Annotated in this window: 346 protein-coding genes, 9 pseudogenes and 1 riboswitch; of the genes and pseudogenes, 145 read left to right on the top strand and 210 right to left on the bottom strand. The window is 72.5% G+C overall.

Annotated elements, in window-relative coordinates:
• The 4 genes from ABEA81_RS05660 to ABEA81_RS05675 all read right to left on the bottom strand — a co-directional run.
• Positions 1–333: nuclear transport factor 2 family protein (locus ABEA81_RS05660; RefSeq protein ID WP_345603726.1), on the bottom strand; the 333-nt coding region annotated here is incomplete at its 3' end.
• Positions 239–844: a cytochrome P450 gene (locus ABEA81_RS05665; RefSeq protein WP_345603727.1), complete on the bottom strand. Its 606-nt coding sequence runs from the start codon at positions 842–844 to the stop codon at positions 239–241. The genes ABEA81_RS05660 and ABEA81_RS05665, both read right to left, overlap by 95 nt.
• A gap of 279 nt (positions 845–1,123) precedes the next feature.
• A complete protein-coding gene (locus tag ABEA81_RS05670) occupies positions 1,124–2,500 on the bottom strand; it encodes a NosD domain-containing protein (protein ID WP_345603728.1) in 1,377 nt (458 codons plus the stop codon).
• Positions 2,497–3,384, bottom strand: coding sequence for a right-handed parallel beta-helix repeat-containing protein (locus ABEA81_RS05675; protein ID WP_345603729.1), 888 nt, complete (start codon positions 3,382–3,384; stop codon positions 2,497–2,499). Before ABEA81_RS05675 ends, ABEA81_RS05670 begins: the two co-directional genes overlap by 4 nt.
• A 392-nt stretch (positions 3,385–3,776) precedes the next feature.
• Between ABEA81_RS05675 and ABEA81_RS05680 the strand changes: the two genes are divergently transcribed.
• On the top strand, positions 3,777–4,205 hold the full coding sequence (locus ABEA81_RS05680; RefSeq protein WP_345603730.1) for a helix-turn-helix transcriptional regulator: 429 nt from the start codon (positions 3,777–3,779) through the stop codon (positions 4,203–4,205).
• Positions 4,206–4,320: 115 nt separating this feature from the next.
• On the opposite strand, the gene ABEA81_RS05685 is transcribed toward ABEA81_RS05680, so the two are convergent.
• The 5 genes and pseudogenes from ABEA81_RS05685 to ABEA81_RS05705 form a co-directional block, all read right to left on the bottom strand.
• Positions 4,321–5,232 carry an LLM class flavin-dependent oxidoreductase gene (locus tag ABEA81_RS05685; protein WP_345603731.1) on the bottom strand — a complete coding sequence of 304 codons (912 nt, stop codon included), beginning with the start codon at positions 5,230–5,232 and terminating at the stop codon, positions 4,321–4,323.
• A complete protein-coding gene (locus tag ABEA81_RS05690) occupies positions 5,229–7,136 on the bottom strand; it encodes an FAD-binding protein (RefSeq protein ID WP_345603732.1) in 1,908 nt (635 codons plus the stop codon). The genes ABEA81_RS05685 and ABEA81_RS05690 overlap by 4 nt, the downstream gene beginning before the upstream one ends.
• Positions 7,137–7,223: 87 nt before the next feature.
• A complete protein-coding gene (locus tag ABEA81_RS05695) occupies positions 7,224–8,231 on the bottom strand; it encodes a 1-aminocyclopropane-1-carboxylate deaminase (RefSeq protein ID WP_345603733.1) in 1,008 nt (335 codons plus the stop codon).
• Positions 8,232–8,398: 167 nt separating this feature from the next.
• The gene (locus tag ABEA81_RS05700; RefSeq protein WP_345603734.1) at positions 8,399–8,629 is read right to left on the bottom strand and encodes a hypothetical protein; all 231 of its coding nucleotides are present in this window, start codon (positions 8,627–8,629) and stop codon (positions 8,399–8,401) included.
• 653 nt (positions 8,630–9,282) lie between these two features.
• Positions 9,283–9,498 (bottom strand): annotated as a pseudogene (locus tag ABEA81_RS05705) (helix-turn-helix domain-containing protein); the annotation flags it as partial.
• Positions 9,499–9,617: 119 nt separating this feature from the next.
• Between ABEA81_RS05705 and ABEA81_RS05710 the strand changes: the two are divergent.
• The 3 genes from ABEA81_RS05710 to ABEA81_RS05720 all read left to right on the top strand — a co-directional run bounded on the left by ABEA81_RS05710 (position 9,618) and on the right by ABEA81_RS05720 (position 11,470).
• A complete protein-coding gene (locus ABEA81_RS05710; RefSeq protein WP_345603735.1) occupies positions 9,618–9,923 on the top strand; it encodes an alpha/beta fold hydrolase in 306 nt (101 codons plus the stop codon).
• A 44-nt stretch (positions 9,924–9,967) separates the two neighbouring features.
• Positions 9,968–10,318 (top strand): alpha/beta fold hydrolase, encoded by a 351-nt coding sequence (locus tag ABEA81_RS05715; protein ID WP_345603736.1) that lies wholly within the window; start codon positions 9,968–9,970, stop codon positions 10,316–10,318.
• A 210-nt stretch (positions 10,319–10,528) separates the two neighbouring features.
• Positions 10,529–11,470 (top strand): fumarylacetoacetate hydrolase family protein, encoded by a 942-nt coding sequence (locus tag ABEA81_RS05720; protein ID WP_345603737.1) that lies wholly within the window; start codon positions 10,529–10,531, stop codon positions 11,468–11,470.
• Between the two features lie 27 nt (positions 11,471–11,497).
• Here the strand turns inward: ABEA81_RS05720 and ABEA81_RS05725 are convergent, their stop codons facing one another.
• From ABEA81_RS05725 to ABEA81_RS05750, 6 genes are read right to left on the bottom strand one after another with little or no spacing between them, the layout of a single operon-like run.
• On the bottom strand, positions 11,498–12,388 hold the full coding sequence (locus ABEA81_RS05725) for a MerR family transcriptional regulator (RefSeq protein ID WP_345603738.1): 891 nt from the start codon (positions 12,386–12,388) through the stop codon (positions 11,498–11,500).
• A 41-nt stretch (positions 12,389–12,429) separates the two neighbouring features.
• Entirely contained in the window at positions 12,430–13,554 is a 1,125-nt protein-coding gene (locus ABEA81_RS05730) for an FAD-dependent monooxygenase (protein ID WP_345603739.1), read from the bottom strand.
• The gene (locus tag ABEA81_RS05735) at positions 13,551–14,309 is read right to left on the bottom strand and encodes an alpha/beta fold hydrolase (protein WP_345603740.1); all 759 of its coding nucleotides are present in this window, start codon (positions 14,307–14,309) and stop codon (positions 13,551–13,553) included. Before ABEA81_RS05735 ends, ABEA81_RS05730 begins: the two co-directional genes overlap by 4 nt.
• Positions 14,296–15,513, bottom strand: coding sequence for a M20 metallopeptidase family protein (locus tag ABEA81_RS05740; protein WP_345603741.1), 1,218 nt, complete (start codon positions 15,511–15,513; stop codon positions 14,296–14,298). Before ABEA81_RS05740 ends, ABEA81_RS05735 begins: the two co-directional genes overlap by 14 nt.
• Positions 15,514–15,548: 35 nt before the next feature.
• The gene (locus ABEA81_RS05745) at positions 15,549–17,075 is read right to left on the bottom strand and encodes a GMC family oxidoreductase (protein ID WP_345603743.1); all 1,527 of its coding nucleotides are present in this window, start codon (positions 17,073–17,075) and stop codon (positions 15,549–15,551) included.
• A gap of 46 nt (positions 17,076–17,121) precedes the next feature.
• Positions 17,122–17,982: a dioxygenase family protein gene (locus ABEA81_RS05750; protein WP_345603744.1), complete on the bottom strand. Its 861-nt coding sequence runs from the start codon at positions 17,980–17,982 to the stop codon at positions 17,122–17,124.
• Positions 17,983–18,290: 308 nt separating this feature from the next.
• Between ABEA81_RS05750 and ABEA81_RS05755 the strand changes: the two genes are divergently transcribed.
• A complete protein-coding gene (locus tag ABEA81_RS05755) occupies positions 18,291–18,995 on the top strand; it encodes a GntR family transcriptional regulator (protein WP_345603745.1) in 705 nt (234 codons plus the stop codon).
• A gap of 453 nt (positions 18,996–19,448) precedes the next feature.
• Here the strand turns inward: ABEA81_RS05755 and ABEA81_RS42535 are convergent, their stop codons facing one another.
• The 5 genes from ABEA81_RS42535 to ABEA81_RS05770 all read right to left on the bottom strand — a co-directional run bounded on the left by ABEA81_RS42535 (position 19,449) and on the right by ABEA81_RS05770 (position 23,465).
• On the bottom strand, positions 19,449–19,727 hold the full coding sequence (locus ABEA81_RS42535; protein WP_425570457.1) for a hypothetical protein: 279 nt from the start codon (positions 19,725–19,727) through the stop codon (positions 19,449–19,451).
• A 37-nt stretch (positions 19,728–19,764) separates the two neighbouring features.
• Positions 19,765–19,965: an LppU/SCO3897 family protein gene (locus ABEA81_RS42540; protein ID WP_425570474.1), complete on the bottom strand. Its 201-nt coding sequence runs from the start codon at positions 19,963–19,965 to the stop codon at positions 19,765–19,767.
• Positions 19,966–20,725: 760 nt separating this feature from the next.
• Positions 20,726–21,553 (bottom strand): hypothetical protein, encoded by an 828-nt coding sequence (locus ABEA81_RS05765; RefSeq protein WP_345603747.1) that lies wholly within the window; start codon positions 21,551–21,553, stop codon positions 20,726–20,728.
• 48 nt (positions 21,554–21,601) lie between these two features.
• The gene (locus ABEA81_RS42545; RefSeq protein ID WP_425570458.1) at positions 21,602–22,372 is read right to left on the bottom strand and encodes a DUF4328 domain-containing protein; all 771 of its coding nucleotides are present in this window, start codon (positions 22,370–22,372) and stop codon (positions 21,602–21,604) included.
• 775 nt (positions 22,373–23,147) lie between these two features.
• Positions 23,148–23,465 (bottom strand): hypothetical protein, encoded by a 318-nt coding sequence (locus tag ABEA81_RS05770; protein ID WP_345603748.1) that lies wholly within the window; start codon positions 23,463–23,465, stop codon positions 23,148–23,150.
• On the opposite strand from ABEA81_RS05770, the gene ABEA81_RS05775 reads away from it, so the two are divergent.
• The gene (locus ABEA81_RS05775) at positions 23,451–23,957 is read left to right on the top strand and encodes an IS30 family transposase (RefSeq protein WP_345603749.1); all 507 of its coding nucleotides are present in this window, start codon (positions 23,451–23,453) and stop codon (positions 23,955–23,957) included. The two genes, ABEA81_RS05770 and ABEA81_RS05775, sit on opposite strands and share 15 nt — an antisense overlap.
• A gap of 173 nt (positions 23,958–24,130) precedes the next feature.
• On the opposite strand, the gene ABEA81_RS05780 is transcribed toward ABEA81_RS05775, so the two are convergent.
• The 4 genes from ABEA81_RS05780 to ABEA81_RS05795 all read right to left on the bottom strand — a co-directional run bounded on the left by ABEA81_RS05780 (position 24,131) and on the right by ABEA81_RS05795 (position 27,805).
• On the bottom strand, positions 24,131–25,180 hold the full coding sequence (locus ABEA81_RS05780) for a hypothetical protein (protein WP_345603750.1): 1,050 nt from the start codon (positions 25,178–25,180) through the stop codon (positions 24,131–24,133).
• Between the two features lie 43 nt (positions 25,181–25,223).
• Positions 25,224–25,517: a hypothetical protein gene (locus tag ABEA81_RS05785; RefSeq protein ID WP_345603751.1), complete on the bottom strand. Its 294-nt coding sequence runs from the start codon at positions 25,515–25,517 to the stop codon at positions 25,224–25,226.
• 849 nt (positions 25,518–26,366) lie between these two features.
• Complete coding sequence (locus ABEA81_RS05790; RefSeq protein ID WP_345603752.1) at positions 26,367–26,897, bottom strand: restriction endonuclease; 531 nt, start codon at positions 26,895–26,897, stop codon at positions 26,367–26,369.
• A complete protein-coding gene (locus ABEA81_RS05795) occupies positions 26,894–27,805 on the bottom strand; it encodes a hypothetical protein (protein ID WP_345603753.1) in 912 nt (303 codons plus the stop codon). Before ABEA81_RS05795 ends, ABEA81_RS05790 begins: the two co-directional genes overlap by 4 nt.
• A 1,268-nt stretch (positions 27,806–29,073) precedes the next feature.
• Between ABEA81_RS05795 and ABEA81_RS05800 the strand changes: the two genes are divergently transcribed.
• Positions 29,074–31,011 (top strand): acyl-CoA thioesterase/bile acid-CoA:amino acid N-acyltransferase family protein, encoded by a 1,938-nt coding sequence (locus tag ABEA81_RS05800; protein WP_345603754.1) that lies wholly within the window; start codon positions 29,074–29,076, stop codon positions 31,009–31,011.
• Positions 31,012–31,329: 318 nt separating this feature from the next.
• Here ABEA81_RS05800 and ABEA81_RS05805 read toward each other — a convergent pair whose 3' ends face one another.
• A complete protein-coding gene (locus tag ABEA81_RS05805; protein ID WP_345603755.1) occupies positions 31,330–32,586 on the bottom strand; it encodes an MFS transporter in 1,257 nt (418 codons plus the stop codon).
• An 18-nt stretch (positions 32,587–32,604) separates the two neighbouring features.
• Complete coding sequence (locus tag ABEA81_RS05810; RefSeq protein ID WP_345603756.1) at positions 32,605–33,777, bottom strand: LLM class flavin-dependent oxidoreductase; 1,173 nt, start codon at positions 33,775–33,777, stop codon at positions 32,605–32,607.
• A gap of 415 nt (positions 33,778–34,192) precedes the next feature.
• Here ABEA81_RS05810 and ABEA81_RS05815 point away from each other — a divergent pair, with 415 nt between their 5' ends.
• The 4 genes and pseudogenes from ABEA81_RS05815 to ABEA81_RS05835 all read left to right on the top strand — a co-directional run.
• A complete protein-coding gene (locus tag ABEA81_RS05815; RefSeq protein ID WP_345603757.1) occupies positions 34,193–35,005 on the top strand; it encodes an alpha/beta fold hydrolase in 813 nt (270 codons plus the stop codon).
• A 171-nt stretch (positions 35,006–35,176) separates the two neighbouring features.
• Complete coding sequence (locus ABEA81_RS05820; protein ID WP_345603758.1) at positions 35,177–35,476, top strand: hypothetical protein; 300 nt, start codon at positions 35,177–35,179, stop codon at positions 35,474–35,476.
• A 765-nt stretch (positions 35,477–36,241) separates the two neighbouring features.
• The gene (locus tag ABEA81_RS05825; protein WP_345603759.1) at positions 36,242–36,877 is read left to right on the top strand and encodes a TetR/AcrR family transcriptional regulator; all 636 of its coding nucleotides are present in this window, start codon (positions 36,242–36,244) and stop codon (positions 36,875–36,877) included.
• Between the two features lie 612 nt (positions 36,878–37,489).
• Positions 37,490–37,702, top strand: a pseudogene (locus ABEA81_RS05835) (MmyB family transcriptional regulator); the annotation flags it as partial.
• Here the strand turns inward: ABEA81_RS05835 and ABEA81_RS05840 are convergent.
• Together ABEA81_RS05840 and ABEA81_RS05845 are read right to left on the bottom strand one after the other, a co-directional pair.
• Positions 37,696–37,868 (bottom strand): annotated as a pseudogene (locus ABEA81_RS05840) (lipase); the annotation flags it as partial. The pseudogenes ABEA81_RS05835 and ABEA81_RS05840 overlap by 7 nt on opposite strands.
• A 176-nt stretch (positions 37,869–38,044) precedes the next feature.
• Positions 38,045–38,620 carry a TetR/AcrR family transcriptional regulator gene (locus ABEA81_RS05845; protein ID WP_345603760.1) on the bottom strand — a complete coding sequence of 192 codons (576 nt, stop codon included), beginning with the start codon at positions 38,618–38,620 and terminating at the stop codon, positions 38,045–38,047.
• Between the two features lie 78 nt (positions 38,621–38,698).
• On the opposite strand from ABEA81_RS05845, the gene ABEA81_RS05850 reads away from it, so the two are divergent.
• From ABEA81_RS05850 to aroQ, 6 genes and pseudogenes are all read left to right on the top strand, one after another.
• Positions 38,699–39,472 carry an oxidoreductase gene (locus tag ABEA81_RS05850; protein ID WP_345603761.1) on the top strand — a complete coding sequence of 258 codons (774 nt, stop codon included), beginning with the start codon at positions 38,699–38,701 and terminating at the stop codon, positions 39,470–39,472.
• A 5-nt stretch (positions 39,473–39,477) separates the two neighbouring features.
• Positions 39,478–39,846: a VOC family protein gene (locus ABEA81_RS05855; RefSeq protein ID WP_345603762.1), complete on the top strand. Its 369-nt coding sequence runs from the start codon at positions 39,478–39,480 to the stop codon at positions 39,844–39,846.
• Between the two features lie 245 nt (positions 39,847–40,091).
• The gene (locus ABEA81_RS05860) at positions 40,092–40,688 is read left to right on the top strand and encodes a hypothetical protein (protein ID WP_345603763.1); all 597 of its coding nucleotides are present in this window, start codon (positions 40,092–40,094) and stop codon (positions 40,686–40,688) included.
• Positions 40,689–40,829: 141 nt separating this feature from the next.
• A pseudogene (locus ABEA81_RS42550) lies at positions 40,830–41,160 on the top strand (pyridine nucleotide-disulfide oxidoreductase); the annotation flags it as partial.
• A 216-nt stretch (positions 41,161–41,376) separates the two neighbouring features.
• Positions 41,377–42,420 (top strand): acyl-CoA dehydrogenase family protein, encoded by a 1,044-nt coding sequence (locus tag ABEA81_RS05870; protein ID WP_345604077.1) that lies wholly within the window; start codon positions 41,377–41,379, stop codon positions 42,418–42,420.
• Positions 42,421–42,464: 44 nt separating this feature from the next.
• On the top strand, positions 42,465–43,136 hold the full coding sequence (gene aroQ, locus ABEA81_RS05875; protein ID WP_345603765.1) for a gamma subclass chorismate mutase AroQ: 672 nt from the start codon (positions 42,465–42,467) through the stop codon (positions 43,134–43,136).
• Positions 43,137–43,607: 471 nt separating this feature from the next.
• Here aroQ and ABEA81_RS42555 read toward each other — a convergent pair.
• The 3 genes and pseudogenes from ABEA81_RS42555 to ABEA81_RS05895 all read right to left on the bottom strand — a co-directional run bounded on the left by ABEA81_RS42555 (position 43,608) and on the right by ABEA81_RS05895 (position 47,754).
• Positions 43,608–44,392, bottom strand: a pseudogene (locus tag ABEA81_RS42555) (SAM-dependent methyltransferase).
• 69 nt (positions 44,393–44,461) lie between these two features.
• Positions 44,462–44,800 carry a hypothetical protein gene (locus ABEA81_RS05890; RefSeq protein WP_345604088.1) on the bottom strand — a complete coding sequence of 113 codons (339 nt, stop codon included), beginning with the start codon at positions 44,798–44,800 and terminating at the stop codon, positions 44,462–44,464.
• A gap of 1,529 nt (positions 44,801–46,329) precedes the next feature.
• On the bottom strand, positions 46,330–47,754 hold the full coding sequence (locus ABEA81_RS05895; protein WP_345603767.1) for a pyridoxal phosphate-dependent decarboxylase family protein: 1,425 nt from the start codon (positions 47,752–47,754) through the stop codon (positions 46,330–46,332).
• Positions 47,755–47,855: 101 nt separating this feature from the next.
• Here ABEA81_RS05895 and ABEA81_RS05900 point away from each other — a divergent pair, with 101 nt between their 5' ends.
• Positions 47,856–48,317, top strand: coding sequence for an Lrp/AsnC family transcriptional regulator (locus tag ABEA81_RS05900; protein ID WP_345603768.1), 462 nt, complete (start codon positions 47,856–47,858; stop codon positions 48,315–48,317).
• On the opposite strand, the gene ABEA81_RS05905 is transcribed toward ABEA81_RS05900, so the two are convergent.
• The 10 genes from ABEA81_RS05905 to ABEA81_RS05950 all read right to left on the bottom strand — a co-directional run bounded on the left by ABEA81_RS05905 (position 48,280) and on the right by ABEA81_RS05950 (position 59,263).
• The gene (locus ABEA81_RS05905; protein ID WP_345603769.1) at positions 48,280–48,789 is read right to left on the bottom strand and encodes a (2Fe-2S)-binding protein; all 510 of its coding nucleotides are present in this window, start codon (positions 48,787–48,789) and stop codon (positions 48,280–48,282) included. The genes ABEA81_RS05900 and ABEA81_RS05905 overlap by 38 nt on opposite strands.
• Before the next feature lie 10 nt (positions 48,790–48,799).
• Positions 48,800–49,609, bottom strand: a complete 810-nt coding sequence (locus ABEA81_RS05910) for an FAD binding domain-containing protein (RefSeq protein ID WP_345603770.1) — start codon at positions 49,607–49,609, stop codon at positions 48,800–48,802.
• Between the two features lie 4 nt (positions 49,610–49,613).
• On the bottom strand, positions 49,614–50,354 hold the full coding sequence (locus tag ABEA81_RS05915; RefSeq protein WP_345603771.1) for an enoyl-CoA hydratase: 741 nt from the start codon (positions 50,352–50,354) through the stop codon (positions 49,614–49,616).
• Entirely contained in the window at positions 50,351–52,675 is a 2,325-nt protein-coding gene (locus ABEA81_RS05920) for a xanthine dehydrogenase family protein molybdopterin-binding subunit (protein ID WP_345603772.1), read from the bottom strand. Before ABEA81_RS05920 ends, ABEA81_RS05915 begins: the two co-directional genes overlap by 4 nt.
• 37 nt (positions 52,676–52,712) lie before the next feature.
• Positions 52,713–53,477, bottom strand: coding sequence for an SDR family NAD(P)-dependent oxidoreductase (locus ABEA81_RS05925; RefSeq protein ID WP_345603773.1), 765 nt, complete (start codon positions 53,475–53,477; stop codon positions 52,713–52,715).
• A gap of 11 nt (positions 53,478–53,488) precedes the next feature.
• Positions 53,489–54,286: an MBL fold metallo-hydrolase gene (locus ABEA81_RS05930; protein WP_345603774.1), complete on the bottom strand. Its 798-nt coding sequence runs from the start codon at positions 54,284–54,286 to the stop codon at positions 53,489–53,491.
• Positions 54,283–55,425 carry an alcohol dehydrogenase catalytic domain-containing protein gene (locus ABEA81_RS05935; protein ID WP_345603775.1) on the bottom strand — a complete coding sequence of 381 codons (1,143 nt, stop codon included), beginning with the start codon at positions 55,423–55,425 and terminating at the stop codon, positions 54,283–54,285. Before ABEA81_RS05935 ends, ABEA81_RS05930 begins: the two co-directional genes overlap by 4 nt.
• Positions 55,422–56,828: an aldehyde dehydrogenase family protein gene (locus ABEA81_RS05940; RefSeq protein WP_345603776.1), complete on the bottom strand. Its 1,407-nt coding sequence runs from the start codon at positions 56,826–56,828 to the stop codon at positions 55,422–55,424. Before ABEA81_RS05940 ends, ABEA81_RS05935 begins: the two co-directional genes overlap by 4 nt.
• The gene (locus tag ABEA81_RS05945) at positions 56,825–57,595 is read right to left on the bottom strand and encodes an SRPBCC family protein (RefSeq protein ID WP_345603777.1); all 771 of its coding nucleotides are present in this window, start codon (positions 57,593–57,595) and stop codon (positions 56,825–56,827) included. The genes ABEA81_RS05940 and ABEA81_RS05945 overlap by 4 nt, the downstream gene beginning before the upstream one ends.
• 81 nt (positions 57,596–57,676) lie before the next feature.
• Positions 57,677–59,263: a class I adenylate-forming enzyme family protein gene (locus tag ABEA81_RS05950; RefSeq protein ID WP_345603778.1), complete on the bottom strand. Its 1,587-nt coding sequence runs from the start codon at positions 59,261–59,263 to the stop codon at positions 57,677–57,679.
• Positions 59,264–59,444: 181 nt separating this feature from the next.
• Between ABEA81_RS05950 and ABEA81_RS05955 the strand changes: the two genes are divergently transcribed.
• Together ABEA81_RS05955 and ABEA81_RS05960 are read left to right on the top strand one after the other, a co-directional pair.
• Positions 59,445–60,059: a TetR/AcrR family transcriptional regulator gene (locus ABEA81_RS05955; protein WP_345603779.1), complete on the top strand. Its 615-nt coding sequence runs from the start codon at positions 59,445–59,447 to the stop codon at positions 60,057–60,059.
• Positions 60,056–60,652, top strand: a complete 597-nt coding sequence (locus ABEA81_RS05960) for a TetR/AcrR family transcriptional regulator (protein WP_345603780.1) — start codon at positions 60,056–60,058, stop codon at positions 60,650–60,652. Before ABEA81_RS05955 ends, ABEA81_RS05960 begins: the two co-directional genes overlap by 4 nt.
• A 97-nt stretch (positions 60,653–60,749) precedes the next feature.
• On the opposite strand, the gene ABEA81_RS05965 is transcribed toward ABEA81_RS05960, so the two are convergent.
• From ABEA81_RS05965 to ABEA81_RS05975, 3 genes are read right to left on the bottom strand one after another with little or no spacing between them, the layout of a single operon-like run.
• Positions 60,750–61,817, bottom strand: coding sequence for a methyltransferase (locus tag ABEA81_RS05965; RefSeq protein ID WP_345603781.1), 1,068 nt, complete (start codon positions 61,815–61,817; stop codon positions 60,750–60,752).
• Positions 61,810–62,343, bottom strand: a complete 534-nt coding sequence (locus ABEA81_RS05970; protein ID WP_345603782.1) for a hypothetical protein — start codon at positions 62,341–62,343, stop codon at positions 61,810–61,812. The genes ABEA81_RS05965 and ABEA81_RS05970 overlap by 8 nt, the downstream gene beginning before the upstream one ends.
• A 28-nt stretch (positions 62,344–62,371) precedes the next feature.
• The gene (locus tag ABEA81_RS05975) at positions 62,372–63,235 is read right to left on the bottom strand and encodes an LLM class flavin-dependent oxidoreductase (protein WP_345603783.1); all 864 of its coding nucleotides are present in this window, start codon (positions 63,233–63,235) and stop codon (positions 62,372–62,374) included.
• Positions 63,236–63,434: 199 nt separating this feature from the next.
• Between ABEA81_RS05975 and ABEA81_RS05980 the strand changes: the two genes are divergently transcribed.
• From ABEA81_RS05980 to ABEA81_RS05990, 3 genes are all read left to right on the top strand, one after another.
• Positions 63,435–64,565 carry a helix-turn-helix transcriptional regulator gene (locus tag ABEA81_RS05980; protein ID WP_345603784.1) on the top strand — a complete coding sequence of 377 codons (1,131 nt, stop codon included), beginning with the start codon at positions 63,435–63,437 and terminating at the stop codon, positions 64,563–64,565.
• Between the two features lie 616 nt (positions 64,566–65,181).
• On the top strand, positions 65,182–66,945 hold the full coding sequence (locus ABEA81_RS05985) for a serine/threonine-protein kinase (protein WP_345603785.1): 1,764 nt from the start codon (positions 65,182–65,184) through the stop codon (positions 66,943–66,945).
• An 82-nt stretch (positions 66,946–67,027) separates the two neighbouring features.
• On the top strand, positions 67,028–67,768 hold the full coding sequence (locus ABEA81_RS05990) for an FHA domain-containing protein (protein WP_345603786.1): 741 nt from the start codon (positions 67,028–67,030) through the stop codon (positions 67,766–67,768).
• Positions 67,769–68,022: 254 nt separating this feature from the next.
• Here ABEA81_RS05990 and ABEA81_RS05995 read toward each other — a convergent pair whose 3' ends face one another.
• Positions 68,023–69,204, bottom strand: a complete 1,182-nt coding sequence (locus tag ABEA81_RS05995; RefSeq protein ID WP_345603787.1) for a PucR family transcriptional regulator — start codon at positions 69,202–69,204, stop codon at positions 68,023–68,025.
• 95 nt (positions 69,205–69,299) lie between these two features.
• Between ABEA81_RS05995 and ABEA81_RS06000 the strand changes: the two genes are divergently transcribed.
• From ABEA81_RS06000 to ABEA81_RS06045, 10 genes are all read left to right on the top strand, one after another.
• Positions 69,300–70,637, top strand: a complete 1,338-nt coding sequence (locus ABEA81_RS06000; protein WP_345603788.1) for a purine-cytosine permease family protein — start codon at positions 69,300–69,302, stop codon at positions 70,635–70,637.
• Complete coding sequence (locus ABEA81_RS06005; protein ID WP_345603789.1) at positions 70,634–71,656, top strand: TIGR03619 family F420-dependent LLM class oxidoreductase; 1,023 nt, start codon at positions 70,634–70,636, stop codon at positions 71,654–71,656. Before ABEA81_RS06000 ends, ABEA81_RS06005 begins: the two co-directional genes overlap by 4 nt.
• Entirely contained in the window at positions 71,653–72,858 is a 1,206-nt protein-coding gene (locus tag ABEA81_RS06010; RefSeq protein ID WP_345603790.1) for a Xaa-Pro peptidase family protein, read from the top strand. Before ABEA81_RS06005 ends, ABEA81_RS06010 begins: the two co-directional genes overlap by 4 nt.
• The gene (locus tag ABEA81_RS06015) at positions 72,855–74,126 is read left to right on the top strand and encodes a threonine synthase (protein ID WP_345603791.1); all 1,272 of its coding nucleotides are present in this window, start codon (positions 72,855–72,857) and stop codon (positions 74,124–74,126) included. The genes ABEA81_RS06010 and ABEA81_RS06015 overlap by 4 nt, the downstream gene beginning before the upstream one ends.
• A complete protein-coding gene (locus ABEA81_RS06020; protein WP_345603792.1) occupies positions 74,123–75,094 on the top strand; it encodes an LLM class flavin-dependent oxidoreductase in 972 nt (323 codons plus the stop codon). The genes ABEA81_RS06015 and ABEA81_RS06020 overlap by 4 nt, the downstream gene beginning before the upstream one ends.
• 977 nt (positions 75,095–76,071) lie before the next feature.
• Positions 76,072–77,778, top strand: a complete 1,707-nt coding sequence (locus ABEA81_RS06025; RefSeq protein ID WP_345603793.1) for an MFS transporter — start codon at positions 76,072–76,074, stop codon at positions 77,776–77,778.
• 17 nt (positions 77,779–77,795) lie between these two features.
• A complete protein-coding gene (locus ABEA81_RS06030) occupies positions 77,796–78,302 on the top strand; it encodes a hypothetical protein (RefSeq protein ID WP_345603794.1) in 507 nt (168 codons plus the stop codon).
• Positions 78,299–80,824 (top strand): Hsp70 family protein, encoded by a 2,526-nt coding sequence (locus tag ABEA81_RS06035; protein WP_345603795.1) that lies wholly within the window; start codon positions 78,299–78,301, stop codon positions 80,822–80,824. The genes ABEA81_RS06030 and ABEA81_RS06035 overlap by 4 nt, the downstream gene beginning before the upstream one ends.
• On the top strand, positions 80,821–81,768 hold the full coding sequence (locus ABEA81_RS06040) for an OmpA family protein (protein ID WP_345603796.1): 948 nt from the start codon (positions 80,821–80,823) through the stop codon (positions 81,766–81,768). Before ABEA81_RS06035 ends, ABEA81_RS06040 begins: the two co-directional genes overlap by 4 nt.
• Positions 81,769–81,791: 23 nt before the next feature.
• Entirely contained in the window at positions 81,792–82,238 is a 447-nt protein-coding gene (locus tag ABEA81_RS06045) for a hypothetical protein (protein WP_345603797.1), read from the top strand.
• A gap of 13 nt (positions 82,239–82,251) precedes the next feature.
• Here ABEA81_RS06045 and ABEA81_RS06050 read toward each other — a convergent pair whose 3' ends face one another.
• From ABEA81_RS06050 to ABEA81_RS06100, 11 genes are all read right to left on the bottom strand, one after another.
• Positions 82,252–82,935 carry a PP2C family protein-serine/threonine phosphatase gene (locus ABEA81_RS06050; protein ID WP_345603798.1) on the bottom strand — a complete coding sequence of 228 codons (684 nt, stop codon included), beginning with the start codon at positions 82,933–82,935 and terminating at the stop codon, positions 82,252–82,254.
• Between the two features lie 41 nt (positions 82,936–82,976).
• On the bottom strand, positions 82,977–84,893 hold the full coding sequence (locus tag ABEA81_RS06055) for an FHA domain-containing serine/threonine-protein kinase (protein WP_345603800.1): 1,917 nt from the start codon (positions 84,891–84,893) through the stop codon (positions 82,977–82,979).
• Complete coding sequence (locus ABEA81_RS06060; protein ID WP_345603801.1) at positions 84,890–89,143, bottom strand: AAA family ATPase; 4,254 nt, start codon at positions 89,141–89,143, stop codon at positions 84,890–84,892. Before ABEA81_RS06060 ends, ABEA81_RS06055 begins: the two co-directional genes overlap by 4 nt.
• Positions 89,133–89,540 (bottom strand): hypothetical protein, encoded by a 408-nt coding sequence (locus ABEA81_RS06065; RefSeq protein ID WP_345603802.1) that lies wholly within the window; start codon positions 89,538–89,540, stop codon positions 89,133–89,135. Before ABEA81_RS06065 ends, ABEA81_RS06060 begins: the two co-directional genes overlap by 11 nt.
• 12 nt (positions 89,541–89,552) lie before the next feature.
• Complete coding sequence (locus ABEA81_RS06070; RefSeq protein ID WP_345603804.1) at positions 89,553–92,123, bottom strand: Hsp70 family protein; 2,571 nt, start codon at positions 92,121–92,123, stop codon at positions 89,553–89,555.
• The gene (locus ABEA81_RS06075) at positions 92,120–92,623 is read right to left on the bottom strand and encodes a hypothetical protein (protein ID WP_345603805.1); all 504 of its coding nucleotides are present in this window, start codon (positions 92,621–92,623) and stop codon (positions 92,120–92,122) included. Before ABEA81_RS06075 ends, ABEA81_RS06070 begins: the two co-directional genes overlap by 4 nt.
• Before the next feature lie 11 nt (positions 92,624–92,634).
• Positions 92,635–94,299, bottom strand: coding sequence for a hypothetical protein (locus ABEA81_RS06080; RefSeq protein ID WP_345603806.1), 1,665 nt, complete (start codon positions 94,297–94,299; stop codon positions 92,635–92,637).
• Positions 94,296–95,504, bottom strand: a complete 1,209-nt coding sequence (locus ABEA81_RS06085) for a serine/threonine-protein kinase (RefSeq protein ID WP_345603807.1) — start codon at positions 95,502–95,504, stop codon at positions 94,296–94,298. The genes ABEA81_RS06080 and ABEA81_RS06085 overlap by 4 nt, the downstream gene beginning before the upstream one ends.
• Before the next feature lie 10 nt (positions 95,505–95,514).
• Positions 95,515–97,494: an AAA family ATPase gene (locus tag ABEA81_RS06090; RefSeq protein ID WP_345603808.1), complete on the bottom strand. Its 1,980-nt coding sequence runs from the start codon at positions 97,492–97,494 to the stop codon at positions 95,515–95,517.
• Complete coding sequence (locus tag ABEA81_RS06095) at positions 97,491–98,360, bottom strand: FHA domain-containing protein (protein WP_345603809.1); 870 nt, start codon at positions 98,358–98,360, stop codon at positions 97,491–97,493. Before ABEA81_RS06095 ends, ABEA81_RS06090 begins: the two co-directional genes overlap by 4 nt.
• Positions 98,361–98,547: 187 nt before the next feature.
• Complete coding sequence (locus ABEA81_RS06100; protein WP_345603810.1) at positions 98,548–99,213, bottom strand: GntR family transcriptional regulator; 666 nt, start codon at positions 99,211–99,213, stop codon at positions 98,548–98,550.
• A 99-nt stretch (positions 99,214–99,312) separates the two neighbouring features.
• On the opposite strand from ABEA81_RS06100, the gene ABEA81_RS06105 reads away from it, so the two are divergent.
• The 4 genes from ABEA81_RS06105 to ABEA81_RS06120 all read left to right on the top strand — a co-directional run bounded on the left by ABEA81_RS06105 (position 99,313) and on the right by ABEA81_RS06120 (position 103,040).
• Positions 99,313–100,524 (top strand): CaiB/BaiF CoA transferase family protein, encoded by a 1,212-nt coding sequence (locus tag ABEA81_RS06105; protein ID WP_425570475.1) that lies wholly within the window; start codon positions 99,313–99,315, stop codon positions 100,522–100,524.
• Positions 100,524–101,375 carry an HpcH/HpaI aldolase/citrate lyase family protein gene (locus ABEA81_RS06110; protein ID WP_345603812.1) on the top strand — a complete coding sequence of 284 codons (852 nt, stop codon included), beginning with the start codon at positions 100,524–100,526 and terminating at the stop codon, positions 101,373–101,375. Before ABEA81_RS06105 ends, ABEA81_RS06110 begins: the two co-directional genes overlap by 1 nt.
• 67 nt (positions 101,376–101,442) lie before the next feature.
• The gene (locus ABEA81_RS06115) at positions 101,443–102,780 is read left to right on the top strand and encodes a TRAP transporter large permease subunit (RefSeq protein WP_345603813.1); all 1,338 of its coding nucleotides are present in this window, start codon (positions 101,443–101,445) and stop codon (positions 102,778–102,780) included.
• Between the two features lie 32 nt (positions 102,781–102,812).
• Entirely contained in the window at positions 102,813–103,040 is a 228-nt protein-coding gene (locus ABEA81_RS06120; RefSeq protein WP_345603814.1) for a hypothetical protein, read from the top strand.
• Between the two features lie 61 nt (positions 103,041–103,101).
• On the opposite strand, the gene ABEA81_RS06125 is transcribed toward ABEA81_RS06120, so the two are convergent.
• Complete coding sequence (locus ABEA81_RS06125) at positions 103,102–103,536, bottom strand: Rrf2 family transcriptional regulator (protein WP_345603815.1); 435 nt, start codon at positions 103,534–103,536, stop codon at positions 103,102–103,104.
• A 126-nt stretch (positions 103,537–103,662) separates the two neighbouring features.
• Between ABEA81_RS06125 and ABEA81_RS06130 the strand changes: the two genes are divergently transcribed.
• A complete protein-coding gene (locus ABEA81_RS06130) occupies positions 103,663–104,409 on the top strand; it encodes an SDR family NAD(P)-dependent oxidoreductase (protein ID WP_345603816.1) in 747 nt (248 codons plus the stop codon).
• Positions 104,410–104,699: 290 nt separating this feature from the next.
• Here the strand turns inward: ABEA81_RS06130 and ABEA81_RS06135 are convergent, their stop codons facing one another.
• The 4 genes from ABEA81_RS06135 to ABEA81_RS06150 form a co-directional block, all read right to left on the bottom strand.
• A complete protein-coding gene (locus ABEA81_RS06135; protein WP_345603817.1) occupies positions 104,700–105,068 on the bottom strand; it encodes an LLM class oxidoreductase in 369 nt (122 codons plus the stop codon).
• A 63-nt stretch (positions 105,069–105,131) separates the two neighbouring features.
• Positions 105,132–105,290, bottom strand: a complete 159-nt coding sequence (locus ABEA81_RS06140) for a hypothetical protein (RefSeq protein WP_345603818.1) — start codon at positions 105,288–105,290, stop codon at positions 105,132–105,134.
• Positions 105,287–105,457, bottom strand: a complete 171-nt coding sequence (locus ABEA81_RS06145) for a hypothetical protein (protein ID WP_345603819.1) — start codon at positions 105,455–105,457, stop codon at positions 105,287–105,289. The genes ABEA81_RS06140 and ABEA81_RS06145 overlap by 4 nt, the downstream gene beginning before the upstream one ends.
• Positions 105,458–105,461: 4 nt before the next feature.
• A complete protein-coding gene (locus tag ABEA81_RS06150; RefSeq protein WP_345603820.1) occupies positions 105,462–105,650 on the bottom strand; it encodes a hypothetical protein in 189 nt (62 codons plus the stop codon).
• A gap of 773 nt (positions 105,651–106,423) precedes the next feature.
• Between ABEA81_RS06150 and ABEA81_RS06155 the strand changes: the two genes are divergently transcribed.
• Entirely contained in the window at positions 106,424–106,771 is a 348-nt protein-coding gene (locus ABEA81_RS06155; RefSeq protein WP_345603821.1) for a hypothetical protein, read from the top strand.
• 420 nt (positions 106,772–107,191) lie between these two features.
• Here the strand turns inward: ABEA81_RS06155 and ABEA81_RS06160 are convergent, their stop codons facing one another.
• Entirely contained in the window at positions 107,192–107,779 is a 588-nt protein-coding gene (locus ABEA81_RS06160) for a CGNR zinc finger domain-containing protein (RefSeq protein WP_345603822.1), read from the bottom strand.
• A gap of 273 nt (positions 107,780–108,052) precedes the next feature.
• Here ABEA81_RS06160 and ABEA81_RS06165 point away from each other — a divergent pair, with 273 nt between their 5' ends.
• Together ABEA81_RS06165 and oxc are read left to right on the top strand one after the other, a co-directional pair.
• Positions 108,053–109,225, top strand: a complete 1,173-nt coding sequence (locus ABEA81_RS06165; protein ID WP_345603823.1) for an epoxide hydrolase family protein — start codon at positions 108,053–108,055, stop codon at positions 109,223–109,225.
• A 370-nt stretch (positions 109,226–109,595) separates the two neighbouring features.
• On the top strand, positions 109,596–111,326 hold the full coding sequence (gene oxc, locus ABEA81_RS06170) for an oxalyl-CoA decarboxylase (RefSeq protein ID WP_345603824.1): 1,731 nt from the start codon (positions 109,596–109,598) through the stop codon (positions 111,324–111,326).
• Between the two features lie 161 nt (positions 111,327–111,487).
• On the opposite strand, the gene ABEA81_RS06175 is transcribed toward oxc, so the two are convergent.
• The 5 genes from ABEA81_RS06175 to ABEA81_RS06195 are packed head-to-tail and all read right to left on the bottom strand — an operon-like array spanning position 111,488 to position 117,264.
• Positions 111,488–112,003, bottom strand: coding sequence for a nuclear transport factor 2 family protein (locus tag ABEA81_RS06175; RefSeq protein ID WP_345603825.1), 516 nt, complete (start codon positions 112,001–112,003; stop codon positions 111,488–111,490).
• A 15-nt stretch (positions 112,004–112,018) separates the two neighbouring features.
• The gene (locus ABEA81_RS06180) at positions 112,019–113,686 is read right to left on the bottom strand and encodes an FAD-dependent oxidoreductase (protein WP_345603826.1); all 1,668 of its coding nucleotides are present in this window, start codon (positions 113,684–113,686) and stop codon (positions 112,019–112,021) included.
• A gap of 11 nt (positions 113,687–113,697) precedes the next feature.
• Positions 113,698–114,543 carry a mycofactocin-coupled SDR family oxidoreductase gene (locus ABEA81_RS06185; RefSeq protein WP_345603827.1) on the bottom strand — a complete coding sequence of 282 codons (846 nt, stop codon included), beginning with the start codon at positions 114,541–114,543 and terminating at the stop codon, positions 113,698–113,700.
• Positions 114,544–114,571: 28 nt separating this feature from the next.
• On the bottom strand, positions 114,572–116,347 hold the full coding sequence (locus tag ABEA81_RS06190; RefSeq protein ID WP_345603828.1) for an FAD-dependent monooxygenase: 1,776 nt from the start codon (positions 116,345–116,347) through the stop codon (positions 114,572–114,574).
• On the bottom strand, positions 116,344–117,264 hold the full coding sequence (locus ABEA81_RS06195; protein ID WP_345603829.1) for an intradiol ring-cleavage dioxygenase: 921 nt from the start codon (positions 117,262–117,264) through the stop codon (positions 116,344–116,346). The genes ABEA81_RS06190 and ABEA81_RS06195 overlap by 4 nt, the downstream gene beginning before the upstream one ends.
• A 61-nt stretch (positions 117,265–117,325) precedes the next feature.
• On the opposite strand from ABEA81_RS06195, the gene ABEA81_RS06200 reads away from it, so the two are divergent.
• The gene (locus tag ABEA81_RS06200; protein WP_345603830.1) at positions 117,326–118,264 is read left to right on the top strand and encodes a LysR family transcriptional regulator; all 939 of its coding nucleotides are present in this window, start codon (positions 117,326–117,328) and stop codon (positions 118,262–118,264) included.
• A 69-nt stretch (positions 118,265–118,333) separates the two neighbouring features.
• On the opposite strand, the gene ABEA81_RS06205 is transcribed toward ABEA81_RS06200, so the two are convergent.
• A complete protein-coding gene (locus ABEA81_RS06205; protein ID WP_345603831.1) occupies positions 118,334–119,092 on the bottom strand; it encodes an SDR family NAD(P)-dependent oxidoreductase in 759 nt (252 codons plus the stop codon).
• Between the two features lie 13 nt (positions 119,093–119,105).
• Positions 119,106–121,472 carry an AMP-binding protein gene (locus ABEA81_RS06210; protein WP_345603832.1) on the bottom strand — a complete coding sequence of 789 codons (2,367 nt, stop codon included), beginning with the start codon at positions 121,470–121,472 and terminating at the stop codon, positions 119,106–119,108.
• Between ABEA81_RS06210 and ABEA81_RS06215 the strand changes: the two genes are divergently transcribed.
• Together ABEA81_RS06215 and ABEA81_RS06220 are read left to right on the top strand one after the other, a co-directional pair.
• Positions 121,438–122,280, top strand: coding sequence for a TetR/AcrR family transcriptional regulator (locus ABEA81_RS06215; protein ID WP_345603833.1), 843 nt, complete (start codon positions 121,438–121,440; stop codon positions 122,278–122,280). The genes ABEA81_RS06210 and ABEA81_RS06215 overlap by 35 nt on opposite strands.
• A gap of 94 nt (positions 122,281–122,374) precedes the next feature.
• Positions 122,375–124,099: a CocE/NonD family hydrolase gene (locus ABEA81_RS06220; protein ID WP_345603834.1), complete on the top strand. Its 1,725-nt coding sequence runs from the start codon at positions 122,375–122,377 to the stop codon at positions 124,097–124,099.
• A gap of 101 nt (positions 124,100–124,200) precedes the next feature.
• Here ABEA81_RS06220 and ABEA81_RS42560 read toward each other — a convergent pair whose 3' ends face one another.
• Positions 124,201–124,515 carry a carboxymuconolactone decarboxylase family protein gene (locus ABEA81_RS42560; protein ID WP_425570459.1) on the bottom strand — a complete coding sequence of 105 codons (315 nt, stop codon included), beginning with the start codon at positions 124,513–124,515 and terminating at the stop codon, positions 124,201–124,203.
• On the opposite strand from ABEA81_RS42560, the gene ABEA81_RS06225 reads away from it, so the two are divergent.
• Complete coding sequence (locus tag ABEA81_RS06225; RefSeq protein WP_425570460.1) at positions 124,411–129,345, top strand: AAA family ATPase; 4,935 nt, start codon at positions 124,411–124,413, stop codon at positions 129,343–129,345. The two genes, ABEA81_RS42560 and ABEA81_RS06225, sit on opposite strands and share 105 nt — an antisense overlap.
• Before the next feature lie 24 nt (positions 129,346–129,369).
• On the opposite strand, the gene ABEA81_RS06230 is transcribed toward ABEA81_RS06225, so the two are convergent.
• On the bottom strand, positions 129,370–130,029 hold the full coding sequence (locus ABEA81_RS06230; protein WP_345603836.1) for a response regulator transcription factor: 660 nt from the start codon (positions 130,027–130,029) through the stop codon (positions 129,370–129,372).
• A gap of 375 nt (positions 130,030–130,404) precedes the next feature.
• Here ABEA81_RS06230 and ABEA81_RS06235 point away from each other — a divergent pair, with 375 nt between their 5' ends.
• From ABEA81_RS06235 to ABEA81_RS06255, 5 genes are all read left to right on the top strand, one after another.
• Positions 130,405–131,376, top strand: coding sequence for a hypothetical protein (locus tag ABEA81_RS06235; protein WP_345603837.1), 972 nt, complete (start codon positions 130,405–130,407; stop codon positions 131,374–131,376).
• Complete coding sequence (locus tag ABEA81_RS06240; RefSeq protein WP_345603838.1) at positions 131,373–131,852, top strand: (2Fe-2S)-binding protein; 480 nt, start codon at positions 131,373–131,375, stop codon at positions 131,850–131,852. The genes ABEA81_RS06235 and ABEA81_RS06240 overlap by 4 nt, the downstream gene beginning before the upstream one ends.
• 4 nt (positions 131,853–131,856) lie before the next feature.
• Positions 131,857–132,858, top strand: a complete 1,002-nt coding sequence (locus ABEA81_RS06245; RefSeq protein ID WP_345603839.1) for an FAD binding domain-containing protein — start codon at positions 131,857–131,859, stop codon at positions 132,856–132,858.
• Positions 132,855–135,050, top strand: coding sequence for a xanthine dehydrogenase family protein molybdopterin-binding subunit (locus ABEA81_RS06250; protein WP_345603840.1), 2,196 nt, complete (start codon positions 132,855–132,857; stop codon positions 135,048–135,050). Before ABEA81_RS06245 ends, ABEA81_RS06250 begins: the two co-directional genes overlap by 4 nt.
• Positions 135,051–135,311: 261 nt before the next feature.
• Entirely contained in the window at positions 135,312–136,232 is a 921-nt protein-coding gene (locus tag ABEA81_RS06255) for an alkaline phosphatase family protein (RefSeq protein WP_345603841.1), read from the top strand.
• 461 nt (positions 136,233–136,693) lie between these two features.
• Here ABEA81_RS06255 and ABEA81_RS06260 read toward each other — a convergent pair whose 3' ends face one another.
• The 4 genes from ABEA81_RS06260 to ABEA81_RS06275 all read right to left on the bottom strand — a co-directional run bounded on the left by ABEA81_RS06260 (position 136,694) and on the right by ABEA81_RS06275 (position 140,620).
• Positions 136,694–136,999 carry a DUF1003 domain-containing protein gene (locus ABEA81_RS06260; protein ID WP_345603842.1) on the bottom strand — a complete coding sequence of 102 codons (306 nt, stop codon included), beginning with the start codon at positions 136,997–136,999 and terminating at the stop codon, positions 136,694–136,696.
• Between the two features lie 161 nt (positions 137,000–137,160).
• A complete protein-coding gene (locus ABEA81_RS06265) occupies positions 137,161–138,900 on the bottom strand; it encodes an MOSC domain-containing protein (protein WP_345603843.1) in 1,740 nt (579 codons plus the stop codon).
• Between the two features lie 83 nt (positions 138,901–138,983).
• The gene (locus ABEA81_RS06270; protein WP_345603844.1) at positions 138,984–139,814 is read right to left on the bottom strand and encodes a nuclear transport factor 2 family protein; all 831 of its coding nucleotides are present in this window, start codon (positions 139,812–139,814) and stop codon (positions 138,984–138,986) included.
• A 212-nt stretch (positions 139,815–140,026) separates the two neighbouring features.
• On the bottom strand, positions 140,027–140,620 hold the full coding sequence (locus tag ABEA81_RS06275) for a TetR/AcrR family transcriptional regulator (RefSeq protein WP_345603845.1): 594 nt from the start codon (positions 140,618–140,620) through the stop codon (positions 140,027–140,029).
• A 72-nt stretch (positions 140,621–140,692) separates the two neighbouring features.
• Here ABEA81_RS06275 and ABEA81_RS06280 point away from each other — a divergent pair, with 72 nt between their 5' ends.
• Genes ABEA81_RS06280 through ABEA81_RS06290 form a run of 3 tightly spaced genes read left to right on the top strand, consistent with a single transcriptional unit; the run spans position 140,693 to position 143,078 of the window.
• Complete coding sequence (locus tag ABEA81_RS06280) at positions 140,693–141,502, top strand: SDR family NAD(P)-dependent oxidoreductase (RefSeq protein WP_345603846.1); 810 nt, start codon at positions 140,693–140,695, stop codon at positions 141,500–141,502.
• 5 nt (positions 141,503–141,507) lie between these two features.
• Positions 141,508–142,350 carry an oxidoreductase gene (locus ABEA81_RS06285; protein WP_345603847.1) on the top strand — a complete coding sequence of 281 codons (843 nt, stop codon included), beginning with the start codon at positions 141,508–141,510 and terminating at the stop codon, positions 142,348–142,350.
• Entirely contained in the window at positions 142,347–143,078 is a 732-nt protein-coding gene (locus ABEA81_RS06290) for an SDR family oxidoreductase (RefSeq protein WP_345603848.1), read from the top strand. Before ABEA81_RS06285 ends, ABEA81_RS06290 begins: the two co-directional genes overlap by 4 nt.
• 86 nt (positions 143,079–143,164) lie before the next feature.
• Here ABEA81_RS06290 and ABEA81_RS06295 read toward each other — a convergent pair whose 3' ends face one another.
• The 11 genes from ABEA81_RS06295 to ABEA81_RS06345 form a co-directional block, all read right to left on the bottom strand.
• Entirely contained in the window at positions 143,165–143,950 is a 786-nt protein-coding gene (locus ABEA81_RS06295; protein ID WP_345603849.1) for a hypothetical protein, read from the bottom strand.
• Positions 143,951–144,046: 96 nt separating this feature from the next.
• A complete protein-coding gene (locus ABEA81_RS06300) occupies positions 144,047–145,075 on the bottom strand; it encodes a PRC and DUF2382 domain-containing protein (protein ID WP_345603850.1) in 1,029 nt (342 codons plus the stop codon).
• Positions 145,072–145,443, bottom strand: coding sequence for an STAS domain-containing protein (locus ABEA81_RS06305; RefSeq protein WP_345604079.1), 372 nt, complete (start codon positions 145,441–145,443; stop codon positions 145,072–145,074). Before ABEA81_RS06305 ends, ABEA81_RS06300 begins: the two co-directional genes overlap by 4 nt.
• A gap of 271 nt (positions 145,444–145,714) precedes the next feature.
• Positions 145,715–146,293 (bottom strand): Asp23/Gls24 family envelope stress response protein, encoded by a 579-nt coding sequence (locus ABEA81_RS06310; protein WP_345603851.1) that lies wholly within the window; start codon positions 146,291–146,293, stop codon positions 145,715–145,717.
• Complete coding sequence (locus ABEA81_RS06315; protein WP_345603852.1) at positions 146,293–146,826, bottom strand: DUF6286 domain-containing protein; 534 nt, start codon at positions 146,824–146,826, stop codon at positions 146,293–146,295. The genes ABEA81_RS06310 and ABEA81_RS06315 overlap by 1 nt, the downstream gene beginning before the upstream one ends.
• A complete protein-coding gene (locus tag ABEA81_RS06320; protein WP_345603853.1) occupies positions 146,823–147,209 on the bottom strand; it encodes an Asp23/Gls24 family envelope stress response protein in 387 nt (128 codons plus the stop codon). The genes ABEA81_RS06315 and ABEA81_RS06320 overlap by 4 nt, the downstream gene beginning before the upstream one ends.
• A complete protein-coding gene (locus ABEA81_RS06325; RefSeq protein ID WP_345603854.1) occupies positions 147,206–147,394 on the bottom strand; it encodes a hypothetical protein in 189 nt (62 codons plus the stop codon). The genes ABEA81_RS06320 and ABEA81_RS06325 overlap by 4 nt, the downstream gene beginning before the upstream one ends.
• Positions 147,394–147,927 carry an Asp23/Gls24 family envelope stress response protein gene (locus ABEA81_RS06330; RefSeq protein WP_345603855.1) on the bottom strand — a complete coding sequence of 178 codons (534 nt, stop codon included), beginning with the start codon at positions 147,925–147,927 and terminating at the stop codon, positions 147,394–147,396. The genes ABEA81_RS06325 and ABEA81_RS06330 overlap by 1 nt, the downstream gene beginning before the upstream one ends.
• Entirely contained in the window at positions 147,924–148,433 is a 510-nt protein-coding gene (locus ABEA81_RS06335) for an Asp23/Gls24 family envelope stress response protein (protein WP_345603856.1), read from the bottom strand. The genes ABEA81_RS06330 and ABEA81_RS06335 overlap by 4 nt, the downstream gene beginning before the upstream one ends.
• A gap of 208 nt (positions 148,434–148,641) precedes the next feature.
• Positions 148,642–149,262: an Asp23/Gls24 family envelope stress response protein gene (locus ABEA81_RS06340; RefSeq protein ID WP_345603858.1), complete on the bottom strand. Its 621-nt coding sequence runs from the start codon at positions 149,260–149,262 to the stop codon at positions 148,642–148,644.
• 13 nt (positions 149,263–149,275) lie between these two features.
• Positions 149,276–149,863: an RNA polymerase sigma factor gene (locus ABEA81_RS06345; protein WP_345603859.1), complete on the bottom strand. Its 588-nt coding sequence runs from the start codon at positions 149,861–149,863 to the stop codon at positions 149,276–149,278.
• A gap of 649 nt (positions 149,864–150,512) precedes the next feature.
• Between ABEA81_RS06345 and ABEA81_RS06350 the strand changes: the two genes are divergently transcribed.
• Complete coding sequence (locus tag ABEA81_RS06350; RefSeq protein ID WP_345603860.1) at positions 150,513–151,646, top strand: alpha/beta fold hydrolase; 1,134 nt, start codon at positions 150,513–150,515, stop codon at positions 151,644–151,646.
• Here ABEA81_RS06350 and ABEA81_RS06355 read toward each other — a convergent pair whose 3' ends face one another.
• The gene (locus tag ABEA81_RS06355) at positions 151,647–153,059 is read right to left on the bottom strand and encodes a PP2C family protein-serine/threonine phosphatase (protein WP_345603861.1); all 1,413 of its coding nucleotides are present in this window, start codon (positions 153,057–153,059) and stop codon (positions 151,647–151,649) included. It abuts the gene before it with no gap.
• Between the two features lie 214 nt (positions 153,060–153,273).
• Between ABEA81_RS06355 and ABEA81_RS06360 the strand changes: the two genes are divergently transcribed.
• Positions 153,274–153,702: an ATP-binding protein gene (locus ABEA81_RS06360; protein ID WP_345603862.1), complete on the top strand. Its 429-nt coding sequence runs from the start codon at positions 153,274–153,276 to the stop codon at positions 153,700–153,702.
• 477 nt (positions 153,703–154,179) lie between these two features.
• The gene (locus tag ABEA81_RS06365; RefSeq protein ID WP_345603863.1) at positions 154,180–154,383 is read left to right on the top strand and encodes a cold-shock protein; all 204 of its coding nucleotides are present in this window, start codon (positions 154,180–154,182) and stop codon (positions 154,381–154,383) included.
• Between the two features lie 59 nt (positions 154,384–154,442).
• Here ABEA81_RS06365 and ABEA81_RS06370 read toward each other — a convergent pair whose 3' ends face one another.
• From ABEA81_RS06370 to ABEA81_RS06410, 9 genes and pseudogenes are all read right to left on the bottom strand, one after another.
• Positions 154,443–154,871 carry a PadR family transcriptional regulator gene (locus ABEA81_RS06370; protein ID WP_345603864.1) on the bottom strand — a complete coding sequence of 143 codons (429 nt, stop codon included), beginning with the start codon at positions 154,869–154,871 and terminating at the stop codon, positions 154,443–154,445.
• Positions 154,872–155,041: 170 nt separating this feature from the next.
• Positions 155,042–156,001, bottom strand: coding sequence for a ParA family protein (locus ABEA81_RS06375; protein ID WP_345603865.1), 960 nt, complete (start codon positions 155,999–156,001; stop codon positions 155,042–155,044).
• Between the two features lie 212 nt (positions 156,002–156,213).
• Positions 156,214–157,107, bottom strand: coding sequence for a hypothetical protein (locus ABEA81_RS06380; RefSeq protein ID WP_345603866.1), 894 nt, complete (start codon positions 157,105–157,107; stop codon positions 156,214–156,216).
• Between the two features lie 234 nt (positions 157,108–157,341).
• Positions 157,342–157,569 (bottom strand): annotated as a pseudogene (locus ABEA81_RS06385) (YciI family protein); the annotation flags it as partial.
• Positions 157,570–157,667: 98 nt separating this feature from the next.
• Complete coding sequence (locus ABEA81_RS06390; protein ID WP_345603867.1) at positions 157,668–158,585, bottom strand: amidohydrolase family protein; 918 nt, start codon at positions 158,583–158,585, stop codon at positions 157,668–157,670.
• Positions 158,582–159,601 carry a xanthine dehydrogenase family protein molybdopterin-binding subunit gene (locus ABEA81_RS06395; protein WP_345603869.1) on the bottom strand — a complete coding sequence of 340 codons (1,020 nt, stop codon included), beginning with the start codon at positions 159,599–159,601 and terminating at the stop codon, positions 158,582–158,584. Before ABEA81_RS06395 ends, ABEA81_RS06390 begins: the two co-directional genes overlap by 4 nt.
• Before the next feature lie 4 nt (positions 159,602–159,605).
• The gene (locus tag ABEA81_RS06400; RefSeq protein ID WP_345603870.1) at positions 159,606–160,985 is read right to left on the bottom strand and encodes a xanthine dehydrogenase family protein molybdopterin-binding subunit; all 1,380 of its coding nucleotides are present in this window, start codon (positions 160,983–160,985) and stop codon (positions 159,606–159,608) included.
• A complete protein-coding gene (locus ABEA81_RS06405; RefSeq protein ID WP_345603871.1) occupies positions 160,985–161,494 on the bottom strand; it encodes a (2Fe-2S)-binding protein in 510 nt (169 codons plus the stop codon). Before ABEA81_RS06405 ends, ABEA81_RS06400 begins: the two co-directional genes overlap by 1 nt.
• A gap of 14 nt (positions 161,495–161,508) precedes the next feature.
• The gene (locus ABEA81_RS06410; RefSeq protein ID WP_345603872.1) at positions 161,509–162,294 is read right to left on the bottom strand and encodes an FAD binding domain-containing protein; all 786 of its coding nucleotides are present in this window, start codon (positions 162,292–162,294) and stop codon (positions 161,509–161,511) included.
• Positions 162,295–162,429: 135 nt separating this feature from the next.
• Here ABEA81_RS06410 and ABEA81_RS06415 point away from each other — a divergent pair, with 135 nt between their 5' ends.
• From ABEA81_RS06415 to ABEA81_RS06430, 4 genes are all read left to right on the top strand, one after another.
• The gene (locus ABEA81_RS06415; protein WP_345603873.1) at positions 162,430–163,122 is read left to right on the top strand and encodes a GntR family transcriptional regulator; all 693 of its coding nucleotides are present in this window, start codon (positions 162,430–162,432) and stop codon (positions 163,120–163,122) included.
• 217 nt (positions 163,123–163,339) lie between these two features.
• Positions 163,340–164,347 (top strand): NAD(P)/FAD-dependent oxidoreductase, encoded by a 1,008-nt coding sequence (locus ABEA81_RS06420; protein WP_345603874.1) that lies wholly within the window; start codon positions 163,340–163,342, stop codon positions 164,345–164,347.
• Between the two features lie 128 nt (positions 164,348–164,475).
• Entirely contained in the window at positions 164,476–165,060 is a 585-nt protein-coding gene (locus ABEA81_RS06425; RefSeq protein WP_345603875.1) for a QsdR family transcriptional regulator, read from the top strand.
• Between the two features lie 21 nt (positions 165,061–165,081).
• A complete protein-coding gene (locus ABEA81_RS06430) occupies positions 165,082–166,212 on the top strand; it encodes a serine hydrolase domain-containing protein (RefSeq protein WP_345603876.1) in 1,131 nt (376 codons plus the stop codon).
• A gap of 118 nt (positions 166,213–166,330) precedes the next feature.
• On the opposite strand, the gene ABEA81_RS06435 is transcribed toward ABEA81_RS06430, so the two are convergent.
• The 10 genes from ABEA81_RS06435 to ABEA81_RS06480 form a co-directional block, all read right to left on the bottom strand.
• Positions 166,331–167,260 carry an acetamidase/formamidase family protein gene (locus tag ABEA81_RS06435; protein ID WP_345603877.1) on the bottom strand — a complete coding sequence of 310 codons (930 nt, stop codon included), beginning with the start codon at positions 167,258–167,260 and terminating at the stop codon, positions 166,331–166,333.
• 274 nt (positions 167,261–167,534) lie between these two features.
• Entirely contained in the window at positions 167,535–167,726 is a 192-nt protein-coding gene (locus ABEA81_RS06440) for a DUF3237 family protein (protein ID WP_345604080.1), read from the bottom strand.
• A gap of 79 nt (positions 167,727–167,805) precedes the next feature.
• Positions 167,806–168,690 carry an alpha/beta fold hydrolase gene (locus tag ABEA81_RS06445; protein WP_345603878.1) on the bottom strand — a complete coding sequence of 295 codons (885 nt, stop codon included), beginning with the start codon at positions 168,688–168,690 and terminating at the stop codon, positions 167,806–167,808.
• Positions 168,691–168,745: 55 nt separating this feature from the next.
• A complete protein-coding gene (locus tag ABEA81_RS06450) occupies positions 168,746–169,105 on the bottom strand; it encodes a putative quinol monooxygenase (RefSeq protein ID WP_345603879.1) in 360 nt (119 codons plus the stop codon).
• A gap of 335 nt (positions 169,106–169,440) precedes the next feature.
• Complete coding sequence (locus tag ABEA81_RS06455) at positions 169,441–170,103, bottom strand: alpha/beta fold hydrolase (RefSeq protein WP_345603880.1); 663 nt, start codon at positions 170,101–170,103, stop codon at positions 169,441–169,443.
• An 82-nt stretch (positions 170,104–170,185) separates the two neighbouring features.
• The gene (locus tag ABEA81_RS06460; RefSeq protein ID WP_345603881.1) at positions 170,186–171,037 is read right to left on the bottom strand and encodes an alpha/beta fold hydrolase; all 852 of its coding nucleotides are present in this window, start codon (positions 171,035–171,037) and stop codon (positions 170,186–170,188) included.
• Between the two features lie 76 nt (positions 171,038–171,113).
• Positions 171,114–171,878 carry a FadR/GntR family transcriptional regulator gene (locus ABEA81_RS06465; RefSeq protein WP_345603882.1) on the bottom strand — a complete coding sequence of 255 codons (765 nt, stop codon included), beginning with the start codon at positions 171,876–171,878 and terminating at the stop codon, positions 171,114–171,116.
• A gap of 155 nt (positions 171,879–172,033) precedes the next feature.
• Positions 172,034–172,318 (bottom strand): hypothetical protein, encoded by a 285-nt coding sequence (locus tag ABEA81_RS06470; protein WP_345603883.1) that lies wholly within the window; start codon positions 172,316–172,318, stop codon positions 172,034–172,036.
• An 84-nt stretch (positions 172,319–172,402) separates the two neighbouring features.
• Positions 172,403–172,576 carry a hypothetical protein gene (locus tag ABEA81_RS06475; protein ID WP_345603884.1) on the bottom strand — a complete coding sequence of 58 codons (174 nt, stop codon included), beginning with the start codon at positions 172,574–172,576 and terminating at the stop codon, positions 172,403–172,405.
• Positions 172,577–172,976: 400 nt separating this feature from the next.
• Positions 172,977–174,686, bottom strand: coding sequence for a DUF222 domain-containing protein (locus ABEA81_RS06480; protein WP_345603885.1), 1,710 nt, complete (start codon positions 174,684–174,686; stop codon positions 172,977–172,979).
• A 271-nt stretch (positions 174,687–174,957) separates the two neighbouring features.
• Here ABEA81_RS06480 and ABEA81_RS06485 point away from each other — a divergent pair, with 271 nt between their 5' ends.
• Entirely contained in the window at positions 174,958–175,470 is a 513-nt protein-coding gene (locus ABEA81_RS06485; protein ID WP_345603886.1) for a hypothetical protein, read from the top strand.
• 11 nt (positions 175,471–175,481) lie between these two features.
• Here ABEA81_RS06485 and ABEA81_RS06490 read toward each other — a convergent pair whose 3' ends face one another.
• The 3 genes from ABEA81_RS06490 to ABEA81_RS06500 form a co-directional block, all read right to left on the bottom strand.
• Positions 175,482–176,705 carry a cytochrome P450 gene (locus ABEA81_RS06490; RefSeq protein ID WP_345603887.1) on the bottom strand — a complete coding sequence of 408 codons (1,224 nt, stop codon included), beginning with the start codon at positions 176,703–176,705 and terminating at the stop codon, positions 175,482–175,484.
• Entirely contained in the window at positions 176,702–178,021 is a 1,320-nt protein-coding gene (locus ABEA81_RS06495; RefSeq protein WP_345603888.1) for an MFS transporter, read from the bottom strand. The genes ABEA81_RS06490 and ABEA81_RS06495 overlap by 4 nt, the downstream gene beginning before the upstream one ends.
• A 108-nt stretch (positions 178,022–178,129) precedes the next feature.
• Complete coding sequence (locus tag ABEA81_RS06500; protein ID WP_345603889.1) at positions 178,130–179,086, bottom strand: PaaX family transcriptional regulator; 957 nt, start codon at positions 179,084–179,086, stop codon at positions 178,130–178,132.
• Between the two features lie 405 nt (positions 179,087–179,491).
• Between ABEA81_RS06500 and ABEA81_RS06505 the strand changes: the two genes are divergently transcribed.
• Together ABEA81_RS06505 and ABEA81_RS06510 are read left to right on the top strand one after the other, a co-directional pair.
• Entirely contained in the window at positions 179,492–180,346 is an 855-nt protein-coding gene (locus tag ABEA81_RS06505) for a p-hydroxycinnamoyl CoA hydratase/lyase (protein ID WP_345603890.1), read from the top strand.
• A gap of 114 nt (positions 180,347–180,460) precedes the next feature.
• Entirely contained in the window at positions 180,461–180,922 is a 462-nt protein-coding gene (locus tag ABEA81_RS06510) for a MarR family winged helix-turn-helix transcriptional regulator (RefSeq protein ID WP_425570476.1), read from the top strand.
• Between the two features lie 28 nt (positions 180,923–180,950).
• On the opposite strand, the gene ABEA81_RS06515 is transcribed toward ABEA81_RS06510, so the two are convergent.
• Positions 180,951–182,177, bottom strand: coding sequence for a cytochrome P450 (locus ABEA81_RS06515; protein ID WP_345603892.1), 1,227 nt, complete (start codon positions 182,175–182,177; stop codon positions 180,951–180,953).
• Between the two features lie 45 nt (positions 182,178–182,222).
• Positions 182,223–182,354: a hypothetical protein gene (locus ABEA81_RS06520; RefSeq protein WP_345603893.1), complete on the bottom strand. Its 132-nt coding sequence runs from the start codon at positions 182,352–182,354 to the stop codon at positions 182,223–182,225.
• 30 nt (positions 182,355–182,384) lie between these two features.
• On the opposite strand from ABEA81_RS06520, the gene ABEA81_RS06525 reads away from it, so the two are divergent.
• On the top strand, positions 182,385–182,585 hold the full coding sequence (locus ABEA81_RS06525; RefSeq protein ID WP_345603894.1) for a hypothetical protein: 201 nt from the start codon (positions 182,385–182,387) through the stop codon (positions 182,583–182,585).
• A gap of 31 nt (positions 182,586–182,616) precedes the next feature.
• Here ABEA81_RS06525 and ABEA81_RS06530 read toward each other — a convergent pair whose 3' ends face one another.
• Together ABEA81_RS06530 and ABEA81_RS06535 are read right to left on the bottom strand one after the other, a co-directional pair.
• Positions 182,617–183,483: an oxidoreductase gene (locus tag ABEA81_RS06530; RefSeq protein ID WP_425570464.1), complete on the bottom strand. Its 867-nt coding sequence runs from the start codon at positions 183,481–183,483 to the stop codon at positions 182,617–182,619.
• A gap of 152 nt (positions 183,484–183,635) precedes the next feature.
• On the bottom strand, positions 183,636–184,265 hold the full coding sequence (locus ABEA81_RS06535) for a TetR/AcrR family transcriptional regulator (RefSeq protein WP_345603895.1): 630 nt from the start codon (positions 184,263–184,265) through the stop codon (positions 183,636–183,638).
• 94 nt (positions 184,266–184,359) lie between these two features.
• Here ABEA81_RS06535 and poxB point away from each other — a divergent pair, with 94 nt between their 5' ends.
• Entirely contained in the window at positions 184,360–186,084 is a 1,725-nt protein-coding gene (gene poxB / locus ABEA81_RS06540) for a ubiquinone-dependent pyruvate dehydrogenase (RefSeq protein WP_345603896.1), read from the top strand.
• Positions 186,085–186,183: 99 nt separating this feature from the next.
• Here poxB and ABEA81_RS06545 read toward each other — a convergent pair whose 3' ends face one another.
• The 3 genes from ABEA81_RS06545 to ABEA81_RS06555 all read right to left on the bottom strand — a co-directional run bounded on the left by ABEA81_RS06545 (position 186,184) and on the right by ABEA81_RS06555 (position 189,150).
• Positions 186,184–187,914 (bottom strand): dihydroxy-acid dehydratase domain-containing protein, encoded by a 1,731-nt coding sequence (locus ABEA81_RS06545; RefSeq protein WP_345603897.1) that lies wholly within the window; start codon positions 187,912–187,914, stop codon positions 186,184–186,186.
• Between the two features lie 388 nt (positions 187,915–188,302).
• Entirely contained in the window at positions 188,303–188,557 is a 255-nt protein-coding gene (locus ABEA81_RS06550; RefSeq protein WP_345603898.1) for a hypothetical protein, read from the bottom strand.
• Entirely contained in the window at positions 188,554–189,150 is a 597-nt protein-coding gene (locus ABEA81_RS06555) for an HdeD family acid-resistance protein (protein WP_345603899.1), read from the bottom strand. Before ABEA81_RS06555 ends, ABEA81_RS06550 begins: the two co-directional genes overlap by 4 nt.
• Positions 189,151–189,481: 331 nt before the next feature.
• Between ABEA81_RS06555 and ABEA81_RS06560 the strand changes: the two genes are divergently transcribed.
• A complete protein-coding gene (locus tag ABEA81_RS06560) occupies positions 189,482–192,166 on the top strand; it encodes a LuxR C-terminal-related transcriptional regulator (protein ID WP_345603900.1) in 2,685 nt (894 codons plus the stop codon).
• Here ABEA81_RS06560 and ABEA81_RS06565 read toward each other — a convergent pair.
• Positions 192,147–192,353 (bottom strand): hypothetical protein, encoded by a 207-nt coding sequence (locus tag ABEA81_RS06565; RefSeq protein WP_345603901.1) that lies wholly within the window; start codon positions 192,351–192,353, stop codon positions 192,147–192,149. The two genes, ABEA81_RS06560 and ABEA81_RS06565, sit on opposite strands and share 20 nt — an antisense overlap.
• A gap of 345 nt (positions 192,354–192,698) precedes the next feature.
• Between ABEA81_RS06565 and ABEA81_RS06570 the strand changes: the two genes are divergently transcribed.
• Entirely contained in the window at positions 192,699–193,847 is a 1,149-nt protein-coding gene (locus ABEA81_RS06570) for an AI-2E family transporter (RefSeq protein WP_345603903.1), read from the top strand.
• Between the two features lie 98 nt (positions 193,848–193,945).
• The gene (locus ABEA81_RS06575) at positions 193,946–195,265 is read left to right on the top strand and encodes an amidohydrolase family protein (protein ID WP_345603904.1); all 1,320 of its coding nucleotides are present in this window, start codon (positions 193,946–193,948) and stop codon (positions 195,263–195,265) included.
• A 26-nt stretch (positions 195,266–195,291) separates the two neighbouring features.
• Here the strand turns inward: ABEA81_RS06575 and dmpG are convergent, their stop codons facing one another.
• Genes dmpG through ABEA81_RS06590 form a run of 3 tightly spaced genes read right to left on the bottom strand, consistent with a single transcriptional unit; the run spans position 195,292 to position 198,112 of the window.
• Positions 195,292–196,299 carry a 4-hydroxy-2-oxovalerate aldolase gene (gene dmpG, locus ABEA81_RS06580; protein ID WP_345603905.1) on the bottom strand — a complete coding sequence of 336 codons (1,008 nt, stop codon included), beginning with the start codon at positions 196,297–196,299 and terminating at the stop codon, positions 195,292–195,294.
• Positions 196,296–197,261, bottom strand: coding sequence for an acetaldehyde dehydrogenase (acetylating) (locus tag ABEA81_RS06585; protein WP_345603906.1), 966 nt, complete (start codon positions 197,259–197,261; stop codon positions 196,296–196,298). Before ABEA81_RS06585 ends, dmpG begins: the two co-directional genes overlap by 4 nt.
• Positions 197,258–198,112: a 2-keto-4-pentenoate hydratase gene (locus ABEA81_RS06590; protein WP_345603907.1), complete on the bottom strand. Its 855-nt coding sequence runs from the start codon at positions 198,110–198,112 to the stop codon at positions 197,258–197,260. The genes ABEA81_RS06585 and ABEA81_RS06590 overlap by 4 nt, the downstream gene beginning before the upstream one ends.
• A gap of 6 nt (positions 198,113–198,118) precedes the next feature.
• Between ABEA81_RS06590 and ABEA81_RS06595 the strand changes: the two genes are divergently transcribed.
• Entirely contained in the window at positions 198,119–198,919 is an 801-nt protein-coding gene (locus ABEA81_RS06595) for an IclR family transcriptional regulator (protein ID WP_345603908.1), read from the top strand.
• Positions 198,920–198,939: 20 nt separating this feature from the next.
• On the opposite strand, the gene ABEA81_RS06600 is transcribed toward ABEA81_RS06595, so the two are convergent.
• Positions 198,940–199,377 carry an RrF2 family transcriptional regulator gene (locus ABEA81_RS06600; RefSeq protein WP_345603909.1) on the bottom strand — a complete coding sequence of 146 codons (438 nt, stop codon included), beginning with the start codon at positions 199,375–199,377 and terminating at the stop codon, positions 198,940–198,942.
• Between the two features lie 74 nt (positions 199,378–199,451).
• Between ABEA81_RS06600 and ABEA81_RS06605 the strand changes: the two genes are divergently transcribed.
• Together ABEA81_RS06605 and ABEA81_RS06610 are read left to right on the top strand one after the other, a co-directional pair.
• A complete protein-coding gene (locus ABEA81_RS06605) occupies positions 199,452–200,312 on the top strand; it encodes an SDR family oxidoreductase (RefSeq protein WP_345603910.1) in 861 nt (286 codons plus the stop codon).
• Between the two features lie 54 nt (positions 200,313–200,366).
• Positions 200,367–200,693 (top strand): MFS transporter, encoded by a 327-nt coding sequence (locus ABEA81_RS06610; protein WP_345603911.1) that lies wholly within the window; start codon positions 200,367–200,369, stop codon positions 200,691–200,693.
• On the opposite strand, the gene ABEA81_RS06615 is transcribed toward ABEA81_RS06610, so the two are convergent.
• The 5 genes from ABEA81_RS06615 to ABEA81_RS06635 all read right to left on the bottom strand — a co-directional run bounded on the left by ABEA81_RS06615 (position 200,665) and on the right by ABEA81_RS06635 (position 206,619).
• On the bottom strand, positions 200,665–202,398 hold the full coding sequence (locus ABEA81_RS06615; RefSeq protein WP_345603912.1) for a DHA2 family efflux MFS transporter permease subunit: 1,734 nt from the start codon (positions 202,396–202,398) through the stop codon (positions 200,665–200,667). The two genes, ABEA81_RS06610 and ABEA81_RS06615, sit on opposite strands and share 29 nt — an antisense overlap.
• Before the next feature lie 49 nt (positions 202,399–202,447).
• Entirely contained in the window at positions 202,448–203,881 is a 1,434-nt protein-coding gene (locus tag ABEA81_RS06620) for an FAD-binding oxidoreductase (protein WP_345603913.1), read from the bottom strand.
• A 165-nt stretch (positions 203,882–204,046) separates the two neighbouring features.
• A complete protein-coding gene (locus ABEA81_RS06625; protein ID WP_345603914.1) occupies positions 204,047–204,916 on the bottom strand; it encodes a VOC family protein in 870 nt (289 codons plus the stop codon).
• A 7-nt stretch (positions 204,917–204,923) separates the two neighbouring features.
• Positions 204,924–205,733 (bottom strand): alpha/beta fold hydrolase, encoded by an 810-nt coding sequence (locus tag ABEA81_RS06630; RefSeq protein ID WP_345604082.1) that lies wholly within the window; start codon positions 205,731–205,733, stop codon positions 204,924–204,926.
• 253 nt (positions 205,734–205,986) lie between these two features.
• Positions 205,987–206,619 carry a TetR/AcrR family transcriptional regulator gene (locus ABEA81_RS06635; protein WP_345603915.1) on the bottom strand — a complete coding sequence of 211 codons (633 nt, stop codon included), beginning with the start codon at positions 206,617–206,619 and terminating at the stop codon, positions 205,987–205,989.
• 278 nt (positions 206,620–206,897) lie between these two features.
• On the opposite strand from ABEA81_RS06635, the gene ABEA81_RS06640 reads away from it, so the two are divergent.
• A complete protein-coding gene (locus tag ABEA81_RS06640) occupies positions 206,898–207,047 on the top strand; it encodes a hypothetical protein (protein ID WP_345603916.1) in 150 nt (49 codons plus the stop codon).
• Positions 207,048–207,081: 34 nt separating this feature from the next.
• Here ABEA81_RS06640 and ABEA81_RS06645 read toward each other — a convergent pair whose 3' ends face one another.
• The 5 genes from ABEA81_RS06645 to ABEA81_RS06665 all read right to left on the bottom strand — a co-directional run bounded on the left by ABEA81_RS06645 (position 207,082) and on the right by ABEA81_RS06665 (position 215,360).
• Positions 207,082–209,403 carry a hydantoinase B/oxoprolinase family protein gene (locus ABEA81_RS06645; protein WP_345603917.1) on the bottom strand — a complete coding sequence of 774 codons (2,322 nt, stop codon included), beginning with the start codon at positions 209,401–209,403 and terminating at the stop codon, positions 207,082–207,084.
• Positions 209,404–209,414: 11 nt separating this feature from the next.
• A complete protein-coding gene (locus tag ABEA81_RS06650; RefSeq protein WP_345603918.1) occupies positions 209,415–211,517 on the bottom strand; it encodes a hydantoinase/oxoprolinase family protein in 2,103 nt (700 codons plus the stop codon).
• A 15-nt stretch (positions 211,518–211,532) separates the two neighbouring features.
• A complete protein-coding gene (locus tag ABEA81_RS06655; RefSeq protein WP_345603919.1) occupies positions 211,533–213,173 on the bottom strand; it encodes an FAD-dependent monooxygenase in 1,641 nt (546 codons plus the stop codon).
• 11 nt (positions 213,174–213,184) lie between these two features.
• Complete coding sequence (locus ABEA81_RS06660; protein WP_345603920.1) at positions 213,185–213,919, bottom strand: alpha/beta fold hydrolase; 735 nt, start codon at positions 213,917–213,919, stop codon at positions 213,185–213,187.
• A gap of 106 nt (positions 213,920–214,025) precedes the next feature.
• Complete coding sequence (locus tag ABEA81_RS06665) at positions 214,026–215,360, bottom strand: MFS transporter (protein WP_345603921.1); 1,335 nt, start codon at positions 215,358–215,360, stop codon at positions 214,026–214,028.
• A gap of 401 nt (positions 215,361–215,761) precedes the next feature.
• On the opposite strand from ABEA81_RS06665, the gene ABEA81_RS06670 reads away from it, so the two are divergent.
• Together ABEA81_RS06670 and ABEA81_RS06675 are read left to right on the top strand one after the other, a co-directional pair.
• Positions 215,762–216,319, top strand: coding sequence for a hypothetical protein (locus tag ABEA81_RS06670; protein WP_345603922.1), 558 nt, complete (start codon positions 215,762–215,764; stop codon positions 216,317–216,319).
• Between the two features lie 2 nt (positions 216,320–216,321).
• On the top strand, positions 216,322–217,800 hold the full coding sequence (locus ABEA81_RS06675; protein ID WP_345603923.1) for a dihydrolipoyl dehydrogenase family protein: 1,479 nt from the start codon (positions 216,322–216,324) through the stop codon (positions 217,798–217,800).
• 14 nt (positions 217,801–217,814) lie between these two features.
• Here ABEA81_RS06675 and ABEA81_RS06680 read toward each other — a convergent pair whose 3' ends face one another.
• A complete protein-coding gene (locus ABEA81_RS06680; RefSeq protein ID WP_345603924.1) occupies positions 217,815–219,149 on the bottom strand; it encodes an MFS transporter in 1,335 nt (444 codons plus the stop codon).
• A 209-nt stretch (positions 219,150–219,358) separates the two neighbouring features.
• Positions 219,359–220,729 (bottom strand): LLM class flavin-dependent oxidoreductase, encoded by a 1,371-nt coding sequence (locus ABEA81_RS06685; RefSeq protein ID WP_345603925.1) that lies wholly within the window; start codon positions 220,727–220,729, stop codon positions 219,359–219,361.
• A gap of 284 nt (positions 220,730–221,013) precedes the next feature.
• Between ABEA81_RS06685 and ABEA81_RS06690 the strand changes: the two genes are divergently transcribed.
• Positions 221,014–222,495 carry an amidase gene (locus tag ABEA81_RS06690; protein WP_345603926.1) on the top strand — a complete coding sequence of 494 codons (1,482 nt, stop codon included), beginning with the start codon at positions 221,014–221,016 and terminating at the stop codon, positions 222,493–222,495.
• A gap of 54 nt (positions 222,496–222,549) precedes the next feature.
• On the opposite strand, the gene ABEA81_RS06695 is transcribed toward ABEA81_RS06690, so the two are convergent.
• Genes ABEA81_RS06695 through ABEA81_RS06705 form a run of 3 tightly spaced genes read right to left on the bottom strand, consistent with a single transcriptional unit; the run spans position 222,550 to position 226,256 of the window.
• Complete coding sequence (locus ABEA81_RS06695; RefSeq protein WP_345603928.1) at positions 222,550–223,758, bottom strand: amidohydrolase; 1,209 nt, start codon at positions 223,756–223,758, stop codon at positions 222,550–222,552.
• Complete coding sequence (locus ABEA81_RS06700; protein WP_345603930.1) at positions 223,745–225,022, bottom strand: MFS transporter; 1,278 nt, start codon at positions 225,020–225,022, stop codon at positions 223,745–223,747. The genes ABEA81_RS06695 and ABEA81_RS06700 overlap by 14 nt, the downstream gene beginning before the upstream one ends.
• Before the next feature lie 37 nt (positions 225,023–225,059).
• Complete coding sequence (locus tag ABEA81_RS06705) at positions 225,060–226,256, bottom strand: dipeptidase (RefSeq protein WP_345603931.1); 1,197 nt, start codon at positions 226,254–226,256, stop codon at positions 225,060–225,062.
• Between the two features lie 127 nt (positions 226,257–226,383).
• Between ABEA81_RS06705 and ABEA81_RS06710 the strand changes: the two genes are divergently transcribed.
• From ABEA81_RS06710 to ABEA81_RS06720, 3 genes are all read left to right on the top strand, one after another.
• Positions 226,384–227,511 (top strand): CapA family protein, encoded by a 1,128-nt coding sequence (locus ABEA81_RS06710; RefSeq protein ID WP_345603932.1) that lies wholly within the window; start codon positions 226,384–226,386, stop codon positions 227,509–227,511.
• 233 nt (positions 227,512–227,744) lie between these two features.
• Positions 227,745–228,473: an alpha/beta fold hydrolase gene (locus tag ABEA81_RS06715; protein WP_345603933.1), complete on the top strand. Its 729-nt coding sequence runs from the start codon at positions 227,745–227,747 to the stop codon at positions 228,471–228,473.
• On the top strand, positions 228,474–229,538 hold the full coding sequence (locus ABEA81_RS06720) for an oxidoreductase (protein ID WP_345603934.1): 1,065 nt from the start codon (positions 228,474–228,476) through the stop codon (positions 229,536–229,538). It abuts the gene before it with no gap.
• Positions 229,539–229,551: 13 nt separating this feature from the next.
• Here the strand turns inward: ABEA81_RS06720 and ABEA81_RS06725 are convergent, their stop codons facing one another.
• A complete protein-coding gene (locus ABEA81_RS06725; RefSeq protein ID WP_345603935.1) occupies positions 229,552–230,295 on the bottom strand; it encodes an IclR family transcriptional regulator in 744 nt (247 codons plus the stop codon).
• On the opposite strand from ABEA81_RS06725, the gene ABEA81_RS06730 reads away from it, so the two are divergent.
• Complete coding sequence (locus tag ABEA81_RS06730; protein WP_345603936.1) at positions 230,276–230,572, top strand: hypothetical protein; 297 nt, start codon at positions 230,276–230,278, stop codon at positions 230,570–230,572. The two genes, ABEA81_RS06725 and ABEA81_RS06730, sit on opposite strands and share 20 nt — an antisense overlap.
• A gap of 213 nt (positions 230,573–230,785) precedes the next feature.
• Here ABEA81_RS06730 and ABEA81_RS06735 read toward each other — a convergent pair whose 3' ends face one another.
• Together ABEA81_RS06735 and ABEA81_RS06740 are read right to left on the bottom strand one after the other, a co-directional pair.
• Entirely contained in the window at positions 230,786–231,943 is a 1,158-nt protein-coding gene (locus ABEA81_RS06735; RefSeq protein WP_345603937.1) for an acetate/propionate family kinase, read from the bottom strand.
• Positions 231,943–234,336 (bottom strand): phosphoketolase family protein, encoded by a 2,394-nt coding sequence (locus ABEA81_RS06740; protein WP_345603938.1) that lies wholly within the window; start codon positions 234,334–234,336, stop codon positions 231,943–231,945. The genes ABEA81_RS06735 and ABEA81_RS06740 overlap by 1 nt, the downstream gene beginning before the upstream one ends.
• A 179-nt stretch (positions 234,337–234,515) precedes the next feature.
• Here ABEA81_RS06740 and ABEA81_RS06745 point away from each other — a divergent pair, with 179 nt between their 5' ends.
• From ABEA81_RS06745 to ABEA81_RS06755, 3 genes are all read left to right on the top strand, one after another.
• The gene (locus ABEA81_RS06745) at positions 234,516–234,917 is read left to right on the top strand and encodes a hypothetical protein (protein ID WP_345603939.1); all 402 of its coding nucleotides are present in this window, start codon (positions 234,516–234,518) and stop codon (positions 234,915–234,917) included.
• A complete protein-coding gene (locus ABEA81_RS06750) occupies positions 234,914–235,399 on the top strand; it encodes a hypothetical protein (RefSeq protein WP_345603940.1) in 486 nt (161 codons plus the stop codon). Before ABEA81_RS06745 ends, ABEA81_RS06750 begins: the two co-directional genes overlap by 4 nt.
• Positions 235,400–235,494: 95 nt before the next feature.
• Positions 235,495–236,193, top strand: coding sequence for a GNAT family N-acetyltransferase (locus tag ABEA81_RS06755; protein ID WP_345603941.1), 699 nt, complete (start codon positions 235,495–235,497; stop codon positions 236,191–236,193).
• A 19-nt stretch (positions 236,194–236,212) separates the two neighbouring features.
• Here the strand turns inward: ABEA81_RS06755 and ABEA81_RS06760 are convergent, their stop codons facing one another.
• From ABEA81_RS06760 to ABEA81_RS06790, 7 genes are read right to left on the bottom strand one after another with little or no spacing between them, the layout of a single operon-like run.
• Entirely contained in the window at positions 236,213–236,920 is a 708-nt protein-coding gene (locus ABEA81_RS06760) for a GntR family transcriptional regulator (RefSeq protein WP_345603942.1), read from the bottom strand.
• A gap of 2 nt (positions 236,921–236,922) precedes the next feature.
• Entirely contained in the window at positions 236,923–237,822 is a 900-nt protein-coding gene (locus ABEA81_RS06765) for an NAD(P)-dependent oxidoreductase (RefSeq protein ID WP_345603943.1), read from the bottom strand.
• A complete protein-coding gene (locus ABEA81_RS06770) occupies positions 237,815–238,234 on the bottom strand; it encodes a carboxymuconolactone decarboxylase family protein (RefSeq protein WP_345603944.1) in 420 nt (139 codons plus the stop codon). Before ABEA81_RS06770 ends, ABEA81_RS06765 begins: the two co-directional genes overlap by 8 nt.
• On the bottom strand, positions 238,227–238,649 hold the full coding sequence (locus ABEA81_RS06775) for a cupin domain-containing protein (RefSeq protein WP_345603945.1): 423 nt from the start codon (positions 238,647–238,649) through the stop codon (positions 238,227–238,229). Before ABEA81_RS06775 ends, ABEA81_RS06770 begins: the two co-directional genes overlap by 8 nt.
• Before the next feature lie 4 nt (positions 238,650–238,653).
• Positions 238,654–239,556: an NAD(P)-dependent oxidoreductase gene (locus tag ABEA81_RS06780; protein ID WP_345603946.1), complete on the bottom strand. Its 903-nt coding sequence runs from the start codon at positions 239,554–239,556 to the stop codon at positions 238,654–238,656.
• 28 nt (positions 239,557–239,584) lie between these two features.
• Entirely contained in the window at positions 239,585–240,418 is an 834-nt protein-coding gene (locus ABEA81_RS06785; RefSeq protein WP_345603947.1) for an SDR family NAD(P)-dependent oxidoreductase, read from the bottom strand.
• Positions 240,415–241,254, bottom strand: a complete 840-nt coding sequence (locus tag ABEA81_RS06790) for an N-acyl homoserine lactonase family protein (RefSeq protein ID WP_345603948.1) — start codon at positions 241,252–241,254, stop codon at positions 240,415–240,417. The genes ABEA81_RS06785 and ABEA81_RS06790 overlap by 4 nt, the downstream gene beginning before the upstream one ends.
• 248 nt (positions 241,255–241,502) lie before the next feature.
• Between ABEA81_RS06790 and ABEA81_RS06795 the strand changes: the two genes are divergently transcribed.
• Both ABEA81_RS06795 and ABEA81_RS06800 read left to right on the top strand, forming a co-directional pair.
• Positions 241,503–241,814: a hypothetical protein gene (locus ABEA81_RS06795; RefSeq protein ID WP_345603949.1), complete on the top strand. Its 312-nt coding sequence runs from the start codon at positions 241,503–241,505 to the stop codon at positions 241,812–241,814.
• 134 nt (positions 241,815–241,948) lie between these two features.
• Entirely contained in the window at positions 241,949–243,181 is a 1,233-nt protein-coding gene (locus ABEA81_RS06800) for a PucR family transcriptional regulator (RefSeq protein WP_345603950.1), read from the top strand.
• A gap of 4 nt (positions 243,182–243,185) precedes the next feature.
• On the opposite strand, the gene ABEA81_RS06805 is transcribed toward ABEA81_RS06800, so the two are convergent.
• Positions 243,186–243,650, bottom strand: coding sequence for a GreA/GreB family elongation factor (locus ABEA81_RS06805; RefSeq protein WP_345603951.1), 465 nt, complete (start codon positions 243,648–243,650; stop codon positions 243,186–243,188).
• Positions 243,651–243,979: 329 nt separating this feature from the next.
• Here ABEA81_RS06805 and ABEA81_RS06810 point away from each other — a divergent pair, with 329 nt between their 5' ends.
• Positions 243,980–245,242: an NAD(P)/FAD-dependent oxidoreductase gene (locus ABEA81_RS06810; RefSeq protein WP_345603953.1), complete on the top strand. Its 1,263-nt coding sequence runs from the start codon at positions 243,980–243,982 to the stop codon at positions 245,240–245,242.
• A gap of 15 nt (positions 245,243–245,257) precedes the next feature.
• Here the strand turns inward: ABEA81_RS06810 and ABEA81_RS06815 are convergent, their stop codons facing one another.
• The 3 genes from ABEA81_RS06815 to ABEA81_RS06825 are packed head-to-tail and all read right to left on the bottom strand — an operon-like array spanning position 245,258 to position 248,543.
• Positions 245,258–246,880, bottom strand: a complete 1,623-nt coding sequence (locus ABEA81_RS06815; RefSeq protein WP_345603954.1) for an AMP-binding protein — start codon at positions 246,878–246,880, stop codon at positions 245,258–245,260.
• Positions 246,877–247,686 carry an alpha/beta fold hydrolase gene (locus ABEA81_RS06820; RefSeq protein WP_345603955.1) on the bottom strand — a complete coding sequence of 270 codons (810 nt, stop codon included), beginning with the start codon at positions 247,684–247,686 and terminating at the stop codon, positions 246,877–246,879. Before ABEA81_RS06820 ends, ABEA81_RS06815 begins: the two co-directional genes overlap by 4 nt.
• Complete coding sequence (locus tag ABEA81_RS06825; RefSeq protein WP_345603956.1) at positions 247,686–248,543, bottom strand: MaoC family dehydratase; 858 nt, start codon at positions 248,541–248,543, stop codon at positions 247,686–247,688. The genes ABEA81_RS06820 and ABEA81_RS06825 overlap by 1 nt, the downstream gene beginning before the upstream one ends.
• Before the next feature lie 93 nt (positions 248,544–248,636).
• On the opposite strand from ABEA81_RS06825, the gene ABEA81_RS06830 reads away from it, so the two are divergent.
• Complete coding sequence (locus tag ABEA81_RS06830; RefSeq protein ID WP_345603957.1) at positions 248,637–249,254, top strand: TetR family transcriptional regulator; 618 nt, start codon at positions 248,637–248,639, stop codon at positions 249,252–249,254.
• Positions 249,255–249,340: 86 nt separating this feature from the next.
• The gene (locus ABEA81_RS06835; protein ID WP_345603958.1) at positions 249,341–250,678 is read left to right on the top strand and encodes an MFS transporter; all 1,338 of its coding nucleotides are present in this window, start codon (positions 249,341–249,343) and stop codon (positions 250,676–250,678) included.
• Between the two features lie 116 nt (positions 250,679–250,794).
• Here the strand turns inward: ABEA81_RS06835 and ABEA81_RS06840 are convergent, their stop codons facing one another.
• Positions 250,795–251,490: an alpha/beta fold hydrolase gene (locus tag ABEA81_RS06840; RefSeq protein WP_345603959.1), complete on the bottom strand. Its 696-nt coding sequence runs from the start codon at positions 251,488–251,490 to the stop codon at positions 250,795–250,797.
• Between the two features lie 74 nt (positions 251,491–251,564).
• On the opposite strand from ABEA81_RS06840, the gene ABEA81_RS06845 reads away from it, so the two are divergent.
• Together ABEA81_RS06845 and ABEA81_RS06850 are read left to right on the top strand one after the other, a co-directional pair.
• Positions 251,565–252,107 (top strand): TetR/AcrR family transcriptional regulator, encoded by a 543-nt coding sequence (locus tag ABEA81_RS06845; protein WP_345603960.1) that lies wholly within the window; start codon positions 251,565–251,567, stop codon positions 252,105–252,107.
• Positions 252,108–252,478: 371 nt separating this feature from the next.
• The gene (locus ABEA81_RS06850) at positions 252,479–254,689 is read left to right on the top strand and encodes a DEAD/DEAH box helicase (protein WP_345603961.1); all 2,211 of its coding nucleotides are present in this window, start codon (positions 252,479–252,481) and stop codon (positions 254,687–254,689) included.
• A gap of 17 nt (positions 254,690–254,706) precedes the next feature.
• Here the strand turns inward: ABEA81_RS06850 and ABEA81_RS06855 are convergent, their stop codons facing one another.
• A complete protein-coding gene (locus ABEA81_RS06855; protein ID WP_345603962.1) occupies positions 254,707–255,657 on the bottom strand; it encodes a LysR family transcriptional regulator in 951 nt (316 codons plus the stop codon).
• A gap of 111 nt (positions 255,658–255,768) precedes the next feature.
• Here ABEA81_RS06855 and solA point away from each other — a divergent pair, with 111 nt between their 5' ends.
• Together solA and ABEA81_RS06865 are read left to right on the top strand one after the other, a co-directional pair.
• Positions 255,769–256,953, top strand: a complete 1,185-nt coding sequence (gene solA, locus ABEA81_RS06860; RefSeq protein ID WP_345603963.1) for an N-methyl-L-tryptophan oxidase — start codon at positions 255,769–255,771, stop codon at positions 256,951–256,953.
• A 35-nt stretch (positions 256,954–256,988) separates the two neighbouring features.
• On the top strand, positions 256,989–258,347 hold the full coding sequence (locus ABEA81_RS06865; RefSeq protein ID WP_345603964.1) for an aromatic ring-hydroxylating oxygenase subunit alpha: 1,359 nt from the start codon (positions 256,989–256,991) through the stop codon (positions 258,345–258,347).
• Here ABEA81_RS06865 and ABEA81_RS06870 read toward each other — a convergent pair.
• Positions 258,295–259,536, bottom strand: a complete 1,242-nt coding sequence (locus tag ABEA81_RS06870; RefSeq protein ID WP_345603965.1) for a PQQ-dependent sugar dehydrogenase — start codon at positions 259,534–259,536, stop codon at positions 258,295–258,297. The genes ABEA81_RS06865 and ABEA81_RS06870 overlap by 53 nt on opposite strands.
• A 217-nt stretch (positions 259,537–259,753) precedes the next feature.
• Between ABEA81_RS06870 and ABEA81_RS06875 the strand changes: the two genes are divergently transcribed.
• Both ABEA81_RS06875 and ABEA81_RS06880 read left to right on the top strand, forming a co-directional pair.
• Entirely contained in the window at positions 259,754–260,065 is a 312-nt protein-coding gene (locus ABEA81_RS06875; protein ID WP_345603966.1) for a DUF397 domain-containing protein, read from the top strand.
• A 236-nt stretch (positions 260,066–260,301) separates the two neighbouring features.
• Entirely contained in the window at positions 260,302–261,198 is an 897-nt protein-coding gene (locus ABEA81_RS06880) for a helix-turn-helix domain-containing protein (RefSeq protein WP_345603967.1), read from the top strand.
• 287 nt (positions 261,199–261,485) lie between these two features.
• Here the strand turns inward: ABEA81_RS06880 and ABEA81_RS06885 are convergent, their stop codons facing one another.
• Positions 261,486–262,289, bottom strand: coding sequence for an SAM-dependent methyltransferase (locus ABEA81_RS06885; protein WP_345603968.1), 804 nt, complete (start codon positions 262,287–262,289; stop codon positions 261,486–261,488).
• 105 nt (positions 262,290–262,394) lie between these two features.
• Positions 262,395–262,628 (bottom strand): hypothetical protein, encoded by a 234-nt coding sequence (locus ABEA81_RS06890; protein WP_345603969.1) that lies wholly within the window; start codon positions 262,626–262,628, stop codon positions 262,395–262,397.
• A gap of 186 nt (positions 262,629–262,814) precedes the next feature.
• Here ABEA81_RS06890 and ABEA81_RS06895 point away from each other — a divergent pair, with 186 nt between their 5' ends.
• Both ABEA81_RS06895 and ABEA81_RS06900 read left to right on the top strand, forming a co-directional pair.
• Entirely contained in the window at positions 262,815–264,116 is a 1,302-nt protein-coding gene (locus ABEA81_RS06895; RefSeq protein ID WP_345603970.1) for a sensor histidine kinase, read from the top strand.
• Entirely contained in the window at positions 264,113–264,781 is a 669-nt protein-coding gene (locus tag ABEA81_RS06900; protein ID WP_345603971.1) for a response regulator transcription factor, read from the top strand. Before ABEA81_RS06895 ends, ABEA81_RS06900 begins: the two co-directional genes overlap by 4 nt.
• Here ABEA81_RS06900 and ABEA81_RS06905 read toward each other — a convergent pair.
• The gene (locus tag ABEA81_RS06905) at positions 264,745–265,806 is read right to left on the bottom strand and encodes a CPBP family intramembrane glutamic endopeptidase (RefSeq protein WP_345603972.1); all 1,062 of its coding nucleotides are present in this window, start codon (positions 265,804–265,806) and stop codon (positions 264,745–264,747) included. The genes ABEA81_RS06900 and ABEA81_RS06905 overlap by 37 nt on opposite strands.
• A 92-nt stretch (positions 265,807–265,898) precedes the next feature.
• Entirely contained in the window at positions 265,899–266,252 is a 354-nt protein-coding gene (locus ABEA81_RS06910; RefSeq protein WP_345603973.1) for a DUF488 domain-containing protein, read from the bottom strand.
• A gap of 246 nt (positions 266,253–266,498) precedes the next feature.
• Between ABEA81_RS06910 and ABEA81_RS42565 the strand changes: the two are divergent.
• The 3 genes and pseudogenes from ABEA81_RS42565 to ABEA81_RS06920 all read left to right on the top strand — a co-directional run.
• Positions 266,499–266,738, top strand: a pseudogene (locus tag ABEA81_RS42565) (DUF5134 domain-containing protein); the annotation flags it as partial.
• Positions 266,739–266,848: 110 nt separating this feature from the next.
• On the top strand, positions 266,849–267,004 hold the full coding sequence (locus ABEA81_RS42570; RefSeq protein ID WP_425570467.1) for a hypothetical protein: 156 nt from the start codon (positions 266,849–266,851) through the stop codon (positions 267,002–267,004).
• 130 nt (positions 267,005–267,134) lie between these two features.
• Complete coding sequence (locus ABEA81_RS06920; RefSeq protein WP_345603976.1) at positions 267,135–267,368, top strand: hypothetical protein; 234 nt, start codon at positions 267,135–267,137, stop codon at positions 267,366–267,368.
• Here the strand turns inward: ABEA81_RS06920 and ABEA81_RS06925 are convergent.
• Positions 267,337–267,897, bottom strand: a complete 561-nt coding sequence (locus ABEA81_RS06925) for a COG4315 family predicted lipoprotein (RefSeq protein WP_345603977.1) — start codon at positions 267,895–267,897, stop codon at positions 267,337–267,339. The two genes, ABEA81_RS06920 and ABEA81_RS06925, sit on opposite strands and share 32 nt — an antisense overlap.
• Positions 267,898–268,467: 570 nt before the next feature.
• Between ABEA81_RS06925 and ABEA81_RS06930 the strand changes: the two are divergent.
• Positions 268,468–269,037: pseudogene (locus tag ABEA81_RS06930) on the top strand (HAD-IC family P-type ATPase); the annotation flags it as partial.
• 6 nt (positions 269,038–269,043) lie between these two features.
• Here ABEA81_RS06930 and ABEA81_RS06935 read toward each other — a convergent pair.
• On the bottom strand, positions 269,044–269,235 hold the full coding sequence (locus ABEA81_RS06935) for a hypothetical protein (protein ID WP_345603978.1): 192 nt from the start codon (positions 269,233–269,235) through the stop codon (positions 269,044–269,046).
• 206 nt (positions 269,236–269,441) lie between these two features.
• On the opposite strand from ABEA81_RS06935, the gene ABEA81_RS06940 reads away from it, so the two are divergent.
• The 3 genes from ABEA81_RS06940 to ABEA81_RS06950 are packed head-to-tail and all read left to right on the top strand — an operon-like array spanning position 269,442 to position 271,628.
• Positions 269,442–270,329 carry a helix-turn-helix domain-containing protein gene (locus ABEA81_RS06940; RefSeq protein ID WP_345603979.1) on the top strand — a complete coding sequence of 296 codons (888 nt, stop codon included), beginning with the start codon at positions 269,442–269,444 and terminating at the stop codon, positions 270,327–270,329.
• A 55-nt stretch (positions 270,330–270,384) separates the two neighbouring features.
• Entirely contained in the window at positions 270,385–271,194 is an 810-nt protein-coding gene (locus ABEA81_RS06945) for an SAM-dependent methyltransferase (protein WP_345603980.1), read from the top strand.
• Between the two features lie 53 nt (positions 271,195–271,247).
• The gene (locus ABEA81_RS06950) at positions 271,248–271,628 is read left to right on the top strand and encodes a DUF397 domain-containing protein (protein WP_345603981.1); all 381 of its coding nucleotides are present in this window, start codon (positions 271,248–271,250) and stop codon (positions 271,626–271,628) included.
• Between the two features lie 83 nt (positions 271,629–271,711).
• On the opposite strand, the gene ABEA81_RS06955 is transcribed toward ABEA81_RS06950, so the two are convergent.
• Both ABEA81_RS06955 and ABEA81_RS06960 read right to left on the bottom strand, forming a co-directional pair.
• Positions 271,712–272,089, bottom strand: a complete 378-nt coding sequence (locus ABEA81_RS06955) for an STAS domain-containing protein (protein ID WP_345603982.1) — start codon at positions 272,087–272,089, stop codon at positions 271,712–271,714.
• Positions 272,090–272,140: 51 nt separating this feature from the next.
• On the bottom strand, positions 272,141–272,425 hold the full coding sequence (locus ABEA81_RS06960) for a ZIP family metal transporter (RefSeq protein ID WP_425570468.1): 285 nt from the start codon (positions 272,423–272,425) through the stop codon (positions 272,141–272,143).
• 302 nt (positions 272,426–272,727) lie between these two features.
• Here ABEA81_RS06960 and ABEA81_RS06965 point away from each other — a divergent pair, with 302 nt between their 5' ends.
• The 3 genes from ABEA81_RS06965 (at position 272,728) to ABEA81_RS06975 (ending at position 274,969) form a co-directional block, all read left to right on the top strand.
• Positions 272,728–273,480 carry an acetate uptake transporter gene (locus ABEA81_RS06965; RefSeq protein WP_345603984.1) on the top strand — a complete coding sequence of 251 codons (753 nt, stop codon included), beginning with the start codon at positions 272,728–272,730 and terminating at the stop codon, positions 273,478–273,480.
• A 135-nt stretch (positions 273,481–273,615) separates the two neighbouring features.
• Complete coding sequence (locus tag ABEA81_RS06970; RefSeq protein WP_345603985.1) at positions 273,616–274,125, top strand: hypothetical protein; 510 nt, start codon at positions 273,616–273,618, stop codon at positions 274,123–274,125.
• A 415-nt stretch (positions 274,126–274,540) separates the two neighbouring features.
• Positions 274,541–274,969: a hypothetical protein gene (locus ABEA81_RS06975; RefSeq protein WP_345603986.1), complete on the top strand. Its 429-nt coding sequence runs from the start codon at positions 274,541–274,543 to the stop codon at positions 274,967–274,969.
• A gap of 24 nt (positions 274,970–274,993) precedes the next feature.
• Here ABEA81_RS06975 and ABEA81_RS06980 read toward each other — a convergent pair whose 3' ends face one another.
• From ABEA81_RS06980 to ABEA81_RS07000, 5 genes are all read right to left on the bottom strand, one after another.
• Positions 274,994–275,194, bottom strand: coding sequence for a hypothetical protein (locus tag ABEA81_RS06980; protein ID WP_345603987.1), 201 nt, complete (start codon positions 275,192–275,194; stop codon positions 274,994–274,996).
• Complete coding sequence (locus ABEA81_RS06985; RefSeq protein ID WP_345603988.1) at positions 275,191–276,015, bottom strand: AfsR/SARP family transcriptional regulator; 825 nt, start codon at positions 276,013–276,015, stop codon at positions 275,191–275,193. The genes ABEA81_RS06980 and ABEA81_RS06985 overlap by 4 nt, the downstream gene beginning before the upstream one ends.
• A gap of 64 nt (positions 276,016–276,079) precedes the next feature.
• On the bottom strand, positions 276,080–276,241 hold the full coding sequence (locus tag ABEA81_RS06990; protein WP_345603989.1) for a DUF1059 domain-containing protein: 162 nt from the start codon (positions 276,239–276,241) through the stop codon (positions 276,080–276,082).
• Complete coding sequence (locus tag ABEA81_RS06995) at positions 276,222–276,551, bottom strand: AfsR/SARP family transcriptional regulator (RefSeq protein ID WP_425570469.1); 330 nt, start codon at positions 276,549–276,551, stop codon at positions 276,222–276,224. Before ABEA81_RS06995 ends, ABEA81_RS06990 begins: the two co-directional genes overlap by 20 nt.
• 226 nt (positions 276,552–276,777) lie before the next feature.
• A complete protein-coding gene (locus tag ABEA81_RS07000; protein ID WP_345603991.1) occupies positions 276,778–277,416 on the bottom strand; it encodes an HD domain-containing protein in 639 nt (212 codons plus the stop codon).
• Between the two features lie 82 nt (positions 277,417–277,498).
• Here ABEA81_RS07000 and ABEA81_RS07005 point away from each other — a divergent pair, with 82 nt between their 5' ends.
• A complete protein-coding gene (locus ABEA81_RS07005) occupies positions 277,499–278,455 on the top strand; it encodes a GlxA family transcriptional regulator (RefSeq protein ID WP_345603992.1) in 957 nt (318 codons plus the stop codon).
• A gap of 4 nt (positions 278,456–278,459) precedes the next feature.
• Here the strand turns inward: ABEA81_RS07005 and ABEA81_RS07010 are convergent, their stop codons facing one another.
• Positions 278,460–278,801: a nuclear transport factor 2 family protein gene (locus tag ABEA81_RS07010; RefSeq protein WP_345603993.1), complete on the bottom strand. Its 342-nt coding sequence runs from the start codon at positions 278,799–278,801 to the stop codon at positions 278,460–278,462.
• 43 nt (positions 278,802–278,844) lie between these two features.
• Positions 278,845–279,195, bottom strand: coding sequence for a hypothetical protein (locus tag ABEA81_RS07015; RefSeq protein WP_345603994.1), 351 nt, complete (start codon positions 279,193–279,195; stop codon positions 278,845–278,847).
• A gap of 266 nt (positions 279,196–279,461) precedes the next feature.
• Here ABEA81_RS07015 and ABEA81_RS07020 point away from each other — a divergent pair, with 266 nt between their 5' ends.
• Positions 279,462–279,644, top strand: a complete 183-nt coding sequence (locus tag ABEA81_RS07020) for a hypothetical protein (protein WP_345603995.1) — start codon at positions 279,462–279,464, stop codon at positions 279,642–279,644.
• On the opposite strand, the gene ABEA81_RS07025 is transcribed toward ABEA81_RS07020, so the two are convergent.
• From ABEA81_RS07025 to ABEA81_RS07075, 11 genes are all read right to left on the bottom strand, one after another.
• Positions 279,645–280,154 (bottom strand): LeuD/DmdB family oxidoreductase small subunit, encoded by a 510-nt coding sequence (locus ABEA81_RS07025; protein ID WP_345603996.1) that lies wholly within the window; start codon positions 280,152–280,154, stop codon positions 279,645–279,647.
• The gene (locus ABEA81_RS07030; RefSeq protein WP_345603997.1) at positions 280,151–281,404 is read right to left on the bottom strand and encodes a 3-isopropylmalate dehydratase large subunit; all 1,254 of its coding nucleotides are present in this window, start codon (positions 281,402–281,404) and stop codon (positions 280,151–280,153) included. The genes ABEA81_RS07025 and ABEA81_RS07030 overlap by 4 nt, the downstream gene beginning before the upstream one ends.
• On the bottom strand, positions 281,401–282,663 hold the full coding sequence (locus ABEA81_RS07035; RefSeq protein ID WP_345603998.1) for an aconitase/3-isopropylmalate dehydratase large subunit family protein: 1,263 nt from the start codon (positions 282,661–282,663) through the stop codon (positions 281,401–281,403). Before ABEA81_RS07035 ends, ABEA81_RS07030 begins: the two co-directional genes overlap by 4 nt.
• Positions 282,656–283,171: a LeuD/DmdB family oxidoreductase small subunit gene (locus ABEA81_RS07040; RefSeq protein ID WP_345603999.1), complete on the bottom strand. Its 516-nt coding sequence runs from the start codon at positions 283,169–283,171 to the stop codon at positions 282,656–282,658. Before ABEA81_RS07040 ends, ABEA81_RS07035 begins: the two co-directional genes overlap by 8 nt.
• Complete coding sequence (locus tag ABEA81_RS07045; RefSeq protein WP_345604000.1) at positions 283,168–284,247, bottom strand: ornithine cyclodeaminase family protein; 1,080 nt, start codon at positions 284,245–284,247, stop codon at positions 283,168–283,170. Before ABEA81_RS07045 ends, ABEA81_RS07040 begins: the two co-directional genes overlap by 4 nt.
• Positions 284,244–285,254, bottom strand: a complete 1,011-nt coding sequence (locus ABEA81_RS07050) for an aminopeptidase P family N-terminal domain-containing protein (protein WP_345604001.1) — start codon at positions 285,252–285,254, stop codon at positions 284,244–284,246. Before ABEA81_RS07050 ends, ABEA81_RS07045 begins: the two co-directional genes overlap by 4 nt.
• A 76-nt stretch (positions 285,255–285,330) precedes the next feature.
• The gene (locus tag ABEA81_RS07055; RefSeq protein ID WP_345604002.1) at positions 285,331–286,479 is read right to left on the bottom strand and encodes a M24 family metallopeptidase; all 1,149 of its coding nucleotides are present in this window, start codon (positions 286,477–286,479) and stop codon (positions 285,331–285,333) included.
• Complete coding sequence (locus tag ABEA81_RS07060; RefSeq protein ID WP_345604003.1) at positions 286,476–287,276, bottom strand: ABC transporter ATP-binding protein; 801 nt, start codon at positions 287,274–287,276, stop codon at positions 286,476–286,478. Before ABEA81_RS07060 ends, ABEA81_RS07055 begins: the two co-directional genes overlap by 4 nt.
• A 46-nt stretch (positions 287,277–287,322) precedes the next feature.
• Positions 287,323–288,171: an ABC transporter permease gene (locus ABEA81_RS07065; protein ID WP_345604004.1), complete on the bottom strand. Its 849-nt coding sequence runs from the start codon at positions 288,169–288,171 to the stop codon at positions 287,323–287,325.
• Positions 288,168–289,229 (bottom strand): ABC transporter substrate-binding protein, encoded by a 1,062-nt coding sequence (locus ABEA81_RS07070; protein WP_345604005.1) that lies wholly within the window; start codon positions 289,227–289,229, stop codon positions 288,168–288,170. Before ABEA81_RS07070 ends, ABEA81_RS07065 begins: the two co-directional genes overlap by 4 nt.
• Positions 289,230–289,282: 53 nt before the next feature.
• Positions 289,283–289,777 carry a MarR family winged helix-turn-helix transcriptional regulator gene (locus tag ABEA81_RS07075; protein ID WP_345604006.1) on the bottom strand — a complete coding sequence of 165 codons (495 nt, stop codon included), beginning with the start codon at positions 289,775–289,777 and terminating at the stop codon, positions 289,283–289,285.
• 230 nt (positions 289,778–290,007) lie between these two features.
• Between ABEA81_RS07075 and ABEA81_RS07080 the strand changes: the two genes are divergently transcribed.
• Positions 290,008–290,880: an ABC transporter substrate-binding protein gene (locus ABEA81_RS07080; RefSeq protein WP_345604008.1), complete on the top strand. Its 873-nt coding sequence runs from the start codon at positions 290,008–290,010 to the stop codon at positions 290,878–290,880.
• Between the two features lie 26 nt (positions 290,881–290,906).
• Complete coding sequence (locus ABEA81_RS07085) at positions 290,907–291,803, top strand: LysR family transcriptional regulator (protein ID WP_345604009.1); 897 nt, start codon at positions 290,907–290,909, stop codon at positions 291,801–291,803.
• A 67-nt stretch (positions 291,804–291,870) separates the two neighbouring features.
• On the opposite strand, the gene ABEA81_RS07090 is transcribed toward ABEA81_RS07085, so the two are convergent.
• From ABEA81_RS07090 to hpnC, 9 genes are all read right to left on the bottom strand, one after another.
• A complete protein-coding gene (locus ABEA81_RS07090; protein ID WP_345604010.1) occupies positions 291,871–292,071 on the bottom strand; it encodes a hypothetical protein in 201 nt (66 codons plus the stop codon).
• A gap of 79 nt (positions 292,072–292,150) precedes the next feature.
• Entirely contained in the window at positions 292,151–293,914 is a 1,764-nt protein-coding gene (locus ABEA81_RS07095; RefSeq protein ID WP_345604011.1) for a 1-deoxy-D-xylulose-5-phosphate synthase, read from the bottom strand.
• Positions 293,915–293,918: 4 nt separating this feature from the next.
• On the bottom strand, positions 293,919–294,923 hold the full coding sequence (hpnH, locus tag ABEA81_RS07100; protein WP_345604012.1) for an adenosyl-hopene transferase HpnH: 1,005 nt from the start codon (positions 294,921–294,923) through the stop codon (positions 293,919–293,921).
• Positions 294,924–294,926: 3 nt separating this feature from the next.
• A complete protein-coding gene (gene ispH, locus ABEA81_RS07105; RefSeq protein ID WP_345604013.1) occupies positions 294,927–296,384 on the bottom strand; it encodes a 4-hydroxy-3-methylbut-2-enyl diphosphate reductase in 1,458 nt (485 codons plus the stop codon).
• Complete coding sequence (shc, locus tag ABEA81_RS07110) at positions 296,381–298,261, bottom strand: squalene--hopene cyclase (protein ID WP_345604014.1); 1,881 nt, start codon at positions 298,259–298,261, stop codon at positions 296,381–296,383. The genes ispH and shc overlap by 4 nt, the downstream gene beginning before the upstream one ends.
• Positions 298,261–299,292: a polyprenyl synthetase family protein gene (locus ABEA81_RS07115; protein ID WP_345604016.1), complete on the bottom strand. Its 1,032-nt coding sequence runs from the start codon at positions 299,290–299,292 to the stop codon at positions 298,261–298,263. Before ABEA81_RS07115 ends, shc begins: the two co-directional genes overlap by 1 nt.
• A complete protein-coding gene (gene hpnE / locus ABEA81_RS07120) occupies positions 299,289–300,656 on the bottom strand; it encodes a hydroxysqualene dehydroxylase HpnE (RefSeq protein WP_345604017.1) in 1,368 nt (455 codons plus the stop codon). The genes ABEA81_RS07115 and hpnE overlap by 4 nt, the downstream gene beginning before the upstream one ends.
• Positions 300,653–301,543 carry a presqualene diphosphate synthase HpnD gene (gene hpnD, locus ABEA81_RS07125; RefSeq protein WP_345604019.1) on the bottom strand — a complete coding sequence of 297 codons (891 nt, stop codon included), beginning with the start codon at positions 301,541–301,543 and terminating at the stop codon, positions 300,653–300,655. Before hpnD ends, hpnE begins: the two co-directional genes overlap by 4 nt.
• Entirely contained in the window at positions 301,540–302,376 is an 837-nt protein-coding gene (hpnC, locus tag ABEA81_RS07130; protein WP_345604020.1) for a squalene synthase HpnC, read from the bottom strand. Before hpnC ends, hpnD begins: the two co-directional genes overlap by 4 nt.
• A 193-nt stretch (positions 302,377–302,569) precedes the next feature.
• Here hpnC and ABEA81_RS07135 point away from each other — a divergent pair, with 193 nt between their 5' ends.
• Positions 302,570–304,963, top strand: coding sequence for an MGDG synthase family glycosyltransferase (locus tag ABEA81_RS07135; RefSeq protein ID WP_345604022.1), 2,394 nt, complete (start codon positions 302,570–302,572; stop codon positions 304,961–304,963).
• The gene (locus ABEA81_RS07140; protein ID WP_345604023.1) at positions 304,944–305,681 is read left to right on the top strand and encodes an SDR family NAD(P)-dependent oxidoreductase; all 738 of its coding nucleotides are present in this window, start codon (positions 304,944–304,946) and stop codon (positions 305,679–305,681) included. The genes ABEA81_RS07135 and ABEA81_RS07140 overlap by 20 nt, the downstream gene beginning before the upstream one ends.
• Before the next feature lie 4 nt (positions 305,682–305,685).
• Here the strand turns inward: ABEA81_RS07140 and ABEA81_RS07145 are convergent, their stop codons facing one another.
• The 3 genes from ABEA81_RS07145 to ABEA81_RS07155 all read right to left on the bottom strand — a co-directional run bounded on the left by ABEA81_RS07145 (position 305,686) and on the right by ABEA81_RS07155 (position 310,333).
• Positions 305,686–308,064, bottom strand: a complete 2,379-nt coding sequence (locus ABEA81_RS07145) for a lysylphosphatidylglycerol synthase domain-containing protein (RefSeq protein ID WP_345604024.1) — start codon at positions 308,062–308,064, stop codon at positions 305,686–305,688.
• 124 nt (positions 308,065–308,188) lie between these two features.
• A complete protein-coding gene (locus ABEA81_RS07150) occupies positions 308,189–309,106 on the bottom strand; it encodes a DMT family transporter (protein ID WP_345604025.1) in 918 nt (305 codons plus the stop codon).
• Positions 309,107–309,133: 27 nt separating this feature from the next.
• Positions 309,134–310,333: a PucR family transcriptional regulator gene (locus tag ABEA81_RS07155; RefSeq protein ID WP_345604026.1), complete on the bottom strand. Its 1,200-nt coding sequence runs from the start codon at positions 310,331–310,333 to the stop codon at positions 309,134–309,136.
• Positions 310,334–310,565: 232 nt separating this feature from the next.
• Here ABEA81_RS07155 and ABEA81_RS07160 point away from each other — a divergent pair, with 232 nt between their 5' ends.
• Complete coding sequence (locus tag ABEA81_RS07160) at positions 310,566–312,194, top strand: L-lactate permease (RefSeq protein WP_345604027.1); 1,629 nt, start codon at positions 310,566–310,568, stop codon at positions 312,192–312,194.
• Here ABEA81_RS07160 and ABEA81_RS07165 read toward each other — a convergent pair.
• The gene (locus ABEA81_RS07165) at positions 312,145–312,627 is read right to left on the bottom strand and encodes a MarR family winged helix-turn-helix transcriptional regulator (protein ID WP_345604028.1); all 483 of its coding nucleotides are present in this window, start codon (positions 312,625–312,627) and stop codon (positions 312,145–312,147) included. The two genes, ABEA81_RS07160 and ABEA81_RS07165, sit on opposite strands and share 50 nt — an antisense overlap.
• A gap of 94 nt (positions 312,628–312,721) precedes the next feature.
• Here ABEA81_RS07165 and ABEA81_RS07170 point away from each other — a divergent pair, with 94 nt between their 5' ends.
• On the top strand, positions 312,722–314,152 hold the full coding sequence (locus ABEA81_RS07170; protein ID WP_345604029.1) for an MFS transporter: 1,431 nt from the start codon (positions 312,722–312,724) through the stop codon (positions 314,150–314,152).
• 47 nt (positions 314,153–314,199) lie between these two features.
• Positions 314,200–315,015, top strand: a complete 816-nt coding sequence (locus ABEA81_RS07175; protein WP_345604030.1) for an MOSC domain-containing protein — start codon at positions 314,200–314,202, stop codon at positions 315,013–315,015.
• A gap of 4 nt (positions 315,016–315,019) precedes the next feature.
• Here ABEA81_RS07175 and ABEA81_RS07180 read toward each other — a convergent pair whose 3' ends face one another.
• Complete coding sequence (locus tag ABEA81_RS07180) at positions 315,020–315,892, bottom strand: helix-turn-helix transcriptional regulator (protein ID WP_345604031.1); 873 nt, start codon at positions 315,890–315,892, stop codon at positions 315,020–315,022.
• A gap of 101 nt (positions 315,893–315,993) precedes the next feature.
• On the opposite strand from ABEA81_RS07180, the gene ABEA81_RS07185 reads away from it, so the two are divergent.
• Positions 315,994–316,989, top strand: coding sequence for an aldo/keto reductase (locus ABEA81_RS07185; RefSeq protein ID WP_345604032.1), 996 nt, complete (start codon positions 315,994–315,996; stop codon positions 316,987–316,989).
• Between the two features lie 6 nt (positions 316,990–316,995).
• Here ABEA81_RS07185 and ABEA81_RS07190 read toward each other — a convergent pair whose 3' ends face one another.
• The 3 genes from ABEA81_RS07190 to ABEA81_RS07200 all read right to left on the bottom strand — a co-directional run bounded on the left by ABEA81_RS07190 (position 316,996) and on the right by ABEA81_RS07200 (position 320,419).
• Positions 316,996–317,706, bottom strand: coding sequence for a cupin domain-containing protein (locus ABEA81_RS07190; RefSeq protein WP_345604033.1), 711 nt, complete (start codon positions 317,704–317,706; stop codon positions 316,996–316,998).
• The gene (locus ABEA81_RS07195; protein ID WP_345604035.1) at positions 317,703–319,163 is read right to left on the bottom strand and encodes an amino acid permease; all 1,461 of its coding nucleotides are present in this window, start codon (positions 319,161–319,163) and stop codon (positions 317,703–317,705) included. The genes ABEA81_RS07190 and ABEA81_RS07195 overlap by 4 nt, the downstream gene beginning before the upstream one ends.
• A 77-nt stretch (positions 319,164–319,240) precedes the next feature.
• A complete protein-coding gene (locus tag ABEA81_RS07200) occupies positions 319,241–320,419 on the bottom strand; it encodes an ROK family transcriptional regulator (RefSeq protein ID WP_425570471.1) in 1,179 nt (392 codons plus the stop codon).
• A gap of 122 nt (positions 320,420–320,541) precedes the next feature.
• On the opposite strand from ABEA81_RS07200, the gene ABEA81_RS07210 reads away from it, so the two are divergent.
• Genes ABEA81_RS07210 through ABEA81_RS07225 form a run of 4 tightly spaced genes read left to right on the top strand, consistent with a single transcriptional unit; the run spans position 320,542 to position 324,489 of the window.
• A complete protein-coding gene (locus ABEA81_RS07210) occupies positions 320,542–321,618 on the top strand; it encodes a sugar ABC transporter substrate-binding protein (protein WP_345604036.1) in 1,077 nt (358 codons plus the stop codon).
• Entirely contained in the window at positions 321,615–322,370 is a 756-nt protein-coding gene (locus ABEA81_RS07215; protein WP_345604037.1) for an ATP-binding cassette domain-containing protein, read from the top strand. Before ABEA81_RS07210 ends, ABEA81_RS07215 begins: the two co-directional genes overlap by 4 nt.
• Entirely contained in the window at positions 322,367–323,581 is a 1,215-nt protein-coding gene (locus ABEA81_RS07220; protein WP_345604038.1) for a sugar ABC transporter permease, read from the top strand. The genes ABEA81_RS07215 and ABEA81_RS07220 overlap by 4 nt, the downstream gene beginning before the upstream one ends.
• A complete protein-coding gene (locus ABEA81_RS07225) occupies positions 323,578–324,489 on the top strand; it encodes an ROK family protein (RefSeq protein ID WP_345604039.1) in 912 nt (303 codons plus the stop codon). The genes ABEA81_RS07220 and ABEA81_RS07225 overlap by 4 nt, the downstream gene beginning before the upstream one ends.
• A gap of 16 nt (positions 324,490–324,505) precedes the next feature.
• On the opposite strand, the gene ABEA81_RS07230 is transcribed toward ABEA81_RS07225, so the two are convergent.
• Positions 324,506–325,837 carry an aminomethyltransferase family protein gene (locus ABEA81_RS07230; protein WP_345604040.1) on the bottom strand — a complete coding sequence of 444 codons (1,332 nt, stop codon included), beginning with the start codon at positions 325,835–325,837 and terminating at the stop codon, positions 324,506–324,508.
• Between the two features lie 235 nt (positions 325,838–326,072).
• A riboswitch (cobalamin riboswitch) is annotated at positions 326,073–326,298 on the top strand.
• Between the two features lie 24 nt (positions 326,299–326,322).
• On the opposite strand from ABEA81_RS07230, the gene ABEA81_RS07235 reads away from it, so the two are divergent.
• The 4 genes from ABEA81_RS07235 to ABEA81_RS07250 are packed head-to-tail and all read left to right on the top strand — an operon-like array spanning position 326,323 to position 331,885.
• The gene (locus ABEA81_RS07235; protein WP_345604041.1) at positions 326,323–328,728 is read left to right on the top strand and encodes a ribonucleoside-diphosphate reductase subunit alpha; all 2,406 of its coding nucleotides are present in this window, start codon (positions 326,323–326,325) and stop codon (positions 328,726–328,728) included.
• Positions 328,725–329,777 (top strand): ribonucleotide-diphosphate reductase subunit beta, encoded by a 1,053-nt coding sequence (locus tag ABEA81_RS07240; RefSeq protein WP_425570472.1) that lies wholly within the window; start codon positions 328,725–328,727, stop codon positions 329,775–329,777. The genes ABEA81_RS07235 and ABEA81_RS07240 overlap by 4 nt, the downstream gene beginning before the upstream one ends.
• Positions 329,778–329,799: 22 nt before the next feature.
• Positions 329,800–330,435 (top strand): TetR/AcrR family transcriptional regulator, encoded by a 636-nt coding sequence (locus ABEA81_RS07245; protein WP_345604043.1) that lies wholly within the window; start codon positions 329,800–329,802, stop codon positions 330,433–330,435.
• Positions 330,365–331,885, top strand: a complete 1,521-nt coding sequence (locus ABEA81_RS07250) for a nitrilase-related carbon-nitrogen hydrolase (protein ID WP_345604044.1) — start codon at positions 330,365–330,367, stop codon at positions 331,883–331,885. Before ABEA81_RS07245 ends, ABEA81_RS07250 begins: the two co-directional genes overlap by 71 nt.
• Here ABEA81_RS07250 and ABEA81_RS07255 read toward each other — a convergent pair.
• The 5 genes and pseudogenes from ABEA81_RS07255 to ABEA81_RS07275 all read right to left on the bottom strand — a co-directional run bounded on the left by ABEA81_RS07255 (position 331,872) and on the right by ABEA81_RS07275 (position 337,774).
• Positions 331,872–332,774, bottom strand: a complete 903-nt coding sequence (locus tag ABEA81_RS07255; RefSeq protein ID WP_345604045.1) for an NADP-dependent oxidoreductase — start codon at positions 332,772–332,774, stop codon at positions 331,872–331,874. The genes ABEA81_RS07250 and ABEA81_RS07255 overlap by 14 nt on opposite strands.
• Before the next feature lie 9 nt (positions 332,775–332,783).
• Positions 332,784–333,704 (bottom strand): hypothetical protein, encoded by a 921-nt coding sequence (locus ABEA81_RS07260; RefSeq protein WP_345604046.1) that lies wholly within the window; start codon positions 333,702–333,704, stop codon positions 332,784–332,786.
• 88 nt (positions 333,705–333,792) lie between these two features.
• On the bottom strand, positions 333,793–334,635 hold the full coding sequence (locus ABEA81_RS07265; RefSeq protein WP_345604047.1) for a glycoside hydrolase family 16 protein: 843 nt from the start codon (positions 334,633–334,635) through the stop codon (positions 333,793–333,795).
• Between the two features lie 103 nt (positions 334,636–334,738).
• Positions 334,739–335,342, bottom strand: a pseudogene (locus ABEA81_RS07270) (response regulator transcription factor).
• Between the two features lie 11 nt (positions 335,343–335,353).
• A complete protein-coding gene (locus ABEA81_RS07275) occupies positions 335,354–337,774 on the bottom strand; it encodes a DUF222 domain-containing protein (RefSeq protein WP_345604048.1) in 2,421 nt (806 codons plus the stop codon).
• Positions 337,775–338,016: 242 nt separating this feature from the next.
• Between ABEA81_RS07275 and ABEA81_RS42575 the strand changes: the two genes are divergently transcribed.
• Both ABEA81_RS42575 and ABEA81_RS07290 read left to right on the top strand, forming a co-directional pair.
• A complete protein-coding gene (locus ABEA81_RS42575; RefSeq protein ID WP_425570477.1) occupies positions 338,017–338,541 on the top strand; it encodes a UGSC family (seleno)protein in 525 nt (174 codons plus the stop codon).
• Positions 338,538–339,632, top strand: a complete 1,095-nt coding sequence (locus tag ABEA81_RS07290) for a hypothetical protein (RefSeq protein WP_345604051.1) — start codon at positions 338,538–338,540, stop codon at positions 339,630–339,632. Before ABEA81_RS42575 ends, ABEA81_RS07290 begins: the two co-directional genes overlap by 4 nt.
• A 118-nt stretch (positions 339,633–339,750) precedes the next feature.
• On the opposite strand, the gene ABEA81_RS07295 is transcribed toward ABEA81_RS07290, so the two are convergent.
• Positions 339,751–339,933, bottom strand: coding sequence for a hypothetical protein (locus ABEA81_RS07295; protein WP_345604052.1), 183 nt, complete (start codon positions 339,931–339,933; stop codon positions 339,751–339,753).
• 69 nt (positions 339,934–340,002) lie between these two features.
• Here ABEA81_RS07295 and ABEA81_RS07300 point away from each other — a divergent pair, with 69 nt between their 5' ends.
• Positions 340,003–340,644: a TetR/AcrR family transcriptional regulator gene (locus ABEA81_RS07300; RefSeq protein ID WP_345604053.1), complete on the top strand. Its 642-nt coding sequence runs from the start codon at positions 340,003–340,005 to the stop codon at positions 340,642–340,644.
• Here ABEA81_RS07300 and ABEA81_RS07305 read toward each other — a convergent pair whose 3' ends face one another.
• Positions 340,645–341,385, bottom strand: coding sequence for an SDR family NAD(P)-dependent oxidoreductase (locus tag ABEA81_RS07305; protein ID WP_345604054.1), 741 nt, complete (start codon positions 341,383–341,385; stop codon positions 340,645–340,647).
• A 124-nt stretch (positions 341,386–341,509) separates the two neighbouring features.
• Here ABEA81_RS07305 and ABEA81_RS07310 point away from each other — a divergent pair, with 124 nt between their 5' ends.
• Positions 341,510–342,310 (top strand): enoyl-CoA hydratase/isomerase family protein, encoded by an 801-nt coding sequence (locus ABEA81_RS07310; protein ID WP_345604055.1) that lies wholly within the window; start codon positions 341,510–341,512, stop codon positions 342,308–342,310.
• A 10-nt stretch (positions 342,311–342,320) separates the two neighbouring features.
• Complete coding sequence (locus ABEA81_RS07315; protein WP_345604056.1) at positions 342,321–343,493, top strand: acyl-CoA dehydrogenase family protein; 1,173 nt, start codon at positions 342,321–342,323, stop codon at positions 343,491–343,493.
• A 1-nt stretch (position 343,494) separates the two neighbouring features.
• Here ABEA81_RS07315 and ABEA81_RS07320 read toward each other — a convergent pair whose 3' ends face one another.
• Entirely contained in the window at positions 343,495–344,514 is a 1,020-nt protein-coding gene (locus ABEA81_RS07320) for an LLM class flavin-dependent oxidoreductase (RefSeq protein ID WP_345604057.1), read from the bottom strand.
• A complete protein-coding gene (locus tag ABEA81_RS07325) occupies positions 344,507–345,223 on the bottom strand; it encodes an ArsR/SmtB family transcription factor (protein ID WP_345604058.1) in 717 nt (238 codons plus the stop codon). Before ABEA81_RS07325 ends, ABEA81_RS07320 begins: the two co-directional genes overlap by 8 nt.
• A 51-nt stretch (positions 345,224–345,274) precedes the next feature.
• Here ABEA81_RS07325 and ABEA81_RS07330 point away from each other — a divergent pair, with 51 nt between their 5' ends.
• From ABEA81_RS07330 to ABEA81_RS07340, 3 genes are read left to right on the top strand one after another with little or no spacing between them, the layout of a single operon-like run.
• Positions 345,275–346,648: an MBL fold metallo-hydrolase gene (locus tag ABEA81_RS07330; RefSeq protein ID WP_345604059.1), complete on the top strand. Its 1,374-nt coding sequence runs from the start codon at positions 345,275–345,277 to the stop codon at positions 346,646–346,648.
• On the top strand, positions 346,645–347,874 hold the full coding sequence (locus tag ABEA81_RS07335; RefSeq protein WP_345604060.1) for an MFS transporter: 1,230 nt from the start codon (positions 346,645–346,647) through the stop codon (positions 347,872–347,874). The genes ABEA81_RS07330 and ABEA81_RS07335 overlap by 4 nt, the downstream gene beginning before the upstream one ends.
• 37 nt (positions 347,875–347,911) lie before the next feature.
• A complete protein-coding gene (locus tag ABEA81_RS07340; RefSeq protein ID WP_345604061.1) occupies positions 347,912–348,976 on the top strand; it encodes a cyclase family protein in 1,065 nt (354 codons plus the stop codon).
• Positions 348,977–348,979: 3 nt separating this feature from the next.
• Here the strand turns inward: ABEA81_RS07340 and ABEA81_RS07345 are convergent, their stop codons facing one another.
• Positions 348,980–350,233 (bottom strand): FAD-dependent oxidoreductase, encoded by a 1,254-nt coding sequence (locus ABEA81_RS07345; protein WP_345604062.1) that lies wholly within the window; start codon positions 350,231–350,233, stop codon positions 348,980–348,982.
• A gap of 27 nt (positions 350,234–350,260) precedes the next feature.
• On the opposite strand from ABEA81_RS07345, the gene ABEA81_RS07350 reads away from it, so the two are divergent.
• From ABEA81_RS07350 to ABEA81_RS07375, 6 genes are read left to right on the top strand one after another with little or no spacing between them, the layout of a single operon-like run.
• Positions 350,261–350,596 (top strand): YciI family protein, encoded by a 336-nt coding sequence (locus ABEA81_RS07350; protein ID WP_345604063.1) that lies wholly within the window; start codon positions 350,261–350,263, stop codon positions 350,594–350,596.
• Positions 350,593–351,882: an RNA polymerase sigma factor gene (locus tag ABEA81_RS07355; RefSeq protein WP_345604064.1), complete on the top strand. Its 1,290-nt coding sequence runs from the start codon at positions 350,593–350,595 to the stop codon at positions 351,880–351,882. The genes ABEA81_RS07350 and ABEA81_RS07355 overlap by 4 nt, the downstream gene beginning before the upstream one ends.
• Positions 351,879–352,655: a DUF899 family protein gene (locus ABEA81_RS07360; RefSeq protein ID WP_345604065.1), complete on the top strand. Its 777-nt coding sequence runs from the start codon at positions 351,879–351,881 to the stop codon at positions 352,653–352,655. The genes ABEA81_RS07355 and ABEA81_RS07360 overlap by 4 nt, the downstream gene beginning before the upstream one ends.
• Positions 352,656–352,688: 33 nt before the next feature.
• Positions 352,689–353,054 (top strand): hypothetical protein, encoded by a 366-nt coding sequence (locus tag ABEA81_RS07365; protein WP_345604066.1) that lies wholly within the window; start codon positions 352,689–352,691, stop codon positions 353,052–353,054.
• Entirely contained in the window at positions 353,054–353,797 is a 744-nt protein-coding gene (locus tag ABEA81_RS07370; protein ID WP_345604085.1) for an SDR family NAD(P)-dependent oxidoreductase, read from the top strand. The genes ABEA81_RS07365 and ABEA81_RS07370 overlap by 1 nt, the downstream gene beginning before the upstream one ends.
• Positions 353,798–353,845: 48 nt before the next feature.
• Positions 353,846–355,273 (top strand): glutamate decarboxylase, encoded by a 1,428-nt coding sequence (locus tag ABEA81_RS07375; protein ID WP_425570473.1) that lies wholly within the window; start codon positions 353,846–353,848, stop codon positions 355,271–355,273.
• Here the strand turns inward: ABEA81_RS07375 and ABEA81_RS07380 are convergent.
• Positions 355,251–356,426, bottom strand: coding sequence for an ROK family transcriptional regulator (locus ABEA81_RS07380; RefSeq protein ID WP_345604067.1), 1,176 nt, complete (start codon positions 356,424–356,426; stop codon positions 355,251–355,253). The genes ABEA81_RS07375 and ABEA81_RS07380 overlap by 23 nt on opposite strands.
• 122 nt (positions 356,427–356,548) lie before the next feature.
• On the opposite strand from ABEA81_RS07380, the gene ABEA81_RS07385 reads away from it, so the two are divergent.
• The 6 genes from ABEA81_RS07385 to ABEA81_RS07410 are packed head-to-tail and all read left to right on the top strand — an operon-like array spanning position 356,549 to position 362,098.
• On the top strand, positions 356,549–357,562 hold the full coding sequence (locus ABEA81_RS07385) for a substrate-binding domain-containing protein (protein WP_345604068.1): 1,014 nt from the start codon (positions 356,549–356,551) through the stop codon (positions 357,560–357,562).
• On the top strand, positions 357,559–358,524 hold the full coding sequence (locus ABEA81_RS07390; RefSeq protein ID WP_345604069.1) for an ABC transporter permease: 966 nt from the start codon (positions 357,559–357,561) through the stop codon (positions 358,522–358,524). Before ABEA81_RS07385 ends, ABEA81_RS07390 begins: the two co-directional genes overlap by 4 nt.
• Positions 358,521–359,252, top strand: a complete 732-nt coding sequence (locus tag ABEA81_RS07395; protein WP_345604070.1) for an ATP-binding cassette domain-containing protein — start codon at positions 358,521–358,523, stop codon at positions 359,250–359,252. Before ABEA81_RS07390 ends, ABEA81_RS07395 begins: the two co-directional genes overlap by 4 nt.
• Before the next feature lie 17 nt (positions 359,253–359,269).
• Positions 359,270–360,151, top strand: coding sequence for a sugar phosphate isomerase/epimerase family protein (locus ABEA81_RS07400; protein WP_345604071.1), 882 nt, complete (start codon positions 359,270–359,272; stop codon positions 360,149–360,151).
• On the top strand, positions 360,148–360,789 hold the full coding sequence (locus ABEA81_RS07405) for a nucleoside/nucleotide kinase family protein (RefSeq protein ID WP_345604072.1): 642 nt from the start codon (positions 360,148–360,150) through the stop codon (positions 360,787–360,789). Before ABEA81_RS07400 ends, ABEA81_RS07405 begins: the two co-directional genes overlap by 4 nt.
• Positions 360,790–360,841: 52 nt before the next feature.
• Positions 360,842–362,098 (top strand): Nramp family divalent metal transporter, encoded by a 1,257-nt coding sequence (locus tag ABEA81_RS07410; protein WP_345604087.1) that lies wholly within the window; start codon positions 360,842–360,844, stop codon positions 362,096–362,098.
• On the opposite strand, the gene ABEA81_RS07415 is transcribed toward ABEA81_RS07410, so the two are convergent.
• Both ABEA81_RS07415 and ABEA81_RS07420 read right to left on the bottom strand, forming a co-directional pair.
• Positions 362,095–363,198: an LLM class flavin-dependent oxidoreductase gene (locus ABEA81_RS07415; protein ID WP_345604073.1), complete on the bottom strand. Its 1,104-nt coding sequence runs from the start codon at positions 363,196–363,198 to the stop codon at positions 362,095–362,097. The two genes, ABEA81_RS07410 and ABEA81_RS07415, sit on opposite strands and share 4 nt — an antisense overlap.
• Positions 363,199–363,260: 62 nt before the next feature.
• Positions 363,261–363,557, bottom strand: a complete 297-nt coding sequence (locus tag ABEA81_RS07420) for a hypothetical protein (protein WP_345604074.1) — start codon at positions 363,555–363,557, stop codon at positions 363,261–363,263.
• A gap of 105 nt (positions 363,558–363,662) precedes the next feature.
• On the opposite strand from ABEA81_RS07420, the gene ABEA81_RS07425 reads away from it, so the two are divergent.
• Positions 363,663–364,568: a DMT family transporter gene (locus tag ABEA81_RS07425; protein ID WP_345604075.1), complete on the top strand. Its 906-nt coding sequence runs from the start codon at positions 363,663–363,665 to the stop codon at positions 364,566–364,568.
• On the top strand, positions 364,565–365,387 hold an 823-nt coding region (locus ABEA81_RS07430), incomplete at its 3' end, for a YncE family protein (RefSeq protein WP_345604076.1). The genes ABEA81_RS07425 and ABEA81_RS07430, both read left to right, overlap by 4 nt.

A 365,387-nucleotide genomic window follows, 5' to 3' on the forward strand; every position in this document is an offset into this window, starting at 1 on the left:
GTCGAGGGTGAACCGGAAGTGCAGGTCGGCCTGTCCGCCGGGGAAGTTCCCTTCGAGGTGCTGGACCACGTCGAACCGCGCCTGCCCGGTGTTGGTGGCGCCGGTGAACTCGGTGGTGTAGGTGTACACGCTGGCCGCGCTGTCCAGCCAGGTCCGGATCTCCTCGCGTCCGTGGTGCGTGCGGCCCTCGTCGGTGACGGCGGCGTCGCCGGCGAAGGTCGCGATGGCGGTGTCGGTGTCACGGGACTGGTGCGCGGTGAGGTACGTCCTGATCGCCGCCGGCAGTTCGTCCCACGAGGCTGCGGTGTCCTCGCTTCGATGGCGTGTGCTCATGACCCCACCGTCCGGTCTCCCCCGGGGGGAGGGTCAAGCTGGAGGCGGACGCGTCTCGAGCGCTCCGCGTCACACACGTGTCCGAACGGAACGGCGCGCCGCCAGCCCAACGAGCCCGAGCAGGCCTGCCGCGCGAATCATCGCGCTGCGAACTCTCCTTGCCCGGGTCGTCGTAGCGCAGGAGCTCTTCGATCACCGCATCGATCCGCTCCGGCTCCGCCCGCAGCAGGGCGAGCTGGTCAGGATGGGTGAGAATGGCCAGCATCCCGTTCGCGATCAGGTTGACCGTCGTCTCGTGCCCGGCGAGGACGAGCAGGTACGCCATACCGGTCAGCTCGTCCTCGCTGGGGCGATCGCCCCCGTCGCGGGCCGCGATCAGATCCGAGAACAGGTCGTCACCGCGGTTCTGCCGCTTCTCCTCGATCAGCTCGTACAGGAAGCCCGGCAACGCATGCGCATCGCTCAGGAATGCGTCATACCCTGGCGATAGAGGCGACACCAGGGACTTCATCCGGCGCCTCCCCGCGCGCCCAGGCACCGGGAGGTGCGGGCGCTGCGCACCCTTTCCCGCGGAGCGGGTAAGTTGTCAATATTTTCCGACGAAAAAGCACGTTTATCTGTTCATCTATATTACTACATTTATGTAAGATTCGCGTCTGGGAGGCCGTAGCGCCAGAGCCGAGGGACGGCGGCCGACCCGCAGCACCACGGCTGGCTGCGGATGGGGGCGCGCCGCCGCGGGTGGTTCTGGTTCTCCCCGAGGACGGTGCGGCTCGTCGGCCGAGGTGACCTACCCGTGGTCGGCGACGAGGTCGGCGTCGTGGTTGCCGGAGACGGTGTTGACGCCGTCCGCGGTGACCGGGTCGCCGGTGCTCACGACGCCGGCCCGGTTTCCGGTGACCGTGTTGCCGGTGACCTCGACCGGGCCGCCGGTGTCGACGTAGACGCCGTAACGGACGTTGTCCGCGATGGTGTTGCCGCGCACGGTCGTGCCGGTGGCCTCGGTGACCACGCGCACGCCGTCCTGGCGGTTGCCGCGCACCTGGTTGCCCTCGACCGTGTTGCCGTGGCCGGTCTGGGTGATGCCGATGCCGCTCTCGCCGTTGTCGTAGACCCGGTTGTCGCGCAGTGTGTTGGCGCCGGACTCGTTGACGTTGATGCCCTGAGCGGTGTTGGCGAACGTCTCGTTGCCCTCGACGAGGTTCCGGTCCGAGTGCAGGTACAGCACGATCCCGTGGTGGGCGTTGCGGTAGACGACGTTGTCGCGGATGACGCTGTCGGTGCAGTCCTCGGCGAGGATGATCCCGTGCTTGCCGTTGTCGTGCACGGTGTTGCCCTCGATGCGCAGGCCGGTCGACCCGGTGTGCGGGTCGATCCCGTACAGCACATTGTCGTGGAACTCGTTGTCGAGGACCTGCAGGCCGGCGACCTCGTGGGTGTAGAGCCCGTAGTAGAGGTGGGAGACGGTGCTGTCGGTGATCGACCCGACCGTGCCCGCGGTGCGCCAGGACAGCCCGTAGGACTCGACGTCGCCGTGGCCGAGGTGGCGCAGCTCGGCCTGGGTGATCGTCATCTGGGCACCGTCGCTGGCGAGCAGGAAGGCGCGCCCGTCGGTGTGGTCGACGTCGACGCGGCTCTGCTCGTCGTCCCAGGACGTGACGCACGAGCCGGTGATGTCCAGCCGTCCGCCCTGCGCCTGCACCGACACGAAGCGCTCGGGCGTGCTGCTCAGCTTGAGCCACCGGACATCGGGCGCGCCGATCTTCAGTGACGCGCCGGTGAGCACGGCCAGGTCCGCACCGAGCAGCCACTCCCCCGGGCCGGTCTCACGCAGTGCCGCGGGGTCGTCCACCGCTGCGGCGAGCGCGGGCAGCGAGACGTCCGTGCCGGCGGCGAGCTCGATCCGACGGGCCGCCGGGTCATAGCGGACGTCGAGGTCGGCAGGCGCGACCGGGTCGGCGCCGCCCCCCGCCGGGGCGGCGCGGATGCACGGGTGCACCGGGTCGGCCGCCGCCGGGGCGGCGACCTCGCGGCGCTGTAGCGGCGCCGGGCCGGGTGCAGCGCAGCCGGCCAGCACGACCGCGATGACCGTGGCGAGACCGGCCAGCGCCGCGAGCCGCCCCGGGGTGCGGCGGCACGGGGGGTTCACGGGTTGAGGCGTGCTCATGACGCTCCTGCCGGCAGCGGTGGGCGGCGGCGGCCCGGAGCGGTGCCCATCCGCCGCTGTCGGGCGGTGTGCAGCTCCTCGAGCACGATCGCCAGGACGACCAGCGGGACCCCGATCGCGCCCAGCAGGTTCAGCGGCGGCAGGCTCAGGTCGTTCGTGCCGATCTGATCCACCTGCCCGCGCACGGACTCGAGCGCGTGCACGTTGGAGTCGGTGAGCAGGAACGGGCTGCCCGGAGCGATGTTGACGCCCAGCTCGACCGTGTCGACGGTGATGCCGGCCGCGTGCACCGGGTCCGGGGAACGGGAGTGGATACCCTCCTCGGCACCGGTGATCGTGGTGTTGGTGATCGTGGTGCCCGCGGCGACGTCGATTCCTGTGGTGCCGCCGGTGATGGTGGAGCCGGTGATGCGGGCGTCCGGGCTGAAGGTGCGCACCCCGTCGGCCCCGACGTCGGTGACGGTGAGGCCGGAGACGACGAGCCCGGTGGTGGCCGGGGCGGTGACCAGGCCGTCCTGCCCGCCGGTGACGGCGACGTCGGTGAGCCGGATGTCGTGGGCGCCGCGTTCCACCCGCACCCCGGAGCGCACGGCGCTGATCTGCACGCCGCTGAGGGCGATGCCGGCGCCGTCGATCGAGGCGCCGGCTACCCGGGCACCGGTGAACGTCGAGTTGCGGGCCTCGAGGCCGCTCGTGCTCTTCTCGGTGACCAGGCCGCGGCTGCCGCCGATGGTGCGCACGCCGTCGAGCACGATCCCGGTGCTGTGGACGTGGGTGAAGACGCTGTCGCTCGTCATGGCGGTCGCGGACCAGACACCGGTCCTGCTGCTGGTGGACGACGTGCAGTGGATCGACCGCGCCAGCGCCGTCGTGCTCGGCTTCATCGCCCGGCGCGTGGAAGGCCATCCCATCGGCCTGGTGATGTCCTGCCGGACCGGCGGCGGGAGCTTCCTCGACCGGCGCGGACTGACCGACGTGGTCGTCCAGCCACTCGATCGGGACGCGTCCGAGCAGCTGGTCGACACCCGATTCCCCCACCTGCCGCCGCGGGCCCGGCATCGGCTGCTCGACCTGGCCCAGGGCAACCCGCTGGCCCTGGTGGAACTGGCGGCCACCCTGACCGGACCCACGACGCACTGCCTCGAGCAGTCCGACGTCGTGCCGCTGAGCGACCGGCTCCGCGCCCTGTTCGCTTCGCGCATCGCGGACCTACCGGACGCGACCCGCCGACGCCCGGCTGGAGGCACTGCTCACCTCTCCCGCCACCGACCGGTGGTTGTTCGAGGCCTGTCGCATCCGCCTCGCCTTCGCCGAAAGACTTCGCCGGCGGAAGGCCTTCCACCGGGCGCGCCGGCACCTCCTCGACGCCGGCACCGGGTTCGCCGCGATGGGCGCCCAGCCGTGGCTGACCCGCACGCACCAGGAGTTGCGCGCCACCGGCTACCGACCGGCCGACGAACCGCCGGACGCGGTCACGTCGTTGACCGCCCAGGAACTCGAGGTCGCCCACCTGGCCGCCAGCGGCCTGACCAACCGCCAGATCGCCGAGCGCCTGTACCTGTCCCACCGGACCGTCGGCGCACATCTGTACCGGGTCTTCCCCAAGCTCGGCGTCTCGTCCCGCGCCGGGCTCCGGGACGCGCTGTCCGCCCGTCCCGGCCTGGACCGGCCGGCCCCGGAGCCGACGGCCACCCGGGCGCGCTGAACCGTCGACGGCGGTGCGGACCGGTTCTCAGGGCCAGTGCTCCCCAGCGGTCCGACGCTCGATCTCCTGCCCTCCTCCGGCCGCGTCGGTGAACCGCTGCTGCGGCGCTACCCCGTCACGCACCTGATCGGGACCGCTCCCCTGCGACGAGCTCCCGCACGGCGGGGGCGACCTCGGCGGCGTACCGCTCGGTCATCGTCCGGTCGTCCCCACCCAGGATGAAGGCGCTGATGCCGTGCGTGAGTGCGAGATCGGCCAGCTGCTCCACCCACTGCGACGGCGGCCCGTCGAGCAGGCCGTGCGAGGACGGCGAGAACCGCCCCTTCATGAAGTTCACCAGTCGCCGCACGGCGGCCGGTTCGCGTCCGGCGGCCTGCGCTGCGTCATCGATGCGTGCGTTCAGCTCGGGCAGCGAGTCCACCCCGTTCGGCAGGTACTCCATCGTCGGGAGCCACCCGTCGGCGACCGCTCCTGTGAGGGCCAGCATGGCCGGCTTGTAGGCGCCGACCCAGATCGGGATGTCGTGTGCCGGCCGCGGCCCGCGCCGGGCTCCGTCCAGCCGGTAGTAGCGGCCCTCGAACGAGACCGCACCGCCGGCCTCGACGTCCCACACCTCCCTGATGATCGTGATCGCTTCCCGCAGGGCGACGACGGCCTGGGCCGGGGTCAGGCGGCGCCCGCCCATCCTGGCGATGCCGTCCCAGAAGGCGCCGGCGCCGATCCCGAGCTCGAGTCGGCCGCCGGTCAGGACGTCGAGCGAGGCCGCGGACCGCGCCAAGACGGCCGGCGGGCGCAGCGGGAGGCTGAGGACGTTGCCGCTCACGTGCACCCGTTCGGTGCGCGCGGCGACGTAGGTCAGGAGGGTCCAGGTGTCCAGGAACGTGGACTGGTACGGGTGGTCCTGGAACGTGACGAGGTCCAGGCCGGCCCGGTCGGCGGTGACGGCCAACTCGAGGACGTGCTGCGGCGTCTGCGCAGCAGGCGTGACGAACGTTCCGAACAGCAGGTCGTGCCCGTAGTCGGTCATCGTGCGAGCTCCTCCTCGAGCACGGCGCCGGTGGAGCGTCTGCTGCCGGCGTCGGTGCGCGGGTCGATGTTGAAGTTGTCGCGGAAGACGTTGCCCGGGTCGTAGCGCCGCTTGATCCGCCGCAACCGCTCCAGTACGGGGGGCGGGAAGGCGTCGCGGAGTCGCTCGGGCCGCAGATCGGTGTCGAAGCTGAGGTAGAGGCCGTCGACGTGAGGTGCGAACGCGTCCCACGCGGCGTTGAGGGCCTGCTGGTCCTTGCCCATGACGGTCACCTGGAACGCGGGGGTGCGGTGGGCGAACGCCATCGCGTCCTCGGGGACGTCGGCGATCGCGCCGCCCATGCTCCGCAGCTCGAAGAAGTAGACGAGGCCGCTGCGCAGCAGCTCGGCGGCGTCGCGGGCGAACTCGTCGGTGAGCGCCGGCAGGAACGCCGACCGGGACACCGGTTCCCCGAACCCGTGCTGGCCGTCCGGGCCGACGTCGGCGGCGAGGCTCATCACGTCCTTGTACCTGGTGAGCACGACCATCTGGTCCCTGAGATCGGCGAACTCGGCGAACGGGGTGAGCCGCTCGACGATCACGTCGGGCTCGGACGAGTCGACCATGCCGTAGAGCTGCAGGACCGACAGCCCCTGCCGAGGGCGCCCGGTGACCAGGAACACCGTGGTGTCCCGGGGCGCCGTGCTGGCGATGCGGCCGTACTCCCGCAGCGCGTTCTCGAGGTCCGGCGTGGTGAGGGTGAGCTGCGCGTAGCCGACGTCGCCGACCTCGTCCGCCTCGAACTCGAACGCGACGACCACGCCGAAGTTGGCGCCGGCGCCGCGCACCGCCCAGAACAGCTCGGGGTTCTCCGTCGCCGACGCGCGCACGAGCCGGCCGTCGGCGAGCACGACGTCGACCGCGCGGATGTGGTCGATGGTCAGGCCGTGCCGGCGCGAGAGGTACCCGATCCCCCCGGCCGTGGCCAGCCCGCCGACCCCGACACCGCCGTAGTCGCCCGAACCGAGCGCCCAGCCGTGGGCGTCCAGTGCGGCCGCCACCTGCTTCCACGTCGCGCCCGGCCCGATCCGCACGAGCCGGCGGTCGGCGTCGACGACCTCGATCCGGTTCAGCCGGCCGACGTCGATGACCAGACCGCCCTTGTTGGTGGACCGGCCGCTGATGCCGTGCCCGCCACTGCGGATGCCGAGGGGTAGGTGCATGTGGCGCCGTGCGAACGCGAGCGCGTCCGCCACCTCCGCCGGGCTGCGCGGGCGCAGGACGAGGCCGGGCGCACCGCCGCGCAGGTAGGTGGAGGTCACGCTGCGGTAGTCCGGATCGCCGGGCTCGATCGCCACGTCGACCAACGAGGCCGGCAGGCCGTCGTAGTCGATGTCCGGTCGGCGCCGGGCACGCGCCGCGGCGGTCCGTCTCGGGCGCGACCCGGCCGCACCGTCGGTCACGAGCGCCGCGAGCCGCTCCACCTCCGCCACGGAGCCGACCGGTACGACGACCGGCAGTCCGGCCACGCCGAGTTCGGCCAGCTCCGGGGGGCCGGCGCCCCGGGGCGCGGTGACCCAACCGGGTTCCGCCGGGACGAGCCTGCCCGGGGCCAGCACGTCCAGGCTCTCGCGCGCCTTGGCCGCGATCGCCGAGGGGCGCGCCTCCGCGTCCGTCGGGTCCCACCCGGTCGTGGTCGGGCTCGGCACCCCGATCGAGATCCGGCTGGTGCTCCCCGCGATCCAGACCGCGGTTGTCCAGGCGTCGAATCCGGGTCCCGGCTCGTCGACGCCCTCGGCCGCATCTTGTCCGACGACCACGAGCTCCAGGCCGGCTGCCTCGGCCCGCCGCACCAGCGCGATGAGCCCCTCCAGGTCGCCCTCGCTCGCAGGCGCGGCGACCGCGATCCCCACCTCGATGACCATCTGATCCTCTGTTCATCCGTCTGTACCACAGATAATCTTACAGACAGACGGTTTGTTCCCGGCGGGTCCCGCTCCCGGACCGGTGGGTCAGCCGAATGCTCCGGCGTAGGCGTTGAGCGCCGGCTGTCCACCCAGGTGCGCGTAGAGGACGGTGGAGTCCGGGGGGATCTCGCCGCGGCGGACGAGGTCGACGAGCCCGGCCATCGACTTGCCCTCATAGACCGGGTCGATGATCATCCCTTCGAGCTGCGCCGTCAGCCGGATCGCCTCGATCGTCGATCCGACCGGGATGCCGTAGCGCTCGCCCGCCCAGCCCTGGAGCACCGTGATCTCGTCGTCGCGCAGGTCACGGCCGAGGCCGATGAGGTCGGCGGTGTGGCGGGCGATGCGGGCGACCTGGGCGCGGGTCTGGTCGATCGTCGCCGAGGCGTCGATACCGAGCACGCGGCGCGGGCGGTCCTGCCCGGCGAACCCGGCAACCATCCCGGCGTGCGTCGAGCCGGTGACCGTGCAGACGACGACCGTGTCGAAGAAGACCCCGAGCTCGCGCTCCTGCTGCTGCACCTCGTACGCCCAGTTCGCGAAGCCCAGCCCGCCCAGCGGGTGTTCGGAGGCGCCGGCCGGGATGCCGTAGGGGACGCCGCCCGCCGCGCGGACCTCCTCCAGCGCGGTCTCCCACGTGTCCTTGATCCCGATGCCGAACCCGGACGGATCCAGGCGCACGTCCGCTCCCATGAGCCGGGAGAGCAGGATGTTGCCGACCTTGTCGTTGACGACGTCGGGCCATTCGACCCACCGCTCCTGCACGAGCCGGGCCTTCATGCCGAGGCGAGCGGCGACCGCCGCGACCTGACGCGTGTGGTTGGACTGGTAGCCACCGATCGAGACGAGGGTGTCGGCGCCCTTCGCCAGCGCGTCGGGAACGATGTACTCCAGCTTCCGCATCTTGTTGCCGCCGAAGGCCAGCCCCGAGTTGCAGTCCTCGCGCTTCGCCCAGATCTCCGCACCTCCCAGGTGGCGGCTCAGCCGCTCCAAGGGGTGCACCGGGCTCGGGCCGAAAAGCAGCGGATAACGGTCGAAATCGTCGAGGAACATCGGGCGCCTCACAGGGATCGGGGGGTTCGGAGCTGGGTTCGGGCGCGGCTCCAAGCCCGGACGCCGCCGGATCGGGAGCTCCGGCGACCCGCGTACGCCGGCGGACGGGCAGCTGAGCGAGGACGCTGCGCCACGAGACATTCGCCGTTCCGGGCCGGCATTCCGCCCTACCGCTCGACGGACCGGAGGAGCGCCTCGTCGACCTCGGGAGCGCGGGTCCACCGCGGTCCGCGCGGGCCGCCGTCGATCTCGACGTGGTCGGCGGCCGGCAACGGGCGCCCCGCCACCTCGACCGGGAGCAGGTTGACCTCCGCGATCAACGCTCGGGTGCCCGTGGCGATCACGGCTGCGACGTCCGGGCGGACGTCCTGTCCGCTGCGGCGGACTTCGTCGTACATCTCGATCTCAGTTCCTCCTCGTGGAGGGTGCCGCCCCAGCCGCTCGACCAGGCGACCTCTGTCGGGTCGGGAGGTACGGCAGGACGGGCCGGGCGACCCAGGTGTGCGAATCGTCGTGCAGATCGAGCAGGACGAGGCCGCACCGGTTGGACGTCGAGCACGTGTCGCTGTCGGGTCGGTCGCGTCGCCCGCAAAGGGATATGCAATATATCGCCCGTCGCCGTGCGGGGCAAGGCCGACGCGAAGGCGTACTCGTCGTCCGCCGTCAGCGGGTACCGCTCGCCGCCTGTTCCTCCGGACCGGGCTGCCCACGCAGCCGAAGGCGGTCGCGCGGCGCGAGGAAGCGGGCAGCGCTCTTCGTCATGGCGGAGCGCACGCCGGCTCGCGGGTGGTTCAGCCTCGCGGCACGAGTCGGTGGCGCATCTCGCCGATCCCCTCGGAGGACGGTTACACCTACGGGTTCGCGGCACTCACCGCCGTCGCCGTCGCCGTCGCCGCAGTCCTGGCCGCCCTCCTGGTTCCGGACCGCCGTGGGCCAGTGCATTCGCGGGGGGCACCGGCACCCCGATCGGCGACCCACTCACCGGCCACACTGGACTCGTGGAGGCGGTGAGCTGCACCGTCCTCGAGATGCACCTACCGGCAGAACCCGGTCAACGGGTGAGGTCGAGCTCGGTGGCGAGGTGGTCCACCGCGTCCTTGATCCGGAAGTAGCCCGCCTCGTCGAGCTCGCGCACCACCGTGGACTCGTGCTTGTTCTTCATCAGCTCGACCGGGACCCCGACCTTCACGATCACCCGGTCGATGAGGTACCGCTCGAGGCTGTCGACATCGGGCGGGAACGTCTCGCGGTGCTCGCCGCCCCCTGGCGCGGCGGCAGTCGGATGACTGATTCCCCGGTCGGTCGCGCGGCCGAGAGTGGAGCCGTTCGGCCGACGCCGGACACCACGGCACCATCAGGGGCCAACGACACCGGAGGAACAGCACCGTGAAGCCGACCATCGTCCTCGTCCACGGCGCCTTCGCCGAGTCCGCCAGCTGGAACGGCGTCATCCGACGGCTCCACACCGCCGGTCACCGCGTCATCGCCGCCGGCAACCCGCTGCGCACCCTCACCGGCGACGCCGCCGCGGTCGCGGACCTGCTCGACAGCATCAGGGGGCCGGTGGTGCTCGCCGGGCACTCCTACGGCGGCGCGGTCATCACCAACGCCGCCCGCGGCAACCGCGATGTCACGGCCCTCGTCTACGTCGCCGGCCTCGCCCGGACAAGGGCGAGAACGTCCCCGACCTGACCGGCAAGTTCCCCGGTGCCACCCTCGGGGAGCACCTCTACGAGGTGCCGCTGGCGGACGGTACCGCCGACGTCTACGTCCACCAGAACGCCTACCACCAGCACTTCAGCGCGGACCTGTCCGCCGAGCAGGTCGCCCTGGACGCGGCTACTCAGCGTCCGTTCAACACCGCGGCCCTGACCGAGGGCTCGGGCGAGCCGGCCTGGAGGACGACACCGTCCTGGTTCATCTACCCCGAGCTCGACCTCGCCATCCCGGCGCAGGCCTTCCGCTTCATGGCCGAACGCGCCGGTGCCCGCGCCACCGTCGAGGTCCCCGGCGCCTCGCACGCACTCCCGGCCTCCCAGCCGCAGGCCGTCGCCGACTTCATCCTCCAGGCCGCGGCCGCCGACTGAGCCCTGCCGGACCACCGGGCCGTAGCGACCGCGAGCTGATCCCACCACCCGACCACCGCCCGGATGGACCTGGATGCACCGCGTCCGGCGGCACGCGGGTCGTGCCATGCGATCGCTGTCCGTGCCGGGTTGATCCGACGCGCTGCTGGTCGCCACCCACACCGATTCGGCTCACGGCTGGACGCCGGGGCCTCGCCGCGAGGAGCTCGCATGAAGCTGGGGATGAACGCCGGGCGGCTGGTCGCCCTGGACGCCGCGTCCGGCGCCTGGGGTGTGGTCGGAGCGGACTGGAACCACGATGTGCCGGCCTTCCTGGCCGACGGGGCGGAGGCGGTCGAACGAGCCCGGTCGGTACTCGCCGGTCCCGACCGGGTCGAGACCGACGCGCCCACCGGGCTCCCGTTCGCGCCGGCGTCGCTGCGGGCCTTCGCGCTGTGGGGGTCGCACATGATCAACGGTGCCCGGGGCATGGTTGCGGCCTTCGCGCCGCCGGCGCTGCGGGCGGTGGCCGGTGGGTTCGAAAAGCTCACCGGCAAGCTCCTCCCGGCACTTCGGCCCGAGCCGAACTACTACCGCGACCCGCAGTTCTACCTGGGGAACCACCGGTCGGTGCTCGCCGACGGGGACACGGTCCGCTGGCCGTCGTTCGCCCGGGTGCTGGACTTCGAGCTGGAGATCGGCGTCGTGCTCGCCCGCCCGGTGCGCGACTGCACGCCCGAGGAGGGGCTGGCGGCGATCGGCGGGTTCGTGGTGATGAACGACTGGTCGGCCCGGGACACGCAGTGGGACGACACCCGCAACGGCACGTTCGGTGGAGTGGTGAAGGCCAAGACCTTCGCGGGGGCGATGTCGGCGGTCGTGGTCACCGCCGACGAGGTGCTGCCCCGCTTCGAGCAGCTGACCGGGCGCGTGTTCGTCAACGGCGAGCAGTGGGCGCAGGGCAGCACGGCCGGCCCGCTGCACGGCCTCGGTGCCGCCGTGGCCTACGCCGCTCGCGGGGAGTCCCTCGGCCCGGGAGACGTGCTGTCCACCGGGACGCTGCCCGGCTGCTGCGGACTGGAGATGCGCCGGTTCCCGAAGGCCGGGGACGTGGTGCGCCTGGAGGTCGAGGCGATCGGGGCGCTGACCAACACCATCGGCCGGCCCCGGTAGCCGGCCTCCACCCGCCAGGACAGCAGCTCACGTTCCCGGCGCCGGCGTGCTGCGGGAACCTCCGGCGTGCCCGGCACCGCGCTCGCCGGAACCCGCGTCCGGCGCGACGCCCGGGGCGAGGCGGAAGACCGGCCAGCCGATCTCCGTGCGCCACCGGTCCGCCTCCTCGGTGTCGCGTGGCCCCACCTGGTAGATCTCGTGGACCGGTCCGTCGACCGCGAGGGCGTGTTCCACCACCCAGGCGCCGAGACGGCCATAAGTGACCTCGATGTCGTCGTGCGGTCCGACGTGGACGGCGACGGCGAGGTCGGCCGCCGGGAGCTCGACGACGTCGATCCGCCCCGATCGGCGGGGGGCGCGGACCGGCCGGAACACGGTCATCGCACCGGCGCCGTGGGTGAACAGCTCGTTGGCGTAGTGCCCGCCGGGTGGTCCGGTGCGCTCCGCCGGCGGGAACGCCGCGTCCAGCTCCGCCATCGCGGCGTCGAACCATGCGAGCGATCCGCCGCGCTCGACGCGGTCACTGATGGCCGCCACGGTGCGGGCGGGCACCGAGCGCAGCTCGACGTCGATGTCGGCGGGGTCCGGACGCAGCAGCCGGCGCAGCGATACGACCGCGGCCCGGGTCCGGTCCAGCTCGGCCTCCAAGCGCTGCAGGTGACGCATGACGACATCGGCGCGCTGCTCCGGATCGTCGGTGGCGAGGATGGACTTGACCTCCGCCAGCGGCACGTCGAGCTGCCGGAGCCGGTGGATGACCTGCGCGGTGGGAATCTGCCCAGGTTCGTAGTACCGGTAGCCGGTGAAGGGGTCGACGCTGGCGGGCTGCAGGAGCCCGGCCTCGTGGTAGCGGCGCAGTGTCCGCACGCTCAGGTGCGTCACCGTTGCGAACTCCCCGATGGTCAGCCCCGACCGCATGAGACCAGTCTCCCTCCTCCGGACCGGACGGTACGGCGCACTCAGAGCACTCCGGCGCGCAGTGGACCGAACGTGGCGCGGTAGCCGGCCGGCCCGGCCATCGGCAGCACCAGTTCCCGCAGCCAACCCGGCAGCGCGGCCGCTCGCGACGCCCGATCGGTCATCCGCTGCACGTGCTCGACCCGTGCCCGGCGCCGCCGGTCGAACTCGGCACCCACGCCCGTCCAGTCCGAACGGGTGCCCAGCAGGGAGGACAGCACCACGGCATCCTCGACGGCGAGGGACGCTCCCTGCGCCCACACCGGTGCGGTGGCGTGCGCTGCGTCCCCGATCAGCATCGCCCGACCCCGGTTCCAGCGCGGGATCCGCACCTCCTCGATGGGCGAGTGGTACAGCCTCGTCGGGTGTGCCTGCAGGTGGGCGAGGATATTCCGCACCGGCGCGGGGAAGTCCGCGAAGGCCTCCACCAGCCAGCTGTCGTCCCCGCCCACCGCGCCACCGCCGAGCGCCGACGCGAAGCAGTACACCTCGCCGTCGCCGACGGGGATGGTCAGGAACGACCGACCCGAGCCGAGCCACACGGTGTAGCAGTCCACGCCCGGATCAGGCGCCATGAACCTCCAGCTCGACTCGGACATCAGCGCACGACCGCGCCCGCCCGGACCGAACAGCGCCGCACGGACGGCCGAGTGGACGCCGTCCGCGCCGACGAGGAAGCCGACTTCCTCCGCGGTGCCGTCGGCCAGCCGCACCTGGACGCCGCCGGGTCGCTCCGACACCCCGGTCACCGGCGCACCGAACCTGACGGCGCCGTCCGGCAGATCCCGGCCCAGCAGACCGAGCAGCTCACGCCGCCGCATGATCCGGCGCGGCGCGGCGCTCCCCCAGAACGCGTCCTCGTCGATCGCGTACAGCAGCCGCCCGCGAGCATTGCGGTACTCGCGGCGCCGCACCGGCGCCCCCCGCTCCGCCAGGTCGTCGCCCAGGCCCAGCGAGGCGAGCGCGGCGATCCCGTTCCCCGGCACGTTGACGGCGAGGCCGGACGGCGGCAGCTCCGAGCGTCGTTCCAGCGCGAACGCCGGGACGTCCCGCTGGTGCAGCGCACGGAGTACGGCGAGGCCGGCGATCCCCGCGCCGACGACGGCAACAGGATGCTCCACGGTCACGCCCAGCCGGAGATGATGTCCGCCGGCGCCTCCGGCTGGGCCAGGTGCGGGAAGTGACCGCTTCCCGGCAGCACGGTGATCCCGGCCTCCGGCAGGACCTCCCGGAACCACGCCTCGTAGCCCGGGTTCACCGGGGCGCGGCTGACGTAGTGGTAGGCGGTTCCGGACGCCCGCAGCGCGGTCAGCTCCCGCGTCCGCTGCGCGCGGAGCTCCTCCGACGGCTTCTCGAGGACCTCCCGCCAGTACCCGAGGAGCAGGTCCTGGCGCGGGGTCGAGCGCAGCAGCTCCCGCAGGTGCGGGGTCAGCTGCTCGACGCCCATCCCGGCGCGCAGCTCGTTCCAGACGCTGAGGTACTCCGGCCCGCGCAGGACGCGTTCGACCGACCGCAGCATCTCCCCGAAGGGACCGACCAGCAGCGGCTGGTCGATGTTCAGCACCGCGCGCGCCGGGTGGTTGGCCGCGTAGATCGTGGCCAACACGCCCCCGATCGAGTGGCCCACGAGCACCGGCGTGCGCACCCCGGCCGCTGTGACCGTCTCGTGCAGCACATCGGCGACCTCACGCAGGTCGTACGAGTCGCGGCCGGGCGACTCGCCGTGTCCGGGCAGGTCGAGCGCCACCGCCCGGCGATTCCCGAGCACGTGCACCAGCGTGGCCCACGTGCCGCGATCGAAGGTCAGCCCGTGCAGCAGCACCACCGGGGGTCTGCCGTCCTCGGTGCCCGTGAGGTCCGCGGCGAGTTCACCGAGTCGCATGGAGTTCCTTCCGGGCGTCGAGATCGACGTCATCGGCCAGCGTGCGGATCGCCAGCTCGGTGTGGATCAATGCCCCGTCGGCGAGGACCGAGTCGTCGAAGACGGCCTGCGGGCTGTGATTGACGGCGGTGGTCATGGGATCGTCGCCACCAACGGCATTGAGCACCAGGTAGCAGCCCGGAACCGCGTTCAGCACGTGGGAGAAGTCCTCGGCTGCGGCCACCGGGTGCTCCAGCCGCTCGAACCGATCGGCGCCGAGCACGTCGGCGACCGTCGCCGCCGCGAAGTCGTAGCCGGCGGCGTCGTTGACCGTCACCGGGTACCCCGGGTCGTACGCGACCTCCACGGTCAGGCCGTGCGCCGCGGCGATGCCCTCGCACAGGCGGGTGATCTCGGCGGCCATGCGTTCCTGCGTCGCGGCGGAGAAGGTCCGCACCGTGGCGTCGAGGTGCGCCTGCGCGGGGATGATGTTCGCCGCCGTCCCGGCGCGCATCGCGCCCACGGTCACCACGACCGGGTCGAACACGTCGTAGCGGCGGGTGACGTGGGTCTGCAGGGCGAGCACGATCTCGGCGGCCACCGTGATCGGATCCCGGGCCAGGTGCGGCAGGGCGCCGTGACCGCCGGCACCGCGCACGGTGATGGAGACGCTCGCGGTCCCGCCCATCATGGTGCCCGGCCGGGCGACGAAGACCCCGCTTCGCTCACCGTGGGATCGCACGTGCATCCCGAAGGCCGCGACCACCCGCTGCCCGGCCGCGTCGAGCACCCCCTCGTCGATCATTCGGGCGGCCCCGTCATGGCCCTCCTCGCCCGGCTGGAACATGAGGACGACATCGCCGTGCAGCTCGGAGCGACGGGCGGCGAGCATGCGGGCCGCCCCGACGAGCATCGCGGTGTGCAGGTCGTGGCCGCACGCGTGCATCGCCCCTGGGATGCGGCTGGAGTAGTCGACCCCGCTCGCCTCGTCGATCGGAAGCGCATCCATGTCCGCACGCAACAGCACGGCCGGCCCGGGCTGCCCACCGCGCAGGACGGCCGTCACCGAGCTGAGGTTCCGGCCTGTGCTGATCTCCAGATCGAGACCGTCCAACGCGTCGAGAACGCGCCGCTGCGTCTGGGGCAGATCGAGACCGATCTCCGGATACGCGTGCAGGGTCCGCCGGAGGGCGACCAGCTCCGCCTGGAGTGCCGCGGAATCCATGGTGGTCCCGCCGTCGTTCGAGGCTCGGGAGCCGGTCACGCGACGGGCCGGCGGATCAGGTCGGCGGCCTTCTCGCCGATCATGATCGTCGTGGCGTTGGTGTTGACGGGCACGATCCTGGGCATGACCGAGGCGTCGGCCACCCGCACCCCGGTCAGGCCGTGCACCCGCAGGTCCGGGTCGACCACCGCGTCGGGACCGGTGCCCATCGCACAGCTGCCGACCGGGTGGTAGTAGGTGCTGGTGGCGCGGGCGACGAAGGAGCGCAGCGCGTCCTCGTCGGTGATGTCGGGCCCGGGGAGCACCTCGCGACCGCGCCATGGCGCGAACGGCTCGCTGGCTGCGATCTCGCGGGCGACCTGCACCCCGAGAACCATTCGCCGCACGTCGGACTCCGCGCCGAGGTAGTTCGGGTCGATCAGGGGCGGGGTCGCCGGGTCCGGCCCCGCGAGGCGAATCGAGCCGCGCGCCTCGGGCACCGTGGCGACCGCGAGCGTGAAGCTGTTCGCGGGGGCGGCCAGGTGCGGCGGGTGGAACGGCACGTGGATGAACATCAGCTGCATGTCCGGGCCTGGGAGGGACTCGTCGCTGCGCCACACCATCGACGTCTCGGCGAGGTTGGTCCGCCCGGCCGGAATCGGCCGGCTCGCCTCGTAGACCACACCGCACAACGGGTGGTCGTGCAGATTGCGCCCCACCCCCGGCAGGTCGTGCACCACCCCCACACCAGCGGCTTCGAGCTCGGCAGCCGGCCCGACCCCGGACAGGAGCAGCAACCGGGGCGAATCCACCGCGCCCGCGCTGACCACCACCTCGGCGTCGGCGTAGGCCGTCATCAGCGCGCCGCCGCGTTCGAACTCGACGCCGACGCACCGATCCCCGTCGAAGCGCAGCTTCCGGGCCCGGGACCCGGTGGAGACGGTCAGGTTCGGCCTGGTGCCGCGCACCGGGTGCAGGTACGCGGCCGCGGTGCTCTGCCGGGTCCCGCTGGAGATCGACAGGTCGTGCCAGCCGGCGCCCTCACCCTCGGCGCCGTTGAAGTCGTCGATCACCGGGAAGCCGGCCGCGGCCGCGCCGTCGACGAAGACCTGGGACAGGGGGTTGGCGTCCCCGGCAGGCACGCGGGCGGGAAGCATGGGTCCGTCGGTGCCGCGGTAGCGCGGGTCCCGGCCGGTCACCGTCTCCATGCGCCGGAAGTAGGGCAGCACGGAGTCGTAGTCCCAGCCCGTGCACCCGGACTTGGCCCAGCGGTCGAAGTCGCTGCGGTGTCCGCGCAGGTACACCATCGCGTTGATGCTGCTGCTGCCGCCGAGCGTGTGACCGCGTGGCCAGTTGTGGGCCAGCCCGGCGGTGCCCGCCTGCGGGACGGTGTCGTAGGAGTAGTCGACCTCGGTGCCCCACAGGCCCGGCCATGCGGGCGGTGATGCGATTTCCGGCCTGGTGTCGGCCGGGCCGGACTCGAGCAGCAGCACCCGGGCGTCCGGGTCCTCGGACAGCCGGGCGGCGAGCACGCAGCCGGCCGATCCGGCACCGATCACCACGTAGTCGTAGTGGCTGGACATGGCGGGGGTCGTCTCCCTCGTCGATCCTGGAGTCGTCACGTGCTCGTCAGGCCTTCGGCTGCAGCACGAAGTCGTAGCCCGCCAGCAGCCACGGCACTTCCGACGTGCCGCCGTCTGGCGTAGGACCCGGCTCGCGGCGCTCGAACTCGACCACCAGTTCCGCCTTGGTGCCGAACACGACGTCGCTGTCGAGGTACTCCGCACCCTGCTGGAACAGGTGGGTGATCAGCGGCTCGTAGCCGGGGACGTCGAGCAGGAAGTGGATGTGCGCCGGGCGGTAGTGGCTGATGTCGGTCTGCGAGATCAGCTCGCCGACCGGGCCGTCCATCGGGATGCTGTAGCCGAGCGGCGCGATCGTCCGCACGCAATAGGTGCCGTCCGGCTTCGAGGTGTACTTCCCGCGCAGCCGCGCCTCGTCGACGTCCAGCTGAGCCTCGTAAGCGCCTTCCGTGTCGGCCTGCCACACGTCCAGCACCGCTCCGCCGACGGCCTTGCCGTCGAGGTCACGGACCGTGCCGGTGACGTAGAGCGGGGTACCGGACACCCGGTCGGCCATGTCGGCGCCGAACTCCAGCGCCGGTGAGCCCTCGATGTGGAACGGGCCCAGCACCGTGGCGGGCGTCGCCCCCGGGTCGAGGCGGTGGTTGATCTGCACGACGAGCATCGAGAGCCCCAGCACGTCCGAGGCGAGGATGAACTCCTCGCGCTTCTCGTCGCTGATCTGCCCGGTGCGGGTGAGCCACCGCATCGCCGCCATCCACTCGGGCTCGGTCAGCCGCACCTCGCGGGCGAAGTCGTGCAGGTGCCGCACCAGCGCCTGCATGATCTCCGCCAACCGCGGATCGTGCGCGGTGCCCCAGCGAGCTGCGGCGAGGCCGGTGATGTTCTCCTCGGTGACCAGCTGCATCTCAGTGCCTCTCCGGCTCGGCAGGCAGCAGCGCCGCCACTCCGGGCGGAGCGGACACGGACTCAGCCGGACCGGCAGGGACACCAGCCGGTGTGACAGCTCGTCTCGCAGCGCGAGACAGGGACTCCAGGTTCAACGAACGACCTCTCAGTCGACGTGGACGCGTACGCGCTTGCCAGCAGCCGGGGAGCTGGGCGCCCAAGGTGAATGCACACAACATGCAACGTGCAATATATTGCGCATTGCGCCAGGGTGTCAAGCTCGCAGCCGCGTTGACAACGTCGAGAGTGAGGCATGCAATGTGTTGCATGCCGGTTCCACAGGGTCGCGGACTCGTTGCACGATCGCTCCTGCGAGAGGACGCCTACCGGGCGATCCGAGACGCGATCGTCGACGGCACCCTTGCCCCGGGCGAACGTCTCAACGACAGCGACCTGGTCGAGTGGCTGGGCGTCAGCCGCACGCCGGTTCGAGAGGCTCTCGCACGACTGGAGCAGGCAGGCCTGGTGCAGACGAAACCCGGCCGGTACACCATCGTGAGCCCCCTCGACGTCCGCGCCGTCCGCAACGCGCACTCGGTCACGGCCGCCATGCACGAACTCGCTGTTCGGGAGGCTCTGCCCAACCTCTCCACCGCCGAACTCGAGGCCATGGCCGAGGCCAATGCACGCTTCGCCGACGCCCTGCGACGCAACGATGCCGACGCAGCCACCACCGCCGATGACGACTTCCACTGCGTCCTCGTCACCGCCAGCGCCAACCACGCCATCCGCGAGGTCCTCGAGCGGTACACGCCGGTGCTGCGCCGCCTGGAACGCCTCCGCTTCTCCTCACTGAGCGGGCGGGCGTCGGTCGCGCAACACGACCAGATCATCGCGCTGTGCAAGGCCGGGGACGTGGAAGGGGCGGCAGCCGCCACTCGCGCCAACTGGGAGACCCTGGCGCCCCTGATCGACAACCTCGCCGACGACGACCGCGCTAGCGACCCCAGCGCCACCGTTACGCCGACCTGACACGTGTTCAACGTGCGAGCCGGACTGTTCAGCGGGCCATCAGCGGCGGAACCGGAACCTCGGATCCGCCCGCAAGGCCGGGGTCCTGCGCATCCCGCGCCGCTGACGCGGCGCCTCAGGCTGCCGTACGAACGGCACCTCGCTGGAACGCCAGCGTCCTTTGGTGCCCGTTCGAGCTCGCCAGCCTTCCCCGTGGGCACGGCACGGGCGACCTTGCCCTCGACCTCGGGCGCGCGGTGAGTGAGCCCGCCCGGATTCTTGGTCAACCGGTCGTCGCCGCCGAGAACACCGAGCCCCAGCACGCCGCACAGCAGCAGCGGTGTCGCTCGGCTGGCCGCGCTCGCACCGGACTCGATCCGCAGCATCGTCGTCGACGACGCGTACGCCGTGGCGGCCGCTGCGGCACCAGTCGAGCTGCCCGACGGGCGGGCGCGCGCCGTCGTCGTCGGCGGTCTACTTGATGCGGCAGCACGTCACGAGGCCGATCCCGACTGGTCGATAGCGCCGAGCACGCTGGTCCACAACGGTCTCGAAGCGCAATTGGCCGACCGCCTGTCCACCAGTCCGCTCACGCCGCAAGAGATGCAGCTGGATCGCTGCAGCCCGTCCCTGCCGCATATCTACCTTGGCCGCGCTGGCAGCGTGCAGCGCGGCGAGCTTCTTCTTCGCTGCATCGACCTTCGGGCGGAGAACCCGGGGAACTTCGCGTGCTTCGTCGAGGCCGATCTGCAACCCCTCCACGTGCATCGGGGCGCCGGAGGCGCCCGATCTATCCGGAGCCGGCATGAAGCGCGGCGAGGCAGAAGACCACGCCGTCAGGCGATGCGCCTCTGGCGAATCCGCGCGGCTGCAGGGCCCATTCGTACCGGCTGGTTGCCCCGCTGACGGTGTCGCACTCGCGACCCGAAGGCGTGACCCCGGCGATCCGGTGGAGTATTCGGAAGTCCGCATCCGGATTCGAGCAGTCCATGCGCGCAAACGGCTTGTTGGAACCGTACCGCGCAGCGCAATCGCCGACCTGCGCTGTGTTGATCGCCTTCCCCGGGTCGGCGTCGGGGGGCCCCAGGCAGTACAGGGATCCCTGCTCTTCCGCGTAAGACTCGGTCACACCAGGCACGTCGTGGCACTTCGCATTGCCAGCGCGCACTTCGAGAACCGGCAGCGCCCGGTCCTCCGAGCACTCCGCCGTCACCAAGCCGGTAGGATCGCCGTTCTGGACCACGCAGTCGCCTTGGTCGACCCCCACGCCACATGCTGTCGCGCCGATCAGGGTCAACAAGATGACCAAAAGGTTCAGTGAGATCCGCGATGCCGACCCCCCAAGCGCCGCACAGCGTCCACCCGGCGAACGCCCGGTGCTGGTTGCCACCCCAATCGGAGAGTGCACGTTGACGCGGTGCTGATCTGCTCGGCTACTGCGCACGGAACCAGCATAGTGTCCTCGCCGTCGGATGGCTGCTGAACAGTTGGTGTGCGTCCAGTGGGCGGATACTTGGCAAGAGTCAGGCGACTTCTGGACAGTTGTCCGCGTCGGGGCCACTGCCGTTCGTCGCCGCTGTGCTGCTTGAGCCTGTTCGTCGACCCCGGCTCGCCCGGCCGGTCCAGCAGGTCCGACACACCCGTGGGCGGGGGCTTTCGAACTGATTGCGCCGGAGTACCCGTGGAGCGTGGCCTTATGTGGCTGCAGCGACGGATTTCGGCGCGCATTGGGCCTCCCTGCCAGGTGCCGCTCAATCGGGTACGAACCGGCCCACCCAGTGGATGTCGCCGCTGGCACCCGGATCGATGAAGAGCTCGTTGGGGGTTGTTGCGGTGAACGTCGCGGACTGGCCGGGCGGCAGGTCCAGCTGATGGAACCCGGCGAGCCTCTCGTCGGCGGTCATCTCGAACCGCCCCACGACGCGGCCGTGGCCGGTGTCGGTCACCGTGAACGTTGCGGTGCAGGTCGGCGACGCACAGAGTGGCTCAGGCTGGACTTGGACGTCCACCGAAGGGGCCTCCAGCAGCTGTGTGAGGGTCCGGGGCGTGTAGACGCGGAGGTAGGCCACGGCCACCTCGTCCGCCTGCGCCTGTGCGAGGGGGCTGACCTCGATCGGCTCAGCCCCCGGCGGCCCTTCGGCCAGGAGCTCCACGAAGAGCACCCGGTGCGGCTCCTCCGCGGTGACGGTCAGTACCAGACGCCCATCGGTGAGCACGAGCGCGCGGTCACCGTTCACGATCTGCTCGCCGGTCGCCACCCACGACGACCCCAGCCGCACCTCATACGACAGCTGCCCCGGGTGCAGGCGCAGGATGGGATCGATCAACTGCGTCTCGGGTCCGGGTTCAGCTATCCACCTGTCTGCAAGCACCGCGGCCTGTTCCGGATGGCTCCGCTGCCACCACATACGATTGCCTTTCACGTACACCCCTGCGCTGTTCTGGACGACCTCGGCCCGCGCGCTGCCGCCGTCTCGGCTGAGCGTGCCGAGTGCGCCCGAGTCGGTGACCGAGATGTCGAAGTCGACGGGGCGCCGTCGGATCCGGGGAAAGTGCCTCGGTGATTTATGCCGCTCCATTCGCGAGCGTCCTTCATAGCGGCCGCGACGACGTCGGTCGGGTCATCGTCAGCGATGGTCAGCAACACCCCGATCGCTGCGACTGTGGACAGGGCGATACCCGGTCACCGCCAGCAGCAGCCAGGTCCGCGCTCCGGACAATGCCGCTGGGGGTATCGGAGATGGCGGGGGCACGGGCTCAGCGGAATCGGCTGCCCGGGACAGTCGCCGAAGCGGTGAAGCCCGAGTCTGTTGGGGCGGTGGCGGGTCGGGGACGGACGGCGCGAGGACGTGTCGATCCTGTCGGGCGGCGACCTGCAGCACGATCCGGGTAAAGGCCGCGGCCGCGGCGAGGAACAGCAGTGCCGACAGGCCGGAGAAGAGCGTGAAACACAGATGAGCCACCCCGACGTTCGGCACGCCGATCAGTGGGATGCCCACGAGCGCCGTCGAGAGCGCCACCCACGCACCGAGCCACGCAACCCACCAGAACGGCACGACCGCGCGGAGCCTCTCGCCCTGCGGGTCCGTCGCGGAAGGGCTCGCCCGCACGACGTCCGAGACGACCGCCGCCGGAACCCACAAATTCGCGATCGGGACGAGCGATCCGGCGCACCACCCACTCCTGCGCCCAGCGCTGTGGCCATGTTCCGGCTGCTGCGGCGTTCGCCCGGGCGCGCGAGAGCCACAGGACGACGAGAACCCCGGCGACCGCGGACCCGAGATACGTCGCGAGAAGGCCGCCTTCGAGCAGCACCGCTCCCAACTGCGCGGCGTCGGAGCTCGCGGACGACCCGTACGTGAACGAAGCGGCGAAGACCGCGATCGGTCCGGGGCCACCTGCGATCCATACAAGGACAGCCGCCGCGACGGTAAGGCGGCGCAATGGCTGATGGCTGGCGACAGGCGTCGAGAGTGTGTCCACGTGTCCCCCCGGAACCAACCACCGACCCACCGGGGTCGAAGAACATGCAAATCGTAGCGGGGAGATCAGGTGCAGACCAGTCGGCGCCATTCTGTTTGGCAAGGAACAGGCGGGAAGTGGCGACGTATTCTCTTGCCACCGACGGCCTCTCTTGCTATCGACGGCCGAAATCGCTTCGCGCCAGACCGCCTTCGCCGCCCCGCCAGCGGAGCACGTACCTCGTGAGCAGCCCGACCGCCCGGACGGACACGCCGGCGTCATCGCCAACGCCGCGTCAGGCGGGCCGTCTGTCGCCTGTTGTGCCGCGACCGCCGCCGGTGTGCGCCACCCACACCTCGCGGTCCGCGCGGCACGTCGCCTTCATGCTGCCGGCGTGCCCATGGCACGTGGTGGTCGGGCTCCCGCCTCGGCGCCGGGCGTTCGTGGTGTCCGGCTGCACGACCTCCCCACACGTACGCCGTGCTCTCGCTCTCGGCGGGGGCGCACTACACGCCGGTCAGCGACAGCCGCCACGATGACCAGCGAAGAGCAGCGTGTCGTGGAGATCTTGCGAGAAGAGGATGCGGGCTGGCACGACCAGTTCCGGATCCAGGTGGTGCGCTCCCTCGTCCGGTACAGCCATCGTGCCTGGGGACAGCCGGACGTATCCCCCGCTCGGTGGTTGCTCAATGCCGTCGACGAGCACGCGGGTCACTTGACCGAACCGGCGGGGGTAGGTGTGGCGGGCAGTGGTCTCGGGATGTCGATGAGGATCCGACTGGTTGGCTCGTCGTGCCGCAGGGTGTGGCCGAAAGTAGCGCCGCAGCTCGTCGGCGCTGCGGTGATGGATATCGACAGGCCGCCGCCGCTGAGCCAGGGCGGCAGCACGCCGGGCGCCAGGTACAGCTCCCGGTTGTCGTCTTCGCCGGCTTCGAAGAAGAGGATGTCGCGCAGTAGGAGGATGAGCGCCGTCGTCGCCCCGACGAGCGGCGCGCCCGGTTCCTCGTCCCGCCGGTGTTGATCGATCACCGCCCGGCCGTCGTGCTCGACCGGAACCGGTGCGGCGACTGGGAAGGCGATCTCATCGTCGGCACGGCAAACCGCTCGGCGATCGGCACTCTCGTCGAGCGCGCCAGCCGCTACCTGCTACTGGTGCACCTACCGATCAACCACAGCGCGCAAGCGATGCGCGATGCCCTCAACGGCGTGCTCGGTCAGCTCCCGCACCGGCTGCGGCTGACGCTGACCTGGGACCAAGGATCGGAGATGGCCTACCACGATCAGATCGCCCCGCTGCTGCGCGAGGGCGTCTACTTCGCCCATCCAGCCAGCCCCTGGCAGCGCGGCACCAACGAGAACACCAACGGCCTGCTGCGCCAGTACTTACCCAAACGCACCGACCTCTCGATCCACACGACCGACGACCTGCGCGCCATCCAAGATCGACTCAACGACCGGCCTCGCAAGGGCCTCGGCTGGCGGACACCAACCGAATGCTTCGAGCAGGCTCTGGCACCATGATCAGGTCACCGTTGCGATGATCACTTGAATCCGCCCTCGAACCCAGGGACCCCAGGAGGGTCAATTTTCAAGATCCGTTGACAGGCGCATCATCCGCTCGTAACGAGACTGGGAGTGCGACTCCCACACCCGCCGCATCACCACCCACACCGGTGGCGATGTAGACGTTGCCGTTACGGATCGCCCACCGCCGCGTTGTGCGGGTCCGATCGTGTGTAGCCGTGACCCGAGCCACGAGGCCACGCGCTCACCGCATCTTCCGGCTGATGCCGTTGTAGCCACTTGCGTGCGGCTTCTTTGGTGAAGCCGTGTGACTGGAGTACCTCCAGGGCGACTGCTCGAACGGCGCGCTCTTTGTCTACGCAGTCCAGGTGAGCCCTCATGCGTGCCACCACGTCGTCCTGGTCGAGGATGTACCGACCGTTGACCTTCTCCGCAAAGAGCGGAAGAAGCTTGTAGTAGCGGCGTTCGCTGATCCCAACCTGTGTCCACGGGTAACGGTCTGGCTGCTCTCTGTTGTTGTGCTCCATGATCGCAATGCTTGCCTTGCGGCGGACATAGCGACGGGTTGCCTCTGCGCCTTGGGCCGGGTCGAACCCGGGGTGGATCAATTGTTCGAGCAGGGTCGCGGCTGCCGACGCCCGGCTCGGCGCACGAGTCGCACGCTGAATGCGCTCGACCTGCCGCGGGTACGCCATGGCAACGGCGTTAGCTAGGGCTGGCTCGTCGCTGGCGAGGTAACCGTGCCAGTAGCCCTTCAAGACCATCTGGCAAGCGATCTCGACCGGAGTCGAGACAGGATCGAGGGTGATGGTCGGTATGCCATGGCCGTGCACAGCTTTCGCGAGCTTACTCCACGGTCGATCGAAAGGGCGTCGAACTCCCTCCGTCCAGAGGCGCGCGATGAACGCCCAGTTTGCTGGTTGTCGTGTCATCGGAACCGCGATAAGGATGGGCTCGGCGGCTGCGAGGGGCATAACCTCAGTGTTGGTCATAGTCCCGTCCAGCAGGAGCTCAAGAAGTCGTCCTTCGTCCTCGGTTTCGCTCGTCACCCAGATGAGGCGTCGGGCGATCTGGATCCACCACCCGCCGATTGCCACCCCAAGAATCGGGACGCTTAGTCGTACGGCAGGGTCCATGACCTGCCGCATGAGTTCCATTCGCTGCTCATGGTCCGCAGCGCCGAGCCAGTGCAGGACGCGGTCCCTCGACAGACCGCCCACTCGGTATTCCTCGGCGAGGAACTGGCCCGCAAACCAGAGAGCATCAGCAGCTGATACCGCGGTCGGAACTGGCGTAAAAGGGTGAGACCTGGAGGACAGCCGCCATCTGTTGATTAACCGGATCGGGGATCGGCCACGGTCCCGTTGCAGGCTCCATCGACCCGACCTGTGCGTCAGGGACGTCGACAAAGGGCAAGCCATTGGGCATGAATACCGAGGTCACGTTGCGTGCCGGACGGTAGCTGCGGCCAGAGAGAAGGTCCAGTTCGTGACCGGCCTGGGCGAGCAGGTCCTTCAGCACTTGGCGGTCGGGGTTGCCGCCGACCTGCTGAGCCATCTCGTCGACGAGACTCTCGGACCAATGTCCCATCCGGGCAGTATACGATGGTGTGGACAAGCTCCCCGCAGGTTGGATGACCCGGCGCTCGGGCATCGTCGTGCCGGGCGGGCCTCGTCGTGACAGGCGCCGATCATTTCAACCGATACCCTCGGCCTCCCCAATGCCGCGGGGTTGTGCCTGCTCAGTCGCGGTGGGCAGTGAACCGACATTGATGATCCACGAGATGCGCCATCCAAACGTGCCGCCTCAGCGCGCGGGGGCGGAGGAGGCCAGCGAGCGGCTGGCTATCGTGGTGCGAGGTCAGCGTCTTGGATTTGGCGCGCTCGTTCTGACACTCGCAGCGATTGTGGCGCTCGCCGCCATAGGACAACCGTGGGTGGCCGGGATCCTGGCCACTGCCAGCTTGACATCCGCCGTGGCGATCTTCGTGACCGGTCAGTACCAGCCTCCGCATGCCCCCATCTCTGACGCCGCGACGCGCCTGCCCGCTGGACCGCCTCAGCAAGAGTTGCCTGGTACACCCCCAGCCGCCCCAGCAGCGACGGAGTAGCAGGGAGCCGGGCGATCCGCGGCCAGCAGGGCCCCACACAGGGGTCACAACAGCCCGGCCGGGTCCTTGGGACGAGGGAGGGACTTCCTCCGCGAAGTTGAACGCGAGCGGCATAAGCTCGGCCTGACCGCGCGACCAAGGGGTCCCGCTGTACTACAACAAATGGGTTATACCTAGCGGGAGTTGTAGCCGGATTCGCACGATGCCTCCGCACAGGCGTCCCCTGAGATCAAGATGAGGTCCCCGATGTTCTCGTCGACTGTGCGTCTCAGCGTGCTGGCAACGCCGTATCAGGGTTATATGGTCCGGTAGCCCCGCAGTGTCTTCAGTTCCATCAGTCGCTCAAAGAGGAGCATTGCAACCTCGCTTGGATCTTTGAGAGATAGCAGTTCGGCGGTTGTGGTGACGATAATTGCCACGCCGCCCCGCAGTTCGTCGCTGATTGCTCTATGCCCATGCTGTCCGCGGCGCCCGGACAATCCGGCGGTTGTCACGAGTATTCCGACCGGAAGACTGCGAGATCGCAGCTTACGTCCGAATTCGCGGATCTCGGCCGCACTGGTGCGCCGCGAATCGTTCTTGCATTCGATGATGATCGAGATGTCTGAGATGGGCATGTTCGAGATTGCGGGGTAATGACTGAGCACTAAGTCGATCTCTTGGGCTCCGTCTTCGTCAAGTACATTGCGCTCATAGAGCCGTACCGATGAGACGGAGCAGAACACTTCCTCGACGAAGTTCTCTAACGCTCGGCCGCGGGTCGTGGTACTGCCGCGAGCTAACGTCCGCTTGTACAGTTCGTGCAAGCGGTCGGACTCACTGCTCACCGTTGTCCATGTACGACGGCGTTGCGAAGCCGAGTAAGCTCCCCAATCAACTGCCTATCCGACCAGGAAACGAGCTCCTCGGCCGATACTACAAGGATTCCATCGTCGAATTCGCCAAATAGAGAATCCTGACTTCGCGTGTCGTCCATTAGCTTTGTTCGAACATCGCTAGGGCCACCGTACACGAGCAATCCCAGGAGGGAGCCCGTCTTTCGCATCGCTTGACGGAGCTGCGTTTCGGCTCGCCGGTGAATAGCGCGATTCGAATATCGCGCCTTGACCTCGACGACGAGTCGTCCGACGCTTGTGCCTAGAATTGGAAATTCGGCGACGATGTCAAGCTCGTCCGCGGTATTGGTTGCGACGTATCCGCCTGCGCTTGCAAGCCGTGCGGCGACCGTTTTGGTCAGCCTGTCTCCGCGAATCGCGGCTACTCCAAGTGGTGATCGGGCTACCTGGTTCGCCTGGTCCCAGTCGATCGCTATCTGAACCGCCGCAGGCTGAACGTTCTTTACGAAAGCCTGCATTGCAGAATTTAGATTCGCAAGCCCTGCGCTCGATTCAGAGTATCGGATTGTTGCCATATCTCCGAATGGTGTTGCCCCCAACTCTTCTGGCGAAAGAGTAGAAACTACAACGATCGGCCGACGACTTGCAGCGGCCGCGCCTGCCTCAAACGCGACATTAGGATGTACGTCCGACTGGTCAAGTACGATACAAACAAAGTCTGCGCTCAGTACCGCGTTGAGAAGGGAATCAGCTATTGGCTGGCCCTGGCCGACATCTTCGGCGGTTCGAACTCCGACTCCGACCGCGCCCAGTGATTCCAAGACGGGTCGGACGTTGGTCTTCGTAGCTGCGCTAACGAAGCAGGTCAGCGTCGTCCGGTCTTCGTGGGTCGAGGTCACCCCCGATCGTTCCAGATACACGTGACCGTGGCATGGTCCTCCGCGAGACTTTCTGTACGTCCTCAAGCGAGGCCCCGACTGGCCGGGCGTAGGTCTTCCAGACGGGCGCGGCCTGCCGCTCCGGGCCCGGCCGTGGCGACGGATCACCGCGAGCGTGAGAACCACGGGCCATGTCGTAGGTGGTGAACTTGTGCTGTGCCTTTCGGGGTCAGTCGCGCCTGGCGACACGGGGACGATCGCGGCCATGCTGAGAAGTATGGCGGGCGGGCCGCGTCGCTAGTCCCTGACCTGCAGCGATCCGTGTTAGAACAAATGGGTCATACCTAGGCGGACGTTCGCGCCGATACCGCTGTTGTACCGGTGCGGACGTCCAACGCGGCGAGGGCGCCGCCTGGGCGTCGCGCAGTAGGCCCGAGTTGTTCAGGGCGCTCCTGGGGCCTGCGCTCGTTCCATGCGCCGGAGCCACCTGCCGGTCCGGGCTCGGCACGGCGCCGTCGAGCGACTGACGCGGGCGAAGGCTGCGTTGCCGACGGCCCGGCCGAGGCAGGCGTCCATCCGGTCCACGGCACCGAATAGCGGGAAGGCATGGGCCAGCTGCAAAGTGAGATATGGGCCGTCGGCGCGCCACGCGGCGTCGTGTCGGGCGACCGCCGGTCACGAAGAGCGACCAGATCGAGGCCCGGGTAGGCCGGGTAGATCATTGGCGGCACCGGCGTCACTCGGAGGGCGGCGAAGGTGTTCTGGTCCCGTTCGTCGTGCAGCTGGAGGGCGTGGACCGCCGTCGAGTTGCCGTAGCCGCAATGAGGCTGTCGGTGTCGAGAACGGGCACATCTCCTGACAGAACCTGAACCCGACATGCGCCGGCAACAGCGTGATCGCCGATCACGTTTACCGGGTTCGTTCAGCACGTCCACGATCAGGTGCCCCGAAGCACCTCCGAGTACGCCGAGAGATATCGAGTCAGCCCAGTCCGCGATCTCGCCGCGCTCGTTCCTGGCGTCGTGCCTCTGGTCCTACATCACGTCCGGGCTCTCCCCGGGCAGTACGGCTGGCAGCGCTTTCTCGGTACCATGATCCAGATGCCCTGCCTGGCCCAACCGAGCTCGCGTACGCCTGAACATACCGCCGGAGTCAGGCGGCTGAACAGGTGAACCTGCCCGCGGCTGTGGCTACGATCACGCAGTTCCGGTACCCCCGAAGCAGCGGTAGCGCATCGGAGGCGGGCTTTGGGGTTCGTGCGGGGGTTCCTGCCGTGGGTCCTGTACTGGGTGCTGATCGGCAACGTGGTGTTCCGCCTGGTGGTGTGCCTCGTGCTCGCCGTTGCGGTCGGGACACAGGTGGTGTCCAGGCTGCGCCGCCAGCCCTGGCGCGTCTTCGAACTCGGCAGCCTCGTGGTGTTCGCGATCCTGACGCTTGCCGCCTTCGTGTTCGCCGAGGCCGTCCTCGAGCGCTGGCTCCAGCCGCTGGGCAACCTCGGTCTCTTCCTGGTCGGGCTCGTCGGGCTGCTCGTCGGGCGGCCGTTCGTCTGGGAGTACACCGCCGACGTCGTTGACGCCACGGTCGCTCGCAGTGACAGGTTTCGCGGCGTGACCACCACCATGACGTGGTTGTGGGTCGCGGTCTTCGCCGCCATGACGGTTGTCACGATGATCCCGCCCCTTGTCGACGAGGCCGCGACGATCCACGACACCGGGTTGCTGTCCGTCCTCTGCTACTGGGTGCTCCCCTGCGTGCTGCTCGGGCTGGCCGCGTCGGCGTCGGGCCTTGTCCCGCCTTGGTTCGAGAGCCGCTCCGCGCCGGTCGAGCACCGTGAGACCGAGGAGACGCCGGCCGTTGCGACGCAGTCGTCGGCGCCGCCTGACATCGCGTCCGACACCCTTGTGCTCGACGTGCCGCAGGACTCCCGCCACGACGAGCCGTTCGCCGTGACAATCCACGGGGCGCCAGCCGGTTCCGCGGTCGAGCTGACGGCGACCGGCAACGATCTGCACGGGCGCTTGTGGCGGTCTGCTGCCAAGTTCGCCGCGCCGGTGCCGGGCCCCGTCGACATCGCCGTACTCGACCCGCTGTCGGGGGACTGGGAGCGCGCCGATGGCGACGCGCCGTTGTGGGCTATGCGGTTCGCCGCCGGCGGCGTGACGCCCGACCTGTTCATTCCGCCGACCGATCCGTGGCTGGTGACCGTGACCGCCCGTGTGGAGCGGGTCGGCGAGGTTCGGCGCACGGTCCGTCGACACCCCACGGCGGCGGGTGTGCGTTGCTCCAGCGTGGAGATCGACGGCAGGCAGGGGCTGCTGACGTTGCCCCCGGGCACGGCGCCGGATGGCGGCTGGCCGGCAGTTGCCTGCTTCGGTGGTTCAGAGGGCGGCTTCGAGTCGCAGGTCGGGCACGCGATGCTGCTCGCGTCCCGCGGCTTCGCGGCGCTCGCTGCGAGCTGGGTGGACAAGGGCGCACCCGTCGTCGCGGTGCCATTGGAGCGGTTCGGCACGGCCGTCCGGTTCCTGGCAGATCATTCCGAAGTGGACTCGGACCGGGTGGCCGGCATGGCGGTGTCGCGCGGTGCGGAGGGTCTGCTGTCCACTGTCTGCGCACCCAGGGGTCCCCGTTGTCGCGGATTGGTGTTGATCAGCCCCAGTAGCGTTACGTGGCAGGCGATCGGATCCGAGGGCGAGATACCCGACACTCCATCGTGGACAGTCGCGGGTCGGGACGTGCCGTGGTTGCCGGTGCGCAGTGGCGCGCTGATGTCGCAGCTGGTGCGTAACGCGTGGTGGGTGAGCCGCGACGCCGCAGCGCACCGTCCGACGCTGATTCGACTGCGACCCGCTTACGAAGCGGGATTGCGTGGGCCGGCAACGGGGGCGGCCGATGCGCGGATCCCGGCCGAGCAGGTTGACGGCCCCCTGCTGCTGGTCACCGGAACCGAGGATGCTGTGTGGCCGTCCGGACCGATGGCGCAGGAGGTACTCGGCCGCCGGCTCCGCCCGTCCGACGAGCATCTGAGCTGCCAGGGCGCCGGGCATCTCGTCCGGCTCGGTGTACTGCCCACCGACGCCCAGTGGACGGGCGGCATCGCTCTTGGCGGCACCAGGACCGCCCAGGCCGTGGCTCAGCGCAGGGCAACGACGAGGATCACGAAGTTCCTGTCCGCGGTGACGGCGGCCGCCGGCGACCCTCGGCGCGCGGTAGGGACCCGCAGGCAGTAGCCGCGAAACCGGGAGCGGTAAGCGTCTACCCGTCGACACTCAGAAGGAGATGTCGCGCATCGACTTCGCAGATTTCCGCAACGCCTGCCGTCGTGCGGGACTGGTCGACTTCGAGCTTGCAGCTGGGTCGATGGCCGAGCGGGAGATGCCGAGTTGTCCAGCGATCCGCGGTGTGGCTCCACCCGCTCGCTGAAGCGAGCAGGAAGCTGGCTCACGCACAGCGACGTGCCACCACGCTGCCCGGGGTGGCCAGGGTGTCGAAGGCCGCGGCGACGAGCCGTCGATCCGGTCGGTCTTGACCCACGGCTGGAATCAAGCTCAGGTGCCGGATGCGTCCCTGGCCGCGACCCGTGCCTCCCGGCGCGCCCGCACCCGCGGGGCGGTCTCCGGGAGGAACAGCGCTGCGACCCCGGATACCGTGATGAGGCCGGCCGCGAGCAATATCGCCGCCGGCAGGCCGAAGTTGTCGGCCAGAATGCCGCCCAGGATCGGCATCAGGAAGGTACCGACGATCACGCCGGCGAAGTTGATCGAGCCCATCGCTGAACCCTGCTCGTCTTCCGGCAGCAGCTCGGAGACCACGGTGGCGGCGGCAAGCGGGATGATCAGGCCGTTGAAGAACGAGCTCAGCGCCAGGAACGTGGCCGCAGCCGACACGCTGAAGTCGCCGACCACGAACAGCACCATGAACACGCCGCTGAGCACACCGCCGAAGAAGATCGCCGGTTTGCGGCCGGTGAAGTCCGAGCAGTACGGCAGCAGCAGGGTACCGGCCACCCCGGCGACACCGAAAATGGACAGGATGGTGCCGGCGGTGACGAGGCTGACGCCGATCTCGTCGGTCAGGAACAGCGTGTTGTAGGCGACGCCGACCTGCAGCCAGCCGAGCGCGGCGGCCTGGATGATCATCAGGACGACCACGCTGGGGTACCGGACCACCCCGACCAGCTTGCGCCAGTCGGGCTTCGACCGGGCCCGCGTGGTCACGGCGGCCCGGGGTGGCTCGCGCATGACGAGGTACAGCGCCAGCACGACGAAGAAGAAGACGCCACCGATGATGGCGAACGCCGACCGCCACCCGAGGGCCTCGGCCATCTGCGTGATGACGATCGCGCCGATCACGCTGCCGAACAGCGGGTAGCCCATGGTGAACACCGACTGCACGAAGGCGCGTCGATTGGCCGGGAACTCGGCGGCGAGCACCGCCTGCGAGTTCGGCCACCCGACTCCGTCACCGATCCCGATGAACTCCCGGACAACGAACAGCGACCAGAAGTTCCACGTCCCGCCCATCGCCGCGGTCGCCCCCACGGCGAGGAAGGCGCCGGGCAGCAGGACCCTCCGCCGTCCGTAGTGGTCGGACAGCCACCCGGACAGCCAGCTGGTGATCGCCCAGGTGAACGAGGTCCCGGAAACCAGCAGACCCGCCTGCCAGAACGCGAGGCCGAACTCGTCTCGGATGGCCGGCAACACGAATCCGATGCCGACCCGGTTGAGCCCGACCAGCCCCCAGAACGCGGTCAGCAGACCCAGTATTGCCCACGGATACATCGAGCGGCCATTGCTCGTGGTCATCGTGATCACATCCTCGGTTCACTGGCGCACCTGGACGTCATGGGCTTGCAGCGCGGGCAACACCTCCTTGGCGAATCGCCGAATTTGACGCAGAAACAGCTCCTGGGGCATCGCACCGCGGTTGAGGTTGACCAGCACCCGGCCCGCGCCGGTGGCGTCGGCCTGGTCGATGATCCGCTGGGTGACCTCGTCCGCGGCGCCCCATGGCCATTGCTGCGCCCGCTGGGCGATGTCGTCAAGGGTCAGATTGCGGTAGTCGGCCCGCGCGCGCTGTGCGGCGGGGAGGTTCTCCGGCCGGACGTAGTCGAGCGACGAGTCGCTCACGTAGCCCGCCTTGCGCTGCAGGTCGTGTTCGGTGATGTTGCCATGGCTGAACAGGGTCTGGTTGAAGTAACGCAGGTACGGACCCGCCTCGTCGATCGCCTGCTGCTTGCTGTCGGCCACGTAGGGGCTCATCGAGAGGTGCACGTGCTCGGAGGTCCGCTCACGGCCGTGTTCGCGCAGGCAGTCGGTGTAGTGCCGGAGAACGTCCGCGCGCAGGCCGGGATGCTCCACGCCCGGCGTGATCGACACGTTGTTCCGGGCGGCCCACTCGATGGTCTCCTTGCTGCTGGTGACCGGAACCCAGATCGGCGGGTGCGGTTGCTGCACCGGCCGGGGCCAGATGGCGACGTCATGGCAGGACCAGAACTTCCCCTCGAAGGAGAAGACCTCCTCGGTCCACAGCCCGCGGATGATGTCGGCAGCCTCTTCGAACCTGGGCCGCGACTCGGCCATCGGCACGCCGAATACGGCGTGCTCGCGCGGGATTCCTCGCCCGAACCCGGCCACGATCCGCCCGTTCGACAGGCAGTCGAGCATGGCCAGCTCCTCGGCAAGCCGGATCGGGTCGTGCAGCGGCAGCAGATTGGCGTAAATGTGCAGTTTCAGCCGCGCCGTCCGCTGCGCCGCGGATGCCGCGAGCAGGTTCGGCGAGTTCATCAACCCGTACGGAGAGGTGTGGTGCTCGTTGAACCCGACACCGTCGTAACCGAGCCGGTCGAGTTCCTCCCAGGCGTCGAGGTGCTCCGCATAGGTGCGGACCGCCACCGCGGGATCGAAGTGCCGCTTGGCCAGCGGCCACGGAAGCTCCCCATCGTCCTGCTTGAGGTGCTCGACGTGCTCTGCGTAGGGCACCAGGTCGAAGACCACTACCTCCACGGCGCAGCTCCCAGCTGTGAGGTCCTGTCGGTGTTCATACAGGCATATGGAATGTCCATACGCCATCCTCTGCAGCAGTTTGGACAACGTGTACCGGTCAAGACTCCGTCTGATGTCGGCGATGGCCTGGGCAATTTGTCTCGGAGCCGCCGGCGCAGTTGCTCCTCCGCCGTTCGCCGGAGCAGCGCGAGCGCATCGCGGCTCCCGGCTCGGGCCCGCCCGTGCTGATCTCGATCTCCGGCACGTTGCACGTGATCGGCTGGGCGACCCCCTCTACCCTTATAGTGAGCGTTACATACATTGCCGAGAGGCGCCTGCGTGACGGACATGGTGGATGTCGGGGGTGCCGAATTTGCCTGCGCCGAGTTCGGAGCAGGCAGTTGCAGCCGACTTGGAGGAGGACCCCATGCCCCTGCAGACCGTTCGCACCGGAGTCACGCTGAACTACGAGGTGAGCGGTGACGGAGACCCGCTGCTACTCGTGATGGGCACCTCCGGTTCCATCCCGCTGTGGGGCGAGCTGGTGCCCCGCCTCGCCGAGCGCCACCGGGTCATCGCGTTCGACAACCGGGGCCTCGGTGGCAGCGAACGCGGCGACGGCCCGATCTCCGTGGCGTCCCTGGCGGAGGACGCCTCCGCGTTGCTCGATGCCCTCGAGGTGCCGAGGGCGCACGCCATGGGCTGGTCCCTCGGGTCGGCCGTCGTGCAGGAGCTCGCCCTCACCCACCCGGATCAGGTCGCCTCGGCCGTCCTGTGCGCGACATGGGCCCGAAGCGACGGCTACCAGCGCGCGCTGCTCTCCGCGTTCCGGCTCCCGTATGCCGTTCGGGACATGGAAACGGCGCTGGCCGTGTCGGGGCTGACGTTCTCGCCCGAGCTGCTGAACCGTCCCGATCTGGAGCAGCAGCTCGCACCGCTGCTCCCCGCTCTCCCCCAGAACGAGGAGCAGATGGCGGTCACCGTGGAGCAGTGGGATGCCGACCTCGCGCACGACACCCTCGACCGGCTCAGCGGGATCGAGGCGTCGACCCTCGTCGTGGCCGGCGAACAGGACATGCTCACCCCGCCGCGGCAGGCGAGAGCCGTGGCCGACGCCATCCCCGATGCCAGGTACGAGCTGGTGACCGGGCCCGGCTCCAGCCATAGCCTGCACCTCGAACGCCCCGACGACCTGCTGAGGATCGTCACCGGTTTCCTCGACGAGCACCGCACGCTGTAACGCGCATCATCCGGCGTCCTCCGACAGCCCACCGGATGGTGAGCCGCCGCCACACCTGTCCAATTCGATCCAGCTCGGGCAAGCACTCGCGGGCGCCACTGCCGGCGACCGAGCTGTCGATCGTCTCGACCCGCGACCGCCGTTCCTTGCGCCGGACGCAAGTACGCAGCAGTGGCCTCATCCACCGGCGACGGCAGGGCCGAGGGCCGAGCCGTCACCGACGACGGGCTCGCACCCAAGGCGGTCGCCGCCCAGCAGAAGATCACGTTCGCCGACTCCGCGGTCGTGGCCGAGGTGAACGTGCACGCGACACCCGAGGGCGGGTTCACGCTGAGCGCGGCTGCACGTGGAGTTCGGCGGGCTGGACCAGGCCACCGCCGACCAGCTGGTGCAGGCAGCTCACGCAGTCTGCCCCTACTCGAACGCCACCGGGGCAACATCGACGTCACCGTCGACGCGACCGTCGGCTAACGGTCCACCCCAGGCATCGGCACGGATACCGCAGTCGCACCCCGCGGAGCGGCGGTCGGGCCTACGAGTTCGGCCCGGCCGCCGCCGTGAGCCCGCTATGCGAGAGCCCTCCTGTTCTCGGCGACCCGGTGCGCGAAGGTGTGCGCGGGCCGGCCGGCGAGCTCGTCGACGTCACCCGAGACAGGTAGGGCGGCGCTTCCGGCCCGAAGGTGCCGAACACCGAGTCGACCACGATTTCGGGTGTCCCCTCCGGGGGTGAACGCGGAGGGGACACAGTGCGCGCCTCCGCGCTGCGTGCGCTGCTCCAGGACACCCCCGCGAACCTGACGCCGGGCGAGTCCTCATCCTGACCGAGCTGCTGACGCGAATCGGCGCCCCCGGCTGACCGCCGATGGATTACATGGGACGCCCCTCTCCGGTTCAGAGCTCGACGTGCCCTCGCTCGGTGCTGGGCGGCGTCCCGCCCGACTGCGGGAACAGGGCGAGGACCGCCGCGCCGGCGCGCATCAGAGCCACGATGTAGGAGCCGTTGTCGTAGGTCTCCGTGGTGATGCCGAACCTCAGTGCTGGTGGATCGGCAGCAGGCCGGTCATGCCCTGCTCGGTCGAGCCAGGCCGAACTCCCGTGTCCGCGGGAGCTAGTGTCCCGAGTCGAAAGTCCACCACGTATCTCGACGGCCCAGCTCCACGCTGAGCGCACCGAACTTCCGACTCGGGACACTAGCCTGGATGCTGGGAACCAGCGCAAAGATGAGGTGGAGCACCGATGGCACAGACAGCCGGCCGGACCCGAGGTACCGGCACGGCGCAGTCGTCACCGGTACGCGAACGGATCCTCGCCGCCGCCGACGAACACTTCTACGCCGAAGGCATCCGAGCCGTCAGCGCCGACAAGCTGATCGCCGCGGCAGGCGTCAGCAAGGTCACCTTCTACCGGCACTTCCCCTCGAAGGACGATCTGGTCCTGGCCTACCTCGACGGTCGCGCCGCACTCGAACGCCACGTGCTGGAACAGTTCCGCGAGGAGGCCGGCGACGCCTGCGCCACCCTCCTCGCCATCGCTCGGGGCATCTCCGACCTGAGCTGCTCCCCCGGATTCCGCGGATGCCCGTTCATCAACGCCGCAGCCGAGTACGCCGACCCCACCCACCCCGCACGACAAGCCATTGCCGCCCACCGCGCCTGGTTCACGTCGTTCCTGACGGACCTGCTCCGGGAGATGGCCATCCACGACCCCGAAACGGTCGCCGACCAACTGCTCATCCTGCGCGACGGGGCAATGGTCACCGGCTACCTCGGACCCGACCCGGCCACCCTCATCGACACCCTCGTCGAAGCCGGACGCGCCGTGATCGACAACGCAGTAGCGAACACAACCCTGCCGAGCGACACATCGCGGTGAGCAGGCCGAGCGAGAGCGCGAGCACCAGAACCAACGCGAGCACGAACTGCCCCGGTTCGACGATCCGCTCACACCGACCGGGCCCCGCATCGACAGCTGGTTGAGCCGACCCGATTGGGCCGCCAGCCACCACCCCGAGCTGCAGGTCGAGCCACCCGGCCGAGAACCGGCCGATCACGGGTCGGGCCGTCCCGCGGCGGCCTCACCACCAAGATCCGCCTCGCCTACGAGCAGGGCCGCACACGCCCCGAGCTGGTGTTCACCGCCGGCCAGCGCGCGACAGCCCACAGCTCGTCCCGGTGCTCGAACAGATCCGGGTACCGCCCGGGGCCCGGGCGACCGCGTAGCCGCCCGGATCGGGTGCTGGCCGACAAGACCTACTACTCACGCGCCAACCGCGCCTACCTGCGCTCCCGCCAGATCCCAGCAACCATCCCGGTCAAGGCCGACCAGGTCGCGAACCGGATCAAGCGAGGCTCCCGCGGTGGGCGCCCACCGACAGCTCAGGCCGGCGGCCAACTCCGCAGGGCGGCGTCGGCGACTCGTCGGAGGTCTTCGCCGGACGCGCCGCCCGCCGCCTGCACGGCGATGCCGCGCTGATGGGACGACCACACAGTGCGTGACTACGCTTCGGTGCCCAAACGCATCGCCCATCCCGAGGCCGGACTCCTCGAGTTCGACATCGAGATCGTCACCGCACCCCACGCCCCCGATCAGCACCTCGTCGTGTACACGGTCGAGCCCGACTCGTCCACGGCCCGGGTACTGCCGATTCTGGCCAGCTGGGCCACACCGGAGAGCGCCCTGACCGGACCACAGGACTGACGCAGCACGCAGGGGGTGAACGGGTCCACCATGGCGCTGCCCTCGAACCCCGGGTTGAGCAGCTCGACCCCCACTACGGGCGCCGCAAGGGCCGGCCAGAGGTCGTCGATGAGCTTGCGGCGTTCGAGCCATGGCCGACCGAGCTGCCGTGGTGCAGCCACACCCGGTGTCCTGTCCGTGGCACCGCGTCCTCGCCAACCGCTGGTCACTCGTCCGGGGAAGACGAGAGGTGGAGGACGAGAGGTGGTCGATCAGGTCGAGGACGGTCGTGCTCATGGACAGCAGCGGGCCCGCCCTGGAGATGGTGCCCTGGCCGCCCCCGCTACGCCGACCGCCGACGGGTCATCCTGCCTTCTGCGCGCCGAACCGCAGGCCGTCGAAGAAGATCGCCGTGATGCGCACGGCTTCGTCCTGCCAGCCTTCCGTACGCATCCCGCAGATGCCTCCGAGCGCGCGGAGCACGGTGCGGCCGCCGATGTCGCCACGGATGGTTCCGGCTGCCGCGCCCGCGTCGAGGAGCTGATCGAGGGCCCGCGCCATTCCCGCGCGGGCGTCCTCGAAGATCGGCGAGTCCGTCGCCATGATGCTCTCCAGCGCGGCCGCCATTCCCCTACCCACGGCCGCATGCTCCACGAGCAGCAGCAGGAAGCGCCGCAGGGCCTCATCGGGGCCGTGCCGCGCGAGGAGCTCCGCGGGCGCGGCGCACAGCTGGTCGACCTCCGCGCGGTACACCTCCTCGACGAGGGCTTCGCGCGTCTCGAAGTGCCGGTAGAGCGTGCCGACCGCGACCCCGGCGCGCCGGGCGATCTCATCCACGTGCGCGTCGGCATCGCCCGCGAGGAACGCCTCCCGGGCCGCGGCCAGGAGCGCCTCGCGGTTGCGCCGCGCATCGGCGCGCAGCGGGCGTGACGAGGACAACGCACCTCCATAAGGTGAGTCTGGTTCCGGTTGTGTAGGGTTTCCGGAGTCGGGTTCATCTTACTGGAGGAGCAGTCCATGACGGTTCCGGACGAGGAGCTCAGCGACCTCCGGGTACTGGTCACAGGCGGCAGCCGGGGGCTCGGCGCGGCGACCGCCCGTCGATTCGCCGCCGCAGGCGCGACAGTGCTGACCGCATCGCGCAGCGCGCCCCCGGAGGACCTGCCGGCCATCTTCATCCCCGCGGACCTCGCGACGGAGCACGGAGCAGCGGAGCTCGGCCGCCGGGTCCTCGACCGCGTGGGCGGGGTCGATGTCCTGGTCGACAACGCGGGCGCCGCGAGCGCCCCGGCACCCACCCTGGAGCGGTCCGACCAGTCGTGGCGTGCGGACCTGGACATGAACCTGCTCAGCGCCGTGCGGCTCGACCGCACACTGGTCCCGGGAATGGTCGAGCGCGGGTCCGGCGTGGTCGTGCACGTCTCCTCGATCGCGAGCCGCCTGCCGCAGCGCACCGAAGCGTCCTACGCGGCGGCGAAGGCGGCACTCAACGCCTACAGCCGCGAGCTGGCCACCGAGGTGGGCGAGCACGGGGTGCGCGTGGTGTGCGTCCTGCCGGGCTTCGTGCTCACCGAAGGCGCCCGCGCGCACCTCCAGCACATCGCCGACCAGCACGGTGCCGGCCCGGACGAGGTGCAGCAGCAGATCGTGGACCACCTGAACGTGCCGATGGGCCGACCCGGCGACCCCGAGGACGTGGCAGAGATGATCGCGTTCCTCGCGTCCGGACACGCGAAGTGGCTCACCGGAGCGCAGTTCCGGGTCGACGGCGGCATCCTCCCGGTGGTGTGACGAGCATGAAGATCAACCTCGTCTCTGTGGTCATCGACGCTGGCGAACCGGAGTCCGAGAGTGCGTTCTGGCACCGGCTGCTCGGCGGCTCGATCGCGAAGACCGACACGCACCACTTCATCCAGATCGACGGATTCCCGGTGTTCGTGATCCAGCGAGCACCGGGGCACATCCCCCCGAACTGGCCGGAGGGCAACTCGCAGCAGTTGCACATCGATCTGACGACGGACGACCTCGCGGCCGCGGACAGGGCGGCGCTCGAGGCAGGTGCACGTCGGCTTCGGCCTCTCGACGACGTCGATCCTGCATCACAGAACGGCGGACGGGTCTACGCCAGCCCCGCCGGACACCCCTTCTGCCTCCGGTCGGCCTGAGACCATCGCGTCCGTCAGGAATCGATCCCAGCGCGGCCGTGCCGTCGGGCCAGGCCGCGAACCAACGAGACGAACGGCGCGACGTGCGAGCTGTGCCTCGCCCCGTGGAGGCTGCGGTCACCGAACCACCGCGACGGTGACATGCATCGCAGTTTCTTGCAGTGGTCGAACTCAACGCGGAACAGTGTCCAACGTAGTAGACGTACTAGTTCGTTCACGTCGTATGTCAAGTCGGAAGGCTCACCATGACCACCGCTGTCGCCGCGAGTACGACGGGAATCGCGTCCGCTCTTCGCAGGCTGTATTTCGTCCGCTTCGGGTTCGCGATCGTCTGGGCCGGGCTGATGCTCGTGGTCGGGTCGAGCATCGGGCCGCTGAGCGCCGCGCTGATCGTGCTCTACCCGCTGTTCGACGTGGCCGCCGCGATCGTCGACGCCCGCTCGTCCCGGGCGACCGGATCGGCCCTCGGCCTGTACGTGAACATCGCGATCAGCTCGCTCACCGCCATCGGCCTGGTCGTCGCCGTCATGTCCGGCATCCCGGCCGTCCTGCGGGTGTGGGGCGCGTGGGCCGTCGTCGCGGGGATCGTCCAGCTCGTCGTGGGCCTCGGCCGCCGCAAGCTGGGAGGCCAGTGGGCGATGATCGCCAGCGGAGGCATCTCCGTCCTCGCTGGCACGTCGTTCTTCCTGCAGGCAACCGGCGAAGGGGCGACGCTGAGCAACGTCGCCGGCTACGCGGCGCTCGGCGGGATCTTCTTCCTCGTCTCCGCGCTGCGTCTCGGCCGCACCGCGACCGGCGGTGAGCAGGACTCGGTGGTCGACGTCGCAGGTGGTCCTCACTGAAGCGGAAGCCGCCCTGAGGCACGGCGCGTTCGTCGGCGGTGACCGCGTGCCGGCCCACGGCCGGTCGCTCGTCGACCTCGGCTCCGCGGGCACGGGCGACGATGGTGTCGCCGGCGGCGCGGGCCTGGTACTTGCCCTGGCTCCGTAGGCCTGACTGCGGCTGTTGCCGCGGAAGCCGGCAAACGCGTGCGAACCGTCGACCACGACCACGACCACGACCTCGCCGCCGTCGCCGGAGCCGCCCTGCACACCGACGGATACCAAGAGCACGCCGCATGGTCGTCGACGAGACAGGAAGGTGATCGTCGGCTTCACCCTCGTCGGGCCGGACGTCGCCGAACTCCTGCACGCCGCAACCATCGCCGTCACCGCAGAAGTGCCACTCGACCGGCTCCGGCCCGCCGTGCCCGCCTTCCCCACCCTCGGCGAGGTCTGGCTCCGGCTCCTCGAAACCTACGAACACGCCGCCTGAACACCATCACGACCGGCCGGCGGCAGGCCGGCGCGCACGTCGCCCCAACGCGCCCCGAGAGCGGGCGCGATCCTTGCGAGGAGATGCTTCGATGACCACGACAAACGTCCGCCCCACCGACGTCGAGACCTTGATGGCGGCGGTCCGCTCGGCGGTGCCGCTACTCGCCGCGAACGCGCGCCGCGCCGATCGCGACCGCCGGCTGCCCCCGAGAGCATCGCGGCGCTGCAGGACGCCGGCGCGTTCGCCCTCGCCACACCGGTCCGGTTCGGCGGCCTGGGCGCCGACCTCCCCACCACCGTTCGCGTGATATCCGAACTCGGCCGCGGTTGCCCGTCCTCGGCCTGGCTGGTCGCGGTGAGCGCCGAGGCGCAGCCGGCCTTCACCCCGCTCATGTCCGAGGACGTGCTCGTGGAGTTCTACTCCGACCCCGACACGCGGCTGTGCGGTGCCGGGAACCCGCCCGGCCGCGGACGGCGGGTGACCGGGGGTGTGCGCGTCTCCGGGCGTTGGCCCTACGCCTCGGGCTGCGAGGACGCGCCGTGGGCCATCACCCCGGTCATGGTGAGGGACGGTGACGGGCCCCCCGAGCTGGTGGTCGTGCTCGCGCCGACCTCGGACCTGGACATCGAGCGCACCTGGGACACCGCCGGAATGCGCGGCACCGGCAGCCACACGCTGGTAGCCGACGACGTGTTCGTGCCCCAGGCCCACGTACTGCCCCTGCCCACGGGCCCGAACGGCGCACCGGACCTGTTCTCCGGCCGGCCGGCCGGCCCCCTCGCTGGCGGCGTCACGCTGCTCGCCGCGCTGGTCGGAGCCGCTCGCGGAGCACTGGACGTGGCCGGTTCCACGCTCCACGAGCGCAAGCCGCCGATGACGCAGTACGACAGCCTCGCGGCCTCGCCCGGCGCCCGGCACTGGTTCGCCGAAGCCACCCACCTGATCGAGAGCGCCCAGCACGACCTGCTGGTGCTCGCGGCGGAGATCGACCAGCTCATGGCCGAGCCCACCCTCGCCGACCGGGACACCACGACCCTGCGCATGCGGCTGAACTCGATCGTGCAGCGGTGCCAGGAAGGGGTGAACCTGCTGCTGGACCTCAATGGCGCCTCCAGCTTCGCCGCCGACAACGCACTGCAACGGTTCTGGCGTGACCTGCACGTCGGCAGCCGGCACGTGCAGTTCAACCCGTACCTCGCACTGGAGAACCACGCCAAGGTGCTCGCCGATGCCGAGGTCACCACAACGCCTGCATGAACGCCCGGGCGTCGTTTCCCGGGGCGACCTGTTCGACATGCACGGTGATCGAGGACGAGATGGGACGTGACGACGAGATGACAACCGTATCCGGGGAGCGTGGCGGCGGGCAGCGGCCCTCTCCCGGAACCGGGACCGCCGGTGGCACGACGACGCTCGTCATCGCTGCGGCTGTGCTCTCCGGCTGCGGGCAACCAGCTACGTCGTCAACCGAGGTGCCCGGGAGGTCGGCCGCTGGACTGGCCAAGGTCGTGCAGCTCGCAGCCCAGCGGGCCACGGTCTCCGACCGGGTGGCCGCCGCCAAGCTCGGTACCGGGCAGCCGGTGACGGACCCGGAACGCGAGGCCGTCGTCGTCGCGGACGCCCGGGCGCAGGCCGATCGTGACGGCGTCGATCCCGAGTGGGTGGCCCGCGTGGTCGCCGACCAGATCGCAGCCAGCATCCAGGTGCAGAACGATCTGCTCCGGCAGTGGACCGAGCATCCGGACTCCCGACCGGCAGAGCGCCCGGACCTCGCGCAGGTCCGGCCCGAGATCACCTGCATCAGCAACGAGCTGGTCGCCGCGCTGAAGATCGCCGAACCGGCTCGGGCACAGGAGGACTGCTCGTCGTCACTGGCCGCGGCCGCACAGGCGCATGCCGGGGAGCTGGATGACATCCACAGGGCTGCACTGGACCGGGCCTTGCAGTCCGTCTGCGATCAGGCTCCGAGCTGAGGGCACCGGAGAGCCGAGAGGCGAACGACAATCCGCTGTAGCGAACCTCGACGCTGAACATCCGGACGGAAAGGCCCCCTCCGGTCCCCAGGTCGCACGACGAACACCGGCTCGTGGGCTACCGGGCACCTGGTCACCGGGCGGCGAGGTGGGCGGTGAAGAAGGTGCCGAGCTTGGCGACGGCCTGGGTGACATGCTCGTCGGTGTCGGAGAGGGACACGTCGGTGGCGCCGTCGATGACGACGAGCTCCCTTCGGTTCGGCCGCCCTGTCGATGGCCTCGCGACTGGTGTACGCCGTGAACCCGGATCAGCAGCTCATCGCACTGTCCGCCACGCCCGGCCCGCCCGCCCACGACGGCCTGCGCCTCCTCGCCTCCTGGGCCGCCGCCCCGACCACGCCCCGGCGGTCGCCGGGCGACTCGCTCGACCGTCCGCGCACCCCGTGGACGCCCGCCGCCGGCCGTGACCGCTCAGGGGACCCTTGCGACACCGACGTAGAAGCCGCTCCGCTCGGGTGCCGGTGCCGGTTCCTCCTGGTACCACCCGGTAGCGGATACCAGCCCCGGCGCGACGAGCTCCAGTCCTTCGAAGAAGGGCTCGATCTCACTGCGGGTGCGCAACCGCAGCGGGATCTCGCCCTTCTCGTACGCGGCCTCGATCTTCCCCTCCCATTCCGGATGCTGGTCGGACGTCCCGTGCGAGAGGAACAGGAAGCTGCCCGAGGGAAGTGCTTCCAGGAAGGTGCGCACGATGCCGTACGGGTTCTCGTCATCGGGCAGGAGTGCAGGACGGCGAGCAGGGACAGGGCGACGGGACGTTCGAAGTCGAGTTGGTCACCAGCGCGTTCGAGGATCGTCGCGGGCCGCCGCACATCCGCCTGGAGGAAGGCCGTCACGCCCTCCGGAGTGCTGGTCAGCAGCGCTCCCGCATGACGCAGGACGATCGGGTCGTTGTCCGCGTAGACGATCCGAGCGGCGGGGCTGACCGCCTGCACGACCTGGTGCATGTTGGGCTCGGTGGGGATTCCTGAGCCGATGTCGAGGAACTGGTCGACACCGTTCTTCGCCAGCCAGGCTGCGGCGCGTTGCATGAACTCCCGGTTCCGGACCGCGTTTCCGCGCGTTTCCGCGGGCAGGGCCTCGCCGACCTCCTGGTCGACGGGGTAGTTGTCCTCGCCGCCCAGCAACCAGTCGTAGACGCGGGCCGGGTGGGGCTTGCTGGTATCGATGATGGAGTGGGACGCACCGCACGTCACTGCACACTCTTTCGGGTCGTCGAACCGGCTGGCCGAGAGGGGTCCCCCGCTACCGGCCGGGTCCTGGGTCTACGCGGGGCGCGCTTCGCCGGGCGAAATGCGTGAGCCGGCCGGCGAGTGCCACGACGAGGCCACGGAGCTCGCCCGGTCGTTCGATGACGAACGGCAGGTCCAGCGATGCGAGCACGGCGGGCAGCCAGTCGAGCCGTTCCCGACGTGCAGGTACAGGCAGCTCGGCTCGGCCTGGGCAAGCGGCAGGACCTCGCGCAGTGCGCCGAGGTAGGCCGACCGCTGGCCGGGCTCGATGGTCGGGGTGACGACCATGTGCAGCGGGACCCCGGGCTCGATCACCTCCCAAATCGGCCCCGCGAGACGGTCGGGGTCGGTGAAACGGGCGACATCCGTCATTCCAGATTCCTTTCGTGTTCGGGAGCACCAGCGGACGGGGCCGAAAATCCGCCTCACGCGGCCGGGTTGGAGTGGAGTGCGATCTGGCTACCCGTGAGGCACGAGGCCCGGGAGGAAGCGAGAAGCGCGATGACCTCGAAGTGACCCGAACCCGGACACGGTGGTAGACTAACTAGTACGTTCCTCTGGCAAGTCGGCATCAACCCGGACCGACTGCGCGTGAGTGACACCGGTAGCGCTCGACCGAATCGCCGGCCGACCACCGGACCGACGACCCGAACCGGCGTCGACCTCGAGAACGCCCAGGTCGTGGCCCACCCACCTGCCGTCGGCACCCCTGGCGTCCGGCAGCAGACTCGCGCGTCGGTTGGGCTGGACAGCGGAGCGGCCGTGTCATGAGCGCGGGTCCCAGTGTAGTGAGCGTTACACGAGTGAGGATGTCGAGGACAGGTCCACCGCGGTCCACCATCCCTCGGGCGCGCCGACACCGTTCGCGGACGCGCCGCAGATCGAGCGGGCCGCGGATTACCTGCGCGAGACCGTTGCGCTCGACAGGGCTGACCACGCCAGTTCGCCGTCGATCACGGCGGCCGCCGGAGTATCCCGGCCCGGAGCGAGCGGCTACAGGTCCGGCTGTCGCTGAACAGCACCCGCACGTAGCCGGGTGAGGTCCTCCTCGCAGACGATGAGCCAGGCCGTCGACACCGAGGCGCCGGTGCGTCGTTCTCGCTGGAACCACCAGTACATGCCGATCCGACCATCGTTCCGGGTGGCCGGAACGATTCGATACAGTCGGGCGACGCGAGACGGCGAACGGGTCCCCGAACCGGTGCGCGAAATGCGCGGCGATCCATCGGTGGACCGACCGAGCGCGTCACCGACGCCTATTCGGCAGCGCAAAATGCAGCGACGGTGCCGGTCGACTTCCCGGAGGCCTGACCGGCGGAGGGGGGCTCGGACCGGTCCGGCCGCCATGACCGCCGGGGTCGTGACGAGCAACGCCCGGTGATCGACGGGACCGGGACACAACGGCACCGGTGCACCGCATATCCCGATCCTGACGATCGGGTCCCGCCCCGCGCCCTGGCATACCCCGGTTCAGCCGCTTGCCGGCAGCGCTGCGTCGAGCAGAGTCGCGGCGGCAGCCCTGGCCGCCCGTGGTCGAGGATCAGGGCGACGCGGCCGCAGGCCGGGAGCCCGTCGGCGGCGATGTGCATCGCGAAGAGCCGGGCCTTCCGCGAGATCCGCCGGGTCATCTCCACGAGGATCGCCGGCTCGCGCCGGCCCGCGTCGAGCACCGCGCGCTTGCGGACGGCCAGCAGCTCGCTGTCCACCATCGCGACGCACGAGGCGTAGCGCGGCAGTCCGTCGAAGCAGGTCGACTCGCCGATGCCGGCCCGGGCTCCGCGTAGGAGAGCACCCGCTCGGTGCCGTCGGCCCGGGTCAGGTAGAGCCGCAGCCGGCCCCGCACGACCTGGTAGAAGGCGCTCCTTCCTGGTCAAGGGGCTGGCGGAGGGACCAGGGAACGCTCATACACGAACGCTCGTTAGCTCGGCGATGAGGCTCACCAGCCGCTCGACGACGGCGTCGATGTCCGCTCGCGTCGTCCGGTGGTTCGCCACGCAGGCCCGTATGCCGTCCCGCCCGTCGACGACGGCCGGCCCGAGCAGCGCGGTGCCCTCGGCGGCGAGCCGCGCCAGCAGCGCCGCATGGCCGTCGGGCGACAGGCCCGGCACCTCGACGCACACGGCGGTGAGCGTCGCCGGCGCCATCAGCCGCAGCGACGGCTCGTCGTCCACGCGGCGGGCCAGGTGGGCGGCCAGGTCGAGCATCCCGGACAGGGCCGAGCGGAAGGCGTCCGTGCCGAAGGTCCGCAGCGCGGCCCAGACCTTCAGCGCCTTGAAGTTGCGCGAGAGCTGGGGGCCGTAGTCCATGTAGTCCCGCATCAGCGGGTCCTCCTGGACCGTGAGGTAGGAGGAGGAGTAGGCGTACGCGCGGCGCAGCTTCTCGGCGTCCCGCACGATCAGGCAGCCGGCCTCGAGCGGCGCGAACAGCAGCTTGTGCGGGTCCAGGGCCACCGAGTCCGCCCGCGAGACCGCGCCGAAGAGGTGGGCGGTCTGCTCGGCCAGCACGAACAGGGCGCCGTATGCCCCGTCGACGTGCAGCCACAGCTTCTCCGCCTCGGCCAGGTCCGCGATCTCCGCGATCGGGTCGACGGCCCCGGTCGTGACCGTGCCGGACGTGGCGACCACGCAGAACGGGTCCCGGCCGGCCTCCCGGTCGGCGCGGATCGCCTCGGCCAACAGGTCCGTCCGCATCCGCTGGTGCTCGTCGGTCGGGATGCGCCGGACGTTGTCCAGGCCGAGCCCGAGGATCGCCGCCGCCTTGTCCACGCAGCGGTGCGCCTCCGCCGAGGTGTAGACGATCAGCGGAGCGCCACCGGCCTGCAGGCCCGCGGCCCGGAAGTCCGGGCGGCGATCGTGCAGCGCGACGGTCAGGGCGTTGAGCGTGGCGATCGAGCCGCCGCCGGTCAGGATGCCCCCGCAGCGCTCGGTGTCGAAGCCGAACAGGCCCGCCAGCCAGGTCAACACCGTCCGCTCGACCACGCTCGCCGCGGGCGAGAGCTGCCAGAAGTTGCAGTTCTGGTTCAGCGTGGCCGCCACGGCCTCGGCGTAGGCACCGATCCCGTTGGGCGGGCCCAGCACGTAGGCGAGGAAGCGCGGGTGCGAGACCGCGGTCGAGTTGGGCAGGATCCGCTCGTCGAGGTCGCGGAAGAAGCCCTCGACCCCCACCCCCTCCGCCGGGAACCCGTCGTCCAGGAGCGCCTGCAGGGCGCCCCGGTCGACCTCCGGCAGGATCGGACGCTCGGCGAGCCCCCGCTCGTGGTCGTCCAGGAAGCGGCCGAGCAGCTCGTTCGCGAGGCGGCGCTCGCCGTCGTCCAGGATCAGGCTCATCTGACGCCCCCAGTTCTACGGTGCAGCCAGATTATTCAAGAAGTGCCGGCAGATGGTGCCAACCTGCGCAGCTCTGCCGCCTATGCGTAGCATGATTGACCGTGGATCGCCTCGATCACGCAATCATCGACCACCTCGTCCGGGACGGTCGAATACCCAACACCGAGCTCGCGCAGCGGGTCGGGCTCTCGCCGTCGCCCTGCCTGCGCCGCGTCCGGGCGCTCGAGGAGAGCGGCGTGATCACCGGGTACCATGCCGCGGTCAGTCCGGCCGCGATGGGCCGGGGGCTGCGGGTGCTCCTGCACGTCGACATGGCCGACCAGCGCCAGGGCACGGTCGAGGCCTTCGAGGCCGCCGTCCAGGAGATCGACGAGGTCGTCGGCTGCCGTCGGATGTTCGGCAACCCGGACTACCTGCTCGATCTCGCGGTGAGCGACCTCGATGCCTACGAGCAGCTGTACATGGCCACGTTGACCGCGCTGCCCGGCGTCGCGACGACCAAGTCCCAGTTCATCATGAAGGTGGTCAAGCAGACCCCCGGCTTCGGCGTCGCGGGGCACTAGGTTCCTCGCCGTCGAGGGCCTTCTGCGCGGCCTCGACGGCGTCGACGATGCCCTGGTAGCCCGTGCAGCGGCAGATGTTGCCCGACATCTCCGCGCGGATCCGCTCGCGGTCCGCGTCCGGTTCGGTGTCGAGCAGGTGCAGGCCGCTCATCAGCATCCCGGGGGTGCAGAAGCCGCACTGCAGCCCGTGGTGCTCCACGAACGCCTCCTGCAGGGGGTGCAGCTCGCCGTCCGGTCCCTGCAGTCCCTCGATCGTCGTGATCGAGGAGCCGTCCGCCTGCACGGCGAACATCAGGCAGGCGCGGACCGGCTCCCCGTCCACCAGCACGGTGCAGGCACCGCACACCCCGTGCTCGCAGCCCAGGTGCGTGCCGGTGAGGCCGCAGTCCTCGCGCAGCGCGTCGGCCAGCGTGCGGCGGGGTTCGACGTCGACGTTGGCACGCTCGCCGTTGACGCTGAAGGTGATGTCCACTGTGGCTCTCCTAGTCGATCCCGGCGGTGGCGAGCGCCCGGCGCACCATCTCTGCCGCGATCGCGCGGCGGAAGGGGACCGTGCCGTGGAGGTCGGCCGTCGGCTCGATCTCCGCCGACGCCGCCCGCGCGGCGTCGGCGGCCGAGCCGCCGCCGGCGAGGACCCGCTCGGCCTCCGTGGCCCGCACCGGGACCGCGCCGACTCCACCGAGGGTGACCCGGACCGCCCCGTCGATCTCCGCAACTACCGCGGTGACCAGCGCGAAGTCGCCATGCCGGCGGGAGAACTCGGCGAAGCCCCAGCGCGTCGGCTGCGGGAACCGCACGCGGACGATCATCTCGTCGTCCTCGAGCGAGGTCATCAGCGCGCTGACGAACAGCTCCTCCGCCGGGACGGTCCGCTGGCCCGCGGGCCCGGCGACGGTGATCTGCGCCGCCGTGCCCGCGGCGACGACGGGAAGCTCGGCGGAGGGGTCCGCGTGGGCGATGCTGCCGCCGGTGGTGCCGCGGGTGCGGATCGCCGTGTGCCCGATCCACGTGGCGGCCTCGGCGAGCAGCGGGTGGTGCTGCTGCTCCACCAGCCGGCTGTGCCGCACCAGGGCGCCGACCTCGATCGCGCCGTCCACCGGCCGGATCGCGCTCAGGCCGGGGATGCGGTTGACGTCGACGAGCACGCTGGGCCGGGCCATCCGCAGGGCCAGCACCGGCACCAGGCTCTGCCCACCGGCGAGGATCTTGCCATCCCCGCCGGCCTCGCCGAGGACCTTGACGACCTCCTCGACGCTGCCGGCGCGGACGTACTCGAACGGGGCGCACTTCATGCGCTCACCTCCCCCGGAAGACGGGCGGCCGCTTCTCGGTGCGGGCGAGCCGACCCTCGGCGAAGTCCTCGCTCACCCAGCACCCCTCGAACGCCGCGTCCAGCTGCTTGCCCAGGAGCTCGTCGAGCCCCGGTTCGAAGACCTCGTTGAGCACGCGCTTGGAGTAGGCCTGGGTGAGCGGTGCCAGCTCGGCCATCTGCCGCGCCCAGGCCACGGCCTCGTCGGTGGTACCGGCCAGGTCCGCGAGCCCGCCGGCCAGGGCGGCGTCCGCCTCGATCTGGTCGCAGGCCAGCAGCAGCCGCCGGGCCACCCCGTTGCCGGCCAGCAATGCCAGCCGGCGGATGGTCCACGGGTCCACGGCGAGCCCGAGGCGTGCGGTCGGCACGGCGAACCGGGCCCGCGGCGCCACGACCCGGAAGTCCGCGGCGATCGCCAGCTGGGTGCCGGCGCCGATGGCCGGGCCGTTGACCGCGGCCACGACCGGTACCGGGGCGTCCGTGACGGTGTGCAACATGCCGTACAGCGCGTCCCGGAAGTCCGCGGTGTACACCTCGTCGAGGTCCGCGCCGGAGCAGAAGCTGCGGCCGTTGCCGGTGAGGACGATCGCGCGCGCCTCACCGGCCACGGTGAGCTCGCCGACCGCCGTTCCGAGCCGGTCGCAGAGCTCGATGTTCAGGGCGTTGTGCTTGTCGGGCCGGTCGAGCGTGACGACGGCGACCCTCCCCTGCCAGGAGAGGTCGATCACGGTTGAAGCTCCTTCCAGACGCTCCCGGGGCTGATCGGCAGCGTGTCGACGTCGATCCCGAGGGCGTCCCGCACGGCCCCCGCGAGCACGGCGCTCGGCCCGAGGGTGCCGCCCTCCCCCACCCCGCGGACCCCGAGCGGGTTGGCCGCCGGCCGCGACACGTGACCGATGACCATGTCCGGGACCTCGGCACTGGTGGGCATGAGGTAGTCGAGCAGGGTGCCCGTGGAGAGGTTGCCGGCGTCGTCGTAGACGAGGTGCTCGTACATCGCCCCGCCGATGCCCTGGGCGATGGCCCCGGCGATCTGGCCGTCGACGATCTGCGGGTGCATCGCCCGTCCGGCGTCCTCGACGCACACGTACCGCAGGATGCGCAGCTCGCCGGTGGCGCGGTCGACCTCGACGGCCGCCACCTGCGCGCCGGCGGCGAAGGCACCGCGGATCGGGTCGTAGAACGCGGTGGCGTCCAGGCCGGGCTCGATACCCGCCGGCAGCCGGTTGGACTCGAGGTAGGCCACCCGGGCCACCTCGGCGACCGTGATCTGCGGCTTCGGGTCACCGCGGACGAAGACCTCGCCCCCGACGACCTCCAGATCGTCCTCGGCCGCCTCGATCAGGTCCGCGGCCAGCCGGACCAGCTTCTTCCGCACCTCGAGGGCGGTGTTGTGGGCCGCACCGCCGCCGATGACGGCCTGCCGCGAGGAGAAGGCCCCGAAGCCCCACAGCGCCTCGTCGGTGTCCCCGATGCGGACGTCGACGTCGTCGTAGCCGACCCCGAGCGCGTCGGCGACGATCTGGGCGATCATGGTCTGCGAGCCCTGGCCCTGGGACGTGATGCCCGAGATCACGGTGACCCGCCCGTCCGGGTTGACCCGCACGGTGCAGGCGTCGTGCCCGGTCCGGAACGGCATCCGCGGGCCGGCGCTGGCGGCGCGGCCGAGCCCGGTGAGCTCGTTGTAGAGCGCCACGCCGATGCCGAGCGGGTTCTCGCCTGCCTCCCGGCGGCGGGCCTGCTCGGCGCGGAAGGCGGGGTAGCCCAACGCCGCGAGGGCCTTGTCGAGGCACTCCCCGTAGTGGCCGGAGTCGTCGACCAGGCGCGAGGGCATCGTGTACGGGATGTCCTCGGGCGTGATCACGTTTCGCCGGCGGATCTCGATCGCGTCGAGGCCGAGCCGGGCCGCGGCCGCGTCGAACACCGCCTCCATCGCGAACACGCTCGCCGGCCGGGCGACCCCGCGGTACGGGCCCGACGGCGCGGTGTTGGTGGCCACCCCGCGCACGGTGCAGCGGTAGTTCTCGAGCTTGTACGGCCCGGACAGGAGCCCGCCTGCCATCAGCGGCTCGATGCCGGCGGTCCACGGGTAGACCGAGTACGCCCCGACGTTGCAGGTCACATCCGCCTCGACCGCGAGCAGCGTGCCGTCGGCGGCGAAGCCCGCCTTCATGAGGTAGCGGTGGTCGCGGGCGTGGGTGGCGGCGAGGAGGTGTTCGGCCCGGTCCTCCACCCATTTGAGCGGGGTCCCCGGCATCTGCCGCGCCATCAGGCACAACGCGACGTCCTCCGCGTACAGCACGGACTTCACCCCGAATCCGCCGCCCACGTCGGGAGCGACGACCCGGACCTTGCCCTCGGGCAGGTCCAGCAGCTCGGCGATCATGTTCCGCACGATGTGCGGCACCTGGGTGCCGTTCCAGAAGGTCAGCTTGCCGTCGGCGGCGTCCCACAGCGCGACGCCCGCCCGGCACTCCATCGGGTTGCCCGCGTGCCGGTTGGTGATCAGCTCGCGCTCGACGACCAGGTCGGCTGCCGCGAAGGCGTCCGTGACCGAGCCGGCGTCGAAGGTGCGCTGCAGCAGGACGTTGTCCGGCGCCTCCGGATGCACCGGTTCCGCCGGTTCCACCCAGGCGCAGACGGTGGCGGGCAGCGCCTCGTACTCGACGTCGACCAGCTCCAGCCCGTCCTCGGCCCGGTACCGGTCCGCGGCGACGACCGCGGCGACCGGCTCGCCGGAGTAGCAGACCTTCTCGTGGGCGAGGACCGGCTGGTCGGTCTCGACGTACGAGGGCAGGGCGGACTGCGCCCGCAGCGCGACGTGCGCGAAGTCCGCACCGGTGAACACCCGGTGCCCCGCCTCCCGCGCCGCGCTCGCGTCCACACCGGTGATCCGGGCGTGCCCGTACGGGCTGCGCAGGAAGGCGACGTGCCGCATCCGGGGCAGCTCGATGTCCGAGACGTACCGGCCGCGCCCGGTGATCAGCCGCTGGTCCTCCTTGCGGCGGACGTTGCGACCGAGCGCACCTGCCGCCCTCTCCGCTGCCATCTGCTCCTCCTCGCCGAAGTGTCGCCGACCGGGGTGGTCACGGCATCGCGTAACCGCCGTTGACCGATACGACCTGCCCGGTCGTCCAGGACGACCGCGGCGAGGCCAGCAGCAGCACCATCGGCACGATGTCGTCCGGGCGCCCGACCCGGCGCAGCGGGTACTGGGCGAGGATCTTCTTCATCTGCTCGGCCTCCGGCGTGCCGGCGTGCGCGTCGAAGTTGTCCGTGCGCACCAGCGCCAGCGAGACCGCGTTGGAGCGGATCCCGAAGCGGGCGAGCTCCTTCGCCAGCGAGCGGGTCAGCCCGACGGTTGTGGAGCGGGCGGTGGCGGTGACCAGCAGCCCGGACTCCCCGACCCGCCCCGAGTCGCCCATCAGGTTGACGATCGAGCCGTTCTGGCGCTCGGCCATGCGCTTGGCCACGGCGTGCGTCAGCTGCAGCGTGCCGGTCACGGTCACGTCGATCTGCGGCGCCCAATCCTCGGGGGTGGACTCCAGGAAGCGTTGCTTCTTGGTGACCGCCGAGTTGTTGACCAGCACCTCGATCGGTCCGAGCTCGGACTCGGTGCGCTCGACGATCGCCGCGACCGCCGCGGCGTCCCGCAGGTCCCCGCCCACGGCGATCGCCTCGACGCCCAGCTCGGCGGCCTCGGCCGCGGACTTCTCCGCGCCCTCGGCGGAGGAGTTGTAGTGGAACGCGACGTTCGCGCCCTCGTGGGCGAAGCCCAGCCCCAGCGCCCGGCCCAGGCCCTGGCCCGCCCCGGTGACCAGGACGTTCTTCCCCGCAAGCTGAAGATCCACGACGTTCTCCCCTATCCGATCTGCTGAAAGGTCCGATTGCCGGACGCCGTGACGACGCGACCGAACCGCAGTCCCGGGAAGTGCGCGCCGACGACGAGGTCCGTGGAGTCCGCCACCTCGTCGGCGATGGCGTTGCGCACCGCCCGCGCGGCGACGGGGTCGACGTCGAACACCGCTTCCCAGTCCCGCTCGTGCAGCTCCACGACCGAGTGCACGACGTCGCCCAGCAGCAGGGCCCGCTCGTCGCCGTCGGACACGACGTACACGGTCGAGCCGGGCGTGTGCCCCGGGGTGTGCCGGGCGCTGATGCCGGGCGCGATCTCCCCGTCGGTGTCGAAGGGCTCCAGCCGCTCGCGCAGCGGCGAGAGCTTGCGCACGGCGCCGGGCTCGGCGTCCGGCGAGTCGACGAAGTGCGCCCAGTCCGCCTCGTGCACCCGGTAGATGGCGTGGGGGAAGACGACCTCCCCCTTCTTCGTCGCCCAGCCCACGTGGTCGAAGTGCAGGTGGGTGAACACGACGTCCGTGACGTCCGCCGGGCTCACCCCGAGCCCCTCGAGGGACTCGAGGAACCGGCCGCCCGCGTACTTGCCGTTGTCGATCGTGCCGACGCCGGTGTCGACGAGCACGACCCGCTCGCCGGTGCGGACGAGGAAGCCGCCGAGGTCGAGGTGCAGCGTCCCGTGCTCGTCGAGCAGGTCGGCGTGACAGGCCCAGGCGTCCGGCACGTCCGGCCGGGTCAGGACCTCGGCCGCCGGCTCGCGCCCGACCCCGTCGAGGACGGGGACGATCTCGATCCCGCCGACCTTCACGCGCCCTCCCCCGGGGTGAGCAGGGTGCGGACCCCGCGGCCCGCCGCGAGCTCGTCGAGGGCGTGGTCGACGTCGGCCAACGCGCCGTGTCCGGTGACGAGCCCGCGCAGGTCGAGCCGCCCCTCGCGGACCCAGTCGAAGAAGCGCGGCAGGTCCGCCTCGGCGTCGACCGAGCCCGCCACGCAGCCCTTGAGGGTGCGCGCGAAGTGGAACAGCTCCAGCGGGGAGAACTGGACGGTGTCGTCCGTGCCGCCGATGCCGACGATCACGGTGGTACCGCCGCGGCGGGTCAGACCCCACGCGTCGCGGATGGTCCGCGACGAGCCGACGCAGTCGAAGGTGAAGTCCGCGCCGCGCCCGCCGGTGAGGCCGCGGACCGCCTTCTTGGTCGTGTCGTCGGCGGGCACGAAGTGCGTTGCGCCCGCGGCCGCGGCCGGCTCCTCCTTGTCCCGGTTGCGGTCCACCGCCACGATCGTCGTGGCGCCGGCCAGACGGGCGCCCTGCAGCACCGACAGCCCGACGCCGCCGAGGCCGACGACCAGCACCGACGATCCCTCGGTGACGTGCGCGGTGTGGGTGGCCGCCCCGACGCCGGTCATCACCGCGCAGCCCAGCAGCGCGGCGTCCGCGGCGTCGATGTCGTCCGGCACCGGCACCAGGGCGCCGCGCGGGACGACGGTCTGCTCGGCGAAGGAGCCGACGGTCAGGCCCGGGTACACCGGCAGGCCGTCCTCGGTCAGCGCGTAGGGCTCACCCGCGCGGCTCGAGCCGTTCTCGCACAGGTGCGGCTGGCCGTTCGTGCACGCGAAGCACTGCCGGCACGGGGTGATCCACAGCAGGATCACCCGCTGGCCCGCGGCCAGGTCCGTGACCTCGGAACCGGTCTCGACGACCGTGCCGCAGGCCTCGTGCCCGAGCACCGCCGGCAGCGGCTGGGCCAGCTTGCCGGTGGCCAGGGAGAGATCGGAGTGGCAGACGCCGGTGGTCTCGATCCGCACGCGGACGTCACCGGGGCCGACCGCCCTGAGCCGGATGGTCTCCACCGACATCGGGGCGCCGGCTTCGCGCAACACGGCGGCCCGCACCGCGTGGGGGTACTCGACCCCCACGTCCGTAGCCTGCGCGGCCTGCACGCTCACCGCTGCACCGCCTTGATCTCGAGGACGTCGGCGATGCCGTACTCGCCGATCTCCCGGCCGATCCCGGACTGCTTGTAGCCGCCGAACGGCGCTGCGGGGTTGAACGCCCCGCCGTTGACGTCCACCTGGCCGGTCTGCAGCCGGCCCGCGACCTCCAGGGCCGCCTCGTCCGGACCCCAGACAGCGCCGCCGAGACCGTAGATGCTGTTGTTGGCCAGCGCGACCGCGTCGTCGTCCGAACCCGCGGCGAGGACCGCCAGCACCGGGCCGAACACCTCCTCCTGCGCGAGCCGGGAGTCCGGGGCGACCCGGGATACCACGGCGGGACTGACGTAGTAGCCGCGCTCGGGGAGCCCGAGCGGGGAGGTCACCGTCACCGCGTCCGCGCCGCCGGCCCCGGGCTCGAGGAAGGACTCGACCTCCTTGCGCTGGTCTGCGGAGATCAACGGGCCCAGCCGCGAACCGGGCACGTACTTCTCGGCGGCGGCCGCGGCGAGCTCCTCGACCTGCTCGAGCTTCCCGGCCGGCACGATCAGCCGGGACAACGCGGTGCAGGTCTGGCCGCCGTTGAGGAAGCAGTTCGCGACCGTGATCTTGACGGCCTTGGCGAGCAGCTCGTCCGAGGCGCCGGCGAGCACCACGCTGGCGGACTTGCCGCCGAGCTCGAGGGTGACCCGCTTGAGCGACTCCGCGGCGGCGGCTGCGATCGAGCGCCCGACGGGGGTGGAGCCGGTGAACGAGACCTGGTCGACGCCGGGGTGGCGGGTGAGCAGGTCGCCCACCACGCGCCCGCTGCCCGGCACGAGGTTGAACGCGCCGGCCGGCAGCCCGGCGGCCTCGAAGGCCCGGGCGAGCTCGAACGCGGCGAGCGGGGTGAGCCCGGCGGGCTTGAGCACCACGGTGGCACCCGCCGCCAGCGCCGGGACGACCTTCACGACGACCTGGTGCAGCGGCAGGTTCCACGGCGTGATCGCCGCGACGACGCCGACCGGCTCGAGCAGGATCAGCGAGTTGCGGAGCTCGGAACGGAACTCGAAGCGCTCCAGCGCCTCGACCGTCGCGTCGACGACCGCGATCGGGGTGTCGACGTGCAGGGCGCGAGCCACCCGGGGCGGCGAGCCCTGCTCGCGGTTGATGATGTGCGCGAAGAGGTCCGCGCGCTCGGTGAGGACCTCGCCGAGGCGGCGCAGCACGGCGGCCCGCTCGGCCACCGGCGTAGCGGCCCACGGCCCGAACGCCGCCCGCGCCGCCGCGATGGCGGTCTCGACGTCCTCCGTGGACGCCTGGGTGATCCGGCCGGTGACCTCCTCGGTGGCCGGGTTCTCCACCTCGAGGTCCGTACCCCCGCCCGGGGTCCAACGGCCGTCGATGTAGAGGTCCGGCTCGTGGATCAGCTCGATCATCGGTCTCCTTGCACGTCGTGAACGGTCGTGTTCGCAGGTGTCAGGGTGGGGAGCACCAGCTGCAGCACCACGGGCGCCGCCGCGGCCCCTCTCGGCGACGGGCGGCGCGTGCGGCCCGTGCTCCGCCCCAGCAGCCACCCGGCGAGCAGCGCGAGCGCGCCGACCGCGAGCGGCACGGCCTGTGCCCTGATCACGCCGAGCATCGGCCCACCGCCGGTGGCCATCAGGTCCAGAGGCTCGACCTCGTCGACGGATGCTCGTCGCGCCTCCACACGATCCGCCGGTGCCGCATCGGGACCGGAGGTGGTGAACGGCCCGCACTCCTCGCGGCCCATCTCCTCCTCGAGCTGCTGGGCGAACCGGCCGATCAGCTTGCCGCTGACGTCGGCGATCACCCCGCGCCCGAACTGGGCGACCCGGCCGGCCAGCTCCAGGTCCGTGACCACGACGACCTCGGTGCCGGCACCCCGGGGGGTGAGCTGCAGGTCGATGGTGGCCGCGGCGTTGCCCTGGCCCCGGGCGTCCCTGCCCTCGGCGCGCAGCACCGCGTGGTGCCTGTCGTCGTCGCGTTGCGCGAACCGGGCCACGCCCTCGTACCGCGCGGTGACGGGGCCGACCTTCACCTTGACCGCACCCCGGTAGTCGTCACCGTCGACCCCGAGCAGCGCCGCACCCGGCAGGCAGGGGGCCACCCGCTCGAGGTCGGTGAGGACGGCCCAGGCCCGCTCGACCGGCACGGCCACGGTGAAGGAGTTCCTCAGCTCCATCGCTCGTTCGCACTCCTGTCGCTGACGCTCGTTGGTAGGTGGATCACCGACTCGCCGCCGGTGGGGGTGGGCCGACTCGGGTCAGGCCTTGCCGGACGTCTCGACGTCGGTGAGCCGCTGCCGCAGCTGGAACCGGAGGATCTTCCCCGAGCCGGTGCGGGGGATCTCGGTGCACTCGACGAGGCGGTCCGGCAGCTTGAACGACGACAACCGGGCGCGCGCGGTGTCGAGGACGGCCGCGTGGTCGAGCCCGCCCGGCCGGGCCGGGATCACGAACGCCACCGGCACCTCGCCGAGGTGCGGATGGGGCACACCGACCACTGCGGCGTCCTCGACCTGCTCGGAGGCCATGAGCGCGTCCTCCACCTCCGCCGGGTAGATGTTCTCCCCGCCGCGGATGATCAGCTCCTTGATCCGGCCGCTGATCCGCAGGTAGCCGTGCACGTCGCGGCGGGCGAGATCACCGGTTCGGTACCAGCCGTCGACCAGCACGGCGGCGCTCGCCTCGGGCAGGTTGTGGTAGCCGGGGGTGACGTTGGGCCCCTGGACCCAGAGCTCCCCCTCCTCGCCCTGCCGGACGTCGTCCCCCGTCGTAGGGTCGACGAGCCGGACCGAGAGCCCGGGCAGCGGCAGCCCGCAGGAGCCCATGACCCGGGTGCCGGTCGGCCAGTTCATCGTGACCATCGTCGAGGTCTCGGTGATGCCGTAGCCGTCGAGCAGCCGGACGCCGAACGCGGTCTCGAACCTCTCGTTCACCGCCGCGGGCAGGATCGCGCCCGCGGACAGGCACACCCGCAGCGCCGGAGCGCTGAGCCCCTCCTCGCCGATCCGGTCGAGCAGGTAGTGGAACATCGTCGGGACGCCGGGGAACACGGTGACGTCCCCCTCCGGCCCGCCCGCGAAGCGGGTGGTGACGTCGGACACCGAGAACCTGGGCAGGATCCGGGCGGTCGCGCCCACGGCGAACACCCCGAGGATGCAGAGGTCCAGGGCGTAGGAGTGGAACAGCGGTAGCGCACTGAGAAGTACGTCGTCCGGCCCGAGGCCGGCGATCGGCGCCCAGCAGGCGGCGACGACCCAGAAGCAGCCGCGCTGGGTGAGGTGGACACCCTTGGGCCTGCCGGTCGTGCCGGAGGTGTAGAGCATCCACGCGGTGTCATCGAGGCCGAGGCAGTCGCGCGGGGCCTCGAGCGGCGCCGCCGAGAGCAGGTCGGCGTAGGCGACCTCCTCCACCGGGCCCGTCGTGCCTGCCCCGCTCGCGTCGCCCACGACGACGACGGCGAGCAGGTCCGCCTGCGCAGCGAGGTGCCGGACCACCGGGAGGTGGGCTGCGTCGGTGATGACCACCCGCGACCCGCTGTCGGTGAGGATGTGCTCGACCTCGACCGTGGCGGCCTGCGGGTTCGCACAGACCGCCACCGCCCCGGCGCGGGGGATCGCCAGGTACGACTCGGCGACCTCCACCCGGTTGTCGAGGTAGAGCAGCACCCGGTCCCCGCGCTCCACCCCCATGCCCTGCAGGTGCCCCGCGATCCGCGCGGTGGAGTCCGCGAGCTCGGCGTAGGTGACCGTCCGCTGGTCGTCGATGTAGGCGATCCGATCGGGCCTCGCTCCGGCATGGCCCGCCAGGAACTCGGACACGGTCGCGATGTACTCCGTCCGCAGCACCAGTCCCCCTTGAGCTGATTCAGCTAGCTAACGCTCGTAAGTATGCCCTGCACGGTAGCGCCCTCCGACGTGAACGACAAGGCCAGGGCCCGGATCCGCGCCATCCCACTCGACCCTCATCGCACGATTGGCTAGCGTCCGTTAGCGGTCGACCGCTCGGCCGGGAGGTTAGGGTTGGGGAATGCCGCCAACGGACACACAGTCCGCGGCGCCGGAGGCGCGGCAGACGGTGACGAGCGAGGCCGTGCTCGACGCCGCCCTCACACTGTTCGCGGAGCGCGGCTACCACGGCACCGCGCTGAGTCAGATCGCCGAGCGCCTGGGAATCCGCACGCCGAGTCTGTACAACCACATGCGGTCGAAGCAGGAACTCCTCGAGACCCTGGTCGCCGCGACCCTTCGCGACGTCCTGACGGATTTCCACGGGGCGGTGGCGGACAGCGAGGATCCGGTCGTCCAGCTTCGCGCCGCGACCAGGGTGTACGCGCTGCGCCACGCCACCCACCGGCGCGAGGCACTGGTGGTCAACCGGGACACGACGAGCCTGCCCGAACCCGCCCTCACCGAAATGCGGGAACGGCGACGCGAACACGAGCGGGCGATCCGGTCGATCATCATGCGCGGGATCGAATGCGGGGCGTTCGCCGTCGGCAACGCCGGGCTCGCCTCCTTCGCGATACTCGAGATGAGCGTCAGCATCGCCCGGTGGTTCCGCGAGGACGGCCCGCGCACCGCGGAGCAGGTCGCAGACGAGTACGCGGAGTTCGCCCTGCGGATCTGCCGGTACCGCGGATGACCAGAGCCACGCCCCGGAACGCCGTGAGCAGCCGGACGGTGCTGGATACGGCGTTGACGCTCTTCGCCGAGCGCGGTTACCACGGCACGGCGCTGAGCCAGATCGCCGAGGCGCTGGAGGTGCGCACCCCGAGCCTCTACAACCACATGACGTCGAAGCAGGAACTGCTGCGGACGATCGTCGACGCCACCGTACGAGGAGTGTTGGCCGATTTCCGGCAGGCGACCGAGGGGCGAACGGAGCCGGTCGACCGGCTCTTCCACGCAGTGCTGGTCTACGCCCGACGGCACGCCACACACCGGCGCGAAGCGATCGTCGTCAACCGGGACACCTCGAGCCTCGAGGAGCCGTTCCGCTCGCAGATGCAAGAGCTGCGCCGCGAGCACGAGCACGCCCTGCGGCAGATCATCAGCGACGGCGTGACCGCGGGCAGGTTCACCGTGGACTCGCCGGCCCTCGCCTCGTTCGCCATCCGGGAACTCTGCGTCAGCATCGCGCGGTGGTACCAGGACGACGGGCCGATCGGCCCCGACCAGGTCGCCCGTGAGTACACCGAATTCGCGTTGAGCATCGTCGGCGTAGGGATCCGCTAGGAGGGTCCTGAACAACTCCGGCCGTAGCGAGCGTGCGCAGTAGGCCCGAGTTGTTCAGGGCGCTCCTGGAGCCAGCGCGGTGCCGGGCGGCGCAGTCCTACTTGTAGGCGATCGCTGCCGATGCGGGCCCCGCCAGGGGAACGACCTCCACCGAGCGGAAGCCGACCTGCTCGCACCACCCGCGATAGTCGCCGCCGGTGAAGTCGAAGGCGTCACCGAACTCGATGAGCATGTTCAGCGACATCATCAGTCCGAAGACGTTCTCGCGGCGGTCGTCGTCGATGAGGTTCTCGACGGCGACCAGCGCGCCGCCCGGCGGCAGGGCCCGGTACGCCGCGCGGATGAGGTGCAGCTTCCGATCGAGGTTCCAGTCGTGCAGGATCATGCCCATCACGATCACGTCCGCCTCGGGCAGCGGGTCGACGAGGAAGTCGCCGGACGCGGTGGCCACCCGGTCCGCGACGCCGGCGGCCCCGATGGCCCGGCGAGCGATGGGCTCCACCGCCGGTAGGTCGAAGCTGGTGCAACGCAGGTGCGGATGGTGCTGCGCCAGGATGATCGAGAGCTGCCCGGTGGCGCCGCCGACGTCGCAGACGGTCTGGTAGCGGGACAGATCGAGCTTCTCGGCCAGCGCGTGGAAGTTGCCGGCCGAGATGCCCGACATGGCGTTCATGAACTGTTCGAGGCGGGCGGGGTCGGCGTAGAGCTCCTCGAACATCGGCCGCCCGGTGTGTTTGATCTCGTTCTGCGGGCGGCCGGTCCGCAGCGCCTCGGTCAGGTTCCCCCAGAAGCCGTACAGCCGGGCGTTGCTCATCTCCAGGAAGCCGCCGATGTACCGCGGGCTCGTTGCGTCGAGGAACGCCGCGGTCGCGGTGGTGTTCCGGTAGGACGCAGCCGACCCCGAGCCGTCACGCTCGAGCAGGCGCAGCGCGACGAGGCCGTCGAGGAAGTCGGCCACGGCCCGGGAACGCAGGTCGAGCCTGTCGGCCAGTTCGCCGGCAGTGCCGGCGCCGGTGCCCAGGGCGGTGAACACGCCGAGCTCGACCGCGGTCAGCAGCGTCTTGGACGGCCAGAATCCCATCCCGACCTGCATGATCAGTGACGGGTCGGGGTCGTCGACCGGCCCGTGCTCATCGGTCACCGACCTGTCGGCCGCGTCAGTCATCGGTTCCTCCCTGCTGCCGGACAACCTCGGATGGATGACCGGCTCGGCGGCGCAGGCGATGACGACCTTCATCACCGACCCGCCCCTCGGCACCACCGCGCAGAAACTGGCCGGCGGCGGCCAGCGGCTGCCCATCGAGCAACACCAGCCACGTCCCGCAGGCGCAGCGGGCATAGGCCACCGTGCCCGCAGACGTCTGGTGCGCGGACCGCAGCCGCCAACCCCCTGCCGTGCGGTGGTCGCAGGCAACGCGCGGGACGGGCCACGGCCCGGCGGGCGGAACCTCCATCGCTTCCTCCTGTCTTCGGCTGGCGCGGCCCCACCGCCCGAGCATCGATTCATCGACGACCGCGACGACGTCGCGTACCGACCCGGCGCGCACGACGGCGGTGGGGCGCCGGTCGACCGCCAGGTGCCAGGCCTGGTGTGCGGCGTCCCGGTCGGGGTCGCCGGGGCGGGCCGGGGAGCCGTCGAGGCCGGCGGCGAGCCGTCCGAGGTCTGCGCGCGGAACGGTGGAGGTGCTCACGTCGGTGTCCTTCCGGATGGTGGGGGCGTCAGACCAGGGCGGCGCGGCGCAGGGCCACCGCGGCGAGGCGCTCGAGCTGTGCGGGGTCCGCGGCGCAGGGCAGGACCATGACCTCGTCGGCGCCGGCGGCCGCGAAGCCCGCCAGCCGCTCGTGCACCTGCGCCTCGGAGGTGGCCGCGGATCCGACGAGGTAGCCGGCGATGTCGCGGCCGAGCCAGGTGTAGTAGCCGCCGACGGCGTGCTCGACCAGGTGCGGCGCGTCGTCACCGAGCGCGGCGTAGAAGATGGCCATGGCCGCGGGAGTGCCGGGGCGGCCGGCCGCGGCCCAGCAGTCGCGCACGACCTCGATGCCCGCGGCGAAGTCGGCCGGCGTGCCGACCATCATCGTCCAGCCGTCGCCGTGCCGAGCGGCGCGCGGGCCGGCGTGCCGGGCGGCGCCGCCCAGCAGCACCCGGGGGCCGCCGGGACGGGCGGGTGCCGGGCCGATGTCGGTGCCCTGCCAGATCCGGCGCAGCTCGCCGAGCTGGGCGTCGAGCATCCGGCCCCGTTCGCGGGTCGGCAGCCCGCAGGCGACGAAGTCGTCGTCGCGGGCGCCTGGGGCGAGGCCGAGGGTCAGTCGCCCGCCGCTGGCCCGGTCCAGGCTCGCGGCCTGCTTGGCCAGCATCCCGGTGTTGCGCAGCGGGGCGATCACCACGTTGGTCACCAGCTCGATCCGCTCGGTGACCGCGGCGGCCATGGCGAGGGCCAGCAGCGCCTCGTAGCTGTCGTAGACCACGCGGTCGGTCACCCCGAGGGAGTCGAAACCGAGCTCCTCGGCGCGCTGCGCCCAGCCGACCAGCCGGCGGCCCCCGGTGCCGGGGATGACGTTGGGCAGGCCGATGCCGATCTTCATCACGTGCTCCAGCCGTCGTGGGTGGTTGCGGTGACGACCATGGCGGCGCGCCGGCGCCGTTCCCATCCCGCGAGACGCCGGTCGCGGCGGCGGTGACCCCCTACAGCCGGGGGGTTGTCCACGCGGTGACCTGGCCCGACCATCGACCCAGGCACACCGGTCGGTGCGGCCCGCGACCCGGAGGACGAGGACGGCTGCGATGGCGGTCACCGCAAGTAGCGAACGCCAGGTGGAGGCGCTCGTCGCGAGCTGCGCCGCGCCGGGCGACAGCATCGAGCTGTTCGACTCCGTCTCCCACCGGCTGCGCCGGATGGTGCCCTTCGACGGAGCGGCCTGGTTCGCCACCGATCCGGCGACGACGTTGGCGACCTGCCCGGTGCGCATCGAGAACGTCGAGGCCGGGCACTGCGAGTCCTACTGGGACCGCGAGTTCCTGGTCGAGGACTCGCTGTTGTTCCGCGACCTGGCCCGCGGTTCCCGGGGTGCGGGTACCTTGTTCGCTGCGACGGACGACCATCCCGCCCGCAGCGCCCGCTACCGGGAGTTCCTCGCCCCGCAGGGCTACGGCGACGAGCTACGCGCGGTGTTCCGGCTCGGTAACGCCATCTGGGGCGTGCTCGACCTGTTCCGCGAGCGCGGCCGTGAGCCCTTCTCCGAACACGAGGTCGACCTCATCGCGGGCATAGGCCCGGCGTTGGCGGCCGCGCTGCGGGCCCGGGCGCTGACCGAGCCGACTCCGGGTGCGGCGCCCGACATCGACGGGCCCGGCACCGCGCTGTTCGACACCGCCGGGGCCCTGTGCTCGTTCGATGAGCAGGCGGACCACTGGTTCACCGAGTTGGCCGGCCCCGGCTGGGACGGCGACGAGCTGCCCCCGCAGCTCGCCATCGTCACCGCCGTCCTGGCCCGCGCCCACGCGGTGGCGGCAGGGCGCGACCGCGGACCCACGTCGGCCCGGCTGCGCTCGGCGTCCGGGCGCTGGCTCGCCGTGCACGCGTCGTGCCTGCGCACGCCCGGCGGCCGGCCCGGTCCCGTGGCGGTGGTCGTCGAACCGGCGAAGTCGGCCCAGGTCGCCCCGATCATCGTCGAGGCGTACTGCCTGACGCCCCGCGAGCAGCAGATCACGCAGGCGGCGGCCCGAGGGTTGTCGAACCCGGAGATCGCCGCGCGCCTGCACCTGTCCACGCACACCGTGCGCGATCACCTCAAGGCGGTCTTCGGCAAGGTCGGCGTCGGCAGCCGGGGCGAGCTGGTGGCCAAGCTGTTCGCCGAGCATTACCGGCCGTCCCTGCACGCGGCCGGGGCGCCGGTCACGCACGTGCAGTACTGATCCGCGCCATCGGTGACGGCGGCGGGCCAGCTCGAACGACGCCACGGCAGCCGCGCCGGCCACTCCCGGTGACTCGACGTCGTTGTGCTCCGTGGCGCCCGGCACGCCGTCGACCTACCTGGCCTCGGCGCCGCTGCAACACGACGTTCGGCGTGAACGACCCCGGCACGGGCGGCTCCGCGCCGTGGTGGTTGCCGTCGGGCTGATGCCGTTGTGGGCTGAGCGGATCCACACTTGTACTTCTGGATCACCGAGGTCCTGAACCACCCGATCAGCCAGGACCTGCTGGCCGGCGACCTGACCCGCCTGGCCCTCGTCGCCAAGGACAGCGGACTCGTCCGTCGCGTCGCTCCGCAGCGACGGCGAGGTCGACGTCGGAGACCTCATGGGCGCGCTCGTCGTAGCTCAGGGGCGGCTGGGCCAGTGGGCCGGGCGTAGCCGGCGCACGTTGCCATCGCCAGGGTCACCGGCCAACACCACGTCCTGCGGTGCGCCATGATCGTTCCTCTCGGTGTGAGCAGCGACGCGATGACGGCGATCGGGAAGCCGTCGAATCGACACCCCGCGGATCCGGGACCGGTCCGCTACGGTCACCCGGACGGGTTCGGGGGGCTCCGTGGCTGTTGGTGAGGTGATCGCCGGGCGATACCGCCTCGTCGCCGAGATCGGCTCGGGCGGGATGGGCGAGGTGTGGCGCGCCGAGGACGAGGAGACCGGCGGCATCGTCGCGCTGAAGCGGGTCCGTCTGGCCCATCTCGCCCCCGGCGAGCGCGAGCGCGCCCGGGAACGGTTGCGCGCGGAGGCGAGGATCGCGTCCCGGCTGGAGCACTCGCACATCATCACCGTGCACGGGCTCGTGGAGCACGACGGCGAGCCGTGGCTGGTGATGGAATACGTTGCCGCGCCGAACCTCGCCGACCTCTCCGCCGGGGGTCTGCCGCCGCGCCGGGTCGCCGGCATCGGTGCGCAGGTCGCCGAGGCGCTCGCCTACGCGCACGGCACCGGCGTCCTGCACCGCGACGTCACGCCGCGCAACATCCTCGTGGGCGACCGCGAGCACGTCACGCTCACCGACTTCGGGATCTCGAAGGTCGAGGGTGAGGACACGATCGGCACCGGAGGTCGGCCGTTCGCCGGAGTGGCCGCCTACCTCGCCCCCGAGGTGGCGAACGGGGTGAGGGGCGGCGCGAAGGCCGACGTGTTCGCACTCGGCGCCACGCTGTACTCAGCTGTGGAGGGGCGCTCCCCGTGGGGCGACGGGGACCTCGTCCCGACCCTCGCCGCCGCGATGAGGGGCGTCGTGGACGCGCCCCGCCGGGCCGGCGCCCTCGGCCCGGTGCTCGTGCGGATGCTGCAGCGCAGGCCCCGCGACCGGCCCACCGCGGCGGTGGCCGCGCAGCTGCTCGCGCAGGCGGCGGACGGCGCGCAGGCCGGCAGGCGGTGGTGGCCCTGGGTCGCGGTGGCCTCGGCCGTCGCCGTGGTCGTCGCGACGGCAGTGATTCTGTGGCCATCTCCGCCGGCATCCGTCGCCGCGGCGCCGGGACTGGGCGATCCGGCCACCGCCGACCCGTGCGGGTTGATCCGCCCCGAGCCGTTCGAGCGGTTCGGCCGGGCCACGCTGGAGACCGACTACGGCAGCTTCGACCGCTGCGACGTGATCGTGGAGTCACCGGAGTCGGAACTGAACCGGTTCGGCACCCGGGTGCAGTTCGTGAACTCACCCGCGGGGCTGCCGGACGGTGTGCGCGAGGAGCACGACGGGATCCTGGTCGTGCGCAGCGGCCCCATCGACGACCAGTGCGGCCGCGCCCTGCGCCTGCCCGACGGGCACGACGTGCGCGTCGTCACGCGGGCCGAGCGCGGTGTACCACCGGACCTGTGCGCCGTCGCCGACGTCGGCACTGAGATCGCCCTCGACGTGCTCACCCGCGGGCCGGTGCCCCGCCGCCCGGTGCCGTTCGACCCCACGTCGCTCGCCGCCGTCGACGCGTGCGGGCTGCTCGACGCCGCGACCGTCGCTACGGTGCCGGGGCTCGAGGCGGCCCAGCCCGACCCCGGATTCGCGGGCTGGGAATGCGACTGGGAGAGCCCGAAGCCCGGCTCGACCATCGACATCTACTACGACCGAAACGACGGCCTCGATGAGGACGGCGGCACCAGGACGCAGATCGCCGGGCACGACGCCGTGGTGGATGCCGACGAGGACGTCTCCGGGTGCGACGTCGCGATCCTGCACCGCCCCTACCTCGACCCTCGCGGCGACCCGTCCGACGAGCTGCTCAACGTGGAGGTGGAACAGGTGGGCTACCAAGGGGACATCTGCGCGCTCGCCACCGCGGTGGCCACGGTGGCCGTCGAGCGGCTACCGGCCACGCCGTGACCGAGCCGATCCGGGACCCATCCCGGGCGTCGATGGCAGGCTCGCACCCGTGGAGACGGCCGGGAGAGGGAGGCGCAGCCTCGTGCACGGAGTCGACCCCGCCGTGCCGGGCACGCTCGTCGCGCAGTCGATCGGCGACTCGATCAGCGTCGGCCCCCAGGAGGGTCGGGTGGTCCTCTTCGGCCGGCAAGCCGACGAGGTGCACGTTTGCGTCGGCGGCGACGACCAGTGGGTGAGCAAGAAGCACGGCCGCCTCGAGCACGCACAGGGCCACTGGACGGTGCGTGCCACGGGACGGCGTCCGATCCGCCTGCCGACGGGGGAACTCTTCGCCGGGGCGGACCCGGTACCGCTGACGGACGGGTACACGCCGCTCTTCATCCTCGGCGGCGGGAACCGCCAGCACCTGCTGGAGGTGTACGTCGTGGGCAGCGACGGGCAGCGCCCGACCGCGCGCCACGACCACGAAACGATGAGTCCACCCGTGTGGCCGCTGACCGACGGCGAACGGCTCGCCCTCATCGTCCTCGGCCAGCGCTACCTGCGCCACGAGCCCTACCCGCAGCCGCTGTCCTGGTCCGAGGCCGCGGCGGTGCTCGCCCAGCTGGACCCGCACGGCGGGTGGCGCACGAAGACGGTGGAGCACCGGGTCGCGAAGGTACGCCAACGCCTGCACCGGCACGGCGTGTTCGGGCTGGTCGCCTCGGAACTGCCCCAGCCGATCGGCAACCAGCTCAACGACCACCTGATCCGCGAGCTCATCCGCTCCGCCACCCTCGTCCCCACCGACCTGCAGCGGCTCGACGAGTGGGCGGACGGCTGAGCGCACCGCCGCCACGAGCAACGACCCGCCGCCGTCACTCCTACCTGGAACCGCCTTTCGGGCTGTCAACGCGGACCTCTTGACGAATCGTCGAGTCGTGAGCACACCCGCGGCGACGGCGGCGGCACCTCCGCACAACTCCACGGGGATCGCGGGCCCGAACGATTTGACGAGCGTCGAGGAGGACGTGAAGGCGGCGATCGCGAATTCCACACCCACGTCCGCCAACTCGCCTGTGTCGGACGGCGGCATCGTCATTCCTCGGCGCTCGCCAGCCGGTGGGCGAGCAGAGCGAGCATCAGGTCGGCGCGGACCAGCGCCGCGGGCTTCTCGGCCCCGAGCAGTTCGAGGATGCGCTGCAGGCGGTAGGACGCGGTGTTCTCGTGGATCCCCAGCGTCCGGGCGGCCGCGCGCTGCGACAGGCCCGCCTCGAGGTAGGCCACCAGAGTCTCCAGCAGGACCGGGCGGTCCAGCAACGGACCGAGCCGCGCCCGGACCAACCGGCGCGCCGTCACCGGGTTGTCCCGCAGCAGCACCTCGGGCAGCACGTCCTGGTAGAAGACCGTCGACCGGCGGAGCCCGAGGGTCAGCGACACCTCCGTGGCAGCCACCGCCTCCCGGCACGAGGCACCGATCTCGCCGAGCCGCGGACGCGGGTCGCCCACCCCGATCACGGCCGGCAACGGCAGCTCGGGGCGCCGCGCCGCGCGGGCGAGCGCCGCCGGCAACCCGCCGGCGTCGGCCGCGAGCAGGACGACCATGCCACGGTGGTAGCCGGTCATGGTCCGGCCGTGGGCGTGCGGCTGCACGTGCTCGAGGAGGACCCGGTGCGACCGGGCGAGCCCCGCGGAGTCGGCGCGACCGACCGCCAGGACGAGTGCGCGGTGCGGGCGGCCGACGTCGACACCGGTCATCGCCGCCTGGCGCTCGACCTCCACCGCCGCGAGCGGCTCCCCCGCGGCCAGCCGGGACACCAGGTCGATGGACTCCTGGCCGGACTCGCCGGTGGCGGCGGCCTGGGTGCGGCGGTAGGACGCGACCGAGGCATCGGTCAGGGTGTCCACCGCGACCGCCAGCCGTTCGGTGACCCGGCGACCGGCCTGCAGGTCCGGGCTGTAGGCCTGGAGCAGCCTGGCGGCCAGCTCCCGTTCCGCCGTGTGCCAGGACCGCAGCACGGCCTCGAGCGGCACGCCCTGGGCGGCCCGGCGCTCCCCCAGCCGGATCGCCGGTTCCAGCTCGGCGCCCTCCGGCCGGCGATCGGCCAGCACCGCCGCGAGAAGCGTGTGCACGTTGCTCACGACCATCTCCGAGAGCTCCTCGGCCTCCATCCACGCCGACTCGTAGCCGGGCAGGTGTTGCCAGATCTGGTCGGTCAGCTCCCGCCCGAGGGCCTCGGACTCCTCGAGCAGGCGACGTGCTGGTTGTGGAACGTCCACAACACCAGGATGACCGAATCCCGCCCGTTCCACGTGTTCCACAAACCGTGTCGCCGTCACCATTGCGGGATCAGCTCCGAGGCCCGGAGGCCACCATGACCGCAGCCGACCACCCACCACCGCTCGCCGACGACGCGGACCCACCCTCCACGCTCGCCGACACCCTCCAGGACCACGCGCTGGAGCCGGTCCCCGCCGCCGAGCGCAAGAGCGTGATGCAGCTGGTCATCGTGCAGATCGGGTGGAACATCAGCGTCTCGAGCTTCCTGGTCGGCGGCGTCGTCGGCGGCGGGACGACCTTCAGCGAGGGGCTGCTCGCGATCCTGCTCGGCAACGTGCTGCTGGTGGCCGTCGCCTACCTGATCGGCATGGTCGGTTTCCGCACCGGGCTCACCAGCTACCTCGCCTCGCGCGCGGTGTTCGGCACCCGCGGCTCGATCATCGTCACCATGCTGCTCGGCGTGGTCGCGATGGGGTTCATCGGCGTGCTCGCCGACACCTGGGGCACCGCGGTCAACAAGCTGATCCCGGCCGTTCCCGGGTGGGCGTTCGTGCTCGCGTTCGCCCTGGCGATCACGAGCACCGCGATCTTCGGGTTCAAGGGCCTGCAGCGCTACTCGGCGATCGCGGTGCCGATCGAGATCGCGATCGCGCTGCTGGCGCTGGTCGCGATCGCCCGCACCGAGGACGGCTTCGCCGGCGTCGTCGCGGTGGTACCGGCGGCCGGGATCGGGTTCGGCGCGGCGGTCGGCGCCGTGATGTCGACCTGGATCACCGGCGCGGCGCTGGTCAGCGACGTCACCCGCTACGCCCGCAGCGGCCGGCACGTCCTGCTGGGGGTGATCGCCGGCTTCGTCGTGGGCGCCGGGACCTTCGAGCTCATCGCGACGCTGTCCGCGATGAGCGTGGGCAACAGCAACTTCGTGGTCGTCATGCAGAGCCTCGGGCTGCTGGCGCCCGCGGTGGTGATGCTCGTCCTCGCCCTGTGGAACACCGCCGACAACAACCTGTACTCGGCGTCGCTCGCCTTCACCAGCGCCTCGGACCTGCTGGGCTTCCGGGTGCCGAAGTGGGTGTGGACGATCGTGGCGATCGTCATCGCGGTCCTCGTGGCCCTGTCCGGCGCCGCCGCCCAGTTCGGCGTGTTCCTCGGGGTGGTCGGCGTCGTCGCGCCGCCGTTCGCCGGGGTCCTGATCGCGCACTTCTGGCTGGTCGCCCGGGGGGTCAGCGGCGCCCGGTTGCTGAGCGAGGCGCCGACCGTGCGCTGGGAGGCGCTGCTCTGCTGGCTCGTCGCATCGCTGCTCGCCTGGTCCACCGGGTTCCTGCTGACGGACGCGATCGAGGGCCTGGTCGCCGGCGCCGTCCTCTACGGGATCGTCGGATCGCTGCTGCGCTCCCGGCAGACCGAAGCCACGTCGGTGAGCAGCGCATGAGGTTCGGGTTGGGCGTGCCCACCGGTACGGAAGGTCTCATGTACCCGGTGCCGTACGCGGACGCGACGCAGGCCGTCGCGCTCGCGGTCGAGGCCGAGCGGCTCGGCTTCGAGTCGGTGTGGGCGAACGACCACGTCACCACCCAGCACTACGTCCGCGCCGAGTTCGACGAGGCGCCGCGGTACTACGACCCGTTCGGTTACCTCTCGTTCGTCGCCGCCCGCACCCAGCGGGTCCGGCTCGCCACCGCGATCATGGTGCTGCCGTTCCGGCACCCCGTCGTCGCGGCGAAGCAGCTGGCGACGCTGGATCAGCTCTCCGGCGGCCGGGTCGTCGCCGGGGTCGGGATCGGCGCGTACCGGGAGGAGTTCGAGGCGATGCACCCGGACGAACGGTTGCACCGCGGCGAGCACGCCGGTGAGGCCATGCAGGCCCTCGACGCGCTGCTGACCCGGCGGCGTTCCTCGTTCGACGGGCGCTGGGTGCGCTACCGGGACGTGGAATGCAGCCCGCTGCCCGTCCAGCAGCCACTCCCGATCCTCTCCGGTGGCAACGCGCCCGCGTGCCGGCGACGGGCTGCGCGCTACGGCCACGGCTGGCTCCCGGCCTGTCTCACCCCGGCCGAGGCCGCCGCCGGATACGCCGAGATCCGGGCCGAGGCCGAGCAGGTGGGCCGCGACCTGCCCGCCGGGTTCGAGGTGGCGCTGCAGGTCGCGGTCTGCGTCGGTGCGACGTGTGAGGAGGCCGAGCGCCGCTTCGAGGCGTCGCAGCTGGCCGCGCACATGCGCTCGCTCTCGCGCTCGACGCTGAAGGACCAGAAGGGCGGCGGGTTCGCCGAGCGCAACCTGATCGGCACCGTCGACGACGTCGGCGAGCAGATCGAGGCCTACGCCGCCGCCGGGGTCACCACGATGGCGGGTCTGCTGTTCGCCGCCGACACGGTCACGGAGACGTTGGAGATGATGGAGCAGTTCAGCACGACGGTCATGCCCACGCACGTCCAGGGGCCGGCCCGATGACGGCACACACCCTCGGGCTACCGGTTCGGCCTGTCGTCGACCTGCACCGCCTCGCAGGCGAACGGCTCTACCGGCTGCGCCGTGCGCTGGCCACCGAGCACCTCGACGCGGTGCTGCTGACCTCGCCGGAGAGCGTCTCGTACGCCACCGGGTACGTCAGCGTCGGCAGCGTCGTCTTCCGTGGCTGGCGCGCGGCGGCGCTGATCACGATGGACGACGCGCTGCTCGTCCTGCCGTCGGCCGACATCGCCCCGGCGGTCGACGCCGGGTTCCCCGTGGACCGGGTGGTGCCGTTCGGCCGCTTCTACTTCGAGTCCGCGACCGCGGACCCGGTCGCGGAGGCCGCGGATGTGCACCCCGACCTGCCGGCCGCCACGGGTACCGCACTGCACCGGGCCGGACTGCGGCCGGGCACCCGGGTCGGGGTCGAGGACCTGGCGGGCAACTCGGCCCTCGCCGCGGCGCTGGACGGACTCGACGCGGTCGAGGCGGGCCAGGTGATGACCGCGGTCCGCGCCGTCAAGCTGCCCGGGGAGGTCGAGCTGCTGACGTACGGGGCCCGGCTGGTCGACGCCGGCATCGACGCCGCGCTGGCAGCAGCCGGTGCCGGGATCACCGAGCTCGAGCTCGCGGGCGTCATCGGCGCCACGATCTCGGCGGGCGGCGGCCTTCCCCGCTTCATCGTCTCCACCACCGGCCCGCGCACCGCACTCGCCGACGCCCCGGCCACCGACCGGGCCTGGCGAGCGGGCGAACTGGCGCGGTTCGACGTCGGCTGCACCATCGACGGCTACTGGGCCGACATCGGACGCACCGCCGTGCTCGGTGAGCCCGACGCACAGCAGGCGGCCCGCTACGCCGCCATCCTCGCGGGCGAGGACGAGCAGTTCCGCCGGGCGCGACCCGGCATCACCGCGGCCGAGGTGTTCGACGCCGCCGTCGCGACCGTCGAGCACGGCGGCATCCGGCCCTACCGCCGCCACCACTGCGGCCACGGCATCGGCCAGTCGGTCTACGAGGCGCCGATCATCTCCCCCGCGGTCGACACGCCCTTGCAGGCGGGCATGACGTTCTGCTTCGAGACGCCCTACTACGAGGTCGGCTGGGGCGGGATGATGGTCGAGGACCTGGTCCTGGTCACCGACGACGGCGTCCGGGTGCTCACCGATGCCGACCGGGACCTGCGGGTGGTGGCTGCATGAGCCTCGGCTGTCTGCGCTGCGCGCGCGAGTACCCGGAGCCCGCGCTGGAGCTGCTCGGTGCCGGGTGCCCCGCCTGTGCGGCGGACGGTGTGCCCGCCAACGTCCTGCCGGTGCTCGACATCGCCGGCCTGCGCCGCGAACCACCGGCGCTGCCCCGGAGCCCCGGGGAGCCGGGCCTGTTCGTGCACCGGGAGCTCCTGCCGCTGGATCCCGGCACCCCGGCCGTCAGCCTCGGCGAGGGCGGGACACCGGTCGTGGACCTGCCGGAGCTGGCCCGCGGGGTCGGCGTCGCCAGGCTCCTGGTGAAGGACGAGACGCGCAACCCGACGTGGTCGTACAAGGACCGCCTGGCCGCGGTCTCGGTCACGAAGGCCACAGAGCTCGGCGTGGACACGGTGGTGGTGTGCAGCACCGGAAACCACGGCGCCGCCGTCGCCGCCTACGCCGCGCGGGCCGGCCTGCGCTGCGTCGTCCTCACCCTGGCGAGCGTGCCGCAGGCGATGAAGACCCTGATGGGCGTGTACGGCGCGACGGTCGCGGCACTGCGGACCGGGCCCGAGCGGTGGGCCCTGATGCGCGAGCTGGTGGCCGAGCGGGGCTGGATGCCCATGTCCGGCCACGCCGACCCACCCGTCGGCTCGCCCTCCTACGGCATCGACGGGTACAAGACGATCGCCTACGAGCTGTTCGAGCAGCTTCCCGGCGTGCCCGATGTGGTCGTCGTGCCCACCGCCTACGCCGACGGCCTGACCGGGATCGCCCGCGGGTTCGACGACCTGTGCACCCTCGGGCTGGCCGACCGCGTGCCGCGGCTGCTCGCTGCCGAACCGTTCGGGCCGCTGCGGTCCGCCCTCGCCGCGGGGACGGAGCGGGCGGGCCCGGTCCCGGCCGCGCCGTCGGTGTCCTTCTCGATCGCCTCGCCGGTCGGCACGTACCAGGGGCTGCGGGCCCTGCGGCGCAGCGGCGGCGGGGCGGTCGCGGTGCCCGACGACGAGACGGTGCTCGCCGCGCAGCGCAGGCTCGGACGGCACGGGCTCTACCTCGAGGCCTCCTCGGCGATCACGCTCCCCGCCCTGGAGGCGTGGCAGCGCGCCGGCCTGGTCGGCCCCGAGGACACGGTCGTGCTCGTCGGGACCTCGACCGGGCTGAAGGACGTCGGCGCAACAGCGGCCGGGTTGCCCGCGGTCCCGCTCATCGAGGCCAGGCCCGAGGCGTTGGACACCGTCCTCGAGCGCGCCGACGCACCGCTCGCCCGGCAGGCCCCGTGAGGTGGGCGTACTCGCTGTCGGGCGCCCGTCCGGCCGGCGCGGCCGTCGAGCTCGCCCGGGAGGTGGAGCGGCTCGGGATCGACGAGGTCTGGGTCACGGAGGACTACTTCGAGCGGGGCGCGTTCGCCCTGGCCGGCGCCCTCGCTGCGGCCACCGAGCGCGTGCGGATCGGGATCGGGGTCGTCAACCCGTGGACGCGCCACCCGGTGCTGACCGCCATGGAAACCGCGGCGCTCGACGAGATCGCCCCCGGCCGGGTGCTGCTCGGCCTGGGCGCGTCCAACGCCCGGTGGATGCAGGAGCAACTGGGGATCCCCTTCGAACACCCGGTGCCGCGGCTGGCCGAGGCGCTCGACATCGTCCGCGCCGCCTTGGACGGGCGGCCGGTGCGCCACGACGGCGACGGGTGGCGGGTGGACGCCCGACTCGGCTACCGGGACGGAGCGTCCGCGATCCCGCTCGTCGTCGGCGCGAAGGGGCCCCGGGCGCTGCGGGCAGCGGCGAGCCGCTGCGACGGGGCGCTGCTGTCGATCCTGTCCGCTCCCGCCTACGTGGCGTGGGTGCGCGACCTCATCGGACCCTCGCTGCGGCTGTGGTCCTACGTCACGGTGCACCTGGATCCGGACCGCGACCGGGCCCGGGCGGTCGCGCGCCCCCTGGTCGCCCGCTACCTCGGCGTGCACGGCGAGCACCTGATCACGCGCATCGCGGGAATGGAACCAGAGCGAGCGCGGGCCTTCCGCGCCGGCTGGGCCTCCGGTACGCCCCGGACCGACCTGGTGACCGACGCCGACCTCGACCGGTACTGCGCAGCCGGCGACGAAGATGACGTGCGCCGCCACCTCGCCAGCCAGGCGGCAGCCGGGCTGGACGTCGCTGTGCTCCGCGACACCGGACGCCCCGACGCCGCCGCCGAGCTGAGTGCCGTCCTCGCGCTCGTCACGGACAACGCCTCCCACAGCAGCTGACCGCGCCGACACGGGAACGCCGGTGCAGGACGGCCGCACCGTCTCCCGGTCGCACCGGCGAACTCCCACTTCCCGTTCCTGGAGAACTCGCGGGCGTTCAGCACTTCCGCATCGCGGCCGAGGCACGTCGGCCCGTTCCAGCTACTGCCGCCGTGACGAGATGGGCGAGCACCTGCGCGACTACGGGGACACGCTCACCAGGTGGACGTTGCGATTCTCCGACGGGCGAACAAGAGCAGCCCGCCGGCAACGCTGATCCCGCCGAGCAAGCTGACGCGGAGCCTCGTTCGGGTCGGCGCTGGATGCGAAAGCCCAGAAAGTCGAAGCCCTCCTCGATGTGCACGGTCCTCGTCTTGGGCCCGGTCCAGAAGCGCCTCGTCGAGCAGGTAGTAGGCGCGGCGCCGCCACCGGCTCCCGCGCACCCCCGGTCGCGACGTGCCATCGACGTCACGTCGACGCGCTTTCCATGGACTTCCGGCCCGCCCGCTGCGAGATTGTGGGCAGCGCACCGGACCGGCGGATCCGGTGCGACCCCGCCGTTCCCGCGCGGCCCGGAACCGCCTGGAGGAGCACGCCTGGTGCCGCTTCGTCCACAACCCGGTCTCGTTCGCCCCCGGGGTTCGCACCAAGCGTTCGGTTTCCTTCGTCGACGTGGCCGCAGCGGTCGGCAATGCCCATCTGCGCGCAACGGCGACGGCGCTGGCCGAAGAACGCCAGAGGAACCGAAGCGACAGCGGCTGATCGAGGCACGACCAGGATGCGCAACGATACCCGCGAGGTCCACAGCCGCGACAACTCCATTTCGGGAGGACTCCCGAGCACGCGTGGTTGGGTTGTTCTCTAGGAAGTCGGCTTGCGTCCGGTCGGTGGACATGTGCTCCCGGATGCGTCCATGGGTTCCCCATGGAACCGGGATCCGGTGTGTGCGAGATTGCGAACCGTCCGCGTCGTCGGTGGAGGTCAGGGGGGAACAGCCGATGCTCACACCGCGGGTGTACCGCGAGAACGTATTCCTCCGCACCGGCCTGGCCGTTGATGCGGGGAGCAAGGACATCCGCCGCTACCGGGCCCGTGCGCACGCCGCGGGAAGCATCACCTCCGAGGTCGAGAAGATGCTCGACGAGCTGCAGCGGGACCCGAACCGGCGGATCGTCCAGGAGCTCTTCGCACCGTGGCGGTCCGAGGGGTCGCCGACGCCTCCGCCGGGCAGCGCGGCCGATCTGTGCGCCTTCCACGACCGTGCGGTCGAGTCCCACCGGACCGCGCTCGAGCTCGAGCTGGACGGCGGCGATCCCGCCCTGCGGGACGAGGCGTGGCAGCAGGCCCTCACGATCTGGGCAGCGCTCCTGCACCGCGACGGGATGTGGGACCGGCTGCGCGACCGGGCCGCCGCCATCGCGGACCCTCGGCTCACCGCGGCGGACGTCGAGCGCCTGCGGGCGGAGCTTCCCGACCTGCTGCTGGGGATCAACGCCCGGCTCGCTGCGGACCTCCACGACCCCTCGCGGCAACGAGAGCTGATGGAGACGTTCGCCGCGCTGGCCGAGCTCGAACTCGAACAGGTCGACACCGCGCTCATGCGGAGCGTGCAAGACGTCCTCGACCGAGTCGACAAGGCCTGCGACGAGGCGCGGGACAAGGCCGGATCGGCCGGTTCGGGCGGGCTGTTCATCGTGTCCGGGTTCGACACCGACGTGCAGGCCGATCTCGCCGTGGTCCGGAACGTCCTCGGTGACCGGCATCCGGCCGCGGTGCGGGTGCGCGACCGAGCCGCGGAGACCTACCGGCGGTGCGTCGTCCAGCACCTGAACACCCGCCGGGACGTCGGCGACCCCGCCGCCCTGCCCTTCCTGGAGACGGCGCTGGACCTGGCGGCCAGCTCGGACGTGAAGGGCCGCGCGCAGGAGGACCTCGACACGGTGCGGGAGGCGCTCGAACCCGCGTTCGGGCGCCCGAGCGGCCCGACCCGGCCCGCGATGCCGAGCCCTCGGCGCACGGCGGTGCCCGAGGAGCCGGCATCCGTCGGGTGGCCGTGGTTCTTCATCGTGGCCGGCACCGTCGCCCTGATGTCCGGGCTCCGGTGGTGGGGCGGGCCGTGGCTGGCCGTGGCCGGCGGCATCGTCCTGTGGCTCGCGCTCATCTCCCTGAAGCGCGCGCTCCTCCGGCGGATCGACGTGCTGGGCCGGTCCTGCATGACCATCGGCGCGATCCTGGTGCTCCTCGGCAGCCTGCCGTGGGGCGGGCTGTGGCCCTCCGACGCCACCGGCCTGTGGGGCATGGGCCACGCCGGCATGTGGCTCGTCGGCATCGGCGTCATGTGCGTCATCGAGGGCGCGATGTACCTCGGCGCGTACGACGATCGGGCCGAGGAGAGAACGGCGGTGTGGGGGATCACGTCCACGGTGTACGTCGGCGGGGTGTGGCTGGCGGGCGATGGTGGCTGGCCTGCGTTCGTCGTGGTGCTCGTGCTGGCGCTGATCACCCTCGCCGCCTTCTGCGGAGCGCCGGCGGAGGTGCTCATCGGGCTGCTCTCGATCGGCTCCCTGCTCACGGTGGCCGCGGTCGGGGTCGTCGGCGGGACCCAGACGATCGGCGTCGTCCCCACGCTGATCATCGCCGTGGTGGCGCTGCTGGTCGTCGGGGCGGTCGGACGGGCGTCGGTTCGGTACGCACAACGACGGTGAGCGCAGTGAGGAGTCCCATGCAGGAAACCGGGTTGCGGGCGTGGTGGCGGGACCGTGGGCAGCGGCGTTACCCCCCTGAGTTCCGCATTCCCCGCCCGATCTGGCCCGACGAGGTGCGGCGCGACTACGAGCGCGTCGCGGCCGCGCTCGCCGCCCTCCCGGAACGGCCCGCGGAGCCACCCGATGACGGAGCGCTCGCAGAGGCCGCGCTCGGGTTGTGGCGCACCCAGCGCCGCATCGAGTCCGAGGACCCCGACGGCACGTCGCAGCTGACCCGCCAGTTGCGCCGGCACGTCCAGACCGCGTGGAAGGGGCTCGCGAACGCGGGCATCACCGTGCAGCAGCACGACAACGAGCCGCACGACGACGGGCTGGCCCTGGAGGTCGTGGCACGCGAGCCCCGCCCGGGGCTGCCCCGCGACACGGTCGTCGAGACGGTGGCCCCGTCGATCCTGCGCTCGGGGAAGGTCATCCGTACCGGCGAGGTCGTCGTCGGCTACCCAGTGGAGGACGGTAAGGCATGACGCGCCAGACGATCGACGTCGGCATCGACCTCGGCACCACCACCAGCTGTGTCGCGGTGATGGGACAGAACGAACCGCAGATCGTGCGCAACAACCTGAACGAGGAGTTCACCCCCTCGGCGGTGGCGGTGCGCAAGGCGGGCGAGGTGTACGTCGGCCGTCGAGCCAAGGAGCGGCTCGAGTCCGACCCGGACAACGCGCAGGCCGAGTTCAAGCGCTACATGGGGTTCGAGGGCTGGAGCAAGACGTTCACGGCCAGCGGGCGCACCTTCACCGCTCCGCAGCTGTCCGCGGAGGTGCTCAAGACGCTGCGCCAGGCCGTGGAGGGCCACCTGAACGAGCCGGTCGACGCGGCGGTGATCACCATCCCGGCGGCGTTCGAGGCGTCGCAGCGCACCGACACCATCACGGCCGCCCGGATGGCCGGGTTCGGCACGGCGGAGTTGTTGCAGGAGCCGATCGCCGCGGCGTTCGCCTACAGCAGCCACTACGCCACCGAGCGGGCGTTCTGGCTCGTCTACGACCTGGGTGGCGGCACGTTCGACGCGGCACTGGTCCGGTTGGAGGACGGCCAGTCGACGATCGTGAACCACGCGGGCGACAACTACCTCGGCGGCACCCGGATCGACTGGGACATCGTCGACGAGATCCTGATGCCGGCCGCGGCCCGGGAGTTCGGGCTGTCCGGGTTCCGCCGCGACGAGTCGATGGACCCACGGTGGCGGGCCAACGTGCAGAAGCTCAAGATGGCTGCCGAGCAGCTCAAGATCGACCTGTCGGTGCACGCCACGGCGTACAGCGACGTGGTGCTCAACGACCTCGACGGCACGACGCTCAACTTCGAGGCGTCCCTCGCCGCCGGCCAGCTGCACGAGATCGCCATGCGCTACTACCGCCGCACGATCGAGTTGTGCCGCAAGACCCTCGCCGAGGCCGGGGTGCGGCCCGACGACGTGGACAAGGTGCTGCTCGTCGGGGGCTCCACCCTCGCGCCCACGGTGCGGGAGCTGATCGCCGACCCGGAGGCCGGGCTCGGCATCGAGATCGACGGCAGCCTGGACCCGATCACCGTGGTCGCGCGGGGCGCGGCGCTGTACGCGGCGAGCCGGCCCACGCAGACGACGACCCGGGAGCCGACCGCTGACGAGGTCGTCGTGGACCTGCGCTACGAGCTGCGCAGCGACGACCCGCAGCCGCCGATCGGGGGCAAGGCGCGTGCCGCGTCGGCCCGGGACTGGAGCGGCTACCAGATCCGGTTCAGCGACCCGTCCGGGGTGCCCCCGTGGACCGGGCCGATGGTGCCCCTGACCTCCGACGGCGACTTCTTCACCGAGCTCTTCGCCCAGCCGGACACCACCACGGAGTTCCGCATCGAGCTCTTCGACCCCCGTGGCAGCGCCGTCCCGGTCCAGCCGGCCACCGCCACCTACCGCCACACCAGCGGCCCCGTCCCGGAGAACACCGAGACCCTGCGCCGGTCCATCGGCCTGGCGATGGCCGACGGCAGCGTCATGTGGTCCGCTCGCAAGGGCGCCACGCTGGACCCGAAGTCGAAGATCAGCACGACGCACGACGTCCGCACCACCGAGCACGTGTCGCGATCCGGCAGCGGCGTGATCCGCATCCCGATCGTGGAGGGCGAGCGGGCCCGGGCCGACCGCAACGCGGAGGTCGGGACGCTCGTGATCCGGCCCACCGACATCACCCGCGACGTACCGGTCGGCACCCCGGTCGAGGTCACGGTGGACGTCACCGCGGAGCAGGTCACCGCGTCGGCGTACGTGCCGTTGCTCGACCGTTTCTGGGACACCTCGGTGCCGAAGCCGTCGGTGCCGGACCTGGACGACCTGCGCGAGCGGCAGCGCGAGGCGGAGGAACGCCGGCAGGACCTGCGCCGGCGCGCGGAGAACGCCGTGTCCCCCGAACCCCGGGAGATGATCCGCGGCCTCGAGAGCAGCGGGGCGGCCGACGAGCTGGGGCGCCTCTCCAGGACCGGCGCCGTCGCGGAGCCCGACCGGCAGGCGCTCGACGACCGGCTCCACGAGTACGAGGCGCACCTGGACGCCGTCGAGGACGTCCTGCTCCTGCCGGAGGTCCGGGCCGAGGTCGACGGCGCACGGGCCGATGCCGCGGAGGCGGTGCGGCAGCACGACGACCAGGCGGGCCGCCAGAAGCTCGAGACGATCGACGCGGAGGTCGAACGCGCGACCGCCGCCAAGGACGTCACCGCCCTGCGCCGCCAGATCGAGGAGCTCCACCAGCTCGAGTACCACGTGCTGAACCGCAGCGGCCAGTTCCACCCGCAACTGTTCCGGGAGCTCACCGCGGTCGTGCCGATCATGACCGACCAGCGGGAGGCCCGGATGCTCGTCTCGATCGGTCAGGACGCGCTGAACCGGGGCGACAACGAGCGCCTCGCCGCGGTCAACGCGTCCCTGCTCCAGCTGGTCCCCGAGCACGCCCGGCCCACCATGCCGGCACCCGGCGACACGGGGCACGGCGCAACCGTGAGGGCCCGATGACCGCCTCCGACGACGCACGGGCCCCGCTGCAGCAGCTCACCGACGAGCTGGCCGTGGCGCGAGCCGCGGAGCTCGCCCGTGCCGGCGACCGGGACGGGGCGCTGGCCGCGCTTGCCGCCGCGCCCGGCCCGGCGACGGTGGCCCGGCTCGACCTCACCGCCCGCGTCCACGCCCAGCTCGGGAACTACGACGCCGCCGACGCCGCCTGGCGGCGGGCCGCCGAGCTGGGCGGGGGCGACGCGTTCCGGGCCGAGCGGGCCCGCGTCGCGGAGGAGCGGTCCGGACGCGCCCGACCGCGGCGCAGGCTGTGGCCCGCCCTCGCGGCGCTGGTCGCGGCGGCATTGGTCGCGGCAGCCGTCGTCGTGGCGTTCGCACGCCCCTCGCCGGATCCGGCTGGCGGCGGGAACCGGGCCGGGGAGCTCTCGGACATCCAGGCGCAGCAGGGCGAGATCATGCGCCGGCTCGACCGGATCGAGGGCGCCGTGGCGCCGCGGGACGACCTCGGCCCCGTCGAGGCCGATCTGTCCAGCCTGCCCGGGTACCTCGTCCGGGCCGACGGCGACGCACTCGTCGTCGCGTTCCCCGGCTCCCCTTTCGGGGGCACCGGCGCACAGCTGAGTCCGGAAGGCGACGCCGCGATCGCCGAGCTCGGCCGCCGGCTCGCCCCGCACATCGACCGGATCGCCGTCCGGGTCGTCGGCCACACCGACGACACCCGGCTCCTCCCCGGCGCGGAGTTCGCCGACAACGAGTCGCTCGCGCTCGCCAGGGCCCTCGCGGCCGCCCGCCGCCTGGCCCGGGCCACCGGGCAGCCGCTGGAGTCGATCGCCGTCGCCACGGCAGGCCCCGACCGGGCGCCCTTCCCGAACACGTCGCCGGACTCGCGCACGTCCAACCGGACCGTCACGATCCAGGTCACGCCCGGCCCGACCGCGGCGGACTGATCATGATCAGGACCGAGATCCAGGTGTTCTGCCGGACGATGACCCACCGTGCAACGGCGGCCGCCGAACAGATGTCGGGCCACCGCCCGAATGTCGAGGAGCTCGTTCGGACGCTGGAGCGGACGCTCGCGGATCGGGACCGGGCGCGCGCTCGATCCGCGCAGGTGGGCTTTGCCGAACAACAACGACTGCAGGCCTGGGACGAGGTCCTCAGTGCCCGCATCCGGGTGACCCGGGCACTGCTCGATGTCTGTGACTCCCACATCGCGTATGCACTGTCGCTGTCCCGGGAGATCACCGCCCACCCCGACGGGGGATCACCGATGCGCTGGCACCACCGCCGAAAGTACCGCAAGGCGGTGGAGGAGCTCGAGAAACGGGCGTCCATGATGGACGAGGAACACGCCGAGCTGACCGACGGCCTCCCCGAACTCCGGCGGTGCCTGGGACTCCCCGGCTCCGACGGCTGACGCCGGTTACCGGTCAGCCGATGACCAGCACCGTGGTGTCGTCCACCAGCCCACGTGCGGCCGCGGCGGCGAGCAGGGCGTCGCAGCACCGGCTCGGCTCCCCTGCCGGCACCGAGGCGAGCACGGTGGCGATGGTGGCGTCGTCGACCACCGCGGTGAGGCCGTCCGAGCACATCAGCAGCCGGTCGGACGGGAGCAGTTCCACGGTGCGCACCGCCGGTTCGACCCGGCCGGCCATGCCGATGTGCTGGGTGAGTCGCGACCGGCCGGGAAGCCGCGCCGCCGCGCCCGCGTCCAGGATGCCGGTCGCCACCAGTGACTCGCCCAATGCGTGATCGGTGGTGAGCCGGGCCAGCCGGCCTGCGCGGCTGAGGTAGGCACGGCTGTCCCCGACGTGGGCGATGGTGGCCGTGTCACCCCGCACCACGGCCGCCACGACGGTCGTTCCGATGCCGCCGAGCCGGTTGCCGGCCCGTACGCGGAGGTCGCCGCTGAGCGCACGCAGGAACGCGGCGACCAGCTCGGGGTCCGTGGGGTCGCCGGTCGACGCGAGCAGGGCGGGCAACCGCTCGACCACGAACCGTGCCGACCAGCCGCCGTGGCGGGCCGAGCCCACCCCGTCCGCGACCACGTACGTCCCGGTCGCACCGTCGGCGGCGGTCCAGTCGTCGTTCCCGGAGCCGGCGGGCCCCGGCATCGTCGCAATCGCGTGCGACGCCGATGCCGTCGGAGTGGGTGTCACAGCGCCTCCAGCAGGGCGGCGCGCAGCTGCGCGGCGTCGCCGATCTCGATGACCGGGTCGTCCACCAACGCCCGGTCGATCACCGCGGCGAGCGCGGCCGGGACGTGCGGGTTGCGTTCCCGGATCGGCACCGGCGCGGTGCCCATGACGACGGCCCACTCGTACTGCGGCTCGCCGAAGTCACGCGGGTACTCGCAGGTCAGCATGTGGTAGAGGCATGCGGCGGTCGACCACACGTCGACATCCGGGCGGGCCTGCTTGAACCCGGTGACCTGCTGCCGCGGCACGAAACGCGCCTTGCCACCGACGGCCCCGTCGGGGGTCACGCCGCTGTGCCCCGCCGTGTCGAACGCCTTGGCCAGCCCGAAGTCCGCCAGCTGGACGACCCCGCTCTTGAACAGCAGGTTGCCTGGACTGATGTCCCGGTGCACCAGCCCGGTGGCGACCACGACCCCGCCGCCCGCCAGGTGCACGGGCACCGGCACGCTGTGCGCGTAGGCGAGGCCGGCGAGCGCCTGCGTCGTGATCAACACGGCCCGGCGCACGTCCAGCGGCCCACCGGTGCGTTGCATCAGGTCCGCCACCGAGCCCCCCTCGCAGAGCTGGGTGACGATGTAGAACACACCGTGCCACCGGCCGCTCTCCAGCTGGTGCACGATGTGGCGGTGGCGGAGCGTCTCGGCGAGCCGGGCCTCCCGGACGAACCGCTGCTCGTCCGCGCCGTGCGGGAGCATCAGCTTCAGCGCCACCCTGGTGCCCGTGTGCAGGCTGGTGGCCGCGTACACCGCGCCCATCCCGCCGCGCCCGAGCAGGCCTTCGACGGTGTAGCCGCCGAACACACCGGTCACCTGCTGACCGCGCTGCACCCGCGTGTCGATCATCTCGGCCAACCGGACCGGATCGCCGGCACATGCCTGGCATACAAGATCGGGGCCCGGTGACGCGACGGGTTCCGTACAGACCGGGCACGTCCCGAGCACCCGCGCGGTGCTGGGCCTGTTGCGCGGCGGAGGCGGAGCGGGTGCCGGCCTGCACCGCGGGCACGGTTCCCCGGTGGAGGACGCTTCCCCACAGCGGGGGCACAGGGCCACGACGACGGACACGCCGATCGTCGCGCCCCCGATGTGGAGGCGGTCCCCGTCGGTCAGTCGGTGCCGCTCGACACGCTGAGCCCCGACGAACGTGCCGGAGGGGCTGCCCAGGTCTCGCACCCACGCGTCCGGCGGGTCGATCTCGAGCAGGCAATGGTGCGGCGCCACGCCGTCGTCGAGCAGCCGCAGGTCCGCGCTCGCCGACCGGCCGATGACCCACCGAGCCGGCCCGGTGAAGCGGACCTGGCGGGCCCGCCCCGGACGGTCGTGCACGTCCAGGCGGACGTGGGCGACCGCCACCACGGTGGGTTCCGGGTCAGCAGCGGCGGCGAGCAGCCGCTCCAGCGCCTGCGGCCCCGCGAGGTCGGTGAGCAGCCGCACCCAGGCCGTCGCCGGCACGGCGAGCAGGGCCCGCAGCAGGTCGTCCGCGCCGGTCCGCCCGCCCGGGGTCGCGGACTGGACGGCGACGCGGGCGCGGGTGAACAGCGCGTGCGCGTCCGCACTCATCTCCGGCCGTCGCGGCTCGGTCTCGAAGACCCGGGTGGCCCGGCCCGCCCACCGGGCCAACCGGCGCGCGTACTCGGCCGGGTCGACCCCGGCCGAGCCGAACCGCCGCCGCACTGCGTCGGCCTCCGCCCGCGCCTCCGGGCCGACGCCCCCGGGCTGGGCCCCCGCAGCGGCCGCACCGAAGCGGCAGGCAGCGATGAGCAGGTGGATCGGTTCGATCCGGTCGGAGACGGCCTGCTCGGCGGCCTCGGCAGCGAGCTGCCACGAGACGAGAGCGCCCGCGGTCAGGTCGTCGAGCGAGTTCGCACCGGTCACGATCCACGATCCGTCCGGACCACCAGCGCGTCGCCGTCGACGTCGACCACGATCGTCCGGGCATCGTCGAACCGGCCCGCGGTCAGGCCGTCCGCCATCCGGGCGGTCACCATCGACTCGACGACACCGGCCGCGGACCGGCCGTCGGTCGCCGACCGGACGAGCAGGTCACGCGCGGCCTCGGACACGACGAGCTCGTGATCCGGGAGGCGGCCCCGCAGGTCGTCGAGGCTGCGTTCGACGATCGCGGCCAGCGCGGCGCGGTCCAGCGGCCGCAGGTGCACCACAGCGCCGATCTGGTCCACGAACGCCGACCCCACCGCCGCACGCAGCGCGTCGTCGGCCCGGGATGCCGCGCCGCGCCCGCCCGCCCCGAACCCGAGCGCCGACCCGGCCGCCCCGGTGCTCGCCGTGCACACCACGATCGCGTCGGCGAACGAGACCCGCATGCCCGCCCGTGTGGTGAGGATGCCCTCGGCGAGGATCGGCAACAGCGCCTCCCTGACCTTCGGGTGGGCCCGGTCCACGTCGTCGAGCAGCACCACGCTGTGCGGGTGCCGCCGGACCGGCCCGACGAGCACGCCGTCCTCGTCGTGGTCGCGGTACCCGGCCGGGGTGCCGAGGAGGCCGAAGTACGAGGCGGCGTCCCCGTAGTCGGTCATCGGGATCCGGACCAGCCGGACGCCGTCCGCGGCGAGCTCGTCGGCGAGGGCGGTGGCCAGCAGGGTCTTCCCGCACCCCGGCGGTCCCGCCAGCAGCATCGAGCAGCACGCGCCACGGCCCAGTCCCGCGCGCGCCGCGCGGACCGTCGTGGCGACCGCCTCGTCCTGGCCGATCACCCGCGCGCCGAGCGCGTCGGCGAGACCGGCCAGCTGCCGGGCCGACCCGGTGCGCACCCGCTCGACCGGTACGTCGAGCCGGGCGGCGAGCGCCGCGGCGACGTCGTCGGCCGTCACCGTCGGGACGCCGTCGCGCCCGGGGCCCGACGAGACCTCCGCGCAGGCGGTGTCGAGCATGTCGATCGCCTTGTCCGGGAGCCGGAGGTCGGGCAGGTGGGTCGCGGTGAGCCGGACGGCGGCGTGGTGGGCATCGTCACCGATGGTGACGTGGTGGTGCTCCTCCAGCCGACCGCGCAGGCCGTCCAGGATGGCCTCGGCGTCCGCCTCGGTCGGCTCGGACACCCGGACCAGCTGGAACCTGCGCGCCAGCGCGCCGTCGGTCTCCACGCGGGCGCGGTACTCCTTCTCGGTGGTGGCCCCGATCATCTGGATCGCGCCCCTGGCCAGCGCGGGCTTGAGGATCTGCGCGGCGTCGATCGCGCCGTGGGCCGCGCCCGCGCCGAGGATCGTGTGCGCCTCGTCCACGAAGAGGACGACGCCGGCGGCCGCGGCCTCGGCGATCGCGGTCGCGATCCGCTCCTCGAACTCGCCGCGGTAGGTGGTGCCCGCGACCAGCGCGGCCATCGGCAGCTCGACGATGCGGCGCCCGGCGAGGGCGCTCGGCGGGTCCGCTCCGACGATGGCGAGGGCGAGCGCCTCCACGACGGTCGTCTTGCCCACACCGGGCTCGCCGACGAGCATCGCGTTCGGCTTGCGCGACGTGGCCAGCACCACCGCGAGCCTTCGGACCTCGGCGGCGCGGCCGACGACCGGCCCCAGCTCGCCGGCGCGGGCCAGCGCGGTGAGGTCGCGGCCGGTCGCGTCCAGCACCGGGGTGGCGGACCCGCCCGTCCGGGCGACGGACTCCAGCCCGCGCGCGAGGACGACGAGGGCCGCGTGCGGGTCGCGCGGGTTGTCGTCGACGAGCGTCAGCAGCGTCGCGCGCACCAGGTGCCACAACCGCATCGCGACGCGGTCCTGGGCGGCCCGCGCCGCCGCGCGCGCGAACACCTGTCGCGCGGCAGGCGACCGGTGCGACTGCCCCGACCGGCGGGGCGCACCACGGACCTCGCGCCGGCGCAGCGTGCGGCGCAGCCAGGTGGCGTCGACGCCACTGTCCCGGAACAGCGCGCGGACCTCCGCCACCTCGCTCTCGAGGGCCGCCGCGACGTCGGGGGCGAGCTCGGAGCCCTCGGCGTCCAGCCGCACGTCGGCCAACTTCGCGCCGGCCATGAGCAGGTGCGCCGGCTCGATCTCGGCGGCCCCACCGGCCTGGGACTCGACGTCGGCGAGCTCCCAGCACAGCAGGACGGCGGGGGAGATCGCCGGAGTGGGGTCGGCCGGCTCGGGCGGGGGCAGCACCCGGTCCGGGCCGTCCACGACGGGCGCCGGAGGCGGAGCGGGCGGGCGGACCTCGGCCCGGACCGCCTCGGCCTCCTCGTGCCTGCCCAGCACGCGCAGCAGGCCGAGGAGCTCGGCGACGCCCGGCCCGCCGAGCCGGTCCCGCGGGACGCGCCCGAGCGCGTCGAGCGCCTGGGTGTGGCGCCCGAGCCCGCGCAGCGCCTGCGCCAGCGGCACCCTTAGCCCCAGCCGGTCGAGCGCACCGGGCGGGAGCGCGTCGAACGCCTCGATGGCCTCGGCCGGCCTGCCGAGACCCGCGAGCGCCCGACCGCGCACGCCGGCGGCGGCCACCGAGGTGGGGTCCAGCTCCAGCGCCCTGGTCGCGTCGTCGAGGGCCTCGGCGTACCGGCCGTTGGCCGCGTTCGCGGCCGCCCGCTGGGCGTAGGCCTGCTCGTCGCGGGGGTCGATCGTCAGCGCGACGGCGAGCGGTTCCAGTGCCTCGGCGGGACGACCCACCGCGAGCAGGGCCGCCCCCAGCCCGCGCTGCGCCGCACGTGCACGCGGCTGCAGCTCGACGGCGCGACGAAGCCGCGCGACGGCCTCATCCGCACGGCCGACCGCACTCAACGCCGTTCCGTGGGCGACCAGCACCGGGACCGAGTCGGGGTCGATCTCGGACAGCGTGGCGAGGACGCGCACCGCCTCCTGGTGCCGGCCGGCCATGGTGAGCGCGATCCCCAGCTGCAACAGGGTCGCCCGGTCCTGCGGGCGCTCCTCGGCGAGGGCGGTCAGGCGGTCGACGGCCGCGGCCGCGCTGCCGAGCCGGGCCAGGCAGGCCGCCTGCCGGGCCTGCGTCGCCGGCCGGTCGAAGACCGGCGACGCGATCACCGGGGCCGGGCTCGCGGTGACGACCTCGTAGACGTGCTCGAGCTGCTGCCGCAGGGCCGCGGGGTCGTGCGGGCGGTCATCGGGCCGCCGCGCCACGCACAGCTTGATCAGCCCGGTGAGCTCCGGAGGCCCGGGCGGCGGGTTCTCGGCGATGTGGCGCAGCGCGAGCGTCCCGTCCCTCGGCCGGTCCGTGGCGAGCATCTCGTAGAGCAGGATGCCGACCCCGTACACATCGGTGCGCGCGTCGAGCAGGCCGTCGGGATCGGCCTGCTCGGGAGCGCGGTAGGCCGGGGTGCCCGGCACCTGGCCGTACACGGCCTGCACGCGGGCCCCGAACTCGGCCAGTTCGGGAACCGAGGCCTGGACCGGCCCGAACGCCTGCGCCAGCCCGAAGTCGGTGATCTTCAGGTCGTCCTCGGGGGTGAGCAGGCAGTTCGCCGGCTTCACGTCGCCGTGCAGCCGTCCGTGCCACGCCGACGCGTGCGCCAGCCCGCTGCACAGCTGGATGCCCAGCTTCAGGACGCGTTCGGGCGGCATCGGGCCGCGCCGGATCGCCGCCGCGAGGTCGCCGGGGACGTACTCCAGCAGCAATGCGGGGCGGCCCGCGATCCACTCGACCCACAGCGCGGTGACGACGTGCGGGTGGGGGTCGAACCGCACCCACGTGCGGGCCTCGTTCTCGAACGCCGCCCGGCCGGCCAGGTGGTGGTCCTGGAAGGTCTTCAACGCGTACGTGCCCTCGGGGACCGGCCCGTCGGGCTGGGCGTCCACGACGTAGACGGTGCCGTGCCCGCCGCGCAGCACCTGCCGCACGCGGTAGGACCCGTCGGTGCCGTGCAGCACCTCACCGACCGCGTGACCGTGGCGCGCGGCACCCACGAGGTCGTCCAGTGCCCGCGCGGCCTCGCGGTCGTTCGGGGCGAGCCGCACCGCCCGCTCCAGCACCCGCCGGGCTGCCACCTCGCGGCCCGACTCGCGCAACGCCCGGCCGAACGCGAGGTGCCCGGCCACCCGCTCCGGGTGCAGGCACACCGCCGCGGCGTACTCCGCGAGCGCCTCGTCGATCTGCCCCGCCTCCCGCGCGGACCGGGCGGAGTCGAGGTGCTGCTGGTACGTCCGCGGCTCGTCGCGGTCAGCGGCCACCGGAGCGCCGCTTCCTCTTGGCCCGCCGGGCGGGCACGCGCGCCGCGGGTTTGCGGAGATCGGCGAGCGCGAGCGGGACGTCGGCCCGGCCCGGGTCCAGCTCACCCGCGCGTTCCCACAGCTCGACGGAGCGCTTGCGGCGGCCCTGGCGGTGGGTGACCTTGGCGAGCAGCACGATGGTGTCGACGTCGTCGGGCACGAACGCCAGAGCGACGCTCGCCTGCTCGCCCGCCTCGGCCCAGCGACCCGCCCGCGCCGCCCGGACCGCGGCGTCGTGGGCGGCATCGGCCCGCTCGACGATCCGCGCAAGCGCCGTCAGGTCGGCGCCGCACTGGACGCACCGTTCCCCGAGCCGCTTCTGCTGTCCGCGGCACCGCGGGCAACTGAAGGCCTTCATCCGCGGCCCACCCTATTCCGGTTCCACGTCGACGACCGGCGGGAACGTCTCGACCCGCGCGAGCCACGGCATGACCCGCTCGTCGAGCACCCTCCGCAGGATGCGACCCGCATCCGGGGCGTTCATGTCGACCCGGTGGACGTCCGCCTGGGCCACATCGCCTTCGGTGACCAGGCTCTTGTAGAGCTCCTCGAGGGCCTGCGTGCGCTGCGCGCCGGGGACGCCGGCCATCCGGTCGCGGAGGCTGTCGCGGCCCCGCGAAATCTCGGCCAGCACCTGGGCGCGCAGGGTGGCGGCGGACGGCCCGCCGGGGACGCCGATCACGGGCGGGACGAGGAGGTTCCAGACCGCGTGGATGCGCGCCTCCACCTGCTCGACGGCCGTGCTCCAGTCGAGCTGGCGCTCCGCCCGGTGCGCGGCGCTGCCCGCGGCCCGCAGCGCGGGGAGCTCGTTGCGGAACTCCGCCGCCCGTCGGGCATCGACGCCGGCGAGCTGGTCGATGAGCTGCTCCAGGTCCAGCAGCTTGCCCTCGAACTCGGAGAACGACGGGCTCAGGTGGGCGCCTGGCCCCAACGGCAGGCTCTCGAGCTGGGTCTCGACGACGGTCATCCGGTAGGTCGCCTGCGCGGCGTCGAAGCGGTGCGCGACCAGGTCCTCCAGCTCGGCGACGAGCTTCTCGATCCGCGGGCCGTGCGTGATCCGGGTCTCGGGGTCGACGAGGTTGCGCTTCTCCGCCCACGACGCCCGCACCGAGTCGAGGCGCTCCCGCAGCCGCTCCCAGGAGTCGGAGTCGAAGCTGCGCAGGTTGAGGGTAGCCCGGCCCTCCCGGCCGGCCGTCGGGACCCGCGCGTGCACGTCGATCATCCAGTCGGCGCCGATCGTCACCGACAGCGCCACCCGCGTGCCGACCGGCGTGTCCGCGGGCAGGTCGGAGATCACGACCTCGCCGATCGGGATCGGGCCCTCGTACACCGGGACCGGGAGCAGCACGCCCTGGTTGACCGTCCGCAGCCCGATCTCGACGTGGTGCGGCACCGGGTCGCCCTCCTCGGCGACGGTGCGCATGCCCGACCGCACCTTGACCGAGATCGTGTTGGCGAGCACCGCACCGCCACGGGGCAGGTCCGGCCCCATCCGCAGCGTGTCGGCCTGCGAGTCCAGCTCGCGGCCGTCGACCTCGACCGCCACCGTCACCCCGGTCTCGGCGTCGGTGAGGGGGATGTCGGCGAACCGGAACCCGCCGCGCTCGTCGGCTCGCACGCGCGCGGTGTACTCACCGTCGTCGCTGCGCAGCACCACCACGGCGTGCGCGGGGTCGGCGAGCCCATGGCCGGTGAGCACCTGGCCGTTGATCTCGCCCCGCCCGTCCAGCACCACCGGCGGCCCGAGCTTCAGGTGGGCGCTGTGGCGGTCGATGAACGCCGTCTTCAACGCGGCGCCCGCCGCGACGCACAGATCCGGCTCGACCAGCACGGGTTCCTTCCCGAGCCGCCGCGACAGCGACTCCGACACGAGCGGGATGCGGGACGAGCCACCGACGAGGACGATCCCGTCCAGGGACGCCGCGGAGAAGCCGGGCTGCCTCCGGGCGGCCTTCTCCAGCGCCGAGACGCAGCTGTCGACCGTGCGCTCGATCCGGCGCGCGATCAGCTCCTCAAACTCCGTCCGCTCGAACGGCACCGTGAGGATCATGGGCTCCCCGTCGCAGTCGAGGAGGTTCGACTTCACCAGGTCGGCCGCGGGCGAGCGCGACAGCTCGATCTTGACTCCCTCCGCCTCCGTGAGCAGGGCGCCCAGCAGCGCCCGGTGCTCCGGCACCGAGACGTCGATGTTCAGGTTGTACCCGGGGACCTTGTCCGCGAGCAGCCCCACGATGGCCTGGTCGAAGTCGTACCCGCCGAGGAACCGGTCGCCGTCGAACGACAGGTGGTCGAAGGTCTCGGCGTTCCACTCCACCACCGATGCGTCGAAGGTGCCGCCCCCCAGGTCGTAGACGAGGAACACCCCGTGGTCGGCCGGCTCGCCCGCACGGCCCGCCAGGTAGGCCTGCGCGGCGGCCTCCGGCTCGATCAGTGTCTCGGCGACCTCCAGCCCGGCGTCGGCCCCCGCCTGGGTGGTCGCGTTCTTCGCGCCCACCTCGAAGAACGCCGGGACGGTGACGACCGCCCTGCGCACCGGCACGTCGAGCACGGACTCGGCCAGTTCCCGCAGGTAGCGCAGCACGTGCGCGGACGCCTCGGTCGCCGTCATCGTCGCGTGCCCGGCCCGCAGCGGCTCCGAACCGCTCATGTCGCGCTTGAAGAACATCGCCGGTGGGGGCTCGCCGGTCTGCCGGGCCTTGTTCTTCGCCCGCGCGCCCACCACCGGCGTCCCGTCCCGGTCGATCCACACGGCCGAGGGCGTGAGCGGCGACCGGTACCGGTCGGTGATCACGAGTGCGCCGCCGACCGGCCGCAACCGGCCCGCGGCGATCTTCTCCGCCTTGTCCGGGATCGGGGCGTCGGCCAGCACCGCCACGCAGCTGTTCGTCGTGCCGAGATCGATCCCCACCGCGATCCCGGCACCGCCGCCGTTCTCACTCATCGCCGCCCCTCCGCTCCCTGCTCGGCACCCAACAGCACCTGGGCCCGGCAGACCACCTCTCCGTCCGCCCAGCGCAAACCGGCGCGTTCCGTCTTCGCCACCCACGGCCCGTCGCCGTCCAGCACGTCGACGACGTCCGCGACGTCGGCGTAGGGCAGGCCGACCGGTTCGATCACCGTGCCGCCCCGGCGGGTGACCGCCGCGGCGATGCGGTCGGCGAGCGCCCCGACCAGCTCCGCCTCGGCGGCCAGCCCCGCCTCGTCCATCCGCGGTCCGGAGGCGGCCACGAGCTCACGCAGCTTGTGCAGCACGACGACGAGGTCCCGGGCCAGCTCCTTGTCCCGCCGCTCCGTGTCGGACAGCACGTCGCGCAGCCTGTCCTCGGCCGCGTACCCGGCCCGCAGCGCCGCCCACGTCACGCCGTAGGCCGATCGCGCGGGCGGGGCGCCCCCGCGCTCCTGCTCGTCGATCGCGAAGACCCGCTCGACCGGTCCCGTCACTCCGCTCCCCCTCACCTCGGCCGCGGCTCGCGGACCGCGTGCACACGCAACGTCTCCAGCACCCGGCCCACGGGGTCGCGCAGCCGCTGCTCGGCGGCGTTGATCGCGGCCTCGTCGACCACCCGGCCCAGGTAGCGCACCTCGCCGAAGCGCACCCGCGACCGTCGCGCCACCGCGTGCGCCCGGCGCACGACAGTGGTCGGTTCCACGCCCAGGACCCCGAACGCGGAGTCCCGGTACGGGTCCGCCTCGGCGTGCCAGCGCCACGGGTTGTCCAGCGCCGCGGCGCCGCCGGTGCCCGCCTGCGCCTCCCCGCCTGCGCGCAACCGCGCCAGCACCGCCTCGACGCGTCGCCTGCGGAGGGGATGGGGTCGCACGGCGGCCGCCAAGCGGGCCACCGCCGGGTGCTCGGCGAGCCCCTGCCGGTTCCCGGCCCCGACGCCCGTGCGTTCCAGCCGCTCCAGCAGTTCCATGGCCTCCACCGTGCGGCCGCCCACGAGGAGGTGGTCGATCTCGGCGGCGTCGACGGTGGCCTCGAGGGGCCACCGGCGCGCCGGCCCCGGGCCCGGCGCGCCGAGCCGCTCGACCAGGTCGGCCGCCCACTCGCACCCGGCGTCGAGCGCCACCGCGTCCGCGAGCAGCCGGCGCGCGTCGGCGTCCCGGCCGGTCAGGTGCGCGCACTCGGCCTGCCTCGCGAGGCACTTGGCGAGGTCCTTCTCCACCTCCCACGGCGGCAGCCGCACGCTGGGCGAACGGGTCAGCGACTCGCGGTAGTACCGTTCGGCCCGCTGGTTGACCCGCTCGATCCGCTGGATCTCGGCCGGGTCATCGGTGATCCGCGGGGGCATCTCCGTGTACAGCAGCTGGGCGCCCTGCCAGTGCAGCAGGCGGGCCCGGTCGTCGTCGGGGACCACCTCGACCGCCTCCGGCGGCAGGACCTCGTCCACCCGGCGGAGCAGGTTCCGCACGACCCGCCACCCGTCGTCGCGTCCGATCAGCGTCCACGCCCATTCGTTGGCCAGCACGACGAGCAGCCGGGCCGGCACCGGTGCGGCGGGGTCGAGGCGCAACCAGTCCGCGACCTCGTCGAACGTGGGCCCGAACCGCCGCTGGTCGATCGCCTCCGCGACGCGGCCGTCCAGCTCCTCGACGAGCGCGGCGCGCGCGGCCGCCACCGCCCCGGCGGGAAAGCCGGAACCGCGGATCAGCGCGACGTGCTCACCGGCCGGCTCCGGCGCCGTCCCCCGCAGCTCGCGCGCCAGCGCCACGTGGACGTCGAGGAGCATTCCCGGGAGCGCCCGGCGCACCGCGGCGAGCACCTCCGCGGGCACGGGGCGACCGTCGATCGGCGGCATCCGCCCGGCGAGGCGCTCCCAGAACGCGTCCGAGGCGTGCAGCGCGGCCCACTCCCCCACCGCCGCGCGCCAGTACGGCAGCGCCAGGGCGTACTCACCGGCCCGTTGCAGGTCGTAGGCCCGCGTGTGCAGGCAGATCGCCCGGTGGTGGCGCAGCCGGTCGTCCGGCCCGGGGTACGGCTGGGTCCCGCCCCAGACCTCCTCCGCCTCGGCGGTCCACGGGTGCACCTCGCCGTCGCGGTGCAGCGCCGCCCACGCCCGCTCGTCCACGTCCGCGCCCACGTCCTCGCCGGCGCCCACGTCGGCCGTCCGGCGCGTCATGCGCGGCTCACGGGCCGCTGGAGCATCATCAGGAACCCGTCCCCGACGGCCGTGCCGGCATAGGCGCGCGCCGCCGCCCGCCACGTGACGGGGCTGCTCGCCACGGCGAGGCCCTGCTGCGCCACGGCCCTGGCCCTGTCGACCTGGTCGCGGCGCAGCGCCAGGTCGACGAGCAGCGGGTACAGCTCGACGACCCGCTCGTGCGCGGGCAACGCGTCGTTGAGCGCGCCCGCCTCCGCGGCGAGCCGCTCGGCGTGGTCGAGGTCGCCGGCCCGCAGCGCCTGCTCCAGCAGCCGGCCGTGGGCGCGCACCCGCTCCGGCCCGGGTGCCGTGGGAGCCGGGGTCCCGGCCGGCTCCGACGGGTCGAGCATCGCGAGCAGGGCGGTGGCGTCCGCGGGGCGGTCGGCGGGGCTCGGGGCGAGCGCCCGCAGGACGAGCTCCTCCACCGGGTCGTCCCGGACGCTCGGGGCCAGCTCGCCGGGCGGCGGTACCGGTCGCGTCCTGATCCGCATCAGCGCGTCGACGTCGACCGGCCCGTCCTCCGGCAGCACCGTCGCCACCTCGTGGTGGCGGGGCAGCCGCCCGGTCAGCAGCTCGTAGCCGATCATCCCGATCGCGTACACGTCCGCGCGGGCGTCGATGACACCGCCGCCGAGGATCTCGGGTGCCTGGTGGGTGAGCGTCCCGCCCCTCGGGGCGGACCGGAGCAGGTCGGTGATCCGTTCGGCGTGCCCGAAGTCCCCGATCCGCAGGGAGCCGGCGGCCGTGCGCAGCACGTTCGCCGGCTTGAGGTCGAGGTGCACCGTGCCCTGAAGGTGCAGGAACCCGACGCCCTCGCAGATTTCCCGCAGCCAGGCCCGCACCGTCGCGGCCGGCCAGCCGCGGTCCGGCAGCACCCGGTCCGCGAGGCTCCCCTCCGCCAGCTCCATGACCAGGTAGGGCACGCCGTCGTCGCCGACCCCCGCGTCGAGGCACCCGACCAGCCGGTGCCGCACGACCGGATCCTCGCACCGGCCGACGAGGCGCTCGATCTTCAACGCCTCGCGCAGCATCGCCATCGTCGCGTCGCCGCTGGCGAACCGCTTCAGCGCGACGGAGCGCAGCGGCACGTCGAGGACGCGGTGCTCGGCCCGGTAGACCTTGCCGAAGGCGCCCGCCCCGATCAGCTCGCGGATCACGTAGCGGCCGCCCACGAGGGACGGCACTTGGACCTCGTCAGCCATCCGCGGTGATCACCGCCAGCCCGCCGTCGCGGACGACCACCCGGACCGCGGCCGGTTGCTCACCGCGGTCCTCGGCCTCGTCCAGGAAGCGCAGCAGGAGGCCCAGCACGACGTCCGCGCACCGGACGACCCCGCGGGCCGCCTCGTCCACCCGCGTGGTGACCGCCTGGTCGACCACGTGCTCGGGTACATCGCGCGACCACTCCAGCTTCACGCCCAGCTCGGCATGGATGTCGGCCGCCCGCCGCTGGAGCGTGGCCTCGGCGATGTCGCGCAGGTCGTCCTGGGTGAACGGGGCGAACAGGATCGTCTCGTCGATCCGGTTGAGGAACTCCGGACGGAGGAACTGTTCCAGCTCGTTGCGCAGCTGCCGGGAGACCTCCGCCTCGTCCTCCTCGTCCGGCGGCACGCCGTTGCCCAGCTTCTCGGCGAGCTCGCCGCGCAGGCCGGACGGGGTGCCCCCGACCCCGCTCGTGCGCCTCCCCAGCGCGGCGAACCACCGCGCGCCGAGGTTGGAGGTGAGCACGACGACCGCCTCGCGGCCGTCCCGGACCGGTCCGGCCGGGTCGGTGACGCGGCCCTCGTCCAGCAGCCGCAGCAGCGCGTCGAGCACGAGCCGGTCGGCCTTCTCGACCTCGTCGAACAGCAGCACGCAACGCGGGGTGCGCGCCAGACCGTTGGTCAGCTTCCCCTCGCCGAAGCCGACGTACCCGGGCGGGGCGCCGATGAAGTTGTTGATCGCGTGCCGCGAGTTGTACTGCCCCATCTCGAACATGATCAGGTCGTCGGTAGAGCCGTAGACCGCCTCGGCGATCAGCCGGGCCGTCATCGTCTTGCCGGTGCCGCTGGGCCCGCAGAACAGGAACGTCGCCAGCGGCCGGTCGCCGACGCGGAACCCGCGCCGTGCGGCGCGTTTGATCAGCTCCACCTTCGGCAACAACCGCGCGGCCACCGCGGGCTGGCCGATCAGCTGCCTCTGGAACCGCTCCAGGGCATCGGACACCGACTCCGGCGCGGGCTCCGGTTCGATCTCCGGTTCGGCGTAGATCTCGGCGGCGAACCGCTTCAGCGCGGGCACGTCGACCCCGCTGGCACGCAGGATCCCGGTGACGGGGCTGCCCGGAGCGCCGATCAGCGCCTCGAGCAGGTCCCGCTCCGCGACGACGGCCGAGCCGCGCGCGGCGGCTCCCCGCGCGGCCTGCTCCAGCGCGAGCCGGAACGCGGGTGCCACGGAGTCGCGCGTGACGCGTTCCGGCGCGGTTCCCCGCCGGCCGTCGCCCCGCAGCAGCATCAGCAGGCGGGCCCGCAGGTCGCGGAGGTCGAACCGCACGTGCACGGCTCCCTGCGCGAGCAGTCCCTGCTCGGGGATGGCCAGGGCGTGGGTCAGCAGCAGGGTGCTGAGCGAGCGGATGCCCAGCGCGGCGGCCTCCGTGGTGACCGACTCCAGGACCCGCGCCGCCGCGGGCGTGAACGCCGTCTCGCTGACCCTGCCGTCCGGGCGCCACACGGAGGCGGGAGTGACCGGTCCGCGCTCGGCGACGGCGCGCCACTCGTCGAGGTCGGCACCGCCGTGGTGTTCGAGCACCTCCCTCGCGGCCGGTTCGAGGTGGGTCAGCGCCGCCGCCAGCACCGCGGACTCGTCCAGGAGGCCGTCGTGGCCGGCGAGCACGGCGATCAGGTTCCGGGTTGCGGGTGCTGCGGTGTCCGAGGTCAGCTCGACGGCGACGGCCGCAGCGGCCGGTGCCTCGTTGCGCATCGCGGCGACGAAGACGTCCACGGGGATCCGCGCGCCTGCGAAGAGCCGCGCGGTCAGGCTCCCCGGTATCCGGGCGAGCGCGGTGAGGAAGTGGGACGGCTCGATCCGCGGAGCGCCGGCCTCCATCGCCGCCGCCACGACGGTCCCCAGGTCGGAGGTCGCGCTGCGCAGCGCAGAATCGAGCCGGTCGGGCGGGATCGGTCCGTCCGTCCTCACACGTCCTCCGTCGGGGGTCGTTCCACCGGTTCGAACCCGCGACCGCGGATCGCCCGACCCGAGTCTCTCGCGGACCCGGGGGAATCGACCATGGGAGATTCATCGACCTCGTGGAACGGCGCGGCTCCGACCCAGGCCGCGAGCCGGTACCCGATGCCGCGAACGGTCTCGAGCAGCCGGGGCTGGGACTTGTCGAGCTCGAGCCGGGCCCGCGCGTCGTTGACGACGTCGCGGACGTCCTCCTTCGTGAACGACCGCCCCGCCGGCCACTCGTGTCGTTCCCCCCACAGCGCGGTGATCAGCTCGGCGTAGGTGCACACGACCGGCGCGCCCTGGTTGCGGAAGCTCCGCCCGGTCATGTAGCGGACCAGTTGGTAGGCCTTGGGACGCAGGCCGACCACCTCGTGGCGCTGGCCGTCGATCCGGCGGAACACCCGTGCGCCCACCCGGTCGACCTCGACCCGCGGGCGGTCCTCCGGCGTCAGCGGGAGGTCCGCCGGCCTCGTCACGTGCGGGTCCACGTAGGCGAGGCTCCAGTACCGGGCTCCCCCCGAGGAGTCGACATCGCCCAGGACGAGGATGGTGTCGCCGTGCTGGAGACGCACGGCTCCCTCCAGCCTGCTGGTCCGGTCCCCCCGGCGGATCAGCGTGCCGTTGACCGTTGCGTTGTCACTGGCGTACCAGGCTCCGGCACGGAACTCGAGTATGCAGTGGACTCGACTCACCCATTGCTGCTGGTCGGGGCCGAGCTCGACGTCCGGCTGACACGTCGGGCTCCCGCGGCCGATGGTCACTCGCTCCTTCCGCAGCTCGACCGATCGGCGCTCCCCGTTCGGCGACGTGATGATCAGGCTCGTCGATCGCACCGCCCGATGATCGCGCGCAGTACGCCGAGGTGCCAGGCGCTGTTCAGGATGTCGTGCCGGGGCTCGGCGCGGGGCGTGTCGGTTCCTGGAGATGAGGGAGGTCTCCGGTAGGTGGATCAACGACGAAGAAGATCATCATCATTCTCCGGCGCAGATGTGGGATCGACGCGCGTCAGCAGGCCGCGTCCTAGCCCGTCGCGTTGCGGGCGGCTCCGGCGAGCTCCAGGTGTGCGACCATGACGTGCTCGGCGCGCTGGGGGTCGTGGTCGGCGAGGGCGTCGAGCAGCTCGCGGTGCGCATCGAGGAACCGCTCGGCCTCCTCGGGCCGGTGCCACAGGGAGCTCTCCGCGGGCACGGGGTGGTTCTTCCAGATCGAACTGAGGTGGTCGGCGAGGAACGCCGGTCCGCCCGCTCGGGCGATGAGGTCGTGGAACTGCCTGCTGTGCTCAGCGATCTCGTCGACGACCCCGGCCTCGTGTTCGCCGAGCATCCGCTCGTGCAGCTCCCGCAACGTGGTGAGTTCGCCGTCGGTGATGCGGACTGCCGCCAGCCGCGCGCACAGCCCCTCGATCGCACCGCGCAGCAGGTACAGCTCGCCGGCCGCGGCGGCGCTGAGCTCGGACACCGTCGCCCCGCGGTGCGAGCGGTAGGAGATCAGGCCCTCGCTCTCGAGCCGGCGCAACGCCTCCCGAACCGGAGTGATGGAGACGCCGAGCCTGCGGGCGATCTCGTCCTGCGGCACCGCGGCGCCTGCCATCAGCTGCCCGCTCATGATCTCCTCGCGCAGCACCTCGTGGACGTAGTCGGCCTTGCTGCCCGGCGGACGCGGTCGCGCTCGTCTGGCTGTGACCACTCACGTTCCCTTCGAGCTCACGCGGAGGAGGAGACCATTCCACAGTAACGGAGCCGCTGCGCCGAAGGTCCCGAAACGGCCGGGTTGACCAACCCAAGGATGCATCTTATAAGGTGCACCGCTGTGCACGCACTTACCGGGCTGAAGGTCGTCGACGCCGCGACGCTGTTCGCCGGCCCGACCGCCGCGATGCTGCTGGCCGACTTCGGCGCCGACGTGATCAAGGTCGAGCACCCGGAGAAGGGGGACCCGGCACGGGGCCACGGTCAGGCCAAGGACGGGGTCGGACTGTGGTGGAAGGTTCTCTCGCGGAACAAGCGCGCCGCCGCCGTCAACCTGTCCACCCAGGACGGCCAGGAGGTGATGCGTGCACTGCTCGCCGACGCCGACGTGCTCATCGAGAACTTCCGCCCCGGCACGCTCGAACGCTGGAACCTCTCCCCCGAGGCGCTGCTGGAGCTCAACCCGCGACTCGTGATCGCCCGCGTGACGGGCTTCGGCCAGTTCGGCCCCATGGCCGGCGAGCCCGGGTTCGGCACACTGGCCGAGGCGATGAGCGGGTTCGCCGCGATGACCGGCGAGCCCGACGGCCCACCCACCCTGCCGCCACTCGCCCTCGCCGACGGCATCGCCGCGCTCGCGGGCGCCTACGCGATCATGGTCGCGCTCCGGGCCCGCGAACGCACCGGAACGGGCCAGGTGCTGGACCTGGCGATCATCGAACCGATCCTCACCGTCCTCGGCCCGCAGATCACCGCCTACAAGGCGCTCGGGACGGTCCCGCCGCGCACGGGCAACCGTTCGACCAACAACTCGCCCCGCAACGTCTATCGCACGCGGGACGGCCGTTGGCTCGCCGTGTCCACGAGTGCGCAGTCGATCGCCGAGCGGGTGGTGCGGTTGGTCGGCAGGCCGGAGCTGGTCGACGAGCCGTGGTTCGCCTCGGGCCGCGCACGCGCGGAACACGCCGACGAGCTGGACGCCGCCGTCGGCGGGTGGATCGCGGAGCGCGACGCCGGCGACGTGATCGCGGCCTTCAGCGAGGCGCAGGCCGCCATCGCGCCGGTCTACGATGTGTCCGACGTCGTCGCCGATCCGCAGTACCGGGCGCTCGGCACCGTGAAGGAGCTCCCCGATCCGGAGCTCGGCACCGTCGCCATGCAGAACGTCCTGTTCCGCATGTCCGACACACCGGGCGAGATCCGCTGGGCCGGGACCCGGCTCGGCTCGCACACCGACGACGTGCTGGCCGAGGCCGGCCTCGACGCGGACCGGATCGCGGCGCTGCGCGACCGCGGGGTGATCGCTTGATGGCGCCCCTGATCGTCACCGCGCTGTACGCCCCCGCGAGCCGGCCCGAGCTGCTGCCGAAGGCGCTCGCCAGCGGCGCGCACGCCGTGCTCGTCGACCTCGAGGACGCCGTGGTCGCCGGGCAGAAGGACCGCGCGCGGGACAACGCGCTCGCGTTCCTGGACGACCTGCCGCAGCAACCCGCCGTCCAGGTGCGCGTGAACCACCCGCGCGGCGCGTTCGGACCGCGCGACCTGACCGCGCTCGGCACGCATCCCGCCGTCCGCGGGGGCCGCGTCGGGGTCCGCCTGCCGAAGGTCACCTCGCCCGCCGACGTCGACCTCGCGCTGGAGCTCCTCGGCACGCCGGCCCCGCCGCCGGTGCACTGCCTGCTGGAGTCCGCCTCCGGCGTCGAACAGGCGAGCGAGATCGCGGCGCACCCCGCGGTCGCCACCCTCGCGCTCGGTGAGGCCGACCTGGCCGCCGAGCTCGGCCTGCGCGGCGAGGACGCCTACGCGTGGATCCGCAGCCGGGTCGTGGTGGCTGCGGCGGCCGCCGGGCTGCCCGCCCCGATGATGGCCGTCTACACCGACCTCGCCGACCCCGACGGCCTCGCCGCCTCCTGCGCACGCGGACGCGCGCTCGGCATGTTCGGCCGGACCGCGTTGCACCCCCGGCAGCTGCCGGTGATCGTGAAAGCGTTCGCCCCGGACGACACCGAGGTCCGTCGCGCGCGCGAGGTGCTCGCCGCCGCGGCCGACGCGGAGGCCGACGGCACCGGTGCCATCGCGCTGCCCGACGGGCGGTTCGTCGACGCCCCCATCGTCGAGACGGCCCGGCGCACCGTCCGGCTCGCGGAGCTCCTGGCCTGAGCGCCCGGCCCGCACCCGTCCTTCGACGTCTGCTCCCCACTGCTCCTACAACGAAGTGGATTCGTACATGCTCGGCATCTGGGCGCTGATCGCCTACATCGCGGTCATCATCGTGTGGAACGGGGTGTTCAAGCGCAACATCGGCGAAGCCATGGTCATCGGGTTCGTCGCCGTGGCCCTGTTCGGCGGCGGCTCGTTCCTCGACGTCGCATGGACCGGGATCGTCGGCGCCGCCACCGAGGAGATCGTGTTCGCCGCGCTGACCTTCGTGTTCATGGGCTTCGTGCTGAGCAGGACCGGGGTCGTCGACCAGCTCATCGCGATGCTCAACTCGTTGCTCGGCAAGCGCAGGGGCGGCGCGGGCTACGTCGCGACGATCGCGTCGGCGCTCTTCGGGGCGGTGTCGGGTTCGGGTTCGGGCAACGCCGCCGCAGTCGGCTCGGTGACCATCCCGTGGATGACGAAGTCGAACTTCAGCCCGAAGCTGTCGGCCACCGTCGTCGCGGGCAACGCGGGCCTCGGCATCGCGATCCCACCGAGCTCCTCGCTGTTCATCCTCACCGGCTCGGCCGCCGTCGGTAGCTTCGTGACCGCCGACGAGCTGTTCGTCGCCCTGTTCGCCGGCGGCGCGTGGACGCTCGTGTACCGACTGGTGCTGATGTTCTACTTCGTCCGCCGGGACGGCATCGGGGCGATGGACGCGGCGCACGTCGACCCGTTCCGCCGCACGTTCGCGGCGGGCTGGTCGAGCCTTCTCGTGTTCGTCGGCATCGCCGTGCCGGTGCTGCTGACCTCCGGCGCCACGGGTGACGCGGTGGTGTCGTGGATCGGCGAGGACCCGGCCGACGAGATCTCCCTCATCACCTGGATCCCGGTGCTGGTCACCGCGATCGGGCTCGTCCTCGGCCGCAAGGCGCTGCCACGCAGCGGCGCCGGCTGGTGGCGGCTGCTCGGCGAGGTCGGGCCCCGCTACGCGGTGATCGGCGCGACGCTGTTCTTCGCCTTCGCCGCGGCCGAGTCGCTGACGGAGCTGGGCCTGGCCGACCAGCTCGCGGCGCTGCTCGCCGACCTCGAGGCGCCCCCGTTCCTGGTCGCGCTGCTGGTCGGCCTGCTCGTCGTCGGGGTCGCCGCGCCCCTGACGGCCACCGCCACGGTCGCGGCCATCGGACCGGTCGCGTTCACCACGCTGATGTCGGCCGGCGTGTCCCCGATCCCCGCCGCCGTCGCGATCCTGATCTTCGCCTCGACGGAGGGCGCCTCGCCGCCCGGCGCCGCCCCCATCTACATCGCCAGCGGGATCGCCGACGTCAACCCCGCGCGCACGTTCGTCCCGCTCGTCGTCTGGTACGTCGTGCCGATCCTGCTGGTCGGCTCGCTGGTGGCCGCCGGGCTGCTCCCGGTCTGACCGGACGACCCACGCACGACTTGGAGAATCGGATGCTCACCCACGTCCTGGACGGCGCGTTCCGCGTCTGCCTCGCACTGTTCCTCCTCGGCGGCGCCATCCTGGTCCTGCTGCAGCTGGTCGGTCTCGTCACCGGCGCAGGCCCGCTCGTGGTCGGCGCCGTCGACTGGGTCGGGCTGCCGACGTTCGCGCTCGCCGGCGTCGCAGGGCTGCTCGGCTTCGCCCTGTCCTACCTGAAGGGCTGGGACACCGCGGACTGACCCGCGTTCACGCGAGGGCGGTGTCCACCCGGGCACTCGCGGGCGCGGGGACGCGACGACGTCAGCGCGGTACCGCCAGGACGTCCCGGAGCACGTCCTCCATCGTGACGCGGGCCAACTCGGCTCTGAGCGTCTCCTCGATGCCCCCGTAGATGCCCTGCATCGCCGGCCGGATGCCGTAGCCCACCACGCACCCCTGGTCCGGGGTGGTCCGGTGCATGGCGAAAAGGGGACCGGACTCCACGGCGTCGTACACGTCGAGCAGGGTGATCGACTCCAGCTCGCGCGCCAGTGACCAACCGGCGCCCACGCCACGCCGGGACTCCACGAGCCCCGCCTTGCGCAGCTCGCCGAGCAGCCGCCTGATCACCACCGGGTTGGTGTTCGCACTGGCCGCGATCTGCTCGGACGTGGCCACCTCATGGCCCTGGCGCTGGTAGAGGCTGATCCAGGCCAGCGCATGAGCGGCGATGGTCAACCTGCTGTTGGCGCTCACGAACCCCTCCCCCCGGCCGTAACCCGCCATGTTACGACTACGCAGTCGTAACAACAACAGTTGCGACATCGCGTCGTAACAACTAATGTTACGACGGTCGAATGATCGAACAGCGAGGTGGGAAGAATGAGCGAACCGCTCACTGGCAGGGTCGCGCTGGTCACCGGAGGGTCCCGCGGACTGGGAGCCGCCACCGTCAGGCTCCTGGCCGAGCAGGGCGCCGATGTCGGGTTCACCTACGCCAGCTCGGAGAAGCAGGCGCAGGCCGTCGTCGACGAGGTGCGCGGCACGGGCGCGAAGGTCGCGGCCTTCCGGTCCGACCAGGCGGACACGAGCGGGGCGCCGGCGCTGATCGACGAGGTGGTCGCGCACTTCGGCGGCCTGGACATCCTCGTCAACAACGCGGCGATCAGCGTGGCGGGCACGGTGGACGACCCGGACGCCGACACCGCGGCGCTGGACCGCATGCACGCCACGAACTACCTCGGCGTGATCGCGATCATCCGGGCCGCCTCCCGGGTGCTGCGCGCGAACGGCCGCATCATCACGGTGAGCACGGGATTCGGCACCCGGGTCGGCATCCCCGGCGTCGCCGACTACGCGGCGACCAAGTCCGGGATCGAGCGGTACACCATGGGCGCCGCTCGCGACCTCGGACCCCGGGGCATCACGGCCAACGTGGTGCAAGCCGGACTGATGGAGGGCGGGATGGAAACCGAGCCCGAGACCCTCAAGGCGCTGCTCAGCACGCTGTCGCTGCAGCGCAAGGGCCATCCGCGGGAGATCGCCGCCGCGATCGCCTTCCTGGCGAGCCCTGCCGCCTCGTACGTCACGGGCGCGGTGCTGGACGCCCACGGCGGCTACAACGCCTGACCCGGAGGCCGTTGCCGTACACATCGCCGCGGTAGCCGGAAGCCGGGTTCCCCGGCGGCACCGCTCGGCGGACGGTCGTGGCGCATCCGGCCCTCGGGAGGAGCGCCACTGTGGACCCGACATCGCTCGTCGTCAGCGGCCAGACCTACGTCATGCCGGCCGCGCCGGTCGTCGTGATCTGCATCGGCGCTGGCTGCGGGGGGCCTCGACGGGGAGGGCAGCTCGTGGCCGGCGCGGCCCTCATCGCTGATGGGACGGCGGGGCAGGCGCAGGGCCCGGCGACCGGCTCGTCAGAGCACGGGCGTCGGCGAAGCGGCCAGGAGGTGGCCGCGAAGGGTGTCGGTCTGGTACTCGGTTCGGTACGGCCCCCGCTCGCGGAGGATCGGCACGAGCTCGTCGGCGATCACCTCGAGGCCGTCGACCGGGACGTCGGGCTGGAGGTTGAAGCCGTCGACGGCGCCCGAACGGAAACCGGTCCTCGATGTGGTCGGCCAGCTGCTCGGGGTGCCGACGACGCCGGCGTGGCCCGAGCCGGTGTAGCGCGTCTGTTTCAGGTACTCGCGGACAGTCGGGTTGGTCCGGCGGATCTGCGCGACGATCGACTCGCGGAACCCGGTGCAGCCGGTGCAGGTCTGCGGGTCCGCCGGTGCGGCGAGCACCTCCTCGGGGAACGGCTCGTCCAGCTCGACCTTCGAGGCGTCGTAGCCGATCGACCGGGAGAGTCAGCCCAGCCAGTACGTCGCCGGCCCCGCGTCGCCGCGAGAACGTCCTCCGCAACGCGCCCGGCCGTCGCCGTCGAAGAACGCACCGTCGAAGAACGCGCCGTCGAAGAACGCGTCGTCGAAGAACGCGTCGCGGTGGAGCACCTCCGCTCCGGTCACGGCGGGGTCCACAGCGCACACGCCACGTCGGCGAACTCCGAGGCGCGCTCGTACCGGTCGTCACGCAGCGGCACATCGGGGAACCCGACGTTGCGGGCGGCCGGGACCCGGCGGGTGGTGACGACGTTCCACCCCGCGGCCGCCGGAGAGGTGGTATCGGCGCCCACCCGTTCAGGAACGCCGCCACCGGACCGAGGCCGTTCCCCGCGTACGTGCCGAGCCCGACGACACCGTCCGCGGAGCTTGCAGCGCGATCACCGCGGCGACGAGCAGGTCCAGTACGCCACCGATGACGGCCGCCCACAGCGAGCCCTTCCCGGTGACGAGGAACAACGAACCCGGCACGGCGGCGATCGCCACCCTGGCGGTCAGTAGAATGGGAACACAGAGCGTCACCGGCAGAAACAACCGGAAGCCGCCCGGAATCGGTCAGCAGATCAGCGACAACGGCTCACGGAGCACGCCATGACGCCCGCGATGCGCCGGGCCGAGGTGCTTCGGCGAGAAGTCCGCAGATCCTGACCATCGGGCGGCGCGAGAGTCAACAACACGCAACGAACGGTCCAGCTCGATTCTGACCGGGCGGTTCGCGTCATCCCGTCATCGAGATTGCCGGCGCCACGAAATGTTCCTGCACTTCCAGGATTCCGGGGCAGGCGGGCGGCGTCATCTCCCGGGCCCGCGGGACCGGCGGCACCCGGCCGCCGAGCTCGCCACGACCACCGATCCCCACCCGGCACCACCGTCTCGGCCGCGCTCGTCCCGGCCCGGCGACACCGGGGCCCGCCGACAGCACTGGCGTTCATCCGCCGACTGACCATCTTCAACTGCCGGAGCGCGATGACCATCCCGCGGGAACCTATCTCCGAGTAATGATCATGCTACCCAGCGTGACAGCCCCGCCTCCTGGTCGTTGTAGCGAGTGGACGACGTCGGAGTCCGCGTGGGTGACACATCGAGGAGGCAGGAAAGCAGGGGCCGCGTACCGCCGCAGCTGTCCAGCGGCTGTCGAGCATGCCTCCGACGGAGTCCCTTTTGCAGCCGCGACGCGAGCACGCTGCCGAGAAACCAGGACGAGCACGCGGCCATGCGGCCGATCGCCCAACGAATTCGGATACAGACAGGGACGATGCATGATGAACAATGCACTGATGATTGCCGGCATGATACTGTTCTGGACCCTGGTGATCTTCGTGGCGATCGTGCTCGTGCACCATCTCGGCCGAGAGGACCGGCCCGCGACCGGACGGACCTTGCTGATCAGTTGCTCGCCCGAGGACTCGCACGCAGTGAACGCGACGAGCGGGGGCGCCGTCAGCACCTCGACGCCCAGCGACAACCGCGCGAATTCTCATCGCTGCCACCGCCCGGGTATTCGCGGCCTTCGCCACGATGGACCGGCCGATGGGCGCGGCACGACGCACTCCCCGGCGGACGGACCGCTCCGCCGACCGACCCTCCAACTGGTGACGGGACGATGAGGGCCAGATGCGACTCCCGACCAAGACGATCGTGAGCCCGCATACCTGGCAGGAGACAGTCGCCGCCCCTGCCGCCCTCCGCTTCGGAGTCAGCGCCTGGCCGGCAATCGCCGCCGCGATCGTGGCGCACCCACTACACCTCCGAGCCATCGCGCCCAGACCGCCACAGGTGCTCGCCATCGCGCCGCACAACGCGCTGTCCGGCTCTCCGAGCCCGTCCGGTCGTACACCGGAAGTACAGTCCGACCAGGCGTCGTCCGGCGTGCCTCCCGAAACGACGTCAGACGCTCGCGGGGTTCACCGTGGTCCCTCTGCCTGCTTCTCCTGAAATCCAGGCCGGTCGAGCTCATCCAGAGGATGATTCGGCCGGCGAACACCATCGGTCCATCCTTTCCGGCCCGCCCTCCCGGGCAAGCCGGATCAGCTGACATCCATCCGGGCGGCAGCCCCGTTCCTGCGTTGGTTGGCATTGAAGCGCGCCTTCTTCTGACGATTCCCGCACGTGTTCATGTCACACCATCTGCGGGTGCGACTCTGGCTGGTGTCGAAGAAGGCAGCCCGGCAGGTCGGCGATGCACACAGGGCCAATTTCCCGTCTCGTTCGCCGGCGATGATACTGATCGCGTCGGCGGCGATCACGCTGAGGGCATCTTCTACGCAGGAATCGGAGCCGAGTCGCCATCGACGATTACCGTCCGGCGTCAGGACGGCCGCGGCCCGACCCTGAATGCTACGTTCATTGATGATGTGGACAGCCGGCGCCGGGAGAGCGGCGCCGATCGCGGCCGCGGTCGCGGCGGCGTGGATTGATTCCCTCAATTGCCGGGCGAGTTCGAGCTGGGCGGTGGTGCAGGAGTCCACGGCCAGGCCGTTCGCTGCCAGCCAGTCGACGAGTCGCTGCGGCGTGGGAATGCGCTCCACGGCGTTGCCATGACGCTCCGTCAGAGTCCCCGTGAAGCTGGTCGCCAGCACGTTGCCGAGGCGAAAGTCAGGGAACCGAGCACGCATGGAACCACCTTAGCCTCGACCGTCAGTTCGAGGACCGCATCCCGCACGCCGAAGGCACGGGGTGGGTCGGTTCCCGCCGTGGGAGTTCGGGATGAACACCACCCGGTTGACGCTCACCCAGATCGCCGCCGACGTGGGCCGCCCGGACCAGTGCACCCAGGGCCTGGTCGCAGACCGGTGTCGGCTGGTTGCACGCCGGCATGGGACCTGCTAGAACCGCCTTAGCCGGTTCGCAAGGGCTCGTAGCCGGTGCCGCGATGGCCAGGAGGTCTCATGCCCCGTCCAACCAGCGACGTGCAAGCATTCGAAGCCCGCGCGACCGACGCCGACCTCGACGATCTGCGCGCGCGATTGGCCGCGGCGCGACTGCCGGAGGCCGAGACGGTCCATCGCGCCGCGCCCGACCCTCGCCGATGGGAACAGGGCGTTCCGCTCGCCGACCTCGTCGATGTCGTGAACTACTGGCGCACCGGGTACAACTGGCGGCCGTTCGAAGAACGCCTCAACCAGATCGGCCAGTTCCGCACGACCATCGATGATCTGGGAATCCACTTCCTGCACCGTCGATCCGCGCGCGCAGATGCCACACCTCTGATCTTGACGCACGGCTGGCCGGACAGCATTGTCCGGTTCATCGATGTAGTTGACGAGCTGGCAGATCCGAAAGATGCAGGCGCGCCGGCGTTCCACGTCGTGGTTCCATCGCTGCCAGGCTTTGGTTACAGCGACAAACCGGCCACCACCGGGTGGGGAACCGAAAAGATCGCGGCCGCCTGGGTGGAACTGATGGGACGGCTCGGCTACCGCAAGTTCGCAGCCCACGGCGGCGACTGGGGAGGTAATATCACCACGGTTCTCGGCGGCCGGTTCCCGGCGCACGTTCTCGGCATCCACACGACGTTCGCGGAGGGACCGCCCGGGTTGACGACGGACGGGCTGACAGCGGTCGAGCGCAAGTGGGCCGGGGAAACCCGCGATTTCTGGCGCCACCGCGCGGCGTACGCGAAGCTGCAGGCGACCCGACCGCAGACCATCGGCTACTCGCTCGTCGACTCACCGGTCGGGCTTCTCGCCTGGATCCTCGACAAGTTCGCCGAGTGGACAGACACCGCAGACAGCCCGTTCGAGACGGTCTCCCGAGACCGCATTCTCGACGACGTCACCCTGTATTGGCTGACGCGCACCGGCGCATCGGCGGCCCGCATCTACTACGAAAGCCACAACTCGCTCGACCCCGAACTCCGGGTGGACGTCCCGTCCGCACTCACCATGTACCCCCACGACGTCGAGAAGTGTCCGCGCCCCTGGGCGCAGGAGCGGTACCGGCAGATCGTCCGATGGAGGTCGCCCGAAACCGGGGGACATTTCCCGGCGCTGGAGGTTCCTGAGTATTTCGTCAAGGACCTGCAAGAAGGCCTCGCGGCAGTGCTGGCCGCTGATCGGTGAACGCGGCTGGGTGCCGCGATGATCCCGTTCCTCGAGGGGTGGATCGGCCTCGGATGGGGCGATCAGTGGCGCGCCCAGATCTACGCCGGCAATCTCCATCGGCCGATGGGCGTCGGCTCTGGACCCCGACGCGGTCCGGACTCACTCCCTTCGCCGACCACGAGCAGCGACGAGTACGACGTGAGCAGCCACGCCAGCGGCACCGGTCGCGCGAGTTCCGGGCCGCGGCTGCGGATCGGCGCTGCCCGCCGGCGTGCCGGACATCTCTCCCCTGGCGTTCGCAGTCACGACGGTGTACTGCATACAATCGACGCGAGTTGAGGTCGCAGTGCAACAGGGAGCCACGGCACATCCAGGGAGGACCCGGGTCATGACGGAGACGGTCGCGGAGGCCGCGGAAGCGGAGGGCGGCGACATGCCTGCCCTGACGGACGGGATCCACCTGGTCGTCGACGCGCTGAAGCTGAACCGGGTCGAGACGATCTACGGTGTCGTCGGCATCCCCATCACCGACCTGGCGCGCCTGGCACAGGCGTCCGGGATCCGCTACATCGGGTTCCGGCACGAGAGCGACGCGGCGCATGCGGCCGCGGCGGCCGGGTTCCTGACGCAGCGAGCGGGGATCTGCCTGACGGTCTCCGCGCCGGGCTTTCTCAACGGGCTGGTCGGGCTGGCGAACGCCACCACCAACTGCTTCCCGATGGTCCAGATCTCCGGCTCCAGCGAGCGGCACATCGTGGACCTCCAGCGCGGTGACTACGAGGAGATGGACCAGCTGGCCGTCGCCAGGCAGCTCTGCAAGGCGGCGTACCGGGTGTCGAGGGCGGAGGACATCGGCCGGGGCATCGCCCGGGCGATCCGAACGGCGGCGAGCGGCCGGCCGGGCGGGGTGTACCTGGACATCCCGGCGGCGGTGCTGGGCGAGATCATCGACAAGGACAAGGGCGAGAAATCCCTGTGGGAGGTCGTGGACCCGGCGCCGAAGCAGATACCCGACGCGGCGGCCCTCGACCGGGCCATCGAGCTGCTGGCGGGCGCGCAGCGCCCGCTGATCGTGCTCGGGAAGGGCGCGGCGTACGCGCGGGCCGACCACGCGATCCGGCAGTTCGTGGAGTCGAGCGGGATCCCGTACGTCCCCATGTCGATGGCCAAGGGGCTGCTGCCGGACGACCACCCGCAGTCGGCGGCCACCGCGCGGTCGCTGGCGTTGAAGCAGGCGGACGTCGTGCTGCTGGTGGGAGCGCGGCTGAACTGGCTGCTGGCACACGGGGACGCGCCGCAGTGGAACCCGGACGCGAAGTTCATCCAGGTCGACATCGCGGCGAACGAGATGGACTCCAACCAGCCGATCGCCGCCCCGCTGGTCGGCGACATCGGCTCGGTGATGGACGCGCTGCTGGAGCGGACGAAGCCCGGGCAGATCGCGGCTCCTTCCGCGTGGCGGGAGGCGCTGGGCGAGAGGTCCGCGGCGAATGTGGCGAAGATGGCCAAACGGCTGGACGCGGCGAAGACCGCGCAGCCGATGAAGTTCCTGGGTGCGCTCCAGGCCATCCGCGACGTGCTCGCCGAACACCCGGACGTGTACCTCGTGAACGAGGGCGCCAACGCCCTCGACCTCACCCGCAACACCATCCCGATGTCCGTGCCGCGGCACCGGCTGGACTCCGGAACCTGGGGCGTGATGGGCATCGGCATGGGCTACGCGATCGCGGCCGCGGTGGAGACCGGGCAGCCGGTGGTCGCGATCGAGGGCGACTCGGCGTTCGGCTTCTCCGCTATGGAGGCCGAGGTCATCGCCCGGTACGACCTGCCGGTGATCACGCTGGTGCTCAACAACAGCGGCGTGTACCGAGGTGACGAGGCCTCCCCATCGGGTGACCCGGCACCGACGTACCTGCGGGCGCGGCACGACATCCTCATGCAGGCGTTCGGCGGCACGGGCTACCAGGCCACGACTCCGGATCAGGTCGGCGAGATGCTGCGGAAGGCGCTCGCGGAGGGCAGGCCCGCGCTGATCGACTGCATCATCGACCCGGCGGACGGCACCGAGTCCGGCAACATCCAGCACCTCAACCCGAAGGGCCTCAACGCGAAGCAGTGAGCCCTTCCCGACCCGGCCGCCGGGCCGTGCGCAGGTGCGGCGTGTCGGCGCCCCCTGCTGTTCGGCGTCACGGCGAAAGACCTCGAGGAGCAGCAGCGGTGAGGGCGCCGGCCGTCACCGCGACGGCCACCGCCCGGGGGACGGCAGCCGGGAACCCGGCGTCAGGCATGCGTTCTTGCCTCCCGCCGCGCGGGCACCACCAGGTCGGGCTTTGACCGCCCGGTGAGCCAGGGGTAGCGGTCGGTGTCCTTCCCGGCGTAGTCGGGGTCGAGGTAGATGAACACCCGCTGGATCAGGAAGTCGCGGATCTCGAACACGTCGCACCAGCGCCCCGCGCCCCAGTCCGGCACGCCGGCGCGCCACGGGCCGTCCTGGTGCTCGCCGTGGCTGGTGCCCTCCGCGACGAGGGTGTCGCCGCCGGAGAAGATCCAGTTGAAGGCGGCGTAGTCGTGCTTGATCGACTTGAGGGTGCCGCCGACGTCGGCGAACATCCGCCCGATCTGGTCCTTGCCCTCGGCGATGCCCCATTTCGGGAAGTAGACCTGGGCGTCGTCGGCGAAGAGGTCGAGGATGCTGCCTCCGGTGCTGGTCGTGCCCGCGTTGTCGAAGGCCTTGAGGTACTCCAGCGCCACGGACTTGCGTTGCTCGTCGGTCATGATCCCGGTGGTGACGGCCACGGTGGTCCTCCTGTGTCAGCGGGCGGCGGTGAGGGCGGGTTGCTCGGCGTGCGCCGCGGTGGCGGCCCGGTGGGCGAACGCGATGATCGGGCCGAGGGTGGCGCCACCGGCCCAGTAGGCCTGGGCGGACGCCGACGCCACGCAGTTGCCGACGCCGTAGAGACCGGATATCGGCGCGCCGAGGTCGTCGAGCACGCGCCCGTCGGGATCGGTCTGCGGACCGCCCTTGGTGTCGAGCGTGCCGCCGGTGACCAGCGCCGCGTAGTACGGACCGGTGCCGGCGAGCGGCCACATCGTCGGGTTCGTCCGGCCCGGTTCCTCCTTCACCGGCCCGTTGAACAGCTGTTGTACGGCGGTCTCGCCGCGGTGGAAGTCCTCGTCGACGCCCGTCGCCGCGAAGCCGTTGAACCGGTCGATCGTGGCCCGCAGGTTGGAGAGGAAGCCCGGGGTGAGCCGCAGCCCGCCGGTGCGGGCGGAGACGGCGTCGAGCCGGGCCGCGATCGCGTCGGCCAGCTCGTCGAGCGTGGCGCCGCGGATGAGGTGCGCGTCGTCCGCACCCGGCGGGACGATCAGGCGGCCGTACTCGGTGCTGGCGCTGTGGTCCTGGCTGCGCTGGTCCCAGATCTGGACGAGCACGAGGTTCGGGTACTCCCCCCTCGTGCCGTCCCAGCGGAAGAACGCCTGCGCGAGCTCGTTGTAGGGCAGCTTCTCGTTGACGACCCGGCGGCCGGACTTGTCGACGAAGAGCATCGAGTCGCCTGCCACGGAGAACATCCCGACCAGGTCCGGGCGCCCGGAGCGTTCCAGCGGCACCGGGCACATCCAGGCGTAGTTCATGTTCCGCAGCTGGGCTCCCACGGCCGAGGCGATCCGGACGAAGTCGCCCTCGTTGGTCGCCGCCGCGCACCCGCGGTACGCGGGGACGCCGAGGAAGTTGGCGCGCAGCTCGTCGTCGTGGGTGAAGCCGCCGGTCGCGAAGATCACGGCCTTGCGGGCGCCGACGCGGTGCGTGCGCCCGTCCGGTGTGCTCGCCTCGATCCCGACCACGCGGTCGCGGTCGACGACGAGCCGCTGCACGCGGTGGTTCGTGCGGATCTGCACACCGTCGCGCTGCGCCGCCGCGCCGAGGGTGCGGATCGCGTTCTCGCCGCCGTCGGCCATCGACTCCGACGCGTCGCGGGGGACGAGCACGCGCCCGTAGGGTGCCTTGTCCTCCGGCAGCTCGGCCCAGTAGTCGGGCACGTCGGGGCAGTGCCGGTACGGCAGCGCATCCCGCTCGGCGAGCAGTTCCGCTGCGGTGCTCGCGCTGTCGTGGATGGCCGTGGCCATCGCGTACTCCCACCCGGTGAGCCCGAAGGTGGGGCTCTGCGGGTCGTAGCGGGTGGGCCGCGAGAGCCGGGCGACGTAGCGCAGGAAGTCGTCCTTCGCGTCGGTCAGCCCGGCGGCGCGCATCGGCGCGTTGTTGGGCACCCAGTACCAGAACGCGGCCTTCTTCGCGGTGCCGCCGAGCTCGGGCGCCTTCTCCAGCAGCACGACGTCGTCGCCCAGCCAGCGGGCGAACAGCGCCGCCGGCAGACCACCGCCGCCCCCGCCGACCACGACGACGTCGGCCTCGACGTCGAACACCCCGCCACCGGGTGCGGGGCGCGCGGCCTCCCGGGCCGCCACCTGCTGCTCGCTCATGTCCACCCTCCTCAGGCCCCCGAGTACTTCATGCTCATGCCGAGGTCGACCGGCAGCGCGATCCCCGTGATGTAGCGGGACTCCGCGCAGGCCAGGAACAGCACCGCGTTGGCGACGTCGTCGACCTCGAGGTACGGCTCGTCCCACATGTTGATCTTCGCGAGGGCCGGCAGGGAGTCGGAGAACGTCGGGTTCTCCAGGTCCGGTCGGTAGATCTTGGCGCTCGACGGGTTGTCGATCATCGTCGTCCGCACGTTCGTGGGGTGCACCGAGTTGACCCGGATGCGGTGCGGGGCGAGCTCGTTCGCGAGCGTGCGGGCCAGGCCGAGCACGCCGTGCTTGGCCGCGTTGTAGTGGGCGATGCCGGGGATGCCGCGCAGGCCCGCGGTCGAGCTGATGAGGATGACCGAGCCGCCCGGTCCGCGCTCGATCAGGTGTGGCACCGCGGCCTTCGTCGCGTGCCAGACGCCGGTGAGGTTGACGTCGATCATGGTCCGCCAGTCGGCCTCGTCGAGCTCCCAGCTCGGGCGGACCGCGTTGATGATCCCGGCGTTCGCGACCACGACGTCCAGTCCGCCGAGCTCGGCCACCGCTCCGGCGAGGCCGCCTGCCAGCGCCTCGTCGTCGCGCACGTCGGCGGCGAACGACACGACCCGCCGGTCGTGCGCCTCGACCTCCTTGACGGTCTCGGCCAGGTCCTCCGGGGTCGCCGGTGCGTAGCTCACGGTGTCGACCGGGCCCGCGATGTCCGTGGCGATGATGTCCGCGCCCTCGCTCGCGAGCTTCACCGCGTGGGCGCGGCCCTGCCCGCGCGCCGCCCCGGTGATGAAGGCGACCTTGCCGTCCATCCGTCCCATGCCTGCTCCTCGTCCTCGTTCCACCGCTTCAGTCCCTGGCGAGCACGGCGCCCAGCACGCGCCGCAGCTCCGCCCCGGGGTCGTCCGCGAGGGCGGCGCGGCGCCAGGCGACGTGCAGGTCCGGGCGCACCAGCACGCAGCCGTCCTCCTCGACCTCGCGCGCCCGCGCCCAGTCCTCGTAGAGGTCGATGTACTCGCGGCCCGGTCCGATCACGTACGCGGCGATCTCGACACCGAGGTCCTGGGCGATCTTGGCGGCCGCCTCGGCCCACTGCTCCCCCGAGATGCCCGTCAGCAGGCAGAACCGCCCCTTTCCGGCCAGGTCGTGCGTGGAGACGCGGTGGCCGTCCCGGCCCAGCCACGCGTGCGGCAGCCGCGCGCCCGGCCAGGTGGTCGGGTGGTAGTACAGCTCGGGGTCGCGGGTGTACCCCGGCTCCGGAGTGCCGTCGGGCACCACGGCCGTGGAGCCGTAGCGCTGCCCCAGCTCCACCCCGTGCGCGTTGAACTCATAGTTCTTGAGCTCCAGCGCCGCGCGCAGCGCCGCGCGCTGCCTCGCCGCCTCCGGCGTGTTCTGCGTACGGGCCGCGATGTGGCGGCGCATCAGCTCGGCGTCGGACTGGCCGGTCAGCCCGAGCGCGTCGAAGATCGGCCCGAACTCCTCGATGCTCTTGTTGGCCCGCAGCACGATCTGCTCGCCGACCGGGGCGCGCTCCGCGTCGTAGGTGTCGAGCAGCGCCTCGCCTGCCTGACCACGCAGCACGAACGCGAGCTTCCACGCGAGGTTGTATGCGTCCTGGATCGAGGTGTTGGAGCCCAGGCCGTTCGAGGGCGGGTGGCGGTGCACGGCGTCGCCCATGCAGAAGACGCGGCCCGCCCGGTAGCGCGTGGCGTACATCTTGTTGTTGCCCCACAGCGAGGTGGAGCGGATCGTCACGGGGACGGTCGGGTCGCCCACAAGCTCGTGGACGATCCGCGTGGCCATCTCGTCGTCGACCTCGGGCGGCGGCCGGCTGATGTCGTAGCCCCACACGATCAGCCACTCGTTCCACGGGCGGACCATCCGCACGAGCCCCAGCCCGATGCCGCCGATGTCCGCCCCGGGCTGCAGGATCCAGTACAGGACGCTCGGCCGGTGCGCCACCAGGTGGGACAGGTCGGCGTGGAAGACGATGTTCATCGAGCCCGCGAGGTCCATCCGCCCCTCGAACGGCAGCCCGACGTCGGCGGCCACCTGGCTGCGCCCGCCGTCCGCGCCGAGGACGTACTTCGCGCGGATCGGGTACTCGTGGCCCGTGACGCGGTCCCGCACGGTCACGGTCACGCCGTCGGCGTCCTGCACGAGCCCGACGTACTCGGTGTCGAACCGGATCCGGCTGCCCCGCGACGCCGCGTGCCCGATGATGATCGGTTCGAGGAAGGTCTGCGGGATGTCGCAGTTCGGCGACGGGCTCGCGAGCAGGTAGTCCGACTCCCGCGCCGGGTCGGTCTCCCAGGTGCGCACGCGGCCGATCTCGTCGCCCGCCAGGCTCGTGCAGAACACCGTGTCGCCCATCAGCTCGTGCGGCGTGCCCTGGGCGAGCACGTCCTCCTCGATGCCGAGGTCGCGGAAGACCTCCATGGTCCGCTGGTTGGTGATGTGCGCCCGCGGCGTGTTGGCCGTCCAGCGGTACTTGGTGATCACCATGTGCTCGACGCCGAGCGTGGCCAGCGCGAGCGCCGCCCCGCCGCCCGCCGGACCGCTGCCGATCACGAGCACGTCGGTCTCGAGGGTCACGCCGGTCTCGGGGGTCGTTGCCTCGGTCATTCCAGGGCCTCCAGGACGATGTCGAAACGGGCGCTGGCCCAGGGTGTGTCGAGCTCGCGGCCGTCGGGCCCCGTGCCGGGCGGGTGCTCGGCGAACTCGACGACGAGGTCGTCCTTCACACCGAACACCGCGTCGCGGTCCAGGTAGGGGTCGCCTGCGACGAAGATGTGCGTGACGAGGGTGCGATGGCCCGGCGCCTCGACCCTGAGGTGCAGGTGGGCCGGACGCATCGGGCCACGACCGGTGGCGGCGAGCAGCCTGCCGACCGGGCCGTCGTCCGGGATCGGGTACGGCGAGGGCCGCACCGACCAGAACCGGTACTCCCCGCCCGCGCCCGCACGCAGCCGACCGCGCCCGGCCGTGCGGTCGCCGGCGTACTGGACGTCGTAGAACCCGTCCTCGTCGGCCTCCCACACGTCGATGCGGGCGCCGGCAAGCGGCGAGCCGTCCGTCGAGCGCACGCTGCCCGACACCCAGCACGGCACGCCCTTCGCGCCCTGCGCGATGTCGCCGCCGAGGGGCACCTCCGGCGCGCCCTCGACGAAGAACGGCCCGAACACGGTGGACTCGGTGGCCTCCGGGGCGGCCGGGGCGTTGATGGCGACGGTCAGCATCGAGAGCCCGAGGACGTCCGAGAGCAGGACGAACTCCTGGCGCTTGTCGTCGGTGATGTGACCGGCCCCGGTGAGGAACTCGATCCCGGCCGCCCACTCCCGTTCGGTGAGCCGGACCTCGCGCGCGAAGGCGTGCAGGTGCCGCGTGAGGCTCTGCACGATCTCGCGCAGCCGGTCGTCGGGCGCGCCCGCGAAGCTCGCCACCACCTCGTCGGTGACCGCCTGCTCGCGTCCGGGAGGCGCGTCATGGGTGAACTCCTGCACCGGCCCGTCTCCCGTCGTCGTCGTCGTGAGCCCCTTCACAGTGCAAGCAGTGATGGCATTCGTCCAATACCGGTTTCCTAGCCCAGCCATACGATGAGCTATGGACCTGCGGCAGCTCCGGTACTTCCTCGTGGTCGCCCAGGAGCGCTCCGTGACGCGTGCCGCCGCTCGGCTGCACCTCACCCAACCCCCGCTCTCGGCGCAGCTCGCCCGCCTGGAGCACGAGCTGGGTGTGGCGCTGTTCGTGCGGCACCGCCGCGGTGTCGACCTGACGGAGGCGGGGCGCCACCTGGTCGAGCACGCCCGCCGCGTGCTGGCCGACGTCGACGCGGCGGCCGAGTCGGTGCGCCGCACCGGCCAGGGCCGCAGCGGGCAGCTCGCGCTGGCGTTCGTGCCCGCGACCGCCTGGTCGGTGCTGCCACCGCTGCTGCGCCGGTTCCACTCCGCGCTCCCCGAGGTGGAGCTGCGCTTCCGCGAGGACGGGACGGACGCCGTCGCGGAGCACGTGCGGGCCCGGCGCGCGGACCTCGGCCTGGTGCACCTGGCCCCCGGCGGGGCGGCCGGCGGCGTCGGCCCCGACCTGGACGTGGCCGTGGTGCGGCGGGAGCCGCTGGTCGCCGTGCTGCCGCGGGACATGGCGGCGGACCTCGGCGAGCGCGTCGACCTCGCCGACCTCGCCGAGGAGGCGTTCGTGTGCCCGGCGCGGGAGCTCACCGGAGGGCTCGCGGGCCACCTGACCGGCGCGTGCCGCCTCTCCGGGTTCGAACCCACGCTGCGCGAGGTGGACCTCGTGCAGACCGTCGTCGCCCTCGTCGGGGCCGGCGTCGGTGTCTCGGTGCTGCCGGCGTCGGCCGAGCGCGTGTGCGGACCGGACGCCGTGACCCGGCCGCTCGCCCGGCACGTGCCCGTCGTGGAGACCGGCTTGCTACGCCGCCGCGCCGACCCGCCCAGCCCACCCGTGCAGGGCTTCCTGCGGCTCGCCCTCGACACCCCCGAGCCGGACGTGCTCGGCCCCGCCTACGCCCGCCGGGCACGCTGAACCCTCCCGGTCCGTGGACCGCTTCACCACGATCGCCGACCATCGCGCCGGACGTCCCTCTCCGTTGGTTCAGCGGATGGAGGATCCGATCCCCAGTCCCCCGTCGACGTCGAGGACGACGCCGGTGACGTAGCCGGCAGCGGGTGAACAGAGAAAGGCGGCGGCCTCGGCGATGTCGGCCGGCTCGCCGGTGCGGCCGAGCGGGACCTTGGCGACGAGCAGGTCGCGCGCGGGGCCGTTCATCGAGGCCAGCATCGGGGTGTCGATCAGGCCCGGCGCGATGGCGTTCGCGGTGACCCCGTAGCGGGCTCCTTCGAGCGCAGCTGTGCGGGTGAGACCGACGATGCCGGCCTTCGCCGCCACGTAGTTCGCCTGCCCGAAGTTGCCCCGCCAGCTCATCGAGGAGAAGGAGAGGATGCGGCCGTAGCGGCGCTCCCGCATGAGCGGCAGCACCGCTCGGACGCAGAAGAAGGTGGCCGACAGGCTCGTGTCGAGCACGGCGTGCCAGTCGGCGTCGTCGATGTCGGCGATGCGGTTGTCGCGGATGATCCCGGCGTTGTTGACCAGCACGTCGATGCGGCCGTGGTCGGCGTGGACCTGCCGGACCCAGTCATCGACGTCGCCCGAGCGGGTGACGTCCAGCGCGTGCGCCTGCGCGGTCGCACCCCGTTCGTCCGCGAGCTCGGCGGCGAGCTCGCGACCGGCGGCTTCGTTGATCTCGCCGATCACCACCGCCGCACCTTCGGCAGCGAAGCGGCGGGCCATGGCACGGCCGAGCCCCTGACCGGCGCCGGTCACGAGGACGACCTGTCCGGCGTAGCGGTTCACGTGCACCCCCCGGTCAGCCGGCCGAGCGGCGCGCGAAGAACCCGCGCAGCTCACCGGGGACGTCATGGGCTGCCCAGTGCCGGGCGAAGGTCTGCAGCTCGAGCCGAAGCCCGTCCTCGACGGAGGCGGTGTCGTCCAGCTCGGCGAACAGCCGTTTGAACCCGCTCTGGGCGGGGTTCGCCGCCGCGGCGAGCATCTCGGCCAGTCGCTGGCCCTCGCCCACGGCGCCGCCGGGTTCGGTGACGGTGTGCAGCCAACCGGCTGCGTGGAATCGCTCCGCGGGCAGCAGGTCGCCGCTGAGCGCGAGCCAGCGTCCGAGTCCGTCCCCCAGCTTGCGACGCATGCGCACGCTCGACCCGGCGCCGGGGAGGAGGTGGTTGCGGATGTGCCCGTCCCCGATCAGTGTCCCGGTCTCGGCGACGACGACGTCACACGCCAGAGCGACCTCGAGGCCGCCGGCCACCGCGTGGCCGTGCAGCGCCGCGACGACGGGGAGCGGGCTGAGCTCGATCCGCCTGGTCAGCTCGGACACCGTCTGCAGGAACGGCGCCGGGTCGTGACCGGCATCGTGCAGGTCGAGAAGGTGCTGCAAGTCCGCCCCGGCGCAGAAGCTCGGGCCGCATCCGTGGATCAGCACCGCCCGCACCGCGGAATCCTGCTCGGCTGCACCCAGCGCCGCGGTGAGGGCGGCGACCAGGGCGGCGTCGAGGGCGTTGCGCCGTGCCGGGCGGTCGAGCACCAGGCGGCGGACCGGGCCGCGCTGCTCGACCCGCAGCACGCCCGTGGAGAGCTCCTTCACCGGGCGACCCCGACGCCCCCGGCGCAGCTCCCCGCGCTGGATCTTCCCGCTCGCGGTCTTGGGCAGACTCGCCACGACGTGCACCCGGCGCGGATAGGCGTGCGCCGCGTACCGTCGGCGGACGTGGTCCTGCAGCTCTTCCTCGAGGCCATCGGCTGCTGAGGTGCCCGGGCGCAGGACCACGAACGCCTCGATGACCTCACCCCGGATCGGGTCGGGCGCGGCGATGACGGCGCACTCAGCAACCGCCTCGTGCTGCACGAGAACGGACTCGACGTCGAACGGGCCGATCCGATAGCCGGCCATGATGATCACGTCGTCGTCCCTGGAGGAGAACCGCAGCGAGCCGTCGGTGTTGCGAGCGGCCAGGTCTCCGGTGAGGTAGCAGCGCCCGTCGGCGGTGAACCTGCCCTCCGCGGCGCGCTCGCTGTACCCGGTGAAGGTCATCAGTGGGCTGCGCGGGACGTCGACGGCCAGTAGCCCCAGCTCGCCGACCTCGGCCGGAACGCTCGTGCCCTCCCGGAGCACCGTGACGGACCACCCGGGCAGCGCGCCGCCCATCGTCTGCGGAGCCACCGGAACCTGCAGGTCGGGATGGTGCGGGAACCCGACCACCATCCCGAGTTCGGTCTGCCCGTAGTGGTCGTGCACCTGCAGGCCCAGCGTCGGCAGTGCCCACTCGTTCACCTCCGCGGTGAGCGGCTCACCCGCGGAGGACAACCGCCGCAGACGCAGTCCCCCCGGAACCGGGACGTCGCTGGTGCGCAACGCCCGGAACACCGTCGGTGCCGCCGCGTAGTCCGTGACCCCGAGCGCGGCGATCGTCGACCAGGTGGCCGCAGCGTCGAACCCACTCCGCTGCAGGACACTGCGCATGCCCATCGCGAGCGGCGCCACCACCGCCGAGTACAGCCCGTAGGCCCAGCCCGGATCGGCCGCGCACCAGTAGACGGAGTCTTCGCGCACGCCGAGCCCGAACTCGAGGTAGGACTGCCACCCCGCGAGATGGCTCAGCCGGTGTACCACGCCCTTCGGGGCACCTGTCGTGCCCGAGGTGAACATGTGCACGAGCGCACCATCGCCCCCGATCGCGAGGGTCTCGGTGACCGGTTCGGCCCCGGCCAGATCGTCGACGCCGGCGAGGAGCACGTTCCAGCCCCCCACGGGAACCTTCGCGCGCAGTGCGGCATCGGCGACGACGACCTTCGCCTCCGCCGCGGTCAGCCGGGATCGCACGGCGTCCTCGGCGAACGCGGTGAACAGCGGCACGTACACCGCGCCGAGCCGCCAGATCCCCAGCAGCACCTGCACCAGATCGGCGCTCTTGCCCATCAGGGTCGCGACTCGATCGCCCCGGCGGACCCCGAGTCCGGCCAGCACCCCGGCGAAGCGCTGTGACCGCTCGCGGAGCTCGCCGAACGTGAGGTCCGTCGACGACCCGTCGGGCTCGACGAGTGTGAAGGCCACTGCCTGCGCGGGGTGGCGGTCGCACAGGAGCCGGGCCGGGGCCGCGTCGGGAGCGGAGAACACCTCGACGAGCCGCCCGATGCGGGCCTCGGCCATCCGGTCAGCAGCAGCCATCGACACCTCCGTTGGGTACGCTTTGTGGTACGAATTCGGACAGGAACGTACCCGACCTGACGACGAAGCTCAAGGACTCCGGTACAGCAGTGCGTCCGGCGGTATCGTGACCGGTACCGGAACGGGCCTGCAGCGGAAGGGGCGTGCGGGAGTGACCGCGTCGTCAGCACGCTCGTCGGCGCCATCGTCCCCGGCCACACTGGCCTCCCGGCGGGCGATGAGCTCGCGACGCCGCAAGGTCGACGCGGACAGGCGCGACGAGTTGTTGGCCCGGCTCGAGAAGCTCGTCCTCGACGAGGGCTTCGCCCACCTCACCGTCGACGAGCTGGCATCCCGCCTGCAGTGCTCGAAATCGACGCTCTACGCCATCGCGTCCGGCAAGGAGCGCCTGGTGACCGTCGTGCTCAAGCAGTTCTTCCGTGACGCGGCGGCCCGGATCGAAGACCGCGTCGCCGATATCTCCGACCCCGCCGACCGCATCGGGACCTATCTCGCGTCCGTCGGCGAGGAGATGCAGAAGATGTCACGCTCCTGCCACGTCGACATGGTCTCCCACGACGCCACGTACGAGATCTGGGCGCTGAACGCACGCGCATCCGCCCGGCGCGTCCGGGAGTTCATCGGCGAAGGCGTGACAGCCGGTCGCTTCCGCGGCGTGCACGCCGAGTTCGTCGGCGAGTCCGTCGGCCTGCTCGTCGACGGCATCCAACACGGTGAGCTGCTCGAACGCACCGGGTTGACCTCGGGTGAGGCGTACCGCGAGCTCAGCGGGCTCGTCCTCGCAGCACTCACCAACACCTCGCGCTGATCACCGCTGCGCCGCGCAGGGACCTTGCCTGCCGTTGACGCGAGTCAGAACGCGGTACTAGCGTACGCTTTTCCGTACCCGATGGAGGGTTGCCATGGTTCGACGCAGAGCCTCGTCGCCGCCCGGCCGCGCGCTGCTCGCCGCGCTCGTCGTCGCGACGGCCGCGGTGACGGGGTGCTCCGCACCCGACTCCGCCGCTCCGACCGCCGGCGCCGGTGAGCCGCCTCGGCTGCTGGACGCACCGGCACCGGGACCCGTGCACGACTGGCTGGGCTACGACAGACCGGCCGAGTACCAGAGCGTCGAGTCGAGGGTCCAGGTGCCGACCCGCGACGGCACGGCCTTGTCGTGCCGTCGTTTCCAGCCCGGTCGCGGCGGAACGCCGGACGCGGAGCGGGAGCACCCGGGAGTGATCATGGACTTCACCCCATACGACAAGGAGTCGGGCGCGCCCCAGCACCGCTACTTCGCCGAACGCGGCTACGACGTGCTCGTCTGCGACGTTCGCGGGTCCGGCGACTCCCCCGGTGATTACGTCAGCTGGTTCCAACCCCAGGAGGCTCTCGACAACTACGACGTCGTCGAGTGGCTCGCGGCGCAACCCGGCTCGAACGGTCGAATCGCGCAGATCGGCTCGAGCTACGGTTCGATCACTGCGTACCGGGTGGCGGCGCTGCAACCACCGCACCTGACGACGATCGTCCCCATGGTGTCACCGACGAACATCTACGCCGAGTGGATCTACCCGGGCGGGGTACCGTCGCACACCAACATGGCCTGGTGGGCCAGCGAGGCTCCGACGATCGACACGGCGGCGCACGCCAGCACACTGGCGACCTTCCAGCAGCATCCGCTGTACGACGACTTCTGGAAGCAGGTCGCGACGACCAACAAGCTGTCCGACGTCACCGTCCCCGTGCTGCACGTGGGCGGCTACTTCGACATCTTCAAGCAGGGCGGGTTCGACGCGCTCGCCCAGCGGCCGGACCGCACGTGGCTGCTCACCGGGCCGTGGATCCACGACGGCTTCGTGTCCCTCCCGGGCGGCGCACCCGACACGATCACGACCGGCACGCTCCTGCAGTGGTTCGACCACTGGCTCGATGACCGCCCCGGCGCGAGCATCCCGCCCTCGCGTGTCATCAGCTACGAATCCAACTCCGCAAGCGGCACCGGACGGTGGACCGGCTTCGACCACTGGCCCGCCGGGTCGGCGCAATCGCGCCGCCTCTTCCCCACCGCCGACGGGGCTCTGAGCGACACCCCGCCTGCCCCGTCCGACAGCCACTACTCGGTCAACCCGTACGACGGGCCGTCAGCGGCGGCGCTCGGCAGCTTCCCGACCGATCCCGGGCAGAACCAGGCCCCATCAGAACAGGGTGTGCGCAACGACCGGGACCGCTACGGCACGACCGACCCGCGGACCACGTTCACCCTCCCCGCGTTCGAGAACGACACGACGGTGGCCGGCCCGGTCACCCTGCACCTCGACGCGTCCCTCACCACCGCCGACACGTACTTCGCCGGCAAACTCGAGGTCGTCACGCGGGACGGGAAGGTGCTGCCCATCGAGGCCGGCCATCTGCGTGCGCAGCTGCGCAGCGGACTCGAACAGGCCGTCCCGGTCCCGCTGGGCGAGCCGACGCAGTACCGGATGGATCTCGGGCACACCCACTGGCGGTTCACGGCAGGCGAGCAGCTGCGGATCAGCATCAGCGGCGGCAATCTTCCGTTGGCGAGCCCAACAGCACCTGCCGGCGTCGTCACGATCCACCACGGCGACAGAACATTCGTCGACATCACCACCATCCCCGGGTGACGCCTGCAGATCGGGCCCGCCGCCACGCCTGCGTCGCCGACCCCGCCGGCCAGCCCGTACGCGGACCGGGTGCCGATCTTCGAGCTCGAAGGGTCCGTGCATCAGCCCACACAGCCCTGCTGTGCGATCTGGTAGCTGTCGAAGGCACGGGCGGCCCCGCCGTACGCCTCGATGTGGATGATCGCCTCGACGATCTCTTCCGGAGTGACTCCGTTGTCGAGCGCGATGCCGAGCTGGCCGGGGTACTTTCGCGGCGGGCACGGCACGCGCGGGCACGGCGCGGGGTGTCCGACGGCGCACGGAGGTGTCGGATGGCGCTGGGCAGGGCGGTTCCGGGGCGAGATCCATCCGCGCGGGCTGACGTGCTGCACCAGAGCGAGCGCACGCGTGTCACCCGGCTGTACCTCCCTGGGCACACCGTCGTCCGGAAGCAACCGCTGGGCCCGGACGCGGAACGGCGACTGCGCCACGAGCGGGCGGTGCTGGAGCAGCTGCGCGGTGTTGCGGGGGTCGCACAGCTGGTGGAGGAGCCGCGGTACGCGGCGTCGATCGTGCTGGCGGACGTGGGCGGCACGAGGCCGGCGAAGCCGCTGACCGTTGACGCGCTGATCCGGCTCGGGTTGGGGTTGGCCCGGGCGGTGGCCGCGATGCACCGCCGGGGGGTGATGCACCGGGACATCACCCCGGCGAACATCGTGCTCTCCCTCGACGGCACCCCGTGCCTGGTGGACTTCGCGTTGGCGACGTCTATCGCCGAGCTTCGTCCGGAGTTCACCCCTCGCAGTCAGATCGTGGGAACGCTCGCGTACCTGGCGCCGGAGCAGACCGGGCGCACCGGCCGGCCGGTCGACCAGCGGGCCGACCTCTACGCATTGGGTGCGACGTTGTACGAGCTGGCGACCGGTGCTCCGCCGTTCGGCTCCGATGACCCGTTGCGCCTCACCCACGACCATCTGGCCCGCGTGCCCGTTCCCCCGGCAGACGTGGAGCCGGCCGTACCGGCGCCGCTCTCCGAGATCATCATGCATCTGCTGGAGAAGGAGCCGGACAACCGGTACCAGACCGCGGAAGGCCTGGTCTACGACCTGGAGAGGTTGCGGGACGCCCGATCGGATCCGGCAGCTGCTCCGCCCCGTGTTGGTGAACGAGACTTCCCGCCCCGCCTGCTACCGCCGTCGCGGCTGGTAGGACGCGATGCCGAGGTGGCGGCGTTGCAGGCGGCGTTCGAGGATGCGTTGGCGGGCCGGGGCCGCGGCGTACTGGTTGCCGGCGCGCCGGGCGTGGGGAAGACGGCGTTGGTCGACCAGCTGCGTCCGTACGTGGCGGGCAGGGACGGCTGGTTCGTGGCGGGCAAGTTCGACCAGTACCGACGAGGCCTGGAGTTCGACGGGGTCAACCAGGCATTTCGCGCGTTGGGTCGGCTGCTGCTGGCCGAGCCCGAGGAGGAGCTGGCGCACATCCGCGAACGGATCTTCGACGCGGTCGGCCGGAACGCGGGCCTGTTGGCCGCGGTGGTGCCGGAGTTCGCGGCGCTGCTGGCGGTGCCGACGGATCCGGGGGATCCGCTGACCGCGCAGGTGCGGACACAGCGCAGCGGCATCCAGGTCCTGCGGGCCGTCGCGTCGCCGGATCGACCGGTGGCGCTGTTCGTCGACGACCTGCAGTGGGCAGGGCGTACCCCACTGGGCTTCGTCGACCTCGTGCTCGACGAGGTGCAGATCGAAGGCCTCTTCGTGGTGGGTGCCTACCGCGATGACGACGTGAACGCGGCGGGGCCGCTGGCAGCGCTGCGCTCCCATCCCGCGGAACGCGCAGGCGTGCGGCATCTGCGGCTGCACAACCTCCGGGTCGCGAGCCTCGTCGACATGGTCGCCGAGATGCTGCACGCGGACCGGGCCGCGGTGGTGGCTCTGGTCGAGGCGGTCGCGGCGCACACATCCGGCAACCCGTACGAGACCGTGGAGCTGCTGGGCGCACTGCGCCGCGCCGGGGTGCTGACCCCGATGGCAGACGGGTGGCGATGGGATGCCACGGAGTTGCACGCGTACCTGAGCCGGTCGGAGGTGGCCGGGCTGCTGGGGGCGCCCGTCTCGGCCATCCCACCGGCATCGCGGCAGCTGGTGGAGGCGATGGCGTGCCTTGGTGGTCGGGTCGAGGTGGGGGTGCTGCAGACCGCGACCGGCGAACCGGCGCGCGTGGTGGAAGGGCGGCTGGCACCGGCCCTCGACGAGGGTTTCCTGGTGGTGGAGCCGGGGGTGGATGAGGCAGTTCGCTTCCGCCACGACCGCATCCGCGAAGGGGTCCTGCGCGGGATGGATCCGCGGCGTCGACGCACCGCCCAGCTGACGATGGCGCGGCGGCTGGCCGAGGTGCCGGGGTTGTTCGCGATCGCCGCCGAGCAGTACCTGCCGGTGGTCGATGCGATCGACGCTCCCGCGGAGCGAAGACGAGTGGTGGAGCTGCTGCGATCCGCCGCCGACCAGGCGAGGACGGTCGGAGATCACGCACTGGTGGACGCCCTGCTGGCCGCCGCGCTGAGGCTGGTCGACCCGGCTGAGACCGGCAGGCGGGTCGAGCTGCACACCGGCCGCCACGCCGCCCTGTACAGCCTGGGGCGCCTGGACGAGGCGGACGAGGAGTACCGCACGATCGACCGGCTGTGCACGAGCGCCGTACAGCGGGTCGCCGCAACGTGCCTGCAGGTGCGCAGCCTGACCCATCGGAAACGCTTCGCCGACGCGATCGGCCTGGGTCTGGAGTCACTGCGCGACTGCGGCATCGCGGTACCGGAGGCGGACCGGCTCACCGCCGGGCTCGACGGCCAGTTCGACCGCCTGCACCGGTGGTTGGACCAGGCGGGAGCCGCAGACGACCTGGCTCGGCCGGAGATCACCGAGCCGAGACTGCTCGCCGGGGCACGCCTGATCAACGTCGTCCTGTCGCCGGCCTACTTCCTCCCCGACCTCGACACGTTCGCGTGGCTGAGCCTGGAGGCCGTCGGGATCTGGCTCGAGCACGGCCCGAGCCGTTCCTTGCTCGGCCCGGTCGGCCACGTGGGTCTGGCAGCAGCGGCGCTGCGCGGCGACTACTCGGTGGGGCACAGCGCGATGCGGCGAGTCCTCCCCCTCGGCGAAGCGCGGGGATACGAGCCCGAGACCTCGCACGCACGCTTCCTGTTCGCCCTCCTGGCCTGGTCCTTCGAGCCGATCGAGGTCGGTGTCCAGGAGTTCCGGCGAGCTCGCGACGGGTTGATCGCGGGAGGCGACCTGGCCAACGCCGGCTACTCGTACGACACGGCCGTGCAGTACCTCGGGGACTGCGCGCCGACGCTCGACAGCTTCGTCGCCGAGGTGGAGGCGGGCTTGGCATTCCTGCCGCGCACGGGCAACGAGCAGACCGCCCAGGCTCTCGACCGCTACCGGTGGCTGGCCGGTGTGCTGCGCGGTGAACCCGCAGCCGCTGCGCGTGCCGGCGACCCGGCCCACCGGTACGCCGACAACCCGCTCGCACTCCTCCTCACCCATGTCACTCGCGCGGTCGCCGCCGCCGTCTTCGACGACCCGCTCGGCCTGGTGCAGCACACCGAGGCGGCGACGTCGCTGCTACCGGCGGCCCAGGTCACGTATCCGGCCGCTGTGGTCCGCCTGCTGCGCGGGCTGGCACTCGCCGGGCAGGCGCGCGCCGCGGGCGGCGGGGAGCGCGGCGCGCTGCTGTCCGAGCTGGACGAGGTGGTGCGGTGGCTGGCCGCCCGCGCCGCGGACGCACCCGACAACTTCCTGCACCAGCTGCGGCTCATCGAAGCCGAACAGGCCTGGGCGGTCGGCGACTTCCGCGCCGCCGCCCTCGCCTTCGACATGGCACGACGGGAGGCCCGGGGTGGTCAGCGGCCATGGCATCGGGCGCTGATCGCCGAACGCGCAGCGCGCTTCTACCTCGCCCACGGCGTCGAACAGCCGGGCTACGACCAGCTCGCCCGGGCCCGCGAGTACTACGCCGCGTGGGGTGCGACCGCGAAGGTCGCCCAGCTCGACTGGGCGTACCCGACCCTGCGACCGGGATCAGAAACGACCGCCGGGCCCGGCGGCGTCGCACCCGCTGACGTTCTCCGCCATCGCTCGACCGTCATGACGGGCGCGCTGGACCTGCTCGGCATCCTGTCCGCCTCGCAGGCGCTGAGCTCCGAGACCAGCGTCGAACGCCTGCACTCCCGCGTGGCCGAGGTGCTCAGGGCGATGACCGGGGCAACCGACGTGCACCTGCTGCTGTGGAGCGATGACCGCCAGGACTGGCTGCTCCCCGCGCAGGACGACAGCGGCCCGGCTCGTGCGGCGCCGGCGTCCGTGCTGCACTACGTCCGGCGAACCGGTGAGCCACTCGTCGTCGACGACTCCACCCGCGACGACCGCTTCGCCCGCGACCCCTACTTCGCCGGTCTCCCCTCTTGTGCGCTGCTGGCCGTGCCCATCCTCGGCCGCGGCACGTTGCGGGCGGTGCTGCTGCTGGAGAACCGCCTCATCCGCGCCGCATTCACCAACGAGCGGCTCGACGCCGTCACGCTCATCGCCGGCCAGCTCGCCGTCTCCCTCGACAACGCCCAGCTCTACGCCGAGCTCACCGAGTCGCGCGCCCGGCTCGTCGCCGCAGCGGACCGTGCCCGCCGGCGCATCGAACGCGACCTCCACGACGGTGCCCAGCAGCGGCTGATCTCCCTCGCGATGCAGGTGGGCGTGGCGAAGGCCGCGGTGCCACCCGAGTCCGCCGAGTTGGCCGCGCGGCTGGACGACCTCGCCGCCGAGGCGGGCGGCGCGCTGGCCGCGCTGCGCGAGCTCGCCCGTGGCATCCACCCCGCGGACCTCGTCGACGGCGGTCTCCTTCCGGCGTTCAAAGCGCTGGCCCGCCGTTCCACCGTCCCGGTGCGCCTGGCCGTGCAGGCCGACCAGCGGCTGCCCGAGCAGGTCGAGATCGCCGCCTACTATGTGGTGGCCGAAGCCCTGACCAACACCGCCAAACACGCTCACGCCTCGGTCGTGATCGTCGCCGCCGAGGCCGACGACGCCGTCCTGCGGGTCTGCGTGCGTGACGACGGCCGAGGCGGCGCCGACCTCGGCGGGGGATCCGGCCTGGTCGGGCTCAAGGACCGGGTCGAGGCGCTCGGTGGCCGGCTCTCCCTGCAGACCGCCCCGCGCACCGGCACCACGGTGCAGGCCGAGCTGCCGCTGCGCCCGGCCCGCACCGTCCACGGGTGACGGAAAGAAACGGTCCGATCGGGCTCAGTGGCTGTCGAGGAAGGTGAGCACGGCCAGCACGCGGCGGTGGTCCGCCGGGGTCTCCGGGATCGCGAGCTTCGCGAAGATGCTGCTGACGTGCTTCTCCACCGTTCCGTCGGTGACCCACAGCTGCTGGGCGATGCCCGAGTTGGAACGGCCCTCGGCCATCAGCTTGAGCACCTCGCGCTCGCGCGGTGAGAGGGCCCGCAGCGGGTCCTCGAACCGCCGGACGGTGAGCAGCTCCTGCACGAGAACGGGGTCGACGACCGTGGCGCCCTTCACGATCCGGTCGAGCGTGGCGATGAAGTCACCGACGTCGCTCACGCGGTCCTTGAGCAGGTAGCCGGTGCACTGCCCGCTCCTCAGCAACTCGGTGGCCTGCTCGACCAGGACGTGAGCGGACAGCACCAGGATCGCGGTCCCGGGCAGCTCCTCGCGGATCGCCGCCGCCGCCTCGAGCCCTTCCGCGGTGTAGGTGGGGGGCATCCGGATGTCGACGATCACCAGGTCGGGGCGGAGCTGCCGGACCTGCGTGAGCAGTTCGGTGGGCATGCTCGCGCGGCCGACGACGTCGTACCCGGACCCGGCGAGCAGGCTCGCCAGCCCTTCGCGAAGCAGCACGTCGTCGTCGGCCACGACCACCCGCGTACCGCTCTCCACCACGTCGAGGATTATCCGCCACCTCGAGGACCGTCAGCGGCCGCGCCGGCCCACCGGCATCGCGGCACGGGGTGGGGTCAGCACCAACTCGGTTCTTCGGGCTGACCGGTATTCGGAATTGATGGTCGCCGGGCGGACGTACCGGGCCACGGCGGGGAACCTTGTGCCTTGCCACCCGGCGGCGCCCGCCGGTCCGGCCTCCCACCCCCGTCGCAACGGAGGCTTCGCCATGGCTGCCCACCCATGCCACCTGCCGGCCTGATGACCGGGAGTCCTGCACCCGTCGGCCGCCCCCCGATCACGACGCCACGGGATGGGCGGCGGGCCGAGGGGAGCCCGCTGGCCCGCCAGCCCTGGTTGGGCCTCGTGGGCGGGCTGGTGTTCGTCGTACCCTTCGCCGTGCCCCTCGCGTTCGGTGTGGGTGGTGCCGAGGGGTCGTTGTTCGTGCTGGGGCCCCTGGCCACGTTCGCACTGCCGGTGGTGGCCGTGATCGCGTTCTGGTGGGAGGACTGGCCGGGCACCCGGCTTCGGTCGGCCTGGGCGGGCTGGGCGGACACCGCCCTGGTGATCGTCGGGGCCGTCGCCCTGACCGTCGCCGGACAGGCCGTGACCGCGAGGCCGGACCTCGCCGGGATCTTCGATCCGGGGGCGGGCCCGGAGCACGCCGCCACGTTCCCGGCCACGATGCCGCTGGCGGGCGCGGCCTTCGTGGTGATGCTGCAGCTGACCCTCGCCTGTGAGCGGTGGCCGCTCGATCGGCTCGACCGCACGTGGTCCGGGATTCTCGCCTTGATCACGGCCTGGGCGGTCGCGCTCCTGCTGACCCGGACGCTGGTGGCATCCGGCGTGGTGGGCGGCGCCGACTTCGGTGCACTGATGGTGACCACCGGCATGTGGCAGACCGTCCTGTTCGTGGTGCTGCAGGGCTGGCCCCTCGACAGGATCGAGTCCCGGGCACCGCGGCTGCTGGCGAACAACGCGGCGGTCGCGGTCGGTGCGCTGCTGACCTACGCTGCGTTGTCCGCCCCGGCAGGTCTCGGGGCGGACACGATCAGCGCCGTCTGCGGATGTGTGATCGCCGGCGGACTGCTGGTCGGAATCCTGTTCGAGGGCCGGCCGCGCCCGGTCCGGCGGTGGCGCGCCCTGACGCTCGTAGCCGTGGTCTCGGCGGCCCTGTTCATCGTGCTCACCCGCTTCGCGGGCACGGTGCTCTGGCAGCGCGCCACGGCGTCCGACTGGGTGGCTCATGCGGCGTTGAACGCGATCGGGCTCCCGGTGATCTTGCACGTGGGGATCGGGCGGCGCTGGCCGTTCCCACGCATCTGGAACGAACGGAAGGACACACCGTGACCACATTCATCGTCAACGGGCAGAAGGTCGATGTGGATCTCGATCCACGGGAGTCCCTGCTCGACGTCCTGCACGGCAGGCTGCAGCTGTTCGGCACGAAGAAGGGATGCGATCACGGCCAGTGCGGCGCGTGCACCGTCCACCTCGACGGCCGCCGGGTCGTCTCGTGCCTGACCATGGCGGTGCAGGCCGACGAGCGCGAGGTGCGCACCATCGAGGACGTCGCGGCCGAGGACGGCACCCTGCACCCGCTCCAGCAGGCGTTCATCGACAACGACGCCATGCAGTGCGGCTACTGCACCCCGGGGCAGATCATGTCCGGCCTCGCCTGCATCGCCGAAGGCCACACCGGCGGCGACGACGAGATCCGCGAGCACATGAGCGGCAACCTGTGCCGGTGCGGCGCCTACGTGGGCATCGTGGCCGCCATCCGGCAAGCCGCTGGGCAAACGGCCACGAGGCAGACGGGGGCCTGAGGCGATGCGTGCCTTCTCCTACACCGCGCCCTCATCGGTCGCCGAAGCGGTCGAGGCCATCGCCGCGGCGGGCGGGGGTGCGAAGTTCCTGGCCGGCGGCACGACGCTGTTCGACCTGATGAAGCTCGGTGTGGAGCGGCCACCGGCGCTGGTCGACGTCAGCCGGCTCGCCGAGCTCACCACCATCGACACCTCTCGCGGGGACCACCTGGTCTTCGGTGGGGGCGCCCGGATGGCCGACGTCGCCGCCGACCCCGTCGTGAGGCGCGACTACCCGGTCCTGTCGGAGTCGCTGTGGCGCGCGGCGTCGCAGCAGCTGCGCAACATGGCCACCGTCGCGGGCAACCTGCTGCAGCGGACCCGGTGTCCGTACTTCCGGGAAACGGCGTACCCGTGCAACAAGCGGGAGCCGGGCAGCGGCTGCGCGGCCCGCGAGGGCATCGACCGCGGCAACGCCGTGCTCGGCACCAGCGAGGCCTGCATCGCCACCTACCCGGGCGACTGGCCGGTCGCGCTGCTCGCCTTCGACGCGGCCGTCGACGTGGTCGGCCCGCGGGGCGAGCGGACGGTCACGCTTGCCGACCTGCACCTCGAGCCCGGCGATACGCCGCACCGCGAGCACACGCTCGCGCCGGACGAGCTGATCCTGCGGATCCGGGTACCGCTCACCCCGGCCGGCAGGGGGTCGACCTACCTGAAGATCCGCGACCGGGAATCGTACGCGTTCGCGCTCGCGTCGGCCGCCGTCGGGCTCACCCTGACCGCCGGGGGTCAGGTCCAGGAGTGCCGGATCGCGTTGGGTGGGGTCGCCACCCGGCCGTGGCGCGCCCGGAGCGCCGAGCAGGCCGTGATCGGCCGGCCGTTGACCGACGAGACCGCACGCGCGGCCGGCGAGGCCGCGCTGGCCGGTGCCCACGCCGGTGCCCACAACACCTTCAAGATCGAGCTGGCCAAGCGCACCGTCGCCGACGCGCTGCGCATCGCCGGAGAGCGGGCTTCCCGATGAACCCGACCAGCACAGCACAGCGCGTCGACGCCCACGCCAAGGTCACGGGTGCTCTCCGGTACGGCGCCGACCGCCTGCCCGATGACCTGGCGTACGCGGTGTTCGCCGTGGCCACCATCGGCAAGGGCCGAGTCGTCGACATCGACACCGATGCCGCGCACCGGGTGCCGGGCGTCCACTCGGTGATCACTCGTATCGACCCGGACGAGCTCCGGTCGCCCGGGTTCATCATGGCGAACGGCTACGGTTTCCAGAGCCTGCAGCCGCTCGTGGACGACCGCGTCGCCTACCGGGGGCAGCCGATCGCGCTGGTCCTGGCGGACACGCTCCTCGCCGCGGTCGAGGCGGCCGAGCTCGTCACCGCCACGTACGAGGCGGAGCCGATCGCGGTCACGCTGGACGATCCCGGCGCGGAGACGATCACGCAGGCCGAGGCCATCCCGATCCCGATGCTCGCCGACACCATCACCGGCGACGCCGACGCCGCCTTCGCCGCGGCTCCGGTGCAAGTTGACGTCGAGCTCCACGGCCCCGCCCAGCACCAGGTCCCGATGGAGCTCATCAGCAGCGTCGTCGAATGGCGCGGCGACACACTGGTCGTGCACGAGGGCACCCAGAACTCCGGCGCGATCCAGAACGGCGTCGCCCAGCAGCTCGGCATCGACCCGGCCCGGGTGGAGGTCATCTCCCCGTCGGTCGGCGGCGGCTTCGGGCAGAAGAACTCGCTCCAGCCGCACATCGGGCCGCTGGCCATCGCCGCCCGCAGGCTCGGCCGCCCGATCAAGCTGGTGCTGACCCGCCCGCAGACCTTCCACCAGGCCAGCTTCCGGCCGGCCAGCCGGCAGCGCGTGCGGCTCGGTGCCGACACCTCCGGGCGGCTGTTGGCGGCGATCCACGAGATCGACCAGCAGACCTCCCGGCACGACCTGTTCCCGGGCCTGTACACCGAGGTGTCCTCCCGGCTCTACGGCATCAGGGACTTCCGCGGCAGGCAGCGGCTCGTCCGCACCGACGTGCAGACCCCCGGCTACATGCGGGCGCCGTTCGAGCACATGTCCGTCCACGCGATCGAGTCAGCTGTCGACGAGATCGCGTACGCCACCGGCCAGGATCCCGTCCAGATCCGCCTCGCCAACGACGCCACGGCGGACCCGGTCACCGGGCTGCCGTTCTCCTCCCGCCACGTGGCCGAGTGCCTGCGGCGGGGCGCGGAACGGTTCGGCTGGGCGGAGCGAGACCCGCAACCGCGGTCCATGCGGGCCTCCGACGGCTCGCTGGTCGGCTGGGGCGTGGCGATCGGCGCCTACCCCGGCAGCGTCACCCCGGCGATCGCACGGTTGTCCGTCGACGCCACCGGAACGATCACGGTGGCGGTGGCCGGCCACGAGATGGGCCAGGGCATCCGCACCGCGATCGCGCGCCTCGTGGCGGACGATCTCGGCATCGACCCCACTGCGATCGTGATCAGCGTCGGCGATACCCGCCACGCACCCCAGCACCTGACGGCCGGTTCGTGGGGCACCGCGTCGGCGCTCCCGGCCGTACACGCCGCCCTCGGCCGGCTCCGCACCGAGCTCGGCCTACCCGCGACGGGTGCGCTCGACCTGCGTGCGGAGGTTGCCGCGGCCGGACGCTCACGGGTCGACGTGGAAGCCGCCACCGTCGGCGCAGGCCAGCCCACCGAACCCGTCGTGGACCGGCTCCGCACCGGCCTCGTCGCCATCGCCGGGCCGGAGTACCCCGAGTTCGTCACGTTCAGCTACATCGCGCACTTCGTCGAGGTCCGGGTGGAGCCGACGACCTGCCGGATCCGCGTCCCGCGCGTCGTCAGCGTCGCCGACTGCGGCCGGGTCGCGAGCCCCGTGACGGCCGCGAGCCAGGTCCGCGGCGGCGTGATCTGGGGAATCGGGGCGACGTTGCGCGAACAGAGCGTCGTCGACACGCGCTACGGCGGCTTCCTCAACTCGACCATGGAGGAGTACCCGATCCCCGTCAACGCCGACGTCCACCGGATCGACGTCGACTTCGTGGACCAGCCGGACCCGCTGCTCAACCCGATGGGCGTCAAGGGACTCGGTGAAGTCGCGATGGTGGGCGTTTCCGCGGCCATCGGCAATGCCGTCTTCCACGCCACCGGCACCCGCTTCCGCCGACTGCCGATCCACATCGAGGACGTTCTCGCCAGCATCTGAACGGCTGGTGACGCTGACCGGCACGGGCGGTGCGGGGGAAGACGCGTTGGGCCCTGGAGGTGACCCGGCGGGTCGTCGAGCGCGACAACGTCGAGCACGTGTCGCCGCTGACCGCGACGTCAGAAGTCGGAGTACGCGATCGATGCGTCAGGGGCGACGGATGCCCCCAGATCGGGCCGTGCCGGCCGGCGTGGAGGACGGCGGCAGTACGGTGGCTGCCTGTCCCGGCAGGTACGGACTCCGGCGGAGAGGAAGCCCGAGGTGGGTCGTATCCGACAGATCGCCACCGCGCTGGCCTCGGCGAGCTGCGCGGCGCTCCTGACGGCATGCATGACCGCCGCGACCTCCTCCGGCTCACCGCACCCGTCCGAGCCGGTCCCCGCGCCGAGCCCCACGCCCGGTGCGGCGGCGACGGCCGGCGCCGTGCCACGGCCGGACCACGTGGTGATCGTCGTGCTGGAGAACGAGGAGCAGGGCGAGGTCATGGACGAGGCGCCGTTCCTGGCATCACTCGCCGCCGCTGGCACCTCCCTGACCGACATGCACGCCGAGACCCACCCCAGCCAGCCCAACTACCTGGCCCTGTTCTCCGGCGACACCCAGGGCGTGAGCGACGACGACTGCCCGCGTTCCTTCCCCGGGCCGAGCCTCGGGGGTGAGCTCCTCGCCGCCGGGCTGACCTTCGCCGCCTACTCCGAGGACCTCCCGGAAGCCGGCTTCACCGGCTGCCGCCACGAGGGGTACGCGCGCAAACACGCACCCTGGGCGAACTTCACCGACGTTCCGGAACAACTTCACCAACCGCTCACCGCGATGCCAACGGACTTCGCGCGACTGCCCACGGTCTCCTTCGTGATCCCGAACCTGTGCCACGACATGCACGACTGCCCGGTCGCCCAGGGCGACGCCTGGATGCGAGAGCACCTCGGCGACTACGCGACATGGGCCCGCACGCACAACAGCCTGCTACTCGTCACGTTCGACGAGTCCGAGAGCCACGGCGACCCGAACAACCACATCGCCACGATCGCGGTCGGCCAAGGGGTCACCCAGGGCCCGGACCCGGAACACGCCGACCACTACTCGCTGCTGCGCACGCTCCAGGAGCTGTACGCACTGCCACCTCTGGGACACAGCGCGGATGCCGCACCGCTCACCTTCCTCCGGCGCCGCGCTGGATAGGGCCTCCTCGGGAGGTGTCAGAGGATGACCGTTCCGCTTCACGGCCGCGCCGCACCGGGAGACACCGCGCGGCCCTGGTCCGTAGGCCCCGGTCGCGGATGCCGCTCCAGCTGGTACCGCGTCGAGCGGTCGGCGGCGACGTCACCCGCGTCGACGTTCTCGTTCTCGATGGTCCCGGGGTACGCGAATCGGTCCCAGGTCGACTCGCCGTGCGGTCTTCGTTGCCAGCCGCGCGCCCAGAGTGGACCGGTCAGGTGACACTGGCAAGGACCCACCCGTACCCGGACGGTCGGACAACTACATGTCCACGACGAGCTCGGAGTGCCCGCCTGTCGCGCCGACGTTCTGTCAAGAGGCACTAGTGCCCCCTAGCCTTCCTCGACCAGCCGCCGGTGCAGGTCGGCGGTGAGCCTGGCGATCTCCCGGGTGATCTCGGTGTTGGTGCGCAGCTCGGTCTCCTGCTAGGTGAAGTCGTGATCGGCCTTGGCCTGCTGGAACGCCGCCGCCCTGTTCTGCCCGATGAGCACGAACGTGGACAGGAAGATCGCCTCCAGGGATACCACCAGCGTCAGGGTCGGCCACGGGGTCGACTCGACCAGCACCATCCACGCGGCGAAGACCACGACATGGATGTAGATGAAGACCATCGAGCCCGCGAACCGAGTGATCTGGTCGGCCACCCGCAGTTGCAGATCCCCCGCCCGGTGCTCACGCATCCGGGCGACCACCGGGTGTTCGAGGCGTGCCGGCCGAGCTGACTGGTCCATGAGATCTCCTCGCACGCTCGCCGACCGTCCACCTGTGCGGTCACCGCGTCATGCTGCCCGTGCCCGGGCACGACGAGCCGGTCGGGCCACTGATCGGACGGCGTGGAGCCGATCCGATCGCGCCAGGCTTGCGGCCATGTCGGACACAGGTGGTCGAACAGCTACATGTCCACGACGAGCTCGGAGTCCGGGCGAGCGCAACAGATCAGCACCGACCCGTCGGCTGGTGGCTCGAGCGGGACGGGTTCGTAGCTGACCCGGCCCGACAGCAACGGGGTGGTGCAGGTGTGGCAGACCCCGGTCCGGCAGGACCAGCGGGTGGGCACGTCGCAGGCCTCTGCGAGCTCGAGGACGGTGCGGGTGGTGGGGTCGTCGAAGGGCACGGACAGCCCGCTGCGCGCGAAGGTGACGAGCGGGCCGGGCCCGGGCCGACCGGCCGGCGGGTGTGGTGGGACAGGTGCATCCGCGATCACGCCCGGGTTGATCGCGTCCAGGGCTCCGAAGAGCTCGGTGCGGACGTCTGTGATCCCCAGCCCGCCGAGCCCCGCGCCGATGTCGGCCATGAAGGCGGCCGGACCGCACAGGTAGGCGCTCGCGTCGCCGGGCAGGGCGAGCCCGGCCAAGGTTTCGGCGGTGATCCGCCCGGGGTGCGCGCCCGTCGCCGCCAGCTCGGCCGGTGTGGCCGCTGTGTAGAAGATGTGCTCGTGGGCCCGAGGGAGGGTGGCGAGCAGGCGGTGTGCCTCGGCGGCGAACGCATGCGCCCCGGGCCCGCGGGCGGCGTGCAGCCACCAGACCTCGCGCTCGGCGTGCTGGCCGGACAGCTGGTGCAGCATGGCCAGCACCGGGGTCACACCGACCCCGGCGGAGACCAGGACGACCGGGTTCGTTCCGTCCCGGAGCACGAACTCACCACGCGGGGCTGCGACCTCGATGACCGAGTCGGGTCGAAGGTTGTCGAGGAGGTAGCGGCTGACCAGGCCCTTCGGCTCGCGCTTCACGCTGATCCGGTAGTCGGCCTCCCCGGGCGCGGAGGACAATGAGTACGTGCGTACCGGCGCCGGGTCACCCGCGCCCGCCACGCGAACGGTCAGATACTGACCGGCACGCGCGACCGGCAGGGACACCGAGTCCTCCGGCCCGAGCCGGATCGAGGTGATCGTGGAGCTCTCGGCGACGGTGGCGTGGACCCGCAGCAGGCGAAATCCCGGCCACCCGACCTCGACGTGGGCCGGCTGTGGCGCCTCGTCCTGTTGTCCGTCCGCCGCGTCGAGGAGCTCCCGGAGCGAGCCCTGCCAGCCCGGGCTCAACGCCGGTATCCGCAGGGCGCGACGCAGGGCGGCGGGGTCCCGGTCCGGCAGGTACAGCAGGCCGTCGATCTCGGCGACGGTCATCCGCTCCGGGCCATCGGCGATCTTGACGATCTCATCGCCCGCTTCGACCTGCCCTTCGGTGAGCACCCGCAGGTAGAACCCGGGGCGGCGGTGCGCGACCAGCAGCGCGGGCATGTCGGGTTCGCCGAGCCGCATGCCGACCCGGAAGCACGTCACCCTGGGCTGGCTGACCTCGAGCTCGGCCTCGCCGATGCGGTACCGGTCGCCGATGCACACCTGGTCGTCGGCCAACCCGTCGACGGTGAAGTTCTCCCCGAACGCACCGAACTCGATGTCGTTCCGGCCGAAGTGCCGCCGCCAGTGGCGGTAGGAGCCCAGCTGGTAGACCAGCACGGCCCGGTTCACGCCGCCGTGGCCGGCGAGATCCCCTTGGCCGTCGCCGTCCACGTCGAGCCGGCGGACCATCCGTTTCCCCGGCACCGGGCGCTTCCAGATCCCGGTGTGGACGGTCCGGCCCCGCCAGGCGACGTCCTGGGGCAGGCCTACGTTGAGGGAGAGCAACGACACCATCGCGAGCTCCTTCCGTCCAGCGGCGTCATCCACTGCTCGTGAACCGGACGTTGCCCGGCGGAATGCGTCGCATTCCGAGCGCTTCAGGGGCGCTCGACAGGTGCGTCGATGTCGTCGTAGACGCGGGCCGCGGCCAGCAGTCCGTCCGGGCCGCGTTCGTAGACGCCGAGTCCCGCCTGGGGCGGCAGGTCATGGCTGCCCCAGCGGACGCAGTTGTACTCCAGGGCGCAGCGCGTGCCGTCATCGGTCACGGCGCAGTGCTGGAGGCCGATGCCGCCGCCCGCGCTGAAGCACCGGGTGAAGAACGACCGCAGCTCACGGGTGCCGCTGTGGGCGTTGCGCGGGCCGGAAGGCCCCCGGAAGTACCCGTCCGAGGCGAACGTCCTCACGACCGCCTCGGCGTCACCGGTCTCCAGCGCGTCCTGGTAGCGGCCGACGACATCAGCGGGGTGGGCGGGCCCTGGCTCGAGTATCGGAGGCCGCAGGTGCCGGCGCCCGTCGACCGGCCGCTGGCTGCAGTAGGTGCGGAACACCACCGACCGGTCGTCGGGGGACTCGGCGACGACCGCCACCGGCCAGGCCAGCTCCCGGCCGTCGTCGGTGAGGTGGGCCAGCAGCTCGACCACCGCGCGCCCGTCGACGCACGTGGCGGCCACCGTCTCGATCCGTGCATGGCGCTCCGCCAGCCACGCCTGGTTGGCACGGACGAACCCCCGCAGCTGCCGGTGCCCGCGGATCTCACCGGCGCGCGGGTCGTGGACCACCACCTCGCCGGGCCACACGGTCTCCAGCAAGTGCGTATCACCCCTGTTCAACGCGGTGAAGTACCGCTCCACCGGATCAGTCCGGCCCGCGGCGCGCGTCTGCCTGCGGACCAGCTCCACGGCATTGCCGAAGTCCGGAAACCACGGCATCTCGAACCACGCTCCCCTACCGGCCGCACCCCTCTCCGCAGACTGCCGTCTCCCGCCCTCGGCAACAGGGTCTGGCGTACACCGCCTGGTCCTCGCGTGGGCGAAGCGTCGCCGATCGGCTCGGGCGACCGGATGCTTCTTCTGCAGCATGCGACGGTGCAAGCTCGGTCGCACCACCACCAGCACGATGAGCGGCGAGCCCCGAGGCCGGCTCAGGGAGGTTCGGCGTCAGCCGGCGGGTGGACCAGGAGGTCGAACAGCGGCCGTAGGCGGCGCTCCAGCGCGGGGGCGTCGGCGGTGGCCAGCGCCGAGCTGCCCAGCACCTGTTGCATGAGCCGCACGCCGGCCAACACGGACAGGAACAGTGCGGCTCGCTCGTGCGCCTGCGCGCCGGGCAACAGCGCCTGCAGCGGGAGTTGGAAGTGCGTGTCGATGGCCGCGCGCAGGATCTCGGTGGCCCGAGGGTTCGCCACCGAACGCAGCATCAGCAGGAAGCCGTCCACGGAGCGGGGCTCGGCGGCGACCAGCGCCGCTGCGGCGAACCGGCTCAGCGACTCGACGTCGTCGGCGATCAGCGTGCGTTCGGCGAAGGCCACCTCGACCACCTCGGCGAACAGCTGCTCCTTGGAGCCGAAGTAGCGGTTGACCAGCATCGCGGTCACCCCCGCCGCGTTCGCGATCTCCCGCACGCCCACCCCGTCGTAGCCGTGGCCGGTGAAGGCGATCAGCGCCGATCGCAGGATCGCCTCCCGGGTGGCGGCGGCGTCGCGCCGGCGAGCCTGCCGTCCGGTCGGTGCGTCCTCCATGTCTACGAGTGTAGACTTGTCGATGTCTACAGCTGTAGACGCCACGCCGTCTGGTGGAGTTCAGGGGCTGACATGGATCTAGGGCTGTCCGGAAAGCGGGCATTGGTCACCGGGTCGAGCGCCGGCATCGGCGAAGCGATCGCCACGTTGCTGGCCGGCGAGGGTGTCCAGGTAGTGGTGCACGGTCGGGACGAGGCCAGGGCCGAGTTGGTCGCCGGAGCGATCCGCGCGGGCGGGGGCGCGGCGGAGGTGACGATCGGTGACCTGAGCAGCGACGAGGGCGCGGACGCGGTGGCCGTCGGGGCCATGCGGGGCGGAGAGATCGACATCCTGGTGAACAACGCCGGCGGATACGAGCACCGATCGTGGGCCGAGCTGACCGCCGAGCAGTGGCTGGACAGCTACCAGCACAACGTGGTGTCCGGGGTGCGGTTGATCAACCGGCTGGTGCCGGGAATGCGCGAGCGCGGATGGGGCCGGGTGATCCAGGTCGGCGGCGGGCTGGCCGTCCAACCCATCGCCGCGCAGCCGGACTACAACGCAACGCTGGCTGCCCGGCACAACCTGGCCGTGTCGTTGGCCCGCGAGCTGCGCGGCTCCGGGGTCACCTCCAACGTGGTCGCCCCTGGGGTGATCTTGGTGTCCTCGGTCCGGGAGTTGCTCACCCGGGCCGCGCCCGGCTACGGCTGGGGGTCGAGTTGGGCGGACATCGAGCACGGCGCGGTGCGTGACCTGGTACCCAACGACGTGGGCCGGCTGGGTCGGCCCGAGGAGATCGCAGCGGCCGTGGCCTACCTGGCCAGTCCGCGAGCCGATTACGTGAGCGGCGCGGTACTGCGCGTGGACGGCGGCACCATCCGCTCGGTCAACTGGACGGGGTAGAAGACATGGCGAAGACGTGGCTCATCACCGGAAGCTCGCGGGGCTTCGGTCGGGAGCTGGCCAGCGCGGTGCTGGACGCTGGGGAGAACCTGGTTGCCACCGCGCGCCGGCCGGCCGACCTGGACGACCTGGTGGCCCGCTACGGCGACCGGGTGCGGGCGGTGGCACTGGACGTCACCGACGCGACGGCGGCCCGGGCGGCCGTCGACACCGCCGTGCGCGAGTTCGGCCGGCTGGACGTGGTGGTGAACAACGCCGGCTACGCCAACAGCGCGCCGATCGAGGAGATGGCAGAAGACGACTTCCGGGCGCAGATCGAGGCCAACCTGTTCGGCGTCGTGAACGTCACCCGGGCCGCTCTACCGGTGTTGCGCGGGCAGCGCTCCGGGCACATCGTGCAGTTCTCCTCGATCGGCGGGCGGGTCGGCGGTACCCCCGGCATGGGCGCCTACCAGACCGCCAAGTTCGGCGTGGAGGGGTTCTCCGAGGTGCTCAACGCCGAGGTCAGACCGTTGGGCATCAAGGTGGTCATCGTGGAGCCGGGCCCGTTCCGCACCGAGTGGAGCACCACCTCGATGATCCGCGCCGATGTCGGCCCGGACTACCAGCGGACGGTCGGCGAGGTGAACCGCATGCGCGAGGCCACTGCGGCCAGTTGGCCCGGCGACCCGGCGCGCGCGGCGACGATCATCCTCGACGTGGTGGCGATGGACGATCCGCCGCTGCGCCTGCTCCTGGGCGCGAGCGCGGTCGAGCTGGCGCTGCGCTCGGCGGAGGAGCGGAGCGCAGAGGCTCGGCAGTGGGCGGAGCTGAGCGGTTCCGCCGATTACCCGGTGGGGCGGTCATGACCCGGATCGCCCTGGTGACCGGCGCCAACAAGGGCCTGGGCAAGGAGGTCTCACGCCAGCTTGCCTCACGCGGCATCAACGTGCTGCTGGGCAGCCGGGACCCGGAGCGCGGCGAACGGGCGGCGGCCGAGCTGCGCACCGCCGGCCTGCCCGTGCAGCCGGTCCTGCTGGACGTGACCGATGCCGACTCGATCGGCGAGGTGGCGCGGCAGCTGCGCGTCGAGTACGGCCGGCTGGACGTGCTGGTCAACAACGCCGGCATCCTGATCAACCCCCCGGCACTGGAGACGACCGTGGACGACATGCGTGCCACGTTCGAGACCAACGTCTTCGGCGTGGTGGCAGTGACCTCTGCGATGCTGCCGCTGCTGGTCGAGGCGGCGGCGCCGAGGATCGTGAACGTGTCCAGCACCACCGCGTCGCTCACCTACAACACCGGACCGTCCGCCCGGTTCGCCGACGCGCCCCGCAACCTCGCCTACGCCGCCTCCAAGTCGGCGGTCACGATGCTCACCGTGCAGTACGCCAACGCGTTCCGCCGCGCAGCGGCGTACACCCACCTCAAGATCAACGCAGCCACGCCGGGGCACATCGCCACCGACCTGAACGGCCGACGGGGACCACGCACCCCGGCGCAGGGCGCCCGCATCGTCACCACCCTGGCCACACTGCCGGACGACGGCCCCAGCGGCGGCTTCTTCAATGACGAGGGTCACCTGCCCTGGTAACCGCGGGCGCGGCCCAGCGGCCGACCGCCGGCCCGGATGGCTGACGCCAACCGGGCCGGCGGAGCACATGTGTGCACTCGTCGCGATCACGCAGCGGGGATGCGATGGTCGGTTCCGGCGTCCTCTCGCCTGGGCCAGATCTTCGATCCGGTGATGCCGCCGATCGCAGCGGCAGCGGCTGCTGCGCCCAGCCCGAGGGCCGCCCAGCCGGCCGTGTCGCGGGCGGTCTCCAGCGCCTGAACGGGATCGACGTTCTGTGCGGTCTGCGCGGCGGCGTCCGGTGCCTGGGAGGCGACGCTGGTCAGCGGGCCGAGCAGGGCGGTGCCACCGATCAGGGTGAGGGCGAGGATGCCGAGCACGCTCAGCGCCCACACCAGGACACCGTGGAGCATCCCGTCACCGATCTTGCGCCACATCGTGCTGGCGCCGGCCGTGAGGCCGCCGACGAAGAATGCGATCAGCGCCAGAACGCCGGTCACGATCCCGGTGGCGACACCAGACCCGTCCCGACCGTTGAAGCTCAGGTCGAGCCATCCGAGCGCGAAGAACAGCAGTTGCAACATGATGAACACCGTCAGCACGACGGACGCGCCCGCCCAGGTCGGGCCCCATCGCACGCGGTCGCGGGCCTCCTCGGGTCGGTCGGTGGCGCCTCGTTGATCGACGTGTGACGCGACGGCTGATTCGGTCGCGGTTGCCCTGGTGTGGCCGGCGTGCGGCGGCGGCGTGAAGGGATCAGCCGCGTCCGGGAAGTTGTCGCGGCTGGCGGGCGTCGAGCCGGCGGCGCGGTAGGCGCCCTGGTCACGAGTAGACATGTTCTGGTCCTTGTGTTCGGCAGTTCGGTGTGCAGTGGTGCGGGCGGACGTGTGCACGCGACTTCGGTGGCCGTTCGTGCTGCTCGTGCCGTGGGGGGACGTGGGGAGCACCCCTCGCAGCCCCCAGGTCTCCCACCACCGCGCGGCCGGGTGTCACTTCTCGTTCGGGTCGCGAAGACCGGGGTCGACGCCCTCGGTCTCGATCTGCTCCTTGCGCACGGTCTCGTCGACCTGCTGCTGCTCGGTGACGGTCTTCCTGCCCAGGCGGATCCGCTCGACCGGGACGGTCTCCTTGTGCACCACGGCGCGCTCCTCGGTGAGGGTGAGCTCGTGCTCCTCCTCGGAAAGCCCCGGACCGGTCATCGCCTCGCCACGGTTCGCGTCGGTGATCGGTTCACGTTCGACGGTGACCTCTTCGTGTGAGACGGGCACCGTGGTGGCCACGTTCTCCGTGACGATGTGCTTGCGCAGCCGGGCCTGCCCGGACTGGCGCAGCTCGGTACCGACATGCAGCTTCTCCTCCGAGCGGGTCATCGCTTCGTCGGTCGTCGGGCCCGAGATGTCTCGTCCCTCGATTCCGGGCTCGCCCGTCCGATCGCGCCGCGGGTCCCCGGCGGCAGATCCGACCTCTTCGGTGTGCGCGGGACCGGCGGCGCCGAGCCCGTAGTAGCGGTACAGGTCCTCCTCGTCGCTGGCAGTGATCGCGGCCTCGGGATCGTGGTGCGGAGCGTCGTTCAGCGCGGCCTTGTCGAACGGGACGGTGAGGGCGTTGCCGTCCCACGTGCCCTGGTCCAGCGGTACCAGCGACACGTGGCCGCCGAAGAGGCCGGTCTTCACCGCAGCCCATGCGGGCCGGTCCGTCTCGTTGTCGAAGTAGACAGAGGTGATCTTGCCGAGCCTCTCGCCGTCGGTGCTGTGCACCGGTGCGCCGATCACCGTGTTCGGGTCGGACATGTTCGCGGTCGTCATGGGATCTCTTTCTGCCGCAGCAGGTGAAGCTACGGCGGCTTGCTCGGCAGCCCTCGATCGGGCTGTATCCGATACGGATGGGGCGGACCCGACTTTCGGCCGGAGCGCTCTCCTCGGGGGGCGACCGCTTCTCTCGTCGGTCATCTCCTGGATACCCGCTGGGGTTCGACCCAATCCATTCAAGCGAACCAGATCGATGATTTTTCTGGTCACACCTCCAGCGCCGGACGGCAGTCGAGAATGGAGTCGAGTCCACAGATCGCGAGGGGCCTCCGAACCGGGTGGTGATCTGTACCGGTGAGAACGAGGTGGCGGCCGGAAAGGCTCAACCGCGCGGCCAGTCGCAGCAGCGCGGTGAGTCCGGCGGCGTCCAGGAAGGTCACGTCGCTCAGGTCGACGATGATCACGCTCGCGCCGCCGAGGGCATCGGCGAGGCCCGCCACCTGTCCGGCATTGGAAAAATCGATCTCGCCGTCGAGCTGCACCGCGGCGGTACCAGTCGCCCCCCGACGAGGTCGGGCTCGAATGATCGACAGTCGATCCGCGGAGACCGCGTGATCATCTTTCACTGGCCACTCCATGGGTTGTCGGGTCGCCGAGCGGTGCAGTTGACAGCAAGTGGTCACGACCCCGAATCGAACGAGGCCGAGGGTCCGCTCAGCGTTCTTCACGGGCGGGAACTTGCTCGGCCCCGCCGGGATTACAACGAATCACAACGGGCGCCGGGCGCAGCCCGCGAGATTTATGGCTTCACCACCGGAGGAACTGTTCGTCCGGTGTATGGCAACCGGACGATGAACGACGCGAACCGAGCGTGCGGAATCACGGCCCGGCCTCCGCTTGCTGCCGGCGTCAGCGGGTTCGGGCTCCGCCGGCGATGACAAGGCGCAGCAGCACGTCGGCGGGAAGCGCGGGCAGGTTCAGGGCCCGGACGAGGTGGGGGATGGCGTCGGCACCGATGCGCCGGCGGAGATCGGAGATGTCGGCGCGGTCGTCGGCCGACACGCGCAGGTACAGACGCGGGTGCTGGCGCGGGCCCGTCAGGTGGGCCGTCGCAGATCGCACACCGGGATAGTCCTCGATCTCGTCGGCGAGCGGGCGCGCGGCAGTGTCGCTGTCGATGTGGGTGGTGCCGGTGGTCGGGTCGGACGAGAGCTGCCAACTGCAGCCGGCGGGCCGCCGGATCGTCTGGGCGATCAGCCAGCGCAGCGCCAGCAGCCCGATGACGATGGCGACGGCGGCGACAGCGACCGGCCCCCACCCCGGGAGGACCAGCCCGGGCGGCAGCAGCGGTGCATCGGCCGGAACCGGCAGCAGACCGCCGAGGAGGCCGGTGCCGGCCAGCAGGACGAGCCCGCCCGCAGCGAGGCAGAGCAGCCCGAGCAGGGCCAGAACGCTGCGGTTGAGCCGGGCGGGACGGTTCGGATTCATCAGGCTTCCCGATCGGAGGTGACGGTGACCCGGAGCCGTGCAGGTCGGGCGAGGTTGATGTCGTCGAGGCGTTCGGTGACGAGCTCGCGGACCCGCTCGGCCAACCCGGAGCGGTCCCGGAGCGGGGTGCGGACGTTCACCGTGACGGTTCGTGCACCGACCCCGACTCGTGCGGCGGTGATGCCGTCCACGCGCCGTGCGAGGCTGGTCAGGTCACCGGTCAGGCTCCGACGAGAGATCCCGGCAGTGGTGTGGTCGTCGCCCGGGGCCAGAGCGAGCACCTGCGGATTCCCGGGAAGCAGACCGCACGCCAGCAAGACGATGCCGGCCAAGGCCAGGATCCCGCCTGCAACCAGGACGGCTGGGTCGTTCCAGGTCGTCTCGTGCCCCAGCTCCCCGAGCCTGCTGAACGGAACGAGCGGCGGGCTACCGGCGATCAACCGGATGCACGAGACCACCACGACCACGGCGGCGACGAGCAGCAGCAGGCCGACGATCGTCGCAGGCACGGAGCGGCGCGGGCGACGGGTCATCGGATCACCCGCCCAGGACCGGCGGGGCGGTGCAGGGCGGCGACGATGACATCAACCACGCCGACGCGCTTTCCGGTGAGCTCCCACACCCGCTCGACCAGCCGCCGGCGGATCCGGTCGGTCACTTCGTGCACCGGGTCGGGGTAGCTGACCGACAGCCGGATCCGCAGCGACACCACCTCGCCCGCCACGATCGCCTCTACCCGCGGGGCCTGCGCGGCGGGCTCACCGGGCACCGCCACGCCCAGTACGTGCCGCGCCGCCCCACCCACACCACGTTCCTCCCCGGCGATCCGGGCAGCGATGGCCTCGATGACATGGCGGTCGATCGTGGTCCGACCACGCTCGTCGAATGGCCTGATTCCCGGCGCGGCCGTCGTCATCGCGGACCGCGGTCTCGTGCGCCGCGGCCGATGGCGGACAGATCCAACTGCCCGTCGAGGAACCGGCCGATCAACGCTCCGAGCGCGCCGAGCAGGGCGACGATGGCCATCGCGCCGAAGCCGCCCCACGCGGCAGTCAGTCCGAGCACCAGACCCACGGCCAGGCCGACCACTGTGAGATTCATCAGAACCGCTCCTTCCAGGGCGGCGCGGGCGGCGTCGCCGACGGTTGACATGCGGAAACGGGGGCATCACCGCGGCGCGTGGCGGGAGGCGCAGCCGGCAGGAGAGGCCCCGTCCCCGGGACAGGCGCCGGCACCGGTAGCGGGCGGACCGATTCGGCCTGCGCGGATGCGGGCGGCCGAGGCGCAGCTGGATCGTCAGCAGCTGGGTCCCGCGTGTCTCCGGGCAGCCGTTCCCCGGGCAGCAGGAGATCCTCGACGTTGACCGTCACGGGCACACCGGGCACGAGCGCTCCCACCGCAGCTCGGACCTGAGAGGCGATCTCGGTGACGCTGACCGGATAGCAGCCGACGACACCGACCAGGATCTCCCGGGACGACACCGCCACGCCGGCCACCCGCCGCCCCGGCAGGTAGGTGGTGTGCTGGCCGAACCGTCCGCCGTGCAACCCGGCGACAGCGGGGCAGGTCCGCGCAGCTTCGGCGATCTCGTCGATCACCTCGACCGGGCCGAGCGGATCGGGCCGGTCGCTCACGTGACGCGCGCGGGTTCGGAGGACTCGTCGGCGCGGTCCTCCTCGGGCAGGTGCAGGTCGTTGACGTTGATGTTGACCTCGACGACCTCCAGGCCGCTCATCTGCTCGACTGCACCGATCACGTTGCGGCGAACCGACTGGGCCAGCTGCCCGATCGGGACCCCGTACTCGACGACGATGTCGAGGTCGATCGCAGCCTGCTTCTCCCCGACCTCGACGGTGACGCCGCGACTCGAACTGGCTCGGCCGCCCGGGATCCGCTCGGTGATCGCCCCGAAGGTCCGGGAGGCGCCCCCGCCGAAGTCGTGGACGCCGCTCACCTCACGAGCGGCACGTCCGGCGATCTTCTGCACCACGGTGTCGGCGACGGTGGTGCGGCCATGGCTGCTCGCCAGGCCCCCGCTGCCGGACCCACCGCCGGTCGTCGCCACGGTTCCGCCGGACCCAGCCGTGCTGGCGCCGCTCGTGGAACGCGTCGAGGTCTGCTCTGTGGCAGCACTGGTCATCTGCTCGATCTCCTTCGCCCGGAACCGGTGGCTCGCCCTCGCCCGGTACGTCACGAGGAGGCGTTGCGGTCACGTCTGATGGACACGGTGGAGGGGAAGACCTCACGCGCACCTGCTGTGACGTACAGCACCATCGAGCGCGGCGGTGCCGCAGCCTCGTCGCGGCCTGCCGGCCCGGTGCGACGCTCCCCGCATCTCGGAGATCCGGCTACTCGAGGATGTCGTCGATGATGACCGTGACCTGCACCGGTTCGAGGTCGGTGAGCGCACGAACCTCGGCAGTCACCGCCGCGCGGACGTGCTCGCCGAGGCGGTGGAGGTCGGTGCCGTAGTCCGCGGCCAGGGTCATCTCGATGGCGGTGCTGCCCCCGGCGACGCCCGCGACGACCTCCGCACCACCGGCGGGGTTCCCGGCGGTGCCGTCGCGGACGTCGGAGCGGTCGCCGGTACGGCCGCTGATGTGCTTGCCGAGCGCCACCCGCACCCCGGGCACCGCCTGAGCGGACTCCCGTGCAACCGCGACCACCACTCGGGCGGAGATGCGGGTACGGCCCCGCGCCGACTCGAGCACCCCGTAGTCCGAGTGCTCCACGGCGCCCCGGATCCGGCGCAGAGCATTTTCCACGACGCTGTCCGGTGCACGGGGCTTCTCCGCGGCCAGCTCGGTGAGCGGGGCCCACAATCGCTCGTACTCGACCAGCGCGGCTTGGCAGTGCGGACACTGCCGCTGATGGGTATCGCGGTCGCCGCCGCGGCCGGCGGTGACCTGGGCCAGCACGTCCTCGACCCGCCGGCCGCACGTCAGGCGCTCGCCCCTCGTGTCGCTCATGAGCGGAGCTCGCTCATGACCAGCTCCGCAGGGACTCCAGCAAATTCAATCGCGCGCGATGCAAACGCCCCCGCACTGCGTCCTCCGAGATGTTGACGACCGCGGCAACCTCCCGATAGCTCAATCCCTCCAACTGGTGCAGCACGATCACGGTCCGCTGGTCCGAGGGTAGAGCTGCGATCGCCTCCATCGCTGCTCCCGCCCGCTGGCGTGCGATCACCGTATCCTCCGCGCCCGCCATCGGCCGTGGGTCGCCCTCGAGGACGGGGCGGGTCCAGCGGCGGCGTCGGAGCTGGTTCAGGCAGCGGTTGACCACGATCCGGTACAGCCACGTGGTGAACGAGCTCGCCCCGGTGAACCCGGTCAGCGCGGTCCACACCTGGATCATCACGTCCTGCGCGATGTCCTCCGCGTCGTGTCGATCGCCCAGCATCCGCAGCGCGATCCGGTAGATCCGGTCGCGGTGGCGGCGCACCAGAACCTCGTAGGCGTCCATGTCGCCGGCCCGCGCCTTGTCGACGAGCCACCTGTCGGCATCGTCATCGAACTGCGCGGAGCCGGCCCGCCCGGCGCCGGCCCGGTCGGCGTCGTCACGATGCACCGATGATCCGCCCGCTCCCCCATGGCCGAGCTGAATCGCCCTGGGTTCTGTGGAGATCGTGAAGCGACGGGAGCGTGGACGGCCCCGCCCAGATCGTCCGAGCGATCCGCGGAGCGGGAGCCGGCTGCGCCGTCCTCACTCCGGGGGGCGGGGACAACCGGCGGGGTCGGAACCGGTGTCGCGGCCTGCAGGGTGCTCGATCATGGTTCATCTCCAGACGCTCGATCCTCTGATACCCCGCACGCCCGCACTGGAACCCGGCGAAAGGGGCGACGGCCGGCGCAGGTTCGACAGCCTCCCGTTCGCGGACATCGCCGAGATGGCCGAGCACGCCATCGGCAGCGCCGGTTCGAGGTGATCACGCTTCGAGCGTCGGCGCCGACCCCCGGGATTCCACAGGGCGGTGTCGGCGGTATCACCCGCGGGGGCTGAGTCCGACGCCGGCGGGCGGGTACCCCGTCGGGACCGGCAGTGGGGCCATCCCCGCTGACGGTCGCCGTTCGCGCAGGACCGGTACGCCGGCTCGACCCTCGAGGCGGGCCGCAGGCACCACACCGACCGGCTGACGAACCTTCCCCGCAGCAGATTCGGGAGTCCCCCGAGGGTGACCCTGCCTGCCGCTGCCTGAACCCCCGAACGGAAGCCAACCATGTCGAAGATCTCGGCACCCGGCTCGCTCCACCCCCGCCGACGGCCGAGCGTCCCGCTGCGGCAGCGCTCCGCCGCCCCCATAGCACGGCGGCAGGTGCTGCTGCACGGCCAGCGGGTGACGTTCCTGGAAGCCGGCGCCGACAGCGGCGGGCCGGTCGTCGTGTTGCTGCACGGACTCGCGAGCAGTTCGCAGACCTGGTCATCGGTGATGCCGCACCTAGGCCGGCACGCCCACGTCATCGCCCCGGACCTGCTCGGTCACGGCCGGTCCGCGAAGCCACCCACCGGCGACTACTCGCTGGGCGCCTACGCGGCCGGACTGCGTGACCTCCTGGTCACGCTGGACCTGGACCCGGCCACCATCGCCGGACACTCCTTCGGCGGCGGCGTGGCCATGCAGTTCGCCTATCAGTTCCCGGAGCTGACCGAGCGCCTGGTCCTGGTCGCGAGTGGCGGCCTCGGCCAGGGCGTCACTATCGCCCTGCGCGCCGCCACGCTGCCGGGCACCCCGTTGGTCCTCCAGGCCCTCGCCGCGCTCACCTCGCCGTGGCTGGCCATGGTCGTCCACCGCACCGTGCGGGCCGTGCCGGTGTTGCCGGGGCCCGACCTCGAGGGGCTGGCCAGCGCGTTCACTTCCTTCGCCGACGGCGGGGCGCGCGGCGCCTTCGCCCAGACCGTGCGTGGCGCCTTGAACTGGTCGGGCCAGCGCCTGGAGGGCACGGAGCGGCTCTACCTGCTCGCCGAAGTCCCGGTGCTGCTCGTGGGCGGCGGCCGGGACCCGGTCATCCCGGTCGAGCACACAGTGGCTGCTCACGACCTGCTGCCCAACAGCAGCCTGCAGATCTTCGAGGGGGCGGGGCACTTCCCACACGCCGAGCAGCCGGGTCGATTCACCGAGCTGCTGACTCACTTCCTCGCCGACACCAGGGCGGCCCGGTCGGACCTGCGATCACTGCGCCATCGCCTGCAGGCCTCCGCAGGCCTGCCCTCCTCCGCGGACGACCCGTCGCCTGCCGCAGCACCGTCGGAGGGCCCGCTCGTCTGCCCGCTCGGCGTGACCACGTCGCATCTCGGGAGCACGACGACAGTCAGGCGGTCGAGCCGGCCCGGCGTCAGCGACCACGAGGAGTGATCACTGGGCCCGCGCCTGCGGCGGATGCCAATCGAGGCACACGACCGTGGCGTCGTCGCTCAGGTCGCCATTGCACGACTCGGTGACCGCCCGGGTGATGTGGCGCACGAGTTCGGGAGGCGCGAGCGTCCGGTGGTCCGCGAGCAGCGCGGCCAGTCGGCGATAGCCGAACTCCGGTGCACCTCGCTCGTGGGCCTCCGTGATTCCGTCGGTGAGCAGCAACAACCGGTCCCCCGGCCGGAGCGCGATCGGATGAGTCGGGTAGCGCGTCGAGCCGAGCAGCCCGAGTGGCAGTTCGGGCGGGATGAGGAGCTCGCTGACCGCGCCGTCCCGCACCAGCAGCGGCGGCGGGTGGCCCGCATTGAGGATCGTTCCGCCGCCGCTGTCCACATCGAGGTCGAGGATGAGGCCGGTGACGAAGTCGGGTCCCGGGAACTGCTCCACAAGGTGCAGGTTCGCGATCTCGGCCTGCTGGACGATCGAGGCATTCCCGCGGCGGGCGTTGCGCATCGCCGCGCAGGAGAGGCCGGCCAGCAGCGACGCCCGCAGCCCGTGGCCGGCCGCGTCACTCACGGACACGGTCAGTCGATGCGCGCTGACGGCGTAGTCGAAGTTGTCCCCTCCGATCTCGTACGCAGGCTCCAGGGTGCCCGCGATGGAGAACGCGGGCAGCTCGAACGCGAGGCCGGGCAGCAGCTCCCACTGGATCTCAGCAGCCAACCCCAACTCACGCCGACGACGCAGCATCTCGAACCGGTCGGTGTAGCGGCGCGCGCCGGTCAGCACGTGTCCCAGCACCCGCGCGACGTCGTCGAGCACCTCCATCGCGCCCTCGGCGACGTGACCGCTGGGCAGGGTGACGGCGAGGACCCCGAGGCGCTCGGCGCGGACCGACACCGGGAGGTAGACCACCACCGCCGGCCCGGGGACGCCGCCGTCCGCGGCCCCGACCGCAGCGGCATCACCGGAACGATCCACAACGGCTGTCACCTTGCGCTGCTCTCGATAAGCCACGCCCGCAGCGCTGTCGACCAAGTCCTGCGAGTGGAGCCGCGAATCGGCAGGCCCCACCGTCACCGGCTCCAGACTCGCCTCCGCGTAGTCCGACAGCAGAACGACGCATCCCTGCGCCGACACGTGCCGAGCCAACCATCCCGAGCAGACATCGACCAGCTCGCTCGGAGGCGCTCGATCCAGATCCCTCAACAGCGCCCCGACGCCGGGCCGAGTAGCTGCGGCATCCTCCGTCATCACAGCTACCCTGCCACCATTCGCGAGCGTAGGCCCGCCGCCACCACCCGGGCCGGTACGCCTGCCGCGCATACTCACCCTCGTCGTCGACCAGCTGTGCGTACATCGCTCCATCAGACCCGGCGCGGGCGAGCACGGACCGGCACCGAACGCGGCGACCACGGACGCGACGAGGGTCAGGAAGTCGCGCTCGACGCGCCACGTCATCCGGCCGCTCGCGATCACCGGCCTGGACGACGTACGGACTGTTCGCCACAGCCTGGACGACGCCCTGCAGGAGCTCGACCGCCACGGGAATGTGGATTGGCCGCCGCAGCGGGTAGTGCGCCCCTGACGACATTCGAGCGTGGACGAAGGAGAGTCGGGGCAGAGGACATTGGGCGCGACGCGGAACGCCCCGTTGCAGTTGCTGCTGCCCGCCATCCCGGTGGCAGCCCGTACTGCCCGGCTGCACCTCCGGAGCTGGCTTCAGCGGGAGCGGTGGCCCGACGAGCCGAGCGACGACATCTCCTACGGGGTCAGCGAGGCCGTGACCAACGCCGTCGAGCACGCGTATCCACCCGGCGTCGACGGCGCGACGGTGACGGTGACCGCCGAGGTCGAGCTGCTACCGACGGGCATGCGCCGGGTGCGGGTCCGGGTGAGCGACCGTGGCCGTTGGCGGCCCATCCCGCAGGTCCCCTGCGGCCGCGGGCGGGGTTTCACGCTGATGAAGGGGCTCATGGACCGGGTGGTCATCACGCGAGGCGACGGCACCACCGCGGGCACCGAAGTCGTGCTGGTCAGCCCACCTGTCGCTCCGTGAGTGCCCCGGACTGCCACTCAGGAACGGCCGCTCCCAGAAACAGCCGCGCGCCCGTCAGCAGGACCCGCCGTCGGCCGCGGCCCGTCCTCCCGCTGTACCGAACCACCGCCGAAGCAACTCCAGCTCGAACCCCGCACAGCGACGTGGGCCGTGGGGGCGCACACTGGGCGCCGTGCCCCACCGCCCGGCCGGCTCCGTACCCGCGGCCGATCACGCCCGGCGCCGGCACACCGACCGGCACCGCGCGCAACGCTGCCGGACCGCCGGCTGCACCTGCTGCTCCCAGCGACCCGGGCGCCCGGGCTGCTCGCCGAGAGCGGTGTGCACCGAGCCGACGTCCACGATCATCCCGGCCGCGCAGGACACGGGACGGTCGGTGGTGGGGTGCGGTCTCCGCGTCCGTACCGGTCGTGATCTGTCGCCCGACGACCGTGAGATGGCAACGCGGCCGCCGGGATCGGACACCAAGGAGGAAATATGCCTGAGGGCACCGTGAAGTGGTTCAACGGCGAGAAGGGCTTCGGCTTCATCGCCCCCGACGACGGCGGTAAGGACGTCTTCGTCCACTACTCGGCCATCGCGGGCAGCGGGTACAAGTCGTTGGAGGAGGGCCAGCGGGTTTCCTTCGAATCCAGCCAGGGCCAGAAGGGGCCGCAGGCGGACAACGTCCGCCCCATCTGACCACGCACCCCGCCCCACAGGTGCTGCGGGGGTCAGCTCCGCCGGAGACCGACCTCGGCTCACGCGGTCCCGCGTCCGGTGTCGCGGCAACGGTCGAGGCCGTCGGCCGCGGCGAGCACCCTGTGGGATCCGTGGGAGAACGCCTCCCATTCTCGCCGTCGCGTCGCGAGGACCCGTTCCCCGAGTGCGGTCAACGAATAGCAGCGACCCCTTCGGTTCCCCGTGACCTGCATCAGCCGGTTCTTCGCGAGCCGGTGCAGCTCGTGGATGACGACGCCCAGGGGCAGCACGAACAGCCCATCGCTGCGCTCGCGGACGAGATCGATCAACTCGTGCCCGTTCGCCGGACCCTTCGTCGCCGCCGCGAGCAGGAGCAGGTCCACGTGCCGGCGGTCGCGGACCTTCACGACGCCGAACCGCCGCCGCGGTGCTGAGGCGCGCGCCGGGCCGGCCGCGGGCGGCGCATGACGACTCGTCGGGTCAGGCACGTCGTCCTCCATGATGTCCGATTCGACCGGTTCTGGCTCCCGAGACTGCCTCGAGCGACGTGTGCGGATCCGGCGCCGCGACAACGCAGCTGCCGCGGCGCCGAAGACGGACGACAGATCGGCGGCAGGCCGGTGGTGGTGGCCGTGGCGGCCGGCCGAGCCCCTCGAGGTCATGCCCGAGCAGCCGCTGTACCGTCGGGAGCCTCCGCCCGCTCGGCCTCCTCGGCGGCCTGCAGCGCAGTGAGCACCTCCACACCCAGAGCGCGGTAGTCGCCGGCGACGCTCGCAGCGGTAGCAGAGACCCGTGGCGTCCTGATGTCCGACCGCAGTGCCTCCCACCACGCCGGCTGAGCGGCAGCCTCGACCTCGAGCTCGTGGGCGAGCTTGCCGAGACGCCGTGCGTCCTGAGCGGTGCGTTCCGCGTGCCGGATGGTCGTCTCGAACCGCGGCGAGTTACCACCGAACGCCCTGTCGATCGCCGCGCGGGCCTCGCCGTGGATCGCGCGCGATCGCGAGCCGGTCCCGAAGAGGACCACCCCGAGCAGGCTCAGCCTCGGGTTGATCTCCTGGGCGAGGGCGAACCGCTCGGCGACGAGGGTCATCCCCACGAGGCCACCGACATCGGACTTCGTCGGCATCAGCACCCAGCGAGCCGCGGCCAGCGCCAGGTCGGACAGGATCGTCGACTCCGGTGGACAGTCGATGAACACGACCTCGTAGTCGGTCGCGATCGGGGCGAGCACGTCGCCCAGCACCCGGAACGCTCTACGCCCGCGGTGCTGCAGGCGCGAGACCATGACCGGCGTCAGGTCTTCGAGCCGCGCTCCCCCGCACACCACGTCCAACTTCGGCCGCACGTCAAGCGCGGGTACGAGCGGCGTGCCGGCGAGGACGCTGCCCAGCAGCCCAACGCCCTGGTCGTCGGCATCCGAGTCGCGGTAACCGAGATCGTCGGCCAGGTTCGCCTGTCGATTCAGATCGATCAGCAGGCAGCGGTAGCCCGCGCCGGCGAACTGGCCCGCGAGGTTCGCCGCGATCGACGTCTTACCGACACCACCTTTGTCGTTGACGATCGCGATGACACGCCCCAACGCGAAATCACGCTCCTGATCCGTCGAGCGCTCGGCCATCGGCACCTCCGCAATGTTCGGTGACCGGACACCGCTCCTGTCCCCCGTAACCCGGCGCAGCGGCAGGTACCCGCGGGCAGGGATCGCCATGCCCGACCCGAGCGGGCTCGACCGGTCCGGGCTATGCCCAGCTCGCCGTTGGCCGCCGGTACTGCTCCGAACGTCCGACACAGCGGGATCGACCCCTCGAATGGACATCGTCCGGCCCTCGGTCAGCGGCGCGGCCGCGCCGCACCTTCTCTGGTGCCCCGAGGGGAGGATCGGTCACTGCCGGTCCGCCGGATCGGTTGCCCGGTCTGCCCCTCGCCGGCTCTCGGGGACGAGGGGCCGGCCGGACGTGCTCGTCGCTGCCGTGACGGGTCATCGCGGTCCGACGAGCCCGACGGGTCGCCCGCTGTGCGCGGGTGCCCGTCCGGACTCTCGGCGGACTGACCGGAGGCTTGGCGCCGCCGTCTCGATCCCCGGTCGTCGGCGGCCCGGCGCGGGCGGCCTCCGCCGTCCTGGCCCCCGCTCTCCTCATGCTCGGCTTCCGGGCGTCGTCTGGGCCGAGGACGGAGCAGGTGACGAAGGCTCGCCTGCGCAGCTGCTCGGTCGTCTTGGTCGACTTCGTCGATGTCGTCCTCCGCGTCGTCCTCCGCGTCGTCCTCGGAGTCGTCCTCGGAGTCGTCCTCGGAGTCGTCCTCGGAGTCGAACTCCCCGTCGTCCTCCCCGTCGTCCTGTTCGTCGTAGTCGTCCTCGTCCTCGTCCTCGTCCTCGTCCTCGTCCTCGTCGTCGTCCTCGTCCTCGTCGTCGTCCTCGTCGTCGTCCTCGTCTCGCCCGCCGTCGTCCTGGTCGCCGGCCCGGTCGTCCTCCTCGTCGAACTCCGCGTCCTCCTCGGCGTCGAACTCGGCGACGTCGGGATCCTGATCGTCGGACTCGGTGCCGATTTCACCGGCGGTATCGGTGTCTTCAAGGGTGATGCGGATGTTCAGCCTTTTCGTGCCCAGGAGGATGTAACCGCTGATGTCGACAGCATTGACCGGTGATGGTTCGCTCACGTTGGGTGACTCCCTTGCGCGGTCGATCTTGCGTAGTCGATATCGCTCGGCGGCGAGCGAGCCGGGCATCAGGTCCGCCGGGTGCAGATTCGCAACTCGGGTAGCGAAGGAATTCGACTCCGACGCGGTCGCATTGCGATCACATGAGGCTGCCAGGTTCTGTGTGGCTACCCGACCGGCGGACGCTGAACCCACGAATGAGGTGGTCGAGATCAGCTCGGGACCAGGATCCACCGGCAGTAGTCCGATCTGCCGAAGCAGCGTTGGGACGTCTGCACGAGCGAGAAGCCGCGCGCCCTCAGCTCAGCCGGCGAGCGAGCCGACCGTCACCTTCCACTCGTGCAGCGTGCGGTCCTTCGTGACGCCGTGCTGCGTGTACGGGTCCTGCTCCACGAGCCGCTGTGCGCTCGCCTCGTCGTCGGCCTGCATGACGATGATGCCGCCGCTCAGGTCCGCCAGGGGGCCGGCGGCCACGACGGCGCCGTCGGCGCTCAGCCGCTCCAGGTGCGCGAGGTGATCGGCGCGGCGCTCGCTGCGCTGCGGCGTGTCGTTGTAGCCCTAGGTGAGAACGAACAGGGGCACGGTTCCTCCTGGGCGAACGGGATGTGCGGGATCGGTGGTCGGGCCGCTCAGGCGGACAACCCGTACACGCGACGGGCGTTGTCGGCGAAGATCCATCGCTGTTCCTCGGGAGACCTCGAGGACAGGGCGTCGCGCCACGCGTCGACGAGCGGGGGCATCGCGGTCCAGAGCTTCTCGACCGGGAAGTTGCTGCCGAACATGGCCCGCCGCGGGCCGAACAGGGCGAGCACCTGCTCCGCGACGAGCGTGATCAGGCCGGGGTCGACGCGATGGACGAACGTGCCCTGCCCGGTCAGCTTGACGACCACGTTGGAGTGCGCGGCGAGCGCGCGCAGGCCGCTCGCCCAGCGGGCGACCTCGTCCTCGTCGCCGGCGTCGACGAGCATGCCCGCGTGCACGAGCACGAACATCGTGTCGGGGCATGCGGCCACGAGCTCGGCCGCGGCCGGCATCTGGTCGGCGAAGACCTGCAGCTCGAAGAGCCAGCCCAGCTCCGCGAGCCGTCCGACGTTCCGCACGAGCACCGGGTCGAGCAGAGCGTCGGGCGCACCGGCGAAGCGGAACTCCTCCCGCGGGTGCCAGTGCAGCTGCAGCCGGGTGCCCCGGACCAGTGGGGAGACGGCCGCCTGTTCACGCAGCACGGACATCGCGTCCGGGCTGAACAGGTCCGCCGACCCGACCACGGCCGACGGCCACCCCGATTCGCGGTGGACCTCGGCGAGCCACCGCACCTCGTCCACGGCCCGGTCCATCGGCCAGTTGGTCTGCACGTACACCGACTCGACGATCCCGGCGCTCTTCGCGTCCTGCACGTACTCGTCGATGAGGTAGTCGCGTCGGATCGGTTCGTGCGGGCCGAAGATCCGGGGCACGTTCCCCGCTGCGAGCCATGGCAGGTCACGCGGCCGCCAGACGTGGTGGTGGCAGTCCACGACGGGGCCGCCGTACCGTCCGTGCTGGTTCATCCATCCGCCTTCCGGTCGGCGAGCTCGTCCAGGCCGCGCAGGACCCGCTCGGGGGTGAACGGCATCGTGGTCAACCGGACGCCCACGGCGTCGAAGATGGCGTTGGCGATGGCCGGGATCGGGGCGTTCGCGGTCATCTCACCGATCCCCTTGGCGCCGAAGGGGCCGTTGTCCGCCGGTCGCTCCAGCAGCACGCTCGTCTGCGCCGGGGTGTCCGCGGGACCCGGCATCAGGTACTGGCTGTAGTCGATCGGCCCGTGCTCGCGGGAGTGCGGGTAGTACGGCTCGGTCGACTCGAACAGCGCGTGCGAGACGCCCATCCAGGCCCCGCCCTCCACCTGCTGGTTCACCAGCGCCGGGTTGAGCGCGCGGCCGATCTCGTAGGTGTTGTGCAGGCTCAGCACCTCGACGACGCCGGTCTCGTCGTCGACCTCCACGTCGGCCACGGTGCACGCGTGCGCTTGGCAGGAGTCCGGATCCATCTCTCCGGTCTCGGGATCCGGGTAGCTGCGTTCCTTCAGGAACATCCCGCGTCCCGAGATGCTCCTCCCGTGCGTGAAGTGCGCCGCGCCGGCGATCTCGCTGATGTGGATGCGCCGCGACGGCGCCCCCCTGACGGCGACGTGGCCGGTGCCGTCGGTCTCGAGGTCGGCCGCGTCCACCTCCATCTCGTCGGCGGCGACCTGCAGCATCACCTCCCGGGCCTCCCGGGCCGCCATGATCACCGCGTTGCCGACGCGGTGGGTGCCGCGGCTGGCGAAGGTGCCCATGCAGTGCGGCCCGGTGTCGGTGTCCGCGGTGTCGACGATCACCGACCCGAACGGGATGCCGAGGACCTCGGCCGCGCACTGTGCCACCACGGTGCGCAGCCCCTGCCCGAGGTCCACCGAGGAGAGCGTGACGACGAACGCCCCGGTGGTGGTGGCGTGCACCAGTGCCTGGGACGGGTCGCCGCCCAGGTTCATCCCGGTGGGGTAGTTGACCGCGGCGTAGCCCCGGCCGCGACGCAGTGCCATCTTCTCAGTGCTCCCGCGGTGTGGTGGACGACAGCCGGCGGTACTCCGGAGCCAGTTCGTGACCGACGAGGTCGGCGGCCCGCTGGATGACCTCGATGAGGCCGGTGCCCGACGCGACCTTGCGGTGGGCCTTGACGTCGCCGTCGCGGTAGGCGTTCTTCAGCCGCAACTCCAGCGGGTCCATCTCGAGCTCGCGCGCGATCTGGTCCATCTGCGACTCCAGCGCGAAGTCCCCGATCGTGACGCCGAACCCGCGCATCGCGCTGGACGGCGTCCGGTTGGTGTACACGCAGTAGCAGTCGATGTGGACGTTGGGGATCGTGTACGGCCCCGGGAAGTGGGCGGCGGCCTTCGTGGTGCCGTAGGGGCTGTGCCGGGAGTACGCACCCGCGTCGACGTACAGGACGATCTTGCGGGCGACGATGCTGCCGTCGTCCAGCACCCCGTCGGTGATCACGATCCGCTCCGCGGCGCGGGAGGAGGAGACCTGCATCTCCTCCTCGCGGCTGTAGCTGTACTGGACCGGCCGGTTGGTGACCGACGCGGCGATGCAGGCCAGCGGCTCGACCATCACGTCGACCTTGCCGCCGAACCCACCACCGACGGTGCCGCCGACGACCTGCAGGTCGGCGAACGGGCGATCGATGATCAGCGCGGTGTTGTCGAGGGTGAAGAAGGCCGCCTGCGTGTTGCTGTGGATGCGCAACCGCCCGTCGCCCTGCGGGACGACGATGCAGCCCGTCGTCTCCGTGGGTGCGTGCTCGATCGGGGCGGAGCCGTACGTCCAGGAGAAGACGTGGTCGGCGGCGGCGAGCCCAGCCTGGATGTCGCCGAACCGGACGCGGCGGCAGTGGTGGCCTTCGTAAACGAAGTAGTTGGTGCCCGACTGCTTGATCACCGGGGCGTCGGGGGCGAGCGCTTCCTCGACGTCGAGCACCGCGGGGAGGTCGGTGTAGTCGACGACCACCCGGCCCGCTCCCTCCCAGGCGGCCTCCTCGGTCTCGGCGACCACGGCGACGATCGGCTCTCCCCGGTAGAGCACCCGGTCCTCGGCCAGCACCGGCTCGTCGTTCGGCTCGATCCCGATCAGCCGCAGCACGGTGTACCAGTTGTTCGGCACGTCCTCGTGGGTGAGGACGGCGACGACCCCCGGCACCTGCCGGGCAGCGGCGATGTCCACCCGGTCGATCAGGGCGTGGTGCCGGGTGGACCGGTGCACCTTGAGGTGGAGCAGGGCTCGCGGCGCGGTGTCCTCGAAGAACCGGGTGCGCCCGGTGACGTGGCCGTGCGCGTCCGGGCGCTGGACCGTGGAGCCGATCACGCTGAACGAGCCGCGCCGCTCGTGCGGGAAGTAGTCGTGGTCGATCGGGTTGACGCGGACCATCAGCTGCCGACCTCCGCGGTCGTGACCGCCGGTGCCTGCCGGGTGCGTTCGGCGGCATCCAGTACGGCGGCCACGATCGGCTCGTAGCCGGTGCATCGACAGACGTTGCCCGAGAGCCCCTCGCTGACCTCGTCGCGCGTGGGCGCCGGGGTGCGGCGCAGGACCGCGCACGACGACATCAGCATGCCGGGGGTGCAGAAGCCGCACTGCTGGGCGAAGTTGTCGAGGAACGCCTGCTGCAACGGGCTGAGCCCGCCGTCGGGGCCGGCGAGACCCTCGACGGTGGTGACCTCCGCGCCGTCCACGGTCACCACCGGCACGAGGCACGACACGACGGGTTCGCCGTCGAGGAGCACCGTGCAGGTGCCGCAGGCGCCGTGCGAACACCCGCGCTTCGTGCCGGTCAGGCCCAGGTTCTCCCGAAGCGCGCGCAGCAGTGTGGTCGACGGACGGGCGATCAGCTCCCGTGGCGAGCCGTTGACCCTGAGGGTGACGATCTGGGATGGCACCACACACTCCTCGATCAGTGGCCGAGCAGGGCCCGGCGCAGGTGGACGGGGAAGACGCGACGGCGGTACCAGGCAGAGGCGTAGGCGTCGTCGAAGGGCTCGATCAGCGGGTCCGCGGCGTGGGCGGCGTCGCGCACGCTCGCCTCGTCGAGTGGGCGGCCGACGAGCGCTCGTTCGGCCGTGGCGCACCTCAGCGGCCGCGGCGCGAGGCCGCCGAGTGCGATGCGCGCGTCGTGCACCGCGCCGTCGGCCATCGTGAGCGCTGCCGCGACGGTGACGATGCTGGCGGTGTTGAACCGCCGCCGGCCGGCCTTGTGGTAGCGGAAGGCCGCCGGCCGGCTGAACCGCACGCCCGTGACCAGCTCGTCCCCCGCCACGCCGATCGAGAGCATGTGTTCGAGGGGCAGGGTGCGAGCTCCTGCGGCTCCCTGGATCTCGACGTCGGCGCCGAGGGCGAGCAGGGCCACCGCCAGGTCGCCGTAGGGCTGGCCCACGAAGAGGTTCCCGGCGACCGTGGCCAGGCTCCGCACCGGGCGGGCCGCGATCGAGCGGACGCACGGGTGCAGGACGGCGAGGCGCTCGTCGTCCTCGATCCGGGCCAGCGTGGTCGTGGCTCCGATGGTCACCGTGTCCGGGCCCACCGCGATTCCGTCGAGACCGACGCGGCGCAGGCTGACCAAGCGCGTCGGCGGGGTGGCGTGGTCGTTCAGGCGGGGCATCAGGTACGTGCCCCCCGCCAGTGGCCGGGCCTCCTCGGCCAGCGCGGCCCGCGCCGCGTCGAGGCTCTCCGGAACCAACACCGCGGTCAGCATCTCGTCGAGCCTCCAGCGTCATCGCAGGATTATCGATATCGATAATAAGCGTATGAGCGTCGCCGGCCCCGGTCAAGGAGAGCCGGACGGTGTACAGCGACCGCCAGGACGGAGGATGGCCGCATGACGGACCACGAGAGGCGGCCCGCCGCTCGACGCGTGTCTCGCCCGACGTTCAGCAGCCTGATCCGGGACGGGCTGCTCAAGCGCATCACGTCCGGCGAGTACGCCCCCGGTGAACGGCTGGTGGAGACCAGGATCGCCGCCGAGTTCGGCACGAGCCAGGCCCCCGTCCGCGAGGCGTTGCGCGACCTCGAGGCCCTCGGGCTCATCGAGAGCCGCCCGAGGCTGGGCAGCACCGTCGTACCGTTCGCCGAGCAGACGATCCGCGAGGCCTACGTGGTCCGGGCCGCCCTCGAGGAGGCGGCCACCCGCCTGTGCATGCTGCGCGGCGCCGTCCCCCGCTCCGCGATGGAGAAGGCCATCACGGAGATGCGTCGCAGCGCGGAAACGGGAGACGCCGACCTCATGAGCGCCTCGAGCAGCGCCTTCCACCGCGCGGTCGTCGAGGCGAGCGAGAACCGCCTGCTCATCCGGGCCTGGGAAGCGCTGCAGATCGAGGCCCGTACGTCCATCGCGCTGATGGTTCTCGAACCCGATCTCGCCACCGTGGCCGAAGACCACCAGCAGCTGCTCCAGGACATGGTCGACGACGACGTCGAGCGTGCCTGCCGGCACGCCCGCGAGCACCAGCTGGCCTACGCACAGCTCCCCCACCGTCCGGGCGCGCTCGACACCACCGAGGAGACCCGCTGATGCCCATCCCCTCCGCCGGCGAGCCGCCGGGACGATGTGCGACTCGCTCCCGCGTCGTCGCTGCCGGGGAGGCCTGCGTTTGCGCGCCACGCTGTCCAGATCGCCACCTTCTTGCCGCTCTGGCAAGAGAGTGTGCGGACACCGCAACCCCGCGCCTACCTTCTGGGCAGGACGGCCGACGATCGGCCCCATCCATGAGAGCCCGAGGAGCACGGCAATGCGTACGGCAACCGTCAGGAACGTCGACGACTCGCTTCCGACCGGCACGGTCGAGGCCGTCGTGATCGGCGGCGGCGCCGCCGGCCTGAACGGCGCGCTCGTGCTGGCCCGCTCGCGCCGCTCGGTCGTCGTGATCGACAGCGGCAGCCCGCGCAACGCGCCGGCCGAGGAGGTGCACGGCCTCCTCGGCATGGAAGGAACGGCCCCGGCCGAGCTGCTGCGCCGCGGCCGGGAGGAAGTGCGCCGCTACGGGGGCCGGGTCGTGGCGGGCGAGGTGACGTCTGCGTCCCCGGCCGCCGCGTCCGGCGAGGGAGACCCGCGCTTCACCATCGCGCTGGCCGACGGCAGGACCGTGCAAGCCCGCCGGGTACTGGTCGCCACCGGGCTGCGCGACGTGCTCCCCGACGTTCCCGGCCTGGCCGAGCACTGGGGCCATGGCGTGGTGCACTGCCCGTACTGCCACGGCTGGGAGGTGCGCGACGAGCCCATCGGCGTCTTCGCGGTGGGGCCCGCCTCGATCCACCACGCCCTGCTGTTCCGCCAGCTGACCGACGACCTCGTGTACTTCACTCGCGGCACCGACCTCGACGAGTACTCCCGCGCCCGGTTGACCGCCCGCGGTGTTCGCGTCGTCGACACCCCGGTGTCCCGGGTCGAGTCCGACGAGAACGGCATCACCGGCGTGCGCCTCGGCGACGGGCGGGTGCTACCGCGGCGCGTCCTCGCCGTGGCCACCACGATGCTGGCCCGCGCCGACGGTCTCGAGGGTCTGCAGCTACCGATGGAGGACCTCCCGCACGGCATGGGCCGCCGCTTCGTGACCGGCACGGCGGGCACCACCGCCGTCCCGGGGGTGTGGGTCGCGGGCAACGCCACCGACCTGACCGCACAGGTCGGCGCCTCGGCCGCGGCCGGAGCCCTCGCCGGCGCTCACATGAACGCCGACCTCGCCGCCGCTGCCGCCGACGCAGCGCTGGCCGCGCAGCTCACCGCCTCCCCCGCCTGAGCGGCCCCACGTCGCGACAGTCGGCCGAACCGCCTCGGGCACCTGCTCCGGCGTCGATCCGGGCTCGACACGCTCGGTCTGCAACGTTTGCCTTGTAAGTTGCATCATTTCCCACATACGCTGCACAGGTGCGTGACGGCGATCACGATGAGCGGCCCTGCGCCGCCTCCGCGCTGCAGCTCGCCCGCCGCACCTTCATGGCCGGAGAGCGGATCGACGTCCAGCATCTGGCCGCGGCGCTCGGTGTGGACCGCACCACGCTGTTCCGCTGGGTGGGCAACCGGGATCAGCTCCTCGTGGCGGTGCTGACCTCGCTGGCCGACCCCACCCTGCGCAATGCTGCAGCCGCCGCGACCGGCACCGGACCGGACCGGATCGCGCAGATAGTGCGGCTGTTCTCCCAGTCCCTGATCGATGCACCGTACTACCGAAGCTTTCTGCGCCGGGAGACCGAGCGCGCGCTACGGCTGATCACCACTCGGGCCAGCCCGCTGCAGCAGCACGTGGTCGGCGCCGTCGAGCGGCTGCTCGAGCAGGAGCGCGACCGGGGCCACCTCGACCCGGCCATGGAGCCGCGCGACCTGGCGTACCTGGTGGTCCGGATCGTGGAGTCGTTCGTCTACTCCGACCTGATCACCGGCGAGCAGCCGGACGCGGAGAAGGTGGAGATCGCTGTGGCAGCCCTGCTGCGAGGAGCCGGAACCCGCCGCTGAATCCGACGAGGAGGAACATCCATGGCCACTCTGCAGGGCACCTGTGCACCGCGGTTCGACGCCGTCCGCGAGGCGCTGCAGCACAACATCGACTCCGGCGAGGAACTGGGCGCGTCGCTGGTGCTGGACATCGACGGCGAGCGGGTGATCGACCTGTGGGGCGGCTTCCGCGACCAGGCCCGCACCGTGCCGTGGGACGAGCACACGATCACCAACGTCTGGTCTGCCACCAAGACCGTCACCAGCCTGGCCGCGCTGGTGCTCGTCGACCGCGGGGAGCTGGAGGTCCACGCACCGGTCGCGAAGTACTGGCCGGAATTCGGCGCCAACGGCAAGCAGGACGTCGAGGTCCGGCACCTGCTGGCGCACACCTCCGGGGTCTCCGGGCTGGAGCAGCCGGCCGCGGTCGAGGACCTCTACGACTGGGGCACCGTCACCGCCCGGTACGCCGCGCAGGCCCCCTGGTGGAAGCCGGGCACCGCATCGGGCTACCACGCCGCGAACCACGGGCACCTGATCGGCGAGCTGGTCCGGCGGATCACCGGGAGCCCGCTGAGGCAGTTCGTGGCGGATCACATCGCCGCGCCGCTGGGCGCCGACTTCCAGATCGGCGCGGCCGAGGCGGATTGGGACCGGATCGCGCCGGTCGTCCCGCCGCCACCGTCCGCCTTCGAACTGCCCCCGGACAGCGTGGCCGCCAAGACGTTCTCCGGTCCCCCGATCGCCGCCGATCACGCCAACACCGCCGACTGGCGGCGGGCCGACATGGGCGCTCTCAACGGGCACGGCAACGCCCGCTCGATGGCCCGGATCCTGTCCATCGTCGCCCGCGGCGGCGAGGTGGACGGCGTCCGGCTGCTCGGGCCCCGGACCATCGACCTGATCTTCGACGAGCAGGCCGAAGGGGTGGACCTGGTACTCGGCATCCCGCTGCGCTGGGGCATGGGCTTCGGCCTGCCCCAGCTCGACACCCTGCCGTGGATCCCCGACGAACGGATCTGCTTCTGGGGCGGATGGGGTGGCTCCATGATCGTCATGGACCTCGGCCGACGGATGACGATCTCCTACATGATGAACCGGATGGCGCCCGGGATCATCGGCTCGGAGCGCAGCGCCGCCTACGGCCGCGCGATCTACGACGTCGTCGGTTAGCTCGCACTGGTCGTCACCGGGGCTGTCGAAGTCGTCCGCTACATCCGCCGGCGCGCAAGCGCCCCCGCGACGGGCACGGCAATCGGCTGAAAGACTGCTGCGGTGACGGCGTCGGGGGTCAAACCGTGTGAATCGCGTCGTGCGGAAGTACGGCGTGGACACCCCAGGTGTCGTTCGCGATCTGGGTGACGTGCAGGTCGACGACGGGACTGGCCAGGGCGAGCGCGACCGATCTCTCCAACCCGTACAGATGTTGGATCCAGTCGACCATTCCGGCCAGGGCTACGGCCGCGGCGTTGTTGAGCACTTCGTCGAAGCCGAAGGTCAACCGAGCCGTTGGCGTCACGGCGTGTATTCCCGGCACGGGGGCGGTGGCGTGGAGGTCGAGCGTGACCTCCGTCGTCATCGGACACTCGATCGCCGTGCCGGACACCTCGCCGTGCCCCTGTGCGGCATGGCCGTCCCCGAGGAGTAGGAGTGCGCCGGCAACGGTGACGGGGAGGTACAGCGTCGAGCCGGCGACCAGGTCCCGGCAGTCGATGTTGCCGCCGCCCCGGGTTCTCGGTGGGATCGTCGAATACTCGCCCGGATCCGCTGGTGGCAGTCCGATCACGCCGAGGAACGGTGCGGTCGCGACCGTGTGGCCCAGCTGGTTGGTAGCCGATCCGTTCTCCGTATCGATCGCCCACAGCAGCCAGGCCGGTGGCTTGCCCGCCACATCCAGTTGACGGGCCAACGTGTTGTCCTTCCCGCCGGCGCGGGTCCATCCCCACCCATCAGGTCGCATCGACGTCAGGTGAACCGCGAGCGTCATACCGGGTGCTGCCGAGCGCACCGCGATGGGACCGGCGAGGCAGTGCCCTCGCCCCGCCGGGAACATCTTGGGCTGCTGCTCACCCGGCGTGCGTTGCGGCTGGAGATGGCCTGACGCGTCCAGCGTGCGAACGATGACCGTGTCGCCGGGATCGACCTCCAGGACGGGTGGCGTGCTGTTGTCGAACACATCCACCACGGTGTCCGGAGATGGCTCGAGATGGTGCCGGGTCATTCTGTCACTCCCCCTGTCGCACGATGGCAAGTTCTGGTGTTCTGCATTTCTCCACCGGCAGCGCGTCTCGCCCGGACTCGACCCCGGGCGCAGGAGCCGATCGGCTCAATTGAGAACCTGGTACGTGATGATTTCACGCGTGATGATCGGCGGGGTCGAGAACTGACGGTGTTCCGACCTTCCGCGGCTGGCATGCGCATGGCGGAGTGCTCCTCCGGGGCTCGTGCGGGGAAGCGGGCGCTTCACCACCCGTTGACGAGCGCTCGCGCCGGATTCAGCCGACGACGTAGAAGTGCAGCCGGACCGTGTCCGGGCGCCGCTCCCCCGTGCCCACGATGATCCGTTCGGTGAGCCACGCCCATCGGGCGCTCGCGGTGCTCATCCGCGGGGTGCAACGGAAGTAGATGCGGTCCGTGGGCACCGGCTCGCCGTGGGCCGGGCCCGCCGCGCGGCGGCCCGGACGCAGGCCGGATCGTGCTCAGCTCGGTCTGAGCGACGGCGCTGCTCCTCCGCCCCCACCCCGGCGGACGAGGCGGGCGTCCGGTTCACGCCTCCGGCCGCCCGGAGAGGATCGCCTTCGCCACCTCCGCCGGTGCCTCCCGCGGCGGGAAGTGGCCGACACCGTCCAGGACCACCCGCTCGTACCCGGCCCGGAACAACTCGTCCTTGCCCTCGGTCGTCTCGGGCAGGTTGTCGGCGTCCTGCGCACCGTGCACCACCAGCGTCGGCCGCAGGACCGGCGCGGGACCCAGCAGGCGCCGTTCGACCCCCTCGTACGCGGGGTCGCCGTCCGCCTCGCCCCAGCGGTGCAGGTAGGCGTGCACCGTGATCGCCGGCCAGTCGTCGTTCTCCCACGCCCGTGCCGCCAGCTCGAACTCGGCGTCCGGGAACGACCAGCCGGGCGACCATGCCTGCCACAGGTACCGGCAGAACGCGCGCCGGTCCTCACGCATCGCCCGTCGTCCGCGCTCGGTCGCGACGAACCACTCGTACCAGTACGCATGCGTCAGCGGCCAGCTCAACGCCGCGTCCGGGCGGTTGGTGACGTGACCGGCGGACAGAGCGACGATCCGCGCCACCCGCTCCGGGAACAGCGCGCCGACCACGTACGCCGCGCGGGCGCCCCAGTCGTGCCCGACCAGGACCACATCCCTCAGATCCAGCGCCTCCAACAGGTCGGCCAGATCACGGCCCAGGGCACCGATCTGCCCGCTCCGCAGCGTGTCCGGTGACCGGAACCGCGTCGCGCCGAACCCGCGCAACCACGGCCGGACCACCCGATACCCGGCGTCGTGCAGTGCGGGCAGCACACCGTCCCAGCAATGCGGGTCGTCCGGCCAGCCGTGCACCGCGACCAGCGGCCGGCCGTCCTCCGGGCCGCTGAACTCGCAGTCGATCCCGAGCGTCTCGGTGGGAACCGTCCTGCCCATCCCGCGAGGGTTGCCCGACGCCGAACGACCGAAACGGCTCCGGGGTGAGCCGGGGTCAGGGAGCCGACGTGGTGAGCGAGGCCGGTAGTCCGGTGCCGTCGAGCGGTTCCCACGGGGTGGCGATCCTGCGGTAGGTCGTCATCACGCGGTCGGCAGCCCAGAGCGGCTCGGTGTCGGCGTGGTAGTCGGCGCGCCAGGCGGCGTTCAGGCTGGCCTCGAAGTCCGCGCGGTCCGCCCACTGCTCGTAGAGGAGGATGTGGGCGGGATCGCCGTCGTCCTGGTGCAGCCAGTAGCGCAGCATGCCGTGCTCGGCCACGCAGGCGGGCCCGTAGTGGTCGAGCATGAGACGCAGCCAGGTGTCCACGGCTTCCGGGTCGAGCCGGAACTCGGCCGTCACCACGATCGCGTCGCCCATTGCGCTCCTCTCCTCTGGTCCGAAGGGCTACCCCGGCACCGTCGGCCGCACACCGCGGATGCGACCGGGCGCCGGTCCCGGTGTTCGCCGACGGCTCGCCCATGGAGAGCGGTGGTCACGGTCAGTGCCCTCTGTCATCGTCGAGAACCGGCGCGCCAACTCCGTGCGCGATCGCAGAACCCAGCGTGCGGTAGATCTGCTCATACCATCGGCGACGGCTCACCCACACCGCGCACGGCAAGGTCGTCATCCTCCCGCCCAGCGCCTGACCCGCCTTCGACTCCGTCGTCCGACGGGCACCATCACCGACCGCGCAGGCGCCGAGCGGCGAGGTGTCAGCCGGTGAGGATCGCGGTGAGCGCGTCGGGTGCGTCCCTCATGACGTTGTGACGGGTGGCCAGTTCGTGGGTCTCCCAGGCCGGATCGTCCCGGAGCCGGTCGTACTGCTCGCGGAACGGGGTGGCGTCCCATCCGGAAGCGAAGATCAGCGTCCGGCGGGGGATGCGGGCGTGCGCCCCCGTGAGCCGCACCTCCTGCAGGAAGCTGGCCATGGGATGTGGCACGGCGCGCGGGTCGAGGCCGGGCGGGGCGGCCACGTGCAGCCCGTCGCCGCGGGCTCCCTCGATCACCACCGAGCGGTAGTACTCGTTCGCGAGGTCCCACCAGCTCTCCCCGTCATGCGGGACGAACGCGTCGATGTAGACCAGGTGCCGGATCCGCTCCGGCATGCGGTCGGCCACGCCCGTGATCGGCATTCCGCCGTAGCTGTGCCCGCACAGGACGACGTCGCCGGGAACCGACTGCACCACCTCCGCGGCGTAGTCGATGTGCGTGTCCAGGTTGATCGGCCCGCTGGGCCGTTGCGCCGCCTGCCCGGGTTCGAGGCCGGGCAGGGTGATGGCGTGCACGGAGTGCCCCAGGCGGCGCAGCCGATCGGTCAGCGGCTGGTAGTCCCAGCCGCCGTGCCAGCCACCGGGCACCAGGACGAAGGTGGTCACGTCGACTCCGGATCGTGATCGTGACCGTGACCGGCGAGGACCAGCCACGATCGGGGGTGCCATGGGAGTGACCCGCGCGGGCTCACCGCCGGGCGAAGAATTCGGTCAGGTGGTCGGCGAGCACCCGGGGCTGTTCCTCCGGGATCCAGTGGCCCGCTTCGTCGATCACCACGTCGTGGACCTGGTCGGCGAACTGGCGGAGCGAGTCGGCGACCTCGCGTCCGCGTCCCCATCCTCCGGCGCCGCCGATCGCGAGCACCGGCATCGGCAATGCGCCCTTGCCGGCGAGGGCGGCGTTGTCGGCGATGTCCTGGGGCGTGGCGCGGTAGTACTCGAACCCCGCTCGTAGCGCATCCGGCTGTGAGTACGTTCGCAGGTACTCGCGGACCTCGTCGTCGGAGATGGCGTCGGACGTGTACCCGAAGCTCCGGTAGAACCAGCCGAGGTAGACGTCTTCCCGGCCGGCGACCAACGCCTCCGGCAGCCCCGGGGTCCGGTGGAATGCGTGGTGCCACCTGCGCCCACCCTGGCTGATGTCGGTGGCGCCGAGGCCGGGGATGGTGACGTCGATGACGGCGAGGGCAGCGACCGACTCGGGGTGGTGCGCGGCGAGCGAGTACGCCGTCACGCCGCCCCAATCGTGTCCGGCCAGGTGGAACTCGTCGATGCCGAGCTCGTCGTGCATCAGTCGGTGTACGTCACCGGAGACGGTTCGTTTGTCGTAGCCCGACGACGGACGGGACGAGTCCCCGAGCCCCCGCAGATCCGGGGCCACGACCAGGTGGCCCTCGGCGAGCAAGGGGATCACCTTCCGCCAGCAGAACCACGTCTGGGGCCATCCATGCAGCAGCACCACAGCGGCGCCGCTGCCGGCGGTGACGAAGTGCAGACGCACGTCACCGAGCTCCGCGTGATGGTGGTGCACCTGCGTCATCTGCCCACACCCCCAACGGTAATACCGATCTGCACATTGGTACGACCACTTGGGGGCGTTGTCAAGGCTGGAGTGCTCAGCCCGCCGACTCGACCTCACGCAGCAAGGCGTCGAACGCTTCGAAGTGGTGGTCGACGGCGCGCATCGCAGCGTGCTCGTCGCCGCTCATGACCGCCTCGTGGATCGCGAGATGCAGGTCGACCATGATCGTGCTCTCGGTCAAGGCAGGGCGCGCCCTGCTGCGGCGATCCCTGAGGTCTCGCTCGAGCACGCCGTCCAGCACCTCGGCGAAGAAGGTCAGCGCGGGGTTGCCGGCCGCCCTGAGCAGCGACTGGTGGAACAGGAGGTCCGCCTCACCGATCGCGTCGAGGTCGGGCGCCGTGGTCATGGTGTCGACCGCCTTGCGCATGTGGGCGATGAGCACGGGGTCGGCCTTGCGTGTCGCCTCCTTCGCCGCCTGGCGCTCCAGCCCGATGCGCACCGACTCCAGCGCCCGCAGCGGCAGGTGCGAGGCGTTGATGCTGAGGTTGAGCGCGGCCGTCAGGCCCTCGGGGCGGAGGTGCTGCACGTAGGTGCCCGAGCCGCCCCGCCGGTACAGGATGCCGAACGCCTCGAGTTGACGCAGACGGTCACGCAGGGCCGTCCTGCTGACCTCGAGCTGTACCGCGAGGTCTCGCTCGCTCGGCAGGCGTTCGCCCGGCTCGAGATCACGCACGAGACGCGCCAGCGAGGCCGCGACCGGGTCGTCCGCGAACGGGTCCGAGTGGCCGCTGTCACGGGTCGGCTCGGCAGGCATAGCGGCAATGGTACTACCAATCGGCGGCCCCTCGCGCGCACTCACCCGGACACGGGGAGCCCGGCGAAGGTGGATCAGTGGGCCCGCCGTCGCGTCCAGCCTGTGGCGCGCGGTGCCGCGTCCCGGAACGGCTCCGTGCATGGTCACGTCGGCCCCATTGGTCTGCGCCGGGCCTTCCAGCAGGTATGGGGTCGACCTGATCACGGAAAGCGGCTCGAGCGGCGGCATCGAGTTCGGCTCGCGGGGTGACCCGGTCGGCCGGCGAGCACGAGGTCGCGCACCTCGTCCAGCCGCCGGCGACCGCAGGCGGTGCCATGTCCCGCGTCCCGTCGGGCAGCGGGCGCGGTGTCGTGGATGCCGTGGCACGGCCCACCGCCAGCGGCACTCACCTTGAACGCCCCGTCCAGGATGCCGGCGACCATCCGCCTGCCGACGAAGACGAACAGCACGAGCAGCGGGAGCGTCGCGAGGAACGAGCCCGACATCGCGAGCCCGAGGTCGATGGCAGAGCAACAGTTCTACGGCGAGAGCATGCGCCGCGCCGGGAAGAACGCGCTGCTCCGCCAGGCCTACGTCGAGTCGGTCGGCCATTGCGCCTTCTCCCCCGCCCAGCAGCAGGCCGCCCTGCGCACGATGACGACGCGCCTGGAGACCGGGCGGTGGCCGGCGACGGACCCGGCGGCGATGAACGACCGGGCCGTCGAGGCCGGAACGGACCAGAGGCCCCGGTACCTGCCGTTCACGCCGCCACGGTTCAACCGGCCCTATCGGGCTGAGGTGTTGCCGGGCGGCATGGGTCAGAACGGCGGTGGTTCCTCGTCGCGTGGCTGCTCCGGCGCCGGAGGTGGGCGTGTGCGAGGGGTTTCGGTGGCGGGTGGTTCCAGGATTCGTCGTTCCCAGCGACGCAACCGCCGATCCAGCTCGGCGGTACTCTCCTCGGACACCTCAGGCGCGGCGTCCGGGTCGGGGACGTCGGGCCGAACCGGTTCGCCGCGCGTGCGGTAGGTACGCCCCAGCGGGCTGCCCCACACGAACAGTCCCGGCTCGGGCTGGTCCAGCGTCCAGCCCCGATCCTTGTCCGGGTGGTGGCGCTTGCAGCCCGGACCAATGTTGGCCTCGACGGTCCGACCACCGCGACTGTGATCATGAGTGTGGTCCAGATCGCAGCGGCGGGCCCGGGCGGGTACAACCCGGGCCGACACAGTTCCGATCACGGATGCGGACGTGCCCGGCCAGCGGCCCACGCGCGAACCGTGCATGCGGATGCGCGGCCAGCAACCGCCGCAGGCGGTCGCGGTCGGCCCAGGCGGCGGCGATCTCGGCCAGCACCCCGGCCCATGCGGCGAGGCGGGGATCGGGGTCGGTGCTGTAGCGCTGCAGTTCCTCGAGCGTCACGTGTAGCTCGACCACGCCGCCCCTGACCGCGAGCGGACGGCTCGTGCTGCGCGGGCGGCGACGCAGGGGCCCGGCGAGCAGCAGGTAACCCGCCGTGTCGACGACGGCGAACCTCCAGGCGGCACCCCGCCGCTGCGCGGCGACCGCGGCACGTGCGACGCCGGCCCCGACCGGGCCGAGCCCGGGGATCTCGCCGGGCCGGTCGTCGAGACCGGCCAGAGTGGCCAGCCCGACGCGAATCTCGATGCCCTCCCGGATGGCGACCCGGCCGGAACACGCGCCACCGCCGGCCCTCGGAGCCACGGGCTCGGGAGCAGCAGGCCCGGCCGCAGCGGCCGCGGAGGTTTCGGGGGCCGCGGTCGCGGAGGTAGCGGTCGCAACAGCCGCGGTATCGGAGGTCGTGCTCCCGGCAGAGGCAGCGGAATCGACGGCGGAGACGGCAGCTGCGGAGGCGTCGGCAGCGGCGGCACCGTCGGAGGAGCCGCCAGCGCCAGAGGCAGCGCCAGAGGCAGCGGCGCCAGAGGCAGTCGAAGCCGCGGCATCGGACTGGGCGGCCGCGCACTCGGCAGTCGAGGACTCGGCAGTCGTGGTCTCGGGGTCGCGGTGGTCCTCGCGTCGTCGCCGGCCCAGCAGCCGGGCGATGATCTGCTGCTCGTCGAGGCCGTGGAAGGCGCCGTTGAGCATCGCGAGGTAGAGGTCCGCGGAGATCTGCGGCCGTGTGCCGGGGTGCCCGGCCCGCTTGGCGGTCTCGACCAGCCGGTCCAGCCGGGCGCCCGCGGCGGCGGCCTCGTCCGGCGGCAACCCGTTGCCGACCAGCGTGGCCGTGCCGGTCCTCGGATCCAGGTACAGCGCCACGCCCCGGGCCTGCACCGCGCGTTCGTAGCGGCGCCGCCGCAGGTCCGGGTCGATCGCCTGCACCGCCCGCAGCAACCGGTCCGACAACTGCTTCGTGGTGAGCCCGGGAGCCAGCGGCACGAACTTCTCGCACAGCAGCCGCGCCTGCCGCTCGGTGACATCCCCGTTGGCCGGGTCCAGGTACTCGACGAACACCCGCGCCTTGCCCCGGTCGATACGACCCTGCAGCAGGGCTTCCTGCACCAGCGGCAGTCGTTCGACGAGGGCGGTGGCGAACTCGAGCTCCCGGTCGGCAGTCGTGGGCGTCCAGGTCAGCCCGGCGGCGATCTCGTGGGCGGCCCACTCGAACCGCTCCGCCGCCCGTGCCACCACCTCGTCCCGCTCACCCTCGGCGTCGGCCAGGGCGACGGTGTCGGAGACCTCGACCATCTCCGCGAACAACAGGGCGTGATCGTGCGCCAGCTGCCTCGAGCGGGCCTGCAGGACCTCGACCCGCCGCGCGTTCGGGACCGCCGCACCCACCAACTCCTCCAGGACAGCAGCCAGTTCCGCGCCGGGCGGTAGGTCCACCGCCCGGTCCACGAGTGCTGCCACCCCCGCCATGATTCGAACCTACGTTCGACCCCCGACAGAACCCAGCCGTCTCCGACGACTACCGAGCGGACCACCCGAAAAGCCCAATGAGCGTGCGCACGCGTGGGGCCAACCCCACGCCGCCTCACCCTCGGCCGGAGAACCCAGCTGAACCACCCGGCCCTGAGCGTCGGTCCCGCGCCGACCCCATCCGATAACGACGGGCAGAACCGCGACGAGCAGATGCCCGTCGGGATCCGCGCGCCGCCTGTCGCCGCGCCACCAGGGAGGAGCTGCGCCGATGCGTGTCGGTCCGGAGGACGAGGAGATGCTCACCGACGGCGAGGACGGAGTCACGGTCATCTGGGAGACCAGCTCGGGTGGCGGGGGCGGCGGCGGAGAAGGCGGTCTCGGAGGGGGCGGCGGAGGCGGTTTCGGAGGGGGCGGGGCCACGGACGCGGGCGCGACCTGGCCGCCGGAGCGGCCTGCCGCGGACGAGGCATCCGACGAGTACGGCGACGTGACCGACGCGAACGGCAACGTCATCGGCCAGTACCACATCCACACCGTCACGCATCCCGACGGTTCGTCGGAGTTCAGCCGAACCGACACCAACGCCGACGGTTCGACGAGCGAGGCCTACGGAGGTGTGGACGCAGAGGGCAACGGGTCCTACTCCCAGCGGGTCATGCACTCCGACGGCTCGAGCGTGTTGGTCACCCGGACCAACGGGCCGGACGGGCACGGCACCGAGCAGAAGACCTGGGTCGACGCCAACGGCAACACCACCGACCAGGAGACCAGCGACTTCTGACCCCGGTCCGATCAGGCCGGGGTGAAGCGCATCGGGACGGAGCGGGTGCCCCACTCCGCCCAGCGGGCCATGAGGACGTCGCCGGAGACCGCGAGGTCGCTCGTGCGGGCGAGCAGCTCCTCCAGCGTCATCCGCAGCATCATCCGGGCGAGCGGGGCCCCCGGACAGGCGTGGATGCCCGCGCCGAACGGGATCGCGGCGCGCAGGTTCGGCCGGTCCAGCACGAACTCCTCACCGTTCTCGAAGATCTCCTCGTCGCGGTTGGCCGAGGTGTAGACCAGAGCGATCGGCTCGCCCTCGCGGATCAACCGCCCCCCGATGACGACGTCGCGGCGCGCGGTCCGCGACATGCCGCGGTACGGCGTGAAGAGCCGCAGGTACTCCTCCACCGCGCCCGGGATCCGCTCCGGCTCGGCCCGCAGCAGCGCCTGAAGGTCCTTGTGCTCGGCGAGGTGCGCGAGCATCGTCCCGATGAACACGCTCGGCGCCACCATGCCGGTCACCAGGAGCTGCCGGACGCAGCCCAGCACCATGTCGTCCGGCAGCCCGGCCGCGAGCAGTGCCGCGGTCAGGTCCTCGTCGGGGTCGGTGCCCTCGGCCCTCCGCGCCGCGATGACGTCGGCCGCGATGCCGTAGAGGAGCCTGCTGCCCCGCTTGACCTCGTCGTCGTCGACGAGCTGGATCGCACGCACGTACTCGGCGCTGATCTGCTCGATCCGCGCGGCCAGCTCCAGCGGGAGGTGGAAGAACTCGGCGAAGACGTGCGCCGGCATGGTCTGGGCGTACGCCGGGCCGACGTCCGCCTCACCGGCCGCGACCAGCCCGGCGACCAGCCGCGCGACGTGGCCGCGCACGGCGGGCTCGAGCGCCGCCATCCGGCCCCTCGTGAAGAACCGGTTGATGACCCGGCGGTAGTCGGTGTGTTCGGGTGGATCGAGGTGCAGCGGCGGGCGGCGGCCCGTGAAGGCGAACTTCGGCACCACGTTCTGCACGCTGGTGGTGAAGGTCCCGGCGTCCTGCAGGACCGCGACGACGTCGCGGTGCGCGAACAGCGCCCAGAACCCGCCGTAGGCCTCGCTCCGCGCCACCGGGCACCGCTCGCGCAGCTCCTTGTACAGCTCGTGGGAGCTGGTGAACGTCTCCTCCGCGAGCGGGTCGAAGTGGTGCTCCCCCGGCCGGGCGGGGATCGGTTCCGGCGGTGTCGTTTCCGGCGGTGTCATTTCCGGCGGTGTCATGCGGTCGCCTCCACGGGTTCGGGGGCCGGGCGCCCGGTGCGCTCGGCCAGCAGTCGCCGTCCGACGACCGACGCGGCCAGCGCGATCAGCACCAGCACCGTGACGTACAGCGCCACCGCCCAGCCCGAACCCGTGGCCTGGACGAGCAGGCCTGCCAGCAGCGGCGTGGTGCCGCCGAGGACGGCGTCGGAGGTCTTGAAGCTGAAGCCCGCGCCCGTCACCCGGTCCTCGGGGCGGAAGAGCAGGACGTAGATCGGCACCGACGACACCACCATCCCGTTGACGGCGACCTGGCCGAGGCACAACGCCACGAGCACGACCGGCACGGCGCCGGAGTCCAGCGCGGCGAAGAGCAACCACGCCATGAGGGCCAGCCCGATCGCACCGGCCTGGTAGAGCCGCGGCAGGCCGATGCGGTCGATGCGGGTGAGCAGCCCGATCGCGGCCACCACCGCGATGATCTGCGCGGTGGTCATGCAGGTCAGCATCGTCGTGCGGTCGAGCCCGGCCTGGTTCACCGCGTACGACAGCGCGTAGGTGTTGAGCAGGTAGATGCCGGTGACCGCCGCACCCGCGAGGAAGAACACGAGCGCCATCGACGCGCCGTTGGTGGTGAGCACCCGGCGCATGTCGCCGCGGTGCCGGGTGCGCGTCGCGACCCTCTCGCGGAACACCGCGGACTCGGCCACCCCCATCCGCATCCAGAGGCCGACGGCGAGCAGCACCGCGCTGACCAGGAACGGCAGCCGCCAGCCCCATGCGAGGAACTGCTCGTGGCTGAAGAAGGCGGTCAGCGGCAGCACCGTCAACGCGCCGAGGATCGACCCGATCGGCCCGCCGACGCCCACCGCGCCGCCCCACAGCCCCCTGCGGTGCTCGGGGGCGTGCTCGACGGCCAGCGTGGCCGCCCCACCCCACTCGCCGCCCACGGCGAGGCCCTGCAGCAGGCGCATCACCGTGAGCAGCACCGGAGCAGCGACGCCGATCGTCGCGTACGTCGGCAGCACCCCGATCCCGATGGTCGCGATGCCCATCAGCAGCAGACCACCGACGACGACCGCGCGCCGGCCGTAGCGGTCGCCGACCCGGCCGAACAGCAGCCCGCCGAGCGGCTTGGCCAGGAACCCCGCCGCGAAGGTGGTGAACGCGGCGAGCGTGCCGGCCGCCGGGTCGAGCGTCGGGAAGAACAGGTCGTTGATCACGAGCGCGGACATCGTGCCGTACACGCCGAACTCGTAGTTCGCGAGGCAGATGCCGATCGGCCCCGCGAGCAGCGCGCGGAGGCCGGGCCGGGTGGGGGGTGCGGAGCTGGTCACGTCGTGCCTCCACGGTGAGACGGCGAGCGGGGACCGGAGCGACGGGCGCCGGGCGTCCGGCGGACGACACGTTACGTGCATAAGTCCGTCCGGACAATTGACTGTCGTCTATTTTCCGATGGGTCCGATCCACGGCCCGTCGCCCGCCGGGATCGCGGCGGCGGTCTCGCCCCGCAGGACGTCGGCACTCGTCCGGTGGGCGGCCAGGGGCGCGAGCGCGGGATCGTGCCTGCCGACGAGCTGCGCGAAGCGTTGCTCGGCGGGCGGCCCGAGCCCGTCGTAGACCTCGACGAACAGGGACCGGGCGGCGGGCAACGGCCAGTCGGCGGGCAGCAGCGTGGCCGGCAGCTCGGGATCGAGGTCGGGGAACTCCCGCCACGCCGTCATCAGGTGGGTGCGGGCGACCAGCGCCTCGGCCGGGCCGACCCGCCCCGCCCGGACGCGTTCGCGCAGCGCGGCGTGCTCGGCGAGGAACACCGTGTAACGCTCCCGGAGCTCGACGAGGTCCCATGCGGCGACCGGCTCGCCCGCGGGACCCGCGGTCAGCATCTCGGCCCGGACGACCGTCGCGGTCTCCACCCCCAGGTCCGCCAGCACGGCGGCGACCCGGTCCCCGACCTCCCACGGCGACACCCACACGCCGTCGTACAGCGGCGCGAGCCCGAGCCATCTCAGCCGGGTGCGCACGGTGCGCCGGGTTTCCCGCTCCTCCTCGGGCACGGTGAACAGGGCCATCGTCCACCGGCCGTCCCACTGCCGATCCCCGGCGCCGAAGCGCATCAGCCGGGTCAGGTGGGCCACGATGGTCTCGCGGGTGCGTGCGGGCACGCCGTAAGCGGTGGTGCGGCCGGACCGGGTGGCCACCACCGCACCGCGCGCGGCCGCACGCCGCATCGCCGCCCGCGCCGCCTGCTCGGCCAGCCCGAACTCCCCCATGACCTCGACCAGGGCGGCGGACGGCAGGGGTTCGGGCCGCCAGAACCAGTAGTCCCCCAGCAACGTGCCGAGCAGCCGTTGGCTGTGCCGGGGCACCGCAGTCGACTCGGGATCCCGCGTGCCGGCCACCGGGCCATCCTTCCCGACCGGACCGCCCCGGCACCTGGCCGGCCCGTAGTCGGCCCTCAACCATCAGGGTTCCTTACTCTCATCGGGTGATATCCATTGCGCGACCGCCCGGGCGAGGAGAACATCGGGACCATTCATCAGGATTCCTGATGAAATTCAAGGAGGTTCGTGTCTTTCCTCGATCCCGGGACGTGGCGGGGCCGGCTCTACGCAGCCTCCTGGGCGGGAGTCCCGGAGGGACCCGCGACGTGGCGGGACCCACGACCGCGATCGAGATCGCGGGCTCGCCGGGGGGTGCACCCAGGTATCGGCGGCGCGCGCCGACATCGAAGCCTTCACCGAGACCCAGTGGGTCACCGTCCGCGCCGGGTCCGCTCGGCACCCGTTCTGAGAGGTACGACCGTCATGGCAGCACCCACCACCACCCCGGCCGAGACCGCGTGGGGGAACACCGTCCTCGTCGAGTTCGACGATGGCATCGCCTGGGTCACGCTGAACCGCCCCGAGAAGCGGAACGCGATGAACCCCACCCTCAACGACGAGATGGTCCGCACCCTCGACGCCCTCGAGGGCGACCCCCGCTGCAAGGTCCTGGTGCTCACCGGGGCAGGCGACTCGTTCTCGGCGGGGATGGACCTCAAGGAGTACTTCCGCGAGGTCGACGAGTCCGGCGACCCCGCCCTGCAGATCCGCGTCCGCCGCGCGTCCGCGGAGTGGCAGTGGAAGCGGCTGGCGAACTGGTCCAAGCCGACGATCGCGATGGTCAACGGGTGGTGCTTCGGTGGCGCGTTCACCCCGCTCGTGGCCTGCGACCTGGCGATCTCCGACGAGGAGGCGCAGTACGGCCTCTCCGAGATCAACTGGGGCATCCCGCCGGGCGGCGTGGTCTCCCGCGCGCTGGCCGCGACCGTCAGCCAGCGGGACGCGCTGTACTTCATCATGACCGGAGAGGCCTTCGACGGGCGACGGGCCGCCGAGATGCGGCTGGTCAACGAGGCGGTCCCGGCATCCCACCTGCGCGAGCGGACGCGCGAGCTGGCAGTCAAGCTGGCGTCGATGAACCCGACCGTGATCCGGGCGGCGAAGGTGGGCTACAAGCTCGCCCAGGAGATGCCGTGGGAGCAGGCCGAGGACTACCTCTACGCCAAGCTCGAGCAGTCCCAGTTCCTCGACGCCGAGCGCGGCCGGCAGAAGGGCCTCTCGCAGTTCCTGGACGAGAAGTCCTTCCGGCCGGGCCTGTCCGCCTACTCGAACGACTGACGGCACGGGAGGCGCGTCGATGCGCGATGGCGGACCCGGCTCGTGGCCTGCGCGCCGCGCCCTGATGACGCCGGGCCGAATGCAGAAGGCGGCCGTGCGCGAGCGCTTCGCGTGATGGTCCGGGCGGTGCGGGACGATCCGGATGTGACGGACGAACCCCTGACCCTCTACCTGGTCAAACGCCTCGAGCTGGCGATCCGGGCCAGGATGGACGATGCGCTGCGCCCGCACGGCCTGACCACCCTGCAGTTCACGGCGCTCGCCGCGCTGCGCGCCCGGGACGGGCTGTCGTCCGCCCAGCTCGCCCGGCGCTCCTTCGTCACCCCCCAGACCATGAACGAGATGGTCCAGTGGCTCGAGCGCCACGGGCACATCGCCCGCCACCGCGACCCGGACAACCGCCGGGTCCTGCTGATCAGCCTGACCCCGGCCGGCCGGGACCTGCTGGAGCGCTGCGACCCGCTGGTCGGTGCGATCGAGGCGTCGATGCTCGGTGCCGTGCCGGCGGTGCAGCACGCACTCTTCCGGCAGAGCCTGCAGCTCTGCTACGGCGCACTCACCGACGAGGCGCCGTGAACGTCGCAGGCGGGCCGGCCACCATGCGTCACGAGCGGCGCTCAGCGTCCCCTCGGCGTTCATCGCCGGGGAGTACGAAGCGGAGGTGGGAGGAGACGATGCCGAGCTCGGGCATCCGTGCCCCTTCGCGGCAGCCGACCGCCGTGAAGGACGCGGTGCGCGCGAGCAGTTCCTCCAGCGCGACCCGCAGCATCAACCGCGCCATCGGAGCGCCGGGGCACCGGTGGCGCCCCCGCCCGAATGCGAGGTGGTCGGCGATGTTGGGCCGGTCGAGCTCGAAGCCGTCGGGATCGTCGAAGACGGTCGCGTCACGGTTGGCCGATGCATAGGTCAGCGTGACCGGCACACCCGGCAGGATCTCGCGGCCGAGCACGACGGTCGGCTCGACCACGGTGCGCGCGAAGCCCCGGTAGGGCGCGTAGAGCCGCAGGAACTCCTCCAGCGCCGCGGGGACGAGGTGCGGTTCGGCGCGCAGCCGCTGCTGCAGCTCCTGCTCCGTTCCGAGGTGGGTCGCGATCGAGCCGATGACGATCGGGGGCGCGACCATGCCGACCACGAGCGACTGGCGCAGCGCACCGACGATGTGCTCGTCGTCGAGCGGCTCACCGTCGACCCGTTGGGCGAGCAGCGAGCTGGCCGGATCCTCCTCGACGGGACGCGGGTGCTCGCGGCGGTCCGCGACGAGCGCGCGCGCGATGTCGTACATGCGGCCGCTCATGGTGTTGACAACCTCGGCGTCCTGCAGCCGCCACGCCCGCACCCAGCACGCGGCGGTCTCCGCGAGCGCCGGCGCGAGCTCCGGATCCAGGTTCAGCCACTCCGTCGTCACCCAGGCCGGGTAGAGGGCGCCGAACTCCTGCGCGATGTCACCGGAGGCCCGCTCGAGCATCGGGGTGAGCACGCGGACGGCGTGTGAGCGCAGCACGGGCTCCAGACCGGAGAGCCGGCGCCGCGACAGCGTGGCGTCCAGCGCCCTGCGATAGGGCGTGTGGCGAGGAGCGTCGAAGTTGAGCGGTGGCCGCCGCAGTCCGCGCGGGTCGCTCGGCACCACCGCCTTGACCGAGGAGATGAACCGGGAGTCGTCCAGGGCGGCGGCCCGCACCTCCCGGTAGGTCGTCAGCGCCCAGAAGCCGCCGTACGAGTCGGTGTGCGCGACCGGGCAGCGCAATCGCAGGTCCCGGTACAGCGCGTGCACCTCGTCGGGGTCGTCCGTCGACGCCGGGTCGAAATCCTCGGGGATGTGCCGGGCCACCACGATGGTCGGTTCCTCCAGGTGATTCGAACAGGACTGCCTCGGCAATCACGCCAGTCCGGCGGCCGCGAGCTCGGCCGAGGTCTCGGCGAGCCAGCGCTCCGCGTCCGCCATGAGCTGCGCCCGCGCCGCCATCAGGAACCCTGATGCAGGCTGGCAGTGCGCAAAGGTGGCTGTCAACGGTTCGACCGGACGAAGTTGTGTCGCCTGTTGCGGCTGCGCGCCCGCTGCGGCAACACGCCGTCCACGAACGAGCCCACGGCCCGCTCCGGCCACCAGCGCGACTTCGAGATCTCCGTGGCCACCGACTGCACCGCCGCGGCCGACGGGTTCCACGAGCCCGCACTCGCCGGGATGGCCGCGATCTTCGCGACGGTCGGGCCCTGGACGACGCTGCTGCCGTCCGCGTAGCAGCCCGGGAGGAGGACCGACCTGCGGGACCTCAGCGGATCTGCATGCCGTCGGCGAAGTCCGTACTCCGGGAGAGGTCGGCCCAGCGGGCGATCTCCTCGTCCAGGGCCTTCCGCCCGCCGGTGATCAGGCGCAGGGCGTCCGAGCCGAGCACGAGGTGCACGGGCGGCTCCGGGGAGTCGATCACCGTCAGCACGGCCTCGGCAGCCTTGTCCGGGTCTCCGAGCTGCTTGCCGTTCGCGGCGAGCCGGTGCTCCCGTTGCGGGTTCATCACCGTGTCGTAGTCGGGGATGGTCCGGTCGGTCCTGACCATCGACCGGCCCGCCCAGTCCGTGCGGAACGACCCCGGCGCGATCGCGGTGACCCGGATCCCCAGCTCACGGACCTCCTTGGCGAGGCTGTCCATGACGCCCTCGAGCGCGTACTTGCTCCCGTGGTAGTACGTCAGCCCCGGCACGGTCATGAGCCCGGCCATCGACGTCACCGCCATCAGGTGCCCTCGCCTGCGCTCCCGCATGAACGGCAGCGCTGCCTTGAGCGTGGCGACGGCCCCGAACACGTTCACGTCGAACTGCCGGCGCAGTTCCCGCATCGGGGACTCCTCGAACACCCCCTCGTGCCCGTACCCGGCGTTCGCGATGACGACGTCGATCGGCCCCACGGCGTGTTCGACGTCCGCGACGGTGGCGAGGACCGCGTCGTCCTCGGTCACGTCGAGCAGCCGGGAGACGGCCCGCCCGGAGGTGCCCTCGGCGAGCCCCTCGAAGCCCGCGGCGTCCTCGGGGCGCCGGAGCGTGCCGACCACCGTGTGGCCGGCAGCCAGGAACCGTCGGCTGAAGGCGTGCCCGAACCCGGAGCTGACGCCGGTGATGAAGAAGGTCTTCCGATTCAGTGCCACAGCTCCACGATACGCACCGTCGATAAAAGTCGACACTCTGTCGAAAGTGACGTCGGAGACGCTCCTGCGCACCCCCCGGCCTGCAGGTCTGCGTGCCGCCAGAACGCGGTCGAGGTGATGGAAGCCGGGTGGGCGACCACGGCGCAGTACGACTAGGCCGTCGTCGGGAGGACGGCGAGCCAGATCCCGATGCACACGTCGCCTGCACGCGACAGCTCGTCTGCCCGCGCCCCCTCGACGTACGCCCGGTAGAACGTGCGCTCGGTCATCCAGCAGAGCGCGCGAGCGACCTCCGGCGCCGAACGGGGAGCCTCGTCCGGCATCCCGGCGCGCCGGAGCACCTCGGCCATCGCCACCCCGTAGCGCTCGACGGTCGCCGCCCACTCGAGCCCGATCTCGGGGATCACGGCCCCGAGCTCGACCGCAACGCTCATGAGCCGTCCGTGGGTGGCCCACGAGCGCTCGGTGTTGCGCACCGCCCGCACGATGGCCTCCTGCGGAGCGAGCTCCGCGTCGGCCACGACCGATGCCGCGTCGTCGGCGACCTCGGCGACGGTCCTGCGCACGAGGGCGGTGATCACTTCCTGCTTCGAGGCGAAGTAGAAGTACAGCGCGTTCCGCGCGATCCCCGCTCCACGGGCGATCGCCTCCACGGTGATCCCGTCGAAGGTCTCGACCTCGAGCAGCTTCTCCGCGGCGTCGAGGATGGCCTTCTCCCGCAGGTCGCCCTTGCTCGGCGCATCCCGGCGTCGCCGACGCGGCGTGGCCTCGGCACTCGCCATCCCCTCATGCTAGGCCAGGCCCCACCGGGTTCACCTGGCTGATCAGCGAGAATGGGACACCTCGCCCGTTGCTCGCCCCCCGGGAGGCACCTGCATGACCACCGTTGCGGAACAGATCGTCCGGACACTCCAGGCCAACGGGGTGCAGCGGGTGTACGGCATCCCCGGCGACTCGCTCAACGGGTTCACCGACGCCCTGCGCAAGGACGGGCGCATCCGCTGGCTGCACGTCCGGCACGAGGAGGCAGCGGCATTCGCCGCGGCGGCGGAGGCCGCCACCACCGGTCGGCTCGCCGTGGCCGCCGGCAGCTGTGGGCCCGGGAACCTGCATCTGATCAACGGCCTGTACGACGCGAACCGCTCCCGGGTGCCGGTGCTCGCCATCGCAGCGCACATCCCGACCGGCGAGATCGGCAGCGGCTACTTCCAGGAGACCCGCCCGCAGGAACTCTTCCGGGAGGCCTCCGTCTACAGCGAGTACGTGGCGGACGCGAGCCAGATGCCGCAGGTGCTGGAGATCGCGATGCGCACCGCGATCTCCCGGTGCGGGGTCGCGGTCGTCGTGATCCCCGGCGACGTCGCGCTCTCCGCGGCCCGGTCGCAGCCCACCGCGTCGATCCGCTCCACGACGCCGGTCGTCGTGCCCGCGGAGTCCGAGCTGCGGGAAGCGGCCGACGTGTTGAACGGCGGCAGCAGGGTCACCATCCTGGCCGGCGCGGGGGTGGCCGGGGCGCACGACGAGGTCACCGCGATCGCGGACGCGCTGGGCGCCCCGATCGTGCACACGCTGCGCGGCAAGGAGTTCATCGAGCACGACAACCCGTGCGACGTCGGGATGACCGGCCTGCTCGGCTTCGCCTCCGGGTACCGCGCGATGAGCCGGGCGCAGACCCTGCTGATGTTGGGCACCGACTTCCCGTACCGGCAGTTCTACCCGGCGCACGCCACGACGATCCAGGTCGACCTGCGCGGTGAGCAGCTCGGTCGCCGGCACCCGGTCGACCTCGGCCTGGTCGGCACCGTGAAGGACACCGCCGCGGCCCTGCTCCCGATGCTGGACCGCAAGACCGATCGTCGCCATCTCGACGACGCCCGCGACCACTACCGCAGGACCCGCGCCAAGCTCGACGAGCTGGCCACCCCGTCCCGGAACAACGCCCCGATCCACCCCCAGTACCTGGCCCGGTTGGTCGACCAGCACGCCGCCGACGACGCGGTCTTCGTGCCCGACGTCGGGTCGCCGGTGGTCTGGGCGGCGCGCTACCTGACGATGAACGGACGGCGGCGGCTGATCGGTTCGTTCGTCCACGGTTCGATGGCCAACGCCCTGCCTCATGCCATCGGCGCCCAGGCCGCCCACGCCGGCCGGCAGGTCGTCGCGCTGTCCGGCGACGGTGGGCTGACGATGCTCCTCGGCGAGCTGATCACGCTCACCCAGAACCGACTCCCGGTGAAGGTCATCGTGTTCAACAACTCGTCGCTGAACTTCGTCGAGCTGGAGATGAAGGCCGCGGGCTTCGTCAACTTCGGAACCGACCTGATCAACCCGGACTTCGCCGAGGTCGCCCGCGCGATGGGCATCCACGGGCGCCGGGTGGAGCGGTCGGCCGACCTACCGGCTGCCGTCAAGGAGATCCTCGACCACGACGGCCCCGCACTGCTCGACGTGGTCACCGAGCGGCAGGAGCTGACGATCCCGCCGGCGATCACCGCCGAGCAGATGAAGGGCTTCACGCTGTACGCGCTGCACACGGTGATGTCCGGACGCGGCGACGAGCTGATCGACCTGGCCAAGGCCAACCTGCGCCAGCTGTTCTGATCGATCGGCGCGATCGAGCGCGGCGAGGCCCCGGCCTGACCCGTCCTCGTGACGCGGTGGAGTGCATCGCCGCCCGGTCCGGGCGGCGATGCCTCGACCTCACACCGGGACGGGTCCGGCCGCGGGCTCGGCCATCCCGGCCCCCTCGATCGCCGTCGACGCGGCGGCCCGCATGCGGCGGAGCAGCCGGGTGGTGACCGGGCGCACCAGCGGGTGCTGGCCACCGTTGGCGGCCGCCTCGGCACGCCACCTCTGCTCGCGCGACCGGAAGATCTCCGGGTCGGCCAGCTCGGTGCAGTCGAGGGTGTCGTGGTCGAGGTCGATGGTGATCGTGTCGCCGTCCTCGATCAGGGCGATCGGGCCGCCGAGTGCCGCCTCCGGTCCGACGTGGCCGATGACCAGACCGACCGACCCTCCGGAGAAGCGCGCGTCCGTCATCAGCGCGACGGAGATGCCCTTCTGCCGGCACAGGGCCGTGATGCGTGAGGTCGGGTCCAGCATCTCGGGCATGCCGGGTGCGCCCCGCGGACCCTCGTAGCGGATGACGACCATGTCCTGGTCGGCGAAGACGTCCGGCGTGTCGATCAGCGCCCGCAGCAGGTCCTGCTCGCTGTCGAACACCCGCGCCCGGCCGACGAACCGGTTGTCGACGATGCCGGTCTCCACGCCGGCCAGCTTGATGACCGCCCCGCCGTCCGGCGCGATGTTGCCCGACAGCATGCGCAGCCCGCCGGTCTGCTTGAACGGCTCCGCCATCCGGAAGACGACCTCGCCGTCCGGCGCGGGCGGGTCGAGCCGGGCGACCTGTTCCGCCAGGGTCTCCCCCGTGCACGTCAGCGTCGATCCGTCGAGGACGCCGCCGTCGAGCAGCTCCTTCACCACGACCTGCACGCCCCCGACGGCGTCGATGTCCACCATGCTGTACCGGCCGAACGGGCGGGCGTTCACCAGCACCGGCACGCTGCGGGACAGCTGGTTGAACTCCTTCTGCGACATGACCTCCGTCCAGAAGTCGATGCCCGCTGCGCGGGCGATCTCGGGCGCGTGCAGGACGACGTTGGTGGAGCCGCCCATCGCGATGGCCACGATGGTGGCGTTGCGGAATGCGGCCGGCGTGGCCAGGTCGCGTGGCGTGATGCCGCGCTGGGTCATGATCTCGAGGCAGTCCACGAGCTGCTCGGGGAACACCTCCACCCGCCGCGGGTCCTCGGACGCGGGCGAGACCATGTGCAGCGGTTCGAGGCCCAGCAGGGCGATGAACGACTGCATGGTGTTGTAGGTGAACATCCCCCCGCAGCTGCCGTACCCGGGGCAGGCGTTGCGCGCCCAGCGCTCCCGCTTCGCCGGGTCCGGGTCGCCCGCCACCTGGAAGCAGCTGACCAGGTCGATCGTCTCCCCCGTCTCGGGGTCCGTGCCAGGGCGGATCGAGCCGTCGGAGAGCACGACGGCGGGGACGTTGCGCTCCATGATCGCGGCGGCGGTGCCGACCGGCGGCTTGTCGCACGCCACCACCGCGATGACGCCCCGGATGTCGCTGCCCTCGAAGTGCAGCGACAGGCCGTCGTTGGTGGTCTCGCGACCGATCAGCGAGTAGCGCATCTGCGGCGTGCCGTTGCGCTGGCCGTCGGAGATGCCGCCGGAGTAGTTCGGTGCCAGCAGCCGGACCGGAAGGTCCCGCTCGCCGATCCGCCGTCCCATGGCGGCCTGGATGGCGTCGACCTTGTCGCTGACGCCGATGTAGCACACGCTGTCACCGAGGGTGCCGACGACACCCCATGGCGCACCGTGGATCCGGTCGACGTCCTGGCCCAACGCCCGTGCAGTCGCCACAGCCTGGCAGTCCTGCCCAGGCCGCCACACGTCCTGACCCCCTGTCGTGCCCATCCGTCCTCTTCTCCGCCATACGGTCTCCGACTCGTCGCGAGCGCTGGGATCGGGCGAGCGCAGTCGGAGAGCTGCCGCACCCGATCCTTCCACAGCGCCGCTCGGGTGCGGCTCACCCCGGCACCGAACCCGCGCCCGGTGCGAGGCTCACGGTCGGGACGGCGTCGGCGGCATGCCCGCTCAGCTGCGGACCCCTCACCGGTCGGCGGGGTCGCGGACATCGGTCGTGGTCATCGAGCCCCGTCTCGGCCCTCGGCCGGTTCGGCGTCGGCCTGTTCGGTGCCGGTCGGCTGCACCTCCTCCACCCGGGAACCGGTGAAGCCGTACGTCACGCTCACCAGCGGGCCGGCCGGCGACCGGCGGCCTGCACGTCCTCCCAGCGGTGACCGTTCTCGAGCGCGAGCAGCGCGGCGACCATCGCGCACAGCACCAGCGCGACCTGGATGCGGCCGTCCAGGGCGTCGAGACCGAACAGCGCCGGCGATCCACCGATCAGGATCACCAGGGCGAGGAGCGGGACCAGCGCATCGACCAGCGACGGATCGCGGGCCGTGCGCGCATCCTCGCGCTCGTCGCCGCCGGGCGTCACCGAACCGGCTCTGTCCGCTCGCGCCGCCGGCCGGCCAGCGGGTCCACGATCGCGTCGAGACCGGCGACGATGAGGTAGATCCCCACCAGGTTCACCAGCAGCAGGACCTCGCGCCCCGGCGCGCTGATGGCCCAGAGCCCGAGCAGCAGCTCGACGGCACCGGCGAGCAGCCCGAGCCACCACAGGTCTCGGTCGCGGTTGGCCACCGAGCCGACGATGCGCACGACCCCGTTGATGACCAGCGCCCAGGCGATGACCACGGCGAGCACGAGCAGCGTGAGGCCCGGCCACGCGAACGCCGCGATGCCGGCGATCACGCTGACCACGCCGCTCAGGTAGGCCAGCCATCGCCATGACCTGTCCATCCCACCGGCCAGGGAGATCTGCGTGATGCCGGTGACGATGAACGCGAACCCGACGAGCACGGCGAGCGTCGCGATGGCGGCCGGGCGCAGGCTCATGACCAGCAGGCCGTAGACGACCGTGAGCAGGCCGAGCACGACCGAACCCGCGAGCGCCCATCCCCGCGCCGGCCGCGCCGGGGAGCGGCTCGGCCCGGCAGCACGGTCGGGTTCGACGGAGCCGTTCGACACGGTCGGGGCACCAGCCTGACCCGCGTCGGGTCGAGCCGTCGGTGTCCCGGCGGGTTCGGGCGTCGGGGAGGTCGTCGGACCGGACACGGCGGGCTCCTCTGCGGTGTGCCGGGGCGCGGGTGACCGGGGCTCCGATCGTCGCGCCGTGCCCGCGACGGGCAACACCGCGTGACGGTGGCAGCCGGCCGGCGTTCCGGCCTCGCCCGATGTGGAGGAGATGTGCTCGGACCAGGACCGTCAGGTGACACCGTCCGGAGTCGGCGCTGTTCGGACGGACACGGAAGGCTGGTGGAGGGTTGCTCCTGCCGCCCAGGTCGGTAGCGTTGTCGTGGTGACCGCCGCGAGCGGGCGTGCGCCCACGGGGCGCCGCCCGGGCGTTCCGCTGGCGAAGGCGGCCGTACCGCGGCTGTCTCGGCGCCACGTATCCCGGGCCCGGCTGCTGGCGGCGCTGGACGAGGCCGCCGACGGGCAGGTCACGCTGGTGAGCGCACCGGCCGGGTACGGCAAGACGCTGCTGCTGGCCGAGTGGGCGGCCCTGCACCCCGAGCTCACGGCATGGGTGTCCCTGGACGAGGACGACAACAACGACCGCCGCTTCTGGTCCGCCGTTCTGTCCGCGTTCGCCGCGTGCGCGGCGGTTCCGTCCGACAACGCCCTCCACGCGATCGCCGTGCCCGGCCGCCCCAGCCGCGACCCGGAGTTCCTCGCCGCGGTCGTCGACGCGGTCGGCGCCGTGCCGCGGCCGGTCCGGCTCGTCCTGGACGATGTCCACGAGCTGATCGCGCCCGACCCGCTGCACGGGATGGCCTCGTTCATGCGGAACCGGCCGCCGAGCCTGCACCTGGTCCTGTCCGGGCGCACCGACCCGCCACTGTCCCTGGCCCGCATGCGCCTGGCGGGCGAGCTGCACGAGATCCGGGCCGCCGGACTGCGCTTCTCGCCGGCCGAGGCGAGTGCGATGCTCGCCGCAGCGGACGTCCCCGCCCGCCCCGACCAGGTACGCCTGCTCGTCGAGGAGACAGAGGGCTGGGCCGCTGGACTGCGCCTCGCCGCGCTGTCACTGCGGGAGACCGACGATCCCGACCGGTTCCTGTCCGGCTTCGTCGGCAGCGGCCGCGCGGTCTCGGACTACCTCTTCGGCGAGATCCTCTCGCGGCTCACGCCGGACGTTCGCGAGCTGCTCGGCGCCGTCAGCGTCTGTGACCGGCTCTCTGCGCCACTCGCAGCCACGCTGTCGGGCCGCGACGACGCCGGGACGGTGCTCGACTCGCTCGAACACGAGACCTCGCTCGTTCTCAGCACGGGCGAGGATCGACGCTGGTACCGCGTGCATCCCCTGCTCCGCTCCCACCTGCAGGCGGACCTGCAGCGGCAGCGCCCGGACCTGATCCGGCGGCTGCACGGCCGCGCCGCCGCCTGGTTCGCGGCCACGGGGCAGCCGCTCTCGGCGATCGTCCACGCGCGGCAGAGCGACGACCGCGACCTGGTGACCTCGGTGCTGTGCCGGCATGCGACCTCGCTCGTCGCCGACGGCGAGCACGCGGCGGTGCGGGAGGCGCTGGAGTGGCTCGGCGACGCGCACCTGGACGGCGAGCCGTGGCTCGCGCTGGTCGCCGCCCTCGTCGCGATCGAGAGCGGGGCGATCGCGGCCGCGGACAACCATCTCGTCCAGGCGACAGCGGCGTGGCCGCCCGAGCCTCCCCCGGACCTGGTCGCGCTGCGCGGCCTCGTCCGATCCCGGCGGGCGCTCGTCGCCGGTGATCCGAGCGCAGCGCCCCCCGCAGCGGGTGAGATCGGCGCCGAGGACGCGGCAGACCTGGGGCTCGGCCCGATGGCGATGGTGCACCGGTCCGTCGGGCTCCTCGCCGAGGGCCGCCGGGACGAGGCACGCGACATCGCCGAGACCGCGCTCGGACAGGCCCGGCAGCAACACCGCGGATACCTCGCCGCACTGGGCCTGATCACGCTCGGCTCGATCGCCGCTGCAGACGGGGACTACAGCCGGATGACCACGCTGGCCACCGCCGCCGACGCGGAGCTGGCCGATCAGGCGTGGCGGGCGACGATCGGCGCGGCGTGGTCGGCGACGATGCGCGCGTACGGCGCGCTGCTGCGCGCCGACCCCGTCACCTGCCTGGACCTGACCTCCGCCGACACCCCTGCCGACGCATCCGGTGGGCAGCACTCCGATCAGCTGGTGGCGCTGCGCGCAGCCTTGCGCGGGGCGGCGTTGCTGGACGTCGGACGCGGTGACGAGGCGTTGACGGCACTCCGGGACGCGCGTACCGCGGCCGCGGGCCTGCGCGGCCCGGCCGAGATCCCCGCGACCGTCGCGCTGTTCGAGCACCGCGCCGCCGAGTTGCAGGGCCGCACCGACCTGGCCCGCACCGTCCTGGGCTGGGCCGAGGCGCAACTGGGGCCGGTCGGTGAGGTGCTGCTGTTGCGCGCGTGGCGGATGGCCGGGCTCGGCCGTACCCGTGCTGCCGCCGAGGCACTCGCCGGCATGTTCGACCGCGACGTTCCGGTCGTGCTGCCGTGGGCGCTCGTGGAGGGCAGGGTGTTGGCGTGTGGGCTGGCGCTGCGCGCCGACGTCCGTCCGCAGGCCCGCCGAGAACTGGATCATGCGCTCGCGCTCTCGGACTCGATGGAGGTGCTGCGACCACTGGCGACCGGCCCCCCGGACGTCATCGACCTGCTGACCCGCCACCTCGGGAGCTTCGGGGAGCGCGAGTCGACCGCGCTGCGGGTGCTCGAGACGCGCATCGCGCTCGGCCCCGACACCCGGCCCGTGTCGTTGACCGACCGGGAGCGGGCCGTCCTGAGCATGCTGCCCACCCAGCGGTCGCTCGAAGAGATCGCTCTCGACCTCACCGTCTCGCGCAGCACGGTGAAGACGCACGTCCGCGCGCTCTACGGCAAGCTCGGCGTCAACACGCGGCGCGACGCGGTGGTCACGGCGCGCCGCCGGGGCATCCTCGTGCCGGACGCGCCCGGACTCAGCGGCGAACCTGGTTGACCGACACCACCTGCAGCCCGAGGTTCTGGATCAGCGCCAGGACACCGTGCAGGTGGGAGTCGTCGATGACTTCGCCGAGGATGATCGTCTCCGGCGGGGCGTCGACTACGGACATGTCCGGGAAGGCCCCGCGAGTGCGCTCCGACACCCGGCCGGCCACTCGGAACTCGTAGCGTCGCGACGGCACGGCGCCGCTCCCTCCCGCGGCTCGATCCCCGGGCGGCGCCGGTGGGCGCACCGAGGAGCCGCATCGAGACCCCAGGGTCGCTCGAACGGGCTCCCGCCTGCGTCGTCCCGCCGGGATGAGATGTCGCGGGTGTGGACGACCTCGTCCCCGACGGGGGAGGACACGGACCCGGCGGGCCGGGAGGGTGACCACGACGAAGCTCCCGCCCACCGGGGAGGGGACGAGCATGGCACGACGCGCTGCCTGCCGGCTCTGCGGCGATCCGGCGTACCCGTGACCGCCGAGGAGGGGATGCTGCAGCCATCCGCAGCGCGACCGTCGGTCGCCGCGCCGCGCCCTGCCGGTATGCCGCGGGGCCTGGTCGTGCTCGTGGGAACGGCGGCCGCCACGATCGCGGCCCTCGGCGTGTACGCGAGCGCGTGGCTGATCGGCCCGGCGTTCCTGGCGCTCGTCATCGTCATCGTCGTCAGCCCGGTCGACCAGCGGATGCGGCGGATCGGGATCCCCGGATGGGTGTCGACCCCGGTGCTGGTGCTGCTCGTGTACGGGGTCGTCCTCTCGATGGCGGGAGTGCTGCTGGTCTCGGTGTCCCGCCTGGCGACGGCCCTCCCGCAGTACGCCCCGGCCGCGGCCGACCTCGTCGGTACGCTCACGCGCGCACTGCGCGATCTCGGGGTGGGGCCGGCCGAGCTGCGGGCGACGGCGAGCTCGCTGGAGATCGGCAGGATCGTCCCGCTCATCGGAGCGCTGCTGGCCGGGCTGGCCGGCCTCGCCACCAACCTCGTGTTCGTCCTGTCCTTGATGTTGTTCCTGAGCATCGAGTCGTCCGGCGCAGGCGCGCGGATCGCGGCGATCGGGCGGGACCGACCGCACATCGCCGCTGCGCTGGCCCGCTTCACCTGGGGCACGCGCCGTTTCCTGGTCGTCACCACGCTCTTCGGGCTCGCGCTCGCCGTCCTGGACACCGTCGCGCTGGTCCTGCTCGGTGTCCCGCTCGCCGTGCTGTGGGGGCTGCTGGCGTTCATCACCAACTACATCCCCTACGTCGGGTTCTGGATCGGCGTCCTGCCCCCGGCGGTCCTCGCGTTGCTGAGCGGCGGCTGGCAGCTGATGCTGATCGTGACCGTGATCTACCTCGTGCTGAACTTCGTGGTCACCTCCCTCGTCCAACCCCATTTCATCGGCGACGCGGTGGGCCTCTCGGTCACCGTGACGTTCCTCGGGCTGGTCTTCTGGGGCTGGCTGCTCGGCCCGGTCGGGGCGGTCCTCGCGGTCCCGCTGACCCTGCTGACCAAGACGCTGCTGGTCGACACCGATCCACGCGCCGGGTGGGCGAACGCGCTGCTGACCTCGTCCGCGGGCCTCCGGGACGGCCATCCGCCCGACGAGCGCCACACCCGCGACGACCACCCCGTCCGAGGCGACGGCGACGGCGAACGGCACCCGGCGCGCGCCGACGAATCTCCCCCACAACGGACGAGGCCTGCCGGGTGAACCCACTGCACCGCCGGGCCTGCCGAACCCGCCAACGGCATGCGCGCATCCGCGACCACAGGGGCATGCGCGCACCCGCGACCACAGAGGAGCCAGCCGTGTCCGGACCGTTCGCCCTGACCAACGCCACGATCGTGACCGGCGACGCCGACGGGACCGTGCTGCCGGAGCGAACCATCGTGGTGGCCGGCGGCGGAGAGATCGAGCAGGTCGGACCGGCGGCGGAGACACCTGTGCCCGCTGGGTACCGAGCCGTCGACACGACCGGCCGTTTCGTCGTCCCGGGCCTCGTCAACGCCCATGCGCACCTGTTCTCCGACGGCAGACCGCTTCCACCCATTCTGCTGAACGAGTCCGCGCAGGGGCTGGTGTCGGTGTTCAGCCGCAGCCCGCTCGGCAGGCTGCTCTTCACGCGGCGCACGAGGACCAACGTCACCACCCAGCTGCATTCCGGGGTGACCACGATTCGCAGCGTGGGCGACGTCGCCTACGAAGTGGTGGCCGTCGCGAACGAGATCGATCGCGGAAAGTACGTCGGGCCCCGCGTGCTCGCCTCCGGACCGCTGCTCGCCGTGACCGGCGGGCACGGTGCGCCGCAGATCGCGCTGACCTCGGACTCCCCGTGGGAGGCCCGCCGCAACACCCGACGCAACGTGCGGCACGGGGTCAAGGCGATCAAGATCTCGGCCACCAGCGGCGTGACCGACGCTCGCTCGATCGGTCAGGCCGGGCGACCGGAGATGACCGAGGAGGAGATGACGGCCATCTGTGCGGAGGCGCACAACGCCGGCCTCCTCGTTGCCGCGCATGCCCAGGGCAAGGACGGCATCCTCGCGTCGCTCCGCGCCGGCGCCGACACGATCGAGCACGGCGCGGGAATGACCTCCGAGATCATCGATCTCTTCCGGGAGAACCCGCGGTCGCTCAACGGGACGTCGGCCCTCGTCCCGACTCTCCAGGCGGCTCTACCGCTGGTGAAGCTCGATCGGAAGGTCACCGGTATCAGCGACATCAGCAGGGCCAACGCGGTGATGATCCTGGACGAGATGCTCCAGGGCATCCGGGACGCCCAGGACAACGGAGTCGCCATCGGCATGGGCACCGACTCGGCACTCACCTTCGTCCCCCACTACGACGCATGGCGCGAGATGGACTTCCTCGTCCGCTACGGCGGGCTCACCCCGGCGCAGACGCTGAACGCCGCCACCCGGACCAACGCGAAGATCCTCGGGCTCGACGGCGTCACCGGCTCGATCGAACCCGGCAAGGCCGCCGACCTGGTCGTACTGGGCTCGAACCCGCTCGACGGGTTCCGGGCGCTCGTCGATCCGCAGATGGTCATCACCCGCGGCACGGTCATCGACCACCCGTCGGTCACCCGCTACCCGGACATCGACGCCGTGCTCGATTCCATCTGAGGCGACCCGTGGTCGCGACGACGGCGCTACCGCGCGAGGTCGAGGGCGATGTCGACGATCATGTCCTCCTGGCCGCCGACGAGGCCGCGGTGGCCGACCTCGACGAGGATGTCGCGGGTGTCCAGGCCGTGCTCCGCGGCAGCGCGTTCGGCGTGGCGCAGGAAGCTGGAGTACACGCCCGCGTAGCCGAGCGTCAGGGTCTCCCGGTCCACGCGCACCGGCCGGTCCTGCAGCGGACGCACGATGTCCTCCGCAGCGTCCTGCAGCGCGAACAGGTCGCAGTTGTGCGTCCAGCCCTGCAGGTTCGCGACGGCGACGAAGGCCTCGATCGGACAGTTGCCGGCACCGGCCCCCTGGCCCGCCAGTGACGCGTCCACGCGCGTGACGCCCTCCTCGACCGCGATCACCGAGTTGGCCACGGACAGCGACAGGTTCTCGTGGGCGTGCATCCCGATCTGCGTGCCGGGGTCGAGGACGTCGCGGTAGGCGCGGACCCGGTCGCGGACGCCGCCCATGGTGAGCCGGCCGCCGGAGTCGGTGACGTACACGCAGTGCGCGCCGGCGTCCTCCATGATCTTCGCCTGCTCCGCCAGGGCGGCGGCCGGCGCCATGTGCGACATCATCAGGAACCCGGACACGTCCATGCCCAGCTCGCGGGCCTTGCCGATGTGCTGGACGGCGATGTCGGCCTCGGTGGCGTGGGTGGCCACCCGGACCGAGCGCACCCCGAGGTCGGAGGCCTTCTGCAGGTCGTGCAGGGTGCCGATGCCGGGCAGCAGCAACGTCGTGAGCACCGCGTTCTGCACGACCTCGGCCGCCGCGGAGATCCACTCCCAGTCGGTGTTGCTGCCGGGTCCGTAGGTGAGGCTCGCGCCCGCGAGGCCGTCGCCGTGCGCGACCTCGATGGCGTCGACACCTGCGGCGTCCAGGGCGGCGGCGATGCGGCGCAGGTCCGCTGGGTCCAGGCGGTGCCGGATGGCGTGCATGCCGTCCCGCAGGGTGACGTCCTGGATGTAGAGGCTCGGGTTCGTCACGGCAGGACCTCCGCGGCCTCGCCGGTGCCGGCGTGCGCGGCGAGGAGCTCCGCGGTGCGCAGGGCGGCCGACGTCATGATGTCGAGGTTGCCCGCGTAGGCGGGCAGGTAGTGGGCGGCGCCCTCGACCTCGAGGTACACCGAGACCTTCCACCGCGGCCGTGGCGGGCCGGCCCCGATGAGGGTGTCGAGCGGCTCGTCGTCGGCGATCGGGGTGACCTGGACCTGCTGCTTCATCCGGTAGCCCGGGACGTACCGGGCGACCTGCTCGGCCATCGCGGTGACGGCGGCCCTGATCGCCTCGGGGTCGCCGTCGTCGACGAGGCAGAGCACGGTGTCGCGCATGATCATCGGCGGCTCGGCGGGGTTGAGCACGATGATCGCCTTGCCGCGGTCGGCTCCGCCGACGACCTCGATGGCCTTCGCGGTGGTCTCGGTGAACTCGTCGATGTTGGCCCGGGTCCCGGCCCCGGCCGACCTCGATGCGATGGAGGCGACGATCTCCGCGTAGCGGACCGGCGCGACCTGCGCGACCGCGGCGACCACCGGGATGGTGGCCTGCCCGCCGCACGTGACCATGTTGACGTTGCGCGCCGCGACGTGCTGCCCGAGGTTCACCGCGGGCACCACGAACGGGCCGATCGCCGCCGGGGTCAGGTCGACGAGGATCTTGTCGTACGGCTCGAGCTTCGTCGCGTTCGCGACGTGCGCCCGGGCCGAGGTGGCGTCGAAGACGACGCCGATCTCGTCGAAGTCCGGCAGCGCGACGAGCCCGTCGACGCCCTCGGCGGTGGTGGGGATGCCCAGGCGCTGCGCCCGGGCGAGCCCGTCGGAGTCGGGGTCGATGCCCACCATCGCCCCCATCTCGAGGGTCTCCGAGAGCCGGATGACCTTCATCATGAGGTCGGAGCCGATGTTGCCGGAACCGATGATCGCGACCTTCGTCGTGGGGGCGGACGTCATTGCCCGCCTCCGGCGGAGTCGCCGGTGAACGCCGCGCGCACCGTGCCGAGGCCGGTCAGGGTGGCGGTGTAGCGGGCGCCCGCCCGCACGGGCACCATCGGGCCGAGGGCACCGGAGAGGACCACCTCGCCCGCGCGCAAGGGGTCACCGAGGTCCTGTGCCGTCCTGGCCAGCCAGAGCAGCGCGTTCACCGGGTCACCGAGGCAGGCGGAGCCGGATCCGGAGCTGACGGTCCCGCCCTCCTCGTCCACCAGGGTCATCTCGACGCCACGCAGGTCCAGCTGCCCCAACGGCTGGCGGGGCTCCCCGAGGACGTACAGGCCGCTGGAGGCGTTGTCGGCGATGGTGTCGACAATCGTGATGTCCCACCCGGCCACGCGGCTGTCGACGATCTCCAGCGCCGGCTGGACCTCGGCCACCGCGGAACGCGCCGTCCCCTCGTCCAGATCACCCTCGGCGAGGTCCTCGCCGAGGACGAACGCGATCTCCGCCTCGATCCGCGGCTGCAGCAGTCGTCGCATCGCCACGGGCTCGTCCTGCCGGCACAGCATGTCGTCGAACAGCACCCCGAAGTCCGGCTGGTCGACCCCGAGCTGCGCCTGCACGGCGGGCGAGGTCAGACCGATCTTCCGCCCGACGACGCGCCGCCCCCGGTCCAGCCGGGCGCGGGTGAGCAACGACTGCACCGCGTACCCGACGGAGACCGAGGACTCGGGGAGGAGCTCGCGGACCGGTGCGCAGGGCGTGCGCGCCTCGGCAGCACGCAGGAGCCTGTCCGCGGCTGCGTGAACCTCGTCGCTGAGCGATGTGCCGACCATGACGTGGACGATCGCGCACGTGGAGCGGATCATCGAGCCGTGCGTTCCACTGTGCAGAACGGCGCGGCGCGAAACGGTGTGAAGCCCTCGATGCTGGGCCGTGCGCTGGCACTGCTGTCCGGGTTCCGGCCGGGTGAGAGCGAGATCGGGCTCGCCGAGCTCGCGCGCCGCAGCGGCGTCGCGAAGCCCACCGCGCACCGGCTCCTCGCCGAGCTCGAGTCCTGGATGCTCGTCGAGCGGACCGGTCGCGGGTACCGGCTGGGGCTTCGCCTGTTCGAGCTCGGCCAGGTCGTCCCCCGCCAACGGGATCTGCAGGAGACCGCCACCCCCTTCCTGGCCGACCTCTACGAGGCGACGAGGGAGACCGTGCACCTCGCCGTCCCGGACGGGGCCGAGGTCGTCTACGTCCAGAAGCTCTCCGCGCCCGGTGGACCGGACATCCCCTCCCGCCTCGGAGGCCGGATGCCCGCCCACTGCACGGGGGTCGGCAAAGCCCTGCTCGCCTTCGGCCCGCCGGAGCGGCTGGCCGCCGTGCTGGCCGCGGGACTGACCCGACGAACTCCCCGCACGATCGTGCTCCCCGGCATGCTCGGCACGCAGCTCACCGCCATCCGCCGGAGTGGCCTCGCGGAGGAGCACGAGGAATCAGGCCGCGGGGTCGCCTGCGTCGCCGCACCGGTCATGGACCCGAGCGGCGTCGCCGTCGCCGCGATATCGATCTCGGGCTGGTCCAACCGGCTGGACACGAGGCGGGTCGCTCCAGCAGTCCGCACGGCCGCACTCGCGTTGTCGCGCGCCCTCGGCGGCGCCCCGGTTCTCAGCACGGTAGAGGAACCCTGAGGCAGCACTCCGGGGGGAGCTCAGACCCCTGGTGGAGCCGGCGACGGCTCCGCCACGAGAAGATCGTGCAGCGTGAGCCGTTCGAGCTCGGCGGTGATCGCGCCGGCCACCCGGCTGTCGAGGGAGACCAGTGCCGCCTGCACCCTTCGCCCCACCGCACAGGACGGATCCGGGCCGTGCAGGCCCAGCACCGGATGCCCGTCCTGCATCAGCTGCCACACCCGCGACAGCGGGAGCCTGCGGGCGTCGATCGTCAGCTCCCACCCCCCGTGCGGGCCGGGACGCGACCGCACCAGGCCGGCAGCCCGCAACGGGCCGAGTACCCGGCGCACGTAGACCGGGTTGACGTTCGTGCTGCTCGACAGCTCGTCGGAACTGGCCGCTCGCCCCTCGACACCCGCGAGGTAGGTCAGCACGTGCACGGCGACGGCGAATCGGGTGTTGGTCGGGCCGGCCACGGCCCGATCTTGCCAGATCGCAACCGATCCGGCTACGGTTATTCGTAGTCATATTGACTACAGATCGGACGGACATGACCATCGCGATCACCGGGGCGTCGGGTTCACTGGGCCGGGCCACGGCGGAGCTGCTGCTCGAGACCGTCGACCCCCGCGGCGTCGTCCTGACGACGCGACGGCCCGAGATCCTCGCCGATCTGGCCGGTGCCGGGGCGGACGTGCGTCGTGCGGACTTCGCCGACCCGGCGTCGCTCACCGAGGCCTTCTCGGGGGTGGAGCGGCTCCTGCTCATCTCCACCGACGCGGTGGGAGCACGGGTCGACCAGCACCGGGCCGCCATCGCCGCCGCGACCGCTGCCGGGGTGCGGCACATCGTCTACACCTCGGTCCCGCAGCCGGTTCCCGGCAACCCGGCGCTCGTCGTCCCCGACCACGCCGCCACCGAGGCCGCGCTGCGGGAGTCCTCGGCCACCTGGACGTTCCTGCGCAACAACATCTACGCCGAGCTGCAGGTCGGTGGCGTGCAGGCGGCGCTCACGTCCGGACGGTTCCCGACCAACACCGGCACGGGCGCGGCCGCCTACGTGAGCCGGGAGGACTGCGCCGCGGTCGCCGCGGCCGTGCTGACCCAGGACGGACACGCCGGGCGGGCCTACGACGTCACCGGTCCGGTCGCCGTGCGGTCCGCCGACCTCGCGACGCTCGCGGGCGCGCTCGGCGATCGGGACGTCGAACTGGTCGACATGGACGATGCCGGGTTCGCGGCGCAGTTGCGCGGATCCGGCCTGCCCGACGGGGCCGTCGAGGTCGTGGTGTCGTTCGGCGCGGCGATCCGCGAGGGCTTCCTGTCCACCGCCACGAGCACCGTGGAGGAGCTGACCGGGCACGCCCCGATCTCCACCGCGGATGTCGTCCGTCGGGCCCTCGGGCGATGAACCACCGGACCCGGGGCCCGGCACCACCGCGGCATCCGCCGAACGGGAACGACGATGACCCGCTCCGCGCCCGTCGACGAGCACACCCCCAGCACGTCGCCACGAGCGACGGTCGTCCTGGTCCTGCTCGCCGGGCTCGTCGCGCTGGGGCCGCTGTCCACCGACGCCCACGTCCCGGGCCTGCCGATGCTGGCCGCCGACCTCGGCGCACCCGCGACGCTCGCCCAGCTCACCGTGACCACGTGTCTGATCGGGCTCGCGGTCGGCCAGCTCGTCGCCGGCCCGCTCAGCGACGCGCTGGGGAAGCGACGGCCGGTACTGGCCGGCCTCGCCGTCTACACGCGCCGCCGGCTCAGAGCTCGACGTGCCCCCGCTCGGTGATGGGCGACGTCCGGCCCGACCGCAGGAACAGGGCGAGGACCGCCGCGCCGGCACACATCAGAGCCACGATGTAGAAGCCGTTGTCGTAGGTCTCCGTGGTGATGCCGGCCCTCAGCTGCTGGTAGATCGGCAGCAGGCCCGTCACGCCCTGCTCGGTCGCCTCCCTCACCTCGGGCAGCGCGGCGGGGCCGAGGCCGTAGAGACCGCCCCGGTCGACCAGCAGCTGGGCGGAGGCCGACATGTTGAGCCCGCTGAACACCGCGACGGCCACGCTGGAGGCAACCCGTTGCATCACGTTGTTCATGGCACTCCCCGAGCCGGTCAACGCCGGCCGCAGCGCGGACACCCCCGAGGTGATGATCGCGATCAAGGCCAGCCCGGTGCCCACGTTGCGGATCGAGGTCCACAACTCGATATCGGCCCTCGGGGTGCTCGTGTTCAGCTGGGCCAGCAGGTAGGAGCCGTATGCCATCACCAGCAGCCCGGCCACCACCGGCCAGCGCGGTCCGAACCGGTCGTAGAGCCGTCCCGACAGCGGCACCATCACCACCAGCACCACAGCCGACGGCACCAGCACCAGCCCGGCGTCCAGCGCCTGCAACCCCTGTACGACCTGGAGGAACTGCGGGATGAAGAAGAGCGTCGTGAACAGGCCCGTGATCGCGACGACCAACAGCACGATCGAGAGGGTGTAGGGCCAGCTGGCGAACACCCGCAGGTCGATCAGCGGATCGTCCACCTCCAACTCGATCACCACGAACACGGCCAGGCTCAGCACGCCCGAGATGAACAGGACCAGGACGCGGTAGCCGGTCCACCCCCAGTCCTGCCCTTCGGAGAAGGCCAGCAGCAGGGCGAACAGCCCGTAGGCGATCGTGAGGAAACCCCACAGGTCGAACCGGGGCCAGGTCGTCGGCCGGATCCGCGGGAAGATCGCGATGGCCGCGATGGTGCCGACCACGCCGATCGGAACGTTGATGTAGAAGATCAGCCGCCAGTCGACGTACTCGACGAGATAGCCGCCCAGCACCGGGCCGACCGCCGGCGCGACGACCACCCCGAGCCCGTAGATCCCGGACGCAGAACCGATCTTCGCCGGCGGCACGATCTGGTACAGGATCGTCATGGTGACCACCGGGAGGATGCCACCGGGGATCGCCTGCAGGATCCGGAACACGATCAAGGAGTCCAGGTTCCACGCCGCACCGCACAGCGCGGACGCGGCGGCGAACCCGACCATCGACAGGATGTAGAGCGTGGTCTTGCCGATCCGTTCTCCCAGCCACCCGGTCAGCGGCACGACGACGCCGAGCGCCAGCGTGTAGCCCGTGACGATCCACTCGACGTCGTCCGGCGCGGCGGACAGCTCGAGCTGGATCGTCGGCACGGCGACGTTGACGATGCTGGTGTCCAACACCGACATGAAGGTGCCCACGACCAGCACGCACAGCGGCAGCACCCAGCCCCGGCCGGGCGCCGGTGCCGATCCGACGCCGCTCGACGGCTTCGGCGCAGGCTGCGGCCCCGTCCCCGGTGTCGATCGCGGCGCCGTCGACGCACGCGAGGCGGCGGAGTCGGGACCTGTTCCGTTCGAGCCGGCCGGGGGCGCGCTCACGGCATCGGCGGTCCCGCACGCCGCCCGGTGGCCCGAGGCGGCGGCGTGCGCGGATTCGGCGGCGGAGCCGGATCGGGAGGACTCAGCCACGAGGCCTCCCCCCTGATCGCATTGCCTTCTCGATGTTCACGGCGGACGCTCAGCCGGCCGTCGGAGCGGGCGCCGTGGCGGCGCTGGGGAGCGGTGTCCCGGCGAACACCGAGTCCGGGTCCACCGCCGACTTCACGGCGAGCAGCCGCCCGGTGTTCGGCCCGTAGGCGGCGGCGACCTGGTCGGGGGTCTCGGGTCCGAGGAAGTTCACGTACCCGCCCGGCAGCGAGAACTGCTCGAGCGCTGCGTGCAACTGCTCGGCCCAGCGCAGGTGCCGGGAGCCGCCGGGGTCACCGGTACCGGCACCGCCCTTCTCCCACAGGGAGATGATTTCCACCATCCGGTGGGGCTCGCGTCGGCCGAAGGCCGTCGAGCCGACCGGGACACGGGTGGCGGCCCCGTGGAACTGGTGCAGCAGGATCGCGGAGAACGGCGAGGTGAACGCGTGAGCACTGTGCTCCACGATCTCGATGATCTTTTCGGACATGCCGGCCACGGTGCGGGTACGAATCGCTCCCATGCGGCCGACCGGGAACATGGCGTCCGTCGCCGCGAGCCCGGCGGAACGTGCGGCGGGTCCGACGTCGGCCAGCAGCGGGGTGCCCAGCCGGGTCAGCCGGTGCACCGGCCCCTTCTCGGCGGCTCCCTCGTCCAGGCTCCCCGACCACGTGGGCGCGACGTACACCGCGGGGGCTCCGGCCGGGCCGGGAAGGAGACCCACGTCCACCGTCAACTCGTCGGTGCTGTTCCGGAGGATCTCGTCGAGATCGGCGAGGATGCGATGGCCCTGCGAGATCGGGTAGAGGATGGTCCCGGCCACGACGGTCGGCACGGGGTGCAGGCGGATCCGCGCCGACGTCACGACGCCGAAGTTGCCGCCCCCGCCGCGCAGCGCCCAGAACAGATCGGGCTCGTGCTCGGTGTCGGTGTCCACTCGGGAACCGTCGGCGAGCACGACCTCGGCACCGAGCAGGTTGTCGGCCGCGAGCCCGAACCGTCCGGTCAGCGGGCCGTACCCGCCGCCCAGCGTGATCCCGACCATGCCCACGGCGCCCGCGGTTCCGGTGACGGCCGTCAGGCCGGCCCGCTCGGCGGCGACCACGACGTCGGACGAGAGCGCGCCACCCGCCACGGTCGCAACGCCTCGGTCGGCGTCGATGTGGACCTCCCGCATGCCGGTCAGATCGAGGACCAGTCCGCCGGGACGTAGCGCCCGCCCCCAGAAGTCGTGGCCCCCGCCGCGTACCGACACCGGTACGCCGTGCTCGCGGGCCGCGCGTACACCGGCCTGCACATCGGCGGTGGTCACGCAGCGCACGACCACCGACGGCCGGATGTCGACGGCCGCGTTGAACAGCCTCACGGCCTTCTCGTACTCCGGGCCGCCGGTCAGCACGCGGCCCGAGGCGGTCGTGGACCGCAGCTGCGCGAGCAGCGCGGCGCTCACGTCATCGTGATCATCGGCTTCGGGACGGGACTGCATGGTCACTCCTGTGGATGGGGCGGGGAAGCGGCTACCGGCGGCTGATGCGGGCGTCGCCCGCCCGGCTACTCCGCCGTGGGGCCGGCTGCTGCCACATCTCGCACCGGTGGTGCAGGAAGGCGGGGTGACCGAGCGGCACCCATTCCCCGCCGCCGAGCCGGATGGTCACGATGCGGGCGATGCGAAGGGGTTGGCATCGGCGTGCCGGTGCCCCCAGAGGTCCGACGTGCCGAAGTCGTGGGGGACCCAGTCGTCGCCGACCTCGATGCCGCCACAGCCGATCTCGAGGTGGAACCCGCTGGGGTTCCTGACGTAGAACGAGATCGCCTTGTCGTTCATGTGCCGGCCGAGGCTGATCGAGATGGGCACGCCTTTGGCCTGGGCCCGGTCGTGGGCGCGTCCGACGTCGTCGATCGAGCCGTGTTCGATCTCGAGGTGGTGGATGGACGGCGTGTCCGCGCGCGCGAGCGCGATGCTGTGGTGGGTGGCGTTGCAGCGGAGGAAGTACAGGCCGGGTGCGCGGTAGTCGGTCAGCCTGAACTCGAGCACCGACTCGTAGAGCTCACGGAGCTCGCCGAGCTTCGGGCCGGCCAGTACGAGGTGGCCGAGGCCGGTGACCCCGGGACGCGCGTCGGCCGGACGGGCCACGCCGGTGCGCACCTTCGCCTCACCGACGGCCAGCTCGACCCGGTAGCCGACGGGGTCGGTGAACCACCGCAGACGGGTGGCGCCGCGCAGCTCGGTCTCGTCCGCGGATCCCTCACCGACGGCGAAGCCGGCGTCCGTCAGCCGCTCCGTGAGCCGGTCGAGCTCCCGTGCCGAGTCGACGATCCACCCGATCTCCCGCGGCCGGTCCTGCGCGGAGGGGTGCAGCGCCAGGCGGTACTTGAACTCGTCGAGCTCGAGCAGGGCCACCTCCTGTGTGCCGATCTTGGCGGGGGTGGCCCCGACCCCCAGCGTGTGCTCGAACAGGTCGACCCACGCGTCGACGTCGGTGACGTCGAGGCCGACGTAGCCCAGCTTGCGGACGCCCATGTCGGCCTCATCCCTCCGACGTGGCGGCCGCGGCTCCGCCCTGCAGGAACTCGCGCACGATGTGGTTGAACTCGGGCGCGCGCTCGTACTGCACCCAGTGCCGGCAGTGGGGCAGGACCCACAGCTCCGCGTCGGGGATGCCGCGCAGGATCGTCGGCGCCCACGTCAGCGGGACGGTCTGGTCCTCGCGGCCCCACAGCAGCAGCGTGGGTGCGGCGATGCGCGCCAGGTCCGGCGTGAGGTCGCCGAAGTTCGGGGGTATCGGCAGCTCGGGATGGGCCAGCAGGCTCGACTCGTACCGTTCGTCGACGAGTGCGTCGGTCGCCAGCGACTCGTCGTACACCATCAGGCGGACGAACTGCGCCATCGCGTCACGCGACGGCTTCTCGGCCGCCATGTACGCGAAGAGGTGCTCGAGCCCGACCGGCCACGGCGGCGCGTCCGCCGGGAGGACTCCGCCGGGCGCCATGAGGACGAGCCGATCCACGCGTTCCGGATGCGCCACGGCGATCCGCATCGCGACACCGCCGCCGTAGGAGTTGCCCACCAGGTGGGCCCGCTCGATCCCCAGCGCCGTCATCGCGCGGCACACGCGTTCGGCCGCGTGGAAGATCAGCGGCTCGTCGCTCGCGGGCCGCGGCGAGCGCCCCCAGCCGGGGAGGTCCACCACCACGTTCCGGTAGTCCCCGAAGGCCGGCAGGTTCGCCCCGAAGTTGCTCATGCCGGTGGCGCCCGGCCCGGAGCCGTGCAGCCACAGGACCGGACTGCCGGCACCGAACTCGGTGCAGGCGAGCTCGGCGTCCCCGACATCCACCATCGTCGTCACCCCGGCGCCTCCTCGTGTATGTAACGCTCACTATACAGCGATGCGCGCCGATGGTTCCGAACGGTTGCCGAATCCCGCGGTGCCGGCGTTCGGCGATCAAGGCGAGATGGTCGCTGAATGATCTCCGACAGCGATCATCTGCCCTTGGTCACCGCTGCCCAGGCTGTGCCGGCGGCACCGGCGCCCGGCGTCGTTCGGCTTGCGGTGAGCCCGCCCGGCTCCGGTCCACGCCGTCAGGAATCGCTCAGACTTCGTGGCTGTGCTGTTCGGCCAGTCCGCGGATCAACGAGACGAACGGCGCGACGTGCGAGCTGTACGTCGCCCCGTCGAAGCTGTTGGCCACCGACAGCCCGTCGGTCATGGCCCGCCCGAGAACGGCCAGCTGGGCGATGAAGGCCTGGCCGTCCGCGTCACCGTCCGGCGCGAAGATCGGGGTGAGGGCCTCGACCCAGGACGCGTGCGCGTGGTCGCGGATGCGACGCACGGTCACGCGCACCGTCTCGGAGTCCTTGTGCGGGCCGACGCTGACGGCCAGCAGGAGGCGGAGGTAGTCCGGGCGGCGGTCGAGGGCGTTGCACACCGCCGTGAACCACGCCTCGAGGCGGGCGACCGGATCCCGCTCCCCGAACGAGGCGGGGTTCGGGAACAAGGCGTGGAACTCCTCGAAGGTGCGCTCCAGCAGCGCGGCCAGGACGCCGAGCTTGTTGCCGAAGTGGTAGTAGACCGAGCTGGGCGGCAGCCCGGACTGCGCGCACAGATCCGAGACGGCCATGCCGTCGTAGCCCCTGCTCGTGATGAGGTCGCGGGCCGCGTCGAGGATGAGGTCGCGGCTGCTCGAACCGGCAGCGGTCGACGCGGAGTTCGATGCCCTCACCACCAGGTCATGATAGGTGGGGCTCGACGTCGGCGCGCCCGGGCCGCGGACGCGCGACGACCTCAGCCCACGTCGGCCCGATCCGGAGACGGTGGACGGCATCCAGTGCGCGGTGCGCATGTGACCTTCCTGCAGAAGGTGGCGGGGATCGCCAACCGCGCGGTCCTGCCCGACGCGTCGTCTCCGCGCCTGAACCGCATGACGGGCGGCCGGATGACGGTCGTCCAGTGCACCGGGCGGCGATCCGGGCGCACCGTCTCGCTCCCGGACAAGACGACCTGGTGGCGCAACTTCACCGGGGAGGGCGCGCCACCCACCGTCCGGCTGACGGGGTCGACCGGTTCGGGCGGGTCGTCACCGTCCGGCAGGGCGACCGGGTGCGGATCGAGGTCGTGCCGAGCCCGCCGGACCGCGAACGGCCGGCGAGCTGAGCGCAACGTCCGGGTCCGCCCGGGAATGCCGGCATCACGTCCAGCTCCGGTAGTCGTCGTCGGGCAGCGGATGATCCACCGGGATGACCCGGGAGTAGACGGCCGTGAGGCATCCCGGGCAGAAGAGCTGCCGGAACACCACCTCGGCATCGACGTAGACCGACGGGTCACGCCAGATGTGGGGTCCGGCCTCGGTGGGCGGGGCGTCGCGGCGGGCGAGCGCCGCGACGAAGTCTCCCCCGTCCAGCCGGCCGAGCCGCCTGCCGCAGTGGGTGCAGGTGACCGTCCGGCCCGCGGGGGTGTCCAGGACGGCGAGGTTGTCGTCGAGGCGCCGCGCGCCGACGGTGTCCGGCTCGCCGATCGGCGCGAGCCACGCGTCGGGCAGACCCGACTCCGCCGCGCGGCGGCGCCGGAGCCTCTCGCGGGTCTCGTCGGTCGCGGTCGCGTCGACCTCGCCGTCGCGGACGACCACGCCGTAGACCTCCCGCGCGGCCTCGGCCGAGACGCGGACCTGGAGCACGTCCTCGCGCACGCCCTCCGCGGGGCGCAGCAGCGGGTCGCCGTACCCGCCGCCCGCCTGCCAGTGCAGGTACAGCGCGTCGCCGGCACCGAGGTCCGACTCCCCCTCGCACGGCAGGACCTCGACCTCGCCGCCGAGCTCGTCCAGGTCGGCGGGGATGGTCGTCGCCCCGGCGAGGCGGGGCACGTCGATGCCGCGCACGACCAGGTCGAGCTGGGAGTTGCCTGGGTGGCCCCCGGCCAGTCCGACGTTCTGGTTGGCGACCTTGCCCGTGCCGGAGACCACCAGCGACATCGATCCGACCTGGTCGGGGTGCTGCACGTAGCAGACCGAGCCGCTCATCCCGCCCCGCTGCCGACCGGGCCCACCCGAGTCGGTCTGCTCCCGCCGCCACAGGGCGACGAGCGGGTAGAGGTACTCCGTCATCTCGACGTCGGGGGCCCGCGCCGAGGGGATGATCAGCCGGCCGCCGGTGTCGACGCCGTCGTGGTGCACCTGTGCCCCGTAGCCGCCGGCCATGACGTCGAAGACGGGTGAGACGAAGCCCTTGCTGCCGCCGCCGCGGACGTCCACCCCGGAGACCACGCACAGATCGGTGGTGCCGTTGCAGATCGACTGCACGTCGGTGCGGTGCGCGGGTTCGGCGTCCAGCATCTTGGCCAGCACCTCCGCGACGAGGTTGCCGGCGCCCCACGCCGGTCCGAACGGGCCCTTGCCGACCGCGGCCGGGAACGAGGCGTTGGTGATCGTGTCCTCGTCGGTGACGATCTCGAAGCAGCGCATGAGGCCACCCGCTGCCCACGGGATGTCGCCCGCCAGCAGCGGCAGCACGGTGAAGACGATCCCGGCCCGCAGGCCCGGGTAGGGGCAGTTGATGATCCCGGTCTGCGCGGCGGTTCCCCGGAAGTCGAAGACGAGCCGGTCCCGCTCCTTCGTCATCGCCACCTTGATCGCGTGCAGGCCGCGGTCCCCGGTCTGCGACTGCTCCTGGTAGCCCACCGCGGTCCAGGTGCCGTCGGGCAGGGTCTCGAGCTTGGCCCGCAGGCGGCGCTCGGCGTCGTCCATCATGCGGTGCATCACCGCCTTGACGGTGTCGGCGCCGTACTTGGCGATGAGCCGGAGGATCTGTTCCGCGGCACCTCTGTTCGCCGCGATCTTGGCCCGCAGGTCCAGCCCCACCAGGTGCGGGAGCCGCGAGCGGCGCACCCAGGCGTCGGCGACGTCGCGCTGCAGCACCCCGTCCCGGACGACCTTGATCGGTGGGGTGGGGAGCGCCTCACCGAACACGTCCTGGGCGGAGGGGCTGAAGGAACCCGGGCGCGGGCCGCCCAGGTCGACCTGGTGGGCAATGGCCGTGGTCCAGCCGAACAGCCGGCCATCGTGGAAGATCGGGGCCAGGATCGCGGCGTCGTTCTGGTGCAGCCCGCCGCCGATCCACGGGTCGTTGCACAGGAACATGTCGCCCTCGGCGATGCCCGGGTTGTCACTGCGGTGGCGCAGTGTCCAGGTGATCGCCAGGTCCATCGAGCCGATGAGGCCGATGTTGTAGGTGCCGACCTGGACCTGCTCGCCGAGCTCGTCGCAGATGGAGAAGTTGAAGTCGTTGGACTCCGTGACGACGTGCGAGCCCGACATCCGCCGCAGCGTCTCCCCCATCTCCTGGGTGATCGCCCACAGCCGGTGCCGCACGACCTCGTAGGTCAGGGCGTCGACCCGCTCGGCCTGATCGTCGTCGATCGTGTGCAGCGGCAGCGCGGGCGAGATCTGCGCCAGCAGCTCCGCGCGCGGGAGGGGGCGGCTGGTGAACTCGTCCGCGCCGGGGATCGTGGATGCCATGGGAGCCGTCCTCACTGGAAACTCAGCACGAGGTTGCCGAGGCGGTCGACGCGGCCGGTCACACCGGCGGGCACCACGACCACCGTGGTCGGGACGTCCACGATCGCCGGCCCGACCAGCTCGTGGCCCGCGCGCAGCCGGGCGTAGTCGTACACGGGGGTGGGCACGAAGCCGATCTGCGAGTCGAGGCAGACCTGGCGTTCCTCGAGCAGGGCCGCGGACGGGTCGGTGTCGTCGGCCTCCGGGACGTCGGGCAGGACGACCGGGAAGCCGAGGCCGGCCCTGGCCCGCATCCGGTAGGTGATCGCCTGCACGCCGGCCTCGCGAAAACCCGATCCGGAGCCGTTGATCCGCTCGTACTGCTCCTCGAAACGCTCGACGATCTCGTCACCGGTGCGCTCGGTGAACCCCGTGTCCGGCAGCGTCACCGCGAGCTCGTTGACCTGCATCGAGTAGCGCAGGTCGATCTCACGCTGCAGCGTCACGTCCTGGAACTTGACCTTCTGTCGGTCGAGCGCCCGCTGCAGGTCCGCCTCCAGCCGGTCGAAGTGGGACTCGAGCACGGTGTGGTCCACCGGGAACGCCGAGGGATCCGACAGCTCGGCGCTGAGCGCGACGTCGGAGGCGGCGAGCCCGTAGGCCGAGAACGCCGAGGCGACGGGGCCGAGCGGCACGACGACCTCGGCCACCCCCAGGTCCCGGCAGTAGCCGGCGCAGTGGGCGGGGCCGGCACCGCCGAACGCGTAGGCGACGAAGTCGCGGGGGTCGTGACCCGCCTGCAGGACGGCCCGTCGCAGGAGGTCTGCCGCCTGTGCGTTCTGCACCTCGTGGATGGCGATCGCTGCTTCCTCGACCGTGAGGCCGAGCGGTTCGGCGACGTGCACGCGGATCGCCTCGCGCGCCAGGTCCCTCCGCAGCGGCTTCCTGCCGCCGAGAAGGCCGCGTTCACCGAGGATGCCGAGCACCAGGTTCGCGTCGGTGTTCGTGGGGCGGGTACCGCCGTTCCCGTAACAGGCGGGACCGGGGACGGCCTCGGCGCTCTGCGGGCCCAGGCGCAGGTTCCCCCCGTCGTCCACGGACGCGAGCGCCCCGCCGCCGGAGCCGATGGTGTGCACCCGGATCGTCGCCGCGTTGATCGGGAACTGGTTGACGACGGAACCCGGCGCCATGACCGGCTCCCCGTCGACGATCAGCCCGGCCAGGAAGGTCGTGCCGCCGACGTCGGTGGTGATGACGTTGCGGTGCCCGAGCTGCTCGGCCAGCCGCATCCCGCCGATCACGCCGCCGGACAGTACGGAGCCGACCGTCGTGATCGCGTGCTCCGGCGCCCGGTCGGCCGTGATGGTGCCGCCCTCGCTCTGCATGACCAGCAGCGGGCCCTTGAGCCCGCCGGCCTCCAGCTGCTCCTGCAGCGGGGTCAGGTACGTGCGCAGCCGGGGCCCCACCTGGGCGTTCATGATCGTGGTCGAGGTTCGGGAGAACTCGCGGATGCGCGGGCTGACCTCGCAGGAGAGCGTCACGTACGTGTCCGGGGCGATCTCGTGGATCAGGTCGCGGACCCGCCGCTCGTGGTCACCGTTCTTGAACGACCACAGCAGGCAGACGGCGATCGCCTCGACGCCCTGCTCCAGCAGGGTCCGGGCGACGCTGCGGACCTCGTCCTCGTCGAGCGGGACCAGGACCTTGCCGGCGTGGTCGATCCGCTCGGTGACCTCCAGCGCACGGTACTTCGGGATCAACGGCGCCGGCTTGCGCTGCCGCAGCGTGTCCTGGATCTCGTGGGCCGAGCGGCCGAGGGTGCGCCCCTCGGCGTTCATGATGTAGATCGAGTCGCGGTGCCCCTTGGTGGCGATCAGCCCGACGTCGGCAACCGTCCCCTGGACCAGCGCGTTGATCGACGCCGTGGTGCCGTGGGCGATGTAGTCGGTCTGTGCGAGCAGCTCGCCGACGCCGATCCCCAGCGCAGCGGCGACCTCCTCGATCGCACGCATGACGCCGACCTCGCGCTGCGGCGGGGTCGTCGGCGTCTTCGCCGACACGATCCGGCCGGCACCGTCCGACGCGACGGCGTCGGTGAACGTCCCGCCGACGTCGATACCCAGTGCGTATGGCATGTGCTCTCCAGGTTCCTACCGCTGGCGGGCGGCGACGCGCCCGGTGACCGTCTGCAGCAACTCGTCGGGGTGGGCGTCCACGCCGCCCATCCAGGCGACGTGCTGGTCCGGGCGCACCAGCAGGAGCGCGGTGGGATAGCGGTCGAGCCGGCACGCCGGCACGTCGGCCACGGCGAGGGGGATGTTCCGCTCCCGGGCCGCCTCGACCCATGGCCCGACGTCGACGCCCGCGTCGGTCCGCAGGAGGGTGAAGCCGGGCCCGAGCACGTCGAGCACGGACCGGCCGTCGGGGAGCCAGGTGTGCGGAAGCCGGAAGCCCGGACGTGCCCGCTCCTCGTAACCACCCATGCTGATGGCCGCCTGTTCCTCGCCCCCGACCACCAGCGGCGAGGCCGCGTAGTGGTAGCCGAAGCTGAAGCCGTCGGGCGAGTACCGGTGCGGCTCGGTCACGGCGAGCCGGTCGGCGAGCGCCGCGCGGGCGCGCACCCCCTCCGGTCCGGTCAGGTGGATGTCCGGCGAGACGTCCGCGAGGGACACCCGCGCGGCCGCGCCCACCGCGCCCGCGAACTGCTCCCCCACCGGCTTGCGTTCCGACTCGTAGGCGGCCAGCAGGTCCGGCGGCGCCCAGCCGTGGTGCACCGCCGCCAGCATCCAGCCCAACGTGGCCGCGTCCTGGATGCCCGCGTTCATGCCGAACCCCCCGACGGGGATCCAGATGTGGGCGGCGTCGCCCGCCAGGAACACCCGCCCGTCGTGGTAGCGCTCGGCCACGAGCTGGCGGCCCGTCCAGCGCACCACGCCGAGCACCTCGTGCTCGACCGCGCCCCCGACGGCCTCGCGCAGCAGCCGCTCGGGGTCCTCGCCGTCGGTGTCGTGGTCCGGGGCGAAGGCGACGTGGTTCAGCCACAGCTCGTCCCCGTCGATGGCGATCAGGGAGGCGAGCCTGCGACCGTAGGTCCAGTAGGTCCAGGCCCGGTCGCGGGCGGCCATCCGTCCCAGCTCGGGCGAGCGCACGAACGTCGAGACGAACTTCTGGATCGCCTCCACACCCTGGTAGCGGATCCCCAGCTGGCGGCGGACGGCGCTGTGGGCGCCGTCGCAGCCGACCACGTGGTCGCAGCGCAGCACCCGGGTGGCGCCCGCGTGCTCGCCCGACTCGACGACCGCCTCGACGTGGTCCGCGTGCTGGCGCAGCGCGACCAGCCGGGCCCCGCGCTCGAGCGTCAGCCCGGGGAGCCCGCGCGCGTGCCGCTCCAGGATGGGTTCCAGGAACAGCTGCGAGATCCGGTGCTGCGGCTCCGGGGTGGGCCATGAGTCCCTGCCGACCCCCGCCAGCACCTGGGCGGCCGACGGCAGGTCGAGGCGGAAGATCTCCTCGCCCCGCAGCGTCGTCCGGTACTGGACCGAGCCCGGGTGGTCCTCGGGCAGACCGGAGCGCCGGATCTCGTCGGCGATCCCCAGCCGCCGGAAGATCTCCATCGACCGCGCGGACGTCGTGTTGCACCGGGGGTTCACGGGCCGCTCGGTCCTCGCTTCCACGACGTGGCACGGCACACCGCGGCGCGCGAGGTCGATGGCGAGGGTCAGGCCCGTGGGCCCGGCGCCGACGACGAGGACGCCGGTGCGGTCGCCGGGGCTGTCGGCTGCAGGGTTCACGCGCTCGGGATTCATGCGCTCAGGAACTCCCCCACCAGTGTGCAGAACTCGTCCGGCCGGTCGACGTGGATCCAGTGTCCGGCCCCCGCCACGACCTCGAGGCGGCCGCGGGGCAGGGCATCGGCCAGCCGCGCGGAGACGTCGACCGGGCTGACCCGGTCGTGCTCCCCGTGCAGGGCGAGGACCGGGGTCTCGATGCGCGCCGGGTCGGCGCCCGGACCGTCGTCGGCCTCGAACATGGACCGGAAGGCCGCCTCGGCCCCGGGACGCAGGGCCCGCTCCAGCCGGAGCTCGGCGAGGGCGTCGAGGAGCTCACGGTGGGTGCGCTCATGGGCGACGAGACGGGCGAGCGTGGCGCGCATGGACTCCCTCGTGGGTGCGTCGTAGAAGGGGACGGTGCTCGGCGGCGGCCCGGTGCCGGCACCGCCCATCAGGACGGCGCGCTCGACCCGGTCGGGCGCCTCGGCCATCAGTGCGAGCGCGGCGGCACCCCCCGCGGCCGAGTTGCCGACGACGTGCACGCGCCGCAGCCCGTGACCGTCGAGCAGGTCCAGCACCTGCCGGGCGCGGGCCCGGGCCCACGCGGCCGGCCCGCGGAGCCCGGCCTCCCCGCCCGCGATCTGCGTGCCGAAGCCGAGGAGGTCGGGAGCGAGGCAGCGGAACCCGGCCTCGAGCCCGGGCCGCACCGCAGCCCAGTTGCTCGCGGCGTCGACACCCGGTCCGCCACCGTGGAGCAGGACGAGCACCGAGCTCCGTCCGGCAACCTCCGAAGCCCCTGACACCTTCACCTCCTGTATGGAACGCACGCTATATTGCTCGGGCTTCGCCGACACGGTCGATCTCGGGCTCACGTCAGTGCTGCGTCGCCACTTCCTCGGCGATCCCGGTCGAACCACGGGACGCCACCGGGGCTGCGTCGGCGGGACGAGGCAGCGACTCGCGGGCGAGGAGCAGGGTTGCCCCGGCGCCGACCACGGCCGGTCCGGCGAAGATCAGGAACATCGACCCGGGGGTCCATCCCGCCTGCAGCAGGAAGCCGGCGAGCAAGGGCGCCAGCACGGCACCCAGCCTGCTCACCGCGACCGCCAGCCCGAGCGCCGTCGCACGCGCCCCCGCCGGGTAGAGGGCCGGGACGATGACGTTGATGCCCGACACCGAGCCGTTGAGCAGGAGCCCCACGAGCACCGCCGCCACCAGCGCGCCGGCCAGCGACCCCAGGGAGACGGAGAAGAGGGCCAGTGCGATCGCGGCGACGAGGAAGTAGGTCGCCGTGAGCCGCCGGGGCTCGACACGCATCGCGAGCAGCCCCAGTAGCACCGCACCCGTGACGCCGCCGAGGCTGAACAGCACGCCCCCGCTGATGCCCTGCTGGGTGGACATCCCGGCCTCCAGCAGCAGGCTCGGGGTCCACGAGCTGGCGAAGTAGAACGTCATCTGCGCCGCGGTGAACGCGATCCAGACCAGCACGGTGCGCACCGCGTTGCGCCCCCGGAAGACCGCGTCGAGGGCCGCCTTCCGCGAAGCGGGCACGGTCTCCGGCAGCGTCTCGACCGGCGCGTGGCCGATCGAGACGAGGATCCGGTTCAACCGCGCGAGCGCGTCGCGAGGACGGCAGGCCACGAGGTAGTCCATCGACTCGGGCAGGTAGCGCGCACCCGCGACGAACAGGATCGCGGTGGCGACGCACCCGAGCACGAACACCGCCCGCCAACCGTACGATCCGACCAGCAGGCTCGTCGCGACGCCCGCGATGATCGCACCGAGGCCGTACCCGGTGGTGATCAGCGCGACGACCAGACCCCGCCTCCGGTGGTTGGCGTACTCCGACGCCAGCACCGGCAGGCTCGCCGCCATCGCCCCCACCGCGGCGCCCGTCCCGAGGCGGCAGGCCACGAGCTGCCCGAAGTCCTGCGCCACGGACGCGGCCACCATGCCGAGCGAGGCCAGGGCGAGGCACCCCAGCGTCAGGCGACGGCGCCCGATCCGGTCGGCCAGCGGGGCGAGGAACAACGCCCCGACGGCCATGCCCGCGAGCCCGCTGCTGAGCAGGACCCCCACCTGGGACGGCGTCAGGCCCCACTCACGCGCGATCGTCGGCCCGACGAAGGACGTCACCAGGAGATCGAACCCGTCGACCAGGTTGATCACGAGGCACAGGGCGACCGCCCTAGCCTGGACACGACTCATCGGTGCGCTCTTGACCTGCTCGAGGACGCTCATGTGAACCCCGCTTCGTTGCGACGCTCGACTCGGGCTCGCGCAGGCGAGCCCGTGAGCCGAAGTGGACGAACGTGCCGGACGAGGGATACTCTCGCCTGTATGGAACGCTCACTCTACAAGATCGAACGTCGCCGGCCACCCCCAGTTCGCCCGACCCACGTGTCGCACCGGTCGTGGCGTGCACCACTTCCACTTGCGCCGGCTGAACCCGGCACGGAACCGTATCTCAGATAGACGTACTGGTTCGTCTATCTGATGGAGGGATGGCTCTCGCCCATCGGCGGAGCCACTCCCCGCCAGTCGGTCCGGCCGGCCCCACTCGCCGATGAACCGCACTCGCGGACACCACAACGATCGAAAGGATCACCATGACCACCGCCGCTGCGTCGAGCTCGACGAGCAACGCGCCCGTTCTCCGAAGACTGTATTTCGTGCGTTTCGGGTTCGCGATCGTGTGGGCCGGACTGATGTTCGTGGTCGGGTCGAGCGTCGGGCCGCTGAGCGTGACGCTGATCGTGCTGTACCCGTTGTTCGACGTGGCCGCCGCGATCGTCGATGCCCGCTCGTCGGGGGCGAGCGGATCGACCCGGCTCCTGTACGTGAACATCGCGATCAGCACGCTCGCCGCGATCGGCCTGATCGTCGGCCTCACCTCCGGCATCCCGGCGGTCCTGCGTGTGTGGGGTGGGTGGGCCATCGTCGCGGGGATCGTCCAGCTCATCGTGGCCCTCACCCGCCGCAGGATGGGCGGCCAGTGGGCGATGATCGCCAGCGGGGCCATCTCGGTGTTCGCGGGGACGTCGTTCATCATGCAGGCCGCCGCCGACGGCCAGACGCTGGGCAGGGTCGCGGGCTACGCCGTGCTCGGCGGGATCTTCTTCCTCGTCTCGGCGCTGCGACTCGGCCGCGCCGCCACAGGGAACTGACCGTGGCCACGAATGCGGACACGGACACGGGTTCGAGTACGGGAGTGTTCGACGTCGTGGTCATCGGCGCCGGCCCGGTCGGGGAGAACGTCGCCGATCGGGTGGTGCAAGGCGGGCTGAGCGTGGCCATCGTCGAGCAGGAACTCGTCGGTGGTGAATGCTCCTATTGGGCGTGCATGCCCACCAAGGCACTGCTGCGCAGCACGGCCGCGTTGCGCGCGGCGCGCAGCCTTCCCGGCGCCCGGGAAGCGGTGACCGGCGACCTGGACGCCGCGGCGGTGCTGCAGCGGCGCGACGACTTCGCCTCGCACTGGAAGGACGACGGGCAGGTGTCCTGGCTGAAGCAGGCCGGGATCTCGCTCTACCGGGGGCAGGGGCGCATCAGCGCCCACCGCACCGTCGAGGTGATCGACGACGACGCGGGCACGGTGACGCTGACAGCGCGCCACGCCGTGGTCATCGCCACCGGGACCAGCGCGCTCGTCCCCGACCTTCCCGGTATGGCGCAGGCGATGCCCTGGACCAGCCGCGACGCCGCGGCCGCCCGCCGGCCCCCCGGCCGGCTGGCGATCATCGGCGGCGGGGTGGTCGCGATGGAGATGGCCACCGCGTTCACCGGCCTCGGCTCCGCCGTCACCGTGCTGGCCCGCGACGGGGTCCTACCCACCGCCGAACCCTTCGCCGGGGAACGGGTGAGCGAAGCGCTGCAGAAGGCCGGCGCGTCGATCCGGCTGGGCGCCGAGGCCGACACCGTGCACCGCGACGACGCCGGAACCGTGCACATCACCCTCACCGACGGCGAACGGATCGAGGCCGACGAACTCCTCGTCGCCGTCGGGCGCCGGCCCAACACCCACGGCGTGGGCCTCGACCGCATCGGCCTGACCCCCGGCGCCTGGCTCACGGTGGACGACACCCTGCGGGTCCTCGACGCCACCGGCGCACCGGTCGGCGACGGCTGGCTCTACGCCGCCGGCGACGTCAACCGGCGGGTACTGCTCACCCACCAGGGCAAGTACCAGGCGCGCGCCGTCGGGGACACCATCGTGGCGCGCGCACGGGGGACACAGGTCGACAACCGCCCATGGGGGCGGCACGCCGCCACCGCCGACGAACGCGCCGTGCCCCAGGTCGTCTTCACCGAACCCGAGGTCGCCTCCGTGGGCCTGACCGCGGCCGTCGCCGCCGAAGCGGGGATCCGGGCCCGGGTCGTCGACCACGACCTCGGCGCCGTCGCCGGGGCCGCCCTGCACGCGGACGGGTACGAGGGACAGGCGCGCATGGTGGTCGACGAGGACCGGGAGGTCATCGTCGGTTTCACCCTCGTCGGGCCCGACGTCGCCGAGCTCCTCCACGCCGCGACCATCGCCGTCGCCGCCGAGGTCCCGATCGACCGGCTCTGGCACGCCGTCCCGGCCTTCCCCACCCTCAGCGAGGTCTGGCTGCGGCTGCTCGAGACCTACGGCCGTGGTGGGGACTGACGGACGCCGGCTGATCAGTGCGCGCTGCTGGGTGCGGCCGCGCCAGGCGATTCCTCGCTCATCCGGCCCTGTGGCCGCAGCAGCACCGTCGCGACGAGGGCGATCGCGCACAGCGCGACCAGGTAGAGGCCCGCGGGGAGGGCGCTCCCGAACTGCGCTGCCAGGTAGGTGGCGACGATCGGCGCCGGACCGGCCGAGGTGATCGACGAGAGCTGGTACCCCAGCGCGGAACCGCTGTAGCGGACCGGTGCGGGGAAGCTCTCGGCGATCAGCGCGGCCTGCGGCCCGTACTGCATGTCGTGGACCACGAGGGACAGGACCACGAAGACGGCGATCAGCGCGAAACTGCCCGACTCCAGCACCGCGAAGTACGGGATGGCGAAGACGAGCATCGTCACCACGCCGATGAGGTACATGCGCCGGCGGCCGATGACATCGGAGAGCCAACCCCACAACGGCGTCGTGACGAGCGAGACGATCCCCGCGATCAGGATCACGGTGAGGAACGACTGCTGGGGCAGCCCGAGGTTGGCCACCCCGTAGGACAGGGCGAACGTCGTGAAGAGGTAGAACGACGCGTGCTGGCCCATGCGGATCAGGCAGGTGAGCACGATCTCGCGGCCGTTGTTGCGGATCGCCTCGGCGACCGGGCGGGACGACCGCCGCTCCGTGGCCACCATCCGCTCGAAGAACGGCGTCTCGAGGATCCCGAGCCGGATCCACATTCCCACGCCGAAGAGCACGAAGCTGACCAGGAACGGTATCCGCCATCCCCAGGTCATGATCTGGTCCTGGCCCAGGCTGCTGACCACGGAGAGGGCCGCGGTGGCCAGGGTCAGACCGGCGGGCGATCCCCACTGCGCCCAGCTGCCGGTGAACCCCCGGCGCTTGCTGAACGTCGCCCACTCGGTGGCCAGGAGGACCGAGCCGCTCCACTCACCGCCGACGCCGATCCCTTGGACCACCCGCAGGACGACCAGGATCACCGCGCCCCAGATGCCGCCGGTCTCGTAGGTGGGCACGACGCCGACGAGGACGGTGCCGATCGCCATCAGGGTCAGCGTCGCGACCAGGCTCGCCTTCCGCCCGATCCGGTCACCGAGGTGCCCGAAGATGACGGCACCCAACGGCCGGGCCAGGAACCCGACGAAGAACGTCGAGAAGGCCAGCAGCGTTCCCGCCAGCGGATCGAACTCCGGGAAGAAGAGCTTGTTGAACACCAGCCCGGCGACCAGGCCGTAGATGTAGAAGTCGTACCACTCGATCGTGGTGCCGATCGTTCCGGCGACGACCGCCTTGATCGCGTTCCGCCGGTCTTCGGGGCGCGGGGGTGCTGCTTCCGCAGTCATGGCACATCCACCGTTTCGGGCAAGCGGTCCCGTGGCGCGCGACGGGCACCGGGAGACGCCCGGCACATCCGGGCGTGGGGAAAGGGACGAGCGGAAGGCTCAGCGACAGAGCGCGGCCTGCGTGCGGCACAGGTCGATGTGCCACCGCCGCGCCCCGGAGAAGCTCCGGCCGCACACGGTCACGGCGCACACGGTCACGGCGCACACGGTCACGGCGCTGCCCGCCGGTAGCGCGCCCCGGGGTGGTCGGGGGCCAGCTGCGGGCCCGCCGCGGTACGCAGGTTCTCCCGCAGCGTCGCCGCTGCGTACCCGTCCTGCGCCCGGCCCCGGCACCGCAGCTCCGGCACGACGTGCTCGACGAAGTCGACGAACGTGCCGGGCGTGACGACGTGGGCGAGGTTGAACCCGTCGACGCCCGCCTCGTCCACCCAGCGCTCCATCTCGTCGGCGACGGTCGCGCCGGAACCCACGACCACGGGCCCGCGCCCACCGATCGCGACGAACCGGGCCAGCTCCTCGACCGTCCACTCCCGGTCGGGATCCGCTGTGGTGAAGGCGGCCAGTGCGGTGCGGGTCGCATCGGTCTCGACGTACTCCAGCCGCTGCCCGGGCCGGGCGCCGGAGAGGTCGACCCCGGTCCACCCGCCGAACAGGGCGAGCGCACCCTCGTGGCTCACGTGCTCGAGGTAGGAGTCGCGCTTCGCGATCGCGGCCGCATCGGTCTCGGCCGCGATCGGGGTCAGCATCGCGAAGACCTTGATGGCCGACGGGTCCCGGCCCGCCTCGCCGGCCTGCTCGCGGATCCGCTCGACGAACCCGCGCACGACCCCGGGGGTCGGGCCGTTGACGAACACGGCCTCCGCGTGGGCGGCGGCGAAACGGCTGCCCCGCGACGACGCCCCCGCCTGGAAGATCACCGGGGTGCGCTGGGGTGACGGCTCACACAGGAACGGCCCCGGCACCTCGAAGTACCGCCCCTTGTGCTCGATGTCGTGCACCTTGGCCGGGTCGGTGTACACGCCGCGTTCCGCGTCACGGACCACCGCGCCCGGCTCCCACGAGCCCTCCCAGAGCTTGTAGCAGACCTCCAGGTACTCCTCGGCGAGGTCGTAGCGCTCGTCGTGCGGGATCTGCTGGTCGCGGCCCAGGTTCCGGGCGGCGCTCTCCAGGTAGGACGTCACCACGTTCCACGCGATGCGCCCCTTCGTGAGGTGGTCGAGGGTCGTCATCCTGCGTGCGAGCGCGTAGGGCTGCTCGTAGGTCACGGACGCCGTGACCCCGAAGCCGAGGTGCTCGGTGACCGCGGCCATCGCGGAGATTGCCATGATCGGGTCGTTGACCGGCACCTGGACCGCCTCGCGGACCGCCACGTCGCGCGAGCGGCCGTACACGTCGTAGACGCCGAGGACGTCGGCCAGGAAGAGCGCGTCGAAACCGCCGCGTTCGAGCAGCCGGGCGAGGTCGGTCCAGTATCCGATGTCGGTGTAGCGGTGCCCCTGGTCGTCCGGGTGGCGCCACAGACCGACGGACTGGTGCCCGACGCAGGCCATGTCGAAGGCGTTCAGCAGGATGCGGCTCATCGGGTCCCGGGGTGGGTGAGGCGGTGGTCGGCCGGATCCGGCGCATCCGCCACAGCGCCGTCGATCGGGCCGGCGGTTGCGGTGGGGCCCGTACCGCACACCGGGTGGGCCCACGCCGAGATCACGCAGCGATCGTCGTCGGCCGGGTGTCGCTCCACAAGCCGACGGCCACATGGCGGGAACGTGCCCGCGAATTGTCCGGACCACCGAGGCCCCGGAGGACGGACGACCACGCCCGACGTGGTTGACACCGGCAGTACCGGCAGCCAAGGATGTGCCGAAATATGGCACTCTCGTTCCATGTTAAGGCACACCAATGCTGCCGACCACCCTGCCGAAGGAGAGCCCATGACGGCGCCCGCGCCGACGGTGTCCTCGCCTACGACCCGTCCACGTTCGAGGGCCTGCGCTTCCACACCGCGACCCCGGCGTTCCGCGACGGCACCGACTCCCCGCGCGAGTACCTGGAGCGCTGCCTGGCGACGATCGCCGAGCGCGAGCCGGTCGTGCGGGCGTGGGTCGTGCTGAACGAGGACGGTGCGCGCGCACAGGCGGACGCCAGTACCGAGCGCTGGCGGCGGGGCGAGCCGCTGTCCCCGGTCGACGGTCTCCCGATCGGCATCAAGGACCTGCTGGAGACGCGCGACATGCCGACCCGGATGGGCTGCGCCGCCTTCGCGGGCAACTTCCCGAAACGGGACAACGCGGCGGTCTGGGCCCTCCGCCAGGCAGGCGCGGTCGTGCTCGGGAAGACCGCGACCACGGAGCTGGGCGGTCCGGAGCCGAGCCCCACGACGAACCCCTTCGACCCGCGGCACACCCCCGGCGGCTCATCGTCCGGCTCGGGCGCCGCGGTCGGGGCGCGGATGGTGCCCGCCACGATCGCGACGCAGACCGGTGGTTCGCTCATGCGGCCGGCGAGCTTCAACGGCGCGTGGGGCCTCAAACCGTCCCAGGGCGCCATCAACCGCGGCGAGCGGCAGACCGCGAGCATGACATCGCACGGCGTCCTGGCCGCGTGCCCGGAGGACATGTGGCTCGTCGCGATCGCGATCGCATCGCGCGCGGGCGGCGACCCGGGCCGTCCCGCCCTGCACGGACCCGCCGCACCGCCGCCCGCACGCAGGCCCGGAACCGTGGCCGTGATCGAGACCGAGACCTGGGAGCGGCTGGACCCGGTCAGCCGCGACGCGTTCGAACAGGTCGTCGCCCAGGTCGAGGCCGCAGGTGTGGCGGTGCTGCGGCGGGCAGCCGATCCGATGGTGGAGCGGGTCGAGCGGTCCCTCGTGGGCGTCACGGACCTCGGGAGCGGGATCCTCGCGTGGGAGCACTCGTGGGCGTTCCGCGACGTCGTGGCGAACGACGCCGACGCCGTCAGCGCGCGGGGCAAGCGCTTCTTCCTCGAGGCCGCGGAGCGGCTCGGGGCGGCGGGCTACGAGGAGGCCCTGCGCACGCGCGCCGCGGTGCAGGCCACGTACGCGCTGCTCGGCCCGCGCGCCGACGCGGTCATCGCGCCGACGTCGAGCGGGCCGGCGCCGGTGTGGTCGGGCGACGTGCCCGGACAGCCGCCGGTGCCGTGGCCGACCGGGGACCCGGGGTTCAACTTCCCGAGCTCACTGCTGGGCGCCCCGGCCGTGAACGTCCCGCTCATGGGCGTGGGTGGCCTCCCCTTCGGCCTCCAGGTGATGGGGCAGCCGGGCACCGACGCCAGGACCACCGCGATCGCGCGGTGGATGGGCGAGACCCTCACCCCGGTCGGCGTCTGAACCGCGACGGGGCCACCGGGCGCGTCGGCGCCCGGTGGCCCCGTTCCCCGTCGGTCAGCCGGCTGCCGCCGCCTCCTGCCAGCCGAACGGGCCGGCCTCGGTGAGGCGCCGGCGGACCGCATCGTCGCGGGCCGCATCGGCGACGGTCCATGCGAGCGCGAGCCCGCCGTCGTGGATCGCCCGCGCGCCCTCCGGTCCGGATGCGGTGCGGGCGAACGCGGCGGTGTGGTTCCCGTCCTCCGGCGGGGAGTCGAACGACAGGACCGGGTGGATCGCCGGCATGTGCACCGAGACCTCGGCCATGTCGGTGGACCCGAGCGAGCGGTCGGCGTAGTCGGGGAACGTCCGCCCCAGCGCCTCGGCGTTGGCCTGGAAGAGGCCCGCCAGGTCCCGGTCGTGCCGGAACCCGTTGGCCGAGGCCAGCTCGGTGATCTCCAGCGCCACGCCCGCGGCCAGCGCACCCGCCTCGAAGCAATGGCGCACCCGCGGCCAGAGGAGGTCGACGTCCTCGAGCGTGTCGGCTCTGACCATGCATTCCACGGTGGCGGTACCCGGGATCACGTTGACCGCCGCCCCCGCCTCCTTCACCCAGGTGTGGATCCGGTCCGCATCCCGCTTCTGCTGGCGCAGCAGCCCGATCCCGACCTGCGCGACCGTGACCGCGTCGGCCGCGTTGAGCGCCTCGAACGGCCGTGACGCATGGGCGGTGCGCCCCTGGTAGGAGATCGACCAATGCCGGACCGCGCGGATGTGCGGAGTGGCCATGTCCTTCAGCGTCGGGTGCATCATCATCGCGGCGTGCAGGCCGTCGAAGGCGCCTTCGCGCAGCATGATCGCCTTCCCGGCCAGCACCTCCTCCGCGGGCGTGCCCAGCAGCCGGACCGTCAGGTCCAGCTCGTCGGCGACGGGGGCGAGGGCGAGTGCCGCCGCCACCGACGCCCCGGTGATGACGTTGTGCGCGCACCCGTGCCCGATCCCCGGCAGCGCGTCCAGCTCGGCGCACAGACCGATGGCGAGGGACCCACCGCCCGTGGTGGCCGCGACGGCAGTGGGGAGACCGGCCACCCCTTCCTCGACGTCGAACCCGCCGTGGGCCTTCAGCAGCTCCACGACGGCGGCGGCGGTGCGGTGCTCCTCGAAGGCGAGCTCCGGATGCGCTCCGATCCGGCGCGAGAGCTCGACGACCGCGGGCTCGTGCCGGTCGAACTCGGCGGCGATCCGGTCCTTCACCGATGGGGACGTGGACACCTCAACTGACGCCACGGAGCACCTCGGAATCTTCGTCGTCCTCGACCGGTTCGGGTTCGGCCACCGCGCGGTTGCGCGTCTCCGGCATCGCGACCACCACGACGAGCAGGGCGATCACCGCCAGCACCGTGATGTACGCGCCGGGGGCGAGCCGCCCGAGCCACGCGGTGAGCAGTGCGCCGAGGATCGGGGCCGTGCCGCCGAACACCGCATAGGCCGCGTTGTACGCAAGCGCCGTGCTGGTGGCGCGGATGTGCGGCGGCACGATCTCGACCGCCAGGATCGTGGCCGACATCCCGACGATCGCGGCCGGCAGGACCAGGAGGATCTCGGCGCCCAGTGTGCTGAGCAACGTCCCGCCGCCCGCCAGGAGGTATGCCGGCACGGATCCCGCGACGGCGAGGGCCACGCCGACGACCAGCAGCGGCCTGCGACCGAACCGGTCGACGAGCAGACCGGTCAGGACGCACATCGCGGCACACGACAGGAGCGCCACGACCCCGGCGGTCAGCACCGTGCCCTCGGCGAGACCACCGGTCGCCACCAGGTACGTCGGGAAGTAGCCGAGGAGGTTGTGGACGACGACGGCGAGCAGGGCGAAGACCGCGAACAGCAGGAGGAAGGTCCGCCGGTCACGTAACGAGTCCCGCACCGGCCGGTCCGACACCTCCCCCATGCGCTCGAGGGCGCGGAAGGTGGTCGTCTCCTCCAGGCGCAGCCGCATGTAGAGCCCGACCAGCGCCATGACGCCGCCGAAGAGGAAGGCCAGCCGCCAGGTCCAGTCGGCGTACGCCGCGGGCGCCAGCACCTGCAGCGCGAGCAGCGCGAGCGCGGCGAAGGCCGATCCGACGAAGGTGGCGCTGTTCACCGCGCTGACCCACAGCCCGCGCCGGTCCGCGGGCGCCTGCTCCACCACGTAGGAGGCCGCACTCGTGTACTCGGCGCCCATCGAGATGCCCTGGGCGAGCCGGCAGCACAACAGCAGGAGCGGGGCGGCGATCCCGGCCGTCGCGTAGCCGGGCAGCACCGCGATCGCCGCGGTGGACCCGGCCATGATCAGCACCACGGCGGACAGCGCGGTCCGGCGGCCCCGACGGTCGCCGATGCTGCCGAACACGATGGCACCGATCGGGCGCACCACGAAGGCGATGCCGTAGACGGCGAGCGTCGACAGGATCGCGAGGGTGGGGTCATCGCTCGGGAAGAAGTGCCTGGCGATGACGGTCGCGGACGATCCGTAGATCACGAAGTCGTAGGACTCGACGGCGTGCCCGATCATCCCGCGCCGAGCACCTTCCGCGTGCCCACGGTGCGGCTCACCAGATCTTCTCGAGTACACGGAGCACGTTCCCCCCGATGACGGCGGCGATCTCGTCGTCGGAGTAGCCGTGCCGGACGAGCCAGCGGGTGATGTTCCGGAAGCACTCGCCGGGGTTCTCCATCCCGGCGACGGCGTCGACCGTCTCGAACTCCGGGCCGGACCTGATGGTGTCCGCGACGCCCCACTTCTCGCTCATCACGTGGTGGAGGTCCAGGTGGTCGCCGAAGAAGGTGTCCGGGCCGAAGGCGACGTGCTCGATCCCGACCAGGTCGACGCAGTAGCGGAAGTGGTCCATCACCGACTCGATGGAATGCCGGCGGTGCCGCGCGCTCAGGGTCGTGTACGGCGCGGCCTCGATCCCGATGACCCCGCCCGACTCGGCGCAGGCCCGGATGACCTCGTCGGGCTTCATCCGCGGGGTGTCCCAGACCCCCCGCGCCCCGGCGTGCGTGATGAGCACCGGCCGCTCGCTGGCCTCGATCACCTCGAGCGCGGTCCGGTCCCCGGAGTGCGACACGTCGACGGCCATCCCGAGCTGGTTCATGCGCCGGACGGCGCGTCGCCCGAGCGAGGTCAGGCCACCGTCGCCGCGCTCGCGCAGCCCGCTGCCGAGTGCGTTGGCGTCGCTGTAGGCGATGCCGATCTGCCGCACCCCCAACCCGTAGAGCACGTCGAGCCGGTCGATCTCGTTCTCGATCAGCGCCGCGCCCTCGAGGCCGGCGACCACGGCGAGCCGCCCCTCCGCGTGGGCCCGCCGGATGTCGGCGACCGACTCCGCCCTGATCACGTAGTCCTGGTGCGCGAAGTCGCAGAACCGCATGCCGAGGTCGGTGATGACGTCGTCCCACTTCCACCCGTTGCGGGACTCGCAGGCCCCCCACCCGAGGTTGTCGAACACCGCGTCCAGACCGGACCGGCTCAGCCCCTCGTAGCCGTAGGCGAGGCGGGCGCCCCGGTTCCAGTCGAACAGCTCGGTCCTCGTGTGCCGGGGCAACCGCACGGGGTGGTCGTGCAGCGACACCACGACGGTGTCGGCCAGGAGGCGCTCCGCCCGCGCCGACTCGGCGGCGGTCAGCCCGAGATCGTGCTCCGGCAGCCGTCCGACGTCGGCCGAGGGGACGAACTCGGTGTAGTCCGTCCCCGCCTCGAGGTAGGAGAAGGACTGGTATCCGCGGTAGCGGGTGGGTGACATCGCGGGTTCGCCTCCAGCATGGGGATCAGCATCGTTCACCATTGCGGCACGACAATGCTACGTTGCGGCACGTTATTCGAACCGAGCTCCGTCCCCCTGTCAACCACCGTTCCCGCGGAGGAAGCCCGTGAAGATCGTTCTCGTCGGTGACACCGTCCTCGCCCGGGAGCCCGCAGGTGGGTGCGGCGACTCGGCCCTCCCGCTGCTGCGGCGCGGCGACCTCACGATCGCGAACCTCGAGGCCCCGCTCGTGGACGCCGACCGCCCGACCGAGAAGGAGATGACGATCCGGCTCCCCACCTCGACCGCGGGGCCGCTGCGCGCCATGGGCGTCGACGTCGTCTCGGTGGCCACGAACCACGCGCTCGACCACGGCGCGGAGGGCCTGCTGAGCACGTTGCGCACCCTCGACGACGCCGGTATCCGGCACGCCGGGGGCGGCCGCACGCTCGCCGAGGCCGACGCCGGGGTCGTCGTCGACACGCCGCGGGGAGCGCGCGTGGCAGTGCTCAGCTTCTGCGCCACCCTGCCGCCAGGGGCCAACGCCACCGCGATCCGACCCGGCATCGCGCCGCTGCGGATCGCCCAGAGCTTCGCCGTGGACGGGACGCTGGCACAGGAACAACCCGGCACACCGCCGTTCGTGCACAGCGCCGCCCAGGAGGCGGACGTCGTGCGGGTCGAGAACCGGGTGCGCGCGGCCCGGGCGGCGGCCGACCGCGTGGTGGTGTGCCTCCACTGGGGCGTCCCGTTCGCCTACCTCCCCCCGAACCAGGGACCGCTGGCGCAGTACCAGCAGACTCTCGGGCGGCGGCTGGTCGACGCTGGAGCCGACGTCGTGGCGGGAACCCACCCGCACTGCCTGCACCCGGTCGAGCGCTGGCACGACGGGCTCATCCTCTACTCGCTCGGCAACTTCCTGTTCCACGCGGGCGAGGTGCGCCGGCCCGACACCTACTTCGGCCTGCCCTACCGGGCCTCCCGCCTGTTCGAGGGGACCCCCTGGTTCGAGGGGGCCGTCTTCGAAGTGGACCTGACCGCGGAGCGGGACCCGCGCCTGCGGATCGTCCCGATCATCCTCGACGCGCTCGGTGAGCCGCACGTCGCCGATCCCCCGACGGCCCACCGGATCAGGGCACTCGTCGAGACCTCGTCCCGCGAGCTCGACCCGTCCGTCCGGGTGGATGCGGACGGAACCGTCCACTCGGGCCGTCGTGCGGCACAGATCACCCGCGGCGCCACCGCCCACGGTTGACGTGCTGCAACCCTCCGCCTAGCGTTCCGTCAGTAGGTACAGCGTTCACCATCGTGGCACGAGGAGGTTAGGTGGCCACAGTCGGCGTCGAAGGAGCCACCCGCAGGGTGCAGCGGACCGACGGCACAGCGACCCACAACGACACAGCGACCCACAACGGCACAGCGACCCACAACGACACAGCGACCCACAGCGACACAGCGACCCACAGCGACACAGCGATCCACTACACGGTGAGCGGCCCCGAGGACGGGCCGACCTGGGTCTACGTCCACGGCTGGGGGTGCCGCGGTTCCGACTTCGCGGAGGTCGCCACGTTCCTGCCCGCCACGCACCGGGTGATCACCGTGGACCTGCCGGGGCACGGCGACTCGCGCTCGGCGCGCACCGCGTGGACCGTGCAGGAGTTCGCGCGGGACGTCGCGGCGGTGGCCGACGCGGAGTCGGTCGGGCGCTGCGCCGTCGTCGGGCACTCGCTCGGGGGCGCGGTGGCGGTCGAGCTCGCGCGCCTGCGGCCCGACCTGGTCACCCAGGTGATCGGGATCGACTCGTTCCACTACCTCGGCCTGTACCCGGCGGTCGAGGACGCGGCCGCCCGGGAGATGGTCGCGTCCTTCGAGGACGACTTCCCGGCCGCCGTGCGCGGCCTCGTCGTCATGGGCTCGGTCCCCGACACGGATCCCGCCTTCGGCGAGGCGATCTTCCGGAAGATGTCGAGCATCGCGCCGCCGATCGGCGCGGCCGCGCTCGACGGGTTGCTGCGGTGGGACATGGACGAGGCGCTGGCCGCCGTGCGCCAGCCGGTCACGACGCTCGCGGTGCGCGGCCTCCTCGATCCGGCGGCCGTGGACCGCTACGGCGACCGGATCGACTTCGTCGTCCACGACCTGGGCAGCCACCACTTCCTCGTCGAGCAGCCCGCGGAGACCGCCGCGCTCCTCCTCGCCTCCAGGGTCGACTAGATGGCACCCACGGCCTGGAGCGCCATCCGGCTCAGGGACGTGTCGATCCCGAACCGGGTGTGGCTCTCCCCGATGTGCCAGTACTCGGCCGACGCCGCGGGCGCCCCGACCGGCTGGCACCTGGCCCACTACGGGTCCCGGGCAGCGGGCGGCGCCGGCATGGTCGTCGTGGAGTGCACCGGCGTCGCCCCGGACATGCGCACCACCGACCGCGACCTCGGCTTGTACACCGAGGAGCAGGTGGCAGGCCACGAGCGGCTCGCGACGCTCATCAGCTCACTCGGTGCGGTGCCGGCGGTCCAGCTCGGCGTCGCGGGGCGCAAGAGCTCGCACGGTGTGCCGTGGAGCACCGCCGGCACCCGGCACCCGGTGCCGCCGGGCGAGGGCGGGTGGCAACCGCTGGCCCCCTCGGCCATCCCGTTCGCCGACCTGGCCGTGCCGGCCGAGATGACCACGCGGGACGGCACGCGGATCCTGGAGGACATCGCGCGGGCCGCCGCGAACGCGCACCGCGCCGGCTACCGGGTGCTCGAACTGCACGGCGCCAACGGGTACCTGTTCCACGAGTTCCTCTCGCCGCTGGCCAACCGTCGGACCGACGAGTGGGGCGGCGACCTGGAGCGGCGGTTGCGGTTCCCGCTCGAGATGGTGCGCGCCCTGCGCACGGGGTGGCCGGAGGACAAGCCGGTGATCGTCCGGCTGCCCGCCGAGGACCTGCTGGAGGGCGGGCTCAGCACCCGGGACATGACCACCGTCGCGGCCCGGCTGGGCGCCACCGGCGTCGACGTGATCGACCTCTCGGTCGGCGCCCTAGTCCCGGAGGCGCCGCGGCCGGCCGAGCCGCTGCACACGGCCCGGTACGGCCCGCAGTTCCGCTCGACCGGCGTCCTCGTCGCGGCGTCGGGGGCGATCTCCGAGCCGCACCACCTCGACGAGGCGGTCCCCGAGCTGGTGGACGCGGTGCTCGTCGGCCGGGCGATGCTGCGCGACCCCTACTGGGCCCTGCGCGCCCGGGACCGCGACCCGCTCGAGTCCTGGCCGAGGCAGTACCACCGCGCCTTCTGAACCACCGCCCCTGCTAGGCGGAGGAGATCAACCCGCTGATCTCCTCCGCGGCAGCGACGGTCAGCCGCGCCAACGCCGCCTCCTCCGACGGCGCGAAACGCATCTCGGGGATCGACAACGTCACCGCCGCGATGGGGCGCCCCGTCGCGTTGGTTACGGCCGCGCCGAGGGAGGTCACGTGCGGACGGAACCACGACGACCCGTTGAGCGAATAGCCCCGCTCCGCGGTCCGGGCGATCTCCTCCCGCAGCTCGTCGACCCCGGGGATCGGCTCGGCGAAGTTCTCGACGGGGCGCTTCAGCACCTCGGCGGCCTCCGCCGGGTCGAGGCGGGCCAGTATCGCGACCCCCGCCGACGTGGCCCGCAGCGGCAGGCGCGTGCCGACCTCGATGAACACCCGGACGACCTGCGAGGTGTCCTCCCTCGCGATGATGATGACCTCGTCGCCGTCGCGCAGCGAGAAGTGCACCGTCTCGTCGGTCTCGGCGGCGAGCCGCTTGATCACCGGCCGGGCGAGGTCGCGCAGGTCCTGCTCACCGGTCCCCCGCAGGCCGATGGCGAGCGCCTTCATCGTCACGCCCCACCGGGTGCGATCCGAGTCGACGATGCGCAGCCAGCCGGCCTGCTGCAGCGTGACGAGGCAGCGCTGGACCGAGCTCTTCGGCATCGAGGTCACGCGCGCGAGCTCCGAGACGCCGATGGGCTGGCGCGCGGCGACCTCCTCGAGGACGCGAAGCGTGCTCAGGACGCTGTTCATGGACCGAACGCTGCTGCTCGGTTTCTCCGTCGCCGTCACATCCGCGCATTCGTGGGGGCCGATCGAGCCCGGAGCGTACCACTGGACGCGAAACCGTCTCGCATCCCGGCACGACGCCAGTGCCGCGATTCCGGCCGGGTTCTCGTCGGGTGGGCGGCCAGTTCTGGAGAGCGGCGTCGGCGACGCGGTGCAACTCGTCGCGACCGGCGCCGGTCCCGGCCTGGACCGCGACGCCGCCCGACCCGGCCGAACCCCGGCAGCCGCAACGGGCAGGTGATCGGCTAGCGATTTCGCGTAGCCGGGGGCCGCTCACGGACGGACGCGCTCGTGTTCCATGTCGCTGGGCCTGCTGGGCACCGCGGTGGCCGGCGGGTTCGCGATCGCCGGCGCATCGACCCAGGTGGTGGGCTGGCGATCGCCGTCGTCGCCGGCGTCGTCTCGACGCTGCCGGTGGACCGGCGGCGAGCGCGTACGAGCTGCGGTACTCCCGCTACCGGCTCCAGCCCCACCGATCGACCGCACCGCCGGGGCTCGGCGCAGCCGCGGGACCGTCGAGGAGGTCCCGCACCTGGGCGGCGATGACGAGGTCCTCCCTGCTGTGCACGACGAGGGTGCGCGCCCGCGCGCCGGCCGCGCTGACGTCGGTCTCGCCGTCGGGGTCGGCCGCCGCGTTCGCGTCCGGGTCGAGCGCGAGGCCCAGGAAGCCGAGCCCGGCGACCGCCCGTCCGCGCAGCCCGGCGGCGTTCTCCCCGATGCCGCCGCTGAACACCAGCGCGTCCAGCCCGCCGAGGGCCGCCGCCATCGCCGCAACCTGCGCACGTAGGCGGTGCAGCCAGACCGCGACGGCGAGCGCGGCGCCGGGCCCACCGGCGGCCTCGGCGGCGAGCACCTCCCGCATGTCGGCCGTGCCGGCGAGGCCCAGCAGCCCGGACCGGCGGTCCAGCGCGGCGGCGACGTCGTCCGGGCCGAGACCGGCCGACTCGACCAGCCACAGCGGGACCGCGGGGTCCAGATCACCGGTGCGCGTGCCCATCACGAGGCCGGCGGTCGGCGTGAATCCCATCGTCGTGTCCACCGACCGCGGCCGGTCGCCCTCCCACGCCACCGCGCACGCCGACGCCCCCGAACCGAGGTGCGCCACGACGGTGCGGGCACCAGGGCCGGCGAGCGCCGCGGCCCGGCGGGCGGCCCACTCGTGGGCGAGCCCGTGGAAGCCGTACCGGCGCACGCCCAGCTCGTCGCGCCAGCGCGCCGGCAGCGCGTAGGTGCTCGCCGCGGCCGGCATGTCCGCGTGGAAGGCGGTGTCGAAGCACGCCACCGCGGGGATCCCGGGGAGAGCCTCCGCCGCGGCGCGCACCGCGGCGAGCGCGGGCACCTGGTGCAGCGGCGCGAGCACGGCGAGCCCGTCCAGCTCCGCCAGCACCGCATCGTCGACGCGCACCGGCCCGTGGAACGCCGGCCCACCGTGCACGACCCGGTGACCAACGGCATCGATCGGCCCCGTCCCGGCCAGCGCGTCCTCCAGCGCCCCCGGTTCGGGCCTGCCGCGGTCCGCGGCGAGGTCCACCCGGTGCACGACCTCGTCGCCTGCGTCGAGGAGCCGGATCTTCACCGTGCTCGACCCGGCGTTGACCACCAGGACCTGCATCAGCCGGGCCACTCCCAGTCCCGGACGTCGGGCGGGTCCTCGCCGGTGCGGCGGGTGTGCTCCCGGCACCGCAGCCGCTCGTCCAGCATGTGCTGGCGCAGCGCGGCGTGCCGCGTGCCGAGGCCGGGCACCCGGTCGATGACGTCGGCCACCAGGTGGAACCGGTCGAGGTCGTTGAGCATCAGCATGTCGAACGGCGTGGTGGTCGTGCCCTCCTCCTTGTAGCCCCGCACGTGCAGCCGATCGTGGTTGTGCCGCCGGTAGGTCAGCCGGTGGATCAGCCACGGGTAACCGTGGAACGCGAAGATCACCGGGGTGTCCGGCGGGAACAGCAGGTCGTACTCGCGATCGGACAGGCCGTGCGGATGCTCGGTCGGGTCCTGCAGGCGCATCAGGTCCACCACGTTGACCACCCGGACCCGCAGCTGCGGCAGGTACCGGCGCAGCAGGGTCACCGCGGCGAGCGTCTCCAGCGTCGGCACGTCCCCGCAGCACGCCAGCACGACGTCCGTCTCGCTCCCCGCGTCGCTGCTCGCCCACTCCCAGATCCCGATACCGCGGGCGCAGTGCGCGACGGCGGCGTCGCGGTCGAGCCACTGCGGCGCCTCCTGCTTCCCCGCCACGACCACGTTGATGTAGTCACGGCTGCGCAGGCAGTGGTCCATCGTGGACAGCAGCGTGTTCGCGTCCGGTGGCAGGTACACCCGCACGATCTCCGGCTTCTTGTTCACCACGTGGTCGATGAAGCCGGGGTCCTGGTGGGAGAAGCCGTTGTGGTCCTGGCGCCAGACGTGGCTGGTGAGCAGGAAGTTCAGCGCCGCGATCGGGCGCCGCCACGGGATCGAGCGGCTCACCTTGATCCACTTTGCGTGCTGGTTGACCATCGAGTCGACGATGTGGACGAACGCCTCGTAGCAGGTGAACAGGCCGTGGCGGCCGGTGAGCAGGTAGCCCTCCAGCCAGCCCTCGCACAGGTGCTCCGACAGCACCTCCAAGACCCGCCCGTGCGGGCTCAGGTGCTCGTCGGTCGGCAGGATCTCCCCGGTGAACAGGCGGTCGGTCACCTCGAACACCGCCTGCAACCGGTTGGACGCCACCTCGTCCGGGCCGACCAGCCGGAAGCTCGACGGGTTCGCCCGCACGACCTCGCGCACCCACTCGCCGAGCACGCGGGTGGCCTCCGCGGTGACGGCACCGGGCCGCGGCACCTCGACGGTCTGCTCGCGGAAGTCCGGCAGCCGCAGCGGCCGCAGCAGCTCCCCGCCGTTCGCGTGCGGGGTGGCGCTCATCCGCCGCTCCCCCGACGGCGCCGCACCGTCGAGCCCGGGCACCGGCCTGCCCTCGCCGTCGAACAGCTCCTCCGGCCGGTAGGAGCGCATCCAGGCCTCCAGCTGGGCCAGATGGGCCGGGTCCTCGCGGACGCGCGCCAGCGGCACCTGGTGCGCCCGCCACGTGCCCTCGACCGGTAGGCCGTCGACCACGCGCGGCCCGGTCCAGCCCTTCGGGCTCCGCAGCACGAGCACCGGCCACCGCGGCCGCTCGGCCGACTCGGCGGCCACGGCGCGGGCGCGGATGTCGGCGATCCGGTCGAGCACCCGGTCCATCGCCCCCGCCGTGCGGGCGTGCACGACCATCGGGTCCTCGTCCGCGTCCACGTCCACCAGGACGGGCTCGTGGCCGTAGCCCTCCAGCAGGGACATCAGCTCGTGCTCCGGGATCCGCGACAGGACGGTCGGGTTCGCGATCTTGTAGCCGTTGAGGTGCAGGATCGGCAGGACGGTGCCGTCGCTGACCGGGTCGAGGAACTTGTTCGCGTGCCAGGACGTGGCCAGCGGGCCGGTCTCGGCCTCGCCGTCACCGACCACGCAGGCCACCAACAGGTCCGGGTTGTCCAGCGCCGCACCGTAGGCGTGCGCCAGCGAGTAGCCCAGCTCGCCGCCCTCGTGGATCGAACCCGGCGTCTCCGGGGCGGCGTGGCTGGGGATCCCACCGGGGAAGGAGAACTGCCGGAACAGCCGGCGCATGCCCGGGGCGTCACGCCCGACATCCGGGAAGCGCTCGCTGTAGGTGCCCTCCAGCCACGCGGTGGCCACGACCGCCGGACCGCCATGCCCCGGCCCCGTGACGAACAGCGCGTCCAGCCCTCGCCGCACCAGCACGCGGTTGAGGTGCGCCCACAGGAACGTCAGACCAGGGGTCGTGCCCCAGTGCCCGAGCAGCCGCGGCTTGACGTGCTCCGGGCGCAACGGCTTGCTCAGCAACGGGTTGTCGAGCAGATAGATCTGCCCCACCGACAGGTAGTTCGCCGCCCGCCACCACGCGTCCAGCCGCTCCAGCTCGGCGACGTCCGCTCGGCTCCTGATCGATGCACCGCCGCCTGCCGTGACCGTCATCGAGGTCCCCTCCGGGTCGATGTGCTCGGGTGCGACGTCACCAGCGAACCAGAACGGGCCGCTCCCGGCAGGGGCGAGCGTCCCGGGGCCTCGAAGGACATTCGTTCCTCAGCGTGCGCACAGGGTAAGTCGGGATTCTGTGGGTGCCTCCGGCACGACACCCCGAACAGGAGATCCCGATGATCTTTCGTCCGATCCGACTGGCCGCCGCATCCGTGGCAGGCGTTCTCGTGCTCGGCCTCGCAGCCTGCGGGGGTGGCTCGACCGACGCTCCGAGCGCCGCCGCCCCGTCCGCGCCCGTGACCAGCTCCGGCTCCGGCCCCACCACGACCGGCGCGACCACCGGTGCGGCCGCGCCGGCCGCGTCGAAGGTGTCGGCGAACACGGCCTCGGAGGACGAGATCGCGGCTGCGCTGGAGAGCGCGGGCGTGAGCAACCCGGAGCGCTGGGCCGAGGAGGTCGTCGAGTACCGCCCCTACCCCGCCGACGACCCGAACCTCGGCAAGCTCCGGCAGAACCTCGCCAAGTACAACCCCGGCCAGGAGACGACCGACAAGATCGTTTCCGCGCTCGCCCCGTGAGACCCGTCGCGCCCGGCGACGCACCGGTCGTGGTCCTCGTGCGACGGTGCCTCGTCGCGCTGACCGTGATCGGCATTCTCGCCACCGCGTTCGAGCTGGCGAGCGAACGGCACTGGAACAGCCTCGAGCAACTGATCCCGTGGCTGGCGCTGGCCGTGCTCATCGTCGCCACGACGCTGTTCCTGCTGCCGGGCGAACGGGGCACGGTGATCATCCGAGTGCTCGGGGTCGTCGTTCTCGGCGCCTCGGGGTACGGCGTGCTCGAACACATCCTCGTCAACTTCGAGGCGGGCGAGCTCGACCAGCGCTTCGCCGACACCTGGGCATCCCTGCCGCTGCTCGAGAAGGGCTGGTACGCGGTCACCAAGACGGTCGGGCCTGCTCCGACGCTGGCGCCGGGGGTGCTCGGCCAGACCGCCCTGCTGCTGCTCCTGGCCACGCTGTGCACCACACGGCACCGCGTGCAGCCCGACCCGCCGTAGATCACGTCGCGCGACCGTTCCGGCCGGGCATAGTGGAGATCGATCCGTACCGCGCGAGCGGTCGTCGAGCCCCCACCCCTCGGAGGACCTCGCCCGTGAGCGAGCAGCACGTCCTGGACAACCCGGTCCGCTCGGCCCTGCTCGGCCCGCACGCGCACTTCGCGGTCCGCAGCGGCTCCGTACTGCGCTACCCGCCGGATGTGTGCCCGTTCATCGCGCTACCCGACGGGCCGGACCCGGGCGCGTGGGCCGACCTCGCGGCGCTGGTCGGACCGGACGCGACCGCGGCCGTCTCGGCCCCCCGCATCGCACCGCCGCCGGGCTGGGAGGTCGTCGCCGACATCCCGGGTGTCCAGCTCGTCGACGCGGGCGTCGCGGCCGAGCCGGATCCCGGGGCCGTGGTGCTCGGCCCGGCCGACGTCCCGCAGATGCTCGCCCTCGTCGAGCGCACGCGACCCGGGCCGTTCCTGCCGCGCACCATCGAGATGGGCACCTACCTCGGCATCCGGCACGACGGCGACCTCGTCGCGATGGCGGGCGAACGGCTGCACCCACCCGGCTGGACCGAGATCAGCGCCGTCTGCACCGACGAACGACACCGCGGCCGCGGCCTGGCCGCCCGGCTCGTGCGGGCGGTCGCCGCCGGGATCCGCGAACGAGGCGAGACCCCGCTGCTGCACGCCGCCGCCTCGAACGTCGACGCCATCCGGCTGTACGAGAAGCTCGGCTTCACGCTGCGCAGGCACACCCGGTTCGACGCCGTCCGCCTGATCGCGGACGAGGCCGTGGCCTGAGGATCCGCTTCACACGGGCTCAGCTGCCGGAACGCAGGCGCGCGAGGGCGGTGCGCGCGGCGTTGTGGATGTGCCGGGCGCAGGCGGCGGCCGCGGCCTCGGCGTCGCCCGCCTCCACCGCGTCGACCACTGCCCGCAGCTCGGCCGCGGCCTCCGCAGGCCGGCCGGGCTCGGACAGGGACGTGGCGCGTAGCAGCCGCACCCGGGCCTGCAGCCCGGCGAGGGTCTGTTGCAGCGGCTCGCTGCCGGAGCCGGTGAAGAGCACCGCGTAGAAGCGGTCCTTCGCGGCGAGCTGGTCCTGCGGGTCGGCCGCGCTGGCGGTGTGTTCGATCTCGGTGACGGCGGCGCGCAGTTCGGCGACGTGCTCGGGCGTGGCCCGCTGCACGAACCGCTGCACGGCGAGCGCCTCGAGCGACGCGCGCATCTCGTAGAGGTCGGCGGCGTCCTCCGCGGAGAGCGCGGTGACGACCGCACCCCGTTGCGGCACGACCGTGACCAGCCCCTCCGTGGCGAGCTGGCGCAGGACCTCACGCACCGTCGCGCGTGAGATGCCGAGCTGCTCCACGAGCTCGCGCTCGACGAGCCGCTGCCCCGGTTCGAGGCGGAACCCGAGGATCGCGTCGCGGACCAGCGTGACGGCCTGCTCACGCAGCGGCGCAGCGACGCGGCCGATCTGGTCGGCCGACCAGGTGGGGCCGCCGACCGCCGACGCGGGGCTGGGGTTCACGCTCATTCTCCCGTCGAGGGGTCCGTTCTCCTCAACCATCGCACGATCTCGGTGTGGTCCGCATCGGGGCCCAGCGCGGCGGCCGCCTCGGCCCACAGCTCGACGGTGCGGGCCGAGAGCGCCGACGGCGTGCCGGTCGCCTCGGCCAGTCCGAGCGCGATGCGGATGTCCTTGAGCATCAGGGTCAGCGCGAAGCCCGAGTCGAACGTCCCGGGCAGCACGAAGTTCGGCCACTTGTTCTCGGTGGACCCGCTGCGACCGCTGGACCCGTTGACGGCGTCCAGCATCACGGCGGGGTCGAGCCCGAACCGCTGCCCGGCCAGCAGCGCCTCGGAGCTGGCCAGCAGGTGCGCCGCGGACATCATGTTGTTCAGAGCCTTGAGCGCGTGCCCTGCGCCGACCCCTCCGACGTGCCGCACCCGGCCGAGCACGGCCAGCAGCGGCGTGAGCGCCGCGACCGTGTCGTCCGGGCCGCCCACCATGATCGTCATGGTGCCGGCGGTGGCGCCCGTGACCCCTCCCGATACGGGAGCGTCGACGAGCACGGCACCGCGGGAGGCCACCTCCTCGGCCAGGGAGCGCGTCCGCAGCGGCTCCGACGAGCCCATGTCGACGAGCACGGTGCCGGGAGCGAGCGCGTCGAGCAGACCCGCGTCCCGGACCACGGCGTCGACGACGTTCGAGTCCGGCAGCATGAGGATCACGACCGGGACACCGTCGGCGACGTCGGCCGCCTTGTCCACGAGCGTCACGACGTCCGCGAGCGCCGGGCGCGGCAACGCGTCGTGGCCGCGCACGGTGACGCCCGCGGCGGCGAGCCGCCGCACCATCGGCTCCCCCATGCGCCCGAGGCCGACGAACCCGATGGTGCCCGGCAGCGCGGGGCCGTCCTGCTCAGCCATCGCCGCGCTCCGCGGCGATCTCGCCGAGCACCCGCTCCGCAACGCGGAACGATTCCAGCGCCGCAGGCACCCCGCAGTAGATGGCGGCCTGCAGCAGCGCCTCCTGGATCTCCAGTTCGGTGGCCCCGTTCGTGATCGCGCCCCGCACGTGCACGCCCAGCTCGTGGTTGCGCCCCAGCGCCGTGAGCATGACGAGGTTGAGCAGGCTGCGCGTGCGCCGGTCGAGCCCCGGCCTGCCCCAGATGTCACCCCAGCACGCGCCGGTCACGAACTCCTGGATCGGCCGGGAGAAGTCGCTGACCGCGGCGAGCGAGCGCTCCACGTGGGCGCCGCCCAGCACTTCCTTGCGGATCGACAGCCCGCGCTCGAAACGCTCGTCCGCCGGGTGGACCGCGCCGTTCCCGTCACTCATCTGCCGGAGTCCCCTCCACCGCGCCGGTCGACGCCGCGCGGTACTCGTCCTCGCTCACCTCGTGCAGCCACACCGTCGGGCCGAGCGACACCGCGAGGTGCGTCATGATCGTGTCGACGGTGCCGCCGTGCCAGTGCCGCTCCCCGGGCGGCACCCACACGACGTCCCCGGCGCGGATGACCTGGGGCGTCTCGCCGTGGGTGCACACCCAGCCGCGTCCCGCCGTGACGACGAGGATCTGCCCGTGGGTGTGGTGGTGCCAGTAGGTCCGTGCGCCCGGCGTGAACGTCACGGAGTTGATCGTGTTGCCCTCGGTGGTGGGCAGCACGGGGTCTCCCCACACCGTGCCGGTGAAGGTCTCGCTGCGGTTCTGGGTCGGGACGGTCTCGGGGGCCCGCCCCCGCACGATCTGCACTCCGCTACTCCTTCGTCTCGTGCACGCGCACGCCGCCTGCCACGTCGCCGATCGCGTCGACGACCCGGTTGCTGATCTGGTCGCCGTAACCGAGGTTCTCGGCGAGCCCGAAGCTCGCGAGCGGCCCCGCGGCGTTCAGGCTGGGCACCCCGAGCCGGCCGAGCAGGTCGACGTAGAGCGCGACGTCCTTCGTCATGAGGCGGCCGGTGAGGCCGCCCTCGAGGTAGTCCCCGCGGACGATGTGCGGGAACCGGTTCGTGGTCGCGAAGTTGACCCCGCTGCTGGTGTTGATCACGTCGAGCAGCTGGGCCAGGTCGAGGCCCGACTTGCGGCCCGCGACCATCACCTCGGCGGTGGCCGCGAGGCTGACCGCGTTGAGGAAGTTGTTGAGCAGCTTCGCCGTGTGACCGGCGCCGGACGGCCCCATGTGGTGCACGTGCGCCGCGATGGGCCCCATGACCCACGCGATCTCGGCGAGTGCGCCGGCGTCACCACCCGCCATGATCGTCAGCGTGCCCTTCTCGGCGGCTGCCGCGCCCCCCGAGATGCCGGCGTCGAGGTACCGCACCCCCTTCGCGGCGGCCTCGTCGTGCAGCCGCACCGTCGACGCGGGCGAGGCCGTCGACAGGTCGACGACGATCGTCCCGGCGCTCGCTCCGGCCAGCAGCCCGTCGGCCCCCCGGACGACCGGCTCCACCACGTGGCTGTCGGGCAACGACATCAGCACGACCCGCGCCCGGCGGGCGACGTCGGCCGGGCCGGCCGCGGACGTCGCGCCGACGCTCTCCGCCGCACCCGGCCGCGGGTCGTACCCGATCACCTCGATCCCGGCGCCGACGAGGCGGCGGGTCATCCGCCCGCCCATGTTGCCCAGACCCACGAACCCGACGGTCCGCTGTTGTGTCATGCGCCTTCCTCCCTCGCGTCGGCCGTTGTCACGCGAGCTCCGGGTGCATCCGCACGTCGCCGGGCCGCGGGTCCCACGCCCCGGCGCCGCCCGACGGTCGCACGATGCTCACCGCCGCGGCCCCACCGTCCACCGAGACCACCTCCCCCGTCACGTAGGAGGCGCCGTCACCCAGCAGGAACGCGACGACCGATGCGATCTCCTCGCCCGTCCCGGGCCGGCGCAAGGGGCTCGTCGCGGCCCTGCGCACCATGTCGTCGCCACCACCGGGCGCCCCGCCCGCCCCACCGAAGAGCGCCGTGGGCACGATCCCGGGCGCGACCGCGTTGACCCGCACCCCGATCGGACCGCCGTAGAGCGCCGCGCCCTTGAGCAGGCCCAGCACGCCGTGCTTGGAGGCCTGGTAGGCGAGCAGGTCGTCGCTCCCGCGCAGGGACGCGATCGACGCGGTCAGCACGATCGCTCCCCCGCCGCCCTGCCGCTCGTACTGGCGGAAGGCCGCGCGCACACCGAGGAACACCCCGCGCAGGTTGACGCCGATCACCCGGTCCCAGTCCTCCACCGACAGCTCGGTCAGGCGCACCAGCGGACCGGGGATCCCCGCGTTGAGGTGGTGCAGGTCGATCCGGCCGAACGCCGCGACGCCCGCGGCCACCGCCGCGTCGACGTCCGCCTCGTTCGCGACGTCACCGGCGTGGACGACCGCCTCCTGGGGCAGCTCCTTCGCGAGCGCCGCCAGCCGGTCGCCGTCGACGTCGGTGAGGACGAGCCGCACGCCCTCGGACGCGAGCCGGCGCGCGGTCGCGGAACCGAGGCCCCCCGCGGCGCCCGTGATCAGGCAGACCTTGCCGGCCAGACTCATCGGTCCTCCTTCGGGTCGGTCGCGCCCGCGATCGGGACGACCAGGTCGGCGAGCTCCCCGCTGAGCCCCGGGAGCCGGCGGGTGAACCGGGTGCGCACCTCGGCGTCGTGGCCCGCCACGAGCAGCCGGCCCTCGTCCTCGGTCATCTCGCGCAGCAGGTCGAACCCGCGGTACATGTCGATCAGGTCCGCGACCACGAAGAACGGCCGGTCCCGCTCCAGCTCCTCGTAGAAGTGCAGTGCGTCGGCCGCGAGGACGACCGCGCCCCGGCCACCGCCGGGACGGTCGACCGCCACCTGCGCCACCATCTGGCCCGGCGTGTGCCCCCCGACCACCACCAACTCGATCCCCGGGGCGAGGTCGAGCGTGTCCTCGACCAACCGCAGACGCCCTTGCTCCCGCGTGGTCACCAGGTGCGCGAGCTCGTCGGGCTCCGTGGAGTGGGCCAGCTGGAGCCGCCGCCCGTACGGCCCGGCCCAGAACTCGTACTCGCGACGGGCGATCACGACCTCGGCAGTGGGGAAGCGGTGCAGGTTGCCGATGTGGTCGTAGTGGGCGTGGGTGACCACGACCTGGTCGATGCCGTCCGGCTCGACGCCCAGCGCCGACAGCGCGACGAGCGGGTCGACCAGCGTGGTGCGCCCGCGCCGCCTGCCCACCTCCGCGTCGAAGCCGCAGTCGAAGAGGACCGTGCGCTGCGGCCCCCGGACCAACCAGAAGGAGTAGTCCATCTCGAACGACTCGTCCGGCTCGCCGTAGACGTGGTAGTTCAGGTAGCTCTCGGCCTTGGTCGCGACCCGCGTCCCGTACCGGACGGCGAGGACCTCGTACGCCATCGCACTCCTTCACACCCTGCACGGCCGAGCACAGCAGCACCGTGACCACGGGACGCAGCAGCGAACCTTCCCCGGGATTGCCAGACCAGCATACTGTCCGACAATGCCGCCGCGGCGCAAGCGCCCCGGAAGATCCCGGAACGGTGCGGCCCGCGCGTGCGAAGCTCGGCCGGAGAACGAACACCTCCCCCATCGTGCGGGCGCGCACTCCCTCCCGCTCATCGGGAGCGATCCGTCAGGCGACAGCCTTGTACTTCCGCCTCACCGCCGATTCCGTCGAGCTCGTCGATCCGCAGGACACCCGATCCTTCTCGGCGGTCTGCCCCGCCGACCTCGGCGTCGACGACCTCGCCGCGATCGTCGAGCGGGCGGGTATCGGCGAGCTCCTCCCCGGTGGTGGCCACCTCGTGGTTGCGGTGGACGCGGTCCGGCGAATGGCCGCAGGCCGCGTCGGCCCCGGCTGGCCGGATGATCTCGCGGCGATGCTCGGCTACGCGGCGAGCAAGGGCTGGACCAGCGAGGACGGCACCCGCGTCCGCGCCCACGTCGAACGCCGGTGATGGTCGAACGCCGATGAGGTCGAACGCCGACGGGCCGGGCTCGCCCCTGCCCGCTGCCGAACCGGCGAAGGTGAGCTCCGCCCGGCACCGGGGTAGGTTGCCAGGGACCGGCAGCCTGTGGACCTGGGAGCGCCGTGACGGACAGCAGCATTCGCCCCCGCGTACGGGCCGGGAACGACCACGGCTCCGACGGCGACTCCTGGTTGGAGGACGTCGCCCGCGGCGCCTGTCGTGAGGTGGGCGACGTCCCGATCGAGCTCCTCGGCGACTACCTCCCGCTCATCGCCGAGGCCGCGGCGTCCGGTCGGAAGCCCGATGCCCTCGAGCTCGACGCCGTCGGGCTGCTGGGGCGGCGAGCGGCCGAGTTGGGCGTGTCGGCCGGCAGCGTCGTGCAGCTGTACCTGTCGGCGGCCCGGCGGATGTGGCAGGAGCTCCCGGCGGTCGTGCGCTCCCGCGACAGCGAGGGCGTGCGTGTCGCGGCCGCCGCCGTGCTGCACGTGGTGGACGAGGCCGTCGCGCGTCTGGTGGAGGCGTACACCGAGGCCCGCAGGCAGATGGTGCGGTGGGAGGAGAACCTGCGGCGCGAGTTCATCGAGGACCTGCTCCGGGGCGACGCCGACGTCGGCCGTCTCGTGGACCGCGCAGAGCCCTTCGGCCTCGACATGGCCCGGCCGCACCAGGTCGCGCTGGCCGCACCGGCCGGCGAGCTCAACGAGAGCGAGGCGACGATCAGCTCCGTGGAGCGCGCCGTCGTGCAGTGGGCGGGCGATCGCGACGTACTGGTCGCCACCAAGGACGGCTGGATCGTCGCCGTCGCCCCGGCGGACACCGACGTCCCCGGGCCGCGGACCGGACCGAAGACGCTCGGCGACCTCCTGCTCGAGGAGCTCGAGCACTCGGGCGGCCGGCCGTGGCGGGTGACGGTCGGCCGCCCGTACCTCGGCTCGTACGGGATCGCCCGCTCCTACGAGGAGGCCCGCGAGGGCCTCACGATGGCCGTGCGGTTGCGTCTCGACAGCCCGCTGATCCAAGCCGAGCAGCTGCTCATCTACCGGGTGCTGCTCCGGGACCAGCCGGCGATCGCCGACCTCGTCCAGTCCGTGCTGGGTCAGCTGGTGCGTGCGCGCGGCGGGGCCGAGCCGCTCCTCGCGACGCTCGACGCCTACTTCACCTCGGGCAGCGTCACCACGGAGACGGCGCGCAGGCTGCACCTGTCCGTCCGCGCCGTCACCTACCGCCTCGACCGGATCAAGACCCTCACCGGGTACGACCCCGCCGATCCCGCGCAGCGGTTCACCGTGCACGCCGCGGTGCTCGGTGCAAGGCTGCTCGGCTGGCCGGAGCGCGAGCTGACGGTGGACCGCTGACGGATCACCCGGCCGCCGCGCTGCCGTACGGCACGGCCCGCACGACCCACACCGCCATCGTCCGCCCGTCCGGCAGCGGATAGGAGCGTTGCTCCCCCTCCTCCGCGCCCACGAGGGCGCGGCCCAGCGGGGAACCGGGGGAGCAGACCTCGATGCCGGGCGGGACGCCCTCGTCCCGCTCGGCGAACAGCAACGTCTCGGTCTCCTCCTCGTTCTCGTACCGGACCGTGACGACCATCCCCGGCTCCACGATGCCGTCGTCGGGCGGCTCCCGCCCGACGACGGGGTCCTGCAGCAGCTCCTGGAGCTTGCGGATGCGCTGGCTGCGTTCGCGTTCCTCCCCCACGTGCAGCTCGTCGCCCGCCTGCCGCTCGGCGTGTTCGGCTCGCTGCCGGAGGAGCTCGCGCAGCTCGGCGGTCAAACGCTCGTACGCGTCCTGGGTCAGCCAGACCTGCTGGGTTCCGGTCACACCCGTGCTCCTCGATCCGTGGGTTGCGTCGCGCTCCTGCCGCGCCGGTGGACGGGCAGCGGCACCAGATGCACAGAAGCACGGCCCCGCTACGGGCCGTGCTCGCCTCGACCGTACGCCGCCGCCGGGTCCAGGTGCAACGCGACACGGCCTCCGGGCTGCCGAGCCTCGGCAGATGCCCGTCCCCACGGATGGTCTTCGAGCGCTGTCTTCATGCGTACATTGCCGATGGCCGGCAGCTTCAGCAGGTCGAACGTTGCCCGGTACCACCCCTGTCCGGCCGGGGTGCCGCCGGGACAGTGGGGCTCGGACGAGGAGGAGATGCAGTCGTGATCTCGAACGGGGGCCCGCCGGTGAGAGCGCAACGGGTCGCGGTCGTCGGTGCCGGCATGGTGGGGTTGGCCACGGCCTGGTTCCTGCAGGAGCGGGGAACCGACGTCACCGTGTTCGACCGGGGCGGGGTCGCCGCTGGTGCGTCCTGGGGCAACGCCGGATGGCTCGCCCCGGCCCTCACCACACCGCTTCCCGAACCCGCGGTGCTGCGGTACGGACTGCGCGCCGTCCTCAGCCCGGAGTCGCCCGTCTACGTCCCGCTCCGCGCCGATCCGGCGCTGTGGCGCTTCCTCGCCGGCTTCGCCCGGCACTGCACCGGTGCGCGGTGGCGGCGCGCCATGGCCGCCTACCTCGCGTTCAACGACCGCGCCCTCGACGCCTTCGACGTGCTCGACGCGGGCGGGGTGCCCGCGCCGACCCGGTCGGCCGAACCGTTCCTCGCCTGCTTCCGCGCGGAGACCGATCGCCGGGCGCTGCTGGCGGAGCTCGCGGAGATGGAGTCGATCGGCCAGAAGGTGGACGTCGAGGTGCTCGACGGTGCCGAGGCCCGGCGGCGCGAACCCGCGCTCACCGCCGAGGTCGGGGCGGCGCTGCAGCTGCACGGGCAGCGGTTCATCGATCCCCCGCGGTTCGTCGGAGCCCTCGCGGCCGCCGTGCAGGAGCGCGGGGGCACCCTCCGGGTCGGCCTCGCGGTGCGCGACGTCCTCGACCGCGGCGACCTCGTGACGCTGCACACCGACGAGGGCGCGCACCGCTTCGACGCGGTCGTGGTGGCCACGGGCGCCGAGCTCAACCGGCTCACCCGGCGATACGGCGTACGCCGCTGCGTCCAGGCCGGGCGCGGTTACAGCTTCAGCGTGACCGCACCGCAGCTGCCTGCCGGCCCCGTCTACCTGCCCACCCAGCGGGTGGCGTGCACGCCGCTCGCGGGACGGCTCCGGGTGGCGGGGATGATGGAGTTCCGGCGCCCGGACGAACCGCTCGACCCGCGGCGCATCCGCGCCATCGTCGACGCCGTCGCCCCGTTCCTGCGCGGCCTCGACCTCGACGACCGCCACGACGAATGGGTCGGCTCCCGCCCGTGCACCTCCGACGGCCTTCCGCTGATCGGCCCCACCGCCTCCGCGCGCGTGTTCGTCGCGGGTGGGCACGGCATGTGGGGCATCGTTCTCGGACCGCTCACCGGGCAGCTGATCGCCGACGCGGTGCTCACCGGGGGGATCCCGCCTGAACTGATCGCCACCAACCCGTTGCGGTGACCGGCTGCGCCGCTCTCAGGCCTCCTGCGCCGCCAGCTGTTCCGCGAGCGTGCGCAGGGCGGCAGCCCGGATCTTCGAGCCGTTGGTCCCGACGGTCGTCGGCATCTCGGGGATGACGTGCACGGACTCGGGGACCTTGAAACGCGCGAGCGATGCCGCGCACCAGTCGCGCAGCACCGCGGGGTCGGGGGTGGCACCTTCCGCGGGCTCGACGAACGCGACCGCGCGCGTCTCGCCCGACACGGTGATCCCGACGACCTTCGTACGGCCGACGTCCGGGTGCTCGGCCAGCCGGTTCTCGATCTCGGCGGGATCGACGAGGAACCCCTTGAGCCGCAGCGAGTCGCCGATGCGGTTCAGGTAGCCGAAGGAGCCGTCGGGGTGCGCGGTGCCCAGGTCCCCGGACCGGAACCAGCCGTCCTCGGTGAAGGCGGCGGCGCGGGTCTCCCCGTCGTGGTCACCGAGGTAGCCGTCGACGACGTTGTACCCGCGGAACTGCAGTTCGCCCGGCTCGTCGCCGGTGAGCGACTCGCCGGTGAACAGGTCGACCGCGCGCACCTCGATGCCGTCCGAGACCGGCCGGCCGCCGCCGCGCCACCGCTGGGGTCGCGGGTCGGCCGGGTGCCAGAACGATATGAGCGCGAACAGCTCGCTGGAGCCGTAGACGCCGTAGGCCGGCGTGGCCGTCTCGTCCTCGGCCCACGCGGCGACGGCGGCGGAGCTGCCGTAGAAGTCGGCGAGCAGCAGCCGTCGCCAGGACGACAGGTCGACGGGCTGCGCACGCCACGCGTCCATCAGCCGGCCGCTGATGTCGTCGGCGCACGCGAGGTGGGTGACGCGGTGCCGCGTCATGTGGCGCAGCACCTGCGCCGGGTCGAAGCGCGGTTCCAGCAGGACGGCGCCCCCGGCCGCGATCGCGGCGATCGCCGGCACGTACCCGAAAACCCCGGACAGCGGGAGCACGACGAGGCTGACGCACGACTCGTCCCACCCGCCCGCCGCGGCGACCGCCCGCGCGTGCGTCGCGACGCCGCTGCCCAGGTGGGCGGCGAGCTTCGGCCGTCCGGTGGACCCGGACGTCGTGAACGCCACGGCGAGCGCGTCGGGTCCGCCGCGCAGCGTGGCCGGGTCGGGCACCGGGCCGGTCGGCTCCGGCGGGACCCAGGCGCCCGCACCCACGTCGTGCCGAGCCGCGGCAGCCGCGTCGACGGGCGGGCGCCCCGGGCCGGCGACCACGGCCACCTCCGGTGCGGGGACGCCCGCCTCGGGCAGCGCGGCGCGCAGCCGGCCTGCCAGGTCGATGCCCAGGAAGTCGTGCGCCACTGCGACGACCGCCGGGCGTGCCTTCTCCAGCACGTGCGCGATGTCGCCGGTGCCGTAACGGGTGTTGATGCCGATGACGTGCGCGCCGAGCGCGGCCGCCGCGAACTGCCAGACCAGCGCGTCGGACCAGTTCGGCAGCATGACGCCGACGCAGTCGCCCTCCCCGACGCCGCGCTCGCGCAGGACGTCCCGCAGCGCGGCGGTGCGCGCGAGGAACTCGCCGCGGGTGACCCGGACGTCGTCCTCCCCGTCGATCACGAGCACGGCGTCCGGGCGCTCGTCGACGAGGTCCGCGAGCAGGTCGCCGAGGGTCATGCCGGCCTCCTCAGGTCGGTGAGCCACGCGTGCAGCGTGGCCGCGAAGCCGGGGAGCTCCTCCATCGGGTAGTGGCCGACGCCCGGGAGGAACGTGCAGCGGGCGTCGGGGATCAGGTCGGCGGCGTGCCGGACGTCGGCCGCGTCGAGCCACAGGTCGTCGGCGCCCGCGACGAGGTGCACGGGGCAGCCCACGCCGGGCAGGCCGGATCGGACATCGTGGGTGACCCATCCGATGAGGTCGCTGGTGGTGATCTCCGGGTCCTCACGCCGGTGCATGCGCGCGATCAGCTCGGCCCGCCCCGGCGGCACGCTCGAGCCCACGACGGCGAGCGTGCCGTGGTAGGTGCGGTCCGACCGGCTCGGCGCGGCGGCGTCGACCAGCTCGCGTCCCAGGCCGCCGACCGAGAGCATCCGGACGGTGTCCGTGCCGCCGTGCGCCGCCATCGCGACGACGCCGGCCAGCCGATCGCCGCGGCGCACGGCCAGCTGCAGCGCGATCGCCCCACCGATCGAGCACCCGACGACGAACGGCCGCTCCACGCCGAGCCGGCCCATCAGCTCCTCGCACCAGGAGGCGTAGTCGCCGAGGTCGCGCACCGGCCCGTTCGGGGCCGGCTCGGACCGTCCGTGGCCCGGAAGATCGGGGACGACGACGCGGTAGCCGAGTGCGGCCAGCTCGGACTGCACGTCCCGCCACTGGACGCCGTTCTGGCCCGCGGTGTGCAGGCACAGCACGGGGACGCCCCGGCCCTCCTCCAGGACGAACGCGCGGCTCCCCGCCACCTCGAGATCGTGGGCTCGCATCACGGCGCCTCCTCACGGGCGAGCGCACGGGCCTCGTCGACGAGCGCGACGAGGGCGGCGGTCAGCCGCAGGTACTCGTAGGCACTGCCGCTGACGGTGAACTCGCCGCGCATCGTCCGCTTCGTGAAGTCGTTGACCGGCCCGGTCAGCAGCCGCACCCAGGTGATGTCGGGGGCGCCGAGGACGAACGTCGGCCCCGCCGGGGTGCGGGCGCCGCAGTCCAGCACGCGTCCGCGGTAGATCCGGAACTGGACGACGTCCTCGCCGAATCCGAGGCCGATCGCGCCGTCCCACGTGCTCGTCGCGGTGGTGAACGCCGGGGAGGCCGCGAGCCGCTCCCCCAGCCGGCCGGCCCACGCGGCGCCGGGGAACGCGCGCCCGATCCGCCGGTCGTCGTCGCCGGTGGCGTCCCGAGCAGTGACCAGTGCGGCGGTCTCGCCCTCCTGGACGATCACGTCCCGCTGGTCCCGGACGAGCACGTGCCGTCCGATCACGCCGTTGACCAGTGCGGACGTGCGCCGGGCTCGGGTGATCGTCATCTCGTAGCGCACCCGGTCGCCCGGGTGGAGCGGCGCGAGGTAGCGCCAGCGCGTGTCCAGGGCGGCCTCTACATGGGTGGCGAGCCCGCTCTCGAACAGCCAGCCGAAGAAGCAGGCGATGCCGAGCGGCCCGTGCACGAGCGGCCGCCCACCGGACGACCCGGACGCGGTGTGCAGGGGATGGCGGTCGCCGCTCAGCTCGGCGAACGCGGCGACGTCGGCCGGGGAGAGCGTGCGTTCGGGACCGGTGAAGGTGCGCCCGACCTCGAAGTCCTCGAAGTACGGGCCGGATCCGGCCATGTCCGCCCCCTCCGACACGAACGAACGTTCTTGCAACTCAACGAAGCATGCCTGCGGAACCCCTGTCAAGCGTGCTCCGCGCCCGCTGGTGGGTGCCGTACGCTCGGCGACATGAACACCCGTTCCGCCACCCTCATCGCCGACACCGGCCGGCGGAACGAAGCGGTCATCCTCAACGCGGCGCTCGAGGCGTTCGGCCGGAAGGGGTTCAACGGCGCGTCGATGCGCGACGTCGCGAAGCTCGCGGGCACCAGCCTCTCGAACCTCTACAACTACTTCCCCTCGAAGTCCCGGCTCCTCGCCGAGGTGCTGCGGCACGCCAACGACGAACTGCGGGCCCGGGTGCGGCGCGCCGTCGCCGACGCGGGGGACGACGCGTCCTCGCGGATGCGCGAGGCCGTGCGCGCCTACGTCGGGTTCGTGGTGGACCACCAGGTCGCCATGCTCGTCTCCACGAACGAGGTGCGCTACCTGGAGCCGGACGACCGCGCCGCACTCGTGGCCGAGCGCGACACGACACAGGCCACGTTCGAGGAGATCGTCGCGCAGGGTGTGTCGAGCGGGGAGTTCCGCACGCCCCACGCCGCGGACGCCGCCCGCGCGATCCTGTCCGGGATCGGCGCGATCGCCTCCTGGTACCGGCCGGACGGGCGGCTCTCGCGCGGGCAGCTCGCCGAGCAGCAGGCGCGCTACGCACTCGCGCTGCTGGAAGCCCCCCTTCCCCGCTGAAGCGGGTTCGGCTAGCGTGTGAACGATCGTTCGTACCTAGCCCGCATCCCCACGGCCGCACTGGCGCAGCCCGGAGGTGGACAGAGATGGACCAGCACGCTCCCCCACAGCGGATGGGACGGCTCGCCGCCGCCGCGGTGTTCGCCACGACCCTCGAGTGGTTCGACTTCCTCATCTACGCGACGGCCGCCGCGCTCGTCTTCGGCCACCTGTTCTTCCCGTCGGTGAGCCCGGTCGCCGGCACGCTGGCGTCGTTCGCGACGTTCGCGGTCGGGTTCGTCGCCCGTCCGCTCGGCGGGATCATCGCCGGGCACATCGGCGACCGCCTCGGCCGCAAGCCCCCGCTCGTCGGGGCCATGCTGATCATGGGGCTGGCCACGTTCGCGATCGGCGTCCTGCCCGGGTACGACGTGATCGGGTCGTGGGCCCCGACCCTGCTCGTCGTCGCCCGGCTCGTCCAGGGCATCGGCGTCGGGGCCCAGTGGGGCGGCGCGGCGCTGCTGCTCACCGAACACGCACCCATCGAGCGGCGCGGCTTCTACGGCAGCCTCGTGCAGACCGGTGCGATCTTCGGCGCGGTGTCGGGCAACGTGTTCTTCCTCGTCCTCACCGCCGTGCTCACCGAGGACCAGTTCCTCGCGTGGGGCTGGCGGGTCCCGTTCCTGTCCGGGCTCGTGCTCGTGGTGATCGGCGCGTACATCCAGCTGCGCATCGAGGACACCCCGGTGTTCCGCGAGCTGCGGGAGCGGTCGAGCGCATCCCGGCAGGAGGCCGGGCTCCGCAAGGCACCGCTCGTGGAGGCGGTCCGGCGCTACTGGCGGGAGATCCTGCAGGCCGCAGGCGCCTTCTTCGTCGTCAACGCCACCTTCTACATCCTGATCAGCGGCATGCTGGACTACGCGACCAAGACCGTCGGGATGTCCCGCACCGCGATCCTGTGGTGCGTGATGGCGGCCGGGCTCACCCAGGTGGTGACCATGCCCCTGTTCGGCGCGCTCACCGACCGGATGGGTTCGCGCAAGCGCCTCTACCTCACCGGCACGGTGCTGATGGCCCTGTTCGCGTTCCCGATGTTCTGGCTGGTCGACACGGGTTCGGTGCCGCTGGTGTTCCTGGCGCTGCTCATCGGATTCACCATCCACGCCACGATGTACGGGCCCCAGGCCACCCTCTACGCCGAGATGTTCCCCGCCGACGTCCGCTACTCGGGAGCGTCGCTGGGCTACCAGTTCGCGTCGGTCTTCGCCGGTGGGCTGGCCCCGTTCGTCATGACGGCCCTGCTGGCGGCGACCGGCGCGTCCTGGTCGGTCGCGGTGTACATCATCGCGTGCGCGGCCCTGACGTTCGTCGCGGTGGCGACGATCAAGGAACGGTTCCGGCGCGACCTCTACGAGACCTCGGCCGCCCTCGCCACGGGCACATGAGACCCGGGCGCGATGCGATGTCGCGCGGGTCCGGGCCACCGGGCTGGTCGAGCGTCATCCGGCATCGCCGGCAGGAGTTGCCTGCGTAGCCGGTTCCTCCGGCCCCGGCGGGCGCCTCACAGGCTCAGCAGCAGGTCGCGGACAGCGACGGGCTGGGACAGGAACGGGTGGTGGCCCGCGTCGAGCTCGACGACCCGGCCTGCGCGGCGGGCGAACTCGCGCTGCAACCGGGCAGGGGTGCCCGCGTCCTCGGCGCACACGAGGTACGTGGAGGGCACGTCGTGCCAGGCGGCCGCCCGAACCGGCTGCCCGGTCACCTGCACGTTCTGCCGGGCGAGGTGGTCCGCCGCCTCGGCCTGGACGTCGGCGTTGCAGTCCTGCAGGAACGTGTCCACCAGAAGCTCGGGGCGAACCCCGAACGTCCCGGCGTCGGGGTCGACGTCGAGGAACGGGGCCGGGGCCCCGTCACCGAACTCCGAGAGGCTCTGCCCGACCTCCGGCAGGTAGCTGGAGATCAGCAGCAGGTGACGCACGGACCCGACGCCCGCAGCCGCCTCCGCGGTCACGATGCCGCCGTAGCTGTGAGCGACCACGATGGTCGGCTCGTCGCTGTCCTGCAGCACCTGCCGCACCGCGCCGACGTCCTCGCTCAGCCCGGGGCCACCGGCAGCGCCCGGCACGCCGGCCTCTCCGCAGCTCGGCAGCGCCGGGGTCACACTCGGCACCCCCCGCTCCTGCAGGAGCCCGGTCATGCGGTGCCACCACCACCAACCGTCCCGTACGCACGCCCCGTGCACGAACACGACCCTCATCGCCACCTCCGCGTCTGTCGCGAGCCTTTCGACCGACGGTAGACGTATCAGCCGTTACGTGAAAACGTGTCCCCGTGGGACGGCGACCGCAACCGGAGATCAAGGAGCGGCTGCTCGACGCCTGCACCGACCACGCGCTCGCGCACGGCCTTCCCGACAGGCTCGAGCCGCTGGGCTCCGCCGCCGGCACCTCGGCCCGCATGCTGATCTACCACTTCGGCACCCGCGACGCCTTGCTGCGCGCCGTCCTCGGGCGGGCGCGGCAACGTCAGCTCACCGTCTTCGGCGACCTGCTGCGCGTGCGACCCGACGAGCCCTACACCGCCACGCTGATGCGCGCCTGGACCGTCATGACCGGTCCCGAAGGGCAGCCCTATCTGCGGCTGTTCGGGCAGTTGCGGGAAAGCGCGGCCCAGCAGCTGTGGCCCGACTTCCGCCGGGTGGCGACGACCGACTGGCTCGGGCCGCTCGAAGAAGGCCTGCGCAGCATCCACCGCCCGGAGCTCGCGACCCTCCTCCTCGCGGTCATCCGCGGTCTCCTCATGGACCTCGACGCCACCGGCGACCGCGCCCGCACGGACCGAGCGTTCTCCGACTTCCTCGGCACACTCGCCTGAACGTGGCGGGGCGGCATCGGCCGCCTCCCGGGCCGGCGGTGGAATGGCTGCGGGGCGCCCGGCGTTGGTGGGATCGGTGACCCGGGGCTCGCTGGAGCCGCGCGCCACAGGCGTGGACCGGGCGGTACGCGCTACGCTCTACCGGAGAGCCGATCCCGGCGGCCGCCGCTCATCCGGCCACGGCCGGCCGGTGCGCCGGGTGCCACACGGGTGGGGCTGTCCGGCGCGAGGCCGATCGTCGCAGGCCCGTGGGTTCGCCCGCGTCTCGGAGGAGCCGTCCAGGCCCTCTCCCGCGACACCCACCGCCCGACCGCAGCACTGCATGCGGCCCGACTGCCACGGCGGCCGTGCCGTACCCGGAGGAGGAGTCAGTGGCCCGACGAGGCCAGCCCCAGACGAGGGCTCGCCGCAACGCCCCGCGCCAGCTTCGGCACGGCCGGCGCGACGACGTCAACGCGAACGTCACACCGGACGTCTACGCGGTTCTCGCCCGCGCCGTGCGGGAGGTCGATGCGGCGCTGCGCGGCGGCCGGGTCACGCCCGCGACGCGCACGAAGTTCCAGGCCGTCGCGCTGCTGCTGCGCGAGGAGCGCGCCAGGGTCCGGGCGGACGAGGACAGCAGCGACACGCGCCGCGCCGAGCGGCTCAAGCGCCTCGACGGCGTCGCGACGAACCTCGCGAAGAGCGCTGTGCGCGACTCCGGGCTCATGGCCCTCCTCGCCGAGGACGCCGTCGTCTCCGACGAGGCCCGGTCGGTCAAGCGGGACATGCTGCGGACGGCGGGCATCGAGCCGAGCGCCGACGAGCTCCCGCCAGCGGAGCCCGAGGCCGCCGCCACCGAGCACCGGGTGGTGCCGCGGTCGGTCGTCTCCCGGCAGCTGGCCAACCCCTTCCTCGCCCCGGACGCCGCCGCCGTGCGGCCCAGCGAACGCCGTCCGACGCGCCTGGCCACCTGGGAGCTGATCGGCCCGCTGCTCAGCTCGTTCGAGCGCGCCGGCAGCGGCGCCACGGCGTGCATGGCCCTCCCCGCACCGACCTCCCGGTTCACGCCGCTCGGCATGGAGCTGATGCCGCACCAGGCCCGGCTGGTCGCCGCAGCCGCTGCCGGCCACCGCACCTTCCTGCTCGCCGACGAGCCGGGCCTGGGCAAGACGGCCCAGGCGCTGCTCGCCGCGGAGGCGGCGAAGGCCTACCCGCTGCTCGTCGTCGTGCCGAACGTCGTGAAGACGAACTGGGCGCGCGAGGCCGCGATGTGGACGCCCCACCGCTCGGCGACGGTGGTCCACGGCAACGGCGATTCGATCGACGGGTTCGCCGACATCGTCGTCGTCAACTACGAGGTGCTCGACCGCCACGTGGGCTGGCTCGGCGACTTCGGACTGCGCGGCATGGTCGTCGACGAGGCGCACTTCATCAAGAACAAGTCCTCGCAACGCTCGCGGAACGTACTCGCGCTGTCCGAGCGGATCCGGTCGTTCACCGCGCGCCCGCTGCTGATGGCCCTCACCGGCACCCCGCTGATCAACGACATCGACGACTTCCGGGCCATCTGGCAGTTCCTCGGCTGGATCGACGAGCGCAAGCCGCTCGCCGAGCTGATGAACGCGCTCGACGAGACCGGCCTGACGCCCGCCGACCCGGGGTTCTACGCCGCCGCCCGCCAGTCCGTCGTCGATCTCGGCATCGTCCGTCGCCGCAAGGTCGACGTGGCCGCGGACATCCCCGCGCGCCGCATCGCCGACCTCCCCGTCGAGCTCGACGGCGCGGTGGGCCGGTCGATCCGGGCGGCCGAGCGCGAGCTCGCCCGCCGGATGGTGGCGCGGTACGAGGACGCGCTCGCCCTCCGCCGGTCCGGCGGCGACGCCGTCGCCGAGGGGATCGACCACGACCTGGTGCGCCAGGTGGCCAGGTGGGAGCAGAAGGACGCCACCACGTCCAGCGCAGGCGAGAACGTCTTCAGCATGATGCGGCGCATCGGCGCCGCGAAGGCGGGCCTCGCCGCCGACTACGCGGTCCAGCTCGCGCGCAGCGCGGGCAAGGTGGTCTTCTTCGCCAAGCACATCGACGTGATGGACGCCGCCGAGGAGACGTTCGCCCAGCAGGGGGTCCGCTTCTCGTCGATCCGCGGCGACCAGACGCCCGCGGTGCGGCAGCGCAACATCGACGCTTTCGTCAACGACCCCGAGGTCGCCATCGCGGTCTGCTCGCTCACCGCGGCAGGCGTGGGCATCAACCTCCAGGTGGCCTCCGACCTCGTGCTCGCCGAGCTCTCCTGGACCGCGGCCGAGCAGACCCAGGCGATCGACCGCAGCCACCGCATCGGGCAGACCCAGCCCGTCACCGCCTGGCGCATCATCGCCGCGCAGACGATCGACGCCCGCATCGCCGAGCTGCTCGACAGCAAGGCGGGCCTCGCCGCCCAGGCGCTCGACGGCTCGGAGGAGGAGGTCGGGTCGTCCGCCGACGTGCAGCACGAGGCGCTCGTCGCGTTGCTGACCGATGCGCTGTCGGACGCGGTGGCGCCGGCCGGCGCGCATTCCGGGGCCACGGTCGCGGAGCCGCTGTGGAGCGGCGCCGACTAGGAGGGTTCGGGGCGCTCCTAGGCCCGGGACGGGTCCACCGCGGAGACGTGCCCGCTGAGCTCGGCCCGCGAGGCGCAGACCCGCCGCAACGCGTCGAGGCCCGCCGCGACGGCGGGTTGCGCCTCCGACCCCGCCCTGACGGCTGCGATCACGCGTCGGATCGGCGCCGGCGGGGCGCAGATCGGCACGCGGCGCGTGTCGTGCCGGGCGGGGAGCTCGGCGAGGCGCGGCACGAGCGCGACGCCGAAGCCGCGGGCGACGAGAGCCGCGCCGGTGTCCCATTCGTCGGCGTGGTGGGCGACGTCGGGCGCGAAACCGGCGCTGGTGCAGGCGAGCATGACGAGCTGGTGGTAGGCGCGTCCGGGTTGGCTGCAGATCCACGGATCGGCCGCGAACTCGTTGAGTGCGACGTCCTCGCGGCCGACCGCGGGGTGCTCGGGCCCCACGAGCACGTCCAGCGGCTCGTCGAAGAGCACCTGTTGGTCGAAGGCGGCGTCGGACGCCGGTGGGATGTCCGGTGTCGCGACGACCACGACGATGTCGGTGTCCTCGGCGGCGAGCAGGTCGAACGCGCGCGCCGGTTCGGTCTCGTGGAGGTGCAGGCGTAGCGCGGGGTGCTCGCGGCGCAGCCGTTCCAGCGCCTGGGGCACGACGGCTGCGGCCGCCGTCGAGAAGCCGCAGAAGCGCAGCGCTCCGCCCACGTCGCCGGGGCGGTGCGCGGCGAGGTCGGCCCGCGTGCGCTCCCACTGAGCGGTGAGGATCTCGCCGTGCGCGAGCAGGGTGCGGGCGGCGGCGGTCAGCCGCACCCCGCGCCCGGCGGGTTCGAGCAGGACGACGCCGAGCTCCCGGGCCAGCGCCTGCATCTGGTGCGAGACGGCGGACGGGGTCAGCCGGCAGACCTCCGCCGCCGCGGTCAGGGTCCGGTGCCGCGCCACCGCCTGGAGCACGCGGAGCCGCCGATCGATCATGTATGGAACGTACAAGGTTCCTGGTTCGAACCATCGATGGACGCGAACGGTCTTCTCCGTCGACACTGCAGGCGGTAGCACTGGCAGGGCGCTCGGCCAGCAGGGGGATGCATGTCGCGCCATCGCGCAGTCGTCGTCGGTCTCGGCGGTCTCGGTTCCGCGGCGCTGCACCGGCTCGCCACCGAGCTCGGCCCCGGGGTGCTCGGCATCGAGCAGTTCGACCTCGGTCACCACCGCGGTGCGTCCCAGGACCACTCCCGGATCATCCGCCTCGCCCAGCACCAGGCCGAGTACGCCGCCCTCGCGGCGCCGGCCTACCAGGCGTGGGCCGAGGTCGAAGCCGAGTCCGGTCAGCGGATTGTCACCCGCACCGGCGGGCTCGTCATCGAGGACCGGGACGCGCGGCGGGCGACCGACACCGGAAGCCGCAACATCGAGGGCTACACGGCGGTGTTCGACCGCTTCGGGGTCGCCTACGAACTCCTCGACGCCCAAGAGCTCGTCGACCGCTGGCCCCAGTTCCGGGTGGGCGGCAGCGAGCAGGCGCTCTACCAGTCCGAGTCGGGCATCGTCGACGCCGCGCGGGCCAACGCCGTGCACGTCGCGCTGGCCAGGGCCCACGGGGCCGAGGTCCGCACCCGCACCCCGGTGCGCGCGGTGCGGCCCGACGGAGCCGGGGTCGCGGTGGTCACCGACGACGGCACCGTACTCGCCGACCGGGTCGTCGTGGCCGCGGACGCCTGGACCAACCAGGTCCTGGCCGAGAGCGGCGTCCGGCTGCCGCTGACCGTGCTGCGCGAGCAGGTCACCTATTACGCCACCCCGCACCTCGCCGAGTTCGCACCGGAGCGGTTCCCGGTGTTCATGTGGCACGGGCACCACAACTTCTACGGCGTCCCCGTGTACGGCGAGGTCGCCACGAAGCTCGGACAGCACATGGGCGGGGACGAGACCACCGCCGACGACCGCTCCTTCGAGCCGGACCCGGTTCGCCGCGCGCGCTACGCCGAGTTCGTGGCCCGGCACATCCCGCGATTCGGCGGGCCGGAGCTGTACTCGAAGACCTGCCTCTACACCGTGCCTCCGGACCAGGGCTTCGTCCTCGACCGGCTGCCCGGGCACCCGCAGATCGTCGTCGCCATCGGCGCAGGCCACGCCTTCAAGTTCGCAGCCCTCATCGGCGGCCTGCTGGCCGACCTCGCGCTCGACCGCGAGCCCGCGCACCCGATCGACCGCTTCACGATCACCCGTCCCGCGCTGACCGACCCGGCGTTCCCCCGCAGCTTCCACGTCTGACCCGTCCCGGCTCGCCAGGAGAGGAGCCCGCCGCGATGACCACCGCACCGGCGACCACCGACCCGCACGCCGCGCTGCCCGCCCGTCCCCTGGACGCCGCCCGGTTCACCGACGAGGCCACCGACGGCGGCACCCGCCTGCCGGTCGAGCTGTCGTCCACGCTGATCCCCGACGCCTACAGCTCACCGGAGTTCTTCGCCCTCGAGCGGGAGAAGGTGTTCGCCACCGGCTGGGTCGCGGTCGGGTTCGCCGCCGACGTCGACCGCCCCGGTGCCTGCGTCGTCGTCGACGTCGCGGGCCGCTCGATCATCATCACCCGCAACCGGCGCGGCGCGCTGCGCGGCTTCCACAACGTGTGCCGCCACCGCGCCACCAGGCTGCTCGACCCGGACGCCCGCGAAGTGGGCCGCCACGGGCGCATCCGCTGCCCGTACCACAGCTGGACCTACGACACCGACGGCGCCTGCCTCGGGACGCCCCTGTTCGAGGGCTCCGACATCCCCGCCGGCCAGGAGGCCGTCTTCGACACCTCGGTGGCCAAGGGCTTCGACCGCGCGGACTACGGCCTGCTCCCGGTGGCCGTCGACACCTGGGGTTTCCTCCTGTTCGTCAACCTCGCCGCCGACCCCGCCCCGCTGGCCGCGCAGCTGGGCGACCTCCCGCAGCGCTTCGCCAACTACCGGCTCGAGCAGTGGCGGCCGGGGCGCCGGCGCACCTACGACGTCGCCGCCAATTACAAGCTCGTCGGCGAGAACTTCATGGAGTACTACCACCTGCCGTGGGTGCACCCGGAGCTCAGCCGGGTCTCGAAGTTCTCCGACCACTACCGCTGGCAGGGCCCCGGCATGTACACGGGCATGTGCACCACTCCGGTGTCCCGCAACGGCGAGGCGGGGGGCTGGGACGGCCTGCGGCCGCTGAGCTCGCTCGGCGGCCACGACGCCGACAGCGGCCGGTTCGTGTGGCTGTTCCCCAGCACCGCGCTGTCGGTGCTGCCCAACCACGCCTTCGTGCTGCTGAACCGGCCCGTCGCCGCGAACCGCACGGTCGAGACGGCGGTGCTGCTCACCCACCCCGAGTCCCTGGACGACCCGGGCGCCGAGGACGAGCTCGACCAGCTCGAGCGGTTCTGGGACCTCGTGAACCGCCAGGACCTCGAGATCGTGGAGCGGGTCCAGGAGGGCATCGAGAACCCCGCCTACCGGGGCGGGCGGTTGTGCTTCCGCTTCGAGGAGCCGCTGCACCGGTTCCAGAACATGGTCATCGACAGGATGGTCGGCATCGACCGCGTTCCCGGGGGCGACGCCGACACCATGACCCGGATGTTCCCTGACCCGCCCGCTACCGCGCCGGGGGTGCCAGGCGGTACACCGCCCCGGCCGCGTCGTCGGTGATGTAGACGGCGCCGTCGGGCCCCGCCACCGCGGCCACCGGACGGCCCCACCGGGAGCCGTCCGCGTCCTGGAACCCGCCCACCAGGGTCTGCTGCGGGCCCAGCCCGCCGTCCTGCCACGGGAAGAACGACACCTCAGGGGCCCGCGGCGGCGACGCGTTCCACGACCCGTGGACGCCCACCAGCGCTCCGCGGGCATACCCGTCCGGCAGCCCACCGTCGACGAACGACAGCCCCAGCGGGGCGGAGTGAGCACCGAGCGCCTGCTCCACCGGGGGCAACGTCGCGCAGTCCAGCTCCTGCCCGTAGCGGTTGGTCTCGACGTCGGGCGAGAACGGCACGTCGGACCGCTTCTGCGCGGAGCCCGCGACCCCGAGCTCCACGTCGGCGTCCGGGTTGCAGTAGGGCCATCCCAGGTTCCGGCCTGGCGTGAGCCTGGCCACCGACTCGACCGGGTGGTCACGCACGTACTCCCCGATCACCTGCCCCCGCGACGACCCCGAGGCGGCGCCGTAGGGGTTGTCGAACGGGTACTGGATGTTGTCCCGGTTGTTGACGGCCGTCCACACCGACCCGTCGGGGGCCACGGCCAGGCCGGTGCCGTTGCGGACCCCGACCGCGAACGGCTCGGCCGGACCGCCGCCCGGCGGCACGCGCAGGATCGACGCACGGGGCGGGCTCGCCGTCAGGTCGGCCACCGAGATGTTGCCCGTCGACCCGACGGACACGTAGACGGCACCGTCCGGACCCACGGCCACGCTCTTCAACGCGTGCGCGTACCGGCCACCGAGGTCGGGACTGCGCGCGTCGGGCAGCCCCGTGACGACCGGGCGCGGGTCCGTCGCCGCCCCGGCCCGGTAGGCGTAGGTGTCCACGCGGTCGCTCTGCGCGACGTACAGGGTCGATCCGGCGAACGTGAGGCCGTGCGGCTGGTTCAGCCCCTCCAGCAACACGGACTGCGTGGCGCCGCCCCGCCCGTCCGGCACCAGCCGGACGACCGAGCCGTCCTCCGGCACCGAGACGAGCAACGTGCCGTCCGGTGCCCACGCGGCGAGCCGGGCCGACGGGATGCGTGCGAACACCGACATCGTCCACCCGGGAGGCACGAGCACCTGCCGGGGCGAGTCCAGCGGGGCGGCGCCCATCCCGTCCGGAACCGTCACCGCCACCGGGACCAGACCGGCCGGCACCGCGGCCGTGGGTGCCGCGCCCGCAGCCTCCGGAGCGGCGGCGGGGAGTGACGCGCAGCCGGAGGCCAGTACCACGGCCGCCGCAGCCAGCAGCGTCGTGCGTCGGAACGTCGTGCAGCGCCCGTCTCTCAGCGATCTCTCCGTCCATCCTGGGCCTGCAGGTTGCAGATGCAAGCCTCGATGCAGTTTCATATGCAATTGCGGCCGAGGTACGGTCGTGGAGATCGGACAGCGCACCCCGGAGGTTGACCACAGCATGCAGGACTTCGTCGGGCCGACGGTCGAGTCAACGAGGTCGTCAGCGGCTACCGCGTCGCTCCAGTGGCGCAAGAGCGGGCACAGCAACCCCAACGGCTCGTGCGTCGAGCTCGCGCCGATGGTCGGAGGGCACGTCGCCATGCGCAACTCACGGCACCCGGACGGGGAAGTGCTGGTCCACACCGCCGAGGAGTTCCGGGCGTTCCTGCTCGGCGCCAAGCACGGCGAGTTCGACGATCTGACCCGCAGCGATCGCGCCGGTCTTCCGTGAAACGGATCGCGCTCGTCGAACTCCACCACCACTGAGCGGATAGCAGTCGCCTCGAATCGGAACGGGGGCCGCGCCGGCACCATCGCGAGGAGATGGACGCCATCCGGCGTTCGCGGAACCGTGATTCGCTCTACACCGGCATCTCGTCGTAGGGTGTAGCGGTTCGTCCGCTGGCGCAATGCCCGCGGTACCGTGTGGCCTGATGCGCGAGATCCGCGGTCTTCTCGGGGGTGATTATGGCCGATGGCCAGGAGGACGACCCGCTCGAGGGTGCGTTCGCCGAGGCTCGGGGTGGTCCCACGGTCTTGCGCATCCTGGTCGGTGCACAGCTTCGCCGGCTTCGTGAAGCGAGCGGCATCACCCGCGAGGCGGCCGCCTACGCGATCCGCGGCTCCGAAGCGAAGATGAGCCGCATCGAGTCGGGCCGGGTCGGGTTCAAGCCGCGGGACGTCGCCGACCTCCTCACCTTGTACGGGCTCGCCGAGGGATCGGCCCGGGACATCGTGCTGAGCCTCGCCGAGCAGGCCAACGAGCCGGGCTGGTGGCACCGCTACAGCGACACCATGCCGGACTGGTTCTCGACCTACGTGGGGCTCGAGCAGGCCGCCACGATCATCCGTACCTACGAGGCCCAGTACGTACCGGGCCTGCTGCAGACCGAGGCCTACGCCAACGCCGTGGTCGACCTGGGCGAGGCCGTCCGGCCCGACGAGGTGAGCAAGCGCGTCGAGCTCCGGATGCACCGCCAGCAGCTGCTCAGCATCGAGAAGCCGCCCGACTACTGGGCGGTGATCGACGAAGCGGTGCTGCGGCGGAACCTGGGCGGTCGGGACGTCATGCGCGAACAGCTCGACCACATCCTCGAGATCGGCAAGCGGCCGCACGTCACGGTGCAGGTCGTGCCCTTCGAGCGCAGTGATGTCGCGGCGGTCGGCGGCCCGTTCACGCTGCTGCGCTTCGCCGAGCCCGACCTCCCCGACATCGTCTACCTCGAGCAGCTCAACAGCGCCCTCTACCTGAACAAAGACGTCGACGTGAAGAACTACCTCCAGATCATCAACCGGCTGGCCGCCGGCGCACTGACGCCCCAGCGGTCCACCGAACTGATCACATCTGTTCGCGACGCGCTCTGAGGATTCGACGCCGCTGCGCCGCAGGTGCTCACGGGCCAGGACGTTCCGTGGGCTCGGCGGCGCTTCCGCCGCGCTCGACCGGTGCGGGGCCGGTGATCACAACACCCGGGTGCGCATGAGTCGCGGCACAACGACGAAAAGCGCGCCGTTCCAGCGGCGCGCGCATATCGGGAATTCTGTGGCGCGCCGGAAACCGGGCGCGCAAATCGCCGGGGCGAGGCGCTCGCGTTGTCGACGAACGCCCGAGCCCCGACTCGAGTGAGTGGCTGGTCTTTCCTGCGGATGCGCTAGGGCTTGCGACCCACGCCCGCGAGAGTTGGCAGGTCCTTGACGACGTCGCCGGGCTCGGGGCGCCACATCGGAATGGGCACCAGGCCGGGCTCCACCAGCTCCAGGCCGTCGAAGAAGCCGGCGATTTCCTCCGGGGTCCACAGCTTGTACGGGACCGCACCGGTGTCGTCGTAGCCCTGCTGCGCCCGGTTGAACGCCTCGTCCTCCGTCGTGGAATCGGAGAATGCCAGGTAGCTGCCCGATGGCAGCTTGCTCATCACGCCACGCACGATCGACAGCGCCGCGTCGTAGTCGTTGATGTGGCCGAGGACGCCGTTGATCGTGACGGCGATGGGCTTGTCCAGGTCCAGCGTCTTCCCGGCCTCGGACAGGACCACATCGGTGTCCGTCAGGTTGGTGTCGATGTAGGCCGTGGCCCCCTCGGGGGTGCTGGTGAGCAGGGCGCGGGCGTGCGCCAGCACGGTGGGGTCGTTGTCGACGTAGACGATGCGGGCGGCCGGGTTCGCCTGCTGGGCGACCTGGTGCGTGTTGTCGGAGGTCGGCAGGCCGGTGCCGATGTCCAGGAATTGAGAAACCCCGGCCTCGCCCGCCAGGTAGCGGACGCTGCGGACCAGGAAGTAGCGCATGCTCCGGGCGATGTCGACGATCCCCGGGAAGATCGCGATGTACTGGTCACCGGCCTCTTGGTCGACAGGGTAGTAGTCCTTGCCGCCCTGCCAGTAGTTCCAGATCCGCGCCGAGTGGGGAACGGACTCGTCGACCGCCGGCCCGGTGTCTGAGCGAGAGAACTCGTTGCTCATGTCGTTGACGCACTCACTCTCTGTGTCAGTAGGCCTCCCAGAGGGTACATGATCACACATCCCGGTGTGCAGCCGCGAGCCTTGCTCACGAAAGTCCCTGCGCGATCATGTCCCGGTGCGGCGGCCGCCATTCCGAGCGCGCCGCCGGTAGTGGTCGCGAACCAGCAGAGCGGCGAGTACGAGGGCGAGGACGCCGAACGCCGCGCCGACCACCGCCGGCAGCGCCGAGACCGACGTGATGCCGTTGGCCGCGACGGCGATGGCGAGCAGGACCCAGAGGAGCGGGCGCGGAAGGCCGCGGCGCTCAGCGGGGGCGGGGGTAGCGGGTTCGCCGGTCATGGAAGGTACCTCTCGTCGTGGGGACGGTCCCCGGTGGCTGTCCGATGCGGTCCAGGCTGGCGGTGGCGCCCCGCCCGCACATCGTTCCGAGGCGTGCAGCCGACCGTTGCCGACTTTGGATGCAGGGCGTGCCGGATGATGCGTACGGGCGCCCCGCGACGCGACCGAGCCGCCCGGCCACGACCGATGAGCAGCACCGCCGAGAGCAGCACCGCGGAGGCGACCGTGTCCCGACCCGCGCAGGCACCGCGCCGGCCTGCCCCGCTGCACCCCGTGGTCGCCACGGTGTGCGGGCTCGTGTCGATCGGACTGCTGCTCGCCCTGCCGGCCGCCGCGGCACGCGACCCCGAGGTCGGCCCGCCGCCCCACCCCTTCGGCAGCGGGTGGTGGACGGTGGCCGCGGTGCTGGTGCTGCAGGCCGTGGCCGTGGCGTGGGTCGGCAGGTTCCGCACCACGGTCCTGCCGGGGCTGGCCGCGCTCCCCCTCGTGCTGTCCTGGGCGGTGCCGGGCCCGGCGTTCACCCTGACCGCCGTCGCCGAGCTGGCCGGGGTGTTCCTCGCCGTCGTCGCCCACGGGCCGCGCAGGCCGTGGGTCGCGCTGGCGGCCACCGCGCTGCTGCTGGCCACCGCGCAGTGCCTCAACGACGTCCGGAGCGGCGCGTCCGACCCCGCCACGGCGGCCGTCGGCGGGCTGGGGCAGGCGGTCGTGGTCGTCGGGCTGCCGCTGCTGGTCGGGCTGGTGGTCGCCGCGCAGCGGGACGCGCGCGAGGCCCGCCACCAGGAGGTGGCGGCGCTGCGGCGCGAGCAGGACGCCCTGCTGCAGGCCGCGGTGTCGCAGCAGCGGGTGGCGATGTCGCGGGAGCTGCACGACATCGCCGCGCACCACATGTCCGGTATCGCGCTGATGGCCGCGGCGCTGGGTCGGCAGATCGACTCGGACCCGGCCACGGCGAAGCGTTCCGCCCGCGAGATCCGCGCGCAGAGCAGCGCCGTCCTCGACGACCTGCGGCGGCTGGTCGGCCTCCTGCGCGATGGCTCCGACGCCGGACGGCCGGTGGAGACGCTCGACGCACTCTCGGCGCTCGTCGCGACCCGCCGGGCCGCGGGAACCGAGATCGACCTCGTCCTCCCCGCCGCGACGCCGGGCGTGGGCCCGCTCGCCCAGCTCGTCGCCTACCGGATGGTGCAGGAGGCGCTGGCCAACGCCGCGGCGCACGCCCCGGGGGCGCGGTGCACGGTCGAGGTCGGCGACCCGCACGACGGCCGGGTCACGATCAGCGTCCGCAACGGCGCCCCCGCCGGGGCGGACCCGGGCCCCGGCGGCGGTTTCGGGCTGATCGGCATGGCCGAGCGGGCGCAGCTGGTCGGGGGCGACCTCACCTACGGCGCCACCCAGGACGGCGGCTGGGAGGTGCGTCTGACACTCCCGGTCGAGGACGTGATCAGTACGATGCGCGCGCCCGCGCCGCTCCCGGAGGCCCCTGCATGATCCGCGTGCTCATCGCCGACGACCAGCACCTGGTCCGCACGGGCCTGTCGGCGTTGCTGGGCGCCGAGCCCGACATCGAGGTGGTGGGCGTCGCCCGCGACGGGACGGAGGCGCTGGCGCTGGCCCGCGACCTCGTGCCCGACGTCGCCTGCCTGGACGTCCGGATGCCCGGCCACAGCGGCATCGAGGTGGCCCGCGAGCTGTGCGCCCCGGACGCCGACCCGCAGGTCCCGGTCCTCGTCCTGACCACCTTCGACCTCGACGACTACGTCTTCGGCGCACTGGAGGCCGGGGCCTCGGGGTTCCTGCTCAAGGACGCGGAGCCGGACGCCATCGTGCACGCGGTCCGCCAGGTCGCCGCCGGTCAGGGCACGATCGACCAGACGCTCACGCGGCGCATCCTGCGCGAGTTCGTCCAGCGCAGGCGCCTGCAGCCGGTGACCGGCCGGCGCGCCGAGGACCTGCTCACCCCCCGGGAGCACGAGATCCTCCTGCTGCTCGCCCAGGGCATGTCCAACGACGACATCGCCCGCACCCTCGTCGTCGAGGTGTCGACGGTGAAGTCGCACCTGGCGCGGATGCTGCCCAAGCTCGGCGTGCGGTCCCGCCTGCAGGCTGTGGTGTGGGCCTACCAGAACCGCGTGGTGACGGTCCCGGGCACGTGAGGCCACCCCCCAAGACCGCACACACCGTCCGTGGACGACGCACAGGGCCCGCGGTGTGTGCCGTCCTGACGCGGTGTGTGCGGTGGCGTCATCGCGGGACGTCGGGGGCCAGGTGCCGGATAGCCGAGCCGGCCGCGGGTTCCCGCCAGCACCAGCACGCAGGCGACGACCGCTCCGGCCGCCATGGCCTGCATCGCCCGGCCCGCATCGATCGTCGGGAACATCTCCGACCACAGGACCGAGGCGAAGTTGTTCACGCTGACGTGCGCCAGCGTGGCCAGCGGGAGGCTCTCCCCGGTGCCGTTGAACACCCACGTCATCACGACGTTGAACGCGACGCAGAACACGGCGAAGGCCACGGGACGGGTCCAGTCCGCGTCCGGCCGGCCACCCCAGTCGGTGAGGAACAGCGGCATGTGCCAGACCGCCCAGAGCGGTCCCAGGATCATCGTCCCGGCCAGCGGGCCGAAGCGGCGCTGCATGCGGGGCAGCGCGAAGTCGCGCCACCCGGGTTCCTCGGCGAGACCTGTCGTGACCATCTGCATGAGCAGCGCCGGCACGTACGCCGCGATCGCCGTCGTCGACGGCGCGTGCACCTGCCCGCCGGAGAACACGAACCCCGTGGCCAGCATGGCTGCGGGGACGCCGAGCAGGGCGACCGCGTACCAGTGCCAGCGGACCCGCCAGCGCCACATCCGCCCGACCCAGCGCCGCAGCCCGGGCCGCCCGTCGGCCACGGCGGTGACGACCAGCGCCGAGGCGATCGGGCCGAGGTACGCCCCCGGCAGCACCCCGAGGAGCTGGCCCGTGCCCAGGACGTCGGGGAACCGGTGGTCCCAGATCCCGAGCCCCTTCCGCGACAGGATGTAGGGCACCCAGGCCACCCAGCTCATCACGGTGGCGAGCACGAAGAAGCTCAGCAGCGGGCGGGAGCGCACCGCTGCGCGCACTCCCCCACCACGCGCGCGCCGCAGCGGCGGATGCGCCACCGGGACCTGCCGCGTCTTCCGGTCCGAGATCGTCATGGATCGAAGTCTCGGTTCGGGGGACCACCGGAACGAGATGCGAAGGACCGAAGGTCCCCGATGCCGTCGAAGGGTGCAGGAGCACCGTGGCCCTACCCCTCGCGGAGGAGCTCGGCGAGCACCACGGCGTTGTTGTGCTCCTCGTCCCGTGCGGCGTAGACGATCGTCACGCGGCCCTTCCGCGCGCGGTCGCGCAGCCCGTCGAGCTCCTGCACGTGCGACGCCAGCTCGTCGCGGTACCGCGAACGGAAGTCGGCGAACCGCTCGGGGACGTGGTCGAACCAGCGGCGCAGCTCGTCGCTGGGAGCCAGGTCGCGTGCCCACTCGTCCAGATCCGCCCGCTCGCGGGACACCCCGCGCGGCCACACGTGGTCGATCAGCACCCGGTAGCCGTCGGCGCGCTCGGCCGGCTCGTACACGCGCTTGGCCCGAACATCGAGACCCATCGCCCCACCCTGCCCGTGCCGTCCACGCAGGCGCCACCGCCACACCACGGTCCGGATCGGCGGGAACCCCGTCGGGTCGGGTGACGACCACCCCTGTGTCGATCTCTGTGTCGATCGGGGGAGGTCCGGGTGTTCTCGTCGCCCGCGCTGCTCGTGGTGCTGACGGCGGTGTTCGCCGGCACCGGGCTGTACTCGCTGGTGCGCCTGTCCGCGCTCGCGTCCGGCGCGGCGACGGGCGGGGACCGCGTGGCCGAGCTGTCGCACCTGCTGATGAGCGTCGCGATGCTGGGGATGACGTGGGGCCGCACGGGCGGGCCGGACACGCCGGGCGGTGTGGTGCAGCTCGTGGTGTTCGGGCTGCTGAGCGCCTGGTTCCTGGTGCACGTCCTGCGCCCGTACGGCCACCGCCGCGTGGGTGCCGCGTACCACGCCGTCGTCCAGGTGGCGATGGTGTGGATGGTCGCGGCGATGCCCGCGCTCATGGGCATGGGCGGTGCTGCCGCCGGCTCCGCCGTGCACCACCGCGACGGCCACGCGGCCGGGGGCGACACGGCCGCGATGGCCGGCCCGGCGACGGCGACGGGGCCCCGCTGTGGATGCGGCTGGTCACCGTCGCCTTCGTGGTGCTGCTCGGCGGGGCGGCGCTGGCCTGGGCGAGCGTGGCCGTCCGCCCCTCCGGAGCCCGCCTGGACGCGGGCTGCCACGTCCTGATGAGCCTGGGCATGGCCGGAATGCTCCTGGCGATGCTCTGACACCGGCCCACCCCTGGAGAAGACGTGTCCGAGGTCCTCGATGCCCACCCGCCCCGGTCCGCGCGGGCGCCGCGCTCCCCCGGCGCCCCGTGTTGGTGGTCCGGGATGCGGCCGCTCGTGCTGCGCCTGCATGGTGATCTGGGGCTACCGGATGTGGTGGCTGCGCAGGCCCACCCGCACCGGCACCGCGGGTCCTCCGGGCGGCTCCCAGCGGCCGGGCACCGGGGCGGTGCTGGCCGTCGGGCTGGTCGCGATCGGCCTCGGTGCGTTCCTGCCGGTGCTCGGGGTCTCGCTCATGGCGTTCCTGCTCGCGGACGCCGCGTGGCAGGCGCTCAGGGCGCGGCCTTCTCCCCGGTCGGGGTGACGGCGAACCACACGCCGTCGGCGCCGTTGGCGCCGGTCCCGTCGTGGGTACCCTGGTCGCCCGCCAGCGTGTAGAGCGGCCAGCCGGCCAGCGTGACCTGCAGTGCGCCGTCCTCGCGGCGCAGCGTGCCGACGCGGTCCTGCTTGATCCCGAGCAGCTCGGGCGCCTGCCCCTCGGGCACGGTGACCGGCACCCAGTGCTGGGCGCACTCACCGGTGCAGTTCGACACGGGCGGGTTGTTGCCGTCGGCGTCGGATCGGTACACGATCCGGCCCGCGCCGTCGAGCGTGACGATCCCGAGCGACGCGGTCTGGGTCGCCCACAGCTGGAGCCCGTCGCCCCCGTGGTGGTGCTGCTGCTCCGGGGCCTGCGCCTGGCCGGGCTGCGGCGCCTCCTGATCGTGGTGGTGCTCGTGCGCCGCAGCCGGGTCCGCCGGCTGCTCCTCGGCGGGCGCGCCACAGGCCGTGAACGTGGCCAGACCCGCCGCAACAGCAGCGAGGACCAGGCGCGCGGAACGACGGTGGGCCATCTCGATCCTCTCGCTCGATCCTCTCCGGGGAATCCGATCGGGATCCCCTGCAACCCGGCACCGTAGGACGCCGCTGTCCCGGCTGGGTTCGGAGCACCCGGCATTGGGCCCGACGGCCGTGTCGGCGCGCCGCTGTTCGGCGGTACCGGGAACCGGCATGCCCTCCGCGACGACCTCTGGCCGGGAGGTTCCAGTGAGGGGAAGAGGCGCGCACGGCACCACCGGCGCCCTGCTCGCCGCCGCCGCACCGCTCGCGGTCGGGGCGGCCGCGGTGCTGGCCGCCGCCGAGGGCGGGTGGCACGCATGGCTGGGGCTGCCCGATCCGGGTCTCGCGCAACGCGTGCTGGTGCCTGCCGTGCGGGCCGTTGCCGAGCTGGGCGGCGCGGTGGCGGTCGGCTCGCTCCTGTTCTCCGCGTTCGTCGCGCCCCCACGCGCCCGGCGCGCTCGACGCCGAGGGCTGGCGCTGCGCCGCGCCGGCTGGTCGGCCGCGGTCGCCGGCGTCGAGGACGCGCAGGCCGGCAAGTCGGAGGCACAGCGCCTCGTCGACCGCGTCTCCGCGGTCTTCGTGCCGGCCGTGCTCGCGCGGTGGCCGGCGCGCTCGCCGTGGCAGACACGGTCCGACCGAGCGCGGCGGCCGCGGTGGCACAGCTTCGGGCGATGGGGCTCCGGCCGGTCCTGCTCACCGGCGACGCACCGGCCGCCGCCCACCACGTCGCCGCCGCCGTCGGCATCGACGAGGTGCACGCCGGTGCGCTACCCGGGCGGAAGGTGGAGGTCGTGCGCGACCTGCGGGCGCAGGGACGCACGGTCGTCATGGTCGGCGACGGGATCAACGACGCCGCCGCGCTCGCCACCGCCGACCTCGGCATCGCGCTCGGCTCCGGCACCGACATCGCGGTGCGGGCGGCCGACCTCGTCCTCGTGCGCGACGACCTCGCCGTGCTGCCCACGGCGATCCGGCTGGCCGCACGGACCATCCGGACGGTGCGCGCGAACCTCGCCTGGGCGCTGGGCTACAACCTGGCCGCCGTGCCGCTCGCCGTCGCCGGGGTGCTCGACCCGCTGCTCACGGGCGCCGCGATGGCGCTGTCCACGCTGCTCGTCGTCACGCACAGTCTGCGGCTGCGCTCGGTGCCCTGATCCCCGTCAGGCCCTCCGCCAGGCGTAGAAGTCACGACGCCGCACGCCGATGTAACCGGGGTGCCGCCACCAGAAGAGCCGCCCGACCGACCAGTGCGCCCGTCGGAAGTCGCGGCGGGGCGGGGCGTCGGATCGCTCCCGCTCCCCCTCGCCACCCGCCACCACCTCGGTGTCCACGCGGTAGCGAACCCCCGACACCAGCACCAACCTCCTGACCTGTGCTCACGAGTTCCCGCAGCCCGAGACCCGGGGCCTGGACCCCGGGGCACCGGAACCCGGAATCCGGGTTTACGGGTACTCTATCCGCGACGCCCGGCTCCACGGAAGGGAATCCAGCCATCCGGAGGCAATCGACTACGCTCTGTAGCTGATGCGGCCGAGTGATCGTGGAGGGAGTCTGTTCGGTGGGTGCTACAGCCGTCAGGACGGCGAAGAGACTCCTGCTCGGCAAGGAGATCAAGCACGCGATCGACCGGTCCGGGCTGACCCAGTCCGAGGCGGCCGGCCTGATCAAGTTCCGCCCGCAGAAGATCACGGACGTGGTCAACGGCCGGGCGGCGATCAGCTACGGCGACCTGCTCACGCTGGCCCGCGAGCTGAAGCTCGAGGACGGCCACGTCGACACCCTCGTCGGGTTGCACCAGGACAGCAACAAGCGGGGCTTCTGGTCCACCGGCTACAACCGGGCCTACCACGACGACTTCCGGCTGATGGTCGACCTGGAGCGCTCCGCCGAGCTGCTGCGGTGCCTGGAGAGCGAGATCGCTCCCGACCTGCTGCAGTCCGAGGCCTACATCCGGGCCCTCTTCGCACACGGGTCGGAGGGCGACGGCGAGGTCTCCCGGGAGGACTGGGTGCAGGCGCGGCTGCAGCGGCAGGAGGTGCTGGTCGGTGATCACCCGCTGCAGTACCACGTGGTGATCTCCGAGTCGTGCCTGTGGCGCGAGTACGGCGGCCCGGCGGTGATGCGCGAGCAGCTGGACCACATGATCAAGCTGTCCAAGCGCGCCAACGTGCTCGTCCAGGTCCTGCCGTTCAAGGAGCGGGCGAGCGGCACCCAGGTCGCGACGCGGCCGTTCATCCTGGTGCGCGTGCCCTCGCCGGGCGTGGCGGGCCCCCTGGAGCTGGCCTACATCCAGGGTGAGCAGGAAATCCGCTACATCGACGACAAGAAGGCATTGGACGCCTACGAGTCGGCGTGGCGGATCCTCGTGTCGGCAGCGCTCCCCGCGGAGGACTCGCGCCGCTTCATCCGTTACATCCGGGACCGCAACTACAAGGAGAGCGTGTAGTCGTGGGGATGCACGCCGGGGCCGCGGCACAGTGAATCGGGGGGACTGAAAGGCCATGACGGAGTTCTTCGCACGAGAGATCGACACCACGAAGCCGAGTGCCGCGCGGCTCTACGACTGGTACCTCGGCGGCACGCACAACTACCCCATCGACCGGACGTTCGGCGAGCTGGCCACCCAGATCTGCCCCTTCGTGCCCGATCTGGCCCGGAACAACCGTGGTTTCCTGCGGCGCGCCGTGCAGTTCGCCGTCGAGAACGGCATCCGGCAGTTCATCGACATCGGATCAGGGGTGCCCACCGTGGGCAACGTGCACGAGGTCGCCCACCGGACGGCCCCGGAAACGCGCGTCGTCTACGTGGACAACGACGCCGAGGCCGTGGTGACGTCGCAGGAGATGCTCGAGGGCTCGACGGTGGCCACGTCGGTCGCGGCCGATCTGCGGCAGCCCGACCTCATCCTCGACCACCCCGGCACGACGCGGCTCATCGATTTCGACCAGCCCGTCGGCCTGCTGATCGTGGCGGTGTTCCACTTCGTCAGCCCGAGCGATGGACCGCACCAGCTCATGCGCTCGTACATCGACCGGCTGGCGCCGGGGAGCTACGTCGCGCTCTCGCACATCACGGTCGACGACGCCACTCCGGTGGCCGCTGAACAGCTGCAGGACCTGGAACGGGAGTACGGCAGCACGTCCAACCCCGCATACCTGCGGACGCGCGACGAGTTCACCCAGCTGTTCGACGGCCTGGAGCTCGTCGAACCGGGCGTGTCGTACGCGACCGACTGGCGGAACTTCGAGCCCGTCGATCCCCACGACCCCGCACGGCCTTGTTTCTACGCCGCGGTCGGGAGGAAGCCCTGACGGAAGGGGCGATCCCGGACAGCGGGGGGAGCAGTTGAAGGAGAGGAAGAACCATGGACAACGTCATGTACAACGGCATGCCGATCTTCGAGCGGAGCCAGTTCCGCAAGTCCACGCGCAGCGGGCAGAACCCGCAGGCGTGCGTCGAGGTCGCGCGCGGAGGCGGTTGGGTCGCCGTCCGCGACAGCAAGCAGGCGTGGAACTCCACGGACGACCACCGGCTGGTGTTCAGCGCCGACCAGTTCGACGCGTGGCTCGCCGCCCTGGGCGGCGGAGCCGGCGAGGACGGGTGCATCGCCATCACCCGGCGGGCCGAGGGCGTCAACGTCCTGCGCAGCACCGTGCCGCAGGACCACGACAACGGGCTGACGTTCGACGACGCCGAGATCGCGGCGTTCCTGGACGGCGCCCGCGACGGCGAGTTCACCGGCTGAGCGGCGGCACGCCGCACGACGCACCTGGTCCGGACGACACCCCGCGCCGAGGAACCGCGGGCGCCGGGGCTGTCCAGCGCTCCTCATCCCGCGTCGGCGGGCCCGCCCCGTTCCTGAAGCGCCTCGTCGACGCTGCCGCACAACGGCAGCACCGTGTCCAGCTCGACGATCTGCAGCGGGCGGATGACGTGCCGGTTGTCGCCCACCGCGACGTGCAGCCGAAGCCCGCGCGCCGCGGCGAGATCGCGGACGTCGAGCAGGACCTTCAGCCCCGACGAGCCCAGGAACCGCACCTCCGTCAGGTCGAGCACGAGCCGGCGGATGCCCTCGGCCAGCGACCGCTCGACCTCCGGTTGCAGCTGCGGGGCGCTGAGCATGTCCAGCTCACCGTCGACGACCACGACGGCCGCATCGCCGGCCCGGCGGCTGCTGACGATCAGCTCCTCACCGTGATCCGCCACGGCGAGAACCGTACTCCTGCGGCGAGCAGCGCCGGGTGACCCGAGCGCCACCTACTCGCCCGCGAGGTGCACGACGAACGCGGTGAGGAACCCCAGCGCGGTGATGAGCCCGGTGAGCACCTCGGCCTCCTCGAACGCCTCGGGGATCATCGTGTCGGCGAGCATGGCCAGGATCGCACCGGCCGCGACGGCGGTGATCACCGCGATGACCGCAGGGACACCCCGTCGAGCGCGGCCTACCCGACGCACCGCGCTGGCCAGCGCGATCGCGCACCACACGCCGAAGACGTAGGCGGCACCACGGCCCGCCCGCTTCATCCCCGCCGCACTGCCCACCACGCCACGCCCGCGCCCAGGACGAGCGCTCCCCCCGCCACCAGACCCCACAGGCCCGCCTCGAGCCAAACCTGCACGACGCGCCCTACCATCCGCGATTCCGCCCTCGATCTCGCACTGACGATTCAGCTGTGCCCCGTGGACGGCAAGACGAACGTCGCCACGACGAGCGCCTGCATATCCGGGACGAGCCGGCCGAGTACCGAACGTGTGCGGCCACGTAACGATTGCGCAACAGCACGCTTCGGTGGGGGTGCGCGGGTAGGCCGAGGTGTCCCACATACGAGCTGGAGGGCAGCTCAATGAACACGACACTGAAGGGGAACGGACACACCCTGCCCGGTGAGATGCCCGACCTCGAGTTCTGGCGCGAGCACAGCACGATCTCACTCACCCCGGTCGCGGCACCGTCGATCCTCGGCCTGTACGGCTTCGCGGCGTCGACCTTCATGGTCGCCGCCAACATGGCCGGTTGGTACGGGAACGACAGCCTCACGCCGCTGGTCCTGTTCCCGTTCGCACTGGCCTTCGGCGGGATCGCCCAGTTCCTCTCCGGGATGTGGGCATACCGGGCGCGCGACGGGCTCGCCACGGCGATGCACGGCACGTGGGGGGCGTTCTGGATCGGTTACGGCCTCTACCACCTGCTGATCGCGCTGACCGTGCTGCCCGGAACGTCGGCCAACCCCGTCGCGGCGAGCGCGTTCGGGTTCTGGTTCGTCGTCCTCGCCGCGATCACATGGGTGGGCACGGTCGCGGCGAGCGCCGAGAACACCGCGCTCACCCTGGTGCTGGGCACGCTCGCCATCGGCGCGACGCTGCTGGCCATCGCGCTGCTCGCCGGCCTGCCGAGCATCGAGGTGATCGCCGCGTACCTGCTGCTCATCTCCGCCGTCCTCGCCTTCTACGTGGCGAGCGCGATGATGCTGGAGGGCACGTTCAAGCGGGTGGTGCTTCCGGTCGGCACCCGCGGCACCCCGTCGCGGCCCGGCACCGTGGCACATCACCCCATCCAGTACGAGTCCGGCGAGCCCGGCGTCAAGATCGGGCAGTGAGCCGCGGACAAGTTCTGATGGCGGGACCGGGCCGGACAACGAGGCCCGGCACGGCCCGTCTTCAGCCTGTTCACAGGAACCATCCCCGAATCTGTGCCGCATGACCACTAGCAAGATCGTTTCTGCGTCGGCGCGATGACCCACTCGCTACGGACCCGCGGCACGCCCACCGTCGTGCTCGTCCGGCGCGGCCTGGTCGCGCTGACCGTGATCGGCATCCTCGCCACCGCGTTCGAGCTGGCGGCGGCACGGCACTGGAACGAATGGGAGCAGCTCATCCCCTGGGCCGCGCTGCTGGCGCTCGCGTCCGCCGCCGCCCTGTCGGCCCTCCCCGGCGGACGGGGCACGACCGCCGCTCGCGTACTCGCGCTGCTCGTCCTCGGCGCCTCCGCCTACGGCGTGCTCGAACACCTCCTGGTCAACGTCGGTTCCGGCCCGCACGACCAGCGGTACGCCGACGCCTGGCAGTCGTTCTCGCTGTTCGAACGCGGCTGGTACGCCATCACCAAGACCGTCGGACCAGCACCTCCGCTTGCCCCCGGCGTGCTCGGCCAGACCGCACTGCTGCTGCTCCTCGCCACGATCTGCCACCCACACCGACCCGACAACCGCCAGGATGACCCCGGCGCCCGCTCCGCCGGCTGAGGGTCTGCTGCGTTCCGCGGAACGCGCCTCGGGCGTTCCGGCTCGGTCTTGATCCGGCGGGGTAGCAGCACGTCGAGGATGGGTTCGGGGTCGAGGCGGTCGCCGTCCCGGTCCGGCGTCAGCGTGGTGTGGTCGATCCGGAGCCGGGCGCGGGTGTGCATCTCGTCGCGGCGGTCGGGGCGCACGAACTTCTCACGCCGGCACCGACCCGCGATGGTCCCCGCCACGTTTCGATGCGCAGCGCGCGGCCGTATTTGGCCGAATGATCTCCGGGAGCCGGGACAGGGCGCCGCCGGAGCAGCCCCCTTACCTGAGCCGCGCCCAGGCGTAGGCGCGGTGTAAGCGGCGGCCGTCACCGTCTCGGTCCCGGACGGTGCTTCCACCGTCCGGGTCTCCGAGCATCAGAGGAAGTCCGATGGCTGACATCCAGTTCCCGAACGTACTGCTCACCGGCGGGCCGGCGACCATGATCGTCAACGACAACAACGGCGCGCCCGCGAGCGTTCTCGAGGCAGCGCTCGACTTCACCATCGACGTGTCGTGGAAGGTCGGCGCGCTCACCGCATTGCTGCTCGGCGGCCAGTGGGAGCTGACTGCGTACGTCGAGGGCATCGGCGGCGCGGCGTTCGAGGGCCAGGTCGGCGCGACCGTGGTCGTTCCGCTGAACGGCGGACAGGCGTACGCCGCGACGATCAGGGTCCCGGCCGGGACGCTGCCGAACAGCCCGCAGCCGCCGAACTCCGGGGTGTACAAGCTGGTCGTGGTGCTCCTGCACCGCAACTTCACGGTGACCAGCAACGTGGCCGCCGTGATCGAGGCACCCGACCTGCTGAAGATCGGCTGACGAGGCCCCAGGGTCCGGGCGGCGTCAGGCCGTCCGGACCTGCGGCGGATCCATCTCGACCCCGCCGACCCCGCCGCGATGGCTCGCCGTGGGGTCGCCGCGGTCGATCAGCGTGTACCGACCCTCACGGTCGATCGCCATCCGCCTGCCGCATCCGTCGACCGGGCAGGTGAACAGCAGTCCGGCCGGCTCGATGGTGACGTCGAGCTCGTGTGCGCCAGTCATGGCCGGGAACGGTACGGCCCCGGGTTCCTGATCGCTTCGTAGAGCGCCGTGCTCTCGGCCGACGGGCCGATCCGGTAGGTCCGCCACAGGGTGCGTGCCATCCGCTGGTACTGCTCCAGTGCGAGGTGGCGTTGACCCGACGAGGCCAGACAGGCCATGAGGCCCCGGTTCACCTCCTCGTCCGCGGGGTCCACGGCGAGCACGGACCTGGCCAGCACGGCGGCGGCGCCGTGGTCTCCTCGCCGGAGGTAGATGTGCATCAGCCCGCGCTGCGCCTCGATGGCTTCACGCGCCAGCCGCTCCCGCAACGACAGCGTCCACTCCAGGTAGGGGTCATCGGCGAGGAAGGCGCCCGCGTAGAGCTGGCAGGTCGCGCCGTACGCCTGTTCGGCGCGCAGCGCGTCCCCTGCGGTGCTCGCCCGCCGCGCGAGCGCGCTCGCGGCCTCGAACTGGTCGACGTCGAGCCGGACGTCGGCGTCCCTGCTGATCCCGTAGGTGTCGAAGTTGCGCTCCAGGAGCGCCTCCCCGTCGGCCGCGCGCAGTGCCGCGCGGACCCGCGTGAGCGCGACGTGCAGGCAGTTGCGTGCCGCGGCGGGCGCGGCATGCGGCCAGAACACGTCCATCAGCACGTCACGCGGGATACGGGCGCGGCGGTGGACGAGGAGGTAGGCGAGCAACCCCCGGGTCTGGCGGCTCGACGTGGTGTCGACCACGTGCCCGCCCACCCTGATCCGGCATCCGCCCAACAGGGAAGCGGTCACCACCGGTCCTCGCCGCACCTCGCTCGTCCTGGTCACCTCGACGTCGATGCGACCGTTCATGGGCGCTCCTCCCTCGCCCCGACCTGGATGGAAGAGCGCAGGCGTCCGGGCGTGATACCGCTCCTCAGCTGGGCACGACCTCGATCCAGCCGCGCACCACCGCGGGTGTCACGTTCTCGACGAGCTCGGGGTGCGTGGACGCCACGTGCTGCAGCACCACCTCGACGAGCTGTTCCTCGTCCTCGTCCCGCACCGAGAACCCGCATTCACAGTTCACCTGGTTCATGGCTCCTCCTGCCATCGATCCCCGCAGGCTCCTCGTCGTCCTTGCCCGGAACTGACAGGAAGGTTGGCGAAACCTTGTCGTGCGGTCCCCGGCGGAGCAGCCGGCCGAGCAGGTGCTGGCTCGCCGGGCTCGGCGAGACGCCGAGGTCGTCGCGCAGCACCCGCCTGAGCTGGTCGTACACCACCACGGCCGCGGCGTGGTCGCCGCGCTCGGCGAGGGCGCGCATCAGCAGGCCGTAGGCGACCGGTGAGGCCTGCCCCCGCGTCGCGTCCCGGGTCGGCCGGGTGCCACAGCACCACGAGCAGCGCATCCCGGTCCACCGCGGACAGGCGGTGCGCGGCGAGGTAGGCGACGAGCAGCCTCCCCCGCCGGCCCGGCAGGCCACGCTCCACCATCCGGCCGTCCACGCGTACGGCGAACCGCCCGTGCAGCTGGATCCTCGCCCGGATCCCCTCTCCCACCGCGCACCCCCAAGCCGATGGGCGCCAGAGGTACGGAACGTCGCAACTCCGCGACCCGTCGTTACGCTCGGTGTCTCACTCCGGCCACGCGGAGCCCAGGATGATCCGGGCGAAGTCCGCACGCCGGAACGCCGGATCGAAGTGGGCGATGACGTCGTCGTTCATGGTGCCGAAGGTGGTGTCCGGCCGGTCCTTCATGCCGTGGTAGAACGCGTTGAGGATGCGGCTCTTGAAGTCCGGGCGCGGGTGGGCGGCGGTGACCTCACCGATCTGCTCCGGCGTGATCTGGTCCAGGTCGAACCCGAGCACGTCGGTCTCCACCCCGAGGGTGACCAGGCCGATCTCCGGCGCGAGGTGCTCGGGTACGCCGGGGGTGGTGTGGAGTGCGATGGCGTACCAGACCTGGCGGGCGTCGGCCTCGGAGTAGCCGTGGTCGAGCAGGAACGCGCGCGCGGTCTCGGCGCCGTCGATCTCGAACCGGCGACCGGTCGTGCGGTACTTCTCGGTCAGCCCGAGGTCGTGGAACATCGCGCCGACGTACAAGAGGTCGGGGTCGGCCTCCAGACCCCGGTACCGGCCCTTGAGCGTGCCCCACAGGTACACGCGGCGGGAGTGGTGGAACAGCAGGTCGTCGGCGGCCTCCCGGACCAGCTCGGTGGCGGCCCGGGCGACGGGGGAATCGGGGATCTCGACCCCGGCGATCACATCGGTCATACCCGAGATGCTGGTCGCGCAGGGCCCTGCGGCCCATCACCTGACGGACATACTTCGCAGGGAACCGGACTCGGGAGGACGGATGACAGGCCATCGGGTGGGCGTGGTGGTCTTCGACGGCGTCAAGCTGCTCGACGTCGCCGGCCCGATGGAGGTCTTCGCCGAGGCCAACCGCATCGGCGGCACGAGGTACGAGCTGGTGGCGGTCGGCGAGGGCGAGGTGACGTCCTCCACCGGGTTGGCGATCAACGTCGACGCGGACTTCGGCGTCGACCTGGACACGGTCCTCGTCGCGGGCGGCGACCGCCTCGTCGGCCGCGCGATCGAGCCCGAGCTGGTCGGGTCGGTGCGCGAGCTCGCCGCGCGCACCCCCCGGGTGTGCTCGATCTGCACGGGTGCGTTCGTGCTGGCCGCGGCGGGAGCCCTGGACGGCAGGCGTGCGACCACCCACTGGCAGCACGCTCGGCTGCTGGCGGCGAGCTATCCGAGGATCACGGTCGAGCCGGACGCGATCTGGGTGCAGGACGGCCCGGTGTTCACGTCCGCGGGGGTCTCGGCGGGGATCGACCTGGCGCTCGCACTGGTCGAGAAGGACGCCGGCGGCGAGGTGGCCCGCGCCGTCGCCCGATCTCTCGTCGTGTTCCTGCAGCGGCCCGGCGGGCAGTCGCAGTTCTCACCGTCCACGGCGCACCCGCGACCCCGCTCCGACGCGCTGCGGGCGGTCACGGACGCGGTCGTGGCCGATCCCGGTGGCGATCACTCGATCGCGAGGATGGCCGCGACGGCCGCGCTGAGCCCGCGCCACCTGGCCCGACTGTTCCGGGCCGAACTGGGTATGACGCCCGCCCGGTACGTGGAGGAAGTACGCATCGACGCCGGGAAGCGCGGCCTCGAGCAGGGCCTGAGCGTCGCCGACGCCGCCCGCGCGGCCGGGTTCGGCACCTCGGAGTCGATGCGCCGGGCGTTCGTCCTGCGTGTCGGCGTGGCACCGCGCACGTACCAGCAGCGGTTCGGGTCCGCGACCGGCCGAGCCCGGTGAGCCGTTAGGCGGTGGGGGCGATCACGAGCCGCGCGATCCGGTCACCGCGGAACTCGAAGGTCATCGGGCCGGTGCCGTTGTAGCCGCCGCCGGTGACCTTCAGCGTCGCGACCACGCGGTGCGGGTCGTCGGTCCGCTCGAGCCCGACGAGCTCGAACCGCGACCGGACGCCGATGTTGTCGGTGCGGTTCCACGCCGCCACGCCGTCCTGCCCCCGGAACACGCGGCCCCAGTCGTCGAGGATCGCGTCCTCGGTGAAGACGGCGACGAACGCGTCGGAGTCGCCGACGTTCGTCGCGTCGATGAACGTCCGCAGTGCAACGGGGACGGGCGGGCTCTCGCTCACGGCAGGTTCCTCCTCCCGATGACAGGAGACCACGTCGCTTCCCTCATGCCGCGCTCGGGGCGGAACCGCCGGCGGCCGGCAGGTCGAGGATCCGCTCCCGGTCTGCGAGGACCCGGCCGGCCGCGGCGACGGCCTGGAGGACCGCGACGCGCGCGTCGAGGAGCTCGGCCGCGGCGCGGCGGGCACCCGTGTCGGTGGTGCCGGCCCGTGCGGCGTCGGCGACGGCGCCGTTGAGGGCGCTGAGCAGGAGCTGGGTGGTCTCGGCGATCTGCCGGCCGGCGCCCGTCGCGAACAGCCGGGGCTCCGCGCACGGGGGGAGGTACTCGACCTCGGCGCAGTCGGCGTCGCGGGCTGCGGCGTCGCGGGCTGCGGCGTCGCGCAGTGCGGCGGTCATTGCGGACTCCTCTGCCATCGTGCCGGAGGTTTGCGCTACCCCTGCAACGTAGGCGCGACCCCCGACATTTCTGCCGGGCCGGCCCGTCCCCGCGGGCGGGCTGTCGCGGGCGCGTTCCCTGCCGAGGCCGTGTACCGGCGCGCGGCACCACCTCGACGCCGTGGTCGTCTTCGCCGCGCCGCACACAGCCTGACGGGGGATCAGCGGGGTGCGCCCCGCTCAGGCACCAGGATCCCCTTCAGGACGTCGTGCACCGGCGTGTTCGGGTGCTACTCGATCACGAGCTCGTCGAGGGACGGCGCGAGATGTTCGCCCGGGGCGGGCGACGCGGACCGCACCCGCGGCCGGCCGAGGTACTCGCCGACCTGGGGGCGACCGGCGCCGGCACCGCCGACGACCAGTTCGCGCGCGTGCCGGGCCTCGTGCTCGACGGGCTGCCGCCCGGCTGATCAGCGCACCTGGTCCGCGAACAACTCGGGGCGGGCCTTCGCCAGCGCGATCAACCCGCCGGCCTCCAACATGTCCAGCAGGAACGCGTCCGCCGGCGGCACCTCGCGCTGCACGCCGGTGGTCTCGTTGCGGAACAGCCCGGCGGCGACGTCGACGCTCAGCACATCGCCGTCGGACACGAGGTCCGTGACGCCGGGCAGCTCCAGCACCGGGAGGCCCACCTCGAACGCGTTGCGGTAGAAGGTGCGCGCGAAGGTCTCTGCCACGACGCAGCCGATGCCCGTGGCCCGCAGCGCCTTCACCGCGATCGCCCGCCCCGACGACTGGCCGAAGTGCTTCCCGGCGACGACGACGTCGCCGGCGGCCACCTCCACGGGGAATCGCGGGTTCAGGTCCTCCAGCACGTGCTGGACGATCACCTCCATCGGCTCCACCACGTACTTGGTCTTCACGAGCCGGTCGGTCGGGATGTTGTCGCCGAACGTCCAGCAGCGACCCCGTGCCCTCATCGAAGCCCCCTGGCGTCGGTGATCGTGCCGGTGACCGCGGACGCCGCCACCGTGGGCGCGGCGGCGAGGTACATGCTCGCGTCGGGGCTCCCGTTGCGGCCCGGGAAGTTGCGCGCGTGCGTGGAGATCATCGCCTCGCCCGCCGCCATCGCGCCCATGTTGTAGGCCTGGTTGGAGCCGGTGCTCGGCGGGAACCACGTCGCCCCGGCCTCGTGCAGGGCGAGCACCAGGCCCTCCTGCAGGGCCTGCGTGAACACCACCCGGCTGGACGGCACCAGGTTGAACCGGACGTCGGGATGGACGCGCCGCCCGCGCAGCACCGCGGCGGCGGCGCGGAAGTCCTCGAGCCGCCCGCCGGCGTGCCCGCCGAGCTCGGCCCACTGCACCGGCCGGCCCGCCACGTCCGGGACGTCGGCGAGGTTGCCGACCGTCGGCGGGCATGCCACCTGCGGCACCACCTCACCGACGTCGAACCGCAGCACCGTCGACTCATCTCCGCCGTCACCGCGCTCGTACCGGTCCGGGGCGCCGGGCGGCAGGCCCGCCACGAACTCCTCGGTGACCTCGTCCGGCTCCACGAAGCTGCACTTCGCACCCAGGTCGACGCACAGGAGGGGGAACAGCCAGCGGTCCCAGAACCCCAGCTCCTTGACGTACGGGCCGGTGAACTCGACCGCCGCGTAGATCAGCCCACCCTCCCCGATCCGCCCGACCAGCCACAGCGCGACGTCCCGCGCCGTGGTGCCCGGCTGCGGCGTGCCGACCAGCTCGACGCGCACCGTCTCCGGCACCCGGAACCACGCCTTGCCGTACGGGAGCACGGTGCCGGCGTGCGAGTCGTTGCCGAGGGCGACCGCGAGCGCGCCGAGCGCGCCGTGCACGGGCGTGTGGCTGTCGGAGCCCACGACGATCCCGCCGGGGCGCACCAGCCCGCGCTGCACCACGGCGTGGTGGATGTTGCCGTTGCCGCAGTCCAGGAGGTGGGTGCCGGTGCGGCGGGCCCACTCCCGGTTGGCCTCCAGCATCGCCGCGGCGTCCTCCGTGGGCGGGGAGAAGTGGTGGTCGAACACCATCGCCACCCGCTCCGGGTACCGGACCTGCCCGCCGACCTGCTGGTCGAACACGCGCGAGGTCAGGTAGCCGCTCAGGTCGTGCATGATCAACAAGTCGACCTCGGCGATGACCACGTCGCCGGGCTCCACCGACCGGCGACCGCTGGCCCGCGCCAGGATCTTCTCGACCATGTTCATGCCAGCAGCTCCTGCGGGTCGCTGATCACACCGCGCACGGCCGTCGCCGCCGCCGTCGCCGGGCTGCCCAGGTAGATGCTGCTGTGGTAGCTGCCCATCCGGCCCTGGAAGTTGCGGTTGGCCGTGGAGAACGTGACCTCCCCGTCGGCCATCGCGCCGCCGACGCCCGCGCACGCCCCGCAGCCGGGATTGGTGATCGTCGCGCCCGCCGCGAGCAGCGTCGAGACGATCCCGTCGCTCGCGGCCTTCGCCATGATCCGGCTCGACGCCGGCGTGACGATCAGCCGCACGCCCGGTGCCACGGTCCTCCCGGCGAGCACGTCGGCCGCGATCGCGAGGTCGTCGTACTTGGCGTTGGCGCACGAGCCGATGAACACCTGGTCGACCTTCGTGCCGGCCACCTCCGTCACCGGCACCACGTTGTCGACGGTGTGCGGCACGGCCACCTGGGCGACGAGCGAACGCCCGTCCACCCGCTCCACCTGCCGGTACTCCGCGTCCGGGTCCGGCAGCAGCACCTCGTAGGAACCCCGGTCGGCGCCCGCCTCGTCGAGATGGGCCAGCGTGGTCGCGTCGGGCGGCACGAACGCGTTCTTCGCCCCCATCTCCATCGCGAGGTTGCAGAGCGTCATCCGCTCGGACACCGACATCGCCTCGACGTAGCTGCCGTGGAACTCCACGGAGCAGTACGTGGCACCGTCGGCGCCGATGTCGCCGATCAGCCGCAGCATCACGTCCTTGGCGTACGTCCCGCGCGCGAGCGGCCCGTCCACCTCCACCCGGATCGACTCCGGCACCTTCATCCAGAGCTTGCCCGTGACCCAGGTGGCCGTGATCTCGCTGAACCCCACGCCCGTGCCGAACGCGCCCAGCGCCCCGTAGATGGTGGAGTGCGAGTCGGTTCCGATGATCACCTCGCCCGGCTTCACGAGCCCGCGTTCCATCAGCACGACGTGCGCGATGCCCGCGTTGACGTCGAAGAACTTCGTCACCCCGCTGCGCTGCGCGAAGTCGCGGCACAGCGCGTGGTAGCCGGCGGTCTTCGCGTTGTCGGCCGGGGCGATGTGGTCCATGACCATCGCGATCCGGTCGACGTCGTAGAGGTCCGGCCAGCCCATCCGTTCGAGCGTGCGGATGCAGCGCCAGCTCGCGGTGTGGCTCATGTACAGGTCGGGAAACGCGTCCACGATCTGGCCCGGGACCAGATCCTTCTCCCCCGACGCCCGCTCCAGGGCCTTCTGCGCGAACGTCCTACCCACGTCGTCCTGCCTCCGCCTGGCTCATGAGGTACGGGATGAGCCCACCCGCCTCCAGGATCACCTGCAGCCCGGGCGGGTACGGCGCGAACGCGAACGTCCCGGATCCGACCGTGACCGTCCCGGCCGTGTAGTCGACGAGCACCTCACCGCCGTCCTCGATCGCGTCCACTGCGTCCGGGCACTCCACGGCCACCAGGCCGGTGTTGATCGCGTTGCGGAAGAACACCCGCGAGAACGACCTCGCGACCACCGCACCGATCCCGGCCCCGATCAGGCACGTCGAGGCCTGCTCGCGCGCGCTGCCGCAGCCGAAGTTGCGCCCGGCCACCACCACGGCGCTCTCCCGCAGCCGCGCCTGGACCTCCGGGCCGAGCGGCTCGAACGCGTGCTCGGCGAGCTCGGCCGGGTCGATGCTCACCAGGTAGCGGCCCGGGATGATCACATCGGTGTTGACGTCGTCGCCGAAGACGATCGCCCGGCCGCCCACGGCTCCTGCACTGACGGTCACGGGCTCGTCTCCTCGAGGAACCAGTCGGTCGGCACCTCGTGCCCCAGCCCGCGCTCCTCGGCGAGGGCGAGCGCCCGCGCGCAGACCGCGGCGAACTGCAGCCCCATGCCGGTGTTGTTGGCGAAGATCGTGGTCTCGCCGTCGCGCGTGCGGCCCGGCCGCGCGCCCGTGAGCAGGTCGCCCAGCTCGTGGATGTCGTCCCACCCCATCCGGCCGCGCTCGACCGGGCCGAGGATGTCGAACTGCTTGTCGTGGTGCACCTGCTCCCGCGAGAGCACGACGATGCGGTCGGCCTCGTCGAACGTCGCGTCGTCGAGCTCGCGGCGGGTCGCGGTGCCGTCCGGCGAGGTGATCGCGGTGACGTGGCTGCCCGGCTCGAGCCAGGCCCCGTCGAAGCACGGGTCCATGGCCGCGGTGGCGCACGTGACGATCCGGCAGCCCTCGACGGCGCCGCGCGGCTCGTCGACGGCGACGATCCGCTTGCCGGTGCGCTCGCTCCAGGTGGCCGCGAACTTCTCCCGGTTGGCCGGGGTCGGGCTGTAGACGCGCACCTCCTCGATCTCCGGGCGCACCATCAGCAGGCACTCCAGGTGCGCCTCCGCCTGCCAGCCCGAGCCGAACATCCCGGCCACCGGGACGCCCGTCGGCGCCAGCTCCCGGATGCCCAATGCCGACGTCGCGCCGACCCGCATCTTCTGGATCACCGAGTCGTGCAGGATCGCGAGCGGTTCGAGCGTGGTGAGGCTGTAGAGCGTCACGAGCCCGACGTAGCGCCCGCCCGGCGCGGCCGGGATCAGCCGCCTGCGCTGCACGCCGTTCGCGAGCGTCTCGACGCCGGCGATGTCGGAGGTGATCCGCAGCGCCCACACGCCGCTGCCGACCGTGCCGCCCTCCTGCGACTTGAACCGGAACCGGAAGCCCGGGTGGCGCTCGTCCTCCACCGGGAAGTAGGTGTGGTTGCGCGGGCGGTTGGCGCCCTTGCCCTGGGCGAGCTCGACGTAGGCGGTCTCCAGGGCCGACATGCACTCGGCCGGGGTGAGCACCTGCTCGACGTCAGCGTTGGACAGGACCCTCATGACGCCTCCACCGGGACCGTCTCGGTGACGGCGACGCGGCCGCCGTCGGGGAACAGCACCTCGACGCCGACCACGACCACCGCACCGGCGGGCACCGGCTCGGCGGGGTCGGCGTAGTCACCGCCGGTGGACAGGTCGGCCTGGTGCACCACCGTCGCCGAGGCCACCGCGCCCGCCGGCAGCCCGGCCAGCACCTCCTCGGCCGCGGTGACCGGCGCGGAGGCAGCGACTCCCGGCGCGACCGCGGCCACCGCCGCGGCCAGCGCCCGGTCGAGCTCGCGGGCCCAGGGCGGATTCGGCCCGACGAGGCGGGCGGCCCGCACCCAACAGAAGCGGTACTGCCCGGTCACGTCCACCGCGGCCACCCCGTCCGGACCGTGGACGACCTCGGCGAACACGTCGGTGAACCCCGCCCCGCGCAAGGCCTGCTCGACGAGAGCGATCCGCTCACCGTCGGACCCACCCGTCGCGCTCACGGCGTCGAGCCCGGCCTCCAGGTGCGCCTGGGCGTCGCGCAGCAGCGCCCGCTCCGCCGCCGAGGGCACCAGCCGCTGCTCCCGCACCAGCCCACCCAAGGGCCGGATCTCCCAGCCCGGTGCCGCGGCCCGCACCTCCTCGACCGCGGTGGCGGGACAGAGCGCGGCGTCGACCAGCCCGAGCACGCCGGGCTCGAGCCCTCCGAGGAGGCCCTCGACCAGGGCGGTGAACCCCTTTCCGCTACGCAGATCGGTCAACGTGGACGAGCGGCGCATCCACGGGTGCACCCGCGGCGACAGCTTCATCAGGAACGTCGGCTCCCCCACGACCGGAACCGCGAGGATCCCCTCGTTCCAGTACAGGCACAGATTCGTGAGGTAGGCGAGATCGTCCGAGCGGTGCACGTCCGCGTAGTCCAGCGCGATCGTCACCCCCTCCGCGGCCAGCCGGCGTTGCAGCCGCAACACCCGCCCGGTCCGCTCGGCCTCCGACACCTCCGCCGGGTCCAGCACCACCAACCCGCGCTTCATGCCGCCTCCTCGCTGGCGCTCGTCGGCCGCATTCGCGAACGCACTGCGTCGATCGGTGAGCTCGCAGGCTCGCTCATCAGGCGGCCACCTCCCGCGGCGTCTCGAACAGGATCCGTTCGGTCTCGATCAACACCTCGTAGCCGGTGGCCGTCACGACGACGGGATCGCCCAACACGTGGTATCCGGCGATCGGGGTGAACGTGTTCGGGTGCACGATGAACACCGCCCGCTCCGGCAACACCGTGTGGTTGCCCTCGATGATCGGCGTCTCGTCCAGGTGCAGGCCGTGCCCGTGCCCCCGCACCCGCGTGTACGTCGCCCCGCAGTACTCGCCGTAGCCGTACTTGCGGAACACGTCGTTCTCCGCCACCGCCACCTCGTGCGCGGTGATCCCCGGCCGCACCACCGACAGACCCGCCTCCACCGCCTCGTTGAACAGGTCGAACGAACGCCGCTGCGCGTCGCTCGCCTTCCCGACGACCGCCGAACGGCAGATCTGCAACCAGTAGCCGTTCATCTGCGGGGTCAGCTCGGTGCGCACCATGTCGCCCTCTTCGAGCAGCCGCGACGTCGGCGCCGTCATACCGGTCACCTCGTCCCCACCGGAGGCGATCAACATGAAGTTGTCCTCCGCGCCCAGGCGCTTCAGCTCCGCCTCCACCTCGGCCACGAGCCGGTACTCCGGCAGCCCGGGCTCCAGGACGTCGACGAACTTCTGCCAGCCCGCCGCGCACACCGCGGCCGACCGGCGCATCTGCGCCAGCTCCCAGTCGCTCTTGACCATGCGCGCGTCATCCAGCAACCCGGTCGCCGACACCACCTCGGCGGACGGCACCGCCGTCGTCACCGCCTCCGCCAGGGCCTGGGGCAGCAACTCCCGGAGCGCGATGCCCACCCGGGAGGGCGCCAGGTCGCGCAGCCGATCGGTCAGCGCCGCCCCACCCAGGTCGAGCCGGGCCACCTCGGTGACCCAGCCCCGAGCCGCGATCACCCCGAGATCCGCGGGCCGTGTCGAGAACGCGACGGGTTCGCCGACGGCGGGGACCAGGACGAGCGCGGCGCTACCGGCCACCCGGGCGTCGGAGAGGTAGCGGATGTTCTCCCGCCGCCACCCCGGCCCGTACGCCAGCAGCACATCCAGGCCCCGCTCGGCCATCGCCGCGCGCACCCGGGCGTACCGCAGCTCCTGCTCGGCGGAATCCGCCTGGTCCGAATGGTCCGTCATACGGCTGCTCCCTGGTCGGCGCTGGCGGCCTCCTCCATGTGGATGAAGTCGCGGGTGATCTGCTTCTCGATCTCGAAGAGGCGGTCGTCCTCCGGCACCCGCGGGTACGGGACGTCGATCGCGATGTCCATGTGCGTGGTGCACGGCCGCGCGGTGACGACGAGCATGCGCGTGGACAGGAACACCGCCTCGCGGATGTTGTGGGTGACGAACAGGACCGTGCGGCCGGTCGCCCGCCAGATCTCGGTGAACTCCTGGCGCAGCTTGCGGGCGGTGATCTCGTCGAGCGCGGAGAACGGCTCGTCGGCGAGCAGCAGGTCCGGCTCGATCGCGAGGCCGCGGGCGAGCGCGACGCGCTGCTGCATCCCACCCGACAGGCGCAGCGGGTAGTAGTCGCCGAACTCGCCGAGGCCGACGAGGTCGAGGTAGCGCTGCACGCGCCGGGCGGCCTCCTCGCGCGGGACGTCGAGCTCGTCCAGCGGCAGCCGCACGTTGTCGCGGACGGTGCGCCACGGCAGCAACCGCGGCTCCTGGAACACCACGCCGATGCGCACGGCCGACCGCGACCGGACGCTCACGGTGTGCCCGTTGATCTGGATGCGACCCGACGTGACGTCGTCCAGACCGTTGATCATGTTGAGGAGGGTGGACTTCCCGCAGCCCGACGGGCCGAGGATGGACAGCAGGGAGCCGTTCTCCACTGCGACGTTCAGCCCGTCGATCACGGTGAGCGGTGGCTCCCCGCGCCGCGGGAACTGCTTGCGGACGTTGTCGATGACGAGGTAGGGCTCGGCCACGTCGCCTGCTCCTGGTTCTGCTGTGCCGTTCTGATGGGACCGGTGGTCAGTTGTGCATGGAGGGGCGCCACCGGGTCAGCCAGTACTCGGTGGGCTTGAGGATCACGAACTCGATGAGCAGCAGGACGATCGTGAACAAGATCGTCCAGGCGAGGACCTGGGTCATGTTGAACAGCCCGAACCAGTAGCCGAGCTGGTAGCCGACGCCGCTGGACAGGCCGATCAGCTCGACGACCGTGGCGATCTTCCAGGCCAGGCCGAGCGCGTAGCGCAGCGCGGCGAGCAGGAACGGGATCACCTGGGGCACCACGAGCTTGCGCAGGATCGATGCGCGGGAGAAGTGGAAGGCCCGGCCCATGCGGATCAGCGAGAGGTCGATGGCCTTCACGCCCTGCCACATGTTGATCGCGACCGCCGGGGTCGCGGTGACGCCGATGGCGACGATCGCGGCGATGTCGTTCAGGCCGAACCAGAGGATCGCGAGGATGCCGTAGACCACCGACGGCACGGTGAAGGCGACGAGGACCCAGCTGTCGAGGAACTCCTCGCCGAACTTCGACAGCCCCATGACGAGGCCGATCACGAGCCCGGCGCCGACGGCGACGAGCATGCCCGCCACCACGCGGTAGACCGTGGTCCCCAGGTCGACGTAGGTCTCCGACTCACCGAGGTTGTCGATCATGGTCGCGACCACCGTCACCGGGCCGGGCAGCACGTTCGGCGAGAGGAAGAGCGATGCGATGAACCAGACGACCACGAGGGAGAGCAGCGACAGCGCGCGCAGCCACACCCCGCGCCACGAGCGACGCTCCGGGGCGAGGAGATCGGCCTTCCCCGCCACCGGCACGACCGGCGCGACGTCGCCCGTGGGGGTGCCCGTCGTGTCGGTGCTCATTCCGCTCCCGTCCGCAGGTCGGTACGGAAGAGTCCCTCGGGTACGGCCGGCACGAAGTTGTCGGCGCCGAGCACCGGGATGAGCTGCTCGATCAGCGCGGCCTCGGCGTCGGCCTGGTCCTGGTTCCAGTCGGCGATGTAGCGCGACGCCACCCGCTCGTGGAGCAGCTGCGGCGCCCGCGGGTCGGTGAGCTCGATCTTCTTCGCGTAGTCCGCCCAGACGCCTCCGTCGGTCTGGATGAACGCGACGGTGTCGTCGAGCGCCGCGCTGAACGCGTTGAGCACGCCGCAGTGCGACGCGGCGTAGTCGTCGGTGGTCGCGGCCATGACGTGGCCGGGGAGCTTGCCGTACGTCGCCTGGTAGTCCTCCGAGATGTCGCTCAGCACGCGGTACTTACCCGAGAGCATGGCCTGGACGGTGGCCGTGGTGCCGATCAACGCGGCGTCGATGTTGCCCTCGTCCAGCAGACCGAGCACCGCGGCGTCAGGGCCCTCGACGACGTCGACGTCCTTCTCGAGGCTGTCGATGCCGTACTTCCCCTTCGCGACGATCGACGTGATCGCGAACGTGGCGCTGGACCGGCCGCCGAAGACCCCGAGCTTGCGCCCCCGCAGGTCGGAGAAGCTCCGGATGTCCGAGTCGGCGCGCGTGACGACCACGTTGGAGGGGCTCGTCAGAACGTCGAAGATCATGGCTCCGCGGCCCTGCTGCCGCGCCGTGGCCATGGCGGTGAGGCCGCCGAAGCCGACGTCGACGGCCTTCTGGCCGATGGCCGCGTGCAGGGCGGCCGGGTTCTGGAAGGACTTGACGTCCAGCTGGAGCTTGTGCTTCTCGGCGAAGCCCTGCTCCTGCATGACGTACGTGACGAGGTCCTGGGCGCCGGGGTTCACGCCCAGCGTCACGCTCTGCGGCTCGGTCAGCGGGCCGCAGCTCGCGGCCGCGCCCGGCGCCTCGGTGTCTCCCCCGCCACCGCACGCGACGAGTGCGAGGCTCACGACCCCCAGCAGCGCCACCTGCCAGCGCCGTCTTCCGGTCCCATGGGACAGCGAACACTTCATCGTGGTCTCCTCTCGCACCCGGTCGCCGCTCCCGCCGCGGCCGGGGGCGGGCCTCAGGTCTCGGTGAGGCGAGCCGCTCCGGCCGCCGCGGGCGCGGTGGCGTCCGGCTGCCGGAAGGCCTCGGTGGCCGCGTCGTAGAGCGACGCCAGCGACTCCTGGAGCACCTGCCGGTGCCCGTCGGGGACGACGCGGAGCAGGCGGTCGTTCGCCGCCTGGAGCGCCGCGTCGCCCGCCTCCTTCGCCTCGCGCCCCACCGCGGTCACGCTCAGCACCATCTGGCGCCGGTTCTGCGGGTTCACCTGACGGTCCAGCAGGCCGCGACGCACGAGTCCCTCGACGCTCTCCGACACCGTCGGGACCGTCAGGTTGCCGAGCGCCGCGAGTGCCGCCATCGACGTGTGCCCCTCGGACACGCGGCGCAGGAGGCGGTGCTGGCGGTAGGTGAGCGAGGTGTCCAGCTGCCCGAGCACCCGCCCGTACAGGCGGCTGAGCCGGGCGGACGCCGAGACGAGCAGCACGCCGAGGTCCTCCCCGCGCCGATCGTCCATGCCACTCCTCACTTAGGGGCCCTAACTGTTAGGGGCCCATATTGCGCAGCCTGCCTCGCTCGCGTCAAGAGGGGAGGCGCGAGCGTGGAGCCGAACGGCTCCATCCATCGAAGTTCCTGATGGACGGATCGATCGCAGCCCGTTGCCGGGACCGGCGCGGGTTCCTACCGTCGGGGCACGGTCCGGGGTCGCCAACGGGGCGCCCCGGAACCGCCAGGCGGGAGCGGACGATGGTGTTCCGGATTCAGCCCCACGTGCGGCTGCACGAGTGGGTGGCGCAGGAGCGTGGCTTCTTCACGGACGAGGGCCTCGCCTACGAGTTCGACGCGGGCTTCGCCGGTGGCTCGGCGCCCGGGGTGAGCGCGGCGAGCGCCGCGCCGCTGCAGGTGCGCACCGGCGCGTTCGAGGACATGGAGGCCGGGCGGTCGTCGGACGTGTCCTGTGCCTGCCACTGGGCGGTGAACGCGGCCGCCACCGCCCAGCACGGGAAGATGTACGGCCGCGCGTACTCCGTGTGCCCCTCCGGGATCTACGTCGCGGCCGACTCGTCGCTGCGCGCCCCGGCCGACCTCGCCGGCGTGGAGGTGGGCGTGGGGTACCACTCCGGCAGCCACTACTCGGCGCTGCAGGCCCTCGAGGCGTTCCTGCCCCGCGAGCAGGTGACGCTCGGCTTCTACGGCTTCCCGTTCGACCGCACCCGGCTGCTGCTGGAGGGCAAGGTGCCGGCCGTCAACGCGTGGGGGGCGTCGGCGTACGTGCTGGAGCAGCGCGGCTTCCGCAAGCTCGTGGACACCACGTTCGTGATGGGTTTCCTGCTCGCCGCCGAGGTCGACGCCGAGGACGCGGAGCGCTACTTCCGGGCGCTCCTGCGCGCCCAGCAGGAGATCGACCTGGAGCCGCACCGCTACACCCGGCACTGGGCGCGGGAGCTGCCCGCCGACCTGCTGGAACTGGTCGACGTGCGCCGCTTCGGCCCGGGGGAACGGATCGTGCCGCAGCCCTACACGCGCGAGATGTTCGACCGCACCCAGGGCTGGATGCGGGAGTGGGAGCTCCTCGACGTCGCGGCGCCCGTGCGGTACGAGGCGGCCGTTCTGCGCTGACCGCGGTCCGCCGCGAGGATGTGGGCGTGGGTCTCGACCTGTTCAAGCTGCGGGTTCTCGTCGCCGTCGTCGACCACAACGGGTACTCGGCCGCGGCGGGGCACCTCGGGCTGAGCCAGGGCACCGTCTCGTTCCACGTGCACGGGCTCGAGCGCCACCTGGGCGTGCAGCTGCTGCGCTACGAGCGGCGCACGGTCGGGCTGACGGCGGCGGGCGAGCAGGTCTACCGGTGGGCACAGCGGATGCTGCGCGACGAGCAGCACATGGTCCGCAGCCTCCGCGGCGGTCAGCGCGGGCGGGCGACGCTCGGAGCGAGCATCGCCTTCGAGCAGGCCTTCTTCTTCGACAAGATCGTCGCGCCGTACCGGAGGGCGCACGCCGACGTGCTGCTGTCGGTGCGCTTCGGGCACAGCGTCCGGCTGGCCGAGGCCGTGGCCGACCATCGCGTCGACCTGGCCTACGTCATCGGCTGGCAGGTGCCGGCGGGCCTGCACTACGAGCCGCTGCACGCGGCCCGGTTCACGCTCTTCGTGGCCCGCGACCACCCGCTGGCCCGCGAGGAGACGGTGACCGTGGCCCAGGTCGCCGGCGCCGGCCTGATCGCGGCGCCCCTCGACGACGTCGAGCGGGTGCACTACGAGAAGGTGCTCGACGACCTCGACCTCGGCCCCACCGACGTGACGCTCGAGATCGACGGGATCCAGGCGCGCGTGCTCGCCGCCGCGGCCGGCCTGGGGGTCCTCGGGGTCTTCCACCCGGCCTACGCCGGCCCCGTCCCGCCGGGCGGCCTGGCGCCGCTGAACCTGGACCGGCCCCTGCCGTCGGTCGAGGTCGGCCTGGTGAGCAGGCGGGCCGACGCACCGGCCGGAGGGGCCAAGGCCCTCGCGGACTGGATCAGGACCACGACGGCCGGGACGGGCTGAGTGGCGACCGGCCGCGGCGGCACTGAGCCCGGGCCGGGTGCCGGCAGGGCAGGGCAGGGACGCGCCCCTACCGCCCCGGGTCCGCCGAAGCGTTGACCTTGTCGCAGGCCGCCTGCACCTCGGTCCACGCCTTGCGGAACGCCGGATCGTCCGCCATGCGTCGTTCCGCCGCGGAGGCGGCCGCACTGTCGCCGTTGGCGGCGAGGACGTGCAGCTCGACGAGCTCGTCGCGCCATTCGTGGTTCTGCTGAGCCGGAGAGGCACTCATCGGTCAACGGTTGCCCATCGGCAACGGAGCGCAAAGTCCGGCGCGCCGGAAAGTGAGGCACGTCTCGTCGACGGGCCCCTCATCCGACGGCCGACGGGTGGAGCACCGGTGCCGGCACGCCGGTGTCGGCGTCCTCGATCGCGCGCCGGATCCCGGCCGCGTCGAGCCCGGTCCCGGCGAGCAGGTCGCTGCGGGAGCCGTGGGGCAGGAACGCCTGCTCCAGCGCGACGGTGTGCACCGGCACGGGTGATCCGGCCGCCCGCAGCGTCCGCGCGACGGCGTCGCCGTAGCCGCCTGCGGCGCCGTTGTCCTCGACGGTCACCACGGCCCGGAACATGCCGGCCGCGGCGACCAGGGCCGGGTCGACGGGCAGCAGCCAGCGCGGGTCGACGACGGTGACGCACCCGCCGTCGCGGGCGGCGTCGGCGGCGGCGGCGAGCGCGGGCGCGGCGCACGGGCCGACCGGCAGCAGCAGTACCCCACCCGAGCCGTGCCGGGCGAGCACGTCCGCGGTGCCGATCCGGCCGCAGGCGGGCAGCTCCCGCTCCGGCGCGCCTTTGGGGAACCGCAGCGCGGTGGGCCCGGCATCCGCCACGGCGTCGCGCAGGAGCGCGCGCAGGCGGGTGGCGTCGCGCGGGGCGGCCACCCGCATCCCGGGGACCGCGCCGAGCAGCGACAGGTCCCACATCCCGTGGTGCGACGGCCCGTCCGGCCCGGTCACGCCGGCCCGGTCGAGGACGAGGGTGACCGGGAGCCGGTGCAGCGCCACGTCCATCAGGGTCTGGTCGAACGCGCGGTTGAGGAAGGTGGCGTACACGCAGACGACCGGGTGCAGCCCGCCCATCGCCAGGCCCGCCGCACAGGTCATGGCGTGCTGCTCCGCGATGCCGACGTCGACGACCCGCCGCGGGAACGCGGCGGCGAACGGGGCGAGCCCCGTCGGGTGCAGCATGGCCGCGGTCAGCGCGACGACGTCGTCGCGCTCGCGGCCGATGGCGCACAGCTCCTCGCCGAACACCGCGGTCCAGCCCGGGCCACCGGCGCCGCCGGGCGGCGAGACGGTGTGCATGCAGTCCACGGCGTCGTCCTCGGCAGGCGGGTGGCCCTTGCCCTTGACGGTGACGCAGTGCACGACGACCGGACGGCGCAGCGCGCGCGCCGCGGCCAGCTCCCGCTGGACGGCCACCGGGTCGTGCCCGTCGACGGGCCCGCGGTAGGCCAGGCCGAGCCGCTCGAACAGGGTCGGCCCGCCCTTCCCCGCCCGCAGTGCCGCCAGGTGCGCCGGGATCGCGCCCACGGTCGGTGAGTAGGAGCGGCCGTTGTCGTTGAGCAGCACGACCACGGGGCGGGCCGACGCGCCGATGTTGTTCAGCGCCTCCCAGCACATCCCGCCGGTCAGCGCGCCGTCCCCGACGACGGCGACGACGGTGCGGTCGGGCTCGCCGCGCAGCGCGAAGGCCCGGCTCAGCCCGTCGGCGTAGGACAGCGCGGTGGAGGCGTGGGAGTTCTCCACGAGATCGTGCCGGCTCTCGGCCCGGCTGGGGTAGCCGGACGGTCCGCCCGCGGCACGCAGCCGGGGGAACCAGGGGCGGCGGCCGGTGAGCAGCTTGTGCACGTAGGCCTGGTGGCCGGTGTCGAAGACGATCGGGTCGCGCGGGGAGTCGAACACCCGGTGGAGCGCGATCGTCAGCTCGACGACGCCCAGGTTGGGGCCGAGGTGCCCGCCCGTCCGCTGCACGGTCGCGGTGAGCTCAGCCCTGATCTCCGCGGCGAGTCCGGATAGCGCCGCCTCGGGCAGGCCGCGCAGGTCGGCCGGTCCGCTGATCCCGTCGAGCAGGGCCATGCGATCACCTGCCCACCGCCGCGCGAATCGATTCGCGCAACGACGTCGTCGTGGCGAGCACCGCCGTCGGCTCGTAGCCGCAGTGCGCCATGCAGTTGGCGCAGCGCGGGTCGCGGCCGCGGCCGAACGCCGACCAGTCGGTGGTCTCGATCAGCTCCCGGTACGTGGCCGCGTACCCGTCGTCGAGCAGGTAGCACGGGCGCTGCCAGCCGAGCAGCGAGTACGACGGGATCCCCCACGGCGTGCACTCCAGGTCGCGGCGCCCCTCGAGGAAGTCGAGGAACACCGGGGTGTGGTTGAGCCGCCACCGCTTGCGCCGCCCGCCCGCGAACGCCTTCGCGAACAGCTCCCGCGTCTGCCGCACCCCGAGGAACGCGTCCTGGTCGGGGGCCTTCTGGTAGGCGTAGCCGGGCGAGATCTGCATGTTGTCCACGCCGAGCTCGTCGTTGAGGTAGTCGAGGACGTCGATCACGTCGGCCGGGGTGTCGTCGGTGAAGAAGGTCGTGTTGGTCATCACCCGGAACCCGGCGGCCTTGGCCTCCTTGATCGCGGCGACCGCGGCGTCGAACCCGCCGGGCTTGCGCACGGACGCGTCGTGCCGCTCGCGCAGCCCGTCGATGTGCACCATCCAGGCGAAGTCGCGGTGCGGGGTGAACCGGTGCAGGTGCTTGGGCAGCAGCAGCGCGTTCGTGCACAGGAAGACGATCTTCTTGAGCTCGAGCAGGCGACGCACGATCTCGTCGATCCGGGGATGCATCAGCGGTTCGCCGCCCGCGATCGAGACCATGGGGGCGCCGCACTCCTGGATCGCACCGACGGCCTGCTCCACCGGCATCCGCTGCTTCAGCAGCGCGGCGGGCTGCGCGATCTTGCCGCAGCCGCCGCACTTGAGGTTGCACGCGAACAGCGGCTCCAGCTCGACGAGCAGCGGGAACCGCTCCCGGCCCGCCAGCTTCTGCTTCACCAGGTAGCCCGCCAGGCGCATCGACTGGCGCAGTGGCATGGCCATCTCTCAGTCCTCCTCCCGGGGCAGCGCGAAGGAGATGTCCTCCGCGACCGCCTCCGACTCGCGCGCGGTGACCGGGCCCAGTCCCGACAGCGCCGTCACGACCCGCCCCACGAGGTGCGGCGGGGCCGAGGCGCCCGCGGTCACGCCCACCCGCCGGGCGCCTGCGAGCCAGCGCAGGTCGATCTGGCCGGGGTCGTCCACCAGGTGGGCGGGCGTGCCCGCCCGTTCGGCGACCTCGACGAGACGGCGCGAGTTCGACGAGTTCGCCGAACCGACCACCAGCACCAGGTCCGCGTCACCCGCGATCCCGCGCACCGCCTGCTGCCGGTTCGTGGTCGCGTAGCAGATGTCGTCGGTGCGCGGGCCGGTGAGCGCCGGGAACCGGGCCCGCAGGACGTCGGCGATCTCGCCCGCCTCGTCCACGGCGAGGGTGGTCTGCATCGCGTAGGACACCCGCTGCGGATCGCGCGGCCGGACCCGCCGCGCGGTGTCGACGTCGGGGACGACGAGCACGTGGTCCGGCGCCTCGCCGCGCGTGCCCTCGACCTCCTCGTGCTCGGGGTGGCCGATGAGGAACACGGTGTGGTCGCGCGTGGCCTGCCTGCGGACCTCCGCGTGCACCTTCGCGACGAGCGGGCAGGTGGCGTCGACCACGGTGAGGCCGCGGGCGGCGGCGTCCCGGCGCACCCCCGGTGCGACTCCGTGCGCGGCGAGCACGAGCCGCGCTCCGGGCGGGACCTCGTCGACCTCCTCCACGAACACCGCGCCCCTGGCCGCCAGGTCGCGGACGACGTGGGCGTTGTGCACGATCTGGCGGCGCACGTACACCGGCGGCCCGTGCCACTCCAGGGCGCGCTCGACCGTCTGGATGGCGCGTTCCACCCCGGCGCAGAACGACCGGGGCGACGCGAGCAGCACCTCCCGGGGCCCGACCGCGGCCGCCCACTCCTCGAGGGCCGGTGCGCAGGCGCGCAACGCCCGCAGCGCGCGCAGCCCACGAACGGGCGTGCCGGGGCGCGCCAGCGGGTGCTCCGCGCTGTCGACGACCACGCGGACCACGGCGAACGGGCCCCCGACGGCGAGCCACGCGGACTCCATGTCCGCCGCGAGCGCTCCGCCGGTCGCCGGCCCGCCCACCAGCCGGGGAGCGGACCGGACCGGTCCGAGGTGCACGGTGAGCCCGAGCCGGCGCAGGGCGGCGGCGAGGAGCGGAGCGGACGGGACCGGGAGCGGCTCCCGGCCGGGCCCGCGGACCTCGGTGGCGACCACGACGTCGCCCGCGCGCATCCCGGGCGTCTCACCGCGGGCCAGCCCGGCCACGAGCACCGGCGTGCCCGGCCGGAACGACGCGGCGGCCGCGTCCGCCCGCCGCGGTCCCATCCCGGTGCGCCGCACCGGGACCCGGGTGCCGCGCAGGGCGGCCCGCTCGACCCGCAGTGGCGTGCACAGCACCGGTCTCATCGCGCGCCCCGCACGTAGCGGCCGAGCGCGGTGACGGGGAACACCAGGCGGTAGAGCTCGTAGTTGATCGCGAAGTCACCGGGGAAGCCGGTCCCCGTGTAGTGCGGCTCGTCCCAGGTCCCGTCCGCGCGCTGGGTGGCGCAGAGCCATCCGACGCCGCGCTCGACCGCGGTGCTCCGCTCCCCCGCGGCCAGCAGCGCGAGCAGCGCCCAGGCGGTCTGCGACGCGGTCGAGGCGCCGCGGCCGATCCATGCCGGGTCGCGGTAGGAGCGCTGGTCCTCGCCCCACCCGCCGTCCGGGTTCTGGTGCCGCTCGAGCCAGTCGACCGCCCGCCGGATCGACCCCGCCCCGGGAGCGATCCCCGCGGCGACCAGCGCCGGCACCACGGCGCCGGTGCCGTAGACGTGGTTGGTGCCCCACCGCCCGAACCAGGAGCCGTCCCGCTCCTGCGCCGCGAGCAGCCAGGCCACCCCGCGCCGGCACTCCGGGTCGTCCGCCCGGCCCTGCGCGGCGAGCGCCTCGACGACGTGCGCGGTGACGTCGGCGGACGGCGGGTCGATGACGGCGCCGAAGTCGGAGAACGGCACCTTCTCGCACAGCCCGCGGGTGTTGTCGGCGTCGAACGCGCCCCAGCCGCCGTCCCGGCTCTGCATGCCGAGCATCCACGCCACGCCGCGCCCGACGGCAGCGGTTCCGTCCGGCTCGGGCACCCGGCGCAGGGCGAGCACGATCTCGGCGGTGTCGTCGATGTCCGGGTAGCCGTCGTTCGCGAACTCGAACGCCCAGCCGCCGGGGGCGAGTCCGGGCCTGCGCACGGCCCAGTCGCCGCGCACCCGGATCTCCTCACCGAGCAGCCACTGCGCCCCCCGCCGCACGGCCGGGTCGGCGGCGGGGACGCCGGCGTCCAGCAGCGCGATGAGCGCCAGCGCGGTGTCCCACACCGGGGACTGGCACGCCTCCAGCCTGCGCACCCAGCCATCGGCCGTGCGCTCCCGGACGATGAAGCCGTCCAGCCCGCGCAGTCCCGCGGCCACCGCCGGGTGGTCCATCGGGTAGCCGAGCAGGTGCAGCGCGAGCAGCGAGTACACCCACGGCGGCTGGATGCCGCCCCACGACCCGTCGGCCTCCTGCCGGGCGAGGATCCACTCGGCGGCCTGGCGCATCGCCGCCCGGCGCAACGGCCGCAGCGGACGGCGGGAGTAGGCGTGCAGCACGCGGTCGAGGCGCTGGAAGAGCCCGGGCCAGGTCCAGATCGGGCGCGGGCGCGGCGGCTGCGCCCCGGTCCGCAGGTCGTCGATCCCGAACGGCAGCGGCCGGGCCGGCCGCAGCGTGGCGACGACGGTCAGCGGCACGAGCGTCTGCCGGGCCCAGCAGGCCCAGTCGTGGACGTTGAGCGGGAACCAGGGCGGCAGGAATATCAGCTCCGGCGGCAGGTCGGGCAGCTCGTCCCACGACCAGAGACCGAAGAGCGCGAGCCAGATCCGGGTGAACACCCGCGACCGCTCCACGCCGCCCGCCGAGCGGACGAACCCGGCGGCGGCGGCCATGTGCGGCGCGTCGGGCGGGTCGCCTGCCAGCCGGAGCGCGACCCAGGCCTCCACCGTCGTCGACAGGTCGCCCGGCCCGCCGTGGTAGATCGCCCAGGTGCCGTCGTCCCGCTGCTGGGACCGGATCCACCGGGCCGCCTCCGCCGTCTCCTGGTCGCCGCGCACGCCGAGGAACTCGCGCAGCAGCAGGTCCTCGGCGTCCATCGTCACGTTGGTGGCGAGCTCGCCCTTCCACCAGCCCTCCGGGTGCTGGAGGGCGCGCAGGTGCGTGACCGCGGCGTCGAGCGCGTCGGCGGCGATGCGGGTGGGTGCGGGAAGGGTGCCGGTCATCAGGCCGTCCTCGTGACGATGAACCGGGCCAGCTCGAGCAGGTCGGCGCGCGGCGCGCCGGGGATCGGGACCCGGTCGAGCGCGTGCTCGGCGGCGGCGAGCCGCCGCGAGGCCTCCTCGGCCGCCCACGCGCGGCCGCCCGCGGCCTCGATGAGATCGGCGACCCGCCGCAGGCCCGCCTCGTCGAGGGCCTCGGTGCCGCGCAGCCAGCGCGCCACCGCCCGGCCCGTCCCGTCCCGGCGGCTCGCCGCGTACGTGACGGGCAGGGTCTTCTTCCGGGAGCGCAGGTCCGACCACACCGGCTTGCCGGTGGTCGCCGGGTCGCCCCAGATCCCCAGCAGGTCGTCGATCAGCTGGAACGCCAGCCCGAGCTCGGCGCCGAATTCCGCGAGCGCGTCGACCAGATCGCCCGGCCCGCCCGTGAGCAGCGCCCCGATCGCGGCGCTGGTCGCGAGCAGCGCGCCGGTCTTGCCCGCGGCCATCTCCCGGCACTCGGCGAGCGACACCGCGGGGCGCCGCTCGAACGCGAGGTCGAGGGCCTGCCCGCGGATGAGGTCGCGGGTCGTGGCCGCGAGCAGGGACGCGGCCGCGCCCGCGTGCGGTGACCGCGACTCGAGCAGCACCTCGGTGGCCAGCGCGAGCAGGGCGTCCCCGGTGAGGATGGCGTTCGCGGAGCCCCAGACGGTCCAGGCCGTCGCCCGGTGCCTGCGCTCGGTGTCGCCGTCCATGAGGTCGTCGTGGACCAGGGAGAAGTTGTGCACCAGCTCGACGGCGACCGCGCCGGGCAGCCCGGCCCGCGCGTCGTGCCCGGCGGCGAGCGCGGACAGCAACGCCAGTGCCGGACGGACCGCCTTGCCGCGCGCGCCACCGGGCGTCGGGACGCCGGCCGCGTCGGTCCAGCCCAGGTGGTAACCGCTGATCGTGCGGGTCGTGTCGTCCAGCCGGGCGACCGCCTCCCGCAGCGCGGGCGTGACCTCGTCCCTGGCCCGGGCCAGTATCGCCAGCGGGTCGGCGCTCAGATCGGTGCTCATGCCGCCACCTCGCGTTCCCCCGCCGGAACGCGCGGTGCTGCCGTGCTCCCCAGCACGGCGGCGGCCGCAGCGGTGCCACTGCGCACGGCTCCCTCCATCGTTGCGGGCCATCCCGTCGCGGTCCACGCGCCGGCGAGGAACAGCCGCGGCGCGCGGGTCGCGGTCCCCGGGCGCAGCCGCTCCGATCCGGGTCGTTGCCGGAACGTCGCGTGCCGCTCCCGGGTGACGAAGAAGTCGACGACGCGCGCGGCCCGCGTCGCCGGGAGCAGCGCGGCGAGCTCGGGCAGCAGCCGCTCGCGCAGCGCCGGTGTCGGCATGTCCACGAGGCCGTCGGCGGCGGAGATCGAGGCTGCGAGGTACTGGCCGTCGTCGAGCCCGGACTGGCCGGTCCGGTCGAAGACCCACTGCAGCGGCGTGCCGACACCGGCGACGAACGGCTCGTCGAGCACCCGCCGGTCGAGCACGACGTGCACGTTCACGATCGGGCTCGTGCCCAGCCGCGCGGCCCAACCCGGGGCCGCGTCGAGCGCGCCGGGGGGCAGCAGCCGCTCCGCCACCACGGGCGGGACGGCGAGCACCACGGCGTCGCAGGCGACCTCCGCCCCGTCGGTCCGCACGTGCCACGCGTCGCCCGCGCGCTCCACGGCGCGGACCGCGGCCCCGGTGCGGACGTCCGCGCCTGCGGCGGCGAGGCGGGCCAGCGCGGGTTCGCCGTGCAGCGCCCCCAGCGGCACCGTCGACCAGCCGACGTCGCCGGCCGCCCGGTCCTCGAGCAGGCCGCGCCGGAACACGGTCGCGGCCCCGGCGAGGCCGGCGTCGTCCGCCCGCGCGTTCAGCGTGGCGACCCCGATCAGGTCCCACAGCGCGGCCACGGCGCGCTCGCCCTGCCCGTGCTCGCGCAGCCACGCCCCGAAGCTCCGCTCGTCGGTGCGCGGGTCGGCGGGGTCCACCCGCCGCAGGGCCATCGCGGCGACGGCGGCGCGCGCCCGCTCGGTCCACCGCAGCGGCCGGTACCGCGCCAGCGTGCCGGCCAGGTGCAGCGGTGCGGGGAGGTCACCGCGGCGCAGCAGCGCCGTGCGCGGCTCGCCGGGGATGCGCACGGGGACGGCCAGGCGCGGTTGCAGCACGGCCCGGTCGGCCGTCCCGAGCCGCTCCAGCAGCGCCCGGTAGGCGGTGCAGCAGCGCAGGAAGACGTGCTGGCCGTTGTCCACCTCGAGCCGCCCGCGGCGGAACGAGTGCGTCAGCCCGCCCAGCCGCGGCCGGGCCTCGAACAGGGTCACGGCGCACCCGGCTTCCGCGCAGTCCAGCGCCGCCGTGATGCCCGCCAGCCCGCCGCCCACGACGGCCACCCGCCCCGCCGTCACGACGGAGCACCGCCCGCGGGACGGCGGTGAAGGGCCGACCCCACCAGCGCCCGCACCGCGACGGCGGCCTTCTCCCGGCCGGACAGCGACAGCCTGCGGTCGCGGACGAGCTCGGGATGCGCCTCGATCCGGTCGTTCAGACTGCGGTAGATCCCCGACATCGCCGCGCAGCAGGCGGCGCTCCGTCCGCCGAGCGACGGCAGCAGCCGCAGGCCGTCGGCGTACCAGCCACGGGCCCGCTGGGCGGCGAACCGGACGAGCGCGGCCAGCCCGCCGTCCGCGTCGACGAGGTCGCCGTGCGCGTCGAGGGCGAGCTCGACGCCGAACCGCTCGAGGTCCGCGCGCGGGAGGTAGACCCGCTTGTTCCCGAGGTCCTCGCGGATGTCGCGCAGGATGTTCGTCTGCTGCAGTGCGATGCCCAGCGCGTCGGCGTACCCGGGGGCATTCGGATCCGGGCGGTGCTCGAACACCCCGAGGCACAGCCGCCCCACCGACCCGGCCACGCACCGGCAGTAGCCGACCAGCTCGTCGAAGGTCTCGTAGCGCCGCCCGTTCACGTCCATCTCGACGCCGTCGACCAGCTCCTCGAACGCGCCCATCGGGATCGGCAGCCTGCGCGCGGCGTCGGCCACGGCGACCAGCACCGGGTCCGGCGACGCGCCCGGGTCGGCGAGCGAGCGGCGCACGTCGGCGAGGGCGGCGACCTTGGCGTCGCGGGGAAGGTCGCCGTCGCCGATGTCGTCGATGCGCCGGGCCAGCGCGTACACCGCGGACAGCGCGGCCCGCCGGTCCGGGTGCAGCAGCCGGATGCCGTAGGAGAAGTTGCGCGCCTCGGTGCGGGTGATCGTCTCGCAGATCCGGTAGGCGTCCTGCACGTCGACCGTCATCGCGCCCCCCTCGACGCGATGAGGCGGGCCGCGTGCCGGGCGACGTCGCGACGGCGGGTGCGGGCCCGGGCCGCCAGCACGTCCCCTCCGGTGCGGCGCAGTCCGTCGAGGGCGGCCCGGCCACCGGCGACGTAGCCCGCGACGGCGAGGCGCGCCCAACCGGTCAGGCGCCCGACCAGGGGCGCACCGGAGTCGAGCAGCTCCGCGGCCCGGTCGATCTCGAAGGCCATCAGCCCGCGGACGGCGGGCGACGCGGCGGGGGCGTCGAGCTCGGCCTCGGCCACGCCGTGCGCGGCCAGGTCCTCCTGCGGCAGGTACACCCGGCCGGCCCGGCGGTCCTCGGCGACGTCCTGCCAGTGCTCGATCAGCTGCAGGGCGGTGCAGACCCGGTCGGAGAGCCGCTCGAGGTCCGGATCGCGGACGCCGAAGACGCCGAGCACGATCCGCCCGACCGGTTCGGCCGACAGCTCGCAGTAGGCCAGCAGGTCCGGGAACGCCCGGTAGCGGGTCACCCGCTGGTCGAGCAGGTTCGCCTGCACGAGCCGGTCGAACGGTTCCGGGTCGAGGCCGCGGCGGCGCACCGTCGGCACGAGCGCACGCAGGACGTCCGCCTTCGGCGCGCCGGTCGTCCACACCTGGGCCAGATCGGTCCGGAAGGCCTGCAACAGCGCCGCGCGGTCGCCGCTCGCCTCGTCGCCGAGGTCGTCGATCACGCGAGCGACGTCGTAGACCGCGACCAGATCGGCGCGCAGTGCCCGGGGCAACGCCCGCAGGGCGACCGGGAAGTTCTCGGCCCGCCTGCGGTCGGCCAGGGTGTCGGCCCGGGCAGACATCAACGACACGCTGGCGATCGCCACGGTGTCAATCAAGGACACAGCGCCAGCCTGCGGCGTTCGGCGGCCCGCGGCTTGCCCGTTCGGAACAAACTTGACCGGTCCGGATTGTCATTCCGGGGAAGGGACTCGGCGCCGCTGTCGAGGGTAGTGAGTGGGACATCGAGTCCCGCGCACCGAGGAGAGACGTGACATGAGCCTGCCGCGCAGGCTGCTCGTGGTCAGCGCCGACATCGGCGAGGGCCACAACGCCACGGCGCGGGCCGTCGAGGACCACGCCCGCAGGCGCTGGCCGGGCTGCGAGATCCGGCGGGTGGACACCCTCGCCCTCATGGGAGGTCCGGTGGGGCCGGCGTTCCGCTGGATCTACCGCACCAACGTCGAACGCACGCCGTGGCTGTACGACTTCTTCTACGACGCGCTGTGGCGGCACCGGTGGTTCGCCGCCGCCTCGTGCCGGGTGGTCGGGGCCTGGAGCGGGCGGCGGCTCGCGCCGGTCGTCGCGGAGTTCCGCCCCGACCTGATCGTCTCGACCTACCCGCTGGGCACCGGCGGCCTGGACCACCTGCGCCGCCGCGGCCGGGCACCGGACGTACCGACCGCGGCGATCATCTCGGACTTCGCCCCGCACCCGTTCTGGGTGTACCCCGAGATCGACCTGCACTACGTGGCGAGCCCGGCGAGCCTGCGGGCGCTGCACGTCGCGCGGCCGGAGGCCCGCGGCGCCGTCGGCGCCCCGCCCGTCGTCCCCGCGTTCCGGCCCGCCGAGGACCGGGAGGGCGCCCGCAGGCGCTGCGGGTTCCCCGAGGACCGGCTCGTGGTGCTGATCTCGTGCGGCTCGTACGGGTTCGGGTCGGTGGAGCGCGCGGTGGACGCGGCGCTGGCGGCCGGCCCGCGCGTGCACGTGGTGGTGGCCTGCGGGCGCAACGAGGCGCTGCGGTCCCGGCTCGGGAGGCACGCCGAATGCGGCCGCCGACTGGTGCCGATGGGCTGGACGGACGCGATGCCCGAGCTCACCGCGGCCGCCGACGTCGTCGCCACGAACGCGGGCGGCGCCACCGCGCTCGAGGCGGTGGCGTGCGGCCGTCCCGTGCTGCTGTTCGAGCCGATCGCCGGGCACGGCAGGGCCAACGCCGCGCTGATGGCCCGGGCGGGGCTCGCGATCCTCTGCCCCGGGCCCGCGGAGCTGACCACGGCCGTCGCATCGCTCCTCGATCCCGCCCGGCTCGCGGCCGCGGAGGGGCGGGCCCGCGACCACATCGCCGGGCTGGACCTGGAGGCCGAGCTGGACGCCCTTCCGGAGCTGCCCCGCCACGCCGGCCTGCCCCGCAGGCTGCGCCCCGCGGACGCCCTGTTCGTCGCCACCCCGTCGACCGTTCCGCAGCAGCTCGGGGTGGCCCTGATGGTCGACGGGCCCGCGCCACCCGCCGACCGGGTCGCCGCCGGGCTGACCGCGCTCGTCGCGCGGCGGGCGCCCGCCCTGCCGATGCTGCGCAGGCGGCTGGAACGCCGGCCCGGGCGGTGGCCGCGCTGGTCGCCGGTGGACGACGTCGAACCCGCGCGGCACGTCACCTCCCGCACCGTCGCCCCGCGCGAGTGGACGGCGGCCCTGCAGGAGACCTTCGCGGCGCCGCTCCCGGCCGACCGGCCGCCCTGGCGGCTCACCGTCCTGTCCGACGGGGAGCGGACGGCGGTACTGGCGACGCTGCACCACGCGCTCGGCGACGGGCTGGCCGTCACCGCGACGCTGATGGGGCTGCTCACCGACCGCGCCGTCCCCGGGTCCGCGGCGCGGGCACCCGACGGCCGGTCGGTCGGCGTCCGGCGGCTGGCCCGCGGGCTGCTCAGCCTGGCCCGGACCGGTCGGGTCCCCCGGGCCGCCAGGGGCGGGGCGAGCACCGCGGACCGGCGCGTCGCGTTCGTGCGGCTCCCGGCCGCGGAGGTGCGCGCCGCGGCCAGGGAACGGGGGGTGGGCACGACGGCGTTGCTGCTCGCGGTGCTCGCCGAGGCCCTGCACCGGATCGACCCGACTCGCGGACACGTGCGGACGCTGGTGCCGCGCACCGCCGCGGCCGTGCGCCGGCCCGGCCTGCCGGGCAACCGCACGGGGGCGATGCTCCTCGACCTTCCGGTCGGGCCGATGCCGCGGGCCCGCCGGATCACCGAGGTCGCGGCCGCGCTCGACCGCCTGCAGCGGGCGGGACAGCCCGACGCGGCCGCCGCGGTCGTCGCGGCGCTGGGTGCGCTGCCCGCACCGCTGCTCACCCGGCTGGTCCCGCTCGTGTACGGCGGCCGCTACTGCTCCGTGATCGCCACCGTGCTGCCGGGGTTCCGCCGGGTGCCGCGGGTGGCGGGCCTGCCGGTGGCGGCCGCGTACCCGGTGGTGCCGCTCACCGACGGCGTCGGGCTCGCCGTCGGCTTCCTGCCGTGGGGCGACACGATCGGCGTCGGCGTCACCGGCGACGCGGGCCTGTCCGGCGACCCCGAGCGGGTGGCCGAGCAGGTCCGCGCCGCCTTCGCCGACCTGCATCCCCCGCGGCCCCCGGCCGTCGACATGGAGCTGAGCGATGCGACTACACGGGCGTGACGCACTGGTCACCGGCGGATCGTCGGGCATCGGGGCGGCGATCGCCACGGCGCTGACCGGGGCCGGAGCCCGGGTCACGATCCTGGGCCGCGACGCCGCCGGGCTCGACGCCGTCGCGCGGCGCGGCGGGGCCGAACCCGTGGTCGCCGACCTCACCACCGACGCGGGCCTCGCCACGGCGGCGGCCGCGGCGGCCGAGGCGGACCTCGTGGTCAACGCGGCCGGCCGCGGCTGGGCGGGCGACCTCGGCGCGATGCCGCCGGACGAGCTGGCCGCGCTCGTCACGCTCGACCTGGTCGTGCCGATGCAGCTGGCCCGCGCCGCGGTGCCGGGGATGCGCCGCCGCGGTAGCGGGCACCTCGCGTTCGTCTCCTCGATCGCGACCGTCGGGGTGGGCGGCGAGGCGGCGTACTCCGCGAGCAAGGCGGGGCTGCGCGCGTTCGCCGCGGCGCTCCGTCACGACGTCGCGGGCGACCGGATCGGGGTGACGACCGTGTTCCCCGGCGCCGTCGACACCCCCTTCTTCGACCGCCGGGGACGGCGCTACGACCGGCGGTTCCCCCGGATGGTCCCGCCCGACGCGGTGGCCCGGCGGGTGCTGCGGGCGGTCGAACGCGACCGGGCCGAGGTCTTCGTGCCGGCGTGGCTCTCGCTCGCCGCCCGAGTGCAGGGGGTGGCGCCCGCGGTGTTCCACCGGATGGCGGGGCGGTTCGGGTGAGCGCTCAGACGACCTCGTGGTGCTGCAGGTACCGGAACACGGCCACGCCCGTGACCGCGGGGAGCCAGTAGGTCAGCAGCCTGCTGGCGAGCACCGCGGCCACGGCGACGGTCGGCGCGGTGCCCATGGCGGTGAGACCCGCCACCATCAGCGCCTCCGTGGGCCCCAGGCCGCCGGGGATGGGGGCGATGTGCCCGAGCGTCTGCCCGATCACGAACACGGTGATCGCCGTCAGGACCGGCACGCTCGCGCCGAACGCGACGAGGCTGGCGGCCAGCCCGAGCCCGGAGACCACGAGGTAGGCGGTGACACCCCCGAACAGCTCGACGGCCCGGCGCGGTTGGCGCAGCACGCCCAGCAGCTCACGGGCCACGCGCAGCCCGGGCCCGACGATCCTGCGGCGCCCGAACGGCGAGGCGAGCACGGCGACGGCCGCGGCGAGCACGCACACCCCGCCCACCAGCAACGACCGCCCGGGCAGGACGTGCGCGCCGGGGAGCACGCCGGCCCCGATCGCGAAGACCCCGATCACGCTCCAGATCGCGCCGACGACGCTCGTCGCGACCATGTTCAGCATCGTCACGCCGAGCGCGCTCGACCTGCGGATGCCGAGGCGTTCCATGAACGCGACGTTGATCCCGAAGAACCCGATGCCGCCGGGCGTCGTACGCCCCGTGAACGCGGCGGCGAACTGCACCGCGGTGGTCCGCCAGAACGGCAGCCGCGTCGGGCTCGACCCCAGGATGGACACGCTCGCCAGCACGATGGCGCCGAACCCGGTGACGGTGGCCGCGGCGAGCCACCCCCAGTGGGCGTTCCGCAGCGAGTCGGCCACCTCCCGCATGCTGGACAGCTGCGGCAGCAGCGTGTACACGGCCGCGCCGAGCAGGAGGAGCCCGACCACGGTGCCCGGCCGCAGCGGTGAGCGGAACGTGGGCAGGGGCCGACCGATCTGCTCCGCGAGGGTCTCGCGGAGGTCGATCAGCGGGTAGCGCCCCCGGCTCAGCTGTTTCCGGATCCGCCGCGGCAGCGCGAGCGGCTGCAGGTAGACCAGCGCGGCCTCGAGCCGGTCGGCGGGCAGCACCCGGCATGCGCTGCGCACCGCGCGCTCGACGCCGACCCGCGATGCGATCGAGACCAGCGCCTCGGCGATGTCCTCCGCGGCGCGCGCGGCCGTGGCGCCGACGATGCCGAAGGTGAAGTTGAGCAGCCACGGATTGCCGTCCGTGTCGACGAGGATGTTCTTCGCGCGCAGGTCGTGATGGGCGATGCGGGCGTCGCCGAGTGCGGCGACCTGGCGCCAGACGGCGTCCAGCAACCGGTCGTCGATCTCCTCGCGCGGCAGCTGCGTCAACCGGAGGCCCTCGATGCGGCGGCGGACCAGCAGCGGGGCGCCGTGCCGCGTCTCGCACGTGAGCACGATCGGTGGCGTGCGCAGCCCCGCGTTCTGCGCGAACAGCGTGACGAGCGCCTCGTGCTCGGCCTCGTGGTAGGGGGTGGACAGCCGCGGTTCGTCCTCGACCTCGACCGAGGCGAGCAGCCTGCGGAGGCGGTACCACGCACGGCCGCGCCGGTGCAGGCGCCCGATCACCTCGACGCGGAGCAGGTCGCCAGCGTCGGTGGTCACCTCGAACTCGCGCGGCGCCCCCAGCCGCTCGCGGATCGGGACGATCCTCGTCGGGGTCAGCCCGGCACGGAGGAGCGCGCGCCGCACCAACGATTCGGACGTCCGCCGGCCCGGGGCACCCCACAGCAGGTGGAACGCCGCACCGACGGCCCACCCGAGGAACGACCCGGCGAACGCGTCCAGCGGCAGGCTGTGGCCGAGGTAGACGTCCGCGCAGGCCGTCAGCGCCGCGACCGCCCACGCCGCACCGCGGTAGTCCGGCTTGCGCAGGTAGGGGGCGAGCAGCGCCACCATCGCGGCGACGACCGTGGCATGCAGCCCCGGGAACGCGAAACCCTCGGGGCCGGGCAGCCGGACGCCGGTGGCCGCGATCAGCTCCGCGGGGACGCCTCGCCCGCCGAGGAGCCGGTCCATCAGCGCGGCAGCCCCCAGGCCGGCCAGCCCGGCCCCCGCGCACTGCAGGCCGAGCCGGATCCGCTTGAGGTAGAGCACCGACGCGGAGACCACGGCGATGCCGCCCCAGCTCCCCGCCAGTGCGAGCGCCCGCCACACCGGCGTCGACGCCGCCGGGATCTGCTGGAACTGCTCGAAGATCGCCAGCTCGACGGGGTTGACCGCCCCGGCCCGCTGCGCCAACGAACAGAGGACGACGACGCTCACCGCGACGAGCAGCATCACCAGGTCTCGCGGGTGCCGGCCCACCGAACCGGACGGCCGCTCCCGCTCGACCGGCGGCCCGGTCGGTCGCTCGGTCACCGATGTGCTGCCCAATGCTCTCGCCCCTTGCCGGAGTTCCGCTCGGGCTCAAGGCTGCCCGATCGGGGCGTCCGCGAATCCGCCGGGTGCCGTAACCGTCGGGTGGTGATCGGGATCGCCTGCTTCAGCCCCAGGTGGGCGGCGGTGTGTACGCCTGCTGTTCGATCTCGTGCCGCAACCGCGTGCCGCGGTGGGCGAGAACGACGATCCCGGCGATGGCCACCGCCACGGCGACGGCCTCGCCCGCGAGCACCGGGGGCGTGGTGGCGACCTGCTCACCCAGCCAGCCGACCCCGACCGCGACGCCGACCACCGGGTCCACGACCGTGATCACGGCGAGCGCGGGCGCGACCAGCGCGCCTTGCTGGAACGTGTTCTGGCTCAGCAGGAACCCGATCGGCCCGACGACGCAGACGACGTAGAGCACCGGGTGGTGGAACGGCTCGGCGATTCCGCCGGTGCGGATCTGGGCGGTGACGACCTTGATCAGGCCGGCCGTGACCCCGTACAGGACGCCGGTGGCGGTCGCGAGCGCCAACACCCGGGGTGGGCCGTCGAACCGGCCCGCGACCACGAGGGCCACCAGCACGAGCAGGCCCAGTGCGAGTGCGAGCGGCAGCACGTCCGCTCCGGCCTCGATCGTGCCGGTGCCCCCGCCGGGCCGGGCGAGCAGCAGGAACGCGGCGAGCCCCGCGACGCACGCGAGGGCGCCCAGCACGATCATCCGGTCGACCCGCCGGTGCGCCAGCAGCGCCGAGAACACGGCCCCGAAGAGCACCCCCGTCACCAGGAGCGGCTGGACCAGCACGATCGGCCCGAAGGCGAGCGCGACCACCTGCAGCGCCAGCCCGGCGATGACGGTCCCGATGCTGAGCACCCACACCGGGCGACGGGCGAGCCGCACCAGCAGCCGCGGGTCGAGCGTGCGGCTCGGCGCGACCAGCTTCGTCGCGCGGTGCTGCAGGACGCTGGCCAGGCCGAAGCTCGCGGCGCCGAGGACGGCCGCCGGCACCGCGACGAACAGGATGCTGGACGCCTGCACCGCACTACCCACCTGGAAGACGCCGCCTCATCCGGGGTTCTCCTCGTCGTCCGGGGCGGGCGGTCCCCACGCGATGGCGAGCAGGAGCGCGCTGCGCGTGTGGGGGTCGTCGAGGGCGGGGCCGAACAGCTCCCTCAGCCTGCCCAGCCGGTAGCGGACGGTCTGGGGATGGATGTGCAGCTCGGCGGCGACCGCCCGCCGGTTGCCCAGGTGGGTCAGCCAGGAGGCGAGGGTCTCGGCCAGCCGGTCCCGCGTGGACGGGGGCAGCTCCGCGAGCGGCGCGAGGAAGCGCGCGCGCAGCTCGACGAGCAGCTGCTCGTCGTGGTGCACGAGGATCGCGTCGAGGTGTTCGTCGACGAACAGCGGGTCGTCGTTCAGGACGCCGGTGCGCCGCAGCCGGACGGCGAGCTCGGCGAGGCGCACGCTCGCGGGGAGCCGGTCGAGCGGGACGCAGGGACCGATCACGGCGTGGGCCCCGCGGACCACCTCGCGCAGCCGGTGGCGCCGTCCGGGCCCGTCGGGGTCCGGGACCACGGCGACGAGGCGTTGCGGGCGCCGCAGGCGCAGGCAGGTGTCACCCAGCCGGGGCAGGAGCCGGCGGCCGACCTCGTTGTCCGGGTCGACCAGGACGATCGCCGCGGTGCGCGGCAGGTCCCAGCCTGCGCGTTCGGCGGCGGCGCGGATGGCGGTGGAGTCGGACCGGTCGGACAGGAGCAGCTCGGTCAGCTCGTCCCGCAGCCGCTCCCGCGCGAACGCCGCCGTGGACTGCTCCTCGAGGTAGCCGTGGAGGGTGGCCGACGACAGCTGGTCCACCGCGGCGAACACCGCCGACGCGAGGGCGGCGAACATCTCGGCGGGCACCCCGGCGCGCAGCGCCTCGTCGGCGACGTGCCGCCAGGCCACGCTCGCACCCGCCCGGTACGCGGCGAGCAGGCCCGTGATGCTCTGGCCCTGCCGCCAGTGCATCCGCCCGATCTCCTCGAACAGCGCCCGCTCCAGCCGGAACACCGAGTCGTACTCGACCGCCGTCCCGTCCCGCGCGGCCATCTCCACGAGCCGCTCGACGAACCCCCGCGCGGCGATGACGATCTCGTCCAGCTCGTCGAACACGAACTGCGCGTAGTCGGGGTGGCGCTCGGCGAGCAGGTCGCGGACCTCGCCGAGGATGGCCGGCAGCCGCGCCGCGACACATCGTCCCAGCGCAATCGGCTGAACCCGATCGGACACCACACCCCCCAGTACCCGCCGACGTGCCGGCGCATCCATGGCCGAAGGTGACAGTTGCGTCAACGCAAACCTGTACGGGCGGGGCAAGTCGAAGCCCCGGGCGAACCCCCAAGCTGTCCGTCAGCCGTCGATGCTCCCGGGAAAGAGATTACGACTCCCTTCCGCGTCGCGGGGAGGCGTGACGCGAGGGACGATGGCACCTTCACCCGGCTCGGTGTGCAAGGAGTGCGTCATGGCACCGTTCCCGCAGACCCTCGACCCGGTCGGCTCGGTACTGGCGAGCACGCTGATCGCACTGGTGCCCGTGGCCGTCCTGCTGGTGCTGCTCGCCGGCTTCCGGCTCTCCGCGTGGCAGGCCGTGATCATCGGCTCCGTGGTGACCGTGCTGCTGGGCGTCCTGCTGTGGGGGGCGCCCGTCTCGGGCAGCCTCGCCGCCTACGGGCTCGGCGCCGCGACCGGCATCTGGTCCGTGGCCTGGATCGTGTTCTGGGGCGTGGTCATCTACAACACGATGGTGACGACCGGGGCGTTCGGTGCCTTCAAGGACTGGTTGGTCGAGCAGGCGACCGGCGACATCCGGGTCCAGACCATCCTCATGGCGTGGGCCTTCGGCGCCCTGATGGAGGGCCTGGTGGGGTTCGGCTACCCGTGGGCGGTCGTCGCACCGATCCTCATCGCGCTCGGGGTCGCGGACCTCGCCGCGATCCGCGTCGCGGCGATCGCGAACAACGCCCCCGTCTCCTACGGGGCGCTCGGCGCGCCGATCATCGGCCTCGCGGCGGTCACCGGGCTCCCGCTGATGGATCTCTCCGCGTCCATCGGCAAGATCGTCGCGATCCTCGCGCTGCTGCCGCCGTTCGTGCTCATCTACCTGGTCAGCGGGTGGCGCGGGCTGCGCACCGGGTGGCCGCTGGGTGTCGTCGGGGCGCTGAGCTACATCGCGGGGCAGTTCCCGACATCGCAGTACCTCGGCCCGTACCTGCCCGACATCATCGGTTCCCTCGTCTGCTTCGGCGCGCTGCTGCTGTTCCTGCGCGTCTGGCGGCCCGCGGTGACCTTGGGCTTCGGTGGCCGCGAGCTCGAACCCCCGGTGGGGCGACGCGACGGTCCCGGCGCGAACCGGGCCCCGGCGGGCGGCGCCCGGGCCGCCGTGCGCGGGCTCGTACCCTTCGGAATCCTGGTCGCCGTCGTGGTGGCCTGGACCGGACCGTGGTCCCCGCTTCCGGGCTACACCCCGTTCGCACCCGCGGTGCAGGCGATCAGCTCACTCGACCAGAAGGCGACGAGCACGAGCTTCAAGTGGGCACCGTTCGTGGCGGGCACCGCGATCCTGGTGTCCTGGCTGCTCATCTGCGCGTTCCTGCGACCGACCGGGCGCCACCTCAAGGAGACGTTCCGCGCGACCTTCCAGCAGATGTGGGGAGCGCTGCTCGTCGCGCCGTTCATCTTCGGGCTCGCCACCGTGTTCAACTACTCCGGGATGGCCAACTCGATGGCCAACGGCTTCTCCAAGCTCGGCTCGTTCTACATCGTCCTCGCCCCGATCCTCGGGTGGATCGCCGTCGCGCTCTCGGGCAGCAACACGTCCTCCAACGCGGTGTTCGGGGCGTTCCAGCTGTCGGTCGCCAAGCTGCTGAACGTGCCGTTGCTGCTCTTCCCGTCGCTGAACTCGGTGGGCGCGGAGGTCGGCAAACCCGTTGCGCCGCAGACGGCGAGCGTCGGGGTTGCGACGACGTCGATGGTCCGCAAGGAGGGCGACGTCATCCGCTACAACATGTCCTGGACGCTGGTGATCCTCGGCTACCTCATCCTCATCGGCCTGCTGTTCTACTACGTGTTCCCGGGGGCGATGCAGGTCTAGCGCCTCTGGTGGCCACGTTGGCGGCCACGGCCCGCAGGACGCCGGGCAGTTCGGCCACCGTCCGGGTGGGCAGGCCGGCCACGGTCTGCTCCGCGAGGGCGCACCACAGCTGCTCGACCCGCACGACGAGCGCCTGACCGCTCTCGGTGAGCTCGACGACGCTGGCGCGCCGGTCGGAGGGCGCGGGGGTGCGGCGGATGTGCCCGGAGGCCTCGAGCTTGCGGGTCATGAGCGTGACGCTGGGCGGTTCGACCCCGAGCGCGTCGCTGAGCTGGGCCTGGATCATCGGGCCGGTCCGGGCGAGCTCGAGCAGGAGCACCTCCTGTCCGGGGTGCAGGCCGAGCGGGGCCAGCAGCGCCGCGGCCCTGGCCCGGTGGCGCAGGCTCAGCAGGCGGATGGCCTGGTTGATGGCGTCGGCGTCCGCGAAGTCCACGGGGCCTCCTTGACAGGATTAGTTAGCCGCATAACTATTATGCGCATAACTAACTCTAACCCGAGGAGTCGGACATGGCCGAGGTGGGGAACTCGTGACCGGCACCGCGGCCCGGCGTGCCACGTCGCACGCGGGCCCCGCCTGGCTGGTCCTCTCGCTGGTCTGCGCCTGCCAGTTCATGGTGATCCTGGACGCCTCCATCGTGAACGTCGCCCTGCCCTCGATCCGCGGAGATCTCGGGTTCACGGCCACCGGCCTGGCCTGGGTGGTGAACGGCTACCTGCTCACGTTCGCCGGCTTCATGCTGCTCGCCGGCCGCGCCGTCGACCTGCTCAGCCCGCGCCGCCTGCTGGTCGCCGGGCTGTTGCTGTTCTCCGCCTCGAGCCTGATCGGCGGGCTGAGCACCACCGCGCAGGTCCTGGTGGCAGCGCGCGTCGCGCAGGGCGTGGGGGCCGCCATGCTGGCGCCCGCGACGCTCGCCGTGATCAACACCAGCGGCGCCGACGGGCAGGCGCGGGCCCGGGCGTTCGGCGCGTGGTCCGCCTCGGGCGGTGTGGGTGGGATGGCAGGCGCGGTCGCGGGCGGCGCGATCACGACGGGCCTGTCGTGGCGCTGGGTCTTCCTGATCAACGTACCGATCGGCGCCGCGCTGGTCGTGATGGCGACGGCGGCCCTGGCCGGAACGCGCACCGGCCGCCGGGAGCCGCTCGACCTCACCGGCGCGGTCACCGGGACGGCCGGCCTGGGCGCGCTGGTCTACGGGGTGATGCAGAGCGCGGACAACGGCTGGGCGTCCGCCGCGGTGACCGGGCCGGTCGGCGTCGGCCTGCTCCTGCTCGCCGTGTTCACCGTGGTGGAGGGGCGGGTCGCCGCCCGGCCGATGATGCCCCTGCGGCTGTTCGGGGTGCGGAGCGTGGCCGTCGGCACCGTCACGCTGCTGCTGTTCGGGGCGGTCGCCATCGCGATGTGGTTCTTCACGTCGCTGTTCCTGCAGAACGTCCTCGGCTACGACGCGCTGCACGCCGGGCTCGGGCAGACCCCCGCCGCGGTGACGTTCATGGTGGTCGCCCGGCTGGCCGCCACGCTGCTGCCGCGGGCCGGGACGCGTGCGCTGGTGCTGGCGGGCTGCGCCTGCCTGGTCGCCGGTTTCGGCTGGCTCGCCCAGGCCCACGCCGGCAGCGGGTACGTCACCGCCGTGCTCGGGCCCACGCTGCTCGTCGCGGTCGGGATCGGGCTGACCTTCCCCACCCTCATGGCCGCGGCCACCGCCGACGCTCCCGGGGGCGACGCGGGGATCGTCGGCGGCCTGGCGACCACCGCCGGTCAGGTCGGCGGGTCGGTGGGCCTGGCCGTCCTGGCGACGGCCGCGGGTGCCCGGGCCGGGATGGAGGCCGACGCGGGTTCGCCCGCCGCCCTCGCCGCAGGCTACGACCTGGTCTTCCTCACGGCGGCCGGCCTCGGCATCGCCATCGCGGTGGTGGGCGTGCTGCTGTTGGGTGCGCGAGCCGGAACGCGCCGTCCTTAGGCTGGGACTCGCACTCCTCGCCGAGCACCATGGAGGTACGAGCCGAGATGCGGATCACGACGTTACGGCGCTACCCGGTGAAGTCCATGCTCGGGGAGCAGGTCGCCGAGGCGCGGGTCGACGCGAGCGGCCTCGCCTTCGACCGCGTTCTCGCGGTGGTCGACCGGACCACGGACATCGTCGCGACGGCCAAGCACCCCCGCCTGTGGCGGGACCTGCTGAAGTACTCGGCGCGGATCGACGACGGCGGCGTCCGGATCACCACGCCCTCCGGACGCGCGCTCGACGCCGCGGACCCGGACACCGATCGGGTGCTCTCGGAGGCGCTGGGCCGGCCCGTGCGGGTCTGCTCCGAACGGCCGGACGGGGCGACGGTGGAGCGCCCGGCCCCCGAGGACGTGCTGGAGCACGGGGTCGACGCCGTGGTGGAGGCGGCGACCCTGGAGATCGGACAGGGCACGCCCGGCACGACGTTCGTGGACTACGCACCGGTGCACCTGATCACGAGCGCCACCCTGGACGAGGTCGGCGTGGAGAACGTGCGCTACCGACCCAACGTGGTGCTCGAGACACCGCCCGGCACGGCTCCGTTCGTGGAGAACGACTGGATCGGCCGTGAACTGGAGGTCAGGGGCGCGGATGGCGCGCGGACGACCCTGCGCGTCTCGTTGCCCACCCCGCGCTGCTCGGTGCCGACGCTCGAGCACGGGACCCTCCCCCGCGCCACGCACGCCGTTCGAACGCTGATGCGGTCCAACCGGGTCGACGTCCCCGGCTTCGGCGTCCTGCCCTGCGCGGGGTGCTACGCCGAGGTCGGGACGGGAGGCGTCCTGCGCGTCGGGGACGAGGTGGCGCTGCGCTGACGCCTCACTGCACGGGCGCGTCCGTGGAGTCGGGCGGGGCCCCAGCCGGGAACTCCTCGACACCGAGCACCCGCAGCAGCTCCAACCGCTCGCGGGCCTCGGCGTCGGCCGGGGTGAGCACCACCAGCAGCTGGCGCTGATCGGGGGTGACCAGGGTCTCGCAGTCCATCAGCAGGCGGCCCACCCGCGGGTGCACGAAGGTCTTGCGGTCGGCGCGCCGGACCGCCACCTCGTGCTCGGCCCAGAGCAGGCGGAAGTCGGCGCTCGCGGCCCGCAACCGGTCGACGAGCCCGGTGACCTCCGCGTCGCCGGAGCGGCGGCCGGCGGCCGCGCGGAGGTCGGCCACGAGCTGGCGGGCGTTGTGCTCGTGCTCCTCGGCGGGGCGAACGGCGCGGCTCGCGGGGTCGGTGAACCAGCGGTAGACGGCGTAGCGCCGGTCGCCGGAGAAACCGGTCTGGTCGCCCGCCAGCAGGAGGGCCACCCGGTTCTGGGCGAGGACCTCCCCCAGGTCGGACAGCACCACGGCCGGGGTGTCGCCGAGCAGGTCGAGCATGCGCAGCAGGCCGGCGCGGGCCAGGCGGGCCACCCCGTCGGCCGGCGGGGGCCGGTGGCCTGAGAGGTGGAACAGGTGGTCGCGCTCGTCGTCGGAGAGGCGCAGGGCACGGGCCAGCGCGGCGAGCAACTGGGTGGAGGGCTGGCTGCTGCGACCCTGTTCGAGCCGCACGACGTAGTCGACCGACATGCCGGCGAGCATCGCCACCTCCTCCCGGCGCAGGCCGGTGGTGCGCCGCCGGGGACCGCCTGCGATGCCGACCTCGGCCGGGCGGATCGCCTCGCGGCGACGGCGCAGGAAGTCGGCGAGCTGGTCGCGCTGCATGACCCCATGCTCCCCGCGGCGGGCGGGTCGATCCAGGGAGCGGCCCTCCCAGGATGAACGCTCCACTCCCGCACCCCGGACTTCCGGCACAGGGTGGGCCCATGCAGACACGAACCCTGGGAAGCACCGGACCGGCCGTCTCCGCACTGGGCCTGGGCGCGATGGGCATGTCGAGTGGATACGGCCCGGCCGACCGCGCGGAGAGCATCGCCACCGTGCACGCGGCGCTGGAGGCCGGCGTCACGCTGATCGACACCGGCGACTTCTACGGCATGGGCCACAACGAGCTGCTGCTCGCCGAGGCGCTGCGCGGGCGCGATCGGGACGGCTACCAGCTGAGCGTGAAGTTCGGCCAGCTGCGCGGGCCGGGCCCGGAGTTCGGCCCGCAGGACAACCGCCCCGAGGCGGTGAAGAACTTCCTCGCCTACTCGCTGACCCGCCTGGGCACCGACCACATCGACGTCTACCGGCCCGCCCGGCTGGACCCGGCCGTGCCGATCGAGGAGACGGTGGGCGCGATCAAGGAGATGATCGACGCCGGGTACGTGCGGCACATCGGCCTCTCCGAGGTCGACGCCGGGACGATCCGGCGGGCGCACGCCGTGCACCCGATCGCCGAGCTGCAGATCGAGTACTCGCTCCTGTCCCGCGCGGTCGAGGACGAGGTCCTGCCGACGCTGCGGGAGCTCGGCATCGGCCTCACCGCGTACGGCGTCCTCGGGCGGGGTCTCCTCTCCGGGCGGTGGACGGCGGGCCACACCGCTGGCCCTGGCGACCTGCGCGGCATCAGCCCGCGGTTCTCGAGCGGGAACGTGGAGCACAACCTCGCCCTCGTGGAGGCACTGCGCCGGGTCGCGGAGGCGAAGGGCTGCACCGTCGCCCAGCTCGCGATCGCGTGGGTGGCCGCCCAGGGTGCGGACATCGTGCCGCTGGTCGGCGCCCGCACCCGGGAGCGGCTGGCCGAGGCGCTGCCCGCGGCGGAGCTGGACCTCACCGCGGACGACCTCGCCGAGATCGAGGAGGCGGTGCCCGCCGGCGCGGCCCGCGGCGACCGCTACCCGTCCGCGTTCATGGCCGGACTCGGCGTGGGGAACTGAGGCCGGTCACTCCACCGGCGTGTTCTGGGCGGGGCTCCCGGCCGGGGTGAAGACGCCGAGCTCGACGAGGAGCTCCTCCTCCGAGTTCTGCACGAGGTGCACGCAGCCGCGGGGGAGGTAGTAGCAGTCTCCCGGCCCCACGGCGGCCTCCTTCCCCTCGATCTCGACGGTGCCGGACCCCCGCACGATGCACAGCATCTCGTCGTAGGGGTGGTAGTGCCGCGGGGTGCGCACCTGCGGCACGTACCCCACGAACTGGGTCATCCCGGAGCAGCCGCGGCCCGGGTCGAACAGGATCCGGAACTGGCGGTCGCTGACGGCCGCCTCGCGGTCCTGGTCGGCCACGCAGACGGTGCGGACCGCCTCGCCGCACTCCCGGCCGGAGTCGGTGCCCCCGGCCACCACGACGACCACGAGCGGCGCCCCGCCCGCCCGCACCGCGTACGCGGCGGGGCCGCCGACGAGGGCACCGGTGTCCGGGACGAGCTCGTCGGCCGCGTTGCCGACGACGAGCGTGCCGCCGCCGGAGAGGACGTACAGCAGCTCGTCGCGGCCGCCCTCGACCCGGCGCCGGGCCGCGTGACCGGGTTCGACCACGACGACGACCAGCTCGAGACCGGAGCCGTCGACGTCGGCGTGCACCCGGTGCGTCGCGACACCTCCGGTCCGCTCCGGCTCGACGTCGCGGAAGTGCACGACGTGCCCCGCGGCCCTCACCTCTCACCCAGCTGCGGCTCGTCGCTGCGGCGCGCCTCGAGCTCGGCCGCCAACACGTCGTCGCCATCGTCGACGACACCGCCCCGCGTCCACCGGATGCCCAGGTAGACCAGTACGAGCACGGCGAAGAACGGCACCCCCGCCTGCCACGCCGTGTCCAGCCCTTCGATCCGCGTGGTCGAGAGCAGCACCCCGGCCAGGAACACGACGACCAGTGCCGGCGTCACCGGGGCTCCCCACAGCCGCACCGGGGAGGCCGGCAGTTCCAGCCTCCTGCGGCGGACCCGGAAGGCCGTGTGCGTGACGAGTATCAGGATCCACACCACCAGTGCCGCGAAGATCGAGATGCCGAACAGGGCGAGGTAGGCGCCCGAGTCCTGGTTCCAGGACAGCACGGTCGCCACGAGCATCCCGACCGCCGAGAGCGCGAGCGCCGCCCGGGGCACCCCGGCGGACGACAGGCGCCCGGCCCACGCCGGGGCGAGCCGGTGCTGCGCGAGCGAGTGCAGCATGCGCGTCGTCAGGTAGAGGTTGGTGTTCGCGCTGGACAGGGCGGCCGTCAGCACGACGAAGTTCATGATCGCGGCGGCCGCCGGGATCCCGGCGCTCGCGAAGACCGTGACGAACGGGCTGGCGGTGAGGTCCCCGCCCTCGGCGGTGACCGTCCAGGGCACGACGGTCACCATCACCAGCACGGCGAGGATGTAGAACAGCGCGAGCCGCAGCACCATCGCCCGGGCCGCGCGCGGAACGTCGCGGGTCGGGTTCGCCGACTCCGCGGCGGTGACGGACACGACCTCGGTGCCGATGTAGGAGAACAGCACGAACACCATCGCCAGGGCGAGCCCGGGAAGGCCGTTGGGCAGGAACCCGCCCTCGGCGTACAGGTTCTCCACGCCCGTGGCCGGCCGCCCGGGGAGCCCGACGACGATCAGCACCACGCCGAGCAGGATGAAGATGCAGATCGCCGACACCTTGATCATCGCGAGCCAGTACTCGGTCTCGCCGAACGCCTTCACGGCGAACGAGTTGACGGCCAGCACGACCAGCGAGAACACCAGCACCGGCAGCCACAGCGGCAGGTCGGGCCACCAGAACTGGACGTAGATGCCGGCGGCGATCATCTCGCCGCCGATCGCGATGGCCTGCATGGCCCAGTACGTCCAGCGCAGGACGAACCCGGTGCCCGCGCCGAGGTAGGCGTGGGCGATCGACCCGAACGCGCCGGCCGTCGGGTGGACCACGACCATCTCGGCCAGCGCCCAGGCGATGACGAGGGCGACGAGCCCGCACAGCGTGTACGCGACGACCACGCCCGGCCCGGCCTGGGAGACGGCGAACGTGGAGCCCAGGAAGAGCCCCGTGCCGATCGCACCGCCGATCCCGATCATGGTGAGCTGGCGGGTGCCGAGCTCGCGGCGCAGGCCTCCGGACTCGGGCGGCGGAGACACGTCCACGGGCTCTCCTCACGATCTGTTCGCCTCGGCGAGGCGTGCACAACCTATGACGGTCGTCATGGCAGGGCAATAGAGGATCAGGCGCCCTGGGAGCGGCGCTCGAACAGCTGGTCGCGCGCCACGTCGAGGGCCCGCGCCACCGCACCGTGCAGCACGCCCCCGTCGCCGAGCTCGCTCGCCACGATCGTCGGCCGCAGCGGGCCGAGCTCGGCGATCCGGCGCGCGATCGGGTCGGCGAGCACGTCGAGGTTGCGCCCGACACCCCCGCCGAGCACGACGAGGTCGGGGTCGAGGATCGCGGTCACCGCGGTGATCAGCGCGCCGATCCGGCGACCCTCGGCCGCCACGATCGCCTGCGCGCGCTCGTCGCCGCCCGCCGCGGCCGCGAAGACCTCCTGCGCCGACCCGAACGGCAGCCCGGCGTCGCGGGCGGCCTGCACGAGGCCCGACGCCGCCGTCGCCGCCTCGGTCATGCCCCGCTGGCGGGCATCGAGCCTGGGCACCTCCAGGTCGCCGCTCGGCAGGAACGACACCTCCCCCGCCGCGCCCCTGCCGCCGACGTACAGCGAGCCGTTGATCACGATGCCCATGCCGACGCCGGTGCCCACCGAGACGAGCACGAAGTTCCGCACGCCCCGCCCCGCGCCGGACGTCAGCTCGCCCACGGCCGCCAGGTTGATGTCGTTCTCGATCGCCGACTCCACCTGCAACGCGGTGCGCAGCTGCTCGACCAGCCCCGCCTTGCCCCAGCCGGGCAGGTTGGGGGCCATGTCGAGCCGGCCGGTGGCCGGGTTGAGCACGCCGGGACTGCCGATCACCGCGTAGCGCACGCTCTGCCACTCGACGCCGGCCTCGCCCGCCACCTCGACTGCGAGCCTGCGCACCCGGCGCACCAGCTCCGCGCCGGAGCGCGCCGTGTTGCGCACGTCGCGCCGCCCCACGAACTCGCCGCGCAGGTCGGCGATGGCGAGCCGGATCCACTTCCGGCCGATGTCGACGCCCGCGACGAGGCCGGCCCGCGCGTTCATGTCGTAGATCGCGGTGCTCGGCCCCGGCTTGCCCCCGCGCGACCCGACGAGGTGCACCAGCCCGGCCGACTCCAGCCCGGCCAGCGCGGCCGAGACGGTGGGCTTGGAGAGCCCGCTCGCCGCCGCGAGGTCGCCCCGCGAGGCGGGGCCGTGCTCGCGGAGGTGGTCCAGCAGCAGGCGCTCGTTCATGGCGCGCAGCAGCTGGGGGTTGCCCACCTGCGCCTTCATCGGCCACCTCGATGCCGTCTGGACGCGGACCGCATTAGTAAACTACCTTTCTTACCAACGCTCAACAGGGCGACCCACCGCTCCCATCAAGAGGGTGACACTCCATGCGCGGACGACTCGTCATGGCGGTAGGTGCAGCGCTGCTCCTCGCGGCGGGCTGCGGGTCCGGGGGCGGTGGGGACAGCGCCCCCGCGGGCGGCGACCGGCCCGGCGAGGAGGCCGCCACGGTCGCGCTGTTCCTCCCCGAGTCGAAGACCACCCGCTACGAGCAGTTCGACAAGCCGGTCTTCGAGGCGGAGCTGAAGCAGCTGTGCCCGGACTGCGGGTTCCTCTACTTCAACGCCGACCAGGACGCCGCCAAGCAGCAGAGCCAGGTGGAGTCGGCGCTCACCCAGGGCGCCGACGTGCTGGTCCTCGACGCGGTCGACGCCGACGCAGTCGCGCCGCTGGTGAACCAGGCCAAGCAGAAGAAGATCCCGGTGATCGCCTACGACCGGCGGATCTCCGGCATCGGCTACGAGTACTTCGTGTCCTTCGACAACGTCAAGGTCGGCGAGGTGCAGGGCCAGGCGCTGCTCGACGAGCTGAACAGGCGGGGTACCGCCACCACCGGCCAGATCGTCATGATCAACGGCTCCCCCACCGACCCCAGCTCGGCCGACTACAAGAAGGGCGCGCACAACGCCCTCGACGGCAAGGTCACGATCGGCCGCGAGTTCGACACCCCCGACTGGAGCCCCGACAAGGCCCAGGAACAGATGGAGCAGGCGATCACGTCGCTCGGCCGCGACTCGATCGTCGGTGTCTACTCGGCCAACGACGGCATGGCCACCGGCGCGGTCGCCGCGCTCAAGCGCGCCGGCTACGCCACCCTTCCCGCACTGACCGGACAGGACGCCGAGCTCGCCGCCGTGCAGCGGATCCTCACCGGCGAGCAGACCATGACGATCTACCTGAACATCAAGGAGCAGGCCGGGAACGCGGCCCAGGCCGCCGTGGCGCTGGCGAAGGGCGAAGCACCCCGGACGAACGCCACCGTGAACAACGGCACGGCCGACATCCCGAGCACGCTGCTCGACCCGATCGCCGTCACCAAGGACACCATCAAGGACACGATCGTCGCGGACGGCTTCTACGCGGCCTCCGACATCTGCACGCCCGACATCGCCGCGGCGTGCACGGAGGCGGGGCTGCCGTGAGCACGAGCGGGACCCCGGTGCTCTCGGTCCGGGGCGCCACCAAGCGCTACGGCGCCGTGCAGGCGCTGGCAGGCGCCGACCTCGACGTCCACGCGGGCGAGGTGGTCGCGCTGGTCGGCGACAACGGCGCCGGCAAGTCCACGCTGGTGAAGGTGGTCTCGGGGGCGATCACCGCCGACGGCGGGACGATCGCGTTCGACGGCGAGCAGGTCCGGATCGGCCGCCCGCAGGACGCTCAGGCGCTCGGGATCACCACCGTGTTCCAGGACCTCGCGCTCTGCGAGAACCTCGACGTGGTCGCGAACCTGCACCTCGGCTCCGAGGTGCGCCGCTACAGCGTGCTCGGCGAGATCCGGATGGAGCGCGCAGCCCGCGACCTGCTCCGCTCGCTCGACGTGAAGATCGAGGACGTCCGGACCGCGGTGGCGTCGCTGTCCGGCGGGCAACGCCAGTCGGTCGCGATAGCGCGCGCCCTGCTCGGCGAGCCGAAGATGGTCATCCTCGACGAGCCGACGGCCGCACTCGGCGTCGAGCAGACCGCGCAGGTGCTCGGCCTGATCAAGCGGCTGCGCCAGCGCGGCCTCGCCGTGCTGCTGATCTCGCACAACCTCGCCGACGTCCGCGAGGTGAGCGACCGGGTCGTCGTGCTGCGCCTCGGACGCAACGCCGGCACGTTCGAGACGGCGTCGACCACGCAGGAGGAGATCGTGGCCGCCATCACCGGCGCCGGCCCCTACGGGATCGCATCGTGACCGAGGTGGCCGTGAAGGTGTCCGCTCCCCACCCGCCCGGCCGCGGCGTGCTCGACGCGGCCCGCGACCGCCTGCGCCGCGGCGACCTCGGGTCGATCCCCGTCGCGGTCGGGCTGGTGCTCATCGCGATCGTGTTCTCCTCGCTCAACCAGCACTTCCTGTCCGCGGAGAACCTCACCAACCTCGCCCTGCAGATGGCCGCCACCGGCACGATCTCGCTCGGGATCGTGCTCGTGCTGCTCCTCGGCGAGATCGACCTCTCGGTCGGCTCGGTCAGCGGCCTGTCCGCCGTGGTCATGACGCTGCTGTACACGCAGCAGGGCTGGAACCCGGTGCTCGCGCTGCTCGGCGCGCTGGTCACCGGCGCCGTGATCGGCCTGCTGCACGGGCTGATGCGCACGAAGCTGTCGATGCCGTCGTTCGTGGTCACGCTGGCCGGGCTGATCGGCTGGCTCGGCCTGATGCTGTTCCTGCTCGGCGGGGCCGGCACGATCAACCTGCCCTTCGACCGGGGCATCGCATTGCTGTCCGACACCTGGCTCCCGCCGTGGCTCGGCTGGGCGCTGGTCGTCGTCATGGTCGGGACGCACCTCGCGTCGTCGCTGGTCACCCGGCGCATGCGCGTCGCGGCGGAGCTCGCGGTGCCGGGCACGGCGTGGGTGCTCGCGCGCCCGGCCGGGCTCGCCGTGCTCCTGGCGGCCGGGGTGGTCGTGCTGAACGCCGACCGCGGTGTCCCGCTCACGCTGGTGATCTTCGGCGGGCTGGTGGTGCTGCTCGACCTCGCGCTGCGCCGCACGGTCTGGGGCAGGCGGATGTACGCGGTCGGCGGCAACGCCGAGGCGTCGCGGCGAGCCGGCATCAACGTCACCCGGGTGCGGATCCTGGCCTTCGTCGGGGCATCGACGCTGGCCGCGGTCGGCGGGGTGCTGGCCGCGTCCCGGCTCGCCGCGGTCAACCAGACCTCCGGCGGCAGCGACATCCTGCTCAACGCGATCGCCGCCGCCGTGATCGGCGGCACCAGCCTGTTCGGCGGCCGCGGCCGGGCCTACGCCGCGCTGCTCGGCATCCTGGTGATCCAGTCGATCACCAACGGGATGCTGCTGCTCAACGTCGACTCCTCGGTGCGGTTCATGGTCACGGGCGCGGTCCTCGCGATCGCGGTGGCGATCGACTCGCTGGCGCGCCGCGGCGGCGCGGACGGGGCGGCGTGAGCTCATCATCCGACGCGGTGGGAGACGGCTACGTCCTCGCCGTCGACTTCGGGGGCACGAAGGCCGGCCTGGCCGCCTTCGACGCGACGGGCACCGTGCTGGCGAGCGAGCGGCTCCCGATCCACGCGGAACGGGGCGCCGAGCAGGCCGTCGCCCGCACGATCGAGGCGGCGCGCTCGCTGGTCGGCGACGTCGGCGGTCGCGCGTTGCTCGGGTCCGGCGTCGCCAGCCCCGGGATCGTGCTGCGCGACCGGGTGCTCCTCGCGCCGAACGTGCCGGGCTGGTCGCGGCTGCGCCTGCAGGACACGTTCGAGGAGGCGCTCGGGGTGCCGGTGATGTGCGCCACCGACGTGAAGGCCGCCGCGCTGGCCGAGGCGCGGTGGGGACGCCTGCACGGCATCCACACCGGGCTGCACCTGAACCTGGGCACCGGCATCGCGCTCGGCGTCGTCGTCGACGGCGCCGTGCTCACCGGCGCGCACGGGGCCGCGGGCGAGATCGGCTACAACCTGCCCGTCGCGGGCGGGCGCGCCGGCGGGCACGCCCCGCTGGAGGAGCGCGTCGGCGGCGGCGCGATCGGCGCCCGCGGCCGCGCTTTCGGCGGCGGCGGCGATGCGGCGTCGGTGTTCGCGCTGGCCCGGAGCGTTCCCGGGGCGCGCGCCTTCCTGGCCGAGACGCTCGACGAGCTCGCCGTGCACGTGGCCAACGCCGCGATCCTCGTCGACCCCGCTCGGATCACGGTCGGCGGCGGGATGGTCGAGTCGGCCGACGTCGTGCTGCCCGCGCTGGAGTCCGTGCTCGACCGCGCCGTGCCGTTCCCCCCGGAGGTGCTGCCCGCCCGCTTCGCGCAGAACGGGCCGCTGGTGGGGGCCGCGGCGCTGGCCTGGGACGCCGTCCCGGCGTCCTGATCGTCGGACGGCCGGATCAGACGGCGCTGTCGAGCCCGCGTTCCTTCAGCCGTTCCCGCGTGTTGGGGTTCACCGACGGCCGGAACGGCACCTCGACCACCTCCGCATCGACCGGGCTGCCGGGCACGTGCGCGTACTGGACGGGCAGGTCGACGGCCAGTGGGGTGCCCACCGCCGAGAGCTCGACCGGCACGTAGCCGAGCGCGATGTTCGTGCCCAGCTCGGGGGACCACCACGGTGAGGTCAGGTACCCGACGGGGTCGCCCCCGTCGCCGGGCCGGACGAGCCAGAAGTCGGGTGCGTAGTCATCGATCGGGCGGCCGCCGATCCGCAGGCCGACCAGCACCTTCCGGAACGGCGGGGAGCCCGCCTCGATCTGCGCGCGGGCGCGTTCGAGGGCCGCCTTGCCGATGTAGTCGGCCTCCTTCGCGCGTGGCACCTGGTAGCCGAGGTTCACCTGGAACGGCAGCGTCTCCGCGTCCATGTCCTGTCCCCAGGACAGGATCCCGGCGGCCACCCGGCGGTGGTGGGCCGGGGCGATGACCTGCAGGTTGTGCGGCCGGCCCGCCTCCAGCACGGCGTTCCACATCTCCTCGGCGTGGAGCGTGGCGTCGCGCAGGTAGATCTCGTAGCCCTTCTCGCCGGTGAACCCGGTCTGCGAGATGATCACCGGCAGCCCGGCGACGGTGGCCTCCATCAGCCCGTACGAGGGCAGGTCGGCGAGCTCGGGGCCGACGAGGTCGACCATCAGGTCCACCGACCGCGGGCCCTGGATCTGGACCGGCGCGACGTCGATCTCGGTGATCTGCACGTCGAACGGCTGCCCGACCTTCACGCCCTGCAGCCAGAGCATCAGGTCGGAGTCGGAGATGCTGAACCAGAACTCGTCCTCGGCGATCCGCAGCAACACCGGGTCGTTGAGGATCCCGCCGTTCTCGTTGCACAGGATGACGTACCGCGCACGCATCACCGGAATCTTGGCGGCGTCCCGCGTGATCACGAAGTTCACGAACGCCTCGGCGTCGGGACCTTTCACGCGGATCTGCCGTTCGACCGCGACGTTCCACAGCGTGACGTCGTTGACGAGCGACTCGTACTCCGCCATCGCGCCGCCGTCCTCCGGCCGGACGTAGCCGCGCGGGTGGTAGACCCGGTTGTACACCTCGGCCCGCCAGCACCCGGCCCCCATCGACAGGTGCCAGTACGGGCTCTTGCGGATCCGCGTGGAGATCAGCATCTCCACCGGTGTGGGCCCCGTCTGCCGCAGGTTGATCGGGACGAGGCGGTCGGACTGGTCGACCGACGGCTGGTTGTGGTGGGACGGGACGGAAACGGCACCGTTCGTCATCTTCGTCTCCATGATTCTTCGGATCAGATGATCAACGACCGCGGGCACCGGAAGAACTGATTCCTCTTCTCGCAGCGTGCGCCGACGGTACGACTCGTTTTCAGGGCGGTCAACGAGTTCCACGATGTGCAACTCGACAATTCCGGAGAATCGGGGTGCTCGCCCCCCGGCCCGTCCGGCCACCGCGACACGCCACGACATGTAGGGGTGCGCCGTCGTTGACACCACTACATGTAGGGTCAGCGCGGCTGATGGTTCCGCTCCGCCAGCCAGGCGGAGGGAGGCGAGAGGGAACCCGGTGGGAATCCGGGACTGCCCCGCAGCGGTGAGCGGGAACAACCGCCGTCAGAAGCACTGGGTGTGACACCACCTGGGAAGCGACGGCCAGTAGGAGCACCGGCCACAGGGTTGTGCGGTGCGCGCCCGCGAGTCCGAAGACCTGCCATCGGTGGAGACCCGTCCCCCGAGCTCGCGAGGAGAGAGCTGTGACCCCACCCGTCATCACCGCCACCCCCACCCCACCCAGCCGCGTCGAACGGCTCGTGGACGAGGCCGTGGCCGGCATCCCCGACGTCGAGGCCGGTCCGGTGCTGGCGGAGACGCGCCGGATCGCCTACGACGGCATCACCGACGAGGAGCTCGCCATCGCGCCGGTCATGGCCGCCCGCTCACTCGTCGAGTCGGAGCCGAACTACTCGGCGGTGGCGGCGCGCCTGCTCCTCGACGGCCTGCGCACCGAGGCCCTCACACATCTGGCCGGTGCCCGCCGGCAGGCGAGCCACGACGAGATGGCGGGGCACTACCCGCGGTACGTCCGCGAGTACCTGCAGCGGGCCGTCGCGCTCGAGCTGGCCGACCCGGCCCTGCTGACGTTCGACCTGGACCGGGTGACGGCGGCGCTGCGGCCGGAGCGCGACCTGGACTTCACGTTCCTCGGCCTGCAGACCCTCTACGACCGATACTTCCTGCACGAGCGCGGCGTGCGGTTCGAGCTGCCGCAGGCGTTCTTCCTGCGGGTGGCCATGGGGCTCGCCCTGCGCGAGGACGACCGCGAGGCCCGGGCCATCGAGTTCTACGAGCTGCTGTCCTCCCGTCGCTTCATGGTCTCCACGCCGACGCTGTTCAACGCGGGCACGACCCGGCCACAGCTGTCCTCGTGCTTCCTCACCACCGTCGACGACGACCTCGACTCGATCTTCCAGGGGTACCGGAACAACGCCCTGCTCGCGAAGTACTCCGGCGGGCTCGGCAACGACTGGACCCCGGTGCGCGGGCTCGGCGCCCACATCACGGGCACCAACGGGCTCTCCCAGGGCGTCGTGCCGTTCCTCAAGATCGCCGGCGACACCGCCGTGGCCGTGAACCAGGGCGGCAAGCGCAAGGGCGCCGCCTGCGCGTACCTGGAGACCTGGCACATCGACGTCGAGGAGTTCCTCGACCTGCGCAAGAACACCGGCGACGACCGGCGCCGCACCCACGACACGAACACCGCGAACTGGGTGCCCGACGAGTTCCTGCGCCGCGTCGAGGCGGACGCGGAGTGGACCCTGTTCTCCCCCGACGAGACGCCCGACCTGCACGACCTCTACGGCCCCGCGTTCGCCACCCGCTACCGCGAGTACGAGGCCGCGGCCGACCGCGGCGAGATCCGCGTGTTCCGGCGCCTTCCCGCGGTCGCGCTCTGGCGGCGCATGCTCACGATGCTGTTCGAGACCGGCCACCCGTGGATCACGTTCAAGGACCCGTGCAACCTGCGCAGCCCGCAGCAGCACGCCGGCGTCGTGCACTCGTCCAACCTGTGCACGGAGATCACGCTCAACACCCGCGCGGGTGCGGACGGCGAGGTGGCGGTCTGCAACCTCGGCTCGGTCAACCTGGCCGCCCACGCCGGCCCGGACGGGCTGGACACCGCGGAGCTGGGGCGCACCGTCCGGACCGCGGTGCGGATGCTCGACAACGTGATCGACATCAACCTCTACACGATCCCCGAGGCCCGCCGGTCCAACCTGCGCCACCGCCCGATCGGCCTCGGGTTGATGGGCTTCCAGGACGCGCTGTTCGCCCAGGGGATCGCGTTCGCGAGCGACGCCGCCGTCGAGTTCGCCGACCGCAGCACGGAGCACCTGAGCTACCACGCCATCGCCGCGTCGTCCGACCTCGCGGCCGAGCGCGGCCGGTACCCCAGCTACGACGGCTCGCTGTGGAGCCGGGGCGTACTGCCGATCGACTCGCTCGCGCTGCTGGCCGCCGCCCGCGAGGGGGACGGTCTCGACGTCGACACGTCCACCACCCTCGACTGGGACGCCCTGCGGGACCGGGTGCGCAGGCAGGGGATGCGCAACTCCAACGTCATGGCCATCGCACCGACCGCGACGATCTCCAACATCTGCGGCGTCGGGCAGTCGATCGAGCCCCAGTTCCGGAACCTGTTCGTGAAGTCGAACATGTCCGGCGAGTTCACCGTGGTCAACCCGTACCTGGTGGCCGAGCTCAAGGCACGCGGGCTGTGGGACCGGGCGATGGTGGCCGACCTGAAGTACTTCGACGGCAGCCTCGGCGCGATCGACCGCGTGCCCGCCGACCTGAAGGCCCGATACGCCACCGCGTTCGAGATCGACCCCCGCTACATGGTGGAGGCCGCATCCCGGCGGCAGAAGTGGATCGACCAGTCGCAGTCGCTCAACCTCTACGTCGCCTCCCCCAGCGGCCGCGCCCTCGACGAGCTCTACCGCCTGGCCTGGCACAAGGGCCTCAAGACCACCTACTACCTGCGGACGCAGTCGGCCACGCACGTGGAGAAGTCCACCCTGCGCGGCACGGACGGCACGCTCAACGCCGTCCCCACCGCCGTGTGCCGCATGGACGACCAGGACTGCGAGGCCTGCCAGTGAACACCGGGTTGGAGACGATCGACCGCGGCGCCGCCCCGGTCGACGCCGGCGCGAAGCGCATGATCAACGCCCGCGCGGACGTCAACCAGCTCCTGCCGCTCAGGTACCGCTGGGCGTGGGACCGCTACCTCGCGGCGTGCAGCAACCACTGGATGCCCACCGAGGTGGGCATGCAGGCCGACATCGCGCTCTGGAGGTCGCCGGACGGCCTCACCGCCGACGAGCGGCTGATGGTGCAGCGCAACCTCGGGTTCTTCGCCACCGCCGAGTCGCTCGTGGCCAACAACGTCGTGCTCGCCGTCTACCGGCACCTCACCAACCCCGAGTGCCGCCAGTACCTGCTGCGGCAGGCGTTCGAGGAGGCCGTGCACACGCACACGTTCCAGTACATCTGCGAGAGCCTCGGCCTCGACGAGGGCGAGCTGTTCAACATGTACCGCGAGGTGCCCTCGATCACCGACAAGGACGCGTGGGCCCTGGGCCACACCCGGAGCCTGTCCGACCCGGGCTTCACCACCGGCACGGCCGAGGCCGACCGGGCGTTCCTGCGCGACCTCGTGGCGTTCTACGTGGTGTTCGAGGGCATGTGGTTCTACACCGGGTTCGCGCAGATCCTGTCGCTCGGGCGCCGCAACATGATGGTGGGCGTCGCCGAGCTGTACCAGTACATCCTGCGCGACGAGTCGATCCACCTGAACTTCGGCATCGACTGCATCAACCAGATCACGCTCGAGAACCCGCACCTGTGGACGGACGCGTTCGCCGGCGAGATCCGCGGGATGCTGGGCGAGGCCTGCGAGCTGGAGATCGCCTACGCCCGCGACACCATGCCCCGCGGCATGCTCGGGCTCACGGCCGAGGCCTGCGCGCAGTACCTGCGGTTCATCACCGACCGCCGGGCCCGCCAGATCGGCCTCGAACCCCTGCACGGCGAGCCGGAGAACCCGTTCCCGTGGATGTCGGAGGCCATGGACCTGAGGAAGGAGAAGAACTTCTTCGAGACGCGGGTGATCGACTACCGGTCGGGCGGCGCGCTCGCCTGGGACTGACGGGCCGGTATACGGTGTAGACATGGCGGTGGGGACGGCGGGTCGGATCATCGATGCCGCCCGGGCGATCGTCACGGAGGAGGGCGCCGAGGCCGTCAGCATGCGGCGGGTGGCCTCGGCGGCCGGCATCACCCCGATGGCGATCTACCGGCACTTCGCCGATCGCGGAGCGCTGCTGCGGGCGGTGGCCGATGACCTGGGCGCGCAGCTGCGCGAGCTGTGGGTCGCGCCGGACCCGGATGCGGATCCCGGGACCCTCGTGCACGAGCAGCTGCGCCGGTTCCTGGACTTCGCGCTCGGCAGGCCGCGGCTCTACCGCTTCCTGATGATCGACGGATGGGCGCGGGCCCGGCGGTACCCGCAGGACTTCCGCGAGTCCGAGGGGCCCGCGTTCGCCCGCATCGTCGACCTGGTCGCGGACCTCATGGCCCGCGGCGAGTGGCGTGCCGACGACCCCACCGAGGTCGCGCTGTCGCTGACCGCCCAGACCCAGGGGCTCGTCCAGCTGTACCTGTCGGGCCGGATGGACATGTCCGAGGACGAGTTCCGCGCGCTGTGCGAGCGGGCGATGTGGAGGCTGATCCACGGTGTCGCGATCCACGGTGTCGCAGCAGGTCACGGCCACGGACCCGACGGGCTCGCCGGCGCGGACGGCTGATCCCGCGCCGCGCTGGCAGCCGTCGGCGGCGCTTGTGGCGTCGGCGGCGGCGTTCTTCCTCGGCACCGGCCTCGACCCGGTCGCGATCCTGGCGTGGGTCGCCCCGCTGCCGGTCTTCCTGCTCGCGCCGCGGCGCCCGGCCGGGACGGTGTCGATCGTCACCTTCGCCGCCGCCCTGGCCGGCACCGCGAACATGTGGCCCTACTACCTCACCGCCCGGCCGATCCCGATCCCGGTACCGGTCGCGGTCGTCATCGTCCTCGGGACCGCCGGGCTGTTCACCGCGACCACGCTGGTGCTGCGCGGGCTGCTCCTGCGGGGCAGGCCCGCGCTCGCCGCGGTCGCGGCCCCGGCGACCTGGACCGGCGGCCTCCTGCTGGCCTCGCTGGCCGCGGGCGGGATGGACCTGTCCAGCGCGACGACCCAGCAGACCGATCTGCTGCCCGTGCTGCAGATCGCCTCGCTCACCGGGGTGTGGGGCGTCAGTTTCCTGGTGTTCCTGCCGGCGGCGGCGATCGCCGCGGCGTGCGCCCCGGCCGCGCCGCGCCCGGCCCGGCTGCGCGCGGCGGCGACAGGGCTGGTCCTGCTCCTCGCCGCGCTGGGCTACGGCGGCGTGCGCCTCGCCCGGCTCGACGACCCGGCGGCTGCGGCGCCGTCGGTGGCCGCCCTCGGCCGGGTCCAGCCCGACGCGCTCGATGACCAGTGGGAGATCGACCCGGCGACCCCGGCCGGGCGGGAGCTGCTCGACTCCTACGCGGCGGCGGTCCGGGCGCTGCCCCCGGACGTGCGCACCGTGGTCCTCCCGGAGGGCGTCTTCTCCGTCGCCGGCCCCGCGGGCCCCGTCGTGGTCGACCGGCTGACCGGAGTGGCCCGCGCCCGGGGTACCGACGTTGTCGTCGGGGCGGTCGACCGCATCGGCGACGGCCGGATGTGGTCCACCGTCGCGCTGCTCGTCCCGGCGGACGGCGACGCCCCGCGGCGCTACGTCAAGCACCACGACACCGGCCCCCACGTCCAGCGGGGCACCGGCCTCACGATGGCCGGCCGCGACGGCATCGCGATCTGCATGGACCTCAACTACCCCGAGCTCACCAGGGCGTACGCCACGGCGGGCGCGACGCGCATGCTCCTGCCGGCGAGCGACACCGACGTCGACGGCCGCTGGCACGCCCGGGTCGCGGTGGCCCGCGGGGTGGAGAACGGCGTCTCCGTCGCCTGGGGCGGCAACCGGGGGACGTCGGTGATCGCCGACGCGGCCGGCCGGATCCTCGCCACCGCCGACACGGCGGCGCCGAACCGGGGAGCGTTCGCCGTGGCGACCGCCGCGCTCCCGGACGGCCCGGGGAGCACCCCGTACACCCGGCTCGGGGACTGGTTCCCCTGGTGCTGCCTCGTCCTGGCGGCGCTCGGCGCGCTGGGTGCCGTGATCCCGCGCGTCAGGGAACGATGACGACCTTGCCCGTGGCGTGCCCGTCCTCGACCAGGGCGAGTGCGGCCGCCGCGTCGGACAGCGGCCGGACCTCCGTGACGTGCGGGTCCAGCTCACCGGCCAGCACGAGCCGCGCGAGCTCGGTGAGCACCGCGGTGCTCCGGTCCCGCTCGAGCGAGAAGCCGCCGAGCTCCACCGCCAGTGGCCGGTCCGCGATCGACGTCAGCCGTGAGGCGTCCGCGAGCAGCCCGGCGACGGTCCGGAGGGGGTCCCCACCGACCATGTCGAGGATCGCGTCCACCCCGTCCGGGGCCGCCGCACGCACCCGTTCGACGACGCCGTCGCCGTAGGCCACGGGCACCGCGCCCAGCTTCGCCACCAGGTCGTGCTTGGCCGGGCTCGCCACCCCGATCACCCGCAGGCCGCGCGCGGCGGCCAGCTGCACCGCCGGGATCCCCACCCCGCCGCCTGCGCCGTTGACCAGGAACGTCGATCCCTCCGGCAGACCGAGCCGGTTCAGCGCGTCGAACGCGGTGCCCGCCGCCACCGGCAACGCCGCCGCGTCCTCCGGGCGCACGCCCGCCGGCCGGTGCGCCGCGAACGACGCCGTGACCAGCGCCTGCTCGGCCCAGCCGCCGACCATCCCCGGGCAGCCGCCGAACACCTCGTCGCCGACCGCGAAGCCGGGCACGCCGGGGCCCACCGCGACGACCGTGCCGGCGACCTCCCGGCCCAGTACGGCCGGCCCGCTGAGGCCGTACGAGCCCTCCCGGACCCGCCAGTCCCCCGGGTTCACCCCGGCCGCCCGCACCCGCACCAGCAACTCGTCGGGGCCCGGCTCCGGCACCGGGACATCCAGGAACGCCTGCTTCTCCGGACCGCCTACCTCGGTGAACCCATATGCGCGCACCGGATCAACCTACGACTCGAGAAAGGACTTCAGGTCGGACCGGTCGGAGTCCTTCTCGTCGGTCATGGCGTAGAAGGTCATGCCGGCGTCGGAGACGTCACCGTTGCCGACCAGGTCGAGCCGGGAGTACAGCCATTTCAGGTTGTCGTCGCCGCTGTCCTGCAGGAAGTCCCAGAAGTCCATGTCGACGGGCCCGAGGCCGGAGTTCTGGTCGGGGATGTCGACCTTCTCGCAGCCCAGGTCGGTCAGGTCGTCGTAGTCGTGGCCGCCGTGCTCTTCCTTGCCGTGCGTCTGGTTGAAGCTGTCCTCGCCGTGCGTGATGCACTCGACGTGCTTGCGGGCCTCCGGGTCGGCGGCGTCGAGGGCCATCCAGACGGTCTCGATGGGTCCGGCGAGCACGATCGAGAGCTGGTCGTCGTCGGTGGAGGCGTTGATCTCCTTCACCAGGTTCCGGGTGCCGGCGGCGAGCTGCGCTTCGTCGGTGTCGTCGAAGAAGCGGGACATGTCGAACCCGAAGCGCTCGCCGCCCTCCTGAACGCTCTCGGTCATGTTCTTGACGTGCTCGGCGTCGGAGTCCCAGATGTGGTTGTTGTAGTCGAAGTGCACGAGGTTGGCCTGCAGCTTGCCGTGCGCGAGGAGCGCCAGCGCCATGGGCGCGGACGCCCAGTCGTCGTTGTCGTGCTGGTTGCCGTCCGCCGATATCGCGATCCGCCCGACCTCGGCGTCGAACCCGCTCGTCCCGCCGTCCTGGCCGCCCTGCGACCCGCCGCCCGCACCCTCCGGGCAGCGGTCGGACTGGCCCGGCTTGTAGATGGCGCACCCGTCCGCCGTACCGGGGATCTCACTGCCGCATGCCGCGAGCAGCGCGGTCGCCGCGAACACGGCCAGCACGGCCGCGAGACGCCGCGACCGCTGACGGCGAACGGCCATCGTGCCTCCGATCTTCTCGGTACAACGGGAGGCGACCGTGTCACAGCCACCCTGTGAGCGCGCTGAGGTTGTGATCCACCTGGGGCCGCTACCGCCGCGCGTACACCCGCACCCAGTCGACCTCCAGGCTGACCTCGGGTGGCGTGGTCTCGTCCGGTGCCAGGATCCACTCCTCGTACGGCCCCATGTCGAGCTGGATCGCCAGGTGCATCCGGCTCGTCGGGATCACGTTGCGGTCGGTGGTCTCGAACTGCTTGACGCCGTCGACGTACCAGGTGATGCGATCGGGCAACCAGTCCATGGCGAACGTGTGCCACTGGCTGAAGTCGCCGCTCACCTTGCTTCCCGCGAGCTTGTTCTGCGCCGAGTAGTGGATCACGAAATGGGCCTGCGTCCGGTCCTCCCCGGGCACCTCCATCATGTCCAGCTCGCCGTCTGCCGCCTTGTCCAGCGAGTCCGGCCACAGCAGGACGGCCGACCCGCGCCCGCGCCCCTTGTCGGTGCGGGCCCGGAACTCCCAACGCCCGTACCGCTGGCTGTGCTCGTGGTTCATGCCGCCCGAGACGTTCCCGCGGGCGGTGACGCGCAGCGTGCCGTCCGCCACGGTGATCGCCTCGGGGCGGCGCCACCCGTTGCCGAACCCGCCCACCGAGTCGTAGTGGTTCCAGACGCCGGGATCGAGCCGGGAGCCGGTGAAGTCGTCCCTGAAGACCAACCGCCACTCGTCCTCGGCGGCCGAGGAAGCCGCCCGGTTCACCGCGGGCGTGGGGACGGCGGTCGGCGGGGGCGACGGTGCCGGGAGCGCCTCGAACAGGTCCGGCTCGTGCCGGGCGGCGGCGTCGCCCCCGCAACCGGACGCCAGGACGACGACGGCACCGAGCAGCGCAGTCCACATCCGGGCAGGCCACCCGCGCCGCGGGAACCGGGACATCCTGCCTCCTCGCCTGCGGCCGGAGGGGAGCCACGGGGAGCGCCGACCGCGCGCGGCTAACCTAACAAATCGGACCAATCGGGCCCGCGCTGGTGGCCGGCGCTCAGAGCCAGCCGCTGTCCCGCGCGATCTGGACCGCCTCCGTGCGGCTGCCGGCTCCGAGCTTCTGCATCGCCGACGAGAGGTAGTTGCGCACGGTCCCGGGCGAGAGGTGGACCCGACGGGCGATGTCCGCGGCCGTCCCCACCGGGGCCGACGGAGCGCAGCACCTCGAGCTCCCGGACGGTCAGCGGGCAGTCCTCGGCCATGAGAGCGGTCATGGCCAGGTCGGGGTCGACGTAGCGGCCGCCGTGGTGCACCCGCCGGATGACGTCGGCGAGGACCGTGGCGGGGGCGCTCTTCGTGACGAAGCCGGCCGCGCCCGCGGCGAGCGCGCGCCGCAGCACGCCGGGCCGGGCGTGCCGGGTCAGGACGATGCAGCGCGTCCCGGACGCGTGCACCGCCACCCACTGCGCCACCTCGGCGCCGTCGCGCCCCGGCATCTCGACGTCCAGCACCGCGACGTCGGGCCGCTGCCGTCCGATGACGGCGATCGCCTCGTCCCCGCCGGCCGCCTCGCCGACCACGACGAGGTCGGGCTCCAGGCCGAGCAGTGCACCGACCGCACCGCGGGTCAGGGACTCGTCGTCGGCCAGCACGAGGCGGATCCGCTCGCCGGTCACCGCGCGGCCCCCGGCAGCACGGCGTCGAGCCGGAAGGTGCCGTCCGGTCCCGGCCCGGCGGCGAGCCGTCCGGAGTGCTCACGCAGGTACCGCTCGAGCGCGATCAGCCCGGTCCCGAACCCGGCGCCGTCCCCGGGGCCCACCCCGTCGTTGACGACCCGGAGGCGGGCGTCCCCCTCGGCCACGGCGATCTCGATCGTGCACCGCCTCGGCTCGGCGTGCCGCAGCACGTTGGTCATCGCCTCCCGCAGCACCCGGCCGAGCACGTTGCGGGCCGTCGGACCGACCGTGTCCGGGCTGCCGCCCAGGGAGAGCTCCACGCCTGCGGAGTCGAGCACGGCGCGGGCCCCCGCGAGCTCCGTGACCAGGTCGGTGTGGCGGGTCTCCCGCACCAGGGAGCGGACCTCGCTGAGCGGTGGTTCCTCCTCGTCGTCGGATGGCGGCGGTGGCGGCGGGGCCGGGTCACGGGCCTCGCGCCAGAGGATGCGCAGGTCGATCGGGCGTCCCGTGTCGGTGTCCGGGTCGGCGCGGGGGTCGGCGCCTTCGGGTGGTGGGTCGGGGTCGGGCAGGTCGGGTCGGACCGGCGCACCCCGGGTCCGGTACACCCGCCCCAGCGGGGACACCCACACGAACACCCCCGGCTCGGGTTGGAACAGCCGCCAGCCGCGGTCCTTGTCCGGGTGGTGCCGCCAACACCCGGGACCGATGTTGGTCTCCACCGTGCGCCCACCCCGGACGTGATCCACGGTGTGGTCCAGCTGGGAGCGGCGTGCCGGGCGGTCACACCCGGGCCCCACGCAGCTGCGGTCGCGGACCTGCACGTGGCGGGCCAGCGCACCCCGGGCATACCGGGCGCGGGGGTTGTTGCCCAGTTCCCGCCACGACCGGTGCCGCTGGGCCCACCGGCCGGCGATCTCGGTGACCAGCCCGGCCCATGCCCCGGTCAGGTCGGGGTCGGCGGCGAAACGGGACAGCTCGGCGAGGGTGAGGTGCAGCTCCACCACCCCACCACGCACCCGCCCCGGCGGCCGCGATGGTGGGTCGCCGGTGCGGGGGCGGTGGCGCAGCGGCCCTGCGAGCAGCAGGTAGCCGGCGGGGTCGACGATCGCGAACTGCCACCGCGCACCCCGGCGTTGCCGGGCGACGGTGGTGCGGGCGATCTCGGCGTCGACCGGGCCCAGCCCGGGGATCTCACCGGGCCGCTGGTCACACCCGAGCAGGGTGGCCAGTCCGGCCCGCACCTCGACACCCTCCCGCACCCCGACCCGCTCACCCCGCCAGCGGCGTGTATTCGGGCCGGCCGGACCGGGGTCGGTCGGCTCGCCGACTCGGTGATCCTCAGGTGGGTGATCGTCGACCGGTCGCCCAGCCGGGGCCGGGGCCGTGGTTTCGTCGATGTCGCAGCCCTCGGCGCTGTGCTTCCCGGCACCGGCCGGCTCGGGGGCGGCCGGGTCGGGCCCGTCCCGGCGAGCGCGGGTCGACTCAGCACCAGTCCGTTCAGCGCCAGTCCGTTCAGCGCCAGCCGTCTCATCGGATCCGCCGGCCTCAGCGATGTCGCCGGTACTGGGGGCGTCGCTGTCCTCCGGCCGCGGCCGGGCCAGCAACCGGGCCAGGATCTGCGCTTCGGTCAACCCGTGGAAGCTGCCGTCCAGCATCCCCAGGTACAGGTCGGCGGAGATCTGCGCGAGCCGGCCGGGGTGCCCGGCCCGCCGCGCTGCTTCGGCCAACCGGTCCAACCGCGCCGCCGCGGCCGCCGCCTCATCCGGCGGCAACCCCTCCCCCGAGAGCGTGGCGGTGCCGTCCCGGTCCAGGTGCAACACCACGCCGCGCTCGCGCAGCCCGCGCCGGTAGCGGCGGCGGTGGAACTGCGGGTCGATGGCCACGATCGCCGCCAGCAGCCGCCGGGCCAACCGCCGCGCCGTCCACCCCGACGCCAACGGCACGAACCGCTCACACAACCGCCGGATCTGCGCCGGGGTCAACTCCCCGCGACCGGGGTCGAGGTGATCGGCGAACACCACCGCCTTGCCCCGATCGATCAAACCCCGTTCCAGGGCGGCGAACACCAACGGCAACCCCCGCACCACCACCCGGGCGAGGTCGAGCTCCCGGTCCGCGGCGGTCGGGGTCCAGGTCAGGCCGGCGGCGATCTCGTGCGAGGCCCACTCGACATCGTCCCCGGCCCGGGCCACCGCCTCCTCCGAGAGCCCGGCGACCGGGACCGCGCGGGCGATCTCCGCCATCCCGGCCCACACGTTGGCCTGCTCGTGCGCGAGCTGGCGGGACCGGGCCTGCAACACCTCCACCAGCCGCGCGTTCGGCACCCGCGACCACGGCAACTCGGCCAGCACAGCGGACAACTGCGGGCCGGGCGGCAACCCCACCTCCCGGTCGATCAGCTCCACCACACCCGGCATGATTCGAACATACGTGCGAGCACCGACGAAACCGGTAGGTCTGGACCCACCATCACCAGGCCACCCGAACGGCCCAATCCCGCCGCGAGGCCAGCACAACGTCCGGCCATCGGTTGCCCGACGTGATCTCGCCTACGTCATCCGTCTCGGCTGTTCGCGAATGGGTTCGCAGGGCCGGGCCGATCACCGATGATGGCGTCGACGGGACCATCCGGGAGGTGGCTGTGATCGACTGGTCGCGCGTGATCCTCGACCCGACCGGCGAGGTGGAGCGCAGCGAGGACCGCGCCCTGTCCCCGCGCCCTGCCACGCTGCACGGGGCCACCCTCGGCCTGCTGGACAACGGCAAGCCGAACGCCGCGCTGCTGCTCGAGGAGGTCGGCCGGCAGCTCTCCGAACGGTTCCGGCTGCAGGACGTCAAGGCGTTCACGAAGGACTACTTCGGCACACCGGTGGACACCACCCAGGTCGAGCGCATCGTCGCCACCTGCAACTTCGCCGTCACGGCGGTCGGTGATTGAGGCTCGTGCAGCGCGGCCAGTCTGGCCGACGGGATCCTGCTGGAGCGTGCCGGCATTCCGGCCGTCAGCATCTGCACCGAGCCGTTCCGCCTCGCCGCCGACGCGATGGCGCGCTCGTACGGCTTCCCCGACTACCCGTACGTCGTCACCGAGCACCCGGTGGCGAGCCTGTCCCAGGAGGAGGTCCGCGATCGCGTGACCGCGATGATCCCCCGCATCCTCGAGATCCTGGGGGTCGCGGAATGACGGTCGACGACGACGCCCGCGCGATCGTGGACGCACTCGTCGACGCGGTCGAGTACTGCTACGACCAGGAGTGGAGCGACGGCCTACCGGTGATCCCGTGCACGCCGAAGCGTCTCGACGCGTTCCTCGCGCAGACCGACCGCGGACCGGACGACGTGCTGCTGGCCATGCCGCAGATCGGCCGGGAGTGCACGGTGCGGATGGCCGCGCTGAACGCCGCCATGGCCGGCTGCCGTCCCGAGTACTTCCCGGTGGTGCTCGCCGTGTGGGACTCGCTGCGCGCCGAGGGGTACGCGGGCAAGGGGATCTGGCAGAGCACCACCGGCACCGCCCCGCTGGTGCTCGTGAACGGGCCGGTGCGCGGGGAGCTCGGGATCAACTGCAAGGGCAACGTCTTCGGCTCCGGCTTCCGCGCGAACGCGACGATCGGCCGGGCGATCCGGCTCGCGGCGATCAACGTGTTCGGGCTCCGCCCGCACGCACTCGACCAGGCCACCCAGGGCACCCCGGCGAAGTACACGTGCTGCATCGGGGAGAACCAGGAGGAGAGCCCCTGGCCGGCGTTCCACGAGGAGTTCGGGTTCGGGCCGGACGAGAGCGCGGTCACCGTGATGACGATCCGCTCGGTCTCCCACGTCGAGGCGCGGCACACCAGCGATGCGACGCAGCTGCTGCGTGACCTGGCCGGAACGGTCGCCCGCACGGGCGCCCTGCTGCACCGGACGATCTCCACCTGCCTGGTGCTCGGCCCCGAGCACGCCCACCTCCTGGCCGGGCAGGGCTTCGACAAGCCGGCCATCCGCCGGTTCGTGTTCGAGGAGGCACGCGTGCGGCGGGAGGATCTCGACCGGGTCGGCAAGACCGCGATCTCCCGCACGACCGCGTGGCGGCTGCCCGCCGACCACCCCGAGGCGGTGCCGGACGACCGAGTCGATCCCGCCACCGGGTCGTTCCACGTGCTCACCTCGCCCGACGCCGTGCAGATCGTGGTGGCCGGCGCATCGAACTCCGGGGTGTCCGCGGTGGTCGACACCTTCGGGCCGCGGGGCGACCGGCCGGCGCTGGCCCCGGTGCGGCCCGCGCCGCGCTGACCTCACGTGGCGGCCGGCGCCCCGCGGAGCTTGTTGCCCGACAGGACACGCGAAAGCCGATAGCTCGCACGGACCGGCCCGATCGGCCGGCTGGCCGGTGCGGGCTATCGGCGTTGCGTCACTCCTTCTGCTGCGCGATCCACTCGGCGAGGGCGATCTCCCCGAGCGGTCGGCGGGCGGCTTCGGAAGCGAGGACAGGGAAGCCCGCCGATTTGTGACGGGGGACCCGCGACGGCCGCCGTCGCAGGCGGGTGAGCACGACCGGGCCGAGCTCGATCGCCGGGTCGAACTCCGGTCCCACCGGTCGGCTGACCTAGACTCCGTTCGGGCCCGTGGCCCGCGGGGTGCCTTTCGACGGGAGCGACGACCAGTGGCCGAGCCAGCGACGACCGCCCGCCCGAGCACCCGGGTGGAGCGCCGCCGGGACCGGCGCAAGGCCGAGATCGTCCGGACCGCGACGGAGCTGCTGTCCGAGCACGGCTACCAGGGGATGAACCTGGAGGACGTCGCCGAACGGACCGACATCGCCAAGGCCACGCTCTACCACTACTTCTCCGGCAAGGACGAGCTGGTCGCGGCGGTGATCGAGGCGCTGACGGTCGACGTCAACCGGCGTCTCGAGCAGGAGCTGGACAAGGTCGGCGACCGCAGCCACCTCGAGCAGATCCGCACCCTGATCCGGGAGCAGATCCGGATCCTCACCGACACCGCCCCCGAGGTCGCCACGCTGTTCTCGTGGCCGACGACGTGGCCCGACTCCTTCCAGGACACCATCAAGGAGAGCAGGCGCCGCCACGACGCGATCTTCCGCCGGGTGGTCGAGGCCGGGCTCGCCGCGGGCGAGTTCGACTGCCCGAACCCGGACGTCGCGCTGCAGTGCCTGCACGGCGTGCTCAACCAGTCGTCGCTGTGGATCCGCCCGTCGCTGCCTCCGGAGAAGAAGGCCGAGCTGTGGGAGGCCGTCGTCGACACCGCCGCCCGGATGTTCAGCCTCGAGGGCGCCCGGCGCTGATCAGCCGGCCATCGTCAGGCCGCCGCTGACGCTGAGCACCTGGCCGGTGACGAAGTCGGAGCGGTGCGATGCGAAGAACAGCACCGCGTCCGCCACCTCCTCCGGGGTGGCGAGCCTGCGGAACGGGATCGCGCGGACCAGTCCTTCCCGCACCTTCTCGGGCAGCGACGCGAACAGCGGGGTGTCGGTCGGGCCCGGGCACACGCAGTTGACGTTGATCCGGTGGCGCGCCATCTCCCGGGCCAGCGACTTGGAGAATGCGATCAGCCCGCCCTTCGTGCCGGCGTAGACGGTCTCACCCAGGCTGCCGACCCGCCCGGCGTCGCTGGCGATGTTGACGATCTTGGCGGGGCGCTCGGCGGCGAGGATCGGCTCGAGGAACGCGTGGAGCAGCCGGACCGGCCCGAGGAAGTTCACCGCGGCCAGCGCCTCCCACAGCGCGTCGTCGTTCTGCATGAACGGCTCGACCCGGTCGAAGCCCGCGGCGTTGACGAGCACGTCCGGCAGCCCGTGGGCGGCCACCACCTCGTCGCGCAGGGCCGGGATCGCGGGCCCGTCGCCCAGGTCGGCCTCGTGCGCCGTGGACCGGCCGCCGATCGACCGGACGGTGGCCGCGAGCCCGTCGGCGTCGCGGTCGACCGCCGCGACCGTGGCACCCGCCGTCGCCAACCCGACCGCGATGGCCCGGCCGATGCCGGACGCGGCACCGGTGACGACCGCAAGCTTGTTCCCGAGATCCATCGGGCCGCCTCCCTCACATCCGGCCGGACGGTACCAGTTCTTCGACCAATAAGTCGAATAGCAGTCGCACTGGTCGGCCAGTCGTAACTGTGGTTGACTCGACCGCGACGAACGGAGGAACACGGTGGGCCTCGACGGATACACGCAGCTGACGTTCGACCGTCGCGCGAACGGCGTCCTGCTCATCACGCTCGACCGGCCGGAGAAGTACAACGCCACCGACGAGGTGATGCACGGCGAGCTCGCCCGGGTCTGGCTCGACGTCGCGGCCGACCCCGCGACCCGCGTCGCGGTGATCACCGGTGCGGGCAGGGCGTTCTCCGCGGGTGGCGACCTCGCCATGGTCGAACGGATGGCGGGCGACTACGACCGCGTCTCGCACATGCTCGAGGAGATGAGCGCCCTCGTCTACAACATCATCAACTGCGACAAGCCCATCGTCTCGGCCATCAACGGCGTCGCCGTCGGCGCCGGCACCGTCGCCGCGCTGCTGGCCGACGTCGCCATCGCCGCCGAGGACGCCCGGATCGGCGACGGGCACGTCAAGCTGGGCGTCGCCGCGGGCGACCACGCCGCCATCATCTGGCCGCTCCTGGCCGGCATGGCCAAGGCCCGCTACTACCTGCTCACCGGGGAGATGCTCACCGGCGCCGAGGCCGAGCGGCTCGGGATGGTGGCCAAGGCCGTGCCCCGCGACCAGGTGCTCGACGAGGCGCTGCGCATCGCCGACGCGCTCGCCACCGGCTCCCAGCCCGCGATCCGGCTCACCAAGAAGGCGCTCAACAACTGGCTGCGCGCCGCCGGGCCCGCATTCGACCAGTCCGCCGCCTACGAGATGCTGACCTTCATGGGGCCCGACGTGGTCGAGGGGTACACCGCGCTGCGCGAGAAGCGCGCACCCCGCTTCCCCTCCGCGCAGTCCTGAGGGGCGCACCGTGCGACGCAGGCTGTGGGACACCGAGCACGGGCACACCGCGCACCACGACTTCCGCGCCACGGTGCGCCGGTTCGTCGAGAAGGAGGTCGTCCCGCACACCGGGCGGTGGTCCGAGGCGGGCATCCTCCCCCGCGAGCTGTTCACCGCGGCGGGCGCGGCGGGCCTCCTGTCGACCGCCGTCCCCGAGGAGTTCGGCGGTGGCGGGGTCCCCGACTTCCGCTTCAACCTGGTCCTCGGCGAGGAGCTGGCCCGGGTGGGCGCCGCGGCGGTCGCGATCGGCCTCACCCTGCACACCGACGTCTGCACGCCCTACTTCCTCCGGCTCACCACCGACGAGCAGAAGCGCCGCTGGCTCCCCGGCATCGCCGCCGGTGAGCTGATCACCGCCATCGCGATGACCGAGCCGGCCATCGGCTCCGACCTCGCCTCGATGACCACCACCGCACGGCGCGACGGCGACCACTACCGCGTCACCGGCAGCAAGACGTTCATCAGCAACGGCATCAACGCCGACCTGGTGATCCTGGCCGTCAAGACCGATCCCGCCCGGACGCACCGCGGGATGAGCCTGCTCGTGGTCGAACGCGACACGCCCGGGTTCATCCGCGGCCGCAACCTGGCCAAGATGGGCCAGCACGCCCAGGACACCGCCGAGCTCTTCTTCGACGACGCGCACGTCCCCGTCACCAACCTCCTCGGTGCGGAGGGCGAGGGCTTCCGGCACCTCACCGACAACCTGCCGCAGGAGCGCCTCTCGCTCGCGGCCTACGGCGTGGCGGCCGCCCGCGCCGCGCTCGGCTGGACCCTCGACTACGTACAGGGCCGCGTAGCGTTCGGCCGCCCGATCGGCGGGTTCCAGAACACCCGGTTCCGGCTCGCCGAGCTGGCCACCGAGGTCGACGTGGCGCAGGCGTTCGTGGACCAGTGCGTGCTCGCGCTTGCCGACGGTGAGCTGTCCGCCGCCGACGCGGCCAAGGCCAAGTGGTGGTGCACCGAACTGCAGGGCCGCGCCGTCGACCTCGGCGTCCAGCTGCACGGCGGCTACGGCTACATGGCCGAGTACCCGATCGCGCAGGCCTGGGCGGACGCGCGCATCACCCGCATCTACGGCGGCACCACCGAGATCATGAAGGAGATCATCGGTCGGGACCTGGGCCTGCGCGGGCGCTGAGTCACGAGGCCCAGCCGGCCGCCACCTCGATCAGCGCCAGCTCGTTCGCGTGGACGCGCTCCGGGTCCACGCCGAAGTGCGGCGGGTAGAGCAGCGCCCAGTCGACCACCCCGGAGTAGCGGCGCAGCTGCGCGGCGACGTCCTCCGGGGTGCCGAACACGGCACGCTCCTCGACCATCGCCTCCCCCGCCGCGACGACGCCCGCCACGTCACCGCTCGCCACCGCCTCCCGGGCCGCGGCCCGCTCGGCGCCGAACCGGCCCTGCGGGAACAGCGCGTCGTAGCCCTTCGGCGTCGCGTAGAACCCGACCTGGGCGGCCGCGTCGCGGCGCGCGAGGTGGGGGTCGGAGCCAGCCGCGGCGACGATCTGCGTGGTCGTCCGCAGTCGCGCCACGTCCCGCCCGGCCCGGGCGGCGCCCTCGGCCAGCAGCGGGCGGGCGACGTCGCGCAGGTAGTCGACCGGGGCGATCGTGTGCCCGACGAACCCGTCCGCACACCCCCCGACGGCGCGGACCATGTGCTCCCCCACCCCCGCGGCGAGGATCGGCACGGTGTCGGGCAACGCAGCGCGTTCGTAGTGGGCCAGCGCGACGCGGTCGAACTCGCCATCGAACCGGAACGGCCCACCCCGGTGTGCGATCAACCGCCGGACCAGCTCGACCCGCTCCCGCACCTGGGGCGCCGGGTGCTGCATCGCCGTGCCGTACCAGTCCTGGTTCATCCGGCGCGTGCTGCTGCCCACGCCCAGCACGAACCGCCCCCCGGCGATCGCCTGCACGTCGGCCGCGGCCGACGCGAGCGCCAGTGCCGAGCGCGCGAACAGCGGGGTGACGCTCGTGCCGACGATCGCCTTCTCGGCGACGGCCGCGAACGCCGCGGCCCGGGTGAGGCTGCTGCGGTTGTAGTAGTCGATGCTCCACAGCGAGTGCACCCCGGCACGATCGGCCGCCCGGACGATCCGCAGCGCGTCCGCCGGGTTCTCGTCCATGACCACGAGCCCTATCTCCACGTCGTCATTCAACCATGGAGACGGCAAACCGACCAGGCGGTTGAACTTCTTGCGGGAGGGTGGCGACGGGGTGCTCGGCCAGCCGCCACTCGAGCATGCCCTCGGCCAGCCGCACGGCGCGCCGGCCGCAGGCGTTGAGCAGCCGGACCGCGTCGTGGGCGAGGACGCAGTAGGCGCCCCGGCAGTACGCCACGACCTCGACGTCGGCGGGCAGCTCCGACAGGCGACCGGGTAGCTCGTCGAGCGGGATGGAGATCGCCCCCGGGATGTGCCCGGCGACGTACTCGGGGGCGGGCCGCACGTCCAGCACGATCGCCTCGCCCGCCCGGATCCGGCGGAGCAGCTCCTCGCGGCCGACCTCCTCGGTGTCCTCGCCGTCGACGACACCGAGATAACGGCTGCGGGCGCGGCCGACGTCGGCCAGGTGCGTGGCCGCGACGACCCGCAGCTGGGCGAAGAGCGCGGCGACGTCATCCGCGGCGAGGCGGTAGCGGATGGTGGTGCCCTCCCGCGCCGTGGCGACCAAGCCGGCTTCCCGCAGCGCCCTGAGGTGCATGGACGTGGTGGTCAGCCCGAGACCGGCGGTGGCGGCGAGGTCGGCGACGCTGCGCGGGCCCTGACCGAGCAGGTCCAGCAGCTCCAACCGCTTGCCGCTGCCCAGCGCCTTGCCCACGCGCGCCAGTTGTTCGAACAGCTCCGCCTTGAGCGCAGCATCGCCCATCGACTCCTCCAATAATCCATGGAATAGTGTACTAGTCGCGGGGAGAGTCGCATGAGCAGCAACGTCTCGTTGACGGCCGTCGTGGACGAAGGCCTCGGCAACTCCTGCTACCTGGTCGACCTCGGGGACGGGACGGCGCTGGTGGTCGACGCACCGCGTGACCTGCGGGCCGTGCGGGCGGCCGCAGGGAAGGCGGGCCTGCGGATCCGGTTCGCCGCCGACACCCACCTGCACGCGGACTTCCTCTCCGCGGCGCGGCAGCTCGCCCACGACGACGGTGCGACGGTCCTCGCCTCCGCTGCCGGCCGGCGCGCGTTCGACCACCGCGGCCTCGGCGAGGGCGACGAGGTCGACCTGGGCGGGCTGGGACTGACGGCACTGGCCACCCCCGGGCACACCGACGAGCACCTCTCGTTCCTGCTGCGCGACGGGAACCATCCGGTCGGGGTGTTCACGGGCGGCTCGCTCATCGTGGGCTCCGCGGCGCGCACCGATCTGCTCGGGTCCGAGCGCGCCGAAGAGCTCGCTCGGGCCCAGTTCGCGTCGCTGCGACGGCTGTCGGTGCTGCCCGCCGGGACGGGGGTGTGGCCGACCCACGGGGCGGGGTCGTTCTGCTCCGCACCGCCGGGTGCCGACCGGACGTCGACGATCGGCCGGGAGCTGGCCACCAACCCGCTGCTGGGCATCGCCGACGAGGACCGGTTCGTCGAGCGGCTGCTCGGCTCGCTGGGCAGCTACCCGCCGTACTTCCTGCGCCTGGCCGCGCTCAACCGGGGTGGGCCCCCCGTGCTGGACGCCGAGACCACGGGGAGCCTCCCGCAGCTCCCGCCGTCGGCGGTGCGGGAGCTGCGCGACGACGGGGCGATCGTGGTCGACGCCCGCCCGGCGCACGACTACTCCCGCACGCACGTCCCGGAGGCGCTCTCGATCCCGCTCCGGCCGCAGTTCGCCACGTGGCTCGGCTGGCTCGTCCCACCCGAGGCACCCGTCGTGATCGTCCGGAACCCCGATCAGGAGCTCGCCGACCTGATCTGGCGGGCGCTGAACATCGGCATCGACCGGTTCACCGGTGAGCTCGCGGGCGGCGTCGACGCCTGGGGCGCCGCCGGGCTCCCCACCTCCGCCACCCCGGTGATCGGACCCGAGGAGATCGGCGGACGGGGCCGCGTGCTCGACGTCCGGCAGGACGCCGAGTTCGCCGCCGGGCACCTGCCCGGCGCCGTCCACATCGAGCTCGGATCGCTCCAGCAGACCGCCCGCGACCTCCCGGTGGAACCCACCGTCCTGATGTGCGGGCACGGGGAGCGCGCGATGGGCGCGGCGAGCGTGCTCGAGCGGGCCGGGCACCGCGACCTCGCCGTGCTGGCCGGCGGGCCGGGCGACTGGGCCGAGGCCACCGGGGAGGGGTTGCAGCGCGAGCCGTGAGCCGTCCGATCGTCCTGGGGCTGCGCGCGAACGCGGCCCAGTTCGGCCTGCTCGTCGCGGTCAACGCGCTGGTCGGCGGCATGGTCGGGCAGGAGCAGACCGTGCTGCCGCTGCTGGCCGCGCGCGAGTTCCACCTGACCGGGTACACGTACCTGTTCACCTACGTGGTGGCCTTCGGCCTGACGAAGGCCGCGGCGAACTACGTCGCCGGCGCCTGGTCGGACCGCTTCGGGCGCAAGCCGGTGCTGCTCGTCGGATGGGTGATCGCCCTGCCGGTGCCGCTGCTGCTGATCTGGGCGCCGAGCTGGGGCTGGGTGGTGGCGGCGAACGTGCTGCTCGGGCTCAACCAGGGCCTGACCTGGTCCACCACCGTGATCATGAAGATCGACCTCGTCGGACCGCGGCGGCGCGGCCTGGCGATGGGGCTCAACGAGGCGGCCGGGTACGGCGCGGTCGCCGTCACCTCGCTGCTCGCCGGCTACCTCGCGGCGCGCTACGGCCTCCGGCCCGCCCCGTTCCTGCTCGGCGTCTCCTACGCCGTGCTCGGGCTGGGCCTGTCCGGGCTGTTGGTGCGCGAGACCCGGGAGCACGCCCGCCTGGAGGCGAGTCGCCACGACCACCCACGTGCGGATCTGACCGGCCTCCGGATCGTCACCCACACCAGCTTCCGGGAACCGGCGCTGTCGGCGGCGAGCCTGGCCGGGCTGGTCAACAACCTCGATTTCGGCCTTTCCTGGGGGCTCTTCCCCCTGCTGTTCGCCGCGTCCGGGCTGCCGGTGGAGCAGATCGGCGTGCTGTTCGCGCTCTACCCCGCGGTATGGGGTGCCGGGCAGCTGGTGACGGGCGGGCTGTCCGACCGGTGGGGCCGCAAGCACCTGATCACAACCGGCATGCTCCTCCAGGCGGCCGCGCTCGCGATCATCGCCGTCGCCGGCACCTTCGCGCCGTGGGCGGCGGCCACGATGCTGCTGGGCGCCGGCACCGCGATGGTCTACCCGACCCTGCTGGCCGTGGTCGGCGACGTCGCCCATCCCACCTGGCGCGGCCGCGCCGTGGGCGTCTACCGGGTCTGGCGCGACGCCGGTTACGCCGTCGGCGCGCTGATGGGCGGGGTCGTGGCCGACCTGTGGGGCCTGCGCGCCGCGGTCTGGGTTGCGGCCGCCCTCACCGCGGCGGCCGCGCTCGTCGTCGTGGTGCGCATGTACGAGACCCACTCGGTAGCGTGATCGACATCAGAGCACGTCCTGAGCGGGAGGTGGCGCGATGCCGCGCTGGCGCAACCGGCCGGAGGGTTCGACGTGGGGCGACTTCGGGCCCGACGACCGCCTGGGACGGCTCAACACGATCGGCCCCGAGCAGGTCCGCAGGGGCGTCGCCGAGGTCCGCGACGGGATCACCTTCTGCCTGTCCCTCCCGCTGGACCTCCCCGGCCGCGCGGTGCTCAACCCGAACCGGCTCCCACCCGTCCTGCGGCCCGCGCTGCGCTCCGGCGCGGTCGGCTTCAACTGCGACATGACGGTCGCCTTCCCCGGCGCCACCGACGTGATGTGCGACGACCTCGTCGTGCTCCACACCCAGTACTCCACGCAGTGGGACGCCTTCGGCCACGCGGGCTCGCACTTCGACGCCGACGGCGACGGCGTCGCAGAACGCGTCTTCTACAACGGCTGGCGCGCCGGCACCGACGTGGTGGGCCCGGACCGCGTCGACCGGGCAGGCGTCCAGAGCCTCCGCGACCTGGACGGTGTCGCCGAGGGCACCGCGTCGACCTCGCACGCAGGCCCCGTCGACATCAGCCACATGGCGCACCACGGCGTCCAGGGCCGGGCCGTGCTCGTCGACCTCGAGGCCCACTTCGGCACGGAGCGCACCGTGGTGGGCGGCGACGCGTTGGCGCGCGTGCTCGACGCGGACGGGATCGTCGTCGAGCCCGGGGACATCCTGGTGCTGCACACGGGGTTCACCCGGCTCGTGGCCGCCCAGCACGGCCGTCCCGACCCCGACTCCCTCGACGTCTGCGCCGTGCTCGACGGCGCCGACCCCGGCCTGCAGGACTGGATCCGCGACAGCGGCGTCGCCGCGATCGCCGCCGACAACTACGCGGTCGAGGCGTTCCCGCCCGCCCACGAGCTCCACGACGAGCCCGCGCTGCCGCTGCACCAGCTGTGCCTGTTCAGGCTCGGCGTGCACCTCGGCGAGCTCTGGTGGATCTCCGACCTCGCCGCCCACCTCCGGGCCGCCGGCCGGTCCCGCTTCCTGCTCACCGCTCCCCCGCTGCGCCTGCCCGGCGCGGTCGGGTCGCCCGTCACCCCGATCGCGACCGTCTGAGCGTCAGACGAGCGCACCCTGGCGGAGCAGCTCCGCCCGGACCGCGGCGAGGTCGTGGGGGCGCCCGGCGGCGTACTGGGCGGCGGCGACGCCCGCCGCGTGGCCGGTCGCGAAGGCCGCACCCATCACCCGCACCGACGCGAAGGCATCCCGGTCGGCGGCCGTGAGGCGGCCCGCGGCCCACAGGTTGTCCGTGTCGGCCGACGTGATCGCGCCGTAGGGGATGTCGTACCAGCCCTTGTCGTCGATCGGCTGGTAGCGGGTGACACCCGGGGCGACGTGGTCCTCGATCGGCCACCCGCAGCGCCCGATCGACTCCTCGGGACGCTTGCGGGCGCGCAGCACGTCCTCGCGGGTGAGCTCGTCGCGACCGCGCAGGTGCCTGCTCTCGCGGATCCCGATCTGCGGACCGGTCTCCACCAGGTACGCGTGCTCCCATCCCGCCAGGTGCTTGCGGAAGGCCTCGAGGTAGCGCCACGCCTGCCGGCGCGCGCTCATCTCATCGCGGGTGAAGGCGGCGGCGTCGAGCGCGTCGAGCTGCTCGTCCACGAGCAGCGAGAGGACGTGCCCGGTGACCGGCAGGCGCACGGTGATCCCCTGGTCGCGCGCCAGCGGCACGCCGGTCTCGCGGGCGTGGGCGGCCACGGCGTCCCGCATGCCCTCCCGGCCCAGGTCGGCGTCCTCGGCGACGCCCCCGAAGCGGCAGACGAGCGTGCTGGTCTGCCGCTCGTCGACGGGCGCCACCCGGACGCCGGCACCGGCCGCGGCGAGCAGCGCCCCGTCACCGCTCGCGTCGACGAACGCCTGCGCGGTGAGCCGCTCCTTCCCGCCGCGGCCGTGCACCTCGACCTCGGTGACCCGGCCCTGCCCGTCGCGCACGGCGTCGGACAGCGTGCTGTGCAGCCGGACGTCGACGCCCTCCGCGGTGACCAGCTCGTCGTAGACGATCTTCGTCGTCTCCAGGTCGAGGAGCACGAAGTGGTTGCCGGTCCAGGCGAAGCTCATCTCGCGGTACACGTCCCGCCGCTGCAGCCGCTGCAGCACCTCGTCCCCGACCCCCGCGACGACCTGCTCCCGGTGCTGGTCGAAGAACCCGCAGAACGTCAGCACCGAGCTGTTGGTGGCCGCCCCACCGAGGAACGGGTAGCGCTCCACCAGCCGGACGCTGGCCCCGGCCCTGCGGGCCCCGACGGCCGCCGCGACACCGGCGGCACCACCCCCGACCACGACGACGTCGAAGTGCTCGCCATTTGTCATGCGGACTTCATAGCCCACACTCGCCGCATGAGGTACGTGCTGCTGATCTGCGACGACGAGCGGGTCTCGCCCACGAACGAGGAGCTCTGGGCCGATCCGGTGCACCAGGCCTGGTGGGAGGACCTGCAGCGGCGCGGCAGCATGCTCTCCGGTCAGCGGCTGCGCCCGGTGGTGGACGCCACAACCGTCCGCGTGCGGGACGGCGAGACGCTCGTGTCGGACGGGCCCTTCGCCGAGACCAAGGACTTCGTCGGCGGCTTCGTGGTCGTCGACTGCCCGAACCTGGACGACGCCATCGCGATCGCCGCGGGCCACCCGTACGCGCGCTGGGGTGGCGTCGAGATCCGCCCCGTCTGGGAATGACGTCCGACGAGGCGGTCCGCGCGGCCGTCGAGGCGGCGTACCGGGACGAGTGGGGCCAGGTCGTCGCGACGTTGATCGGGCTGACCGGGGACTGGGACCTCGCCGAGGACTGCGCGCAGGAGGCGTTCGCGGGCGCACTGGCGACCTGGCCGCGCGACGGCATCCCGCGCCGCCCCGGCGCGTGGCTCACCACGACGGCCCGCAACCGCGCCACCGACCGGCTGCGCCGCGCCGCCGCCGGTGCGGCCAAGCTGCGGCAGGTCGCCGTGCTGGCACGCGACCCGGACGACGAGCCGCCTGCCGAGGAGATCCCCGACGAGCGGCTGCGGCTGATCTTCACGTGCTGCCATCCCGCGCTGCCGTTCCCGGCGCGCGTCGCGCTCACGCTGCGGACGCTGGCCGGCATGAGCACCGCGGAGATCGCCCGCGCGTTCCTGACCGCCGAGCCGTCGATGGGCCAACGCCTCGCCCGGGCCAAGCGCAAGATCCGCGAGGCCGGCATCCCGTTCCGGGTGCCGCCTGCCGAGCTCCTCCCCGAGCGGCTCGCCGCCGTCCTCGCGGTGCTCTACCTGATCTTCAACCAGGGCTACGACGAGGGCGACGCGAGCCTGACGGCCGAGGCGATCCGGCTGGCCCGGGTACTGGCCGGGCTGATGCCGCGGGAGCCGGAGCCGCGCGGGCTGCTCGCGCTGATGCTGCTGCACGACGCCCGGCGCGCGACGCGGACCGCCGACGGCGTGCTGGTCCCGCTGGAGGACCAGGACCGGTCGCGCTGGGACCACGGGATGATCACCGAAGGCGTCTCGGTGCTCGACCGGGCGCTCGCGATGCGGCGGGCCGGGCCGTACCAGGTGCAGGCCGCGATCGCCGCCTGCCACGCCACCGCCCCGGACGCGGCCGGCACCGACTGGCCGCAGATCGCAAGGCTCTACGGCGAGCTGGCGCGGCTCGCGCCGTCCCCGGTGGTGGAGCTCAACCGGGCCGTGGCGGTCGCCATGACCGACGGCGTCGAGGCCGGGCTGCACCTGGTCGACGGGCTCGCCGCATCGGGCAGGCTCGCCGGGTACCACCTGCTGCCCGCGACCCGCGCCGACCTGTTGCGCCGCGCCGGCCGAGGGGACGGAGCCCGGGCGGCGTACGAGGAGGCCCTGGCCATGGCGCCGACGGAGGCCGAACGCCGGTACCTCGAAGGGCGGTTGAACTCGTTGCGGGGCGATGTCGAAGCCGGGCATCCCCCTTCGTCGGTGGGGCGACGGACCACCGACGAAGAAGGGACGGACCCATGAACACGTCGCCCACCCCCGAGGTCGTCGACCGAGCCGCCTGGCTGGCCGCGATCGAGGAACTGCGGATCCGGGAGAAGGCGCACACCCGCGAGGGTGACGCGATCGCGGCGGCGCGGCGCCGGCTGCCGATGGTCGAGCTCGACCCCACGATCCCGGTCGTCGGCGCCCGCGGCCCGGTCCCCCTGCTGGACGTCTTCGAGGGTCGCAGGCAGCTCATCGCCTACTACTTCATGTGGTACCCGGGCCGGCCGGCGCCCGAGCAGTGCGAAGGCTGCACCTGGAACAACACACAGCTCGCGGAGCTGTCCTACCTGCGATCCCGCGACGTCACCTACGCGGTGCTCTGCCAAGGGCCCTACGAGGAGAGCAGCCGCTACCGCGACTTCATGGGCTGGGACATGCCGTGGTACTCGGCGCAGGCCTCCCTCGAGGCGCTCCTCGCCGGGCGGCGCATCGGCTCGATGCACCTCGTCTGCTACCTGCGCGAGGGCGACCGCGTCTTCGAGACCTACTGGACGACCGGCCGCGGCGTGGAGGCCGTGGACCTCAACTACAGGCTCATGGACCTCACCGTGTACGGGCGCCAGGAGCCGTGGGAGGACTCGCCCCCCGGCTGGCCGCAGCAGTGGGGAGCCGACGGCCCCGCCCAGCGGATCCGCGTGAACGGGCGTCCCATCGCCCACTGGTCACGGATCGAGGCCGGCCGCTCCGACGACCTGGGCGTGCCCCTCGGGAACGGGCCCGACCGGGAATCCGGGTGCTGCCACTCGTAGCCCACTCGTAGCCCCGCGCGCCACACTCCTCGCATGACCGACGACCGTTCGCCCGAGTACCTGCGCACCCTGTTCTGCATCGGCGTGCGGGACACGTTCTTCGCCGCCGGACCCGACGAGCGCAAGGCCGTGTTCGACGAGTCCCGGCGCGCGTTCGACGACCTCGGCGGCCGCTTCGGCGTGCGGGTGCTGGGCACGATGGACGACGACGAGTCGATGGTCGGCCCGTCCACCGGGTTCCCGTGGACCTGCTACATCCTGGCCGACGTCCCGGACTACGCCACCGTCGGCCGGGTCTGCGGGATCATCCGCGACCACCCGGTGGGCGACCACCAGCTCTGGCACTACTTCACCGTCCAGGCGCGGGTGGGCCGGCAGCTGTTCTTCGGCAACGCGTGATGGAGCGCACCGCGCTCTCGCGGATCGCCGTCGTCACCGGCGCCGGGCAGGGCATCGGAGCCGCCGTGGCGGAGGACCTGCACACGCGGGGGCACCGGCTGGCGCTCCTCGACGTCGACGCGGAGAAGGCGGCCGCCACCGCGGCGCGGATCGGGCCGAGGGCGGCGGCCTTCGCCGCCGACGTGCGCGATCCCGCCGCGGTCCGGGACGCCCTCGATGCCGTCCGCGCGCGGTTCGGCACGCCCGAGATCCTGGTGAACAACGCCGCCCGCACGGTGCCGAGGCCGGTCTGGGAGATCGAGCTCGACGAGTGGGACGACGTGCTCGCGACCAACCTCCGCAGCGTCTTCGTCCTGACCCGCGAGCTCGCTCCCGCGATGCGCGAGCGGGGCTTCGGCCGCATCGTGAACATGGCGTCGCTGGCCGGGCAGCAGGGCGGGCTCGTCGCGGGCGCGCACTACGCCTCCTCCAAGGCGGGGATCCTCGTGCTCACGAAGATCTTCGCGAAGGAGCTGGCCGCCTCCGGCGTCACCGTGAACGCGATCGCGCCCGCGGCGACCCGCACGCCGGTGATGGACGGGATGGACCCCGAGCAGCTGCGCGCTGCCGAGGCCGCGATCCCCGTCGGCCGCTTCGGCCGGCCGGAGGAGGTGGCCGGGCTGGTCGGCTACCTCTGCGGCGAGGACACCGGGTTCATCACCGGTGCCACCTTCGACGTCAACGGCGGCGTGTTCATGCGGTAGGGAGCACGACGGTCCGCCCGGCCGGCGGCTCGGGGGCACGATGACACGATGGCGAAGCACCACACGGCCCGTGGAGTCGATGCACCGGTCTCGGTCAACCCGATGTTCGCGCGTTCCGGGGAGGTCGCCGCGGTGCCGAGGCACCGCCTCCCCGAGGGGCCGATGGATCCCGCCACCGCCTACCAGATCGTCCACGACCACCTCATGCTCGACGGGAACGCACGCCTCAACCTGGCGACGTTCGTGACGACGTGGATGGAGCCAGAGGCCGACCGCTTGATGGCCGAGTGCTTCGACAAGAACATGATCGACAAGGACGAGTACCCGCAGACCGCCGAGCTCGAGGCGCGCTGCGTGAACATGCTCGCCGCCTTGTGGCACGCGCCTGCGAGCGGTTCGCAGGCCGTCGGCTGCTCGACGATCGGGTCGAGCGAGGCCGCGATGTTCGCCGGGCTCGCGCTCAAGCGGCGCTGGCAGCAGCGGCGGCGCGCCGCGGGCGCGGACACCGCCCGGCCCAACCTCGTCATGGGGATCAACGTCCAGGTCTGCTGGGACAAGTTCTGCAACTACTTCGAGGTGGAGCCGCGGTTCGCCCCGATGGAGGGCGAGCGGTTCCACCTCGGCGCCGAGCAGGCCGTCCGCCTGTGCGACGAGAACACGATCGGGGTCGTCGCGGTTCTCGGCTCCACCTTCGACGGCAGCTACGAACCGGTCGCCGAGATCACGGCCGCACTGGACGACCTCCGGTCCCGCACGGGCCTCGACGTCCCCGTGCACGTCGACGGGGCGTCCGGCGGGATGGTCGCACCGTTCCTCGACCCCGACCTCCGGTGGGACTTCCGGCTGCCGCGCGTGGCGTCGATCAACACCTCGGGCCACAAGTACGGACTGGTCTACCCGGGCGTCGGCTGGGTGCTGTGGCGGGACGCCGAGGCGCTGCCGGACGAACTGATCTTCAAGGTCAACTACCTCGGCGGGGAGATGCCGACCCTCGCCCTGAACTTCTCCCGGCCCGGCGGCCAGGTGGTGGCGCAGTACTACACGTTCCTGCGCCTGGGGTGGGACGGGTTCCGGCAGGTCCAGCAGGAGTGCCGGGACGTCGCGACGTACACGTCGGCCCGCCTCGCGGAGCTGGGCCCGTTCCGGCTGCTCACGCGCGGCGACGAGCTCCCCGTGTTCGCGTGCACGCTGCACGACGACGTCACGGGCTTCAGCGTCTTCGACGTCTCGGCGGGGCTGCGGGAGCGTGGCTGGCAGGTGCCTGCGTACACCTTCCCGGCCAACCGGGAGGACCTCGCCGTGCTGCGCGTCGTGGTGCGCAACGGCACGGGCCGCGAGCTGGTCGACCTCCTGCTGGACGACGTCGCCCGCCTGCTCCCGCGGTTGCAGCGGCAGTCCGCCCCGGCCAGGGGCGCGGACGCGGCGGGCTTCGACCACGCCTCCGCGCACCGGCTCAACGCGCCAACAGCTCGCTGATCCGCTCCGGGGCCAGCACCAGGTCGGCCAGCAGCAGCGCGCTGCCCACCAATCCGGCGCCGGCGCCGAGGCGGCTCGGCACGATCTGCAGCCGGGCGGTCGCGAGCGGCAGCGACCGCCGGTAGACGTGCTCGCGGATGCCGGCGAGCAGCTGGTCGCCCGCGCCCGCGGCGACCTGCCCCCCGAGCACGACGACCCGCGGGTTGAGCAGACTGACGGCCTCGGCCACGGCACCCCCGAGCAGCCGGCCCGCCCGCCGGAGGAAGCGCGCGGCGTCCGGGTTCCCGGACGCGGTGAGCGCCAGCGCGTCGTCGACGCCCTCGACGTCGTGCCCGGCCTCGCGCAGGTCGCGCACCAGGGCCCATCCGCCCGCATATGCCTCGAGGCAGCCGACGTTCCCGCAGCGGCACAGGGGCGGGGTACCGGTGCCGGGCAGCGCGAGCTGCACGTGCCCGATGTCGCCCGCGGCCCCGTCGGCACCGCGGAAGACGCGGCCGCCCGCGATGATGCCCGAGCCGATCCCGGTGCCCACCTTGAGCATGAGCAGCGCCTCCGCGTCGGGGTGGACGGTGCGGTGCTCGCCGAACGCCATCGCGTTGACGTCCTTGTCGACCATCACGTGGCACGGGTAACGCGGAGCGAACCAGCCGCGGATGTCGAACCGGTCCCAGCCGCTCATGATCGGGGGGCTGACGACGAGGCCGGCGGCGAAGTCGACCGGGCCCGGCACGTCCAGCCCGATGCCGTGCACAGCGTCGGGGCCGCGCCCGGCCTCGGCGAGCATGTCGCGGAAGAACCCGTCGATGACCTCGAGGACGGCCTGCGGCCCCTCGGCGACGTCGATCGTCCTCGTGCGCTCCAGCGTGACGGCACCCGCGAGGTCGCACAGGGCCGCCCGCAGGCCGGTGGCGCCGACGTCCGCGACGAGCAGCACGCCGCGGTCGGAGTGGAACGCGAACGTGCCCGCGGGCCGGCCCCGCCCGGGTGCCTCCTCGCGCTGCTCTCCGGCCGGCACGACGAAGCCGTGCGCGAGCAGCGCGTCGAGCCGCTGGTTCACGGTGGACCGGGAGAGCCCGGTGCGGTGCATCACGTCGGCCCTGGTCTGGGGGCCGGCGCTGCGGAACAGCGCGAGCACCTCACCCACCGACTGCACGCGCCCAGGCTAATAGGACATCGGCCAAACAGAAAGAGCGAGATTTTTGCTTGACAGAAGTTAGAAGTCGGGGTGTCATGCCTACGTCGGTCACAGCGGTCCGGCTGGGCGGAGGAAGAGTCATGCAGATCCGGAGGCGCGCCCTGGTCGCCACGGCGCTCGCGGCGGGCGCCGCCGTGGCGCTCACGGCCTGCGGGAGCGGCGGCGACGGCGGGAGCGCTGCCCCCGCCACGGTCGCGGCGGTGATCAAGGGCCTGGACAACCCGTTCTTCCAGGCCATGGAGAAGGGCATCACCGACGAGAGCGCCGTGGCGGGCGTGCGGTCGACGGTCCAGGCGGCGACGTCGATCACCGACACCACCGGCCAGGCCGACAAGCTCACCGGGCTCGCGGGCCAGGACTTCGGCTGCTACGTGGTCAACCCGATCTCGGGCACGAACCTCGTGCAGGGCCTCGCCCAGCTCGCCGCGGCGGGCAAGCCGGTGGTCAACATCGACAGCCCGGTCGACCCGGCCGCCGCCCAGGCCGCGGGCGTGCAGCTCGCCACCTACATCGGCACCGACAACGTGGCCGCCGGCAAGCTCGCCGCGGAGCAGATGTCGAAGGCCCTTCCCGGCGGCGGGCCGGTGGCCGTCGTCGGAGGCATCCCCGGCGACGTCACGAGCGGCGCCCGCATCGAGGGCTTCAAGGCCGGCCTGCCGGGCGGGGTGACCGTGCTGCAGGAGGTGGCCGCCAACTGGGAGCGCCAGGAGGCGCTCACCCAGGCCACCACCATCATCGGCGCCCACCCGGACGTGAAGGGCTTCTTCGCGGCCAACGACGACATGGGCCTCGGCATCGCGCGGGCCGTCGCGAACGCCGGGAAGACCGGCCAGATCGCGGTGATCAGCGTTGACGGCAACCCGGACGCCCTCACCGCCGTCGCCAATGGTGAGCTCGCCGCCACCGTGGCGCAGTACCCGTACGTGATCGGGCAGATGGGCGTCGACGCCTGCGCGGCCGCCGCGAGCGGCGCGACCCTCCCGGCGAAGGTCGACGCCCCCGTCCAGGTCGTCACCAAGGACAACGCGCAGCAGGCGATCGAGTCGGCCCCGAAGCCGCCTGCGCCCTACGACAACCCGTTCACCGCGAAGTGACCAGCACCGCCACGGCGAAGCCACCGGTCACGGCGGCATGGCGCGATCCTGGCCGGTGGGCCGACCGCGCCGCCGCGGTGGGCCTGGTGGTGCTGCTGATCGTCTTCCAGCTGCTCGATCCGGGGTTCCTGGCGATCGGCAACATCCGCTCCATGCTCTTGGCCTCGGCCATCCTCGTCGTGCTCTCGATCGGGCAGGCCTTCGTGGTCGCCACCGGCGGCATCGACCTCTCGGTCGCCTCCACCATGACGTTCGCGGCCGCGCTGTTCGGGTTCGGGTTCGCCCGCGGGTGGGGCCTGCCGCTGTGCTGCGTCGTCGCGCTCGTCGGGGGCACCGCGGTGGGCCTCGTGAGCGGGGTCCTCATCGGCCACGGCCGGATCACCGACTTCGTCGTCACGCTCGGCGCGCTCTCCGCGGCGTCCGGCGCGGCGCTGGTCATCGCCGACGGCAAGCCGGTCACCGTCGTCGACGCGGGACTGCTCCGGCTCTCGGCGGGCGGGATCGGACCGATCGGCTGGTCGGTCGTGGTGGCGGCGGTGCTCGCCGTCGTCGCGCACGTCGTGCTCTTCCGCACCCGGGTCGGCACGCACGTGCTGGCCGCGGGCGGCAACCCGGAGGCCGCCGTCGCCACCGGCATCAGCGTGGCCCGGATCAAGGTGCTCGTGTACGCCGCGAGCGGGCTGCTCGCCGGCATCGCGGCCATCCTGCTGATCTCCCGGGTCGGCGCGGCCGAACCGGCGTCGAACACGTCGTTCCTGCTCAACTCGGTGGCCGCGGTGGTGCTCGGCGGGGTCAGCCTGGCGGGCGGCCGCGGCGGCATCGCCGGGCCGGTGCTCGGTGCGCTGCTGCTTACCGTGCTCGCGAACGGCCTCACGATGCTCGGCGTCTCCCCCTTCTACCAACCGCTCGCCGTCGGCGTGGTCGTCGTTGCGGCGGCGTTCCTGACGAGGTGGCGCAGGTGAGTGCGATCCTGGCCGTCGAGGACCTGTCCCTGTCGTTCGGCAGCGTCCAGGCGCTTCGCGACGTGACGCTCGAACTGGCCCCCGGCGAGATCACCGCGCTCGTCGGCGACAACGGGGCGGGGAAGTCCACCCTCGTGCGCTGCATGTCCGGGGTGCACCGGCCCGAGCGCGGCCGGATCCTGCTCGACGGGGAGCCGGTCGCGTTCCGCTCCGCGGAGGACGCCCGCGCCGCAGGCATCGAGACCGTGCACCAGAACCTCGCGCTGGTCGAGGACCTCACCGTCTGGCAGAACCTGTTCCTCAACCGCGAGCTGACGCGCGGCCCGTTCCTCGACCGGGCCGCGATGCGGCGGCGCGCGCAGGAGATGGTCGCGGAACTGGCCGTCAACGTCCCGGCGGTCGGTTCGCGGGTGCGGCGGCTCTCGGGTGGACAGCGCCAGGCCGTCGCGATCTGCCGGGCCGCCGGGTTCGACTCCCGGCTCGTGATCATGGACGAGCCCACCGCGGCGCTGGGCGTGCAGGAGACCGAGCGGGTGGAGCACCTCATCCGCGGCCTGCGCGACCGCGGACGGGCCGTCCTGCTGATCAGCCATGATTTCCAGCAGGTGCTGCGCCTGTCGGACCAGGTGTGGGTGATGCGCTCCGGGCGCTGCGTCGGCGGCAGGCGCACGAAGGACACCACCGGCGAGGAGATCGTCTCGCTGGTCACCGGCGCACTCGCCGCCTGAACTGAAAGGATCGCTCCGTGACCAACCGGGCTGCGAACAACCCGATCGGCGTCCACGCACTGGTGTGGGTCGGCGGCACCGGCCCCGCCGACGTCCGCGAGGCGGTGGCCAGGACGGCGGCGGCGGGCTACGACCTCCTGGAGCTCTCGCTCCACGATGCGAAGCAGCTCGACACCGCGGCCGCGCGGGCGGAGCTGGAGGCGGCGGGACTCGGGATCGCGTGCTCGCGCGGGCTCGCGTTCGACGCCGACGTCTCGAGCACCGACCCCGCCGTCGTAGACCGCGGGGCGCAGCTGCTCGCCGACTCGTTGACCACCACCCGGGAGCTCGGCGCGACCATCCTCACCGGGGCGCTCTACAGCGCGCTCGGCAAGTACTCCGCTCCCCTGACCGACGGCGGGCGGGCCAACGTCGTGCGGGTGCTGCGGGAGCTGGCCGCCGAGGCCGCGGGGCACGGCATGACGCTCGGGCTGGAGATCTGCAACCGCTACGAGACCCACGTGATCAACACCGCGCACGACGCGCTGCGGCTGGCCGACGACATCGGCGCCGACAACGTCATGATCCACCTGGACACCTACCACATGAACATCGAGGAGGACGACCTCGTCCGCCCGGTGTACGAGGTGCGCGACCGGCTCGGCTACGTGCACATCGGCGAGAACCACCGCGGCTACCTCGGCTCGGGTCACCTCGACTTCGGCGCCTTCTTCCACGTGCTGGCCGACGTCGGATACGAGGGCCCGATCACGTTCGAGTCGTTCTCGTCGGCCGTCGTGTCGCCGGGGCTGTCGAGCGACCTCGCGGTGTGGCGGAACCTGTGGTCCGACGGCGCCGACCTCGCCGCGCACGCCCGCTCGTTCATCGCGGGCCGGCTCGCGGCCGCCCGCCCCCGGTGACCCTGTCCGATCTCGTCGCCCGGGCCGCCGCGCTCGCCGCCGGCCCGGGCCGGGCGGTCCTCGGGATCACCGGCAGCCCCGGCGCCGGCAAGTCGACGCTCGTCGAGGCGCTCCTGCGCGAGCTTCCCCCCGAGCGGGTGGCGCACGTGCCGATGGACGGGTTCCACCTCGCCGACGTCGCCCTGCGCGCGATCGGGCGCCTCGACGCCAAGGGCGCGCCCGACACGTTCGACGTCGGGGGCTACGTCGCCCTGCTGCGCCGGGTCCGGGCCGACGCCGAGGACGTGATCTACGCGCCGGCCTTCGAGCGGGACCTGGAACAGCCCCTGGCAGGCGCGATCGCCGTGCCCCGCGCGGCCCGGCTCGTCCTCACCGAGGGCAACTACCTGCTGGTCGACTCGGGGCGCTGGCCGGAGGTGGCGGCGCAGCTGGACGAGGTCTGGTTCTGCGACCCGGACCCGGAGATCCGCCTCTCGCAGCTCGTGGCCCGGCACATCGCGTTCGGCAAGGCACCCGACCACGCCCGGGCCTGGGTGGCGGCGGTGGACGAGCCGAACGCGCGGCTCGTCGAGTCCACGCGCAGGCGGGCCGACCTGGTGGTTCCCGCCGACGTCCTGGAGGCACTGGCTCCCGCGTGATGCAGTCAGGTCTATCGCTTGTCGTGAGCCTTGGCTAACGTTGCTCTTCGTGGTGACTAACAGCGTGGTGCCGGACCAGTCGGCGCGGAGCCGGCTGCGCGGTCGCCTGCTGCTCCTCGGCCCGGCCTTCGTGGCGGCGATCGCCTACGTCGACCCGGGCAACTTCGCCACGAACTTCTCCGCCGGGTCGGAGTACGGCTACCTGCTGGTCTGGGTGATCGTCGCCGCCAACCTCATGGCGATGGTGATCCAGTCCCTCTCGGCGAAGCTGGGCCTGGCCACCGGGCAGAACCTGTGCGAGGTCTCGCGGCAGCGGTACCCCCGGCCCGTCGTGTGGGGGCTGTGGGCGCAGGCCGAGCTCGTGGCGATGGCCACCGACCTCGCCGAGGTGCTCGGCGGCGCCATCGCGCTCAACCTGCTGTTCGGGATCCCGCTCCTCCAGGGCGGGCTCATCACGGGCCTGGTGGCGTTCGTGCTGCTCAGCTTGCACACCCGCGGCTACCGGCGCTTCGAGCTGGCCATCTGCGGGCTGTTCGCGGTGATCGTCATCGGGTTCTTCGTCAACCTCGGCCGCGTGGACGTCGACACCCCGGCCGCCGTGTCCGGCCTGGTGCCCGGGTTCGCCGACACGGGCAGCGTGCTGCTCGCCACCGGGATCCTCGGCGCCACCGTCATGCCGCACGTCATCTACCTGCACTCGGCGCTGACCCAGGACCGGACCCGGCTGCCGGCGTCGTCGACGCGGCGGCTGCTGCGCTACCAGCGCATCGACGTCGCCCTCGCGATGGGGCTCGCCGGGCTCGTGAACCTGTCCATGCTGCTGATCGCCGCCGCGCTGTTCCACGACACCGGCACCGAGGCCGACTCCCTGGCCGGCGTGCACAGCGGCCTGGCCGCCGTCGACGGCACGGCGGCGCTCGCGTTCGCGCTGGCGCTCCTGGCGTCCGGGTTCGCCTCCTCCGGCGTGGGCACGCTCGCCGGGCAGGTCGTGCTCCAGGGCTACCTGCGCCGCCGCATCCCGATCCTGCTCCGGCGCGCCCTCACGCTGGCGCCTGCGCTCGTGGTGCTCGCCATCGGCGTCGACCCGACGCGGGCGCTGGTGCTGTCCCAGGTCGTGCTCTCGTTCGGGATCCCGTTCGCGCTGGTCCCGCTGGTCCTGCTCACCCGGCGCCGCGACGTCATGGGCGACCTGGTCAACCGCCGGATCACCACGATCGGCGCGAGCGTGATCGCCGCGGTGATCACCGGTCTGAACGCGTTCCTCGTCGTCCAGGTGATCACCGGGGGCGCTGCCGGCGGGGGGCACTAGGTGTAGCGACCCCGGACACCCCGTGCCTCGAGCCGAGGCAGCACCTCCTGGGCGAAGTACTCGAGCTCGCCGACGTAGTCGACGAACGACAGGGTCATCCCGCCGAAGCCCGCCCGGTGGAACCGCTCGATCTCGTCGGCGACGTCGTCGGGCGTGCCGATCAGCGGGCAGCTGCCGTGGCCGGCCGCGAACCGGGCCCGGAACGTCGCGAGCATCTCCGGCGTGAACGACTGGGCGTGCAGGCCCTGCAACCGCATGAGGTTGTCCACGGCGGCCCAGTCGGCGTTCTCGTCGGCGTAGTAGCGCAGGTACTCCTCCGCCTCGCGCCGGGTGGGCCGGCACACCACGTGCCCGAGCGTGAACACGCCCACCGAGCGCCCGTACTCCGACTCCGCCCGCGCCCGGACATCCCGCACGACCCCGGCACCGTCGTCCGGACCCGCGACGATCGTGAACGCGAAGTCGGCGTTGCGGGCGGCGAACCCGCGGCCCTGGGTCGACGAGCCTGCGTTCAGGACGGGCAGCGGCCCGTCGTACGGCTTCGGCACGCCCCCGACGCCCTGGAGGTGGAAGAACCGGCCGTCGTGGTCGAAGGACCCGGGTTCGGTCCAGATCCGCCGGATGACCTCCCACCACTCCTGGGCCAGCGCGTAGCGGTCGTCGTGGTCGGACGGCAGCTCGACGCCGAACGCGCGGTACTCCGGCTCGTTCCAGCCGGCCACGATGTTGACGCCGGCCCGCCCCTGCCCGATCTGGTCGATCGTGGCGAGCTGCTTCGCCGTGACCACCGGGTGGTTGAACGCGGTGTGGACCGTCGAGAACACGGTGATCCGCCGCGTGTGCGCGAGCAGCGCCGCCGCCGACGCCACCGGGTCGAGCACGCCCTCGTGGAAGTTGGTGTCCCCGCCGTAGCCGATCCACCGCGCGATCGGCAGCAGGAAGTCGATGCCCACCTCGTCGGCGAGGCGCGCGAGCCGCAGGTTGTCCTCCCAGCTGCCCGACCAGCGCTCCGGGATGCGGGTCACCGCGAGCCCCGACGAGCAGTTCGCGGAGAACAGCCCGAGCTTGAACTCCTTCCCGTCGGTGATGGTCCTCGGCATCGTCACGCTCCAGGGTCGTCGGGCCGCCGGCGGCATGATCGCACGGTGTCGGCCCACCCGGGCTATCTCTCGCCCGGGATGCGCTGCTGGGGAAGCGGGTCGTCCGCCCGCAGCTCGTCCTCCCGACGGGCCGGGGCGGCGTACACGAAGGCGCGCCGCTCGGCCTCCTCGCGGGAGTCGGCGTAGGAGACGTGGTCCGCAACACCGGGCACGAACGTCCGCGCGCCCAGGGTGACTACCGGACCGACGACGCCCGCGGGATCGTCCTCGACCCGTTCCCACCCGACGACCCGCCCGACGTACGGGTCGGGGCGCCCGGCCACGACGACGATGGCGAAGAGCGGGTACGGCTGAACCACGAAGTTGGGGACCACATCAGGCTCTGCGTCGGCGGACCGCACGGTGTTACGGCCTGAAGGTGCGGCGCACGCAGGCGCGGACCGGCCGCCTCGTACGGTGGTGGCATGCACCCGCAGCTCGCCGTCGCGCTCGCGCTGGCCTCTGCGGTCTGCTACGCGCTGTCGGCCGTGCTGCAGGAGCGGGAGGCGTCCCGGCAGCAGGCGGGCGGCCTGGCCCTCGTCGCGCGCCTCGCCCGCCGTCGCGGCTGGTGGGCCGCCATCGGGGCGACGGGCGTCGGAGCGCTGCTCCACCTCGCCGCTGTGGGCGCGGGACCGCTGGTCGTGGTACAGCCGATCGGGGTGTCCACGCTGGTCATCGCCCTGCTGATCGGTTCGCGGCTCAGCAGGCGGCGCGTTCCGGCCCGGTCGTGGGCGGGGGTCGCGTGCGTCCTCACCGGGTTGCCCGCGGTGCTCGCCGCGGTCCCCCACGAGGCCCTGCACACCCCGAGCACGGGCGGGGGCGCCGTGGGGTACTGGCCGGTCGCGGCCGTGCTGACGGCGGTGGTCGCGCTGGCGCTGGCCACCGCGCTGGTGCTCGGCGCCCTGCGCCGCCCGCACGTCGCGGGGATCGCCTACGCGGCCTCCGCCGCCGTGTGCTTCGGTTTCACCTCGGCCACCGCGAAGACCATCTGGCTGGGGCACCTCGATGTGCGGCGGATCGCGGTCGGCCTCGTCGTGGTCGGCGTCGGCACGGTGCTCGCCCAGCACGCCTACCGGGACGGTGGGCTGGGGGCACCGCTCGCGGTGCTCACGCTCCTCGACCCGTTCACCGCGGGCGCCGTGGGCATGCTCGTCATCGGCGAGCCCTTCGGCACCACCCCGATCACCCTGGCGCTCGGAGTGGCGGGCGGGCTCGCCACCTCCGTCGGGGTCGGGTTGCTGTCCGCACGCCCCGTGGTGGCGGACCCGGAGCCGCCGGCCGGGCCGCCGGGGGAACCGGTCCCGGCGCCTGCCGGCGGGGCCCCGACGTGAACGCCCCGCGACGGCTCGTGCGCACCGCATTGGTGATCATGTCCGTGGCTGCCACCCTCTGCGCGTGCAGCGCCGAGGCGGAACCGGCGCACCCGTCCGCGCCCCAGCCCCCACCCCCGGACCCACCCGCGGCCGCGGCCCCGGACTCGCTGCCGGGCATGCCGCCCGTCACCGACCGGCACAACGTGTACGCCGACGCGGGCCCCGGCATGCTCTCCGATGCCGCGAAGGCCGCGAAACCGCTGGTCTACGTGCCGCACACGAGGTCGGGCGAGGTCCGGGTGATCGACCCGGCCACGTTCGCGACGGTGGGGACCCACCAGCTCGGCGGCGAGCTGCAGCACGTCGTGCCGTCGTGGGACATGACGGCGCTCTACGCCACGGACGACAGGCTGAACAAGGTCGTGCCGTTCGACCCCGCCACCGGGACCCCCGGGACGCCGATCCCCGTCGAGGACCCGTACAACATGTACTTCACGCCCGACGGGGCGGCCGCGATCTCGGTGGCCGAGAAGCTGCGGCGCCTGGTCTTCTACGACCCGCACACCTGGGCCGAGCAGGGCGAGCTGCCCGTGCCGGACTGCGCGGGGATCGACCACGCCGACTTCACCCCCGACGGGCGGACGGCCGTGTTCACCTGCGAGTTCGCCGGCCGCGTCGCCGTCGTCGACATCGCGGGCCGCACGGTGCTCCGCATGATCGACATGCCGCACCGCAACACGCACATGGGCCCGCAGGACATCAAGCTCGCCCCGGACGGCTCGGTCTTCTACATCGCCGACGCCGACCAGAACGGGCTCTGGGTGCTCGACGGCGCCG

This window comes from Pseudonocardia adelaidensis (assembly GCF_039543345.1).
GTDB lineage: Bacteria > Actinomycetota > Actinomycetes > Mycobacteriales > Pseudonocardiaceae > Pseudonocardia > Pseudonocardia adelaidensis.

Bases quoted from the DNA above. Each gene is read 5' to 3' on its own strand.
- ABEA81_RS07385 (WP_345604068.1), top strand. From the start codon at position 356,549: ATGCAGATCCGGAGGCGCGCCCTGGTCGCCACGGCGCTCGCGGCGGGC.
- ABEA81_RS06910 (WP_345603973.1), bottom strand. From the start codon at position 266,252: ATGGGTCTCGATGTTCGGGCCAAGCGCGTGTACGAGCCGGCCGAGCGC.
- ABEA81_RS06315 (WP_345603852.1), bottom strand. From the start codon at position 146,826: ATGACCCGTCGCCCGCGCCGCTCCGTGCCTGCGACGATCGTCGGCCTG.
- ABEA81_RS06605 (WP_345603910.1), top strand. From the start codon at position 199,452: ATGACCATCGCGATCACCGGGGCGTCGGGTTCACTGGGCCGGGCCACG.
- ABEA81_RS06865 (WP_345603964.1), top strand. From the start codon at position 256,989: ATGACCACCGCACCGGCGACCACCGACCCGCACGCCGCGCTGCCCGCC.
- ABEA81_RS05850 (WP_345603761.1), top strand. From the start codon at position 38,699: ATGACGGTTCCGGACGAGGAGCTCAGCGACCTCCGGGTACTGGTCACA.
- ABEA81_RS06335 (WP_345603856.1), bottom strand. From the start codon at position 148,433: ATGACCAGTGCTGCCACAGAGCAGACCTCGACGCGTTCCACGAGCGGC.
- ABEA81_RS05890 (WP_345604088.1), bottom strand. From the start codon at position 44,800: ATGACGGATGTCGCCCGTTTCACCGACCCCGACCGTCTCGCGGGGCCG.
- ABEA81_RS07140 (WP_345604023.1), top strand. From the start codon at position 304,944: ATGCGACTACACGGGCGTGACGCACTGGTCACCGGCGGATCGTCGGGC.
- ABEA81_RS06350 (WP_345603860.1), top strand. From the start codon at position 150,513: ATGTCGAAGATCTCGGCACCCGGCTCGCTCCACCCCCGCCGACGGCCG.
- ABEA81_RS07370 (WP_345604085.1), top strand. From the start codon at position 353,054: ATGGAGCGCACCGCGCTCTCGCGGATCGCCGTCGTCACCGGCGCCGGG.
- ABEA81_RS06120 (WP_345603814.1), top strand. From the start codon at position 102,813: ATGCTCACCCACGTCCTGGACGGCGCGTTCCGCGTCTGCCTCGCACTG.
- ABEA81_RS06390 (WP_345603867.1), bottom strand. From the start codon at position 158,585: ATGAACCAGCACGGACGGTACGGCGGCCCCGTCGTGGACTGCCACCAC.
- oxc (WP_345603824.1), top strand. From the start codon at position 109,596: ATGACGGAGACGGTCGCGGAGGCCGCGGAAGCGGAGGGCGGCGACATG.
- ABEA81_RS07340 (WP_345604061.1), top strand. From the start codon at position 347,912: ATGCCGCGCTGGCGCAACCGGCCGGAGGGTTCGACGTGGGGCGACTTC.
- ABEA81_RS07050 (WP_345604001.1), bottom strand. From the start codon at position 285,254: ATGAAGCGCGGGTTGGTGGTGCTGGACCCGGCGGAGGTGTCGGAGGCC.
- ABEA81_RS06340 (WP_345603858.1), bottom strand. From the start codon at position 149,262: ATGAGCGACACGAGGGGCGAGCGCCTGACGTGCGGCCGGCGGGTCGAG.
- ABEA81_RS06365 (WP_345603863.1), top strand. From the start codon at position 154,180: ATGCCTGAGGGCACCGTGAAGTGGTTCAACGGCGAGAAGGGCTTCGGC.
- ABEA81_RS07325 (WP_345604058.1), bottom strand. From the start codon at position 345,223: ATGGGCGATGCTGCGCTCAAGGCGGAGCTGTTCGAACAACTGGCGCGC.
- ABEA81_RS06985 (WP_345603988.1), bottom strand. From the start codon at position 276,015: ATGAACGGTCGCATCGACGTCGAGGTGACCAGGACGAGCGAGGTGCGG.
- ABEA81_RS07365 (WP_345604066.1), top strand. From the start codon at position 352,689: ATGACCGACGACCGTTCGCCCGAGTACCTGCGCACCCTGTTCTGCATC.
- ABEA81_RS06320 (WP_345603853.1), bottom strand. From the start codon at position 147,209: ATGACGACGGCCGCGCCGGGAATCAGGCCATTCGACGAGCGTGGTCGG.
- solA (WP_345603963.1), top strand. From the start codon at position 255,769: ATGTCGCGCCATCGCGCAGTCGTCGTCGGTCTCGGCGGTCTCGGTTCC.
- ABEA81_RS07290 (WP_345604051.1), top strand. From the start codon at position 338,538: ATGACGGTCGACGACGACGCCCGCGCGATCGTGGACGCACTCGTCGAC.
- ABEA81_RS05965 (WP_345603781.1), bottom strand. From the start codon at position 61,817: ATGACTGACGCGGCCGACAGGTCGGTGACCGATGAGCACGGGCCGGTC.
- ABEA81_RS05855 (WP_345603762.1), top strand. From the start codon at position 39,478: ATGAAGATCAACCTCGTCTCTGTGGTCATCGACGCTGGCGAACCGGAG.
- ABEA81_RS06155 (WP_345603821.1), top strand. From the start codon at position 106,424: ATGATGAACAATGCACTGATGATTGCCGGCATGATACTGTTCTGGACC.
- ABEA81_RS06460 (WP_345603881.1), bottom strand. From the start codon at position 171,037: ATGACGCAGGTGCACCACCATCACGCGGAGCTCGGTGACGTGCGTCTG.
- ABEA81_RS06965 (WP_345603984.1), top strand. From the start codon at position 272,728: ATGAACACGACACTGAAGGGGAACGGACACACCCTGCCCGGTGAGATG.
- ABEA81_RS06725 (WP_345603935.1), bottom strand. From the start codon at position 230,295: ATGAACAGCGTCCTGAGCACGCTTCGCGTCCTCGAGGAGGTCGCCGCG.
- ABEA81_RS06535 (WP_345603895.1), bottom strand. From the start codon at position 184,265: ATGGCGAGTGCCGAGGCCACGCCGCGTCGGCGACGCCGGGATGCGCCG.
- ABEA81_RS06820 (WP_345603955.1), bottom strand. From the start codon at position 247,686: ATGCGAGCCCACGATCTCGAGGTGGCGGGGAGCCGCGCGTTCGTCCTG.
- ABEA81_RS05670 (WP_345603728.1), bottom strand. From the start codon at position 2,500: ATGAGCACGCCTCAACCCGTGAACCCCCCGTGCCGCCGCACCCCGGGG.
- ABEA81_RS07245 (WP_345604043.1), top strand. From the start codon at position 329,800: ATGGCGGTGGGGACGGCGGGTCGGATCATCGATGCCGCCCGGGCGATC.
- ABEA81_RS06650 (WP_345603918.1), bottom strand. From the start codon at position 211,517: ATGCCATACGCACTGGGTATCGACGTCGGCGGGACGTTCACCGACGCC.
- ABEA81_RS06670 (WP_345603922.1), top strand. From the start codon at position 215,762: ATGACCACCGCCGCTGCGTCGAGCTCGACGAGCAACGCGCCCGTTCTC.
- ABEA81_RS07415 (WP_345604073.1), bottom strand. From the start codon at position 363,198: ATGCCGAGGACCATCACCGACGGGAAGGAGTTCAAGCTCGGGCTGTTC.
- ABEA81_RS06630 (WP_345604082.1), bottom strand. From the start codon at position 205,733: ATGGTGGATGTCGGGGACGCCGAGCTCGCCTGCACCGAGTTCGGTGCC.
- ABEA81_RS05725 (WP_345603738.1), bottom strand. From the start codon at position 12,388: ATGCGGTCGGGGCTGACCATCGGGGAGTTCGCAACGGTGACGCACCTG.
- ABEA81_RS05765 (WP_345603747.1), bottom strand. From the start codon at position 21,553: ATGGAGCGGCATAAATCACCGAGGCACTTTCCCCGGATCCGACGGCGC.
- ABEA81_RS07070 (WP_345604005.1), bottom strand. From the start codon at position 289,229: ATGAAGTGTTCGCTGTCCCATGGGACCGGAAGACGGCGCTGGCAGGTG.
- ABEA81_RS07080 (WP_345604008.1), top strand. From the start codon at position 290,008: ATGGTGTTCCGGATTCAGCCCCACGTGCGGCTGCACGAGTGGGTGGCG.
- ABEA81_RS06430 (WP_345603876.1), top strand. From the start codon at position 165,082: ATGGCCACTCTGCAGGGCACCTGTGCACCGCGGTTCGACGCCGTCCGC.
- ABEA81_RS06110 (WP_345603812.1), top strand. From the start codon at position 100,524: ATGGCGCCCCTGATCGTCACCGCGCTGTACGCCCCCGCGAGCCGGCCC.
- ABEA81_RS06740 (WP_345603938.1), bottom strand. From the start codon at position 234,336: ATGACGGTCACGGCAGGCGGCGGTGCATCGATCAGGAGCCGAGCGGAC.
- ABEA81_RS06785 (WP_345603947.1), bottom strand. From the start codon at position 240,418: ATGAGTCTGGCCGGCAAGGTCTGCCTGATCACGGGCGCCGCGGGGGGC.
- ABEA81_RS06305 (WP_345604079.1), bottom strand. From the start codon at position 145,443: ATGGAGTGGCCAGTGAAAGATGATCACGCGGTCTCCGCGGATCGACTG.
- ABEA81_RS06855 (WP_345603962.1), bottom strand. From the start codon at position 255,657: ATGATCGATCGGCGGCTCCGCGTGCTCCAGGCGGTGGCGCGGCACCGG.
- ABEA81_RS06510 (WP_425570476.1), top strand. From the start codon at position 180,461: ATGGTCCGGGCGGTGCGGGACGATCCGGATGTGACGGACGAACCCCTG.
- ABEA81_RS06735 (WP_345603937.1), bottom strand. From the start codon at position 231,943: ATGCAGGTCCTGGTGGTCAACGCCGGGTCGAGCACGGTGAAGATCCGG.
- ABEA81_RS05665 (WP_345603727.1), bottom strand. From the start codon at position 844: ATGAAGTCCCTGGTGTCGCCTCTATCGCCAGGGTATGACGCATTCCTG.
- ABEA81_RS06700 (WP_345603930.1), bottom strand. From the start codon at position 225,022: ATGATCGGGCACGCCGTCGAGTCCTACGACTTCGTGATCTACGGATCG.
- ABEA81_RS07265 (WP_345604047.1), bottom strand. From the start codon at position 334,635: ATGTCCCGGTTCCCGCGGCGCGGGTGGCCTGCCCGGATGTGGACTGCG.
- ABEA81_RS07175 (WP_345604030.1), top strand. From the start codon at position 314,200: ATGCGGATCACGACGTTACGGCGCTACCCGGTGAAGTCCATGCTCGGG.
- ABEA81_RS06380 (WP_345603866.1), bottom strand. From the start codon at position 157,107: ATGCCCGGCTCGCTCGCCGCCGAGCGATATCGACTACGCAAGATCGAC.
- ABEA81_RS06080 (WP_345603806.1), bottom strand. From the start codon at position 94,299: ATGACGCGCCGGACGGCCGACGTGGGCGCCGGCGAGGACGTGGGCGCG.
- ABEA81_RS06185 (WP_345603827.1), bottom strand. From the start codon at position 114,543: ATGGGACGGATGGACGGCAAGGTCGCCTTCATCACCGGGGCGGCGCGC.
- ABEA81_RS06275 (WP_345603845.1), bottom strand. From the start codon at position 140,620: ATGGAGGACGCACCGACCGGACGGCAGGCTCGCCGGCGCGACGCCGCC.
- ABEA81_RS05785 (WP_345603751.1), bottom strand. From the start codon at position 25,517: ATGGCTCAGCAGGTCGGCGGCAACCCCGACCGCCAAGTGCTGAAGGAC.
- ABEA81_RS07330 (WP_345604059.1), top strand. From the start codon at position 345,275: ATGAGCAGCAACGTCTCGTTGACGGCCGTCGTGGACGAAGGCCTCGGC.
- ABEA81_RS06780 (WP_345603946.1), bottom strand. From the start codon at position 239,556: ATGACACAACAGCGGACCGTCGGGTTCGTGGGTCTGGGCAACATGGGC.
- ABEA81_RS06680 (WP_345603924.1), bottom strand. From the start codon at position 219,149: ATGACTGCGGAAGCAGCACCCCCGCGCCCCGAAGACCGGCGGAACGCG.
- ABEA81_RS06900 (WP_345603971.1), top strand. From the start codon at position 264,113: ATGATCCGCGTGCTCATCGCCGACGACCAGCACCTGGTCCGCACGGGC.
- ABEA81_RS07185 (WP_345604032.1), top strand. From the start codon at position 315,994: ATGCAGACACGAACCCTGGGAAGCACCGGACCGGCCGTCTCCGCACTG.
- ABEA81_RS07345 (WP_345604062.1), bottom strand. From the start codon at position 350,233: ATGACAAATGGCGAGCACTTCGACGTCGTCGTGGTCGGGGGTGGTGCC.
- ABEA81_RS07210 (WP_345604036.1), top strand. From the start codon at position 320,542: ATGGCGGTAGGTGCAGCGCTGCTCCTCGCGGCGGGCTGCGGGTCCGGG.
- ABEA81_RS06280 (WP_345603846.1), top strand. From the start codon at position 140,693: ATGGATCTAGGGCTGTCCGGAAAGCGGGCATTGGTCACCGGGTCGAGC.
- ABEA81_RS06505 (WP_345603890.1), top strand. From the start codon at position 179,492: ATGGCAGCACCCACCACCACCCCGGCCGAGACCGCGTGGGGGAACACC.
- ABEA81_RS06000 (WP_345603788.1), top strand. From the start codon at position 69,300: ATGACCGCAGCCGACCACCCACCACCGCTCGCCGACGACGCGGACCCA.
- ABEA81_RS05955 (WP_345603779.1), top strand. From the start codon at position 59,445: ATGCCGCCAACGGACACACAGTCCGCGGCGCCGGAGGCGCGGCAGACG.
- ABEA81_RS05700 (WP_345603734.1), bottom strand. From the start codon at position 8,629: ATGTACGACGAAGTCCGCCGCAGCGGACAGGACGTCCGCCCGGACGTC.
- ABEA81_RS07180 (WP_345604031.1), bottom strand. From the start codon at position 315,892: ATGCAGCGCGACCAGCTCGCCGACTTCCTGCGCCGTCGCCGCGAGGCG.
- ABEA81_RS07030 (WP_345603997.1), bottom strand. From the start codon at position 281,404: ATGAACATGGTCGAGAAGATCCTGGCGCGGGCCAGCGGTCGCCGGTCG.
- ABEA81_RS06190 (WP_345603828.1), bottom strand. From the start codon at position 116,347: ATGACCGAGGCAACGACCCCCGAGACCGGCGTGACCCTCGAGACCGAC.
- ABEA81_RS06815 (WP_345603954.1), bottom strand. From the start codon at position 246,880: ATGACCCTCGGCGACCTGCTCGCGGACCTCGTCGACGAGCGCCCGGAC.
- ABEA81_RS06245 (WP_345603839.1), top strand. From the start codon at position 131,857: ATGCGTGCCTTCTCCTACACCGCGCCCTCATCGGTCGCCGAAGCGGTC.
- ABEA81_RS07055 (WP_345604002.1), bottom strand. From the start codon at position 286,479: ATGACGGACCATTCGGACCAGGCGGATTCCGCCGAGCAGGAGCTGCGG.
- ABEA81_RS06610 (WP_345603911.1), top strand. From the start codon at position 200,367: ATGACCCGCTCCGCGCCCGTCGACGAGCACACCCCCAGCACGTCGCCA.
- ABEA81_RS07090 (WP_345604010.1), bottom strand. From the start codon at position 292,071: ATGAGTGCCTCTCCGGCTCAGCAGAACCACGAATGGCGCGACGAGCTC.
- ABEA81_RS06010 (WP_345603790.1), top strand. From the start codon at position 71,653: ATGACGGCACACACCCTCGGGCTACCGGTTCGGCCTGTCGTCGACCTG.
- ABEA81_RS06040 (WP_345603796.1), top strand. From the start codon at position 80,821: ATGACCGCCTCCGACGACGCACGGGCCCCGCTGCAGCAGCTCACCGAC.
- ABEA81_RS06225 (WP_425570460.1), top strand. From the start codon at position 124,411: ATGGCGCTGGGCAGGGCGGTTCCGGGGCGAGATCCATCCGCGCGGGCT.
- ABEA81_RS06765 (WP_345603943.1), bottom strand. From the start codon at position 237,822: ATGGCTGAGCAGGACGGCCCCGCGCTGCCGGGCACCATCGGGTTCGTC.
- hpnD (WP_345604019.1), bottom strand. From the start codon at position 301,543: ATGACGGTCGACGTGCAGGACGCCTACCGGATCTGCGAGACGATCACC.
- ABEA81_RS06030 (WP_345603794.1), top strand. From the start codon at position 77,796: ATGCAGGAAACCGGGTTGCGGGCGTGGTGGCGGGACCGTGGGCAGCGG.
- ABEA81_RS06070 (WP_345603804.1), bottom strand. From the start codon at position 92,123: ATGAGTGAGAACGGCGGCGGTGCCGGGATCGCGGTGGGGATCGATCTC.
- ABEA81_RS07115 (WP_345604016.1), bottom strand. From the start codon at position 299,292: ATGAGCACCGATCTGAGCGCCGACCCGCTGGCGATACTGGCCCGGGCC.
- ABEA81_RS06645 (WP_345603917.1), bottom strand. From the start codon at position 209,403: ATGGCATCCACGATCCCCGGCGCGGACGAGTTCACCAGCCGCCCCCTC.
- ABEA81_RS06830 (WP_345603957.1), top strand. From the start codon at position 248,637: ATGAACACCCGTTCCGCCACCCTCATCGCCGACACCGGCCGGCGGAAC.
- ABEA81_RS06285 (WP_345603847.1), top strand. From the start codon at position 141,508: ATGGCGAAGACGTGGCTCATCACCGGAAGCTCGCGGGGCTTCGGTCGG.
- ABEA81_RS06905 (WP_345603972.1), bottom strand. From the start codon at position 265,806: ATGACGATCTCGGACCGGAAGACGCGGCAGGTCCCGGTGGCGCATCCG.
- ABEA81_RS06015 (WP_345603791.1), top strand. From the start codon at position 72,855: ATGAGCCTCGGCTGTCTGCGCTGCGCGCGCGAGTACCCGGAGCCCGCG.
- ABEA81_RS06880 (WP_345603967.1), top strand. From the start codon at position 260,302: ATGGCCGATGGCCAGGAGGACGACCCGCTCGAGGGTGCGTTCGCCGAG.
- ABEA81_RS06130 (WP_345603816.1), top strand. From the start codon at position 103,663: ATGAGCGAACCGCTCACTGGCAGGGTCGCGCTGGTCACCGGAGGGTCC.
- ABEA81_RS06220 (WP_345603834.1), top strand. From the start codon at position 122,375: ATGGTTCGACGCAGAGCCTCGTCGCCGCCCGGCCGCGCGCTGCTCGCC.
- ABEA81_RS07075 (WP_345604006.1), bottom strand. From the start codon at position 289,777: ATGGACGATCGGCGCGGGGAGGACCTCGGCGTGCTGCTCGTCTCGGCG.
- ABEA81_RS07375 (WP_425570473.1), top strand. From the start codon at position 353,846: ATGGCGAAGCACCACACGGCCCGTGGAGTCGATGCACCGGTCTCGGTC.
- ABEA81_RS06450 (WP_345603879.1), bottom strand. From the start codon at position 169,105: ATGGGCGACGCGATCGTGGTGACGGCCGAGTTCCGGCTCGACCCGGAA.
- ABEA81_RS06445 (WP_345603878.1), bottom strand. From the start codon at position 168,690: ATGGGCAGGACGGTTCCCACCGAGACGCTCGGGATCGACTGCGAGTTC.
- ABEA81_RS07305 (WP_345604054.1), bottom strand. From the start codon at position 341,385: ATGGATCTCGGGAACAAGCTTGCGGTCGTCACCGGTGCCGCGTCCGGC.
- ABEA81_RS05980 (WP_345603784.1), top strand. From the start codon at position 63,435: ATGGCGGTCACCGCAAGTAGCGAACGCCAGGTGGAGGCGCTCGTCGCG.
- ABEA81_RS06250 (WP_345603840.1), top strand. From the start codon at position 132,855: ATGAACCCGACCAGCACAGCACAGCGCGTCGACGCCCACGCCAAGGTC.
- ABEA81_RS06720 (WP_345603934.1), top strand. From the start codon at position 228,474: ATGGCACCCACGGCCTGGAGCGCCATCCGGCTCAGGGACGTGTCGATC.
- ABEA81_RS07260 (WP_345604046.1), bottom strand. From the start codon at position 333,704: ATGGCCGTTCGCCGTCAGCGGTCGCGGCGTCTCGCGGCCGTGCTGGCC.
- ABEA81_RS06770 (WP_345603944.1), bottom strand. From the start codon at position 238,234: ATGAGTGACGGGAACGGCGCGGTCCACCCGGCGGACGAGCGTTTCGAG.
- ABEA81_RS42540 (WP_425570474.1), bottom strand. From the start codon at position 19,965: ATGGACTGCTCGAATCCGGATGCGGACTTCCGAATACTCCACCGGATC.
- ABEA81_RS06035 (WP_345603795.1), top strand. From the start codon at position 78,299: ATGACGCGCCAGACGATCGACGTCGGCATCGACCTCGGCACCACCACC.
- ABEA81_RS05920 (WP_345603772.1), bottom strand. From the start codon at position 52,675: ATGGCAGCGGAGAGGGCGGCAGGTGCGCTCGGTCGCAACGTCCGCCGC.
- ABEA81_RS05685 (WP_345603731.1), bottom strand. From the start codon at position 5,232: ATGACCGACTACGGGCACGACCTGCTGTTCGGAACGTTCGTCACGCCT.
- ABEA81_RS05940 (WP_345603776.1), bottom strand. From the start codon at position 56,828: ATGATCGAGCTGATCCACGAGCCGGACCTCTACATCGACGGCCGTTGG.
- ABEA81_RS06690 (WP_345603926.1), top strand. From the start codon at position 221,014: ATGGCACTCTCGTTCCATGTTAAGGCACACCAATGCTGCCGACCACCC.
- poxB (WP_345603896.1), top strand. From the start codon at position 184,360: ATGACCACCGTTGCGGAACAGATCGTCCGGACACTCCAGGCCAACGGG.
- ABEA81_RS06480 (WP_345603885.1), bottom strand. From the start codon at position 174,686: ATGGCGGGGGTGGCAGCACTCGTGGACCGGGCGGTGGACCTACCGCCC.
- ABEA81_RS07275 (WP_345604048.1), bottom strand. From the start codon at position 337,774: ATGCCGGGTGTGGTGGAGCTGATCGACCGGGAGGTGGGGTTGCCGCCC.
- ABEA81_RS06485 (WP_345603886.1), top strand. From the start codon at position 174,958: ATGCGTGTCGGTCCGGAGGACGAGGAGATGCTCACCGACGGCGAGGAC.
- ABEA81_RS07005 (WP_345603992.1), top strand. From the start codon at position 277,499: ATGACAGGCCATCGGGTGGGCGTGGTGGTCTTCGACGGCGTCAAGCTG.
- ABEA81_RS06995 (WP_425570469.1), bottom strand. From the start codon at position 276,551: ATGCGCTGCTCGTGGTGCTGTGGCACCCGGCCGACCCGGGACGCGACG.
- ABEA81_RS05735 (WP_345603740.1), bottom strand. From the start codon at position 14,309: ATGCGACTCGGTGAACTCGCCGCGGACCTCACGGGCACCGAGGACGGC.
- shc (WP_345604014.1), bottom strand. From the start codon at position 298,261: ATGACCGGCACCCTTCCCGCACCCACCCGCATCGCCGCCGACGCGCTC.
- ABEA81_RS06215 (WP_345603833.1), top strand. From the start codon at position 121,438: ATGCGGGCCTCGGCCATCCGGTCAGCAGCAGCCATCGACACCTCCGTT.
- ABEA81_RS06180 (WP_345603826.1), bottom strand. From the start codon at position 113,686: ATGAGCGAGCAGCAGGTGGCGGCCCGGGAGGCCGCGCGCCCCGCACCC.
- ABEA81_RS06325 (WP_345603854.1), bottom strand. From the start codon at position 147,394: ATGAATCTCACAGTGGTCGGCCTGGCCGTGGGTCTGGTGCTCGGACTG.
- ABEA81_RS06840 (WP_345603959.1), bottom strand. From the start codon at position 251,490: ATGAGGGTCGTGTTCGTGCACGGGGCGTGCGTACGGGACGGTTGGTGG.
- ABEA81_RS05755 (WP_345603745.1), top strand. From the start codon at position 18,291: ATGCCGGTTCCACAGGGTCGCGGACTCGTTGCACGATCGCTCCTGCGA.
- ABEA81_RS05825 (WP_345603759.1), top strand. From the start codon at position 36,242: ATGGCACAGACAGCCGGCCGGACCCGAGGTACCGGCACGGCGCAGTCG.
- ABEA81_RS06685 (WP_345603925.1), bottom strand. From the start codon at position 220,729: ATGAGCCGCATCCTGCTGAACGCCTTCGACATGGCCTGCGTCGGGCAC.
- ABEA81_RS06115 (WP_345603813.1), top strand. From the start codon at position 101,443: ATGCTCGGCATCTGGGCGCTGATCGCCTACATCGCGGTCATCATCGTG.
- ABEA81_RS06790 (WP_345603948.1), bottom strand. From the start codon at position 241,254: ATGGCGTACGAGGTCCTCGCCGTCCGGTACGGGACGCGGGTCGCGACC.
- ABEA81_RS06420 (WP_345603874.1), top strand. From the start codon at position 163,340: ATGCGTACGGCAACCGTCAGGAACGTCGACGACTCGCTTCCGACCGGC.
- ABEA81_RS07230 (WP_345604040.1), bottom strand. From the start codon at position 325,837: ATGACGAACGGTGCCGTTTCCGTCCCGTCCCACCACAACCAGCCGTCG.
- ABEA81_RS07065 (WP_345604004.1), bottom strand. From the start codon at position 288,171: ATGAGCACCGACACGACGGGCACCCCCACGGGCGACGTCGCGCCGGTC.
- ABEA81_RS05815 (WP_345603757.1), top strand. From the start codon at position 34,193: ATGCCCCTGCAGACCGTTCGCACCGGAGTCACGCTGAACTACGAGGTG.
- ABEA81_RS06590 (WP_345603907.1), bottom strand. From the start codon at position 198,112: ATGATCCGCTCCACGTGCGCGATCGTCCACGTCATGGTCGGCACATCG.
- hpnC (WP_345604020.1), bottom strand. From the start codon at position 302,376: ATGTCTGCCCGGGCCGACACCCTGGCCGACCGCAGGCGGGCCGAGAAC.
- ABEA81_RS05975 (WP_345603783.1), bottom strand. From the start codon at position 63,235: ATGAAGATCGGCATCGGCCTGCCCAACGTCATCCCCGGCACCGGGGGC.
- ABEA81_RS07355 (WP_345604064.1), top strand. From the start codon at position 350,593: ATGACGTCCGACGAGGCGGTCCGCGCGGCCGTCGAGGCGGCGTACCGG.
- ABEA81_RS07025 (WP_345603996.1), bottom strand. From the start codon at position 280,154: ATGAGGGCACGGGGTCGCTGCTGGACGTTCGGCGACAACATCCCGACC.
- ABEA81_RS06920 (WP_345603976.1), top strand. From the start codon at position 267,135: ATGGTGATCTGGGGCTACCGGATGTGGTGGCTGCGCAGGCCCACCCGC.
- ABEA81_RS06620 (WP_345603913.1), bottom strand. From the start codon at position 203,881: ATGCAGTCCCGTCCCGAAGCCGATGATCACGATGACGTGAGCGCCGCG.
- ABEA81_RS06310 (WP_345603851.1), bottom strand. From the start codon at position 146,293: ATGAATCCGAACCGTCCCGCCCGGCTCAACCGCAGCGTTCTGGCCCTG.
- ABEA81_RS05750 (WP_345603744.1), bottom strand. From the start codon at position 17,982: ATGCAGCTGGTCACCGAGGAGAACATCACCGGCCTCGCCGCAGCTCGC.
- hpnH (WP_345604012.1), bottom strand. From the start codon at position 294,923: ATGGCCATGCCACTGCGCCAGTCGATGCGCCTGGCGGGCTACCTGGTG.
- ABEA81_RS06945 (WP_345603980.1), top strand. From the start codon at position 270,385: ATGACGGAGTTCTTCGCACGAGAGATCGACACCACGAAGCCGAGTGCC.
- ABEA81_RS05860 (WP_345603763.1), top strand. From the start codon at position 40,092: ATGACCACCGCTGTCGCCGCGAGTACGACGGGAATCGCGTCCGCTCTT.
- ABEA81_RS06745 (WP_345603939.1), top strand. From the start codon at position 234,516: ATGATCTTTCGTCCGATCCGACTGGCCGCCGCATCCGTGGCAGGCGTT.
- ABEA81_RS06925 (WP_345603977.1), bottom strand. From the start codon at position 267,897: ATGGCCCACCGTCGTTCCGCGCGCCTGGTCCTCGCTGCTGTTGCGGCG.
- ABEA81_RS06435 (WP_345603877.1), bottom strand. From the start codon at position 167,260: ATGACCCGGCACCATCTCGAGCCATCTCCGGACACCGTGGTGGATGTG.
- ABEA81_RS05695 (WP_345603733.1), bottom strand. From the start codon at position 8,231: ATGTTCCTCGACGATTTCGACCGTTATCCGCTGCTTTTCGGCCCGAGC.
- ABEA81_RS06705 (WP_345603931.1), bottom strand. From the start codon at position 226,256: ATGTCACCCACCCGCTACCGCGGATACCAGTCCTTCTCCTACCTCGAG.
- ABEA81_RS06210 (WP_345603832.1), bottom strand. From the start codon at position 121,472: ATGGCTGCTGCTGACCGGATGGCCGAGGCCCGCATCGGGCGGCTCGTC.
- ABEA81_RS07200 (WP_425570471.1), bottom strand. From the start codon at position 320,419: ATGAAGGCGCAGGTGGGCAACCCCCAGCTGCTGCGCGCCATGAACGAG.
- ABEA81_RS05675 (WP_345603729.1), bottom strand. From the start codon at position 3,384: ATGAAGCCGAGCACGACGGCGCTGGCGCGGTCGATCCACTGCACGTCG.
- ABEA81_RS06105 (WP_425570475.1), top strand. From the start codon at position 99,313: ATGCATCTTATAAGGTGCACCGCTGTGCACGCACTTACCGGGCTGAAG.
- ABEA81_RS06415 (WP_345603873.1), top strand. From the start codon at position 162,430: ATGACGGACCACGAGAGGCGGCCCGCCGCTCGACGCGTGTCTCGCCCG.
- ABEA81_RS06950 (WP_345603981.1), top strand. From the start codon at position 271,248: ATGGACAACGTCATGTACAACGGCATGCCGATCTTCGAGCGGAGCCAG.
- ABEA81_RS07095 (WP_345604011.1), bottom strand. From the start codon at position 293,914: ATGGCCCTGCTCGACGGGATCAGCGGACCGGCCGACCTGCGCGGCCTG.
- ABEA81_RS07425 (WP_345604075.1), top strand. From the start codon at position 363,663: ATGCACCCGCAGCTCGCCGTCGCGCTCGCGCTGGCCTCTGCGGTCTGC.
- ABEA81_RS06970 (WP_345603985.1), top strand. From the start codon at position 273,616: ATGACCCACTCGCTACGGACCCGCGGCACGCCCACCGTCGTGCTCGTC.
- ABEA81_RS06895 (WP_345603970.1), top strand. From the start codon at position 262,815: ATGAGCAGCACCGCCGAGAGCAGCACCGCGGAGGCGACCGTGTCCCGA.
- ABEA81_RS06470 (WP_345603883.1), bottom strand. From the start codon at position 172,318: ATGTCGGGCTCGTTCCTCGCGACGCTCCCGCTGCTCGTGCTGTTCGTC.
- ABEA81_RS06980 (WP_345603987.1), bottom strand. From the start codon at position 275,194: ATGACTGGCGCACACGAGCTCGACGTCACCATCGAGCCGGCCGGACTG.
- ABEA81_RS06200 (WP_345603830.1), top strand. From the start codon at position 117,326: ATGGACCTGCGGCAGCTCCGGTACTTCCTCGTGGTCGCCCAGGAGCGC.
- ABEA81_RS06025 (WP_345603793.1), top strand. From the start codon at position 76,072: ATGCTCACACCGCGGGTGTACCGCGAGAACGTATTCCTCCGCACCGGC.
- ABEA81_RS06160 (WP_345603822.1), bottom strand. From the start codon at position 107,779: ATGCGTGCTCGGTTCCCTGACTTTCGCCTCGGCAACGTGCTGGCGACC.
- ABEA81_RS05745 (WP_345603743.1), bottom strand. From the start codon at position 17,075: ATGTCCAGCCACTACGACTACGTGGTGATCGGTGCCGGATCGGCCGGC.
- ABEA81_RS05895 (WP_345603767.1), bottom strand. From the start codon at position 47,754: ATGAGCCTGATCCTGGACGACGGCGAGCGCCGCCTCGCGAACGAGCTG.
- ABEA81_RS07045 (WP_345604000.1), bottom strand. From the start codon at position 284,247: ATGAGGGTCCTGTCCAACGCTGACGTCGAGCAGGTGCTCACCCCGGCC.
- ABEA81_RS07000 (WP_345603991.1), bottom strand. From the start codon at position 277,416: ATGACCGATGTGATCGCCGGGGTCGAGATCCCCGATTCCCCCGTCGCC.
- ABEA81_RS06490 (WP_345603887.1), bottom strand. From the start codon at position 176,705: ATGACACCGCCGGAAATGACACCGCCGGAAACGACACCGCCGGAACCG.
- ABEA81_RS05740 (WP_345603741.1), bottom strand. From the start codon at position 15,513: ATGGATTCCGCGGCACTCCAGGCGGAGCTGGTCGCCCTCCGGCGGACC.
- ABEA81_RS06265 (WP_345603843.1), bottom strand. From the start codon at position 138,900: ATGGTGTCGTTGCTCTCCCTCAACGTAGGCCTGCCCCAGGACGTCGCC.
- ABEA81_RS07160 (WP_345604027.1), top strand. From the start codon at position 310,566: ATGGCACCGTTCCCGCAGACCCTCGACCCGGTCGGCTCGGTACTGGCG.
- ABEA81_RS05690 (WP_345603732.1), bottom strand. From the start codon at position 7,136: ATGGTCATCGAGGTGGGGATCGCGGTCGCCGCGCCTGCGAGCGAGGGC.
- ABEA81_RS05805 (WP_345603755.1), bottom strand. From the start codon at position 32,586: ATGACCACGAGCAATGGCCGCTCGATGTATCCGTGGGCAATACTGGGT.
- ABEA81_RS06395 (WP_345603869.1), bottom strand. From the start codon at position 159,601: ATGGCACTGCGTCGCGGCCGGGGCTACGCCGCGGTCAACTACCCCACC.
- ABEA81_RS06990 (WP_345603989.1), bottom strand. From the start codon at position 276,241: ATGAACCAGGTGAACTGTGAATGCGGGTTCTCGGTGCGGGACGAGGAC.
- ABEA81_RS06570 (WP_345603903.1), top strand. From the start codon at position 192,699: ATGCCGCGGGGCCTGGTCGTGCTCGTGGGAACGGCGGCCGCCACGATC.
- ABEA81_RS06585 (WP_345603906.1), bottom strand. From the start codon at position 197,261: ATGACGTCCGCCCCCACGACGAAGGTCGCGATCATCGGTTCCGGCAAC.
- ABEA81_RS06625 (WP_345603914.1), bottom strand. From the start codon at position 204,916: ATGGGCGTCCGCAAGCTGGGCTACGTCGGCCTCGACGTCACCGACGTC.
- ABEA81_RS06375 (WP_345603865.1), bottom strand. From the start codon at position 156,001: ATGGCCGAGCGCTCGACGGATCAGGAGCGTGATTTCGCGTTGGGGCGT.
- ABEA81_RS05945 (WP_345603777.1), bottom strand. From the start codon at position 57,595: ATGGAGCTGAGGAACTCCTTCACCGTGGCCGTGCCGGTCGAGCGGGCC.
- ABEA81_RS06890 (WP_345603969.1), bottom strand. From the start codon at position 262,628: ATGACCGGCGAACCCGCTACCCCCGCCCCCGCTGAGCGCCGCGGCCTT.
- ABEA81_RS05960 (WP_345603780.1), top strand. From the start codon at position 60,056: ATGACCAGAGCCACGCCCCGGAACGCCGTGAGCAGCCGGACGGTGCTG.
- ABEA81_RS06290 (WP_345603848.1), top strand. From the start codon at position 142,347: ATGACCCGGATCGCCCTGGTGACCGGCGCCAACAAGGGCCTGGGCAAG.
- ispH (WP_345604013.1), bottom strand. From the start codon at position 296,384: ATGAGACCGGTGCTGTGCACGCCACTGCGGGTCGAGCGGGCCGCCCTG.
- ABEA81_RS07360 (WP_345604065.1), top strand. From the start codon at position 351,879: ATGAACACGTCGCCCACCCCCGAGGTCGTCGACCGAGCCGCCTGGCTG.
- ABEA81_RS07015 (WP_345603994.1), bottom strand. From the start codon at position 279,195: ATGACCGCCGCACTGCGCGACGCCGCAGCCCGCGACGCCGCAGCCCGC.
- ABEA81_RS06400 (WP_345603870.1), bottom strand. From the start codon at position 160,985: ATGGTCCGCGTCAACCCGATCGACCACGACTACTTCCCGCACGAGCGG.
- ABEA81_RS07135 (WP_345604022.1), top strand. From the start codon at position 302,570: ATGAGCCTGCCGCGCAGGCTGCTCGTGGTCAGCGCCGACATCGGCGAG.
- ABEA81_RS06835 (WP_345603958.1), top strand. From the start codon at position 249,341: ATGGACCAGCACGCTCCCCCACAGCGGATGGGACGGCTCGCCGCCGCC.
- ABEA81_RS05910 (WP_345603770.1), bottom strand. From the start codon at position 49,609: ATGAAGTGCGCCCCGTTCGAGTACGTCCGCGCCGGCAGCGTCGAGGAG.
- ABEA81_RS06885 (WP_345603968.1), bottom strand. From the start codon at position 262,289: ATGAGCAACGAGTTCTCTCGCTCAGACACCGGGCCGGCGGTCGACGAG.
- ABEA81_RS06065 (WP_345603802.1), bottom strand. From the start codon at position 89,540: ATGAAGGCCTTCAGTTGCCCGCGGTGCCGCGGACAGCAGAAGCGGCTC.
- ABEA81_RS06665 (WP_345603921.1), bottom strand. From the start codon at position 215,360: ATGAGTCGTGTCCAGGCTAGGGCGGTCGCCCTGTGCCTCGTGATCAAC.
- ABEA81_RS06005 (WP_345603789.1), top strand. From the start codon at position 70,634: ATGAGGTTCGGGTTGGGCGTGCCCACCGGTACGGAAGGTCTCATGTAC.
- ABEA81_RS06050 (WP_345603798.1), bottom strand. From the start codon at position 82,935: ATGCCGGGGCCCGCCGGCTCCGGGAACGACGACTGGACCGCCGCCGAC.
- ABEA81_RS07350 (WP_345604063.1), top strand. From the start codon at position 350,261: ATGAGGTACGTGCTGCTGATCTGCGACGACGAGCGGGTCTCGCCCACG.
- ABEA81_RS06260 (WP_345603842.1), bottom strand. From the start codon at position 136,999: ATGGACCAGTCAGCTCGGCCGGCACGCCTCGAACACCCGGTGGTCGCC.
- ABEA81_RS05720 (WP_345603737.1), top strand. From the start codon at position 10,529: ATGAAGCTGGGGATGAACGCCGGGCGGCTGGTCGCCCTGGACGCCGCG.
- ABEA81_RS06165 (WP_345603823.1), top strand. From the start codon at position 108,053: ATGCCCCGTCCAACCAGCGACGTGCAAGCATTCGAAGCCCGCGCGACC.
- ABEA81_RS06975 (WP_345603986.1), top strand. From the start codon at position 274,541: ATGGCTGACATCCAGTTCCCGAACGTACTGCTCACCGGCGGGCCGGCG.
- ABEA81_RS42570 (WP_425570467.1), top strand. From the start codon at position 266,849: ATGCGGCTGGTCACCGTCGCCTTCGTGGTGCTGCTCGGCGGGGCGGCG.
- ABEA81_RS06270 (WP_345603844.1), bottom strand. From the start codon at position 139,814: ATGCCGTGGTTTCCGGACTTCGGCAATGCCGTGGAGCTGGTCCGCAGG.